Origin of the sequence: Catenuloplanes indicus (assembly GCF_030813715.1) — a bacterium.
In the GTDB taxonomy this organism is placed as follows: Bacteria; Actinomycetota; Actinomycetes; order Mycobacteriales; family Micromonosporaceae; genus Catenuloplanes; species Catenuloplanes indicus.
Genome location: NZ_JAUSUZ010000001.1, coordinates 6,164,218 through 6,620,424 on the forward strand (window position 1 = coordinate 6,164,218; position 456,207 = coordinate 6,620,424).

General features: G+C 71.7%; 412 protein-coding genes, 2 tRNA genes, 10 pseudogenes and 1 riboswitch (1 of these 425 only partly in view). Of the genes and pseudogenes, 273 read left to right on the forward strand and 151 right to left on the reverse strand.

Annotated features, from left to right (window positions below; all coding sequences use genetic code 11):
- The first annotated feature begins 35 nt into the window (after window positions 1-35).
- Genes mnmA through J2S42_RS27965 form a run of 3 tightly spaced genes read left to right on the forward strand, consistent with a single transcriptional unit; the run spans window position 36 to window position 2,952 of the window.
- Window positions 36-1,118, forward strand: coding sequence for a tRNA 2-thiouridine(34) synthase MnmA (gene mnmA / locus J2S42_RS27955; RefSeq protein ID WP_307243805.1), 1,083 nt, complete (start codon window positions 36-38; stop codon window positions 1,116-1,118).
- A gap of 23 nt (window positions 1,119-1,141) precedes the next feature.
- Window positions 1,142-2,158 (forward strand): uroporphyrinogen decarboxylase/cobalamine-independent methonine synthase family protein, encoded by a 1,017-nt coding sequence (locus J2S42_RS27960; protein WP_307243807.1) that lies wholly within the window; start codon window positions 1,142-1,144, stop codon window positions 2,156-2,158.
- Window positions 2,158-2,952 carry an aminotransferase class IV family protein gene (locus J2S42_RS27965; RefSeq protein WP_307243809.1) on the forward strand — a complete coding sequence of 265 codons (795 nt, stop codon included), beginning with the start codon at window positions 2,158-2,160 and terminating at the stop codon, window positions 2,950-2,952. The genes J2S42_RS27960 and J2S42_RS27965 overlap by 1 nt, the downstream gene beginning before the upstream one ends.
- Here the strand turns inward: J2S42_RS27965 and J2S42_RS27970 are convergent.
- Window positions 2,949-4,313 (reverse strand): TrpB-like pyridoxal phosphate-dependent enzyme, encoded by a 1,365-nt coding sequence (locus J2S42_RS27970; RefSeq protein WP_307249068.1) that lies wholly within the window; start codon window positions 4,311-4,313, stop codon window positions 2,949-2,951. The two genes, J2S42_RS27965 and J2S42_RS27970, sit on opposite strands and share 4 nt — an antisense overlap.
- 125 nt (window positions 4,314-4,438) lie before the next feature.
- Window positions 4,439-4,651, reverse strand: coding sequence for a GntR family transcriptional regulator (locus J2S42_RS27975; RefSeq protein ID WP_307243811.1), 213 nt, complete (start codon window positions 4,649-4,651; stop codon window positions 4,439-4,441).
- 466 nt (window positions 4,652-5,117) lie between these two features.
- Between J2S42_RS27975 and ligA the strand changes: the two genes are divergently transcribed.
- From ligA to gatB, 5 genes are all read left to right on the forward strand, one after another.
- A complete protein-coding gene (gene ligA, locus J2S42_RS27980) occupies window positions 5,118-7,289 on the forward strand; it encodes an NAD-dependent DNA ligase LigA (RefSeq protein ID WP_307249070.1) in 2,172 nt (723 codons plus the stop codon).
- A gap of 202 nt (window positions 7,290-7,491) precedes the next feature.
- The gene (locus J2S42_RS27985) at window positions 7,492-9,804 is read left to right on the forward strand and encodes a putative bifunctional diguanylate cyclase/phosphodiesterase (protein ID WP_370879274.1); all 2,313 of its coding nucleotides are present in this window, start codon (window positions 7,492-7,494) and stop codon (window positions 9,802-9,804) included.
- Between the two features lie 119 nt (window positions 9,805-9,923).
- Complete coding sequence (gene gatC / locus J2S42_RS27990) at window positions 9,924-10,223, forward strand: Asp-tRNA(Asn)/Glu-tRNA(Gln) amidotransferase subunit GatC (RefSeq protein WP_307243812.1); 300 nt, start codon at window positions 9,924-9,926, stop codon at window positions 10,221-10,223.
- Between the two features lie 4 nt (window positions 10,224-10,227).
- Window positions 10,228-11,703: an Asp-tRNA(Asn)/Glu-tRNA(Gln) amidotransferase subunit GatA gene (gene gatA / locus J2S42_RS27995; protein ID WP_307243815.1), complete on the forward strand. Its 1,476-nt coding sequence runs from the start codon at window positions 10,228-10,230 to the stop codon at window positions 11,701-11,703.
- Window positions 11,704-11,791: 88 nt separating this feature from the next.
- A complete protein-coding gene (gene gatB / locus J2S42_RS28000; RefSeq protein WP_307243817.1) occupies window positions 11,792-13,297 on the forward strand; it encodes an Asp-tRNA(Asn)/Glu-tRNA(Gln) amidotransferase subunit GatB in 1,506 nt (501 codons plus the stop codon).
- Window positions 13,298-13,385: 88 nt separating this feature from the next.
- On the opposite strand, the gene J2S42_RS28005 is transcribed toward gatB, so the two are convergent.
- From J2S42_RS28005 to J2S42_RS28015, 3 genes are all read right to left on the reverse strand, one after another.
- Window positions 13,386-15,992, reverse strand: coding sequence for a putative bifunctional diguanylate cyclase/phosphodiesterase (locus tag J2S42_RS28005; RefSeq protein WP_307243819.1), 2,607 nt, complete (start codon window positions 15,990-15,992; stop codon window positions 13,386-13,388).
- Window positions 15,993-16,149: 157 nt separating this feature from the next.
- Window positions 16,150-16,428, reverse strand: a complete 279-nt coding sequence (locus tag J2S42_RS28010; RefSeq protein WP_307243821.1) for a MoaD/ThiS family protein — start codon at window positions 16,426-16,428, stop codon at window positions 16,150-16,152.
- Window positions 16,428-17,507 carry a WD40/YVTN/BNR-like repeat-containing protein gene (locus tag J2S42_RS28015; protein ID WP_307243822.1) on the reverse strand — a complete coding sequence of 360 codons (1,080 nt, stop codon included), beginning with the start codon at window positions 17,505-17,507 and terminating at the stop codon, window positions 16,428-16,430. Before J2S42_RS28015 ends, J2S42_RS28010 begins: the two co-directional genes overlap by 1 nt.
- Before the next feature lie 131 nt (window positions 17,508-17,638).
- Here J2S42_RS28015 and J2S42_RS28020 point away from each other — a divergent pair, with 131 nt between their 5' ends.
- Window positions 17,639-18,025 (forward strand): PH domain-containing protein, encoded by a 387-nt coding sequence (locus J2S42_RS28020; protein WP_307243824.1) that lies wholly within the window; start codon window positions 17,639-17,641, stop codon window positions 18,023-18,025.
- Between the two features lie 37 nt (window positions 18,026-18,062).
- Window positions 18,063-18,713, forward strand: coding sequence for an esterase/lipase family protein (locus J2S42_RS28025; RefSeq protein ID WP_307243825.1), 651 nt, complete (start codon window positions 18,063-18,065; stop codon window positions 18,711-18,713).
- A 646-nt stretch (window positions 18,714-19,359) separates the two neighbouring features.
- On the opposite strand, the gene J2S42_RS28030 is transcribed toward J2S42_RS28025, so the two are convergent.
- Window positions 19,360-20,289: a 2-hydroxyacid dehydrogenase gene (locus J2S42_RS28030; protein ID WP_307243826.1), complete on the reverse strand. Its 930-nt coding sequence runs from the start codon at window positions 20,287-20,289 to the stop codon at window positions 19,360-19,362.
- Window positions 20,290-20,351: 62 nt separating this feature from the next.
- Here J2S42_RS28030 and J2S42_RS28035 point away from each other — a divergent pair, with 62 nt between their 5' ends.
- Window positions 20,352-21,557 (forward strand): PQQ-dependent sugar dehydrogenase, encoded by a 1,206-nt coding sequence (locus tag J2S42_RS28035; RefSeq protein WP_307249074.1) that lies wholly within the window; start codon window positions 20,352-20,354, stop codon window positions 21,555-21,557.
- Window positions 21,558-21,620: 63 nt separating this feature from the next.
- Entirely contained in the window at window positions 21,621-23,156 is a 1,536-nt protein-coding gene (locus J2S42_RS28040) for a metallophosphoesterase family protein (RefSeq protein WP_307243828.1), read from the forward strand.
- 170 nt (window positions 23,157-23,326) lie between these two features.
- On the opposite strand, the gene J2S42_RS28045 is transcribed toward J2S42_RS28040, so the two are convergent.
- The gene (locus J2S42_RS28045) at window positions 23,327-24,451 is read right to left on the reverse strand and encodes a hypothetical protein (protein ID WP_307243829.1); all 1,125 of its coding nucleotides are present in this window, start codon (window positions 24,449-24,451) and stop codon (window positions 23,327-23,329) included.
- A 40-nt stretch (window positions 24,452-24,491) separates the two neighbouring features.
- The gene (locus J2S42_RS28050) at window positions 24,492-25,517 is read right to left on the reverse strand and encodes a LacI family DNA-binding transcriptional regulator (protein WP_307243830.1); all 1,026 of its coding nucleotides are present in this window, start codon (window positions 25,515-25,517) and stop codon (window positions 24,492-24,494) included.
- Between the two features lie 148 nt (window positions 25,518-25,665).
- On the opposite strand from J2S42_RS28050, the gene J2S42_RS28055 reads away from it, so the two are divergent.
- From J2S42_RS28055 to J2S42_RS28080, 6 genes are all read left to right on the forward strand, one after another.
- Window positions 25,666-26,928 carry an extracellular solute-binding protein gene (locus J2S42_RS28055; protein WP_307243832.1) on the forward strand — a complete coding sequence of 421 codons (1,263 nt, stop codon included), beginning with the start codon at window positions 25,666-25,668 and terminating at the stop codon, window positions 26,926-26,928.
- Window positions 26,929-26,988: 60 nt separating this feature from the next.
- Window positions 26,989-27,936, forward strand: coding sequence for a carbohydrate ABC transporter permease (locus J2S42_RS28060; RefSeq protein WP_307243833.1), 948 nt, complete (start codon window positions 26,989-26,991; stop codon window positions 27,934-27,936).
- Window positions 27,936-28,823, forward strand: a complete 888-nt coding sequence (locus J2S42_RS28065; RefSeq protein WP_307243835.1) for a carbohydrate ABC transporter permease — start codon at window positions 27,936-27,938, stop codon at window positions 28,821-28,823. Before J2S42_RS28060 ends, J2S42_RS28065 begins: the two co-directional genes overlap by 1 nt.
- A gap of 5 nt (window positions 28,824-28,828) precedes the next feature.
- Window positions 28,829-31,237 carry a glycoside hydrolase family 2 protein gene (locus J2S42_RS28070; protein ID WP_307243837.1) on the forward strand — a complete coding sequence of 803 codons (2,409 nt, stop codon included), beginning with the start codon at window positions 28,829-28,831 and terminating at the stop codon, window positions 31,235-31,237.
- A 13-nt stretch (window positions 31,238-31,250) separates the two neighbouring features.
- On the forward strand, window positions 31,251-32,183 hold the full coding sequence (locus tag J2S42_RS28075) for an ROK family protein (protein ID WP_307243839.1): 933 nt from the start codon (window positions 31,251-31,253) through the stop codon (window positions 32,181-32,183).
- A gap of 62 nt (window positions 32,184-32,245) precedes the next feature.
- A complete protein-coding gene (locus tag J2S42_RS28080; RefSeq protein ID WP_307243841.1) occupies window positions 32,246-33,187 on the forward strand; it encodes a siderophore-interacting protein in 942 nt (313 codons plus the stop codon).
- A gap of 107 nt (window positions 33,188-33,294) precedes the next feature.
- Here J2S42_RS28080 and J2S42_RS28085 read toward each other — a convergent pair whose 3' ends face one another.
- Complete coding sequence (locus J2S42_RS28085; RefSeq protein WP_307243843.1) at window positions 33,295-33,507, reverse strand: hypothetical protein; 213 nt, start codon at window positions 33,505-33,507, stop codon at window positions 33,295-33,297.
- Between the two features lie 78 nt (window positions 33,508-33,585).
- The gene (locus J2S42_RS28090; protein ID WP_307243845.1) at window positions 33,586-34,188 is read right to left on the reverse strand and encodes a TetR/AcrR family transcriptional regulator; all 603 of its coding nucleotides are present in this window, start codon (window positions 34,186-34,188) and stop codon (window positions 33,586-33,588) included.
- Between the two features lie 108 nt (window positions 34,189-34,296).
- On the opposite strand from J2S42_RS28090, the gene J2S42_RS28095 reads away from it, so the two are divergent.
- Window positions 34,297-34,983 carry an SDR family NAD(P)-dependent oxidoreductase gene (locus tag J2S42_RS28095; RefSeq protein WP_307243846.1) on the forward strand — a complete coding sequence of 229 codons (687 nt, stop codon included), beginning with the start codon at window positions 34,297-34,299 and terminating at the stop codon, window positions 34,981-34,983.
- Between the two features lie 6 nt (window positions 34,984-34,989).
- Window positions 34,990-35,382, forward strand: coding sequence for an ester cyclase (locus J2S42_RS28100; RefSeq protein WP_307243848.1), 393 nt, complete (start codon window positions 34,990-34,992; stop codon window positions 35,380-35,382).
- Window positions 35,383-35,446: 64 nt separating this feature from the next.
- On the opposite strand, the gene ilvD is transcribed toward J2S42_RS28100, so the two are convergent.
- Window positions 35,447-37,291, reverse strand: a complete 1,845-nt coding sequence (ilvD, locus tag J2S42_RS28105) for a dihydroxy-acid dehydratase (protein ID WP_307243849.1) — start codon at window positions 37,289-37,291, stop codon at window positions 35,447-35,449.
- A gap of 163 nt (window positions 37,292-37,454) precedes the next feature.
- Between ilvD and J2S42_RS28110 the strand changes: the two genes are divergently transcribed.
- From J2S42_RS28110 to serA, 6 genes and pseudogenes are all read left to right on the forward strand, one after another.
- Entirely contained in the window at window positions 37,455-39,656 is a 2,202-nt protein-coding gene (locus J2S42_RS28110; protein WP_370879275.1) for a putative bifunctional diguanylate cyclase/phosphodiesterase, read from the forward strand.
- 288 nt (window positions 39,657-39,944) lie between these two features.
- A complete protein-coding gene (locus J2S42_RS28115; RefSeq protein ID WP_307243851.1) occupies window positions 39,945-41,792 on the forward strand; it encodes an acetolactate synthase large subunit in 1,848 nt (615 codons plus the stop codon).
- A gap of 14 nt (window positions 41,793-41,806) precedes the next feature.
- Window positions 41,807-42,322 carry an acetolactate synthase small subunit gene (gene ilvN, locus J2S42_RS28120; RefSeq protein WP_307243853.1) on the forward strand — a complete coding sequence of 172 codons (516 nt, stop codon included), beginning with the start codon at window positions 41,807-41,809 and terminating at the stop codon, window positions 42,320-42,322.
- Window positions 42,323-42,369: 47 nt separating this feature from the next.
- A complete protein-coding gene (ilvC, locus tag J2S42_RS28125; RefSeq protein ID WP_307243856.1) occupies window positions 42,370-43,383 on the forward strand; it encodes a ketol-acid reductoisomerase in 1,014 nt (337 codons plus the stop codon).
- Between the two features lie 73 nt (window positions 43,384-43,456).
- Window positions 43,457-44,704 carry a mannosyl-3-phosphoglycerate synthase gene (locus J2S42_RS28130; protein WP_307243858.1) on the forward strand — a complete coding sequence of 416 codons (1,248 nt, stop codon included), beginning with the start codon at window positions 43,457-43,459 and terminating at the stop codon, window positions 44,702-44,704.
- 76 nt (window positions 44,705-44,780) lie between these two features.
- Window positions 44,781-46,355, forward strand: a pseudogene (gene serA, locus J2S42_RS28135) (phosphoglycerate dehydrogenase); the annotation flags it as partial.
- A gap of 4 nt (window positions 46,356-46,359) precedes the next feature.
- On the opposite strand, the gene J2S42_RS28140 reads toward serA, so the two are convergent.
- Window positions 46,360-46,725, reverse strand: a complete 366-nt coding sequence (locus J2S42_RS28140; protein ID WP_307243861.1) for a hypothetical protein — start codon at window positions 46,723-46,725, stop codon at window positions 46,360-46,362.
- Window positions 46,726-47,103: 378 nt separating this feature from the next.
- The gene (locus J2S42_RS28145) at window positions 47,104-47,868 is read right to left on the reverse strand and encodes an FAD:protein FMN transferase (RefSeq protein WP_307243863.1); all 765 of its coding nucleotides are present in this window, start codon (window positions 47,866-47,868) and stop codon (window positions 47,104-47,106) included.
- A gap of 196 nt (window positions 47,869-48,064) precedes the next feature.
- Between J2S42_RS28145 and J2S42_RS28150 the strand changes: the two genes are divergently transcribed.
- Together J2S42_RS28150 and J2S42_RS28155 are read left to right on the forward strand one after the other, a co-directional pair.
- Window positions 48,065-49,093: a 3-isopropylmalate dehydrogenase gene (locus J2S42_RS28150; RefSeq protein ID WP_307243865.1), complete on the forward strand. Its 1,029-nt coding sequence runs from the start codon at window positions 48,065-48,067 to the stop codon at window positions 49,091-49,093.
- A gap of 135 nt (window positions 49,094-49,228) precedes the next feature.
- Window positions 49,229-50,326 carry a branched-chain amino acid aminotransferase gene (locus tag J2S42_RS28155; protein ID WP_307243866.1) on the forward strand — a complete coding sequence of 366 codons (1,098 nt, stop codon included), beginning with the start codon at window positions 49,229-49,231 and terminating at the stop codon, window positions 50,324-50,326.
- A 253-nt stretch (window positions 50,327-50,579) separates the two neighbouring features.
- On the opposite strand, the gene J2S42_RS28160 is transcribed toward J2S42_RS28155, so the two are convergent.
- The 5 genes from J2S42_RS28160 to J2S42_RS28180 all read right to left on the reverse strand — a co-directional run bounded on the left by J2S42_RS28160 (window position 50,580) and on the right by J2S42_RS28180 (window position 54,122).
- On the reverse strand, window positions 50,580-51,338 hold the full coding sequence (locus J2S42_RS28160) for an SDR family NAD(P)-dependent oxidoreductase (RefSeq protein ID WP_307243867.1): 759 nt from the start codon (window positions 51,336-51,338) through the stop codon (window positions 50,580-50,582).
- Between the two features lie 35 nt (window positions 51,339-51,373).
- Window positions 51,374-52,210, reverse strand: a complete 837-nt coding sequence (locus tag J2S42_RS28165; protein WP_307243869.1) for a helix-turn-helix transcriptional regulator — start codon at window positions 52,208-52,210, stop codon at window positions 51,374-51,376.
- Window positions 52,211-52,314: 104 nt separating this feature from the next.
- On the reverse strand, window positions 52,315-53,046 hold the full coding sequence (locus J2S42_RS28170; RefSeq protein WP_307249077.1) for a tyrosine-protein phosphatase: 732 nt from the start codon (window positions 53,044-53,046) through the stop codon (window positions 52,315-52,317).
- A 71-nt stretch (window positions 53,047-53,117) separates the two neighbouring features.
- Window positions 53,118-53,579, reverse strand: coding sequence for a PRC-barrel domain-containing protein (locus tag J2S42_RS28175; protein WP_307243870.1), 462 nt, complete (start codon window positions 53,577-53,579; stop codon window positions 53,118-53,120).
- A 69-nt stretch (window positions 53,580-53,648) separates the two neighbouring features.
- Window positions 53,649-54,122, reverse strand: coding sequence for a carboxymuconolactone decarboxylase family protein (locus J2S42_RS28180; RefSeq protein WP_307243872.1), 474 nt, complete (start codon window positions 54,120-54,122; stop codon window positions 53,649-53,651).
- Window positions 54,123-54,367: 245 nt separating this feature from the next.
- Between J2S42_RS28180 and cimA the strand changes: the two genes are divergently transcribed.
- Window positions 54,368-55,948, forward strand: a complete 1,581-nt coding sequence (gene cimA / locus J2S42_RS28185; RefSeq protein WP_307243873.1) for a citramalate synthase — start codon at window positions 54,368-54,370, stop codon at window positions 55,946-55,948.
- A gap of 145 nt (window positions 55,949-56,093) precedes the next feature.
- Here the strand turns inward: cimA and J2S42_RS28190 are convergent, their stop codons facing one another.
- The 9 genes from J2S42_RS28190 to J2S42_RS28230 form a co-directional block, all read right to left on the reverse strand.
- Window positions 56,094-57,074 carry an endonuclease/exonuclease/phosphatase family protein gene (locus J2S42_RS28190; RefSeq protein ID WP_370879276.1) on the reverse strand — a complete coding sequence of 327 codons (981 nt, stop codon included), beginning with the start codon at window positions 57,072-57,074 and terminating at the stop codon, window positions 56,094-56,096.
- 98 nt (window positions 57,075-57,172) lie between these two features.
- Window positions 57,173-58,141, reverse strand: coding sequence for an endonuclease/exonuclease/phosphatase family protein (locus tag J2S42_RS28195; protein WP_307243875.1), 969 nt, complete (start codon window positions 58,139-58,141; stop codon window positions 57,173-57,175).
- Between the two features lie 24 nt (window positions 58,142-58,165).
- Window positions 58,166-58,522 (reverse strand): response regulator transcription factor, encoded by a 357-nt coding sequence (locus J2S42_RS28200; protein WP_307243877.1) that lies wholly within the window; start codon window positions 58,520-58,522, stop codon window positions 58,166-58,168.
- Window positions 58,523-58,635: 113 nt separating this feature from the next.
- Entirely contained in the window at window positions 58,636-59,976 is a 1,341-nt protein-coding gene (locus tag J2S42_RS28205) for a M16 family metallopeptidase (protein WP_307243880.1), read from the reverse strand.
- Window positions 59,973-61,325 carry a M16 family metallopeptidase gene (locus J2S42_RS28210; RefSeq protein WP_307243882.1) on the reverse strand — a complete coding sequence of 451 codons (1,353 nt, stop codon included), beginning with the start codon at window positions 61,323-61,325 and terminating at the stop codon, window positions 59,973-59,975. The genes J2S42_RS28205 and J2S42_RS28210 overlap by 4 nt, the downstream gene beginning before the upstream one ends.
- A gap of 121 nt (window positions 61,326-61,446) precedes the next feature.
- Entirely contained in the window at window positions 61,447-62,079 is a 633-nt protein-coding gene (locus tag J2S42_RS28215; protein WP_307243884.1) for a DUF4360 domain-containing protein, read from the reverse strand.
- Between the two features lie 66 nt (window positions 62,080-62,145).
- The gene (locus J2S42_RS28220) at window positions 62,146-62,784 is read right to left on the reverse strand and encodes a DUF4360 domain-containing protein (RefSeq protein WP_307243885.1); all 639 of its coding nucleotides are present in this window, start codon (window positions 62,782-62,784) and stop codon (window positions 62,146-62,148) included.
- Window positions 62,785-62,896: 112 nt separating this feature from the next.
- Entirely contained in the window at window positions 62,897-63,307 is a 411-nt protein-coding gene (locus tag J2S42_RS28225) for a pectate lyase family protein (protein WP_307243887.1), read from the reverse strand.
- Between the two features lie 8 nt (window positions 63,308-63,315).
- Window positions 63,316-63,528, reverse strand: a complete 213-nt coding sequence (locus J2S42_RS28230) for a hypothetical protein (protein ID WP_307243889.1) — start codon at window positions 63,526-63,528, stop codon at window positions 63,316-63,318.
- Window positions 63,529-63,822: 294 nt separating this feature from the next.
- On the opposite strand from J2S42_RS28230, the gene J2S42_RS28235 reads away from it, so the two are divergent.
- Entirely contained in the window at window positions 63,823-64,140 is a 318-nt protein-coding gene (locus J2S42_RS28235) for a hypothetical protein (RefSeq protein ID WP_307243891.1), read from the forward strand.
- 108 nt (window positions 64,141-64,248) lie between these two features.
- The gene (locus J2S42_RS28240; protein ID WP_307243894.1) at window positions 64,249-65,037 is read left to right on the forward strand and encodes an SDR family oxidoreductase; all 789 of its coding nucleotides are present in this window, start codon (window positions 64,249-64,251) and stop codon (window positions 65,035-65,037) included.
- 211 nt (window positions 65,038-65,248) lie between these two features.
- Here J2S42_RS28240 and J2S42_RS28245 read toward each other — a convergent pair.
- Window positions 65,249-65,893, reverse strand: a pseudogene (locus J2S42_RS28245) (3-methyladenine DNA glycosylase); the annotation flags it as partial.
- A gap of 144 nt (window positions 65,894-66,037) precedes the next feature.
- On the opposite strand from J2S42_RS28245, the gene J2S42_RS28250 reads away from it, so the two are divergent.
- Window positions 66,038-67,540 carry a recombinase family protein gene (locus J2S42_RS28250; RefSeq protein ID WP_307243895.1) on the forward strand — a complete coding sequence of 501 codons (1,503 nt, stop codon included), beginning with the start codon at window positions 66,038-66,040 and terminating at the stop codon, window positions 67,538-67,540.
- Between the two features lie 115 nt (window positions 67,541-67,655).
- Here J2S42_RS28250 and J2S42_RS28255 read toward each other — a convergent pair whose 3' ends face one another.
- The 7 genes from J2S42_RS28255 to J2S42_RS28285 all read right to left on the reverse strand — a co-directional run bounded on the left by J2S42_RS28255 (window position 67,656) and on the right by J2S42_RS28285 (window position 74,369).
- Window positions 67,656-68,195, reverse strand: coding sequence for a PDDEXK family nuclease (locus tag J2S42_RS28255; protein ID WP_307243896.1), 540 nt, complete (start codon window positions 68,193-68,195; stop codon window positions 67,656-67,658).
- A 246-nt stretch (window positions 68,196-68,441) separates the two neighbouring features.
- A complete protein-coding gene (locus J2S42_RS28260) occupies window positions 68,442-68,993 on the reverse strand; it encodes a hypothetical protein (protein ID WP_307243898.1) in 552 nt (183 codons plus the stop codon).
- Window positions 68,953-70,350 carry a replication initiator gene (locus tag J2S42_RS28265; RefSeq protein ID WP_307243899.1) on the reverse strand — a complete coding sequence of 466 codons (1,398 nt, stop codon included), beginning with the start codon at window positions 70,348-70,350 and terminating at the stop codon, window positions 68,953-68,955. Before J2S42_RS28265 ends, J2S42_RS28260 begins: the two co-directional genes overlap by 41 nt.
- Window positions 70,351-70,408: 58 nt before the next feature.
- Window positions 70,409-71,839, reverse strand: a complete 1,431-nt coding sequence (locus J2S42_RS28270) for an FtsK/SpoIIIE domain-containing protein (RefSeq protein WP_307243901.1) — start codon at window positions 71,837-71,839, stop codon at window positions 70,409-70,411.
- On the reverse strand, window positions 71,839-72,225 hold the full coding sequence (locus J2S42_RS28275; protein WP_307243902.1) for a hypothetical protein: 387 nt from the start codon (window positions 72,223-72,225) through the stop codon (window positions 71,839-71,841). The genes J2S42_RS28270 and J2S42_RS28275 overlap by 1 nt, the downstream gene beginning before the upstream one ends.
- Window positions 72,226-73,272: 1,047 nt before the next feature.
- Entirely contained in the window at window positions 73,273-73,458 is a 186-nt protein-coding gene (locus tag J2S42_RS28280) for a DUF397 domain-containing protein (RefSeq protein ID WP_307243903.1), read from the reverse strand.
- A 17-nt stretch (window positions 73,459-73,475) separates the two neighbouring features.
- Window positions 73,476-74,369 (reverse strand): helix-turn-helix domain-containing protein, encoded by an 894-nt coding sequence (locus J2S42_RS28285; protein ID WP_307243905.1) that lies wholly within the window; start codon window positions 74,367-74,369, stop codon window positions 73,476-73,478.
- Between the two features lie 380 nt (window positions 74,370-74,749).
- Between J2S42_RS28285 and J2S42_RS28290 the strand changes: the two genes are divergently transcribed.
- Together J2S42_RS28290 and J2S42_RS28295 are read left to right on the forward strand one after the other, a co-directional pair.
- Entirely contained in the window at window positions 74,750-75,088 is a 339-nt protein-coding gene (locus tag J2S42_RS28290; RefSeq protein ID WP_307243907.1) for a DivIVA domain-containing protein, read from the forward strand.
- A gap of 16 nt (window positions 75,089-75,104) precedes the next feature.
- Complete coding sequence (locus J2S42_RS28295) at window positions 75,105-75,389, forward strand: hypothetical protein (protein WP_307243909.1); 285 nt, start codon at window positions 75,105-75,107, stop codon at window positions 75,387-75,389.
- Window positions 75,390-75,591: 202 nt separating this feature from the next.
- Here the strand turns inward: J2S42_RS28295 and J2S42_RS28300 are convergent, their stop codons facing one another.
- Both J2S42_RS28300 and J2S42_RS28305 read right to left on the reverse strand, forming a co-directional pair.
- The gene (locus tag J2S42_RS28300) at window positions 75,592-76,128 is read right to left on the reverse strand and encodes a class IV adenylate cyclase (RefSeq protein ID WP_307243911.1); all 537 of its coding nucleotides are present in this window, start codon (window positions 76,126-76,128) and stop codon (window positions 75,592-75,594) included.
- A gap of 10 nt (window positions 76,129-76,138) precedes the next feature.
- A complete protein-coding gene (locus tag J2S42_RS28305; RefSeq protein WP_307243913.1) occupies window positions 76,139-77,167 on the reverse strand; it encodes a radical SAM protein in 1,029 nt (342 codons plus the stop codon).
- 285 nt (window positions 77,168-77,452) lie between these two features.
- Here J2S42_RS28305 and J2S42_RS28310 point away from each other — a divergent pair, with 285 nt between their 5' ends.
- The 5 genes from J2S42_RS28310 (at window position 77,453) to J2S42_RS28330 (ending at window position 86,389) form a co-directional block, all read left to right on the forward strand.
- Complete coding sequence (locus J2S42_RS28310) at window positions 77,453-78,451, forward strand: helix-turn-helix domain-containing protein (protein WP_307243915.1); 999 nt, start codon at window positions 77,453-77,455, stop codon at window positions 78,449-78,451.
- Window positions 78,452-79,051: 600 nt separating this feature from the next.
- Window positions 79,052-82,612: a DEAD/DEAH box helicase family protein gene (locus J2S42_RS28315; RefSeq protein ID WP_307243918.1), complete on the forward strand. Its 3,561-nt coding sequence runs from the start codon at window positions 79,052-79,054 to the stop codon at window positions 82,610-82,612.
- A gap of 5 nt (window positions 82,613-82,617) precedes the next feature.
- Entirely contained in the window at window positions 82,618-84,108 is a 1,491-nt protein-coding gene (locus J2S42_RS28320) for a restriction endonuclease subunit S (protein WP_307249081.1), read from the forward strand.
- Complete coding sequence (locus tag J2S42_RS28325) at window positions 84,105-85,664, forward strand: type I restriction-modification system subunit M (protein ID WP_307243920.1); 1,560 nt, start codon at window positions 84,105-84,107, stop codon at window positions 85,662-85,664. Before J2S42_RS28320 ends, J2S42_RS28325 begins: the two co-directional genes overlap by 4 nt.
- Before the next feature lie 74 nt (window positions 85,665-85,738).
- Complete coding sequence (locus J2S42_RS28330) at window positions 85,739-86,389, forward strand: hypothetical protein (protein ID WP_307243922.1); 651 nt, start codon at window positions 85,739-85,741, stop codon at window positions 86,387-86,389.
- Between the two features lie 53 nt (window positions 86,390-86,442).
- Here the strand turns inward: J2S42_RS28330 and J2S42_RS28335 are convergent, their stop codons facing one another.
- Together J2S42_RS28335 and J2S42_RS42005 are read right to left on the reverse strand one after the other, a co-directional pair.
- On the reverse strand, window positions 86,443-87,342 hold the full coding sequence (locus J2S42_RS28335; protein WP_307243925.1) for a 3-methyladenine DNA glycosylase: 900 nt from the start codon (window positions 87,340-87,342) through the stop codon (window positions 86,443-86,445).
- A 4-nt stretch (window positions 87,343-87,346) separates the two neighbouring features.
- The gene (locus tag J2S42_RS42005) at window positions 87,347-87,580 is read right to left on the reverse strand and encodes a hypothetical protein (protein WP_370879278.1); all 234 of its coding nucleotides are present in this window, start codon (window positions 87,578-87,580) and stop codon (window positions 87,347-87,349) included.
- 26 nt (window positions 87,581-87,606) lie between these two features.
- Between J2S42_RS42005 and J2S42_RS28345 the strand changes: the two genes are divergently transcribed.
- The 4 genes from J2S42_RS28345 to J2S42_RS28360 all read left to right on the forward strand — a co-directional run bounded on the left by J2S42_RS28345 (window position 87,607) and on the right by J2S42_RS28360 (window position 89,285).
- A complete protein-coding gene (locus tag J2S42_RS28345; RefSeq protein WP_370879279.1) occupies window positions 87,607-88,050 on the forward strand; it encodes a GNAT family N-acetyltransferase in 444 nt (147 codons plus the stop codon).
- Window positions 88,051-88,059: 9 nt separating this feature from the next.
- The gene (locus J2S42_RS28350; RefSeq protein ID WP_307243928.1) at window positions 88,060-88,866 is read left to right on the forward strand and encodes a fumarylacetoacetate hydrolase family protein; all 807 of its coding nucleotides are present in this window, start codon (window positions 88,060-88,062) and stop codon (window positions 88,864-88,866) included.
- A gap of 113 nt (window positions 88,867-88,979) precedes the next feature.
- A tRNA-Gln gene (locus tag J2S42_RS28355) sits at window positions 88,980-89,051 on the forward strand.
- A 161-nt stretch (window positions 89,052-89,212) separates the two neighbouring features.
- A tRNA-Glu gene (locus J2S42_RS28360) sits at window positions 89,213-89,285 on the forward strand.
- A 1,455-nt stretch (window positions 89,286-90,740) separates the two neighbouring features.
- Here the strand turns inward: J2S42_RS28360 and J2S42_RS28365 are convergent.
- Entirely contained in the window at window positions 90,741-91,427 is a 687-nt protein-coding gene (locus J2S42_RS28365) for an IclR family transcriptional regulator (RefSeq protein WP_307243929.1), read from the reverse strand.
- A 49-nt stretch (window positions 91,428-91,476) separates the two neighbouring features.
- Here J2S42_RS28365 and leuC point away from each other — a divergent pair, with 49 nt between their 5' ends.
- The 3 genes from leuC to J2S42_RS28380 all read left to right on the forward strand — a co-directional run bounded on the left by leuC (window position 91,477) and on the right by J2S42_RS28380 (window position 94,470).
- Window positions 91,477-92,931 (forward strand): 3-isopropylmalate dehydratase large subunit, encoded by a 1,455-nt coding sequence (leuC, locus tag J2S42_RS28370; RefSeq protein WP_307243931.1) that lies wholly within the window; start codon window positions 91,477-91,479, stop codon window positions 92,929-92,931.
- Window positions 92,932-92,949: 18 nt separating this feature from the next.
- The gene (gene leuD / locus J2S42_RS28375) at window positions 92,950-93,537 is read left to right on the forward strand and encodes a 3-isopropylmalate dehydratase small subunit (protein WP_307243933.1); all 588 of its coding nucleotides are present in this window, start codon (window positions 92,950-92,952) and stop codon (window positions 93,535-93,537) included.
- A gap of 240 nt (window positions 93,538-93,777) precedes the next feature.
- Window positions 93,778-94,470, forward strand: a complete 693-nt coding sequence (locus J2S42_RS28380) for an HU family DNA-binding protein (protein ID WP_307243934.1) — start codon at window positions 93,778-93,780, stop codon at window positions 94,468-94,470.
- A 70-nt stretch (window positions 94,471-94,540) separates the two neighbouring features.
- On the opposite strand, the gene J2S42_RS28385 is transcribed toward J2S42_RS28380, so the two are convergent.
- The 8 genes from J2S42_RS28385 to cofC all read right to left on the reverse strand — a co-directional run bounded on the left by J2S42_RS28385 (window position 94,541) and on the right by cofC (window position 104,627).
- Window positions 94,541-96,511, reverse strand: a complete 1,971-nt coding sequence (locus J2S42_RS28385) for an MMPL family transporter (RefSeq protein ID WP_307243936.1) — start codon at window positions 96,509-96,511, stop codon at window positions 94,541-94,543.
- Window positions 96,512-96,571: 60 nt separating this feature from the next.
- Window positions 96,572-97,246, reverse strand: coding sequence for a response regulator (locus J2S42_RS28390; protein WP_307249083.1), 675 nt, complete (start codon window positions 97,244-97,246; stop codon window positions 96,572-96,574).
- A 159-nt stretch (window positions 97,247-97,405) separates the two neighbouring features.
- Window positions 97,406-98,731, reverse strand: coding sequence for a sensor histidine kinase (locus J2S42_RS28395; RefSeq protein ID WP_307243938.1), 1,326 nt, complete (start codon window positions 98,729-98,731; stop codon window positions 97,406-97,408).
- A 41-nt stretch (window positions 98,732-98,772) separates the two neighbouring features.
- Window positions 98,773-99,705, reverse strand: a complete 933-nt coding sequence (locus J2S42_RS28400) for an NUDIX hydrolase (RefSeq protein ID WP_307243941.1) — start codon at window positions 99,703-99,705, stop codon at window positions 98,773-98,775.
- On the reverse strand, window positions 99,693-101,225 hold the full coding sequence (locus tag J2S42_RS28405; protein ID WP_307243943.1) for a CYTH and CHAD domain-containing protein: 1,533 nt from the start codon (window positions 101,223-101,225) through the stop codon (window positions 99,693-99,695). Before J2S42_RS28405 ends, J2S42_RS28400 begins: the two co-directional genes overlap by 13 nt.
- A gap of 47 nt (window positions 101,226-101,272) precedes the next feature.
- Complete coding sequence (locus J2S42_RS28410; RefSeq protein WP_370879280.1) at window positions 101,273-103,471, reverse strand: RNA degradosome polyphosphate kinase; 2,199 nt, start codon at window positions 103,469-103,471, stop codon at window positions 101,273-101,275.
- Between the two features lie 241 nt (window positions 103,472-103,712).
- Window positions 103,713-103,910, reverse strand: coding sequence for a cold-shock protein (locus J2S42_RS28415; RefSeq protein ID WP_307243947.1), 198 nt, complete (start codon window positions 103,908-103,910; stop codon window positions 103,713-103,715).
- 72 nt (window positions 103,911-103,982) lie between these two features.
- Entirely contained in the window at window positions 103,983-104,627 is a 645-nt protein-coding gene (cofC, locus tag J2S42_RS28420; RefSeq protein ID WP_307243949.1) for a 2-phospho-L-lactate guanylyltransferase, read from the reverse strand.
- Window positions 104,628-104,824: 197 nt separating this feature from the next.
- Here cofC and J2S42_RS28425 point away from each other — a divergent pair, with 197 nt between their 5' ends.
- The 14 genes from J2S42_RS28425 to J2S42_RS28490 all read left to right on the forward strand — a co-directional run bounded on the left by J2S42_RS28425 (window position 104,825) and on the right by J2S42_RS28490 (window position 118,726).
- Window positions 104,825-105,595 (forward strand): lysophospholipid acyltransferase family protein, encoded by a 771-nt coding sequence (locus J2S42_RS28425; protein WP_370879281.1) that lies wholly within the window; start codon window positions 104,825-104,827, stop codon window positions 105,593-105,595.
- A complete protein-coding gene (locus J2S42_RS28430; protein WP_307243951.1) occupies window positions 105,595-106,593 on the forward strand; it encodes an NAD(P)H-dependent glycerol-3-phosphate dehydrogenase in 999 nt (332 codons plus the stop codon). The genes J2S42_RS28425 and J2S42_RS28430 overlap by 1 nt, the downstream gene beginning before the upstream one ends.
- A 16-nt stretch (window positions 106,594-106,609) precedes the next feature.
- Window positions 106,610-107,716, forward strand: a complete 1,107-nt coding sequence (locus J2S42_RS28435; RefSeq protein WP_307243953.1) for a cystathionine gamma-lyase — start codon at window positions 106,610-106,612, stop codon at window positions 107,714-107,716.
- Window positions 107,717-107,760: 44 nt separating this feature from the next.
- A complete protein-coding gene (locus J2S42_RS28440) occupies window positions 107,761-109,962 on the forward strand; it encodes an ATP-binding protein (protein WP_307243954.1) in 2,202 nt (733 codons plus the stop codon).
- 114 nt (window positions 109,963-110,076) lie between these two features.
- Complete coding sequence (locus J2S42_RS28445; RefSeq protein WP_307243956.1) at window positions 110,077-110,526, forward strand: ATP-binding protein; 450 nt, start codon at window positions 110,077-110,079, stop codon at window positions 110,524-110,526.
- 82 nt (window positions 110,527-110,608) lie between these two features.
- A complete protein-coding gene (locus tag J2S42_RS28450) occupies window positions 110,609-110,923 on the forward strand; it encodes an STAS domain-containing protein (protein WP_307243958.1) in 315 nt (104 codons plus the stop codon).
- Window positions 110,920-111,816: an NADP-dependent oxidoreductase gene (locus J2S42_RS28455; RefSeq protein WP_307243959.1), complete on the forward strand. Its 897-nt coding sequence runs from the start codon at window positions 110,920-110,922 to the stop codon at window positions 111,814-111,816. Before J2S42_RS28450 ends, J2S42_RS28455 begins: the two co-directional genes overlap by 4 nt.
- A 232-nt stretch (window positions 111,817-112,048) precedes the next feature.
- The gene (locus tag J2S42_RS28460; RefSeq protein ID WP_307243961.1) at window positions 112,049-112,426 is read left to right on the forward strand and encodes a GntR family transcriptional regulator; all 378 of its coding nucleotides are present in this window, start codon (window positions 112,049-112,051) and stop codon (window positions 112,424-112,426) included.
- Complete coding sequence (locus tag J2S42_RS28465) at window positions 112,423-113,307, forward strand: ATP-binding cassette domain-containing protein (RefSeq protein WP_307243963.1); 885 nt, start codon at window positions 112,423-112,425, stop codon at window positions 113,305-113,307. Before J2S42_RS28460 ends, J2S42_RS28465 begins: the two co-directional genes overlap by 4 nt.
- The gene (locus J2S42_RS28470) at window positions 113,304-114,011 is read left to right on the forward strand and encodes a hypothetical protein (protein WP_307243965.1); all 708 of its coding nucleotides are present in this window, start codon (window positions 113,304-113,306) and stop codon (window positions 114,009-114,011) included. The genes J2S42_RS28465 and J2S42_RS28470 overlap by 4 nt, the downstream gene beginning before the upstream one ends.
- 12 nt (window positions 114,012-114,023) lie before the next feature.
- Complete coding sequence (locus tag J2S42_RS28475) at window positions 114,024-114,755, forward strand: hypothetical protein (RefSeq protein WP_307243967.1); 732 nt, start codon at window positions 114,024-114,026, stop codon at window positions 114,753-114,755.
- A gap of 18 nt (window positions 114,756-114,773) precedes the next feature.
- Entirely contained in the window at window positions 114,774-115,685 is a 912-nt protein-coding gene (locus J2S42_RS28480) for an ABC transporter ATP-binding protein (protein ID WP_307243969.1), read from the forward strand.
- Window positions 115,686-115,704: 19 nt separating this feature from the next.
- Window positions 115,705-116,448 (forward strand): ABC transporter permease, encoded by a 744-nt coding sequence (locus J2S42_RS28485; protein ID WP_307243971.1) that lies wholly within the window; start codon window positions 115,705-115,707, stop codon window positions 116,446-116,448.
- Window positions 116,449-118,108: 1,660 nt separating this feature from the next.
- Complete coding sequence (locus J2S42_RS28490; protein ID WP_307243973.1) at window positions 118,109-118,726, forward strand: D-alanine--D-alanine ligase family protein; 618 nt, start codon at window positions 118,109-118,111, stop codon at window positions 118,724-118,726.
- Between the two features lie 21 nt (window positions 118,727-118,747).
- On the opposite strand, the gene J2S42_RS28495 is transcribed toward J2S42_RS28490, so the two are convergent.
- Both J2S42_RS28495 and J2S42_RS28500 read right to left on the reverse strand, forming a co-directional pair.
- A complete protein-coding gene (locus J2S42_RS28495) occupies window positions 118,748-119,317 on the reverse strand; it encodes a DUF3515 family protein (protein ID WP_307243975.1) in 570 nt (189 codons plus the stop codon).
- Window positions 119,318-119,551: an Lrp/AsnC ligand binding domain-containing protein gene (locus J2S42_RS28500; protein ID WP_306834349.1), complete on the reverse strand. Its 234-nt coding sequence runs from the start codon at window positions 119,549-119,551 to the stop codon at window positions 119,318-119,320.
- A 99-nt stretch (window positions 119,552-119,650) separates the two neighbouring features.
- On the opposite strand from J2S42_RS28500, the gene J2S42_RS28505 reads away from it, so the two are divergent.
- From J2S42_RS28505 to J2S42_RS28520, 4 genes are all read left to right on the forward strand, one after another.
- Window positions 119,651-120,592, forward strand: coding sequence for a thiamine-phosphate kinase (locus tag J2S42_RS28505; protein ID WP_307243977.1), 942 nt, complete (start codon window positions 119,651-119,653; stop codon window positions 120,590-120,592).
- A gap of 204 nt (window positions 120,593-120,796) precedes the next feature.
- Window positions 120,797-121,270, forward strand: a complete 474-nt coding sequence (locus tag J2S42_RS28510; RefSeq protein ID WP_307243978.1) for an RNA polymerase sigma factor — start codon at window positions 120,797-120,799, stop codon at window positions 121,268-121,270.
- Window positions 121,271-121,334: 64 nt separating this feature from the next.
- Window positions 121,335-121,796, forward strand: a complete 462-nt coding sequence (locus tag J2S42_RS28515) for a GNAT family N-acetyltransferase (protein WP_307243980.1) — start codon at window positions 121,335-121,337, stop codon at window positions 121,794-121,796.
- 7 nt (window positions 121,797-121,803) lie between these two features.
- Window positions 121,804-122,625: a chitosanase gene (locus J2S42_RS28520; RefSeq protein WP_307243981.1), complete on the forward strand. Its 822-nt coding sequence runs from the start codon at window positions 121,804-121,806 to the stop codon at window positions 122,623-122,625.
- Here the strand turns inward: J2S42_RS28520 and J2S42_RS28525 are convergent.
- Entirely contained in the window at window positions 122,615-124,813 is a 2,199-nt protein-coding gene (locus tag J2S42_RS28525; RefSeq protein WP_307243983.1) for a PAS domain S-box protein, read from the reverse strand. The genes J2S42_RS28520 and J2S42_RS28525 overlap by 11 nt on opposite strands.
- 139 nt (window positions 124,814-124,952) lie before the next feature.
- Window positions 124,953-125,144, reverse strand: a complete 192-nt coding sequence (gene rpmB / locus J2S42_RS28530) for a 50S ribosomal protein L28 (protein WP_033343896.1) — start codon at window positions 125,142-125,144, stop codon at window positions 124,953-124,955.
- A 213-nt stretch (window positions 125,145-125,357) separates the two neighbouring features.
- Between rpmB and J2S42_RS28535 the strand changes: the two genes are divergently transcribed.
- The 12 genes from J2S42_RS28535 to mutM all read left to right on the forward strand — a co-directional run bounded on the left by J2S42_RS28535 (window position 125,358) and on the right by mutM (window position 136,066).
- A complete protein-coding gene (locus J2S42_RS28535; protein WP_307243984.1) occupies window positions 125,358-126,968 on the forward strand; it encodes a DAK2 domain-containing protein in 1,611 nt (536 codons plus the stop codon).
- A 4-nt stretch (window positions 126,969-126,972) separates the two neighbouring features.
- A complete protein-coding gene (recG, locus tag J2S42_RS28540; protein WP_307243986.1) occupies window positions 126,973-129,159 on the forward strand; it encodes an ATP-dependent DNA helicase RecG in 2,187 nt (728 codons plus the stop codon).
- Window positions 129,160-129,162: 3 nt separating this feature from the next.
- Entirely contained in the window at window positions 129,163-129,501 is a 339-nt protein-coding gene (locus tag J2S42_RS28545) for a DUF952 domain-containing protein (RefSeq protein WP_307243989.1), read from the forward strand.
- The gene (rsmD, locus tag J2S42_RS28550) at window positions 129,498-130,061 is read left to right on the forward strand and encodes a 16S rRNA (guanine(966)-N(2))-methyltransferase RsmD (RefSeq protein WP_307243990.1); all 564 of its coding nucleotides are present in this window, start codon (window positions 129,498-129,500) and stop codon (window positions 130,059-130,061) included. The genes J2S42_RS28545 and rsmD overlap by 4 nt, the downstream gene beginning before the upstream one ends.
- A complete protein-coding gene (gene coaD, locus J2S42_RS28555) occupies window positions 130,058-130,537 on the forward strand; it encodes a pantetheine-phosphate adenylyltransferase (protein ID WP_307243992.1) in 480 nt (159 codons plus the stop codon). The genes rsmD and coaD overlap by 4 nt, the downstream gene beginning before the upstream one ends.
- A gap of 182 nt (window positions 130,538-130,719) precedes the next feature.
- Window positions 130,720-131,220: a hypothetical protein gene (locus tag J2S42_RS28560; protein WP_307249087.1), complete on the forward strand. Its 501-nt coding sequence runs from the start codon at window positions 130,720-130,722 to the stop codon at window positions 131,218-131,220.
- 133 nt (window positions 131,221-131,353) lie between these two features.
- Window positions 131,354-131,917 carry a YceD family protein gene (locus tag J2S42_RS28565; protein WP_307243994.1) on the forward strand — a complete coding sequence of 188 codons (564 nt, stop codon included), beginning with the start codon at window positions 131,354-131,356 and terminating at the stop codon, window positions 131,915-131,917.
- 5 nt (window positions 131,918-131,922) lie between these two features.
- Complete coding sequence (rpmF, locus tag J2S42_RS28570) at window positions 131,923-132,096, forward strand: 50S ribosomal protein L32 (protein WP_307243996.1); 174 nt, start codon at window positions 131,923-131,925, stop codon at window positions 132,094-132,096.
- Between the two features lie 54 nt (window positions 132,097-132,150).
- Window positions 132,151-133,110, forward strand: a complete 960-nt coding sequence (locus J2S42_RS28575; RefSeq protein ID WP_307249089.1) for a phosphate acyltransferase PlsX — start codon at window positions 132,151-132,153, stop codon at window positions 133,108-133,110.
- Window positions 133,111-133,324: 214 nt separating this feature from the next.
- Window positions 133,325-134,077 (forward strand): ribonuclease III, encoded by a 753-nt coding sequence (gene rnc, locus J2S42_RS28580; protein ID WP_307243998.1) that lies wholly within the window; start codon window positions 133,325-133,327, stop codon window positions 134,075-134,077.
- The gene (locus tag J2S42_RS28585) at window positions 134,074-135,216 is read left to right on the forward strand and encodes a hypothetical protein (protein WP_307244000.1); all 1,143 of its coding nucleotides are present in this window, start codon (window positions 134,074-134,076) and stop codon (window positions 135,214-135,216) included. Before rnc ends, J2S42_RS28585 begins: the two co-directional genes overlap by 4 nt.
- A 7-nt stretch (window positions 135,217-135,223) precedes the next feature.
- Window positions 135,224-136,066, forward strand: a complete 843-nt coding sequence (mutM, locus tag J2S42_RS28590; protein WP_307244001.1) for a bifunctional DNA-formamidopyrimidine glycosylase/DNA-(apurinic or apyrimidinic site) lyase — start codon at window positions 135,224-135,226, stop codon at window positions 136,064-136,066.
- A gap of 128 nt (window positions 136,067-136,194) precedes the next feature.
- Here the strand turns inward: mutM and J2S42_RS28595 are convergent, their stop codons facing one another.
- Window positions 136,195-137,094, reverse strand: a complete 900-nt coding sequence (locus tag J2S42_RS28595; RefSeq protein ID WP_307244003.1) for a CAP domain-containing protein — start codon at window positions 137,092-137,094, stop codon at window positions 136,195-136,197.
- A gap of 346 nt (window positions 137,095-137,440) precedes the next feature.
- Between J2S42_RS28595 and J2S42_RS28600 the strand changes: the two genes are divergently transcribed.
- From J2S42_RS28600 to J2S42_RS28615, 4 genes are all read left to right on the forward strand, one after another.
- Window positions 137,441-137,635: a hypothetical protein gene (locus J2S42_RS28600; protein ID WP_306834311.1), complete on the forward strand. Its 195-nt coding sequence runs from the start codon at window positions 137,441-137,443 to the stop codon at window positions 137,633-137,635.
- 303 nt (window positions 137,636-137,938) lie between these two features.
- Window positions 137,939-141,523: a chromosome segregation protein SMC gene (gene smc / locus J2S42_RS28605; RefSeq protein WP_307244005.1), complete on the forward strand. Its 3,585-nt coding sequence runs from the start codon at window positions 137,939-137,941 to the stop codon at window positions 141,521-141,523.
- A complete protein-coding gene (locus tag J2S42_RS28610) occupies window positions 141,516-142,136 on the forward strand; it encodes an HAD family hydrolase (RefSeq protein ID WP_307244007.1) in 621 nt (206 codons plus the stop codon). Before smc ends, J2S42_RS28610 begins: the two co-directional genes overlap by 8 nt.
- 30 nt (window positions 142,137-142,166) lie before the next feature.
- A complete protein-coding gene (locus J2S42_RS28615) occupies window positions 142,167-142,310 on the forward strand; it encodes a hypothetical protein (RefSeq protein WP_307244009.1) in 144 nt (47 codons plus the stop codon).
- 27 nt (window positions 142,311-142,337) lie between these two features.
- Here J2S42_RS28615 and J2S42_RS28620 read toward each other — a convergent pair whose 3' ends face one another.
- From J2S42_RS28620 to J2S42_RS28635, 4 genes are all read right to left on the reverse strand, one after another.
- The gene (locus J2S42_RS28620) at window positions 142,338-142,868 is read right to left on the reverse strand and encodes a DinB family protein (RefSeq protein WP_307244011.1); all 531 of its coding nucleotides are present in this window, start codon (window positions 142,866-142,868) and stop codon (window positions 142,338-142,340) included.
- A 209-nt stretch (window positions 142,869-143,077) separates the two neighbouring features.
- Window positions 143,078-143,914 carry an undecaprenyl-diphosphate phosphatase gene (locus tag J2S42_RS28625; RefSeq protein WP_307244013.1) on the reverse strand — a complete coding sequence of 279 codons (837 nt, stop codon included), beginning with the start codon at window positions 143,912-143,914 and terminating at the stop codon, window positions 143,078-143,080.
- A 74-nt stretch (window positions 143,915-143,988) separates the two neighbouring features.
- Window positions 143,989-145,263, reverse strand: coding sequence for a HAMP domain-containing sensor histidine kinase (locus J2S42_RS28630; protein ID WP_307244015.1), 1,275 nt, complete (start codon window positions 145,261-145,263; stop codon window positions 143,989-143,991).
- Complete coding sequence (locus J2S42_RS28635; protein WP_307244016.1) at window positions 145,260-145,949, reverse strand: response regulator transcription factor; 690 nt, start codon at window positions 145,947-145,949, stop codon at window positions 145,260-145,262. Before J2S42_RS28635 ends, J2S42_RS28630 begins: the two co-directional genes overlap by 4 nt.
- A 36-nt stretch (window positions 145,950-145,985) precedes the next feature.
- Between J2S42_RS28635 and J2S42_RS28640 the strand changes: the two genes are divergently transcribed.
- The gene (locus J2S42_RS28640) at window positions 145,986-146,582 is read left to right on the forward strand and encodes a hypothetical protein (RefSeq protein WP_307244018.1); all 597 of its coding nucleotides are present in this window, start codon (window positions 145,986-145,988) and stop codon (window positions 146,580-146,582) included.
- On the opposite strand, the gene J2S42_RS28645 is transcribed toward J2S42_RS28640, so the two are convergent.
- Window positions 146,569-148,248 carry an alkaline phosphatase D family protein gene (locus J2S42_RS28645; protein ID WP_307244020.1) on the reverse strand — a complete coding sequence of 560 codons (1,680 nt, stop codon included), beginning with the start codon at window positions 148,246-148,248 and terminating at the stop codon, window positions 146,569-146,571. The genes J2S42_RS28640 and J2S42_RS28645 overlap by 14 nt on opposite strands.
- A gap of 250 nt (window positions 148,249-148,498) precedes the next feature.
- Here J2S42_RS28645 and ftsY point away from each other — a divergent pair, with 250 nt between their 5' ends.
- The 19 genes and pseudogenes from ftsY to J2S42_RS28740 all read left to right on the forward strand — a co-directional run bounded on the left by ftsY (window position 148,499) and on the right by J2S42_RS28740 (window position 166,631).
- Window positions 148,499-149,674, forward strand: a complete 1,176-nt coding sequence (gene ftsY / locus J2S42_RS28650) for a signal recognition particle-docking protein FtsY (protein ID WP_307244022.1) — start codon at window positions 148,499-148,501, stop codon at window positions 149,672-149,674.
- A 5-nt stretch (window positions 149,675-149,679) separates the two neighbouring features.
- Window positions 149,680-150,660, forward strand: a complete 981-nt coding sequence (locus J2S42_RS28655; protein ID WP_307244024.1) for a phosphotransferase — start codon at window positions 149,680-149,682, stop codon at window positions 150,658-150,660.
- Between the two features lie 195 nt (window positions 150,661-150,855).
- Window positions 150,856-152,208 carry an ammonium transporter gene (locus tag J2S42_RS28660; protein WP_307244026.1) on the forward strand — a complete coding sequence of 451 codons (1,353 nt, stop codon included), beginning with the start codon at window positions 150,856-150,858 and terminating at the stop codon, window positions 152,206-152,208.
- Window positions 152,209-152,247: 39 nt separating this feature from the next.
- On the forward strand, window positions 152,248-152,586 hold the full coding sequence (locus tag J2S42_RS28665; RefSeq protein ID WP_306839497.1) for a P-II family nitrogen regulator: 339 nt from the start codon (window positions 152,248-152,250) through the stop codon (window positions 152,584-152,586).
- An 18-nt stretch (window positions 152,587-152,604) separates the two neighbouring features.
- Window positions 152,605-154,797, forward strand: a pseudogene (locus J2S42_RS28670) ([protein-PII] uridylyltransferase); the annotation flags it as partial.
- A 70-nt stretch (window positions 154,798-154,867) separates the two neighbouring features.
- Complete coding sequence (ffh, locus tag J2S42_RS28675) at window positions 154,868-156,427, forward strand: signal recognition particle protein (protein WP_307244028.1); 1,560 nt, start codon at window positions 154,868-154,870, stop codon at window positions 156,425-156,427.
- Between the two features lie 166 nt (window positions 156,428-156,593).
- Window positions 156,594-157,673, forward strand: coding sequence for an amidohydrolase family protein (locus J2S42_RS28680; protein ID WP_307244030.1), 1,080 nt, complete (start codon window positions 156,594-156,596; stop codon window positions 157,671-157,673).
- A gap of 676 nt (window positions 157,674-158,349) precedes the next feature.
- Complete coding sequence (proS, locus tag J2S42_RS28685) at window positions 158,350-159,756, forward strand: proline--tRNA ligase (RefSeq protein WP_307244032.1); 1,407 nt, start codon at window positions 158,350-158,352, stop codon at window positions 159,754-159,756.
- A 64-nt stretch (window positions 159,757-159,820) separates the two neighbouring features.
- Window positions 159,821-160,471: a ribonuclease FAU-1 family protein gene (locus J2S42_RS28690; protein ID WP_307244033.1), complete on the forward strand. Its 651-nt coding sequence runs from the start codon at window positions 159,821-159,823 to the stop codon at window positions 160,469-160,471.
- 226 nt (window positions 160,472-160,697) lie between these two features.
- Window positions 160,698-161,138 carry a 30S ribosomal protein S16 gene (rpsP, locus tag J2S42_RS28695; RefSeq protein WP_307244035.1) on the forward strand — a complete coding sequence of 147 codons (441 nt, stop codon included), beginning with the start codon at window positions 160,698-160,700 and terminating at the stop codon, window positions 161,136-161,138.
- Window positions 161,113-161,373 carry an RNA-binding protein gene (locus tag J2S42_RS28700; RefSeq protein WP_033343864.1) on the forward strand — a complete coding sequence of 87 codons (261 nt, stop codon included), beginning with the start codon at window positions 161,113-161,115 and terminating at the stop codon, window positions 161,371-161,373. The genes rpsP and J2S42_RS28700 overlap by 26 nt, the downstream gene beginning before the upstream one ends.
- Window positions 161,374-161,377: 4 nt before the next feature.
- Window positions 161,378-161,950, forward strand: a complete 573-nt coding sequence (gene rimM / locus J2S42_RS28705; protein ID WP_307244038.1) for a ribosome maturation factor RimM — start codon at window positions 161,378-161,380, stop codon at window positions 161,948-161,950.
- Entirely contained in the window at window positions 161,951-162,736 is a 786-nt protein-coding gene (trmD, locus tag J2S42_RS28710) for a tRNA (guanosine(37)-N1)-methyltransferase TrmD (RefSeq protein ID WP_307244040.1), read from the forward strand. It abuts the gene before it with no gap.
- Between the two features lie 112 nt (window positions 162,737-162,848).
- Window positions 162,849-163,205: a 50S ribosomal protein L19 gene (rplS, locus tag J2S42_RS28715; RefSeq protein WP_307244042.1), complete on the forward strand. Its 357-nt coding sequence runs from the start codon at window positions 162,849-162,851 to the stop codon at window positions 163,203-163,205.
- Between the two features lie 323 nt (window positions 163,206-163,528).
- Window positions 163,529-164,335, forward strand: a complete 807-nt coding sequence (gene lepB / locus J2S42_RS28720; RefSeq protein ID WP_307249091.1) for a signal peptidase I — start codon at window positions 163,529-163,531, stop codon at window positions 164,333-164,335.
- On the forward strand, window positions 164,332-164,976 hold the full coding sequence (gene lepB, locus J2S42_RS28725) for a signal peptidase I (protein ID WP_307244044.1): 645 nt from the start codon (window positions 164,332-164,334) through the stop codon (window positions 164,974-164,976). The genes lepB (J2S42_RS28720) and lepB (J2S42_RS28725) overlap by 4 nt, the downstream gene beginning before the upstream one ends.
- A 20-nt stretch (window positions 164,977-164,996) precedes the next feature.
- A complete protein-coding gene (locus tag J2S42_RS28730) occupies window positions 164,997-165,455 on the forward strand; it encodes an NUDIX hydrolase (protein WP_307244046.1) in 459 nt (152 codons plus the stop codon).
- Entirely contained in the window at window positions 165,448-166,311 is an 864-nt protein-coding gene (locus tag J2S42_RS28735; RefSeq protein ID WP_307244048.1) for a ribonuclease HII, read from the forward strand. Before J2S42_RS28730 ends, J2S42_RS28735 begins: the two co-directional genes overlap by 8 nt.
- Window positions 166,308-166,631, forward strand: a complete 324-nt coding sequence (locus J2S42_RS28740; RefSeq protein ID WP_033343857.1) for a DUF2469 domain-containing protein — start codon at window positions 166,308-166,310, stop codon at window positions 166,629-166,631. The genes J2S42_RS28735 and J2S42_RS28740 overlap by 4 nt, the downstream gene beginning before the upstream one ends.
- A gap of 636 nt (window positions 166,632-167,267) precedes the next feature.
- Here J2S42_RS28740 and J2S42_RS28745 read toward each other — a convergent pair.
- The 7 genes and pseudogenes from J2S42_RS28745 to J2S42_RS28775 all read right to left on the reverse strand — a co-directional run bounded on the left by J2S42_RS28745 (window position 167,268) and on the right by J2S42_RS28775 (window position 174,584).
- Window positions 167,268-168,131, reverse strand: a complete 864-nt coding sequence (locus J2S42_RS28745; RefSeq protein WP_307244050.1) for a M23 family metallopeptidase — start codon at window positions 168,129-168,131, stop codon at window positions 167,268-167,270.
- A gap of 378 nt (window positions 168,132-168,509) precedes the next feature.
- Window positions 168,510-169,697 carry an aminotransferase class V-fold PLP-dependent enzyme gene (locus J2S42_RS28750; RefSeq protein WP_307244052.1) on the reverse strand — a complete coding sequence of 396 codons (1,188 nt, stop codon included), beginning with the start codon at window positions 169,695-169,697 and terminating at the stop codon, window positions 168,510-168,512.
- Between the two features lie 40 nt (window positions 169,698-169,737).
- A pseudogene (locus J2S42_RS28755) lies at window positions 169,738-170,238 on the reverse strand (tyrosine-type recombinase/integrase); the annotation flags it as partial.
- A 906-nt stretch (window positions 170,239-171,144) separates the two neighbouring features.
- A pseudogene (locus J2S42_RS28760) lies at window positions 171,145-171,453 on the reverse strand (site-specific integrase); the annotation flags it as partial.
- 64 nt (window positions 171,454-171,517) lie between these two features.
- Complete coding sequence (gene dprA / locus J2S42_RS28765; protein WP_307244053.1) at window positions 171,518-172,699, reverse strand: DNA-processing protein DprA; 1,182 nt, start codon at window positions 172,697-172,699, stop codon at window positions 171,518-171,520.
- Window positions 172,696-174,216, reverse strand: a complete 1,521-nt coding sequence (locus J2S42_RS28770; RefSeq protein ID WP_307244055.1) for a YifB family Mg chelatase-like AAA ATPase — start codon at window positions 174,214-174,216, stop codon at window positions 172,696-172,698. Before J2S42_RS28770 ends, dprA begins: the two co-directional genes overlap by 4 nt.
- Window positions 174,217-174,224: 8 nt before the next feature.
- On the reverse strand, window positions 174,225-174,584 hold the full coding sequence (locus tag J2S42_RS28775; RefSeq protein WP_307244057.1) for a YraN family protein: 360 nt from the start codon (window positions 174,582-174,584) through the stop codon (window positions 174,225-174,227).
- 159 nt (window positions 174,585-174,743) lie between these two features.
- On the opposite strand from J2S42_RS28775, the gene J2S42_RS28780 reads away from it, so the two are divergent.
- The 9 genes and pseudogenes from J2S42_RS28780 (at window position 174,744) to J2S42_RS42135 (ending at window position 184,169) form a co-directional block, all read left to right on the forward strand.
- Entirely contained in the window at window positions 174,744-175,718 is a 975-nt protein-coding gene (locus J2S42_RS28780) for a hypothetical protein (protein ID WP_307244059.1), read from the forward strand.
- A 278-nt stretch (window positions 175,719-175,996) separates the two neighbouring features.
- The gene (rpsB, locus tag J2S42_RS28785; RefSeq protein ID WP_307244061.1) at window positions 175,997-176,863 is read left to right on the forward strand and encodes a 30S ribosomal protein S2; all 867 of its coding nucleotides are present in this window, start codon (window positions 175,997-175,999) and stop codon (window positions 176,861-176,863) included.
- 79 nt (window positions 176,864-176,942) lie between these two features.
- Window positions 176,943-177,773, forward strand: coding sequence for a translation elongation factor Ts (tsf, locus tag J2S42_RS28790; RefSeq protein WP_307244063.1), 831 nt, complete (start codon window positions 176,943-176,945; stop codon window positions 177,771-177,773).
- A gap of 194 nt (window positions 177,774-177,967) precedes the next feature.
- Complete coding sequence (gene pyrH / locus J2S42_RS28795; RefSeq protein ID WP_307244065.1) at window positions 177,968-178,735, forward strand: UMP kinase; 768 nt, start codon at window positions 177,968-177,970, stop codon at window positions 178,733-178,735.
- A 147-nt stretch (window positions 178,736-178,882) separates the two neighbouring features.
- Window positions 178,883-179,440, forward strand: a complete 558-nt coding sequence (gene frr / locus J2S42_RS28800; RefSeq protein ID WP_307244066.1) for a ribosome recycling factor — start codon at window positions 178,883-178,885, stop codon at window positions 179,438-179,440.
- A complete protein-coding gene (locus J2S42_RS28805) occupies window positions 179,440-180,951 on the forward strand; it encodes a phosphatidate cytidylyltransferase (RefSeq protein ID WP_370879282.1) in 1,512 nt (503 codons plus the stop codon). The genes frr and J2S42_RS28805 overlap by 1 nt, the downstream gene beginning before the upstream one ends.
- A gap of 193 nt (window positions 180,952-181,144) precedes the next feature.
- Window positions 181,145-182,323, forward strand: a complete 1,179-nt coding sequence (rlmN, locus tag J2S42_RS28810; RefSeq protein ID WP_459903895.1) for a dual-specificity RNA methyltransferase RlmN — start codon at window positions 181,145-181,147, stop codon at window positions 182,321-182,323.
- A 157-nt stretch (window positions 182,324-182,480) separates the two neighbouring features.
- Window positions 182,481-182,693: pseudogene (locus J2S42_RS42130) on the forward strand (DivIVA domain-containing protein); the annotation flags it as partial.
- A gap of 309 nt (window positions 182,694-183,002) precedes the next feature.
- Window positions 183,003-184,169: a DivIVA domain-containing protein gene (locus J2S42_RS42135; protein WP_442320109.1), complete on the forward strand. Its 1,167-nt coding sequence runs from the start codon at window positions 183,003-183,005 to the stop codon at window positions 184,167-184,169.
- Window positions 184,170-184,252: 83 nt separating this feature from the next.
- Here J2S42_RS42135 and J2S42_RS28820 read toward each other — a convergent pair whose 3' ends face one another.
- Window positions 184,253-184,474 carry a DUF2631 domain-containing protein gene (locus tag J2S42_RS28820; RefSeq protein WP_307244072.1) on the reverse strand — a complete coding sequence of 74 codons (222 nt, stop codon included), beginning with the start codon at window positions 184,472-184,474 and terminating at the stop codon, window positions 184,253-184,255.
- Between the two features lie 184 nt (window positions 184,475-184,658).
- Between J2S42_RS28820 and J2S42_RS28825 the strand changes: the two genes are divergently transcribed.
- Window positions 184,659-186,215 carry a Rieske 2Fe-2S domain-containing protein gene (locus tag J2S42_RS28825; RefSeq protein ID WP_307244073.1) on the forward strand — a complete coding sequence of 519 codons (1,557 nt, stop codon included), beginning with the start codon at window positions 184,659-184,661 and terminating at the stop codon, window positions 186,213-186,215.
- Between the two features lie 66 nt (window positions 186,216-186,281).
- Window positions 186,282-187,160: a phosphotransferase gene (locus J2S42_RS28830; RefSeq protein WP_370879440.1), complete on the forward strand. Its 879-nt coding sequence runs from the start codon at window positions 186,282-186,284 to the stop codon at window positions 187,158-187,160.
- A gap of 191 nt (window positions 187,161-187,351) precedes the next feature.
- On the opposite strand, the gene J2S42_RS28835 is transcribed toward J2S42_RS28830, so the two are convergent.
- The 3 genes from J2S42_RS28835 to J2S42_RS28845 form a co-directional block, all read right to left on the reverse strand.
- The gene (locus J2S42_RS28835; protein WP_307244076.1) at window positions 187,352-188,923 is read right to left on the reverse strand and encodes a phytoene desaturase family protein; all 1,572 of its coding nucleotides are present in this window, start codon (window positions 188,921-188,923) and stop codon (window positions 187,352-187,354) included.
- Entirely contained in the window at window positions 188,920-189,474 is a 555-nt protein-coding gene (locus J2S42_RS28840; RefSeq protein WP_307244077.1) for a TetR/AcrR family transcriptional regulator, read from the reverse strand. The genes J2S42_RS28835 and J2S42_RS28840 overlap by 4 nt, the downstream gene beginning before the upstream one ends.
- A 222-nt stretch (window positions 189,475-189,696) precedes the next feature.
- Window positions 189,697-190,617 (reverse strand): YhjD/YihY/BrkB family envelope integrity protein, encoded by a 921-nt coding sequence (locus J2S42_RS28845; protein ID WP_307244078.1) that lies wholly within the window; start codon window positions 190,615-190,617, stop codon window positions 189,697-189,699.
- 162 nt (window positions 190,618-190,779) lie between these two features.
- Here J2S42_RS28845 and J2S42_RS28850 point away from each other — a divergent pair, with 162 nt between their 5' ends.
- From J2S42_RS28850 to ispG, 4 genes are read left to right on the forward strand one after another with little or no spacing between them, the layout of a single operon-like run.
- Window positions 190,780-191,397 carry a Uma2 family endonuclease gene (locus J2S42_RS28850; protein WP_307244080.1) on the forward strand — a complete coding sequence of 206 codons (618 nt, stop codon included), beginning with the start codon at window positions 190,780-190,782 and terminating at the stop codon, window positions 191,395-191,397.
- 49 nt (window positions 191,398-191,446) lie between these two features.
- On the forward strand, window positions 191,447-192,673 hold the full coding sequence (gene dxr / locus J2S42_RS28855; protein ID WP_307244082.1) for a 1-deoxy-D-xylulose-5-phosphate reductoisomerase: 1,227 nt from the start codon (window positions 191,447-191,449) through the stop codon (window positions 192,671-192,673).
- Window positions 192,670-193,935: a M50 family metallopeptidase gene (locus J2S42_RS28860; protein ID WP_307244084.1), complete on the forward strand. Its 1,266-nt coding sequence runs from the start codon at window positions 192,670-192,672 to the stop codon at window positions 193,933-193,935. Before dxr ends, J2S42_RS28860 begins: the two co-directional genes overlap by 4 nt.
- 16 nt (window positions 193,936-193,951) lie before the next feature.
- A complete protein-coding gene (ispG, locus tag J2S42_RS28865) occupies window positions 193,952-195,130 on the forward strand; it encodes a flavodoxin-dependent (E)-4-hydroxy-3-methylbut-2-enyl-diphosphate synthase (protein ID WP_307244086.1) in 1,179 nt (392 codons plus the stop codon).
- Window positions 195,131-195,194: 64 nt separating this feature from the next.
- Here the strand turns inward: ispG and J2S42_RS28870 are convergent, their stop codons facing one another.
- From J2S42_RS28870 to J2S42_RS28880, 3 genes are all read right to left on the reverse strand, one after another.
- Window positions 195,195-195,785 carry a PadR family transcriptional regulator gene (locus tag J2S42_RS28870; protein WP_307244087.1) on the reverse strand — a complete coding sequence of 197 codons (591 nt, stop codon included), beginning with the start codon at window positions 195,783-195,785 and terminating at the stop codon, window positions 195,195-195,197.
- Between the two features lie 252 nt (window positions 195,786-196,037).
- The gene (locus J2S42_RS28875; RefSeq protein WP_307244089.1) at window positions 196,038-197,219 is read right to left on the reverse strand and encodes a sensor histidine kinase; all 1,182 of its coding nucleotides are present in this window, start codon (window positions 197,217-197,219) and stop codon (window positions 196,038-196,040) included.
- Window positions 197,216-197,872 carry a response regulator transcription factor gene (locus J2S42_RS28880; RefSeq protein ID WP_307244090.1) on the reverse strand — a complete coding sequence of 219 codons (657 nt, stop codon included), beginning with the start codon at window positions 197,870-197,872 and terminating at the stop codon, window positions 197,216-197,218. Before J2S42_RS28880 ends, J2S42_RS28875 begins: the two co-directional genes overlap by 4 nt.
- Before the next feature lie 87 nt (window positions 197,873-197,959).
- On the opposite strand from J2S42_RS28880, the gene J2S42_RS28885 reads away from it, so the two are divergent.
- Genes J2S42_RS28885 through J2S42_RS28900 form a run of 4 tightly spaced genes read left to right on the forward strand, consistent with a single transcriptional unit; the run spans window position 197,960 to window position 201,397 of the window.
- Window positions 197,960-198,475 (forward strand): hypothetical protein, encoded by a 516-nt coding sequence (locus J2S42_RS28885; RefSeq protein ID WP_307244093.1) that lies wholly within the window; start codon window positions 197,960-197,962, stop codon window positions 198,473-198,475.
- Window positions 198,472-199,521 (forward strand): peptidoglycan-binding protein, encoded by a 1,050-nt coding sequence (locus J2S42_RS28890; RefSeq protein ID WP_307244094.1) that lies wholly within the window; start codon window positions 198,472-198,474, stop codon window positions 199,519-199,521. Before J2S42_RS28885 ends, J2S42_RS28890 begins: the two co-directional genes overlap by 4 nt.
- Window positions 199,522-199,529: 8 nt before the next feature.
- Window positions 199,530-200,201, forward strand: coding sequence for an ABC transporter ATP-binding protein (locus J2S42_RS28895; RefSeq protein ID WP_307249094.1), 672 nt, complete (start codon window positions 199,530-199,532; stop codon window positions 200,199-200,201).
- Window positions 200,198-201,397: an ABC transporter permease gene (locus J2S42_RS28900; protein WP_307244096.1), complete on the forward strand. Its 1,200-nt coding sequence runs from the start codon at window positions 200,198-200,200 to the stop codon at window positions 201,395-201,397. Before J2S42_RS28895 ends, J2S42_RS28900 begins: the two co-directional genes overlap by 4 nt.
- Window positions 201,398-201,434: 37 nt before the next feature.
- Here the strand turns inward: J2S42_RS28900 and J2S42_RS28905 are convergent, their stop codons facing one another.
- Together J2S42_RS28905 and J2S42_RS28910 are read right to left on the reverse strand one after the other, a co-directional pair.
- Window positions 201,435-202,961 carry a glycoside hydrolase family 53 protein gene (locus J2S42_RS28905; RefSeq protein WP_307244098.1) on the reverse strand — a complete coding sequence of 509 codons (1,527 nt, stop codon included), beginning with the start codon at window positions 202,959-202,961 and terminating at the stop codon, window positions 201,435-201,437.
- A 110-nt stretch (window positions 202,962-203,071) separates the two neighbouring features.
- Window positions 203,072-205,072, reverse strand: coding sequence for a beta-galactosidase (locus J2S42_RS28910; protein ID WP_307244100.1), 2,001 nt, complete (start codon window positions 205,070-205,072; stop codon window positions 203,072-203,074).
- A 281-nt stretch (window positions 205,073-205,353) separates the two neighbouring features.
- On the opposite strand from J2S42_RS28910, the gene J2S42_RS28915 reads away from it, so the two are divergent.
- The 5 genes from J2S42_RS28915 to J2S42_RS28935 all read left to right on the forward strand — a co-directional run bounded on the left by J2S42_RS28915 (window position 205,354) and on the right by J2S42_RS28935 (window position 210,702).
- The gene (locus J2S42_RS28915; protein WP_307244101.1) at window positions 205,354-206,661 is read left to right on the forward strand and encodes an ABC transporter substrate-binding protein; all 1,308 of its coding nucleotides are present in this window, start codon (window positions 205,354-205,356) and stop codon (window positions 206,659-206,661) included.
- A gap of 1 nt (window position 206,662) precedes the next feature.
- Window positions 206,663-207,601, forward strand: coding sequence for a carbohydrate ABC transporter permease (locus J2S42_RS28920; protein WP_307244104.1), 939 nt, complete (start codon window positions 206,663-206,665; stop codon window positions 207,599-207,601).
- Complete coding sequence (locus J2S42_RS28925) at window positions 207,598-208,479, forward strand: carbohydrate ABC transporter permease (protein ID WP_307244106.1); 882 nt, start codon at window positions 207,598-207,600, stop codon at window positions 208,477-208,479. Before J2S42_RS28920 ends, J2S42_RS28925 begins: the two co-directional genes overlap by 4 nt.
- Before the next feature lie 26 nt (window positions 208,480-208,505).
- Window positions 208,506-209,537: a LacI family DNA-binding transcriptional regulator gene (locus tag J2S42_RS28930; protein WP_307244108.1), complete on the forward strand. Its 1,032-nt coding sequence runs from the start codon at window positions 208,506-208,508 to the stop codon at window positions 209,535-209,537.
- 73 nt (window positions 209,538-209,610) lie between these two features.
- Window positions 209,611-210,702, forward strand: a complete 1,092-nt coding sequence (locus tag J2S42_RS28935; RefSeq protein WP_307244110.1) for a PQQ-dependent sugar dehydrogenase — start codon at window positions 209,611-209,613, stop codon at window positions 210,700-210,702.
- Here the strand turns inward: J2S42_RS28935 and J2S42_RS28940 are convergent.
- Window positions 210,665-210,910 carry a DUF397 domain-containing protein gene (locus tag J2S42_RS28940; protein ID WP_307244112.1) on the reverse strand — a complete coding sequence of 82 codons (246 nt, stop codon included), beginning with the start codon at window positions 210,908-210,910 and terminating at the stop codon, window positions 210,665-210,667. The two genes, J2S42_RS28935 and J2S42_RS28940, sit on opposite strands and share 38 nt — an antisense overlap.
- A gap of 44 nt (window positions 210,911-210,954) precedes the next feature.
- A complete protein-coding gene (locus tag J2S42_RS28945) occupies window positions 210,955-211,809 on the reverse strand; it encodes a helix-turn-helix domain-containing protein (protein ID WP_307249096.1) in 855 nt (284 codons plus the stop codon).
- 677 nt (window positions 211,810-212,486) lie between these two features.
- Here J2S42_RS28945 and J2S42_RS28950 point away from each other — a divergent pair.
- Window positions 212,487-212,771 carry a hypothetical protein gene (locus tag J2S42_RS28950; RefSeq protein WP_307244113.1) on the forward strand — a complete coding sequence of 95 codons (285 nt, stop codon included), beginning with the start codon at window positions 212,487-212,489 and terminating at the stop codon, window positions 212,769-212,771.
- A gap of 94 nt (window positions 212,772-212,865) precedes the next feature.
- Here the strand turns inward: J2S42_RS28950 and J2S42_RS28955 are convergent, their stop codons facing one another.
- On the reverse strand, window positions 212,866-214,056 hold the full coding sequence (locus J2S42_RS28955) for a macrolide family glycosyltransferase (RefSeq protein ID WP_370879442.1): 1,191 nt from the start codon (window positions 214,054-214,056) through the stop codon (window positions 212,866-212,868).
- A 130-nt stretch (window positions 214,057-214,186) separates the two neighbouring features.
- Here J2S42_RS28955 and J2S42_RS28960 point away from each other — a divergent pair, with 130 nt between their 5' ends.
- The 4 genes from J2S42_RS28960 (at window position 214,187) to J2S42_RS28975 (ending at window position 217,939) form a co-directional block, all read left to right on the forward strand.
- On the forward strand, window positions 214,187-214,762 hold the full coding sequence (locus J2S42_RS28960; RefSeq protein ID WP_307244117.1) for a TetR-like C-terminal domain-containing protein: 576 nt from the start codon (window positions 214,187-214,189) through the stop codon (window positions 214,760-214,762).
- A 122-nt stretch (window positions 214,763-214,884) separates the two neighbouring features.
- Window positions 214,885-215,724: a GNAT family N-acetyltransferase gene (locus J2S42_RS28965; RefSeq protein WP_307244118.1), complete on the forward strand. Its 840-nt coding sequence runs from the start codon at window positions 214,885-214,887 to the stop codon at window positions 215,722-215,724.
- A 571-nt stretch (window positions 215,725-216,295) separates the two neighbouring features.
- A complete protein-coding gene (locus J2S42_RS28970) occupies window positions 216,296-216,823 on the forward strand; it encodes a hypothetical protein (RefSeq protein WP_307244120.1) in 528 nt (175 codons plus the stop codon).
- A 72-nt stretch (window positions 216,824-216,895) separates the two neighbouring features.
- Window positions 216,896-217,939: a sugar ABC transporter substrate-binding protein gene (locus J2S42_RS28975; protein WP_307244122.1), complete on the forward strand. Its 1,044-nt coding sequence runs from the start codon at window positions 216,896-216,898 to the stop codon at window positions 217,937-217,939.
- Between the two features lie 12 nt (window positions 217,940-217,951).
- On the opposite strand, the gene J2S42_RS28980 is transcribed toward J2S42_RS28975, so the two are convergent.
- Window positions 217,952-218,833: a GNAT family N-acetyltransferase gene (locus tag J2S42_RS28980; protein ID WP_307244124.1), complete on the reverse strand. Its 882-nt coding sequence runs from the start codon at window positions 218,831-218,833 to the stop codon at window positions 217,952-217,954.
- A 74-nt stretch (window positions 218,834-218,907) separates the two neighbouring features.
- On the opposite strand from J2S42_RS28980, the gene J2S42_RS28985 reads away from it, so the two are divergent.
- Window positions 218,908-219,111 carry a P1 family peptidase gene (locus J2S42_RS28985; RefSeq protein WP_307244126.1) on the forward strand — a complete coding sequence of 68 codons (204 nt, stop codon included), beginning with the start codon at window positions 218,908-218,910 and terminating at the stop codon, window positions 219,109-219,111.
- A 23-nt stretch (window positions 219,112-219,134) separates the two neighbouring features.
- On the opposite strand, the gene J2S42_RS28990 is transcribed toward J2S42_RS28985, so the two are convergent.
- Window positions 219,135-220,607, reverse strand: coding sequence for a serine hydrolase domain-containing protein (locus J2S42_RS28990; protein WP_307244127.1), 1,473 nt, complete (start codon window positions 220,605-220,607; stop codon window positions 219,135-219,137).
- Window positions 220,604-221,095, reverse strand: coding sequence for a helix-turn-helix domain-containing protein (locus J2S42_RS28995; RefSeq protein ID WP_307244129.1), 492 nt, complete (start codon window positions 221,093-221,095; stop codon window positions 220,604-220,606). The genes J2S42_RS28990 and J2S42_RS28995 overlap by 4 nt, the downstream gene beginning before the upstream one ends.
- A gap of 56 nt (window positions 221,096-221,151) precedes the next feature.
- On the opposite strand from J2S42_RS28995, the gene J2S42_RS29000 reads away from it, so the two are divergent.
- The 11 genes from J2S42_RS29000 (at window position 221,152) to J2S42_RS29050 (ending at window position 235,553) form a co-directional block, all read left to right on the forward strand.
- On the forward strand, window positions 221,152-221,562 hold the full coding sequence (locus J2S42_RS29000) for a hypothetical protein (protein ID WP_307244131.1): 411 nt from the start codon (window positions 221,152-221,154) through the stop codon (window positions 221,560-221,562).
- A gap of 58 nt (window positions 221,563-221,620) precedes the next feature.
- Entirely contained in the window at window positions 221,621-222,568 is a 948-nt protein-coding gene (locus J2S42_RS29005; protein ID WP_307244134.1) for a sulfotransferase family protein, read from the forward strand.
- A 452-nt stretch (window positions 222,569-223,020) separates the two neighbouring features.
- Window positions 223,021-224,541 carry an amino acid permease gene (locus tag J2S42_RS29010; RefSeq protein ID WP_307244137.1) on the forward strand — a complete coding sequence of 507 codons (1,521 nt, stop codon included), beginning with the start codon at window positions 223,021-223,023 and terminating at the stop codon, window positions 224,539-224,541.
- A gap of 127 nt (window positions 224,542-224,668) precedes the next feature.
- Complete coding sequence (locus J2S42_RS29015) at window positions 224,669-225,793, forward strand: peptidoglycan recognition protein family protein (RefSeq protein ID WP_307244138.1); 1,125 nt, start codon at window positions 224,669-224,671, stop codon at window positions 225,791-225,793.
- Between the two features lie 54 nt (window positions 225,794-225,847).
- Window positions 225,848-227,230: a glutamine synthetase family protein gene (locus J2S42_RS29020; RefSeq protein WP_307244140.1), complete on the forward strand. Its 1,383-nt coding sequence runs from the start codon at window positions 225,848-225,850 to the stop codon at window positions 227,228-227,230.
- A gap of 43 nt (window positions 227,231-227,273) precedes the next feature.
- On the forward strand, window positions 227,274-228,641 hold the full coding sequence (locus tag J2S42_RS29025) for an aldehyde dehydrogenase family protein (protein WP_307244141.1): 1,368 nt from the start codon (window positions 227,274-227,276) through the stop codon (window positions 228,639-228,641).
- 8 nt (window positions 228,642-228,649) lie between these two features.
- Complete coding sequence (locus J2S42_RS29030; RefSeq protein ID WP_307244143.1) at window positions 228,650-229,414, forward strand: 3-oxoacyl-ACP reductase; 765 nt, start codon at window positions 228,650-228,652, stop codon at window positions 229,412-229,414.
- A gap of 300 nt (window positions 229,415-229,714) precedes the next feature.
- On the forward strand, window positions 229,715-230,185 hold the full coding sequence (locus tag J2S42_RS29035; RefSeq protein ID WP_307244144.1) for a hypothetical protein: 471 nt from the start codon (window positions 229,715-229,717) through the stop codon (window positions 230,183-230,185).
- 157 nt (window positions 230,186-230,342) lie between these two features.
- The gene (locus J2S42_RS29040; protein WP_307244146.1) at window positions 230,343-231,029 is read left to right on the forward strand and encodes a gamma-glutamyl-gamma-aminobutyrate hydrolase family protein; all 687 of its coding nucleotides are present in this window, start codon (window positions 230,343-230,345) and stop codon (window positions 231,027-231,029) included.
- Between the two features lie 80 nt (window positions 231,030-231,109).
- Entirely contained in the window at window positions 231,110-231,832 is a 723-nt protein-coding gene (locus J2S42_RS29045; RefSeq protein ID WP_307244148.1) for a gamma-glutamyl-gamma-aminobutyrate hydrolase family protein, read from the forward strand.
- 94 nt (window positions 231,833-231,926) lie between these two features.
- Entirely contained in the window at window positions 231,927-235,553 is a 3,627-nt protein-coding gene (locus tag J2S42_RS29050) for a SpoIIE family protein phosphatase (protein ID WP_307244150.1), read from the forward strand.
- Here J2S42_RS29050 and J2S42_RS29055 read toward each other — a convergent pair.
- Window positions 235,550-235,861 (reverse strand): STAS domain-containing protein, encoded by a 312-nt coding sequence (locus tag J2S42_RS29055; RefSeq protein WP_307244152.1) that lies wholly within the window; start codon window positions 235,859-235,861, stop codon window positions 235,550-235,552. The two genes, J2S42_RS29050 and J2S42_RS29055, sit on opposite strands and share 4 nt — an antisense overlap.
- A gap of 106 nt (window positions 235,862-235,967) precedes the next feature.
- On the opposite strand from J2S42_RS29055, the gene map reads away from it, so the two are divergent.
- Window positions 235,968-236,825: a type I methionyl aminopeptidase gene (map, locus tag J2S42_RS29060; RefSeq protein WP_307244154.1), complete on the forward strand. Its 858-nt coding sequence runs from the start codon at window positions 235,968-235,970 to the stop codon at window positions 236,823-236,825.
- 57 nt (window positions 236,826-236,882) lie between these two features.
- Here map and J2S42_RS29065 read toward each other — a convergent pair whose 3' ends face one another.
- From J2S42_RS29065 to J2S42_RS29075, 3 genes are all read right to left on the reverse strand, one after another.
- Window positions 236,883-237,596: a nucleotidyltransferase domain-containing protein gene (locus tag J2S42_RS29065; RefSeq protein WP_307244156.1), complete on the reverse strand. Its 714-nt coding sequence runs from the start codon at window positions 237,594-237,596 to the stop codon at window positions 236,883-236,885.
- A gap of 485 nt (window positions 237,597-238,081) precedes the next feature.
- Window positions 238,082-238,513 (reverse strand): ferritin-like domain-containing protein, encoded by a 432-nt coding sequence (locus tag J2S42_RS29070; protein ID WP_307244158.1) that lies wholly within the window; start codon window positions 238,511-238,513, stop codon window positions 238,082-238,084.
- On the reverse strand, window positions 238,510-239,007 hold the full coding sequence (locus J2S42_RS29075; protein WP_307244159.1) for a hypothetical protein: 498 nt from the start codon (window positions 239,005-239,007) through the stop codon (window positions 238,510-238,512). Before J2S42_RS29075 ends, J2S42_RS29070 begins: the two co-directional genes overlap by 4 nt.
- Before the next feature lie 317 nt (window positions 239,008-239,324).
- On the opposite strand from J2S42_RS29075, the gene rimP reads away from it, so the two are divergent.
- From rimP to truB, 13 genes are all read left to right on the forward strand, one after another.
- Window positions 239,325-239,990, forward strand: coding sequence for a ribosome maturation factor RimP (gene rimP / locus J2S42_RS29080; RefSeq protein ID WP_307244161.1), 666 nt, complete (start codon window positions 239,325-239,327; stop codon window positions 239,988-239,990).
- Entirely contained in the window at window positions 239,987-241,030 is a 1,044-nt protein-coding gene (gene nusA, locus J2S42_RS29085; RefSeq protein WP_307244162.1) for a transcription termination factor NusA, read from the forward strand. Before rimP ends, nusA begins: the two co-directional genes overlap by 4 nt.
- Window positions 241,031-241,079: 49 nt before the next feature.
- Entirely contained in the window at window positions 241,080-241,397 is a 318-nt protein-coding gene (locus J2S42_RS29090) for a YlxR family protein (RefSeq protein ID WP_370879443.1), read from the forward strand.
- Between the two features lie 93 nt (window positions 241,398-241,490).
- Entirely contained in the window at window positions 241,491-244,625 is a 3,135-nt protein-coding gene (gene infB / locus J2S42_RS29095; RefSeq protein ID WP_307244164.1) for a translation initiation factor IF-2, read from the forward strand.
- 122 nt (window positions 244,626-244,747) lie between these two features.
- Window positions 244,748-245,041, forward strand: coding sequence for a DUF503 domain-containing protein (locus J2S42_RS29100; protein ID WP_307244165.1), 294 nt, complete (start codon window positions 244,748-244,750; stop codon window positions 245,039-245,041).
- A 42-nt stretch (window positions 245,042-245,083) separates the two neighbouring features.
- Window positions 245,084-245,560: a 30S ribosome-binding factor RbfA gene (gene rbfA / locus J2S42_RS29105; protein ID WP_307244167.1), complete on the forward strand. Its 477-nt coding sequence runs from the start codon at window positions 245,084-245,086 to the stop codon at window positions 245,558-245,560.
- Window positions 245,561-245,583: 23 nt separating this feature from the next.
- Window positions 245,584-246,627 (forward strand): DHH family phosphoesterase, encoded by a 1,044-nt coding sequence (locus J2S42_RS29110; RefSeq protein WP_307249099.1) that lies wholly within the window; start codon window positions 245,584-245,586, stop codon window positions 246,625-246,627.
- A 42-nt stretch (window positions 246,628-246,669) separates the two neighbouring features.
- Complete coding sequence (locus J2S42_RS29115; protein ID WP_307244168.1) at window positions 246,670-247,077, forward strand: hypothetical protein; 408 nt, start codon at window positions 246,670-246,672, stop codon at window positions 247,075-247,077.
- Window positions 247,074-247,289 (forward strand): DUF6186 family protein, encoded by a 216-nt coding sequence (locus J2S42_RS29120; RefSeq protein WP_307244170.1) that lies wholly within the window; start codon window positions 247,074-247,076, stop codon window positions 247,287-247,289. Before J2S42_RS29115 ends, J2S42_RS29120 begins: the two co-directional genes overlap by 4 nt.
- Before the next feature lie 298 nt (window positions 247,290-247,587).
- On the forward strand, window positions 247,588-247,749 hold the full coding sequence (locus J2S42_RS29125) for a hypothetical protein (protein WP_307244172.1): 162 nt from the start codon (window positions 247,588-247,590) through the stop codon (window positions 247,747-247,749).
- 86 nt (window positions 247,750-247,835) lie between these two features.
- Window positions 247,836-249,155 (forward strand): MATE family efflux transporter, encoded by a 1,320-nt coding sequence (locus J2S42_RS29130; RefSeq protein ID WP_307244174.1) that lies wholly within the window; start codon window positions 247,836-247,838, stop codon window positions 249,153-249,155.
- Window positions 249,156-249,423: 268 nt separating this feature from the next.
- Window positions 249,424-249,567, forward strand: coding sequence for a hypothetical protein (locus tag J2S42_RS29135; protein WP_307244176.1), 144 nt, complete (start codon window positions 249,424-249,426; stop codon window positions 249,565-249,567).
- A gap of 107 nt (window positions 249,568-249,674) precedes the next feature.
- Complete coding sequence (truB, locus tag J2S42_RS29140; protein ID WP_307244178.1) at window positions 249,675-250,550, forward strand: tRNA pseudouridine(55) synthase TruB; 876 nt, start codon at window positions 249,675-249,677, stop codon at window positions 250,548-250,550.
- Window positions 250,551-250,763: 213 nt separating this feature from the next.
- On the opposite strand, the gene J2S42_RS29145 is transcribed toward truB, so the two are convergent.
- Entirely contained in the window at window positions 250,764-251,156 is a 393-nt protein-coding gene (locus tag J2S42_RS29145) for a response regulator (RefSeq protein ID WP_307244180.1), read from the reverse strand.
- A complete protein-coding gene (locus J2S42_RS29150) occupies window positions 251,153-253,891 on the reverse strand; it encodes a response regulator (protein ID WP_307244182.1) in 2,739 nt (912 codons plus the stop codon). The genes J2S42_RS29145 and J2S42_RS29150 overlap by 4 nt, the downstream gene beginning before the upstream one ends.
- A 374-nt stretch (window positions 253,892-254,265) precedes the next feature.
- Between J2S42_RS29150 and J2S42_RS29155 the strand changes: the two genes are divergently transcribed.
- The 6 genes from J2S42_RS29155 to dapB all read left to right on the forward strand — a co-directional run bounded on the left by J2S42_RS29155 (window position 254,266) and on the right by dapB (window position 260,532).
- Window positions 254,266-254,472, forward strand: a complete 207-nt coding sequence (locus J2S42_RS29155) for a hypothetical protein (RefSeq protein ID WP_307244184.1) — start codon at window positions 254,266-254,268, stop codon at window positions 254,470-254,472.
- 31 nt (window positions 254,473-254,503) lie between these two features.
- Entirely contained in the window at window positions 254,504-255,436 is a 933-nt protein-coding gene (locus J2S42_RS29160; RefSeq protein WP_307244186.1) for a bifunctional riboflavin kinase/FAD synthetase, read from the forward strand.
- 142 nt (window positions 255,437-255,578) lie between these two features.
- Entirely contained in the window at window positions 255,579-255,848 is a 270-nt protein-coding gene (gene rpsO, locus J2S42_RS29165; protein WP_307244188.1) for a 30S ribosomal protein S15, read from the forward strand.
- Window positions 255,849-256,089: 241 nt separating this feature from the next.
- Entirely contained in the window at window positions 256,090-258,474 is a 2,385-nt protein-coding gene (locus tag J2S42_RS29170; protein WP_307244189.1) for a polyribonucleotide nucleotidyltransferase, read from the forward strand.
- Window positions 258,474-259,784, forward strand: coding sequence for a M16 family metallopeptidase (locus J2S42_RS29175; protein WP_307244191.1), 1,311 nt, complete (start codon window positions 258,474-258,476; stop codon window positions 259,782-259,784). The genes J2S42_RS29170 and J2S42_RS29175 overlap by 1 nt, the downstream gene beginning before the upstream one ends.
- Window positions 259,785-259,791: 7 nt before the next feature.
- Window positions 259,792-260,532, forward strand: coding sequence for a 4-hydroxy-tetrahydrodipicolinate reductase (dapB, locus tag J2S42_RS29180; protein WP_307244192.1), 741 nt, complete (start codon window positions 259,792-259,794; stop codon window positions 260,530-260,532).
- A gap of 2 nt (window positions 260,533-260,534) precedes the next feature.
- Here the strand turns inward: dapB and J2S42_RS29185 are convergent, their stop codons facing one another.
- Window positions 260,535-261,107: a GNAT family N-acetyltransferase gene (locus J2S42_RS29185; protein WP_307244194.1), complete on the reverse strand. Its 573-nt coding sequence runs from the start codon at window positions 261,105-261,107 to the stop codon at window positions 260,535-260,537.
- A 48-nt stretch (window positions 261,108-261,155) separates the two neighbouring features.
- Between J2S42_RS29185 and J2S42_RS29190 the strand changes: the two genes are divergently transcribed.
- From J2S42_RS29190 to J2S42_RS29250, 13 genes are all read left to right on the forward strand, one after another.
- Entirely contained in the window at window positions 261,156-262,358 is a 1,203-nt protein-coding gene (locus J2S42_RS29190; RefSeq protein WP_307244196.1) for a glycosyltransferase 87 family protein, read from the forward strand.
- Between the two features lie 33 nt (window positions 262,359-262,391).
- Window positions 262,392-263,636, forward strand: a complete 1,245-nt coding sequence (locus J2S42_RS29195) for a winged helix-turn-helix domain-containing protein (protein WP_307244198.1) — start codon at window positions 262,392-262,394, stop codon at window positions 263,634-263,636.
- A 434-nt stretch (window positions 263,637-264,070) separates the two neighbouring features.
- Window positions 264,071-264,766, forward strand: a complete 696-nt coding sequence (locus J2S42_RS29200) for a DUF2752 domain-containing protein (protein WP_307244200.1) — start codon at window positions 264,071-264,073, stop codon at window positions 264,764-264,766.
- 52 nt (window positions 264,767-264,818) lie between these two features.
- Complete coding sequence (thyX, locus tag J2S42_RS29205) at window positions 264,819-265,562, forward strand: FAD-dependent thymidylate synthase (protein WP_370879444.1); 744 nt, start codon at window positions 264,819-264,821, stop codon at window positions 265,560-265,562.
- A gap of 178 nt (window positions 265,563-265,740) precedes the next feature.
- Complete coding sequence (gene dapA / locus J2S42_RS29210) at window positions 265,741-266,652, forward strand: 4-hydroxy-tetrahydrodipicolinate synthase (protein WP_307244205.1); 912 nt, start codon at window positions 265,741-265,743, stop codon at window positions 266,650-266,652.
- 74 nt (window positions 266,653-266,726) lie between these two features.
- Window positions 266,727-268,412 (forward strand): ribonuclease J, encoded by a 1,686-nt coding sequence (locus J2S42_RS29215; protein ID WP_307244207.1) that lies wholly within the window; start codon window positions 266,727-266,729, stop codon window positions 268,410-268,412.
- 192 nt (window positions 268,413-268,604) lie between these two features.
- Window positions 268,605-268,802: a hypothetical protein gene (locus J2S42_RS29220; RefSeq protein WP_307244209.1), complete on the forward strand. Its 198-nt coding sequence runs from the start codon at window positions 268,605-268,607 to the stop codon at window positions 268,800-268,802.
- Window positions 268,803-268,886: 84 nt separating this feature from the next.
- Window positions 268,887-269,783 (forward strand): helix-turn-helix domain-containing protein, encoded by an 897-nt coding sequence (locus J2S42_RS29225; protein ID WP_307244210.1) that lies wholly within the window; start codon window positions 268,887-268,889, stop codon window positions 269,781-269,783.
- A 32-nt stretch (window positions 269,784-269,815) separates the two neighbouring features.
- A complete protein-coding gene (locus tag J2S42_RS29230; RefSeq protein ID WP_307244212.1) occupies window positions 269,816-270,004 on the forward strand; it encodes a DUF397 domain-containing protein in 189 nt (62 codons plus the stop codon).
- Between the two features lie 127 nt (window positions 270,005-270,131).
- Window positions 270,132-270,359, forward strand: a complete 228-nt coding sequence (locus J2S42_RS29235; protein ID WP_307249101.1) for a DUF397 domain-containing protein — start codon at window positions 270,132-270,134, stop codon at window positions 270,357-270,359.
- 105 nt (window positions 270,360-270,464) lie between these two features.
- Entirely contained in the window at window positions 270,465-272,015 is a 1,551-nt protein-coding gene (locus J2S42_RS29240) for a S1 family peptidase (protein WP_307244213.1), read from the forward strand.
- Between the two features lie 140 nt (window positions 272,016-272,155).
- Window positions 272,156-272,557, forward strand: coding sequence for a DUF2784 domain-containing protein (locus J2S42_RS29245; protein WP_307244214.1), 402 nt, complete (start codon window positions 272,156-272,158; stop codon window positions 272,555-272,557).
- Window positions 272,558-272,631: 74 nt separating this feature from the next.
- Entirely contained in the window at window positions 272,632-275,205 is a 2,574-nt protein-coding gene (locus tag J2S42_RS29250; RefSeq protein ID WP_307244216.1) for an FtsK/SpoIIIE family DNA translocase, read from the forward strand.
- Here J2S42_RS29250 and J2S42_RS29255 read toward each other — a convergent pair.
- The 3 genes from J2S42_RS29255 to J2S42_RS29265 are packed head-to-tail and all read right to left on the reverse strand — an operon-like array spanning window position 275,159 to window position 276,695.
- Window positions 275,159-275,659: a DUF3291 domain-containing protein gene (locus tag J2S42_RS29255; protein WP_307244218.1), complete on the reverse strand. Its 501-nt coding sequence runs from the start codon at window positions 275,657-275,659 to the stop codon at window positions 275,159-275,161. The two genes, J2S42_RS29250 and J2S42_RS29255, sit on opposite strands and share 47 nt — an antisense overlap.
- Before the next feature lie 33 nt (window positions 275,660-275,692).
- Entirely contained in the window at window positions 275,693-276,349 is a 657-nt protein-coding gene (locus J2S42_RS29260) for a helix-turn-helix transcriptional regulator (protein ID WP_307244220.1), read from the reverse strand.
- Between the two features lie 31 nt (window positions 276,350-276,380).
- Entirely contained in the window at window positions 276,381-276,695 is a 315-nt protein-coding gene (locus tag J2S42_RS29265; protein ID WP_307244222.1) for a DMT family transporter, read from the reverse strand.
- A gap of 15 nt (window positions 276,696-276,710) precedes the next feature.
- Window positions 276,711-276,780: riboswitch (guanidine-III (ykkC-III) riboswitch) on the reverse strand.
- Window positions 276,781-276,880: 100 nt separating this feature from the next.
- On the opposite strand from J2S42_RS29265, the gene rimO reads away from it, so the two are divergent.
- The 6 genes from rimO to pspM all read left to right on the forward strand — a co-directional run bounded on the left by rimO (window position 276,881) and on the right by pspM (window position 282,200).
- Window positions 276,881-278,344, forward strand: coding sequence for a 30S ribosomal protein S12 methylthiotransferase RimO (rimO, locus tag J2S42_RS29270; RefSeq protein WP_307244224.1), 1,464 nt, complete (start codon window positions 276,881-276,883; stop codon window positions 278,342-278,344).
- Window positions 278,341-278,985, forward strand: a complete 645-nt coding sequence (pgsA, locus tag J2S42_RS29275; protein ID WP_307244226.1) for a CDP-diacylglycerol--glycerol-3-phosphate 3-phosphatidyltransferase — start codon at window positions 278,341-278,343, stop codon at window positions 278,983-278,985. The genes rimO and pgsA overlap by 4 nt, the downstream gene beginning before the upstream one ends.
- Window positions 278,978-279,481 (forward strand): CinA family protein, encoded by a 504-nt coding sequence (locus J2S42_RS29280; protein ID WP_307244228.1) that lies wholly within the window; start codon window positions 278,978-278,980, stop codon window positions 279,479-279,481. The genes pgsA and J2S42_RS29280 overlap by 8 nt, the downstream gene beginning before the upstream one ends.
- Before the next feature lie 390 nt (window positions 279,482-279,871).
- Window positions 279,872-280,300, forward strand: coding sequence for a helix-turn-helix domain-containing protein (locus tag J2S42_RS29285; RefSeq protein ID WP_307244230.1), 429 nt, complete (start codon window positions 279,872-279,874; stop codon window positions 280,298-280,300).
- 218 nt (window positions 280,301-280,518) lie between these two features.
- Window positions 280,519-281,388, forward strand: coding sequence for a PspA/IM30 family protein (locus J2S42_RS29290; protein ID WP_307244232.1), 870 nt, complete (start codon window positions 280,519-280,521; stop codon window positions 281,386-281,388).
- Between the two features lie 5 nt (window positions 281,389-281,393).
- On the forward strand, window positions 281,394-282,200 hold the full coding sequence (gene pspM, locus J2S42_RS29295) for a phage shock envelope stress response protein PspM (RefSeq protein ID WP_307244233.1): 807 nt from the start codon (window positions 281,394-281,396) through the stop codon (window positions 282,198-282,200).
- On the opposite strand, the gene J2S42_RS29300 is transcribed toward pspM, so the two are convergent.
- Window positions 282,130-282,969 carry a DNA-formamidopyrimidine glycosylase family protein gene (locus J2S42_RS29300; protein WP_307244235.1) on the reverse strand — a complete coding sequence of 280 codons (840 nt, stop codon included), beginning with the start codon at window positions 282,967-282,969 and terminating at the stop codon, window positions 282,130-282,132. The genes pspM and J2S42_RS29300 overlap by 71 nt on opposite strands.
- A 60-nt stretch (window positions 282,970-283,029) precedes the next feature.
- Window positions 283,030-283,806, reverse strand: a complete 777-nt coding sequence (locus J2S42_RS29305; protein WP_307244237.1) for an SAM hydrolase/SAM-dependent halogenase family protein — start codon at window positions 283,804-283,806, stop codon at window positions 283,030-283,032.
- 82 nt (window positions 283,807-283,888) lie between these two features.
- Between J2S42_RS29305 and J2S42_RS29310 the strand changes: the two genes are divergently transcribed.
- The gene (locus J2S42_RS29310; protein WP_307244240.1) at window positions 283,889-284,812 is read left to right on the forward strand and encodes an LLM class F420-dependent oxidoreductase; all 924 of its coding nucleotides are present in this window, start codon (window positions 283,889-283,891) and stop codon (window positions 284,810-284,812) included.
- On the opposite strand, the gene J2S42_RS29315 is transcribed toward J2S42_RS29310, so the two are convergent.
- The 4 genes from J2S42_RS29315 to J2S42_RS29330 form a co-directional block, all read right to left on the reverse strand.
- Window positions 284,789-286,084, reverse strand: coding sequence for a hypothetical protein (locus J2S42_RS29315; protein WP_307244241.1), 1,296 nt, complete (start codon window positions 286,082-286,084; stop codon window positions 284,789-284,791). The two genes, J2S42_RS29310 and J2S42_RS29315, sit on opposite strands and share 24 nt — an antisense overlap.
- Before the next feature lie 36 nt (window positions 286,085-286,120).
- Entirely contained in the window at window positions 286,121-286,321 is a 201-nt protein-coding gene (locus J2S42_RS29320) for a DUF397 domain-containing protein (RefSeq protein WP_307244243.1), read from the reverse strand.
- Window positions 286,322-286,347: 26 nt separating this feature from the next.
- A complete protein-coding gene (locus tag J2S42_RS29325; protein ID WP_307244245.1) occupies window positions 286,348-287,199 on the reverse strand; it encodes a DUF5753 domain-containing protein in 852 nt (283 codons plus the stop codon).
- Between the two features lie 279 nt (window positions 287,200-287,478).
- On the reverse strand, window positions 287,479-287,850 hold the full coding sequence (locus tag J2S42_RS29330) for a hypothetical protein (protein WP_307244247.1): 372 nt from the start codon (window positions 287,848-287,850) through the stop codon (window positions 287,479-287,481).
- A gap of 123 nt (window positions 287,851-287,973) precedes the next feature.
- Here J2S42_RS29330 and J2S42_RS29335 point away from each other — a divergent pair.
- From J2S42_RS29335 to J2S42_RS29350, 5 genes and pseudogenes are all read left to right on the forward strand, one after another.
- Window positions 287,974-291,747: pseudogene (locus tag J2S42_RS29335) on the forward strand (DEAD/DEAH box helicase); the annotation flags it as partial.
- Between the two features lie 603 nt (window positions 291,748-292,350).
- Window positions 292,351-293,394: pseudogene (locus tag J2S42_RS42140) on the forward strand (Lhr family helicase); the annotation flags it as partial.
- A gap of 541 nt (window positions 293,395-293,935) precedes the next feature.
- Window positions 293,936-295,252, forward strand: a complete 1,317-nt coding sequence (locus J2S42_RS29340) for a hemolysin family protein (RefSeq protein ID WP_307244251.1) — start codon at window positions 293,936-293,938, stop codon at window positions 295,250-295,252.
- Between the two features lie 148 nt (window positions 295,253-295,400).
- Window positions 295,401-296,462 (forward strand): hemolysin family protein, encoded by a 1,062-nt coding sequence (locus J2S42_RS29345; protein WP_307244253.1) that lies wholly within the window; start codon window positions 295,401-295,403, stop codon window positions 296,460-296,462.
- 69 nt (window positions 296,463-296,531) lie between these two features.
- Window positions 296,532-297,584 (forward strand): sporulation protein, encoded by a 1,053-nt coding sequence (locus tag J2S42_RS29350; protein ID WP_307244254.1) that lies wholly within the window; start codon window positions 296,532-296,534, stop codon window positions 297,582-297,584.
- A 364-nt stretch (window positions 297,585-297,948) separates the two neighbouring features.
- Here the strand turns inward: J2S42_RS29350 and leuE are convergent, their stop codons facing one another.
- Entirely contained in the window at window positions 297,949-298,596 is a 648-nt protein-coding gene (leuE, locus tag J2S42_RS29355; protein ID WP_307244257.1) for a leucine efflux protein LeuE, read from the reverse strand.
- Entirely contained in the window at window positions 298,593-299,840 is a 1,248-nt protein-coding gene (locus J2S42_RS29360; RefSeq protein ID WP_307244259.1) for a bifunctional pyridoxamine 5'-phosphate oxidase family protein/GNAT family N-acetyltransferase, read from the reverse strand. The genes leuE and J2S42_RS29360 overlap by 4 nt, the downstream gene beginning before the upstream one ends.
- A 39-nt stretch (window positions 299,841-299,879) precedes the next feature.
- Between J2S42_RS29360 and J2S42_RS29365 the strand changes: the two genes are divergently transcribed.
- The 7 genes from J2S42_RS29365 (at window position 299,880) to rny (ending at window position 308,484) form a co-directional block, all read left to right on the forward strand.
- A complete protein-coding gene (locus J2S42_RS29365) occupies window positions 299,880-301,244 on the forward strand; it encodes an aminotransferase class I/II-fold pyridoxal phosphate-dependent enzyme (RefSeq protein WP_307244260.1) in 1,365 nt (454 codons plus the stop codon).
- Window positions 301,245-301,280: 36 nt separating this feature from the next.
- On the forward strand, window positions 301,281-301,928 hold the full coding sequence (locus J2S42_RS29370; protein ID WP_307244262.1) for a UdgX family uracil-DNA binding protein: 648 nt from the start codon (window positions 301,281-301,283) through the stop codon (window positions 301,926-301,928).
- 49 nt (window positions 301,929-301,977) lie between these two features.
- Window positions 301,978-303,234, forward strand: a complete 1,257-nt coding sequence (locus J2S42_RS29375; protein WP_307244265.1) for an MFS transporter — start codon at window positions 301,978-301,980, stop codon at window positions 303,232-303,234.
- The gene (locus J2S42_RS29380) at window positions 303,235-303,435 is read left to right on the forward strand and encodes a DUF3046 domain-containing protein (protein ID WP_307244267.1); all 201 of its coding nucleotides are present in this window, start codon (window positions 303,235-303,237) and stop codon (window positions 303,433-303,435) included.
- Between the two features lie 190 nt (window positions 303,436-303,625).
- Window positions 303,626-304,672, forward strand: coding sequence for a recombinase RecA (recA, locus tag J2S42_RS29385; RefSeq protein WP_307244270.1), 1,047 nt, complete (start codon window positions 303,626-303,628; stop codon window positions 304,670-304,672).
- Between the two features lie 476 nt (window positions 304,673-305,148).
- Entirely contained in the window at window positions 305,149-305,754 is a 606-nt protein-coding gene (locus J2S42_RS29390) for a regulatory protein RecX (protein WP_307249103.1), read from the forward strand.
- A gap of 951 nt (window positions 305,755-306,705) precedes the next feature.
- The gene (gene rny / locus J2S42_RS29395; RefSeq protein WP_307244272.1) at window positions 306,706-308,484 is read left to right on the forward strand and encodes a ribonuclease Y; all 1,779 of its coding nucleotides are present in this window, start codon (window positions 306,706-306,708) and stop codon (window positions 308,482-308,484) included.
- A 534-nt stretch (window positions 308,485-309,018) separates the two neighbouring features.
- Here the strand turns inward: rny and J2S42_RS29400 are convergent.
- The 4 genes from J2S42_RS29400 to J2S42_RS29415 all read right to left on the reverse strand — a co-directional run bounded on the left by J2S42_RS29400 (window position 309,019) and on the right by J2S42_RS29415 (window position 312,348).
- On the reverse strand, window positions 309,019-309,927 hold the full coding sequence (locus J2S42_RS29400) for an amino acid ABC transporter permease (RefSeq protein WP_307244274.1): 909 nt from the start codon (window positions 309,925-309,927) through the stop codon (window positions 309,019-309,021).
- Window position 309,928: 1 nt separating this feature from the next.
- On the reverse strand, window positions 309,929-310,603 hold the full coding sequence (locus J2S42_RS29405; protein ID WP_307244276.1) for an amino acid ABC transporter permease: 675 nt from the start codon (window positions 310,601-310,603) through the stop codon (window positions 309,929-309,931).
- 75 nt (window positions 310,604-310,678) lie between these two features.
- Window positions 310,679-311,542 (reverse strand): glutamate ABC transporter substrate-binding protein, encoded by an 864-nt coding sequence (locus J2S42_RS29410; protein ID WP_307244278.1) that lies wholly within the window; start codon window positions 311,540-311,542, stop codon window positions 310,679-310,681.
- A gap of 59 nt (window positions 311,543-311,601) precedes the next feature.
- A complete protein-coding gene (locus tag J2S42_RS29415; protein WP_307244279.1) occupies window positions 311,602-312,348 on the reverse strand; it encodes an amino acid ABC transporter ATP-binding protein in 747 nt (248 codons plus the stop codon).
- Between the two features lie 216 nt (window positions 312,349-312,564).
- On the opposite strand from J2S42_RS29415, the gene miaB reads away from it, so the two are divergent.
- Entirely contained in the window at window positions 312,565-314,070 is a 1,506-nt protein-coding gene (gene miaB, locus J2S42_RS29420) for a tRNA (N6-isopentenyl adenosine(37)-C2)-methylthiotransferase MiaB (protein ID WP_307244281.1), read from the forward strand.
- 183 nt (window positions 314,071-314,253) lie between these two features.
- On the opposite strand, the gene J2S42_RS29425 is transcribed toward miaB, so the two are convergent.
- Complete coding sequence (locus tag J2S42_RS29425; RefSeq protein ID WP_307244283.1) at window positions 314,254-315,861, reverse strand: cellulase family glycosylhydrolase; 1,608 nt, start codon at window positions 315,859-315,861, stop codon at window positions 314,254-314,256.
- A gap of 147 nt (window positions 315,862-316,008) precedes the next feature.
- Complete coding sequence (locus J2S42_RS29430) at window positions 316,009-317,217, reverse strand: DUF349 domain-containing protein (protein ID WP_307244284.1); 1,209 nt, start codon at window positions 317,215-317,217, stop codon at window positions 316,009-316,011.
- Window positions 317,218-317,427: 210 nt separating this feature from the next.
- Here J2S42_RS29430 and miaA point away from each other — a divergent pair, with 210 nt between their 5' ends.
- The 3 genes from miaA (at window position 317,428) to J2S42_RS29445 (ending at window position 320,113) form a co-directional block, all read left to right on the forward strand.
- Window positions 317,428-318,381, forward strand: a complete 954-nt coding sequence (gene miaA, locus J2S42_RS29435) for a tRNA (adenosine(37)-N6)-dimethylallyltransferase MiaA (protein ID WP_307244286.1) — start codon at window positions 317,428-317,430, stop codon at window positions 318,379-318,381.
- 7 nt (window positions 318,382-318,388) lie between these two features.
- Window positions 318,389-319,234: a diaminopimelate epimerase gene (gene dapF / locus J2S42_RS29440; protein ID WP_307244288.1), complete on the forward strand. Its 846-nt coding sequence runs from the start codon at window positions 318,389-318,391 to the stop codon at window positions 319,232-319,234.
- 141 nt (window positions 319,235-319,375) lie between these two features.
- A complete protein-coding gene (locus J2S42_RS29445; RefSeq protein ID WP_307244290.1) occupies window positions 319,376-320,113 on the forward strand; it encodes a glycerophosphodiester phosphodiesterase in 738 nt (245 codons plus the stop codon).
- A 65-nt stretch (window positions 320,114-320,178) separates the two neighbouring features.
- On the opposite strand, the gene J2S42_RS29450 is transcribed toward J2S42_RS29445, so the two are convergent.
- The gene (locus J2S42_RS29450) at window positions 320,179-321,093 is read right to left on the reverse strand and encodes an AraC family transcriptional regulator (RefSeq protein WP_307244291.1); all 915 of its coding nucleotides are present in this window, start codon (window positions 321,091-321,093) and stop codon (window positions 320,179-320,181) included.
- A 71-nt stretch (window positions 321,094-321,164) separates the two neighbouring features.
- On the opposite strand from J2S42_RS29450, the gene J2S42_RS29455 reads away from it, so the two are divergent.
- Together J2S42_RS29455 and J2S42_RS29460 are read left to right on the forward strand one after the other, a co-directional pair.
- The gene (locus J2S42_RS29455; RefSeq protein ID WP_307244293.1) at window positions 321,165-322,169 is read left to right on the forward strand and encodes an NADP-dependent oxidoreductase; all 1,005 of its coding nucleotides are present in this window, start codon (window positions 321,165-321,167) and stop codon (window positions 322,167-322,169) included.
- Window positions 322,166-322,987 carry an enoyl-CoA hydratase/isomerase family protein gene (locus tag J2S42_RS29460; protein WP_307244295.1) on the forward strand — a complete coding sequence of 274 codons (822 nt, stop codon included), beginning with the start codon at window positions 322,166-322,168 and terminating at the stop codon, window positions 322,985-322,987. The genes J2S42_RS29455 and J2S42_RS29460 overlap by 4 nt, the downstream gene beginning before the upstream one ends.
- Window positions 322,988-323,222: 235 nt before the next feature.
- Here J2S42_RS29460 and J2S42_RS29465 read toward each other — a convergent pair whose 3' ends face one another.
- Window positions 323,223-324,683, reverse strand: coding sequence for an NAD-dependent malic enzyme (locus tag J2S42_RS29465; RefSeq protein ID WP_370879284.1), 1,461 nt, complete (start codon window positions 324,681-324,683; stop codon window positions 323,223-323,225).
- A gap of 209 nt (window positions 324,684-324,892) precedes the next feature.
- Between J2S42_RS29465 and hflX the strand changes: the two genes are divergently transcribed.
- Together hflX and J2S42_RS29475 are read left to right on the forward strand one after the other, a co-directional pair.
- Entirely contained in the window at window positions 324,893-326,308 is a 1,416-nt protein-coding gene (gene hflX, locus J2S42_RS29470) for a GTPase HflX (RefSeq protein WP_307249105.1), read from the forward strand.
- 187 nt (window positions 326,309-326,495) lie between these two features.
- Complete coding sequence (locus J2S42_RS29475; RefSeq protein WP_307244297.1) at window positions 326,496-328,922, forward strand: hypothetical protein; 2,427 nt, start codon at window positions 326,496-326,498, stop codon at window positions 328,920-328,922.
- Between the two features lie 258 nt (window positions 328,923-329,180).
- Here the strand turns inward: J2S42_RS29475 and lexA are convergent, their stop codons facing one another.
- A complete protein-coding gene (gene lexA, locus J2S42_RS29480; RefSeq protein WP_307244299.1) occupies window positions 329,181-329,960 on the reverse strand; it encodes a transcriptional repressor LexA in 780 nt (259 codons plus the stop codon).
- A gap of 514 nt (window positions 329,961-330,474) precedes the next feature.
- Between lexA and J2S42_RS29485 the strand changes: the two genes are divergently transcribed.
- From J2S42_RS29485 to J2S42_RS29495, 3 genes are all read left to right on the forward strand, one after another.
- On the forward strand, window positions 330,475-330,726 hold the full coding sequence (locus tag J2S42_RS29485) for a LysM peptidoglycan-binding domain-containing protein (protein ID WP_307244300.1): 252 nt from the start codon (window positions 330,475-330,477) through the stop codon (window positions 330,724-330,726).
- Window positions 330,727-331,057: 331 nt separating this feature from the next.
- The gene (gene nrdR / locus J2S42_RS29490; protein ID WP_307244302.1) at window positions 331,058-331,582 is read left to right on the forward strand and encodes a transcriptional regulator NrdR; all 525 of its coding nucleotides are present in this window, start codon (window positions 331,058-331,060) and stop codon (window positions 331,580-331,582) included.
- A 110-nt stretch (window positions 331,583-331,692) separates the two neighbouring features.
- Window positions 331,693-334,572, forward strand: a complete 2,880-nt coding sequence (locus J2S42_RS29495; RefSeq protein ID WP_307249107.1) for a vitamin B12-dependent ribonucleotide reductase — start codon at window positions 331,693-331,695, stop codon at window positions 334,570-334,572.
- A gap of 60 nt (window positions 334,573-334,632) precedes the next feature.
- Here the strand turns inward: J2S42_RS29495 and J2S42_RS29500 are convergent, their stop codons facing one another.
- The gene (locus tag J2S42_RS29500; protein ID WP_307244303.1) at window positions 334,633-335,049 is read right to left on the reverse strand and encodes a winged helix-turn-helix transcriptional regulator; all 417 of its coding nucleotides are present in this window, start codon (window positions 335,047-335,049) and stop codon (window positions 334,633-334,635) included.
- A 101-nt stretch (window positions 335,050-335,150) separates the two neighbouring features.
- Between J2S42_RS29500 and J2S42_RS29505 the strand changes: the two genes are divergently transcribed.
- The 4 genes from J2S42_RS29505 (at window position 335,151) to J2S42_RS29520 (ending at window position 339,124) form a co-directional block, all read left to right on the forward strand.
- Window positions 335,151-336,014, forward strand: coding sequence for an aldo/keto reductase family oxidoreductase (locus J2S42_RS29505; RefSeq protein ID WP_307244305.1), 864 nt, complete (start codon window positions 335,151-335,153; stop codon window positions 336,012-336,014).
- Window positions 336,015-336,188: 174 nt separating this feature from the next.
- Complete coding sequence (locus tag J2S42_RS29510; RefSeq protein ID WP_307244306.1) at window positions 336,189-336,992, forward strand: hypothetical protein; 804 nt, start codon at window positions 336,189-336,191, stop codon at window positions 336,990-336,992.
- A 243-nt stretch (window positions 336,993-337,235) separates the two neighbouring features.
- A complete protein-coding gene (locus J2S42_RS29515; protein ID WP_307244308.1) occupies window positions 337,236-337,793 on the forward strand; it encodes an NADPH-dependent FMN reductase in 558 nt (185 codons plus the stop codon).
- Between the two features lie 218 nt (window positions 337,794-338,011).
- Window positions 338,012-339,124: a DMT family transporter gene (locus J2S42_RS29520; protein WP_307244310.1), complete on the forward strand. Its 1,113-nt coding sequence runs from the start codon at window positions 338,012-338,014 to the stop codon at window positions 339,122-339,124.
- 212 nt (window positions 339,125-339,336) lie between these two features.
- Here J2S42_RS29520 and J2S42_RS29525 read toward each other — a convergent pair whose 3' ends face one another.
- Window positions 339,337-340,212 (reverse strand): sulfurtransferase, encoded by an 876-nt coding sequence (locus J2S42_RS29525; RefSeq protein ID WP_307244312.1) that lies wholly within the window; start codon window positions 340,210-340,212, stop codon window positions 339,337-339,339.
- Window positions 340,213-340,318: 106 nt separating this feature from the next.
- Here J2S42_RS29525 and J2S42_RS29530 point away from each other — a divergent pair, with 106 nt between their 5' ends.
- On the forward strand, window positions 340,319-340,996 hold the full coding sequence (locus tag J2S42_RS29530; RefSeq protein WP_307244314.1) for an iron-dependent transcriptional repressor DtxR: 678 nt from the start codon (window positions 340,319-340,321) through the stop codon (window positions 340,994-340,996).
- A 58-nt stretch (window positions 340,997-341,054) separates the two neighbouring features.
- On the opposite strand, the gene J2S42_RS29535 is transcribed toward J2S42_RS29530, so the two are convergent.
- From J2S42_RS29535 to J2S42_RS29545, 3 genes are all read right to left on the reverse strand, one after another.
- On the reverse strand, window positions 341,055-341,615 hold the full coding sequence (locus J2S42_RS29535; RefSeq protein WP_307244316.1) for a hypothetical protein: 561 nt from the start codon (window positions 341,613-341,615) through the stop codon (window positions 341,055-341,057).
- Window positions 341,616-341,692: 77 nt separating this feature from the next.
- Window positions 341,693-342,877 carry an L-2-hydroxyglutarate dehydrogenase gene (gene lhgD, locus J2S42_RS29540; protein ID WP_307244317.1) on the reverse strand — a complete coding sequence of 395 codons (1,185 nt, stop codon included), beginning with the start codon at window positions 342,875-342,877 and terminating at the stop codon, window positions 341,693-341,695.
- Between the two features lie 75 nt (window positions 342,878-342,952).
- Window positions 342,953-344,185 (reverse strand): alpha-amylase family protein, encoded by a 1,233-nt coding sequence (locus J2S42_RS29545; RefSeq protein WP_307244319.1) that lies wholly within the window; start codon window positions 344,183-344,185, stop codon window positions 342,953-342,955.
- A gap of 69 nt (window positions 344,186-344,254) precedes the next feature.
- Between J2S42_RS29545 and J2S42_RS29550 the strand changes: the two genes are divergently transcribed.
- From J2S42_RS29550 to J2S42_RS29565, 4 genes are all read left to right on the forward strand, one after another.
- Entirely contained in the window at window positions 344,255-344,872 is a 618-nt protein-coding gene (locus J2S42_RS29550) for a TetR/AcrR family transcriptional regulator (protein WP_307244321.1), read from the forward strand.
- Between the two features lie 56 nt (window positions 344,873-344,928).
- On the forward strand, window positions 344,929-346,143 hold the full coding sequence (locus tag J2S42_RS29555) for an acetoin utilization protein AcuC (RefSeq protein ID WP_307244323.1): 1,215 nt from the start codon (window positions 344,929-344,931) through the stop codon (window positions 346,141-346,143).
- Complete coding sequence (locus J2S42_RS29560; RefSeq protein ID WP_307244324.1) at window positions 346,143-348,770, forward strand: bifunctional acetate--CoA ligase family protein/GNAT family N-acetyltransferase; 2,628 nt, start codon at window positions 346,143-346,145, stop codon at window positions 348,768-348,770. The genes J2S42_RS29555 and J2S42_RS29560 overlap by 1 nt, the downstream gene beginning before the upstream one ends.
- Window positions 348,771-349,006: 236 nt before the next feature.
- Entirely contained in the window at window positions 349,007-349,306 is a 300-nt protein-coding gene (locus J2S42_RS29565; RefSeq protein ID WP_307244326.1) for a hypothetical protein, read from the forward strand.
- Window positions 349,307-349,683: 377 nt separating this feature from the next.
- Here J2S42_RS29565 and sigB read toward each other — a convergent pair whose 3' ends face one another.
- Window positions 349,684-350,700: an RNA polymerase sigma factor SigB gene (sigB, locus tag J2S42_RS29570; RefSeq protein ID WP_307244327.1), complete on the reverse strand. Its 1,017-nt coding sequence runs from the start codon at window positions 350,698-350,700 to the stop codon at window positions 349,684-349,686.
- Window positions 350,701-350,887: 187 nt separating this feature from the next.
- Between sigB and dtd the strand changes: the two genes are divergently transcribed.
- Complete coding sequence (dtd, locus tag J2S42_RS29575) at window positions 350,888-351,310, forward strand: D-aminoacyl-tRNA deacylase (protein ID WP_307244329.1); 423 nt, start codon at window positions 350,888-350,890, stop codon at window positions 351,308-351,310.
- A 5-nt stretch (window positions 351,311-351,315) separates the two neighbouring features.
- On the opposite strand, the gene J2S42_RS29580 is transcribed toward dtd, so the two are convergent.
- From J2S42_RS29580 to J2S42_RS29590, 3 genes are all read right to left on the reverse strand, one after another.
- Window positions 351,316-352,104, reverse strand: a complete 789-nt coding sequence (locus J2S42_RS29580; RefSeq protein ID WP_307244331.1) for a sporulation protein — start codon at window positions 352,102-352,104, stop codon at window positions 351,316-351,318.
- A 72-nt stretch (window positions 352,105-352,176) separates the two neighbouring features.
- A complete protein-coding gene (locus J2S42_RS29585) occupies window positions 352,177-353,628 on the reverse strand; it encodes a DUF7782 domain-containing protein (protein ID WP_307249109.1) in 1,452 nt (483 codons plus the stop codon).
- 39 nt (window positions 353,629-353,667) lie between these two features.
- Window positions 353,668-354,099 carry a cupin domain-containing protein gene (locus J2S42_RS29590; protein ID WP_307244334.1) on the reverse strand — a complete coding sequence of 144 codons (432 nt, stop codon included), beginning with the start codon at window positions 354,097-354,099 and terminating at the stop codon, window positions 353,668-353,670.
- Window positions 354,100-354,283: 184 nt separating this feature from the next.
- Between J2S42_RS29590 and J2S42_RS29595 the strand changes: the two genes are divergently transcribed.
- Window positions 354,284-354,859, forward strand: a complete 576-nt coding sequence (locus J2S42_RS29595) for an HhH-GPD-type base excision DNA repair protein (RefSeq protein ID WP_307244336.1) — start codon at window positions 354,284-354,286, stop codon at window positions 354,857-354,859.
- Window positions 354,860-354,952: 93 nt separating this feature from the next.
- Here J2S42_RS29595 and J2S42_RS29600 read toward each other — a convergent pair whose 3' ends face one another.
- Window positions 354,953-355,276: a hypothetical protein gene (locus J2S42_RS29600; protein WP_307244337.1), complete on the reverse strand. Its 324-nt coding sequence runs from the start codon at window positions 355,274-355,276 to the stop codon at window positions 354,953-354,955.
- A 302-nt stretch (window positions 355,277-355,578) separates the two neighbouring features.
- On the opposite strand from J2S42_RS29600, the gene J2S42_RS29605 reads away from it, so the two are divergent.
- The gene (locus J2S42_RS29605) at window positions 355,579-355,923 is read left to right on the forward strand and encodes a DUF3099 domain-containing protein (protein ID WP_307244339.1); all 345 of its coding nucleotides are present in this window, start codon (window positions 355,579-355,581) and stop codon (window positions 355,921-355,923) included.
- A gap of 1,092 nt (window positions 355,924-357,015) precedes the next feature.
- Here the strand turns inward: J2S42_RS29605 and J2S42_RS29610 are convergent.
- A complete protein-coding gene (locus J2S42_RS29610; RefSeq protein WP_307249111.1) occupies window positions 357,016-357,909 on the reverse strand; it encodes a carbohydrate kinase family protein in 894 nt (297 codons plus the stop codon).
- The gene (locus J2S42_RS29615; protein WP_307244340.1) at window positions 357,906-358,826 is read right to left on the reverse strand and encodes a pseudouridine-5'-phosphate glycosidase; all 921 of its coding nucleotides are present in this window, start codon (window positions 358,824-358,826) and stop codon (window positions 357,906-357,908) included. Before J2S42_RS29615 ends, J2S42_RS29610 begins: the two co-directional genes overlap by 4 nt.
- 91 nt (window positions 358,827-358,917) lie before the next feature.
- Here J2S42_RS29615 and J2S42_RS29620 point away from each other — a divergent pair, with 91 nt between their 5' ends.
- From J2S42_RS29620 to J2S42_RS42020, 5 genes and pseudogenes are all read left to right on the forward strand, one after another.
- Window positions 358,918-359,136, forward strand: coding sequence for a DUF3039 domain-containing protein (locus J2S42_RS29620; protein ID WP_307244342.1), 219 nt, complete (start codon window positions 358,918-358,920; stop codon window positions 359,134-359,136).
- Window positions 359,137-359,237: 101 nt separating this feature from the next.
- Window positions 359,238-359,858: a trimeric intracellular cation channel family protein gene (locus J2S42_RS29625; protein WP_307244343.1), complete on the forward strand. Its 621-nt coding sequence runs from the start codon at window positions 359,238-359,240 to the stop codon at window positions 359,856-359,858.
- Between the two features lie 138 nt (window positions 359,859-359,996).
- Window positions 359,997-361,724 (forward strand): DEAD/DEAH box helicase, encoded by a 1,728-nt coding sequence (locus J2S42_RS29630; protein ID WP_307244345.1) that lies wholly within the window; start codon window positions 359,997-359,999, stop codon window positions 361,722-361,724.
- A 40-nt stretch (window positions 361,725-361,764) separates the two neighbouring features.
- Window positions 361,765-361,830: pseudogene (locus tag J2S42_RS42015) on the forward strand (helix-turn-helix domain-containing protein); the annotation flags it as partial.
- A gap of 142 nt (window positions 361,831-361,972) precedes the next feature.
- Window positions 361,973-362,964, forward strand: a pseudogene (locus J2S42_RS42020) (IclR family transcriptional regulator C-terminal domain-containing protein).
- 215 nt (window positions 362,965-363,179) lie between these two features.
- Here J2S42_RS42020 and J2S42_RS29635 read toward each other — a convergent pair.
- Complete coding sequence (locus tag J2S42_RS29635) at window positions 363,180-363,413, reverse strand: DUF7455 domain-containing protein (RefSeq protein ID WP_307244346.1); 234 nt, start codon at window positions 363,411-363,413, stop codon at window positions 363,180-363,182.
- 467 nt (window positions 363,414-363,880) lie between these two features.
- Window positions 363,881-365,461 (reverse strand): RNA polymerase sigma factor, encoded by a 1,581-nt coding sequence (locus J2S42_RS29640; protein ID WP_307244348.1) that lies wholly within the window; start codon window positions 365,459-365,461, stop codon window positions 363,881-363,883.
- 279 nt (window positions 365,462-365,740) lie between these two features.
- Between J2S42_RS29640 and J2S42_RS29645 the strand changes: the two genes are divergently transcribed.
- Window positions 365,741-366,562, forward strand: coding sequence for an inositol monophosphatase family protein (locus J2S42_RS29645; protein WP_370879285.1), 822 nt, complete (start codon window positions 365,741-365,743; stop codon window positions 366,560-366,562).
- Window positions 366,563-366,632: 70 nt separating this feature from the next.
- Here the strand turns inward: J2S42_RS29645 and J2S42_RS29650 are convergent, their stop codons facing one another.
- Window positions 366,633-367,136, reverse strand: a complete 504-nt coding sequence (locus J2S42_RS29650; protein ID WP_307249113.1) for a LytR C-terminal domain-containing protein — start codon at window positions 367,134-367,136, stop codon at window positions 366,633-366,635.
- 401 nt (window positions 367,137-367,537) lie between these two features.
- On the opposite strand from J2S42_RS29650, the gene J2S42_RS29655 reads away from it, so the two are divergent.
- Both J2S42_RS29655 and J2S42_RS29660 read left to right on the forward strand, forming a co-directional pair.
- Window positions 367,538-367,834: a DUF4193 domain-containing protein gene (locus J2S42_RS29655; protein ID WP_033344790.1), complete on the forward strand. Its 297-nt coding sequence runs from the start codon at window positions 367,538-367,540 to the stop codon at window positions 367,832-367,834.
- Window positions 367,835-368,019: 185 nt separating this feature from the next.
- Window positions 368,020-368,865, forward strand: coding sequence for a hypothetical protein (locus tag J2S42_RS29660; protein WP_307244352.1), 846 nt, complete (start codon window positions 368,020-368,022; stop codon window positions 368,863-368,865).
- Here J2S42_RS29660 and J2S42_RS29665 read toward each other — a convergent pair.
- Complete coding sequence (locus J2S42_RS29665) at window positions 368,862-369,365, reverse strand: DUF3093 domain-containing protein (RefSeq protein ID WP_307244354.1); 504 nt, start codon at window positions 369,363-369,365, stop codon at window positions 368,862-368,864. The genes J2S42_RS29660 and J2S42_RS29665 overlap by 4 nt on opposite strands.
- Before the next feature lie 89 nt (window positions 369,366-369,454).
- Here J2S42_RS29665 and dut point away from each other — a divergent pair, with 89 nt between their 5' ends.
- From dut to J2S42_RS29685, 4 genes are read left to right on the forward strand one after another with little or no spacing between them, the layout of a single operon-like run.
- Window positions 369,455-369,910: a dUTP diphosphatase gene (gene dut, locus J2S42_RS29670; protein WP_307244356.1), complete on the forward strand. Its 456-nt coding sequence runs from the start codon at window positions 369,455-369,457 to the stop codon at window positions 369,908-369,910.
- A gap of 42 nt (window positions 369,911-369,952) precedes the next feature.
- Window positions 369,953-370,633 (forward strand): DUF3710 domain-containing protein, encoded by a 681-nt coding sequence (locus J2S42_RS29675; protein WP_307244358.1) that lies wholly within the window; start codon window positions 369,953-369,955, stop codon window positions 370,631-370,633.
- A gap of 55 nt (window positions 370,634-370,688) precedes the next feature.
- The gene (locus tag J2S42_RS29680) at window positions 370,689-371,069 is read left to right on the forward strand and encodes an OB-fold nucleic acid binding domain-containing protein (RefSeq protein WP_307244360.1); all 381 of its coding nucleotides are present in this window, start codon (window positions 370,689-370,691) and stop codon (window positions 371,067-371,069) included.
- 2 nt (window positions 371,070-371,071) lie between these two features.
- On the forward strand, window positions 371,072-371,818 hold the full coding sequence (locus J2S42_RS29685; protein ID WP_307244361.1) for a DUF3159 domain-containing protein: 747 nt from the start codon (window positions 371,072-371,074) through the stop codon (window positions 371,816-371,818).
- An 85-nt stretch (window positions 371,819-371,903) separates the two neighbouring features.
- Here the strand turns inward: J2S42_RS29685 and J2S42_RS29690 are convergent, their stop codons facing one another.
- Together J2S42_RS29690 and J2S42_RS29695 are read right to left on the reverse strand one after the other, a co-directional pair.
- Entirely contained in the window at window positions 371,904-372,581 is a 678-nt protein-coding gene (locus J2S42_RS29690; RefSeq protein ID WP_307244363.1) for a potassium channel family protein, read from the reverse strand.
- 1 nt (window position 372,582) lies between these two features.
- On the reverse strand, window positions 372,583-373,248 hold the full coding sequence (locus J2S42_RS29695; protein WP_307244365.1) for a potassium channel family protein: 666 nt from the start codon (window positions 373,246-373,248) through the stop codon (window positions 372,583-372,585).
- An 88-nt stretch (window positions 373,249-373,336) separates the two neighbouring features.
- On the opposite strand from J2S42_RS29695, the gene J2S42_RS29700 reads away from it, so the two are divergent.
- Both J2S42_RS29700 and J2S42_RS29705 read left to right on the forward strand, forming a co-directional pair.
- The gene (locus tag J2S42_RS29700; RefSeq protein ID WP_307244366.1) at window positions 373,337-375,352 is read left to right on the forward strand and encodes an APC family permease; all 2,016 of its coding nucleotides are present in this window, start codon (window positions 373,337-373,339) and stop codon (window positions 375,350-375,352) included.
- The gene (locus J2S42_RS29705; RefSeq protein ID WP_307244368.1) at window positions 375,349-376,605 is read left to right on the forward strand and encodes a class I SAM-dependent RNA methyltransferase; all 1,257 of its coding nucleotides are present in this window, start codon (window positions 375,349-375,351) and stop codon (window positions 376,603-376,605) included. Before J2S42_RS29700 ends, J2S42_RS29705 begins: the two co-directional genes overlap by 4 nt.
- Before the next feature lie 12 nt (window positions 376,606-376,617).
- Here J2S42_RS29705 and J2S42_RS29710 read toward each other — a convergent pair whose 3' ends face one another.
- Window positions 376,618-376,791: a hypothetical protein gene (locus tag J2S42_RS29710; RefSeq protein ID WP_307244369.1), complete on the reverse strand. Its 174-nt coding sequence runs from the start codon at window positions 376,789-376,791 to the stop codon at window positions 376,618-376,620.
- 254 nt (window positions 376,792-377,045) lie between these two features.
- Here J2S42_RS29710 and dxs point away from each other — a divergent pair, with 254 nt between their 5' ends.
- Window positions 377,046-378,989: a 1-deoxy-D-xylulose-5-phosphate synthase gene (gene dxs / locus J2S42_RS29715; RefSeq protein WP_307244371.1), complete on the forward strand. Its 1,944-nt coding sequence runs from the start codon at window positions 377,046-377,048 to the stop codon at window positions 378,987-378,989.
- Between the two features lie 44 nt (window positions 378,990-379,033).
- On the opposite strand, the gene J2S42_RS29720 is transcribed toward dxs, so the two are convergent.
- On the reverse strand, window positions 379,034-380,518 hold the full coding sequence (locus tag J2S42_RS29720; RefSeq protein ID WP_307244373.1) for a pectate lyase: 1,485 nt from the start codon (window positions 380,516-380,518) through the stop codon (window positions 379,034-379,036).
- A 205-nt stretch (window positions 380,519-380,723) separates the two neighbouring features.
- On the opposite strand from J2S42_RS29720, the gene J2S42_RS29725 reads away from it, so the two are divergent.
- The 7 genes from J2S42_RS29725 (at window position 380,724) to J2S42_RS29755 (ending at window position 388,870) form a co-directional block, all read left to right on the forward strand.
- Window positions 380,724-381,995: a hypothetical protein gene (locus tag J2S42_RS29725; protein WP_307244374.1), complete on the forward strand. Its 1,272-nt coding sequence runs from the start codon at window positions 380,724-380,726 to the stop codon at window positions 381,993-381,995.
- An 18-nt stretch (window positions 381,996-382,013) separates the two neighbouring features.
- Complete coding sequence (locus J2S42_RS29730; protein ID WP_307244376.1) at window positions 382,014-383,330, forward strand: outer membrane protein assembly factor BamB family protein; 1,317 nt, start codon at window positions 382,014-382,016, stop codon at window positions 383,328-383,330.
- Window positions 383,327-384,598: a sensor domain-containing phosphodiesterase gene (locus J2S42_RS29735; protein ID WP_307244378.1), complete on the forward strand. Its 1,272-nt coding sequence runs from the start codon at window positions 383,327-383,329 to the stop codon at window positions 384,596-384,598. Before J2S42_RS29730 ends, J2S42_RS29735 begins: the two co-directional genes overlap by 4 nt.
- A gap of 17 nt (window positions 384,599-384,615) precedes the next feature.
- Window positions 384,616-385,929: an outer membrane protein assembly factor BamB family protein gene (locus tag J2S42_RS29740; protein ID WP_307244380.1), complete on the forward strand. Its 1,314-nt coding sequence runs from the start codon at window positions 384,616-384,618 to the stop codon at window positions 385,927-385,929.
- Window positions 385,930-386,004: 75 nt separating this feature from the next.
- The gene (locus J2S42_RS29745) at window positions 386,005-386,682 is read left to right on the forward strand and encodes a response regulator transcription factor (protein WP_307244382.1); all 678 of its coding nucleotides are present in this window, start codon (window positions 386,005-386,007) and stop codon (window positions 386,680-386,682) included.
- Entirely contained in the window at window positions 386,679-387,821 is a 1,143-nt protein-coding gene (locus tag J2S42_RS29750) for a sensor histidine kinase (protein WP_307244384.1), read from the forward strand. Before J2S42_RS29745 ends, J2S42_RS29750 begins: the two co-directional genes overlap by 4 nt.
- Before the next feature lie 98 nt (window positions 387,822-387,919).
- The gene (locus J2S42_RS29755) at window positions 387,920-388,870 is read left to right on the forward strand and encodes a hypothetical protein (protein ID WP_307244386.1); all 951 of its coding nucleotides are present in this window, start codon (window positions 387,920-387,922) and stop codon (window positions 388,868-388,870) included.
- A gap of 178 nt (window positions 388,871-389,048) precedes the next feature.
- Here J2S42_RS29755 and J2S42_RS29760 read toward each other — a convergent pair whose 3' ends face one another.
- From J2S42_RS29760 to J2S42_RS29780, 5 genes are all read right to left on the reverse strand, one after another.
- The gene (locus tag J2S42_RS29760; RefSeq protein ID WP_307244388.1) at window positions 389,049-390,728 is read right to left on the reverse strand and encodes a DUF2637 domain-containing protein; all 1,680 of its coding nucleotides are present in this window, start codon (window positions 390,726-390,728) and stop codon (window positions 389,049-389,051) included.
- Window positions 390,729-390,954: 226 nt separating this feature from the next.
- Complete coding sequence (locus tag J2S42_RS29765) at window positions 390,955-393,021, reverse strand: 3-hydroxyacyl-CoA dehydrogenase NAD-binding domain-containing protein (RefSeq protein ID WP_307244389.1); 2,067 nt, start codon at window positions 393,019-393,021, stop codon at window positions 390,955-390,957.
- Window positions 393,022-394,215 (reverse strand): thiolase family protein, encoded by a 1,194-nt coding sequence (locus tag J2S42_RS29770; protein ID WP_307244391.1) that lies wholly within the window; start codon window positions 394,213-394,215, stop codon window positions 393,022-393,024.
- 132 nt (window positions 394,216-394,347) lie between these two features.
- Window positions 394,348-395,670: an HRDC domain-containing protein gene (locus tag J2S42_RS29775; protein ID WP_307244392.1), complete on the reverse strand. Its 1,323-nt coding sequence runs from the start codon at window positions 395,668-395,670 to the stop codon at window positions 394,348-394,350.
- Between the two features lie 68 nt (window positions 395,671-395,738).
- Window positions 395,739-396,308 (reverse strand): DUF3000 domain-containing protein, encoded by a 570-nt coding sequence (locus J2S42_RS29780; protein ID WP_307244394.1) that lies wholly within the window; start codon window positions 396,306-396,308, stop codon window positions 395,739-395,741.
- 164 nt (window positions 396,309-396,472) lie between these two features.
- On the opposite strand from J2S42_RS29780, the gene hemE reads away from it, so the two are divergent.
- The 4 genes from hemE (at window position 396,473) to hemQ (ending at window position 400,718) form a co-directional block, all read left to right on the forward strand.
- Entirely contained in the window at window positions 396,473-397,549 is a 1,077-nt protein-coding gene (gene hemE, locus J2S42_RS29785; RefSeq protein WP_307244396.1) for a uroporphyrinogen decarboxylase, read from the forward strand.
- An 8-nt stretch (window positions 397,550-397,557) separates the two neighbouring features.
- Window positions 397,558-398,052: a flavin reductase family protein gene (locus J2S42_RS29790; protein ID WP_307244398.1), complete on the forward strand. Its 495-nt coding sequence runs from the start codon at window positions 397,558-397,560 to the stop codon at window positions 398,050-398,052.
- 489 nt (window positions 398,053-398,541) lie between these two features.
- Complete coding sequence (gene hemG / locus J2S42_RS29795; RefSeq protein WP_307249115.1) at window positions 398,542-400,020, forward strand: protoporphyrinogen oxidase; 1,479 nt, start codon at window positions 398,542-398,544, stop codon at window positions 400,018-400,020.
- On the forward strand, window positions 400,017-400,718 hold the full coding sequence (gene hemQ, locus J2S42_RS29800) for a hydrogen peroxide-dependent heme synthase (protein ID WP_307244399.1): 702 nt from the start codon (window positions 400,017-400,019) through the stop codon (window positions 400,716-400,718). The genes hemG and hemQ overlap by 4 nt, the downstream gene beginning before the upstream one ends.
- Before the next feature lie 50 nt (window positions 400,719-400,768).
- Here hemQ and J2S42_RS29805 read toward each other — a convergent pair whose 3' ends face one another.
- The gene (locus tag J2S42_RS29805; protein ID WP_307244402.1) at window positions 400,769-401,782 is read right to left on the reverse strand and encodes a pectate lyase family protein; all 1,014 of its coding nucleotides are present in this window, start codon (window positions 401,780-401,782) and stop codon (window positions 400,769-400,771) included.
- A 429-nt stretch (window positions 401,783-402,211) separates the two neighbouring features.
- Here J2S42_RS29805 and J2S42_RS29810 point away from each other — a divergent pair, with 429 nt between their 5' ends.
- On the forward strand, window positions 402,212-402,778 hold the full coding sequence (locus tag J2S42_RS29810) for a hypothetical protein (protein WP_307244403.1): 567 nt from the start codon (window positions 402,212-402,214) through the stop codon (window positions 402,776-402,778).
- A gap of 338 nt (window positions 402,779-403,116) precedes the next feature.
- On the opposite strand, the gene J2S42_RS29815 is transcribed toward J2S42_RS29810, so the two are convergent.
- On the reverse strand, window positions 403,117-404,145 hold the full coding sequence (locus tag J2S42_RS29815; RefSeq protein WP_307244405.1) for a FecCD family ABC transporter permease: 1,029 nt from the start codon (window positions 404,143-404,145) through the stop codon (window positions 403,117-403,119).
- The gene (locus J2S42_RS29820; RefSeq protein WP_307244407.1) at window positions 404,142-405,131 is read right to left on the reverse strand and encodes a FecCD family ABC transporter permease; all 990 of its coding nucleotides are present in this window, start codon (window positions 405,129-405,131) and stop codon (window positions 404,142-404,144) included. Before J2S42_RS29820 ends, J2S42_RS29815 begins: the two co-directional genes overlap by 4 nt.
- A 65-nt stretch (window positions 405,132-405,196) precedes the next feature.
- On the opposite strand from J2S42_RS29820, the gene J2S42_RS29825 reads away from it, so the two are divergent.
- From J2S42_RS29825 to J2S42_RS29840, 4 genes are all read left to right on the forward strand, one after another.
- A complete protein-coding gene (locus J2S42_RS29825; RefSeq protein ID WP_307244409.1) occupies window positions 405,197-406,240 on the forward strand; it encodes an ABC transporter substrate-binding protein in 1,044 nt (347 codons plus the stop codon).
- 63 nt (window positions 406,241-406,303) lie between these two features.
- Window positions 406,304-406,582, forward strand: coding sequence for an isoamylase early set domain-containing protein (locus J2S42_RS29830; protein WP_307244410.1), 279 nt, complete (start codon window positions 406,304-406,306; stop codon window positions 406,580-406,582).
- A gap of 76 nt (window positions 406,583-406,658) precedes the next feature.
- Window positions 406,659-407,660: a glucose-6-phosphate dehydrogenase (coenzyme-F420) gene (gene fgd, locus J2S42_RS29835; RefSeq protein ID WP_307244412.1), complete on the forward strand. Its 1,002-nt coding sequence runs from the start codon at window positions 406,659-406,661 to the stop codon at window positions 407,658-407,660.
- A 243-nt stretch (window positions 407,661-407,903) separates the two neighbouring features.
- Window positions 407,904-409,382: a putative bifunctional diguanylate cyclase/phosphodiesterase gene (locus J2S42_RS29840; protein WP_307244413.1), complete on the forward strand. Its 1,479-nt coding sequence runs from the start codon at window positions 407,904-407,906 to the stop codon at window positions 409,380-409,382.
- Here J2S42_RS29840 and msrB read toward each other — a convergent pair.
- A complete protein-coding gene (gene msrB, locus J2S42_RS29845; RefSeq protein WP_307244415.1) occupies window positions 409,379-409,786 on the reverse strand; it encodes a peptide-methionine (R)-S-oxide reductase MsrB in 408 nt (135 codons plus the stop codon). The genes J2S42_RS29840 and msrB overlap by 4 nt on opposite strands.
- A 194-nt stretch (window positions 409,787-409,980) precedes the next feature.
- Here msrB and J2S42_RS29850 point away from each other — a divergent pair, with 194 nt between their 5' ends.
- The 3 genes from J2S42_RS29850 to J2S42_RS29860 all read left to right on the forward strand — a co-directional run bounded on the left by J2S42_RS29850 (window position 409,981) and on the right by J2S42_RS29860 (window position 412,270).
- Window positions 409,981-410,598 carry a chaplin family protein gene (locus J2S42_RS29850; protein WP_307249117.1) on the forward strand — a complete coding sequence of 206 codons (618 nt, stop codon included), beginning with the start codon at window positions 409,981-409,983 and terminating at the stop codon, window positions 410,596-410,598.
- Window positions 410,599-410,655: 57 nt separating this feature from the next.
- Window positions 410,656-411,666, forward strand: coding sequence for a non-homologous end-joining DNA ligase (gene ligD / locus J2S42_RS29855; protein WP_307244417.1), 1,011 nt, complete (start codon window positions 410,656-410,658; stop codon window positions 411,664-411,666).
- A gap of 262 nt (window positions 411,667-411,928) precedes the next feature.
- Window positions 411,929-412,270 (forward strand): hypothetical protein, encoded by a 342-nt coding sequence (locus J2S42_RS29860; protein ID WP_307244419.1) that lies wholly within the window; start codon window positions 411,929-411,931, stop codon window positions 412,268-412,270.
- A gap of 372 nt (window positions 412,271-412,642) precedes the next feature.
- On the opposite strand, the gene J2S42_RS29865 is transcribed toward J2S42_RS29860, so the two are convergent.
- A complete protein-coding gene (locus tag J2S42_RS29865; RefSeq protein ID WP_307244421.1) occupies window positions 412,643-412,885 on the reverse strand; it encodes a hypothetical protein in 243 nt (80 codons plus the stop codon).
- A gap of 127 nt (window positions 412,886-413,012) precedes the next feature.
- On the opposite strand from J2S42_RS29865, the gene J2S42_RS29870 reads away from it, so the two are divergent.
- Complete coding sequence (locus tag J2S42_RS29870) at window positions 413,013-413,600, forward strand: CGNR zinc finger domain-containing protein (protein WP_307244423.1); 588 nt, start codon at window positions 413,013-413,015, stop codon at window positions 413,598-413,600.
- A gap of 35 nt (window positions 413,601-413,635) precedes the next feature.
- Window positions 413,636-414,079, forward strand: coding sequence for a potassium channel family protein (locus J2S42_RS29875; protein ID WP_307244425.1), 444 nt, complete (start codon window positions 413,636-413,638; stop codon window positions 414,077-414,079).
- Here the strand turns inward: J2S42_RS29875 and J2S42_RS29880 are convergent.
- On the reverse strand, window positions 414,030-415,601 hold the full coding sequence (locus J2S42_RS29880) for an alpha/beta hydrolase (RefSeq protein ID WP_370879286.1): 1,572 nt from the start codon (window positions 415,599-415,601) through the stop codon (window positions 414,030-414,032). The two genes, J2S42_RS29875 and J2S42_RS29880, sit on opposite strands and share 50 nt — an antisense overlap.
- Window positions 415,602-415,694: 93 nt before the next feature.
- On the opposite strand from J2S42_RS29880, the gene J2S42_RS29885 reads away from it, so the two are divergent.
- Together J2S42_RS29885 and J2S42_RS29890 are read left to right on the forward strand one after the other, a co-directional pair.
- Window positions 415,695-416,618, forward strand: a complete 924-nt coding sequence (locus tag J2S42_RS29885; RefSeq protein ID WP_307244427.1) for an AEC family transporter — start codon at window positions 415,695-415,697, stop codon at window positions 416,616-416,618.
- A 38-nt stretch (window positions 416,619-416,656) separates the two neighbouring features.
- Entirely contained in the window at window positions 416,657-417,415 is a 759-nt protein-coding gene (locus J2S42_RS29890; RefSeq protein ID WP_307244429.1) for a hypothetical protein, read from the forward strand.
- A 4-nt stretch (window positions 417,416-417,419) separates the two neighbouring features.
- On the opposite strand, the gene J2S42_RS29895 is transcribed toward J2S42_RS29890, so the two are convergent.
- From J2S42_RS29895 to J2S42_RS29910, 4 genes are all read right to left on the reverse strand, one after another.
- Window positions 417,420-418,487 carry an ATP-dependent DNA ligase gene (locus J2S42_RS29895; RefSeq protein ID WP_307244432.1) on the reverse strand — a complete coding sequence of 356 codons (1,068 nt, stop codon included), beginning with the start codon at window positions 418,485-418,487 and terminating at the stop codon, window positions 417,420-417,422.
- A 356-nt stretch (window positions 418,488-418,843) separates the two neighbouring features.
- Complete coding sequence (locus J2S42_RS29900) at window positions 418,844-420,106, reverse strand: IS4 family transposase (protein WP_307241803.1); 1,263 nt, start codon at window positions 420,104-420,106, stop codon at window positions 418,844-418,846.
- A 282-nt stretch (window positions 420,107-420,388) separates the two neighbouring features.
- A complete protein-coding gene (locus tag J2S42_RS29905; RefSeq protein ID WP_307244433.1) occupies window positions 420,389-420,868 on the reverse strand; it encodes a DUF3592 domain-containing protein in 480 nt (159 codons plus the stop codon).
- A gap of 224 nt (window positions 420,869-421,092) precedes the next feature.
- A complete protein-coding gene (locus tag J2S42_RS29910; protein WP_307244435.1) occupies window positions 421,093-422,385 on the reverse strand; it encodes a benzoate/H(+) symporter BenE family transporter in 1,293 nt (430 codons plus the stop codon).
- Window positions 422,386-422,449: 64 nt separating this feature from the next.
- On the opposite strand from J2S42_RS29910, the gene J2S42_RS29915 reads away from it, so the two are divergent.
- From J2S42_RS29915 to J2S42_RS29945, 7 genes are all read left to right on the forward strand, one after another.
- A complete protein-coding gene (locus tag J2S42_RS29915) occupies window positions 422,450-422,974 on the forward strand; it encodes an XRE family transcriptional regulator (protein ID WP_307244436.1) in 525 nt (174 codons plus the stop codon).
- A 766-nt stretch (window positions 422,975-423,740) separates the two neighbouring features.
- A complete protein-coding gene (locus J2S42_RS29920; protein ID WP_307244438.1) occupies window positions 423,741-424,385 on the forward strand; it encodes a sigma-70 family RNA polymerase sigma factor in 645 nt (214 codons plus the stop codon).
- On the forward strand, window positions 424,382-425,179 hold the full coding sequence (locus J2S42_RS29925) for a hypothetical protein (RefSeq protein ID WP_307244440.1): 798 nt from the start codon (window positions 424,382-424,384) through the stop codon (window positions 425,177-425,179). The genes J2S42_RS29920 and J2S42_RS29925 overlap by 4 nt, the downstream gene beginning before the upstream one ends.
- A 195-nt stretch (window positions 425,180-425,374) precedes the next feature.
- Window positions 425,375-426,055, forward strand: coding sequence for a hypothetical protein (locus tag J2S42_RS29930; RefSeq protein WP_307244442.1), 681 nt, complete (start codon window positions 425,375-425,377; stop codon window positions 426,053-426,055).
- A gap of 201 nt (window positions 426,056-426,256) precedes the next feature.
- Window positions 426,257-427,024 carry a DUF4142 domain-containing protein gene (locus J2S42_RS29935; RefSeq protein WP_307244444.1) on the forward strand — a complete coding sequence of 256 codons (768 nt, stop codon included), beginning with the start codon at window positions 426,257-426,259 and terminating at the stop codon, window positions 427,022-427,024.
- Window positions 427,025-427,084: 60 nt separating this feature from the next.
- Window positions 427,085-428,155, forward strand: coding sequence for a Pecanex-like protein 1 (locus J2S42_RS29940; RefSeq protein WP_307244445.1), 1,071 nt, complete (start codon window positions 427,085-427,087; stop codon window positions 428,153-428,155).
- A 151-nt stretch (window positions 428,156-428,306) separates the two neighbouring features.
- Window positions 428,307-429,203, forward strand: a complete 897-nt coding sequence (locus J2S42_RS29945) for a DNA-3-methyladenine glycosylase family protein (RefSeq protein WP_370879287.1) — start codon at window positions 428,307-428,309, stop codon at window positions 429,201-429,203.
- A gap of 55 nt (window positions 429,204-429,258) precedes the next feature.
- On the opposite strand, the gene J2S42_RS29950 is transcribed toward J2S42_RS29945, so the two are convergent.
- Window positions 429,259-429,993 (reverse strand): helix-turn-helix domain-containing protein, encoded by a 735-nt coding sequence (locus tag J2S42_RS29950; RefSeq protein WP_307244447.1) that lies wholly within the window; start codon window positions 429,991-429,993, stop codon window positions 429,259-429,261.
- 228 nt (window positions 429,994-430,221) lie between these two features.
- Here J2S42_RS29950 and J2S42_RS29955 point away from each other — a divergent pair, with 228 nt between their 5' ends.
- Together J2S42_RS29955 and J2S42_RS29960 are read left to right on the forward strand one after the other, a co-directional pair.
- Window positions 430,222-430,887 (forward strand): DUF4097 family beta strand repeat-containing protein, encoded by a 666-nt coding sequence (locus J2S42_RS29955; RefSeq protein ID WP_307244450.1) that lies wholly within the window; start codon window positions 430,222-430,224, stop codon window positions 430,885-430,887.
- Window positions 430,888-430,948: 61 nt separating this feature from the next.
- Window positions 430,949-431,788: an alpha/beta fold hydrolase gene (locus J2S42_RS29960; RefSeq protein WP_307244451.1), complete on the forward strand. Its 840-nt coding sequence runs from the start codon at window positions 430,949-430,951 to the stop codon at window positions 431,786-431,788.
- On the opposite strand, the gene J2S42_RS29965 is transcribed toward J2S42_RS29960, so the two are convergent.
- The 5 genes from J2S42_RS29965 to J2S42_RS29985 all read right to left on the reverse strand — a co-directional run bounded on the left by J2S42_RS29965 (window position 431,744) and on the right by J2S42_RS29985 (window position 439,282).
- Window positions 431,744-432,736 (reverse strand): hypothetical protein, encoded by a 993-nt coding sequence (locus J2S42_RS29965; protein WP_307244453.1) that lies wholly within the window; start codon window positions 432,734-432,736, stop codon window positions 431,744-431,746. The genes J2S42_RS29960 and J2S42_RS29965 overlap by 45 nt on opposite strands.
- Window positions 432,733-435,504: an AAA family ATPase gene (locus tag J2S42_RS29970; protein ID WP_307244454.1), complete on the reverse strand. Its 2,772-nt coding sequence runs from the start codon at window positions 435,502-435,504 to the stop codon at window positions 432,733-432,735. The genes J2S42_RS29965 and J2S42_RS29970 overlap by 4 nt, the downstream gene beginning before the upstream one ends.
- Window positions 435,501-436,667, reverse strand: a complete 1,167-nt coding sequence (locus J2S42_RS29975) for an exonuclease SbcCD subunit D (RefSeq protein ID WP_307244456.1) — start codon at window positions 436,665-436,667, stop codon at window positions 435,501-435,503. Before J2S42_RS29975 ends, J2S42_RS29970 begins: the two co-directional genes overlap by 4 nt.
- Before the next feature lie 14 nt (window positions 436,668-436,681).
- A complete protein-coding gene (locus J2S42_RS29980) occupies window positions 436,682-438,445 on the reverse strand; it encodes an ATP-binding protein (RefSeq protein ID WP_307244458.1) in 1,764 nt (587 codons plus the stop codon).
- 102 nt (window positions 438,446-438,547) lie between these two features.
- Complete coding sequence (locus tag J2S42_RS29985) at window positions 438,548-439,282, reverse strand: pyrimidine reductase family protein (protein WP_370879288.1); 735 nt, start codon at window positions 439,280-439,282, stop codon at window positions 438,548-438,550.
- 262 nt (window positions 439,283-439,544) lie between these two features.
- Here J2S42_RS29985 and J2S42_RS29990 point away from each other — a divergent pair, with 262 nt between their 5' ends.
- The 6 genes from J2S42_RS29990 to J2S42_RS30015 all read left to right on the forward strand — a co-directional run bounded on the left by J2S42_RS29990 (window position 439,545) and on the right by J2S42_RS30015 (window position 446,188).
- Complete coding sequence (locus tag J2S42_RS29990; RefSeq protein WP_307244460.1) at window positions 439,545-440,852, forward strand: ABC transporter substrate-binding protein; 1,308 nt, start codon at window positions 439,545-439,547, stop codon at window positions 440,850-440,852.
- 104 nt (window positions 440,853-440,956) lie between these two features.
- The gene (locus tag J2S42_RS29995; protein WP_307244462.1) at window positions 440,957-441,952 is read left to right on the forward strand and encodes a carbohydrate ABC transporter permease; all 996 of its coding nucleotides are present in this window, start codon (window positions 440,957-440,959) and stop codon (window positions 441,950-441,952) included.
- A gap of 83 nt (window positions 441,953-442,035) precedes the next feature.
- Window positions 442,036-442,860: a carbohydrate ABC transporter permease gene (locus tag J2S42_RS30000; RefSeq protein WP_307249125.1), complete on the forward strand. Its 825-nt coding sequence runs from the start codon at window positions 442,036-442,038 to the stop codon at window positions 442,858-442,860.
- Entirely contained in the window at window positions 442,857-444,233 is a 1,377-nt protein-coding gene (locus J2S42_RS30005; RefSeq protein WP_307244464.1) for a GH1 family beta-glucosidase, read from the forward strand. Before J2S42_RS30000 ends, J2S42_RS30005 begins: the two co-directional genes overlap by 4 nt.
- Window positions 444,234-444,295: 62 nt before the next feature.
- The gene (locus J2S42_RS30010) at window positions 444,296-445,342 is read left to right on the forward strand and encodes a LacI family DNA-binding transcriptional regulator (protein ID WP_307244466.1); all 1,047 of its coding nucleotides are present in this window, start codon (window positions 444,296-444,298) and stop codon (window positions 445,340-445,342) included.
- 123 nt (window positions 445,343-445,465) lie between these two features.
- A complete protein-coding gene (locus J2S42_RS30015) occupies window positions 445,466-446,188 on the forward strand; it encodes an ACT domain-containing protein (RefSeq protein WP_307244468.1) in 723 nt (240 codons plus the stop codon).
- Between the two features lie 154 nt (window positions 446,189-446,342).
- Here the strand turns inward: J2S42_RS30015 and J2S42_RS30020 are convergent, their stop codons facing one another.
- Window positions 446,343-446,666 (reverse strand): YrhB domain-containing protein, encoded by a 324-nt coding sequence (locus J2S42_RS30020; RefSeq protein WP_307244470.1) that lies wholly within the window; start codon window positions 446,664-446,666, stop codon window positions 446,343-446,345.
- Between the two features lie 11 nt (window positions 446,667-446,677).
- A complete protein-coding gene (locus tag J2S42_RS30025) occupies window positions 446,678-449,398 on the reverse strand; it encodes a toxin glutamine deamidase domain-containing protein (RefSeq protein WP_307244471.1) in 2,721 nt (906 codons plus the stop codon).
- A gap of 145 nt (window positions 449,399-449,543) precedes the next feature.
- Between J2S42_RS30025 and J2S42_RS30030 the strand changes: the two genes are divergently transcribed.
- Genes J2S42_RS30030 through J2S42_RS30040 form a run of 3 tightly spaced genes read left to right on the forward strand, consistent with a single transcriptional unit; the run spans window position 449,544 to window position 450,743 of the window.
- Window positions 449,544-449,843, forward strand: a complete 300-nt coding sequence (locus J2S42_RS30030) for a hypothetical protein (protein ID WP_307244473.1) — start codon at window positions 449,544-449,546, stop codon at window positions 449,841-449,843.
- Complete coding sequence (locus J2S42_RS30035; protein WP_307244474.1) at window positions 449,843-450,445, forward strand: hypothetical protein; 603 nt, start codon at window positions 449,843-449,845, stop codon at window positions 450,443-450,445. The genes J2S42_RS30030 and J2S42_RS30035 overlap by 1 nt, the downstream gene beginning before the upstream one ends.
- Window position 450,446: 1 nt before the next feature.
- Entirely contained in the window at window positions 450,447-450,743 is a 297-nt protein-coding gene (locus J2S42_RS30040) for a WXG100 family type VII secretion target (RefSeq protein WP_307244476.1), read from the forward strand.
- A gap of 480 nt (window positions 450,744-451,223) precedes the next feature.
- On the opposite strand, the gene J2S42_RS30045 is transcribed toward J2S42_RS30040, so the two are convergent.
- Window positions 451,224-455,459 carry a type VII secretion EssC family protein gene (locus J2S42_RS30045; RefSeq protein ID WP_307244478.1) on the reverse strand — a complete coding sequence of 1,412 codons (4,236 nt, stop codon included), beginning with the start codon at window positions 455,457-455,459 and terminating at the stop codon, window positions 451,224-451,226.
- 264 nt (window positions 455,460-455,723) lie between these two features.
- Here J2S42_RS30045 and J2S42_RS30050 point away from each other — a divergent pair, with 264 nt between their 5' ends.
- Window positions 455,724-456,207 carry the 5' portion of a hypothetical protein gene (locus J2S42_RS30050; protein ID WP_307244480.1) on the forward strand. The gene runs 1,169 nt beyond the window's last position, so only the first 484 of its 1,653 coding nucleotides appear in the window; its start codon is at window positions 455,724-455,726; its stop codon lies off the right edge, out of view.

A 456,207-nucleotide genomic window follows, 5' to 3' on the forward strand; every position in this document is an offset into this window, starting at 1 on the left:
TGAGCTGAGAGCCTTACCCGGGGAGGGTGTTTCACGTGCGTGTTCTGGCGGCGATGTCCGGCGGTGTCGACTCGGCGGTGGCGGCGGCCCGCGCCGTCGACGCCGGTCACGACGTGACCGGCGTCCACCTGGCGCTCTCGCGCAACCCGCAGACGTTCCGGACCGGCGCGCGCGGCTGCTGCACGATCGAGGACTCGCGGGACGCGCGCCGCGCCGCGGACGTGCTCGGCATCCCGTTCTACGTGTGGGACATGGCCGAGCGTTTCCACGCGGACGTGGTCGACGACTTCGTCGCGGAGTACGCGGCCGGCCGCACGCCGAACCCGTGCCTGCGCTGCAACGAGAAGATCAAGTTCGCCGCGGTGCTGGACCGGGCGATCGCGCTCGGCTTCGACGCGGTGGTCACCGGCCACCACGCCCGGCTCGGCGCGGACGGCCTGCTCCGCCGCAGCGTCGACCTGCCCAAGGACCAGTCGTACGTGCTGGCCGTGCTCAACCGCGCGCAGCTGGACCGGTCGATGTTCCCGCTCGGCTCGTCCACCAAGGCGGACGTGCGCGCCGAGGCCGCCGCGCGCGGGCTGGGCGTCGCGGAGAAGCCGGACTCGCACGACATCTGCTTCATCGCGGACGGCGACACCCGCGGCTTCCTGGAGTCGAAGCTCGGCTCCGCGCCCGGCGACATCGTCGACTCGACGACCGGCGAGGTGGTGGGCGCGCACGGCGGCGCTTACGCGTACACCGTGGGGCAGCGCAAGGGCCTGGGACTGACCGTGCCGGCCGCGGACGGCCGGCCGCGCTACGTGCTGTCGATCACCCCGAAGACGAACACGGTGACCGTCGGCCCGGCCGCGGCGCTGGAGGTGTCCACGGTGTTCGCGGGCAAGCCGGTCTGGACCGGGCTGCCCGGCACGCCGGCCGGGCCGCTGGACTGCGTGGTGCAGCTGCGCGCGCACGGCGAGACGTACCCCGCGCGGGTGTCGGTGACCGGCGACGGCGGCCTGGTGGCGGCGCTGTCCACCCCGGCGCGCGGCGTGGCGGCCGGTCAGGCGCTGGTCGTCTACCGGCCGGACACGGACGGCGACATCGTGCTGGGCTCCGGGACGATCACGCACACCTGAGCGCGCTCAGTAGAGTCGGCGGTATGAGCGACGCAGCGGTGTGGCCGTGGCCGGAAGGGGCGGCGACCGGGATCGGATCGCTGCCGGGAAGCGATGTCGCCGAGGCCCAGCGGGTGGTCCTCGGTGAGTTCCCCGACTTCCCGCACCTGCCGGAGCTGCCCGGGCGTGGCCCGGGCGCGGACCTGATCGGCCGCGGCGCCGGCTTCCTGGTCGAACTGCCGGTCGAGCTCTACGCCGGCCGCTGGCGCGTCGCGTCCCGGCCCGGCAAGGACCTCCGTCGTACGCGTGACCTGCTGGACCGCGACGTCGACCAGCTGACCGAGCAGGCCGGCGAGTTCACCGGACCGGTCAAGGTGCAGGCGGCCGGCCCGTGGACGCTCGCCGCGAGCATCGAGCTGCCGATCGGCGGCCGGCTGCTGCGCGATCACGGCGCGGTCCGCGACCTGACCGCGTCGCTGGCCGAGGGCGTGGCCGCGCACGTGCGGGACGTCGCGGCCCGGCTGCCCGGCGCCACCGTCGTGCTCCAGCTGGACGAGCCGTCGATGCCGGCCGCGCTGGCCGGGCGGGTGCCGACCGAGAGCGGGCTGGGCACGTACCGCGCGGTCGAGGCGACGCTCGCGGCGGAGCTGCTCCGCCAGGTGGTGGACGCGGCCGGCGTACCGGTCGTGGTGCACTGCTGCGCGCCGGACGTGCCGCTGGACGTGATCCGGTCGTCCGGCGCCACCGGCATCGCTCTGGACCTGTCGCTGGTCAAGCGGCTGGACCCGCTCGGCGAGGCGCTGGACGCGGGCCTGGGCCTGCTGGCCGGCGCCGCACCCACCCGGCCGTCGTCCGGCACCGCCGCGGTCTCGTCCGCCGCGGTCGCGGACCGGGTCCGGAAGGTGTGGCGCGAGCTGGGCTTCCCGGCCGCGCAGCTGGCCCGGCAGGTGGTGGTGACGCCGGCGTGCGGCCTGGCCGGTGCGACCCCGGCGTACGCGCGCGCCGTGCTGGCCGCCTGCCGCGACGCCGGCCGCCGGCTGCACGAGGACGCGCTGAGCTGATGACGGTCGCGCGGATCGACGGCGCCGAGGCCACGGCGGAGCAGCTGCGCGCGCTGGCGTTGACCAACTACGGGCACTTCACGTCCCTGCAGGTGCGCGCCGGTGCCGTGCACGGCCTGACATACCACCTGGAGCGGCTGGACCGGCAGTCGCACGCGCTGTTCGGCCGCGGCCTGGACGGCACGCGGGTGCGGGGATTGCTGCGCGACGCGCTGACCGGGACGCCGGACGCGTCGGTCCGGGTCACGGTCTTCTCCGGCGAGGGCCGCCGGCCCAGCGCGGTCGCGCCCGCGGAACCGCACGTGCTGGTCACCGTGGACCCGCCGATCCCGCCGCTGACGTCGCCGCCGCGGGTCCGCACGGTGCCGTACGAGCGCGACCTGCCCGAGGTGAAGCACGTCGCCACGTTCGGCCTGACCTGGCACTGGCGCCGCGCGCAGGCCGAGGGCTTCGACGACGCGCTGTTCGTCGACCGCAACGGCCTGATCAGCGAGGGTACGGTGTGGAACGCCGGCTTCTCCGACGGCGACCGGGTGATCTGGCCCGCGGCCGGCATGCTGCGCGGCGTGTCGATGCGGCTGCTCATGGACGGCCTGGACCGGCTGGGCGTGCCGTGGGAGGTGCGCCCGGTGCCGCTCGCGGACGTGTCCCGGTACCGGTTCGCGTTCGCCAGCAACTCGATCACCCCGGTCCGCCCGCTGGCCGCGATCGACGAGCGTGGCTTCGCGCCGGACGACGCGCTGACCGAGTTGCTGGAGTCCGCCTACCGCGCGATCCCGGCCGAGCCGCTCTAGAGCGCCTGTGGGAGCCCGGCCAGCGCGGCGTCCAGCTGGTCCGCAGGCAGCGCGTGGTCGGTCATCTCACCGGCCAGGTAGGCGCCGTACGCGGCCAGGTCGAGGTGGCCGTGCCCGCACAGCGCGGTCAGGATCACCTTCGGCTCGCCGGTCTCCCGGCAGCGCAGCGCCTCCTCGATGCAGGCGGCCAGCGCGTGCGTCGGCTCGGGCGCCGGGACGATGCCCTCGGTGCGGGCGAAGCGCACCCCGGCCGCGAAGCACTCGGACTGCGGGACCGCGACCGCCTCGATCAGGCCCAGCTCGTAGACGTGCGAGATCAGCGGCGACATGCCGTGGTAGCGCAGGCCGCCGGCGTGGATCGGGTCCGGGATGAAGTCGTGCCCGAGCGTGTGCATCTTCATCAGCGGCGTCAGGCCGGCCGTGTCGCCGAAGTCGTACGCGTAGCGGCCCCGGGTCAGTGACGGACAGCTGACCGGCTCGGCGGCGCGGATCGTCACGTCCAGCCGCCCGGCCAGCTTCTCGCGCAGGAACGGGAAGGTCAGCCCGCCGAAGTTGGACCCGCCGCCGGTGCAGCCGACGATCACGTCCGGGGTGACGCCGATCTTCGCGAACTGGAGCAGCGCCTCCTCGCCGATCACGGTCTGGTGCAGCAGCACGTGGTTGAGGACGCTGCCGAGCGCGTAGTTCGTGTCCGGGTGCCCCGCCGCGACCTCGACCGCCTCGGAGATCGCGATGCCGAGCGAGCCGGGGGAGCCCGGATCCTTCTCCAGCACCGCGCGCCCGGCCTCGGTCAGCGTGGACGGCGACGGATGGATCACGCCGCCGAACGTCTCGATCATGATCTTTCGGTACGGTTTCTGATCGTACGAGGACCGGACCTGCCACACCTCGCACTCCAGCCCGAACTGCGCCGCCGCGAAGCTGAGCGCGGTGCCCCACTGTCCCGCGCCGGTCTCCGTGGTCAGCCGCCGGATCCCGGCCCGCGCGTTGTAGTAGGCCTGCGGGACCGCGGTGTTCGGCTTGTGCGAGCCGGCCGGTGAGACACCCTCGTACTTGTAATAGATCTGCGCCGGTGTGCCGAGCGCCTTCTCCAGCCGGTGCGCCCGGTAGAGCGGGGACGGCCGCCACAGCCGGTACACGTCGAGCACGTCCTCCGGGATGTCGACGTACCGCTCGGCCGTGACCTCCTGCTCGATCAGCGACATCGGGAACAGCGGCGCGAGGTCGTCCGGCCCGATCGGCGCGCGCGTGCCCGGGTGCAGCACCGGCGGCGGCGCGGACGGCAGGTCGGCGACGAGGTTGTACCAGCGGCGCGGCATCTCCGACTCGTCGAGAAGCACCTTGGTGACGTTCCGGTCCATCACGTTGCCCGCCCCTGCGTCCGTGGCACCGCGCCGCGCCGGTGCACCCTGCCGCGACGCTAACCCGCCGACCGCGTCCGCACCCGCAGGCGCGGCGCCCGGCCATCCCAATGGATGATCTCGGCTCAGTCCTCCGGCGGCTCGCCGGGCTTGTGCCGGACGTACATCGCGTCGCCCTGATAGCCGACGATCAGCTTCTCCAGCTTGAGCATGTTGATGACCAGATTGAGCGTGCCGTACGAGACGCCGTACTCCTCCTGGAGCAGCCGGATCGGTGGCATCTTGTGCCCGGCCGGCAGGTCTCCGCTGACGATCTTCTCCCGGATGGCGTCGTACACGCGATCCTTCTTCGACGTGCCCATGAATTCGTCCAATCTCCTGGCTCGCAAAGCCAAGTAGATCACCGAATTCGAATTTTGGTCAATCAAGTCGACGTAGTTGATCTAGTCGATCAGGCTGGTATCCACGCTGATCACCGACCAATGTCGACATAGTCGGGCAAAATTCATAGTCGACATAGTCGATTATGTGGTCTAGGCTTACGGACGTCTCTCCTGGCTCGCAACTACGGAGAGACCTGAGCCCCGGCGTCGACTCCTCCGAGCGGCGTGGCGCCGGGGCTCCCCGTGCGGCCGGGGTGGCACATAGGGGCGGCTCGCCGTCCAGGTGGCTCAATGTGCCGCCCTGGCCTGTCCACATCGCGCCTGTCCGCCATCGCCATGTCGAAGGTCGAAAACGCCGGTCCTCCTCGTTACCGTGCTGGAGAAGGACGAGGGCGCGACGAGGTGGACGGGGGACGCGGCGATGGCGGCGGACGGGGTGCGAAGCGGCGGCGACACGCCGGAGATCGACGCGAGTGCCGAGGTCACGGCCGCGCAGATCGCGGCCGCCGGTCCGCCGCCGACGGCCGACGCGAGCCGTCGGCACGCCGAGCTGAGCGCTGAGCTGACCGACCATCAGTACCGGTACTACGTGCTGGACGCGCCCACCATCCCGGACGCGGAGTTCGACACGCTGCTGCGCGAGCTGGAGTCGATCGAGCGGCAGTTCCCCGCGCTCCGTACGCCGGACTCGCCCACCCAGCGGGTCGGCGGCACGTTCTCCACGCTGTTCACCCCGGTGCTGCACGCCGAGCGGATGATGTCGCTGGACAACGTGTTCAGCAAGGAACAGCTGGCGGCCTGGGTCGAGCGGGTCGTCCGGGACGCGGGCGGCCCGGTGCGGTTCATCTGCGAGCTGAAGGTCGACGGCCTCGCCATCAACCTGACCTACGAGCACGGCCGGCTGGTCCGGGCCGCGACCCGCGGCGACGGGTACACCGGCGAGGACGTCACGGCCAACGTCCGCACCATCCGGCAGATCCCGGAGCGGCTCGCCGGCACCGGCGTGCCGGACCTGATCGAGGTGCGCGGCGAGATCTACTTCCCGGTCGAGGCGTTCGCCGGGCTCAACGCGAGCCTCGTCGAGCAGGGCAAGGCGCCGTTCGCCAACCCGCGCAACGCGGCCGCGGGCAGCCTGCGGCAGAAGGACCCGCGGGTCACCGCGTCCCGGCCACTGCGCATGGTCGTGCACGGGATCGGCGCGCGGTCCGGTTTCCAGCCGGCCGGCCAGTCCGAGGCGTACGCGGCACTGCGGGCCTGGGGGCTGCCGACCAGCGACCGGTGGCGCCTGGTCGACTCCGCCGCCGAGATAGACGCGTTCATCGACGAGTACGCGAAGAACCGGCACTCGGTCGAGCACGAGATCGACGGCGTGGTGGTCAAGGCGGACGCGGTCGCGATCCAGGGGCGGCTCGGTTCGACCAGCCGCGCGCCACGCTGGGCGATCGCGTTCAAGTACCCACCGGAGGAGGTCACCACGGTCCTGCTCGACATCCAGGTCAACGTGGGCCGTACCGGCCGGGTCACGCCGTTCGCGGTGATGGAGCCGGTCCTGGTCGCGGGCTCGACCGTGGCGCAGGCGACGCTGCACAACGCGCGCGAGGTCGAGCACAAAGGCGTGCTGATCGGCGACACCGTGGTGCTGCGCAAGGCCGGTGACGTGATCCCCGAGGTGCTCGGCCCGGTGCTGGACAAGCGGCCGGCGGACGCGCGGGCGTTCGTGATGCCCGCGCGCTGTCCGTCCTGCGACGCGGAGCTGGCACCGGCGAAGGAGTCGGACATCGACATCCGGTGCCCGAACACCCGGTACTGCCCGGCGCAGCGGCGCGGCCGGCTGGAGTACCTGGCCAGCCGGGACGTGCTGGACATCGAGGCGCTCGGCAGCCGGTCCGCGGCCGCGCTGATCGACGACGGTGTGATCCTGGACGAGGGGGACCTGTTCGCGCTGACCGCGGACCGGCTGCTCACCTCGCCGTTCTTCGTCAACAAGGACGGCACGCTGGGCAGCAACGCGCAGAAGCTGCTGGAGAACCTGGCCGAGGCGAAGCAGCGGCAGCTGTGGCGGCTGCTGGTCGCGCTCTCCATCCGGCACGTCGGCCCGAGCGCGGCCAAGGACCTCGCCCGGTCGTTCGGGTCGGTCGACGCGATCGCCGCCGCGAGCGTGGAACAGCTGGTCGCGGTGGACGGCGTCGGCAAGACCATCGCGGAGAGCGTGGCCGAGTGGTTCCAGGTCGACTGGCACCGGGAGATCGTGGCGAAGTGGCGTGCCGCCGGCGTGGTGCTGGCCGAGGAGCGCGACCTGGACACGCCGCGTCCGCTGGATTCGCTCACCGTCGTGGTCACCGGCACACTGGCCGGCTTCTCCCGGGACGCGGCGAAGGAGGCGATCGAGTCGCGCGGCGGCAAGGTGAGCGGCTCGGTGTCGAAGAAGACGCATTTCGTCGTGGTGGGGGAGAACCCCGGCAGCAAGGCGGACAAGGCCGGCGACCTGAAGGTGCCGATGCTGGACGAGGCCGGCTTCGAGGTGCTGCTCACCGGCGGCCCGGATGCGGCCCGCGCGGTGGCGACGAACCGGGCTGCGAACGAGGAGGAGTAAGGATCATCCGTTGCCCCGATGATTGCATCCGCAACGGAGAGTCATGGCGATAGAACGCAAGGTGATCACGGTGGTCTGTGACGTATATCAAGTTAGTCACGGCCACGCCCGTTTCATGCCTCGCTGGGTCCGTCGCCCTATCGTGAATGCCGTCGACGCAGGCCTACGAGTCGACCGAGGCCTACAACACCGGGGAGGTCTCGTGGAGCCCGCATCGCTGCGCAACATGGTGCCGGCGGAGCGCGCGGTGCCGTTCCTGGGCTTCGTCTGGGCCGTGATCCTGGGCGCCGCCGCCGCGTCGGTGCCGGCCCTGATCGCGCTGCCCGGCCAGGTCGCCGGCCTCCCGCTCGCGTTCTGGGTGATGGCCGCCCTCGCCGTGCTGATAGACGCGCGGCCGTTCACCCCGGTCGGGCGCCGCCGGCTCGGCGCGGCCATTCTCGCCTCGGTCTCGCTCACGTTCGCGATCATGCTGGGCTGGGGCCTCGGCCCGGCGATCGTCGTGCAGGTGGCCGCGGTCGCGGTGTGCGGCGCGCGGATGGGCAGCACGATCTGGCGCACCGGCTTCAACACCGCCCAGCACGTGCTCGCGCTGGCCGCGGCCGCCGCGGTGCTCACGGCCGGGCCGGAGCTGGCGTTCCGAGCCGGTGGCAATCCCTCGTGGACGGACGTGCTCGCGGTCGTCGCCGCGTCCGCGGCCTGGTTCGGGGTCACCTACGGCACCGTCACGGTCGCGGTCTGGCTGCGGTTCGGCGGGCGCTGGCCGGCGATGTTCATCAGCGGTCTCGGCTTCGAGCTGCTGTCCGCCGGGTCGCTGCTGTTCCTCAGCCCGCTGCTGGTGGTCGCGGCGCACCTGAGCGCCGCGCTGATCCCGCTCATCCTGGTGCCGCTCTACGCGGTCTACCGGATGGCGCGGCTCACCACCGCGCACGAGAAGATCTCCCGGCTCGACCCGCTCACCGGCCTGGGCAACCGCAAGGCGCTGCTCACCGAGGTCGCGGACCAGATCGCCACGCACGCGGAACGCGCCGCCCGGGGCGACGCGCACCGGCACATGGCGCTGCTCGTGCTCGACCTCGACCGGTTCAAGCGGGTCAACGACGCGCTCGGCCACGCGGTCGGCGACCGCCTGCTCACCGAGGTCGCCAAGCGGCTCGCCACCGTGGTCCGGCCACCGGCCACGCTGGCCCGGCTCGGTGGCGACGAGTTCGCGGTGCTCGCGCCCCGGCTGCCGGACGCGGCGGCGGCCCGGCGGCTGGCGACCGAGATCGCCGCGGTGCTGGACGAGCCGGTGTCGCTCGACGGGCTGCCGCTCGACATCGGCGGGTCGATCGGCGTCGCGGTCTACCCGGAGCACGGCACCGACTTCGAGACGCTGATGCGGCACGCGGACGTCGCCATGTACGAGGCGAAGCAGCGCGGCGACGCGGTCGCGGTCTACGCACCGGAGGCCGACCACAACTCGCCGGAACGGCTCAGCCTGCTCGGCGACCTGCGCACCGCGCTCGAGGTGACCGGCGGCGTGCGCCGGGAGCCGGGCGGGACCGGCATGCCGCAGCTGCCCGGCGCCGGTGAGATCCGGATGTACTACCAGCCGCAGGTCGCGATCGACACCGGCGAGGTGGTCGGCGTCGAGGCGCTGCTGCGCTGGCGGCACCCGGAGCGCGGCATGGTGCACCCGGAAGAGCTGATCAAGGCGGCCGAGCACACCGCGGTGATGCGGCTGCTCACCCGCCGCGTCATCGACGACGTCATCGAGCAGCTCGCGGCGTGGCGGGACGCGGGCCTGCCGATGCGGGCCGCGCTCAACGTCAGCGTCCGGGACCTGCACACCGGCGACATCGTGGACCAGATCGAGGACCGCCTCACCCGGTACGGGCTGCCCGCGGACCGGCTGCAACTGGAGATCACCGAGAGCGCGCTGATGGCCGACCCGCGCCGGGTCCTGGTCACGCTGTCCCGGCTGTCCCGGCTCGGCATCGCGATCGCGCTGGACGACTTCGGCACCGGCTACTCGTCCATGCAGCACCTGCGCCGGCTGCCGCTGTCCGAGGTGAAGATCGACCGCTCGTTCGTGCTCGGCATGACCGCGGACGGCGACGACGCCGCGATCGTCCGCTCCATGATCGAGCTGGCCGGCGCGCTCGGCCTGCGCGTGGTCGCCGAGGGCGTGGAGGACGAGCGCACCTGGCGCATGCTGCACGCGGCCGGCTGCCACGTCGCGCAGGGCTGGTTCTACGGCCGCCCGATGCCGGCCGAGGAGTTCGGCGTCTGGCTGTCCCGCTACCGCCCGCCGGTGCTCCAGGAAGCCGTCCGCGCGCCGGAGAGTGCGGCGGAGAGCCAGCCGCGGCGGAACCGGCGGCCCACCAACCGGCGCGGGCACCCGTCCGACGGCGTGCCGGAGAGCAGGGCGGAGAGCGCACTGGAAGGCCTCGGCGACACGCCGGCCGGCAACTCCGCGATCGCGGGCCGGTCCATCCGGGGAGTCGCCCGGGCCGGTGCCGAGGGTGACAAATAGACTCGCACAGGTCACCGACCCGTGCGACGCTGCGCGCGAGCGTAAGTGCACGCCGGCCCTGCCCAGCGCTACGCCGGTCACAGGTCACCCGAAGAGCGAACTACCAAGGGGGCAATCCCATGGCCGCCATCTCCCGCGAGGAGGTCGCGCACCTGGCGCGCCTGTCGCGGCTAGCCGTGACGGAGCAGGAGCTGGACACCTTCGCCGGCCAGCTCGACGTGATCCTGCAGTCGGTCGCCCGGATCGGCGAGGTCGCCGCGACGGACATCCCGCCGACCTCGCACTCGGTGCCGCTGACCAACGTGTTCCGCGACGACGTCGTGGTCCCCGGCCTGACGCAGGAGGCTGCGCTCTCCGGCGCCCCCGACGCCGAGGACGGGCGATTCCGCGTCCCGCGCATCCTGGACGAGGAGGCCTGAGCCGATGTCCGATCTGACCAAGCTGACCGCGGCCGAGCTGGCCGCCACGATCGCGTCCGGCGACGTCTCCGCGGTCGAGGTGGCCCAGGCGCACCTGGACCGGATCGCCGCCGTGGACGAGCGCGTGCACGCGTTCCTGCACGTCGACACGGAGGGCGCGCTCGCCGCCGCGCGGGACGTGGACGCGAAGCGCGCCGCGGGCGAGGAGCTCGGCCCACTGGCCGGCGTCCCGATCGCGGTCAAGGACGTGCTCGCCACCAAGGGCGTGCCGACCACCGCGGCCTCCAAGATCCTTGAGGGGTGGCGCCCGCCGTACGACGCCACGATCGTCGAGCGGCTGCGCGCCGCCGGCACCGTGATGCTCGGCAAGACCAACATGGACGAGTTCGCGATGGGCTCGTCCACCGAATACTCGGCCTACGGCCCGACGAACAACCCGTGGGACCTCGGTCGCATCCCCGGTGGTTCCGGCGGCGGCAGCGCCGCGGCCATCGCCGCGTACGAGGCACCCCTGGCCATCGGTACGGACACCGGCGGCTCGATCCGGCAGCCCGGCGCGGTGACCGGCACGGTCGGCGCCAAGCCCACCTACGGCGGCACGTCGCGGTACGGCCTGATCGCGTTCTCGTCCTCGCTGGACACCCCCGGCCCGTGCGCGCGCACCGTGCACGACGCCGCGCTGCTGCACTCGGTCATCGCCGGCCACGACCCCCGCGACTCCACGTCGATCCCGCAGGCCGTGCCGGACGTGGTCGCGGCCGCCCGGCTGGGCGCCACCGGCGACCTGACCGGCGTGAAGATCGGCCTGGTCACCGAGTTCAACGGCGAGGGCGCGGAGCCCGGCGTGATGGCGGCGTACCGGGACTCGATCGAGGCGCTGACCAAGCTCGGTGCCGAGGTCGTCGAGATCTCCTGTCCGCACTTCCAGTACGCGCTGCCCGCCTACTACCTGATCGCGCCGAGCGAGGCCTCGTCGAACCTGGCCCGGTTCGACGGCGTCCGGTTCGGCCTGCGCACCGGCGACGACGGCCGGCACTCGCTGGAGGAGGTCATGTCGCTGACCCGCGAGGCCGGCTTCGGCCCCGAGGTCAAGCGCCGGATCATCCTGGGTACGTACGCGCTGTCGTCCGGCTACTACGACGCCTACTACGGCCAGGCGCAGAAGGTGCGCACGCTCATCACGCGCGACTTCACCTCCGCGTTCGAGCAGGTCGACGTGCTGGTCTCACCGACCACGCCGTTCGTGGCGTTCCCGTTCGGCTCGCGGACCGGCGACCCGTACCAGATGTACCTGGCCGACCTGTTCACGATCCCGACGAACCTGTACGGCGGGCCGGCGATCTCCGTGCCGTGCGGCCTCTCCGAGGGCCTGCCGGTCGGTCTGCAGATCATGGCGCCGACGATGGCCGACGACCGGATGTACCGGGTCGCGGCCGCGCTGGAGTCCACGGTCGGCGTGCTCACCCCGCCGGCGCTCTGACGCGGTAGAACACGGCGGGAGCCGACGCCGGCTTCCGCCGTACCCCCGCTGCTTTGTTTGGTTTTGAATGAAGAACCCGGGAGAGTTCATGACCACGACCGTGCTGCCGCCGTACGACGACGTCGTCGCGCGCTACGAGCCGGTGATCGGCCTGGAGACGCACGTCGAGCTCGGGACGAACACGAAGATGTTCTGCGGGTGCCCGACCGAGTTCGGCGCCGAGCCGAACACCCAGGTCTGCCCGGTCTGCCTCGGTCTGCCCGGCGCGCTGCCGGTGCCGAACCGCGCCGCGATCGAGGCGACCATCCGGATCGGCCTCGCGCTCAACTGCTCGATCGCCGACTGGTGCCGGTTCGCCCGGAAGAACTACTTCTACCCGGACATGCCGAAGAACTTCCAGACCAGCCAGTACGACGAGCCGCTGTGCGTCGACGGCTACCTCGACGTCGAGGTGGACGGCGAGATCGTCCGCGTCGAGATCGAGCGCGTGCACCTGGAGGAGGACACCGGCAAGACGCTGCACGTCGGCGGCGCGACCGGGCGCATCCACGGCGCCACCGAGTCGCTGGTGGACTACAACCGGGCCGGCATCCCGCTGGTGGAGATCGTCACCAAGCCGATCCCGGGCACCGGGGCCAAGGCGCCGCTGGTCGCCCGCGCCTACGTGACCGAGCTGCGCGACATCATCCGCTCGCTGGACGTCTCCGACGTGCGGATGGAGCAGGGCTCGATGCGCTGCGACGTGAACACCTCGCTGACCCCCGCGGGCGGGACCGAGTGGGGCACCCGCACCGAGACCAAGAACGTGAACTCGTTGCGCTCGGTCGAGCGCGCGGTCCGCGCCGAGATGATCCGCCAGGCCTCCGTGCTCGACGCCGGCGAGCGGATCTTCCAGGAGACCCGGCACTTCCAGGAGGACACCGGCGACACCCGTCCCGGCCGATCCAAGGAGGAGGCGACCGACTACCGCTACTTCCCGGAGCCGGACCTGGTGCCGATGGCGCCGGACCCGGCCTGGGTCGCCGAGCTCAAGGCCGCGCTGCCGGAGCCGCCGCGGGTGCACCGCAAGCGGCTGCAGGAGGAGTGGGGCCTGACCGACCTGGACATGCAATCCGTGGTCAACGCGGGCGCGGTCGAGCTGATCGAGGCCACCATCGCGGCCGGTGCGACCGCGGCCGGGGCCCGCAAGTGGTGGCTCGGCGAGCTGGCCCGCCGGGCGAACGAGGAGGGCCTCGACCTGTCCGCGGTCGGCGCCACCCCGGCCCAGGTCGCGGAGCTGCAGCAGCTGGTCGACGAGGGCAAGCTGAACGACAAGCTGGCCCGCGCGGTGCTGGAGGGCGTCGTCGCCGGCGAGGGCTCGCCGCGCGAGATCATGACCGCGCGCGGCCTGGAGGTCGTCTCCGACACCGGCGCGCTCACCGCCGCGGTCGACGAGGCGATCGCCGCGAACCCGGACGTCGCCGCCAAGATCCGCGACGGCAAGGTCGCGGCCGCGGGCGCGCTGGTCGGCGCCGTCATGAAGACCACCCGCGGCCAGGCCGACGCCAAGACCGTCCGCGAACTGATCCTCTCCCGCCTCGGCGCCCAGGGCTGACGTTCGTACCGTGACCCGGCCCGGCCGACACTGTTCGGCCGGGCCGGATCCGTATCCGGCCACGGCGAACAGCGGGCCGGTGCCGCGATCAGGACAGCGTCGTCGGCTCGGTCAGGAACGCCTCGACGCGCTCCGCGGGCGCCGGGCGGGACAGCCGGAACCCCTGGCCCCGTGCCAGCCCGGCCCGGACCGCCTCGCGGACCTGCTCCGTCGTCTCCAGCCGCTCCGCCACGATCTCCAGGCCGAGCCGCCGCCCGAGACCCACGATCACGTCGATCAGCGGCTGCCCGCCGGACTCCGGATCCACCGGACGGGAGATCAGCTCACCGTCCACCTTCAGCATGTCCACCGGCATCCGGCGCAGCTGCGCCAGCGACGCCTGGCCGGCGCCGAAGTCGTCGATCGCGGTGCGCACGCCCAGTGCCCGCAGCTTCGCGAACTGGGTGACCACGGACGGCATGTCGTCCGGGATCCGGTCCTCCGCGACCTCCATGCACAGCCGCTCCGGCGCGATCCCGTGCGCGTTCAGCATCGCCGCGACCCGGTGCACGAAGTCCGGCACGGCCAGCTCGCGCGGCGACACGTTCACGGTCAGCGTGAGCGCCGGATACCCCGGCGTCCAGTCCGCCAGCTGGCGCAGCGCGGTGGACAGCACCCACGTGCCGATCTCCGGCAGCACGCCGATATCCTCCGCGACCGGCAGCAGCTCGCCCGGGTGCACGGTGCCGAGTGCCGGGTTCCGCCACCGCAGCAGCGCCTCCACCCCGGCCGTGGTGCGGTCCGGCAGCGACAGGATCGGCTGATAGACCAGGTCCAGCTCGCGGCGCTCGATCACGCCGACGATCTCCCGCTCGACGTCCATCCGCCGGACGAGCTGCTCCTCCAGGTACGAGTCGTACCACTCGATCCGGTCCGGCCCCTGCTGGCGTGCCCGGCGGCGGGCCAGGTCGGCCCGGTTCAGCACCTCGTCGATGCTGCTGGAGGAGGACGAGCCCACCTCGGCCAGGCCGATGCTCACGTGCAGGTCGACGATCGTGCCGGGCAGCTGGTACGGCGCGGTCAGCACGGTCAGCAGCCGGGTACCCAGCGCGTACGCCAGCACCGGCCCTTGCACGGTCAGCACCGCGAACTCGCCGCCGCCGAGCCGGCCCGGCAGGTCGTCCGGCGTGAGCAGCGTCCGCAGCCGGCGCCCGGCCTCGACCAGCAGCGCGTCCGCGGTCTCCCGGCCGCGCTGGTCGCTGATGTCCGCGATGCCGAGCAACTCGATCACGAGCAGCGCGCCGGTGTGTCCCGGCACCGCGCGCTGCGCGGCCAGCGTCCGCATGATCTCGCGCCGGTTCGGCAGGCCGGTGATCTGGTCGGTGTACGCCACCTCGTGCAACTGCCGCTGCAACGCCACCCGGTCGCCGACGTCGCGCACGTGCACGACCAGCGCGTTCACCTCGGGCACGCCGCGCTGGTCGCTGATCGTCGACTCGGTGTCGCGCCACGCGCCGTACCCGTCCCGCAGCCGTGCCGTGACCAGCGGCGGCCGGTCCCCGGGCGGCTCCTCGAGCACCTCGTGAAGCGCGCTGACCACGTCGGACCGATCGTCCGGGTGCAGCAGCGCGGCGAACGAGTGCCCGACCACCTCCGCGTCGGAGAGCCCGAACAGCCGGGCTGCGGCCGGTGACTGCCAGCGGACGACCAGATCGGTGCCGAGCATCAGCGTGAGGTCGTTCGCGCCGGAGACCAGCGACCGGAACTGCGCCTCCTGCGCGGCGAGCCGCCGGCTGTACCGCCGGATGTCGACCACGGCCAGGATCTCCCGGAGCACCACGCAAGGGATGATCGACAGCCCGAGCAGCACGGCCCGGGTGTCGAACGTGTGGCCGGCGAGCAGGTGGTAGACCGCGCTGCCGAGCGCGATCAGCATCGGCACCGCGAGCACCGGATATCCGCTGAGCACGGACTCGGGCGTACCGGCCGGCGGGGGTGTGGGTCCCTGTGCCGAGCGCCGCGCGCCGGCCGCCGCGACCAGCGGCCCGGCCGCCACCACGAGCGTGGAGCCGAGCAGCACGTACGGATTCCCCTCGTACGCGTAGTGCACGATCCCGCCGAGCCCGAGGATGGCGGCGACCGCGCCGGTGCCGCACAGCCAGGCGGCCGGCCGGTACGTCGTGACCCGCAGCGCGGTGATCACGATGACCGAGAGCGCGGCCGCGGCCAGCAGCGTGGCGGCCAGCGCGGCCGGTGGCATCGGCTCGTCGCCGGGTATCAGGTACGCCGCGAACGCGAGGCTGGTGCCGACGCCCGCGCCGTCGATGCCGCGCCGCAGCCGGGCCGGGACCGTGGTGGCCGCGCCCGGCATCAGGATGATCCCGGACAGATAGACCAGTGCGGACGCGACCAGCCCGCCCATCGCCAGGTGCTCCCGCACGCCCGGCGGGGTGAGCAGCACGCCGAGCACGGTGCACCCGGCGGTGACCGCGCCCATGCCGAGCAGCCCGGCGCCGCGGCACGGCCCGAACGTGCGGGTCGCCGCGTGGATCTGCAGCGCCCGGCGGATCAGTGCACCGGCCGCCTGCGCGGTGACCAGCACGATCGCCCCGCCGGCCGCCGCCTGAGCGGGCAGCCCGGGCACGCCGAACAGCCCCGTGAGACCGGCGGTGAGCAGCAGCGCGCCGGCCGCGGGCAGAACAATGGACGTGGGCACCGGGATGGTCCTGTCGCCGAGGGAACGCGAAAGGTTGGATCCGCCGCACCACGGCACGGCCGCACCTATCCATCAGCAACGATTGTTGCCGCGGTGAGTTACGGCACAGTAGCCGGGCCGGCCCCCAACCTACCGGGTAGGCGCGGGCCGGCGCGCGTCACCCGCCCGCGACGGACGGAATGATCTGAATTTCCGCTCCCTCCGGCACGGGCGTATCGAGACCTTTCACCCGCCGGCACTCCTCGCCGTCGACGTAGAGATTGACGTACCGCCGCAGCTCACCCCGCTCGTCGCGCAGTCGCTTGGCCAGCCGCGGCCACCGCGCCGCGACCTCGGCGAGCACGCCGCGGACCGTGCCCGGCGCGGTCACCTCCAGCCGCGACGCGCCGGCCGCCTCCGGGCGGAGCACGCCGGGAAGCAGGATCACCGCGCCCATCAGATCACCGCCGCCCGCACGCAGAGCACGGCCGGCAGGTGCGCGGCCACCCGCGACCACGAGTCGCCCTCGTCCAGACTGGCGAACACCTCGCCGGACTTGGACCCGAAGTAGACGCCGGCCGGCTCGCCCGCGTCCACGCACATCGCGTCGCGCAACACGGACGGGTAGAACGGCTCGGTGGGCAGCCCGTCCGACAGCGGCTCCCAGGACGCGCCGGCGTCTCGCGACCGGTAGACGCGGCACCGATGATCGACCGGGTACCGGTCCATGTCGGCGATCATCGGGAAGTTGTAGATCACGCCGGGCTTCGACGGATGCGCCACGATGGGGAAGCCGAAGTCGCCGGGCAGCGGGTCCGCGATCGAGGTCCAGCTGGCCGCGCCGTCGTCGGACCGGTAGACGCCGTGGTGGACCTGCGCGTAGAACCGGTCCGGCTCGGCGCCGTCCCGCGCCACCTTGTGGACGCACTGCCCGTACTCCGGGAACGGGTCCGGCACGTGCACCGCCCTGATGCCGGTGTTGCCCGGCGTCCAGGACCCGCCGCCGTCCGCCGTCCGGTAGACGCCGCCGGTGGACATCGCGACCACCACGCGCGCGTCGTCGCGCGGGTCGGGCAGGACCGTGTGGATCGCCTGACCGCCGCCGCCCGGCTCCCAGGTCGGCCGGTGTGGATGGTCCCACAGGCCGCGGACCAGCGAGAACGAGCGGCCGGCGTCCTCCGAGCGGAACAGCGCGGACGGTTCCGTACCCGCGTAGACGACCTCCGGCCGCCCGGCCGGCCCCGGCGCCAGCTGCCACACCCGCTCCAGGGCGGCACCGGTGTCCGCCGGGAACACGATGGCCGGATCGTCCGGCTCGGCCCAGCTCTTCCCGAGATCGGAGCTGATCGCCACGCTCGGCCCCCAGTGCGCGCTCGACGCGCCGGCCAGGATCCGCGGCGTGTCACCGCGCGTGTCGATCGCGACCGCGTACACCGACTTCACCGCGAAGTGCAGCGGGCTCACGTGCCACCCACCACCGTCGTGGGTCGCGAGGAACAACCCCTTCTCCGTGCCGATCGCCACCAGTCGTGTCATGTCGATACCTCGATCTCCAAGGTCGGGTAAGCCCAGCTCATGACGGTTCCGCGGTCAGTATGCCGCGCACCTGCGACAATTCCGCGCACCCGCCTCCCACCGGCGGGTGACGCCGGTGGGAGGATGCGAGGGTGAGCAGCGGAAAGTCCACGGTGATCCGATACCGCCAGGCCGGCCCGATCGCGATCGCGGCCGCGCTCGCGACGGTCGGCTCCGTGCCGGTCGCCGCGGAGAACCCGTGGCTGCTGTTCATCGGGCTGATCCCGCTGGCCGTCCTGGTCTGGGCCGTGCGCTCCGGCACCGACGCCGGCCCGCAGGGCCTGCGCGTCCGCGCTCTGCTCGGCTCTCGCCGGATAGCGTGGCCGGAGGTCGCGGAGATCGCCCCGAACGGCCGCAACCGCGTCTTCGCCCTACTCACCGACGGCACCGTGATCCGGCTGACCGGGGTCCCGCCCCGGGCCGTCCCGCAACTGCTGAAGGCCGGCGAGCAGACGCTGACCACGGAAATTACGGAATAAGCCGTAAACCGGGCGCGGCCGCCATATCGTCCGAGGCATGCGCAGCCTGCTCCTCGCCGCCCTCACCGCCACCGCCCTCGCGGTCCCCGCACAGGCCGCGACCACCACCCCGGTGATCCTGATCCACGGCTACAACAGCTCCACCGCCACCTGGAACCCGCTGATCACCCGCCTGAAGGCGGCCGGCTACGACAGCGCCGACATCCACACCTTCGGCTACAACTTCCGCCAGTCCAACACCACCACCGCCGCCGCGCTCGCCTCCTACCTGGAGAACGTCCGGAAAGACCACGGCGGCACCCGGGTCGACCTGGTCGGACACTCCATGGGCGCGGTCATCGCCCGCTACTACGCCCGCAACCTGGGCGGCACCGGCGCCGTCGACGACCTGATCTCCCTCGCCGCCCCGCACCACGGCACCCACATGCTGTCGATCTGCCGCTTCCACACCTCCTGCCGGGAAATGCTCCCCGGCTCGACCTTCCTGCGCGCCCTCAACTCCGGCGACGAAACCCCCGGCCCCATCGACTACCGCACGTTCTACTCAAAATGCGACCTGATCGTCGTCCCCTACACCAGCGCACTCCTCGACGGCGCCCAGAACACCAACGCCGGCTGCCTCGGCCACACCGAATTCCGCCTGGTCCCATCGGTGGCCGAGCAAATCATCAAGGAACTGAAAGACTGAATTCTCCTCTTCCCACTTCCGGCGTGGTGCGGCCCGCATGCTCGGAGCGGGCAAACCGCGCGGCAGCCTCCGACTTCGCTGGCGCTCCGCTCCGGCCGCCGCGCCGGAGCCGGTCCCAGCCCACTAACCTGAAAACCACGCCATCCCACGACGGCCGCTTCCCGGCCGCGCCCTTCCTCCAGCCGCGCCGTTTCTCGGCCGCGCCCCTTTCTTCAGCCGTGTCGCCTTTCTGCCACGCGGCCTTTCTGCGGGCAGGTGATGTCGGGCGCTACGCGTCCGAAATTCGTATCATTGGTTGCGATGTAAGGATTTTTCTGCACCCACCGGCGTGGCTCCTCGGTCCGGTGGGGTGCGGCTTCATCCGCGCGTCGGTGTGGCTGCGTCGCCCGCCCACCGTTGCGTCGCCCGCCCACGGTCGCGTTGCCCGTCCGTGTTGCGTCGTTCGTCCACGGCTGCACGACCCGCTGATGCGCCACTACCCGTCCGCGGCATCCCTGGGGCCGAAATATCGCCAGCGGGCGGAATCCTTGGTCTTCGATCACGCTGGTGCCGCTACACATCGCCATGAACGACGAAATTTCGGGTGTGCGGCGCCGGGCACCTGCGCACCAGCCGAACGCTCCGAGCCACCCGGGGAAACCGGCGGTCAATACCCGTCGACCACCACGTTCTCCAGGGGGAGCCCGCCCGCGAACCGCCGAATCTGTGCCCCCACCAGCGCATAAGCCCGGGGATGCAACCCCCGCACCGACCCTGCCACATGTGGCGTGATCAGCACGTTCGGCAGCCCCCACAGCGGATGGCCGGCGGGCAACGGCTCCGGATCGGTCACGTCGAGCGCGGCCGAGAGGCGCCCCGAGGAAACCTCCGCCACCAGCGCGGCCGTGTCCACCACCAGACCCCGCGCCACGTTCACCAACAGCGCACCGTCCCGCATCGTTCCGAGGAACCCGGCGTCCACCAGGGCCCGCGTCGCCTCCGTGAGCGGCACCAGCAACACCACGACATCCGCCCGCGGAAGCAAGCCGGGAAGATCTTCGACCGCCCGCACGCCGTCATCCGGTCGCGGCCGGCGCGCGACCAGCGTGACCGTGACCTCGAACGGGCGCAGCCGGGCGGCCAGCGCGGTGCCGATCGAGCCGGCGCCGACGATCAGCACGTGCTTACCGGCCAGCTCGTCGGTCGGCGTGTTTCCCGCGTAGGCCCATTCACCCGCCGCCTGCGCACGGATGAACGCGGGAAACGATCGCAGATGTGCCAGGATCGCGGTCATCGCCCACTCCGCGGTGGACGAGTCGTGCACGCCGCGGGCGTCGCAGAGCGTCACGTGCGGGGGCAGCTGCCCGGTCCACACCTCGGCGCCCGCGCTGAGCAGCTGCACGACCTCCAGGTCGGGGAAGCGCGCGGCCAGCGTGGCGACGTCGTCGCGGGCCAGGAACGGCGGTACCCAGAAACGGACGCCGGCCGGTGCGGACGGCATCGGGGCGTCGGGGGCGGGCAGCACCTCCACGGTCGTGTCCGGTGGCAGTGCACCCAGCAATCCGGCGCCGTGCTCGTGCGGGACCCAGATCTTCATGATGATGACGTTATCCGGCGATCCGGGAACGCTCAGGGAGCGTGGTTACTCTGGACCGCGTGATCCGAGGCCACCGTCGACCGGCCACCCGCGCGCTGCTCGCCGGGGCGCTGGTTTTCCCGCTGCTCACCGCGTGTTCGTTCGGGCCGCCGAGCGAGGAGCAGGCGGGGTCGCCGCCACGCTTCCCGACACCGAGCGGCAGTGTCGCGCCGCGGGGCAGCGGCGGAGGCGAGGCGGCGGTGACGGTGCTGGCGCGCGGGCTGGACGTACCGTGGGGAATCGGGTTTCTGCCGGACGGCGGCGCGCTGGTCACGGAGCGTGACACGGGGCGGTTGCTGAAGGTGGGGCCGGAGTCGGACCGGACCGGGCCGCGGGTGCGCGCGATCGCGGATCTCAGCGATGCGATCGAGCCGGGCGGCGAGGGTGGACTGCTCGGCATCGCGGTGTCGCCGGACTTCAAGGCCGACAGCGCGGTGTTCGTCTACTACACGACGCCGGAGGACAACCGTGTCGGCCGGTTGACCCTGACGGAGAACCAGCAGGGCACCACCGAGGACCTGCCGAAGGTCACGCCGGAGCCGATCCTGACCGGCATCCCGCGCAGCGGTGTGCACAACGGCGGGCGGCTCGCGTTCGGGCCGGACGGCTTCCTCTACGCGACCACCGGCGACGGGTCGGACGGTGATCTCGCGCAGGACCCGAAGAGCCTCGGCGGCAAGATCCTGCGGATCACCCGGGACGGCAAGCCGGCCGAGGGCAACCCGGACGCGGCGTCGCCGGTCTGGTCGCTCGGCCACCGCAACGTGCAGGGGCTCGCCTGGGACGACCGCAAGCGGCTGTACGCGACCGAGTTCGGCCAGGACACGTTCGACGAGCTGAACGTGATCGAGCCGGGTAAGAACTACGGCTGGCCGGCCGTGGAGGGCACACCCCCGAGCCCGAACCCGGCGTTCACCGCGCCGCTGGTCACCTGGCCGACCGACGAGGCGTCCTGCTCCGGCCTGGCGATGGTGGAGCGCACGCTGGTCGCGGCCTGCCTGAAGGGCCAGCGGCTGTGGCTGGTCGAGACGACCGAGCAGGGCACCGTCTTCGGCAGCCCGTCCGAGGCGCTGACCGGGCAGTTCGGCCGGCTGCGCACCGCGATCACGGCGCCGGACGGTTCGGTCTGGATCAGCACGTCGAACACGGACGGCCGCGGCACCCCGGCCGCGGACGACGACCGGATCATCCGGCTGGTCTTCAGCGGCGGCGGCGCCGGGAAGATCTGATCCGGGAGAAGATCCACACCCAGGTTTCGCCCCGGCCGGAACCGGGCAGGCGAGAATCTGCACATGGACGGTCCGGAGAAGCAGCCCGACACCGCCGCCGGAGACGACCCCACGCCGGCGGCGCGGTCCCGCCTGCGCGGGCTGCTCCGCCGCACCGGCAGCGCGCTGGCGATCCTGGCGGTCGCGGTCGCCGGTGTCGCGCTCGGCCTGCTGCTGGCCGGCCGGGTGAACGCGGACATCGGCCCGTTCCGCGCGGAGCTGTCCGTCGGACCGTCGCTGACCGGCGACACGAAGGTGAACATTCCGCCGCTCGGCTCGCTGGTGCTGGACACGCACCAGGGGCCGTCCCAGCTCACGGTCAAGCTCGGCGAGCTGGACCAGGGCCGCGTCGAGGCGCTGATCGACGACCCGACCGGCATCACCCGCGCGACCCAGTCCGTGGTCGGCGACATCCAGCGCGGCCTGATGCGGCTCGGTTTCCGCGCGGCCGCGGTGTCGATGCTGGCTGCGATGATCCTGGCCGGGCTGATCTACCGGCGGGCGCGCCCGGTCGCCGCGTCCGGGCTGACCGCGCTCGCGCTGGTGCTCGGCTCGCTCGGGATCGGCGCGCTCACCATCCGCCCGCAGTCGATCGAGGAGCCGCGGTACGAGGGCCTGCTGGTCAACGCGCCCGCGCTGATCGGTGACGTGCAGAAGATCGCCAGCGACTACAACAAGTACGCGGAGCAACTGCAACGCCTGGTCGGCAACGTCAGCCGGATCTACGCCACGGTGTCCACGCTGCCGGTCTACGAGCCGCAGGAGGGCACTACCCGCATCCTGCACGTCTCCGACCTGCACCTGAACCCGGCCGCGTGGCCGGTGATCCGGACGATCGTGGAGCAGTACCGGATCGACGCGGTGATCGACACCGGCGACATCACGGACTGGGGCAGCGAGCCCGAGGCGTCCTACGTCGCCTCGATCGGCCTGCTCGACGTCCCGTACGTCTACATCCGCGGCAACCACGACTCCTCGCCGACCCAGGCCGCGGTCGCCTCGCAGCCGAACGCGGTGGTGCTGGACAACGAGATCGCGGACGTGGCCGGCCTGACCGTCGCCGGCATCGGCGACCCCCGGTTCACGCCGGACAAGGAGACCGCGGGCCGGGAGACCACCGAGGAGGAGCAGGCCCGCCTCGCCGCCACCGGCGCCCGGCTGGACGCGACCGTCGACGCGGCCGGCCGCCCGGTGCAGATCGCGCTGGTCCACGACCCGAAGATGGCCGGCCCGCTCGCCGGTGACGTGCCGGTCGTGCTCGCCGGGCACACCCACAACCGCGAGGTCCGCGAGCTCGAGCCGGGCCTACCCACGCTGCTGATGACGCAGGGTTCCAGCGGCGGCGCCGGTCTGCGCGGCCTGGAGTCGGAGGAGCCGGTGCCGCTCGCGCTCTCCGTGCTCTACTTCGACGAGACCAAGTCGCTGCAGGCCTACGACGACATCCGGGTCGGCGGCACCGGCCAGTCCCAGGTCACGCTGGAACGCCACCTGATCGGCGACACGATCGCGGCGCAGCCCACCCCGACCGGAGCGCCGAGTCCGTCCCCGGGCGGTTCCTGAGAGGCAGAACCGAAAGGCGGCTTCTCCACAGGCAAGAACCACAGGCAAGAACCACAGGCGGGTCTTCCCGCTTCCGGCGTGGTGCTGCCCGCACGCTCCCGCGGGCACCGGTCGGCCGCGGGCGGCCTCCCTTCCGGTTCCGCGGTGGTCACCACGGACCGGCCCCCTGTTCAGCCGGTGACCTGGTCCGCCGGGGGCGCGGTGACGACCACGCCGGTGCCGGCGGAGTGGACGGTCATGGTCAGCGTGGTGCCGTCCGCGTTGCCGGTGCCGGTCAGCTCGACCGCCGCGAGTGTCCCGTCGGACGCCACCGTGATCGAGAGCGTGTACTCCGGCAGGTCCACGCCGGTGGACGTGGCCAGCGCGTGGATCGCGGCGGTGAGCCGGTCACCCGGTGTGATGGCGTCGTCGAGCAGGAACCGTGTCACGTTCTCCGGCAGCGACTCGGTGGTGACCGAGGCGGACTCCACGTCGAGGTACTCCACCGGGTCGGCCACCGGCAGCGGGATCGCGGTGACCTCGCCGTCCGCCCGCCGGAACGTGCCGGCCGGCCAGCAGTACGTGCTCCGGTCCGCCCCGGTCGCGGCGGTCCAGGGCCGGCGGCCGGCGGAGTACGACGCGGAGTTCAGATAGCGCACGCCGCCGGTCTCCACCACCACCAGACTGTCCACCACGCCCAGTTCCGCGCCGTTCGCGCTCTGCGCGGTGACCTGCGTCCGGGCGTCCCAGGACGGCTCCGCGCCGCCGGTGCTGCGCAGCTCTCCGGTCCAGGTGAGCGTCGCGGCCGGGACCGGCGTGGGCTCGTCGGCCCGGATCAGCGACGTGGCCCGCCGGAACCGGAAACTCACCTGGTAGGGCCGCGCCCGCAGCAGCTCCCCGGCGGCGGCGATCTCGTCCAGGCCCTCCCGGCCGATCAGCCCGCTGCCGTCGACGCGGCCGGTCTGCCCCTCCGCCGCGACCGGCTGGCCGCCGCCCTCGTCCAGCAGCACGCCGGCCGCGCAGATGCCGAGCAGGATGATCGCGATCAGCGCGGCCAGCACGATGAACACCCGCGGCACCCCGGCCGTGTGGCTGTGCCGGTGGTCATGACCGTGCGTTCCGGCGCCGGACACCGGCGGTGGCGGCACCACGGGCGAGCCGGTCGGTGGCGGCGGGGGCCCGCCGAACTTGGGCATGATCCGGGGCGGGAACGGGCCACGCCGCCGCGGCCGGTTCTCCTGCGTGGCCTCGCCCTCCGGCCAGGAGCGGTCGGCGGAGGCCGGATCCCCGGGCCCATCCCAGTTGTGCGAACCCATCCGGTCATCGTAAGGACCGTGATCCACGCGCGGAACGCCCTCAGGGAGTACGCGGCGGCGCCGTACTTCCGCGTGGCGTCAGGTGCCCGGCCGGCGTCTGCACGCCCGCGGCCCGGGCGCCGGCCACCGCGTCCAGCAGCAGCCGGGCCGCCCGCCCGCCGTACGCCGGAATGTCCCTGCTCAGTGCCGTGAGCGGCGGCCGGACCAGCCGGCAGAGCGGCGAGTCGTCCCAGGCCACGACGGACAGGTCGCCGGGCACGGCCAGGCCCATCTCCTGGGCGACGGAGAGTCCGGCGATCGCCATCACGTCGTTGTCGTAGATCACCGCGGTCGGCCGCCGGGCCGCGCTGAGCAGTCGCCGGGTGGCGCGCGCGCCGTCCTCGCCGGTGTAGTCGGACGGCACGGTGACCGTGTCGGCCGGGTCCAGGCCGAGGCGCGCGGCGACCGCGTGGAACGCGTCCGTGCGCGCCCGGGTGTGCTGCAGTTCGGGCAGCCCGCCGACCCGGGCGACCCGCCGGTGGCCGAGCGCGGCGAGGTACTCCACGGTCTCGGCCAGCGCGGCGGCCTCGTCGGACCAGACGCCGGGCAGTGTGCCGGTCCCGTCCGGCCCGCCGATCACCACCGCGGGCAGTTGCAGCTGCTCCAGCACCGGCACCCGGCGGTCGTCGGTGCGCAGGTCACAGAGCAGCACGCCGTCCACCCGGCGCTCGCCCCACCAGCGGCGGTAGACCGCGATCTCCGCGTCCGGGTCCGCGACCACCTGGAGCGTGAGCGCGTACGACCGGGCGGACAGCTCGGCCTCGACGCCGCTGATCAGCTCCATGAAGAACGGCTCGATGCCGAGCGTGCGGGCCGGCCGGCAGAGCGCCAGCCCGACCGCGCGGGCGTTGGCGCCGGAGAGCGCGCGGGCCGCGCTGCTCGGGCTGAACCCGATCTCGTCCGCGATGGCCATGATCCGGCGGCGGGTGGCGTCGGAGACGCCGGGCTGGCCGTTCAGCGCGTACGACACCGCACCCTTGGAGACGCCGGCCCGGCGTGCGATGTCCGCGATGGTGGGTCGCTTCACGGATGCTGAGCTTGCCCGGTTAAGCGCACGTTCGTCAATGCAAACAACTGCACGTATTGACGATAATCGCTGTCTTCAATACGGTGGCTGCGCTTACTCGTTTCAGTCAACCCCATCGATATCCGCCCGATCGATCGGAGGCACGGTCATGCAGGCACGAACGCTGGCCGCGGCCCTGGCGACGATGCTCCTCGCCGCCGGCTGCACCACCACCGGCGCCGGCTCCGCGCCGCAGGAGGGCGCGGACGGCCCGGCCGAGCTGCTGTTCTGGAACACCGGCAGCGACGAGCAGGCGGCCGCGATGCAGGCCGCCGCGGACCGCTACCGGGAGCTGCACCCGGACGTCACGATCAAGGTGCAGGCGATCGCCTGGGACGACGGTCACGCGAAGGTGCTGACCGCCGCCACCTCGCGCAGCGGGCCGGACATCATCTCCGGCGGCCTCTCCTGGGGCATCGAGTTCGGCGAACTCGGCGGCATGATCGACCTGAACCGGTACGACGTGTCCCAGGCGAGACAGCAGACCCGCCCCGAGCTGTGGAACTCGATCACCTCACCCGGCGGCGCGGTCTACGGCATCCCGATGGACATGACGCTGTACGTCTTCTACTACCGCCCCGACCTGCTGCAGAAGGCCGGCGTCAGCACGCCGCCGGCGACCTGGGCCGAGTTGTTCACCGCGGTCGACAAGCTGAAGGCGTCCGGCGTGCCGACGCCGCTGGTCGAGGAGTGGGGCACGTTCGAGTGGCTGCCCTGGTTCAACTACCTGAAGCAGGCCGGTGGCTCGCTCTACTCGGACGACTGCACGCAGGTGACGATCAACTCGGAGCAGGCCGTGCTGGCCACCACCACCTGGGCCGACCAGTATCGCCGGTACGGCGTGCCGAAGGCGACCGTGGACGTCGGCGCCGGTCTCGCCAAGGGGGAGTACGCGATGGCGATCGGCGCGTCGTACCTGGCCGGTGGCTTCGACTCGGGCCAGCCGGCGCTGAAGGGCAAGTGGCAGACCGCGCCGCTGCCCACCGGACCGGCCGGGGCCGGCTCGTTCGTCGGCGGCAAGATCGTCGGCGCGATGTCGTACACGAAGTACCCGCAGGCCGCGGCCGACTTCGTGAAGTGGCTCTACACGGACGAGGCGGTGGAGATCCTGCAGCGCGAGGTGTTCACCCGCGGCGGCGAGCTCTACATCTCGCCGCGCCCGGAGCTGCTGGCCAAGGCGAACGCGAGCGACAACCTCAAGCAGACGCTGCAGACCACGCTCGACTCGGTGACCGGGCCGCCCAACTGCAAGGGCTGGGAGACCAGCGGCGCCGAGGTCAGCAAGCGGCTGCAGGCCGTGGTGAACGACGACGCCGACCCGAGGACCGTGCTCGCCGAGGCCGCCGCGGTCATGCAGGGCAACCTCGGCTGACGTCCCGGGCCGCCGGGCCGTGCGACAGCCCGGCGGCCCCGCATTCCAAGGAGGGACGTCATGACCGCCGTGCTGATCGACAAGCCGCCCACCGCCCGGCCCGCACCGGCCGGAAAGCGGGCGCGATGGCGCCGCGCCGTACCCGGATATGTCATGCTTCTGCCGTTCGCCGGGCTCTTCGTCGGCTTTCTCGTCTGGCCGCTGCTCAACGCGCTGTACTTCGCGTTCACCGACTTCAACGGCGTGCGGCCGCCGTCCTGGGTCGGCCTGGAGAACTTCGGCCGGCTCTGGTTCGAGGACCAGCGGTTCCGCACCGCGCTGGTCAACTCGGTGATCTACGTGGCCTGCACGGTCACGCTCACCACGGCCGCGGCGCTGGCCCTGGCGCTGGCGTTCCGCGGCACGTCGTGGCGCGACCGGGTGATGCGCACGATCTTCTTCCTGCCGTCCGTCACGTCCACCATCGCGGTCATGCTGATCTGGCGCTGGATCTTCTCCGGTGAGCGGTTCGGCCTGGCCAACACGGTGCTGGCCCGGTTCGGCGCGGACCCGGTCTCCTGGCTGTCCACGCCGCGCTGGACCATCCCGCTGCTGGTGCTCATGGCGGTCTGGGGCGGCTGCGGGTACGGCATGGTCATCTTCGTGTCCGGGCTGAACGCGATCCCGGAGGAGCTCTACGAGGCCGGCCGGCTGGACGGCGCGAACGCGTGGCAGCAGTTCCGCTACCTCACGCTCCCGCAGCTCAAGCCGGTCACCACGTACGTCGTGATCACCGGCCTGATCGGCGCGTTCCAGGTGTTCGAGGCCGTCTACATCGTGTTCCGCGCGGTGAGCAGCGTCGGCGGCGTGCAGGACAGCGGCCTGATGCTGGTGCCGTACCTCTACGACATGGGGTTCACGAAGTTCCAGCTCGGCTACGCGTCCGCGATCGCCTGGACGCTCTTCCTGATCATCTTCGTGATCAGCATGATTCAGCTGCGGGTCACCCGCGCGCTGCGGGAGCTGTGATGACCCGGCTTCGGGGCGAGCTGATCCGGCTGCCGCTCTACCTGGCCGGACTGACCATGCTGGTGCCGTTCTACTGGATGGCGTCGGCCGCGTTCAAGCCGGTGCCGGAGCTGACGAGGAACCCGCCCAGCTTCGTGCCGGGCGACCCCACGCTGGACGCGTTCTACGAGCCGGACTGGGACCCGGCCGTGCGCGCGGACCAGGTCGTCGCCGGGCTGTTCCAGCGCTACCCGGACGTACCCGGTGGATTCCTGCGGTTCATGGGCAACAGCCTGTTCGTCGCCGCCACGATCACGGTGCTGTCGCTGCTGATCGCGGCGCTGGCCGCGTACGCGCTGACCAAGATGGACCTGCCCGGCCGCCGGGTGATCTTCGTGGTGGTGGTCGCGTCCATGATGATCCCCTGGCAGGTCACGCTGGTGCCGAACTACCTGATCGTGCGCAACCTGGAGTGGCTGAACAGCTATCCGGGTTACATCGTGCCCGCGCTGGCCAAGGCGTTCGTGGTGTTCTTCCTGGTGCAGTACATGCGCTCGATCCCGGACGACCTGGTGCACGCGGCCCGGGTGGACGGCGCCGGTGAGTTCCGGATCTGGTGGCGGGTGATCATGCCGCTGATGCGCCCGGCGCTGGCCGCGATGGCGATCTTCGTGGTGCTGGCCGAGTGGAACAACTTCCTCTGGCCGCTGATCATCGTGCAGGACGACACGATGGCGAACGTGCCGGTCGCGCTCTCCCGGCTGAACGCGTCGAACGCGTTCAATCCCCACAACATGGCCGTGATCATGGCAGCATCGCTGTTGACGTCGCTGCCGACGGTGATTGTCTTCCTGGCGTTCCAGAAGCACTTCACCCGGGGCATCGCACTCTCCGGCATCAAGGGATGAGGCACATGGGCTCGTATCGCGCGCTGCACGACGGCTGGACCCTGACCGGGGCCGCTCACGAGATCGAGGCGGCCGTCCCCGGCTGCGTGCACACCGATCTGCTGGCCGCCGGCGTGATCGACGATCCCTTCCTGGACGACAACGAGGTGCGCCAGGAGTGGATCGGCCGCACCGACTGGGTCTACGAGACCACGTTCGACTGGCAGCCGGACGAGTTGTCGCCGCGCACCGACCTGGTCTGCGACGGGCTGGACACGATCGCCGCGCTGACGCTGAACGGCACCGAGATCGGCCGGACCGCGAACATGCACCGGAGCTACCGCTTCGATGTCGCTTCAACCCTGACGGAAGGGAGCAACACGCTGCGCGTCGCGTTCACCTCCGCGAAGAACCACGCGGAGGCGGAGCGCGAGCGGCTCGGCGACCGGCCCAACGCGTACCCGGAGCCGTTCCACTTCATCCGCAAGATGGCCTGCAGCTTCGGCTGGGACTGGGGACCCACGCTGATCACCGCCGGCATCTGGCGCCCGATCGGCCTGCACACCTGGGCCGGCGGCCGGATCGCCCGGGTCCGGCCGCTGGTCACCGTGACCGAGGACGGTGACGGCCGGATCGAGCTGCACGTCGACGTGGAACGGGCCGGCGCGGACCCGCTGGTGCTGGCCGCGTCCGTGGCCGGCGTCCGGGTCGAGCAGACGCTGCAACCCGACGAGGATACGGCCGTGCTGGTCCTGGACGTGCCGCAGCCCGCGCGGTGGTGGCCGCACAGCCTCGGCGAGCAGCCGCTGCACCCGGTCGACGTCGCGCTGACCACCACCGGCGGCACCTCGCTGGACGAGTGGCACCGCCGGGTCGGCTTCCGCACGGTCGCGCTGGACACCGCGGACGGCGCGTTCACGCTCGCGGTCAACGACGTGCCGCTCTTCGCCCGCGGCGTCAACTGGATCCCGGACGACGCGCTGGTCACCCGGATCACCCGGGGCCGCCTCCGGGAGCGACTCGGCCAGGCGGTCGAGGCCAACATCGACACGATCCGGGTCTGGGGCGGCGGCCTGTACGAGTCGGACGACTTCTACGAGATCTGCGACGAGCTGGGCCTGCTGGTGCTGCAGGACTTCCCGTTCGCGTGCGCGGCGTACCCGGAGGAGGAGCCGCTGGCGAGCGAGATCGCGGCGGAGGCCCGGGAGAACGTGGTCCGGCTCGCGTCCCATCCCAGCCTGGTGGCCTGGACCGGCAACAACGAGAACATCTGGGGCTGGCACGACTGGGACTGGCAACCCGCGCTCGGCGACCGCACCTGGGGCGCCGGCTACTACTTCGATCTGCTCCCGGAGATCGTCGGCACGCTGGACCCGACGCGCCCGTACTGGCCGGGCAGCCCGTGGTCCGGCGATCACGACACGCACCCGAACGAGCCGTCCCGCGGCACCACGCACATCTGGGACGTGTGGAATCAGGTCGACTACGCGCACTACCGCGACTACCGGCCGCGGTTCGTGGCCGAGTTCGGCTTCCAGGCGCCGCCCGCGTTCGCCACGCTGCGCCGCGCGATCAGCGACGAGCCGCTCACGCCGTCCTCGCCGGGCCTCGCCCACCACCAGAAGGCGATCGACGGGAATCTCAAGCTCGAGCGGGGCCTGACGGCGCATCTTCCGGCGCCGCGCGACTTCGACGACTGGCACTTCCTGACCCAGGTCAACCAGGCGCGCGCGATCACGCTCGGCGTCGAGCACTTCCGCTCGCTCCGGCCGTACTGCATGGGCTCGGTGGTCTGGCAGTTGAACGACTGCTGGCCGGTCACCTCGTGGTCCGCGATCGACGGCGACGGCCGGCGCAAACCGCTCTGGTACGCGCTCCGGCGCAGCTACGCGGACCGTCTGCTGACCGTGCAGCCGCGCCCGCACGGCCCCGCGGTGATCGCGGTCAACGACGGCCGGTCGCCGTGGACGTCCGAGATCGAGGTGACCCGCCGCGCGCTGGACGGCACGGTCCTGGCCAAGGCGGTCTTCCCGCTGTCCCTCGGGCCGCGGGAATCCGTCACCACGCCGCTGCCGCCGGAGATCGTCACTCCGGCCGATCCCGCCGCCGAAGTGTGCGTCGTCACCGCGGGAGCGGACCGCGCGCTCTGGTTCTTCGCCGAGGACAAAGAGATCAACTTCCCTGCTCCGGGGTACGAGACGGAGGTGGCCGCGGTCGAGGGTGGCTACCACGTCACCGTCACCGCGGGTACGGTGCTCCGGGATCTGACGCTGCAGGCCGATCGTCTCGATCCCGGCGCCGTGGTGGACACCGCGCTGGTTACGCTCCTCCCCGGAGAGACCACCACGTTCCGGGTGCGCACGGACGCCACGCTCGACGCCGCCGGGCTGACCGCGAGGCCGGTCCTGCGCTGCGTGAACGACGTCCGTCCCTGAGAGGCACCGCACCATGAGCAACCCCGTCCCGGGACCGGTACTCGCGATCGACGTCGGCGGCACCAAGCTGGCCGCCGCCGTGGTCACGCCCGACGGCACCGTCCGTGACCGCGCGGTGGTGCCCACCCCGGCGACGGACGACCCGGAGAAGGTCGGCGGCGCGCTGGTGGCCCTGGCCCACCAGGTCGCCGCCGCCGGCCCGGCGTCCGCGCTGCGCGGCATCGGCGTCGGCTCGGCCGGCCCGCTCGACCCGTACGCGGGCACCGTCAGCCCGGTCAACATCGTCGCCTGGCGCGGCTACCGGATCCTGGACGCGCTGCGCGACGTGCTGCCCGGCCGCCCTGCCTACCTGGGCGGCGACGGACAGTGCATGGCGCTCGGCGAGTACCGCTGGGGCGGCTACACCTCGGCCGCGTTCCTCGGCATCGTGGTCTCCACCGGCGTCGGCGGCGGCCTGGTCCTGGACGGCAAGGTCTACCAGGGCCCGACCGGCAACGCCGGGCACATCGGCCACATCCCGGTCTCGCTGGACGGCCCGGACTGCCCGTGCGGTGGCCGCGGCTGCGTCGAGGTGCTCGGCAGCGGCACCTCGATCGTGCGCTGGGCCCGCGCGAACGGTTGGGAGACCACGCACCCGACGGTCGACGCGATCGCACTGGCCGCGGACGCGCGTGCCGGCCACCCGATCGCGCTGGAGGCGTTCAACCGGTCCGGCCACGCGGTCGGCGCCGGCATCGTGGCCACCGCCGGCCTGTTCGACCTGGACGACGTGGTGATCGGCGGCGGCGTCGCGAACGTCGGCGGCCTGCTCTTCGACCCGATCCGCGCCGCGATCTCCGCGCTGGCCGGCCTGGACTACATCAAGCGTGTCCGGGTGCACCGCAGCACGCTCGGCGGCGACGCCGGCCTGCTGGGCGCGGCCGCGTTGGTCATGTCACACCTGTAGCAGGGCTTTTGTTCCTCCCGGTCGCTTTGTTAGGTTAGCCATACCTATCACCGGGAGGAACCGTGACCCTGACCGCCGAGCCCGCCACGACGGTCCGACCCTGGCGCTTCTTCATCACCGAGGTGCGCCGCGTCGAACGGCTCAGTCCGAGCTTCCTGCGCGTCACGCTCACCGGCGATGATCTGGACCACTTCGCGCCCACCGGCTACGACCAGCGGTTCAAGCTGGTCCCGCCGCTGCCGGAGACCGGCTTCGACACGCTGCCCACCGGCGCCGACTGGTACGGCGAGTGGCGCGCGCTCCCCGAGGCGCACCGCAACCCGATCCGGACGTACACGGTGCGCGAGGTCCGCCCCGACCTGCGCGAGGTGGACGTCGACATGGTCCTGCACGGCGACCACGGCCCCGCCTCCCGCTGGGCGCTGACCGCCCGCCCCGGCTCCCGGATCGCGCTGCTCGGCCCGAACGCCGACCACCCCGGCCCGCACGGCGGCTACGACTTCCGCCCGCCGGCGCACGCCGACTTCCTGCTGCTGGGCGGCGACGAGACCGCCGCCCCCGCGATCGCCGCGATCCTGGCCAAGCTCCCCGCCGACACCCGCGGCGAGGCGTTCATCGAGGTACCGGAGACCGACGACCACTTCCCGGTCACCGCCCCCGCCGGCGTCACCGTCACCTGGCTCCCGCGCAACGGCGCCGCCCACGGCACCTACCTGATCCCCGCCGTCGAGGACGCCACCGCCCGCATCCTCGGTGACTCCCGGGTCGCCGATGCCCCCGCCACCATCGAGGACGTCGACGTCGACCACGACCTGCTCTGGGAGGTCCCGGTCGACGCCGCCGGCGCCCCTCTCACCGACGCCAGCCGCCTCTACGCCTGGCTGGCCGGCGAGGCCGCCGTCATCAAGACCCTCCGCCGTCACCTGGTCACCGGCTGCGGCGTCGACCGCCGCGCCGTCGCCTTCATGGGCTACTGGCGCCTCGGACGCGCCGAGGGCAGCTGACCTTCTCCGCGATCGACGACGATCTCACTCCGTCTGCCGTCTGTCCGCCGACAGGCGGCTTTCGGTCGCCTGCTCGCTGAACACGCGGCCTCGGCGGAGATCACGCGTCAGGCGGTCGGCATGTCGACGGCCAGGCCGGCTGCCGACGCCGCTTCGGCCAGCCGGTTGTCGTAGGTCACGAACGACGTCAGCCGATTCTGATCGCACAGGCGCAGCCCTGTGGCCAGGTGAATGGCATCGAGGCTTCGCGCGGTGGGTGGGGCGACCGTCTGGGCGAGGATGCGGATTCCAGAGTCTGCCTCGGTGTGGACCAACTTCACTGCGGCTGCGCAAGAAGGCACGCTTCATTTCGGCGAGCCGCTCCCGGTGGACTGCTGCCTCCAGTACGGTTCCGGGCGCTATCGGGTGCTCAGTGCGGCGATGGCGTGCATGGCGATGTCGATGGAGGCGTGCAGGCTTTCGCGCGTGGCGCCGGCGGCGGCGTGGACGGCGTGGCCCTCGCTGAGGGACATGACGAAGCGGGCCGTCGCCCGTGGGTCGACGCCGGGGCTCAGGTCACCCTCGGCGGCGGCGCGGGAGAGGCGTTCGGTGATCGCGGCCTCGGTGGCGGCGCGGCCGGTGGTCAGCGCCTCGGAGATGCGGGTGTTTTCCGGTGAGCAGGCCAGGCCGCCCTGGATGGACAGGCAGCCGGCCGGGTGATCGTCCGCGGTGAGGCCGTCGGCGCTGGTGCGCAGGAACGCCTCGATCGACGCGTGGACGGTGGGCTGGTCGAGGGCGGCGCGGGCCCGGCCGATCTGCTTCTCGTGGTAGCGGGCGAACGCGCGCTTGAACAGCTCTTCCTTGCTCCCGAACGTCGCGTAGAGGCTGGGCCGGTTGATGCCCATCGCGTCGGTGAGCGTGCTCAGTGAGGTGCCGTCGTAGCCGTACCGCCAGAAGACCTCGGTGGCGCGGTCGAGGACCGCCCCCTCGTCGAAGGCGCGCGGCCGTCCCGCTGTGCTCATGCGCCCACTCTACCGCTCGGTACAAATTGTGACCCGGCGCACCTAACTGATCGGTACAAAATCTTGCTAGCGTGGGTGCAACCGAGCGGTACAAAACCGAGGAGTCCCATGGCCATCACCCTGATCACCGGCGCCAACAAGGGCATCGGGTTCGAGACCGCGAAGCGGCTCGTCGCGGACGGGCACACCGTCTACGCCGGAGCCCGGGACCGGGAGCGCGGCGAGCGGGCGGCCGCGGCGCTCGGCGCCCGCTTCGTCCAGCTGGACGTCACCGACGACGTCTCGGTCCAGACCGCGCTGGCCACCGTCGACGCGGCCGAGGGCCGCCTGGACATCCTGATCAACAATGCCGGCGTCCTGGCCGACGGGCCGATCACCGGGCGGTCCGCCAGCTACGCGTTCGACGTCAACACGGTGGGCGTCGTCCGGGTCACCGAGGCGGCACTGCCGCTGCTCCGGAAGGGTACGAACCCGGCGGTCGTCAACCTGTCCAGCAGCCTGGGCTCGTTCTGGGCGGTCACCAACCCGGAGCGGCCGGAGTCCGGCATGACGCTCGCGCTCTACTCAGCGTCCAAGGCCGCCGTCACCATGCTCACCGTGCAGTACGCCAAGGCGCACCCGGGCATCCGGTTCACCGCGCTGGAGCCCGGCACCGCGGCCACCGACCTGAACGCCGCCTACCACATCGGCCGCCCGGTCGCGGAGAGCGGCGCGGTGGTCGCCCGCGTCGCCACCCAGGCCCCGGGCACGCCGAACGGCTCCTTCCAGGACGAGCACGGCGCGCTGGCCTGGTAGTACCTCATGACCGACCACGATCTGCGCGACTGGTACCTGCGCTATGTCGCCGCGCTCAACGCGCACGAGTTCGACGGCATGGACCAGTTCATCGCCGACCGGGTGCTGCTGAACGGCGAGCCCGGCACCCGCGCCGACGTTCTGGCGGTGCAGCGGCACGACGTCGACGCCGTCCCGGACCTGCACTGGGAGATCCAGGAGATGCTGTTCGATCGCGACCGGATCGCGATCCGCGCGATCAACACCGGCACGCCGGTGACGGAGTGGCTCGGCGTCCCGCCGTCCGGCGCCTCGTTCGAGATCGTCGAGTATGCGATCTACCGCGTCGCGGACGGCCGCTTCACCCAGATGACCGCCCTGCACGACTCGGCGGAACTCCGCCGCCGGCTGACCGCATGACAGACACCGAAGGCGGGTTACCCTGAGCGGGTCACCCGCCTTCGGGAGCGGAAAGAGCAGGCCGTTACGGCACTCGCCGGTAGGCGCCGTCCGACGCGGACGTGGCCATCGACGCGTAGGCGCGCAGCGCCGCCGACACCGGGCGGTCGCGGTCGACCGGCGTGTACGGCTTGTCGCGCTTCTCCTGCGCGATCCGCCGCGCCTCCAGCACGTCCTCGGCGACGTTGAGGTTGATCGACCGGTTCGGGATGTCGATGACGATCTCGTCGCCCTCCTCGACCAGCGCGATCAGCCCGCCGGACGCCGCCTCCGGCGAGACGTGCCCGATGGACAGCCCGGACGTGCCGCCGGAGAACCGGCCGTCGGTGATCAGCGCGCAGGCGCGGCCGAGGCCGCGGCCCTTCAGGAACGACGTCGGGTAGAGCATCTCCTGCATGCCCGGCCCGCCGCGCGGCCCCTCGTAGCGGATGACCACGACGTCCCCGGCGACGACCTGCTTGCCGAGGATGCCGTTGACCGCGTCGTCCTGCGACTCGAAGACCTTCGCCGGCCCGGAGAACGTCCAGACCTCCTCCGGCACGCCCGCGGTCTTCACCACGCAGCCGTCCGGCGCGATGTTGCCGAACAGGATGGCCAGGCCACCGTCCGCGGTGTAGGCGTGCGCGAGGTCGCGGATGCAGCCCTCGGCCGCGTCCGTGTCCAGCGTGGACCAGCGGTTCTCGGTGGAGAACGGCTGGGTGGTACGGACGCCGCCCGGCGCCGCGTGGAACAGCTCGATCGCCTCGGGGCGGGCGGAACCGGACCGCACGTCCCAGTCGGCGAGCCACGAGTCCAGGTCGGCGGAGTGCACCGAGTGCACGTCCTTGTGCAGCAGGCCGGCCCGGTTCAGCTCGCCCAGGATCGCCGGGATGCCACCGGCCCGGTGCACGTCCTCCATGTGGTACTTCTGGCTGTTCGGCGCGACCTTGGACAGGCACGGCACCCGGCGCGACACAGCGTCGATGTCCGCCACCGTGAAGTCCAGCTCGGCCTCGCGCGCCGCGGCCAGCAGGTGCAGGATCGTGTTCGTCGAGCCGCCCATCGCGACGTCCAGCGCGACCGCGTTCTCGAACGCGGGCCGGCTGGCGATCGCGCGCGGCAGCAGCGACGCGTCGTCGCCGTCGTAGTAGCGCTTCGCGATGTCCACGATCAGCCGGCCGGCCTCGACGAACAGGTCCTTGCGGGCCGCGTGCGTGGCCAGCGTGGAACCGTTGCCGGGCAGCGCCAGGCCGATCGCCTCGGTCAGGCAGTTCATCGAGTTCGCGGTGAACATGCCGGAGCAGGAGCCGCAGGTCGGGCACGCGGAGCGCTCGATCGTGTCCAGCTGCTCGTCGGTGACCGCGTCGTTGACGGACGCCACCATGGCATCGATCAGGTCGAGCTTGGAGTGCACGACACCCTCGACCGCGACGGTCTTGCCGGCCTCCATCGGGCCCCCGGAGACGAACACGGTCGGGATGTTCAGCCGCAGCGCGGCCAGCAGCATGCCCGGCGTGATCTTGTCGCAGTTGGAGATGCAGACGAGCGCGTCCGCGCAGTGCGCGTTCACCATGTACTCCACCGCGTCGGCGATCAGCTCGCGGCTGGGCAGCGAGTAGAGCATGCCGGCGTGGCCCATGGCGATGCCGTCGTCGACGGCGATGGTGTTGAACTCGCGCCCCACGCCGCCGGCCTCGGCCACCGCGTCGGCGACCAGGCCGCCGAGGTCCTTCAGGTGGACATGACCCGGTACGAACTGCGTGAAGCTGTTCGCGATGGCGACGATCGGCTTGCCGAAGTCGTCGTCGGTCATTCCGGTGGCCCGCCAGAGAGCGCGGGCGCCGGCCATCGTCCGGCCGTGCGTAGAGGTCCTTGACCGCAGCTGGGGCATGAACCCCAGTGTTGCACCGGAGTAAACGCCACGGCAGCGTTAGGCGCCCCTTACGTCCACCACGCGGGACGACGTGTTAAACGACACCTGATTGCGTGACCGGAATACCACGCTTCGCACACGCTGTCCCCACGGTCCGGCATTTATCCGGCAGAGTGAATACGTGCACCTACCCCCTGGTGTCTGGATCGCCGCACTCGCCGCCGCTCTGTCGGCCGTGCCGGCCTCGGTCATGCTCGTCTCGTCCGCGCGCCGCCGGGCCGGTCGCCGCCGGCACGCGCACCACCTGCTGGCCGCCGGCAGCGCGCTCATCGCGCTGACCGCGGTGGCCGGGCTCGGCGTGGCGCTGACCGCGCACAGCCAGACCGCGGCCCGGCTGATCGCGCTCGGCATGGTGGCCGGGGCGGTGACGCTGCTGGCCGGGATGCTGATGTTGCCCGGCGCCGCGGACACCGGGGCCACGGCGCTGCAACACCTCCTGGACGGGCTGGCGATCGCCGGCTCGATCTGGTTTCTGGGCTGGGTGCTGGTCACCGCGCCGACCCGGCTGCTGGGCCCGCTCACGCCGGAGGAGTGCTGGCTGCTGCTCCTGCCGCTGGGCGTCGCCGGGCTGGCGTTCGGCCTGACCACGATGGTGTCGGTGCGCATGCCCCGGCCGCGCGGCGGCTCGGCCGGCGTCGGCGCCGGCATCACCGCGGCCGCGCTCGCCGGGGCCGGCATCTCCGGCGGCGTCTGCCAGCAGTGGTCCGGCGTGGTGCTGGCCAGCGCGCTGCTGCTACCCGCGGGGCTGACCGTGATCGCGGTCGCGGCCCGGGCCACCGACCGCGAGCCGGAGCCGGCCGAGGTGGACACCACCCGGCGCGGTGCCGCGGTGGTGTTCCTGCCGATGGTCGTGCTGACCGGCGCCACCGCCTATCAGACCCTGCGGACCGGAGCCATCGGTACGGCCGGCGCGCTGGCCGGCTGCCTGGTGCTCGTAGCGCTGGTCGGCCGGCAATATCTGGCGCTGCGCGACGTGCGGCGCGGCGCGCGGCGGCTGCGCGAGCGCGAGGCGCACTTCCGCGGCCTGGCGCACACCGATCCGCTCACCGGCTTGGCCAACCGGCGCGGCATGCTGCGCGTGCTGACCCAGGAGGCGTTCAACGGCGAGCCGTGCGTGCTGCTCGGCATCGACATGGACGGCTTCAAGAGCGTCAACGATCTCCGCGGTCACGATGTCGGCGACCGGGTGCTGATGGAGGTCGGCGGCCGGCTGCGCATGCACCTGCGGCCCGGCGACGCGGTGGCGCGGCTCGGCGGCGACGAGTTCGCGGTGCTGATGTGGGCCACCGAGGACGAGGCGGAGGCGGCCGCGCTCCGGCTGCTCGACGCGCTCGGCGCGCCGTACGAGCAGGGTGGCGGGGTGGTCTTCCTGTCCGCCAGCATCGGGATGGCCACGGCGGAGACCGCCGCCGGTGACGTGGAGACGCTGATGCGCAACGCCGACCTCGCGCTGCGCTACGCGAAGCTGCGCGGCAAGAGCCGGGTCGAGCGGTACCGGCCGGCCTATGACCGCACGCTGCGCCGCCGCACCACGCTCGAGCACGAGCTGCGCGGCGCGATCGAGCGGGACGAGCTCCGCGTGGTGTTCCAGCCGGTGGTGGCGCTGCCCTCGGCCCGCCCGGTCGGCGCCGAGACGCTGCTCCGCTGGACCCATCCGGAGCTGGGCCCGGTCGGGCCGGACGAGTTCATCCCGGCCGCGGAGGAGTCCGAGCTGATCGCGAAGCTCGGCCGGTGGGTGCTGGACCAGGCCTGCCGCCGGCTCGCCGAGTGGCTGCGCGACGGCCACGACGTGTGGATCTCGGTGAACGTGTCGCCGCGCGAACTGCACGCGCCGGACTACGTCGGCCAGGTGGCCGAGGCGTTGCGCACGCACCGGGTGCCGCCGCAGCGGCTGGTGCTGGAGGTCACCGAGCACGCGGTCGCGACGGACCGGGACGAGCTGTGCCGCCGGCTGCGCGCGCTGCGGGACACCGGCGTGCGGATCGCGCTGGACGACTTCGGTGCCGGCTACTCGTCGCTGGCCCGGCTGCGCGACCTGCCGGTGGACATCCTGAAGATCGACCGGAAGCTGGTGGTCGCGTCCGAGCCGCTGGTCGACGTGGTGGTCCGGCTCGGTCACCGGCTCGGCCTGGAGGTGCTGGCCGAGGGGATCAGCGCGCCCGCGCACCTGGCCGTGGTGACCGCGTCCGGCTGCCGCTTCGGCCAGGGCTTCCTGTTCGGCGGCGGCGTCCCGGCCGAGCACCTGGCGGCCCAGCTGCGGTCGCCTCGCGTACCGGCCGCCATATCCGCAGGTCAGTTCGACGCGGATGGCGCGGCCGGGTGAAAAGCGGAAGTCCGTGAACCAATATGTGGGATAGGTTGACTCAGCGCGTGAGATGAGTAAGGCTGTCATCATGTCCCTGTGCCTGACCGCCACGTTCGCGATCGCCCGCGACCTCCGGTCCTCTCGAGTACTTACCTGAGCGCACTCCCCTCGATTTGGGAGTGCGCTGGCCCCGTGTGATTTCCGCACGAGGGCCGTTTTTATTGGCCGGGTATGAAGCCCAGTAGCGGGCAGTTTCACAATATTCGAGATGTAGAAGCACCGAAGGTCCGAAAGGTCCGAACAGCCATGAGCAGACCCACGCCCGAGACTCTCGCCCACCGAGCCCACGCGTTCGCCGCGTCGACCTCGACGGCCACGTCCGCCACGCCGGCCGCGCCGGCCGTCGCCCCGATCCAGGTCACCGGCGCCGGCTCGCTCGTCAAGTCGCTCGAGGCGCTCGGCGTGGACGTGGCGTTCGGCATCCCCGGCGGCGCGATCCTGCCCGCCTACGACCCGCTCTACGACTCCTCGGTCCGGCACATCCTGGTCCGGCACGAGCAGGGCGCCGGGCACGCCGCCACCGGCTACGCGCAGGCCACCGGCCGGGTCGGCGTCTGCATCGCCACCTCCGGCCCGGGCGCGACGAACCTGGTGACGCCGATCGCGGACGCGTACATGGACTCGGTGCCGATCGTCGCGATCACCGGCCAGGTCGCCCGGCCGTACATCGGGACGGACGCCTTCCAGGAGGCGGACATCCAGGGCATCACGCTGCCGATCACGAAGCACAACTACCTGATCCAGCGCGCCGAGGACATCCCGCGGATCCTGGCCGAGGCGTTCCACCTGGCGATCAGTGGCCGGCCCGGCCCGGTCCTGGTGGACATCCCGAAGGACATCCTGCAGGCGCAGACCACGTTCAGCTGGCCGCCCACGTTGGAGCTGCCCGGCTACCGGCCGACGCTGCACCCGCACGGCAAGCAGATCCGCGAGGCCGCGCGCCTGATGACCGGCGCGCGCCGCCCGGTGCTCTACGTCGGCGGCGGCGTGCTCAAGGCACACGCCACCGAGAGCCTGCGCAGGCTGGCCGAGCTGACCGGCATCCCGGTGGTCACCACGCTGATGGCGCGCGGCGCGTTCCCCGACTCGCACCCGCAGCACATGGGCATGCCCGGCATGCACGGCTCGGTCACCGCGAACTACGCGATGCAGAAGTCCGACCTGCTGGTGGCGCTGGGCGCGCGGTTCGACGACCGGGTGACCGGCGACCTGGCGTCGTTCGCGGTCGGCGCGAAGATCGTGCACGCGGACATCGACCCGGCCGAGATCGGCAAGAACCGGGCCGCGGACGTGCCGATCGTCGGCGACGCACGGCACGTGATCGACGAGCTGATCGCCGCGATCGAGACCGAGCAGGCCGCGCACCGGACCGGCGACTACGCCGCCTGGCGCGACACGCTGAAGGAACTGCAGGCCAAGTACCCGCTCGGGTACGACGAGCCGGAGGACGGCACGCTCTCCCCGCACTACGTGATCGAGCGGATCGGCAAGATCGCCGGCCCGGACGCGATCTACGCCGCCGGTGTCGGCCAGCACCAGATGTGGGCGTCCCAGTTCATCTCCTACGAGAAGCCGTACACCTGGCTCAACTCCGGCGGCGCCGGGACCATGGGGTACGCGGTGCCGGCCGCGATGGGCGCGAAGACCGGCAAGCCGGACACGGTGGTGTGGGCGATCGACGGTGACGGCTGCTTCCAGATGACCAACCAGGAGCTGGCCACCTGCGCGCTGGAGGGCATCCCGATCAAGGTCGCCGTGATCAACAACGGCAACCTGGGCATGGTCCGGCAGTGGCAGACGCTCTTCTACGAGCAGCGCTACTCCAACACCGAGCTGGGCACGCACAAGCACCGCATCCCCGACTTCGTGAAGCTGGCCGACGCGCTCGGCTGCGTGGGCCTGCGCTGCGAGTCCGCGGACGACGTGGACCGGGTGATCCAGGAGGCCATGGCGATCAACGACCGGCCCGTCGTGATCGACTTCGTGGTCGGCAAGGACGCGATGGTCTGGCCGATGGTCCCGGCCGGGCTCAGCAACGACGACATCCTGTTCGCCCGGGACATGCGCCCGGACTTCCCCGACGACGCGGTCTGAGAGGCACCCCCGTCATGACCAAGCACACGCTCTCCGTGCTCGTGGAGAACAAGCCGGGCGTCCTCGCGCGCGTTTCCGGCCTCTTCTCCCGCCGCGGGTTCAACATCGACTCGCTGGCGGTCGGCGAGACCGAGCACCCCGAGGTCTCCCGGATCACCATCGTGGTCAACGCGGACGAGTCGCCGCTGGAGCAGGTCACCAAGCAGCTCAACAAGCTGGTCAACGTGCTGAAGATCGTGGAGCTGGACCCGGCCGCCGCGGTGCAGCGCGAGCTGCTCCTGGTCAAGGTGCGCGCCGACCGTACGGTCCGGTCCCAGGTCCTCGAGACGGCGAACCTGTTCCGGGCCCGCGTGGTGGACGTCGCACCGGACACCCTCACGATCGAGGCGACCGGCACGGCGGACAAGCTGGACGCGTTGCTGCGCGACCTGGAGCCGTTCGGCATCAAGGAGATGGTGCAGTCCGGGATGGTGGCGATCGGCCGCGGGTCGCGCTCCATCACCACCGGTCCCGCACTGCGCGCCGCATAAGAGCCAACACATCAAAGAACCGGCTTCGGCCGTACGAAAGGGAAGTCATGCCTGTCACGGTCTACTACGACGACGACGCCGACCTGTCGATCATCCAGGGCAAGAAGGTCGCGGTCCTCGGCTACGGCAGCCAGGGTCACGCCCACTCGCTGTCCCTGCGGGACTCGGGCGTCGAGGTCGTCATCGGTCTGCCGGAGGGCTCGAAGAGCCGCCCGAAGGTCGAGGAGCAGGGCCTGAAGGTGCTGACCCCGGCCGAGGCGTCCGCCTGGGCCGACGTGATCATGGTGCTCGCCCCCGACACCGTGCAGCGCACGCTCTACACCGAGTCGATCGCGCCGAACCTGACCGCCGGCAAGGCGCTGTTCTTCGGCCACGGACTGAACATCCGCTTCGAGCTGATCAAGCCGCCGGCCGACGTGGACGTGGCGATGGTCGCGCCGAAGGGCCCGGGCCACCTGGTCCGCCGCCAGTACGTGGACGGCAAGGGCGTCCCGGCGCTGGTCGCGGTGGAGCAGGACGCGTCCGGCGGCGCGCTGGCGCTGGCGCTCTCCTACGCGAAGGCGATCGGTGGCACCCGCGCCGGCGTCATCGAGACCACGTTCAAGGAGGAGACCGAGACCGACCTGTTCGGCGAGCAGGCGGTGCTCTGCGGTGGCGCGGCCGCGCTGGTGCAGACCGGTTTCGAGGTGCTCACCGAGGCGGGTTACGCGCCGGAGATCGCCTACTTCGAGTGCCTGCACGAGCTGAAGCTGATCGTCGACCTGATGTACGAGGGCGGCATCGCGCGCATGCGGTACAGCGTCTCGGACACGGCCGAGTTCGGTGACTACACCCGCGGCCCGCGCGTGATCAACGCGTCGGTCAAGGAGGAGATGAAGAAGATCCTCTCCGAGATCCAGTCCGGTCAGTTCACCCGTGAGCTGATCGAGGACGACGACGCGGGCCGCCCGGCGTTCACCAAGTACCGCGAGCAGGGTGCGGCGCACCCGATCGAGGTCACCGGCAAGAAGCTGCGCGACATGATGAGCTGGGTGGACCGGCCGATCACCGAGACCGCCTGACCGTCCGTGTGAAAGCGCGCCGGGCATCCCGGCGCGCTTTTCAATGCCCGGCGCTCCGGGTAAGGACCCGGCCATGCGGCTGGAGCAGCACCTTCGACATGAGCGCTTCGGCGCGGTCCGCATCCACGAACTGCAGCGCGTGGTGGAGCTGGACTCGGGCCGGCACGCGCCCGGCCCGTCCGGCGGCACCGAGGTGGTGGCGGACGAGGAGATCCGCGCGGTCATGCGCGAGCTGGTCGTCGTCGTGCCGTGCATGGACGAGCCGCGCCGGGTGATCGAGGGCGTGCTCGCCGGCATTCCGCACGACTGCCTGATCGTGCTGGTCTCGCACAGCGCGCGCCACCGGTACGCGGCCGAGGCCGGCAGCGTCGACGAGTTCTGCCGGCTCACCGGGCGTGCCGCCGTCGTGGTCCACCAGCGCGACCCCGGCCTGGCCGCCGCGATCAAGGCCGCCCGCCTGCCCGAGCTGCTCGACGACGACGGGCTGGTCCGCACCGGCAAGGGCGAGGCGCTGCTGATCGGCACCGCGATCGCCGCGATGAGCGGGCGTGCCTACGTGGGCTATGTGGACGCGGACAACCACGTGCCCGGCGCGGTCCACGAGTACGTGACCGCGTACGCGGCCGGGCTGCGCCTGGCCGGTGGCCCGTACGCGATGGTCCGGATCCCACGGCACCCGCGCCCGGTGGTCCGCGACGGCCGGCTCTTCCTCGACGTCCGTGGCGGCGGCGCCGAGGTCACCAACTACTTCCTGAACCGGGTGCTGGCCGCGCACACCGGGCTGGCCACCGAGGCGATCGCGACCGGCGACGCGGGCGAGCGTGCGCTCAGCCTGCCGCTCGCGCTGCGCCTGCGCGCGGCCGGTGGGCTGGCCGGTGAGGCGCACGAGTTCGCCGACCTGTTCGCGCAGTTCGGCCGGCCCGGTGCCGAGGCGGTTTCGGTGCTGCAGATCGAGATGCGCGACTCGCAGTCGCACGACGACGCGGGCGAGGAACGCGGGCCCGGCCGCTGGTCGGAGGCGCTCGGCGTGCTCTACCACGCCCCGGTGACGCCCCCGGCCGTACGCGCGGAGATCTTTGATTTCCTGGCCGGACGGGACGCGGAGCCCTCGCCGGGCTGGATCTACCCGCCGCTCGGGCAACTCGCGTTCGACCTGTTCAAGGACGTGCTGGTGCGCGAGGCCGGTACGTTCCGGGAGATCGACGGGCGGCCGGAGAAGGACGGCCCGATCCTGCCGAACCCGCTCGGCCTCGCGGTCGGGCGCGCGCCGGTGCCGGAGCTCGACGACGACCCTGTCCCGATTGACGCGGTCCTCGACTAACGATTTTTCGGCTCCCGCTATCGCGAAACGCGGGCGTAACCTCGCAGATCGGTATAGGTCGATCTTGTGAGGTGCCATGAGGCCCGTCGTGGTCGTCGCGGAGGAACTCGCCCCCGCGGCCCTGACCCAGCTCCGCCAGGACTTCGACGTGCGGCGGGTGGACGGCACCGACCGTGCCGCGCTGCTCGCCGCGCTCGCCGGTGCGGAGGCGGTGGTGATCCGCAGCGCCACCCGGATCGACGCGGAGGCGATCGCGGCCGGCCCGGCGCTGCGCGTGGTCGCCCGGGCCGGCGTCGGACTGGACAACGTCGACATCCCGGCCGCCACCGCGCACGGCGTCCTGGTGGTGAACGCGCCCACGTCCAACATCGTCTCCGCCGCGGAGCAGGCCGTGGCGCTGTTGCTGGCCGTGGCGCGGCACACCGCCAGCGCCAGCGCCGCGCTGAAGGCGGGGGAGTGGCGCCGGTCCCGGTACACCGGCGTCGAGGTGGCCGGCAAGACCGTCGGCGTGGTCGGGCTGGGCCGGATCGGCGTGCTGTTCGCGCAGCGGATGGCCGCGTTCGGCACCCGGCTGATCGCGTACGACCCGTACGTGCAGCCGGCCCGCGCGGCCCAGCTCGGCGTGCGGCTCGTCTCGCTCGAGGAGCTGCTCGGCGAGGCCGACTTCATCTCGGTGCACCTGCCGCGTACGCCGGAGACCGTCGGCCTGATCGGCGCGCGCGAGCTGACGCTGGTCAAACCGGGCGTACGGATCATCAACGCGGCCCGCGGCGGCCTGATCGACGAGCAGGCGCTGGCGGACGCGCTCGCCGAGGGCCGGGTCGCCGGTGCCGGCGTGGACGTCTACGCGAAGGAACCGTGCACGTCCTCGCCGCTCTTCGCGCACGAGAACGTGGTTGCCACGCCGCACCTCGGCGCGTCCACCGTGGAGGCACAGGACAAGGCCGGACTGGACGCGGCGCGCAGCGTACGGCTCGCGCTGCACGGTGAGTTCGTGCCGGACGCGGTGAACGTGCAGGCCGGTGGCGTGGTCGACGAGGAGGTGCGCCCGCTGCTGCCGTTGGCCGAGAAACTCGGCACGGTCTTCACCGCGATCGCCGGGACGCTGGCCGCGAGCGTGACCGTGGAGGTGCGCGGCCCGGTCGCCGCGCCGGAGGTGCTGCGGCTGGCCGTGATCAAGGGACTGTTCGCGACGATCACGGCGGAACGCGTCACGTACGTCAACGCGCCGATGCTGGCCGGGGCGCGCGGCCTGTTCATCGCGCTCGCCTCCGCGCGGCGCGAGCCGGCGGCGTCCGTCGAGGTGACGGTGCGCGGTGTGCTGCCGGACGGCCGGGCGCTGAGCGTGACCGGCACCGCGCGGGACGCCCTCAAAATCACCGAAGTGGACGGTTACGGCACCGAGCTGACCGCCGACGGCATTTTGCTCTTCTTCACGTACGTGGACCGCCCCGGCGTGGTCGGCACGGTCGGTTCGATCCTCGGCCGCGCCGGTGTGAACATCGCGGGCATGCAGGTGGCGCGGCGGGCGGCCGGTGGCGAGGCACTGATGACGCTGATGGTCGACTCGGCCGTCGGCGCGGACCTGCTCACCGCGGCCGCGGCGGCGATCGGCGCTGCCGCCGCGAGTGCGGCGGACCTGCGCGACGACGCCGTTACTGCGGGGGACGAGCCGTGGCCTGCGGCGGATAGACGGATCCGCCCTGAACGTCCAGAAGCATGAGATTGTGCGCGCCGGCCAGCTGCTCGATCAGCAGCAGCACCTCGTCCGGGCAGGTCTCCACCAGCTTCATCTCCACATGGTCCCGCGCCACGTGCAGCGGCTTCGCCACGAACGGGGAGGCGCCGCTGGCCACGCCCCGATCGGGATATCGGGCCGTCAGATCGGCGTAGAAGGCATTGATGCGCCGGTCGGGTGCACCCGCGGCGTGGATGCCCGCGACACACCTCTTATGACCGGCCGTCACGTCGGCAGGCTCACCGGTCCGGTCAAGCGCCCAGACCACCAGGTCGAAACTCACCGGGGAAGAATGCCATCCGTTCCCCCATCGGTCATCTCGGCCCCGACCGACACGCTGAGCCGCAATGCTTCCACCCGTTGACGGGCCTTGTCACGCGCACCGGCATCGCTATAGCGTATTTGATTGGTCACACAGGGCGATCGCCCGGCCGGGGCGGCCGTCCGTGGGGACCCGTCCTCGGGTGACGGTGTTCCCGGGTGCGGCCACCCGGGTGCGTTCTCCGCGACCTCGCCGGACCACCACCCGACACCGGCCGGCCCTCACATTCGTTGCCGAGCTTGTGAGGGCCCGCTGGAAGCCTCGCCGGCCTCCGCCCCGCTTTGCACCCCACCCGCCGTACCTCAGCTCCACCCGAATCCCCCGCCGCCCCGCGAACCCCTACGACCGCCCCGTGCGATCCAGTGCCCGATACCCGTCCGCCGTCGGGAACCACCCCAACCCCGTCGGACCCGCCGCATACAGCGCGATCGCATACCCGTTCGCCGCCGACAGTTCCGGCCCGATCACCGTGGTCAGCGCGAACCCGTCCGCCTGCTGCCCGGTATGCGGGTCGATCACATGGTCGTGACGGCCGGCCGCCCCCGTGGTGGCGACCGCGCCGGAGGTCAGCTCCAGCGTCTCGATCACGCGCCGCCCGTCGTACGGGTCACGCACCGCGATCCTCCACGGCCGCCCGGCCGGCGAGTGCCCGCGCACGGTGACGTCCGCGCCCGCGTGGATCGCGTAGTTCTCGATGCCCGCCGCCCGCAGCCGGGCCGCGGCGCGCTCCACCGACCAGCCCTTGACCAGCCCGCTCGGGTCGAACCCGCCGGGCACCGCCCACGCGTCGAACCAGCCGTCGGTGGCGGCGCGCATCAGGATGCAGCGGTCGACCAGGTCGGTGAGTGGCGCGTACAGGTCCGCGGAGATCTCGCCGCGGCGGAACCGGGAGACCAGGCTGCGCTCGCGCAGCGGGCCGAACGTGGTGTCGAGCGCGCGCAGCTCCGCGACCGCGTCGGCGAGCGCCTCGCCGGCGCCGCGTCGGTCCATCGCCGGTGGTGCGGTGAAGCAGAACGTGAACTGGTTCGCGCCGATCTGCACCTGGTGCCGGACGACGATGCCCGTGGCGGCCCGGACCCGCTCCGGCAGTACGACCGTGCTCATCGCGCTTCCCCCGTCGGTGACCAGGTGAACAACTGTGTCCACGACTCACCGTAAGCTCGCCGCCTGAACCCCGGATGGCCACCGGCTATTAGTTTCCTGTGTGTTACCGAACCGGAATGTGGGACGGCCGTACCGAGCATCGGGACAGAGGCGTAGGGTCGGCACAGTTCACGACGGTGTGGTGAGGAGTGCAGGCGTGGCACGGATCGCGGTGGTTGGCGGCGACGGCATCGGCCCGGAGGTCACCGCTCAGGCCGTCAAGGTCATCCAGGCCGTGCTCCCCGGTGTCGAGACCGTCGACTACGACCTCGGCGCGGCGCGCTACCACCGTACCGGCGAGGTTTTCCCCGAGGCGGTGAAGAGCGAGCTGGCCGGGTTCGACGCCATCCTGCTCGGCGCCGTCGGCGACCCGAGCGTGCCGCCGGGTGTGCTGGAGCGCGGCCTGCTGCTGAAGATGCGCTTCGACTTCGATCAGTACGTGAATCTTCGCCCCTCCAAGCTCTGGCCCGGCACCTCCGGCCCGCTCGGCGCGGTCAAGCCCGGCGAGATCGACTTCGTGGTCGTCCGCGAGGGCACCGAGGGCCTCTACGCCGGTGCCGGTGGCGTGCTGCACCGCGACACACCGGCCGAGGTCGCCACGGAGGAGAGCCTGAACACGCGGCACGGCGTCGAGCGGGTCATCCGCGACGCGTTCGCCCGCGCACAGCGCCGCGAGCGCCGCAAGGTCACGCTCGTGCACAAGACCAACGTGCTCACCCACGCCGGTGGGCTCTGGGCGCGCACCTTCGAGGCCGTCAAGGCCGACTTCCCGGACGTCACCACGGAATACCAGCACGTCGACGCGGCCGCCATGTTCATGGTCACCGCGCCCTCGCGCTACGACGTGGTGGTCACCGACAACCTCTTCGGTGACATCCTCACCGACATCGCGGCGGCCGTCACCGGCGGCATCGGGCTTGCGGCCAGCGGCTGCATCAACCCGGAGCGCCGCTTCCCGTCCATGTTCGAGCCGGTGCACGGCTCGGCGCCGGACATCGCGGGCAAGGGCGTCGCCGACCCGGTCGCCGCCGTGCTCTCCGCGTCCCTGCTGCTCGACCACCTCGGGCACCCGGACGAGGCCGCGCGAGTAACCGAGGCGGTCGCCGGTGAGCTGGCCGCCCGCACTCCGGGGGCCCCGCTGCGCACCGCCGACGTCGGTGACCGGCTGGCCGCCGCTGCCTCCTGAGCGCGCACAGTTCCAGTCCGGTCGCACCCGCATCGAGCAGGGTCGTCCGGATGCCATTCCACGGCCCTGCGTATCCCCGTGAACGACCGTCCGGGGTAAGTTTCAGCAAACCGTGGATATGGAGGTTCCAGCGCTATGAGCGGTGGTGACAAGCTCGACTTCGAGATTCGCCCGAATGCCAACCCGGTAGCCGCCGCCGATCGCACCGCGCTCCTGGCGAACCCGGGCTTCGGTCGCATCTTCACCGATCACATGGTCACCGTGCGGTACGCGGAGGGCAAGGGCTGGTACGACGCCCGCGTCGAGGCCCGCGCGCCGATCCCGATGGACCCGGCCTCGGCCGTGCTGCACTACGCCCAGGAGATCTTCGAGGGCCTGAAGGCGTACCACACGGCCGACGGCGGCGTCTCGATGTTCCGCCCGGACGCGAACGCCCGCCGCTTCAACCTGTCCGCCGACCGGATGTCGATGCCCGCGCTGCCCGAGGCCGTGTTCCTCGACTCGCTGCGCGAGCTGATCACGATCGACCGGGACTGGATCCCCACCGGCGAGGACGGCAGCCTCTACCTGCGCCCGTTCATGTACGCCAGCGAGGTCTTCCTCGGCGTCCGCCCGGCTCGGGAATACCTCTACGTGGTCATCGCGTCCCCGGTCGGCGCGTACTTCTCCGGCGGCATCAAGCCGGTCACGGTCTGGGTCTCGCCGGACTACACGCGCGCGGCCCCCGGCGGCACCGGCGCGGCCAAGTGCGGCGGCAACTACGCGGCGTCGCTGGCCGCGCAGGCCGAGGCGATCGAGGCCGGCTGCGACCAGGTCGTGTTCCTGGACGCGGTCGAGCAGAAGTACATCGACGAGCTCGGCGGCATGAACATCTTCTTCGTGTTCGACGACGGCACGCTGGTCACGCCGCCGCTGACCGGCACGATCCTGCCCGGCATCACCCGCGAGTCGGTCATCACGCTGGCCCGCGACGCCGGCCACGAGGTGGTCGAGCGCCCGATCAGCTTCGACGAGTGGCGCGCGGGCGCCGAGTCCGGCCGGATCCGGGAGACGTTCGCCTGCGGCACCGCCGCGGTCATCACCCCGATCGGCGAGGCCCGCTTCCCGTCCGGCGCGTTCACGGTCGGCGGCGGCGCCTCCGGCGAGGTCACCATGTCGCTGCGCCAGCAGCTGGTCGACATCCAGCGCGGCTCCGCCCCGGACACCCACGGCTGGATCCACAAGATCGCCTGAGCCGTCCCGCGAGGGCGCTTCCCGTACCGTGGGAAGCGCCCTCGGGCTTTTGGTGACTATTGATCTTCCCGCTTCCGGCGGCCCGGGTTCCGCACGTTCCCGCGGGCACCGGTCCGGGGCGGGGGTCGGGGCGGCAGCTGGGCTCCCTGCACGATCCGTGGCCGCAAGGACAGCGCGGCTTCCGCGGGCCGCCGGTCTCCGCAGTGCCGCCCGGTCCCGGCAAGATCACCGCTGGTCGCGGGACCGCCGCCGGTCAGATCAGCATGCCGCCGGAGGCCTCGATGCGCTGCGCGGTGACCCAGCCGGTGTCGCCGGTCAGCATCGCGACCACCACGCCCGCGATGTCGTCGGGGCGGCCGATGCGCCCGCGCGCGGTCTGCGCGCCGATGTGCGCGCCGACCTGCTCGTCGAGCAGCAAGCCGCCGCCGAACTCGGTGGCCGTGGCGCCGATCGCGATCACGTTCGCCGAGATGCCGCGCGGCGCGACCTCCTTGGCCAGGTAGCGGGTGAAGACCTCGACCGCGCCCTTCATCGCGCCGTACGCGGAGTAGATGCCGTCACCGGTGAAGCGGGACAGGCCGGTGGAGAAGTTGATGATCCGGCCCTCGTCCGCGATCAGCGGCAGCAGCTTCTGGGTCAGGAAGAACGGGCCGCGGAAGTGCACCGCGAAGACCTCGTCCACCAGCTCCACCGTGGTGTCCGCGATCGTCGCGCCCGGTCCCGTACCGGCGTTGTTGAGCAGGAAGTCGAAGGAGTCGCGTCCCCAGGTCTCGCGCAGCGCGTCGCGGACCTCGCCGGCGAACGCGTCGAACGACGAGACCTCGCGGGTGTCCAGCGGGATCGCGGTCGCGGTCCGGCCGAGACCGCGCACCGACGCGAGGACGTCCTCGATCGCGTCCTTCGCGTGCGTGCGGTAGGTCAGGATCAGATCGACGCCGGCCTCGGCCAGCGCGAGCGCGTAGGCGCGGCCGAGACCGCGGTTGGCGCCGGTGATCAGCGCGATTTTCGACATGGTGGTCCCTTCCTGGGGGTGGTGACAGGGAAGATTCAGAAGCGCTGGTCGCCGATCACCGACAGCAGTTCGAGCTTCTCGTGGCTCGCGCTGCCCGGCACCGCGGTGAACACCAGCAGCGTCTGGGATTGGCCGGGGTCGACCAGGGTCTGGCAGTGCACCTCGATCACGCCGAGTTCCGGATGCACGATCCGCTTGGCGTTCAGATGCGTGGCCGTGACGTCGTGCGCGGCCCAGATGTCGCGGAACTCGTCGCTCACCGCCAGCAGCTCGTCGACGATCTCCGCGGCACGCGACGACCGGCCGTCCCGGACGTACGCGTGCCGCAGCTGCGCCGCGAACACTCGCCCGTGCAGCGGGTGGTCCTCGACCGGGTAGACGCGCCGGTACTCCGGGTCGGTGAACCAGCGGTAGACCGTGACCCGCGCCCGCCCGGTCCACCGTGAGTCGTCACCGAGCAGCGCGATCGCGGGCCGGGTCTGCAGCAGCGTCTCGCCCAGCTCGTTGAGGACGATCGCCGGTGTGTCCGCCAGCCGGTCCACGATCCGCATCAGCCCGGGCGCGACGTGGTCGGAGTGCACGGTCCGGCGCGGCGTCGCGTGCCCGGCCAGCCGGAACAGGTGGTCCCGCTCGTCCAGCGAGAGCCGCATGCCCCGGGAGATCGCGGCCAGCATGTCCTCCGACGGCAACGGCCCGCGCTGCTGCTCGATCCGCGCGTAGTAGTCCGCCGACATCCCGCAGAGCGCCGCCACCTCCTCCCGCCGCAACCCACCGGTCCGCCGTCGCGGCCCGCGCTGCAACCCGACGTCCTCCGGTTGCAGCGCCTCCCGCCGGGTCCGCAGAAAGTCAGCCAGCTGCGCGCGATCCGTCATGCCTCCAGCTTGGCCCGTCCCCCACCCCGGATGAAGGACTCACGTATCCACGGACTACCTGTCTGTGGATATCCCCCTGCCGGCACTCACCCGGCGCCGCGCGGTCAGGCGCTGAGGAGGTGGGTGCGCATGGCGGTGACGGTGGCCGGGGTGACGCCGGCGTGCAGGGCGTAGGCCTCGACGGAGCCGTACTTCTCGCGCAGCTCGGACAGGAAGGTGGCGATCGTCTCCGGCTCGGAGCCGAAGAACGGCGTGGGGTACGCGCCGCTGCCGGCCCAGCTCGACTGCACGTGCGCGGAGAAGCGAGCCGTGGCCTCGGTGCTCAGCGCGTAGTCGGCGATGATGTCGTCGTCGGAGACACCGAGCAGGCCGAGCGTGAGCGCGATCGTGATGCCGGTGCGGTCCTTGCCGGCCACGCAGTGGACGACCACCGGCGCGGACGACTCGGCGCCGATCAGCGTGAGCGCGGCGGCCCAGCCGGCCGCGCCGGTCTCGGCCATGTCGCGGTAGCGGTCGGCCATCCAGCGCGCGTTCGTCAGCCCGCTGCCCTCGAACGGCGTGTCCTCCCACTCCGCGTGCTCCGGGTGGATGTGGTGGTAGTCGAGCCCGAAGTGCTCGGGCACTCGGCCGTCCCGGGCGATCTCGTGCGGGCGGCGGAGATCGATCACGGATCGCACGCCCAGCTCGCGGAACGCGGCCTCGTCCGCCGCGTCCAGCCGGTGCAGCGAGTCGGACCGGAAGAGCCGGCGCCAGCGGACCGTGCGGCCGTCCAGCCCGGGGTAGCCGCCGACGTCGCGGAAGTTGAAGGTGGCCGAGAACGGAAGGTTACGGGTCATCTCCACTCGGCGAAGAATAACGGCCGGTGGAGCTGCAGCTCCACCGGCCGTTCGTTGATCACTGACCGCCGTCACGCGTGTGGCGGCGCGATCTGACTCGGCGTGGTGTACGAGTCGCCGTAGTAACTACCGATCTTGTCGCGGTAGACCGGGTCACCGTGCCGTTCCTCGTCGAACTCCGGAGCAGACTTGATCTGGTCCTTCGTGCGGTCCACGTAGACCTTGTGGTCGTCGTGGTCCACGTTGTTGACGACGCCGGCCGGCAGCAGGACCTTCTTACCGAAGATCCACGGCCCGGTGTCGACGACCAGGTAGCCGGCGCCGACCTCGGTGGAGGCGGAGTCGACCTTGCCGATGTGACCGTCGGTGGCCTCGACCTTGTACCCGGCCAGGGCTGCACCGCTCACGCCGGAGTCCGCGCGGTAGTCCCACGCGGACCAGCCCGCGGGCCGGCTCTGCGCGAGGCCCGCCGGGTCCGGCGTCCGGAAGGTGTCCTGCGACTCGTACGGAGTCTGAGGTGTAGGGCCAGTCATGATGGCTTTCCTCCTCTGGATAGACCCTCGTGCTCTGTCATCCATCGACATACCCGAGTCCGCCCGGAACTAACCGGCCGCGTCCAGCGTGACCGCGGCCGCGTGCACCACCGCGGCGATCCGCAGCGCCTCGTGCACCGCGGCGGCGTCCAGTCCCGCCCGGCGTACCCCCTGGTCATGGTTCTGCAGACAGACGGCGCAGCCGGCGATCGCGGAGACCGCGAGGCACCACAGCTCGAAGTCGGCCCGGGTGACGCCGGCGGCCGCGAGCACCGGCGAGGTGATCGTCCGCATGCGCAGGCCGGCCGGGTGGCGCTCACCGCCGATCATGTGCTGCGCGCGGTAGAAGACGTTGTTCATCGCCATGATCGAGGCGGCCGCGCGCGCCTGCTCGACCGCGGGTGCGGGCAGCCGGACGGACGCCTCGGCCGCGAACGCCCGGATCACGTCCGGCTGCCGGGCCGCGATCGCGCACGCGAGCGCCGCACCCCACGCCTGCGCGTCGGTCAGCGGCGTCTCCAGCAGCGCCCGGCCGAGATTCACCCGAAGATCATCGGCGTACGGCGGAAGTGATTCCCGCAGCTCAGACAGATTCACCCTGAACGTCCGTCCCGGATTGTGGGTTTCTGCCACCGAGGAGTGGACAACGGTGGCAAGCTTCAACTCGTGACTTCCCTGATTATTGGCACCTAGCGCACCGGCATCCCCTCGCCGAGTGCGCAGACCTCCCGCGACCGCGGGGGGTCTTTTTGTTGGTCCAATAGAAACCAGACGAAGAAGGTATCGCCATGGATTACCAGGTGTTCGACACGACGCTCCGCGACGGCGCACAGCGCGAGGGGATCAGCTTCTCGGTCGCGGACAAGCTCGCGGTCGCCCGGCTGCTCGACGAGTTCGGCGTCGGCTTCATCGAGGGCGGCTGGCCGGGCGCGATGCCCAAGGACACCGAGTTCTTCCGCCGGGCCCGCACCGAGCTGGACCTCAAGCACGCGCAGCTGGTCGCGTTCGGCGCCACCCGCAAGGCCGGCACCGACGTCGCGGTGGACCCGCAGATCGCGGCGCTGCTCGACTCCGAGGCGCCGGTCGTCTGCCTGGTCGCGAAGTCCGACATCCGGCACGTCGAGCGCGCGCTGCGCACCACCGGCGACGAGAACCTGGCGATGGTCCGGGACAGCGTCGCGCACTTCCGCGCGCACGGCCGCCGCGTCTTCGTCGACTGCGAGCACTTCTTCGACGGCTTCCGCTTCGACCCGGACTACACCGCGTCCGTGGTCCGCGCCGCGCTGGACGCCGGTGCCGAGCGGGTGGTCATGTGCGACACGAACGGCGGCATGCTCCCGTCCCGGATCACCGCCGCCATCGAGGACCTCACGGCGCGGCTCGGCATCGAGGCCGACCGGCTCGGCATCCACTGCCAGAACGACACCTCCTGCGCGGTCGCGAACACGATCGCCGCGGTCGAGGCCGGTGTGCGGCACTTCCAGTGCACCGCCAACGGCTACGGCGAGCGCCCCGGCAACGCGGACCTGTTCGCCGTCGTCAGCAACCTGCAGCTCAAGCTCGGGCTCCCGGTCCTACCGGACGGGTGCCTGGAGAAGGCGGTGCGCGTCGCGCACGGCATCGCCGAGATCGCCAACATCGCCCCCGACACCCACCAGGCCTACGTCGGGGCCGCGGCCTTCGCCCACAAGGCGGGACTGCACGCGAGCGCGATCAAGGTCGACCCGGTGCTCTACAACCACGTGGATCCCGCGGTCGTCGGCAACGACATGCGCATTCTGGTGACCGAGATGGCCGGCCGGGCCAGCATCGAGCTCAAGGCCAAGGAGCTCGGTGTCGACCTGGCCGGTCAGCCGGAGGCGCTGTCCCGGGTCACCAAGCGGGTCAAGGAGCTGGAGGCGGACGGCTGGAGCTTCGAGGCCGCGGACGCGTCGTTCGAGCTGCTGGTCCGCTCCGAGCTGCCGGGCGCCGAGCCGGTCCGGCCGTTCGCGCTCGAGTCGTACCGGGTGATCGTCGAACACCGGGAGGACGGTGCGGTCGTCTCCGAGGCCACGGTCAAGGTCCGGGTCGGTGAGCAGCGGGTGATCGCCACCGCCGAGGGCAACGGCCCGGTCAACGCGCTGGACGAGGCGCTGCGGCAGTCGCTGTCCGCGCACTACCCGGCGCTGGCCACGTTCGAGCTGGCCGACTACAAGGTCCGCATCCTGGAGGGTTCGCACGGCACGTCCGCGGTCACCCGCGTGCTGGTCGGCACGAAGGCGGCGGTGGACGACGGCTGGACCACGGTCGGCGTGCACGAGAACGTCGTCGAGGCGTCCTGGCACGCGCTCGTCGACGCGCTCACCTACGGCGTCGACCACGCGGTCTGAAAAAACCCTTCACAAGCGGATTTTCCCGCTTCCGGCGTGGCCGGCTTCCGAGTGCTCCCGCGGGCACCGGTCAGGCGGGTGGCCGGCTTGGAACCCACGCGGCTCCCGCCGAGGTCCGGCGGGAGCCGCGTCGCACGTCCCGGCGCTATTGCGGGCGCGGGAGCCGGAGCGTGGCGAAGACCGGGCGGTGGTCGGAGCCGGGGAGGCGCAGCACCTCCAGCGACTCGACCCGGATCCGCCGGTCGGCCAGCACGTGGTCGAGCTGGACCGGCGGGATCGGGCTGCCGTCGTACGGCCCCCAGGTGCCGAGCAGGCCCCGGCCGGTCGCGTCCGCCGCGTCCCGGTAGCCGGAGGCGACCAGCGCGCGCAGCGGCGAGTGGTCCAGCGTGGAGTTGAAGTCGCCGAGCAGCAGCCGCACCGGGCCGTCCGGCGTGGCGCGGGGCAGGTTGCCGAGGTCGGTGCGCCAGTCGTCCAGCACCGGCATGCCCCACGGCGCCATCGGGTGCACCGACTCCGCCAGCACCGGCGCCGCACCCGGCACGTTCACCGTCCCGTACGCCTGGGTGAACTGCGACGAGTGCACGCGCACGCCCACGTCGGTGAGCGGATAGCGGGAGTAGAGCGCGGACCCGGCCGCCGAGTCGATCGCGTGCAGCTGCCGGTACGGCAACTCCCCGGCCAGCCCGCGCGCGTCCAGCGCGGCACCGACCGCGCCGGTGAACTCCTGGATCGCCAGCACGTCCACGTCATGCTCGCGGACCAGCGCGATCAGCGCGTCCGGCTGCGCGCCGCCGCCCAGCACGTTCGCGGTCAGCACGCGCAGCACCGGTCCCTCGGCCGCGCCCCGGTCCGCGTCCGGCACCGCGCGGGGCAGCACCATCGCGGTCAGCGCGACCGCGGCCAGCACGGCGAGCACGGCCGGTGCCCACCGGCGCAGCACCAGCGTGACCAGCGCGACGACGAGCGCGGCCCCGGTGACGTACGGCGTGAACGCGATCAGCTGAATCGCCGGCCCGTAGTCCAGCCCCGCCCCGCGCACCAGCGCCCACACCGCGAACGGCCCCGCCGCCACCCAGCACACCACGCTCAACGGCCGCCGGCTGCGCCGCGAAAGATCCACACTCACGCCGGGGACGCTATCGGCATCCCCGTTCGCCTCGCCAGAAAATGCCGTGTGCGTCATCCGACGCAACACCCGCACCGCCCACTCACGTCGGCCCCCGCTCAGCCGGCCGGCAGCGTCAGCGTCGCGGAGACCGCGTGGTGGTCGGAGCCGGGCAGCTCGTGCACCGCGAAGCCGTCCACCGCGATCCGGCGGTCGGCCAGCACATGATCCAGCGCGACCGGCGGCACCAGCATTCCGTTGTACGGTCCCCACGTCCCCACCAGCCCGAGCCCGCGGGCCGCCGCCGCGTCCCGGTACCCGGTCGCCAGCAGCTCGCGTAGCGGCGCGTGGTCGAGCGTCGCGTTGAAATCGCCGAGCAGCAGCCGCGGCGGACCGTCCGGCGTGGCCGCCGGAACCATGGCCAGGTCCCGGCGCCAGGCGCCGGCCATCCGGACGCTCCACGGCGCCATCGGATGTACCGACTCCACCATCAGCGGCATCCCGCCCGGGACGGTGACGGTCGCGTACGACGCGGAATGCCCCCGGTACGGCGGCACCGACGACGGCGACGGGTACCGGCGGGTGCCGCCGCCGGTCAGTGGTGACCGCGAGTAGAGACCGGATCCGCCGGTTCCCGCCTCCGGATTCGCCTCACGGTAGGGCAGCTCCGCGCCGATCCCGCCGGCCCGCAGCGCCGCGTCCAGCTCCGGCGTGTGCTCCTGCAACGCCAGCACGTCCACCCGCAGCTCGCGGACCAGGCCGAGGATCGCGGCCGGGTCGGCGTTGCCGCCGAGCACGTTCATGCTGAGCACCCGGATCCGTGGACCGGCGACCGCGGGCCGCGCGTCCGGGATCACCCGCGGCACGACCAGCGCGATCAGCACCGCACCGACGGCCAGCGCGGCCACGGCCGGGAGCCGGCGGCGGAGCAGCGCCGCGACCAGCGCGACCACCGGCGCGCCGGCCGCCACGTACGGCGTGAACGCCAGCAACTGCACGAACGGCCCGTGATCGAGCCCGAGCCCGCGCACCACCGCCCAGGCGGCGAGCACGGCGGCGGCGAGCCAGGCGACGACGGTGATCCACATGTGCCCGGACGGTAGCGGAAACCGTCAGCCGGCCAGCGCGCGGACGCGGGCCACCAGGTCGGCCAGCGCGAACGGCTTGACCAGGAACGCGGCCTCGCCCAGCCGCTGGTCAGCGCCGGGGCGCGCGGTCAGGAACAGCACCGCGGGCGCCGGGTCGGAGGCGCGCATCTCGTCCGCCGCGTCGAAACCGCTCTTGCCGGGCATCGCCACGTCCAGCACCACCACGTCCGGGTGCGTGGTCGCGGCCGCCCGGACGGCGCGCACGCCGTCCGGCGCGGTGACGACCTCGAAACCGGCCGCCCGGAGCGTCATCGACAGCAACTGCCGTACCTTCGCGTCGTCATCAGCCACAAGGACCCGCCCGGCCCTCTCCCCGCCCATGCCCGGACCCTGCCAAACCAGGCTGCGCTTGTGGTGAAGCCATGCTGTGAGACGTCTGTGAGCCACCCGCCAATAGGGTGGGAACCGGACACGGCCCCCACCCTTCGGGTGATTCAGGCGTCGACGACCTCACCCAGACCGGTGGCGACCAGGTCGTCGCGGATCAGCGCCGCGTCGCCCTCGACCACCATGGTCAGACCGTCCGGGTGCAGGTGCGTGGCCGCGGCCGCGGACACCTCGTCCACGGTCGCGGACAGCAGCGACTCGCGCAGCCGCGGGTAGTAGTCGTCCGGCAGCCCGTGCACGACCAGCGTGGTCAGCGCGCCCGCGATCGCGCCCGGCGTCTGCATCTCCACCGACAGCTGACCGGCCCGCCAGGCGCGCGCCACGGCCAGCTCGTCCTCGGTGACGCCGCCGGACCGCGTACGTGTCATCTCGCCGATCGTGTCGACCAGCGCCGGTGCGGTGAACTTCGTCTGCACGCCCGCGCTGATCAGCAGCCGGCCGAAGCGCCGGGCCAGCCCGAAGTCGCCGCGGATACCGTACGTGTAACCGCGCACCTCCCGGATCAGGTGGTTGAGCCGGGACGTGAACGCGCCACCGAGCACCGTGCCGGTCAGCGTCATCGGCACGTAGTCCGGGTGCGCCCGGTGCGGTGCCCGGTGGCCCAGCCGCAGCGTGGACTGCACCGACCCGGGCCGGTCCACCAGCAGGATCTTCCGCTCGCCGGGGATCGGCACGTCCAGCGGCCCGTCCGTGTCCAGAGTGGCCGGTTCGGTGCCGGCGAACGCGATCGTGGCCAGCGCGTCCAGGTCCAGCACGTCCAGGTCGCCGACCACGATCAGCACGCCGGGCCGGGTCAGCCAGCCGCGGTGGAACGCGAGCACGTCGTCCACGGAGACGGCCGCGACCGACTCCGGGTCGCCGTGCAGCGGCCGGCCGTACCGGGTGTGCGCACCGAACAGCGCGGCCCGCAGCGCCGCGTCCGCGCGCGGGCCGGGCGAGGCCCAGTCCATCTTCAGGCCGGTGACCTCGTCGTCGCGCACCCGCAGCACGTCCTCCGGGCGCAGCGCGGGCGTACGGGCCGCCTCCGCGACCAGTTCGAGCGCGCGCGGCAGCAGGTGCGCGGGCGCGGACGTGCCGACCAGGAACGTGTCCCAGTCGGCCGAGGTGGACAGCTCCGCGCCGAGCCCCTCCAGCGCCAGCGCGTAGCCGGTCGCGTCCCGCGCCGCGGTGCCCTCCTCCAGCGCCTTCGCCACCACGGACGCGAGACCCTCGCGGCCGGCCGGCTCGTGCCCGGCGCCGCCGTCCAGCAGCAGCGTCGCCACGGAGAGCGCCTGACCGGGCAGGTGCGCGGCGATCACCCGGCCACCGGCGACGTCCCGCCGGACGATCCGCGGGAACGCGTACGGCCGGGGCGCGCCGGTGCCGGGACGTTCGGAAACCAGCGTCACTTGTCGTTCTCCTCTGCAGAATCCGATGCGGTCTCCGATGCGGTCTCCGGCGACGGCAGGTAGACCAGCGTGACCCGGCTCCGCGCGGTCAGCGTCGCCGCGGCCGCGGCGAGTTCGTCCCGCGTGACGGAGAGCCAGGACGGCAGCTGGTCTCCGGTCCGCGCCGGGTCGCCGAGCTGCGTGGCGTACCGCCCGAGCAGGTCGGAGCGACCGCCCGCGGTCGAGACCTGCCGCCACCACTGCGTGGTGAGCAGCGCCTTGGCCCGCTCGATCTCCTCGTCCGTGATGTCACCGGCGGCCAGCTCGTCCAGCACGCCGGTCAGGCCGGCCTCCAGCGCGTCCGGGTCCACGCCGTCCTTGGCCGTCGCCGAGATGATCAGCGGCGCGGGCGCGTAGGCGAGGTCCACCCCGTACGCGCCGATGTTGTCCGGCTGGGCCAGCCGGGCCTCGTCCACCAGCTTCCGGTAGAGGCGGCTGCCCCGGCCGTTGCCGAGGATCCCGGCCAGCACGGTCACCACGTCGTACTCCCGGGTGCCGAACGGCGCGGTCCGGTGCGACAGGTAGAAGCGCGGCGCCGGTACGTCCGCGTGCACGACCTCGCGGGCCGGCTCGGGCAGGCCGCCGGGAAGCGCGGAGTCCGGCGGCGGGGGGACCTCGCCGGACTCGATCGCGCCGAAGTATTTCTCCGCGTACGCGAAGACCTCGGCCGCGGTGGTGTCGCCGACCACGGTCAGCACCGCGTTGTTCGGCCGGTAGTAGGTGGTGTGGAACGCCTGGAACGTGGCCAGGTCCGCCGCGTTCAGGTCCGCCATCGACCCGATCGTGGAGTGGTGGTACGGGTGCCCGGCCGGGTACAGCAGCGGCAGCAGGCGCAGCCACGCGTCACCGTACGGCACGTTCTCGTACCGCTGGCGCCGTTCGTTCTTCACCACCTCGCGCTGGTTGTCCAGCGTCTCCTGGGTGAGCGCGGGCACCAGCCCGCCCATCCGGTCGGCCTCCAGCCAGAGCGCCAGCTCCAGGTGCTCGGCCGGCACGGTCTCGAAGTAGTTGGTCCGGTCCGGGTTCGTGGTCGCGTTGAGCGAGCCGCCGGAACCCTGGATCAGCTTCATGTGCTCGGTCTTCGCCACGTGCGCGGACCCCTCGAACATCAGGTGCTCGAAGAGGTGCGCGAAGCCGGTCTGGCCGTCCGGTTCGTGGCGCGATCCGACGTCGTACCAGAGGTTCACGGCCACGACGGGCGCGGACCGGTCCTCGCTGACCACCACTCGCAGACCGTTGTCCAGCGTGGTGGTCTCGATGGGCCACGGAAACCCGGTGGTGGTCCCACCGGGCGCGTTTGCAGACGGCACGCAGCCTCCCTCTCAAGTCGGGGCAGGCTTCCCAGTATTCACCGCCGCCGCGCGAACGAGGGGCCAACCGCCGGGGGTACGCGCAGGGCGTACCCCCTCGGCGGTTCGTCGGGCGTCTGGGTCAGCAGGGCTGCCACTTGATCTGGAAGACGGTGGTGAACTTCCCGTCCGTGGTGTCGTGCGAGATGCTGCTCTCCTGCTTCTTCGCCTCCTTCGTCGTCGCCTTGACGCCGAGGTCGAGCTTGGCGTTGAGGTTGGCCGCGGAGCCGCAGGGGTGCGGGTCGAGCTTGACGGTCTTCAGCACGTCGCTGAAACTCCACGCGCCGTTGAACGGACCCCAGATGTTGCTCTCCGCGTACCCGGTCTGCGACTCGCCGGTCCAGTAGTAGGCCGCCCGCTGGTACGCGTACGCGCCCTTCACCACGTCCGCCGAGCCGCGGTGGGTGATGTCCACGATGGTGTAGGTGAAGCCGGGCGGGACGTCGACGTCGATGACCACCTGGCAGAACTTCTTCTGGTCGGGAGGCGTCGAGCCCGGGCCGGTCCAGGCGAAGAACTTGTCGTAGATGACCGAGAACCGGTTGTCGCCCGCGATGTCCACGGTCGTGGACCCGGCCGGGCAGCCCGATCCGCCGGCCTTCACGACCTGCACCTTGAACTGGTCCGGTCCGGCCGGTGCCGCGCTCGCGGCCGGTGCCGGGAGTGCGCCGAGCATGGTGAGTGAGAGCCCGGTAGCGAGAATCGCCTTGCGCATTGTGCTTTTCCAATCAGCTGTCCGCCGCGTCAAACGTGGCGGATAAGACGGTTTTCCAGACGAGTGTCAGCAGGGTTTCCAGGACACCCGGTAAGTGGACGGCGCATTTCCCGCGCCGCCGGCGGTCATGGTGCTGGTCCGGCGCCGATCGGCACCGGGCCGGGCCGACACCTCGGCCTTGATGTTGAGGTGTGCGCTCAAGCCGCAGGGCGCCCAGCCGAGCGGCTTGAGGCCGATCGTGTCGGCGGTCGTCCACGCGGTGTTACGCGGTCCGGTCAGGGTCTTGCTGTGCATCCCGGTCTTCGGCTCGCCGGTCCAGTAGTAGCTGAACCTGGCCGTGCCGACCGCGCCGCCGGCCAGCTGCGCGCGCCCGCTCTGCTCGACCCTGCTGAGCGTCCAGGTCCAGCCCCGGGCCGCGCGAACGGCCACCGTGACCTGGCAGAACTTGGTCCGGTCGAAGATCTGCGCCGGTCCGCCGGCCCGTGCGGTGATGCCCGGGTGCCGGATCGTGAACACGGTCGGATCCGCCGTTCCCTGTGCCGTGGCCATCGGGCGCCCCGGGCACCCGGAGCCGGCCACCGACACCACCTTCGCGGAGACTGCCCCTGGCGGTCGTGATGCGGCCCGCTCGGTGGCGAGGCCGGCCTCCGGCCCCCCGAGCAGCAGGGCTGACGCAGCCCCGACTGCCGCAATTGTGGAAATCATTGGAATTCCCCCTCGGCCTTCATGACGGATACATTTCTATCTGCATCATGAAGACAATTGACGCACCGCACTGAATCGCGCCGGTGCCACTGGGGAAAACCTAGAATCCGCCTTATCGGCGGACTGAGCGAATTCGCGGAAATTGGCCCTTCGGTTTTTTCTCGGTGAATCCCGCACACCCGCACCGCTGGTGTGCTAGGAGCATCCGGGGGTACGGCGCCGGCGTACCCCGGTCGTCAGATGCGGCCGTGGCCGGCGCCGGCGCGGGCAGCGAGGCGGGCGCGTCCGGTGTGTACGAGTCGTACGTGGACGGTTCGACCACGGTGTTGTAGACGTGCACCGGCTCGCCGAACCGGACCCGCGGGTGACGCTGGCGGCCGTGGTCGAACCAGTTGTGATGAATGCTGACCCGCAGGTGGCCCACGTCGGTGCCGGCCGCGCCGTCCGAGTGGCTGATCAGCATGCTCTTGTCCGAGTGGTCGAAGTGGTTCCAGGAGACCGTGACGAGGCCGGCGCCGTTCACCCGGACGATCAGCGGGCCGGCGGTGTCGATGTACGCCAGGAACTGGTCCGCGTTCGTCGCGGTGACGGTGGGCCCGCGCCGCCGGTGGTGCCGGTGCCGAGCGCGGCGAACCCGGTGGGTGCGGTGTCGGCGGCGTGTGCGGAGCCGGGGAACGCGGCGGCCGGGAGCACGGCGGCGAGCGGGGTGGCCGCGGCGGCGGTGAGAAGGGTGCGGCGTCGCATGGTCTGCCTTTCGACGGGTGACGGCGGCCCGGCGGTACGGCCGGGCCGGTCCTCGGGTGGCAGACCCCTCGGTGTCCTGGAGCGCGTCGTTACGCGCGTCAATGCATAGACGTAAACTGATTCGTCCGCATTTACCGCGCGGTGTGTGCACATTAGACGCGTGTTCACGTGAATCGCGTTTCGCCGCGGCACCGCCGTACCCGAGCATCGTGGGCGCAATCGATCCCACGTCGTATCGGGAGTGCGGACCGGCTGGTGCGATTTCATGTCCATCGAACTCGGGACGGGGGAGTCGTGTGGCGCCTGGTGGGCCCGAACAACCGCGTCGTCGCCGTCTCGCCGGGCGATTTCGCCGATGCCGATGCCGCCGTCGCGGCCGCTCGGCTCGTGCGTGACCGGGCCGCCGGCGGCCTGGTCGCCGTACAGTTGAACACCTCCCGTCAATGGTCCTGGTCGGTCACGGACGGTGAACTCGGGCTGCTCGCCGTCTCGGCGCACGGCTACGAGCGCCGGGCCACCTGCGAGACGGCGGTCCGGCGGTTCACCGACGGCGCCGCGACGGCCCGGATCGATCAGGTGATCGGCCGCCGCGGCAGATTCTGGCGCCCCTAGATCCCCCCGGCGCCCGCGCCCGCGGCCGCTGAAGCCGACGCGGCCCGGGCCGTCAGCTCCGTGTCAATCGATGCGAAAACTGTCGTACCCCGGTGTTTGACTGCGGGCATGATTGTTGTGCTGGGGCCCGGCGGCACGGTCGGGCGACGTGTGACGGCGCGGCTGCGCGCCACCGGAGCCGAGGTGCGGCCGGTCTCCCGGTCCACCCCGGTCCGCTTCGACTGGTCCGCGCCGGAGACCTGGGCGCCCGCGCTCACCGGCGGTTCCGCGCTGTTCCTGATGGCGCCGGACGGCGTGCCCGTCGACCCGGAGCTGATCGCGCTGGCCGCCCGCACCGGCCTGCGCCGGATCGTGCTGCTGTCCAGCCGTGCGATCGACGTGATGGGCGACGGCCGGCTGCTCGACGCGGAGCGCGCCGTGCGCGACGGCGGCCTCGAGTGGTCCATCGTGCGCGCCGACTGGTTCGACCAGAACTTCGACGAGGGCTTCCTGCGCCCCGCGGTCGAGGCCGGCACGGTCGCGATCCCGGTCGGCGGCGTGCGGCAGACGTTCGCCGACGCGGGCGACATCGCGGCCGTCGCGGTCGCGGCGCTCACCGGCGACGGTCACGCCGGCGCGACCCACGAGGTCACCGGCCCGGAGGCGCTGACCTTCGGCGAGGCCTGCGCGATCGTCGGCGCCGCCGCCGGCCGCCAGGTGCACTTCGACGGTACGACGGAGGCCTACCGGGCCGCGATGACGTCGTTCGGCGTCCCGGAGCCACAGATCGCGCGTGACGTCGCCGCGTTCGCCGCACTGGCCGCCGCCGGCGACTCGACCCCGCTGGACACGGTGGAGCGGCTCACCGGCCGCCCACCCAGACGATTCGCCGACTACGCCGCGGCGGCCGCATGGTGACTTGAGCCCCGGCGCGGCCGGAGCGGTGGCCGGCCCGGCGGCAGGATCCCTCCGCATGACCGACCGGCTTCGGCAGACTTCTCGGCGCGGCCGTGCGGGCTCGGTGCGGCCGGCGGCGCCGGTGTCCGGATCGGGTGGCTGCCCGGCCGAGCCGCCTCCACCCGACATCTCGTCATGTAGCAGCCGGTTCGGCCTGGTCGGCGGTTCGCGGTCAGGCCGGCGTGGTTCCGGACATGGTCATGCGGTCGGCGGCCGCCGGCCGGGGGAGTGCGTCGATCGCCGCGATCAGCCGGGCCCGCAGCGGCCGGGCGCGCTCGGCGAACGCGCGCTGCTCCGCCACGTACTCCGCGCGGCCCTCCGGCGTCTCGATCAGCACCGGCGGGTAGCCCAGGCCGGCCAGGTCGTACGGGCTGGCCCGCATGTCCAGGCCGCGGATGTCGCAGGCCAGCGCGAACGCGTCCGCCACCAGCTCCGACTCCACCAGCGGCCCCAGCTTGTACGCCCACTTGTAGAGGTCCATGTTCGCGTGCAGGCACCCCGGCTGCTCCAGCTCGGTCTGCCGTTCCCGGCTCGGCTGCAGCACGTTCAGCGGCCGGGCCGGCCCGGTGAAGAACCGGAACGCGTCGAAGTGACTGCACCGCACGCCGCGCTCCTCCACCAGCGCCGCGGTCGCGTCCGGCGAGAGGCGCAGCGGCCACGCGTTGTGCCGCACCTCCTCCTGCGTCTGCCGGTAGACCATCGCCCACTCGTGCATCCCGAAGCAGCCGAACTGCCCGGCCCGACCCGCGGTCGCGGCCAGCAGCCCGCGGATCCACGCCACCGACCCGGCGCGCTTCGCCAGCACCGCGTCGTCATCCGTGACCGGCCCGTTCTCCAGCGTCACGCCGTACCCCGGATGCCACCGCCGCAGCTGCGCGGGCCGGTGCGAGTAGTACGAGAACGGGATTTACAAGATCACCAACGTTCTCGTACGTTTGTGACCTGGGGAGATGGAGGCGTCATGGCTGAGCTTATCGGCGTGATACGTCAGTCGAGCACCGGTGAGGACTCGATCAGCGAGGTGATCCAGAAGACCGGAATCCTCGCGTGGGCAGAGCGAAACGGCCACACGATCGCGGACTGGGCGATCGACCTGAACACCTCCGGCTCGGTGAGCCCGTGGGACCGGCGCGGCTTCAAGCCGTTCCTGACGCATCGCGCGCAGGAGCACCAGGGCTTCGTGGCCTGGCGAGTCGACCGGTTCGCCCGCAAGGCGCTGAGCATCCACCGGTTGATCGAGTGGTGCGCCGAGCACCGGAAGTCGATGCACTCGACGAACGAGAACATCGACCCGTCGACGCCGGACGGCAAGCGGTTCCTCCAGATGATCGCGATGGTGGCGGAGTGGGAACTCGACGCCATCATCGAGCGCAACCAGGGCACCAAGGCCACGCTCCGGAAGTCGCCACGGTGGCCCGGCGGTCGGGTGCCCTACGGCTACGTAGCCGTTCCGAATCCGGATGAGCCGGGCCTGACGCTGGCGATCGACGAGGAGCCGGCCGCCGTCGTGCGCGACATCTTCAAGCGCGTCATAGCCGGGGAGACGGTCAGCGCGATACGGGACGACCTCAACGCCCAGGGCGTCCTCTCGCCCGCCAACTTTTACCGCAAGCGCCAGGGCAAGCCGCTCCGCGACGAGGTGTGGGGCTCGAAGACCATCTTCAACCTCATCCGCGAGCGCACGGTGCTCGGCCAGAAGGTCCACGACCCGAACTGGCGCAACGACGGCTCCAACGCCCTCACGCGGCGGGGCGGCGCGAGCAAAGCCGTCCGTGGAGGCGACGGCAACCCGATCCAGCAGGGTCCGCCGCTGGTCTCATACTCGGACTGGACCAAGGCCCGCAAGGCTGTCGACGACGCTGCCCGCCCGCCGGCCAAGCGGCACCCGCTCTACCTGCTCGCCGGTGTGCTCCGTTGTATGACCTGCAACTACTCCATGAGCGCCCAGACCAACGACACCGACAAGAAGCCGAGGCGCTACTACCGCTGCTCGGCATACTCACGCGGCCGAGTGTGCGACGCGAAGCTCGTCCGCGCCGAGGGCGTCGAAGCGGCTTTCGAGGAGTCCTTCCTCAGCCGCTACGGCGACCAGGAGGTCGAGGACTACGTCTGGCAGGAGGGCCAGGACCACTCCGACCGCATCGCCGAGATCGACGAGACCTTGGAAGAGCTGGCGGAGGACCGCCGCTGCGGCCTGTATCGAGGGGCCGAAGGCTCGGCGAAGTATCGCGCCATGTATGCCTCGCTGGAGGAGGAGAGAGCGCAGCTCGTGACGCTACCGGTGGAGATTTCCGGCTACGTGAGGCGCGGCACCGGCACGACCTACCGCGAACGCTGGACAAGCAGCAACATCGAGGAGCGCAATGCCCTGCTCGTCGAGCATCAGATCCGGGGAGAAGTGCGACGTGTAGGCGGAGGCCCCGGTTTCGAGCTTGAGATCTACGTCGGTGGTCCGGAAGCTTGACCGCGCTCGTTCCGCATCAAGGTTCGCCTGCATAACGCTGCCGGATGCAGTCTTGCTGGAACGAAAAGTGCACAACGATGATGTGTCCGCTGAATCGTCGAGGCGTCGTGAACTGTTAACCCTGTTCGCCATGCTCGAAGCGGGCGGAGCGGGCGCGCGTCAGGGCAGCTCCAACAGAGGGATGTGGTTGGAGGCGGGCTTCGTCACCCGACATCGTAGCCGTCTTGCACAGTTCCTCCATGAGGAAGGCAGGTTTGAATGAATCCATCTGGTCGGGCTGGAAGAACACTCCGCGACCGAAGGTCATCAACACCCAATCTGGGTCGAACGACTCCACGCCCGGCGTAAAGAAGGCCGAGCCGATGATCGCTAGGTTCGCAACCCTTGTGAAGGCCGTGAAGGTGGTCGCTCCGGTGCTTACGGGTATGTCCCCGAGAAGGAGGAGCCCGGGAGTCACAGTGATGTCCGGAGCCCGCGGCAACTCGACAGCGGCGCGGACCAGCACCTTGAGTTCCGTTGGACGCAGCGAGCCCTTCACTTCTACCCAGGTGTCAAGCTCCGGCAGGTAGAAGTCGGGCAGGTACTTCACCCCATTCGACAGTCGGTAGCCCTCAGGTTCGTAGCGCCACTCGATGCCGAGGTGGTCGAAGAACACCGCCCAACGTGCTTCAAGGCGAGAGCGGAACCGGCATCCAGCGTAGTTCGTCTGGATTGCTCTGATCTGAGTCAATATAGGCTCCAGCGCAGCCCTCGGCGCCAGAAAGTTGTGACCCCATCCATGTCCACCATTGTAGACGGCATTCCAGTCAGATTCCTCAACCGTTAGCCGGCCTCGACGACGCAAGTCACGCGCGTGGGTCGGTCGCGAGTTAGCCCACTCCGACCGCCTCAAGTGAGTTCGTCAGAGGACGACTAAGGTGGCTCGGGTCCCATCCGGGCATGGCTCGATGAGGACTGCGCCGAGAGGTGTTCTGCGCTTGGTGTTCCGGGAGCCACCAATCTCGATCGCCGTCAGCGTCCCTTCTCGCTCGTCGTTGAGCAGGTGTTCGGTGATCCGCGCGACCTGCGAAGTGCCCGCGCATATCACGGATCGCCGGAGGTGCCGCGCGTGCGAGATCGCGATTCCTCCCGGGAATGACTCCGGCTCGTTCTCCCGTGCGACGACCAGGGTCCAACCGTCAGCGAGACTCATGCCCTCAACCACCGCGAGGATGCGAACCCCGTCGGTGTCACTAGTGTTCGAGAACGTCGCATGGCCTGCTGACTCCCCATCGACACGGGGCTCCAGGGTCAAGATTGATTCGGCTCCTCGGTCCTTGGCGAGGCTGATGATCTTTCCCTGCTGCTCGGCGTCGAGCCGTCCGGTGAGGAAGCCCGTGGTGACAACGACACTTCCGTGCGCGGAGCCGGGGCTACCGACGAGCACGGGAATTCTCGACAGCGCCGATGTCATGAGCAGTGCGAGCTGCCTCTCGCGACACCCGGAGGTCTTCGGCGACACCATCGGCGAATATGGCTTGGCCCTCGGTGTGGCCGGTGTGGCTGTAGATCCAGTTTTTGTATCGGAGGACGTCTTTGTCGGCAGTGCGCCGGGCGTTCTCGCCTTGCTGGTGGTCGGCTCGGGCGTCGCGTAGTGCGGTGTAGGTGGTGGAGTAGGCGCGGCTCTTGGTGGCGGTGTGACCTCGGTAGCCGAGCTGGTGCGACCAGCGTCGGAGCTTGAGATCTTGGTGTTGTGGGCGTGAGGCGAGGAGCCAACAGGTCCACAGCAGCTTCCGGCTGTGTTCGGTGAGTCGGAGGGCCGGGATCATGGAGGCGTGCTCGACGGGCCGGTCGACCGTGATGCCGCTGAGGTCGGGCTTGGTGACGTACTTGGCGATGTAGGACGCCACGGCGCGTTCGGTGAGTTCGTCGCCGGTGGGGCTCGGGTGTATCGGGCGTACATCGAGCTGCTTTCCGAACTTCAGCGTGACGGCGGTGCCGGGCACGTGGAAGGCGACCCGGCGTGTTGCGGTCCGGATGGTGTCGGTGAGCAGAATGGTCGTGGCCCAGGCCGGTGGTGCGTCGGTGGGGCCGGTGGGTCCGTCGAAACGCATGATGGCGTGGAAATGGACCGCGCCGCGTCGTTGATATTCCGCGACTTTGGCGTAGGAGATACGGATGGTCTTGCGCATCTTGGTGCGGGAGATGCCGCGCACGCTGGCGAGGTGTTCATAGAGGTTGCGGTGTAGCCGTTGCCAGAGGTCGCGGGTATGGGCGTTGAACAGCACCGCGGATTCGTAGTCGTAGCAGTCCGGGCACAGTGGTGTGCCGTTCTCGGCCGCGTCGGTTGCGTGATGGAGCGTGCAGGACAGCGGCCGGCCGTGCGGGCAGATGGGCGCGTCGCGGCGCGGGCGGCAAGGCCTGTCGGTGGTGTGCCGGTGGACGGAGCCGAAACTCGGTGCGGTGAAGGTGACGAAGACGCGCGGGTGCTCGCGGACGCTGGTGGGGACGCTCTTGCCACCGGCGAGGCCGGAGACGACGAGTTGGTAGGTGTCGCCCTGGTGGAGTCGGGCGCAGGGTTCGCAGCGTGAGGCGCGGCTGTTACCGCAGGAGATGGTGAGCCGTCCGTGCGGGTGGTGGTCGGAGTCGAGCACGTCGAGGAGGCGGCCGGTGCGTGGTTCGACGGTGATGGTCCGGCCGATGAGGTGAACCGGATTGGCGCAGCCGCCGATGTGCCGCATCCGGGCCAGCCAGGCGCGGAAGTCCGGATGGGTCGCCGCGTCAACGATGTCTCGATCGATGAAGGGTTGGTCGGGGTGGTCGTGGTGCATGGCGGTCCTCTGTTCGTGGCTGGCATGGGTCCTCGGATGCGAGAGAGAGGAGTTCGCCTCAGTGGTCGAGGCGTGGCAGGCGCGGTGTGAGGGGTGCGGTCTCGGCCACAGCGGCGTCGAGGTCTGCCGGGTCCTGGTAGGTGGAGCGCGCGCGGATCCAGCCGCCGACGTCGGCGGTGGTGATGGCGACGCCCTGATCGTGGGGAGAGATGGCTTGCACGGCGTCGACAGCGTCGGGGTGGAGATCTCCGAAGGTCATGAGGGCGGTTTCGTCGTCGTTGACGCGCAGGCAGATGCGGCCGGCCAGTTGTGCTCGGAGCGCGGTGACGCCGGAGCCGAGGTCTGAGCCGACGCGCTGACCGGCGACGATGAGGTGGATGCCGAGGGCCGCGCCGAGCTGGCCGAGCCGCAGCAGGTTCGCGGTGGCACGCTGGGTGACTTCCTTCTCGCTGCGGTCGGCGATGAGGTACAGCTCCGCCAGCTCGTCGACGATCACGACTATCGGGACCGGCCGGACGGCGTCGGGGAGTTGCCAGATGTTGCGCACCCGGTGTTCGCGGCACAGCCGCATCCGGTCTTGGGCTTCGTCGAGGAGTCCGGTGAGTACGTCGGCGGCTTCGGTGCGGTCGCAGGCGAGGGCGGAGAGGCGGGAGGCGTGTGGGGCGAGTTCCATGCCGCCTTTGCAGTCGATGCCGACCAGGGCGATCGGCCGGGTTGCCCACTGGGCGACGGCCGCGTTGATCAGGGTGGACTTGCCGGATTGGGTGGCGCCCGTGATCAGCCAGTGCGGGAAGGTGCTCAAGTCGATCACCCAGGTCTGGCCGTCTTCACGTCGCCCGATTTCCGCGAGTAGGTCCGCTGCGACGGGTGCCCGCCCGGCCTCTGCCAGCGCGTCCCGATCTTCGTGGGCGCCGGTGCCGGTAAGGGGGTCATTACGGAGGACGGTGAGGTCTACAGAGCCGCGCCGGCCGGGGGTGATACGGACCGCGTGGACGCCCCAGGCGTGGGCCATGGCTTCGGCCGCCTTGATGAACGCCTCCGGGGTCTGACCGGAATGCATCCCGATGCTCGCCGTGACTCCGAACGCGCGTGGGCGGATCTGCCACAGGACCGGTATGAGTGGGACCGCTGCCCGGCTTCGTGCCGCGCGCGGGTCGTCGAACAGCCCGGCTACCGGCCGGTCGATGGCAGAGATGTCCGCGTTCAGGGCCAGCCGACGCCAGGTCAGCCGCATTCGCGCTGCCAGCAGCAGCCAGCCCAACGTGAACCAGTACACCCGGGGAGCGCTCAGCCGTAGCGTCACGGCGACCACGAGCAGGACCAGGGCTGCGCCAGCGGCCCAGGCAGCGATCAGCGGCAGGTTCTGCACCAGGTCGTAGAGCTGTTCGGGGGTGACCCCCGCCCCGCCAGGCAGGACGCCAGACGGAGCAGGGGACGAAGCCGAGACGATGGACGACAGATGGGCGGAAAGCCCGTTTCGGACCTGCATCAGGCCTCCGCCTTCCCGGAGGTCCGACCCGACACGGCCGCGCCCGAGGTCGACACCGGACGGGGCGGCTCCGCGTGAGGCTTCGCGAACACCGACGCCGCTCGGTAGGACAACCCGTGCCGACCGTCGATCTCCCACATCGAGGCGTCCAGCTCCGTCAACCCGACCGCCGCGCCCTCCACGACCCCGACCGGCTCCGCCGCTGTCTGCACATCGATCACCGACGCCCGACGCGAATCGGCCCGCCGCACCGCGATACCGGTCACCCACAACGTGTTTCCGTCACGGTCCTTCCGCACCGCACCATCCAGCGTCGTCCGCTGCTCCGGAGCCGCGATACAAATCAGGCCGGCCAGCCGCGACAGGTCCACAGGAATGGAATTCATGACATCTCCTCGTCAGAAAAAGGGCAGCAAGCATCATTCGAGCCAGTCGCCCGAATGCGTAGCTGATATTGGTTAACGCGGTTGCAAGAGCCGATTCCGGATGGGATGCAAAGCTTCCGCGATGTGATCAGTTAAGTCGCTCTTGACCTCAGCGGCAAGCTCGATATGATGTCCGCTTTTCAAGACAAACAAAGGCAACGCAATGGGCCTGAAAGTAGCCGCATTTAACCGCTGAAACGATTGTGGCTTAGATCACTAGAAGGGCCAGCCGGACGGTTCCAATCCTGTCCCGGCACTTGGCGCCCTCTTGTTGCTGCCAGCCTTCAAGGTGCTGTGCAGTGCTGGTGGGATGTCGCCGCCCCCGATGCTGTGGTGGAGTTTTGGCAGCTTGGGGTCGGGGTCGGCCTGATGGTGCGTACGAGTTTCCTTACTTGTTCAAGGCGACCCTGCGGGTCGCGGCAGCCAGAGATAGAAGGAAAGGGGGGAGGGTCGGGAGGGGGCGTGCGGCCTTCGGCCGGTCCCCCTCCCGCCCAAAAAGAGGAAACGCAAGACTGGCCGGCTATCCCGGCTGGCCATAGCCGCAAAATACGTGTCGCGGGATTGTCCACCGCTGTTGACCCACCTAGTCGCGTCAGACAGGGCCGCCATTCGCTGTTCAGTACGAACGCTGCGGCGGCCCGCCTCCCGACTCTGAGCACGTTCTGAGGTGCTGCCGCACCGGGCAAGCCCGGCTTGCCCCTGGATGACTCGGCTTGCTTCTTGGTTGTCCCCGGCGGGACTCTGCCGAGTGATATCTCGCTCTCAACCATCCCCATGCGGCAACGGTAGAAGTGAGTGCCTCGATATGCCAAGAGATTCGACTCGTATGGAACTATTTTGCCGAGTTCGGTGAGCCCCTGAGACTTTGCAAAGCAGAAGGCCCTCGCCTCCAGCGGGGAGACGAGGGCCTGGATGAGCTGGGCTTCTGCGATGCTGCCGCCGATCAAAGCACCGTGGTCGTCGACATCGCGCTCGGACTATCCATCGCGTGATTTGACTCGGTCGCGGTCAGCGACGCTTCAAGCTCGCCGTGAACGCGCCGAACGCGACCGAGCTGACGACCAGCGCCGGACCGGCCGGGTCCTTGCTGTCGCGGACCGCGACGATCCCGGAGATGTTGTCGGCGATCTCCACGCACTGCCCGTTGGCGTTGCTGCGGGTGCTCTTGCGCCATGCTGCGCGGTTCAGGTCCACGGGTCTCTCCTTGCTCCTTACGCCAGATCCTTGGCGATTGCCTCGATCAACGCCCGGCTCTTGCTGACGCTGAGCGCGGCGCTTTGCAGGTGGCTGAAGGAAAACATAACCCGCCGGACCTCCTGCTCTCGCTCCAGATACTGCTCACCGGCCGGAGTCTCGATGTAGACGATCGGCGAGTGGATCTCGGGGTCGAACTCCAGCACCACGAACGAGCCGAACGTGCCCGGATGCCAGCCCTCGGCGAACGGCACCACGAGGATGTTGACGTTCGGCAGTTTCGTCATGTCGAGCAGGTGGCGGAGCTGCGCCCGCATCACCGCCGGTCCACCGGTCGCTCGGCGGAGGACCGCCTCATCCATGATGGCCCACAGCTCCAACGGATCATCGTTCGTGGTCAGCGCCTCTTGGCGACGGACGCGCAGCGCTGTCCGGCGGTGCGCCTCGGCGGGATCGTCCGGTCGGTTCGCGCTGACGATGACCTGTGCGTAGTCCTCGGTCTGGAGCAGGCCAGGCACTACGGCCAACTCGAAGTTCTTGACGGTCTTCGCGCCGGACTCCAGCCCGACGTAAGCCGCGTGCGCATCGGGAAGTGCTCCGAACGATGCCCACCAGCCGCGTTCCTTGCTGCGGCGCTGGAGGTCGAGCATGGTCACCCAGAGGGCCGAGCCCTCGTCCACGCCGTAGTGCCGGAGCATGACCATCAAGTCGGACTTGCCGACGGCGATGTCTCCGCTCTCGATCTTGTAGACCTTCGAGACCGAGCCGCCGATCAGGTCTGCCGTGCTGGCCGGCTTCACTTCCTTGCCTTCACGGAGAGTGCGCAACTGTCCACCCAGTTGTAGCCGCGCGATCGTCGGGCCTGTTTCCCTGGGCACGTTGTCTACCTCCGAGTTCCGCTCCTGAAGCACGGCAATCCTCTCGCTCAGTCGCGCTCGTGCGCAACTCTCAGTGACAACCGTACCGGTGAGACTCTAAAAAGTTCCATGGAACTTTTTGGAGTGAAGGGATTGAATACTCAGAAGGTGGCGTGCAAGTCTGACTGGGCGACGGCTCGTTGGAATGCCTGAGCGTCGTACCAGCGGAGAGTGGTTGCAGGTGGTCTGCTCCGCCGCTCTCCGCTGGGCTGGATCGTCGGAGTGGTTACGAGCTGAGCAGCCGGCACACGGCTTGCGCCCTCCGATTCGTACCGACGGGAGACGAGTTGAAGACCCCACTGCACAGCGATCCCGCCGTATCTGGCGCGAGGCCGGAAGTCGTCCTCCCGCAGCGCGCCCGAAGGCTCACGGCGATGACCCCGGAGGAGGTCCGGCGCAAGAGGTTCGGCATCAGACGCTTCCGCCGTGGCATCGACGCCGACGAGGTGTACGAGTACCTCGACGTTGTCGCAGCCGCGATCGACGCAGCTCTCGCCGAGGCACGCGCTGCCCGAGTGGAGAAGGACCGGGTGACAGATGGCCTCCGTCGGTGGCAGTCCCAGTTCACGCCGGACCCGACGGCCCACCAGCCCGTACCGATGGCGGTCCCGCGTTACGCCGTATCTGAGGACGCGCTCAGATCGCCCGCATGGTCCGTGGCAACCGCGAGCTACCCGGCATCCGGCCGATACCGGGTGCAAAGCCACGAATAGGAGAAGGTGAAGGCTCATGCCGACCGTGCGGCAGCCACAGGCGCCAGCTCTGCCCGTCATCGAGCGAGGGGTACGACTCGCTCTGAAGCGCGATGACTACCTTTACGGCCCGTCCTACAAGCACGTGCTCAACGTCGAGGTGGTTACGGTCGGCGCGGATCTTGCTCAGTATCCGGTCATGGAGTGGCTGTGGCTGACCGTCACCGTCAACGGCTCGGCTTCCGACGCCGACCCGATCCCGCTCTGCGTCCGGGTCGCGGCTCTTCCTGACGCCGTCCGAAACGGCAAGCAGGAGCAGTAAGCGGTACGCCCGGCACGCTGGTCTCGGTAGCGCTTGTCCTCAGACGAGCGACCATCGCGGCGCCATGAAGACCCCCGCGCGCAGGGATTCCGCCGTGCATCCCCCCTGCACGACCCTGCGCAAGGGCGCAAAGAGGAAGGCCCCAGCATCTCCCCGCTGGGGCCTTCCGCGTCTCTGTTCGCTGCTCCCGCCGACCAGGACATCAGCTAAAGCCCACGACCTTGTGCTCGCTCAGCTCGATGCCGTACCGCCGGTAGACCTTCGTGGTGTTTTCGCTGGTGAGCTGTGATTCCTCGAACCCGAGCAGCGCCGCGATCCGCCGCACTTCCTCCGGAGACGACGCTTCGATCTCTAGATACGGCGGGATCATCGGCCACTCGTCGATCTCCAGCTCGGCACCGTCGAGCACGAAGCTCGTCCGGCGGTTCTCCTGGTACGACTTCGGATGGAAACCGAGGAACCCCAGGAGTTCGTTGGTCGCGTCGAGGCTGTCGACGGTCACCTCCACCTCGTACGTGCCGTCGATGCCGTCGTGCGAGATCTCCTTGACCGCGAGCGTGGTCTTCGTGCCGGTGTCGCGCAGGCGAATCCATTTGCTTTGGTCGCCCGGCGTGATGTCGTAGACGTAGCGGCGCTGAAGCGTCGGGCCGTTGACCTTGCGCCCGCCCTTGGAGATGATCAGCTCAGCCGTCGAAGCGGGATCGACATCAAGCTTCTTCGCCTCGTACTCAGCGGGCATGGTTTTCCTCTCACAGTGATCGACCTTCGGTTAGCTGGCGGTACTCGGCGTCTCGAAGCGCCAAGACCTCCCGGCACAGATCGTGCCGGACGAATTCCTCCACGGGCATGCAGAGGTCCATGCGCTGTATGCACACGCCGACCTGATAGCCGCCCGCGGCGTCCCGGTAGAGCCGGACGCCATAGAAACCCTCCTGGCAATCGGTGCCGTTGTTGAACCTGCACCCCGCGCAGGTCTCAGGCAACCGGACGCTCCGGATCTGCTTGAACCAGACCGTACGACCACCCGGAAGCTTGTACGCCGTCCGGCTTCCGGAGACGCCGGCCGTTACGTGGTGAGCCGTCGCCACCGCGCCCAGATCGTCGAGGACCTGGAGGATGGCATCCACCGACTCCGGGCCGTCGTCCAGCGAGTTCAAGAGCCGGACGGTGAGCCAGGGGGAGTAGCCCTCAAGGAGCCGCCGCACTCGCGGCGCGTGGCCTGCATCGGGCACAACGATGTTTGCGCTCGCCCGCAGCCCGGTCCGCTCTGCTGCCGCGATCGACTCCTTCAACGCGGCGATCTTCCGCTCGGCCCGCCGAACGTTTGAGAACCGCGAATTTTGGACTTGAGCGAGTTCCTGCGGCGTCGTACCGAACACGCTGAAGTTGACCCGATCCAACCCCGCCCGAGCGCAGTCCTCCAGTACGGCAGCGCCGCGCTCGCCGTTCGACGTGATGCCGACCCGGAGGCCGGCCGAAGCGGCGACGCGGACAATATCGGCGAGGTGCGGATGCAGCGTAGGCTCGCCACCAGTCAGATGCACCTCTTCAAGCTCCAGTGCGTGGCACAGACTCGCCAGCGCCGTCACGAACTCCAGATCCGGAACGACGGCCGCCGGAACGAAACGTGCGCCGTTGGTGGCGACGTAGATCGAGACTCGACCCGAGGCACCCTGCGGCACGAACCGGCCGGACGAGCGCGAGTTGTCCGCCGCGACCGGTGTTCCCTCGTTGTGGCAGAACGTGCACGTCATCCCGCAACTGTCGATGATCTTCACCCGCAGTGTTCGATCTCGATCCACTGACACAGGTACGGATGCGGCGCCCGCATCGAAGGCACGTTGAACAGGCACGACAGACATCACTGCACTCCCGTGGGCTCGGCTAGCGTCCGGGTACGGCAGCGCCACCCAACGGATGCGCCGCCGACCACGGCGGTTGACTCGCTCGGCCCATCCGGATGTGATGCATGACCGGTAGCGAATGACTGCTAGACAGAGCGTCAGCCATCGGCAAGGCTGACTGAAGATGCGAGCCGTTTCCCACCGTTGCCTCTTGGCGTGATGACTGAAGAAGCCCCGACCCTCGGCGAGATCCTGAGGACTGCCCGCGAGGCGGTCGGATGGAGCCTGTCCCGCATGGGCCAGGCCACCGGCTTCAGCAAGCCGTACCTCTCGAAGCTGGAGACCGGCGAGAAGGAAGTAAAGTCCTGGCACATCGATGCCTACGACAAGGCGTTGGGAGGTGACTCTGTGCGTCGCCGTGCGCTGCTGAAGATGGGCGCAGGACTCGTCTCGCAAGCAGTCTGGTCTGAGCTGGAAATCCCGGCCGCTACGCCGACGCGATTTGATCCACCCGACCTGGGTGCCCTGGATGCTTCAGTCGACATGCTGACCAGCCTTGGTTTGAAGCACGGCGGCAAGGCCGCTGCTGCGGCAGCCCGAGGTCAACTGCGATATGCCGCCGCTTTGCTCGACATGGATATGCCCGACAAGATCCGCGAGTCGCTGCTGACAACGGTTGGCAGACTTGCTGATAGAACCGCCTGGTCGATGGCAGACACCGGTCAGCTCGGTAGGGCCAGCCGGATCTACGACTTTGCGCTTCTCCTTACGCCTGACTCGGCTCAGCGCTGGCTGACGCTGGTGAACCTTGCGAGCTTGCGGCTCGACGAAGCCAGTCCGCAACAGGCCCTCAATCTGCTCGACCGGGCCGAGCCGGATGTGCCCGTTCTCCGTTTCCTATTGATGTCAACGCGAGCGAACGCGTACGCGCAGCTTGGCGACTTTTCGCGAACTATCCGGTGTATCGGTGAGGCCGATGAGGCTCACGACGCCGTCAACCTATCGGACCTGCCAGCCGCGGTTCGGCCTTATGCGTCCGGGCATGATGCGCATGCTCACGCGGCTGGAGGTAAGGCGCTATATGTGCTGGCTCGTGGAGGCCATCGTAAGGCTGCGCCGCTCGCCGGTCGACGGTTGGAGGCGGCGATAGACGCTTTCGGGGCGGAGCGTGCGCGCGCTATCACGAGTTGCCGCGATCGACTAAGTAGGTTGGCCTGACGATGTTACTCAATTCCGTGGTTGCGCTATGCCAGCTAAATGATGCCAAGGCACCGACCTGGCGGGGACACGGTGTGAACATCACGAATCTCTGGATCTGATCGTCGCACGCGAGGCCACTGCGACTGCCGTCCGCGAAAACTAATCGAGTAGCAGATCGAACCCGCCGCCGAGGTGGCCGTCATCGAGGTCGAGCTAGCCTTGCTGGCGCCCACCCGCCAGACGCCGACCAAGATCCTCAAAGATCGAGTGAGCGCAGCCGAGCCGGCCGGCATCAACGAGCCAGCTAACAGATCCTCACCGTGTCTCCAGCCACGGCTCTGCCCCGCGTGTGAAGGGCGTCTGCTTCGCGTAGGCATCGGCACCGAACCTAAGGACGCCGAAGGCATCCGGGCCAAGTCGTAAGGCCAGGCCAACGTCAATCCTGATTCGAGACTCAACCTGACTGCTGTCATCTCGACCTTAAAGGGCAAAAGCGCACGTATCACCCAAGCCTGGCGCATCCTGCCTCCCGATAAGACACACGGCCGAACCTCGTTGGAATTACCTTGATCGCTCCGTAGAATTTCCGGGTTCAGTCTGTGGATCTCGGGGGGACTCGTGGACAAGCGGCTCAGTGATCTCGCCAAGGGATCGCCGAACTTTGGACTTCTGTTCGCCCTCCAACCGCTGCTTGCGATGTACGGCGCCATGGCCGAGGCCACCGTCTTCACGAATCCAAACTCGTCGATGGTGCAGGCTGGACAGTTCGGTGAAGTCCTAGCCGAGGAACTGGTCACTCGAACCGGGATGCGTGTGGAGGGCGACCGGCAGATCGACCGCTTGACGGCCCTGACCCGAGCTGGCGTGCTCACACCGGCTATCCGTGACGCCTTCGACCAGGTGCGCCGCGACCGTAATAGGGCCGCACATCGGCACTTGTTCGACACCGCGGGTGCGCTCTCCGCAGTCCAGGTTTGCTACCAGCTAGGTCTCTGGTTTCACGACGCTATTGAGGGTCGCCGGACGGTCGCCCAGTTCGTCCCGCCGATCGATCCTGGTGAGAGCGCGCAGGTCACGGACCCGGCAGAACTAACCGAGCTGCGTGAGGCGCTGAACGGTCACCGGCAAGCGCTGACTCAGGCGCGAACGCGTCTGGCGGAGTCCACGAGCGCGTTGGAGGCTGAGCGCAAGGCACGCGTTGAGGCCGAGAGCCTCATCGCCAGCGCCGACGCCAACAAGCGTCAGCTACTTGAAATGATCGAGCAGCTGACGGCGCAAATTGGGGAGCTCCGTAGCGTACAGCAAGTCAAGTATGAGATCGCCCGCCACCAGCCACGCAAGGTCGACGCTCAGCGACGCGACGCCATCGTCCACCGGGCGCAGCGAGCCGCACCGCTCAATGAGGTGCAAGCCCGCGACGTTATCGACGAGATGCTCCGCGCGGCCGGCTGGGTTATCCAAGACCGTGATCAAATCAATCCCATGGCTGCGTTGGGCGTAGCGGTCAGGGAGTTCACCTTGGCTACCGGCCGAGCCGACTACGTGCTGTATGTCGACGGCAAGATCGTCGGCGTGGTCGAAGCCAAGCGTGAGGGCGACCATCTGTCCAGCGCCGTTCAGCAGAACGACCGCTACGCCGCTGGTGTGCTGAAGGAACACAGTCTCGCAGTTTGGCGACGGGACGAACCGTTCGCGTTCCGCTACGCCACGACCGGCACAGAGACGTACTTCCTTAACCGCCTCGATCCGGATGCCAGATCCCGCGAGGTGTTCTCTTTCCACCGGCCAGAAACGGTGGATGCTTGGATGCAGCGCGCCGACGGCGCAGCCGAGGTTCCGACCTTCCGGGCAGCCCTGCGGCGGCTCCCTGTGCTGGAGCCGAACGGGTTGCGCCTAGCCCAGATCGATGCGATTGCCGGCCTTGAAGAATCTCTCGGAGAGGACCGGCCGCGTGCGTTGATTGAGATGGCGACAGGAGCTGGCAAAACCTTCACAGCGGTGGCCCAGACTTATCGGCTTCTCAAGTACGCCAGAGCGCGTCGCGTCCTCTTCCTGGTGGATCGCACCAACCTGGGCAAGCAGGCACTCGACGAGTTTCGCAAATTCACGACACCCGACGACGGTCGCAAGCTGTCCGACATCTACAACATCGACCGGCTCGGTGCGGCCGGACTCCAAGACACCTCGTCGGTGGTCATCTGCACCATCCAGAGGATGTACTCGCTGCTGCGAGGCGAGACCGTCAGCGATGAGGACCAGGCCGATGAGGGCCAGGGCGAGCTGGCGTACGAGGATGCCTACGCTACAGATCTACCGATCGAGGTGTCCTACAACCCAGATGTCCCGATCGAGTCGTTCGACTTGATCATCATCGATGAGTGTCATCGATCCATCTACGGCCTTTGGCGGGGCGTTCTGGAGTACTTCGACGCCCACCTGGTCGGCTTGACTGCCACACCGACCGCCCAGACCATCGGATTCTTCAACCGCAATGTCGTTTCCGAGTACACCTACCCACAAGCGGTTGCCGACGGCGTCAACGTGGATTTCGACGTCGTCCGCATGCATACAGACCTGCGCGAGAGGGGGGCCGCCACTATCGAGCAGGGCACGACCGTGCGGGTTCGCGACCGTAAGACCCGCCGGCAGCGCTACCAGGAGTTGAACGATGACTTCACGTACACCACCCGGCAGATTGGCCGATCGGTGGTCGCGGTAGATGAGATCAGGGCGGTGCTGCTCGCGTACCGCGACAACTGGCGACGCTGGTTCCCTGGACGTGCCGAGTTGCCGAAGACGCTAATCTTCGCGGTGGGCGAGGACCACGCCGAAGACGTGCTCGCTCTGGTCAAGGAGGTGTTCGGCCGCGGCGACGACTTCGCAAAGAAGATCACCTACAAGAGTCGACAGGCCGGCGACGACCCAGAACAGCTCATCCGTGACCTGCGGACCTCACCTCGGCTGCGCGTAGCGGTCACTGTCGACATGATCGCAACCGGCACGGACGTCAAGGCGCTGGAATGCGTGATCTTCCTGCGCGAAGTGCGCAGCGCCGTGCTGTTCGAGCAGATGAAGGGACGAGGCGCTCGCACCATCGACCCAACCGAACTGCAAGAAGTCACCCCGGACGCTGACGATGCCGTGCGCAAGGAGCGCTTCGTCCTGATCGACGCGGTCGGCGTAACGGATTCCCCGCTCGTGGATGCGAAACCGCTCGTTCCTGCTGGTGAGCGACAGGTTTCCCTCGCGAAGCTGCTGGATAAGGCCGGAACCAAGTCGATCACCGCTTCAGAAGCAGAGATCCTCGCGGGGCGGCTCGCACGCCTCAACCAGCAGCTGACTAGCGAGGAACGCGACCAACTGACCAGGGCTGCCGGTGGGCGTACCCTGTCGGACATCGCTGGCGCCATCGTCAAGGCTGTCGACCCAGACCGGCAAGAGAAGGCCGAAGCCGATGGGGGTAGGAAAGCTGCCCGCCAGCTCATCGAGGACGCGATCGCGCCGCTGACTCAGTCTCCCGAGCTGCGTCGACACATCATCGAAATCCGACGGGACAAGGACTACGTGATCGATGAAGTCACCGCCGTGAATGTGACCGACGTCTACGAGGTCCCACGCGAGCAGCGCGCCCGGGAACAGGTTGGCCGCTGGCGACGCTTGCTGGAGGAAGAACGTGACCGAATCGCGGCAGTTCAGATTGCGTTAACCAGCCCTCGGGCAGTCTCCCCCGGCGAAGCGTACGGCGCGCTTAAGGAACTCGCGTCGGACATCCGGCGGCCGGACTTCTGGTGGACACCACAGACGCTGTGGGTGTACTACGAGGATCTCGGAGTCGCAACCCATCGCGGGGATCGTGAAGCTGGCATCCCCGACCTTATTTCCCTGATCCGGTACGAGCTTGGTGCCGATCAGGAACTGCGGCCGTATTGGGCGACGGTGGAGGAACGTTTCGAGGGATGGCTGCTGCGTCAGGAGCAGGCCGGGGCCGGCTTTACGGAGGAGCAGATGTGGTGGTTGCGCTCCATCCGTGACGTGGTCGCCAGCGACGTCGGAATCAGCCCTGCCGAGTTCAACGCCGAGCCCTTTAAAGGACACGGCGGCGGCCGCGGATTCGCCCACGCCTTCCCCGACCGAAACGTTCGATCATTGCTGAGTGAACTGAATCGAGAACTGGCTTGAGCGGCATGCATCAACCGGCACTTCCAATCGGATGGACCTGGGCTCCTTTAGGGGAAGTTGGTAGATGGTTTGGCGGTGCCACACCATCCAAGAGCCGTGACGAATATTGGTCTAATGGCTCTATTCCATGGCTTTCGCCTAAAGATATGGGACGTGATACGCTGCGCCATACCCGAGATCGCATCACGGACGTGGCAGTTGAAAAATCCCCAGTTACGGTTGTCCCCGCAGGATCTGTAGCTATCGTTGTGCGGTCGGGAATTCTGGAACGTACAATTCCCGTCGCTCTGGTTCCATTCAATACCACGCTCAATCAAGACATGAAAGCGATCCAAACTCATCCAGGGATCTCTCCGCGGTGGGTTGCGTGGGCGTTGCGCGCTTTTGCTCCGGAGATAATGCGGCAGTGTCGGAAGTCGGGCACGACCGTTGCGTCATTATCCACCGATGCGTTAATGGACTTCCGGATCCCGCTTGCTCCATCGCCGGAGCAGGGTCGAATTATCGAATTGATCGAAGATCATGTTTCCCGACTCGACGTTGCCGTGGATTATGTGCGCCGCTCGAAGGGGCAAGTAGCTAAGCTTAGGCAGGCCGCATTGACGCGTGCGTTGAAGGGTGAAGGAATTCCGCTATTACTGGAGGAGGGTACAGCAAGAGATTTGCTTCCTAGCTCGCCGGTTGTTCAGAGTGGCTACCCTTGGAAATTGCCCGAAGGTTGGCTTTGGGCTAAATTGGGCGACCTTTTCAAGGTCTATGTCGGGACCACGCCGAGCCGCAAGGAGCCCTCTCTGTGGTCTGGTTCCGTCCCTTGGGTATCCAGTGGTGAAGTGAATTTCAGTCGAATTTCTGAAACTCGTGAGAAAATTTCACCGAGCGCGGTGGGAAACTGGGAGACGAGGGTTCACCCGCCAGGAACGGTCATGATTGCCATGATCGGTGAAGGGAAAACGCGAGGGCAGGTCGGAATCCTTGATATTGAAGCGGCGCACAACCAAAATTGTGCATCGATCCGCGTTTCGGAAACCCGTGTCCTTCCCGAGTACGTTTTTCTGGCGCTGGAGCAGCGTTATCTTGAGTCGCGTAGAGCAAGTTCGGGAGGGAATCAACCCGCCCTGAACAAAGCAAAGGTGGAGGCCATTCAGATTCCTCTGCCACCCCTCGCTACCCAGCGCCATATCGTTGCTGCTATCGAAGAATTCAGCGTGATGGCCACCCACTTCCATTCGGTGATTGAAGGCTCTTTGAGTAAGGCATCCTCCTTGCGTCGCTCTATTTTGACTCACGCCTTCGGCGGCAAAATTGCACCCCAAGATTCCGCCGATGAGCCTGCGGTCAGTCTTTTGGGGCGTAGCGGTCAGCAGCATGGGATCCGGTTCAATAGACCCAAGCGTGCAGGTCGATCAACAGGGCCTGGGGGGCGAGAAGAGGTTCCACCTCCACCGCATTCAAGCCAAACGTCCGTTTTGGCCACTCAGCAGGAGTTGCCGCTGTGACGCTTCCCGCTTCGGCTGTCGCTCGTGCCAGAACAAATAACCTTGTTGCAAAATTGTGGAACTATTGCAACGTCCTCCGAGATAATGGTCTATCCACGATTGATTATGTGGAGCAGCTCTCATATCTGCTCTTCCTGAAGATGGTTGACGAGATTTCAACCGACCCGTTCACGGAGGATGAGGCAAAAGCGGTCGTGCCTTCGGGCTATAACTGGAGGTCACTGGCGAGCCTTAAGGGCTACGAGCTTGAAATGCATTATCGTAATATTCTAAACGAGCTGGCGAGGAATCCCGGAACCACGCTCGGCACTATTTTCGCGAAGGCCCAGAATCGGATCACCGAGCCGTCGCTACTTGAGAAACTCGTGATCGATTTAATCGGCCGGGAAGAATGGACCGTTCAGGGCGCTGACCTAAAGGGTGACGCTTATGAAGGTCTACTCGCCAAAGGTGCTGAGGATACCAAGACCGGCGCTGGCCAGTACTTCACCCCACGAGCACTGATCGACGCCATGGTCGATGTGATGCAACCGGGGCCGGACGACACAATCACCGATCCTGCATGCGGAACCGGCGGCTTTCTCATTGCTGCTCATCATTACATTCGCGAGCACCACATGCAGTACCTTTCGCGCGAGCGGCGTCTAGCGCTTGGAGCTGGGAGGATCTGGGGTAACGAGCTAGTCACCGGGACTGCACGACTGGCGGCGATGAACATGCTGCTGCACGGTATCGGCGACGCTGATGGGCCTTCATTGATCACTGTCGGAGACGCACTCGCCGAACCGCCCAAGAAGCACGCCTCCCTGGTTCTTGCCAATCCGCCGTTTGGCAAGAAGTCGGCCATCACGGTTATCGGCACGGACGGCAAGGCCGACAGGGAGGACATCTCCTACGACCGGCAGGACTTCCGCGCTACCACCACGAATAAGCAGCTCAACTTCCTTCAGCACATCATGTCGTTGTTGGAGATGAATGGGCGAGCCGCGGTCGTTCTTCCAGACAACGTGCTGTTTGAAGGCGGTGCCGGGGAGAAGGTGCGCCGACGGCTGCTCGACGAGTTCGACTTGCACACAATTTTGCGCTTGCCCACCGGGATTTTCTACGCCGGTGGCGTTAAAGCCAACGTCCTCTTCTTCGAGAAAAAGCCGCCGCGCAGCGGCGGAGTGCCCAACACAACGAAGCTCTGGGTGTACGACTTTCGAACGGCTAAGCACTTCACCCTTAAGCAGCACCCGCTCCGCCGAGCCGACCTGGAGGAGTTCGTTCAGGCATATTTACCAGGGAGGCCACGCGCCGGGCGTGAGGAGTCGGAGCGGTTCAAGTGCTTCGACTATGCCGAACTCATTGCCCGCGACAAGGTCAACCTCGACATCACCTGGATGCGCGATCCTGCGCTCGACGATGCCGACAGCCTGCTACCGCCCGATGTGATCGCTCAGGAGATCATCGAAGACCTCCAGGCCGCACTGAACGAGTTCGCCGCGATCGCGGAAGCGCTCGGTGCGGAGGTGCCGGCTGACGCCGAGATGATCGAGGAGCCAATGGCCTACTGATCCACAATGGACTTGCGCCCACCCCGCCCCAGCCGGAAGGCTGATTGCAGTCAATCGAAGGGCGGGGTGGGTCAGTGGTTCGTGAGTATCCGCAGACGCGTGAGTTCCAGGCGTTCAAGACCAACATCGAGTACGCCAGGAAGATGGTCGTAGCCGGGCAGAGCCTGGCAGCCTTCCAGTCCCCGATCCTTGACATCGGCGACTTCTACCGCGCCGCTTGGGTGCAGGCTGTCGGCGCTATCGACCATTGGTTTCACGAGGAGTTGTACCGGCGCGTGGCGGAACTTGCCGCTCAAGACGGTCCCGGAATGCCCTACCAGCTCACCGCCTTCGAGCTTCCGCTCAGGAGGGTGGAAGAGGTTCGGCGAGGAACCACAACCCTTGCCGATGCGGTGTCCGAGCAAGTGCGTTTGAAGTGGGGCAACGTCGCCCTGCAAAACCCTCGGAAGATCGGCGAGGCGCTCAAGCTAGTAACCGAGGAGAACGTCTGGGTCAAGGCAGCCGGCCAGATCAACGAGTGGACCCATGGCCGGACCGCGATGAACGAGCAGGCGCTGAAGAGGCGGTACATCGCCATCACCGAGCGTCGGAACAAGATCGCTCATGAGGCCGATCTGGTCGATGGAAGCCTTCATGAGCGGCGAGCCATCACCGACGCAGAGGTCACCGACGCGATCAATTGGATCGAGCGTATCGCTCTGGCCATCGCCACTGTTCTTGGGTAAGGGGAGGGGGGCGGCCGTGCCTACGCCGATCGTTACGGATGAATCGGAGCGCTTCACAAACCAAGCTGACCTAGAGCCTGTTCGCAACGGCCAACTAGCTGTTGCCGCAGCTCGCCTGCTCGCTCGAAGAAGTTGCGCTGGAACCGTACGTACTCCGCGCGGCCGTCGGGTGTCTCCACCATCAATGGTTCGAGATTGATTGTCGTGAGGTCATACGGGCTGGCGCGCATGTCCAGCGTGCGGATCTCCTTGGCCAGCTCGAAGCAGTCGGCGATCAGCTCGCTCGGGACAAGCGGGGAGAGCTTGTAGGCCCAGCGGTAGACGTCCATGTTCGCGTGGAGGCAGGCGGGCTGGTCGTGCTCGTGCTGTGTGTCGCGGGTCGGCTGGAGGAGGTTGAGCGGCTTCGCGGCGGGGGTGAAGAAGCGGAAGGCGTCGAAGTGACTGCACCGCACCGTGAGTTGGTCGACGACCGCGGCTGTTCCCTCCGCGCCAAGCCGGAGCGGCAGGATGTTGTGCCGGGTCTCCGCGGGCTGCTGCCGATAGACCATCGCCCACTCGTGCATCCCGAAGCAGCCGAAGTGTGGCGCCCGTGCAGCAGTTGAGGCGAGCAGGCGGTGAATCCACTCCAAGGACTCGCGCCGACGTTCCAGGACGGCGCCGACGTCGAGCCGGACCAGGCCGTCATCGTCTGCGACGTAGTACGGACCGAACTCCTCGGGAGTCGCGTCTTCGAGCAGGAAACCCGGACCGGGCTGCCAACGGCGAAGCTGCGCCGGCCGGAAGTTGTAGTACGTGAGGAGAAATTCCTCGATCGACTGGCGGCCGTGCTTCGCGCGCTTGGCGAGGTGGTCGCCGAGGAGGCTGTCGATCCGCGCGGCGTGAGCCGTCTGTCGAGCGCGCCACTCATGGTGGGGGAGCAGCGTGAGCGCGGAGCGATCGACGGCCGAGGTCATGGGTTCATTCTCCACGGGTACCGGGGAGCAGCGCGAGACCCGGTGTCCGCATAGGTTGACCTGCATGGATGTCAAACGCTAGAGTGTTGGTGATCTTGACTTTCCTGAACAGGAAGTCCAGCACCGGGTGCTTGATGCCACGGCGGCGGCGCTCCAGGTGCGGCACGATCCAGGTGTCGACGCGCGCCTGGTGGGCCGCCTCGCGGGCACGCCAGACGGACTCGTCGAGGAGGGGCATACGTCAAGCGTAGGACGATGGGCCGCATGAGAATGAGACGGGCCGTGGCCGAGGACGTTCCGGCGATTGTCGCGCTGCTGGCCGACGACGGGCTCGGCCGCCGCCGGGAGTCGGTGACGGACCTCACGCCGTACCGCCGTGCCTTCGAGGTGTTGAACGACGACCCCGCTCAGCTGCTCGCGGTGGCCGAGCTGGACGGTGTGATCGTCGGCACGCTCCAGTTGACCGTGATCCCCGGGCTGGCACAGCGCGGGCGGACGCGGGGCCTGGTCGAAGCGGTCCGGATCGCGTCCGACCGCCGTGGTCAGGGCCTCGGCGCGGAACTGATGCGCTGGGCGATCGCGGAGGCCCGGTCCCGTGGGTGCTCACTGGTGCAGCTGACCTCGAACGCCGCGCGGCACGACGCACATCGCTTCTACGAACGCCTCGGGTTCACGCCCAGCCACGTCGGCTTCAAGCTGGAGATTTAGGCTCGACCCATGCGCTTTGCTCGTTTCGTTCACGCCGGTGGGGTGTCGTTCGGAGTGGTCGAGGGCGAGGCCGGTGCCGGCGTCGCCGGACTGACCGTCGCCGAGATCGACCGGACCCCCTTCGAGCCGGTGACGTTCACCAACAAGCGGTGGGCTCTCGCCGACGTCCACCTGCTCGCCCCGATCTTCTCCAGCAAGGTGATCGGGATCGGCCGCAACTACGCCGATCACGCCGCTGAGCTGGGCAATGCGGTGCCCAAGGAGCCGCTGATGTTCCTCAAGCCGTCGTCCTCGGTGATCGGCCCGAACGACACGATCCGGCTGCCGGTCCAGTCCCAGCAGGTCGAGCACGAGGCCGAGCTGGCCATCGTGATCGGCGGCACCGGCCCGGTCAGCCGGATCGACCGCAAGGACGCCGAGAAGGTCATCTTCGGCTACACCTGCGCCAATGACGTCACCGCGCGTGACCTGCAGAAGAACGACGTCCAGTTCACCCGCGCCAAGGGCTTCGACTCGTTCTGCCCGGTCGGCCCGTGGATCGAGACCCGGCTCGACGTCTCCGACCTCGAGGTCCGCTGCGAGGTGGGCCGCCCCGGCGACGAGGTCCGCGAGGTCCGCCAGCTCGGCCGTACCAAGGACATGATCTTCGACGTCCCGTCGCTGGTGTCCTACGTCTCGCACGTCATGTCGCTGCTCCCCGGCGATCTGATCCTCACCGGCACCCCCGCCGGCGTCTCCACCATCACCGACGGTGACCTCGTCTCCGTCCGAATCGAGGGCATCGGCGAGCTCACCAACCCGGTCGCAGCCCGCTGACCTGCACCGTTGCCGCCGCCCGGGTATCTGCGGAAATGCCGGGCGGCGGCCCGATTTGGCGGGCAACATGGGGTCAGGTAAAGTTCTTTCCGGCGCCGCAAGCGGGGCGCCGATGGGGTATGGGGTAATTGGCAGCCCAACTGATTCTGGTTCAGTTAGTCTAGGTTCGAGTCCTGGTACCCCAGCAACGTAACCCGAAAGGGTCACGAAGCTGGATCTGGTAAGGTTCCAGCGGTCGCCCGCGAGGGAGACCGAGCAAGACCGCAAGGCAGGTAGGGCCCAGCAAGCCAGCTTGGCGGACCTGGTAAGCTAGAAAGCGCAAGATCAAGTAAGAAAGCAAGTCCGAGGTCCCGTCGTCTAGCGGCCTAGGACGCCGCCCTCTCAAGGCGGTAGCGAGGGTTCGAATCCCTTCGGGACTACAGCGAGGCCCGTCTCACGACAGTGAGGCGGGCCTTTCCCTTTCTCCCATACTTCCCGATCGGCCACGCCCGGGTGACCATTTCCCACAGAAATCCGTGCCGCTTCCAGGATGCGCCGCGCGCTCGGCCCTCCTGTGGCCCGCCGCACAGCCGCTGCCCGCCGCCCGCTGCCCGCCGCCGGCCACCGGCCGCCTGGTCCCGCCCGTGTCGCAGGCGACAGCGCTTCAAAGCTTCATGACTTTCCCGCTTCCGGCGTGGCAGAGTCCCGCACGCTCCCGCGGGCACCGGTCGGCCGCAGGCGGCCTCCCTGCGCGATCCGAGGCCGGCCCGGCAAACCCGACCCCGACGCCCTGACCTTAGACGGCCTCGTCGGCCCGGACCGCCCCACGGTCCTCCCAGCCGCATCCTGGCCACCCTGGAGCATGGCTTCTAGTGGGCGGTCCCACGCCGACGTGCGGTCCCGCGCTGCCGTGCGGAGTGGGATCCGCGGTGGCTCGCGGTTCCGCGGTGGCTCCCGGTTCCGCGGTGGCCCGTAGTTTTGCGCTGCCATGCGGTTTCGCGCTGCCATGCGGTTTCGCGCTCCCCTGTGGTTCCGCGGTTCCGCGCTTGCCACGCGGTTTCGCGGGCCGATGGTTTCGCGCTGCCACGCGGTTCCGCGGGTCGACGGTTCCGCGGTGCCTTGCGGTCTTGCGGGTGGCTCCGGTTCTTCGGTGGTGCGCAATTTCGCGGGGCCTGTGGTTCCGTGGTGGCCTGCGGTGTGGCGCTGGCGAATGGTTCCGCGACGCTTGCGATTCGCGGGTGGCCTGCGGTTCCGCGGTGGCACGCGGTTTCGGCCTGCCGCGCGGTTCCGCGGTGGCTCCCGATTCCGGTGGTTTGCGGTTCAGGGCTGGCGCTCGATTCTGACCAGGGCCGATCATCGTTCGGCATCTCCTGCGGATCCGAGCGGGCTGCCCGGAAGCCGGCGCATGTGCCGGTAGAGCGGTCGGCCGCAAAGTTGTCGGCCGCGGAGACTCGACGGGAACGGCCTGACCACCGGCCGGAAGAAGCATCCAGCCGGCTGGAAGCTCGTAGTCGGCAAGGAAGCCGGGACCTGCAAGCAGACGCGGATGCCAGGGGAGCCGTGGCCGGCCGGGAAAGTGGCTGGCTGGCTGGGAAGCCGTGAGCCGGCCGGGAAGCTGTAACCAGAGCCGGCCGGAGAAGCGGCCGCCTGGGAGCCGTGGCCGGCCGGGGAAAGCGGCCGGCCGGGGAAAGCGGCCGGCCGGGGAAAGCGGCCGGCTGTGAGACCGGCAAGAAAGCTGCGGCCAGAGCCGGCCGGAGAAGCGGCCGGCAAGAACCGCAGCCGGCAGGCAGCCCGCGGCCCGCCAGGTGACGCCGCCGGCAGGGAGCCGGCGGAAAGGATGGCCGCGAGTGAAACGCGTCCGCCGGCTTCCGGTCAGCCGGCGGACGCCGGCGTCCCTACAACCCGGACAACCGCTGCCCCGCCCGCACCACCGCCATCGCATGCCGGTCACCCGGCCGCCGTCCGAGGCGTTCGATCGGTCCCGAGATGCTCACCGCCGCGATCACCCGACCGGTCCGGTCCCGGATCGGGGCGGACACGCTGGCCACGCCCGCCTCGCGTTCCGCGACGCTCTGTGCCCAGCCGCGACGGCGGACCTCGGCGAGCGTACGGCCGGTGAACTTGCATCGCGGCAGCAGCGGCATCACCGCCTCGGGTGGCTCCCAGGCCAGCAGGATCTGTGCGGCCGAGCCGGCGGTCATCGGCAGCACCGAGCCGACCGGCACCGTGTCGCGCAGCCCGCTGGCCCGCTCGGCCGAGGCCACGCACAGCCGTTCGTCCGCGCGGCGCAGGTAGAGCTGTGCGCTTTCGCCGGTCGCGTCGCGGAGTGCGGCCATCAGCGGCTCGGCCGCGGTCAGCAGCACGTCCGGTGCGGCGTTGGCGAGTTCGCCCAGCCGCGGGCCCGGGCGCCACCGGCCCTGTGTGTCACGGACCAGCATCCGGTGGATCTCCAAGGCCTGCGCGAGCCGGTGTGCCGTAGCGCGCGGCAGCTTGGTGCGCTCGACGAGTTCGGCCAGGCTGGCGCCGTCGACACAGGCGGCCAGGATGACCACCGCCTTGTCGAGAACGCCGACACCGCTCATACTGTGTCCCACAAGCCGAAACATACCTCCCAGAATTTAGGATGTCCAGATGGTGGGAGCCAATCCACAACCCGCTGCTCCGCGGACCCTGGCCGAAAAGGTCTGGGACGCCCACGTGGTGCGATCCGCCGAGGGTGAGCCCGATCTGCTATTCATCGATCTCCATCTCCTGCACGAGGTGACCAGCCCGCAGGCGTTCGATGGACTGCGTCTCGCGGGGCGCGCGGTGCGGCGGCCGGACCTCACGCTGGCGACCGAGGACCACAACACCCCGACCGGGTACGCGGACCCGTCGTTCAACGCCCGCCGGGGCGACCTGATGACGATCCTCGACCCGACGTCGCGCACGCAGATCGAGACGCTGCGCAAGAACTGCGCGGAGTTCGGGGTGCGCCTGCACCCGCTAGGCCACGAGCAGCAGGGCATCGTGCACGTGATCGGGCCGCAGCTCGGCCTGACCCAGCCCGGCCTGACCATGGTCTGCGGTGACTCGCACACGGCCACGCACGGCGCGTTCGGCGCGCTGGCGTTCGGCATCGGCACCAGCGAGGTCGAGCACGTGCTGGCCACCCAGACGCTGCCGCAGGCTCGGCCGAAGACCATGGCGGTGACCGTGACCGGCGAGCTGAAGCCGGGCGTCACCGCGAAGGACCTGGTGCTGGCGCTGATCACCCAGGTCGGCACCGGTGGCGGCCGTGGCCACATCGTGGAGTACCGGGGCGAGGCCATCCGCAAGCTCTCCATGGAGGGCCGGATGACCATCTGCAACATGTCCATCGAGTGGGGCGCCAAGGCCGGCATGATCGCGCCGGACGAGACCACGTTCGAGTACCTGAAGGGCCGGCAGTACGCGCCGACCGGCACCGAGTGGGTCGAGGCCGTCGACTACTGGCGGAGCCTGGCCACCGACGAGGACGCGGTCTTCGACACCGAGGTGATCCTGGACGCGGACGCGATCAGCCCGTTCGTCACCTGGGGCACGAACCCGGGCCAGGGCGTCGCGCTGGACGGCGTGGTGCCGAGCCCGGCCGACTTCGCCGGGGAGAACGAGCGGACCGCGGCCGAGCGGGCGCTGGAGTACATGGACCTCACTCCCGGCACCCCGTTACGCGAGATCCCGGTGGACGTTGTCTTCGTGGGCTCGTGCACGAACGGGCGCCTGGAGGACCTTCGCGCCGCCGCGGACGTGCTGCGCGGCCACAAGGTGCACGACGACGTACGCATGATGATCGTCCCCGGCTCCGCCAAGGTGCGCGAGGCGGCCGAGGCGGAGGGGCTGGACAAGGTCTTCACGGAGGCGGGCGCGGAGTGGCGGTTCGCCGGCTGTTCCATGTGTCTGGGCATGAACCCGGACACGCTCAAGCCCGGTGAGCGCTCGGCGTCGACCTCGAACCGCAACTTCGAGGGCCGGCAGGGCAAGGGTGGCCGTACCCACCTGGTGTCCCCGCCGGTCGCCGCCGCCACCGCCGTCAAGGGCCGGCTCGCGGCCCCCGCAGACCTGTAACGAAGGGCCGACAACGCCATGGAGAAGTTCACCGTGCACACCGGCTCCGCGGTACCGCTGCGGCGCTCCAATGTGGATACGGATCAGATCATTCCCGCTGTGTACCTGAAGAGGGTGACGCGGACGGGCTTCGAGGACGGTCTCTTCAGCGCCTGGCGCGAGGACCCGGCATTCGTGATGAACAATCCCGCCTATTCGTCCGCGTCGATCCTGGTCGCCGGCCCGGATTTCGGCACCGGGTCGTCCCGTGAGCACGCGGTGTGGGCCTTGCACAACTGGGGATTCCGCGCCGTGATCTCGCCGCGCTTCGGCGACATCTTCCGCGGCAACGCGCTCAAGGAAGGGCTGCTGCCGGTCGAACTGGACCAGGCCGCGGTCGAGTCGTTGTGGGACCTGGCGGAGCGGGACCCGGCCGCCCGGATCGTGGTGGACCTGACCGAGCGGCAGGTGCGGGCCGGTGACAGTGTCTGGTCGTTCCCGATGGACGACTTCAGCCGCTGGCGCCTGATGGAGGGCCTGGACGACATCGGCCTGACGCTCCGGCACCAGGACGCGATCGCGGCGTACGAGGCGAAACGCCCGTCGTTCAAGCCGGCGCTCGCCTGAGCAAACCCGGCGGTACGCCGGGGAACCGGCGCCCGGAACCCCGATAACTGCGGGACTTTCACCCCCGCGTGACCCCTGTTTGCCGCGCCGAGGCGCCGATTCGGGGGTCACGCGGGGGTGATTCCGTTGCGACACAAGGACTTTTTTCCCACGGATGTTTGTATCTGCTGCTCCCAGGGCATACCGTGCGCGCAGAATCATTGTGTAACAGTCCATTCGCTTCATCGGGAGGGAAATCTCGTGAACAAGGCCGAGCTCATCGAGGCGCTCGCCGCTCGCCTGGGAGACAAGAAGACGGCGACGGCGGCGCTGGACGCGGTTCTCGCGGAGGTTCAGAACGCGGTCACCAAGGGCGACCGCGTCGCCATCACCGGCTTCGGAGTCTTCGAGAAGCGCGTGCGCGGTGCTCGAACAGCCCGCAATCCACGTACCGGCGAAGCGGTGAAGGTGAAGAAGACGTCCGTACCGGCCTTCCGGCCCGGCGCGGGCTTCAAGGAACTGGTCGCGAGCGGCAAGGTGCCGAAGGCGACCGCCGCCAAGAAGACCACCGCCACGGCGGCGAAGACCACGGCGGCGAAGGCGACCACCGCCAAGGCCGCGCCGGCCAAGGCCGCCACCGCGACGAAGGCGACCGCGACCAAGGCGACCGCCGCCAAGTCGACGGCGACCGCGGCGAAGAAGACGGCCGCCACCAAGGCCACCGCGGCCAAGGCCACCGCCACGAAGGCGACCGCCACGAAGGCGACCGCGACCAAGACGGCCGCGGCTCCGGCGAAGACGACCGCGGCCAAGAAGACCGCCGCCACCAAGGCGACCGCGGCGACCCCGGCCACCCCGGCCAAGAAGACCACCGCTACCAAGAGCGCGACCGCGACGAAGTCGGCTGCCAAGAAGGCGCCGGCCGCGAAGAAGACGGCCGCCAAGAAGCGCTGATCCCTGCCGAGAAGCACAAGGGAAACGCCGAGGGCGCCTCACCCCGCACCGGGGTGAGGCGCCCTCGGCGTCAGGCCTCGCGCAGGCCGTACCGCAGGTGCAGCGCGCGCATCGGCCGCGGCGCCCACCAGTTCCAGCGGCCCAGCAACGTCATGGTCGCCGGCACGAGCAGCAGCCGGACCACCGTCGCGTCCAGCGCGACCGCCAGCACCAGCCCCAGCCCGATCTGTTTGATCGGCGCGAACCCGCCGGTCAGGAAGCCGGCGAACACCACCACCAGGAGCAGCCCGGCCGACGTGATGATGCGTCCGGTCTGCTGCAGCCCGGCCGCCACCGCGCGATCCGGCGCGTCCCCGGCCAGGTGCCGTTCCCGGATGCGGGAGAGCAGGAACATCTCGTAGTCCACGGACAGCCCGAACGCGATCGCGGCCACCAGCACCGGCACGGTCAGATTGGTGTCGTACAGCCGCTCGCTGCCGAGCAGCCCGGCGAAGTGGCCCTCCTGGAAGACCCAGACCACCACGCCGAGCGAGGCCGCGATGCTGAGCAGGTTGGTGAGCACCGCCTTGACCGGCAGCAGGATCGAGCCGGTGAACGCGAACAGCAACGCCAGCGTGCCCAGCGCGACCAGCCCGGCCGCGATCGGCGCGCGCTCGCCCAGCATCGTGCGGTAGTCGGCCAGCCGCGCACCCTGGCCCGCCACCTGGAAACCCTGCGCGCGCAGCGTGGCCACCGCGTCCTGGGTGCTCTCCGACGACGCCCGTTCCGCCGGGAACGCCCGCACGACGCCGTCCGCCGCATCGGTGCGCGCGACGCCCGGAACGGCTGCGATCCGCGCCTCGTCCGCCGCGGACGCGGGCACCAGCAACGGCTCCGGGCCGTGCAGCGACGGGAAGTCCCGGGCCAGCGCCTCGTCCAGCGCGCGGGTCGCGGACGCGGCCGGCAGCGAGCGCGAGTCCCCGGTCCCGATGGTCAGGCCCGCGACCGGCAGCGCCAGCACCACCAGCACGGCCGCGGCACCGGCCAGCGTGAGCAACGGCCGCCGCTGCACCCGGGCCGCGAGCCGCGCGAGCACCCGTCCACCGGACGCGGCCGCCGGTGGGATCCGGTGACCCCACAGGGCGAGCATCGCGGGCAGCAGCGTCACCGCGGCCAGCATGTTGACCAGCACCACACCGGACGCGGCCAGGCCCAGTGAGCGCAGGAACGGGTCCGGGAACACCATCAGCCCGGCCAGCGCGACCGCCACGGTCAGGCCGGTGAACAGCACGGTCCGGCCCGCGGTCGCGGACGCGCGCCGCACCGCGCCGGGCACGGCCTGATCCACCGCGCGCTCCTCCCGGAACCGGCTCACCAGCAGTAGTGCGTAATCCACGGCCAGCCCCATGCTGAGCATCGTGGTCACCTGCACCGCGTAGACGGAGACGTCCGTGACCAGGCTGAACAGGTAGAGCAGACCGAAGTTGGCGGCGATCCCGACGATCGCCACGATCAGCGGCAGCCCGGCCGCGAGCAGGCTGCCGAACACCACCAGCAGCAGCACCAGCACCACCGGCAGACTGACCAGTTCCGCGCGCTGCACGTCCGCCCGTGCCTGGTCGTTGTACTCGGCGGTGGTCAACGGCCCGCCGGAGACCACGACGTCGGTGGCCGGCACGGCCCGCAGGATCGCGGCCGCGCGTTCCGCGGCGTCGCCGTCCGACACCACAGAGATCAACACCACCGAGGGGGTACGGGCCGCGGGCACCGGGCCGTCCACCGAGGCCACGCCGTCGAGCGCGCGGACCGCCGTCACCGCGTCCGCCACCGCCGGCGCGGACGCGCCGGCGATGACCGCGGTGATGGACTCCGGCACCGGGTGTACGGCGTCGAGCCGCTCCTGCACGACGGCGGACTCGCTGCCCGGCACGGTGCCGACCTCCGGGCTCAGCCGGCTGAACAGCCCGGTCGCGGCCACGACGCCGGCGACGAGCACCGCGGCCCAGAAGACGATGGTGAGCACGGGGCGGCGCACGGCGGCCCCGGACAGGAGAGCAAGCATGCACCGCAGATTTCCGGTCGGGGGCCTGGTCCCGGATCGCCGCCGGGAGTGGTCCCGCGCTCAGCCGGGAGAGTGACGTCCCGGCACGACCAGCCCGGACTCGTAGGCCAGGACCACCGCCTGCACTCGGTCGCGCAGGCCCAGCTTGGTCAGCAGGTTGCTCATGTGCGTCTTGACCGTGTGCTCGGTGACGTGCAGCCGCGCCGCGATCTCCGCGTTGGACAGGCCCTGCGCGACCAGCCGCAGCGAGTCCGTCTCGCGCGCGGTCAGCGACGCCAGCGCGGTCGCCCAGCGCCCGGCCGGGCCGGCCGGTGCGCCGCCGCGCCCGGCCATGTCCGCGATCAGCCGGCGGGTGACGCTCGGTGCCAGCAGCGAGTCACCGCCCGCGATCGTGCGCACCGCGCTGACCAGTTCGGCCCGGCGCATGTCCTTGAGCAGGAAGCCGCTGGCCCCGGCGTGCAGCGCGTCGTAGACGTACTCGTCCAGGTCGAACGTGGTCAGCATCAGCACCCGCGCGTCGGTGGCCGCGCAGATCTCCGCGGTTGCCTCGATGCCGTTCTTCCGCGGCATGCGCACGTCCATCAGCACCACGTCCGGGCGCAGCGCCAGCGCGGCCCGGACCGCCTCGTTGCCGTCACCGGCCTCGCCGACCACCGCGATGTCCGGCTGCGCGTCCAGGATCACGCAGAAGCCGTCCCGCACCAGCGCCTGATCGTCCGCGACCAGCACCCGCAGCTCCGCGCTCACCGGGACCGCCCGCCATCCGCCGCGGACGGCCGCCCGGCCCGGCCCGCGCCGCGCCCGCCGGGCACGCCCGGAGCCGGGCACGCCGAGCCGCGTGCAGCCGGGCCGCCCCGCCGGAGTGTGCACCGGGGCCAGGCTCGGCGTCGTTCGTCAGCCACGGGCGGCCTCAGCCCGGCCGCCGGCCCGCCCCACGGCCGAGTCACCGTCGGTGGAACCGGCCCGGCCGACGGCCTCCCGCTCAGCCGGCTCGGCGGTATCAGCGCTCCCCCGCCCGGTAGGGCCGATGACAGCGGCGGGCGCCGGGTCCTGCGGCGGACCGGCGGCCGGTCCGGGGACGGAAGCGGGGGAGTGCCGCCGCTCCGGAGCGGCCAGCGGCATCGTGGCGGTCACCGTGAAGCCGCCGCTCCCGGCCGTACCCGCGCTGAACGTCCCGCCGCACGCCGAGACGCGCTCGCGCATGCCGATCAACCCGTGTCCCGCCGGGTCCCCGGCACTCGCGGCACCGCGGCCGTCGTCGGTGATCTCGACCCGCAGCGACGCCGCCGACCAGGTCAGATCGATCCTGGCCGCGGCCGCCCCGGCGTGCCGGATGACGTTGGTCAGCGACTCCTGCACCACGCGGTAGACCGCGACTGCGACCTCGGCCGGCACCGCCGCACGCTCGCCGTGCTCGGTGACCCTGACCGCCAGCCCGGCCTCCCGCGCCCGCGCGGCCAGCGCGGGAACGGCGTCCAGCCCGGGTTGCGGCGCACGGTCGTCCGGGCCGCCGCGGAGCACGCCGAGCGCGCGGCGCAGCTGGGTGAGCGCGTCGCGGGCGGTGCCGGAGATCGCGTCGAACGCGCGCGCGGCCCGGTCCGGATCGCGGTGTACCAGCAGCGGCCCGGCCTCGGCCTGCACCGCGATCATGCTGATCGAGTGGGCCAGGATGTCGTGCATGTCGCGGGCGATCCGCTCGCGCTCGCGGGCGGCCACCGCGGCCCGCTCCTCCGCGTGCCGCAGCGCGCGCTCCTCCAGCAACGCGATCCGGTCCCGGCGGGCCCGGGCGCCGGTGCCGAGCGCGAACGCGGCCACGAAGACGCTGCTGGACGTGAGCACCGAGCCGACCGGCTTGTCCAGTGTCTGCTGGGTGAAGACCAGCCCGGCCACCGTGCCGGCGACCAGCACGGCGCGCGCCGCGAACGGGCTCGCTGCGGCGACCGTGTAGGTGGCGACCAGCTGCCCGTACGGCCAGTCGATGAAGCCGTGCACCGCGATCAGCCCGATCGAGCCGGCCCCGCAGACCGCGGCGACCGGGAACGGCGCCCGCTGCCGCCAGACCAGCGGCAGCGCGGAGACCGCGGCGAAGACGAGCACGATCGGCCGCGGGTCCTCGACCGCGCCGTGCCCGCCGATGGTCAGCAGGAAGCAGGCGATCGCGACCGCCGCGTCCACCGCCGCCGGATTGCGCCTCGCCCGCGCCTTGGCCCGCTCCCACACGCACGCAGTATCCGCCGTACGGCCGGGTGCGCGCCTCCCTCTCAGGAGCGAGACGACGCCTGGACCACGCGGGAGTCGGACGGCAGGAGACGGTCCCAGCCGATCAGCCGGTCGCCGGCGAAGGCGAGCAGCCAGCCGGTCCCCTTCGGGCTGTGGAAGTCGCGCGGTGTGCCCTGCCCGGCCACCCGGCACAGCGCATCCGGGATGATCTTGCCCTGGCTGCAGACCACGACCGGCTCACCGGCCGCGGCCAGCGCGCGGATCCGCTCGGCCGCGACCTCGTGCCGCTGCTCGGGCCGGTCGCCGGAGCGCGGCTCGTCGAACGACGCGTCCACCTCGACCGGCAGGTCCACGGCAGCGGCCAGCGGCGCCAGCGTCTGCTGGCAGCGCCGCGGCGACGCGGAGATCAGCCGTTGCGGGCCGAGGTGCGCGCACAGCTCGGCCAGCTCGCGGGACTCCAGCGCACCCGCCTCGTCCAGCGGCCGGGCCGAGTCCGCGCCGGGCCAGGCCTCGCGGCGACCGGCGTGCCCGTGCCGGACCACGGCCAGCACGGCGGTGATCGGCGGCAGTGCGGCGAACGCGTCGACCACCCGGCCGTCGTGCGGATAGCTGAGCAGCTTCCGGGCCTCCGGGACCGGCAGCCAGCGCAGGTCGTCGACCTCCGCGTTCGGCGTGAACGGGCCGGCCTCGACGTCCGGGCGGGGCCGCATCGACCAGTACTCGACCAGTTTCGCGGCGTCCCGGGTCTCGTACCGGATGGCGGGCAGGCGGACCTGGGGGACCGCCGGTACCGCGGTCTCCTCGCCGACCTCGCGCACGGCCGCGGTCAGCGGGTGCTCGCCCGGGTCCAGCTTGCCCTTGGGCAGCGACCAGTCGTCGTACTTCGGACGGTGGATCAGGCAGATCTCCGGTCCGCCGGCGGCCGGGCGCCACAGGACGCCGCCGGCCGCCCGCACGGTTCTCAGCGCAGCCAAGCGGTCTTCTTCGGTCGTACCGCGTTCTCCCACGCCGCGGGGAATGCCCCGCGAACGGCGTGGATAACCGCGCGTTCCCGTTCGGCCAGCCGGCCGGCCGTCACTGCCATGCCATGATCATCCGGCTTCTCGGCCGCCAGGTCCAGCCACGTCTGGGCGGCCATCGCGGCGTCCTGGTGCTCGCCGAGCAGATTCTGCACCTTGGAGAGTGCCTTGCCGAGCGCGGCGGCCGGCCCGCCGAGCACCGGGGCGACGGCCTCCACCGCGTACCGGGCGCGCTTGCCGTTGATCCGCACGCCGTGCCAGCGCTCGTCGGAGTCGCCGGTGTGCAGGTCGGCCGCGCCGGCCACGCCCTTGCCGCCGTTGACCAGCACGTCCCACGGGCGGGCCACCAGGTGCGGCAGCACCTCGGCCGCGGGCGCGTCCGCGTCCGGCGACAGCTTCGGCTCCCGTGCGGCCTCGACCAGCAGGTCCACCAGCTTCCGGTAGCGCGCCGTGCGCAGCGCCGCGTCCAGCTCGGCCAGCGCCTTGCGCTGCCGCTTCGCCAGCCGGGCGTCCAGCCGGTCCACGGCCCGCTCGTCGAGCGGTGCCAGCGGGTCCAGCGCGGCGGTCCGGCGCAGCCGGGCGCGCAGCACCTCGGCGTCGCGGGCCGCGCCGAGCACCCCGGCGATCCAGCCCAGCTCGTCCCGCAGCGTGCGCGCCCAGGACGTCTTCACCAGCACGCCGAACGTGCGCAGGTCGCTGCGCAGCCGGCGGCAGCCGACCCGCATCTGGTGCACCGCGGTGTCGCCGTCCGGCAGCGGCGTGCCGAGCCGGACCAGCGGGTCGTGCGCCAGGATGCGGCCGATGCCGTCCCGGATCGCGGCGGTCACCACGTCGCCCGCGGTCGGCGCGTCCGGCAGGTCGCCGGCCGGCACCAGGTCAGGTGCCGCGCTCGCGGCCGCGCCCATCGCCCGCGCGTGCTTCGGCGTGAACGTCCCGGCCGTGGCGCCCGCCTTGACCAGCAGCGCCTCCACCTGGTCGAGCAGCGCCGGGTCGCCGTCCGCGCGCTCCACCTCGACCTCGCGGAACGTGGACCGGACCTTCTCGCCGTCCAGCACCTCGACGGTGTCGTCGTCCAGCTCGGCCAGCACGGTGCCGTCGCCGGACTGCAGCAGGTACGCCCGGCGCGCGCTGCGGACCACCACGGCCGGGACCAGCTCCTCACCCCGCGCGTACGGCGTGACCAGCGCGGACATCTCGGCCGGCGGCGTCTTTGCCTTCTTGCCGGCCCGGGAGATCTCGTGCCGGGTGCCGGGCACGTCCGCCGGGAGCTTCACGGTCCACGGCTCGTCGTCGCCCTTGCGGAACCGCAGCGAGACGCCGGCCCGGGCCAGCCGCAGATCCTCGGTGTCGAAGTAGGTGGCGGTCAGCACCTTCGGGTCCTTGGCCACGACCCGCCCGCCGGAGGGCAGGGCGCCGGTCAGGTCCGGCAGGTCGAATTCCGGGGCCACCTCGTACTTGCGCTCTTCCTCCAGCATGGTCGTCACGATAACCGCCGAAAGTTAACCGCCTCGTCGGAACGCGTTCAGCCGTTGGACCGGATCGTGCGCCGCAGCAGCACCGACTGCAGGTGGGTGAGCGGCTTGTCGACCGTGGACACCCGGCGCAGCCAGGTGCCGTCCGGCTGCAGGTCGAAGCCCTCGCACTCGTCGCTCATCGAGATCCGCAGCACGGTCTCCAGCTCGCGGGTGGCGACCGGGTCGGTCACCTGCACCAGCGCCTCGACGCGACGGTCCAGGTTGCGGTGCATCATGTCCGCGGAGCCGATCCAGAACTCGGCCGGGTCCTCGTGCCGGCCGGCCTCCGCGTCCGCCCGGGACGGCCCCGGGCCGAACCGGAAGATGCGCGAGTGCTCCAGGAACCGTCCCACGATCGAGCGGACCCGGATGTTCTCCGACAGGCCGGGCACGCCGGGCCGCAGCGCACACATGCCGCGCACCACCACCTCGATCCGCACGCCGGCCCGGGACGCCCGGTAGAGCGCGTCGATGAACTCCTCGTCGACCAGCGAGTTCACCTTGATCTGGACCAGCGTCGGCAGGCCGCGCTGGGCCCGCTCGATCTGCCGCTCGATCCGCTCGATCAGGCCCCGGCGCACGCCGTGCGGTGCCACCAGCAGCCGGCGGTACGCGGTCTGCCGGCTGTACCCGGTGAGCACGTTGAACAGGTCGGTGACGTCCGCACCCACCTCGGGGTCCGCGGTGAGCAGCCCGAAGTCCTCGTACAGTCGCGCGGTCTTGGGGTGGTAGTTGCCGGTGCCGATGTGGCAGTACCGGCGGATCTGCGCGCCCTCCTGCCGTACCACCAGGGAGGTCTTGCAGTGGGTCTTGAGGCCGACCAGGCCGTAGACCACGTGGCAGCCGGCCCGCTCCAGCTTCCGCGCCCAGCCGATGTTGGCCTGCTCGTCGAAGCGTGCCTTCAGCTCGACCAGCACGACCACCTGCTTGCCCGCGCCGGCCGCCTCGACCAGCGCGTCCACGATGGGCGAGTCGCCGCTGGTGCGGTACAGCGTCTGCTTGATGGCCAGCACGTTCGGGTCGGCGGCGGCCTGCTCGATGAACCGCTGCACGCTGGTGGAGAACGCGTGGTACGGGTGGTGCACCAGCACGTCGCCGTCCCGCAGCGAGGCGAAGATGCTGCGCGGCACCTCGCCGTCGATCAGCCGCGGGTGGGTGGCCGGCACGTACGGCTTGTCCTTCAGGTCCGGCCGGTCCACCGCGCCGTAGATCTGCCACAGCGCGGACATGTCCAGCAGGCCGGGCACCCGCAGCACGTCGTGGCTGTCCACGTCCAGCTCGCGGACCAGCACCTCGAGCATGTGGTCGGAGATGGACGCGGCCACCTCCAGCCGCACCGGCGGGCCGAACCGGCGCTGCGCCAGCTCCCGCTCCAGCGCCTTGAGCAGGTCCTCGTCCCGGTCCTCGTCGACCTCCAGCTCCGCGTTGCGGGTCACCCGGAACAGGTGGCACTCGACCACCTGCATGCCGGAGAAGAGCTGGTCGAGGTGGACCGAGATGAGGTCCTCGACCGGCAGGAAGCGCGCGGTCTGGCCGGGGGAGTTGACCACCACGAACCGGGGCACGTTGTTCGGTACCTTGATCCGGGCGAACAGCTCCTGACCGTTCTCCGGCGCCTTCACCGAGACCGCGAGGTTGAGCGAGCGGGACGAGATGTACGGGAACGGGTGCGCGTGGTCCACGGCCAGCGGCGTCAGCACCGGGAAGATGTGCTCCCGGAAGTACGTCCGCAGCTCCTCGCGCTCGCCGTCGTCCAGGTCGGCCCAGTGCACCAGGTGGATGCCCTCGGCCGCCATCTTCGGTGCGACCTCGTCGCTGAAGCAGGCCGCGTGCCGGGCGACCAGGCCGGCCGTCTTCTCCAGGATCATCCGCAGCTGGGTGCGCAGCGGCAGCTGGTCACCGCCGCGGACCGGGATGCCGGCCTGTATGCGCCGCATCAGCCCGGCGATCCGCACCATGTAGAACTCGTCGAGGTTGCTGGCGAAGATGGCCAGGAACTTGGCGCGCTCCAGCAGCCGGGTGTCCGGGTCCTCGGCCAGCGCCAGCACCCGGGCGTTGAAGTCCAGCCAGGACAGCTCGCGGTTGAGGAACCGGTCCTCCGGCAGCGACTCGTCCGGCACCGGGTCCGCGCCGAGCAGATCCTCTATCGGCATCTCCTGCACCGGCGGGATCTCGGTCGCGGTGTCGGACATCTGGTCCTGGCTCATGTCAGCCACCTCTCCGGCGTCGGTCGTCACGGGCGATCCGGCTTCATCGGCGGAGGAGTCGCGGCCCGCGTGCAGCGGTTCGTGATCGTCGCTGCGCGGCACCTCGACCCTAGCAGCAGGAACATCGGCGCGAATGAATCTGCCGTCGGGGCCTCGGTGGCGGACGGTGCCTGGCGCGGTGTTCACCGAATCATCATCACCCGAAAAAAGTTACTGAAACGTGAATTCCGCTTCGGAACGGTCAGGTCAGGCCGGGAAAGGTGATCGAGATTACCTCGCCCTGATCATCGCGGTCGATGGTCATCCGCTGGCCGAGCCGGAGCAGCCGCAGCCCGGACGCGGCGAAGGCGTCCGCGCCGAAGGCCACCTCGCTCCCGTCGTCCAGCAGCACCGTGCCGTGATGGGTGTCCTCGTCGAAGCGCGCAACGGTCCCCTGCATGGACCAAACCCTAAACCCGGCGCGGGTACGAGGTGATGCACTTCAGGCGGCTGAGGCGCCGGGCGGCCGGGGTCAGCGGGGCGTCGATGCGGGGCCGCACGGCGCCGGGACCAGCGCGCCGGTGTGCGTGCCCACGCCGAGGCGGTGCGCCGCGTCGAGGTCCGCGCCGGTGTCCACGTCCCGGCGCAGGCTGGGCCAGTCACCGCTCAGCGCGACCGCGCCGGACGCCGCGTGCGCGGCCGCGGACGGGCCGCCGAAGCGCGGGTCCAGCGGCACGCCGGGCGGCGCGGTCAGCAGCACGGTGCCGACGCCGGGCGCGTCCGCGGCGAACCGGCGCCGGGCCGGCGGCTCCGCGGCCGCGCGCAGTGCCGCGGACAGCTCCGCCGGGCGCAGCGCGGGCAGGTCGGCGGTGATCGCGGCACGCCAGGACCGGGCGGGCAGGCCGCTCTCCCCGTACCGGATGGCGGGGTTGAGACCGGCGGCCGGCGTGTCCGGCGCGACCCGGGCGCCGAGCCCGGTCACCACCTCGGCCACCGCCGGATCGTCCGTGACCACCAGCACCTCGCCGACCTCCGGGCAGGACAGCACCGCGGCCACGGTGTCCCGGGCGAGCGCCAGCGCCAGCCGCTCGTGCGCCGCCGCCGGGACCGCACCGCGCAGCCGGCTCTTGCCCACCGACACCGGCTTGACCGGGATGACGACCGCCCACCTCTGCACCGATTCATCGTGCCAGCTCGGCGTGCCGCCATCGACCCGCGGTGCGCGGCCGGGACGGCCGGCGGTGTGGCGCATCCGCCCCGCCCTGGTCTGACGGACTCGGGGCAGGCATGATTTCGCAACAGGCCGTGCACGGTCTCCGGCCTGCGGGATACGGCGCAGGCGGCCGTGCCCCGGAAGGGACAGGGGGATCCGCCGTGGCACCGCACAGACTCGGTCTCCTGCAGAGGCTGGCCGCGTGGATCGTGATTCCCACCATGCACGTCTGGACACGGTCGACCTGGCGTGGCGCGCACCACATGCCCAAGGACCGCGGCTTCATCCTGGTGGTGAACCACTCCTCGCACTTCGACCCGTTCCCGGTCGCCGACTTCCTCTACAGCAACGGCGTCTGGCCGCGGTTCCTCGGCAAGGCCAGCCTGTTCCGGCTGCCGGTGATCGGGCCGTGGCTCGGCCGGATCAAGCAGGTCCCGGTCGAGCGCGGCAGCGCGGAGGCGGCCCAGTCGGTGGAGACGCTGGCCGTGGCGGTGCGCGAGGGCGGCGCCGTGGTGATCTACCCGGAGGGCACCACCACCCGGCACCCCGACCTGTGGCCGATGCACGGCAAGACCGGCGCGGCCCGGCTGGCGCTGCTCACCGGCGCCCCGGTGATCCCGGTCGCCCAGTGGGGCGCGCACCGGGTGTTCGACCCCCGGGACGGAAAGTTTCGCCTTACCCTGCGGACACCCGTGACCGTGGTGGCCGGTCCGCCGATGGACCTGAGCCGGTGGGCCGGCGCGGTGCCGACCCGCGAGGTGCTGGACGAGGTCACCGAGGCGATGATGACGGAGGTCCGCGACCTGCTCGCGGAGATCCGCGGTGGCACCCCGCCGCCGCTGTGGCAGCACTCGGCAGCGCCGCGCCGCGGCCGGCCCGAGGCGGCGAGCGAGCCCGCCGGACGCGTGGGCGAGCGGGAGGGAAAGGCCTGATGCGGGCAGCCGTGCTGGGTGCCGGTTCCTGGGGGACCGCGTTCGCGAAAGTGCTGGCGGACGCCGGTACGGACGTGACGGTGTGGGCACGCCGGGAGGAGGTGGCCGCCTCGATCCGGGACCGGCGGGTGAATCCGGACTACTTCCCGCAGACCCGGCTGCCGGACCGGATCACCGCCACCGCGCACGCGGGCGAGGCGATCACCGGCGCGGAGGTGGTGGTGCTCGCGGTGCCGTCGCAGACGCTGCGCGGCAACCTCGCGGAGTGGGTACGGCACCTGGAGCCGGACGCGTCGCTGGTGTCCCTGATGAAGGGCATCGAGCTGAGCACCACGAAGCGGATGAGCGAGGTCATCGTGGAGACCTCCGGCGTCGCCGCGGAGCGGGTGGTCGTGGTCACCGGCCCGAACCTGGCGCCGGAGATCATGCTGGAGCAGCCCGCCGCGACCGTGGTCGCCTGCACCGACCTGGACCGTGCCAAGGCGGTGCAGAAGGCGGTCACCGCGCCCTACCTGCGGCCGTACACGAACACCGACGTGATCGGCTGCGAGCTCGGCGGCGCGGTGAAGAACGTGATCGCGCTCGCCTACGGCGTGGCCACCGCGATGGGGCTGGGCGACAACACGAAGGCGACGCTGATCACCCGCGGCCTGGCCGAGACGCTCCGGCTCGGCGTGGCGCTCGGCGCGGACCCGCTCACGTTCGCCGGTCTGGCCGGCCTCGGTGACCTGGTCGCCACCTGCTCGTCGCCGTTCTCCCGGAACCGGACGTTCGGCGAGCACCTGGGCCGCGGCGAGACGCTGGAGGAGGCGCAGACCTCGACCCGGCAGACGGCCGAGGGCGTGAAGAGCTGCCTGGGCATCCGGGACCTGGCCCGCAAGCACGGCGTGGACATGCCGATCACCGAGCAGGTGGAGCGGATCTGCCACGAGGGCGTCGCGCCGAAGGTGGCGATGCTCGCACTGATGAACCGCGAGCTGCAGCACGAGGTCCGTTAGGCGGATCATGGGCGACATGAGTCTTGACGGTGACGGCACCCGGGTGGTGCACGCGGGCCTGCCGGATCCGGTGCCGGGCGAGCCGTTCCTGCCCGGTCCGGTCTTCGCGGCGCCCTACCACCTCGACCCGGTGGCCGGTCCGGCCGCGGCGGCCGACGGGTACGGGCGGCCGGACAACCGCACCCGGCGCGCGCTGGAGACCGCGATCGGCGAGCTGGAGGGCGGCGACACGCTGGCGTTCGCGTCCGGCCAGGCCGCGATCACGGCGGCGCTGCTGACCGTGCTGCGGCCGGGCGACGCGGTGCTGCTGCCGTCGGACGGCTACTTCGCGGTGCGCGCGTTCGCCGCGGCCACGCTCGCCGAGCTGGGCGTGGACGTGCGGACCGCGCCGACGGCCGGGCCGTACCCGTCGTTCGAGGGCATCCGCCTGGTGCTGCTGGAGACGCCGGCCAACCCGGGCCTGGACGTCTGCGACGTGCGCGCGGTCGCCGAGGCCGCGCACGCCGCCGGCGCGCTGGTCGCGGTGGACAACACCGCGGCGACGCCGCTCGGCCAGCGCCCGCTGGAGCTGGGCGCGGATCTGGTGGTGGCGTCCGGCACCAAGGCGCTGACCGGCCACTCCGATCTGCTGCTCGGGTACGTCAGCACGCGCGACGGGTCCCTGCTGTCCCGGCTGACCACCTGGCGCGCGCAGACCGGCGGCGTGCCGGGCGCGTTCGACTGCTGGCTGGCGCACCGCTCGCTGGGCACGCTCGACCTGCGGCTGGCCCGGCAGACCGGGAACGCGGCCGCGCTCGCGCCGGTGCTGGCCGCGCACCCGGCGGTCACCGGCGTGCGCTGGCCCGGCCTGCCGGACGACCCGGCATACCCGGTGGCGAGCGCGCAGATGCGCCGGATCCCCGGCCTGATCGGCTTCGATCTCGGCTCCGCGGAGCGGGTGGCCGCGTTCCTGCGCCGGTCCCGGCTGGTCTTCGCGGCCACGTCGTTCGGCGGGCTGCACACCACCGCGGACCGCCGCGCGCAGTGGGGCGACGACACCACCGCCGGCTTCGTCCGCCTGTCCTGCGGCATCGAGGACCCGGACGACCTGATCGCGGACATCACGGCCGCGCTGGACGGTTAGCTGAAACTCATCCCCATAAAGGGGGTGAATGGGACACTGGCGTCGTGGGTGGTTGGCACGGTCGCCGGGGTGCGCTTGCGGTCGCCGGCATCGTGCTGGCGGCCGGCCTGGTAGCCATGGCCACCATCGCCACGGCACTGCACCGGCAGGACATCGCGGCCGCCGACCGCATCATGGAGCAGCGCACGTCGCTCGCCCAGACCGCGGTGAGCGTGGAGACCCGCCGGTACGTCGACCTGCTGCGCACCGCCGCGACCGGGCTCGGCGAGGCGTCCGTGCTGGACGCGCGCACGTTCCAGGCCGGTACCGCGCCGCTGTCCGGCACCGAGCTGCCCGGTGCCACCTCGGTCGTCTACGTCGCGCCGGTGCCGGACGGCGAGGTCGCGGTGGCCCAGGCGCGCTGGCGGCGGCTCGGCGCCGGCACACTGACGCTGACCCCGCACGCCGGCAGCGCGGAGCACCTGTTCACGATCTACTCCCGCACGCTGGACGGCGGCACCGCGCCCCCGCTCGGCGTCGACCTGACCCGGGCCCGGGAGCCCACGGCCGCGCTCTCCGCGGCCCGGCGCACCGGGCGGGCCACGGTCTCCGACGCGTACGTGCTGCTCCGCGACGAGCACCTGCCCGCGGCGCAGCGGCAGCGGTCGTTCGTGTTCGCCACCCCGATCCACCGCGGCGGCGCGTTCGCCGGCTGGCTGGTGATGGGCATGCGCGGCCAGGACTTCCTCGGCGACGTGCTCGTCTCGGCCGGTCAGGAACTGCTCGGCGGCAGCCTGTCCGCGACCGACGGCACCGGCATGCCGGTCACGGTCGCCACCGTGCCCGCGCCCGGCCGCCCGGACCTGCACCGCGAGCGTACGGTCGGCGTCGCGGACCGCCGCTGGACGCTGGTCACCACGGCCGACTCGTCCCGGCTGCCCGGCGGGCACAGCGCGCTGCCGCTCACCACCGGCCTGGCCGGGAGCGCGATCGTGGCGCTGCTGGCCGGCCTGATCTACCTGCTCTCCACCGGCCGGGCCCGCGCCGAGGCCCGGGTGGTGGCCGCGACCGCGGAGCTGCGCCAGGCCGAACGCGAGGCACGCCGCCAGTCCGGCCTGCTGAACGCCGTGATGAACAGCATCGGTGACGGCGTCGGCGTGGTGGACGAGCACGGCGCGTTCCTGCTGCACAACCGCGCTGCCCGGGCGCTGCTCGGCGTCAAGGAGGACATCGCCGGACTGGAGGGCTGGCAGGCGCACTACGGGATCTTCCGGCCGGACGGCACGCCGTTCCCGGCCGCGCAGCTGCCGCTGGCCCGCGCGCTGGCCGGTGAGTCGTCGGATGGCGTGGAGATGGTGATCCGCAACGCCAGCCGCCCGGACGGCGTGCTGATCAGCGTGGACGGCCGCCCGCTCGATCCGGCCGCCGGGCAGCGCGGCGCGGTCGCGGTCTTCCGGGACATCACCGAGCTGCGCCGGTACGAGTCCGATCTGGCCGCGTTCGCCGGTGTGGTCGCGCACGACCTGAAGTCCCCGCTCGCGATCGTCTCCGGGCACTGCGAGGCGGCCGACGAGATCCTCGCGGACGTGCTGGCGGACCTGCCCGGCGGCAGCGACAAGGGCGCGTGGCGGCCGGCGGCGGACGAGGCGCGCGAGGCGATCGGGCAGGCGGTCCTCGGCGTACAGCGGATGGGCGTGCTGATCGACGACCTGCTGGCGTACACCACGGCCCGGGACGCGCCGCTGCGGCTGCGCGCGGTGGACCTGGCCGCGCTGGTGGCCGAGGTGGTGGCGGAGCGGACCAGCCGCGCCGCGGTCGGCGACCGGCTCCCGCCGCGTATCTTCGTCGGCGATCTGCCCGAGGTGATCGCGGACGCCGGCATGCTGCGCCGGGTGCTGGACAACCTGATCGGCAACGCGATCAAGTACGTGCGCGCCGGTACGGCCGCGCACGTGGACGTGACCGCGACCTCGGACCCGGTCGGCTGGGCGCACGTCCAGGTGGCGGACCGCGGGATCGGCATCCCGGACGCGGACAAGCCGCACGTGTTCGACTCGTTCCACCGCGCGCACGAGGGCACCGGATACGCCGGGACCGGCCTCGGCCTGGCCATCTGCCGCCGGATCGTGGAGCGGCACGGCGGCGCGGTCGCGGTCGCGGACAACCCCGGCGGCGGTACGCGGTTCTCGTTCACGCTGCCGCTCGCCACCGCGCTGACCGGCCCGGTGTCCGCTCCGCACCGGTCCGGCGAGCGGATCGCGTCATGAGCGGCCGCCTCGGGCTGGTGATCCGCGGGCCGAGGTCAACTAGGCTCGGGGCTGGACGATCGCGACGTGTTCGTGACACACCGCGCGGTGATCGCGTGGACGGGAGGAGCGTGGATGGCTGGCGACAGTGCCGGAGCGGGCCTCCTCCTCGACCTGCCCTTCACCGCGACGGAGGTCACAGCGCTGCGCCACCGCATCGCTGATCTGGCGCGGGTCGCCGGGCTGGGCGGGGACCGGCTGGACGACTTCGCACTGGCCGCCTACGAACTGCTGACCAACGCGGTACGGCACGGTGGCGGCACCGGGCGGCTGCGGCTCCTGCACGCCCCGGACCGGCTGATCTGCCAGGTCGCGGACGACGGCGCCGGCTTCACCGCACCGGGCCGCAAGCCGGGGGAGCGGCCACCGGAACCGACCTCGCCGGGCGGGCTCGGGCTGTTCCTGGCGGAGCAGCTGACGGACGGCATCGAGGTCGTCAGCGGCAGCGGGGGAACGACGGTCCGGATATTCATCACTACAGAAAGCGCACAATCGGAGTCGTCCTACCCGATGTCCATCGGCTGACGGATTACCCTTGTCCGACGGCAACCATCTGGACCAGGATCGAGATGCGGGAAGAGAATCCCGGCGGAGCGGAGGAAGTCTCTTGACGTTCACCGTCACGCCGGAGACCGGCGACAACCGGACAGCCACCGTGCGACTCGCCGGTGAGCTGGACATGAGTACCGTCCCCGAGCTGGACACCGCGATCAGCGACCTGGTCGGCACCGGCCGCAACCGTCTTGTCGTCGACCTGGGCGAGCTGGCGTTCTGCGACTCCACCGGGCTTGCCTGCCTGGTCCGCGGCGACAACCGGTGCGCCGCGCTGGGCGGCTGGCTGCGGGTCACGAACCACCGCGGCCACGTCGCGCGTGTGCTCGCGGTCAGCGGCCTCGACGAGTTCCTGCGATACCAGCCGTGAGGGCGGTCCGTTACGCGGAGACCGGCCCGTCGTCCGTGCTGCGTGTGGACGACGACGTACCGGAGCCGCACGCCGGCCCGGGCCGGGTTCGGATCGCGGTGGTGGCCGCCGGTGTGAACGCGTGGGACTGGAAGGTCCGCTCCGGCCTGGCCGGTATCGCGGTGACCGGGCCGCGCATCCCGGGCGGCGACGCGGCCGGCGTGGTGGACGAGGTCGGCGACGGCGTGACCGGCGTGTCGGTGGGCGACGCGGTGTTCGGCGTGTCGGCCGGTGGCGCGACCGCGGAGCACGCGGTGCTCACGCACTGGGCGGTCACGCCGGCGGCGCTGTCCTTCGAGGTGGCGGCCGGACTGCCGACCCCGGCCGAGACCGCGGTCCGCGCGCTGGACGCGATCGACGTGCGGGCGGGGACGCTGCTGATCAGCGGCGCGGCCGGTGGCGTCGGGCTGGTCGCCGCGCAGATCGCCCGCGAGCGCGGCGCCCGGGTGATCGGCACCGCGAGCCCGGCCCGGCACGACCTGCTGCGCCGGCTCGGCATCACGCCGGTGACGTACGGCGACGGCCTGGCCGCCCGCGTGCGCGAGCTGGTGCCGGACGGTGTGGACCGGGCACTGGACGCGGCCGGGCACGGCGTGGTGCCGGTGCTGATCGAGCTGACCGGCGACGCCACGCACGTGATCTCGATCGCGGACTTCTCCGGCCACGGCGCCCGCACCACGGACGGTGGCGAGGGCCGCTCCTGGCACGCGCTCGGGGAGGCGGCCGCGCTGATCGAGGCGGGCCGGCTGGAGGTGCCGGTCGCCGCGACGTTCCCGATGGCCGAGGCCGCGGCGGCGCACGACCTGAGCGAGAGCGGGCACGCCGGTGGCCGCGTCGTCATCCGCGTCCGCTGAACCGTTCGCGCGCTCCTCTCCGTACCCCGCCGACGGCACGACCTGCGAATATGCCACGTCGGACGTGACCTTCACATAGATCTGTCCGGTTCTGCGCGGCCCCCGCCCGATATGGGCGGGGGCCCGATTTTCATGCTTCCGCGGGCTGGTTCGTTGGTGCTAGGGTTCATTACATAAGTAATGAACCAACGATGCGGCGCGAGAGGACGAGGCGGCGCGAGGGGGCGAGGCGGTGTTCGACGACCGGAGCCCGATCTATCAACAGATCGCCGACAAGATCAAGGACGAGATCCTCAGCGGGGCGCTCAGGGAGGACGAGCAGGTCATGTCCACGAACCAGTACGCATCCTTCTACCGGATCAACCCCGCCACCGCGGCCAAGGGATTCCAGCAGCTGGTCGACGAGGGCGTGCTGTACAAGAAGCGGGGGATCGGCATGTTCGTCAGCCCGCAGGCCCGCGAGCAGCTGGTCGGCCAGCGTCGCGAGCGGTTCTTCGCCGAGGTGGTGGACGCGATGATCGCCGAGGCCCGCATGATCGGCATCCCGCTCGACGAGGTCGTCGCGCGGATCGCGGCCGCGCAGGTCCCGAGCGGGGAGGCCGGGCGATGAGCATCCCGGTCTCGGTGCGCGATCTGCGGGTGCGCTACGGCGACACGGTCGCGCTGGACGGTCTCTCGTTCGACCTGGCCGGCGGCAAGATCTACGGCCTGCTCGGCCGCAACGGCTCCGGCAAGACCACGCTGCTCTCCGTGCTGGCCGCGTTCCGCCGTGCCTCGGCCGGCACCGTGCTGGTCGACGGCGAGGACCCGTTCGAGAATGCGCGGATCACCCGGCGGGTCTGCCTGGTCCGGGACAACGTGGACGCGGAGGACACCGACCGGGTCGGCGCGGTGCTGGGCCTGGCCGCCGAGCTCCGGCCGGATTTCGACGCGGACTACGCGGCCCGGCTGGCCAAGCAGTTCGACCTGCCGCTGCGCAAGCGCGTCTCCGGGCTCTCCCGGGGTGGCCGGTCCGCGCTCGGCGTCACGATCGGCCTCGCCACCCGCGCGCCGCTGACCATCTTCGACGAGTCCTACCTGGGCCTGGACGCGCCTTCGCGATACGCGTTCTACCAGGAGCTGGTCGCGGACTACGCGGAGCACCCGCGCACCATCATCCTCTCCACGCACCTGATCGAGGAGGTGGCGAACCTGTTCGAGGAGGTCCTGATCATCGATCGCGGCCGCCTGCTGGTGCACGAGGAGACGGACGCGCTGCGCCGCCGCGGCGCCACCGTGACCGGCCCGGCCGACGCGGTCGACGCGTTCGTGGCCGGCACCGAGCTGGCGGCGCTGGGCGAGAAGCGGCTCGGCGGCACCAAGGCCACCACGATCTACGGCGCGCTCACCGAGGACCAGCGCCGGGACGCCACCGCGGCCCGGCTGGAGATCACCCCGGTCGGCCTGCAGGAGCTGTTCATCCAACTGACCGCCGCCGGGAACCGGCGATGACCACCGTCGCCGTCTCGCTGTTCCGGCGCACAGCCCCGGCGTACGCGGCGTTCGCCGCGCTGCTGATCGCCACGGTCGCGCTGGTCGGCACGCTGATCGCGGTCCACGGGTCGCTGACCGAGAGCGTGTGGCACCTCGGCGCCGCGTCCACGGTCAAGTGGTTCGTCGGCCCGGTGGCGATCCTGCTGATCCCGGTCCTCCTCCGGCACTACGTGGCGCTCGGCGTCACCCGGCGGCAGTTCCTCGGCGGCGCGCTGCTCTTCGGCGTCGGTTCCGCGGGCGCGTTCGCGCTGCTCTTCCTCGCCGGGCTCGGTGTCGAACGGTTCGTCTACGGTGCGGCCGGGCTGATGGACGGCCTGACCGACGCGTACCCGGTGGACTCCGTCGGGACCGCGTTCGCGGTGCTGATCCGCGCGTTCCTGATCTACCTCGCCCACTTCTGCTCCGGCTGGCTGATCGGCGCGGGCTTCTACCGGTTCGGCCCGTTCGCCGGACTGTTGCTGATCGCGCCGTCGATGATCCCCGCGCTCGGCTCCGAGCTGCTGTTCGGCACCGAGTGGAGCCCGATCGGCGCGGCCACGGTCGCCGGTCTGCGGCTGCCCTTCGCGGTCTCCGCGCTGCTCACCGTCGTGCTGGTGACGGCCGGATGCGCCGTGGTCCACGCGTTCGGCCGCACCGTCACGATCCGCGGCAAGATTTCCTGAGGAGGGTCGACGATGAACCGCCACCCCGGCGTCCTCAGCGTCCTCGTCCGGCGACTGTTCCGTCGCATCGGCCTGATGGTCTCCATCTACTGGGCCATCCTGATCCCGGTCTACCTGGTGGTGGCCGGCTCGGTCGGCCTCTTCGGCACGCTCGACGTGAGCATGTGGCTCAACGTCGGCGGCGCACCACCCCGCTACTGGCTGCTGTCCATGGGCATCGTCACCGTGCTCGGCGGCCGCCCCTACATCGCGCTGGGCGTCACCCGGCGCCAGCTCGCCGAGGCCCACCTCGTGCTGTACGCGGCGATGGCGCTGCTCTTCGCGGTCGTCCAGGTGGCCGGCTATCTGCCCGAGCATGCGGTGTACGCGGCGACCGGCCTGCTCGACCGGCTGGCCGAGCCGTACCCGGTGACCGGCGCCGGTGACGCCGCCCGCGCGCTGCTCACCGGCACCGTCCTCAACCTCGTCTACCTCGCGGCCGGTGCGCTGATCGGCCTCGGCTTCTACCGATACCGGCTCGGAGGCGGGCTGGCGATCATCCCGGTCGCCGCGCTGGCCCCGATCGCGGCCGAGGCCGCCTTCGACATCCAGTGGGCCGGCCGCGGCATCAACCACCTGTTCGGCCTGCCGCCCGCCGCGCTGCCGCTCGGCCTCGCGATCGCGGCCGCGGTCCTGCTCGGCACGCTCACCGCCACCTACCGGATGTACCGCACCATGCCCGTCCGCCCGGCCTCGGCCCGCTGACCCCTGGGAGCCACCGACATGTCCGTCATCGAACTGCGCAACCTGACCAAGCGGTACGGCGACACGGTCGCCGTGCGGGACGTCTCGCTCACCGTCGAGCCGGGCGAGATCTTTGGCATCATCGGCCCGAACGGCGCCGGCAAGACCACCACGGTCGAGATGGCCGCCGGGCTGCGCCGCCCGGACGGCGGCTCGGTCCGCATTCTCGGCCTCGACCCGCGGCGGGACCGCACCGAACTGCGCCGCCGGCTCGGCATGCAGCTGCAGGAGAGCGCGCTGCCGGACAAGCTCCGGGTCGGCGAGGCGATGCGCCTCTACGCCTCGTTCTACCCCGCGCCGGCCGACTGGCGCGAACTGCTCGACCTGCTCGGCCTGGGGGAGAAGCGGAACACGCCGTTCGCCAAGCTCTCCGGCGGCCAGAAGCAGCGGCTCTCGATCGCACTCGCGCTGGTCGGCAACCCGCGGGTCGCGTTCCTGGACGAGCTGACCACCGGGCTGGACCCGGCCGCCCGCCGCGAGACGTGGGACCTGATCGAGTCGGTGCGCAACCGGGGCGTCACGGTCGTGCTGGTCAGCCACTTCATGGAGGAGGTGGACCGGCTCTGCGACCGGATCGCGATCATCGAGGCCGGCCGGGTCCTCGCGGTCGACTCACCGGCCGGGCTGATCGGTACGGCCGCGGCGGACCAGCAGCGCATCCGGTTCGTACCGGACGCGCCGCTGCCCGCGGACTTCCTGGCCGACGCGCCCGGCGTGACCGTCGACCGGTCCGGCCGCACCGTGGTGATCACCGGCGGCGGCGACCTGCTCTTCACGGTGGTGTCCGCGCTCGCGGTCGCCGGGATCCGTCCCCGCGAGCTGCGCATGGACCAGGCCACGCTCGACGACGCCTTCCTGGCCCTGACCGGCCGCGCCCTCCACCAAGACTGATTTTTCGGGAGATTTCATCATGCGACCGCTTCTCGCGCTCACCGCGACCGAGGGCAGGCTCTTCGCCCGCGACGGCATGTCCGTCGGCTTCGGCCTGCTCTTCCCGTCCGTGCTGCTCTACGTCCTCGGCGGCCTGATGCCCGGCTTCCGCGAACCCGCCGAGGACATGGGCGGCATCCGCCCGATCGACATCTACCTGCCGATCGTCGTCGCCATGGCGATCGCCACCATCGCGATCAGCACACTCCCCGCCCAGCTCGCCGGCTACCGCGAACGCGGCGTCCTCCGCCGGATGGCCACCACCCCGGTCGGCCCCGGCCCGCTCCTCGGCGCGCAGCTGCTGGTGAACCTGCTCGCCATGCTGATCTCCGTCGTGGTCGCGGTCACGATCGGCATCACGCTCCTCGGCGTACCGTTCCCGGCCGCGCCCTTCCACTTCACCGGCATCGTGCTGCTGGCCACGATCACCATGTTCTCGATCGGCCTGCTGATCGCCGCGCTGTCCCCCACCACCAAGACCGCCAGCGGTATCGGCATGCTCGTCTACTTCCCGATGCTCTTCTTCGCCGGCGTCTGGACCCCGGGCCCGATCATGCCCGAATACCTGCGCCGCATCGCCGAGTTCACCCCCCTCGGCGCCGCCTCCCAGGCCCTCTCCGACGCCTGGTCCGGCACCGGCGTCGCGCCCACCGCGCTCGCCGTCCTGACCGCCTACGCGCTCCTCGTCACCCTCCTCGCCACCCGCCTCTTCCGCTGGTCCTGACCGGCCGGCCCGCGGACCGACGGGGGCCACGGGCCGCTCACGACCCTCGCCTGCGTGGCGAGGGTCGTGAGCTACCTTCCTGCTCGCTTCCGGCGGCTCGTTCTCCGCACGCTGCCGACTCTGTCGGCTCGTGCTCGCCGTACCCGGACGGGCCTGTCGCGGCAAGCGGGCGCTGGTCGCCGGAAATATGGCGATATATCTTACGTATCTGCCGCGCCGCCGGCGAACGACGCCACTCAAGCCTGTGTGATCAATCAGTGGAGCGTTTGGGATATCAACTTCGCTAAATGACCTCCTGTTTGCTCCACTGATTGATCACACAGGGGGTTCGACCCGCGGCGGATGGGATCACTAGATACGGCGCCGGAAATCTTTATCCGGAAATTTCGGGCGGTTGGCGCACCTGGCCGTGACGTAGGCCGATTCGGTGCCGGTGGTGTGCGGCCCGCCTGGCCGCGTGGCCGGCTATGCGCGGCCAGCGCCTCGGCGGGAATGGGCAACGGAGTCGCTCCCACGGGCACGGGTCGTCGCTGGCGCTCCTCCGCGTCCCGGCGCCAAGCCCTGCCGTCTGCGTTCGGGCGCTGGGTCTGCCGTTGCGTGTTTCCGGGCGTCGGGTCTGCCCTGTCTGCTTCGCGGTGCCGGGGTCTGCCGCTGTCCGCTCGCGGTGCCAGGTCTGCCGGCTGGCTGCGTCGCGGTGCCGGGCCCGTCGCCGTCTCCTTCCCGGCATAAGTCCTCCGCCCGCTTCCCGACGCCAGGCCCGCTGCCGCCTGTTCTCAGACCGGCGTCCGTCGCTGTCCATGTCCGCCTCGGCGGCGTTACGCTTCGCCGCCACGCGTGCGCCGCTCGTCTCCCGGTCCCGGACCGGTTGCCGTGTCCGGAAGCGAGGGGCCAAGACCGTTTCCGCGCTTCCGGGCGCTGGATCGTCGTCGTGCGCTTGCAGTCCTGTCGGCCTCCGCAGCTGATCTCTCCGGGATGCTCACTGATCTATCGGGCGCCCGGCGCCCGATATTTCGGCATATCGGTGGCGTCTGTGGGTGCTGTGGTGTGGCGGGTTGCGTTGTCCGGCGGTGCCTCCGGCGGGTCTCGGGACTCCGGTGCATGGCGAGGCTTCCCGCGGGTGCGGGGTCCGTGGGGTCGGCTGTTTTTCGTGGGTGGCATGGGTTGCGTCTGTGGGCCGGGATGCACCGCCTGCCGTCGCCCGGGCGAAGCCGAGCAGATCTTCGGCAGCGCCGCCGGCCTGCGCCGAGGTCGGCAGGGGCGTCGCTGCGCGCCGTCCATGCCTTCGCTGCGGCCGCGTCGTTCGTGGCGGCCCTGTCGAAGATCTGCACCCCAAGGGTGGTGCGTCCCGGCGGTGCCGGTTCTGTGCTGGCGCACGTAAGCGAAACCACGACGGCCCGCCACCGCATCAATGCCAGCAGCCTATTTGATCTTGAAGTCGGTGCGGCCCGGATACCGCCTGCCGCCCGCTGCCCGGCTCGCCGGCGGGTATCCGGCCGTTCGGCTCACGTCACGCGCCTCCTGCTTTCCCGCAAGCAGCAGGATCGACGTACAACCGTTATTTACTGGAATTTCGCCCCGGAGTGGCGATGCGTGGGGGGTCGGCGGAGGTGGGAGTAGGGTCACGGCCGTGGCCGGGGCGCGGAGGATACGGGTTGCCGTCGTGAATGACGGGCAGCCGGGGGCGGACGCTCTCGTGGCGGCACTCGATCCGGGTGAGTTCGAGGTGACGCCGGTCGAGATTCACGACGCGGGTGCGGCACCCGGGATCGCGGGTGCCGCGGCGGGGGCGATCGCGGGTGCTGACGTGGTGCTGCCCGGCCGTCGCGTCGAGGTGCTCGGGCTGCTGGAGATGGCCGGGATTCCCTATGCCGGGTCGGGCACGCTGGCGTCCGCGATCGGCGCCGACCGCGCGTTCACCCGTCAGCTCGCCACCGCGGCCGGGATTCCGGTCGCGGCCGGGCAAACGGCCGGCGGGCACCGGTTCGCCTGCGGGTTGCTGGCCGACGATCCCGAGCCGGCCTGCCCGGACGGCGTGCCCGACTCGGTACGGCGGCTGGTGCGGGCGGTCCGCGTGGCGTTCGACCTCGCCGGGCCGGCGGTCGTCACCGTGCTGGTCCCGCCGGCCGGCGACGTGTGTCTGGACGAGATCGACGCGATGCCCGATCTCGCGCCCGGCGCGGCGCTCGCGGAGGCGTGGAGCGCCGCCGGTCTTCGCTACCCGGCGCTGATCGACCGGGTGGTCCGGACCGCGTTGCGCCGCGGGCCGGGGCTGCACTGACGCGTCGGGCGGCGGTACGGATCAGGATCGGCAACCGGTCGGGACGTCCTCACGGGAGAGCAGCGTGGAAAGCACGGTCGTGGAGAACTCAGTCGTCCACTGGCCGGGCGAGTCGTAGCTCTTCGGGATCGTCACGGTCACCGGAACGCGGCGGTCCACGGTGGTCCAGATCGAGGCGTCCGGTGTCTCGGTGGCGTGCCAGCAGACCTTGTTCAGCGGGTAGACCAGGTCCGTGGCCAGGAACGACGGCTGTTCGCCGCCGCACGCGACGGTGATCGCCGGGTCGCCGTAGGCCACGTTCTGCTCCGGGCCGGCCGAGACCGGCCGCTGTGCCAGGTTGCGCACCGTCACCGGCAGTTGCGAGGTCAGCGCGCGGCAGGCGACGGTCTCGTCGTCGTCCAGCGCGGGCGCGGCCATCTCCACCGGCACGGTCGACGCCGGTTGCGGCGCACCGGACGCCGGGGTCGCGGACGGTGTGGCGGAGGGCAGCGACGAGACGGCGATGATGCCGACGGCGAGCGCCGCGGGCACCGCGACCGCGGTGGCCCACAGCGCCGCCGTACGGGTGGTGCGATCCTTCTCGGCGGGCATCTAGAGCCGCACCACCGAGCAGGTGACGGTGCGGGTGATGCCCGGGACCAGCTGGACCTTGCTCACGACGATCTTTCCTAGTTCGTCCACCGTGGTGGCCTCTGTGAGCACCACCACGTCGTAGGGGCCCACGACCGCGTCGACCCTGATGACGCCGGATATGTTGCTGATCTGCGCGGCCACGTCACGCGCGCGTCCGACCTCCGTCTGGATGAGGATGTACGCCTGGACCACGACACGACTCCTATCCGCCGCCGCCGGCGGCTCGATTGGTGAAACTACCGTACGGAAGTGCTGGTCCGTGTGCAGGAGGAGCGCAGGGTGACTGAGGGGATGTCAGTGGCACAGGATGGTGAGTTCGGGCTGATCGCCCGGGTCACCGCGCGGCTGACCGCCGGCCCGACCTGCCTGCTGGGACCGGGCGACGACGCGGCGCTGGTCGCGGCGCCGGACGGGCGGGTGGTCGCGTCCACGGACGTGCTGGTCGACGGCCGGCATTTCCGGCGGGACTGGGGCAGCGGTAACGACATCGGGCACCGCGCCGCGGCCGCGAACCTGGCCGACATCGCGGCGATGGGCGCGTACCCGACCGCGCTTCTGGTCGCGCTCTGCGCGCCGCCCGATCTGGACGCGGCCTGGGCGGAGGAGCTCGCGGACGGGCTGTCCGAGGAGGCGGAGAGCGTCGGCGCGAGCGTGGTCGGCGGCGACATGTCGGCCAGCCCGACGCTCACGATCGCGGTCACCGCGCTCGGCGACATGCACGGGCTCCAGCCGGTGCTGCGCAGCGGCGCGCGACCGGGCGACGTGCTCGCGATGGCCGGGCGGGTCGGGTTCGCCGGCGCGGGCTACACCGTGCTGTCCCGCGGCTTCCGCACGCCGAAACTCCTGGTCGACGCGTACCGCCGCCCGCAGGTCCCGTACCAGCAGGGCCCGATCGCGAACCGGCTCGGCGCCACCTCCATGATCGACATTTCCGACGGCCTGCTCGCCGACCTCGGCCACATCGCGAAGGCCAGCCGGGTCGCGATCGACGTCCACCGCGACGCGTTCGACCTGCCCGACCAGATGCGCGACGCCGCGACCGCGCTCGGCGTCGACCCGTACAGCTGGATCCTCGGCGGCGGCGACGACCACGCGCTCTGCGCGACGTTCCCGGCCGGCGTGGCGCTGCCGGCGGAGTGGCGGCAGGTGGGCACGGTCCGCGAGGGCGCCGGCGTGACGGTGGACGGCGACGCCTGGGAAGGCCGCCTCGGCTGGGACCACTTCAAGAGCTGAGATCCATTTTCCCGCTTCCGGCGGGGTTGCGTTCCGAGTGCTCCCGCGGGCACCGGTCAGGTGGGCGGTCGCCTTCCGGAAAACCGGGAACACGGCCGTACCCGTGCGGACGGGACCGCTTCGACCCGGACCGCGGCGAGCTGCTGCCCTGGCTCTACGGCATCGCCACGAACGTGCTCCGCCGGCACCGCCGGGTGGAGATCCGTGCGCTGCGCGACGCCGCCCGCGGCGAGGCCGCCCCGCACCGGAGCACGCGAGGCCGCCGCCTCCCGGGTCGACGCGGCCCGCGACGTCGCCCGCCTCTCCGGCGTCCTGGCCCGCCTGCCCCGCCGGCAGCGCGACGTGCGGATGCTGTTCGCGGTCGCCGAACTGGAGTACGGCGAGATCGCCGCCGCGCTCGGCATCCCGCTCGGCTCCGTCCGGTCCTCGCTGCACCGGGCGCGCACCAAGGTCCGCGCCGGTGGCGGTCCGGCTCAACGACAATCCCATGCGGGAACCGGAACTGCTCTTCGACCGCTCGACGGGCTGGCGGGTGGGCAGCCAGGTGTCCCGGTTCGGCCCGGCCCGCCGGACGGTGCCACTCGACCCGGCGGTGGCCGGCTGTCCGCTGGAACCTGGATCGCGGAACGGACGCTGGACACCTACGGCCTGGTCGAGGAGCCGGGACAGGTGCCGTAGCGGGAATCTCATTTGCCGGATGACCTCTGGGTTTCGGCTCGTCGTGGTCGTACCCTCTCGCTCTGTGAAGGATTTTGAGGTGCGGTCGGTGGGCTATGACGAGCCGGCGGCGCAGATCGTCATGCGGGCCGCGCTCGCCGAGCTGGCCGGCCGCTACGGCGGCACCGGCGACGACACCCCGATGGACCCGGCCGAGTTCGTCCCGCCGCAGGGCGACTTCGTGGTGGCGTTCCTCGACGGCGAGCCGGTCGGCGGTGCGGGCTGGCGTGCGCACGGCGACGAGGACGCGGAGCTGAAGCGGATGTTCACCGCCGCCACCGTGCGCGGCCGCGGCATCGGCCGTCGCGTGCTGGCCGCGGTCGAGGACTCGGCGCGGGCGCGGGGCCGCCGCCGGTTGATCCTCGAAGTCGGCGATCTTCAGCCGGAGGCCATCGCGATGTACAACGCTTGTGGGTATGACCGGATCGAGAACTTCGGCTTCTACCGCGACGCGCCGGGCTGCCTCTCGTTCGCACGCGTCCTCTAGGGCGTGGTTGGCGGCGGCCGCGGTGCTGCTGGCCGCCACCGCGTTCGTGCTGGTGGAGACCGTGCACCCGGGCCCGCCGGGGCTCCCGGCCGCGCCGCAGCGGAAGGTCGGCCGGCTGGACCTGACCGCGCCCGCGAAGAAGGAGATCGCGATGAAGCTGGTCTCCAGCGCGGAGAACTCGTCGCTGAACTGGCGGGCGCAGTACGGCTACATCGAGGACATCCGGGACGGCCGGGGCTATACCGGCGGCATCGTCGGTTTCACCTCCGGCACCGGCGACATGCTTCCGGTCGTGCGCCGGTACGTAGCGGCCCGGCCGAAGAACAACCGGCTGGCCCGCTACCTGCCCGCGCTGGGCCGGGTGAACGGCACGGCCTCGCACGCCGGCCTGGACCCGGGTTTCCCGGCCGCATGGCGGGCCGCCGCGACCGACCCGGCGTTCCGGGCCGCGCAGGACGCGGAGCGGGACCGTGTCTACTTCAACCCGGCGGTCGGCCAGGCGAAGAGGGACGGGCTGCGCGCGCTGGGCCAGTTCGCCTACTACGACGCGATGGTGATGCACGGCCCGGGCGCGGACCCGGCGAGTTTCGGGGGCATCCGGGCGGCCGCGATGCGCCGGGCCCGGACGCCGGCCCAGGGCGGTGGCGAGGTCGCCTACCTGACCGCGTTCCTGAACGCGCGCGCGGCCGCGATGCGCCGCGAGGAGGCGCACCGGGACACCAGCCGGGTGGACACCGCCCAGCGCGTCTTCCTGACGGCCGGCAACCTGGACCTGAACCCGCCGCTGCGCTGGTCGGTCTACGGCGACCGGTACGCCGTCACACGCTGACCGAGAGCACGTTCTCGACCGCGGAGATCAGCTCCTGCTTGCGGAACGGCTTCTGCAGCAGCACCATGCCCGGGTCGAGCGTGCCCTTCTCGGCCAGCACCGGCGCGGCGTACCCGGACATGAACAGCACCGGCAGGCCCTCGCGGAGTTCGCGCAGCTGCTCGGCCAGCTCCGTGCCGGACATCTCGGGCATCATGATGTCGGTGATCAGCAGGTCGATGCGCCCGGTGTGCGCGCCCGCCTTCTTCATCGCCTCGTGCCCGTCCGCCGCGGTGATCACGTCGTAGCCGGACTTGCCGAGCATCCGGCGGACCACCTCGCGCAGGTCCGGCTCGTCGTCGACGACCAGGATGGTGCGCCGGCCATTCGTCTCCGCGCCGTTGCCGGGCACGGCCTCGTCCGGGCTCCGGCGCGGCTCCAGCAGGTCGTCCGCGGGCAGCATGATCACCACGGTGGTGCCCCGGCCCGGGTCGGACGAGATGTTGATCTCGCCGCCGGCCGCGTTCACCATGCCGTGCGCCACGGCCAGCCCCATGCCGGCGAACGAGACCGGGTCCTTGGTGGTGAAGAACGGCTCGAACGCGCGCTCCAGCACCTCCGGCGGCATGCCGGAACCGGTGTCGGTGACCCTGATCTTGACGTGCCGGCTGGGCCGCGCGCCCGGCGCGCTCTTCGTGCACGGCTCGGCCGTGATGCTGAGCCGGCCGCCGTGCGGCATCGCGTCGCGCGCGTTCAGCGCCAGGTTGACCAGCGTCTGCTCCAGCTGGCCCGGGTCCACCACCACCGGCGGCAGGTCCTGGTGCGTGTGCGTGGTGAGCGTGATGTCGTCGCCGAGTGAGTGGCTGAGCAGCGCGTAGACGTCCGCGACGGTCCGCGAGATGTCGTGCCGCACCGGCCGGGCCACCTCGCGCCGCCCGAACGCCAGCAACTGCCGGGCGTACTCGCTGGCCCGGTCCACGGTCTTGCGGATCTGCGCGATGTCGGTGAGCGCCTCGCGCACGCTGGCGCCGGTGACCGGCCCGCCCAGCTCCTCGGCCACGAACCCGGCGTGCGAGTCGATGATCGCCAGCAGGTTGTTGAAGTGGTGCGCGACACCACCGGCCAGCTGGCCCACGCTTTCCAGCCGCTGCGCCGCGTTCAGCTCCTGCTGCAGGCGGGCGTGCTCGGCGTCGGCCGCGATCCGCGCGGTGGTGTCCACCACGGTGGCGGAGATCAGTGTCTCGGAGCCCACGTCGATCGGGGAGAGCGAGACCTCGGCCGGGAAGCAGCTGCCGTCCTTCCGTACCCCCTGAAGGTCTTGATCTGTCGATTCGGACCGGGGGAGCAGGTGCTCGACCGGCAGGCCCAGCACCTCCTCCGCGTCGTAGCCGAAGAGCCGTTCGGTCTCCGGGTTCACGAAGCGGATCAAGCCGTCCTCGCCGATCCCGATGATCCCGATCGGCAGCGCGTTCAGCAGGCCGCGGAACATGCTCTGCGCCCGGTTCGTCTCGCCGATGTCCCGGGAGAAGCCGGCCACGCCGATGATGTGGCCCTGCGCGTCCGCGATCGGCGAGATGGTGGCCGCGACGGTGATCAGCCGGCCGTCCTTGCACCGGCGGACCGCGGAGAACATCTCGACGTGACTGCCGGTGAGCGTCCGGCGGAACCGTTCCTCCTCCAGCTCCAGGCCGTCCGGCGGGAACAGCGTGCTGCGCGGGCGGCCCAGCATCTCCGCCGCGGTGTAGCCGTAGAGGCGTTCGGCAGCCGGATTCCAGATCGTGATCATGCCGTCCTGGTCGGCCGCGATGATCGCGTCGTGCGAGGACCGGACCAGCGCACCGACCAGGTTTATCGCGCCGGCGAGCTTGTCCTCCGTGCTCAGCCGGCGGATCGCGGCCGTGATGGTGAGCCCGTGCTCCTCCATGCTGTGCCACACCGTGACCGCGGCCGGGAACACCGTGCCGTCCGCGCAGCGGCAGCTCAGCTCGAAGCGGGCCGACCCGTTGTGCATCGTGGCGCCGAGATCGTGCCGGGGGCCGCCGAGCAGTCCGCCGGGCTCCGGGATGACGTCCTCGACCGGGCGGCCGAACAGCTCCTCCGGGCGGTAACCGAGCAACGTGCGTGTGCCGGCACCCGCGTCGGTGATCCGGCCGTCGAGCGAGAGTGAGAGCACGGCCTCGTCGCTGCCAGGCTCGGTGGTCCTGCCCATCTGCACCCCGCGCTCGTATCGTCGCAGTCAGTTACCTCAGGATAGGTACGGAAAGCGAGCCGATACGCGAAAAACGCAGATAAACGCACGTACGCCCGGCCGCCGGGGCGACAGGGCGTACGTCGAGCGAACCGGGAGATTACGCCCGGGTGACCTTGCCGGCCTTGATGCACGAGGTGCAGGCCTGAACCTTGCGGGTGTTGCCGCCACCGGCGGGGGTGCGCACCGTCTGGATGTTCGGGTTCCAGCGGCGGTTGGTCCGCCGGTGCGAGTGGGACACGTTGTGGCCGAAGCCCGGCCCCTTGCCACAGACGTCGCAGACGCTAGCCACGGAAGTCTCCTGCTGTCGATCGATTCGATGCTCTGCTCATGACGACAGAACGCCACGAACAAGTCCCGCGGCGCGGGCCGCAGACATGAGGTCACCCGCGCACTAGGCCTAGGCAACCCGACCAGGCTACCCGACGCGCCCCCCGACCAGCGAATCGGGTCTCGGGGACCTTCCTGCCGCGAAACTGTCGGTGGCCGACTATAGGCTTTTTCCGTGCTCGACACCCTGGACGCGACGGTCGTGCGCCGCTGGAGCGGCGCCGGGCTGACCGCGCTCCGGGCACACCAGCGCGAGATCGACGAGCTGAACGTCTATCCGGTGCCCGACGGTGACACCGGCACCAACCTGGTCCTCACGCTCACCTCCGCGCAGCGCGCGCTCGCGCTCGATCTGGACAACTCGGCCGAGGCCGGCCGCACCGCGCACGGTCACGCGCTGCACCTGTTGGCCCGCGGCGCGCTGCTCGGCGCGCGCGGCAACTCCGGTGTGATCATCTCCCAGGTGCTGCGCGGCCTGGCCGACTCGCTGGCCGACGAGCCCGAGGTGCGCGGCCGGCAGCTCGCCACGGCGCTGCGCGCGGCCACCGCGGCGGCCTACTCCGCCGTCGCCGAGCCGGTCGAGGGCACCGTGCTGTCCGTGCTGTCCGCGGCCGCGGACGGCGCCGCCCGCGCCGATACCGACGACGTGGCCGCGGTGGCCCGCGCCGCGTCCGAGGCCGCCGGCGTCGCGCTGGCCCGCACGCCGGAGCAGTTGCCGGTGCTGGCCCGGGCCGGTGTGGTCGACGCCGGCGGCCGCGGCCTGTGCCTGCTGCTGGACGCGCTGGCCGAGTCGTTGCGCGGCGACCCGGCCCCGGTCGAGGAGCCGCCGGTCCCGCCGTCGCCGCACCCGCGCCCGCCGGCCACCCCGCGGGAGACCGGCTCCCCCGACTTCGCCTACGAGGTGCAATACCTGCTGGACGCGGAGCACGACGCGATCGACCTGCTCCGGCGCACGCTCCGCGGGCTGGGCGACTCGCTGGTCGTGGTCGGCTCCGGCGGCCGTCCGCCGGTCTGGCACGTGCACGTGCACGTCAACGACGTGGGCGCCGCCATCGAGGCCGGTGTGGTCGCCGGCCGCCCGCACCAGATCACGGTCACCCGCTTCGCCGATCACGTCGCCGCGCTGCCCGCGCCACCGGCCCGCGCCCGCGCGGCCGTGGTGATGGCCGACGGGCCCGGCCTCGCCGCGCTCTACACCGGCGAGGGCGCGATCGTGGTCGGCGGCAACCCGTCGCCGCGCGAGCTGCTGGCCGCGATCGACGGCAGCGACGCCGAGGAGATCGTGCTGCTGCCGAACGACGGCGACACCCGCGCGGTCGCGGTCGCGGCGGCGCGCGAGGTGTCCGGCCCGCGGGTGACCGTGGTGCCGACCCGTTCGCCGGTGCAGACGCTGGCCGCGCTCGCGGTGCGCGACGACGCCCGTCGCTTCGAGGACGACGTGATCGCGATGGCCGAGGCCGCCGGTGCCTGCCGCTGGGCCGAGGTGACCAGGGCCAGCCGGGAGGCGCTGACCATGGCCGGGCGATGCCGGGCCGGTGACGCGCTCGGCCTGATCGAGGGCGAGGTCGCGCTGATCGGGGCGGATCTCACCGCGGTCGGCACCGAGCTGCTCGACCGGCTGCTCGGCGGCGGCGGTGAGTTGATCACGCTGCTCTTCGGCGCGGACGCGCCACCCGGGCTGGAGCCGGCGCTGCGCGCACACCTGGCTTCCCGCTGGCCGTACGTGGAGGCGCGCGGCTACGACGGCGGCCAGCCCGTCTACCCCCTGCTGATCGGCGTGGAGTGAACGCATGACGGAGACGGCCGTCACGGTCGACACCCCCTTGGAGAAGGTCCTCGGCGCGAAGTCGGCGAAGCCGCTGGCCGAGAAGCTCAATCTGCATACCGCGGGTGACCTGCTCTATCATTTCCCCCGCCGGCACGACCAGCGCGGCGAGCACACCGACATCCGCGGGCTGGAGGTCGGCGAGGACGTCACGATCATGGCGCAGGTCAAGCGGGTCGAGTCGCGCCAGATGCGCCAGCGCCGCGGCTCGCTGCTGGAGGTGCTGGTCGGCGACGACACCGGCAACACGATCTCGCTGACGTTCTTCAGCCAGCCGTGGCGGCAGCGCGAGCTGAAACCGGGCGTGTGGGGCATGTTCGCCGGCAAGGTCACCGACTTCCGCGGCAAGCGCCAGCTCAACAGCCCGGAATACCTGCTGCTCGACGGCGACGGCGAGACCGGCGACGTGGAGGACTTCGCGGGCGCGTTCATCTCGGTCTACCCGGCAGCGGCCGCGGTGCCGACCTGGACCGTCGCGAAGGCCGTGCAGACCGTGCTCGACGTGATCACCATGCCGGAGGACCCGCTGCCCGCCCGGGTGCGCGGCGAGCACGGCCTGATGGGCCTGGATCGCGCGCTCCGCGAGATCCACAAGCCGACCGACGAGTCCGACCTATACCGCGCCAAGCACCGCCTGAAGTGGGACGAGGCGTTCGCGGTGCAGCTCACGCTGGTCCAGCGGAAGGTGCGGGCCGCGTCCTGGCCGGCCCGCCCGCGCCCGCGCCGCGCGGGTGGCCTGCTGGAGCGGTTCGACGCCGCGATGCCGTTCGAGCTGACCGAGGGCCAGTCCAAGGTCGGCGAGGAGATCGCGTCCGACCTGGGCACGCCGCACCCGATGCACCGGCTGCTGCAGGGCGAGGTCGGCTCCGGCAAGACGTTGGTCGCGGTGCGCGCGATGCTCCAGGTGGTGGACGCGGGCGGCCAGGCCGTGCTGCTCGCGCCGACCGAGGTCCTGGCCGCGCAGCACTACCGCGGCATCGCGGAGCTGCTCGGCCCGCTCGGTCGCGCCGGCGAGCTCGACTCCGACCCGGACGCGACCCGGCTCACGCTGGTCACCGGCTCGCTCGGCGCGAAGGCGAGACGCGCCGCGCTGGCCGAGGTCTCCTCCGGCCAGGCCGGCATCGTGGTCGGCACGCACGCGCTGCTCTACGAGGGCGTCGACTTCAAGGACCTGGGCCTGGTCGTGGTGGACGAGCAGCACCGCTTCGGCGTCGAGCAGCGGGACGCGCTGCGCGCCAAGGCCGCGCAGCCGCCACACGTGCTGGTGATGACCGCCACGCCGATCCCGCGCACGGTCGCGATGACGGTCTTCGGCGACCTGGAGGTGTCCGTCCTGGCCCAGCTGCCGCGCGGCCGCTCCCCGATCGCGTCGCACGTGGTGCCGACCGCGGAGAAGCCCGCGTTCTTCGAGCGCGCCTGGCGGCGCATGCGCGAGGAGGTGCAGAAGGGCCACCAGGGGTACGTGGTGTGTCCGCGCATCGGCTCGGAGGACGGCGACGACGACGTCGAGCCGCCCGCCGACGGCTCGGACGCGAAGCGCCCGCCGATCGCAGTGCTGGAGGTGGCGCCGATTCTGGCGGAGGACTTCCTGAAGGGCGTGCGGATCGGCATCCTGCACGGCAAGCTGCCGGCCGACGAGAAGGACGCGGTGATGCGCGCCTACGCGGCCGGTGACCTCGACGTGCTGATCGCCACCACGGTGATCGAGGTCGGCGTGAACGTGCCGAACGCGACCGTCATGATCGTGCTGGACGCGGACCGGTTCGGCGTCTCCCAGCTGCACCAGCTGCGCGGCCGGGTCGGCCGGGGCAGCGCGGCCGGCCTCTGCCTGCTGGTCACGGACGCGCTGGAGGGTACGCCCGCCCGGCAGCGGCTGGACGCGGTCGCCTCCACCACGGACGGTTTCCGGCTGGCCGAGCTCGACCTGGAGCAGCGCCGCGAGGGCGACGTGCTGGGCGCCGCACAGTCCGGCCGCCGCTCCCACCTGCGGCTGCTGTCGCTGCTGCGGGACCAGAAACTGATCGCGGAGGCCCGGGCGGAGGCGCTGTCGCTGGTCCGGGACGATCCGGAGCTGGACCGGCATCCCGCGCTGGCCGCGTCCGTGGCCGCGCTGGTCGACGACGAGCGCGCCGAATACCTGGAGAAGGGCTGACCCATGATCCTGCACTTCTGCACCGCCACCGCCTGGGCGGCCGCGCAGCGCACGGGGGATTACACGGCGGACTCGCTGGCCACCGAGGGCTTCATCCACTGCTCGACGGCCGCGCAGGTGCACGTGCCCGCGACCATGCTGGCCCGCGGCCGTACCGACCTGGTGCTGCTGGAGATCGACGAGTCCCGGCTGCCGGAGCCGCCGCGCTGGGAGCCCGGCGAGGGTACGGACATGGAGTTCCCGCACGTCTACGGCCCGATCCCGGTGCATGCGGTGATCGCGGTGCATCCGTACCCGCCGGAGCCGGACGGCTCCTTCGCACCCCCGAAGGGACTCGTGTGACCAGGATCGTCGCCGGTGCGCTCGGCGGGCGGCGGCTCACCGTGCCCACCGGCTCGCACACCCGCCCCACCTCCGACCGGGTACGCGAGGCGCTGTTCAACACGCTGGAGACGCTGATCGACCTGGACGGCGCGCGGGTCGCGGACCTGTACGCCGGCTCCGGCGCGGTCGGCCTGGAGGCGCTGTCCCGGGGCGCCGCGCACGCGCTGCTGATCGAGCACGACGCGAAGGCCGGGCGGATCATCCGGAGCAACATCGCGGCGCTCGACGCGCGGGACCGGGCCGTCCTCCAGTCCGCGAAGGTCGGCACCGCGCTGGCCGCCGGGCCGGCCGGTGAACCCTACGACCTGGTGTTCGCGGACCCGCCGTACCCGATGACCGATCTTGAGGTGCTGGAGATGCTGGCCGCGCTGCTGGAGCACGGCTGGCTCGCGGAGGACGCGCTGGTGGTCGTCGAGCGGTCCAGCCGGGGTGCCGGCCTGGCCTGGGTGGAGGGCATCACTGCGGTCCGCAGCCGGAAGTACGGCGAGACTACTCTTTGGTACGGTCGCCGATCATGACGAGCGCTGTGTGCCCCGGATCCTTCGATCCCGTGACCAACGGCCATCTGGACATCATCGGCCGCGCCAGCCGGCTCTTCGACGAGGTGATCGTCGGAGTGCTGATCAACCAGTCCAAGCTCGGCCTCTTCACCATCGAGGAGCGCATCGAGCTGCTCACCGAGGTGACCTCCTCGTACGGCAACGTGCGGGTGGCGTCGTTCCAGGGTCTGCTGGTCGACTTCTGCCGGGCGCAGCAGGCGGGCGTGGTGGTGAAGGGCCTGCGCGCGGTCAGCGACTTCGACTACGAGCTGCAGATGGCTCAGATGAACATCGGGCTGGCCGGCGTGGAGACGCTGTTCATGCCGACGAACCCGCTGTATTCGTTCCTCTCGTCCAGCCTGGTCAAGGAGGTGGCGAAGTGGGGCGGCGACGTCTCCGCGCACGTACCCGACCTGGTGGACCGTCGGCTGCGGGCACGTTTGCGCCAGGTGTGACTTCTGGCAAACCGCCCCTACCGGCGAACAGCGCGAACGGTAACGAGATGGCGACGGATCCGACGCGCCGATGAGCGGGGTTTCGCCGCAACGGGCGCCGGGGCCGCATGATGGTGAGGCAGAACGGCGGAGTGGCCGCAGTCAGTGACAGGAGTGAGGCGCCGGTGGACCCGTCCGACCGTATGGACCCGCTCGACCGCATCGACGAGATCATCAACATCGTGGAGCAGGCCCGCTCCGTGCCGATGTCCCGGACGAATTGCATGGTCGAGCGCGGCGAGATGATCGGCATGCTGGAGGACCTGCGCGCCGAGCTCCCCACGGATCTGCGCAAGGCCGCCGCGCTGCTGGAGGAGCGCGACCGGATAATCGACAAGGGCCGCAGCGAGGCCGAGCGGATCATCTCGGAGGGCGAGGCCGAGCACGCCCGCCTGGTCTCGGTGAACGAGATCACGGTCTCCGCGGAGCACGAGGGCGCCCGGATCGTCGCGGAGGCGCGCGCCGAGGCGCAGCGGCTGCGCGAGGAGGTCGACGACTACGTCGACACCGCGCTGGCCAACTTCGAGCAGTTCCTGACACGCGCACTGGCGTCGATCGAGCGCGGCCGGGACAAGATGCACGCGCTGCGCGAGATCGGCTCGTTCGCCGGACCCGACGAGGGCGAGCGCCCACTCCCGTTCTAGCCTGGGGCGATTCGACGCTGGGGTTGCCGGTCGGGTAACCTTTTTCGTCGGCTGTCCGCACGGCCGGAGACCGCTGTGCCTCCAGCTGCGCTACAGAGGGTCGCCTACAGAGAATCGCCTACAGAGAATCGCCATGCCTAAGAACCCTGAGAATCACCTCGACCCCCGGTCGCCGCTCGTGCTCGACACCGTCGAGCTGCCGCGCCGTCCTGGTGCCATGCGTGAGATCAGCCGGGTGGTCGAGGCGCCGGCGGATCTCGGCGTGGAGATGATCGGTGTGCCGAAGGGCGCCGAGATCAGCCTGGACCTGCGGCTGGAGTCGGTGTCCGAGGGCGTGCTCGTGTCCGGGTCCGTGTCCGGGCCGATCACCGGCGAGTGCGGCCGATGCCTCCGCACGATCGACGACTCGCTGACCGTCACGATCCAGGAGCTGTACGCGTACGAGAACAGCGTCACGGACGAGACGACCGACGAGGATGAAGTTGGCCGGATGCAGGGCGATCTGATCGACCTGGAGCCGGCCGTGCGGGACGCGGTGGTGCTGGCCCTGCCGACCAACCCGCTGTGCCGCGACGACTGCCCAGGGTTGTGCTCCGAGTGCGGGGTGCACTGGGACGACCTGCCCGACGATCACAATCACGATCAGGTCGACCCACGCTGGGCCGCCTTGCACAACCTGACCAACACCGAGGAGTAATTACCGTGGCCGTCCCGAAGCGCAAGATGTCGCGCAGCAACACCCGGTCGCGCCGGGCGCAGTGGAAGACCTCGGCGGTCGCGACCGTTGCCTGCCCGCAGTGCCGCTCGCCGAAGCTGCCCCACACGGCGTGCAACACCTGCGGCACGTACAACGGTCGTCAGGTCCTCGAGGTCTGACACCGCGCGGTGACGCATCCGGCCATCGGTCGGACCGCGCCTGCACAACGGCGACTGCCCGGTGCCTCGGCTCCCTCCGCGGAGCCGGGCACCGCGCGGATCGCCGTCGACCTCCTCGGCGGGGATTCCGCACCCGCCGTCGTGGTTGACGGCGCTCTGCGAGCGTGCCGGGTCGATCCCGACCTGCATCTCCTGCTCGTCGGCCCCTCCGAGGTGGCCGACGAGATCATCCATGCCCTCCCGCCGAACGATCGGGACCGGGTCGCCGTTCGCGGCGCCCGGCGCGCGGTCGCGATGGCGGACGCCCCGGCCAGCGGGGGCCGCGCCGACACCACGGTGCGGGCGGCCGCTGCCGCGGTCGCGGAGGGCGAGGCGGACGCGATGACGTCCGCCGGTCCGAGCGGCGCCATCGTCACGGCCGCCGTGCTCGGCTTCGGGCGCATGCCCGGCATCCGCCGTCCCGCGCTGGCCGCCACGCTGCCGGCCGCGTACGGCCCGGTGCTGCTGCTCGACGTGGGCGCCTCGATCGAGGCCAGCCCCGCCACGCTGGTCCAGCACGGCCTGCTCGGCGTCGCGTACGCCACCGCCGTCCTCGGCGTGCCCGCGCCCCGCCTGGGCCTGCTCTCCATCGGCACCGAGCCCGGCAAGGGCGATCATCCCCGGCGTGCCGCCGACCTCGCGCTGGCCGGGCGTGCGCTGCCCGGCGACGCGCGGTACGCCGGCCTGGTCGAGGGCTACGAGATCGCCACCGGCGAGCTCGCCGACGTCGTGGTGACCGACGGTTTCACCGGCAACGTGCTGCTCAAGGGCGTCGAGGGCGTCTACGGCTCGACCGCCTCCGACGAGACCCCGCCCCGCGCCGCCGCCCTGCTCGGCGTCGGCGGGACCGTGGTCGTCTGTCACGGCGCCGCCTCCGGCGCCGACCTGGCCTCGGGCATCGCCCTGGCCGCCGACCTCCATCGACGCGCCGCCACGGCGGCCATGTGCGCACTTGTAGGAGATGCCCATGAGTGAGCTTGCGAACGAATCATCGGCTCAGCGCCGGCCACGGCGTGACCGCAGCGAAGTGGAGAGCCCGGCATGAGTGAGCTTGCGAACGAATCATCGGCTCAGCGCCGGCCACGGCGTGACCGCAGCGAAGTGGAGAGCCCGGCATGAGTGAGCTTGCGAACGAATCATCGGCTCAGCGCCGGCCACGGCGTGACCGCAGCGGATCGGGGTGCCCGGCATGACCGACCGGGAGAAACGGCGGCGGCCGTCGGTCGGGCACCTGGAGTCCGCCTTCGGTGTGTCGATCGATCCTGAGCTGCTGGAACGCGCGCTGACCCACCGGTCGTACGCGTACGAGAACGGCGGCCTGCCGACCAACGAGCGGCTGGAGTTCCTCGGTGACTCGGTGCTCGGCGTCGTGATCACCACGGCGCTCTTCACCGACCATCCGGACCTGCCCGAGGGCAAGCTCGCGAAGCTGCGCGCCAGCGTGGTCAACATGACCGCGCTCGCGGACGTGGCCCGCACGCTCGGCCCGGACGGGCTCGGCGCGTACCTCTTCCTCGGTAAGGGGGAGGAGACCACCGGCGGGCGGGACAAGGCCAGCATCCTCGCGGACACGCTGGAGGCGCTGCTCGGCGCGATCTACCTGCAGCACGGCCTGGACGTCGCGGCCAAGGTGATCCACAAGCTCTTCGACCCGCTGATGGCCGCGTCCTCGAAGCAGGGCCCGAGCCTGGACTGGAAGACCAGCCTGCAGGAGTTGACCGCGTCGCTCGGCCTGGGTGTGCCGGAGTACCGGATCGACGAGGCCGGACCGGACCACGCGAAGACGTTCACCGCCTGGGTCGTGGTGGCCGGTGAGCGGTACGGCGGCGCCGAGGGCCGGAGCAAGAAGCAGGCCGAGCAGCGCGCCGCGGAGGCCGCCTGGCGCAACCTGTCCGATCAGGGCCCACACGCGTTGAGCACGGACGCCGACGGGTCACCGTGACCCGCACCGCTCAGCCGGTCGCCCCGCCGGGGAGAACTCTCTGGCACATCACGGTCGTGCTCGGCCTGTTCGTGGCGATCCGCGGCCTGCAGTCCGCGGCCGTCTCCTGGCTCGCGCTGCCCGGTGCCTCGGTCGCGGACAGCCTGCTCTCCTGGGACGCGGGCTGGTTCGTCCGGGTCGCCGGTGAGGGTTACCCGACCGGCTACACGTACGACGAGGACGGCACGCTGGTCGGCAACGGCATCGCGTTCTTCCCGCTCTACCCGGCGCTGATCCGGCTGCTCTCGTTCACCGGGCTCAGCCTGCCGGACGCGGCGCTCGCGGTCACCTGGGCCTGCGGCGCCGCGGCCTCGGTCGCGCTGTTCCTGCTCGGCGAGCGCCTCTACGACCGCCGCACCGGGTACGTGCTCACCGTCCTGGTGATCGCCCAGCCGATGTCCGTGGTGCTGAACATGGGCTACTCCGAGGGCCTGTTCCTGGCGCTCGCGGCCGGTGCGCTGCTGGCCGCGCACCGCCGGTCCTGGGTCTGGATGGGCGTGCTCGGCCTGGCCGGTGCGCTGACCCGGCCGACCGGCTTCGCGCTGACCGTGGCGCTCGCGGTCGCGGCGCTGCTGGCCTGGCGCACCGAGGACCGCCGGGGCCGGATCACCGCGCTCGGCGCGGCCGCGGTCGCGCTGGCCGGCACCCCGGCGTACCTGCTCTGGGCCGGTCACCGGATCGGCGACTGGGACGCCTGGTTCCGGGTGCAGACCGCCGGCTGGGGCTCCACGTTCGACTTCGGCCGAAGCACGCTGGCGTTCCTGGACGACACGCTGCGCACCGGCAACGGCTGGGTGCAGGTCAGCGTGGCGTGGATCCTGATCGGCGCGGTCCTGCTCGCGATCACCGCGGTCCTGCACCGGCCGTGGTGGCCGCTGGTCGCCTACGGCCTGGTCACGCTGGTGCTGGTCGTCGGCCAGGGCGGGTACTACCATTCCAAGCCGCGTCTGCTCGTACCGGTGCTGTTGATCATGCTGCCGCTCGCGACCGCGCTGGGCCGGGCCCGCTGGCGCACGATCGTCCCCGCGCTCGCCGGCTACGCCGCGTTCGGCCTCTGGTACGGCGCCTACCTCGTCACCGTCTGGCCCTACACGATCTGAGGATCCCTTGCCCGAACTCCCCGAGGTCGAGACCGTCCGCACGGGCCTGACCCCCTGGGTCGTCGGCCGCCGCCTGCACACGGTCGAGGTCCGCCATCCACGCGCGATCCGCCGCCACGTCCCCGGCGCCACCCACTTCGCGGACGTGCTGGCCGGCCGCACCATCACCGACGTCCGCCGCCGCGGCAAGTACCTGTGGCTGCCGCTCGACTCCGGCGACGCGATCATCGGCCACCTCGGCATGTCCGGCCAGCTGCTGATCCAGCCGGTGGAGACGCCGGACGAGACGCACCTGCGGGTGCGCTTCGGCTTCGACGACGACGGCCCCGAGCTGCGCTTCATCGACCAGCGTACGTTCGGCGGCCTGTCCGTCTCCACCGGCGGCGCCGAGCTGCCGTCCGAGATCGCGCACATCGCCCGCGACCCGATGGACCCGCTCTTCTCCGACACGCAGTTCGCGGAGCGCCTGCGCCGCAAGCGCACCGAGATCAAGCGCGCGCTGCTCGACCAGTCGCTGATCTCCGGCGTCGGCAACATCTACGCCGACGAGGCGCTCTGGCGCGCGAAGCTGCACGGCGCCCGCCCCACCGACGCGCTCACCCGGCCCGCCGTCGCGCGCCTGCTCGGCCACGTCCGCGACGTACTGTCCGCCGCGATCAAGGAGGGCGGCACCAGCTTCGACGCGCTCTACGTCAACGTCAACGGCGAGTCCGGCTACTTCGACCGCGCGCTCAACGTCTACGGTCAGGAGGGCCTGCCCTGCGCGCGCTGCGGCACCGCCATCCGCCGCGAGTCCTTCATGAACCGGTCCAGCTTCAGCTGCCCCCGCTGCCAGCCGAAACCCCGATAAAAGCCGATATTCCCGCTTCCGGCGTGGTGGCGCTGGGCGTGCTCCCGCGGGCTCACGTCTCGCGGTGCTCACCCACAAGCAAAATCGGGGTGTCCCGCACGCCGTGCGGGACACCCCGATCGCCGATGTCAGCTGCCGGCGCCGAACATCTGGGTCCAGATCGGCGTGTTGCCGTCGTAGGCGAGGCCGACGCCGGTCTCCTTGGCGTCACAGTTCAGGATGTTCTTGCGGTGGCCGTCGCTGTTCATCCACGACTCCATGACCTGCTCCGCGGTCCGCTGGCCCTTCGCGATGTTCTCGCCGATCGCGTTCTGGTAGCCGGCCGCCTTCGACCGGTCCCACGGCGTACGCCCGTCCAGGCTGGTGTGGTCGAAGTAGTTCTGGCCGGCCATGTCCTGGCTGTGGCCACGGGCCGCGGTGCGCAGCTTCTCGTTGTTCGTGACCGTGCCGCAGCCGGCCTCCGCGCGCCGCGCGTTCACGATCTCGGTGACCGCGTTCTCCATCGCGGTGATCTCGTCGGTGGCACCGCCGCCGCCCGGGTTCCCGCCGCCGCTGTTGCCGCCACCCCCGGTGTTCCCGCCGCCGCTGTCACCGCCGCCGTCCTGCTCCGGCTCGGTCTCCCTCGGCGCGGCCGGTGCGGCCGGAGCGCTGGTCTTCGGTGCCGCGGACGGCGACGCACTCGGCGACGGGGACGGGTTCGCGCCGAACATCGCCTCGCCGCTGATCTCACCTTCGGGGCGGTCGGCGCCGCGCGCCGCGGCCGGGTCGGCGGCCAGGTCGTCCCGGTTCGCGCCCGCGGCGTCGACGGTGTCGTCGGTGCGCCCGCCGGAGACGCTCGGCGGCAGCATGTAGGCGGCCAGACCGAAGATCGCCAGCACGGCCGCGACCAGTGCCACCAGCCCCGCGGTGCCGCCGGGCAGCCGACGCGCCCGCTTGACCCTCTTCGCCTTGTGCCGCCCACCGGAGGTGATCTCCTCGGCCCGGGGCAGCTCTCGCTGGCTCGTCGCTCGCTCGGCTCGCCGTGACACGGGGTGAACGCCTCCACAGACGGAAGAACCGCCTGCTCACGCAGAGCGGTCGATGGATGCAGACTGCCGATCGAACGTAAACGGGTGACCAGGGCACTTCCAACAGACCTAAGGAAGACCTAGGGAAGACCTAAGAACCGTCGGACCGTCCGCAAAATGCTAATTACCGGGCGTGATCGACGTGGCGCGGGACACGCCGCGCTTGACTCTTTTGGCGGCTCGGCGGACTATGGAGGTGTCGCCAGTCGCGCCCGATCACGCCCGTGTGTGCCCATGAGCGTGGAGTCGCGATTTGCTGGGCGCGCGTTGGCCGGCCTTTCCGGCAGCGCATTATGAGGAGACAGAAATGGCGAAGGCCCTCTACGGCCACGTCGGCATGGCGCAAGACCGGCGCCTCGTCGACGAGGTCACCCGTCTGCGTGCCACGGTGCAGGCACTGGAGTTCGAGATCACGCGGTTGCGTGCCGACAACGATCGGCTCGCCGCTGCCGCCGCCGAGGCGGACGATCTGCTGAGTCTGCGCGAACCGGCGCTGACCTGATTCCCGGGCGTCGGCCCGCCGGCGCCCACAGCAGTAACGCCCCCACCGGGTACGCCCGAATGGAACAACAGAATCCCTGAGCGCGCCGACACACACTCTTCGTGGCGGCGCGCAGCCCTTTGTCTGGGGGCGTTTCAGCGGCTAGCGTGAGACGTTCCCGAGAGCCTGGCCTGCTCGTTGACCACTCGGGGCAGCGGCGGGGACGAGGGCGCCGCGTGATGCTCGTCTACCGCGGGTTACCCTGCGGAATCGCTTGCCCGCCGGCCTCCCTGCGGCGGGGCGCCGGGGTGAGGATACGGATTCGTGCATCTCAAGAGCCTGACGGTGAAGGGCTTCAAGTCGTTCGCCAGCGCGACCACCATGCGCCTGGAGCCCGGCATCACCTGTGTGGTGGGCCCGAACGGCTCCGGCAAGTCCAACGTCGTGGACGCGATCGCCTGGGTGCTCGGCGAGCAGGGCGCGAAGGCGCTGCGCGGCGGCAAGATGGAAGACGTGATCTTCGCCGGTACGGCCGGTCGCGCGCCGCTGGGCCGCGCCGAGGTCACGCTCACGATCGACAACACGGACGGCGCGCTGCCGATCGACTACACCGAGGTCTCGATCACCCGCCGGATGTTCCGCTCCGGTGAGTCCGAGTACGAGATCAACGGCAACGGCTGCCGGCTGCTCGACATCCAGGAACTGCTCTCCGACTCCGGCATCGGCCGCGAGATGCACATCATCGTCGGCCAGGGCCGGCTGGACAGCATGCTGCATGCGAAACCGGAGGACCGCCGCTCGTTCATCGAGGAGGCGGCCGGTGTGCTCAAGCACCGCAAGCGGAAAGAGAAGGCGATCCGCAAGCTGGACGCCATGCAGGTCAACCTGAACCGGCTGACCGACCTGACCGCGGAGCTGCGCCGCCAGCTCAAGCCGCTCGGCCGGCAGGCCGAGGTGGCCCGCCGCGCCGCCGGCATCCAGTCCGACCTGCGCGACGCCCGGCTCCGGCTGCTCGCCGACGACCTCACCACGCTGCGCACCACGCTGGAGAAGGAGATCGCGGACGAGGCCGCGCTCCGCACCCGCCGCGGCGAGCTGGAGAAGGAGAACGAGATCGCCCAGCGCCGGCTCGCCGCGCTGGAGGCCGCGCACGCGGAGGACGCGCCGCTGCTCGCGGCCGCGCAGGACGCCTGGTACAAGCTGTCCGCGCTGCAGGAGCGGTTCCGCTCCACCGAGCAGCTGGCCGGTGAGCGGCTGCGGCACCTGTCCGCGCCCGGCGAGGAGGAGCGGCCCGGCCGCGACCCGGAGATGCTGGAGGCGCAGGCCGAGGAGGTCCGCGCGCAGGAGGAGGAGCTCCGCGAGGCGCTGGAGGAGGACAAGGCCCGGCTGGCCGAGGCGATCGAGGCCCGGCAGGAGATGGAGCGCCAGCTCGCGGACGCGGAGCGCGCGCTGCGTACCGCCGCGAAGGCCATCGCCGACCGCCGGGAGGGTCTGGCGAAGCTGACCGGCCAGGTCAACGCGGCCCAGGCCCGGTCGTCCACCGCGCAGGAGGAGATCTCCCGCCTGGTCGCCGCGCACACCGACGCGGCCGAGCGCGCCGAGCGGGCCCAGGCCGCGGTGGACGCGGTCTCCGCCGAGTCGACCGAGGCCGACCGGGACAACGCGGACCTCGACGCCCGGCACGCCGAGGCGGTCGCCGCGCACGACGCCGCGTCCGCCGTGGTCCGCCGGCTCTCCGAGGCCGAGCGCTCGGCGGAGAAGGACGCGGCCAGCTGGAAGGCGCGCGAGGAGGCCCTCGCCATGGGCCTCAAGCGCAAGGACGGCGCCGGCGCGCTGCTCGCCAAGGCCGGGCAGGTACCGGGCCTGCTGGGCAGCCTGGCCGGCATGCTGAGCGTGCGCCCGGGTCACGAGGCCGCGCTCGCCGCCGCGCTCGGCGTGCTGGCCGACGCGGTCGCGGTGGCCGGTGTGGATGAGGCCGTCGAGGCGATGCGCACCCTCAAGATCGCCGACGCCGGCCGGGCCGCGATGCTGGTCGCGGGCGAGGCCGGCCCCGGCGACCTGGGCTCGCTCGACGCGCTGCGGCCCGCGCTGCCGGACGGCGCGCTCTGGGCCCCCGACCTGATCACCTGCGCGGAGCAGGTGCGGCCCGCGGTACACCGGGCGCTTCGCGACGTGGTTTTCGTACCCGACCTGGAGTCCGCGGCCCGCGTCGCGGCCGGCAACCCGGAGCTGCGCGCGGTCACGCCCGAGGGCGACGTGCTCGGCGCCTTCGCGGCCGCCGGTGGCTCCGGCAAGGCGGTCAGCTACATCGAGGTGCAGGCCGCGGTCGACGAGGCGAAGGCGAACCGGGAGGCGGCCGAGGAGACGATCGCGGGCCTCCGCGCGGAGCTCGGGGAAGCCCGGGAGGACGTCGCGGGGAAGAAGGAAGCGGTGCAGGTCGCGGCCGCGGCCAAGCGCGAGGCGGAGAGCCAGCGCAACGCGGCCGCCCGCCGGCTGGCCGAGCTGGGCGCCGCCGCGCGGTCCGCCAAGGCCGAGACGGAACGGCTCGCCGCGTCCCGCGCCAAGGCCGAGCAGGCCCGCGAGCAGGACCTGATGCGCCTCGAAGAACTGGAGGAACGGCTGCGCGTCGCGGAGGAGATGCCGCTCGACGAGGAACCGTCCACCGAGGAGCGCGACATACTGGCCGCGAGCGTGCCCCAGGCCCGGCAGAACGAGATGGAGGTCCGGCTCGCCGTCCGTACCGCCGAGGAAAGGGTGTCGTCCATCTCCGGCCGGGCCGACTCGCTGCTCCGGCAGGCGAACGCGGAACGCGCGGCCCGGGAACGCGCGGCCGCTCGCAAGGCGGCCCGCGCCCGTGGTGCGGCGATCGCCCGAGCCGTCGTGACCGGCGCGGGCCAGGCGCTGGCCAGGATCGTCGCGTCGCTGGAGACGGCCGCGCAGAGCCGCGACGAGATCGCCGCCACCCGGTCCGCGCGCGAGGCCGAGTTGCAGGAGGTGCGCTCGGTCGCCAAGCAGCTCTCCGGCGAACTGGAGCGGCTGACCAGCGAGGTGCACCGGGACGAGGTGGCCCGCGCGGAGCAGCGCCTGCGCCTGGAGCAGCTGGAGGCGAAGGCGGCCGAGGACTTCTCGCTCGACGTCGAGACGCTGACCACCGAGTACGGCCCGCAGAACCCGGTGCCGCCGAGCCAGGCCGACGTCGCCGCCGCGGAGAAGGACGGCAAGCCGGTGCCGGAGCCGGTGCCGTTCCACCGCCCCACGCAGGAGAAGCGCGCGGCCAAGGCGGAACGCGACCTGACGCTGCTGGGCAAGGTCAACCCGCTGGCGCTGGAGGAGTTCGCCGCGCTGGAGGAGCGGTTCAAGTTCCTCTCCGACCAGCTGGAGGACCTCAAGGCCACCCGCAAGGACCTGCTCACCGTGGTCAAGGACGTGGACGACCGGATCCTGGAGGTCTTCACGTCCGCGTTCGAGGACACCGCGCGCGAGTTCGAGCACGTGTTCCAGGTGCTCTTCCCGGGCGGCGAGGGCCGGCTGATCCTGACCGACCCGGAGGACATGCTCACCACCGGCGTCGAGGTCGAGGCACGCCCGCCCGGCAAGAAGATCAAGCGGCTGTCGTTGCTGTCCGGCGGCGAGCGATCGCTCACCGCGGTCGCCATGCTCTGTGCGATCTTCCGGGCCCGCCCCAGCCCGTTCTACATCATGGACGAGGTCGAGGCCGCACTGGACGACGTGAACCTGGGCCGCCTGATCACGCTGTTCGAGCAGCTTCGGGAGCGTTCGCAGCTGATCATCATCACCCACCAGAAGCGGACCATGGAGGTCGCGGACGCGCTCTACGGCATCACCATGCGCGCCGGCGTCACCGAGGTCATCAGTCAGAAGCTCGTCAAGGAGAGTGCGGATGCGTAGACAGCGGGCACGTGCCCTGCTCGTCGACCTGGACGGCGTGCTCCGGCACGTACCGGAGATCAAGATCCTTGAGATCGAGCAACGGTACGGGATGGAGCCCGGCCGTCTCCGGGACACCGCGACCGTGTGGGGGCGCATGCAGCCCGCGCTGGTCGGCGAGGTGTCGCACGCACAGTGGATGTCCGTCGTCGCGGACGAGCTGACGTTCGCGGCCGGCGGTCCGGAGCGGGCCCGCGCGGCCGTCGGGGAGTGGCAGGCCGAACGCGGCACCGTCGACCCGGACGTGCTGGCGTTCCTGCGCGACGTCCGCGCCGCCGGCCTGCCGGTCGGCATAGCCACGAACGGCACCGACGCGCTCCCCGCCGACCTGGACGCGCTCGGCCTGACCGGCGAGGTCGACGTGGTGGTCAACTCGTCCGTGGTCGGCACGCACAAGCCGGCCAAGGAGTTCTTCATCGCGGCCTGCCAGGCCCTCCAGCTGCCGCCGTCGCTGGTCTTCTTCATCGACGCCGACGACCGCGCGGTCCGTGGCGCCCGCGCCGCCGGCCTCTCCGCCCTCCGCTGGAGCGGCGCGGACGACCTGCGTTACGTCCGGGCGGCGCTGGACCTCTGATCCGGTCACAAGGCATTCACGCCGAGTTATGTGTGCGCGATCGCGATGGGCGGCATCGGGGTCGGCAACGCCGTCAACGCCAGTACCCCCGGCACCGTCGTGCGCAAGATGGAGGTCTTCTCCCCGACCGGCACCGGTCTCGGCTTCGTCCCGATCTACAGCGCGATCTCCTGACGCCCCGGCCGGCGGCGTGGCGGGGGCTCAGTCGCCCGTCACGCCGTCGATCCGCTCGCGCAGGAAGTCCGCGTGGCCGTTGTGCCGCGCGTACTCCTCGATCATGTGAACGTAGATCCAGCGCAGGTTTTTCTCGGTGCCGTTCGTCGGGTGCCGGTAGATGTGGTCCAGGTCCACGCCCTTGACCGCGGCCCGCGCCTCCTCGGTCTCCGCGATGAACGTGGCGAAGTCCCGCTCCGCGTCCGCGTCCGCCACGTTCTCGAAGTCACCGTCGCGCTGCTCCGGCGTGCAGTAGATGTCCTCGAGATCCGGCGCCACCCCGGTGAACACGCGAAACCACCAGCGCTCCACCTCGGCCATGTGCCGCACCAGCCCGAGCAGCGTGAGAATCGACGGCTCCACGCTCGCGGTCTTGAGCTGCTCCGCCGTCAGCCCCGCACACTTCGTCAGCAACGTCTGCCGGTGCCAGTCCAGCCACCCTTCCAGCATCTGCCGCTCCGGCGCGACAAAGGGCTCCGACGCGCGCTCGATAACCGGTGCAGTCCAATCGGTCGTCATGCGCCCGATTCTGCCCGACCGACCCCGTGACCTCCCGCCCGTCCCCGCCTCCGCTGGCGGTTCCCGGCGCCTGCCCGGCGCGGCGATCGGGTCTCGGGCGGCGATCACGCCTCCGCATGTGGCGAGCATGCGGGCCGCACCACGCCGGAAACGGGAGATGACGGTGAACGGGCCGGCCGGCAGCCGCCGGCCGGCCCGTCGAGCGGTGCTTACGTGGCCGAGATGGTGTTGGTCGCGACCAGGGCGAGCACGATCGTGCCCAGCACGATGCGGTAGACGATGAAGATCGTGTAGCTGTGCTTGGCGACGAACTTGAGCAGCCAGTTGACCGCGAAGTAGGCGACGATGAAGCTGACCACGGTGGCGACCAGCGTGTTGACCCAGCCGACGCCGTTGGAGATGTTGTCGAACTCGGTGACGACCTGCAGCAGCGTGGCCGCGGTCAGCGCCGGGATGGACAGGAAGAACGACAGGCGGGTGACCGTGACACGGTCGAGGTCACGGAGCAGGCCGGCGGACATGGTGGCGCCGGAGCGGGAGACGCCGGGGATCAGCGCGAGACACTGGGTGACGCCGATGATCAGCGTGTCCTTCCAGGTCACGTCGGCCTCGTGGCGGGTCTGGGTGGCCGCGCGGTCGGCGAACCACATGACGAAGCTCCAGACGATCAGCGCGGTGCCGACGAACCAGAGGCTGCGCAGCGTGGTCTCGATCTGGTCCTTGAAGAGCAGACCGATGATCGCGATCGGGACCGAGCCGAGGATGACCGCCCAGCTGAACCGGTAGTCGGGGGTGCCGCGGTTCTCCGCCTTGAACAGGCCCAGGAACCAGGCCTTGATGATCCGGAGGATGTCGCCGCGCAGGTAGAGCAGCGTGGCCAGCACCGCGCCGGACTGGATGATCGCGGTGAACGCGGTGATGTCCGGTGCGTCGATCTGGTAGCCGAGCAGCTTCTCCAGGATCGTGAGGTGACCCGTGCTGGAGACCGGCAGGAACTCGGTGAAGCCTTCGACGGCGCCGAGCAGCACCGCTTCGAGGATGTTCACGGACTGGCTCTTCCCTCCACCGGCGCGCGTGCCGGCCAATCAGCGGAATGACAACTGCGGGGGGTGACGAGCGATCAAGATAGCGCGTGCTTGAGGTGCAGGGTGACCCGCGCCCCGCCGAGCTCCCCGCGGTCGATCCGGACGCCGCCGCCGAGCTCGGTGGCGACCCGGTGCACGATGGACAGGCCGAGTCCGGTGGAGCCGCCGCCGCTGTGCCCGCGTTGCAGCGCGGCCCGCGGATCGCGGATGCCGGGGCCGGCATCGGACACGGTGAGCGCGTCATCCGACACCGTGACCAGGAACGGCGTGCCCTGCGGCGTGTGCTCGAAGACGTTGCCGATGAGCGCGTCGACCACGCCGATCAGGTCCTCCTCGGGCACGTTGACGAAGACCGGGCGGTCCGCGCCGACGACCTGCCAGGGGCGGCCGTGGTCGTCCGCGAGCACGGCCCAGAAGGACAGCCGGTCGGCGAGCACCTCGACCAGATCGGTCTGCGCGTCGGTACGCTCAGTGACCGGCCGTCGCGCGCCGCCGATGATCTCGTCGATCTCGTGTTGGAGATCCGACACCGCCTGGCGCACCCGGTCCGCGACCGGGCCGGGCGGGATCCGGTCCGCGTCCAGGCGCAGCGCGGTCAGCGGCGTGTGCAGCCGGTGCGACAGGTCGGACGCGAGTTCCCGCTCCTTGTCGATGAACTGGATCATGCGGTCGGCCATCGTGTTGAACGCGCTCGCGGCCTCGCGCAGCTCCGGCGGACCGGCCGGGGTGACGCGCGCGGAGAGGTCCTTGGCGCCGAACGCGCGGGCCGCGCCGGCCAGCGAGCGGGCCGCGCGGACCAGCCGGACGCCGATCCGGTCCGCGACGAAGACCGAGCCGGCGACCAGCACCAGCGACATGCCGGCCATCGCGGCCCAGGCCACGTCGACGCCCCGGCGCAGGTCCGCGTCGGGCACGAAGACCTCGATCACCGCGGTACGGTTCCCGTCGATCGCGGTGGCCTGAAGGTAGACCTGGCCGCCCGGCACGACCGCGGTGGTCGCCTGCCGGCGTGACTCCACCAGCTCCACGTCGCCCGCGTCGGCCACGCTGGTGCCCATCGGCGGCTGACCGGGCAGGTGCACGGCCAGCCGGTTGTCGGCCCCGGCCGCGGTCGCGGCCATCGCGCGGGTGAGCACGTCCGGATCGTCCGTCACGGTCAGCGCCGCGACCATGCCGACGGCCTGCTGATGCGCGTCCGCGAGCGCGCGGTCCTCGGCGATCTCCATGACGACCAGGGCCAGCGGTACGACGAACGACAGCGCGACCATCGACGTCACGGCCAGCGCCAGCCGGGCGAGCGCGGCCCTCAACTGTGATCGGCCAGCATGATGCCGACGCCGCGGACGGCGTGCAGCAGGCGGGGCTGGGCGGCGGTCTCGCCGAGCTTGCGGCGCAACCAGGAGATGTGGACGTCGAGCGTCTTCTCGAAACCGGCGTACGGCGCGCGCCAGACCTCGGTCACCAGCTCCTTGCGGGTGACCACCTGCCCGGCGCGGCCGGCGAGGTACGCGAGCAGCTCGTACTCCTTTCGGGTGAGTTTCAGGACCTCGCCGTCGAGCGTGATCGTCCGGCGGGACGGGTCGACGCACAGCCCGCCCACCCGCACCGGCTCCGAGCTGCGTTCCGGCGCGGCCGGACGGCCCCGGCGCAGCACCGCGGTGACCCGCGCGGCCAGGTGCGCGGTGGAGAACGGCTTCACCACGTAGTCGTCCGCACCCGCGTTGAGCAGGCGGATGATGTCCAGCTCGCCGCGCCGCCCGGTGGCCACGATCACCGGCACGTCGCAGATCGTACGCAGCATGCGCAACGCGTCCGCGCCGTCGATGTCGGGCAGGCCGAGGTCGAGAATCACCAGGTCAGGCTGATTGTGGGTGATCTCCTGCAGCGCCTCCATGGCGCTGCCGACCGCGCGGACGGCGTGTCCGAGGTCGGTCAGCGTATGCGCGATGGCGCCGCGCACCGTGGGGTCGTCGTCGACGAGCAGGACGAGGGGCATGGCAGCACGCTATCCCGAGTTGGCACTATGAGTCCCGTGCGGATCTGGCAGCTGGGCGGCGGGGCGATGGCATGGGTGCTGGCCACCGTGCTCGGGGCCGTGACGGTGTGGGTGGGGTTACGCCCCGTGTTGAACACGGCGCTGCCCGATCGCGCCATTCCGCTGAGTGCGTCGGATCTGCGCAGGTTGTCGCCTGCTCCGGCGCCGCCGGTGGTCACGCCGTCGCCGTCGCCGACACTCTCCGTGACGCCATCGTCCTCCCCGTCGCCGCCCGCGGTCCGTGAGAGCGCCGCGGCGCCGGTCCCCACCGCGGCCCGTAGTAGCGCTCCCACGCGTGAGGCCGGGCCCGCGGCGCCGAAGCAGTCCGTCGTGAACGGCTGGACCGCGACCGAAACCAACGGCAAAGTCACATATGTCCGAAGTTTCAAGGTTGATGGTGGGCAGGCCGTCATCCAGATCGTGGACCAGGTGGTCAGCCTGGTGTCCGCGACGCCCGCGACCGGGTTCGCCACGGACACCGCGCAACCGTCGCCGGAGCGCCTCGTGGTGCGGTTCACCGGCGGCGGCCGGGCCTACACGATCGACGCGCTCTGGTTCAACAACGGGCCGTTCCACGAGGTCACGGAGTCGTGAGCAACACGTCCGCGACCGTGTCCAGCCGGCCGTCCGGCGTGGTGCCCTCGATGATCACCCGCGCCTGGCGGCCCCGGTGGGTCAGCGTCGCGACCGCGTTGCCGAAGTAGGGGTCGTCCTCGCTCTTCCGCCAGCGCAGCGACGACGAGCGCACGCCCACGCTGAACGCCAGGCCGCGGGCGACCAGCCCGGCCCAGCGCGCCCAGCCGATCCGCATCAGCGGCCGCATGAAGCTCGGCACCTGGTTGTGTATCGGCGAGCAGGTCAGCTGGTGCACCGGGGTGATCACACCGGGGCCCAGTTCGGCCTTGGCCACGTACGAGTGGTGCACGTCGCCGGAGAGCACCGAGATCGACGCCGGGCCGGTGCTGCTGCGGCCGAGCACCCGGAACAGGTCGGCCAGCGCCTCGAACGAGCTCTGGAACGCGGCCCAGTGCTCCAGGTCGACCGCGCGCCGCACCTTCTCGCCGAACGCGGCCACCCGTGGCCGCCTGGACGCGCTGATCCGCTCGTTCCACGCCTCCAGGTAGTGGATCGCGGGCGGCATCAGCCACGGCAGCGACGAGCCGACCACCAGGTGGTCGAAGGTCGACCCGTGCGCCTGGTCGAGGAACCAGGACCACTCCGCGGCCGGCAGCATCGCGCGATGGTCCGGGTCCAGCACCCGGCTGCACCGGTTGTCCAGGACCACCAGCCGGGTACGCCCGAGATCGACCGCGAAGCTCCACTGGTACTGCCGCGACCTCCAGCTCTCCGGGTCGTGCCCGAAGTCCGCCTCCTGGTCCACCCGGGCGGCGAACTCGCGGAGGATCTCGGTCGCGTCCGCGGCGCCGGCCACCTTCGGGTAGAGCGCGTCCTCCTGCAGCCGGTCCGGCGGCAGGTTGCCCATGTGCTGGTAGACCCAGTAGGAGGCGAGCCCGTTCATGATCCGCTCGGCCCACCAGGGCTCCCGCTGCATGTCCGCGCGCCACGATGCCGACGAGTTCCAGTCGTCGATGATCTCGTGGTCGTCGAACATCATCACGGACGGCACGGTGGAGAACAGCCAGCGGATCTCCGGGTCGCGCCAGGACTCCTCGTAGAGCTTCGTGTACTCGTCGAACGTCTGCACGTCGTCGCCGGTGCCGTGGTGCGGCTTGGTACGCGCCGTGAGCTGCTTGCGTACCGTGTCCGAGGTCTTGTCCGCGTAGACCTGGTCACCGAGCAGCACCAGGAAGTCCGGCCAGGCCTCGTCGTCCGGGCCGGCCGGCATCAGGCGCCGCGCGTAGGCGTCCAGCGCGTCCGGCGGCAGCCGCCGCGTCGTCGCGTGCTGCGTCGTCTCCCGGCAGGAGCCGAACACCAGCTTCGCCTCCGTGTCCCGCTCCGCGCCGCCGCGGGTCCGGATGACACTCCTCGGGTACGGGTAGTCCGCCGGCGGCCAGACGTGCGCCCCGTCCACGTACACGTCGTAGGGGGTGACCGCACCCTCGGCCAGACCCTCCACCAGGACCAGCGCGTAGTGGTGACCGAACGCGGAGAACGTGGCCGCGCGCCCACCGGCCGCACCCGCGCGCACCTCGACCTCCGCCGCGTGCGCGGTCTCGACCCAGACCGTGGCCTTCGTGCCGGCGACGCGGCGCAGCAGCGGGCCGATGAGCAGCGCTTCGCTCGGCTGATCGGTCGTCATTTAACGGACCTCCGGGGGATGGTGGGCTTCATCCTGCCCACCCGGATCACCGTGGCGCCAGCGGGGTGCGTGTCACTCGTCACCGCATCCGGAAAGTGTTTACACCGTTTAGGGGTGGGTGACCGGGGCGGGAGCCGGGGTTCACCGGCCGTTACCCCGTGGGTGACCGGGGGAGTTGGACAACCGACGGCCCGGTAAGGGGTGGAGCGGTCGGCGGGACGCCTGCGGGCCCATCTGACAGGATTCGGTCATGGACTACGTGGTCGTCGCTCTGGTGATGCTGGGCGTGTTGGTGCTCGGCGGGCTCGGTCTGGTGGTGCCGCGGCTGCGCCGGCGGCCCCCGGTGCCGCCCGTTACGCCCTCCTCTCCTCCGGTGATCACCGAGAAGCCGGTGCCCGAGGCTTCTCCGGTTTCCGTGGCGCCGGCTCCGGTGGTGGAGGCCCCGCCCGCCGTCGTCGAGGAACCCGCCGTCGAGGAACCGGCCGTCGAGCGGCCGGAGCCGTCGGCCGGGCGGCTGGTGCGGCTGCGCGCGCGGCTGTCCCGCTCGCAGAACGTCTTCGGCAAGGGCCTGCTCGGCCTGCTCTCCCGCGACCACATCGACGACGACACGTGGGAGGAGATCGAGGACAGCCTGATCGGCGCGGACGTCGGCATCGAGGCGACCACCGCGATCGTCGAACGGCTGCGCGAGCGCACCCGCGTGCTGGGCACGAAGACCGCCGCGGACGTGCGCGCGCTGCTGGCCGAGGAACTGGTCGCGGCGCTGGAGCCGGGCATGGACCGGACGCTGCGGTCCGCGCCCACCGGCGACACCCCGGCGGTGATCATGGTGGTCGGCGTGAACGGCGCCGGCAAGACCACCACCTGCGGCAAGATCGCCCGGGTGCTGATCGCGGACGGGCGTACCGTGCTGATGGGTGCGGCCGACACGTTCCGGGCGGCCGCCGCCGAGCAGCTCGCCACCTGGGGTTCCCGGGTCGGCGCCGAGGTGGTCCGCGGTCCCGAGGGCGCGGATCCGGCGAGTGTCGCGTTCGATGCCGTGAAACGGGGTATCGAGACCCGGGTGGATACCGTGTTGGTGGACACCGCGGGCCGGCTGCAGAACAAGGTCGGCCTGATGGACGAGCTGGGTAAGGTCAAGCGGGTCGTGGAGAAGCACGGGCCGGTGGATGAGACGCTGTTGGTGCTCGACGCCACCACCGGGCAGAACGGCCTGGAGCAGGCGAGGGTCTTCACAGAGGTGGTCGACGTGACGGGTGTCGTGCTGACCAAGCTGGACGGCACGGCGAAGGGGGGGATCGTGATCGCGGTGCAGCGCAAGCTGGGCATCCCGGTCAAGCTGGTCGGCCTGGGCGAGGGCCCGGACGACCTGGCGCCCTTCGAGCCCGTGCAGTTCGTCGACGCGCTGCTCGGGACCGGCGCGTAACCGCCGTGACGCACCCACACCGCGCGCCGGGCATGTCGTGGCCGCCCCCGGGCGGGTCCGGCCAGCCGCAGCACTACACGCAACAGCCGCCGCCGGTCTACCACCAGCCGCCGCAGCAGCCCCCGCCTGTGCACCAGTACCCGCCGCAGACACCGCAGCAGCCCGGCCGGCCGTACGTGCCGCAGCTGCACCCGGAGCCCGGGTACGAGGAGGTGCCGCTGCGCGGCGGCAACGTCTCCACCGTGCACCGGGTCGGCGACACCGTACGCCGCAACGCGGGACCGTGGACGCCCTCGGTGCACGCGCTGCTGCGCCACATGGAGTACGTCGGCTTCAGCGGCTCGCCGCGCGCGCTCGGGATAGACGACAAGGGCCGCGAGGTGCTGTCCTACATCGACGGCGAGTGCGGCGAGTACCCGCTGGCCGAGCACTGGGTGACGGACGAGGCGCTGGTCACCGTGGCGACCATGCTGCGGATGTTCCACGACGCGCAGTACGGTTTCCAGCCGCCGCCCGGCGCGGTGTGGCGCTCGTTCGGGCCGCCGCCGCCGGACACGGAGGTGATCTGCCACCACGACGCGGCGCCGCACAACGTGATCTGGCGGCCGGACGGCACGCTCGCGCTGATCGACTTCGACCTGGCGTCACCGGGGGCGCGGATCTACGACGTGGCGTACGCGGCCTGGACCTGGGTGCCGCTCTTCTCCGACCGGGACTCGCAGACGCTGGGCTGGAAGCGGCCGAACCGGCCGCGCCGGCTGCGGTTGTTCGCGGACGCGTACGGGCTGATCCCGCGCGACCGGCACCGCCTGGTCCGGACCATTCGCAAGCGGATCGTCGACCACGTCGAGGGCATCCGGCGGATGGCGGCGGCCGGTGATCCCGCGTTCGTGACCATCGTGCAAAAGGGACACCTGCGTCGCCCGATGCGCGATCTTCGTCTGCTCGACTACGAGCGGAACGCACTTGAGTACACTCTGCGATAGATGATCGGCTGATACGCCACCCTCTGTTCAGGGATGGTGAGTGTTTCTTCACACGTTGGAAACAACCCGTGACTCTCAAGAAACGGACTGGAGACCCAGCGCGAAACAGCGGCCCGTGAAGCTCTCGTCCAACCGGCGACGGGGCGATGCTGCCTTGCCACCGGGAGGGAGGAATTCAAACCGAGAGGAGGCAGCGTGCCGGAGATTGCCATCGATTCCGGGCACACCGCCTGGTTGCTTGTTTCGTCCGCTCTTGTGCTTCTCATGACTCCGGGTCTGGCGTTCTTCTACGGTGGCATGACCAAGTCCAAGGGCATCCTGAACATGATGATGATGAGCTTCAGCTCCATCGCCATCGTGTCCCTGCTCTGGGTCTTCTACGGCTTCTCCATCGCGTTCGGTAAGTCGAACGGCTTCTTCGGCGACGTCACGCAGTACGCGTTCATGACGCAGGACCTCACCGGCGCCTGGTCCGAGCTGGTCCCGGTCCCGACGTTCGTCTTCGCGGTCTTCCAGATGATGTTCGCGATCATCACGGTCGCGCTGATCAGCGGCGCGCTCGCGGACCGCGCCAAGTTCGCCGGCTGGATCGTCTACGCGGTCGCCTGGGCCACCCTCGTCTACTTCCCGGTCGCGAACTGGGTGTGGGGCGGCGGCTGGATCTTCGAGATGGGCGCGTTCGACTTCGCCGGTGGCACCGCGGTGCACATCAACGCGGGTGCGGCGGCGCTCGGCCTGGCGATCATCCTGCGCAAGCGGAACGGCTGGCCGTCCGGTGCGTACAAGCCGCACAACGTGCCGACCATCGCGCTCGGCGCCGGTCTGCTCTGGTTCGGCTGGTTCGGCTTCAACGCCGGCTCCGAGGGCGCGGCCGACGCGATCGCCGGCATCGCGTTCCTGAACACCCAGGTCGCCACCGCGGCCGCGGTCATCGGCTGGCTGGTCGTGGAGTGGATCCGCGACGGCAAGCCCACGCTGCTCGGCGCGTCCTCGGGTGCGATCGCCGGCCTGGTCGCGATCACCCCGGCCTGTGCGTTCGTCGAGCCGATCGGCGCGATCGGCCTCGGCATCGTCACCGGTGCGATCTGCGCGCTGTCGGTCGGCCTGAAGTACAAGCTCGGCTTCGACGACTCGCTCGACGTGGTCGGCGTGCACATGGTCGGCGGCCTGATCGGCGCGCTGTCCATCGGCCTGATCGCCACCCAGAAGTTCTACGGCGAGGCCGGCCCGCAGGGCCTGTTCTACGGCGGCGGTGTCGAGCAGCTCGGCAAGCAGGCCGCGGGCGCGTTCGCGGTGCTGGCGTACTCGCTGATCATCTCGGTCATCCTGGGCTTCGCGATCGACAAGACGATCGGCATGACCGTCTCGTCCGAGGCGGAGACCGAGGGTGTGGACCAGGTCGAGCACGCGGAGAGCGCGTACGACTTCTCCGCCCCCACGGGTGGCGGCGGCGCGTTCGCCCTGGCCGGGATCGCCCCGTCGAGCGGCACCCCCGCGGCCGCGGCACCCGCCACGCCCGCCACGGCCGACGAAAAGGTCGCAGGCTAACAGGTCACCGGTTACGTTGCCACGATGGAGGGACTGAGCATGAAGCTGGTGACCGCGGTCATCAAGCCGTACCAGCTCGACGCGGTGAAGGAGGCCCTGCACGCCCTCGGCGTCGCCGGGCTCACCGTGAGCGAGGTGCAGGGCTACGGCCGGCAGAAGGGACACACCGAGGTCTACCGCGGTGCGGAGTACACGGTGGAGTTCCTGCCGAAGATCCGGGTCGAGGTGCTGACCGACGAGATCGACGTCGAGAAGGTCGTCGACGCGGTCGTCACGGCGGCCCGGACCGGGAAGATCGGCGACGGGAAGGTCTGGGTGACGTCCGTGGACGACGTCATCCGGGTCCGGACCGGCGAGCGCGGCCTCGACGCGCTGTAACACACGGATATGAGTGACATCGGCGCCGTCGCACGCACCACGCGTGCGGCGGCGCTCGACTCGTGGCTGACCACGCTGATGCCCGCCGGTGTGCCCGGCGTCGCGCTGGTCGCGGTGGGTGGGCTCGGCCGGCGTGAGGTCGCGCCGTTCAGCGACCTGGACCTGGTGCTGGTGCACGCCGGCGTGACCGGGATCGACGAGCTGGCCTCCTCGATCTGGTACCCCATCTGGGACGCGAAGCACAAACTCGACCACTCGGTCCGTACCGTCGATCAGGCTATCGAGGTGGCGGCGTCGGACGTCAAGGCCGCGCTCGGCATGCTCGACGCCCGGCACGTCGCCGGTGACCGTGCGCTGTCCGAGCGGCTGATCACCGAGTCCGCGGACCTCTGGCGGCGCACTGCGGTCCGCAACCTGGAGGCGCTCCGCGAGATCACTCGCGCGCGCTGGGAAACCCACGGCGAGCTGGCGTTCCTGCTGGAGGGCGACGTCAAGGAGGCGTCCGGCGGGCTGCGCGACGTGACGATCCTGCGCGGCATGGGCCGGGCCGGCATCGCGGACGCGATGCGCCCGGCGGTCCGGGCCGCGAACCTGCACATGCTCGACGTCCGGGACGCGCTGCACCTCGCGGTCGGCCGCCGGGTCGACCGGCTGGTCGCCCAGGAACGGAAGTCCGTGGCGCTGGCGCTGGGCCTGGACGACGGCGACGCGCTGCTGCGCCGCGTCTCCGGCGACGCGCGGACCATCGCGCACGCGGTCGACGACGCCTGGCGCGCTGCGGACCGGCTCCGCGGCCGTCGACGCCTGCTGACCGCGGGCACGCCGGTACGCCGCCCGGTCGCCCGGGACGTGGTCGAGCACGACGGCGAGCTCGTACTGGCACGAACCGCGATCGGGCCGCGCCCCGACCCCAGCCTCTCGCTCCGCGTCGCCGCGGCCGCGGCCGTGCACCGGCTGCCGATCGCGCGCGCCACCTGCGAATGGCTCGCCACCTACTGCCCGCCGCTGCCCGCGCCCTGGCCGGAAGCGGCCCGGTCGGCCCTGATCACGCTGCTCGGCGCCGGTCCCGGCCTGCCCGCGACCTGGGAGACCTGCGACCGGTACGGCCTGGTCGACGGCTGGCTGCCGGAATGGGCGCGCATGCGCAGCCTGCCGCAACACAACGCGGTGCACCGGTTCACGCTGGACCGGCACCTGGTCCAGGCCGCGTCCGAGGCCACCGCGTTCACCCGCGACGTCGACCGGCCCGACCTGCTGCTGCTCGCCGCGTTCCTGCACGACGTGGGCAAGGGCCTGCCCGGCGACCACAGCGCGGTCGGCGCGCCGATCGCGGCCGGCATCGCGCAGCGCATCGGGCTGCCGCCGGCCGAGGTCGCGCTGATCGAACGCCTGGTCCGGCTGCACCTGCTGCTGCCCGAGGTGGCCACCCGCCGCGACCTGAGCGACCCGGTCACCATCACCCGCGTCGCGACCGCGGTCGAGGACCCGCTCACGCTCGACCTGCTGCACAGCCTGGCCCGCGCGGACGCGATAGCGACCGGCCCGGCCGCCTGGTCCGACTGGAAGGGCCGGCTGATCCGCGAGCTGGTCGCACGCGTGCGCACCGCGCTGGACACCGGCGCGCTGCCCAAACCTGCGGAGCCCGACCCGGAACTGCTGGACGCGCCGCTGCCCGTGGTGCACCTCGACGGCGACCGGGTCGCGGTCGCGGCCGCGGACCGGCGCGGACTGCTCGCGGCCGTGGCCGGCTGCCTGTCCATGCACCGGCTCGACGTGCTCGCCGCGGACGTCACCACGGTGGGGGAGCGGGCGGTGCTGGAGGTGCGGGTACAGCCCCGGTACGGCACACCGGCCGAGCCGATCGCGCTCACCGCCGATTTGCGCCGGGTGCTCAACGGCGACGTGTCCGTGACGCAGCGGCTGCGCGGGCGAGTGCCTCCCACGCGTACCGGCGCCGCTCCGAAGGTCGTCTGGCACCGCGACGTGGCCACGGACGCGGTGGTGCTGGAGGTGCGCGCCGCGGACTCGCCCGGGCTGCTCTACCGGCTGGCGTCCGCGCTCGAGGACGTCGGCACGTCCGTGCGCGCCGCCCGGATCTCCACGCTCGGCGGCGACGTGGTCGACGCGTTCTACCTGGTCGGTGCGGGTTTCGACGACGCTGCCCGGGAGAAGGTGGAGGCCGCCGTGCTGGCCGCCGCCGCGCACGCCTGACTCGCCGGGTTACCCTTGCTGTTGGCCTCTTCGCGCCGGTGCGTTTTAGACAGAAACGGGATGTTGCGCAGTGTTTGACACCTTGAGTGACCGCCTCTCCGGGATCTTCGGCAAGCTCCGCGGCAAGGGCAAGCTCACCGACGCCGACATCGACGCCACCGCGCGCGAGATCCGTCTCGCCCTGCTGGAGGCGGACGTCGCGCTTCCCGTGGTCAAGGCGTTCATCCACACGCTCAAGGAGCGGGCGCGCGGCGCCGCGGTCTCCGAGGCGCTCAACCCGGCGCAGCAGGTCATCAAGATCGTGCACGAGGAGCTGATCGGCGTCCTCGGCGGCGAGGGCCGGCGGCTCCAGTTCGCCAAGAACCCGCCCACCGTGATCATGCTGGCCGGCCTTCAGGGTGCCGGTAAGACCACGCTCGCCGGCAAGCTCGCCCGCTGGCTCAAGGCCCAGGGCCACCAGCCGCTGCTCGTCGCCGCCGACCTCCAGCGGCCGAACGCGGTCAACCAGCTGCAGGTGCTCGGCCAGCGCGCCGGCGTCGAGGTCTACGCGCCCTCCGGCGGCAACGGCGAGGGCGACCCGATCCAGGTCGCGCGCGACTCGATCGAGCACGCGAAGCGCCAGGCCCGCGACATCGTCATCGTCGACACCGCCGGCCGTCTCGGCATCGACGAGGAGATGATGGCGCAGGCCGCCGGCATCCGCGACGCCGTCGACCCGGACGAGGTCATCTTCGTCATCGACGCCATGGTCGGTCAGGACGCGGTCCGCACCGCCGAGGCGTTCCGCGACGGCGTCGGCATCACCGGCGTGGTCCTCTCCAAGCTCGACGGTGACGCACGCGGTGGTGCCGCGCTCTCCGTCCGGCACGTGACCGGCCAGCCCATCCTCTTCGCGTCCACCGGCGAGAAGCTGGAGGACTTCGACGTCTTCCACCCCGACCGGATGGCCAGCCGCATCCTCGGCATGGGCGACGTGCTGACCCTCATCGAGCAGGCCGAGGCCGCGTTCGACGAGGACCAGAAGGAGAAGATGACGGCGAAGCTGCTCGGTGGCGAGCAGTTCACGCTGGAGGACTTCCTCGACCAGCTGGTCGCCGTCCGGCGGATGGGCCCGATCGCGAACGTGCTGAGCATGATGCCCGGCATGGGCCAGATGAAGGACCAGCTCGCCGAGCTCGACGACAAGCACTTCGACCGGGTCACCGCGATCATTCGCTCGATGACCCCCGCCGAGCGCACCAACCCCAAGATCCTCAACGGCTCCCGCCGCGCCCGCATCGCCAACGGCGCCGGTGTCCAGGTGATGGACGTCAACCAGCTGCTCAACCGCTTCGCCGACGCGCAGAAGATGATGAAGCAGATGGGCGGCATGATGGGCCTCCCCGGCGGCGGCAACCGCCGCAAGGCCACCAAGAGCCCGAAGAACAAGCGCAAGGGTACGAAGGGCGGCGGCAACAACCGTCCGCGCACCGGCGGCATGCCGGGCGGCTTCCCGGGCATGGGCGGCATGCCCCAGCTCCCCCCGGGCATGGACCCGAACACGCTGGGCGGCGGCGGCATGCCCGGCTTCAAGCTCCCCAACATCGACTTCAACAAGCTGAACAAGCCCAAGAAGCGCGACGAGGACTGATTTGTCCTCACCCGTTCGGGTCAGGCGACGCCTATCAGATCGAGACCCGAACCGAGGACTTTCATCGCGAGACGACCCTGCCCGGTGACCGTCGATCTTCCTGCCTGTACGGCGCGGCGTGACCGGCCATTCGGTCCGTCCGGGAGCGGTCGGTAAGACTGGGCGCATGGTGCTGCATGTGCGTGGGGTGTTGCTGCCCGAGGACGAGGTCCGGGATCTGTGGCTGGTCGGGGATCGGGTCACGTTCGAGCCGCAGCCCGGGGCGGAGACCGTTGTGGACGGTGGGTTCGTGCTGCCCGGGCTGGTCGACGCGCACTGCCACCCCGGGATCGCGCCCGGTGGTGGACCGGTCGGCTCGCTGGCGCAGGCGCGTGAGCTGGCGTTCCAGGACCGTGACGCGGGCGTGCTGGCGATCCGGGACGCGGGATCGCCGTTCCCCTACGCGGAACTGGACGACGATCCGGAGATGCCGCGCCTGATCCGGGCCGGGCAGCATGTCGCGGCGCCGAGGCGCTATCTGCGGGACACCGCGGTCGAGGTCGAGCCGGTGGACGTGCCCGCGACCGTCGCGGCGCAGGCCAAGGCCGGTAGCGGCTGGGTCAAGCTGGTCGGCGACTGGATCGACCGGGGCGCCGGCGATCTCGCACCGAGCTGGGACGCGGCCACGCTGACCGCCGCCGTCGAGGCGGCACACGCAGCCGGCGCGCGGGCGGCCGTGCACACGTTCTCCGAGGAGGCCGTGGAGATCATGGTTCGGGCCGGCGTCGACTCGGTCGAACACGGCACCGGCCTGAGCCCCGACCTCCTCGACGAGATGGCCCGCCGCGGCACCGCGCTGGTCCCCACGATGATCAACATCCTGACGTTCGACGGCATCGCCGCGCGGGCAGAGACCAAATTCCCCGGGTACGCGGCTCACATGCGCACACTCCGCGACCGCAATCCGGAGCTGGTCCGCGCCGCATACGAGGCCGGCGTCCCGATCTACGTCGGCACCGACGCCGGCGGCGGCATCGCCCACGGCCAGGCCGCCGAGGAGATGCTGCTGCTGCACACCCGGGCCGGCCTGCCCGCCGAGGCCGTGCTCGCCGCCGGGTCGTGGGGCGCCCGCGCCTGGCTCGGCCTCCCCGGCCTGACCGAGGGCGGCCTCGCCGACCTGGTCGCCTACGACACCGACCCGCGCCACGACCTCACGGCGGTCCGCACCCCGCGCCGCATCATCCTCCGGGGCCGCATCCTCCGCTGACCGTACGTCCGCTCCACACACGCTCGTGCCGGCCGACCGGACCTCGCCGGGAGGATCATTGACCGGTACGAAAGGTAGATCAAACATCGAAGTTGACCTACCTTGTGCATCGGTCGATGATCCTTGTGGAGTCAGGGCCGCGGAGTTCGCCGGCGCGGTGGCCGACGCATCCGACATGTCGGATGCGGTCAGCTGCGCGCGACGTCCTCTCGCCGAGTCGGCACCTGCGGTGTCGTCCGTTCGGCCGGTGTCCGCCGCGTTTTCCCGTCCACCCGCTTCCGGCGTCGGCGCCCGGCTCTTCGTCGGCGTGCGACGCAACCCGCGCCGACGAGACCAGCCGATGGTGTCGATCGCGGGGTCGGGACGGGGCCGCGGCAGCGCGGTGAACCGGACCGGCGTGGTTTTCGGTGACCACCCGGGGACCGGCTCCGACCGGCGGACCGGAGCGGAGCGCCAGCGGAGTCGGAGGGAAGCCGGAGGTTTGCCCGCGGGAGCACGCCCGAAGCGCCCACGCCGGAAGCGGGAACATCGAATTCGGGATTGTCCCGGGCCGGCTGAGCACCCGCACGCGGACGACGCGACCCATCGGTATTGGACAGGGGATTCGATCTTCGGGTCCCGCGGTGCTGCCCGTCGCGCGACGGCGGGGGAACCCCGAGGCCTAGGATGTGCGGTTATGGCTCGTGTGCTGACTCCCCGGGCGGAGGATTTTCCCCGCTGGTACCAGGATCTGATCGCCAAGGCGCAGCTGGCCGACAACGGGCCGGTGCGCGGGACGATGGTGATCCGGCCGACGGCGTATGCGATCTGGGAGCGGATCCAGTCCGAGATGGATGCGCGGATCAAGGACGCGGGCGCGGAGAACGCGTATTTCCCGCTGTTCATCCCGGAGAACTACCTGACCCGGGAGGCGGAGCACGTCGAGGGTTTCTCGCCGGAGCTGGCGGTGGTCACGCACGGTGGCGGCAAGCAGCTCGCGGAGCCGGTCGTGGTGCGGCCGACCAGTGAGACCGTGATCGGCGAGTTCATGGCGAAGTGGATCGACTCGTACCGGGATCTGCCGCTGCTGCTGAACCAGTGGGCGAACGTGGTCCGGTGGGAAATGCGGCCCCGTGTCTTCCTGCGGACGAGTGAGTTCCTCTGGCAGGAAGGCCACACCGCGCACGCGACCGAGCAGGACGCGCGGGCCTACGCGAAGAAGATCCTGCACGAGGCGTACGAGGACCTGATGGTCAAGGTGCTCGCCATGCCGGTGCTCGTCGGGCGCAAGACGGACCGCGAGCGGTTCGCCGGTGCGACCAACACCTACTGCCTCGAGGGCATGATGGGTGACGGCAAGGCGCTGCAGATGGGCACCTCGCACGAGCTGGGGCAGAACTTCGCGAAGGCGTTCGACATCGCGTTCTCGGCGCAGAGCGGCGCGCGCGAGCACGCCTGGACCACGTCCTGGGGCACCTCGACGCGGATGGTCGGCGGCCTGATCATGTGCCACGGCGACGACAGCGGGCTGCGGGTGCCGCCGGTGCTGGCGCCGATCCAGGCGCACGTGATGATCGTCAAGGACGGGGAAGGCGTCGCCGTCGCGGCCGCGAAGATCAAGGACGATCTCAAGGCCGCGGGGGTACGGGTCGGCTTCGACGATCGGGTCGACACCCCGTTCGGGCGGCGTGCGGTGGACGCGGAGCTGAAGGGCTACCCGATCCGGATCGAGATCGGGCCGCGGGATCTCGCCAACGGGAATGTCACGGTGGCCCGGCGGTTCGACGGCAGCAAGTCGAGCGTGCCGCTGGCCGGCGTGGTCGACGCGGTGACCGCGGCGCTGACCGGCGACCAGCAGGCGCTCTTCGACCAGGCGCTGGCGCACCGTGAGGCGAACACGCACGAGGTCAAGACGCTGGGTGAGGCGATCGAGGCGTCGGCCACCGGCTGGGCGCGCGTGCCGTGGTCCGCGGTCGGCGTCGAGGGCGAGGCCGAGGCGAACAAGTCCGCGGTGACCGTGCGCTGCCTGATCCGCGCGGACGGCTCGGTGCCGGAGTCGGAGACCGAGCCGGACCTGATCGCGGTGCTCGGGCGTTCGTACTGAATTCCGCGCGGTGGTGGCCGCGTCGTAACGACATGGTCACCACCGGCGGTTAACCTGGCTCCTCGTGGGATTCGCACCTGGCCGACTGATAATGCACCGGAACGTCCGTCACCACCGGATCGGCTGGGTACGCCCGGTGCGGGTAGTGAGCGACGACGAGCGCGGCCTGCTGGTCTGGCTGGACCGCGGCACCCGGGTGCTGAACGAGGTCGCGACGGATGGGCGCGGGCTGCGCGCGATGCCGTTCAGCGAGTGGGTCGGCCTGGACTACCGGCTGGACGAGACGGTCTGGCAGGGGCCGGGCGTGCTCAAGTTCATGCCGCCCGGCGAGGCGCACTCGGTCTGGTGGTTCCGGGACGACGCCGGGACGTTCAGCGGGTGGTACGTGAACCTGGAGGCCCCCGTGCTCCGCTGGGACGACGGCGCGGTGGCCGGTGTCGACATGGTCGACCAGGACCTGGACATCGTGGTCGCGCCGGACCGGACGTGGCGTTGGAAGGACGAGGACGAGTTCGCCGAGCGGCTGGCGTTCCCGGACCACTACTGGGTGCCGGACGCGGACGCGGTGTGGGCCGAGGGCAAGCGCGTGGTGGAGCGGATCGAAGCGGGCGAGTTCCCGTTCGACGGCACCTGGACCGACTTCGCGCCGGACCCGGCGTGGACTCCCGGCGTGCCGCTCCCCGGCTGGGACCGGCCGGTGCTTGAGCGCCTTTAAAGACCTTTTGCCCGATATGTGTACGGGATGCGGGGTCGTTTCATACGCGGGCCCCGGATCTGGCACAATGGTGAGCTGGTATCCGGCACGCGTTTGTTGCCCTCTAACTACGAGCGCGGCGCCAATCCTCGAAGCATCGGATCCCATGCCCCACGTGGGAGCCCGCCTGCTCACCCGCGCACCGGTCGTCCAGACCGGTGTAGATCGCAACAGGAGCGAACAGACAGTGGCCGTAAAGATCCGGCTCCTGCGGATGGGCAAGATCCGCAACCCCCAGTACCGCATCGTCGTGGCCGACTCGCGGACCAAGCGCGACGGCCGGGCCATCGAGTACGTGGGCATCTACCAGCCGAAGGAGCACCCTTCGGTGATCGAGGTCAAGTCCGACCGGGTGCAGCACTGGCTGTCGGTCGGCGCGCAGCCGTCCGAGGCCGTGCAGCGCATCCTGGAGAAGACCGGCGACTGGCAGAAGTTCAAGGGTCTGCCGGCCCCGCCGCCGCTCCTGGTCGCGGAGCCGAAGGCGGACCGCAAGGCCGTCTACGACGCCGAGTCGCAGGCTGCCGCGGGCGTCACCCCGGCGAAGTCGGCCTCGAAGAAGGCCGAGCCGAAGGCCACCGAGGCCAAGGCCGAGGAGTCCTCCGATGCGGGCGCCGGCGACGCGAGCTGACGGGGCGCTCCGGCCCGCGCTGGAGCACCTCGTCAAGGGCATCGTCGACCACCCGGACGACGTGCGCGTCCGGCTCGTCGACTCGCGCCGCGGTAAGCGGCTGGAGGTGCGCGTCCACCCCGAGGACCTGGGAACGGTCATCGGGCGTGGCGGCCGCACCGCCAAGGCGCTGCGTACCGTGATCGGGTCGATCGGCGGGCGTGGCGTGCGAGTCGACATAGTCGACGCGTACTGAATCGATGCTCCTCATCATCGGGCACATCGCTCGCGCGCACGGCGTGCGTGGCGAGGTCGCCGTGCACGTCCGCACGGACGAGCCCGAGGCGCGTTTCGTCCCCGGGGCGGTGCTGACCACCGAGATCTCCTCGAAGGTCCGCACCGCTCCGGCGGACGGCGCCCCGGTTCCGGCCGGCGCCGTGCGCTTCGAGGTGCCGAAAAAACTGACCATCGAGACGGTACGGCCGCATCAGGACAAACTGCTCGTGACGTTCGAGGGCATCCTCGACCGGGACGAGGCGGAGGCCATGAAGGGTGTCCTGCTCTGCGTGGACAGCTCCGAGGTCGCGCCGCTGGACGACCCGGACGAGTTCCGCGACCATGAGCTGGTCGGGCTGACCGTGGTCGACACCGCCGGCGAGAAGCTCGGCGAGGTGCTGCGGATCGACCACGCGGCCGCGTCCGACCTGATCGTCCTGAAGCGGGCGCAGGGCGGTACGGCGCTGATCCCGTTCGTCCGGCAGATCGTCCCGACGGTGGACGTGGCCGGCGGCCGGGTCGTGGTCGACCCGCCGGAAGGCCTGCTGGACCTGTAGATGCGCGTCGACGTACTGACGATCTTCCCGGACTACTTCGCCCCGCTCTCGCTCTCCCTGATCGGGAAGGCGCGGACCACGGGGTTGCTCGACGTGGGCGTGCACGACCTGCGGGAATGGACGCACGACGTGCACCGGACCGTTGACGACACGCCCTACGGCGGCGGGCCCGGCATGGTCATGCGGCCGGAGCCGTGGGGTGCCGCGTTCGACACGCTCCTGCCCGTACCGCCGGAAGATCTTGATGTTGCTCCGGTGTTGATCGTGCCGACGCCGGCCGGTGAGCGCTTCTCCCAGGCTCTCGCGGCCGATCTCGCGGCTGAGCAGCGGTTGATCTTCGCCTGCGGACGGTACGAGGGGATCGACCAGCGGGTGCTGGAGGACGCCGCGACCCGGATGCGGGTGCGTGAGGTCTCTCTCGGCGACTACGTGCTGTTCGGCGGCGAGGTCGCGGTGCTGGTGATGCTGGAGGCGGTCGTGCGGCTGCTCCCTGGCGTGATCGGGAATGCGGATTCACTGACCGAGGAGTCACACGCGAACGGCCTGCTGGAAGCGCCGCTCTACACGAAGCCGGCGGTCTGGCGCGGGCGCGAGGTGCCCGAGGTGCTGCGCTCCGGCGACCATGGCAAGATCGCCAAATGGCGGCGGGCGCAGTCCCTTCTGCGCACGGCCGCGCAGCGTCCGGATATGCTGGCCAGTGCCGCACCGGAGACGCTGGACAAGCACGATGTCGCCACGTTGACCGGGGCCGGATTTCCGGTGCCCGAGGCCGGTGTGGCAAAGTAGAGAGGTTGCCGCGATCGGGGCACGTCCCCGCATGCGCAACGGATAGTTTTCTTTCGCGCCGCCACTGGCCATGGCGCGGGGATTCGCCACGAGCCTTGAGGATGCAGCAGCGATGAACACGCTCGACGCACTGGACGCCCAGTCGCAGCGGACCGACATCCCGGACTTCCGCGCCGGTGACACCCTGAAGGTGCACGCGCGCGTCGTCGAGGGCAACCGCTCCCGTGTCCAGGTCTTCCAGGGTGTCGTCATCCGGCGCCACGGTGCCGGCCTGCGCGAGACCTTCACCATCCGGAAGGTGAGCTTCGGCGTCGGCGTCGAGCGCACCTACCCGCTGAACAGCCCCGCGATCGACCGCCTCGAGGTCATCACCCGCGGTGACGTTCGCCGGGCGAAGCTGTACTACCTCCGTGAGCTCCGCGGCAAGGCCGCGAAGATCAAGGAGAAGCGCGAGGCGGTCACCCGCTGACGTCCCCCGTCCGGGTAAACCTTCTCTCGCTCCGACAGCAGCCGTAGCGCCGAACGCGACCTAAGCTTGCTTCTGTGACGTACGGGCGCTACGACGGCGACAGTCGAGAAACATCGCCCTACCGCTCGACGCCTCCCCCCGCGGATTCCGACGGGGACGGGGCTCGGGCGGTAGTGCTGTATCCGGGGTCCGGCGGGTCGTTCTTCGACGGGCCGGAGCCGGACGATGCCGAGCGCCCCCGCCGCCGTCGCGGCTCCGCGGGTTCGGCCGGCCCGGTCGCTGCGGGTGCCGCCGACGAGAAGCCCCGGCGTCAGGTGAAGCAGATGGCGCTCTGGCTGGAGCTGCCGATCCTGCTGGTGGTCGCGTTCTGCCTGGCCGTGCTGATCCGCACGTTCCTGGTGCAGGCGTTCTACATCCCGTCCGGGTCGATGGAGAACACACTGCTCGTCGGCGACCGGGTGCTGGTCAACAAGGTCGTCTACGACGTGCGTACGCCGGAGCGCGGCGAGGTCGTGGTCTTCCGCGGCACCGACCGGTGGGCGCCGGAGCACACCGACGACACGTCCGGCCTGACGTTCATGACCAGGCTCAGCCGTACGATCGGCGACCTGGTCGGCGTCGGCCGGCCCGGCGAGAAGGACTTCATCAAACGGGTGATCGGCGTCGGCGGCGACACCGTCTCGTGCTGCGACGAGCAGGGCCGCATCCTGGTCAACGGCACACCGATCGACGAGCCGTACATCTTCGAGGACTCGCCGCTGGACGACACGGTCGGCGACGGCAACGACTGCCGCTCCCGCCGCTTCCAGGAGATCGTCATCCCGGAGGGCCAGATCTTCGTGATGGGCGATCACCGCTCGGTCTCCCAGGACGCCCGCTGCCAGGGCCCGGTCCCGGTGGAGAACGTGGTCGGCCAGGCGTTCGTGATCGTCTGGCCCCGGGACAGCTGGGCTGGGATTCCCGTGCCGGAGGTGTGGGACGACGTGCCGGCCTCCTCCGCCGCGCCTCAGGACACGACGCCTGACACTCAAGGAGGATTCGTGCTCACTGTCCCCTTGTTGGCATCTCTGGCGCTAAAGGCGCGTTCCCGGTCTCGGTTCTCAGCCGGTCGTCGTAGGCTGCCTTCGTGATCGACGAGCAGACCGACAAGCCACGCAGTTCGTTCTGGAAAGAACTCCCCATCCTCCTCGGTGTGGCGCTGCTTGTCGCCATCCTGGTGCGGACGTTCGTGCTCCAGACGTTCTACATCCCGTCCCCCTCCATGGAGCACACGCTCAACGTCTACGACCGGGTCCTGGTCAACAAGCTCGTGTACAACTTCCGCGACCCCGCGCGCGGCGAGATCATCGTGTTCGAGGCGCCGGAGGGCTGGCGCAGCACGCCCAAGGGCGAGGACTTCATCAAGCGCATCATCGGCGTCGGCGGCGACCGGGTCATGTGCTGCGACGCACAGGGGCGCCTCCAGGTCAACGGCGTCTCCCTCGACGAGCCGTACATCTACTCGGAGAACGGCGTCCAGGACCCGCCCGCCTCCACCGAGTTCGACATCGTGGTGCCGGACGGCCGGCTCTGGGTGATGGGCGACCACCGGTCGCAGTCCGGCGACTCACTGGAGCACTGGACCACGTCGGACGGCGACATGGCCAAGTCGACGATCTCCGAGGAAGCCGTCGTCGGGCGCGCGTTCGTGCTGTTCTGGCCGTTCTCCCGGGTCGACTGGCTGTCCGCGCCGGAGACGTTCGAGCAGGTACCGTCCGGCAGCGGCGGCTGAGGGTCTCCTAGGCTGATGTGATGGTGGACTTCGTGCCGCGCCGGGCGGCTCGTGTGCTGCTGGTCGACGAGGCCGGGCGGGTGCTGCTGTTCCGGGGCGTCGACCCGGGGCGGCCGGGCGAGCCGTACTGGTTCACGATCGGCGGAGGCCTCGACGCAGGCGAGACACCGGCCCAGGCCGCCGCGCGCGAGCTGCGCGAGGAGGCCGGGCTGGACCTGCCGGTGGCCGCGCTGGGCGAGCCGGTGCACGCCGAGGTGACCGAGTTCCCGTTCGACGGCGTGTGGTACCGGCAGGAGCAGGAGTTCTTCCTGGTGCGCTCGTCCGGCGCCGAGATCGACACGAGCGGGTTCGACGAGGTCGAGCGGGGCAGCATCACGTCGTACCGGTGGTGGTCCCCGCCCGAGCTGGAGTCCGCGACCGAGCCGGTCCATCCCGCGGACCTCGTGGACGTGCTGCGGCGGGTGACCGCCGGTGCTTAGCCCGCCGAAGACGATCGTGCGGCGTGAGGGCGGCATCTATGCGCTGGAGCGTGCGCTGCAACGCCGCGGGTTCACGCTGGTCGCCGGCGCGGACGAGGCCGGGCGCGGTGCCTGCGCAGGCCCGCTGGTCGCGGCCGCGGTGGTGCTGCCGACCGGCAAGCGCGGCGAGATCGACGGCCTGACCGACTCGAAGCTGCTGACCGCGGCCGCGCGCGAGCGGATCTACGCGGAAGTGGTCAAGCGGGCACTCGCGTACTCGGTCGTGGTCATACCGCCCACCGAGGTGGATGCGCGCGGCCTGCATGTGTGTAACCTCGCGGCCATGCGCCGCGCGCTCGCCTCGCTCGCCGTCCGCCCCGAGTACGTCCTGACCGACGGCTTCGCGGTGGACGGTCTCGGCGTGCCCGGGCTCGCCGTGTGGAAGGGCGACCAGGTCGCCGCGTGCGTGGCGGCGGCGAGCGTGCTCGCCAAGGTCACCCGAGACCGGATCATGGTGGAGCTGGACGCCGAGTTCCCGGCCTACGGCTTCGCCGACCACAAGGGGTACGTGACCGCCGAGCACAACGCGGCACTGGCGCAACATGGCCCGTGCGTGGAGCATCGGTACTCGTACGCGAACGTGGCTGCCGCCTCCGGCCGCGACGGCAGCCCGCCCCGGGCCCGCCGCCCGGTCTCCGCGGAGTCCGATCGCCCGTCGGTCGTGTCGTCCGGCGGCACCGGTGCCGTGCTCGCGGGTGCCGAGGCGATGGCGCAAGTCGCCGCGGGCTGGAGTACCGTCGGCGTGGCATCGGAGCAGCAGCCACGACCGCCGACGTGGGTGGGGGAAGATGGCCAGATGAAGGGCGGACAACGATGAGCGCAGAAGATCTCGAGAAGTACGAGACCGAGATGGAGCTGCAGCTCTATCGGGAGTACCGCGACATCGTCCGCCAGTTCTCCTATGTGGTCGAGACTGAACGGCGCTTCTACCTCGCCAACCACGTCGACCTGCACGTCCGCAACTCGGACGGCGAGGTCTACTTCGAGGTCGAGATGCAGGACGCCTGGGTCTGGGACATGTACCGGCCGGCCCGCTTCGTCAAGAACGTGCGCGTGATGACCTTCAAGGACGTCAACGTGGAGGAGCTGGAGAAGCCGGAGATCTCGCTGCCGACGGACACCGGCTTCCCCAGCTGACCTCCTTCCCTCCCTCCCGGCCCGGAGCCGCGGCGATCGCGCCGCTCTCCGGGCCTTTTCATGTTGTGGGACCGGCAGGCCCGTTCGGTGCGCCACGGGTGCGCCGGTAGGTCTGGTTTCGCAGGTGGTGCGCGTGCGGCGTTTGTCGCTTGTGGCTATGGGCGCGAGAGGCGTGCCGGGAGTGCGCGACTTCGCGTGGCGGAGCAGCCGGTTCTCGTAGAGAACCGCGCTGTGCCGCGCTGGCGTGCTGTGCTGTGCCGATCCGCGTGCTGGCCTGCTGTTGCGTACCGCGCCGTTGCGCGCGGCACCGTTCCGGCTTTCGTGCTGGGCGGCGTTCGTGCCGCACCACCATGGGTTCGTGCCGCCCGGCATTCTCGACTCGGTCGCTCTCGCGCCGTGCGGTCGAGCGATCCGCACCGCGCCGGCCTTTCGTGCCGCGCCGGCTCCCACATCGCATGGTGTTTTTGTGGTGCGGCGGTTTGCGCGTTGCGGGATTCGCGCGGTGCGCTGGTCACCTGCGTGGCGGTGTGCCCTGGGACGGCTGTGGCGTCGTCGCGGTAGGCGGTGCGGGTCTCGGCGGGGACAGCGCGGCCAGCGTTGCGGTGTGGCCTGCGGAGAGCGGCACGGCGGTGGCGGTCAAGGGCTTGGCCGTCGTGGGAGGAGGCGGACTCGGCCGAGCGCGAGGAGCGTCAGAGGGTCGAGGTAGTCGGCTCCTCGGCGTAGACCCCAGTGCAGGCAGGCTGCGACGGGACAGCCGGGATGACCGGTGGTCAGCGCGCCTAGCGGAGTCCCGGCGGTCACGAGCCGGCCGGGCGCGATTGCGATGTGGAGCGGCTGATAGGTAGTGCGCAAGCCACCGGGATGCTCGACACTCACCACGCCCTTGCCCGCGACCTGACCGGCGAAGATCACCCTTCCGGCTCCGGCGGAACGAACGACCGTGCCGGGAAGAGCGCCGAGATCAACACCACGATGGCCGGAGAGCCAACGCTGCGGCGGCGGATCGAAGCGGCGGACGATCGGCGGAAACGTTCCGCTCAACGGCCAGACATACCTGCCCTCGGCCGGCGCGGAGGCACCAGGAGACGGTCCGCGGGCCGACGCTTCCCGGCCGCCGGCGGACGGTGGTGCGGTTGCCGACGGTGTCTGCGGCGAGCTCGATCCGGTGTTCGGGAACGGTGCCGCCTGAACCGGCACGGCCCGCGCGACCGGAGAATCCGGTGCTGCCACCGGTGTGATCTGCGCGTCCAACCGCCGAGTTGCTGGCATCGGTGCCGGCTGCGCACTCCAGGGTGGAGGCGCGGGCATCGGTGTGCTCTCCGCGTCCGGCGGCCGAGTTGCTTGCGCCGGTGTCGTCCGGGCGCCGGAGGAGCGCGCCGTTGACACCGATGCGGTGTGCACGCCCGAGCGAGCGGGGGAGCGGGAAGGAACAGCTGCGCTGCCGGGCGGCAGGAGCGCCGCCACGGTGAGAATGATGAGGGAGGGCGCGGTGGAATTCATGCGCCGAGGATCGCGCGAACACCATGCCTGTCGAATGCCGAGTCTCGGATCTGTGGACGAACTTTCTGCCTGTGGATAACCCGTCGCAGACTGGCGTGCTGCCACAGACTGGACCCGTGACGGAGCCACGGAACATCCCCGGTGATCTGTCCGGTGCGGAGGTGTGTGTTGCGGTCCAAGAGACGCGCAGACCTCGTGCGGCCGGGTCTCGGGCTCCCGGCTGCCCGATCGAGGAACCGGAGCACGTCGTCCGTGTGCGAGAGGGAAACCGGTCTTGCGGCCACGGATCGTGCAGGGAGGAGCGCCGGCGACGACCGGTGCCCGCGGGAGCGTGCGGAAAACGACCCGCCGGCAGCGGGAATGCGATTGTGGTCCTGGTCAGGTCCCTGTCGTGAGCAGTGCGGGGAGGCGCGCGGCGAGGCGGTCGTACTCGTCGGGTTGGTTGTAGACCTGGGCGGAGATGCGCAGCCAGCCACGGGAGTTCCACGCGTTGACGCCGACCGCGGCGCCGAGTTTGTCCGCGATGCGGTGGCGGAGGGCGACCGCGTCCGCGTCGGTGCTGGCGATGCCGCGCGGCAGCGGGACGACGCGCATCGCGATGCCGGCGCCGCCGGGGTCGGGCAGATCGGTGGCGCGCAGGCCGAGCGCGGCGCCGATCACCCGCTGGCCGTAAGCGGCGAGTGCCGCGTTGTGGGAGCGGACCCGGTCGTGACCGAGTGTGCGCAGTACGAAGAGGCCGGTGGGCGCGGACAGCCACGGACTGTAGTCGAGCGTGCCCTGGGATTCGACGTTCGCGGGGAAGCCGTCGTCGTGGTCCCAGGAGACGGCGAGCGGTTCGATGCGATCCCGCCAGCGCGGTGCCACCGTCAGCATCGCCACCGAGCGTGGCGCGAACGCCCACTTGTGCAGGTTGCCGACCCAGAAGTCGGCGCCGATCTCGTCGACTGCCAGTGGCAGCATGCCCGGGGCGTGCGCGCCGTCGGCCAAGACCGCCACGTTCGCGCGGTGTGCGGCTTCCACGATGGGTACGAGCGGGAACAGCTTCACCGTGGAGGATGCGATCTGATCCACGATCAGCAGGCGGGTGCGGTCGGTGAACGCGGCCCGGAGCAGCGACACCACCTCGCCGTCACCGGCGTTCAGCGGCACGGCCACCGTGCGGGCCACGGCACCGGTCCGGCGGCATTCCCGCGCGACCGCGATCGCGACCGAGCCGTAGCCGTGGTCGGTCAGCAGGATCTCGTCGCCGGCTCGCAGGCCCATCGACTGCAGCACGATCGCGATGCCGGCGGTGGTGTTCGGGATCAGCGCGGTGCCGTCCGGGTCCGCGCCGAACTGCGTCGCCAGGTGCCGGCGGGTGTGTCCGACCCGATCGCGCAGGCCCCGGGTGTAGAACCGCATCGGATCCAGCTCCACCTCGTCGCGCAGGCGCTGCTGGGCGCGCTGCACCGCGATCGGGGTCACGCCGACCGTGCCGTGATTCAGGTAGGAGACGGCCGGATCCAGCGAGAAGAGCAGTCGTGCACCGGCGATCGAGTCCGGCGGCCGTACGTCACCAGTGCCCACCCGTCGATCGTAAGGCGCAGATCGGCGTGGACGCTGCTTTTCAGGCGCGGGGATGAGCCTGACGGTACGCGGCGCGCAGCCGCTCGACCGACACGTGCGTGTAGATCTGCGTGGTCGCCAGCGACGCGTGTCCCAGCAGTTCCTGTACCGAGCGAAGGTCGGCGCCGCCCTCCAGCAGGTGGGTGGCGGCCGAGTGGCGCAGCCCGTGCGGTGTCGTGTGCGGCAGGTTTTCCGCCCGCGCGTAGGCCGCCACGATCCGGCGCGCGATCGTCGGCTGCAACCGGCCCCCGCGCGTGCCGAGCAGCAGGGCCCGTCCGCTGCCCGCGGTGGCCAGGACCGGGCGCGCGAGCCGAAGGTAGACGTCGAGTGCCTGTTCGGCCGGGACGCCGAACGGTACCGAGCGCTCCCGGTTGCCCTTGCCGAGCACCCGGACGAGGCGGCGGGCCCGGTCCAGATCGGAGAGGTCCAGGCCGCACAACTCACTGACCCGGATGCCGGTCGCGTAGAGCATCTCCAGCACGAGACGGTCGCGCAGCTCCACGGCAGTGACGGGTCTCCCACCGGCATCGGCACCGGCACCCGGATCGACGCCCGAGCCGGCGCCCGTCCCGGCTTCGGGGCCGGCCGGCGCCGAGCCGGCGCCGGGCCCCGCCGATCCCGCTGCGCTGCCGGGGCCGGCCGGTTCGGCAGCGGTACCGGCCTCTGCCGGCCCGGCAGCGGTACCGGCCTCTGCCGGCCCGGCAGCGGTACCGGCCTCTGCCGGTCCGGCTGTGGCGCCGGTTCCGGGGAAGCCGGATGCGGTTGGTCCTACAGCTCCGGTCACGGCGGCGTGCCCTGCGGTTCCGGGGCCGGCCGCTCCGGCTGCGGTACCGGCCTCTGCGGGTCCGGGAGTGGCGATTTCCGCCGTGCTCGCTGTGGCGGTTTCCGCCGTGCCACCGGTGATGCCGGTTCCGGAGGATCCGGACGCGGCGGGTCGTGCCGGTCCGGTTGCGGCGTCGGATCCCGCCGGTGCGGCGGCGCCGAGGCCACCGAGCCTGGCCGTGAAGCCGGGCCCAGCCGGTGCGGCCGCGGTGCCCGCGCCTGTGGTGCCCGCGCCTGTGGTGCCCGCGTCTGTGGTGCCGGCGTCTGTGGTGCCGGCGTCTGTGGTGCCCGCGTCTGTGGTGCCGGCGTCTGTGGTGCCGGCGTCTGTGGTGCCGGCGTCTGTGGTGCCGGCGTCTGTGGTGCCGAAGCCTGTGGTTTCGGCTGTGGCGCTGGGTCCTGCCGGTGCGGTGGCGGTGCCGTGCCAGGGGGTTCCGGGTGCGGCGGGGCCTCTGGTTCTCGATGCGGAGGTGGGGGAAGTGACCAGGATGGCTGCCTGGTCGGCGCGGAGTGCTCCGGGCAGCGTGCGGTGTGCCCGTGGGCTGGCCAGCTGCGCGCCCACGTCGTGCTCAAGGTGGCCGGCGCGGTGTGCCCAGGAGGTGAGTGCCCGGGCCGAGGCTGCGCGGCGGGCCATCGAGGTGCGGGCGGCGCCCCGGGTGCGCTGGCCGGCGAGCCAGCTGCGCAGCTCGGCGATGTCCAGGTCGGCGAGGGTGGTGCAGCCGGTGCCGGCTGCGTGGCCGAGCAGTGAGACCGCGTCGCCGACGTAGGCACGGACCGTGTGGGCGGAGCGGTCCTCGACGGTGGCCAGGTGGTGGGCGAACTCGTCGACGACGGTGCGCATGGCGGCCGGCAGGCTCTCGTACACGGCCTGTGTCGCGCGCGTGCGCGTGCTTTCCATCCGTCGACGGTCCGCCGCGGAGGGCACGGCGTCAAATCGGCACGCGTGTGCGGAGCGGCGGTGGTCATGGCGAATCGCGGGACGGCCGGGCCAGGGCGTAGAGGCCGTCGCGGGCGGTGATGAAGCCGAGTTCGGTGAGCAGGGCGAGGCGGCGCAGGGTGGCGCGGGGGTCGGAGCCGGTGCGGGCGGAGAGCTGGTCGGGCGTGACCTCGCGGCCGGCCGGGAAGGCCTCCAGGAGGCGGGCGGACTCCTCGTCGAGGCGGTCGCGGTCGCGGGTGCCGCCGCGCGGTCGCGGGGCCAGGTCGGTGCCGATCGTGCCGACCTCCTCCAGGATGTCGGCGGCGCCCGTGACCAGACGGGTGCCGGGCTGGTGGCGGAGCGCGTCGTGGCAGCCGACGGACATGGCGGAGCCGACCGGGCCGGGCACCACCATGGCGACGCGGCCGGTCAGGCCGCACGCGCGGCCGAGCGTCTGGATGGCACCGCTGCGAGCGGCGGCCTCGACCACGACCGTGCCACGCGTGGCGGCTGCGATCAGGCGGTTGCGGACCAGGAAGCGGTGCCGCAGCGGGTCCTCGCCGGGTGCCCACTCGCTGACCAGCAGGCCGGCGTCCGCGATCTGCTCGAAGAGCCCGGTGTTGCCGGCTGGGTAGGGCCGGTCGACGCCGCACGCGAGGACCGCGACGGTGACGCCGCCGGCCCGCAGCGCGGCGCGGTGCGCGGCGCCGTCGATGCCGTACGCGCCGCCGGAGACGACGGTCCAGCCGCGGCCCGCGAGGTCGAAGCCGATCTCCGCGGCCATCCGGTTCCCGTACTCCGTGGCGGCCCGGGCGCCGACGACCGCGACGGAGCGGGTCAGCGTCGCGGCGAGCGGCAGAGGCCCGCGGACCCACAGGCACAGCGGCGGCCGGGTGTCCCGGTCGACCCGGCTCGGCCCGCCGTGCAGGTCGATGGCGCGCAGGTCGGCCACCTGGTCCGGCCACTCGGCGTCGCCGGGGATCACGAGCCGGGCACCGACCTCCCGCGCACGTTCCAGCTTCTCCTCCGCGGTTCGCAGTGGGTCACCGGCCCGCAGGCGCGCGGCGGCCGTGTTCCGCGTGCGGGTGTGGCAGGACGGGTCGTGCAGGATGCGCCAGAGGGCCTCGGGCGCACCGAACGCCCGGACCATCTCCCAGCCGATCAGGTGCCCGGGCTCGAGCAGCCAGTTCAGCGCGACCCGGGCCAGCCGGTCCTCCCGCGTGCTCATCCGTGCTCCCCGGCGCGCAGCTGGCTGGCCTCGGCGACCTCGCCGGCGCCCGGCCGGTCCAGGCCGTCCAGGTCGGCGATGGTCCAGGCCAGGCGGAGCGTGCGGTCGAAGCCACGGGCGGTGAGCGAGCCGCTGTCCAGCGCGCGCTGGAGGTGATCGACGTCCGGCCGGGGCAGTTGCCAGGGTGGCCGGCGCAGCGCGGCGCCGGGCACCTCCGCGTTGGTGCGCCAGCCCTGCGCGGACCAGCGCGCCCCGGCCGCGGCGCGGGCCCGGGCCACCCGGGCGGCGACGGTGGCGGAGGTCTCGCGTGGCGCGTCCGTACCGACCAGGTCGGCCGCGCGCATCGGGTGCAGCCGGACGCGCACGTCGAGCCGGTCCAGCAGCGGGCCGGAGAGCCGGCCGAGGTAGCGGCGGCGGGCCACCGGCGTGCACTGGCAGGCTGAGTCCCCGGCGGGCTTCGCGCACGGGCACGGGTTCGCCGCGATGACCAGCTGGACACGGGTGGGGTACTCGGTGGTGCCGCCGGTGCGGTTGAGCGTGACCCGGCCGGACTCCAGCGGCTGGCGCAGCGAGTCGAGCACGCGTGCGGCGAACTCCGGCGCCTCGTCGAGGAAGAGCACGCCGCGGTGGGCCAGAGAGAGCGCGCCGGGCCGGGCCAGTCCGGAACCGCCGCCGACCAGCGAGGCCAGGCTGGCGGTGTGGTGCGGGGCCTGGAACGGCGGGCGGCGGATGAGGCGGCCGCCGGGCGGCAGCGTGCCGGCGATCGAGTGCACCGCGGTGACCTCCAGCGCGGCCTCGTCGTCCAGCTCCGGGAGCACGGACGGCAGGCGCTCGGCGAGCATGGTCTTGCCGGCCCCGGGCGGCCCGATGAGCGCGAGGTGGTGCCCGCCCGCGGCGGCGACCTCGATGGCCCGGCGGCCGACGGCCTGCCCGGCCACGTCGGCCAGGTCGGGGCCGGGCGGTGCCGGGGGCGCGGGCGAGCCGGGTGGCGGGAGCAGCGTGCCGCAGCCGCGGACGAAGCCGATCAGCCGCTGCAGCGTGTCGACCGCGCGGACGTCCATGCCGGGGACGACGGTCGCCTCGTCCGCGTTGTGCAGCGGGACGACGGCGCGGGTGAGCCCGGCCCGCGCGGCGGCGGCGACCATCGGCAGGATGCCGCGGATCGGGCGCACGGTGCCGTCCAGCCCGAGCTCGCCGAGGATCGCCACGCCGTCCAGGCCGACCGACGGCAGCTCACCCGCACACGCCAGGATGCCGGCCGCGATGGCCAGGTCGAAGGCGGACCCGCGCTTGGGCAGTGTGGCGGGCAGGAGGTTGACGGTGAGCCGCCGGTTCGGCCACTCCTCGCCGGAGTTGACGATCGCGGCGCGGACCCGGTCGCGGGCCTCGTTGAGCGCGGTGTCGGGCAGGCCGGTGAGCGTGACCCCGGGCAGGCCGGGCGCGATGTCGACCTCGACCTCGACCAGGTGGCCGGCCACCCCGACCAGCCCGACGCAGCACACCTTGGCGTAGCTCATCGCGGCCGTCAGAACGCGCTGCGGACGTGCTCGACCGAGGCCGCGCCGCGCCGTTGGGCGGTCACCGCGACCACGTCGAAGCGGACGTGGTCACCGTGGCCGGGTGCACCGGCGAGCCAGCGCGAGGCGATGCGTCGCAGCCGCTGCTGCTTGCGCCGGCCGACGGCCTCGGCGGGCACGCCGAACGTCGTGGACCGGCGCGTCTTGACCTCGCAGAAGACGACCTCGTCGCCGTCGGAGAGGATGATGTCGACCTCACCGTCGGGGCAGTGCCAGTTGCGGGCGACCGGGGTCATTCCCGCCTCGACCAGGTGCCGCAGTGCCACTCGTTCTCCGTAGGCGCCGACCGCGCGGGTTGTGGTTGTCATGGATCCACCGTGGTGAAAGGGTGCGGTGGGGGCAACGGTGCAAGCTCGGGGTGTGGGGTGGGAAACCGCCTGTGGAAACGCGGATGATCTCGCGGTGGTCGTGGTACGCGAGCGCGTGTGGAGTAGCGCCGGAAGTTTCGGTGACATACGGTGCCGACCGTGGATGGACGTCGGTTTGCAGATGAACCAGAACCGCAGTGGTACGGCGACTGGCGCACCCCCGCCGCCGACGAGCCCGCGGACGACCCCCGCGCGGCCACTCGCCCCCGCCGCGCCTCGGACCCGCTGACCGACCCGACCGGGTACAGCGACCACTGGAACGTGCCCCGCACCCGGACCCCGGAGACGCCGGACCCGGCCGAGCCCCGGTCGCGGTACGGCCAGGAGCGCGGCTACGAGCACGACGCCGTCACCGGCCGCGGACTGGAGGCACTCCCGGTGGTCACGCCGGCCTCCGCGGCCCCGGCGGCCCCCGAGTTCACCGCGCCCGCGGACCCGCTCGGCACCCCGGATGCGAACCGCACCGCGGCCTACCCGCTGACCGGCGACATCCCCCGCTTCCGCACCGAGGCCCTGGACCGCGCCGCCCTGCGCCGCCCGCCCACGAGCCCGGCACCGGCGAGCCCGGACCCGGCGAGCCCGGACCCGACCAGCCCGGCCGCCGCGACCCCCGGCACGCCGCTCATCCCCGCCGCCACCACACCACCCGCCGCACCGGCGTTCATCCCGCCCGCCGGTGAGCCGGCCTACACCGACCCGCCCTACCGCACGGCCCCGGCCGAGCACCCGTACAGCCCCGCCGCCGGCGACGCGCCCTACCCCGCCCCGGTCGGCGAGCGCGTCTACACCACCCGGCGGCCGATCCTCGCCGTACCCATCGGCCTGGTCGCGCTGCTCCTGGAGATCCCCGCGTTGCGCCTGCTCCTGGACGGGTTCACCGGCGGCACCGCCGCGGTCGGCAACCTGGTCAGCGGCCTCGCGCTCGCGCTCAGCCTGCCGCTCACCGGCGTCGGCCTCTACGCGCTGCTGACCACCGGCCGGGCCGCCGATCACCGCACGTGGTGGCGCCCACCGCTGGCGTACCTGCCGCTCGGGATCGTCCTGCTGCTCGCGGCCGCGATCGCGGCCAGGTAGAACGCGAAACGAGAGCCCTCCCGGGGCGGCACCCCGGGAGCGGCGTATGCTGGTCCACGGCGACCGCCACCGGCGGTCGACCTCGCGCGCCTTCTTCACGGCGGCCGGTAATCACCGAATGTGATCACCGACTCCCCGTCGTGGGGCGCCGGCCTCCCTGGTCCCGTTCTCGGCGCAAGCAGAAGCGACGGGCCCACCCTGGCCGGCGACCGGGCGCCAGGCGCCGAGCCGACTGGCTTCGGCGGCACAACCAGGGACGACGCAGGGAGCATTTCACCATGGCTGTAGTCAGCATGCGCCAGCTGCTGGAGAGCGGCGTGCACTTCGGGCACCAGACCCGTCGCTGGAACCCGAAGATGAAGCGCTTCATCTTCACCGAGCGCAACGGCATCTACATCATCGACCTCCGCCAGACGCTCGACTACATCGAGAAGGCGTACGACTACATCAAGAACACCGTCGCCGAGGGCGGCAGCATCCTCTTCGTCGGCACGAAGAAGCAGGCGCAGGAGGCCATCGCCGAGCAGGCGACCCGGGTCGGCCAGCCGTACGTGAACCACCGCTGGCTGGGCGGCATGCTGACCAACTTCCAGACGGTCTACAAGCGGCTGCAGCGGATGAAGGAGCTCGAGGCTCTGGGTGACCTGACCGGCACCGCCGCGGGTTACACCAAGAAGGAGACCCTGCAGCTCTACCGGGAGAAGACCAAGCTCACCAAGACGCTGGGCGGCCTCCGGGACATGCAGAAGGTGCCGTCGGCGATCTGGGTCGTCGACACCAAGAAGGAGCACATCGCGGTCGACGAGGCCCGCAAGCTGGGCATCCCGGTCATCGCGGTGCTGGACACCAACTGCGACCCGGACGAGGTCGACTTCCCGATCCCGGGCAACGACGACGCGATCCGCTCCGCCGAGCTGCTGACCCGCGTGGTCGCCGCCGCGGTCGCCGACGGTCTGATCGCCCGTTCCGGCCGCGCGGGCCGTGGCGGCGACAAGCCGCAGGGCACCGCCGTGGGCGCGGACGAGCCGCTGGCCGAGTGGGAGCGCGAGCTGCTCGAGTCCGGTGAGAAGAAGGCCGCCGACGCCGAGACCCCGGCCGCCGCCGAGGCCCCCGCCGCCGAGCCGGCTCCGGCCGCCGCCGAGTAAAGCCGAGGAAGACGGTGCGGGCCGGAGACGGCCCGCACCGCACCTGCCGCCAGCCGACACAGACATCGAAGAGAGAGTCATGTCCAACTTCACCGCCGCGGACGTCAAGAAGCTGCGCGACCTCACGGGCGCCGGCATGATGGACAGCAAGAAGGCCCTGACCGAGGCCGAGGGCGACTTCGACAAGGCCGTCGAGCTGCTCCGCATCAAGGGCGCGAAGGACGTCGGCAAGCGCGCCGGCCGTACCGCCGCCAACGGTCTCGTCGCCCACTCCGGCAAGGCCCTGCTCGAGATCAACTGTGAGACCGACTTCGTCGCGAAGAACGCCGACTTCGTCGCGTTCGCGCAGGAGCTGGTCGAGCACGGCGCGACCGCCGGCGTCACCGACGCGGAGGGCCTGAAGGCCTCCACGCTGGCCGACGGCCGCACCGTCGACGCCGCCGTCCAGGAGCTCTCCGCCAAGATCGGCGAGAAGCTGGTCGTGAACCGGTTCGCCGTTCTCGACGGCACCACCGCGGTCTACCTGCACCGCAAGGCGCAGGACCTGCCGCCGGCCGTCGGCGTGCTGGTGGAGTACACCGGCAAGTCCGACGAGGCCGCCGACGCGGACGCGCGCGCCGTCGCGATGCAGATCGCCGCCATGCGCCCGAAGTACGTCACCCGCGACGAGGTCCCGGCGGACGTCGTCGAGTCGGAGCGCCGGATCGCCGAGCAGACCGCCCGCGAGGAGGGCAAGCCGGAGGCGGCGCTGCCGAAGATCGTCGAGGGCCGGGTCAACGGCTTCTTCAAGGACACCGTGCTGATCGAGCAGGCCTCGGTCGCGGACAGCAAGAAGACCGTGAAGCAGGTTCTCGGCGAGGCGGGTATCGAGATCACCCGGTTCGTCCGGCTCGAGGTCGGCCAGGCCTGATACCGGGCTCACGCACGACACGGCGCCGGCTCCCAGGCCGGCGCCGCAGGCCATGACACGAGGAGGCCGTTGGTGTACTGCGACAGGCACCGCGGTCTCCTCGTCGCATATGGTGCACACCGCAACGGTCGTGTGTCGGTGTGGCAGCGCCGGCGGGTAAGTCAGAGACAACAGGTTGAGGGAAGGCGGGTCGCATGACGGTGGTGACCGAGCAGGTCGTTCCGGTGGAGGACGCGGCGGGCTCACCGGCGGGCGGCAAGCCCCGGCGGGTCGTGCTGAAGCTCTCCGGTGAGGTCTTCGGCGGCGGCAGCATCGGCGTCGACCCGGACGTGGTGTCCGCCATCGCGCGCCAGATCGCCACGGTGGTCCGGCGCGGCGTCCAGGTCTCCGTGGTGGTCGGCGGCGGCAACTTCTTCCGCGGCGCCGACCTGCAGAAGCGCGGCATGGACCGCAACCGGGCCGACTACATGGGCATGCTCGGCACCGTGATGAACTCGCTCGCGCTCCAGGACTTCCTGGAGAAGGAGGGCGTCGAGACGCGCGTGCAGAGCGCGATCACGATGGCCCAGGTCGCCGAGCCGTACATTCCGCTCCGCGCGATCCGGCACCTCCAGAAGGGCCGCGTCGTGATCTTCGGCGCCGGCGCCGGCATGCCGTACTTCTCGACGGACACCGTGGCCGCCCAGCGCGCGCTGGAGATCAAAGCCGATGTGGTGCTGATGAGCAAGAACGGCGTCGACGGCGTCTACACCGCGGACCCGCGGACCGACCCGACCGCCACCAAGCTCGACTTCGTCACGTTCGCCGAGGCGCTCCAGCAGGGCCTGCGGGTGGCCGACGCGACCGCGTTCAGCCTCTGCATGGACAACGGGATGCCGATGCTGGTCTTCGGCGCCGAGGGGCCGGACACGATCATCAAGGCCGTGGGCGGCGAGAAGATCGGCACCCTGATCACCGCCTAGGGCGGGAAAAGCAAGATCAAATCTAAGAGCATGATGGGGTACGGGAGGCGCCGCGCCGCATGCAGCGCGGAGTTCTGCCGGACCAGTGGATGACCCCGGGTATTGGACGCAGCACCCGCCGAGCAGGAGTGAGGAGGCGACGGAGCGGTGATCGACGATACGCTCCTCGAGGCCGAGGAAAAGATGGAGCGTGCCGTGGAGCACGCCAAGGACGAGCTGGCTTCCATCCGCACCGGTCGCGCCACACCGGCGATGTTCTCCCGGATCGTCATCGACTACTACGGCACGCCCACGCCGCTCCCGCAGATGGCCTCCGTCGCCATCCCGGAGCCGCGGATGGCGATCATCAAGCCGTACGACGCCTCGCAGCTGAGCGCCATGGAGAAGGCCATCCGCGACTCGGACCTCGGGGTCAACCCGTCGAACGAGGGCTCGATGCTGCGCATCCTGCTGCCGCAGATGACCGAGGAGCGCCGCCGCGAGATGGTCAAGGTCGCCCGTGGCAAGGCCGAGGACGGCAAGGTGGCGGTGCGTAACGTGCGCCGCCGCGCCAAGGAGGAGCTGGACCGGATCGTCAAGGACGGCGAGGCCGGCGAGGACGACGGTCGCCGCGCCGAGAAGGAGCTGGACGACCTCACCCACCGGTACGTGGCCCAGGTTGACGAACTGGTCAAGCACAAGGAAGCCGAGCTCCTCGAGGTCTGATGCCGCACCTCGACCCCTACGACGACGCGCGCGACGCACGGCAGCGGGCGCGGCACGGTGGTGCCGCGCCCGACCCGTACCGCCCGGACCGCGACCCCCGCGGTGACCGGCCAGGCGGCCGGGAGCCGATCGCGCCCGGCTACGCGCCGCCCGGCACGGAGGCGGGCGCCACCGCGGAGTTCGTGCTGGACCGCCCGTCCGGCCCACCACCCGCCGTGGTCCCCGGCCGCCCGGGCGCCCCTGTGCACCCGGGCCCCGACGTGCGCCCGGGTGCCGACACGCGTCTCGGTCCGGACACGTCGGCGCGTTCCGGTCTCGGCGTTCCGGTGCGCCCGGGGGGCGATGGCCCGGTGCGCCCGGGGGGCGACGGTCCGGTGCGCCCGGGGGGCGACAGTCGCCTGCGCGCAGGGGCCGAGAGCCACCCGCCTTCCGGAGCCGGTGGCCCGGTGCGCCCGGGTGCGGGCGGCCCGGTGCCCTCCGGTCCCGGAGCCGGTGTGTCCGGTGGCCGTCCGCACGGCATGCCGCCCGCGGGGCCCGCAGAGAGCGACGCGCCGGACCTCGGCGATCTGCCCGAGCCGCCGCGCCGCCGGGTCAAGGGGCGCCGCCGCGCGACCTGGACCGGTGCGCCCGCGGCCGGCAACGCGGTCCGGCAGGCCGCCTACGAGTCCGGTGACGACGAGATCGCGAAGGGGCGCAGCCTGCCGTCGGCCGGCCGTAACCTGCCGGCCGCGATCGGCGTCAGCCTGGGCCTCGGTGCCGTCGTCGCCGGTTCCCTGTTCTTCTGGCGCGAGGGCTTCCTGCTGCTCATAGCGGCCCTGATCGCGGTCGGCATCTGGGAGATGACCCGCGCGCTCGCGGTAGGTGGTGCCCGCGCCCCGCAGATCCCGCTGACCATCGGCGGCGTGCTGATGGCCGGCCTGGCGTGGTACGCCGGCCCGGACGCGCTCGCGCTCGGACTGCTGGTCACGGTGCTGGCCAGCATGCTGTGGCGGCTCGGCGACGGCCGGGCCGGGTTCCTCCGGGACGCGGCCGCGGCCACGCTGATCGCGGTCTACGTGCCGTTCCTCGGCGGCTTCGCGGCGCTGCTCGCCTATCCGGACGACGGCGTGGCCCGTGTGGTGGTAACGGTGGTCGCGGTGGTGCTCACCGACACCGGCGGGTACGCGGCCGGCGTCTTCCTCGGCAAGCACTACATGGCGCCGTCGATCAGCCCGAAGAAGTCCTGGGAGGGCTTCGCCGGCTCCGCGCTCGCGTCCGCGCTGGGCAGCGCACTGCTGGTCTATCTGCTGCTCGGCGTGGCACCCTGGTGGGGCGCGCTGTTCGGAATCGGCGTAACGATCTCCGCGGTGCTCGGTGATCTGGCAGAGTCGATGATCAAGAGGGATCTCGGCATCAAGGACATGAGCAATCTGCTCCCGGGCCACGGCGGCCTGATGGACCGCCTCGACTCGATCCTGTTCGCGCTGCCGACGGCATTCCTGCTGCTCTCCGTGCTCGCGCCCGGCTCCTGAGCGCGCCGCGGGGGCCGGCCGGCTCTCGCGGCGAGGGGGTAGGGGTGAGCGATCACGCAGCTTTGGCACCCTGTGCGGCATTAAGACCGGCCGTACCGTGGGAGACTGGACAGGTCGCGGCCGTGTTCCCACCCTGGTGAGATTCCCGCCGCGAGAAATGACCCGACGTAGTGAGGCAGCTGCAGACACCGTGATGGGCCCGACTCTCCCTCTCATCCCCGTCGTTCCCAGCACCCCGGAGACGCCCGACGACGCCGTGCCCGCGCAGGCCGGCCCCCGTCGCCGTCGTCCGGCGATGCCGCCGCGCCACCTGGCCGACCTCGACCCCGAGGCCCGTCGCGCCGCGGTGAAGGAACTGGGCCTGCCCGAGTTCCGGGCCAAGCAGCTCTCCACCCATTACTTCGGGCGTCTGGTGCGCGACGTCGCGGAGATGACCGACCTGCCGGCCGCCGCCCGGGAGAAGATCGGCGCCGACCTGCTTCCGCACCTGCTCACGCCGGTGCGCGAGCTGTCCTGCGACGACGGCGCCACCCGTAAGGCGCTCTGGCGGCTGCACGACAACGCGCTCGTGGAGAGCGTGCTGATGGGCTATCCGGACCGGGTCACCGCGTGCGTGTCGAGCCAGGCCGGCTGTGGCATGGCGTGCCCGTTCTGCGCCACCGGCCAGGCCGGCCTCACCCGTAACCTCTCCACCGCCGAGATCGTGGACCAGGTCGTCTACCTGGCCGGTGTCGCGGCGAGCGGCGCGGTCGCCGGTTCCCCGCCGCGGCTGTCCCGCGTGGTGTTCATGGGCATGGGTGAGCCACTGGCGAACTACCCGCGGGTGATCGCCGCGGTCCGGCGCCTGACCAGTCCCGCGCCGGATGGTTTGGGGCTTTCCCAGCGGCATATCACGGTTTCGACCGTCGGTCTGGTTCCGGCCATGCGCAAACTGGCCGATGAGGACCTGTCGGTGACCCTTGCGCTGTCCCTGCACGCGCCCGATGATGATCTGCGCGATGAACTCGTTCCGGTCAACCAGCGCTGGAAGGTGGCCGAGGTGTTGGATGCCGCGTGGGAGTACGCGGCGCGCACGGGGCGGCGCGTGTCGATCGAATACGCGATGATTCGGGACGTGAACGATCAGCCGTGGCGTGCCGACCTGCTCGGCCGTTTGCTGGCCGGGAAGCTGGCGCACGTCAACCTGATCCCGCTCAACCCCACGCCGGGCAGCCGGTGGGACGCGAGTCCCAAGCCGGTGGAGCGCGAGTTCGTCCGCCGTCTGCGCGCGGCCGGTGTCTCCACCACGGTCCGCGACACGCGCGGCCAGGAGATCGACGGCGCCTGTGGCCAGCTGGCGGCGAGCACGGTCGACGGCGCGGAGGCACGATGAACCCTCCGTCTCGCGGGTATGTACGTCTTGGCGTCGCATGGATGGACGCTCTTCACGGCCGCCGGGCCCGGGGCCGCGATGAACGAGGTTCACTGACGGCCGCGTGTGCGGAGGCGCCCGCCGGCGCCGAGCGAGCGAACCAGGACCAGGAGACACAGTGACGAGTCAGGGTCAGCGCTTCCGGAGGCGTGCGCTTCGCCGCGGGTACAAGGTGGAGGAGGTCGACTCCTTCCTCGACCGCGTGGAGGCCACGCTGGCGGGCGAGCAGAGCGGCCCGCCGGTCACCGCTCAGGAGGTGCACGACGTGGTCTTCCGCGTGCGCTTCGGCGGGTACGACGAATGGCAGGTCGACCTGCACCTGGACCGGGTCGAGCGGCAGCTCGCCGAGCTCGACGAGCGCGGCGGCGCCCGTGGGCCCGAGCGCGTCCCGGCCGGCGCGGATCGGATGGGCCCGCCCGACCGGATGAGCGGCGGCCCCGGCGCGCACAGCGGCCCCGGCGGCGGTTTCGGGCCAGGCGGCTTCGACGACCCCGGCGGCTTCGACGGCCCCGGTGGTTTCGACGGCCCCGGTAGTTTCGACGGCCCTGGTGGTTTCGACGACGGCTTCGATGAGCCCCGCACCGGCGGTTTCGACGCCCCCGGCCGCCCGGACGGTCCCGGCTTCGGCCCGCCGGACCGGATGGGTCCTCCGGATCGCATGGGCCCCCCGGACCGGATGGGCCCGCCCGACCGGATGGGCCCCCCGGACCGCATGGGCCCGCCCGACCGGATGGGCCCGCCGGACCGGATGGGCCCGCCCGGGCGCGTCCCGGCCGGTGCCGGCCGCTTCGACGACGGCCCCTCGTTCGGCGGCTTCGACGAGCCGCGCACCGGCGGTTTCGGCGGCCCGCCACAGCGCGATCCCCGCGATCCCCGCGATCCCCGCGACCGCGGTGGCTTCGACGAGCCGCGCACCGGTGGTTTCGGCGGCCCGCCCCCGCGGGACCCCCGCGACCGCGGCGGCTTCGGTGAGGACCCGCGCACCGGCGGCTTCGACGTGCCGCCGCGCGACGACCCGCGCACCGGCGGCTTCGACCTTCCGCCCCGCGGCGGACCGCAGGGTCCCGGCCCCGGCGCCCCGCAGGGCCCCGGTGGCATGGGCCCAGGCGGCATGGGCCCAGGCGGCCCCGGTGGCATGGGCCCGGGCGGCCCCGGCCCGCGCGGACCTCAGGCCCCCGGCGGCATGGGCCCCGGCGGTTACGACCAGCACCCGTACGACGACCCGCGCGACCGCGGCGGCTTCGACGCACCCAGCGGCGGCTTCCCCGGCTTCGAGCCCGGCAGGCACGGCAAGATGGACATGACCGCGGAGATCCGCCTGCCCGAGCTGGAGCGGCGTCCCCGCACCCAGCCGCAGTCCGGCCCGCCCGGGATGGGCGGGGGCCCGGGTGGCCCACCCCCCGGCCCCGGTGGCCCGCCCCCCGGCCGTGGCGGTCCACCGCCCGGCGCGTTCGGCGGCCCGCCCATCCCGCCACCCGGCGGCGGTTACGACGACGGTTACGGCGACGGCCCGGGCGGCTTCGGCGGCCCGCCGCCGATGGGCCCCGGTGGCCCCGGCAACGACCTGCAGCGCGTGGATCACCTGCGCCGCACGTTCCAGCCGCGGCGGTTCGGCAGCGGTTACGACCCGGACCAGGTGGACCGGCTGTTCGAGGGCATCCTCACGGCGATGTCCGGCCGCGGCCCGATGCCGGTGAACGAGAACGACCTGGACACGCTGCAGTTCGGCCTGGTGCCCGGCGGCTACTTCGAGGCCGAGGTGGACGCCGCGCTCAAGGAGGTCAAGGACATCCTGCTGGGCCACTGAGCGTCCGGCGCCATACATGGATCAGCCCGCTTCCCCGGCGTACCGTGGGAGCGGGCTTGATCTTCGGGTCCTGAGGCGGGTGCCTATTCGCGCAGACCCGCGCGGCGCAGTACGACGTCGCCGATCAGCGTCACCGCGATGCCGGCCGCGATCACGACCAGGAAGATGTTCTCGATGTTGCCCTCGTGGTTCCCCAGCGTGCAGGCCAGCAGGGACAGAATGGTCAGCACCCCGAGGATGCGTCCCGCCCTGCGGTTGCCGGGCTTGAGCTGATCGGGTGCGACCACCGGCTCGCTATCCGCCACTGTGGGTCCTTCCTCGCGCTGTGCGTTCACATCCGCGGTTAGTCTGACATGCGGCGGATGCCGGGACGCAGCAAGCCTCCTGTGACGCATCCAGCCTCTCCGCCGACGCACCGGCGATGCCCCGCGCGGGTCCGGTAACGTCTGGCCGGAACCACCGACCGTCGTAGCTTAAGGGAGCAGTGCCGTGCGAGTGACGGGAACCGGTCATGCGAGCATGCGGATCGACACCGCGGCCGGAAGCATCCTCACCGATCCGTGGGTGAACCCGGCCTTCTTCGCGTCGTGGTTCCCGTTCCCGGACAACTCGCAGCTGGATTGGGAGTCGCTCGGCAAGGTCGACTATCTCTACGTCTCGCACCTGCACCGGGACCACTTCGACGCGGAGAACCTGAAGCGGTACGTGTCGAAGAAGGCCGCCGTGCTGCTCCCGGAGTATCCGACCAGCGAGCTTGAGGACGAGTTGCGCGAGCTGGGCTTCCGCAGCTTCATCAAGACGAAGAACGAGGAGGTCGTCGAGCTCGACGGCGGCCTCAAGATCATGATCCAGGCGCTGATCTCGCCGACCGACGGCCCGATCGGTGACTCCTCGCTCTGGGTCGAGTACGACGGCGTCCGCCTGCTCAACCAGAACGACGCCCGCCCGTCCGACCTGTCCCGCTTCGCCGAGCTGGGTCACGTGCACGCGCACATGCTGCAGTTCTCCGGCGCGATCTGGTACCCGATGGTCTACGAGCTGCCCGAGGCCGCGAAGCGGGCGTTCGGCAAGCAGAAGCGCGAGCGGCAGTTCGACCGCACCTGGCGCTACATCGACGACCTGAAGGCCGACCACGTCTTCCCGATCGCCGGCCCGCCGTGCTTCCTGGACGACTCGCTCTACCAGTTCAACGACATCTTCGGCGACGAGGGCGCGATCTTCCCGGACCAGAGCGTGTTCCTCACCGAGTACGCCAAGGTCGGCGGCACCAACGGTGTGGTCCTGCTGCCCGGCTCGGTCTCCGAGCTGAACGCCGAGGGCGGCATCACCACGGAGCACCCGGTCCCGGTCGACGAGTTCTTCGCGAACAAGGCCGCCCACCTGGAGGAGATGCGCGAGCGCAAGCGCCCGATCATCGAGGCCGAGAAGGCGTCCTGGCGGCACCCGGAGATCGACGTCCTGGCCGAGATGAAGCGCCGGATCGAGCCGCTGCTCGAAGAGTCGATCTACATGGCCAAGGGCGTCGGCGGCCCGGTCCGGTTCGACCTGGTCGGCTACGACGGCGAGTCGGTCGAGTCGATCGTGGTCGACTTCCCCGGTAAGCAGGTCCGTCCGTACGCGGACGAGAAGGTCCGCTACCGCTTCAAGACCGAGCGCGCGCTGATCGAGCACCTGCTCTTCACCGGCGAGGTCGACTGGGTCAACTCGCTCTTCCTGTCCTGCCGTTTCTCCGCCGCCCGGATCGGCCAGTACAACGAGTTCGTCTACGCGTTCTTCAAGTGCCTCTCCACCGAGCGCCTGCAGTACGCCGAGGGCTGGTACGACGAGCATGAGCGTGCGGTCGAGGCGGAGAGCATCGAGCTGGGCGACTGGGAGGTGCAACGCCGCTGCCCGCACCTCAAGGCCGACCTGAGCCGCTTCGGCATCGTCGACGGCGACCAGCTCACCTGCCAGCTGCACGGCTGGCGCTTCGACCTGCCGTCCGGCCGCTGCCTCACCTCGGTCGGCCACAAGATCCGCGCGGACCGCAAGGCCTCGGCCTCCTGATCATCCCGGCTCCGTGCGCGGCGAATTCGCTTGCCGCGCACGGAGCACGCCGCGAAGATCACGACCGTGGCGCTGCACGAGGACGAGATCCCGGTCGATGAGCCGGTCATCCGGTCGCTGCTGGCGCGGGACCGGCCGGAGTGGGCCGGGCTGCCACTGAGACGCGCCGGCGCCGGCACGGACAACACCATGTTCCGCCTCGGCGACGAGCTGCTGGTCCGGGCGCCGCGCAACGCGTACAACGCCGGCATGCTGGCCAAGGAGCGCACCTGGCTGCCCCGGCTGGCCCCGCTGCTGCCGCTGGCCATCCCGGAACCGGTGCACCACGGCTCGCCGTCGGACGCGTACCCGCTGCCCTGGGCGGTCTACCGCTGGATCGACGGTGCTGAGCCGGGCCCGGACACCGTCGACGACTGGGCCGCGTTCGGCCGTGATCTGGCGGGCTTCGTCCGCACGCTGCACGGTCTGGACATCTCGGACGCCACGCTGACCGGTTACCGCGGCGGCCTGCTGCGCGACGCCGGCGCCTGGGTGGACCGCAGCTTCGCGGCGTGCGCCGGCCTGATCCCCGGCCTCGGCACGCTGGAACGGATGTGGCGGGACGCGCTCGCGCTGCCCGACCCCACCGGCCCCCGCGTGCCGCTGCACGCGGACCTCAAGCCCACGAATCTGCTGGCCCGCGACGGCGCGCTGCATGCCGTGATCGACTTCGCCGGTCTGATCGTCGGTCACCCGGACGCCGAGCACGCCACCACCTGGGACCTGCCGGCCGAGGCCCGCGAGGCATACCGGGCCGCGCTCGACATCGACGACGAGACCTGGCAGCGGGCCCGGGCCTGGGCGATCGTGGTGGGCGTCAGCGGCGTCGCCTACTACCGGAACACGTTCCCCGAGTTCGTGGCCGAGTGCCGCGCGCGCCTGGCGGCCGTTCTCGCCGCTTCGTAGGCCGGCCCGTGTTCCGTGAGGCGACGGCGGCCGGCTTCCGGCTGCACCCGGACGACCCGATCCTGGACGGCAGGACGTCGTGCGTGCTCCGGCCCGTGGGGACTTCACGAGCATGAGACCTTGTGCCCGCTTCCGGCGTGGCCGCTTCCGAGTGCTCCCGCCGATCACCGTCGCCCGGCGATACCGCGCTCCTACCGGGAGCTGCGCACCGCCAGGTCGGCCAGGATCGCCTGAGCTGCGTTGTGCCCCGCGGCGCCGATCACGCTGCCGGCCGGGAACGTCCCCGCGCTCCCCGCGTACAACCCGTCGAGCCCGGTCGCATACGGCATCCGGTCGGTGAACGACACCGTGTTGTCGACGTGGTGGATGTGCCCGCCGGTGATCCCGAAATGCGCCTCGATGCCCGGCGGCGTCAGCGGCACCACGTCCGCGACCAGATCGCGGGTGCCGGGCGCGTACGCCTCACAGATGTCCAGCAACCGCTCCACGTACGACGGCAGCGCCGCGTCCCAGCCGCCGGCCGGCGCGTACGGCACCGACTGCACGAACAGCGCCGACGAGTGGTGCCCACCGGCGTCCTGCAGCGACGGGTCGACGGTGGTGTGCAGGTACCACTCGATGGTCGGCTCGGCCGGCAGCTCACCCGCGACCACGGAATCCCACATCTCCCGCAGCGCCCGCATCGGCGTGCCACCGGCCGCCGACCCCGGCAGCAGGTGGATCGTGGCGCCGAACGGGCTCGGCGAGCCGGTCGGCAGGCAGGAGAACTCTGGCAAACCGGACAGCGCGAGGTTGACCTTCAGCGTCGTACCCGGCCGCCGTACCGCCTCCATCCCGGTGACCAGCGACGACGGCAGCGCGCCGGGGGGCACGAGCGACATCAGCCGGTACGGATCACACGCACCGAGCACGACCGGCGCGGCCACCGACCGCCCGTCGGCCAGCGTCACGCCGGACACCGCGCCGCCGTCCACGGAGATCGCGCTCACGGCCGTACCCGGGAAGATCTTTGCTCCGGCGGCCCGCGCAGCGGCCGCGAACGTGGCGGAGACCGTGCCCATCCCGCCCTCGGCGATCATCCAGGTGCCGTCCGCGCCGGGCAGCCGGCACATGTTGTGCACCAGGAAGTTGTGGCCGGTGCCGGGATCGTCCGGGCCCGCGTTCAGCCCGGACAGGCCGTCGGTCACCGCGTACATCGAGACCAGCAGCTCGGAGGCGAAGCCGAACCGGGCCAGGTAGTCCGCCACCGAACCGCGGACCAGGTCGGTGAACGCGGTTCGCAGCGCCGGGCGGATGTAGCGGTCCGCGGTCTCCTCGACCGGCAGCGGCGGGGCCAGCCAGGCCGGGGCCAGGTCGTCGCGGAGCGCGGCCAGCTCGGCCTGCATCGCGTCGTCCGCCGCCACGTCCGCGGCGGAGAAGAACGCGGTCATCTGCGCGCGGGTCGACGCACGGTCGCGGCCGAACAGCAGGTACGGTCCGTCCGGCGTGGGCAGGAAGTAGTGCGGGTCGCGGCACAGCACCGGGATGTCCACGTCCAGCGTGCGCAGCAGCTCCGGCGGCATCAGGCCGAGCAGGTACGAACCGGTCGAATGCCGCAGGCCGGGCACGCGCGGGAACGGTGTCTCGGTGCGCGCGGCGCCGCCGATCACGTCCGACGCCTCCAGCACCACCACGTCCAGGCCCGCGCGCGCCAGCAGGATCGCGGAGACCAGCCCGTTGTGCCCGGCACCCACGATGATCACATCGGCCCGCGAGGTCGTCATGGCCGCGAGCCTAACGCCTCCGCGAGCAGCGCGAGCTCCCGCGCGAACAGCGGCTCCATGTCGCACCGGACATGACCGAACACCTCCAGCGCGACCAGCCCGAACACCCGGCTCCACGCGAGCACCAGCAGGTCCGCCGGCCCGGACAGCTCGGCCAGGAACAGCGTCGCGAACCCGGAGCTGCCGCACTCCTCGCGCACGCCGCCGAACATCAGCGCGAACTCCCGCGGATGCGCCAGACTCCACCGCCGGAACTCGTGCGCCATCCCGGTCAGCCGCACCGTCGGCGGCTCGCCCGCGCGCGCGTCCCGCACCGCCCGCACGGCCGCGGCCAGCTCCGCGAACAGATCCGCCGACAGCGCGTCGACCAGCGCGTCCAGCCCGGGGAAATACCGGTACAGCGCGGGCGCGGTCAGCCCCACCTCACGCCCGATCGCGCGCAGCGAGATCGCCGCGGGCCCGCCGGACACCAGCAGCCGCCGCGCCACCGCCTTGATCTCCGCGACGGTGGCGGTCCGCACCCGCTCCCGCCGGGTCGGCGCGGCGCTCATCCCCACATCCTAAAACCAGATCAAAATCATTCAAGGGTACGGAAAGCGGGCACTCGCCCCGCTCCGAGACCGACCGCCGTGGCGGTCCGGGACCGCCCGTGACCGGCGCCGTTCGTGGCCCGCCGTTCGGTCGTCACCGCCGGCGCCGAACCCGGCATCGGCCGGCTTCCGCCGGCGCTGTGCGTCCGCCGGCTCGGCTTCCCCGGGCTCTGCTCCCGCCGGTTACGCCGCTGCTGCTCGCGATGCCGTCTCGGCCCGCGGCACCGGCGTGGTCGACGACTGCTCTCCCGCCGGTTGTGCCGCATCGGCCGGCGTCGTCGTGGCCGCCGGTTCCGGCGTGCTGCCCGGTTCCGGCGTGTTGGCCGGCGGCGCGTGCCGGGAGCCGCTGCGGGTGGCCGCGAACCCGGCCAGCACGATCACGTGGAACAGGTACAGCCACAGCCCCACCGCCACCACGCCACCCACCATGTCCAGCCCGCCGAACGGCAGCCCCAGGTCCAGCGGCAGCGCGCAGAACAGGATGAACCCGTGCAGGAACCCGGACAGGTTCGCCGCCGTGAACGACCCGACCAGCACGGTCCGCACCCACCCCGGCGACCGGCCCGGCGCCAGCCCGCGGTACACCCAGATCAGCACCGGCGTCAGCGCCACCCACACCGCCGCGAACGACACCACGATCCCGCCGAACCGCGCCCACCCGCCCTGGTCGAACAGCCGCGCCGCGAACGGTACGCACGCCAGCGTCGCCGCCAGCAGCCCCGGCGACGCCACCACGATCGGCAGCAGCAGCACCCGTCCCCGCCACCCGGCCAGCGACTCCCGCGGCCCGGCCACGGACACGAACGCCCGCCGCAGCCCTTCGCCGTAGAACGTGGCCGGCAGCAGCGCGGCCAGCGCCAGCCCCGGCGTCAGCCCCAGCCCCGCCGCCAGCAACCCGGCCGCCGCCCGGTCCGCCCCGATCCGGTCCGGCAGCGCCTCGATCGCCGGCATCGCCAGCGCCCGCATCCCGTCCGCCCCCGCGATCAGGCTCGCCGCCCAGATCGCCAGCAACGCCACCGGCACCACCGCGATCCCGCCATAAAACGTGATCGCCGCCGCGTGCAGCGCCAGATCCCGCCCTTTCAGCGGCCGAAAGATCCCCATGGCATCACTGTTTCCCCGCTTCGGTCCCGCGCACGCACCGCGCCGGGTAGCGGCCCGGTCACGAAGCGGCGCATGCATCCGCACGGACGAGTGGCGTCGCTTCCACGGGGCAGCGCCGATAGGCTGACTTCGGCATCATGTTCCGCGGAGAGGGGAGGGCGGGTGGGAGCCATCCCGATCGAAGAGTTCGAGCCCATCGCCGAGACGCCGGCCGGACCCTCGTTCCAGTGGCTCGGCATCCGTGACGAGCCCTGGACCCCGCAGCTCGCGTTCGAGCTGCTGCCCGAGACCAACGGGCCACGGGTTGAGGTCTTCCGCGGGAGTGTCGTCGTGAGTCCGCATGCCGGAGTTGATCATCAAAGCATCGAGTTCAATCTGGCATCCCTGCTCAAGCCGCCCGCTCGGCGGGCAGGGTGCTTCCTTTATCACGAGATCAACGTGGTCTCCGGCGACGACCTCTTCATTCCCGACCTCGTCATCCTCCGCGAGTCCGGTGCGGGCCGAACTAGTGTCGCCATCGAAACCGTGATGCTGCTCGGCGAGATAGTCTCGGCCGGAAATCGCCGCAAGGACGTCATCGACCGCCCCAAGGAGTATGCGGCGGCCGGTGTGCCCTTCTTCCTCCGGGTCGACTTCCGCAACCGGGTTCCGGCGATCACGCTGTTCGCGTTGGAGGACGGTGAGTACCAGCCGCTCGTCGCGGCTGCCGCCGGAACCATGTTCGTGATGAAGGAACCCTTCGCCGTGGAGTTCGACCCGGCTGAGCTGCTGGACGAGTAGGCGGCGGGCGGTCGGCGGGCTTCCGGGAAGCGTGGGGGATGATGGGGGCGTGAGTTCGCCTCGGCACATTGTTCTGCTCGGCTCGACCGGGTCCATCGGTACGCAGGCCATCGACATCGTGGAGCGCCACCCCGAGCGTTTCCGCGTCGTGGCCGTCGGCGCGGGCGGGGGCAACGTCGAGTTGCTGGCCCGGCAGGCGCTGCAGCTCGGCGTCGAGGTGGTCGGTGTGGCGAAGGCCACGGCCGCGCAGGACCTGACGCTCGCCTTCTACGCGGAGGCCTCCCGTCGCGGCTGGACCAGCGGCGACTTCAAGATCCCGAAGATCGTGGCCGGGCCGGACGCGATGGCCGAGCTGGCCGCGTTGCCCTGCGACATCGTGCTCAACGGCGTGGTCGGCTCGCTCGGTCTGGCGCCCACGCTGACCGCGCTCAAGCACGGCCGCACGCTCGCGCTGGCGAACAAGGAGTCGCTGGTCGCCGGTGGCTCGCTGGTCCGGGCCGCGGTCCAGCGCCCGGACCAGATCGTGGCGGTCGACTCGGAGCACTCCGCGCTCGCCCAGTGCCTGCGCGGCGGCGCCGCGGGCGAGGTGCACAAGCTGATCCTGACCGCGAGCGGCGGCCCGTTCCGCGGCAAGAAGCGCGACGACCTCCGGAACGTCACGCCGGAGCAGGCGCTGGCGCATCCGACCTGGGACATGGGACCGGTCATCACCATGAACTCCGCCACACTCGTCAACAAGGGCCTCGAGGTGATCGAGGCGCACGAGCTGTACGGCATCCCGTACGACCGGATCGGGGTCGTCGTCCACCCGCAGTCGATGATCCACTCGATGGTCGAGTTCGTGGACGGCTCGACGCTCACCCAGGCCAGCCCGCCGGACATGCGGCTGCCGATCGCGCTGGCGCTGGGCTGGCCGGAGCGGGTGCCGGGCGCGGCGAAGCCGGTCGACTGGAGCGTCGCGAGCGCCTGGACGTTCGAGCCGCTGGACGACGAGGCCTTCCCGGCCGTGGAGCTGGCGAAGCAGGCCGGGCGCGAGGGCCGGTGCCGTCCGGCGATCTACAACGCGGCGAACGAGGAGTGCGTGGCCGCGTTCGCCGCGGGCGATCTGCCGTTTTTGGGCATCGTGGACACCGTTCGTGACGTTCTCGCGGCGGCCCCCGATTTCGGGGAACCGGGTACCGTCGACGACGTACTTTCCGCTGAGTCGTGGGCGCGCACGCGTGCCCGAGAGATCATCGCCGGTAGCCCGGCGTCCCGTACCGGGGGAGCTGCATGAGCTGGATGTTCTGGGTCGGCGTGCTGGTCTTCGCGATCGGCCTGATCATTTCGCTGGCCCTGCACGAGGCCGGGCACATGTGGTCGGCGCAGGCCTTCAAGATGAAGGTCACCCGGTTCTTCATCGGCTTCGGCCCGACGCTGTTCTCGTTCCGCCGCGGTGAGATCGAGTACGGCGTGAAGGCCATCCCGGCCGGTGCGTTCGTGAAGATCGTCGGCATGGTGCCGCAGGACGACGACGTGGCGCCGGAGGACGAGCCGCGCGCGATGTGGCGCCAGGCCCTCTGGAAGCGGACGATCGTCATGTCCGCCGGCTCCGCGATGCACTTCGCGCTCGGCACCGTGCTGCTCTGGGGCACGTTCGCGTTCATCCCGTTCAGCAACCCGGAGCGGGCCGACGAGGTGCGCCCCGAGGTCGCCGCGATCAGCGAGTGCGCCACCCCGAAGATCGTGGTGGTGGACGGCCGGCGCGTCGACTGCGACCCGGCGACCGGCACGCCCAGCGCGGCGAAGCAGGCCGGTCTCCAGCCCGGTGACGTGATCACCGCGGTGAACGGCACGGCGGTGACCGGCTGGGGCCAGATGAGCGGCCTGATCCGCGCGGCCGGCGGCAAGTCGACCACGATCACCTGGGAGCGGGCCGGCGCGGCGCAGTCCGCTACGGTCGTCATCCCGCTGGCCGAGCGGGTCAAGCCGGACTCCGGCGTGGAGACGGTCGAGGACATCACGCCGGACGACATCGAGACGGTCGGCGTGCTCGGCATCAGCCCGGTGATCCCGAAGACGGTGGCCGGCCCCTCGGCCGCGTTCGGGCTCACCTACCACGGCGTGATCACCATGGTGCAGAACACGTTCGAGTCGCTGAAGCGCATCCCGGAGAAGATCCCGCTGCTCTGGGCCGCGATCATGGGCGAGGAGCGCGACCCGGAGACGCCGATCAGCGTGCTCGGCGCGACCCGGCTCGGCGGCGAGCTGGTCGAGCGCGAGGAGTACGCGATCGCGCTCAACCTGCTGGTCGTGCTCAACTTCTTCATCGGCATCTTCAACCTGCTGCCGCTGCTCCCGCTGGACGGCGGGCACATCGCGATCGCCTGGTTCGAGCGCATCCGGTCCTGGCTCTACGCGCGCCTCGGCAAGCCCGACCCGGGCCGGGTGGACTACTTCAAGCTGATGCCGGTGACGTACGTCGTCATTCTCATCTTCGGGGCGTTCACGCTGCTCACGCTGACCGCCGATATCGTCAACCCGATCACTCTGAACTGAGTCGAAGGACAGCATTGTGACCGCCATCAGTCTCGGAATGCCCGCCGTTCCCCCACCGCCGCTGGCCCCCCGCCGGGCCAGCCGTCAGATCATGGTCGGACCCGTCGCGGTCGGCGGTGGCGCGCCGGTGAGCGTGCAGTCGATGACCACCACGCTGACCGCCGACATCAACTCCACGCTTCAGCAGATCGCCGAACTCACCGCGGCCGGCTGCCAGATCGTCCGGGTCGCCGTACCGTCCCAGGACGACGTGCTCGCGCTCCCCGCGATCGCGAAGAAGTCGCAGCTGCCGGTGATCGCCGACATCCACTTCCAGCCGAAGTACGTGTTCGCCGCGATCGACGCCGGCTGCGCCGCGGTCCGGGTCAACCCGGGCAACATCCGGCAGTTCGACGACAAGGTCAAGGAGATCGCGAAGGCGGCCGGTGACGCCAAGGTCCCGATCCGGATCGGCGTGAACGCGGGCTCGCTGGACAAGCGCCTGCTGGAGAAGCACGGCAAGGCCACGGCGGAGGCGCTGGTCGAGTCCGCGCTGTGGGAGTGCTCGCTGTTCGAGGAGCACGGTTTCCGGGACATCAAGATCTCGGTCAAGCACAACGACCCGGTCGTCATGATCCGGGCCTACCGGCAGCTCGCCGAGCAGTGCGACTACCCGCTGCACCTGGGCGTGACCGAGGCCGGACCGGCGTTCCAGGGCACGATCAAGTCCGCGGTCGCGTTCGGCGCGCTGCTGGCCGAGGGCATCGGCGACACGATCCGCGTGTCGCTGTCCGCGCCGCCGGTCGAGGAGATCAAGGTCGGCAACCAGATCCTGGAGTCGCTGGGTCTGCGCGAGCGCGGCCTGGAGATCGTCTCCTGCCCGTCCTGCGGCCGCGCCCAGGTCGACGTCTACACGCTCGCCGAGCAGGTCACGGCCGCGCTCGACGGCTTCCCGGCGCCGCTGCGCGTCGCGGTCATGGGCTGCGTGGTGAACGGCCCCGGCGAGGCCCGCGAGGCCGACCTGGGCGTCGCGTCCGGCAACGGCAAGGGGCAGATCTTCGTCAAGGGCCAGGTCATCAAGACCGTGCCGGAGTCGCAGATCGTCGAGACGCTGGTCGAGGAGGCGCTGCGCCTCGCCGACGAGATGGGCACGGAACTCCCCGAGGAACTCCGCGACCTGCTGCCCGCCACGAAGCCGATCGTGACGGTCCACTAGTAATCTTCAGGGCGACGCCCCGGGCCTGCTTCCACCAGGCCCGGGGCGTCGTCGTCGTTCGTCCTCACTCGGATTCGGCGAGGATCGCGTACAGCTTGCGCTTGGTCTCGTTGAGGATCTCCAGCGCGGCCTGCCGCTGCTCCGGCGTGCCGCTCACACCGACCTCCTTGAGCGCGCTCATGATCCCGAACGCGGCCTGCCGGAAGTCCTGCGCCTGGGACACGTGCTCGTCACCGAACTCGGCCCACGGCGGCGTCTCCGCCGCGCTCGCCGCCGCCGCCCGGCCGGTCTCGGTCAGCGTGAACCGCTTCCGCCCGCCGTCCGTCTCCGCGACGATCAGCCCCTCGTCCTCCAGCAGCTGCAGCGTCGGATAGACCGACCCCGGGCTCGGCCGCCAGATGCCACCGGTCCGCTGCTCCAGCTCCTGAATGATCTCGTAACCGTGCATCGGCCGCTCGATCAGCAGCGCCAGCACGGCCGCGCGCACGTTTCGCCCGCGCCCGCCGCGCCCACGCCCGCGATGCCCGCCGGGCCCGTGATGCGGCCCGCCGTGCCCCCACGGCCCGAACCCCGGCCCGCCGGGCCCGAACGGCGGGAACCCGAACCCGCGGCGGCGCCCCTCGTCCTCGAAGAATTCCCTGGCGAAGCCCTTCATGGTTGCTCCTCGTCCCGCCGATCAGACCGTCGGCGTGTTGTCGTTGATAGTTCGACGATATATCGAAAGACTATCGACGCCAACCCCGAGAAAAACCCCGAAGATCAACTGCTTGCTTTCCCGCTTCCGGCGGCGCGAGTTCCGCACGCTCCCGCGGGCCAACCGCGCCGACGGGCTCAACTCCGCTGGCGCTCCGTTCGCCCGCCGCGGCGGAGCCGGTCCCGCGTCACCCGAGCCGGCCCCCGGGACTGTTCAGCCGCCGCCCGGCAGCCGTACCGTCACGGTCAGCCCGCCGCCCGCGCGGGGTACGGCGGCCCACTGCCCGCCGTGTGCGTCGACGATCGCGTCCACGATGGCCAGTCCCAGCCCGGAGCCGTCCGGACCGCCGGTGCGTCGTCCCCCGCGCTGGAACGCGCGGCGCAGCAGCGGGACGGTGTCCGCGGGCACCTCCGGGCCGGTGTTGGCCACTTCCAGCACGACCTCGTCGCCGTCCGCACGGGTGCGCACCCATACCGTGCCGCCGTCCACGTTGTACCGGACCGCGTTCTCCACCAGGTTCCGGACCAGCAGCTCGGCCAGCACCGGGTCCGCGGCCAGCGGCGCCGGTGCCAGGTCGGCCCGGATGGCCGGCCCGGTGGCCGCCCGGACGCCCTCGGCCACGACCACGGCCAGGTCGGCCCGGTGCGGTACGGCCGGCTGCTGCCGGACCCGGGCCAGCGTGAGCAGCCCGGACAGCAGCCGTTCGCTGCGGTGCGCGGCGGTGACCACCGTGGTCAGCGCCTTGCGGTAGTCGGCCTCGTCCCGGTGCGGGCGGGACAGCGCCCGTTCCGCGGCCGCCTGGATCACGGTCAGCGGCGTCCGCAGCTCGTGCGACGCGTTCGCCACGAACAGCTTCTGCGCCTGGAACGACCGGTGCAGCCGGTCCAGCATGGTGTTGAACGTCTGTGCCAGCGTGAACAGCTCGTCGCGCGGCCCGGACGCGACGATGCGGTCCTCCAGCGTCTCGTGCGACAGGCGTTCCGCGGCCGCGGTGATGGTCCGCAGCGGGCGCAGCGCGCGGCTGGCCACGAACCAGCACAGCACCAGCGCGGTCGCGGTGGCCACGGCGAAGACGACGCCGGACTGCACCAGCATCGCGTTCAGCGCCTCCGCGCGCGCCTGGTCGATCGCCGCGTACACGTCCGGCGCCCAGGTCTCACCCGGGCCGGTCACCGGTCCGGTGGGTTCCGCCCCCTGCACCGGCATCGCCGCGGCCCCCGGGACCGCGGCGAGCGCGCTGACCCGCGCGTACAGGCCGGCGTCGGCGGAGGAGAGCGAGCGGTACGCGACCAGGTGGCTCACCGGCAGCAGGAGGCCACCGGTCGCCGCGAACAGCGCCGCGTAGGAGAGCGTCAGCCGGGTCCGGATCGAGAAGCGTGGCCACCGCACGGTCACGGGATCCGGTAGCCGCGGCCGATGACGGTCACGATCGGGTCCGGGTCGCCGAGCTTCTGCCGCAGCGTCTTCACCGTGGTCCGGACCGCGCCGGTGAACGGGTCCGCGTGCTCGTCCCACACCGTGTCCAGCAGCCGTTCCGCGCTGACCACCTCGCCCTCGGCCCGCAGCAGCGCGGTCAGCACCCCGAACTCCTTCCGGGTCAGCTGCACCGGCCGGTCGCCGCGGCGCACCTCGTGCCGGCCGACGTCCAGCGTGATGCCGCCCCGGCGCAGCACAGTCGGCCGGCGTGGGGGAGTGCGGCGGCCGAGCGCGGTCACGCGCGCGACCAGCTCGATGAACGCGAACGGCTTCGGCAGGTAGTCGTCGGCACCGAGCATCAGGCCCTCCACCCGGCTCTCCACCGCACCGGCCGCGGTCAGCATCAGCACCCGGGCCGGGGAGCCGGACCGCACCAGGGCGCGGCACACCTCGTCGCCGTGCAGGAACGGCAGGTCCCGGTCGAGCACGATGACGTCCGGCCCGATCTGCCGCGCCCGCTCCAGCGCCTCGGCGCCGTCGTGGGCCACGTCCACCACCAGGTCGTGCTCCCGCAGCCCGTCCGCGATGACGTCGGCCAGCGCCTCGTCGTCCTCGACCACCAGTACCCGCATGACCGCCTAGTCTGCCCGGCCGGTGTGGCGTCTTCGTGAGGTGCCGGCACACCGGGACGCCACCGCCCGGCTGTGATCGTCCGAGGCATGGGACACCTCAGAACCGTCGTACCGGTGCTGCTTCTCGCCGGTCTCCTCGCCGCGTGCGGCGAGGATCCGTCACCGAGCGGGACCGGCGACGACCACGGGAAGCGGCTGGCGTACGCGAAGTGCATGCGGGACAACGGCGTCGACATGCCCGACCCGGAGCCGCCGAACGCGCTCGGCGTCGCACCGGCCGAGCGGGCCGTGCCGGGCGAGGACGCGCAGGCCGCCCGAGTGGCCAACGAGAAGTGCCGGCACCTGCTGCCGAACGGCGGCGTGCCGGAACCGATGTCGGCCGAGCAGCGCGCGGCGGCGCTGGAGTTCGCGCGCTGCATGCGTGAGCACGGCGTCGAGGACTTCCCGGACCCGGGGGCGGACGGTCAGCCCGGCCGGTTCGACCCGCCGGTGCCGGACGACCCGGACTATCCGGCGGCGAACCGGGAGCTGACCGAGGCGTCCGAGGCGTGCAGCGGCGCCGGCGACTCGGTGCCCGCCGCTCCCATGGCGCCGACCCGGTGATCGTCCGGGGACCGCTGCGTTCCCGCCGCTGGGTGCTGGCCGGCGGCCTGGGCGCGGCCGGCCTGCTCGCCGCCGCCGGGACCGCCGCCGCGGAGTACCGCGACCGGAACCGGCCTGGCCGCCTGGAGCCCGCACCGGTCGCGGCGACCGCACGGGTGGAGCGCACCACGCTGACCGAGGGACAGGTCTTCCCCGGCGTCATCCGGTACACCGAGGCGCCGCCGCTGCCCGGCCGGCTGGCCGGCACGCTGACCTGGCTGCCGCCCGAGGGAACCGTGCTGCGACCGGGCGACGTGGCCTACCGGGTGGACGACGTGCCGGTGGTCCTGCTGACCGGGGCCACGCCGGCGTTCCGGGCGCTGGTGCCCGGACTCAGCGGCCCGGACGTGCGGCAACTGGAGGAGAACCTGGCCCGGTTCGGCTACACCGGGTTCACCGCGGACCGCGCGTACACCGCGAACACCGCGGCCGCGGTCAGCCGGTGGCAGCAGCGGATCGGCGCACCGCGGACCGGCACCGTGCCGCTCGGCCACGTGATCTTCACGGCCGGCGACGTCCGGGTCGGCCGGCACACCGTCCGCCTCGGTGAGCAGATCGGCGCCGGCTCACCGTACGAGGTCACCGCCGGCACCCGGTCGGTCTCCTTCGGCATGGAACCGCGGTATCAGCGGCTCGCCCCGGTCGGCGGTCCCGCCACCGTGCTGCTGAGCGGCGGCCGGCAGCTCGGCGGCACCGTCGCCGCCGTGGTGCGGCCGACCGAGGCGGACGGCCGCACCACGGTCACCGTCACGGTCCCGGACCAGGCGGCACTGGACGGCGACGAGGCCGACGTGCGCCTGGTGGCCCAGGAGCGCCGGGACGTGCTGGCCGTGCCGGTCGTGGCGCTGGTCGTCCTGGACGGCGGCCGGTACGGCGTGGAGGTCGTCGGCGACGGCGGCGCGGTCACGGTCGTGCCGGTCGAGACCGGCCTGTTCGCCGACGGCAAGGTCGAGATCCGGGGCGCCGGCCTGGCCGCGGGCACCGTCGTCAGCGTGCCCGCCGGATGAGCGCCGCCATGCTCCGGCTGACCGGCGTGTCCCGGTCGTACCCCGGCGGCGTCACCGCGCTCGACGACGTGTCGCTGACCGTCCGCGAGGGCGAGCTGATCGCGATCGTCGGTCCGTCCGGCTCCGGGAAGTCGACCATGCTGCATCTGGCCGGCACGCTGGACCGGCCGACCGCCGGCCGGGTCGAGGTGGCCGGGCACGACGTGTCCGCGCTGACCGACCGGCAGCTCTCCGCGCTGCGCGCCCGGCGGATCGGGTTCGTGTTCCAGCAGTTCCACCTGGCCGCCGGCGTGAGCACGCTGGACAACGTGGCCGACGGCCTGCTCTACGCCGGCGTGCCCCGCCGGGAGCGGCGGGCCCGCGCGGCCCGCGCGCTGACGGGCGTGGGCCTGGCGCACCGGCTCCGGCACCGGCCGCACGAGCTGTCCGGCGGCGAGCGGCAGCGCGTCGCGATCGCCCGCGCGGTCGTCGGTGAGCCGGACCTGCTGCTGGCCGACGAACCGACCGGCAACCTGGACTCGGTCTCCGGCGCCGAGGTGCTGGGCCTGCTGCGTCGCCTGCACACGGCCGGGACCACCGTCGTGATCATCACGCACGACCGGGAGCTGGCGGCCGGCCTGTCCCGCGTGGTGACGATGCGCGACGGCCGGGTGCACGCGGACACCGGGGTGACCGCATGAGCCGGCCGCCGCGCCCGGCGCGGATGCCGGCCGTGGACGTGGCCCGGGCCGGTGCGGCCGGTCTGGTCAGCCGGCCGCTGCGCGCGTTCCTGGCCGCGGCCGGCATCGCGATCGGCGTCGCGGCGATGGTGGCGGTCGTCGGGATCTCCGCGTCCGGCCGGGCCGGGGTGGAGCGGGAGCTGTCCGCCATCGGCACGAACCTGCTCACCGTCACGCCGGGCCGGACGCTCGGCAACGAGCAGGCCCGGCTGCCGGACGAGGCGGTGGAGACGGTCGCCCGGCTCGGCGGCGTCGTCTACGCGTCGGCCACCGGCCGGGTCGACGCGCACGTCTACCGCTCCGACCGGATCCCGCGCGGCGAGACGAACGGCCTCGGCGTGCTGGCGGTCCGGTCCGGCCTGCTCGAACCGGTCGGCGGCACGCTCGCGCACGGCAGCTGGCTGAACGAGGTGACGCTGCGCGGCCCGGCGCTGGTGCTCGGCGCGGAGGCGGCCCGGCTGCTCGGCGTGCACCGCCTCGACCCGGACGTCCGGGTCTGGCTCGGCAACCGCTGGTTCGTGGTGACCGGCGTGCTCGCGCCGAACCGGCTCGCACCGGAGCTGGACACGGCCGCGCTGGTCGGCTGGGACACCGCGGAGACGCTGCTCGGTTTCGACGGCGACATCGGCACGCTCTACGCCCGGACCGACCCGGACCGGGTGACCGAGGTGCAGGCGCTGCTGGCCCGGGCCGCGCATCCGGCACACCCGAACGAGGTGCTGGTCGAGCGGCCCTCCGACGCGATCCGCGCGCAGCAGGTCACCGGCCGCGCGCTCTCCGGGCTGCTGCTGGGCCTCGGCGCGGTCGCGCTGCTGGTCGGCGGCGTCGGCGTGGCCAACACGATGATCGTCTCGGTGCTGGAGCGCCGTGCCGAGGTCGGGCTGCGCCGCGCGCTCGGCGCCACCCGCTCGCAGATCCGCACCCAGTTCCTCGCCGAGTCGCTGCTGCTGTCCGCGCTCGGCGGCGCGGCCGGGCTGGCCGCCGGCGCGGCGGTCACCGCCGGATACGCCTGGGCCCGGGACTGGCCCACGGCCGTGCCGGTCTGGGCACAGCTCGGCGGTCTCGCGGTGACCGTGCTGATCGGCGGCCTGGCCGGCCTCTATCCGGCGGTCCGCGCCGCCCGTCTCCCGCCGGCTGAGGCGCTGTCCACCCCCTGATCGGTGGCGGGGCGCGGTGCGCGCCCCGCCACCGGACTCAGAAGTGGGTGAAGACCTTCAGCGCGGGCAGCGCGCGCCCGTCGTCGTCGAACAGCGCCTGGTTCTCCCAGCCGTCGCCGGAGGCCGGATCCGCCGGGTCCCAGCCGGCGCCGGGCACCGCGGTCCAGGTCGGCTCCCAGTAGACGACGCCGAGCGCGCCCGGCACGCCCGCGACCACGGTCAGGATGTCGCGCAGCGCGTCCGCCTGCCCGCGCGGCGTGGCCGGGTAGCCGCCGGCCGCGGCCAGCGCGGCGGTGAAGATGTTCGTCTCGTGGTCGTTCTCGTCGAGCGTGAATCCGTAGGCCGTCTCGACGACCATGACCGGCTTGCCGTACCGCGCCGTGAGGTCCATCAGGTTGGCCTGCAACGCGCCGAGCGGGCCGTGCCAGTAGACGTAGTGCGACACCGCGATCACGTCGAACGGCACGCCACGGGCCACGGCCTGGTCGAACCACCAGCGGTGCCCGCCGTTGTCGCCGCCCTCGGCCAGGTGCAGCACGACCTGGGTGGAGGGTGACGCGGCCTTGACCGCCGCACTGCCCGCGGTGAGCAGCGCGGCGAGCCCGCCCCAGTTGTCCCAGCGCCCGTCCGGCCACAGCATGCCGCCGTTGATCTCGTTGCCGACCTGCGCGTACGCGGCCGGTGTGCGCTGTGCCCGGAGCGCGGCGAGCACCGTGAACGTGTGGTCGTAGAGCGCCTGCGACAGCTCGGCGAAGGACAGCGAGGCCCACGCGGCCGGCTTGTTCTGCTTGCCCGGATCGGCCCACGCGTCCGAGTAGTGGAAGTCGATCAGCAATCGCTGCCCGGCTGCGTGCGCCCGGCGTGCCTTCGCCAGCGTGTCCGCGAGATCGTTGTACCCGTCGGCCGGATCGACCCAGACCTTGAGCCGGATGAGGTTCACGTCGTGCGCCGCGAGCAGCCGGAACGGGTCGCGCCGTGGGCCGGGGAAGTCCCGGTAGACCGCGCCGTGATCCTCGTTCTTCGTGATGTGCGAGACGTCCGCGCCGCGCACCGCGATCCCCGGCGCCGCGCCCGGCCCGAACGAGACCGCGTCGAAGTGTGTCCACTGACCGGCGGTGGCCGTGGAGTGCAGCACGATCGTGCAGCGGCCGCCGGTGACGGTGACGGAGACGGCCAGCCGCACCCACCGGTCGCCGGTGCGCGGGATCGCGGCCCGGCGTTCCGCGGAGCCGCAGTGGCGCAGCGACACGTACGCGTCCGGCTGGTTGCCGTCCGAGCGGACCCGCACGCTGAGCGTGTGCGGTCCGCGGGCGAGCCCGGTGACGGCCTGCGTGGTCTCCACCCGGTAGGCGACCGGCGCGTAATGGGTGAGCCGGGTGTCGCCGTCGAAGCCACCGGCCTCGATGAACGACGCGTCCCGGCTGCCACCGGCCGACCAGCCGGACAGGCCGGTCTCGAAGCCGCCGTTGGTGACGCCGGCGGTGGGGGAGGCGAGCGCGGGGGCCGCGGCGCCGAGGACCAGGCCGAGCGAGAGGAACGGAATGAGAACGGATCTGCGAGACATGCAGGGCTCCTACGATTCTGTGAGCGCTCACAGAGGTACTGACAGGCAACAATCGAAAGCCGTCGACGATACACTGTGAGCGCTCACGCAACCATTCACGCCGGTCGCTGTCAAGGGTGCACGCGCAGCACCCGCACCGCACCGGCCGGCACCGGCACGCCGTCCACGTGCGACGCCCCGGTCAGCAGGTCCACGCCCGCGCCCGGCACGGTCGCGTCCGCGTCGGTGTGGTTGAGCGCGATCACGAAGCCGCCGCGCCGCACCACTTCCACGCCGGCCGGCAGGTCGCGCGCGGGCAGCCCGAGCGAAGCCGCGAACGCGTCCAGCGACGCCCCGGTCAGCCGGGTGGAGACGTAGACCGCGCGCCCGGCACCGTACGCGTGCGACGTGATCGCCGGCTGCCCGGCCGCCGGGCCGTCCAGGTAGGACGCGACCACCGTGGCGCCGTCCAGCAGCAGCCGCTCCGCCCACACGTCGCCGGTCGCGCCGGTGGACAGCGACACGGTCTCGCCGTCGTGCAGCGGCAGGAACTCCTCGACCCGCAGGCCCAGCACGTCGCGCAGCGCGCCCGGGTGCGGCCCCGGGTGCACCGCGTCGTTCTCGTCCACGATCCCGGAGAAGTACGACACGACCAGTGTGCCGCCGCCCGCCACGTACCGGCCCAGGTTCTCCGCCGCGGCCGCGGTCAGCAGGTAACCGGCCGGCAGGAACACCATCGGGTACGCCGACAGTGGCGCGTCCGGCCGGGCGAAGTCCACGGTCACGTGCCGCCGCCACAGCGCCTCGTAGAACGCCTCCTGCCGCTCCCGGAACGACAGCTCGGTCGACGGCCGCCACGGCAGCTCCAGCGCCCACCAGGACTCCCAGTCCCAGATGATCGCGGCGTCCGCGGTGACCGGCGTGCCGCGCACCGGGTCCAGCGCCGGCAGCCGGCCGCCGAGCGACACCACGTCCCGCCAGATCCGGGTGTCCGTCCCGCCGTGCGGCAGCATCGCGGAGTGGAATTTCTCCGCGCCGTACCGGGAGGCCCGCCACTGGAAGAACATGATCCCGTCCGCGCCCCGGGCCAGGTGCGCGAGGCTGTTGCGGACCAGCTCGCCCGGCTTCTTGGCGATGTTGCGCGGCTGCCAGTTGACCGAGCCTGTGGAGTGCTCCATCAGCAGCCACGGCGTGCCGCCGGCCACCGACCGGGTCAGGTCCGCGCACATGGCCAGCTCGATGTGGTTGTCCGGACGCTCGGCCTGCAGGTAGTGGTCGTTGGAGATCAGGTCGACCTCGCCCGCCCAGGTCCAGTAGTCGATGTTCTTGCAGTTCGCCAGCATGAAGTTGGTGGTCACCGGGATGCCGGGCGACAGCGTGTGCAGAATGTCCCGCTCACGCCGGAAGTTCGCCAGGTGCGCGTCCGAGGAGAAGCGGAAGTAGTCCAGTTCCTGCGCCGGGTTGACCGCGGTCGGCGCCTCGGTCGGCGGCTCGATCTCGTCCCAGTCCGCGTACCGCTGGCTCCAGAACGTGGTGCCCCAGGCGGTGTTGAGCGCGTCCAGCGTCCGGTACTTCGCGACGAGCCAGGACCGGAACGCGGCGCCGGACGCGGGGCAGTAGCAGATCCCGTTCGCGCCGCCGTACTCGTTGTGTGCGTGCCACAGCACCACGGCCGGGTGTGAGCCGTAGCGGCGGCCCAGCTCCGTGGTGATCGCGGCGGACGCAGCCGCGTACGCCGGCGCGCTGGGGCAGAACGTCTGACGCGCGCCCCCGCCCAGCGGCGTGCCGGAGCGGGTTAGCGGCCGGGCCGACGGGTGGGCGCGCAGGAACCACGGCGGCGGCGCGGCGGTCGGCGTGGCCAGGTCCGCCGCGATCCCGTTCGCGTGCAGCAGGTCCAGCAGCCGGTCCAGCCAGTCGAACGTGAACACGCCCGGCCGCGGCTCCAGCATCGCCCAGCTGAAGATGCCGACGCTGACCAGGTTGACGCCGGCCTCGCGCATCAGCGCCACGTCCTCGGCCCACACCTCCTCCGGCCACTGCTCCGGGTTGTAGTCCCCGCCGTAGGCGATTCGGTCCAACCCGGGGATGAGCGGCGCGACCTGGGGTACCGCCAGCTGAGACACCTGGACCATGCACGGCTCCGAACTGTGAACGCTCCCAACGTATGAGCCGCATGATTGCACAGTCTTAACCTGCAGATACAGGTATTGACAGGTTACAGGTCGCGCGCCAGGCTGTGAGCGCTCACAGTTGTCTCCACCCAGTCACGCGCCGGTAACACCAGCGCCGCCGCGCCGCCACGCCACGGGCACCCGTGAAGTCGGCCGGCCCGTCGTGCAGGGATGCCGCCCGGGCGAAGGGCGAAACCGCACGCGCTCACGACTTTGTACGAAACGTCGAAGAGAGGCTCCCGATGAGGCCTTCGATAGGCAAGATCGCCGCCGCCGCGGCGCTCGCCACCACGCTGCTGGCGACGGCCGCGTGCTCCGGCTCCGGTGACGACGCGACCGAGGAGCCGGCCGGCCCGGTCGAGCTCAGCTTCTGGTCCTGGGCTCCGGGCATCGAGAAGACCGTCGACCTGTGGAACCAGCAGAACCCGGACATGAAGGTGGTGTTGAGCAAGCAGGCCGGTGGCGGCGACATCGTCACCAAGCTGCTCACCGCGGCGAAGGCCGGCAACCCGCCGGACCTGGCGCAGGTCGAGTACCAGTCGCTGCCCACACTGGTCAGCAACGACGTGCTGGCCGACATCGCGGAGCAGACCACGGACGTCGAGGGCAAGTTCCCCGAGGGCGCCTGGCAGCAGGTCACGCTCGGCACCGACGCGGTCTACGCGATCCCGCAGGACTCCGGGCCGATGATGCTCTACTACCGCGCGGACATCTTCCAGGAGATGGGCATCGCGGTGCCGAAGACCTGGGACGAGTTCGCGGCCGCGGCCCGCACCGTCCGGCAGAAGGACGGCACGAAGTACCTGACCACGTTCTCCGCCGCGGACCCGGGCTGGTTCGCCGGGCTGGCCCAGCAGGCCGGCGCGTCCTGGTGGGGCATCGACGGCGAGACGTGGAAGGTGTCCGTCAACGACGCTGCCACCCGGAAGGTCGCGGACTACTGGGGCAACCTGGTCAACGAGGGCGTGATCTCCGGCAACCCGATGTACACGCCGGAGTGGAACAAGGCGCTCAACGACGGCACGATCATCGCCTGGCCGAGTGCGGTCTGGGGCCCGGGCGTGCTGGAGGGCAACGCGCCGGACACCAAGGGCAAGTGGGCGATGGCGCCGCTGCCGCAGTGGGCCGCCGGTGAGAACAGGACCGGCAACTGGGGTGGCTCGTCCACCGGCGTGACCGCGGCGTCGAAGCACAAGGCCGCCGCGATCAAGTTCGCCACCTGGATGAACACCGACCCGGCCGCGACCGACTCGCTGATCACCTCGGGCGCGATCTACCCGGCCGCCACCGAGGCGCAGTCCAGCCAGTACCTGCAGAAGCCGCCCGCGTTCTTCCCGGAGCAGACCGGCTTCTACACGGCCGCGAAGGCGATCGCGGGCGGCGCGGCCGGCTTCACCTGGGGGCCGAACACGAACGTCACGTACGACACGTACAAGGACGCCTTCGCGAAGGCGATCACCGGCAGGACGCCGTTCTCCGCCGCGCTGGACGTGATGCAGTCGGCCACCGTCGCCGACATGCAGAAAAACGGCTTCACGGTCGCCGGCTGAGATGAACGCACCGGCCACCACGGGCCGGACGCGGAAGGGTACGGCGCCCCGCGGGGTGCCGTACGTCTTCCTCGCCCCGGCGATCATCCTGTTCACGCTCTTCCTGCTGCTGCCGATCGGCTACGCGATCTACCTGAGCTTCCGCCGGGTGAAGGTCAGCGGGCTCGGCCTCGGCAAGGGCGCCCGCACCGAGATCTGGGCGGGCCTGGACAATTACGCGACCGCGCTCGGCGACCCCGAACTGCTCGGCAGCGCGCTCCGGGTGCTGCTCTACGGCCTCGTGCTGATCCCGCTGATGCTCGGGCTGGCCCTGCTGTTCGCGCTGCTGCTGGACGCGCCGCGGGTACGGTTCGGCCGGTTCGCGAAACTGGCGATCTTCCTGCCGTACGCGGTGCCCGGCGTGATCGCCAGCATGCTCTGGGGCTTCCTCTACCTGCCCGCGGTCAGCCCGTTCAACTACGTGCTCGACGCGGCGGGCCTGCCGGAGCCGAACATGCTGAGCGGCGGCTCGGTCTTCCTCGCGATCGTCAACATCGCGGTCTGGGGCGGCGTCGGCTTCAACATGATCGTGCTGTTCACGTCGCTGCGCGCGGTGCCCGGCGAGATCTACGAGTCCGCGCAGCTGGACGGCGCGTCCGACCTGCAGATCGCGCTACGCATCAAGATCCCGCTGCTGATGCCCTCACTGATCATGACGACGGTCTTCTCGCTGATCGCCACGCTGCAGGTGTTCACCGAGCCGCTGACCATCCGCTCGCTGACCAACTCGATCTCGTCCACCTGGACGCCGCTGATGAAGGTCTACCGCGACGCGTTCTCGCAGAACGACATCTACTCCGCCGCGGCCAGCTCGGTCGTCATCGCGCTGGTGACGCTGGTGCTCTCCTTCGGCTTCCTGCGCCTGGTGTCCCGTCAGGCCTTCGGAGGTGAGAACCGGTGACGCTGCTTCAGGAGCGGAAGACCACCATCCCGGTACGACCGGGAGCACGCCACCGGCCGTCCTGGCTCGGCACCGCGATCCTGCTGGTCGGCGCGATCTACTGCCTGCTGCCGATCGCCTGGGTGGTCGCGGCGGCCACGAAGAACGGCTCGGACCTGTTCACCACGTTCACGTTCGCGCCCGGCACCGGGTTCGCCGAGAACCTCGGTGACCTGTCCGCGAACGGCGGCGGCATCTACTGGCAGTGGCTGGCCAACACCGCGATCTACGCGGGCGTCGGCGGTGCGCTGTCCGCGCTGGTCTCCGGCATCTCCGGTTACACGCTGGCGAAGTACCGGTTCGCCGGGCGGAGCGCGATCTTCAACGTGCTGCTGGCCGGGGTGCTGGTGCCCGGCATCACGCTGGCCGTGCCGCAGTACCTGCTGCTGGCCAAGGTCGGGCTGACCGACACGTACTGGTCCGTGCTGCTGCCGCAGATCATCAGCCCGTACGGCATCTATCTCGCCCGCATCTACGCGGCCGCGGCCGTGCCGGACACCGTGGTCGAGGCCGCGCGTACGGACGGCGCCGGCGAGTTCCGGATCTTCGCCCGGGTCGCGCTGCCGATGATGGTCCCCGGGCTGGTGACCGTGTTCCTGTTCCAGTTCGTGGCGATCTGGAACAACTTCCTGCTGCCGTTCATCATGCTCTCCAGCGACGACAAGTTCCCGGTCACGGTCGGCTTGTTCACGCTGCTCAACCAGGGTTCCACGGTGCCGGCGCTGTACAGCCTGGTGATCATCGGGTCGCTGCTGTCGATCATCCCGCTGATCGTGCTGTTCCTGACGCTGCAGCGTCACTGGCGTACCGACCTGATCTCGGGAGCGGTGAAAGGTTGATGCGCCCGTACCGGAGAATGTGATCCGTGGCCGAGCCGAACCGTCCCCGCAGCACCCGCCCGCACCGTCGCCGCCCGACGATGGACGACGTCGCCGCGGTCGCGGGTGTCTCGCGGGGCACGGTCTCCCGCGTGCTCAACGGTGGCCACAACGTCAGCGGCCCGGCGCTGGAGGCGGTCGAGCGCGCGATCCGCAAGACCGGGTACGTGGTCAACCAGCACGCGCGCAGCCTGGTCACGCAGCGGGCCGACTCGGTCGCGTTCATCCTCGCCGAGCCGCAGGACCGGCTCTTCGAGGACCCGAACTTCAACAACCTGCTGCGCGGCTGCACCCAGATCCTGGCCGAGCACGACATCACGCTGCTGCTCACCGTGGCCGGGACCAGCGCGGACCGCAAGCGCATCGGCCGCTGGGTGACGGCCGGGCACGTGGACGGCGCGCTGGTCGTCTCCAACCACCTGGGCAGCCCGCTGCTCGACGAGCTCAAGGGCCGCGGACTGCCGTTCGTGGTCTGCGGCCGCCCGCTCGGCCACGAGCGCGAGGTCAGCTACGTCGCGGCGGACGACCGGGACGGCGCCCGGCAGATGGTCACCCATCTGCGCTCCCGTGGGTACCAGCGGATCGGCATCATCACCGGGCCGCTGGACACGTCCGGCGGTGTGGACCGGCTGGCCGGCTATCGCGACGTGGCCGGTGACGTGGAACCGGCGCTGATCGAGGCCGGCGACTACAGCCAGGCATCCGGCGAAGCCGCGATGGAACGGCTGCTGCGCGCGAGCCCGGACCTGGACGCGGTGTTCGTCTGCTCCGACCTGATGGCCGCCGGTGCGATCACCTACCTGCAGCGGATCGGCAAGCGGGTGCCGGGCGACATCGCAATCGCCGGCTTCGACGACTCCAAGGTCGCCACCACGATCACGCCCCGCCTCACCACGATCCGCCAGCCGTTCGGCCGGGTCAGCCAGGAGATGGTCCGCCTGCTGCTGGCGCACATCGCCGGTGAGCAGCACGCCGCCGTCATCCTGCCCACCGAACTGGTGATCCGCGAGTCCGCTTAGGGTTGATGGTCCCGATTGCGGGTAGCCTGCGGTTGTAGCGATAAATGTCGATGCATTCGAGGAGGTTCGTGCCATGCGCAGAACCGCTGCCCTGACCTCGGTGATCGCGATCGGGCTGGCACTCGCCGGTGGGGTGCGCGCGCACGCGGATGCCGTACCGTCCGCCGAGGGTTTTGATTTCGGTGCTCCTCAGATGGTGGCGCAGGGGCTTCCGGCGCCATGGGGGCTGACCTGGCTGCCGAACGGCGACGCGCTGGTCGCGGAGCGGGGAACCGCGCGCCTGCTGCGCATCCCGGCCGGTGGCGGCACGCCGCAGACCGTCGGCACCGTGCCCGGCGTCTCCCCGGTCGGCGAGGCCGGCCTGCTCGGCCTCGCCGTCTCCCCGGACGAATGGGTCTACGCCTACCTGACCAGCGCGACCGACAACCGGATCGTGCGCTTCCGGCTGGACGCGATCGGCGTGCCGCAGCCGATCCTGACCGGCATCCCGCGCGGCAGCATCCACGCCGGCGGCCGGATCGCGTTCGGCCCGGACGGCAAGCTCTACGCCGGCGCCGGCGCCGGCGACGCCGGCACCACGGCCAACGCCCAGAACCCGGCCAGCCTCGGCGGCAAGATCCTCAGGCTCGACCCCGACGGTACGGTGCCGTCCGACAACCCGACGCCGGGCTCATTCGTCTACTCGCTCGGCCACCGCAACGTGCAGGGCCTGGCCTGGGACGCGGCCGGCCGCCTCTACGCCTCCGAGTTCGGCCAGAACACCTGGGACGAGGTCAACCTGATCCGCCCGGGCGCCAACTACGGCTGGCCGGTCGTCGAGGGCGACGGCAACGACTCCCGCTACGTCGACCCGCTGGTCGTCTGGTCCACCGCCGAGGCCTCCCCGAGCGGCGCCGCCATCTTCGGCTCCACGCTCTACGTCGCGGCGCTGCGCGGCACTCGCCTCTGGACCGTCCCCCTCACCGCGGACGGCACCACCGGGACCCCGGCCGCCGTCCTCCAGAACCAGTTCGGCCGCCTCCGTACCGTCGAGGTCGCCCCGGACGGCTCCCTCTGGGTCGCCACCAGCAACCGCGACGGCCGCGGCTCCCCCGGCCCGGCCGACGACCGCATCCTCCGCTTCGCACCTACCGTGGACCCAGGAGACCGGTCGGCCGGGGAGTGAGCCGGGCGAGGCCGTCGACGAAGGCGGCCCAGGCCTGCGGCGCGAACTCGAGCACCGGGCCGGCCCGGTCCTTCGAGTCGCGGACGAGGACCGGGCCGTCCGCCTTCGTCACCTCGACGCAGTTGGCGGTCGACCCGCTCCGGGACGACCGGAACCAGGAGAGAGGTACGCCGGTCGCGGACCGGCGTACCGGCATTGCCGTGGCCATGGGTGCCTCCCTGCGTGTCGGTGTCGGTGCGCGCCCGGCCGCCGTCACCGTTCCGGCGGTTGTTCGCGCTCATACTGCGCGCGGATCTCCTCCAGCAGTTCCCGGGACTCCCCGGGCGGCAGTGCGGCGTCCGCGGCGCGCTGGAAGACCTGTCGTGCGTTGTCCACGTCCTCCTGCCGTTCGAGCTTCATGTCCCCGAACACGTCCTCGACGTGGACGACCGGCTTCAGCGGCGTGCCCGGCGGGAAGTCGAGCACCGTGAACGTCGTGTCCATGGCCGCGTGCGCGCCGTGCCGGAGCGACAGCACCTGGATCGTCGCCGACGACAACTCGTCAGTGATCGCGAGCAGCCTGCCCAGTTGCTCCTCCATGACGACCGGGCCGCCGACGACCCGGCGCAGCGCCGCCTCGTCCAGCACGAAATGCATGTCCGGCAATGGATCCCGCCGGAGGACCGCCTGCTGCCGCTCCATCCGCACCGCGACCAGCTGATCGATGAGCGCCGGGTTCGCGGGCAGGAAGTACGAGCTGATGACCTCGCGCGCGTACTCCTCGGTCTGGAGCAGGCCGTTGACCGTGCTCGACTTGAAGTCCCGCATGGACGACGCCGCCGCCTCCATGCCGATCAGGTTGCTGTATCCCCGGGGGAGCTCGTACTCGTCCCACCAGCTTCGTCTGCGTCCGTCCTGGGCAAGGGCCATCATCTGCTCCCGTTTTTCGGTATCCACCGAATAGTGGTCGCAAAGGTCCCGGACGTCGCGCTGACTCGCCGGGCGCTTGCCCGTCTCCATGCGCGATATCTTCGCCGGTGAGCAGAGCAGGTGCGCTGCCACCTGATCGATGGTCATCCCGGCGGCATGCCGTGCCTCGCGCAGCATCGAGGCCAATTGCTGCCGCATGACCACGGGATTGGGGTGTTCGGACAATGTTCCCTCGCAAGGGTCCGGTATTCAAGATCGCCTTAGACGTTGCATCCGCGCCCCGGGCACTTGCCGGTGTCACGTGACCTCATGATTGCACTTGCCAGTGGAATCGGCCAGGGGCAATAGCTGTGAGGTAAAGGCCGCGGGTCCGTGCCGTCGGGCAAGTGTCAATGTTGAGTGCCCGACGGCCAGTGCATGGAGCACCGGCCGGCCGCAATTGCTAAGGGAAAGAATGCGTGTCACATGCGGCCGGAGGAGTATTTCCGAAGCGAGTGAGGGTGATTCACCGGAAGTCGCTCTTGATTCGACTTGGTGTCATTCACCGAGTAGTCTGATGTGCGATCGGAGATGTCCGTCATTGTTCCGCGATGCTCACCATTCACGGGAACGGAACTGGGCCGGTGCGCCAACACCGACCCAGCAATGGCGATCACATCATCCGTCGAACGGCCTGTCGCGAGCGGAAGGCAATTGCCATGAGCAACGCTAGCACATCAAGTGCCAAACGTGCCCGACCATCTGTTCCGGCGCAGTCCCCGGATGCCTCCGGCAATTCTCTGCGCCATTTCCGTCGAGTGTGCAACCCACGCGCAAGTCGCATCGTGCGCCGGATCGCGGCCCTCCTGAGAGACCGCGGCGTACGGCGATTCTGCATGCTGCTCCTGCTCGGCCTCGCCTGCGTCGCCGCCGGAGATCTCGGCCTGGTGGACCTGGGTGGCCTGGCCGAGACGCTCGCGCCACTGATCGTGCTGGCGGAGGTGGTCCGGCTGCTCTGTGCCGGCGAGGGCGCCGGCTGCCTCCGCGACTCTGGTCGCGACGTCGACGGGAGCCGGTCGGTGGCGGCGGACGCCCGGCGGGCGGTCACGCGGTCGGGCGCCGGAGCCGCGCGACCGCGCCGCCCCCGGCCGGCCGTCCGGTCCTGCGTGCGTCACCGGTAGCGGTCGGTCTGCGCCGGTCACCCATAGGTGGCCGGCCGGCGCAGGTCATCGTCAGGCGGCCCGCGGTTCTGGTGATCGCCGACTGGATCGATCATCAGAACCGGGCCGGCCGGGCCGGTCGGCCGTGGGCTGTCGGCAGTACCGCCTCGACCAGGTCGACCGCCCGCTCCACGCCGCTCTCCGCGCGGACCTGCCGGCTGAGTTCCGCGCAGCGGGCCGCCACCGCCGGGTCCGTGGTCAACGCCAGCAGCGCCGACCGCAGCTCGCCCGTCGTGACCGTCTCCGAGGAGATCACCCGGGCCACGCCGAGCGCGGCCAGCCGGTCCGCGTTCGCGAACTGGTCGGCGGCCTGGGGCGCGGCGATCATCGGGACGCCGTGGAACAGGCCCTCGCTGCTGCCGCCCATGCCGGCGTGGGTGACGAACGCGTCGGCCTCGGCCAGGATCGCCGGCTGCGGCACCCAGCTGTGTATCTCCACCGACGCCGGCACGTCACCCAGCGCTGCCGGGTCGACCGAGCGGCCGATCTGCAACACGGTGTGCCAGCCGGGCAGGCCGCCGAACGCGGCGATGCAGCGCCGGTAGAAGCCGGGGCGGTCGGTGAACGCGGAGCCGAGCGAGACCAGCAGCACCTTCTCCGCGCCGGCCGGGCGCGACCACGAGCCGGACGTGGACCGGCCGCCGAGCAGCGGCCCGACGAACGAGAACACATCGCGGTCCACCAGGTCCGCGTGCGGCTGCAACGCGCGCGGGATCAGCGCCAGCCCGCGGTCCGGCCGGCCCAGGAACGTGGGGCCGTCCGTGATCGGGGAGCCCTGCGCGGTGAGCCATTCGGTGAACCGGCGGTAGTAGTCCGCGCCGCGCGGGCCGGCCCGCATCGCCTCAATGGCCGGTGCCATCTCCACCTCGTAGCCGTTCCACGGGACGAACGTCGGGGTGAGCTGTACGGACGGGATGCCCCACGCGGAACCGAGCAGCCGCGCGGGCGAGCCGGCGATGTCGTAGAGGAACAGGTCCGGGCGGTCGTCGGCGTAGGCGGCGCGCAGCTGCGGCAGCATCGCGATCGCGTCGTCCAGGAAGAGCGTCAGCTGATCGATACCGTCCAGGTCCGCGCCGCCGTCCCCGGGCAGCGTCGACGCGTACGGTCTCAGCTCCGCGCCGGTGGCCCGCACGGTTCCGGCCCAGGACGGATCGTTGGCGTAGGTCACCCGGTGGCCGCGGGCGACGAGCGCGCGCACCAGGTCGAGGCTCGGGTTGACGTGCCCGTGGAACGGAATGCTGACCATGGCGACGTGCGGCACGGTATACCTCCGGAAGCTAAGCGAGACGAGACGACTCGTCTCGCTGAACACAATGACGACCCGCGGCGGCACTGTCAAGACGAGACGTCTCGTCTCGCCGCGCTAGGATGACGCGGTGCCCGACCCGAACCGCCGCAACGAGAGTTCCCGCCGCGCGATCCTGGAAGCGACCCGCGCGCTGCTCGCCGAGACCGGATACGCCGATCTGACCATCGGCGCGATCGCGGCCCGGGCCGGTGCCGGCAAGCAGACGATCTACCGCTGGTGGGGCGGCAAGAGCGCGGTCGTGCTGGAGGCGCTGGCCGACTCCGTCGCCGAGGCCGGCACCGCGCTGCCGGACACCGGGGACCTGCGCGCGGACCTGCGTGCGGTGCTGCGCGCCACGGTCGCCGAGTTCGCGGACCCGCGGCTGTCCGCCACCACCCGCGCACTCATGATCGAGACGATGGGCGACGACGCGCTGGCCGGGCAGGTGCGCGACCGGCTGCTGCGCCCGCAGCTCGACGGCGTCAAGGACCGGTTGCGCGCCGGCGGCGTACCCCCGGCGATTGATCTCGATCTGGTGGTGGAGTTGCTCTTCGGGCCGCTCTACCACCGGTGGCTGCTGCGCACCGGTCCGCTCGACGACGGCTACGCGGACGATCTCGTCGATCTCGTGATGGCCGCGATAGGCGAGCGCGCTTCGGGGTAACGCACAGACGGGTCGTTGATTCAGGTACGCCGGGCGGGCTGCCCCGCATGCCCGTCCGGGTGGAACGAAAGGGCGGGGAGTTGATGCACGCGAAGACCCGTGGATCTGGCAGGCTTGAGGGCGTGCTGACGGTGCCGGTTCGCCAGCTCGGCGAGACCGAGCGTTCGGCGGTGATGAGAGTCCTCGACTCGGATCCGTACGCGACCGCCCAGGTCGCCGAGCGCATCGCCGCCCACGGCCTCTCCTGGTGGCGCAGCGACGGCCGGATCTACGGCTACGGCGCCCGCCGCCACCTGGAGTCGCTGCTCTGGTCCGGCGCGCACCTCACGCCGATCCTCGCCACACCGCCCGCGGTGGAGGCGTTCGCCGAGCTCATCGCGGGCGAGCACCGGATCTGTTCCTCGATCGTCGGCCGCGCCGACGCTGTGCTCGGCCTGTGGGACCGGCTCGCCGGCGCCTGGGGCCGGCCGCGCGACGTCCGGCCGAACCAGCCGATCCTGGCCACCGGCGACCTTCCCGCGATCCGCACCGACCCCGCCGTCCGCCTCGCGGAGAACTCGGAGATAGACATCGTCTTCCCGGCCGCGGTCGCGATGTACACCGAGGAGGTCGGCGTCTCGCCGCTCGCCGACGGCGGCGGCAGCGGCTACAAGCGCCGGGTCGCCGAGCTGGTGCGCTCCCGCCGCACCTACGTTCGCGTCGAGAACCGCCAGGTCGTCTTCAAGGCCGAACTGGCCGTCGTCACCCCGCACACCGCCCAGGTGCAGGGCGTCTGGGTCAACCCCGCCTGGCGCGGCCGCGGCATCGCCGCCCCCGCGATGGCCGCCGTGGTCACCGACGCACTCGGCCGCGTCGCCCCGACCGTCAGCCTCTACGTCAACGACTACAACCACGCGGCCCGCCGCGTCTACGCCCGCTGCGGCTTCCGCTCGGCCGGCACGTTCGCCACCATCCTCTTCTGACGATCAAGAACACAGAAGCGGATCTTCCCGCTTCCGGCGTGGCCGGGGTCCGCACGCTCCCGCGGGCCACGGTCGTCGCTGGCGCTCCTCCCTTCCGGTCCCGCCGCCGGTCACCACGACCCCGCGATCTTTCGCACCGGCGCCGGTCCCGGCCGCGCTTCCGGCCGCGTCGCGGTGATGCCGCGGTTGTCGTCGCGCCGCTGGTCCGGCCGGACTTCGGGTTTCGCCGCCGATGGCCGGGAGCGGGGTTGTCGTGGCGGCGCTGTTCTGGGCCGGGTTTCGGGTTCGTCGCCGGTGACGAGGGGCCGGCATTTGTCGTGGCCGTGCTGTTCGGGGCCGGCCGTGGAACGCTTCCGCCGCCGCGGCGGGCGCCGGCCCCGGTGATCACGTCGCCGCCGTGCCCGGCATCGGCGCGGAAGCGCCAGGTTTTCGGTGACCGGCGGCGAGACCGGGGCCCGCGGGAGCATGCGGATCGGGACCACGCCGGGAGCGGGAGAGCAAGGTCTTGGGCTGTTCCTGGGATTCGGTTCGTCCAGCGCCGCCGATGATTACGATCGGTGACGTTTGAGTCATGACTCAGCGGGGGTGGGACATGGGGCAGATCGTGAAGCAGGTGTCGGAGACCACGACGAAGTACTACTGGTATCCGGGGGAGCGGAAGGAGTGGCTGCGGGCGCTGCTCGCGCTGGCCACCGGTGCCGGCGTGTGCGGGGTGCTGTGGCTGGCGACGCGGGATCTGCTGGTGGCGATGGTGGCCGGTACGTCGGTGGCGGCCGCGGTGGCCGGGGTGAACTTCGGGCGGCGGGACGCGCGTGCGCTGGACGGGTTTCCCAAGCTCGGCGACAAGGCGGCGCGGCGCGCGGCGGTCGGGCACACCGGCCGGGCGGCGTGGCGCGGGCTGGCGCACGGCTTCGGTGGTGCGGCCGCGGCCGTGCTGATCCTGAATCTGCCGGACCACGGGCTGCTGGCGGACTGGGTGCTGCCGGTGGTCCCAGCCGTGGTGGGCGCGCTCGGGCACCAGGCGGGCATGCTGCACGAGCGGCTGGGCGTCTCGGTCTCCACGGTCGGGCCGGCCAAGCGACTACTCGAAACATCCTAAAAGCCGAAATTTCCTACTTAAGCTGTCGGGGTGGCGAGCGTAGGCAGGCGAATGGTGGCGGCGGGGGTCGCCGTGGCGGCGCTGACGGCGGGCGGGTGCGGCGGGGACGACGACCCGGGCGAGTCACCGGGCACCGACGGCGGCTACCGCGTCGGACTGCTGCTGCCGGAGTCGAAGACCACCCGGTACGACACGTTCGACCGGCCCTACATCGAGGCGCGGATCGGCGAGGTGTGCGCGAACTGCGAGGTGCTCTACCGCAACGCCGACTCGGACGCGGCCCAGCAGGCGACCCAGGCCGCTGAGCTGCTGGCGCAGGACGTCCGGGTGCTGATCCTGGACGCGGTGGACGCGGCCGCGGCCGCGTCCGTGGTGACGGACGCGGACGCGCGCGGCGTGCCGGTGGTCGCCTACGACCGGCTGGCCCGGGGCCCGGTCGACTACTACGTCTCGTTCGACAACGAGAAGGTCGGCCAGGTCCAGGCGCAGTCGCTGCTGGACGCGCTGGGCGGCGAGCGTGCCCGGCCGATCGTCATGATCAACGGGGCGCCGGCCGACCCGAACGCGGCCGGGTTCCGGAAGGGTGCGCACGCCGTGCTGGACGGCAAGGTGACCATCGGGCGCGAGTTCGACGCGGCCGACTGGTCGGCGGAGTCGGCCCGGACCGGGATGGCCGCGGCGATCACGGCGCTCGGCGCGGACCGGATCGCCGGCGTGTACGCGGCCAACGACGGCACGGCCGGTGGCGCGATCGAGGCGCTGAAGGCCGCGGGCGTGACCGACCTGCCGCCGGTCACCGGGCAGGACGCGGAGATCGCCGCGGTCCAGCGGATCCTGGCCGGCGAGCAGTACTCGACGATCTACAAGGCGATCAAGCCGCAGGCCACGGTCGCGGCGGACATGGCGGTGGCGGCCGCGACCGGCACCGCCTACGCCGGGCACGCCACCACGGTCATCGACAACGGCGCGGCCAAGGTGACCTCGGTGCTGCTGCCACCGGTCGTGGTGACCAGCGCGAACGTGAAGGACACGGTGATCGCGGACGGTTTCTACACCGCGCAGCAGCTGTGTACCGGCTCCTACGCCGCGGCCTGCCACGCGGCCGGCATCTTCTAGCGAAGGACGTTTCTAGCGGTAGACGCGGGTCCGGGCGAATGCGGTGAAACCGGCCGTCGGGTAGACCGTGCGCGGCACCGGGTAGCCGTCGTCACCGCGCGCGTAGACGATCGCGGTGTCGCCACCGGCCGCCCGGAACGCGTGCAGCGTGGCCAGGATCGCGGCCCGGGCCAGCCCGCGGCGGCGGTGCCGGGCCAGCGTGCCGATCGGCTCCAGCAGCCCGGCCCGGTTCACCTCGTCGTACCAGCCCAGACAGTAGGCGACCAGCTCGCCGTCCGGGTCCTCGACGACCGTGTCGAACTCCGGCCGGTACGGCGGGCGCGCGGCCATCGTGCGGTAACGCGCGTCGGTGACCGAGGACGGTGCCCAGACCGCCCGGTGCAGCCCGGCCCGCCGCGGGATCTCGTCCGCCCCGCGCAGCGGACGCACGGTGTAACCGGGCGAGTTCACCGCGGGCAGCGTCCCGTCCAGCGTGACGCGGTGCGCGAGGAAGAACGGGCCGTCGTCGCGCGGGTCGGTCCGCAGCCCGGCCCGGGCCAGCGCGGCGGCCAGGTGGTGCTCCGTCTCCAGGATCCACACGCTCATCTCCGGGTACACCGTCTTCGCCCAGCTCAGCGCCGTATCGGCGGCGTCGGGCCGGGCCTGGTCCGCGTGGAACGTGAGCGTGGCGCCGTCCTGGCGTTCCGCCCCGAACGCGGTGATCGCGGCCAGCGTGCGCCCGTCCTCCCGCCACATCGACGTGCGCGTCCCCGGCGCCGGGCCGTCGAACTGGCCGAACGTCCACGCGATGTCGCCGACGTGCCAGCGGGAGACCGCGGTCCAGGTCCGCCGGGTGAACTCCAGCAGCGCGTCCACCCCGTCCGGGCCGTCGAGGTCGTGCCGCTCCACCACCATCCGCGGATCTTCGCAGGCCCGCACGCGGGGGTCCACTGTGTTTAGCTGTCCGGCCCGCGTCCCGAGGAGGAGCCGTGCAGCAGCCCCGCCGTCGCGCCCGGGACCTCGGCGTGGCCGTCGGACCGCTGCCCACCGGCCCGCACAACGCGATCACCGACGTCGGCGGCGTGCTGGTCGGGCACACCACGGTCGACGGCGACGCGTCGCTGCGCACCGGCGTGACCGCGATCGTGCCGGTCGGGCTCGGCCCCGGCCGGTGGCCGCGGCCGGCCGCCTAGCCCCGGGCGGGTGACCTGGCCGGTCAGGGCAGCAGGAACAGGGCGGTCAGCGCGGCGGCGAGCACGGCGGAGAGCCCCGTGCCGGTCCACCGGGCCGCCGCGTTGCCGCCCTCCTTCAGCGTTCGCAGCCCCCGCCAGCGCAGCGCGGCCAGCACCGCACCGGCGGCGGACAGCCCGGCCGCCAGCGCCCACAGCCACGCCGGGACGAGCTGCCAGTCGCCGGTCAGGCGCACCACGGTCAGGCAGCCGGCCGAGATCAGCGCGGCGTCCGTGATCTGCAGCCGGTCCGGTGCGTCCGTGCCCCACACGCGCCGGCCGCGGAACCGGATCGGTGACGCGGCGGTGGTGAACAGCGACGTGCCCGCGGACAGCAGCAGCACGGTGACCACGGTGACGCTCCACTCCGGCAGTGACCGGCTCTCGTCCGCCGCGTTCACGCCGAGCAGCCGCAGGCCGAGCGGGTCGACGCTGCGCGTGGTGTCGCCGAGCACGGCCACGCCCCGGCCGGTCGCCGGCTCGAATCCGACGAACGCCCGGAAACCGCCGGTGCCCCCGTTGTGCCAGACGATCCGCCGGCCGTCCGCGGTGCGGGTGAACCAGCCGTACCCGACACGCTCGTCCGGGCCGGCGTCGAACCGGTCCGTGATCGCGGCCTGGCCGGGCGCGGTGCCGGCCAGCAACGCGGTGAGCAGCCGGCCCAGGTCGGCCGCGGTGGACCAGGCGCCGGTGCCGGCCGGTGCGGTGCCGGACGCGGTCCACGGCGCGGTGGACCGCCCGGACGGTGTGCCGCCCCCGGCCGCACCCGCCGGCGGCGCGGCCCCGTCCAGCGTGAACACGGTGCCGGACATGCCCAGCGGCGTCAGGATCCGGTCGGTGACCAGCCTCGGGTACGGCACACCGGCGCGGGTGGCCAGCGCCAGCCCGAGCACGGACACGCCGTAGTTGGAGTAGGCGACCTTACCGCGCCCGTCCAGCGACTCCGTCCCGGCGACGTCCCGGCCGATCCGCTCCGGCGTGATCCCGGCGTACGGGTCGGCCGCGCGCGCCTGCCGCAGGAACAGCGTGGCCGGGTTCTGCGGTGGCAGCCGGGGCAGCCCGGACCGGTGGCTGGTCAGCTCCTCCGCGGTGATCGACGCGGCCGGGCCGCCGGTGCCGGGCAGTAGCGTGCCGAGCGTGTCCTGCGCGCGCAGCACGCCGTCCTGCTCCAGGTCGGCGAGGAGCATGCCGGTCAGCGCCTTGGTCACCGAGCCCATCTCGAACGCGGTGTCCGGCGTGATCCGGTCGTCGCCGACACCGGCGAACCGCACCGCGCCGTTCTCCACGAGGGCGACGGACAGTCCGCGATATCCGCCGGGGTCGCCCGCGGCGTCCCGGACCCGCGCGGCGAGCGCGGCGTCCCCGGTCTGCTCCGGCCCGAGCGACGGCGGCCGTGGCCCGGCGAGGAGAGCGGCCGCCGCGGCCAGGATCGCCACCAGCGCGGCGACCGGCGCCCTCATCGGACGCTCGCGGTCAGGATGACCAGCAGCGGTACCACGCGGTCGCCGGGCACCTCGTAGACGCCGCGCGCGGGCGAGCGCAACCACCCGGCGCTGACCAGCTGTTTCAGGTGATGGTAGAGCTGACCGGTGGTGCCGAGGCCGTCCAGTGCGCCCAGCTCGGTGGCGCCCCGGGTGCCGAGCAGTACCTCGCGGAGCAGGCGCAGCCGCACCGGGTTCGCCAGCGCGCTGAGCACGCCGACGGACGCGGACCAGTCCGCGTCCAGCGTCACCGGCAGCGGCACCGGGCCCCATTGCCAGTCGTAGACCTCGCCGGTCGGCAGCTCCACGTGCCCGGCGTAGACGGTGCCGGCGCCGATCGAGTCCTTCACGCCGTTCAGCGCGAAGAAGCGGTCGCCGGGCGCGGGCGCGGGCGCGGCCGGGCCTTCGAGCGCGGCAAGCCGACCTTCGATCAGCGTCAGGCGCTCGGCGATCTCAGAATTCTCCATAACTCCATTGTTACGTAAATCTGATGTGGCGCAACCCGCTTTTACGCGCAAGTGCCATGGAGGTATGTTTTTGGACCGACTGGTCAGTCCAAATACGTGGGAGTCGCGATGCCGGTCGTCAAGGCGCGCGGGCTGATCGGGAACGTGGTGGACGGGCGGACGCGGCGGCCCGGGCGTTCGCCCAGCTGCTGCTCTCCGAGGTGTGGCGGACGAACCGGGAGTGGCAGCAGACGCTCACGCTGCTGCACGAGGAGGCGATCTCGGTGATCGCGGAGACCGTCTCGCGCGGTGTGGACAGCGGCGACCTGCCGGCCGACCTGGACGTGCGGGTGGCGTCGTCCGCGCTGTTCGGCGTGGGCCTGGTGGTGGCGGTGGACTGGCTGGTGTTCACGCCGGAACGCCCGGTCGAGCATGTCGAGGCGTCGCTGCTGGCGATCGTCCGAAGGGTCCCGCTCTCCGAATTTTGAGTATCTCGGGCGACAAAGCATCGTTTTACCCGGCGTGAACAGCCGGCCGATCTTCGTCATGGGATGTCCGCGGTCCGGTACCACGATGCTGCAGCTGATGCTGCACGCGCATCCGCGGATCGCGATCCCGCCCGAGACCCGTTTCGTGCTGTCCGGGTACGGCCTGCGGCACCGCTTCGGCGACCTGCGCAAGCCGGAGCGCCGCCGCGCGCTCGCCGACTGGATCTTCACGGCGGAGACCAAGGTCGCCGACCTCGGGCTGGACCGGGACGAGGTGACCGCGCGCATCGTGGCCGGCCCGCCCACGCTCGGCTCCGCGATGGGCGCGGTCTTCCAGGCGTACGGCCGGCGGTTCGGCAAGCCGCGCTGGGGCGACAAGCGGCCGTCCTACATCCACAACGTGGACGTGGTGCTCCGGCTCTTCCCGGACGCGCAGATCGTCACGATCACCCGGGACGGCCGTGACTGCGTGGCGTCGCTGCTGGAGATGCCGTGGCACCGGGACGGCATCCACAAGGCGATCTCCGCCTGGGCCCGGTCCGTGGACAGTGCCCGCCGTGCCGAGCGCACGCTCGCGCCGGACTCGTACTTCGCGCTGCGGTACGAGAGCCTGGTGCAGAGCCCGGACACCGAGCTGCGCCGGCTCTGCGCGTTCCTCGGCGAGGACTTCGACGACGCGATGACCCGGCCGGACCAGGTCGCGTCCGTGGCCGTACCCGAGCGCAAGAAGTGGCACGTCCGCACGCACGCGGAGGTGGGCGACGACCGCGTCGGCACCTGGCGGGAGCGCCTGGAGCCGTGGCAGATCGCGCTCTGCGAGGACGCGCTCGGCGACCGCCTGGCCGCACAGGGCTACGCGCTCTCCGGCATCGGCACCGCACCCCCGGCCCAGCGCGTGCGCTACGCCACGGTCGCGGTCCGGCACCGCCTCGGCGCGGTCCGCCGGCACGCCTCCAACGCCTACCACCGCGTCCGCCCGGACGCCCAGCTCCCGGCGCGGCTGTAGATTTCCGCCGTTCCGCCACGGACGGAGCGGCCCGCGGCGTACCGTTGAGGCAGCAGGGGAAGACCGGGGCGATGGTTCCGAGAGGAACGACGGCGCCGGAACCCACTGTGGTTCACGGCCGGGGCGCGGTGCGAACCGCGAGACCGCCGTGCATATAAGAGGCCCCCAGGCATCGGCCTGGGGGTTTCTTGTCGTGCGCGGGAGCGGGAGCGGGCCCGGGCGAGAGAGAGATGGCCGGGCCCGCCTCGCGCCGCCGGGGCCGGCCGAATGGCCCCTGGTCACCCGTCCAGGATGCGGCGGGTGCCGGTACGCCGCAACGCAATTCCGCCGGACCGAATCTTTAACGTTCCCTGTATTGACCGGCGTGATCCTCCGGGTCGAGACTGGCGCGCAGTCGCCGGATCGACGATCTCCTCTGCGTGCCGGCGAAGGTCCGTGTCTGGAGGTGTTGCGTGAGCACCGAAACCGACGACGACGCCCGCCGATTGGCCGAGCTCGGCTACAAACAGGAACTCAAACGTACGTGGAGCGGGTTCTCCAACTTCGCCATCTCGTTCTCCATCATCTCGATCCTGGCCGGGTGCTTCACCACGTTCGGCCAGGCGTGGAACAACGGCGGGCCGGTCGCGGTCGCCTGGGGCTGGCCGCTGATCTCGGCGTTCATCCTGATCATCGGCTTCTGCATGTCGGAGCTGGTCTCGGCGTACCCGACCGCGGGCGGCATCTACTGGTGGGCCGCGACGCTGGGCCGGCCGGTGCACGGCTGGTTCACCGGGTGGCTGAACCTGATCGGGCTGATCGCGGTCACCGCGTCCGTGGACTACGGCGCCGCGACGTTCCTGAACCTGACGCTGTCCGCGCTGGTGCCGGGCTGGGCCGGCACGCTCGGCCAGGCATTCGTCCTCTTCGTGATAATCCTGGTGCTGCACGCGGCGATCAACGTGTTCGGGCACCGGTTCATCGACGTGCTGCAGAACGTGTCGGTCTGGTGGCACGTGTTCGGCGCCGCGGCCGTGGTGCTGATCCTGCTGCTGGTGCCGGAGCGGCATCAGAGCTTCGAGTTCGTCTTCACCGAACGGTTCAACAACTCCGGGTTCGGTGACGGGGCGTACTGGTTCTACGTGCTGCCGCTGGGCTTCCTGCTCACCCAGTACACGATCACCGGGTTCGACGCGTGCGCGCACGTGTCCGAGGAGACCAGGGGCGCGTCGACGGCCGCGGCGCGCGGGCTCTGGCAGTCGATCTTCTACTCCGCGATCGGCGGCTGGATCCTGCTGCTGTCGTTCCTGTTCGCCGCGACCGACGTGGCCGCCATCAACGACGCGTACGGATTCTCCGGTGCCATTTTCCAGACCGCGCTCACACCGTTCTTCTACAAAGCTGTGATCATCATCTCCACGGTCGGCCAGTTCTTCTGCGGCATGTCCTGCGTGACCTCGGCCTCGCGGATGGCGTACGCATTCAGCCGGGACCGCGCGGTGCCGGGCTGGCGGCTCTGGTCGCGGGTGGACCGCAACGGTACGCCGACGATGGCCGTCCTCGCGGTCTGCGCGGCCGGTCTGCTGCTCACACTGCCCGCGCTCTACCAGCGCGAAGGCGTGCCGATCGCGTTCTACGCCGTGGTCTCGGTCGCGGTGATCGGCCTGTACCTGGCGTTCCTCATCCCGATCGCGCTGCGGCTGCGGATGGGCGCTGCGTTCCGGCCCGGCCCGTGGACGCTCGGCCGGCTCTACAAGCCGCTGTGCTGGATCGCGGTGCTCGAGATCGCGGTCATCTCGGTCTACTTCGTGCTGCCGATCGTGCCCGCCGGTGTGCCGTTCACCGACGATTTCACCTGGTCCGCCGTGAATTACGCGCCGATCGCGGTCGGCGGCGTACTGCTGCTGGTCGCGCTCTGGTGGTGGGTCTCCGCCCGCCACTGGTTCACCGGCCCGCGCCGTAACGTCGACTCCACAGTGGCCGTCGATGGGTAGTCTTTGAGCGCCCTGGATCGATGTGCTGAACAGCGATTCGGGGTAAGAGTGGGTCGATGTCGGCTGACCTGGTTTCGCGCGCCGGATTCCCGGCGGGCGGGGCCCGAACGTACCAGGAGGTCCACACGTGGTTTCTCGACGGACACTGCTCACCGGCGCGACGGTGGTGGGCGCGGGCGCCATCGCGGCGGCGGCCGGTGGTGTCGCCTACGCGGCGAACGAGCCGCGCCGCATCCCGCGCACGCTCGCTCACCAGCGCGGGCGGGTGGCGAGCCGCGAGCAGAACGACGTCGCGGAGTTCACGCTGACGCACCTCTCGGTGACGGCGTCGGCCGCCGCCGCGGTGCGGCTGCGGGACGCGAACGGTTGGGGCGCGTGGCTCGAACTGGCCGGCTGCCACGGCGGCCGGGACGGCATATCAGCCGCGGCCGGCAACCGGTCCATGGTGCTGGCCCACGGTGTCACCGGTTACGAGGTGCAGACCGCGGACGGCAGCCCGGCCGTGGTGCGTGAGCTCAACACGATCGACGGTCCGGCCGGCCAGATCGCGGCGGTCGCGAAGAACGCGCTGCCGTTGCGCGGCACCCAGGCGCTGGCGCTCAACCGCTACCTGCCCCGGCAGGCGTGGGGCGCGGACGAGTCGCTGCGGCTGAACCCGGACGGCACACAGAAGTGGCCGGCCGAGTTCTACCCGGTGCAGACGCTGACCGTGCACCACACCGGCGTGGACGCGCACAACGACGACCCGAACCCGGCCGCGACGGTCCGGGCCATCTACTACGACGACACGATCGCGGACGACTACGGCGACATCGGCTACCAGCTGCTGATCGACGAGGCGGGCGCGGTCTACGAGGGCCGCTGGTCCGGCACCGACGGCGTGCCGGTCTACGGTGGCACGGCCGGTCCGGACGGGCGGCCGAAGGCGGTCAACGGCGCGCACGTGGGCGGCTTCAACGCCGGCAACGTGGGCGTCTCGCTGCTCGGCCGGTTCACCAACCGGCAGCCGACCGCGGCCGCACGGGAGTCGCTGGTCAAGGTGCTGGCCGGCATCGCGGGCCTGGTCAACATCGACCCGACCGCGCGGGTCACCTACCGCAACCCGATCTCCGGCGCGGGCGGCCTGGTCAACACGATCCTCGGCCACCGTGACTGGCAGGCGGTCGGCGCGGGCGCGACCGAGTGCCCGGGCAACGCGTTCCACCCGACGCTCGCCGCGCTCCGCCAGGAGGTCGCGGCCGAGCTGAGCTGACGCCGGAAACACGATGCCCGGGCCGGGAAAAGGCCCGGGCATTGTTGTGCCCGAATGGGTTTGGTAGTAGACCAGATCACCATGGGACTCACCCTGGACGGGCTGCGCGCGGCGATCGACACCGGTGAGGTGGACACGGTCGTCCTGGCGATCACGGACATGCAGGGCCGGCTACAGGGGAAGCGGTTCCACGCCGCCCACTTCCTCGACGAGATAGTGGCGCACGGCAGCGAGGGCTGCGACTACCTGCTCGCGGTGGACGTGGAGATGAACACCGTCGGCGGGTACGCGATGTCCTCCTGGCAGCGTGGCTACGGCGACCTCGCGATGGTGCCGGACTTCGGCACGCTGCGCCGGGTGCCGTGGCAGCCCGGGACCGCGATGCTGCTGGCCGATCTGGCCTGGCTGGACGGCTCCGGCGACGTACCGGCCTCGCCGCGGCAGATCCTGCAACGGCAGCTGGACCGGCTCGGCGAGTACGGCTACACCGCGTGGGCCGGCACCGAACTGGAGTTCGTGCTCTACCGGGACAGCTACGAGGCCGCGCAAGGCCGGGGCTACCGCGACCTCACGCCGGCCAATCTGTACAACGTGGACTACTCGCTGCTCGGCACCGCGCGGGTGGAGCCGCTGCTGCGCCGGATCCGCAACGAGATGTACGGCGCCGGCCTGGTCCCGGAGAGCGCGAAGGGCGAGTGCAACCTCGGCCAGCACGAGATCGGCTTCCGGTACGCGGAGGCGCTCACCGCCGCCGACCACCACGTCATCTACAAGAACGGTGCGAAGGAGATCGCGGCCCAGGAGGGCATGTCGATCACGTTCATGGCCAAGCCGAACGCGCGCGAGGGCAACTCCTGCCACATCCACTTCTCGCTGCGCGACCACACCGGCGCACCGGCCATGCCGGGCGACGGGCCGGGCGGGCTGTCCCGGGTCGGCGGGTACGCGGTGGCCGGGCTGCTGGCCACGATGCGCGAGGCCAGCCTGTTCTACGCGCCGCAGATCAACTCGTACAAGCGCTACCAGCCCGGCTCGTTCGCGCCGACCGCGGTGCGCTGGGGCGTGGACAACCGGACGTGCGCGCTGCGGATCGCCGGGCACGGGCCGTCCACCCGGGTGGAGAACCGGGTGCCGGGCGCGGACGTGAACCCGTACCTGGCTATCGCCGCACTGGTCGCGGGCGCGCTGCACGGCATCGAGCGGGAGCTGCCGCTGGAGGACGCGTACCCGGGCAACGCGTACGCGGACGAGGACGCGCCACGGGTGCCGCCGACGCTGCGGGACGCGCTGGAGCTGTGGGAGTCGTCCGCGTTCGTGCGCGCGGCGTTCGGCGACGACGTGGCCGCCCACTACGCCAACAACGCCAGGGTGGAGCTGGCCGCGTTCGACGCCGCGGTCACGGATTGGGAGCTGCGGCGTGGCTTCGAACGGCTGTGAGAAGTGGCGCCTCAGTGAAAGGCTGTGAGAAGTGGCCAGCTCAGTGAGAGGCTTTGGCGTCATCGACCCGGCCGACGGGTCGCTGATCACCGAGATCACGCTCGCGGACATCGAGGAGACGGACGCCGCGATCGCGCGCGCCGCGACGGCGTTCGAGAGCTGGCGGCGGGTGGCACCCAGCGACCGGGCCCGGCTGCTGCGCCGGTTCGCGGCCGTGGTCGACGCGCACGTCGAGGAGCTGGCCGGGCTGGAGGTGCGCAACGCCGGGCACACCATCGGCAACGCGCGCTGGGAGGCCGGGAACGTCCGGGACGTGCTCGACTACTACGCCGGTGCGCCGGAACGCCTAGCCGGCCGGCAGATCCCGGTCGCCGGCGGCCTGGACGTCACGTTCCACGAGCCGCTCGGCGTGGTCGGCCTGATCGTGCCGTGGAACTTCCCGATGCCGATCGCGGCCTGGGGCCTCGCGCCCGCGCTCGCGGCCGGCAACACCGTGCTGCTCAAGCCCGCGGAGCTGACGCCGCTGACCGCGCTGCGCCTGGCCGAGCTGGCGCTGGACGCGGGCCTGCCGCCGGACGTACTGACCGTGCTGCCCGGTCGCGGTGACGTGGTCGGGGAGCGGTTCGTCACCCATCCGGCGGTCCGGAAGGTCTGTTTCACCGGCTCCACCGCGGTCGGCAAGCGGGTGATGGCGGGCTGCGCCGAGCAGGTCAAGCGCGTGACGCTGGAGCTGGGCGGGAAGAGCGCGTCCATCGTCTTCGCGGACGCGGACCTGGAACGCGCGGCCGCGGCCGCACCGGGCGCGGTCTTCGACAACGCGGGCCAGGACTGCTGCGCGCGGTCCCGGCTGCTGGTCGAGCGCGCGGTGTACGACGAGTTCATGGCGCTGCTGGAGCCGGCCGTGCGCGCGTTCCGGGTCGAGGACCCGTGGCTGCCGACCGCGCAGATGGGCCCGCTGATCTCCGCCCGGCAGCACGCCACCGTGTCGTCCTACGTGGACGGCGCCGAGACGCTGTTCACCGGCGGCGTACCGGCGGAGTCGTCCGGGGGTTTCTGGTTCCCGCCGACCGTGCTGCGCGCGGACTCCCCGCGGGACCGGCACTGGCGGGAGGAGATCTTCGGGCCGGTCGTGTCGGTGCTGCCGTTCGACGGCGAGGACGAGGCGGTCCGGCTGGCGAACGACACCGCGTACGGTCTCTCCGGCTCGATCTGGACCCGGGACCTGGGCCGCGCGATCCGGGTCGCGCGCGGCGTCGAGGCCGGCAACCTGAGCGTCAACTCCAGCTCCTCGGTCCGCCACTGGACGCCGTTCGGCGGCATGAAGCAGTCCGGTCTCGGCCGCGAGCTGGGCCCGGACGCGCTGCTCTCGTTCACCGACGTCAAGAACGTCTTCATCAACACCGAGCAATAGGGGTACGCATGGAGCGGCTAGCCGGGCGGGTCACGGTCATCACCGGCGCGGGCAGCGGCATCGGGCTCGCCACCGCGCGCCGGTTCCGCGACGAGGGCGCGTTCGTGGTCTGCGTGGACGTGGACTCCGACGCCGGCAAGGCTGCCGCCGAGGCGGTGGCCGGCGAGTTCGTGCACTGTGACGTGGGCGACGAGGAGCAGGTGCGGGCGCTGTTCGACGGCGTCGCGGCGCGGCACGGCCGGGTCGACGTGGCGTTCAACAACGCCGGGATCTCTCCGCCGGACGACGACTCGATCCTGGAGACCGGACTGGACGCGTGGGAGCGGGTGATCCGGGTCAACACCACCAGCGTCTACCTGTGCTGCAAGTACGCGATACCGCACATGCGCCGGCAGGGCAAGGGGTCGATCGTCAACACCGCGTCGTTCGTGGCGCTGATGGGCGCGGCCACGTCGCAGATCGCGTACACGGCCAGCAAGGGCGGCGTGCTCGCGATGACCCGGGAGCTGGGCGTGCAGTTCGCCCGCGAGGGCATCCGGGTGAACGCGCTCTGCCCGGGCCCGATCGCCACGCCGCTGCTGCTGGAGCTGTTCGCGAAGGACCCGGAGCGGGCCGCGCGCCGGCTGGTGCACGTGCCGATGGGCCGGTTCGGCGAGCCGTCCGAGATCGCGGCCGCGGTCGCGTTCCTGGCCAGCGACGACGCGTCGTTCATGACGGCCAGCCAGTTCGTGGTGGACGGCGGCATCACCGGGGCCTACGTCACCCCACTGTAGGGAGGCGGGGAATTCCGGGTTTGGGGATATCCCACCCCGGGCAGTGTCCTACGTAACAACTCGTCGCCGGCGTTTCTCCCGGCCGGGGCGGGACACAGAGAAGGGCCACAGGCCCCGCTGACGTACCGCCGCGAAGCTGCGTCGACGGGTGCGGGCCGCAGGACAGCCGGGCACCACGGCAGCGACACCGCCGTGGTGCCGGCGCCTGTCCGGAGCCTGTATCGACGTGGGGCCAGGCGGCGCCTGGGTCTCGCCGTAGCCCGCCATCCCACGTCGATACAGGATCTAGGCTGTGATCCCATGCGACTTCCTGACCTGGGCGTGGGTACGCCCGCGCCGACCGGTGGGCCACGGCTGCTGGGCGAGGTGCTGAGCAGCGGGCTGGCCGACCCGGCCGTGTGCGAGGCGGCCGGCCGGGTGCTGATCGTCAGCAGCCGGTTCAACGCCTGGGCCGTCGGCGACGGGCTGGCCGAGGCCGGCGGCGGCGAACTGGCCCGGATGAGCGCGGACGTGGACGCGGGCTGGTCCGCCGTGCACGCGGCCTGGCGGGACCTGGTCCGCCGCCAGGACGAGTCCGCGGCCGCGCGCCGGGCGATCACCACCGCGGTCGGCATGTCGGTGCCGGAGCGGATCGCCGCCTACCGCACCGCGGACGCCGAGGCCGGGCTGGACGAGGCCCGCAACGCGCTTACCACCGAGCTGTCCGCGCTCGCGGCCCGCTACGAGGCCCTTCCGCACCGCGACTCCTGGGACCCCGCGCACGCGGGGTAGCCGTCCCGTGGTGACCACCGCGGAACCGGTGCCCGCGGGAGCACTGGGAAGGTGACCACGCCGGAAGCGGGAAATCGGCTCTGGGAATGTCCGCTCGTGGGCCGAGCCGGTCCGGACGGACCTCGATGGGCGGACGATCGCGGCCTAGGGTGGCACGATGCGACCGATCATCGGCATCACGGGCTATCGGGAGCCGGCGTCCTGGGGCCTCTGGCGGGACACGGCCGCGGACCTGATCCCGCACACCTACGTGCGCGCGGTGACCGAGGCCGGCGGACGCGCGGTGCTGCTGCCGCCGGACGACGGCGACGCCGGCGTGCTGCGCGCGCTGGACGGCCTGCTGCTGGCCGGCGGCGCGGACATCGGGCCGGGCCTCTACGGCGAGGAGCCGGCCGCGGTCACCGACTCCCGGCCGGACCGGGACGCGGGTGAGGTCGCGCTGCTGACCGCGGCGCTCCGCACCGGCCTGCCGATCCTCGGCGTCTGCCGCGGCATGCAGTTGCTCGCGGCCGTGCACGGCGGGCGGCTGCACCAGCACCTGCCGGACGTGCTCGGGCACGAGAAGCACCGGCCGGCGCCCGGCGTGTTCGGCACGCACGGGCTGCGCTGCGCCGCCGGGAGCCGGATCGCCGCGCTGCTCGGGCCGGAGGCCGAGGTGAACACGTACCACCACCAGGGCGTGGCGGACCCGGGGCGGCTGACCGCGACCGGCTGGGCGGACGACGGGCTGATCGAAGCGGTCGAGGACCCGGCGCATCCGTTCCTGCTCGGCGTGCAGTGGCACCCGGAAGAGGCCGGTGACCTACGACTGTTCGCCGCGTTGGTCAACGCGGCGAAGGCCTAACCGAACCGCAACCCGGTGACGTGCGGGCCGAAGCCGGCGCCGCCGATGAGAACGACACGCGAGGAACAGGGGAGGACCGCATGACGCGACCGCTGATCGGACTCACCACGTACGCACAGGACACCCGCTTCGGCACGGTGGACGTCCCGTCCGCGGTGCTGCCGCTGACCTATGTGCGCGCGGTGCACGCGACCGGCGGGCGAGCCGTGCTGATCACCACGGACGATCCGGGTGACGACGTGCTGCACGGTCTGGACGGCATCGTGTTCACCGGCGGCTCCGACGTGAGCCCCGGTTACTACGGCGCCGAGCCGCACCCGCTGACGGTCAGCGTGCCGGAGCGCGACGAGGCCGAGATGCTCCTGATGCGCGCCGCGCTGGCCGCGCCGGACCTGCCGGTGCTCGGCGTCTGCCGCGGCATGCAGCTGCTCACCGTCGCGTCCGGTGGCCGCCTGCACCAGCACGTGCCGGACGTGGTCGGGCACACGGGGCACATGCCCGGCGACGACCAGGACGGCTTCCACGGCGTACGGCTCGCGCCCGGCTCCCGCGCCGCCGCGATCATGGGCCTGGAGGCGCCGGTCAACTCGTTCCACCACCAGGCCGTCGCGGACCCGGGCCGGCTGGTCGCCACCGGCTGGGCCGAGGACGGGCTGATCGAGGCCGTGGAGGACCCGGACGCCGGGTTCGTGCTCGGCGTGCAGTGGCACCCGGAGCGCACCGACGACCTCCGGCCGTTCGCCGCACTGGTCGAGGCCGCCCGGCACCGCGCCGGCGTCACCCGGGCGCGGATCGCCGCGTGAACCGTCCCGGTGGCGTCCCGGCCGCCGTGTTACGCGCCGGTGCCGGGCGGGTATAGGGCGGTCCGAATCGGGGGACGCGTCGGGAGGATGCTGCATGGGATCCGCCTCGGGTGAGGGAACGGCGGTCGGTGACCTCCCTCCGGAACTGGCGCTGGCGTTCGCAACCGGCGGGGAGATGGGTGCCCGCATGCGCGACCTGGACTGGTCCGCGACCGCGCTCGGTGCGCCCGCGTCCTGGCCGCCGGTGCTGCGCAGCGCGGTCGCGCTGATGCTGGCCTCGCGCGCGCAGATCATCATCTTCTGGGGCCCGGAGTACGTGGCGCTGTACAACGACGCGTACATCCCGGCCATGGGCAGCAAGCACCCGGACCACCTCGGGCGGCCCGGCCGGGAGATGTGGAGCGAGGTCTGGGAGCTGATCGGCACTCTCTTCGACGGCGTGGTGGCGAGCGGCGAGGCGTACTGGGCGCCGAACCACCGCTTCATGCTGGAGCGGCACGGCTACCTGGAGGAGACGTACTTCGACATCTCCTACGACCCGATCCGCCGGCCGGACGGCACGGTCGGCGGCGTCTACTGCATCGTCACGGACACCACCTCGCGCGTGGTCGGCGAGCGCCGGGTCACGGCGCTGAGCGCGCTCGGTTCCCGGCTCGGTGAGATCGCGAGCCAGCCCGAGCTGGCCGCGGAGGTGGTGCGGGTGCTCGGCGAGTTCCCGGCGGACGTGCCGTTCGCGGTGGTGCGCCTGGAGTCCGACGAGGCGCCGATCGTGGCGGTCGGCGGCGCCGCTGCGGCCGACGTGCTGCCGGTGACCGTCGACGCGGAGACGTCGCTGCGTACCGTGGACGTGCTGGTGGAGCCCCCGGACTCGGCGGCCGCGGAGGCGTTCGCGATCCCGGTCACGGCCGGGCACCAGACCGTGGGCGTGCTGGTGCTGGGCCTGAGCCGGCACCTCGCCCGGGACGACGCCTACCTGGGCTTCTGCCGGCTGGTCGCGGCGCAGGTCAGCAACGCGGTGGCGAACCTGCGCGCCTACGAGCACGAGCGTGCGCAGGCGGCCGCGCTGGCCGCGCTGGACGAGGCCAAGACCAGCTTCTTCTCCAACGTCAGCCACGAGCTGCGGACGCCGCTGACGCTGATCCTCGGCCCGCTGGAGGACGCGCTCGCCACACCCGGCCTGGCCGAGGACGCGCGGGAGCGGCTCGAGGTCATGCAGCGCAACGGGTTCCGGCTGCTGAAGCTGGTCAACACGGTGCTGGACTTCTCCCGCATCTCGGCCGGCCGGCTGCGCGCCGCCTACCAGCCCACCGACCTCGCGGACTACACCGCGCGGCTGGCCAGCACGTTCCGCTCCGCGATCGACCGGGCCGGGCTGCGCCTGGTGGTGGACTGCCCACCGCTGCCCGCGCCGGTCCACGTCGACCGGGAGATGTGGGAAAAGATCATCCTGAACCTGCTGTCGAACGCGCTGAAGTTCACCTTCACCGGCGGCGTCACGGTCCGGATGCGGGCCGCCGGGCCGGTCGCGGTGATCGAGGTCGCGGACACCGGCGTGGGCGTCCCGGCTGACGAGATCCCGCAGCTGTTCGAGCGTTTCTACCGGGTGCCCGGGGTCCGGTCGCGCAGCCACGAGGGGACCGGCATCGGTCTGGCGCTGGTCCGCGAGCTGATCGAGCAGCACGGCGGCACCGTCGCGGTGACCAGCACACCCGGCGAGGGCAGCGTGTTCCGGCTGACCGTGCCGTTCGGCACCGCGCACCTGCCCGCGGACCGGCTGATCGCGCCCGCGCCGCCGGTCGAGCAGGTCGACGGCCGGCAGTACCTGGAGGAGACGCGGCAGTGGCTGGCCGAGGAGCCGCCACCGGCCGCCGGCCCGGCGCCGCGGGTGCCGGGGCGCGGCCGGATCCTGCTCGCGGACGACAACGCCGACCTCCGCGACCACGTGGCCCGGCTGCTGCGCCCGCACTGGGACGTGGTCGCGGTCGCGGACGGGCGGGCCGCGCTGGACGCCGCGCTCGGCACGTCGTTCGACCTGGTGCTGGCGGACGTGATGATGCCCCGGATGGACGGGTTCGCACTGGTCGAGTCGCTGCGCCGGGACTCGCGGACCAGTGGCGTACCGGTGATCATCCTGTCCGCGCGGGCCGGCGACGAGGCGTCCGTCGAAGGGCTGGCCGCCGGTGCCGACGATTACCTGGTCAAGCCGTTCACCGCGCGTGACCTGGTCGCCCGGGTCCGGGCGAACCTGGAACTGGGCCGGATCCGCGGCCGGATCACGGCCCGGCTGCGCGCGCTGGTCGACGCGGCCGCGGACCTGAACGCGGCCCGCTCCACCACCGCGGTGATCGAGACCGCGGCCGGGCATGCGCTCCGCATGGTCAACGCGGGCAAGGTGGTCGCCACCGTGCGCGGCACCAGCTTCGAGACCCGGCGAGTCGAGGACACCCCGGAGCTGCCGTCCGCGGTCGTGCCGCTGGCCGGTGCGACCGGCGACCCGCTCGGCGAGCTTGCCGTCTGGCGCGACGGGCACGACCCGACGCCGTTCGACGAGGCCGTGCTCGCCCAGCTCGGCCGCCTGGTCGGGATCCGGCTGGAGAACGCGCGGCTGTACGAGGCCGAGCACCGGATCGCCACCACGCTGCAGCACAGCCTGCTGCCCCGGTCGCTGCCGAAGATCCCGGGCGCGGTGACCGCCAGCCGTTACCTGTCCGGCAGCGCGGAGGCCGAGGTCGGCGGCGACTGGTACGACGTGATCGCCGGCCCGGACGGCCGCCTCGACCTGGTCATCGGCGACGTGGTCGGCAAGGGCGTGCACGCGGCCGCGGCCATGGGGCAGCTACGCAACGCGCTCCGGGCGTACCTGCTGGAGGGCTTCGACCCGGGCGAGGCGCTGACCCGGCTCAACCGGCTGGTGGACAACCTCGGGCGCCGGCAGTTCGCGACCGTGGTCTGCGTGCGCTACGACCCGGTGCGGCGCGACCTGTGGTTCGCCAGCGCCGGGCACCCGTCGCCCGTGGTGATCACTACTGAGCTGGACGCCGCATTCCTCCACGGGTCCGCACTCGGGCCGCCGATCGGTGCGTTGCCGCAGGCCACGTACCGGACCGAGAGGGGGCGGCTGTCGGTCGGTTCCCGCCTGCTGCTCTACACGGACGGGCTGATCGAGGACCGGCGGCAGGGCATCGACACCGGCCTGCAAACGCTGCTGGTCGACGCCGCGCGCCCCGCCGACCACGTGGAGGACCTGATCGACGCGATGCTGCGCCGCGTGGCGGACCAGCCCCGGCACGACGACATCGCGCTGCTGGCGCTGGAGGCGGCCCGGGCGGACCGGATGGATCTGCGCCTGCCGGCCGACCCGAACCGGCTGTCCGTGCTGCGCCGGCGGCTGGACGACTTCCTGGGCGCGCACGGCGTACCGGAGAACGAGATCTTCGACCTGACCGTCGCGGTGTCCGAGGCCGCGGCGAACGCGATCGAGCACCCGGTCGCGCCGCGCGAACCGGTCATCGACGTGACCGTGCGGATCGAGCCGGGCCCGCACGGCACCCCGGCCGCGGTGGAGGCGACGATCCGGGATTCCGGCAGCTGGCGGCCGGAGGGCGAGGCCGGTTTCCGCGGGCGGGGCCTGGCGCTGATCCGGGCACTGGCCACGCTGACCGTGGAACGTTCCGAGTCCGGCACCGCGCTGACGCTGCGCCGCACGCTGCCGCCGGGCTAGGTCGTCAGCCAGGGCTGGTCGCCGAGGCCGGAAATCTCCAGCACGCGGCGGACCTGGCGGGACGGCAGCACGGAGAGGCGCCCGGCGTAGTGCTCCGCGATCCGGACCAGCGCGTGGATCGCGGCCGAGTCGAAGAACGAGACCGGCCGCAGGTCGAGCGTCAGGAACGCGGCGCGGGACCCGGTCGCGGTCGCGTAGAGCCGGTCGGCCGTGGACATGTCGACCTCGCCGGACACGCGGACGCTGAGCTGTTCTCCGTCGACCTCGGTGACGGCGGAGAACGTCGGCTCGGCGCCCTGTTGATCCACGCCAGTTACGATTTCACAGGGCCGGGAGCGGGGCAACAACCTCCCACCCCATCCAGTGAACCCACAGGTTTCCGCGTTCGGAGGACACCGGCGATAGGCTTCCGGCATGACCGATCGCGCGCCTCTCACCCCGGGCACCGTCACGCCGCGGCGTCAGGTGCCCTCCCAGATCCCCCGCCCGGAGTACGTCGGTAAGGACCGGCCGCGGCAGTGGACCGGGTCGCACGTGCAGACGCCGGAGACCATCGAGAAGATGCGCGTGGCCGGCCGGCTCGCGGCCCAGGCCACCCAGCTCGCCGGTGAGCACTGCAAGCCCGGTGTCACCACCGACGAGATCGACCGCGTGGTGCACGAGTTCCTGCTCGACCACGGGGCGTACCCGTCCACGCTCGGCTACAAGGGCTTCCCGAAGTCGTGCTGCACCTCGCTCAACGAGGTCATCTGCCACGGCATCCCGGACAGCACGGTGCTGGAGGACGGCGACATCATCAACGTCGACGTCACCGCGTTCATCGGTGGGGTGCACGGCGACACGGACGCGACCTTCTGCGTCGGCGACGTCTCCGAGGAGGCGCGGCTGCTGGTCGAGCGCACCCACGAGGCGATGATGCGCGGCATCAAGGCGGTCGCGCCGGGCCGGCAGATCAACGCGATCGGCCGGGTCATCGAGTCGTACGCGAAGCGGTTCGGCTACGGCGTGGTCCGCGACTTCACCGGCCACGGCATCGGCGAGACGTTCCACAGCGGCCTCTACATCCCGCACTACGACAACCCGTCGCTGGACGTGGTGATGGAACCGGGGATGACGTTCACCATCGAGCCGATGATCACGCTCGGCACCCACGAGTACGAGATGTGGGACGACCGGTGGACCGTGATCACCAAGGACCGGAAGTGGACCGCCCAGTTCGAGCACACGCTGGTCGTCACGGACTCCGGCTACGAGATCCTCACACTTCCCTAGGGGCGTGTTCGGCGGATCCCGGCGGGCTGCGGCGCGGACCAGGTGTCGACGCAGGCTCTAACTGTCGAACATGGTCTCCGGGGTCGCGTCCACCGGGCGCCCCCGGCCGGCCAGCTCGGTGGCCAGTTCGCGCAGCACGCGGCCGAGGTCGGCCATGTCCAGGCCGGCGAACCCGGTCCGGCGCACCGCGTCCGCGCCGTCCCGGAAGTAGGTGCGGCTGAGCAGGCCGGTGACCAGCGCGGCGTGCAGCCGGACCTCGCCGAGCTGCTGTAGTGCGGCGTCGGTCTCGTACCACTCGGCCAGCCGGACCGCGCGGGCGTGCGCGGCGGCCGCGGACGCCCACGCCTGCCGGGCCAGCGCGGTGAACTCCGGCGGGCGGGCCTGCGCGAGCCGGCTCAGGTGGGTGTCGCGCACCCGGCGCAGCCAGCCGTCCGGGTCGTGCAGCGCGCGTGTGGTCACGTACCGGTCCGCGGTCAGTGGCCACCGCGGCGTCAGCGTGCGCGCCGCACGCAGGTGGTCGTCCGCGCCGGTCGCGCTCAACCGGACCAGCACGCCGTCCACCCGGCGGCTCACGCCGGGTGGCCCGCCACCCGGCCGGTAGGTCGCCACGATCATCTCGACGCCGTCCCCGTCGCCGTCGTCGCCGTGCGCGAGGCTGCCGTGCACGGCGACGCTCAGCACGTGCGCCGGGTACCGCCGCCGGACCGCGTCACCGACCCGCTCCGCGACCACCCAGCGCGGATTCACCAGATACGGATTCGCTCCGGTCACCCGGCCGATCCTCGTCCTTCGGGCCGATCTTTCCCGCCCTCCGCGCACCGCGCGCACAATCACCCAAAAACCCCATCCACGGTACGGGGTGAGAGGCCCTGTTCCGGGTATGTCCGGGGATCCTCCCGGCGGTGCCCGCCAAAGCGGCGGGAATCGACGCCGCGCCCATTCGGTGCGGTTGTGGGAATGGCGCCGGACCGAACGGGAAAGCGTCGCGGAATGGCATCGCCGCGCTTTCCCGTACCGCCGCGAAAGCCTGTCCACGGCCGCGCCGGCAGCGTGCCCGGTCAACGGGGAAACGCGGCCGTGGCCGCGACCCGCCACGTTCGTCGCGACTCGTCCGTCAGCACCCGCGGACCGGCTCCGCCGCGGCGGCCGGAGCGGAGCGGCAGCGGAGCCGGAGGCCTCCGCGTGGTCGGCCCGCTCCGCGCATCCCCGGCGTGACAACGCCGGAAGCGGGATGATCGCGCTCTTGATCGTCGAGGTCAGCCCTGGCGGCCCGGGAACGGCACCGTGACCGGCGTGACCCCGGCCGAGACCCGCCACCGGGTGGCCCGGATCGCGCAGTCGGTCAGCGCGTTCAGCGCCAGGACCCGGTCCGAGCCGGTGACCGGCGGCAGTGCGGCACGCCAGATCGCGGCCGCGCGCTGCTCCACCTCGATCGCCAGCTTCAGCGCGGTGGCCTGGTCGGTGAGCGGGTAGGGCAGCGCATAACCGGCCGGTGGCGGCGCCGCGGACGCGCCCAGTTCGGCCGCCCGGGCGAGCAGCGCGTCGCGCAGGTCGCGGTGCGCGGCCTCGGCCTCGCGGGCCGCCGTGACCAGCTTGTCCCCGGTGAGCCGGACGCCGATCGGGGCGTACGCGAACACCGCGGCCTCCTCGGCCGCGAGCGCGGCGGCGAGTTCCGGCGGGAAGCTCATGCCAGCACCTCCGCGTGGGTGGCGCGGGCGGCCGCGATCGAGCCGAGCAGCATGGCGCGCCCGCCCGGTGCCTCGGCGCACGCGGTGGCCGCGGTCTTCCGGCCGTTCTCCTCCGCGGCCCGGAGCGCGGCGAGCGTCTCCCGCGCGGGTGTGGTCGCGGTCACCGTGGGCGTGCTGTTCGGCGCCGCGGACGCGGTCGCGCGCGCGGACGGCGGCGGGGACATGATCTCGGTGAGCGCGGTGACGTGCGCGGTGTGCGCCTCCAGCAGGGGCGTCAGCCGGCCGGCGAGCTCCGGGTGCGCGACCAGCGCGGCCCGGTACCGCTCGGCCAGCGCGCGGGTCTCGGCCAGCAGCGGCTCCAGCGCGTCCGGCGGCGGTGGCGTCGGTGGCGGCTCGTCCCCGCCGGTGCACCCGGCGAGCGCGACCGCGGTGCCGGCCAGCGCCGCCGACCCGGTGATCAGCCGGCGGCGGGTGAGTTCGCGCGTGGACCCCATCGTGTAAGTCCCTCCCGTAAGGCGCGTCACAGCGAGGGCCAAGTCAACACCACCGAGTGCCGATCGTCGCGGCGGCATCCCCGACGGGTGCGGAACGGATCGTACGATCCCTCGTTGTATCGGAGGGTATGCGTAGCGTAATGGGTGTCGCGCGCCGGAAGGACAGTTCGGAGCGGCGGCCCGCCACCGAACCGGCCGTCGCGTTACGCTCAGCGCAACCGCTGGGCGTTTCTGGCCCAGCGGACCACTGGCGTGGCCGCTTTCAATAGGTTTGCGGCTGATCGCCGCCGGTGGCCGAGCGCGAGGGGGTATGCCGGATGACGCAGCGTGGCCGAGGTGCCGGCCGCTCGGGCCCCGGGGGCCGGGGCGCAGCCGCACCCGACCGGCGCAGGCCGTCCCCGGGTCCCCAGCGGCCGCGGGTGGACACCGTGGCGCTCCGTGCCCGGTTGGAATCGATCGTCACGCCGGTCGTCGCGGACGCGGGTTGTGACCTGGAGGACCTGACCGTCTCCCGGGCCGGTCGCCGCCAGATCATCCGCATCCTGGTGGACGCGGACGGCGGTGTGGGCCTGGACGCGATCGCGGAGGTCTCCCGCGCGATCTCCGCCGCCCTGGACGCGGCGGAGGAGACCGGCGGCGAACTGGTCCCGGGGGAGTACCAGCTGGAGGTCAGCTCGCCGGGCGTGGACCGCCCGCTGACCCAGCCCCGGCACTGGCGGCGCAACGTGGGCCGGCTGGTGCAGGTGACGGCCGGGGACCGGCAGGTGACCGGGCGGATCACCGCGGCGGACGAGGACGGCGTCGTCATCGACACCGCCAAGGGCATCGTCGAGGCGGAGTACGCCCAGCTCGGTCCGGGCAAGGTGCAGATCGAGTTCAACCGGGTCGACGAGGCCGAGTTCGGTCCCGACGACGAAGAAGACGATGAAGACGACCTCGATGACGAGGAAGACGACGAGGAAGTGGAGGGCGAGGAGAGGTGAACATCGACCTCGCGGCGCTGCGTGCGCTGGAGCGCGAGCGGGAGATCCCGTTCGAGACGATCCTCGCCGCGATCGAGACCGCGCTGCTCACGGCATACCGGCACACGGACGGTGCCGAGTCGCACGCCCGCGTGCAGATCGACCGGAAGTCGGGCGCGGCGTCGGTCTATGCCCAGGAGATGGACGCGGACGGCGTCGTCACCCGGGAATGGGACGACACCCCGCACGACTTCGGGCGGATCGCCGCGATGACCGCCAAGCAGGTGATCCTGCAGCGGTTGCGCGAGGCGACCGACGAGGTGCACTTCGGCGAGTACGTGGGGCGCGACGGTGACCTGGTCACCGGCGTCATCCAGGCGCACGAGGCGCGGGCCGAGAAGGGCATCGTCACGATCGACCTGGGCAAGCTGGAGGCGGTGCTCCCGCAGGTGGAGCAGGTCCCCGGCGAGCAGTACGAGCACGGCCAGCGAATCCGCTGCGTCGTGGTGCACGTCGCCAAGGGCTTCCGCGGTCCGCAGATCACGCTGTCCCGCTCCCACCCGAACCTGGTGAAGAAGCTCTTCGCGCTGGAGGTCCCGGAGATCGCGGACGGCACCGTGGAGATCGCGGCGATCGCACGTGAGGCAGGTCACCGGACGAAGATCGCGGTCCGGTCCACGGCCACCGGCGTCAATGCGAAGGGCGCCTGCATCGGCCCGATGGGCCAGCGGGTGCGCGCGGTGATGAGTGAGCTGCACGGCGAGAAGATCGATATCATCGACTGGTCGGACGACCCGGCGCAGTTCGTCGGAAACGCCCTTTCGCCGGCAAAGGCCCTGCGTGTCGAGGTGGTCGACGCCGGAAGCCGCACCGCCCGGGTCACCGTGCCCGATTTCCAGCTCTCGCTGGCGATCGGCCGCGAGGGGCAGAACGCGCGTCTCGCCGCGCGGCTGACCGGCTGGCGGATCGACATCCGGCCGGACAACGAGGCGTCGCCGGGCGGCGGCCGGGATCGTGCGGATCACCCCGCCGAACCAGGCGGCGCCGTCGCGGGCGCTTAGGAGTAGACTTCTCTCCGTGGGGCGAAGGGTGGATGAGATTTCACCCTTGGTGCCTCCAGTTCGCACGTGTGTCGGTTGCCGGCACCGCGCATCCGCATCTGAAGTCCTGCGGTTCGTCAGGGTCGGTTCCGAGCTTCGGCCCGACCCGCGCCGCAGGCTGCCGGGCCGGGGGGCGCACCTGCACCTCGATCCGGCTTGCTTCGCGCTGGCGGAGCGGCGCCGGGCCTACGGCCGGGCGTTGCGGTTCACCGGTGTCCTGGACACCGCGCCGCTGGCCGAGCACATCCGTGCGGTCATCGCATCGCATGGGACTACTGGTGGCGGGGCCTCGCCCCGCCCGGACCAGCAAGGTGGACGACCAACATGAGCACACGATGAAGTCCCTGAGATGACCAGGCTTCAAGTGCACGAGTGAGGTCGCTGCGGGCCGTGCCCGCACGACCTCGGAGTGAGGAGTGCAGTGGCAGGCAAGGCCCGCGTACACGAGCTTGCGAAAGAGCTCGGGGTCGAGAGCAAGACCGTTCTCGCCAAGCTCAAGGAGATGGGCGAGTTCGTCAAGTCCGCATCCAGCACCGTCGAGGCGCCCGTCGCCCGTCGGCTCCGGGGTGCGATGGCCGCAGGTGGCTCGGCGCCCAGTGCGCCCGCCGCTCCGGCCCCGTCCGGTTCCGGTGACGCGCCGCGTCCCGGCCCGTCCGCGCGTCCGGGTCCGCCCAGGCGCCCCGGTCCGCCGGCGCCCGCTCCGGGCAACGCCGGCACGCCGGCTCCCGGTGCTCCGGCGCCCGGCGCCTCCGCGCCGCGCCCGTCGGGTCCGGCTCCGAGCCCGGCTTCGTTCCGTCCCAAGGCGCCCGTTCCCGGCCCGCCGGCTCCGGTGGCCAAGCCGGCCAGCGCCCACGACATCGAGGTGGCCGCTGCCGAGCAGCGCGCCGCCGCGCTGAAGGCCGAGCAGGAGGCCGCCGTCAAGGCGGCCCAGCAGGCGGCCCGTCAGCGTGAGGACAACCGCCGCGAGGGTGGGGCTCCGGGTGCGCCCGGTGGCCCGTCGCTGCGGCCGAAGTTCGGCCCCGGCGCGATGCCGCCCCGGCCCGGTTCGCCCGCGGCCCGCCCGCAGGGTGGCCAGGGCGGTCAGGGCGGCGGTCCGCGTCCGGAGCGCCGCGACGGCGACCGTCCGGGTCGTCCGGGCCCCGGTGGCCAGGGTGGCAACCGTCCGCCGCGCAGCGGTGGCAACAATCCGTTCGGCATCACGCCGGGCGGCAACCGTCCGCAGGCTCCGGCGGCGGGCCCCGGTGGCGCGCGGCCGACTCCGGCCGGCATGCCGCCGCGGCCCAGCCCGGCGTCCATGCCCCCGCGGCCCAGCCCGGCCTCGATGCCGAGCCAGCGCCCCGGCCGCCCCGGTGGCGGTCCCGGTGGCGGTGCCGGCCGCCCGGGTGGCGGCGCCGGCCGTCCCGGTGGCGGTGGCGGTGGCGGTGGCTTCCGCGGCGGTCCCGGTGGGGGCGGCGGCGGCGGCTTCCGCGGCGGCCCGGGTGGCGGCGGCGGTGGCGGTGGCTACCGTGGCGGTCCCGGTGGCGGCGGTGGCGGTGGCTACCGTGGCGGCCCCGGTGGCGGCGGCGGAGCTCCGGCCGGTGCCGGTGCGCCGGGTCGTCCCGGTGGCGGCGGCCGTGGCCGTGGCGGCGGCGCCGCGGGTGCCTTCGGGCGTCCGGGCGGCAAGCCGGCCCGCGGCCGGAAGTCGAAGAAGCAGAGGCGTCAGGAGTTCGACAACCTGTCGGCCCCGACGATGAGCTCGGGCGCTCCCCGGGGCAACGGCCAGGAGATCCGGCTGTCCCGTGGCGCGTCGCTCTCCGACTTCGCCGACAAGATCAACGCCAACCCGGGCACGCTCGTCCAGGAGATGTTCAACCTGGGCGAGATGGTCACGGCGACGCAGTCGTGCTCCGACGACACGCTGCTGCTGCTCGGCGAGCACCTCGGCTTCGACGTCAAGATCGTCAGCCCGGAGGACGAGGACCGCGCGCTGCTGGCGCAGTTCAACATCGACCTCGACGCCGAGATCGCGGAGGACCGCCTGGTCACCCGTCCGCCGGTGGTGACCGTCATGGGTCACGTCGACCACGGTAAGACCAAGCTGCTCGACGCGATCCGCAAGGCGAACGTCGTGGCCGGCGAGGCCGGTGGCATCACCCAGCACATCGGTGCCTACCAGGTGCACGTCGACCACAACGGCGACGAGCGCGCGATCACCTTCATCGACACCCCGGGTCACGAGGCGTTCACCGCCATGCGTGCGCGTGGTGCCAAGGTGACGGACATCGTGATCCTGGTGGTCGCGGCGGACGACGGCGTGATGCCTCAGACGATCGAGGCGCTCAACCACGCCAAGGCCGCCGAGGTGCCGATCGTGGTCGCCGTCAACAAGATCGACAAGCCCGAGGCGAACCCGGACAAGGTGCGCCAGCAGCTGACGGAATACGGCCTGGTCGCCGAGGAGTACGGCGGCGACACGATGTTCGTCAACGTCGCGGCCAAGCCCGGCATCGGCATCGACGACCTGCTCGAGGCCGTGCTGCTGACCGCCGACGCGTCGCTGGAGCTGACCGCTCCGATCGACGGGCCGGCTCAGGGTGTCGCGATCGAGGCGCACCTGGACAAGGGCCGCGGCGCCGTCGCGACCGTCCTGGTGCAGAAGGGCACGCTGCGGGCCGGCGACTCGATCGTCGCGGGTGGTGCGCACGGTCGCGTGCGGGCCATGCTCGACGAGAACGGCAAGCCGATCCCGGAGGCGGGCCCGGCCCGTCCGGTCCTGGTGCTCGGTCTGACCGCGGTGCCGTCCGCCGGCGACACGTTCCTCGCCGCCGAGGACGACCGCACGGTCCGGCAGATCGCCGAGCAGCGGCAGGCCCGCCGCCGTGCGGCGAGCTTCGCCAACTCGCGTGGCCGCGCCACCCTCGAGACGCTCATGGAGCAGATCAAGGAGGGCGAGAAGACCTCGCTCAACCTCATCCTCAAGGGTGACGGTTCGGGTTCGGTCGAGGCCCTCGAGGACGCGCTCTTCAAGCTCGACATCCCGGAAGAGGTTCAGCTCAAGATCCTCGACCGTGGCGTCGGTGCCATCACGGAGAGCAACGTCATGCTGGCGAGCGCGTCCGACCCGGCCGCGACGATCATCGGCTACAACGTCCGTGCCTCGAACAAGGTGCGGGAGATCGCCGACCGCGAGGGCGTGGAGATCCGGTACTACTCGGTCATCTACCAGGCCATCGAGGAGATCGAGGCGGCGCTCAAGGGCCTGCTCAAGCCGGAGTACGAGGAGGTCGAGCTCGGTACCGCCGAGATCCGCGACGTCTTCCGCTCCTCCAAGGTCGGTCTCATCTCCGGCTGTATCGTCCGGTCGGGCCTCATTCGCCGCAACGCGAAGGCCCGGGTCATCCGCGACGGCGCGGTCGTGGCGGACAACGTCACGATCAGCTCGCTCAAGCGGTTCAAGGACGACGCGACCGAGGTGCGCGAGGGCTTCGAGTGCGGTCTGACGCTGGGCGGTTACAACAACGTCCAGGTCGGCGACATCATCGAGACCTTCGAGATGCGCGAGAAGCCGCGCGCGTAAGCGCGTAGCGATGTGACCAGCGCCTTTCCCCGGGTGTCACGCTCGGGGAAAGGCGCTGGCTCTCGTCTTCCGCCCGGAAATGGGATGGGTGGCGGGGCGGTGGCTGGGGCATACTTCCGGCGATGTTCACCGGAACCATGATTTTCGACCTGCTCCTGCCGGGTGACTCGCGATCGCTGAAGGCGAAGCGCGCGTACGTCCGGCCCATCGTCGCCGCGTTGCGGCGTTTCGAGGTCTCCGCCGCCGAGGTGGGGGCACAGGACCTGCACGGCCGCGCCGAGATCGGCGTGGCCGTCGTCGCGGCCGAGCCGAGTCACGTCGGCGAGGTGCTGGACACCTGCGAGCGGCTGGTCGCCGGTCGCCCGGAGGTGGAATTGCTGTCGGTCCGCCGCCGCCTGTACGGCGACGACGACTGACGGGTTTGACGCACGGGTAATGTCAGCGTGGAGGTGGACGAGATGACTGATTCGGCCAAGGTGCGCCGGCACGCCGAGCGGGTTCACAAGCTGGTGGCCTCCGTGGTGCGCTCGCAGATCAAGGACCCGCGGCTCGGGATGATCACGATCACCGACGCCCGGATCACGGCGGATCTGCGCGAGGCGACGGTCTTCTACACGGTGCTCGGCGACGCCGAGGCACAGGCGTCGACCGCTGCCGCGCTGGAGAGCGCGAAGGGCCTGCTCCGCAGCACGGTCGGCAAGGCGCTCGGCATCCGCCACTCGCCGTCGCTGGCCTTCGTGCTGGACGACGTCCAGGACCAGGCCAAGCACATCGACGACCTGCTGGCCCAGGCGCGTCAGGCGGACGCGGAGACGCAGAAGCTCGCGGCCGGTGCCACGTACGCGGGCGACGCCCAGCCGTACAAGGAAGACGACGAGGACGAGGACGACGAGTTCGAGGACGACGACGAGCTCGTCGAGCAGGAGAAGCGGTGACGGCCGCGCCGGCCCGCAGCATCGTGCCGCCGCCCCGGACCGCCGCGGAGGGCCCGGTCGGCCCACCGCGGGAGACGGACTGGGCGGCGGCCGTGGCCGCGGTCCGGCGCTGGCTGCCGGACGGGCGGATCCTGCTGGTCTGTCACGTCAACCCGGACGGTGACGCGCTCGGCAGCATGCTCGGCTTCGCGCACGGCCTGCGCCGGCTCGGCGCACGCCACGTCCAGGCGACGTTTCCCGGCCCGTTCGACGTGCCGGAGCCACTGCGCGAGGTCCCCGGCGTGGACCGGATGATCCCGGAGACCGAGGCGTGGACGGATCCGGACCTGCTGGTCACGTTCGACGCGGCCAGCACCGACCGGCTCGGCGCGCTCGCGAGCCGGCTGAGCACCGCGCGCGACTCCGTGGTGCTCGACCATCACGCCTCCAACCCCGGCTTCGGCGCGGTGCGGCTGGTGGACCCGGCCGCCGCAGCCACCTCCGTGGTGGTCGAGCAGCTGCTCGACCGGCTGGACGTGCCGCTGGACGCGGAGATCGCCGAGTGCCTCTACACGGCGCTGACGACGGACACCGGCTCGTTCCGGTTCGCCGCCACCACCCCGGCCGTGCACCAGATGGCCGCGCGGCTGGTCGCGACCGGCATCCACCCCGGCGAGATCGCCCAGCGGGTGTTCGACAGCCGCCCGCTCGGCGCGGTCAAGCTCTTCGGTGAGGTACTCGGCCGCTGCGAGCTGGACCAGGACGCGGCAGCCGGCCACGGCCTGTGCTGGACCACCGCGACGCTCGCCGACCTGGAGAAGCACGGCCAGCGCCCGCACGTGCTGGAGGCACTGATCGACTCGGTGCGCTGCGTGGCCGAGGCGGACGTGTGCGTGGTGCTCAAGCAGATCGCCGAGGACACCTGGTCGGTCTCGATGCGCAGCAAGGGCGCGGTCGACGTGTCCCGGGTGGCCGGTCTGCTCGGCGGCGGCGGTCACCGGGCCGCGGCCGGCTTCACCGGCACCGGCAGCCCGGCGGACGTCCTCGCCTCGATCCGGTCCGAACTGGACGGGTCCGTCATCCGCTAGCCGTCTGGTCAGCGCGCCTTCGTGGCGGTGACAATCGATGGCATGGAGGCTCCCCGGGAAGTCGCGGTCGACGCTCCGAGAGCGTGGGACCGGCCGCTGGTGGTCATGCCCGTCTTCGCCGTCGTCTCGCTGGTCGGTGGCCAGCTGCCGTCGTTCTCCACGGCGGCCAACATCTACTCGCTGAGCGTCGGCGGCACGCTGATGTGGTTCGGCCTGTCGCAGCGGGTGCCGCGCCGGCCGGTGCCGGGCCGGCCCGGTCGCGGCTCGGTGTGGTGGCTCGCGCCCGCCGTGGTGTTCGTGGCGTTCGAGGGCTCGACGTTCCTGACCGGGTCGGCGTACTCGTACCCGACACTGTCCAAACTGGCCGATCCGCTGCTGGCCGACCCGGCCGTGCGCGCCGCCGGGTTCTTCGGCTGGCTGTGCGCGTTCTGGGGACTGGCCCGCCGATGACCCTCCGGGCGCTCGCGATCGGTGGCTTCGTGCTGGCCGGGCTGTTGCTGATGGCGGTGGAGGCGGCCGCGCGACGGGAGGGGTCGCGCGTACCCACGTTCGGCGACCTCTGTGCGTACGTGATGCGCTACCAGGTCGGCCGGGTGCCGGTGGGGCGGATCGGTCTGCTCGGCTTCTGGTGGTGGCTGGGCTGGCACTTCTTCGCCCGCTGAGGCCTTTGCATAGATTCGCGCGGATCGGTTACCGGTCCGTATGACGGGAAGTGTCGGCTTGACGGCGTCGACTTAACGTTAATTTGGGTAGCGTGCAGGTGGTCGCGGGTCACTGCTGTCCCGTACCGCTTCGCATTGCTTTTGCACAGTTGCTCCAGGGTCTGACCGACTCGGGGCTCGCGCGCCGCCGCGGCAGCGCTCCGGTGATCCCGGAGGGCCCGCTGGCGTGTCGCAGAGGCACCGCCAGTCACGGGTGCGCCGTCGTGCGCCCCGAGCCCGACCATGGAGGACCGTCACCATGACCATCACCGCCACGCGTCCCGCTCCGGCACCGGTCGTCACCACTGCCGTCCCGCCGTCCGCCGCCGCGGTCGCCGAGCCGTCGCCGGCCCGGCCGGTCGACGACGCCCGCGAGCAGGCCCGCCGCGCGCTGCAGGTCTCGCTGGACGTGCGTCAATAATCCTCGGGGGTTCGGGGGCTCAGGGGTACGTGTAAGTAGCGCACCTTCTTGAAGTCCTTACCCGGCATGTGTCACCATGCGCGGCGATGAACAACCCCGTCGCCGCCGATCGAGTGCCGCTGCGCCGGATCGCCGCCCTCGCCCTCCCCGCGCTGGTGGTGCTGGCCGCCGAGCCGATCTACGTGCTGGTCGACACCGCCGTGGTCGGCCACCTCGGCCGGGTGCCACTTGCCGCGCTCGGCATCGGCGGGACCGTCATGTCGTTCGCGGCCTGGCTCGGCACGGTGATGGCGTACGGCACCACCGGCCGGTCGGCCCGCCGCTACGGCGCGGGTGACCGCCGGGCTGCGGTCGAGGAGGGCGTCCAGGCGTCCTGGCTGGCGCTGCTCGGCGGCCTGGTCATCATCGCGGCGGTGCAGGTGCTGGCCGGTCCGCTGGCCCGCGTGCTGGCCGGTGGACCCACGCCGGTCGCGCAGGCGGCGGAGGAGTGGCTGCGCATCGCGGTGCTCGGCGCGCCCGGCCTGATGCTGGTCGCGGCCGGCAACGGCTGGATGCGCGGCGTCCAGGAGACCCGCCGGCCGCTCGCCATCGTGGTGGTGGCGAACGTGGTGTCCGCCGTGCTCTGCCCGCTGCTGGTCTACCCCGCGGGGCTCGGCCTGCACGGCTCCGCGATCGCGAACGTGATCGCGCAGCTCGGCTCCGGCGTACTGTTCGTGGCCGCGCTGCTGCGTGAGCGGGTGTCGCTGCGGCCGCACCCCGCGGACATCATGGCCCAGCTCGTGGTCGGCCGCGACCTGCTGATCCGCGGTGCCGCGTTTCAGGCGTGCTGGCTGTCCGCCACGTCCGTCGCGGCCCGGTACGGCGACGCCGCGCTGGCCGCCCATCAGATCGCGATTCAGCTGTGGTTCTTCGCCGCGCTCGTGCTGGACGCGGTGGCGATCGCGGCGCAGTCGCTGGTCGGCGCCGCGCTCGGCGCCGGTGACGAGCCCCAGGCACGCCGGCTGAGCCGCCAGATCGGGCTGATCGGGCTGGTCTCCGGCGTGCTCTTCGCGGTGTTCTTCGGCGCCGGTGCGCGGTTGATCCCGGCGCTGTTCACGCCGGACGCCGCGGTGCACGCGCAGGCACTGGTGGTGTGGCCGTGGTTCGTCGCGCTGCTGCCGCTGGTCGGCGTGGTCTACGCGCTGGACGGCGTCATGATCGGCGCGGGCGACGTGGCGTTCATGCGCAACATGACCATCGTGGCCGCGCTGTGCGGCTTCCTGCCGGGCATCTGGGTGGCCTATGCGCTGGATCTCGGGCTCGGCGGCGTGTGGACCGGGCTCGCGCTGTTCACGCTCATGCGATTGGTCGCGCTGTTACTGCGTGTGCGCTCATCGGCATGGTCGGTGGTCGGCGCCACGCGCTGACCCCTTGGCGCGACCTTTCTACATGTCCGTTCTTGCTGGCCGGGACATCTCCCAGGACTCCACCGGGTAGCTGCATGGCATCTGTTGTGCCTGCTGAAGGCGCCTATGATGGGCCCGTTGCGGCCTGTCGGACCGGTCCCGACAACTGCGCCATCACTGAGACGCACCCTAGGAAAGCGACGCCGCGCCTGGCCGGCCCGAGTGGGTCCCGCAATGGATCCGGGATCTCCCGCACGTCTCGGCCGACGACCAGGCGCGGCGGCAGGGGGTGGAGCCGCTGAACTCCGCAGCCGACCTCGCCGTACCCGGCTTCTTCGATTCCGACGAGGAGATGGCGGAGTTCATCGCCGATCTCTACGCGTCCCGGCGCCGGGAGCCGCGGTGCCTGCGGCACCACCGTGACGTCTCATGATCAAGGTGGTCCTGGACACCGACGTCACGTGAGGGCAGCCGTGGGGCCGTGGCCGTGCGTCCGGGATAATCGTGCGTCCGGGTTCGTGGTGAGACATGGGGTGGCGCGTGGAAGGTCTGGTCGTGGTGGACAAGCCGGGTGGTATGACGTCGCACGACGTCGTGGCGCGGATGCGGCGGCTGGCGAGGACGCGCCGGGTCGGGCACGGCGGCACGCTGGACCCGATGGCCACCGGTGTGCTGGTGATCGGTGTGGGGCGCGGGACGAAGCTGCTGACCTACGTGACCGGCGCGACCAAGAGCTACGACGGCACGATCCGGCTGGGACAGACCACGGTGACGGACGACGCCGAGGGCGACGTGACCGCGACCGTGCCGGCCGGACACCTGAGCGACGACGAGATCCGGACCGCGCTGGCGTCGTTCGCCGGCGAGATCGATCAGGTGCCGAGCTCGGTCAGCGCGATCAAGGTGAACGGTGAGCGCGCCTACAAGAAGGTCCGCGACGGCGAGGCGGTGACGCTCGCCGCCCGGCGGATCACGATCTCCCGGCTGGACGTGCACGGAATCCGCCGCGACGGCGACCTGGTCGACGTGGACGTGAGCGTCAGCTGCTCGTCCGGCACCTACATCCGAGCCATCGCCCGTGACCTCGGCGCGCGGCTGGCCGTCGGCGGCCACCTGACCGCGCTCCGCCGCACCGAGGTGGGCGGCTTCCCATTGGCCGAGGCACTGACGCTGGAGCAACTCGAGGCCCGCTCACCGGACGTGGTGACGCTCCCGATGCCGGACGCGGCCCGCCGCTGCTTCCCGGTGCGCGAGGCCACGCCCGAGGAGGCCCGCACGCTCTCCCACGGCGGCCCACTCGACCGCGCCGGTATCGACGGCCCGTACGCGGTGCTGAGCACCGAGGGCACGTTGCTGGCCATCGTCAGCGAACGCGAGGGCAAGGCACGCCCGGAGATCGTCCTGGCTCCGGCCTGACACCCCACCACGACCGGCCACTCCCGGAGCCGGTCGCGCCGGCTGCCGTAGAGGACCGGATCGCCGGGCCGCGGAGGTCGCGGGCTTTTCTCAGCCGCCCACCTGACGTGCAGGGAGGAGCGCCAGCGACGACCGGTGCCCGCGGGAGCACTCGGAACGCGACCACGCCGGAAGCGGGAAGAAAGGTTCCCGGCCGGTGGGCCGCGGTTCCGGTCACCGGTCGGGCAGGTGGTCGGCGATCACGGTGACCAGGTCGGCGGCGGCGTAGGGCTTGTCCAGGAAGCCGTCGCAGCCGGCCTCGATCGCGGCGGCCCGGTCGCTGGGCAGCACGCTCGCGGTGAGCGCGATGACCTTCGGTTTGCCGGTGGTGGCGATGGCGGCCAGCTCGGTGGCCAGATCGAGGCCGCTGCCGTCCGGCAGGTTCATGTCGAGCAGCACCACGTCGACCTGGTCCGGGTGTCGCAGCACGTCGCGGGCCGCAGCCAGGGTGCCGGCCTCGACCAGGCGGGCGTCGCGGACGCCGGGGTCGTCGGCGCGGGCCAGCACGGCCCGCACCAGCACGCGGTTGAGTTCCTCGTCCTCCACCAGCAGGATGCGCGCGGTCATCGGTCACCTCGTTCGACAGTCTCGATCTCGTTCCGCCGGGCTGCGGCGGTGCCGCTGGCCAGCGCGACCAGGTTGTCCCACTCCTCGGTGCCGTGGATGGCACGGGCCAGCAGCTTGCCGCTCATCACCGGACCGTCAGCGCCGGCCGTGGCGGTGGACGCCAGCGCGACCACCGGCACGTCCGCGTTCGCCGGGTCCTCGTTGAACGCGGCCAGCAGCGAGAACCCGTCCAGGTCGGGCATGCGCAGGTCGCAGACGATCAGGTCGAAGTGCTGGTTGCGGCTCATCTCCAGGCCCTCGGCGCCGTCGGCGCAGGACACCACCTCGGCACCGGCGGTGCGCAGGCTGGCCTCGACCGAATGCCGGCTGTCCGCGTCGTCGTCGACCACCAGCACGGTCGGCTGCTCGGCCGGGCCGGTGTAGATGTGCCGGGCCAGCGAGCCGACCAGCTGATGGTCCGCGACCGGCTTTACCAGGAAGTCGGCCGCGCCCATCGCGATGCCGGCATGCCGCTCGTCGACGACGGAGATGAACAGCACCGGGATCGAGGCGAGCAGCCCGTCCTGCTTCAGCTCGCGGATCACGGCCCAGCCGTCGATGCCGGGCAGCACCACGTCCAGCAGGATCGCGTCCGGCGGGTTGACCCGGGCCGCGTTCAGACCGGACTCGCCGCTGGTCGCCATCTCCACCCGGTACCCGGCCTTGACCAGGTAGGTCCGGAGCAGCTCCGCGGACCGCACGTCGTCCTCGATCAGCAGGATCCGGCCGCGTTCCCGGGTCTTCGGCTCGACCACCACGGTGTCGGCCGGGTGCGGGACCTCGGTCGCGTCCGGCAGCGTGATCGTGAAGCGGCTGCCGGTGCCGAGCGCGGACGTGACCGTGATGTCGCCGCCGTGCGCCTGCACCAGCCGGCGGGCCAGCGCCAGCCCCAGCCCGGTGCCGGCCTGGTGGTGGGTGCGATCGCCGACCTGCTGGAACTCCTCGAACACGCGCGGCAGGTCCTCCTCGGCGATGCCGATGCCGGTGTCGCCGACCGCGAGCGCGACCATCGGCCGGCCGTCGTCGGTGAACGCCTCCGCGTCGAGCGTGATCGTGCCGCCCTCCGGGGTGAACTTGATGGCGTTGGAGAGCAGGTTCTCCAGGATCTGCCGGAAGCGCAGCGCGTCCGCGCGAACGGTCAGCTCCGGCAACCGCGACTCGACCGTGAGCGACTTCCGGTCGATGAGCGGGCGCAGGCCGGTGAGCAGCTCCTTCGCGGCGTTGTCCACGCGTAGCGGCGCCGGGTGCAGGTCGATGCGGCCGGCCTCGACCTTGGCCAGGTCCAGGATGTCGTTGATCAGGCCGAGCAGGTGACGGCCGCTGTTGTGGATGTGGTCCACCCAGTCGGCGGGTACGCTGCGCCGGTCGTCGATCGGCTGCTCGCCGCGCATCAGGTCGCTGAACCCGATGATCGCGTTCAACGGGGTACGCAGCTCGTGGCTCATGTTCGCCAGGAAGTCGCTCTTCGCCTGGCTGGCCAGCGTCAGCTTCTCCACCGACGCGGCCAGCTCCTCGGTCAGCCGGCGCTGCTCGGTCAGCACGACGCCGCGTTCGGCCAGCACACCGGCGTGCCCGCCGAAGTCGGCCAGCAGCCGCAGGTCGTCCTCGCTGAACAGCCCACGGAAGCGGTGGAAGATCAGGACCGCGCCGGCCTCGGCCGGCGGCACCCGCATGTACAGCGTGGTGAGGTAGCCGCGTTCGCCCTGTCCGGCGTAGTGAGTGGCGAGCGTGGGCTGCTGCGGGGTGCGGTGGAACCGGGTGACGGTGGCCAGCGGCACCGGCTGCGGTGCCTTCAGCAGGTCGATCAGGTCGTCCTCGTCGAAGCCGGTCAGCGGCGCGTCCACCTCACCCGCGTAGGCGGTCTGCTCCAGGTGCCCGTCGGGCTTGCGGACCAGCACCGCGACCGCGTCCGCGGCGGACTCCTCACGCATCATCTCGGCGTACCGCTGCCAGATCTGCGGGCCGGTCTCGGTCGCGGGCGCGTCGAGCAGCCGAACCGTGACGGCCTGCAGCGCGGTCGCCGACCACATCCGGCGCAGCCAGCCCGGTGGCAGGAACGCGGCGGCGTACCCGATGCCGCAGGCGACCGCGAGTACCCGGGCCGCGGCGCTGAACGGCGACGCGCCCGTCCCCGGGCCGACCGGGAACAGCGCGGCGAACCCCATCAGCACCACCACACCGGCGAACGCGAACGTGGAACCGGCCGCGATCGACAGCCGGATCCGCGGAGAGCCGGTCCGCCGGCGCGCGGCCGAGGCCAGATGGAACGCGGGGACGTTCTCCGCGATCGCGAAGAACGTCATCGCGATGATCAGCACGACCGGGCGCATCGGCGTGCCGGCCCGCACGGTCAGCAGCCCGGCGCCGATGATCAGGGCGCCGGCGAGCAGCGCCGTGGTCAGCTCGCGCCGGACCGGCCGCAGGAGCGAGATCAACCGCATCGTGAGGTACGGCTGGAGGAGCAGCACCGGCAGGAACAGCGCGTTGATACGGATGCCGCCGACCGCGAACGGGTTGCCGAGCACGCGGTTCAGTGAGTCCACCAGGAAGATCACGGTGGGCGCCGCGAAGATCAGCGTGACCGCGCGCTGCAGTGGGTCCGGGCGGCGGACCAGGTGATAGAGCACGCGCAGGAAGAGCGCCGCGAAGACCAGTTCCGCCGCGATGACCACCATCTGATTGCTCTCAATCTTCATTGCATTACGCACTGTAGTTGCGCTCGGTGGCGGCGCCGGGCGTTTGGCGGCGAAGGTTCCGGGGGTCGCGCGCACGGCCGTACCCGTGATGTCTTCATTGTGCAGTTATATGATGGAATGACCGCATGGCAGACTCCCAGCCAACACCCGGGCGCCTGGAGCGCGATGCCAAGAGCGGGCATCCCGCACAAGACTCCCGGCCAACACCCGGGCGCCTGGAGCGCGATGCCAAGAGCGGGCATCCCGCACAAGACTCCCGGCCAACACCCGGGCGCCTGGAGCGCGATGCCAAGAGCGGGCATCCCGCACAAGACTCCCGGCCAACACCCGGGCGCCTGGAGCGCGATGCCAAGAGCGGGCATCCCGCTCCAGGCTTGGCGGACGAGGTCCGTCAAGGCACGCACGATCTGGCGAACCTGCTCGGGATCGCCGCCAACTACCTTCAGTTCCTGGAGGAGGACCTGGACGGGGTGGCCGGCGTCGACGAGGCGCGCGGCCACATCGAGCGGATCTCCGCCGCCGTCGACCGCGCGACCGAGGTCACCCGGAAACTGGCCTCCGCCGCGGTCACCCCCTCCTGACCGCGGCCGCGCGCTTGCATAGGCTTGCGGCATGCAGCGGTGGCGGGGATACGACGCGGTTCCGGGTGGCTGGGGCCGATCGGTCGTGACGATCGGTGTCTTCGACGGCGTGCACCGCGGTCACCAGGCCACCATCGGCGACACCGTGAAGCGCGCCCGTGACCTGGGCGTCCGCTCGGTGGTCGTGACGTTCGACCCACACCCGTCCGAGGTGGTCCGGCCCGGTTCGCACCCGGCGGTGCTGACCGAGGCGGGCCGCAAGGCCGACCTGATCGAGGCGCTCGGCACGGACGCGCTCTGCGTGCTGCCGTTCACCCAGGACTTCTCCCGGCGCTCCCCGGAGGAGTTCGTGCACGAGGTGCTGGTCGAGCACCTGCACGCGGCCCAGGTCGTGGTGGGGGAGAACTTCCGCTTCGGGCACCGCGCGGCCGGCGACGTGGCGCTGCTGCGGCGGCTCGGCCGCACGTTCGGTTTCGCGGTGGAGGACGCGCCGCTGATCTCGGCGGAGGAGGGCACGGTCTTCTCCTCCACGTACATCCGCGCCTGCGTGGACGCGGGTGACGTCGCCGCCGCGGCCCGCGCGCTCGGCCGCCCGCACCGGCTGGAGGGCGTGGTGGTCCGCGGTGATCAGCGCGGCCGTGAGCTGGGTTTCCCGACCGCGAACCTGCTCGCCGGGCGGTACGCGGCGATCCCGGCGGACGGCGTCTACGCGGGCTGGCTGGTCCGCCGTGACGAGCGGCTGATGGCGGCGATCTCGATCGGCACCAATCCGACGTTCTCCGGCAGCGAGCGACGTGTCGAGGCTTACGCGCTCGACTTCACCGGCGACCTCTACGGCGAACGGCTCGGCCTGGACTTCGTGGCCCGGCTCCGGGAGACCCGCGCCTACCAGGGTGTCGAGCCACTGGTGGCGCAGATCACCGAGGACGTCGAGCAGACCAGAGGGCTTCTGCGCGCCGGGTGAGGCGGACCGGTTGCGGGCGGTGTTCGGCCGTGTTGCTGTAGTGTGGTTGAGACTTCGGGTCTCCGAGGTTTCGCTCCGCCTGCCTGCTCGACGCCGCGGGCCGCGGATCAGCGACAGGTTGCAACCGACAGGATTTGATGGAATGGCGCTCGACCAAGAGCAGAAGAGCAAGATCCGCGCGGACTTCGCGACCGCCGAGGGTGACACCGGTTCTCCCGAGGTTCAGGTGGCCGTGCTGACCAAGCGGATCGCGGACCTGACCGAGCACCTCAAGGTGCACAAGCACGACCACCACAGCCGTCGTGGTCTGCTGCTGCTGGTCGGCCGTCGCCGCCGGCTGCTCAACTACGTCCAGAAGAAGGACATCGCCCGCTACCGGACGCTCATCGAGCGCCTCGGCCTGCGCCGATAGCTTCTTCGACGGGCGGCGGAAACGCCGCCCGTCTCGGTAACACCACAACACAGACAGCTGGGCCGCACTGACCACCGCCGGTCAGCGCACCGGTCCTCGGTAGTGGCCTCCGGGCCGGCGCACGCCGCCGCCCCGGGCGCTTCGATCGAAGACCGGCCGACTGAGCAGCCGCCCCCATTCGTCGGGTGGCGCTCCGGCACAGGTGGTCGTGGCCCACGACCGAAGGAGTGCAACACCGCTTATGACCGAGCAGAACAACGCTCTCGGCACCCAGCACAGCACCGCAGTGATCGACAACGGCGCGTTCGGCACCCGTGAGATCACCTTCTCCACCGGCCGCCTGGCCAAGCAGGCCGCCGGCTCCGTCATCGCCCAGCTCGGCGAGACGGTCGTCCTCTCCGCGACCACGGCCAGCAAGTCGCCGAAGGAGCACTTCGACTTCTTCCCGCTGACCGTCGACGTCGAGGAGCGGATGTACGCCGCGGGCCGCATCCCCGGCTCGTTCTTCCGCCGCGAGGGCCGGCCCAGCGAGGACGCGATCCTCACCTGCCGCCTGATCGACCGGCCGCTGCGCCCGTCCTTCACCAAGGGCCTGCGCAACGAGGTCCAGGTCGTCGAGACCGTGCTGGCGCTCGACCCGGCCCACCCGTACGACGTGGTCGCCATGAACGCGGCGTCCATGTCCACCAAGCTCTCCGGTCTGCCGTTCTCCGGTCCGATCGGCGCGACCCGGGTCGCGCACATCGACGGCCAGTGGGTGGCGTTCCCGACGCTCGAGGAGCTGGAGCGCGCCACGTTCGACATGGTCGTCGCGGGCCGCACGCTGCCCGACGGTGACGTCGCGATCATGATGGTCGAGGCCGAGGCCACGCCGAACGCGGTCAAGCTGATCGCCGCCGGTGCCACCGCGCCGACCGAGGAGATCGTGGCCAGCGGCCTGGAGGCCGCGAAGCCGGCCATCCGCGAGCTCTGCCGCGCGCAGAGCGAGCTGGCCGACGTGGCCGCGAAGCCGGTCGTCGAGTTCCCGGTCTTCCTGGACTACCAGGACGACGTGTACGAGGCCGTCTCCACCGCCGCGCGTGGCGAGGTCGCCGAGGCGCTCAAGATCGCTGGCAAGGCCGACCGCGAGGAGGCGCTCGACCTGGTCAAGGCCAAGGTCGCGGAGCAGCTCGCCGGCCAGTTCGAGGGCCGCGAGAAGGAGATCTCCGCCGCGTTCCGCTCGGTCACCAAGTCCGAGGTGCGCAACCGGGTGCTCCGCGAGCAGGTCCGCATCGACGGCCGCGGCCCGCGCGACATCCGTCCGCTGCACGCCGAGGTCGGCGTGCTGCCGCGGGTGCACGGCTCCGCGCTGTTCGAGCGTGGCGAGACCCAGATCATGGGCGTCACCACGCTGAACATGCTGCGCATGGAGCAGGCGCTGGACACGCTGGCGCCGGAGAAGTCCAAGCGCTACATGCACAACTACAACTTCCCGCCGTACTCGACCGGTGAGACCGGCCGGGTCGGCTCGCCGAAGCGGCGCGAGATCGGCCACGGCGCGCTCGCCGAGCGGGCGCTGGTGCCGGTGCTGCCCAGCCGCGAGGAGTTCCCGTACGCGATCCGCCAGGTCTCCGAGGCGCTGGGCTCGAACGGCTCGACCTCGATGGGCTCGGTCTGCGCGTCCACGCTGGCGCTGCTCTCCGCGGGTGTCCCGCTGAAGGCGCCGGTCGCCGGCATCGCCATGGGCCTCATCTCCGACGAGGTCGACGGCAAGACGGAGTACGTGACGCTGACCGACATCCTCGGCGCCGAGGACGCGTTCGGTGACATGGACTTCAAGGTCGCCGGTACGCCGGAGTTCGTGACCGCGCTGCAGCTCGACACGAAGCTCGACGGCATCCCGTCGGACGTGCTCGCGGCCGCGCTGCAGCAGGCCCACGAGGCCCGCGGCACGATCCTCGGCGTGATGCAGGCCGCGATCGAGGGTCCGGGCGAGATGTCCGACCACGCGCCGCGCGTGACGACGGTGAAGATCCCGGTCGATAAGATCGGCATGGTCATCGGCCCGAAGGGCCAGACGATCAACGCGATCCAGGACGAGACCGGCGCCGAGATCTCCATCGAGGACGACGGCACGATCTACGTCGGCGCCACCAACGGGCCGTCGGCCCAGGCGGCGGTCGACCGGATCAACGGCATCGCGAACCCGACGCTGCCGAAGGTCGGCGAGAAGTTCCTCGGCACGGTCGTCAAGACGGCCGCGTTCGGCGCGTTCATCTCGCTGGTCCCGGGCCGCGACGGCCTGCTGCACATCTCCAAGGTGGGCAACGGCAAGCGCGTCGAGAAGGTCGAGGACTTCCTCAACGTCGGCGACAAGATCGAGGTCCAGATCGCGGACATCGACCAGCGCGGCAAGATCTACCTCGACAAGGTGCGCGCCGAGGGCGAGGAGGCCCCGGCGGCCGAGGCCGCTTCCGGCGACCGCCCGCCGCGCGGTGACCGTGGCGGCGACCGTGGTGACCGCGGCCCGCGTGGTGACCGTGGCGGCGACCGTGGCGACCGCGCTCCCCGCGAGCCGCGCGCCGAGGGCGAGGGTGGCGGCGAGGGCGGCGACGGCCCGCGTCGTCGCCGGACGCGCCGCGACTGATGACGAACCCCGTTCAGCGGGGCGCTGACCCACTGGGCGGCACGGTCAACAAGACCGTGCTGCCCAGTGGGCTGCGCATCGTCACCGAGTCCATCCCGACCGTCCGCAGCGTCTCGATCGGGATCTGGGCCGCGATCGGCTCCCGCGACGAGTCGCCGGAGTTCTCCGGCGCGTCGCACTTCCTGGAGCACCTGCTCTTCAAGGGCACCGAGCGGCGCACCGCGATGGACATCTCCGCGGAGATCGAGGCGGTCGGCGGCGAGACGAACGCGTTCACCGCCAAGGAATACACGTGCTACTACGCGCGCGTGCTGGACGAGAACCTGCCGCTCGCGGTCGACGTGCTCTGTGACCTCGCGGCCAACTCCGTGCTCGCGGACGCGGACGTGGAGACCGAGCGTGGCGTGATCCTCGAAGAGATCGCCATGCACGACGACGAGCCCGGCGACCAGGTGCACGACATCTTCACCGAGCTGATCTACGGCGACCATCCGCTGGGCCAGCTCATCTCCGGCACCGAACAGACCATCGGCGCGATGACCCGCGCGCAGATCGAGACGTTCTACCGCGAGCGGTACACCGCGCCGCACCTGGTGATCGCCGCGGCAGGCAACCTCGACCACGACGCGATCGTGGCCCAGGTGCGCGCGGCGCTGGCCGGCACGCCGCTGGACGGCCCGCCCGCCGAACCCGCCGGTCGCCGCGCGTCCACGCCGGTGCCCGCGTACGCGCCGCCCGCGCAGGTGGTGGAGCCGAAGGACACCGAGCAGGCGCACGTCGTGCTCGGCGCGCCCGGCCTGGCCCGGCTGGACGACCGCCGGTTCACCGCCGGCGTGCTCAACAACGTGCTCGGCGGCGGCATGTCCAGCCGGCTGTTCCAGGAGATCCGGGAGAAGCGCGGCCTGGCCTACTCGGTCTACTCCTACACCACGCAGTACGCGGACTCCGGCCTCTTCGCGGTCTACGCGGGCTGCGCGCCCGGCAAGGTCGAGGAGGTGCTGGAGCTGTCCCGTGCCGAACTGGCCCGGGTCGCCCGTGCCGGCCTGACCGCGGAGGAGCTGGCGCGCGGCAAGGGCATGACGAAGGGCGCGTTCGTGCTCGGCCTGGAGGACACCGGCTCCCGGATGACCCGCCTGGCCAAGGCCGAGCTGCTCTACGACGACCTGCTGCCGGTCTCCGGCTTCCTGGAGCGGGTTGACGCGGTCACCGCGGACGAGATCGCGGCGCTCGCCGAGGACCTGCTCACCCGGCCGCGGTCACTCGCGGTCGTGGGCCCCTTCGACGAGGACACGGTCTGGCCTCTGGGATAGTGGCGCGGTGAGCGAGACTATCCCAGTCGCAGTCCTCGGCGCCGCCGGCCGGATGGGCACCGAGGTGTGCAAGGCGGTCGGCGCCGCCCCCGACATGGAGCTGACGGCCACGGTCGACGCCGGCGAGCCGCTGGACAAGGCGGCCGCCGCGCGGGTGATCGTGGACTTCACCACGCCCGGCGCCGTGATGGAGAACCTGCGCTGGGCGATCGGCCGGGGCATCCATGCGGTCGTCGGCACCAGCGGCTTCACCGAGGAGAAGTTCGGGCAGGTGCGCGCGTGGCTGGCGGAGAAGCCGGGCGTCGGCGTGGTCGTCGCGCCGAACTTCGGCATCGGCGCGGTGCTGATGATGGAGTTCGCGGCGAAGGCGGCCCGTTACTTCGAGTCCGTCGAGATCATCGAGCAGCACCACCCACGCAAGCTGGACGCGCCGAGCGGCACCGCCACGCACACCGCGCGGCTGATCGCGGCCGCGCGCGCCGAGGCCGGCCTGGCCACCATGCCGGACGCGACCGCGGACGAGATCCCGGGCGCGCGCGGCGCGGACGTGGAGGGCGTGCGTGTGCACGCGGTCCGGGCCACCGGGCTGATCGCGCACCAGGAGGTGCTGTTCGGCGCGCTCGGCGAGACGCTGACCATCCGGCACGACTCGCTGGACCGGGCGTCCTTCATGCCGGGCGTGCTGCTGGCCACCCGCGAGGTGCTGACCCGCCCCGGCCTGACCGTCGGGCTCGCCCCGCTGCTCTAGGCCTAGAGCGGTGCGTCCGCCAATGAGACGTGCAGGCGGAGCTGGGGGATGAGCAGGTCGTCGACGTCGAGCGCGCGGGAGGCACCGTCCGGCTCCCAGCCGGCCGAGCCGAGGAACTTCCGGGTCGCCGCGTCCGCGTCGTACGCCCAGGCGATCGCGGTGCCGAACATGTCCTCCCGCCACAGGTCCACGGCGGCCGACAGCAACCGGCTGCCGTGGCCACGCCGGCCCCAGCGCGGCTCGACCAGCAGATCGGTGACGGCCGCGACGTCCGGCCCGAGCGCGCCCGGCTCCTCGCCGGGCGCGAGTGCCTGCTCATCGGCCGGACCTGCCGCGGCGAAGCCCACCAGATACGATTGTTCGGCCTGCTCAACGGCGACCAGAACCCGGTGCCGGGGTGTCGGTGGGGCCTCGATGGACTCCCGCCAGCGCTCCGTCAGCCAGGTGACGTCGACCGAGTCGAGCACCTGCTTGGGCAGCAACCGGCGATACGCGACCCGCCAGGTCGTGAGCTGGATTCGCGCGATGTCACCGGCGTCCTGCGAGCCGGCCGGGCGAACGTACCCGAGTGCCATGGTTGGCAAGAGTACGTGTACACACTCGATCTCTGGGGGACACTTCCGATGCGGACGCTCTGGCGGGTCGCCGGCGTGGTGCTGTTCGCCGTCGCCGTCGCCGTCTTCGACCTGGTCACGTCCGCGCGGCACGGGTTCTTCGACCTGAAGGTCTATTGGGGAGCGCTGAACTACTGGGCCAACGACGGCGGCATGCTCTACGACTATCTGAACCCCAACACGCTGTACGGGTTCACGTACCCGCCGTTCGCCGCGTTCGTGATGCTGCCGATGGCCTGGGTGCCCTGGGGCGCCGCGATGACGATCAGCGTGATCGCGACCGTGGTGGTCACCGCGGTGCTGGTCTGGTGGCTGATCCGGCCGATCGCGCAGCGCCAGGGCTGGACGCCGTGGCTGGCGTTCGCGATCGCGGCCTGCCTGGTCGCCGCGTACGAGCCGATGCGCGAGACGGTCAACTTCGGCCAGGTCAACATGCTGCTGCTGTTCGTGGTGGCGGCGGACGTGCTGTTCGCAGTCGCGCGGAAGAGCCCGTTCGGCGGCGTCGGCATCGGCCTGGCCACCGCGATCAAGCTGACGCCCGGCGTGTTCATCATCTATCTGCTGGTCACCGGCCGCTGGCGGGCCGCGATCACCGCGTCCGGCACGGCCGCGTTCGTGACGCTGGTCGCCGCCGTGATCGCACCGGACGCGTCCCGCGAGTTCTGGACGTCCGCGCTGTGGAACACCGACCGGGTCGGCGACCTCGGCTTCATCTCCAACCAGTCGCTGCAGGGCGTGGTCGCGCGGCTCTTCGGCGACGACGTCAAGCCGCTCTGGGCGCTGCTGGTGGTGGCCACGCTGATCTTCTGGGGCTGGCGCTGCCGGCTAGCGATCCAGGCCGGTGACGAGCGCGCCGGCCTGGCGTTGACCGCGGTGCTGGGCTGCCTGATCAGCCCGGTGACCTGGGTGCACCACCTGGTCTGGCTGCTGCCCGCGCTGTTCCTGATCGCGGGTGACGGGTTCCGGTCGGCCGGCCGGCGCAAGAAGATCATGCTGTCCATCGCGTTCCTGAGCTGGGCGATCCTGTGCAGCCGGCTGGTCTGGGTGTGGACGTACCGCACCGGGGGCCTCGGCGGCTTCCTCGGCGGCAGCGCCTACCTGTGGGTCAGCATCGTGCTGCTGCTGGCGATCCCGATCGCCCGCGCGGACCACCCCGAGGATCAAGATCTGTCCGAGGGTACGGAGGAAGCCCGCCCGTCCCTGGTGGCCTGAGAACTGTCGGAGGGTCCGGGTAGCGTGCGGCCGATGGACGATCTCTCGCTCGCCCAGGCCCGGCGCGTCACGCTGGCCGCACAGGGCTTCACCGACCCCGCGCCGGCCGGGGCGGTCACGGCACGGCACCTGCGGCGCGTGCTGGGCCGGGTCGGCCTGCTGCAGATCGACTCCGTCAACGTGCTGCAGCGCGCGCACTACCTGCCGATGTACAGCCGGCTCGGGCCGTACCCGACGGACCTGCTGGACCGCGCGTCCGCCCGGCGCCCGCGCACCCTGTTCGAGTACTGGGGGCACGAGGCGTCGCTGATCCCGGTCGAGCTGCAGCCCGCGCTGCGCTGGCGGATGGCGGAGGCGCACACGTCCGCCTGGGGCGGCATGCGGCGCATCGCGCAGGAACAGCCCGGCCTCGTCTCCTGGGTGCTCGACGAGGTGCGTGCCCGCGGCCCGCTGACCGCGGCCGAGATCGAGCACGACGCGCCGCGCGAGACCGGCAACTGGGGGTGGAACTGGTCGGTCGTCAAGCGCGCGCTGGAGTGGCTGTTCTGGTCCGGCGAGGTCACCTCGGCCGGCCGCAACTCCGCCTTCGCCCGCCTCTACGACCTGCCCGAGCGCGTGCTGCCCGCCGCGGTGATCGACGCGCCGACACCCCCGGTCGAGGACGCGCACCGCCGGCTGGTCGAGATCTCCGCCCGTGCGCTCGGCGTCGCCGCGGAACCCGAACTGCGCGACTACTTCCGCCTCCCGGTCGCCGGCGCCCGCCGCGCGATCGCGGAGCTGGCCGAGGCCGGCACGCTCCGCCCGGTCCGGGTCGAGGGCTGGAGCAAGCCGGCCTACCTGCACGCGGACGCGCGACTGCCGCGCCGGGTGCGGGCCAGCACGCTGGTCAGCCCGTTCGACCCGATGGTCTGGGAGCGGGCCCGAGCCGAACGGCTGTTCGGCTTCACCTACCGGATCGAGATCTACGTGCCCGCGGCGCAGCGCCTCTACGGCTACTACGTGCTGCCGTTCCTGCACGGCGACCGGTTCGCCGCCCGCGTCGACCTGAAGGCCGACCGCCGGGCCGGCGTGCTCCGCGTGCCCGCGGCCTGGCGCGAGCCACACGCGGCCGAGCCGGAGACCGCACACGCGCTCGCGGCCGAACTGCGCCGCCTCGCCGCCTGGCTGGGCCTGACGTCGGTCGCACCACCGGAGCGCGGCGACCTGGCACCCGCGCTCGCCTCCGCCCTGGCCACCACACCCGACGCCGAGCCGGTAGCGTCCGCCGCCGGTCCTTGACGGCCGGCGCAGGCCACCGCACCCCGCCCCGGCCGTGCCGGCTGCCGATGAGGTCCGGCGGCCTGCCGCGGTCGGTGGTGCCAGTTGTCTCCGGCTGCCGGTCAGGTGCGGCCGCCGGTCAGGTGCGGCTGCTTCCTGCGGCCGGCCGGGTCGGCGGTCTGCCGCGGTCGGTGGTGCCGGCTGTCTCCGGCTGCCGGTCAGGTGCGGCTGCCTTCGGCGGCCGGCCGGTGTCGCTGCCTCCGGCGATCGGCGGGGTGGCCGTCTCCGGCGACGGCCTGCGTCCGGCAGCCCGACGGTATCGGCCGTGCCGGCCGCTTACCGTCGAGCCGGCTGGCTCGGGCGGCCGGCCGGGTCCGGCGGCGCCCGGTGGCGTCGTCGGGGTCGCGGGGCGGGGGTAGGTTGGGAGGCGGATTCGGCGAGACGGGAGACAGGGCATGAGCGGCGAGCCGTCGCAGGCGGATTCGAGGTCCGTGGACACCGCGTCGCCGCACCCGGCCGACGGCACCGGCGTGGCCGCGCAGACCGCGCCGGGCGGAACACACCCGCCCCAGCAGCCGGCCACGGACGCGGCCTATCCGGCGTACCAGCCGAACGTCGAGGGAACTTATCCGATATATCGCCCCGGTCCTGACGGAACATATCCGTCGTATCCGGTCTATCCACCGGGATACGTGCCACCTCAGCCGGACCGGCTCACCCGGCTCGTCACCCGGGTCCACGCGCGCACCCCGCGCTGGCTGGCACCGCTCGCCGTGTTCGGCTGTGTCTCCGCCGCCGCCGGTTACGTGCTCTGGGCCGACCCGGCCGCCGCCGACGCGAACGCGACGCCGACCTGCATCGTGAAGTACCTGACCGGCTTCGACTGCCCCGGCTGCGGCGGTACCCGCGCGGTCTGGTTCATGATGCACGGCGACATCGCGAACGCCGCCCGCCACCACGCGGTGCTGCTGTTCGCCACCCCGTTCGTCGCCTACCTCTACCTCGCCTGGGCCGGCAAGGCCCTGTTCGGCTGGCGCCTTCCCAGCTGGGAGCCGTCCTCCCGGTCGCTGATCTGGTTCCTGGCTGCCTGGGGCATCTTCTCGGTGGTCCGAAACCTCCCGTGGGAACCCTTCACCTGGTTCTTCGTTTGACCTTCGGGTAGACTGCGCGGGTTTTTGCAATCGAGGGGGTCGCATGGCGGAGATCGTGCCGCAGCAGGTGCAGTTGATCGCGTGGACGCAGTTCCAGGCGCCGGAGGGCGTGGCGTGGTCGACGGACGCCGAGGGCGGGCAGGCGCTCGCCGAGTTCGCGGGCCGCGCCTGCTACCAGTCGTGGAAGAAGCCGAACCCGAAGACCGCCACGAACGCGGGCTACCTGGAGCACATCCTGGAGACCGGGCACTTCAGCGTGCTGGAGCACGGCTCGGTCAGCTTCTACTTCTCCGGCATCTCCCGGTCGCTGACGCACGAGCTGATCCGGCACCGGCACTTCTCCTACTCGCAGCTCTCCCAGCGGTACGTGCCGGAGCGCGACGCGGCGTTCGTCGAGCCGGACGTGATCGCGGGCGACCCGGAGCTGCACGCCATGTTCGCCAAGGCGGCGGACGCGAGCCTCGCGGCGTACACCGAGCTGCTGGAGGGCCTGGAGGCCAAGTTCGCCGACGTGGAGAGCCCGACGCTGCGCCGCAAGCAGGCCCGCCAGGCCGCCCGCGCGATCCTGCCGAACGCGACCGAGACCCGCATCGTGGTGACCGGCAACTACCGCGCGTGGCGGCACTTCATCGCGCTGCGCGCCACCGAGGCGGCCGACGTGGAGATCCGCGAGCTGGCCGTCGAGTGCCTGCGCCAGCTGACCGAGAAGGCGCCGAACGTGTTCGGTGACTTCACGATCAGCACGCTGCCGGACGGCACCGAGATCGCGCACAGCCCGCACGCCGAGCGGTCCTGAGCAGAAAGTTTTTTCGCACCGTCCGGGCCGCTCCGGCGACAAAGCATCACGCCGGGGCGGCGGCCGGACGAAAGAAGCCCCTCGCCGTACCCTTGAGGGTTGAAAAAAGACGGCCGGCCCCGAGCGGGAGGCGAAGAGGCCTTCGGGCCGCTCAGCGGCCGTCCGCTAGGTTGTGTGCATGACGCACGACCACGGCGCCGCCCGGCGGCCCTTCGGACGAGTTATCACGGCCATGGTGACGCCGTTCCGCCCGGACGGCTCGCTCGACGCGGACGGCGCGCAGACGCTCGCGGCGCACCTGGTCGATGTGCAGCGCAACGACGCCCTGGTGCTCAGCGGCACCGGCGGCGAGTCGCCGACCACCACCGAGGCGGAGAAGGAGACGCTGATCCGCGTCGTCCGCGAGGCGGTCGGCGACCGGGCGCAGATCATCGCCGGGGTCGGCACGAACGACACCGCGCACACCGTGGAGCTGGCCCGCGCCGCCGAGAAGGCCGGGGCGAACGGTCTGCTGGTCGTCACGCCGTACTACAACCGCCCGCCGCAGTCCGGCGTCGCCCGGCACTTCAGCACCGTTGCGGACGCGACCGGCCTGCCGGTGATGCTCTACGACATCCCGCACCGGGCGGGCATACCGATCGCGACCGAGACGCTGCTCCGGGTCGCCGAGCACCCGAACATCGTGGCCGTGAAGGACGCGAAGGGTGACCTGGCCGCGACGTCCGAGGTGCTGGCCCGGACGGACCTGGCGTACTACAGCGGTGAGGACGCCGCGACGCTGCCCTGGCTGTCGATCGGCGCGGCCGGCGTGGTCGGCACGTCCACCCACTTCGTCGGCGCGCAGACGCTGGAGCTCATCACGGCGTTCGAGCGCGGCGACGTGGCCGGGGCGCTCCGCCTGCACCGGCAGCTGCTGCCGATCTACACGGGCATCTTCCGCACCGCGGGCACCATCCTGGTCAAGGCCGGGCTCAACGCCCAGGGCCTGCCGGCCGGGCCGGTGCGATCGCCGTTGGTGGATGCCACCGAGGACGAGACGGCGCAGCTGCGCGCCGATTGCCTGGCCGCCGGCGTGGAGTTGGCGGCATGATTATTGACGCACCGAGGTGATTGCATGACGCTACGTACGACCGCACCGGGCGCCCGGCACCGGGTGGTGGGGGTGTGACCACGGAACAGACCGCCGTGCACGTTCCGCCGCTGGCCAAGGGCGCCCTCCGGGTGATTCCGCTGGGTGGGCTGGGCGCCATCGGCCGGAACATGACCGTCTTCGAGTACGACGGAAAACTGCTCATAGTCGACTGCGGGGTGCTCTTCCCCGACGTGGACCAGCCCGGCGTCGACCTGATCCTGCCGGACTTCTCCCCGATCCTGGACCGGCTCGCCGACGTGCAGGCGATCGTGCTCACCCACGGGCACGAGGACCACATCGGCGCCGTGCCGTACCTGCTCGCCCACAAGAAGGACATCCCGCTCGTCGGGTCCCAGTTCACGCTGGCCCTGGTCGAGGCGAAGCTGGCCGAGCGGCGGATCGACCCGTACACGCTGACCGTCAAGGAGGGCCGGAGCGAGAAGCTCGGGCCGTTCGAGTGCGAGTTCTTCGCGGTCAACCACTCGATCCCGGACGCGCTCGCGGTCGCGATCAAGACGCCGGCCGGCACCGTGCTGCACACCGGCGACTTCAAGATGGACCAGCTGCCGCTGGACGGGCGGATCACCGACCTGGCCGGGTTCGCGCGGCTCGGCGCCGAGGGCGTCGACCTGCTGCTCTCCGACTCGACGAACGCGGAGATCCCGGGCTTCGTCTCCCCGGAGCGGGAGATCGGCCCGGTCATCGACTCGATCTTCGCCAAGGCGACCGGCCGGATCATCGTGGCCAGCTTCGCCTCGCACGTGCACCGCGTGCAGCAGGTGCTGGACTCCGCGCACGAGCACGGCCGTAAGGTCGCGTTCATCGGCCGCTCGATGGTGCGCAACATGGGGATCGCCCGCGACCTCGGCCTGCTGCACATCCCGGACCGGCTGGTCGTCGGCATGGACGAGGCGATGAACCTGCCGCCGGACGAGATCGTGCTGATGTCGACCGGTTCGCAGGGCGAGCCGATGAGCGCGCTCGGCCGGATGGCCACCGGCGACCACCGGCACGTCACGATCACGCCCGGGGACACCGTGGTGCTGGCCAGCTCGCTGGTCCCGGGCAACGAGACCTCGGTCTACCGGGTGATCAACCGGCTGTCCCGGGCCGGCGCGACCGTGATCCACAAGGAGGTCGCGCGCGTCCACGTCTCCGGCCACTCGCCGGCCGGTGAGCTGCTCTACCTGCTCAACGTGGTCAAGCCGCGGAACCTGATGCCGGTGCACGGCGAGTGGCGGCACCTGCGCGCGCACGGCCGGCTCGGCATCGAGTCCGGCATCAAGCCGGAGCACGTGGTGCTGGCCGAGGACGGCGACATCGTGGATCTCGTCGGCGGCCGGGCCCGCGTGGTCGGCCACGCCGGTAACCGCTACGTCTACGTCGACGGCCTCGCGGTCGGCGACGTCGGCGAGTCGCTGCTGACCGAGCGCAAAATCCTCGGGGACGGCGGCTTCATCGCCGCCACCGTGGTGGTCGACTCCGTCACCGGCAAGGTGGTCGGCGGCCCGGCGATCTCGGCGAAGGGCTTCTCCGAGGACCCGCAGGCGTTCAACCCGGTGCTGCCGCTGATCACGGACGGCCTGAATCGGGCCGCGAACGACGGCATCACCGACCCGCACCAGTTGCAACAGATCGTGCGCCGCATCGTCGGCCGCTGGGTGAACGAGGCGTACCGCCGCCGCCCCATGATCGTCCCCAACGTGGTCGAGGTCTGATCGACGGCCGGTGCGGGGGTTTCCGCACCGGCCGACTGCTTTCCCGCTATCCGCTATACCGCAGATAGACCTATGGCGATCACGGGCCGTTACTGCTTGACTCGACCTCAGTGGGGGGAACCACACTGGGGGGAACGATCGGCACCCGGCGCCCGCACGGGCCCGGGTGCCGATTCGGGGGGAGCTGTCGCCATGCCCGTGCTGCTGCGTCTCGCGACCGGTGCGCCCACGGCCGTCGCCGTCGCCGTCGTCTCCGCCGCCGCTCTCGGCGGCGCCTGCCTGCGCATCCGTCCGCGTTGCCGGCTGCCGCGCGCGGTCGGCCGAGGCTCTCCGGCCCGCTCGCCGCGCCGGTGCGCGCCGGCCCGCGCGCGCCTGACCGGCGAGAGCTGAGCCGGTGCAGACTGCGGTGTCCCTACCGGCCATACGGCAGACACGTCCGGTGTCGGCCGGTGGGGGCGCCGCTCGGCGGTCCCGATGACCGCCCAGGACCCACCCGCCGTCGCCCGCCGCCGGGTCCGGCTGGCGCTGCGCCACGCGCGCCAGCGCCGCAAGCTGACACAGCAGCAGGTGGCGGACGCGTTGGAGTGGTCGCTCTCCAAGGTCCAGCGGATCGAGAGCGGCGACGTCAGCATCTCCCCCACGGACCTGCGCGCCGCGCTCGCGTTGCTCGGCGTCGTCGATCCGCGGCGGGTCGCCCAGCTGATCGAGGACGCGAAGGCGTCCCGCCGGCAGCGCTGGTGGACCACGGCCGAGTACCGCGAGCACCTGAGCCCGGCGATGCTGCAACTGCTGCAGTTCGAGTCCGAGGCGACCGCGATCCGGGTGTTCCAGGCGACGCTCATTCCGGGCGTCCTGCAGACGCGTGCCTATGCGAGCTGGATCCAGCATTTCTGGGCCGGTGACATTCCGCATGCGGACATGAAGGTACGCGTCGAACTTCGCACCCGCCGCGGCGAGAGCCTGTTCGAGGTGCCGGACCCGCCGAAATACCTGCTGATCCTGGACGAGTCCGTGCTGCATCGTGAGGTCGGTGGCGCCGAGGTCTTCGCGGAGCAGCTCGAATACCTTCTGGAGAGGATTCGGCAAGAACGCGTCACGGTACGTTTCGTGCCCTTCTCCGACGCGGTCAAGCTGGTGATGCTGGGCTCGTTCACCATCCTCGAGCTGCCGGACGAGGAGGACGTCTTCCTCTATCAGGAGGAGGGCTGGGGCGACTCGATGCATCACTCGCTGGCCACGATCCACCGGTACCGGGAGATCTTCGAACAGGCGTGGGAGGCGAGCTTCCCGCCCGACGTGTCGGCTCGTTTGATTGAAAGTTGTGTGCTGAGGCTCCGGACCCTGCTAGACAGGCAGCGGCACTCTGCCTAGTGGCCGAGTGGAAATTCCACGGAGGGGTCCATATGGAATCAGCTGCACAATGGCACAAAAGCACCTATTGCGACACCGCATCGTGTGTCGAGGTCGCTGATCTATCGCAAGGTGTGGTCGGTCTGCGCGACGGGAAGAATCCGTCCGGGCCGGTCCTGCGTTTTTCCGCCGCCGAATGGCATGCGTTTCTCGATATGCTCAAGCTAAAGAATATGGTCTGACGGGGAATCCCGGCGAAAGGGTGCGGTCGCATGATGCGGCCGCACCCTTTCGCGTTCAGTAAGCAATTCACTACATTGAGTTCTCTGATTGGAGGAGGCCGACATGGCGAGCGTTGACATGGCCCACATGACCTGGCGGCGGAGCACTCGATGCGACACCAGTTCCTGCGTGGAGGTCGCGCGTGGGAATTCCGGAGCGAGAGTCCGGAGCAGTGTGGATCCGGCCGGTCCGGTGCTGATCTTCTCGGCGGAGGCGTGGCGCGCGCTCCTCGAAAAGATCCACCGTTCTGCTGACCGGGATCAAGCGTCCGTGGTACGCGTTTCGGGCCCGCACGGTTCAACGAAAGGCCGGTGACTTTCCCCACGATCGATCCGTTAATCCATTTCTGACGCCACCCCCGTACCCCCGCCTGACGTCGTCGCGGCGTCCCGGCGGGGGAGTCAGGTAAGGAGAAGACGGATGAACCGACGACGAGCACTCACCACGGCTGCCGTCATCGTTACCGCGGGCGCCGCAGTCGCGCTGACCTTCCCCGCGTTCGCCGGCACCGGCGGCCGGGAACGGCCGGACGGCGCCGCCGCCGAGCGCCCGCTCGCCGGGCCCGAGGTGCTCGCCGCGCTCTCCCGCGACTTCGGCCTGACCACCGAGCAGGCCACCGACCGGCTCGCCGCCGAGCGCGAGGCCGCCGCGGCGGTGCGCACCGTCAAGGCCGAAGCCGGTGCCGCCTGGGCCGGTGCCTGGCTGAACGACGCCGCGGACACGCTCACCATCGCGGTGACCGACCAGGCGCTGGCCGACGACATCCGGGCGGCCGGCGCCGAGCCGAAGATCGTGCCGCACAGCTCGGCCGCGTTGGAGCAGGTCAAGGCCACGCTGGACACGAACGCGGACGAGGCCGCCGAGTCCATCCCCGGCTGGTACGTCGACGCGGCCGCCAACACCGTGGTCGTGCTGGCCCGCACGGACGTCCCGGACGCGGAGGCGGCCGCGGCGGAGTTCGCCGAGGCCAGCGGTGTGGATCCGGCGACGGTACGGGTGGAGGCCAGCCAGGAGGCGCCGAAGCCGCTCTTCGACATCGTCGGCGGCGACGCGTACACGCTCGGCAACGCGCGCTGCTCGATCGGCTTCGCGGTGACCGGCGGCTTCGTCACGGCCGGTCACTGCGGTCAGGCCGGTGCGGACACCCGCGGCGTCAACAACGCGCCGCAGGGCGAGTTCGCGGTCTCCTCGTTCCCGCAGGACGACTTCGCGGTGGTGCGGACGAACGCGGACTGGACGCCGACCGCGTCGGTCAACGACTACAACGGCGGCGTGCTGCCGGTCGCGGGCGCCGAGGTCGCGCCGGTCGGCGCGTCCGTCTGCCGCTCCGGCTCCACCACCGGCCTGCACTGCGGCGAGGTCCAGGCGCTGAACGCCACGGTCAACTACGCCGAGGGCACGGTCACCGGCCTCACCCGGACCAGCGTCTGCGCCGAACCCGGCGACTCCGGCGGCGCGTTCATCGCCGGCGACCAGGCGCAGGGCGTCACGTCCGGCGGTTCCGGTGACTGCACCCGCGGCGGCGTCACGTTCTTCCAGCCGGTCGCCGAGATCCTGGAGCGGAACAACCTGACGCTGGTCACCACGGGCGACGCCGGCACGCCGCCGGCCACCGAGCCTCCCGCCACCGAGCCTCCCGCCACCGAGCCTCCGGCGGAGGCCGACTGCGCGGCCGAGGGCGGCGTGCGGCGCGAGGGCACCATCACCCGGCCCGGTCAGCGCCGCGACGCGGTGCGCTTCCGGGCCCCGGCCGGCACGCATGCGGCCTGCCTGACCGCGCCCGCGGGTGCGGACTTCGACCTCTACCTGCAGCAGCAGGTGAACGGCGGCCGCTGGGTGACCGTCGCCCGCGCGGCCACCGGCTCCGGCACCGAGACGCTCACGTTCGAGGGCGCAGCCGGCAACTACCGCTACCGGGTCGCCTCCGCCTCCGGCACCGGCGACTTCGGTCTCCAGTTCGCGGTGAACTAGCGGTCACCGCACAGGCGTCGGCGCGAGGCGGTCAACGGGTCAGCCGCCTCGCGCCGATTTCTCCTTTTCCGCGGAACCCGCCGGTGATGCCTCGGTCACGGTGCGCGTGCCGAGGTGGGGTGAGGCGCTACCGTGGCGGCGTGGGCTATGAGGCGCTGGTCGTGGTCGCTCTGGTGCTGCACGCGGGCTTCCTGGCGTACCTTGCGGTGGGGGGTTATCTCGCGTGGTGGTGGCCGCGGACGATCTGGCTGCACCTGATCACGGCGGCGTGGGGAGTGACCGTGGTCGCGGCGTCGCTGACCTGCCCGCTGACCACTCTGGAGCGCTGGGCGCGGGCGGGCGCCGGTCAGTCCGTCCCGGATGCCGGGTTCATCGACCGCTACCTGACCGGGGTGATCTACCCGGAGGATCACCTGTGGACGGCCCGGATCGTGCTGGGGGTCGTCGTCGTTGTCTCCTGGACCGGGTTCGTGATGCGGTGGCGGCGCCGGCGGGCGCAGCAGCGAGCGAGCATTTCGGGGCAAGCCGCGACATATCGGTGAGAGTGAGATCTCGTCGCGAGTGACACGCGGCGAATAGGCCAGCCGGACCGGCGCGGCGCCGTTACCGTGACCTCATGGCAGGTCGTACCTCTCCGGCGAAGCGGCGGACCACGCCGGCGGCGCGGACGGGCACATCCTCCTCGCGGACCCCGGCGTCGTCCCGCGCCCGCACGCCCGCGGCCCGGAAGCCGGCCGCCCGGCGGCCCGCGCCGCGTGCCCGGGCCAAGCGCGGCGGCGTCAACCCGCTGCTGATCGCGGCCGGTGGGCTCGGCGCACTGTGGATGCTGGTCGCCAGCGGCCTCGGCTGGAGCGTGCGGCAGGTCGGGCGCGGCGCGGCCAGCGCCCGCGATCTGGACCCGGCACACCGCCGGGACGGCACCGGCCTGCTCATGTTCGGCCTGGCGATCCTGATCGCGGTCGCGGTCTGGTTCGAGTCGGCCGGTCCGGTCGGCGCGTGGCTGGCGGACTCGATCCGGCTGTTCTTCGGCGCGGTCTCGATAGCGATCCCGTTGCTGCTCTTCTACGGCGCGGTCCGGCTGATGCGCGAGCCGTCCGATCCGGAGCACCGGGGCAGTGGCCTGGTCGGCTGGACCGCGGTGCTGGTGGCCGCGGACGCGCTGCTGCACGTGGCCCAGCGCCCGGTCAGCGACCAGCAGCTGGACTACGCCGGTGGCCTGATCGGCTACGGCGTGGGTGGCCTGCTGGTCGCGGCCGTGACGCCGTGGGTCGCCGTACCGCTGCTGGTGTTGCTTCTGCTCTTCGGCGTCCTGGTGGTGACGGCCACGCCGATCAACAAGATCCCGGAGCGGCTCGGCGACCTGTTCGAGGCGTTCGCCGGTGGCCGGCCGGCCGGTGGCCGCGGGCGCCACGACCTCGACGACGACGAGGTCCTGGACGACGACGAGGCCGAGGAGGAGGAGGAGCCGCCGCGACCGGCCCGCCGCCGCGCCGCCCGCCGCAAGGCCGCCTCGCACGTGGACGCCGCGGCCGACGAGCCGATGGACGCGCCGCCGCCACCGCCGGTCCCGGACGACGGCTTCGACGAGCTGCTCGACGACATGCACGACACGGTCGCGCTGCCGAAGATCACCAAGCTGAAGAAGGCGTCCGGCAGGATGGTCCCGCCGGAGCACTCGCCCGCGCCGCCGACGCGCGCGGAGCAGCTGGCCATCACCGCGATCGAGGGCGACTACAAGCTGCCACCGCCGGAGCTGCTCAAGGCCGGCGCGGCCGCGAAGAAGGCCAGCAAGGCCAACGAGGAGATCACCGCGGCGCTGGAGGGCGTGTTCGACCAGTTCGGCGTGGACGCGCAGGTCACCGGCTTCACCCGGGGCCCGACCGTCACGCGGTACGCGGTGGAGCTGGGCCGCGGCGTCAAGGTCGAGCGGATCACCCAGCTGTCCCGCAACATCGCGTACGCCGTGAAGTCCGCGGACGTGCGCATCCTCAGCCCGATCCCGGGGAAGTCCGCGGTCGGCGTGGAGATCCCGAACACCGACCCGGAGAACGTGGCGCTCGGCGACGTGCTGCGCTCCTACAACGCCACGTCGAACGATCACCCGATGCTGGCCGCGCTGGGCAAGGACATCGAGGGCGGGTTCGTGGTGGCGAACCTCGCGAAGATGCCGCACATCCTGATCGCGGGCGCGACCGGCGCGGGCAAGTCGTCCTGCCTGAACTCGCTGCTGGTGTCGATTCTGACCAGGGCCACGCCGGACGAGGTGCGTCTGCTGCTGATCGACCCGAAGCGCGTGGAGATGACTTCTTACGAGGGCATCCCGCACCTGGTCACGCCGATCGTCACCGACCCGAAGAAGGCGGCGACCGCGCTGGAGTGGGTCGTCGGCGAGATGGACATGCGCTACGACGACCTCGCGGCGAACGGCGTGCGGCACATCGACGACTTCAACCGCAAGGTGCGCAACGGCGAGATCACAGCGCCGCCCGGCGTGGAGCGGGAGCTCAAGCCGTACCCCTATCTGCTGGTGATCGTGGACGAGCTGGCCGACCTGATGATGGTGGCGCCGCGCGACGTCGAGGACTCGATCGTGCGCATCACCCAGCTGGCCCGCGCGGCCGGCATCCACCTGGTGCTGGCCACCCAGCGCCCGTCGGTGGACGTGGTGACCGGCCTGATCAAGGCGAACGTGCCGTCCCGGCTCGCGTTCGCCACCTCGTCGCTGGCCGACTCCCGGGTCATCCTGGACCAGCCCGGCGCGGAGAAGCTGCTCGGCCGCGGCGACGGCCTGTTCCTGCCGATGGGCGCGTCGAAGCCGACCCGCATCCAGGGCGCGTGGATCACCGAGGCGGAGATCGCCGCGGTGGTGAAGTTCTGCAAGGACCAGCGCGAGCCGGAGTTCCAGCAGAACGTCACCGAGGCGGTGCCGGACCCGCGGAAGCAGATCGACGAGGAGGTCGGCGACGACCTCGACCTGCTGCTCCAGGCGATCGAGCTGGTGGTGACCAGTCAGTTCGGCTCCACCTCGATGCTGCAGCGGAAGCTGCGCGTCGGCTTCGCCAAGGCCGGCCGCCTGATGGACCTGATGGAGTCGCGCGGCATCGTCGGCCCGTCCGAGGGCTCCAAGGCCCGGGACGTGCTGATCAAGCCGGACGAGCTGGAAGAGGCGCTGGCCGCGCTGCGTCCCTAGCCGCCTCGGGGGCCGGGAACGGCGAACGGAACGTGAACGCGTCCGGCCCCGGGCCGTTCGCGCCGAGCAGGCGGAGCCGGGCGACGCCCTCCTCCGGCGACGGGATCGTGCCGGCCGGGACCCACCACAGCACCATCGACGCGCGGTAGCCGAGCGGGACGAACCAGTCGCGCCGTTGCCGCAGGTAGTCGAGGTGCTCGCTGTGGTACGTGAACGCCCGCAGCGCCTCCAGCGACTCCCACACGGACAGCGTGACGATCACGTCCGGCTCGGTCGGCCGGACCGTGGTGGCGTCGCCGGCCGGTCCCTCGGCCAGCCGCCAGACGAAGCCGGGGGAGCGGTCGGCCAGCGCGTTGATCGGGTCGAGGCCCGCCACGAACCCGGCGGTGGCCGGGTCGTCCAGTGGCGCGCGGAGGCGGGCGGCGTTGAAGTGGGCGAGGTGATAACCGGTCATGGGGTGTAGCCCATCACCCGGCGGCATCTAAAGTCAATCAGTTTTGTTTTTAGAGCTCGTGAGCGTGACGCAGCAGCGGCCCGGCGCCGCGTCCATCCGCGCGTCCCAGGTCGCGTCCAGCCCGTGGCCGTCCAGCAGCCCCTGCACCATCGCCAGGTTCATGCCACAGATCAGCGGCGGGAACTGCGCGGCCAGCCGGTGGAACGGGCAGTTGCGCAGCTCGATCCGCCCGCCCTCCTCGTGCGGCAGGTAGCCGTGCGCCGTCAGCACCTCGGCCGCGGACGTGGACGACGCCGGTGCGGCGCGGCCGTGTGCGCGGGCCGCGTCGAACAGCGCCAGGTCCGCGCCGGTCCGCTCGACCGCCTCGGCCAGCAGTTCGGCCGCCGTGCGGTAGGCGCGCGGCGGCACGCTCACCTCGTGCTCGGCCGAGGCCGCACGGTAGAGCTTCGCCGGTCGGCCCGCGCCCGGACCGGAGCGGCCGGAACGGCGTGCGTAGGTGACCTCCAGTAGCCCTGCGTCCACGAGTTTGTCCAGGTGGTGGGCCGCGAGCGTGCGGCCGACGCCGAGCGCCGCCGCCACCTCGTCGCGGCCGACCGGCGCACCGCCCGCCGCGATCACCTCGCGGTAGGCGGCGTGCCGCACGCCGTCGGCCAGCGCGGACACGGCGGTCAGATCAGCGTCATCGTGCATCGCGCCATCGTATGACCAACGTGCGTTGGTGTTAGTGGAAGAACTTGAGCCCCGCGACGCCGCAGATGACCAGCATCAGACAGAGGACGCGGGGCAGCGAGGCGGACTCACCCAGCACCGTCATGCCGACGATCGCGGTGCCGACCGCGCCGATCCCGACCCAGACCGCGTACCCGGTGCCGACCGGGATCGTGCGTAGCGCGTAGCCGAGACCGGCCATGCTGAGCACCAGCGCGACGCCGAAGATCGTGGTGGGGAGCCAGCGGGAGAAACCGTCGCTCTTCTCCAGCGCGATCGCCCAGACCGTCTCGAGCAGACCGGAGACGACGAGAACCAGCCAAGCCATGACGAGTCACCACTCCAGCGGCCGTCTTTGCAAGACCGGGTACGACCGCACTCGTCCGGGACGGCCGCGGTGCTGCGGGCGTCACGTCAGCGACGGTAGCAACGCCGATCGCCCGCCGGCCACCCGTCGGTGGCCCACCTCACCGGGCGACTTCGAGGTATCGGCCGACATGCCGGTACCCTCGGGTGGTGTCTGTAACACCTTCTTCTCCCAGCCGGCGCGTCGCCATGCTCACCCTGGGCTGCGCCCGTAACGAGGTCGACTCCGAGGAGCTGGCCGCCCGTCTCGACGCGGAGGGCTGGCAGGTCGGCACGGACGCGGAGAACGCGGACGTCGTCCTGGTCAACACCTGCGGCTTCGTGGAGAAGGCGAAACAGGACTCGATCGACACCCTGCTCGCCGCGCACGAGACCGGCGCCAAGGTCGTCGCCGCCGGCTGCATGTCCGAGCGGTACGGCAAGGAGCTGGCACAGAGCCTGCCCGAGGCGTCCGCGGTGCTCGGCTTCGACGACTACCCGGACATCTCCGCCCGGCTGAACGCGGTGCTCAACGGCGAGAAGCTGGACGCGCACACGCCGCGGGACCGCCGCGAGCTGCTGCCGATCACGCCGGTGGCCCGGCGCGACACCACCGTCGTCGTCCCCGGTCACGCGGTGGTCGACGCGGCCACGCCCGCGCACCTGCGCCCGGTGCTGCGCCGCCGGCTGGAGAACGGGCCGGTCGCCTCGCTGAAGCTGGCCAGTGGCTGCGACCGCAAGTGCGCGTTCTGCGCGATCCCGGCGTTTCGCGGCGCGTTCGTCTCCCGTAAACCGGACGAGCTGCTGGCCGAGGCGGAGTGGCTGGCCGGCACCGGCGTCCGCGAGCTGGTCCTGGTCAGCGAGAACTCGACGTCGTACGGCAAGGACCTGGGCGACCCGCGCCTGCTGGAGAAGCTGCTGCCGCAGCTGGCCGCGATCACCGGCATCGTCCGGGTCCGGGCCAGCTACCTGCAGCCCGCGGAGACCCGGCCCGGCCTGGTCGAGGCGATCGCGAACACGCCGGGCGTCGCGCCCTACTTCGACCTGTCGTTCCAGCACTCCAGCGAGCCGCTGCTGCGCCGCATGCGCCGGTTCGGCTCCACCGACCGCTTCCTCGACCTGCTCGCGTCCGCGCGGCAGCTCTCGCCGGAGGCCGGCGCGCGCAGCAACTTCATCGTCGGCTTCCCCGGCGAGACCCGGGCGGACGTGGACGAGCTGATCCGCTTCCTGTCCGAAGCCCGGCTGGACGCGGTCGGCGTGTTCGACTACAGCGACGAGGACGGCACCGAGGCCGCCGGCCTGCCCGGCAAGGTCCGGAAGAGCACCATCAAGAAGCGGTACGACGAGGTCGTCGCGCTCGTCGACGAGCTGGTCAACCAGCGCGCCGAGGAGCGGATCGGCAGCACGGTCGAGGTGCTGGTCGACTCGGTCGAGGACGGCGAGGTGGAGGGCCGCGCCCACCACCAGGCGCCGGAGGTCGACGGCTCGACCATGCTGGTGGCCGGCGACGCGGGGGTGGACCTCGCGGCGCTGCGGCCCGGCGACTTCGTGCGCGCGACCGTGACCGGCACCGAGGGCGTGGACCTGGTGGCCGTACCGACCGAGATGATCTCAGCGGCGGCCGCCCGGTGACGCCGTCGGGTGACCCGACGCAAGCCGCCACGGACACCCCCGAGGCGCCGATCCACAACCCGGCCAACATCCTGACCCTGGTCCGGCTCATCCTGGTGCCGGTCTTCGTGGTGCTGGTGGTCTGGTCCGGGTTCGACGAGTCGTTCCTGCAGGTGCTCGCGGCCGTGGTGTTCCTGGTCGCGTCGCTGACCGACTTCGTCGACGGCTGGGTGGCGCGGCGGTTCGGTTACGTCACCCGGCTCGGCAAGGTCGCGGACCCGATCGCGGACAAGGCACTCACCGGCGCCGCCCTGGTGCTGTTCTCGCTCTACGGCCTGCTGCCCTGGTGGGCCACCGCGGTGATACTGGTCCGCGAGTGGGGCATCACGCTGCTGCGGCTGTGGGTGATCCGGTACGGCGTGATCGCGGCCAGCCGGGGCGGCAAGGTGAAGACCGCGCTGCAGACGCTGGCGATCGCGCTGTATCTCTGCCCGCTCCCGGCCTGGCTCGATACGATCGCGGCGTGGGTCATGTGGACGGCCGTCGCGGTCACCGTGATCACCGGTGTCGACTACGTGCGCCAGGCGGTCCGGCTACGCCTCGCCGCCCGCCGGCCGGTCCGGCCGCGCGGCGTCGTCCGGGAGGGAGATCTGGGTGCCTGAGGGTTCGTCCGTCGCCGCGACCGTGGTCGCGGCGCTGACCAAGGCCGGCCAGACCGTCGCGTCGGCCGAGTCGCTCACCGGCGGGCTGGTCGCGTCGACGCTGGTGGACGTGCCCGGCGCCAGCTCCGCGTTCCGCGGCGGCGTGGTGGTCTACGCGACCGAGCTGAAGGCGACGCTGGCCGGTGTGTCCGCGCCGCTGCTGGCCGAGCGCGGCCCGGTCGACCCGGACGTGGCGGCCGCGCTGGCCGAGGGCGTGCGGGAGCGGTGCGGCGCGGACTGGGGGCTGGCCACCACCGGCGTGGCCGGGCCGGAGCCGCAGGACGGCAAGCCGGTCGGGCTGGTCTACGTGGCGGTTGCCGGGCCGGGCGGCACCGAGGTGCGGCGGCTCGACCTGAGCGGCGGCCGGGTGGTGATCCGGGTGACCACCGTCACCGAAGTGCTGCGGCTGCTGGCCGACCGGCTGCGGGTGAGCGTGCTCCCGGCCGCCACCGCATAGCGAGCGCCCGGCGTCAAGGGATCACGCTTGTAGCGAACGCACGCGCACCTTCCGTGACGATCCCACGCGTGAGCTGGGCGGTTCGCGACGCGTGCGCCCGGATGCGGCCGGGGCCGGCCGGGCGGGCGGGCGGCTCGGGTCTCCAGCGTCACACGCTGCTCGTACCCGGGAATGATCTTTGTGTGCCGGGGGTTCCGGTTTTTCGCGGGTGGTTGTCCGCGCGGGCCGAAAAGCCCTCGCGGCGCTCCGTAGACTGGGGTCTTCGCCGTGCACCCTCCGGGGTGGGCCCGCCGATTCGGCGGCGGGGTGAGATGTCAGTACCCACGACCAACGGGTACGGTTGCGGGAAGCCTCCGGCGCTTGCCGGCGGCCCTCGCAGGAGGAGGTGCGATGGTCCTGCTACGCCGGGTGATCGGTGATGCACTTCGTGCGCGCCGACAGGGACAGCACCGGACCCTGCGCGAGGTGTCGACCGCGGCCAACATGAGCCTGGGATACCTCTCCGAGATCGAGCGAGGGCAGAAAGAAGCGTCCAGCGAGCTGCTGGCCGCGATCTGCGACGCGCTCGGCGCTCAGCTCTCCGAGGTGCTGCGCGAGGTCGCCGACACGATGGCGCTCGCCGAGCAGATGCAGGGCGTGCTCGTGCCCGTGCAGGACGACGCGAAGGCGCCGGCCGACGAGCACCCGATCCGCCAGGTGCACGCGGAGGGCGACGTCTCCGTCTCGGTCCGGCAGGACACGCCGCTCAAGGCGACACTCCGTGCCACCCGCAAGCCCCGCCCGGGCGACCGCGGCCGCGACGTGATCTACGCGGCCTGACCGCCTCCGACCGCTGCACGCCTGGTCCCCGCTTGGAGACCAGGCGTAATCTCGTGGGATCGGGGGCACCCTGATATCCCCCCGAGGTCGCATGACGGGCTGGTTTTCACCTGCCACGATGGAGACCGTGCCGCACTGCGCGGCCGCCGTCGTGTCGGACCGGGAACCACCCGGCCCGTGCGGGCGAGACGTGAAGACACCGAGGGGATAGCGCGATTATGGCGAACCCGTTCGTCAAGGGCTGGCGATACTTTCTGGCGCTGTTCGGCGCCAAGATCGATGAATATGCCGATCCCAAGGTGCAGATCCAGCAGGCGATCGAGGAGGCCCAGCGCCAGCACCAGCGGCTGGTCCAGCAGGCCGCCGCGGTGATCGGCAACCAGCGCCAGCTGGAGATGAAGCTCTCCCGGCAGATGTCCGAGGTCGAGCGCCTCCAGGGCATGGCCCGGCAGGCGCTCGTGCTGGCCGACCGCAAGCGCGCCGAGGGCGACGAGGCGGAGGCGCAGAAGTACGAGCAGACCGCGCAGACGCTCGCCACCGAGCTGGTCTCCGCCGAGCAGACCATGGAGAGCACCAAGACACTCCACGACCAGTCGCTGGCCGCGGCCGGTCAGGCTCGCCAGGCGGTGGAGAACAACGCCATGATCCTGCGGCAGAAGCTCGCCGAGCAGACCAAGCTGCTCAGCCAGCTGGAGCAGGCGAAGATGCAGGAGTCCGTGGCGAAGTCGCTGGAGTCCATGTCGTCGCTGCAGGCGCCCGGCAACACGCCCTCGCTGGACGAGGTCCGCGAGAAGATCGAGAAGCGGTACGCGACCGCCATGGGCCGCGCAGAGCTCGCGTCCAACTCGGTCGAGGGCCGCATGCTCGAGGTGCAGAAGTCGACGCTGGACCTGGCCGGCGAGTCCCGGCTCGACCAGATCCGCGCCAGCATGGCCGGCAACCAGCTCGGCGGCGCGTCCGGGCAGACCGCGACGCCGGCCCCGCAGGCCGCGCCGACCGAGAACCAGGCGCACGTGGCCCGGCTGGACGAGATCCGCGCCAGCATGGCCCGGGAGAAGAAGACCGGCGACACGAGCGCCGCGGGCTGATCGAGATGGCGGCGGACGAGCGGTCTCGGTACCTGCGGCAGTCGCGCAAGCTGCGCGGCGCCGCCCGCCGGTGGAGCGTGCTCGGCGGCACGCTCACCGGCGCGGCGGCGATCCTCACGCCGTACGCGGGTCTCGGCCTGCCGGACGCCGCCTGGGCCGCGGCGGCCGGTGGTTCGGCCGTGCTGGCCGCCTGGCGGTGGGCGGACCTGCGCCGGCACGACGCCGAGCCGCTCCCGCCCGCGCCCACCCCGGCCGCGATCGCCTCGGCGCGGCAGGCCCGGCTCGTCGCGATGGTCGAGCAGATCCCGGCCGGCCGCACCGCACTGCAGGAGCTGCGCCGCCAGCGGGCCCGCGCGGAGCTGAAGGGCTCGGCCGCGGTCGACCCGTGGCTGCGCCTGGACCGGGCGGCCGGCACGCTGGCCGGTCTCGCACCGCGGCTGACCGGCCACGGCGCCGCGGTGCTGCCGGAGGCCGAGTCCGCCGAGGCCTCGCTGCGTGACCTCGCGCACCGGCTGGCCGGCGTGGAGCGCGCGCTGCGCTTCGCGCCGCCGGACGGGCGGGCCGGGCTGGAGGAGGCCCACCACACGCTGCTGGGCCAGCTGACCGACGGCGTCACCGCCTACGAGACACTGGTCGCGGCCGCGGCCGGTTACGTGGCGGAGGACGCGCGGGCCGGTGCCCACCTCGGCGACGCCGGCACCGCGAGCCGGCTGACCGAGGCCGCCGATCTGCTGCGCGGTGTCACCGACGCGTTGACCGAGCTGCGTCCGCCGGGCCCGGCCCCGGCTGGCAGCGGGGGCACCAGTAGGTGATGCGTTCCGCCGCGGTCTCGCCGTCCGGCGCGTGCTTCGCGATCGCGGTGCCGCACCGGCGGCACGGCTGGGCACGCCGGCCGTAGACGTAGTTCGCCTCGTTCTTGCGCATTGAGCCGGTGGTGGTCTGCAGCCACCGGCCCCGGTTCGAGGCGAGCAGGCGGTGTGCGAGGTCGGCCATGCCGGGCAGGTCCGGCACGTCCCGCACCGGCGTCCACGGGTTCACGCCGCGCAGGAACAGCAGTTCGCACTTGTAGAGGTTGCCGATCCCGGCCAGGTTGCGCTGGTCCAGCAGCGCCTCGCCGATCTCCCGGTCCGGTGCCGCCTCGATCCGGCGGACCGCCTCGGCCGGGTCCCAGCCGGGCCCGAGCAGGTCCGGGCCGAGGTGGCCGACCAGGTCGTCCTCCCGATCGGTCGGGATCAGCGTCAGCTCGTGCAGGTGGTAGCCGACCGCGACGCTCTCCGCGGTGCGCAGCACCACCCGGATCAGGTGCGCGGGACGGCCGGCCCAGCGCTCGCCGGTCGCGTAGACCCGCCAGGCGCCGTCCATCCGCAGGTGGGAGTGGAGGGTCAGCGTGCGGCCGTCCGCGGCCTCGCGCAGGCGCAGCAGCAGGTGCTTGCCGCGGGCGGCGGACTCGGTCACGGTCCAGCCGGCCAGCGACTCGGTGGCGAGCGCGGGCACCCGGAAGTCCGAGGCGGTGAGCAGGCGGCCGGTGAGCGCGCGGTTCAGCACGCGGGCGGTGTTCCACACGGTGTCGCCTTCGGGCATTGCCGCATTCTTTCGCACCGGCGGCCGGGCCACCCATCCGGCGTCCGGATCACCGGCGGGTCAGGCGCGGGCCACCCGGATGAGATCGCCGGGGACCACCGAGAGCACCACCGCGGCCCGCCCGCCGTGCACCGCGACCGCGACCCGGCCCGCGGAGTCGACGTAGACCACCAGGCCGCCGCGCGGTGCGTCCGAGATGGTGGTGCCGCGGACCGCCTGGACGCCGCCGACCACCAGCCGGTCGGCCAGCGTGCCGATGGCGTCCGCGCCCGCGGCCAGCTGCACGTTGCCGAACCGGTCGATCGTGGTCACCTCCGCCTCCAGCCAGCCGTCGCCGCTCGCCACCACCGGGTCCGGCAGCCGGGCCAGGTCCGCGAGCGGGATCCTTGGACCGGCGTCGGTGAGCGGGGCACCGGCCGCGATCCGCGCGGCGACCGGCGCGTAGACGTCCCGGCCGGGCAGCGTGCCGGAGATCGAGGGCAGGAACCAGTCCGTGTTCGTCAGCATCACCGCGGTCTCGGCGCCGCCCAGCGCGTCCGCGGCCCAGGGCAGCAGGCCGTTGTCCGGGCCGACCAGCACGCCGCCGGGCGTGCGCAGGCCGATCGGGCGCAGCGTGCCCGGCCCGGCCACCGCCACGTGCACGGCCGGTGGCAGGTGCGGCACGGTCTGGGCCAGCACGGACGCGGCCCGCCGGACGTCGCCGGGCGCCACCGCGTGTGTGACGTCGATGACCCGGGCCGCCGGTGCGGTCCGGGCGATCACGCCGTGGCAGGAGGCGACGAAACCGTCGGAGAGCCCGTAATCGGTGGTGAGGCTGATCCAGTCATAGCCGGCCATGCATGGACCGTAATCCCGGGTCAGGGCTCTTGCACAGGGGATGAGCGGCCGGTCGGACGATCCTGGTGGCAGAGTAAGGCGCATGAGGCTCTGTATCTTCACCGAACCGCAGCAGGGCGCCAGCTTCGCGGATCAGCTGCGGGTGGCCCAGCGCACCGAGGAGAACGGCTTCGACGCGTTCTTCCGCTCCGACCACTACCTTTCGATGGGCGGCACCGGCCTGCCCGGTCCGACCGACTCCTGGGTGACGCTGGGCGGGATCGCGCTGCAGACGTCCCGGATCCGGCTCGGCACGCTGGTCACGTCCGCCACGTTCCGGCTGCCCGGACCGCTGGCGGTCAGCGTGGCGCAGGTGGACGAGATGAGCGGCGGCCGGGTCGAGTTCGGCCTGGGCAGCGGCTGGTTCGAGGCCGAGCACACCGCGTACGGTATCCCGTTCCCGGCGGTCGGCGAGCGCTTCGACCGGTACGAGGAGCAGCTGGAGATCATCACCGGGCTGTGGGGCACGCCGGCCGGTGAGACGTACTCGTTCTCCGGCAAGCACTACCGGCTGACCGACTCGCCCGCGCTGCCGAAGCCGGTCCAGTCGCCGGTCCCGGTGATCATCGGCGGCAACGGGAAGAAGCGCACGCCCGCCCTTGCCGCGAAATACGCGGCCGAGTTCAACGTGGCGTTCAACAAGGTCCCGGACGCGGGCAAGGCCTTCGACCGGGTACGCGCCGCGTGCGCCGAGGTGGGCCGGGCCGAGCTGCCCACGCTCTCCGCCGCCGTGGTGCTCTGCGTCGGCAAGAACGACGCCGAGGTGCGCCGCCGGGCCGCCGCGATCGGCCGGGACGTCGAGGAGATGCGGGGCAACGGCGGCGCGGCCGGCACGCCGGACCAGGTCATCGAGCGCATCCAGGAGTACAAGGCGCTCGGCGCGACCCGGATGTTCCTGCAGATGCTCGACCTGTCCGACCTGGACCACCTGGACCTGGTCGCGTCAGAGATCGCTCCGCACGTCTGAGACCGTCTCCGGGCTCGCCGGCTGCCTCGGCGGGCCCGGGGCCGGCTCCTGGGCCGCCGCCGGCAGGACGATGTCGCGGACCGCGAGGTAGACCGCGCGGACCGCGAGCGTGCGCTCCACCTCGTCCAGGATCGGCGCGAAGAACTGGCGGCGATGCTCTGTGTCGCTCATCGACGTGACCGCGAAGTACATGCTGCCGAACGCGGCCAGCAGCAGCGCGTTGCGCAGCAGCGCGACCGGCACGCCGAACGACGCCGCGGACGTGCGCGGTGGCGCGCCGATCCACTGCTCCGCGGTCTCCGGCAGGACCACCAGCAGGCCGAGCGTGAGGAAGAACGTGAACAGGCCGACGCCCACCACGGTCGCCTGGATCAGCTGCCGGGTGGCCAGCATCAGCAGTAGGTTGCCGATCTGCTGCCCGGTGAGCGGCGCCGGCCGTAGCGCACCGTCCGGCGCGATCTCCTCCATCGGCAGCTCGGCCAGCGGCGTGCGGCGGCACTCCTTGCTCAGCCGCGCCGGGTGCAGCTCCTGCTCCACCCGGCCGACCTCGTCGCGCAGCCGTGCGGCCGTGGCCAGCACGGTCACGGCCGCGAACAGCAGCACCACGGCCCAGACCCGGACCCAGGGCAGCCGGTCCATCGCCTGCCACAGCTCGCCGGTGAAGAAGAAGAACAGCGTGACGAAGAGCAGCGTGGGCAGCGCCCGGCCCTGGATCCGCACGCTGTTGCGCATGTCGTGCACCGCGTGCCGCAGCCCGCGCCGGATCAGCGGCACCACGCCGTACGACGTGGCCAGCCAGGCGGCCGCGAACACCACCGCGAAGATGCCCAGGAACGCGGCCACCGCACCGGCGAACGTGGTGCTGTGCGCGCCGATCCGCTCGCCCACGCCGACGTCCGGTGACGAGTTCGACCGCGAGATCAAGAACTCCAGCGACGGTACGACCAGCGGCATCACGGCGTAGCACACCAGGATGGCGCCGGCGGTCCGGCGGGAGAACCGGGGCAGCCGCCGGCCGAACGCGGTCAGCCCGGTCCACACCGCCACGCCCACGGCCAGCGTGCCGGCCAGCACCCACCACCAGTACGCCTGGTCGGCCCACTGCCGCACCAGCCAGAGCAGGCTGGTGACCGAGACGAACGCCAGGAACGGCAGCATGCGGGGGAGCACATGCCGCCGGAAACCGTAATCCTCGATCATGAGCGGGACGCCCCGGCGGACGAACCAGCGCTCGGTCTGCCGGACCAGTGCCCGCGATGCCGTCAAAGCCACGCCGCGCATCCTCCCAGACCGCCGGCGTGCGGGTGGTCAGCCGAACGTGTCCTCGCACACGCCGGCCACGAACGCCCGCCACCCCGCCGGCGAGCAGAGCAGTATCGCCCCGGACGGCCGGCGGCTGTGCCGGATCGCGGCCCGCCCGTCCGCCGCCCGGCCCACCTCGACGCAGTTACCGCCCGCGCCCTGGCTCCGGCTGCTGGTGTGCCATCCGGTGATCTCGTTCCCACGCATGCGCGCGCGCCTCTTTCCGATGATCGTCAGCTTTTGAACTCGTCCGCTATGTCCGCGATGAGGCGGGTGGAGTCGGCCGGTTCCAGCGCGGCCTCGCGCAGCGTGCGGTAGGCGGACGCGAACCGGCCGGTCCGCGGACCCTCCTGGAACGTGCGGCCGGCGATCGTCTCCGTGTACGCCACGTCCGGGAACGGGTCCGGCATCTCGAACAGCAGGAACGCGCCGTCCAGGCCCGGGTGTGCGCCCGCCCCCGCCGGGAGCACACTGATCTCTATGTGCCGGCGCCGGGCCAGCCGGCCCAGATGCATCAGCTGCTCGCGCATCACGTCCGGCCCGCCGACCGGGTTGCGCAGCACGGACTCCGCCACTATCGCCGCGACCCGGGTGGGCTTGGGCCCCTCGATCGCGCGCTGGCGGCGCAGCCGCAACTGCACCCACCGCGCTATCCGGTCGTCGTCCGCGTCCGGCCCCTCGACCGTACGGATCATCGCCTCCGCGTACGCCGGGGTCTGCAGCAGGCCGAGCACGTACAACGCGTCGTAACTGCCGACCCGCTTCGCCCGCTGCTCCAGCCAGATCAGATCGCAGAATGTTGGGTCGTAAATCACATCGGAGAATTCGTCGATCCAGTCGTCCCGGCGCCACACCTCCTCGCTCAGCCGGGTCAGCCGGGTCCGTTCCCGTCGCTCCGAGACGCCGTACAGATCGAGGAGCATCTGGACGTCGTGCCGCGGGATCGGCCATTCCGCGTTCTCGAACCTGCTCAGTGCGGAGAAGTTCCGTTTCAGGTGCTCGGCGACCTGACGAAGCGTCAGGTTGCGCCGTTCGCGCAGGTCGCGCAGCTCCCGGCCGAGCCATTGCGCGCGTAACGTGGGCACTTTACGGCCCTTCGAGTCGAGCATCGCCCCCCCAGGTCGGACGAAAAAGTGTGATGCCCCTTCATTTCCCTCCATCGATCGGTGGGAGAAGTCGGCCGCGATGTAGACAAACATCACGGACCACGGCATCGATCGGCGCCAACGCGACACCGTACCGGATGATCGGTAAGCGATCCAGCACGCATTGCCACCAAACCCTTGTCAGGCAGGCCTTACGGCATGGGCCAGTCTGGTGTGGATGGTGCCGATTTTGCGCTTTAGCGGCCGATTCCCCGCGGGTCAGAACACCCTGCGTGCACTCTGGACCGGTCCGGTGTGCTGGGTGGGCACGTCCGCGGTGACGATCAGGTCGGCGCGGCCGAGGTGCTGCGCGGTCTCGTTGATCACCCGCTGGTCCGCCGCGAGCGAGCGGACCGGCAGGCGGTCGTGGCGGGCGTCGCGGCGCAGCACGAAGTAGTGCACGGCCGCGCGCACCCGGGCGCGGTCGGCCGCGCACGCGTGCGTGGTGGCGCGCAGCAGGTGGCGGAGGCTGGCGGCCAGTCGCTCGGCGAGCGCGAGGTCGTGCCGCCCGCGTGCGGTGCGCAGCGTGGCGAGGTGGCCGTCCACCTGGCGGATCAGGACCTCCGTGTCGTGCTCCAGGCCACGCTGCACCTCGACCCCTTCCGCGACTTTGCCTGAAAAGTTACTTTATTAACGCTTTTCGCCGCAAAATGGCGACGCCTCGGGTTTCGGTCACCGGCCTCGGGGCAATGCTGCGGCGGCCGGCCGCAGAAAATGTCGTACCCGGCGGGCAGGATGGTGGGCATGGCTACGGCGCTGGCGGAGTTCGGCGCGGCGACCCGGGAGTGGTTCGCCGCCGCGTTCGCCGCGCCCACCCCCGCGCAGGACGGTGCCTGGCGTGCCATCGCGGCCGGCCGGCACGCGCTGGTCGTGGCGCCGACCGGTTCGGGCAAGACACTGGCCGCGTTCCTCGCCTCGCTCGACCGGCTGTCCCGCTCCGCGCCGCCGGAGGATGCGCGGCAGCGGTGCCGCGTGCTTTACGTCAGCCCGCTCAAGGCGCTCGCGGTCGACGTCGAGCGCAACCTGCGCGCGCCGCTGACCGGCATCCGGCACGCCGCGTCCCGGCTCGGGCTGCCCCCGCCGGACATCACGGTCGGCATGCGCACCGGCGACACCCCGGCGGACGAGCGTCGTGGCTTCGCCCGTACCCCGCCGGACATCCTGATCACCACGCCCGAGTCGCTGTTCCTGCTGCTCACGTCCGCCGCGCGGGAGTCGTTGCGCGGCGTCGAGACGGTGATCATCGACGAGGTGCACGCGGTCGCGGCCACCAAGCGCGGCGCGCACCTCGCGCTGTCGCTGGAGCGGCTCGACGCGCTGCTGCCGAAGCCGGCGCAGCGCATCGGGCTCTCCGCCACGGTCCGGCCGATCGAGGAGGTCGCGCGCTTCCTCGGCGGTGCCGCGCCGGTCGACGTGGTGCAGCCGCCGTCCACGAAGACCATCGAGGTCAGCGTGCAGGTCCCGGTGGAGGACATGACCGCGCTCGGCGACGACTTCGGGTCCGGGCCGGAGCCGGACGGCGGCCCGCCCGACCCGGGCCGGTCCCGGCCGTCGATCTGGCCCGCGGTCGAGGAACGGGTCTATCAGCTGATCACCGAGCACCGGTCGACCATCGTGTTCACCAATTCGCGGCGCGGTGCGGAGCGGCTCTGTGCCCGGCTCAACGAGCTGGCAGAGGAACACGCGGTGCCGGGGGAGGGCGCTCCCGGCCGTACCGATGCCGGTGCTGGAACTTCCGCCGGCAAGGTGGCGGGGATGCCGGCGGAGATCATGGCGCAGTCGGGTCAGTCGCACGGCACGCCGACGATCATCGCGCGGGCGCACCACGGCAGCGTCTCGCGCACCGAGCGCAAACAGATCGAGGAGGCGCTGAAGTCCGGCGACCTGCCCGCCGTGGTCGCCACCTCCTCGCTGGAGCTGGGCATCGACATGGGCGCGGTCGACCTGGTCGTGCAGATCGAGGCGCCGCCCACGGTCGCGGCCGGGCTGCAGCGCGTCGGCCGGGCCGGGCACCAGGTCGGCGCGGTCTCCCGCGGCGTCGTCTTCCCCAAGCACCGCGGTGACCTGCTCTCCTGCGCCGTGGTCGCGGAGCGGATGACGGCCGGCGCGATCGAGGAGATGCGCTACCCCCGGAACCCGCTGGACGTGCTGGCCCAGCAGATCGTGGCCATGGTCTCGATGGACGCGTGGACCGTGGCGGACCTCTCCGGCCTGCTGCACCGGGCCGCGCCGTTCGCCGAGCTGCCGCCGTCCGCGCTGCACGCCACGCTCGACATGCTCTCCGGGCGGTACCCGTCGACCGCGTTCGCCGAGCTGCGCCCGCGCCTGGTCTGGGACCGCACCGGCGACGTGCTCACCGGCCGCCCCGGCGCGCAGCGGCTCGCGGTCACCAGCGGCGGCACCATCCCGGACCGCGGGCTGTTCGGCGTGTTCCTGGCCGGTGGCGAGCGCGGCGCCCGGGTCGGCGAGCTGGACGAGGAGATGGTCTACGAGTCCCGGGTCGGCGACGTGTTCCTGCTCGGCTCGTCCTCCTGGCGGATCGAGGACATCACGCCCGACCGGGTACTGGTCTCGCCCGCGCCCGGCCAGGCCGCCCGCATGCCGTTCTGGAAGGGTGACTCGCCCGGCCGCCCGATCGAGCTGGGCCGGGCCATCGGTGCCCGGCTGCGCTCGCTGGTCAAGGCCGGTGACGAGGCCGCGGTCGAGACGTTGCGCAGCGAGGGCCTGGACGAGTGGGCCGCCGGCAACCTGGTGACCTACCTGCGAGAGCAGCGCGACGCGGTCCGCGCGCTGCCGGACGACCGCACGGTCGTGGTCGAGCGCTTCCGCGACGAGCTGGGCGACTGGCGGATGGCCGTGCACTGCGTGCTCGGCTCCAAGGTGAACGCGCCGTGGGCGCTGGCGATCGGACGCCGGCTGACCGAGCGGTACGGGGTGGACGCGCAGGTCGTGCCGTCCGACGACGGCATCGTGGTCCGGCTGCCGGACACCATGGACACGCCGCCCGGCGCCGACCTGATCGTCTTCGAGCCGGAGGAACTGACCCAGCTGGTCGAGGAGTCGGTCGGCACGTCCGCGCTGTTCGCGTCCCGGTTCCGCGAGTGCGCCGCCCGCGCGCTGCTGCTCCCGCGCCGCGACCCACGCCGCCGCCAGCCGCTCTGGCAGCAGCGCCAGCGCGCCGCCCAGCTGCTCGACGTCGCCCGGGAGTACGCGGACTTCCCGGTCACGCTGGAGGCCGCGCGCGAGTGCCTGCAGGACGTGTTCGACCTGCCCGGCCTGCTCGGCCTCGCCCGCGACCTGGCCGGGCGCAAGGTGCGCGTGGTCGAGGTGGAGACGCCGCGGCCGTCGCCGTTCGCGCGGTCGCTGCTCTTCGGGTACGTGGGGGCGTTCCTCTACGAGGGCGACGCGCCGCTGGCCGAGCGCCGGGCTGCCGCGCTCGCGCTGGACGCCACCCTCCTCGGCGAGCTGCTCGGCCGCGTCGACCTGCGCGAACTGCTCGACCCGGCGGTGGTCGCGGAGACCGAGGCGCGCCTGCAGTGGCTCACCGAAGAACGCCGTCCGCGCGACGCGGAGGACGTGGCCGAGCTGCTGCGCCTGCTCGGGGACCTGTCCCCGGCCGAGCTGGCGCTGCGCGGCGCCTTGCCGGAGTGGGCTTCAACTTTGCGCGACGCGCGGCGGGCCGTGCCGGTGCGGATCGCCGGCGAGGAGCGGTGGATCGGCATCGAGGACGCGGGCCGGGTGCGGGACGCGCTCGGCGTCGCGCTGCCGGTCGGCCTGCCGGAGGCGTTCCTCGCGCCGGTGCCGGACCCGCTCGGCGACCTGGTCGCGCGCTACGCCCGGACGCACGGACCGTTCTCCGCGGCCACCTGCGCGGCCCGGTTCGGCCTCGGGGTGTTCGTGGTCGAGCAGGCGCTGCGCCGGCTGGCCGCCGCCGGGCGCGTGGTGACCGGCGAGTTCTCCCCGGTCGCCGGCGGCGCGGCCGGCACCAGCGAGTGGTGCGACGCCGAGGTGTTGCGACTGCTCCGCCGCCGTTCGCTGGCCGCGCTGCGCCGCGAGATCGAGCCGGTCCCGGCCCGCGCGCTGGCCACGTTCCTGCCCCGCTGGCAACAGGTCGGCGGGGCTGCCCGCGGCGTCGAGGCGGTCGCCGCCGCGATCGACCAGCTGCAGGGCGTCGCGGTCCCGGCGTCCGCACTGGAACGGCTGATCCTGCCCGCCCGCGTCGCCGACTACACCGCCGGGCACCTCGACGAACTGTGCGCCACCGGCGAGGTGATCTGGTCCGGTGCCGGCACGCTCCCCGGCAACGACGGCTGGATCACGCTGGCGTACGCGGACGCGGCCCCGCTCGTCCTCCCCCCGATCGACGACGCGCTGCCACTGACCCCGCTGCACCGCGCGATCCTGGAGACGCTGGCGGACGGCCAGGCCCTGTTCTTCCGCTCCCTGTCCGACCGCGCGATCCAGACGCTGGCCGCGAACACGGCTGCGTCGTCCGCTGCGCCGGATGAGGCCGCCGTCTCTCCGGACCGGTCGCCGGCCGGCGCCGACGGCCGGAGGGTGCCGGGCGGGCAGGGGCGCGGCCGGGCCGGGAGATCACGCGGCGCCATCGCCGCATCCGCGACCGACGTCGTGACCGGCTCGCCGGCTACTGACGCGGCCGGTTCGCCGGTCGCCGGCGAAGGGCTGGCGGAGGCGTCACTCGCCGCATTCACGACAGCTGCCGCATCGCCGGTCGAGGGTGACGAGGGCACGCCAGCCAGCCGGTCACGCCGCCGGGGCCCCGGGTCCGGCGGCGCGGTATCCGCGGCGGACGGCGCGGCATCCGTGGCTGGGGGCGCGGTATCCGCGGCGGACGGCGCGGCATCCGTGGCTGGGGGCGCGGTATCCGCGGCGGACCGCGCCGCATTCACGGACGGCGGCGTGGCTTCGGCCAGTGGTGCGGGACTGGCGGCGGAGGGCGCCGATGCCGCCACGACGTGGCGGTCCGGGCGGCCGGTGGTCTCCGGGCGGCCGGTGATTCCCGGACGGCGGCCGACCGGCCGGGAACTGCTCGGCGGCCGGGAGGCGGCCCGGCCCGGGAGCGCGGTGGTCGACGACGCGGAGATGGCGGCCGCGGTCTGGGATCTGGTGTGGGCCGGCTACCTGACGAACGACACGCTGGCGCCGCTTCGCGCGCTGCTCGGCTCCGGCGGCGCGCACCGGGCGAAGCCGGTCGCGTCGCGCGGCCGGTACCGGCGGCCGGGCCGGGTGGCGATGCCCGCCCGCACCGGTCCGCCGACCATGGCCGGTCGCTGGTCGCTGCTGCCGGATCGCGACCCGGACCCGACCCAGCGCGCCGCCGTGACCGCGGACCTGCTGCTGGAACGGCACGGCGTGGTCACCCGCGGCGCGGTCGCGGCCGAGGGCCCGCCCGGCGGTTTCGCCGGCGTCTACCCGGTGCTCGCCGCGATGGAGGAGCGCGGGGCAGCCCGGCGCGGCTACTTCGTGGAGGGTCTGGGCGCGGCGCAGTTCGCGGTGCCGGGCGCGGTCGACCGGCTGCGGGCATTGGCGGACAAGGCCGAGGACCCCAGTCGGCGCACCTCGGCCGGCCCGGCGCTGATCCTGGCCGCGACCGACCCGGCGAACCCGTTCGGCGCGGCCCTCCCGTGGCCGGACCGCGCGGTCGACTCGGGCGACGGATCATCCGGCACCGGTCCGCCGCAGCCCACCCGATCCGCCGGCACCGGGGACGCGCCCGCCGACACCCGGGCTGGCGTACGGGACGGTGCGGCCGAAGCGGTCCGGCGCGATGCGGAGACCGCGGGCGGCGCCGAGCCGCCCGCCGGCCCGGCGGCCCGGGCCGGCGGCAGCGGTCACCGGGCCGGGCGCAAGGCGGGCGCGCTGGTTGCGCTGGCCGGCGGCGAGCTGGTGCTCTACGTCGAGCGCGGCGGCCGGACGTTGCTGTCGTTCACCGAGGACCCGGACGCGCTCGCGGCCGGTGCCAAGGCGCTCGCGGACGCGGTGCACTCCGGCGCGCTGGGCGCGCTGTCGGTCGAACGCGCCGACGGCGAGACGCTTCGCGCGTCCCCACTGCGCGACGCGCTCACCGCGGCCGGTTTCCGCGCCACCCCGCGCGGCCTGCGCCTCCGCTCCTGAGCCGGAACGACCTGACGCCGCCCCCGGCGTGCCGCGAGCCCCGCGGTCGCGCGTCACGTCGCCGGCGGCGACGCGCGATAAGCCGCCGGCACCGGGCCTCGGCTGCGGGTTCCGTAGGCCGTCGCGTCCCCGGCTGGCGGCGGTGGGACCTGGTGGAGTCGGTGTTCGCCGCGTCGGTTGACGGCTGCCTGGGGTGTCACGGCCGAAGCGGCTCCGGGTCGCGACTCCTGAGTGAAGCGGTCGCCTGCCGAAGCGCCGGCGGAACCGAAAGGGTTGCCGGTGTGACGCGATCTGGTGACAGGCGCAGATCGGGGCGATTTCGGGCAACTGGCACGCCGGGGAAAAGTGCTGGTCGTGGCCGAGGTGCGGGCTCATTCCGTACCGGCGAGGGATTTGATCTTGAATTTGTCTCACAGCGCGTGCCCAGCATGCGCTGATAGGGTGCCTGCATGATCGACCCCAGCCCAGAGGGCTGTAGTCCCCAGCCGGGAGAGCCCCGGCCTTTGTATCGAAGCCCAGCGCGCACCGAGGGTGACTCGTCGTGCTGATCGCGTCAGGGCTTGTGCTGATTCTCGTGGTGACCGCCGCTACCGGGTACTTCGTGGCCCAGGAGTTCGGTTATGTCGCCGTCGACCGTGGCAAGTTGCGCCAGGAGGCGGAGGCGGGCGACGCCGCCGCCGCGCGGGCGCTCAAGGTCACGGAGCGACTCTCGTTCATGCTCTCCGGTGCGCAGCTGGGTATCACCGTGACCGCGCTGCTGGTCGGCTACGTGGCGGAACCGTTCCTCGGCGGTGGCCTGGCCGAGCTGCTCGGCGTGGCGGGGGTGCCCGCGGCGGTCAGCTATCCGATCTCGATGGGTCTGGCGCTGGCGTTCGCGACCGTGGTGCAGATGATCTTCGGTGAGCTGGCTCCCAAGAACCTCGCGATCGCGCGGCCGGAAGCGCTGGCCAAGGCGCTGAGCCGGTCCACGCTGATCTATCTGACCGTGTTCGGCCCGGTGATCAAGCTGTTCGACCTCGCGGCCAGCCGTCTGCTGCGCAGCATCGGCATCGAGCCGGTCGAGGAGCTGCCGGAGGGCGCGACCGCGGAGGACCTGACCCAGATCATCGCGGAGGCGCAGAAGGAGGGCCACCTCGACGCCGAGACGTCCGCGCTGCTCGACCGCGGCCTGGACTTCCGCCGGCTGACCGCCGGCGAGGTGATGGTGCCGCGGGTGGACGTGGCCAGCGTGAGCGCGGCCGAACCGGTCAGCCGGGTGGTCGAGCTGATGGCGTCCGGGCACTCCCGCTTCCCGGTGTGCGGCGCGGACGGCGTCGACGACGTGATCGGCGTGGTCGGCATAAACGACGTGCTCGCGATCCCACCGGCGCGCCGCGCCGAGGTGCCGGTCCGCGAGATCACCTCGCCGCCGCTGATGGTGCCGGAGTCGCTGCCGGTCCCGGCCGTGCTGGACCGGCTGCGCGCCGGTCACCGGCAGCTCGCCATCGTGGTCGACGAGTACGGCGGTTTCGCCGGCGTGATCACGCTGGAGGACATCGCGGAGGAACTGGTCGGCCCGATCCGTGACGAGGACGACCTGCCCGAGGCGTCGCCGGTCAAGCAGGACGACGGGTCCTGGCTGGTCCCGGCGCGCTGGCGGATCGACGAGGTCGCGGACGCGACCGGCATCGCGCTGCCCGAGGCCGACGAGTACGACACGGTCTCCGGCCTGATCATGCGCCAGCTCGGCCGCATCCCCGAGGTCGGCGACGCGCTGGAGTTGCCCCTCCCGGGCGTCGACGTCGAGGAGCGGGCACTGGTCAGCGTGGTCTCGGTCGACCGGCACGTGCCGGGCACGGTGCGGGTGATGGTCCAATGAACGAGCTTGCGAGTGAATCAGCGGCTCAGTGCCGCCCACCGCGTGACCGCGGCGTACGGGTGGAATCCGGCGCTCGTGAGCTTGTGAGTGAATCGTCGGCTCAGTGCCGCCCGCCGCGTGAGCGCGGCGTCGAGGGGACGGTGGCGTCATGAGCACCGGATGGGCGATAGCTTTTGCGCTTCTGCTGCTGGCCGGTAACGCGTTCTTCGTGGCGGCCGAGTTCGCACTGATCGCCAGCAAGCGGTACCGCCTGGAGCAGGCCGCGGCCGGCGGTGACGCCGCGGACCGGGCCGCGCTGGCCGGCAGCCGGGAGCTGACCGTCATGCTCGCCGGTGCGCAGCTCGGCATCACGCTCTGCTCGCTCGGCCTCGGCGCGCTCGCCGAACCGGCGATCGAGAAGCTGGTCAGCCCGCTGCTGCACGATCTCGGCCTGCCGGACGCGCCGAGCCACGTGATCGCGTTCCTGTTCGCGCTGATTCTCGTCACGTTCCTGCACCTGGTGGTGGGCGAGATGATGCCGAAGTCCTGGGCGATCAGCCACCCGGAGGACTCGGCCCGGCTGCTGGCGCTGCCGTTCCGCGGGTTCGCCCGCGTGGTGCGGCCGCTGCTGACCGCGCTGAACAGCGCCGCGAACGCGATCCTGCGGCTTTTCAAGATCGAGCCACAGAACGAGCTCGCGCAGGTGCATGATCCGGAGGAGCTGCGCATGCTGCTGGAGCAGTCGCGCGCGCACGGCACGCTCCCGGTGGATCAGCACGCGCTGCTGACCAGCATGCTCGCGTTGCAGCGGACCACGGTGGCGGAGATCGCCACACCGGCCGCCCAGATGGTGAGCGTGGCGCCGGGCGATACGGCGTTCCGGATCGAGGAGGTCTCGCACGCGACCGGCCGGTCCCGCCTCGCGGTGATCGACCCGGCCGAGCCGGGCGTGCTCGGCATGGTGCACGTGCGGGACGCGGTGCGCGCCACCGCCGGCACGAAGGACGGCGCGACCGCGGCCGACCTGATGTCGGCGCCGTTCACGCTGCGCGCGGACGAGACGCTGATGCAGGCCGTGGGCCGGATGCGGGCCGAGCGGGCGCAGTTGGCGCTGGTCTCGGACGCGGGTGCGACGGTCGGCTTCGTCGCGCTGGAGGACCTCCTGGAGGAGGTCATCGGCGAGTTCGACGACGAGACCGACGCCGTGCCGCGCGGCCGCCGCCTGCGCTGAGCCGACGCACAGGTAACACCCAGTTTCGTACGGATATAACGGACTTTTCGGATAAGGAGGTCGAGGCTCATGGTCTTCAAGAAGATGCTCAGCGCCCTCGGCGTCGGCGGCCCGTCCGTCGACACCGTGCTCGCGAACCCGAACACCCGTCCCGGACTGACGCTCGACGGTCAGGTCAACATCGTCGGCGGCACCACCGCGGTCGACATCGAGCACGTCGCGCTCGGCCTGGTCACCCGCGTCGAGGTCGAGGGGCACGACACCGAGTGGGACTCCGTCATGGAGTTCCACCGGGTGGTCGTCGCAGGCGCGTTCCGCCTGGAGGCGAACGAGCATCGCCAGCTGCCGGTCCGTTTCCCGATCCCGTGGGAGACGCCGGTCACCGACGTCTACGGCCAGCGGCTGCGCGGCATGACCATGGGCCTGCGCACCGAGCTGTCGGTGGCGCGCGCGGTGGACAAGGGCGACCTCGACCCGATCTACGTGCACCCGCTGCCGATCCAGGAGAGGATCCTGGACGCGTTCATGCGGCTCGGCTTCCACTTCAAGAACGCGGACCTGGAGCGCGGCCGGATCACCGGAGTCAACCAGCAGCTGCCGTTCTACCAGGAGATTGAGTTCTACCCGCCGGCGCAGTACCAGGGCACGATCAACGAGGTCGAGCTGACCTTCGTGACGAACCCGCAGGGCATGGACATCGTGCTCGAGTTCGACAAGCGCGGCGGCTTCTTCACCGAGGGCCGCGACACGTACGGCCGCTACCAGGTCTCGCACGCGCAGGCCGACAGCACCGACTGGGCGCAGGTGGTCGACGGCTGGATGCAGCAGGCCGCCGGCAGCTACTCGTCCCTGCGCTCCAGCCACGGCGGCTACGGTGCTCCGGGCTACGGTGCTCCGGGCGGTTACCCGCCGCCCGGCTACCCGGCACCCGGCGGCTACGGCCACGGCGCTCCCGGTTACGGCGCTCCCGGTCACGGCGGCTACCACGGCCACTACCGGCGCGGTCACGGCGGCGGCATGGGCGGCGTCGTCGCGGGTGCGGCCGGCGGCCTCCTCGGCGGCATGATCCTCGGCGAGGCCATGGAGGACATGTTCGAGGGCGACGAAGGCGACGAGGGCTAGATTTTCGCATCGACTCGGGGCGCGGGGTTTCTCCTCGCGCCCCGAGTCGTCTTCGGGGCACCGGACGGCAGCGCACGCAACCGCAGAAGTGGAGTCCCGCTTCCGGCATGGGCATTCTCGAGTGCTCCCGGCTCTGCTGCTCTTTACCGCCGAGGCGCCGGCCGCGGATGGCCGGCCGCGACGCGGGCGGCCTCGCTGTCTGTTCGTGGCTGGTCACCACAGACCTGGCTGGGTTCGGGTGCGAGGCCCCGCGCCAGGGGTTTCCGGTGATGGGTGCGGAACGGACAGGGAGGAGCGCCGGCGACGACCGGTGCCCGCGGGAGCATGCGGGACCCGGCCACGCCGGAAGCGGGAATATCCGCTTCTAGATCGTCGCCGTGGCGAGCTTGGCGCCGAAGGTGACGAAGAGCGCGCCGATCGCGGTGGTGCCGGCGCGGGCCAGCAGACGGCGACGGCGGAACTGTGCGGCGAGGTAGCTGCCGGAGAGGATCAGTACGGTCAGGTAGAGCGCGCTGCAGATCTGCACGATCGTGCCGAGCAGCAGGAACGACAGTTCTGGGTAGGGGTAGCCGGGGTCGACGAACTGGATGAAGAACGAGACGAAGAACAGGATCGCCTTCGGGTTCATCAGGCTGATCAGCAGCGCCTTCCGGAACGGCTGGGTGACCGGCGGCGGGTCCTCGGCGACGGTGGCGGGGGAGCGCCGGCGACGCCAGGCACCGCGCAGCATGGACAGGCCGACCCAGCAGAGGTACGCCGCGCCCGCATACTTGATCACCAGGAACAGCGGGGGATAGGCGCGCAGCAGCGAGGCGACGCCGGCGGCGGACAGCACCATCAGCACGGCGTCGCCGGCGAAGACGCCGCACGCGGCCCGGTATCCGGTGCCGACGCCGCGGCGGGCCGCCACGGAGAGCACGTACAGCGAGTTCGGGCCGGGCAGCAGCACGATCGCCACCGTGCCCAGCACGTAGGTCCAGAGGTCGGTCACTCCCAGCACGCCCTGCATCATGCGCGCTCCGGGTGGTGCGCCCGCAGCCGATCCCGCAGTGCGGCGCGTGCGTTCGGCCACTCCTCGGCGGTCATCGAGTAGAGCACGGTGTCGCGCCAGGTGCCGTCCGCGCGCCGCTTGTGCCGGCGCAGCACGCCCTCCTTGACCGCACCGAGGCGCTCGATCGCGCGTTGTGACCGTACGTTCCGGTTGTCCGTCTCCCAGGCCACCCGGACCGCGCCCAGCTCCTCGAACGCGCGGGTGAGCAGCAGCAGCTTGGACTCCGTGTTCGCCCCGGTCCGCCAGTGGCTCTTCGCGAAGTACGTGTGCCCGATCGCGACCGTACGGTGCCGTTCCTCGATGTCGTAGTACGACGTGGTGCCGATGACCGCGCCGGTGCGCGCGTCGCGCTGCAGCCACGGCACGGTCGGCGTCGCGGCCAGCCGGTTGCGCAGGTAGGCGCGCATCTCGTCGAGCGTGCGCGGCGCGCTGACCGGCAGGTGCTCCCAGATCTCCGGATCGCCGCAGGCCGCCAGCAGGTCGGCCGCGTGCACGAGGTCCAGCGGCTCGAGGAGCACGTGCTCACCGCGCAGCGTCACCGGCGTCTCCCACGCGCCGCGCGCCGGGCGCAGATAATCCGGCACCGGTACGGTCAGCGCGTCGTCCGGCTCCGGCAGGCCGCGGACCCGGCGCAGCGGCAGCACGCCGGCCCAGTGGGGCAGCGTCTCGTCGCCCGGCTCCTCCTCGCCCACGCCGTGCGCGCGGATCTTCGCCGACACCTCGGTCAGCGGCAGCGCCAGCACGGTGGTCTGACTCAGTTCCTTCTTCGTACCGGGCCGGCTGTCCGCGGACCGGCCCGCCGCGACCTTCTCCACCAGCGCGGTGAGCGCACGCTCCTTCTCCGCGGCGACGATGACCGGGAGTGCGGTGCCGTGCGCGATCACCGACCGGTAGTTCGCGCTGTGGTTGAACTGGGAGCGAGCCAGTACCAGCCCGTCCAGGACGGTGGCCTCGACGCAGACGGCCAGGCCGGCGTCGCGCGCGGCCAGCATCGGCCGGCCGCCGGTGGAGCCGTGCAGGTACAGCGTGTCGCCGACGCGCGCGATCAGCTGGGGGAGCACGCGCGGCTCGCCGTCGACGACGAACGCCATGTGCGCCTCGAACGTCTCGTCGAGGATCTGGTACGCCAGCTCCCGGTCATAGCGAATCCGCCCCTTGCCGCGGAGCGCCGTGGTGCGATGAGTGGGTGTGAAGTCGTCCCCCATGTTGGCAGATCTCCTTTGTGCTAGTACAGTAGGAAAACTGTGGCAGAACATTATCAGATCAGCGGATCCACGGCGGCCGAGATCTCGGAGAGCGTGGAGGCCGGCGTGCGCGCCGGTGACCTCGGGCCGGGCGCGGCGCTGCCGCCGGTCCGCACCCTGGCCAAGGCGCTGAGCTGCAGCCCGGCGACCGTGGCCAAGGCCTATCAGACGCTGCGGCAGCGCGGCCTGATCGAGACCGCGGGGCGCAACGGCACCCGGGTCCGCGAGCGGCCGCCGATCGCGACGTCCGGCCGGTCCGCGCTGCGGCTGCCCACGCCGCCCGGCGCGCTCGACCTCTCCACCGGCGAGCCCGACCTCGCGCTGATGCCCGCGCTCGGCCCGCGCCTGGCCCGGCTCGCGGCCGCGGAGTTCTCGCCGACCAACTACACGGACGCGGGCGCGCTGCCCGAGCTGGTCGAGCTGGCCCGGGTGCGGTTCGCCGGGGACGGCATCCCGGTCGACGACGCGGAGATCACGGTCACCAGCGGCGCGCTCGACGCGATGGAACGGCTGCTCGCCGCGCACCTGCGGCCCGGCGACAAGGTCGCGGTCGAGGACCCGGGCTGGGCGAACGCGCTCGACCTGATCGCGGCGCTCGGCCTGACCGCGGTGCCGATGCCGGTCGACGACGAGGGCCCGACGCCGGAGGGCCTGCGCACCGCGCTCACCTCCGGCGCCGGTGCGGCCATCGTCACCACCCGCGCGCAGAACCCGACCGGTGCCGCGGTCAGCGCGGGCCGCGCGGCCGAGCTGCGGTCGGTGCTGGCCGAGTTCCCGTCCGTGCTGCTGATCGAGGACGACCACGCGGCCGAGCTGGCCCCGGTCACGCTGCACGCGCTGGCCGGTGCGACCGGTTCGTGGGCGTTCGTCCGGTCGGTCTCCAAGCCGTACGGTCCGGACCTTCGCCTCGCCGTGGTGGCCGGGGACGAGGCCACGATCGCGCGCGTGGCCGGCCGCATGCGGGTCGGCGCCGGCTGGGTGTCCACGCTGCTCCAGCACGTGGTGCTCTACCTGTGGCGGGACGACGAGGTGATCAATGGGGTGATCCGCGCGCGGGACAGCTACGTCACCCGGCGGCTCGCGCTGCGCGCCGCGCTCAAGGCACACGGGCTGGACGCGCGTGGGCGCACCGGGCTCAACGTGTGGGTCAGCGTGCCGGACGAGACACGCGCGGTCGCGGCGCTGCGCGATGCCGGGTACGTGGTGGCGCCCGGCTCGCTCTTCCGGCTCGCGTCGCCGCCCGCCATCCGGATCACGATCAGCCCGCTGGCCGAGGACGACATCCAGCCGCTGGCCGACGCGGTGGCCGCGGCGGCTGCGCTCGACCCGGTGCCGGCCCGCTCGTCGATGGCGCTGACCGCGTGACGAATTCTGTCGTACCGGTGGGGTAAACACTCCGGTATGCAGACGGCTGCCCCTTTCGTTCCCGCCTCCGCCTCGAGCATCGCGGAGCTGCGCGATGCCGCCCCGGCCTGCCGGGGCTGCGAGCTGTGGGAACCGGCCACCCAGGTGGTCTTCGGCCGCGGCGACGAGCACGCCAAGGTGATCTTCGTGGGCGAGCAGCCCGGCGACGTGGAGGACCAGAAGGGCCTGCCGTTCGTCGGCCCGGCCGGGCACCTGCTCCGGCGCGCGGTCGACGACGCCGGCCTGCCGGTCTCCGACCTCTACATCACGAACTCGGTGAAGCACTTCCGGTTCGAGCGGCGCGGCGCGCGGCGCATCCACAAGACGCCGGACCAGCAGCACATCACGGCCTGCCACCCGTGGCTGGTGAGCGAGTTCGCGCAACTCCGGCCGTCGCTGGTGGTGCTGCTCGGCGCGACCGCGGCCAAGGCGGTGCTCGGCCCGTCGTTCCGGGTCACCCGGCAGCGCGGTCAGCTGATGCCGTGGCCGGCGTCCGCGCAGCACCCGGCGGACTTCCCGAGCGGCCACGAGGCGAAGGCGCTGGCCACCATCCACCCGTCCGCGGTGCTGCGCGCGGACGACCGGGAGGCGGCGTACAACGGACTCGTCGCGGACCTGCGCGTGGCGGCCACCGCATTGACATGATCAATTGTCCGGCTACCGTGAGTGTCTCGCACCGTGGTCGGGGGTTGTCATGAACGTTACGGCGTCGGCCGGCCGGGTGCAGCGGCGCACGCTCGCGTTGCTCGTCGCCACGCAGATCATCGGCGGGATCGGGGTGGCGATCGGCATCACGGTCGGCGCGCTGCTGTCCGCGCGGATGGCCGGCGTCGGGCTGTCCGGCCTGCCCGGCAGCGGCGCGGTGATCGGCGGCGCGCTGCTCGCGGTGCCGGTCACCCGGATCGTGCAGGCGCGCGGGCGGCGGCCGGGCATGGCGCTGGCGTACCTGGTGGGCGCGCTCGGCGCGGTGCTGGTCGTGCTCGCGGTCGTGGCCGGTTCCGTACCGCTGCTGTTCCTGGGCATGTTCCTGTTCGGCGGCGGCACGGCGGCGAACCTGCAGGCACGGTACGTCGCGGTGGACCTCGCCGCGCCCGCGCGCCGCGGGCGGGACCTGTCGCTGGTGGTGTGGTCGGCCACGATCGGCTCGGTGGCCGCGCCGAACCTGGCCGACCTCGCGGACCGGGCCGTGACCGGGCTGCACCTGCCCGCGCTGAGCGGCGCGTTCGTGGTCAGCGCCGTGGCGTTCACCCTGGCCTCGCTGGTGCTGTTCGGTCTGCTCCGGCCGGATCCGCTGCTGCTCGCCCGTACCCTCGACGGCTCGTCCGCTCCTGACTTCCGGCGGCCCGCCGGCGTACGGGCCGGTGCGCGCGTGGTGGCCCGGCTGCCCGAGGCGCGGCTGGCGATCGCGGCCGTCGCCACCGGCCACCTGGTGATGGTCGCGGTGATGTCGATGACACCGGTCCACCTGGGGGAGGGGCACGCGGACGCGGACCTGCTGCGCGTCGTCGGCATCGTGCTCAGCGTGCACATCGCCGGCATGTACGGTTTGTCGCCGGTCACCGGATGGCTCGCCGACCGGTACGGCCGCCGGCCCGTGATCATCGGCGGGCTGGTGTTGCTGATCACGGCATGCGCGGTCGCCGGTACGGCCGGGCACGACACCCCGCGGCTGACGCTCGGCCTGGCGCTGCTCGGGCTGGGCTGGTCGGGCACGATGGTGGGCGGCTCGACGCTGCTCTCCGAGTCCGTCCCGGCCGCCGGCCGGCCCGCGGTCCAAGGCCTGTCCGACCTGGTCATGGGCGTTGCCGGGGCGGGTGCGGGCGCGCTCAGCGGCGCGGTCGTGGCGCTGGCCGGATATGGCACGCTGACCGTGCTGGCCGCGATGGCCGCGCTGCCGGTTCTGGCGCTAGCGTTGCGGTCCAAGGGTGCTGTTTCGGTCAAGGAGACGTGAGTGCGGCTGACAGATTTCTGGCAGCGGATGGACGAGGTTTTCGGTGCCGGCTACGCGCCGAGCCTCGCCAGCGACCAGGTGCTGACTACGCTGGGTGGTCGGACCGTGCGGGAGGCGCTCGACTCGGGAGTGGCCACCGTCGTGGTCTGGCGGGCCGTTTGCGCTGCTTATCCCGATCGCGTGCCGGCGAAGCTGCGCTGAATAGAACACCCGTTCGGGCGTGTCGTGTGGATCTCGTACATGTGTTCGGCTATCGTGCGTTCCCGGGTAAGGGTTCGGCATCGGCGGCCCCCGGAGGCTGTTTTTGTCATACCCAGCGCCTAGCGTGTTGCGCGTGACGAAAGGTTCTTCGAAGACGCCCGCGAAGTCGGCGAATGTAGGGGTGGGGTCAATGGCGGCAGGTCCTGACCGCGAAAAGGCGCTCGAGCTTGCTCTGGCGCAGATCGACAAGCAGTTCGGCAAGGGTTCCGTGATGCGGCTGGGCGAGCGCCCGGTCGCCCAGATGGCGGTCATCCCGACCGGCTCCATCGCGCTCGACGTGGCGCTCGGCGTCGGTGGTCTGCCCCGCGGCCGAGTCGTCGAGGTCTACGGTCCGGAGTCCTCCGGTAAGACCACGGTTGCACTGCACGCCGTCGCGAACGTGCAGAAGGCCGGCGGCATCGCCGCGTTCATCGACGCCGAGCACGCGCTCGACCCGGAGTACGCACGGGCCCTCGGCGTCGACACCGACGCGCTGCTCGTCTCCCAGCCGGACACCGGTGAGCAGGCCTTGGAGATCACGGACATGCTGGTCCGCTCCGGTGCGCTCGACATCATCGTCATCGACTCCGTGGCGGCCCTGGTGCCCCGCGCCGAGATCGAGGGCGAGATGGGCGACAGCCACGTGGGTCTGCAGGCCCGCCTGATGAGCCAGGCGCTCCGCAAGATCACCGGTATCCTCAACAACTCGAACACCACGGCTATCTTCATCAACCAGCTCCGCGAGAAGATCGGCGTCATGTTCGGCTCGCCGGAGACCACGACCGGTGGCCGGGCGCTCAAGTTCTACGCCTCGGTCCGGCTCGACGTGCGCCGCATCGAGAGCCTGAAGGACGGCACCGACGTGGTCGGTAACCGCACCCGCGTCAAGGTCGTGAAGAACAAGGTCGCGGCGCCGTTCAAGCAGGCCGAGTTCGACATCATGTATGGCAAGGGCATCTCCCGCGAGGGCTCGCTGATCGACGTCGGCGTGGAGCAGAGCATCATCCGCAAGTCCGGCGCGTGGTACACGTACGACGGCGACCAGCTCGGCCAGGGCAAGGAGAAGGCGCGCGAGTTCCTCAAGGAGAACCCGGACGTCGCCGCCGAGATCGAGAAGAAGATCCTGGAGAAGCTCGGCGTGGGTCAGACCAGCGGCGACGCCGCCGGCGGCCCGGAATTGCCGCCGGTCGACTTCTGATCGCGGGCTGACGAATGGCAGGCCGACGCGGAGCGCGTTCGGGGCGGGGCTGGGATGCCGCACCGCCCCGGGCGCGCCGATCGTCCACACGTCCCGCCGAACCTGAGTACCAGGTGTTCGGCTCGGACAGTTCCGCCCACGACGACTCGGCGTCCCCGGATGTTCCCGGCGATGCCGAGTCGGGGTCCGATCCCGGCGAGGCCGGTTCCGGCGGCTTCGGTTCCGGGCGCTTCGGTGGCTCCGGTTCCGGGCGCTCCAGGGGCTCCGGGTCCGGCGCCGGTCGCGCTGGTGGCTCTGACGGCGGTAGTTCCGGTTTCGGGGGTTCCGGTTTCGGGCGTGCTGGTGGTTCCGGGGTCGACGGGTCCGATTCCGATGGCTCGGGTGCAGGCAACCGTGGATCCGGTGGGTCCGGTCGTGCCGGGCGACGGCAGCGCCGGGGCGTGGCAGCGGCCGGGTTCGGGTCCGCGGAGAACTTCCTGGCCGGTGACGGCCCGGCGGAGAAGCCGGCACCGAAGCCACGCGACGAGGCCGAGGTGGCCCGGGAGATCTGCCTCCGGCAGCTCGCCACCCGCCCGCGCACCCGCGCCGAACTGGCCGCCGCCCTGACCAAACGGGAGATCTCCGCCGAGGTGATCGAGTCGGTCCTCGCGCGCTACGACGAGGTCGGCATGATCGACGACGCCGCCTTCGCCCGGGAGTGGGTCACCACCCGGCACCGCGGCCGTGGCCTGGCCAAACGTGCCCTCGCCGACGAACTGCGCCGCCGCGGCGTCGACTCCGAGACGGCCGGTGCCGCCCTCGACGAACTCGACCCGGAGACGGAGGAGGCAACGGCGTTCGCCCTGGCCGAGCGGAAGGTGCGCACCGCTCGCGGCGAACCGGACGCGGTCTTCCGCCGGGTCGTGGGCATGCTCGGCCGCAAGGGTTACCCGGCGGGCCTGGCGATCCGCGCGGTCAAGGCCGCGATGGAGGCACAGGCCGCCGAGGCCGAGGACCTCGACGACGGCTACGCCGAACTGGTTGACCAGATCGACCCGGACGCCCTCGCGGATGCAGCGAGGGGCGACTCGGACCCGATCTGAGTCGGTTGCGCTTCATCGCCAGCGCCGCGCAGCCCTCGTCACCCGCGGCGCTGCCTTGCGCCGCCTTGTCCGCCCAGCGCCGCGCAGCCCTCGTTACCCGCGCGCTGCTTGCGCCGCCTTGTCCGTGGAGCGCCGGGCGGCCGTCGTCACCCGCGGCGCTTCCTACGCCGTCTTGTCCGTGCAGCGCCGCTGAGTCGCGCCTGTCGGACGCCCTACGAGGCTGCTGTGCGCGCGACACGCGCCGCCCCACCGGTCACACCGCGGTGTCCGTTGACGTCGGCCGCTCGATCTCGCTGCCGGCCCGGCGGAAGCAGTCGCGGTAAGCGGCGACCGAGCCCGTCCCGGCCGTCACCGCCGCCCCGGCCTCCCCGAAGACCCGCCCGTCATCGGCCGCCGCGACGCGGTCAACCTGTCGCCGGCACCCCGCCGTCCCGCCGTCGATCCAGCCCGGCCGATTTGTCCATGATCGGCGGAAACCCCCCATGCGTGCGGTCGTTAACCACTGGGTAGTATGAGCTGGGCGTAAGCACACGTGTGCCGTGTGTCCCACCTGCTTCCGGATGAGGTCTTCTTGACCGAACGGCCCTCCGCGACCTAGCCTCGCGTACAAAGAGGATTGCCCGACCATTGCAGGCTAAGCGCACAACATAGATCGCGTAACAACACGGCATCATTTCAAGGTTGCAGCCCTGTCATGACGTCTTCCACCGTCGGCCCGGCCGCGCCGACGGTGGCCTGACATACCTCGGCCTGCCGGAGCGTGCCCGAAGGGATGCGCCCGGTGGGTCGTACCCACGGCCAGCCGCCTCGGTCGGGCAAGTCCGTGAGCCGCAAGACGGCGCATGTGCCGCTGCAGAGCGTCCATGCGGGCGAACGGTGAGGGGAGGCGGCGGTGACGATCGAAACGCACGCCGGAGAGGGCGCCGACGAGGCCGGGAAGCGGGCCCGGCGATGACGGCGTGGACCGTGGCGCTGTTCGGCGTCGTGCTCGTGCTGATCGTCCTCGTGGCGGGCGGAATAGCGTACGTCGTCCGAGTCCTGCGCCGCCTGCAACCGGTTACCCCCGCGCGTCCCGCCGAGGACGACCCCGCCTTCCTCGCGCAGAAGGACAAGCAGGAACGCTCGCTCGCCAAGCTGCAGACCGCCGCCGCCGAGGCCACCTCCGCGGTCGAGGAGGCGAAGAACGAGACCGCCGCCGCGCGTACCGACGCCGCCGCCGCCCGCGCCGAGGCCAGCTCGGCCCGGGCCGAGGCACGCCGTGTGCTGGACGCCGCGCACGCGGAGGCGGACACGATCCTGGACCGCGCGCACCGCCAGGCCGAGGCCGATGCCGAGCAGGTCCGCGCCGCGGCCCGGCGCAGCGGCGAGCGCGAAGTCGCGCTGCTCAACGCGACCGTGAAGGAGCAGGCAGCCGAGGTCGAGCGCCGCGCCGCCCGGATCGACGAGCGGGAGCGGCAGCACACCGAGGAACTGGACCGGCTGATCGAACGCGAACGCCGGCTCGCCGACCGGGAGAGCGATCTCACCGCGCGGGAGAACTCGCTGGCCGAGCGGGAGGCCGCGGTCGCGGCCGCCGAGGAGGTGCGCCAGCGCGAGCTGGAGCGCGTCGCCGGCCTCACCGCGGACGCCGCCAAGACCGAGGTGGTCGAGTCGATCGAGGCCCAGGCCAAGCGCGAGGCCGCGATCCTGGTCCGGGACATCGAGAACGACGCCCGCAGCACCGCCGAGGACCGCGCCCGGCACCTGGTCGTCGACGCGATCCAGCGGGTGGCCAGCGAACAGACCGCGGAGAGCGTGGTCAGCGTGCTGCACCTGCCGAGCGACGAGATGAAGGGCCGGATCATCGGCCGCGAGGGCCGCAACATCCGCGCGTTCGAGTCGGTCACCGGCGTCAACCTGATCATCGACGACACGCCCGAGGCCGTGCTGCTCTCCTGCTTCGACCCGGTCCGCCGGGAGATCGGCCGCCTCACGCTGGACAAGCTGGTGCTGGACGGCCGCATCCACCCGCACCGGATCGAGGAGGTCTTCGAGACCGCGAAGGACGAGGTCGAGCGCCTCTGCCTGCGCGCCGCCGAGGATGCGCTGGTCGAGGTCGGCATCACCGACATCCACCCGGAGCTGGTCACCTATCTGGGCCGGCTGCGCTACCGCACCAGCTACGGGCAGAACGTGCTCAAGCACCTGGTCGAGACCGCGCACATCGCCGGTGTGATGGCCGCCGAGCTGCGCCTGGACGTACCCACGATCAAGCGGTGTGCCTTCCTGCACGACATCGGCAAGGCGCTCACCCACGAGGTCGAGGGCAGCCACGCGCTGATCGGCGCGGACCTGGCCCGCAAGTACGGCGAGTCCGAGGACGTGGTGCACGCGATCGAGGCGCACCACAACGAGGTCGCACCGCAGACCATCGAGGCCGTGCTGACCCAGGCCTCCGACGCCTGCTCCGGCGGCCGTCCCGGCGCCCGCCGGGAGAGCCTGGAGGCCTACGTCAAGCGCCTCGAGCGGATCGAGGAGATCGCCGGCGGGAAGGGCGGCGTCGACAAGGTCTTCGCCATGCAGGCCGGCCGCGAGATCCGGGTCATGGTCCGCCCCGAGGACATCGACGACATCGCGGCCGCGGTCCTGGCCCGCGACGTGGCCAAGCAGATCGAGGAGGAGCTGACCTACCCCGGCCAGATCCGCGTCACGGTCGTCCGCGAGTCCCGGGTCACCGAGATCGCCCGCTGAGAAACCGATTTTCCCGCTCCCGGCGGCTCCGGTCCCGCATGCTCCCGCGGGCACCGGTCGGCCGCGGGCGGCCTCCCTGCAAGCCGGGTGGGTGGTCACCCTCGCGACCGCTCGGCCACTCACCCGGTCATCGCGGCTCCCGCCACGCGGCGGCACCGAACCGGCGCCGGAATCCGGGAGCCGTGCGGACCTGCGGGCCCGGCCTGACATCAACCCCAGGGCCCGGCAGACACCCGGCAGCCAAGCGGGCACCGGCCCACGGGCGGCAGTCGGCATCGCGGACAGTGCGAGCGGCGCCAGGTTCGCGGGCAGCAGTCAGCATCGCGGCCGGTGACCGCCACGAATGCGGCACCCAGCCAGCAGGAGGTAGGCGCGAAGCGGAGAGGACGCCCCGAGGGGCGCCCTCCGCGCTGCTCGCGATGGGTGGCGGCCGCCGCCGAGGTTGCCGAAGGGCGTGGTACCTCGGGTGATTGTGGTCGGGTGGCAAAGCAGAGAGGGCGCCCCGAGGGGCGCCCTCCGCCGGTGAATCGGGTGCTATGCGCCGACGGCTCCGCCGCCCATGCCGGCCGGCATGGCGACGTTCTGTGCGGCGGTGCGGACCGGGTTGGCGCCGTTGCGCGGGACGCGGATGCCGCGGCGGCGGGTGCGGCGCTCGATGAAGCTGGCGAGGGAGGTGAGGAGGAAGTTGATGACGATGTAGATGGCGGCGGCGACCAGCGCGGCGGCGACGATGTTGGCGCGGTTGGCGCCGAGGTCGTTGACGCCGCGCTGCATCAGCTCGGGGAACGCCACGATGTAGCCGAGTGCGGTGTCCTTCACCAGGACGACGAGCTGGCTGACGATGACCGGGAGCATGGCGCGGGCGGCCTGCGGGATCAGGATGAACCGCATGACCTGGTTCTTGCGCATGCCGATGCCGTACGCCGCCTCGGACTGGCCGGTCGGGACGGCGCGGACGCCGGCCCGGAACGCCTCGGCGAGCACGGAGCCGTTGTAGAGCGTGAGGCCGACGACCACGGCCCAGAACGCCGGGATCGGGACGCCGCCGTTGACGTACGGGAGGCCGTAGAAGATGAAGAAGATCATCAGCAGCAGCGGTACGGCCCGGAAGAACTCGACCACCGCGCCGGCCGGCACGCGGACCCACCAGTGGTCGGAGAGCCGGCCGACCGCGAAGACGATGCCGAACGTCAGCGACAGCACCATCGCGACGAGCGCGGCGGCCAGCGTCTGCTGCAGGCCCGGGATGATGAAGTTGACCCAGGTGTTCGCCTCGAGGAACGGCGTCCAGAGCTCGGCCGCCCACTGGTTCTTCTGGTCGAACTTGACGTAGATCCAGTAGAGCAGCGCCAGCAGCCCGAGGCCGAAGACGACCGTGAGGACCAGGTTGCGGATCTTGGCGCGGGGGCCCGGGTGGTCGTAGAGGACCGCGTCGGTACTCATGTCAGCGCTTCACCGCCAGTCGGTTCGCCAGCCAGCCGAAGAGGTAGCCGGTAGGGATCAGGACCGCCGCGAACGTACCGGCGAAGATCAGGAAGATCAGGATGGTCTGGCTGCCGTAGTCGTTGATCAGCGTCTTCATCGCGTTCGACGACTCGGCGAGGCCGATCGTGCCGACGATCGTGGAGTTCTTCGCCAGTGCGATGAAGATGCTGCCCAGCGGCGCGATCACGGCGCGGCCGGCCTGCGGCAGCACGATCATGCGCAGCACCTGGAAGAACGACAGCCCGATCGCGCGTGCCGCCTCTGCCTGGCCCGCCGGCACCGTGTTGATGCCGGAGCGGATCGCCTCGCAGACGAACGCGGCCGTGTAGACGGAGAGGCCGATCACGCCCAGCCAGAAGTTGTTGACGTCGATCTCCTCGGCGAGCGACAGGCCGAGCGTGGAGAACAGACCGAAGTAGCAGAAGAAGATGATCAGCGTCAACGGGGTGTTGCGGAAGATGTTCACCCAGGCGGCACCGAAGCCGCGCAGCACCGGGATGGGGGAGACCCTGAAACCGGCCAGGATCACGCCGAGCACGAGTGCGCCGAGCGCACCGGCGCCGGTGAGACGCAGGATCCAGCTGAAACCGGTGAGATAGAGGTCCAGGTTGTCGGGATCGCTCAGAAGATCCATGACTCGCTTCCTAGCCGGGGTACGACGCGGGGCCGGCCAGGAAGAGGGCCGGCCCCGCGGATGGTGTGCGGATTGTCAGGCAGGGCAGTTGGACAGCTTGGACGCGTCGAAGGTCGGCGCGGGCGTGCCACCCTTGCCGAGCGTCGCGTCCCACGCGGCCTTGTAGGTGCCGTCGTCCACCGCGGCCTTGAGGATCTCGTTGATCTTGGTGCAGCCCGCGGTGTCGGTCTTCTTCAAGCCGATGCCGTACGGCTCCGAGCTGAACGGCTTGCCGACGACCTTGAACTTACCGGCGTACTCCGCCTGCGCCGCGTAGCCGGCGAGGATGATGTCGTCCGTGGTGACCGCGTCCACCTGGCCACCGCCGAGCGCCGTCACGCACTTGGAGTAGGAGTCGAACTCCTGCAGCGCGACCTTCGGGTACTCCTCCTTGATCCGCTTGGCCGGCGTGGAACCCGCCACCGAGCAGACCTTCTTGCCGTCCAGGCCCTCCGGCCCGGTGATCGTGGAGTCGGTCTTGACCAGCAGGTCCTGACCGGCCACGTAGTACGGCCCGGCGAACGCGACCTTCTTCTTCCGGTCGTCGTTGATCGTGTAGGTGGCGATCACGAGGTCGACCTGGCCCTGCTCGATGAACGGCTCACGGTTGGCGGAGACCGTGGTCTTCCACTCCACCTTCGCCGGGTCCAGGCCGAGGCCCTTCGCCACGATCTTGCCGACCTCGATGTCGAAGCCCTCGTACGTCGTACCGGTCTGCAGGCCCAGGCCCGGCTGGTCGGACTTGACGCCGATGATCAGCTTGCCGGACGCGGCCTTGCCGATCACGCCGTCGCCGGAGCCCCCGCCGCCGCTGCCGGCGTCTTCCCCGCCACCACAGGCGGCGACGGAAAGGGCCATGACCGCGGCCGTGGCGACCGCCGCCATCCGCGAAACACGCATCTGAATCTCCTTCTTCGTCACGGGGTGCCGTGCGACGGCCCCTCCGCAGTGGACGTATCTCAGTGGGTCAGGATCTTCGACAGGAAGTCCTTGGCACGGTCGCTCGTGGGGTTCGCGAAGAACTCGGTCGGCGCGGCCTGCTCGATGAGCTGACCGTCCGCCATGAACACGACCCGGTTCGCCGCGTGCCGGGCGAAGCCCATCTCGTGCGTGACCACGACCATGGTCATGCCCTCCTTGGCGAGCGACGTCATCACGTCCAGCACCTCGCCGACCATCTCCGGGTCGAGTGCGCTGGTCGGCTCGTCGAAGAGCATCGCCTTCGGGCGCATGGCCAGCGCCCGCGCGATCGCGGCCCGCTGCTGCTGCCCACCGGAGAGCATCGCCGGGTACTTCTCCGCCTGGTTCGCGATGCCGACGCGGTCGAGCAGCGCCATCGCGCGCTCCTTCGCCTCCGCCGGCTTCTCCTTGCGGACCTTGATCGGCCCGAGGGTCACGTTCTCCAGGATCGTCTTGTGCGCGAAGAGGTTGAACGACTGGAACACCATGCCCACGTCGCTGCGGAGCCGGGCCAGCGCCCTGCCCTCCGCCGGGAGCGGCTGCCCGTCGAACGTGATGGTGCCGCCGCTGATCGGCTCCAGCCGGTTGATCGAGCGGCACAGCGTCGACTTGCCGGAGCCCGACGGGCCGATCACCACGACCACCTCGCCCCGGTCGATCGAGAGGCTGACGTCTCGCAACACGTGCAAGGGCCCGAAGTGCTTGTTCACCCGGTCCAGCACGATGAGCGGCTCGCCCTCTGCCACGCTTGTCACCGTCCCCCTCGTACCTCTGATCGCTTCTGACCTGTGGGCAAAACCTTAAGGGTGCCCTTGTGTCAGGAAGCAGCCTTGTTGGTCACGGAGAGGCAACACTTGACCGCATCCCCGCGCAAGCGGCACCGATGGTAGCCACCCTCCGCACCCGGCCGGGCCGGGCCGGATTCACCGGTCGCCGGGTGCGCCGGATACGCTGGTCATGCCATGACTACCGCAGCCCTTCCCGCGCCGTCCGAGGCCCGCACCTACGAGGTGCGCACCTACGGCTGCCAGATGAACGTGCACGATTCGGAGCGCATATCCGGCCTGCTCGAGGCGGCCGGTTACGTGCGCGCACCGCAGGACGCCGACCCTGATGTGGTCGTCTTCAACACCTGCGCCGTCCGGGAGAACGCGGACAACCGCCTCTACGGAAACCTCGGCCACCTGCGCCCGGTCAAGGACTCACACCCGGGCATGCAGATCGCGGTCGGCGGCTGCCTGGCGCAGAAGGACCGCGGCGACATCGTGGCCAAGGCGCCCTGGGTCGACGTCGTCTTCGGCACGCACAACATCGGCTCGCTGCCCGCGCTGCTGGAGCGCGCCCGGCACAACGCCGACGCCGAGGTGGAGATCCTGGAGTCGCTGGAGGTCTTCCCCTCCACGCTGCCGACCCGCCGCGAGTCGACGTACGCCGGCTGGGTCTCGATCTCGGTGGGCTGCAACAACACCTGCACGTTCTGCATCGTGCCGTCGCTGCGCGGCAAGGAGAAGGACCGCCGTCCCGGCGACGTGCTCTCCGAGGTGCGCGCGCTGGTCGCGGAGGGCGTGCTGGAGGTGACGCTGCTCGGGCAGAACGTCAACTCCTACGGCGTCGAGTTCGGCGACCGCTACGCGTTCGGCAAGCTGCTGCGCGCGACCGGCGAGATCGAGGGCCTGGAGCGGGTCCGGTTCACCAGCCCGCACCCGAAGGACTTCACCGACGACGTGATCGCCGCGATGGCCGAGACGCCGAACGTGTGCCACTCGCTGCACATGCCGCTGCAGTCCGGGTCCGACGCGATGCTCAAGTCGATGCGCCGTTCGTACCGGCAGGAGCGCTACCTCGGCATCATCGAGAAGGTGCGCGCCGCCATGCCGGACGCCGCGATCACCACGGACATCATCGTCGGCTTCCCCGGCGAGACCGAGGCCGACTTCCAGGCCACGCTCGACGTGGTCCGGGAGGCCCGCTTCTCGTCCGCGTTCACGTTCCAGTACTCGAAGCGCCCCGGCACGCCCGCCGCCACCATGGACTCCCAGGTGCCGAAGGAGGTCGTCAAGGAGCGCTACGGCCGCCTGATGGAGGTCGTCGAGGAGATCACCTGGGCGGAGAACCGGGCACAGGTCGGCCGCGAGGTCGAGCTGCTGGTCGCGGTCGGCGAGGGCCGCAAGGACGAGCGCACCGGCCGGATGTCCGGCCGCGCCCGCGACGGCCGCCTGGTCCACTTCGACACCGGTGACCTCGGCGCCGCGATCCGCCCCGGCGACATCGTGCACACCGAGATCACCTACGCGGCACCGCACCACCTCAACGCGGACGGCGCACCGATCAGCCACCGCACCACGCGCGCGGGCGACGCCTGGGCGGCCGGCCGCTCGCCGCGCACCCCGGGCGTCAACCTCGGCCTCCCGACGATCGGCGTCCCGGCGCCGCTCCCGGTCGCGGTCAGCGCCTGCCAAACCCATTAGGAGCTGATATACCCGCTTCCGGCGAGGGCTCGGCGTTCACTCCTGATTAGGGGCGGGGGCCGGGGCGGCAGCAGGGGTACGCTCCCGCGGGCAACGGTCGTCGCTGGCGCTCCGCCCTGCGGGATCCGTGGCCGCAAGACCGAGAGGGCATCCCCGCTGACGCGGGGATGCCCTTCGGCATGATCAGGCGCAGCCGGCGCCGTTGAGCTGAAGCGAGATCGGTGGCGTGGCGGTGCCGTTCGCGGTGAAGCCGATCGAGACCGACGCACCCGGTGCCAGCGACGGTGACCAGGCCGGGCCCGCGGCCGTGACCGTGGTGCCGGACTGGCTGACGGTGGCGTTCCAGCCGCTGGCCAGCGTGACACCGGCCGGCCAGGTCCAGCGCGCCTGCCACGGGTTGACCGCCGCGGTGCCGGTGTTCGTCACCGTGATCGCGCCCTGGAAGCCGCCCTGCCACGCGTTGTCCTGCCGGTAGGTGACCGTGCACGCGCCGGTCCCGGTGCCCGGCGTCGGCGACGCGGTGCCGGTCGGCGACGCGGTGCCGGTCGGCGTCGGCGTGCCGGTCCCGCCGCCCGGCGACGGCGCGATCAGGTAGGGCTGCAGGATCGCCTGTTTCGCCTGGTTGACCGTGGTCCAGTCGTCGTTCGCGATGCCACCGGTGTCACCCGAGTTCGGGTTCCACGACCAGTACGTGAACGACATCCCGGTCACGCCGGTGCCGGTGTAGCGCATCAGTTCGGTCAGCCAGACGCGGTCGATGTCGTTCGCCAGCGTGGTACCGAACTCGCCCATCATGATCGGCGCGATGTTCTGCTTGTACAGGTAGCCCCAGTACCGGTCCCAGATCGCCGGCATGTTCGCCGGGTACGCCGGGTCGTCGAACCAGTCCTGGTGGTAGACCGAGGTCGCGTACTCGTGCGGCGAGTAGACCAGCCGGTTCGCCACGTCCAGCCGCACCGGGTGGGTGCCCGCGCGGGACAGGTTCCCGCCCCACCAGCCGCAGTCCTCGTCGTTGCCGGGATCGCCGTCCCACACGTCGGACAAGCCGCCGCTCGGACAGGACACGCCCTCCACGAAGATCAGCCAGTTCGGCTGTACCGCCAGGATCGCGTTCCCGGCCCGCTCGGCCGCGAGCCGCCAGTCCCGCAGCGGATCGCCGCAGCCCCAGCACGCGCCGGTCGCGGCCGGATTCGTACCCTCGGCATGGGGTTCGTTGTGCAGGTCCGCACCGATCACCGTGGTGTTGCCCGCGTAGCGGCGGGCCAGCATCAGCCAGTCGTCGATCCAGGTCTGTTCCGAGACCGTGGGCGTGTACCAGAGCGGCGACTGCCCGGCCGCGGTCGGCCGGTGCCGGTCCAGGATGACCCGCATGCCCTTCGACCCGGCGTACTCGATCACCTTGTCCAGGATCTGCAACGGGCTCAGGCCGGCCAGGTCCGGGTTGACGAAGTCGTTGACGCCGGACGCGGTCGCGCCCGCCTTCAGCGCGTCGTTCGAGTACGGGATGCGCAGCGTGTTGTAGCCGAGCCGCGCCATCGTGTCCACCTGGCCGCGCCACGGGTTGTTCGACCAGAGACCGTGGAACGTCTTGTTGTCCGTCTCCATCCCGAACCAGTTGATGCCGGTGATCCGGACCGTGGCGCCGGTCGAGTCGACGATGCGGTTGCCGTCGGTGTGCAGGTACCCGGTGCCGGTGGACGCGTTCGCGGAGGGCACGCCGATCAGCGCGACGAGCAGCCCGGCGGCGGTGACGACGGCCGCGCCGAGCGCGGTGAACCGTCTGCGTGACATGTAACGGAGCTCCATTCATGAGGATGCCCGGAATCACTGGGGCTGCCCTCGGCTCCGCGATCGATTCTCATCGACGGACACGGCAAAGACAAGAGCGCCGCGGGTACGGACGGCCCGTACCCCCGGCGCTCCTGGATCGTGCTCTTCTCAGCCGGCTTGCTCGGCGAGCTTCAGGAACTGCTGCTTGCTCTCCAGCGCCTTCTCCGCCTCGCGGATGCGCTTGGCGTCGCCGGCCGCCTTGGCCCGCTCCAGCCGCTGCTCGGCCTCGGAGACCTGGTCGCGCATCTGGGCGAGCAGCGGGTTGGCGGACGGCTCGGTGCGGCGCCACGCCGAGTCCATCGCCTGGCGGAGCTTGTCCTCGATCGCGCGCATGCGGCGGTCGAGACTCGCCATGTTCTCCCGGGGGACGCGGCCGATGTCGTGCCACTGGCCCTGGATCTCGCGGAGCTTGTTCTGCGCGCCCTTCGGGTCGGCGTCGACGTCGACCGCCTCGGCCTCGGCCAGCAGCGCCTGCTTGCGCTCCAGGTTGCCCTTGAGCTCGGCGTCCCGCGCGGAGAAGACCTCGCTCCGGCGCGAGAAGAACGCGTCCTGCGCGGCCCGGAACCGGTCCCACAGCCGCTGCTCCGCCTCCTTCGAGGCGCGGGGTGCGGCCTTCCACTGGGCCATCAGGTCCTTCAGCCGGGCGGCGGTGTCGGCCCAGTCCTCCGACGAGGCGAGCGCCTCCGCCTCCTTGACCAGGTCTTCCTTCGCGCCCTGGGCCTGCTTGCGCTGGCCGTCGAGCGTCGCGAAGTGCGCGCCGCGGCGCCGGGTGAACCCGTCCCGCGCGGCCGCGAACCGCTTCCACAGCTCACCGTCGGTCTTCTTGTCGATCCCCCGAATGGTCTTCCACTCGTCGAGGATCTCCTTGAGGCGGTCGCCCGCGGCCTTCCACCCGGTCGACTCGGCGGCGATCTTCTCCGCCTCCTCGACCAGCGCGACCTTGCGGGCCTGCGCCTCGGTCCGGGCGGTCTCCTTCGCGGCCTTCGCCGCGGCCGCGCTCTCCTCGGCCTGCGTGGTCAGCCGGTCGAGGCGGGCGGCGAGCCCGTCCACGTCGCCGACCACGTGCGCCTCGGCCAGCTCGGCCCGCAGCCGCTTCACGCTGGCCAGCGAGTGCGCCGCGTCGGCTGCTCCGGACTTCAGCCGCGCCTCGATGAGGTCGACCTCGGTAACCTTGTCCGCAAAGCGGCGCGCGAAGTGGGCGAGGCCCTCCTCGGGCGTTCCCGCCTGCCAGGACCCGACCACGCGCTCGCCATCGGCGGTCTTGCAGTAGACCGTGCCGTCGGCGTCCACCCGACCGTAGGCGGTCCAGTCGCTCATCTGCCCATCCTCGTTCTTCCCGGCGCCGGAGGGAAAGCCAGTTTCCCCTCGGTCACCGCCACCGCGCAGTAGGTTGCCTATGAACTTCTCCCGGCATTGTCACAGGTCCTCCCCCGTGTCCGTCGAGTGCCTGTTGACGACCGTGACCATACGGTGTTCTAGGTCGGCCGTGCGGCGGTCGCACACGCCCGTGCAGTTACCGTAGGTCGCGTGTCGTCACCCGCCGCATCCAGGGTCTTCCCCCGCAAGGGTCGTGTCGTGGCCGTGCTCGGCCCGACCGCGGCCGGAAAGTCGGATCTCAGCGTCGCGCTGGCCGAGGCGCTCGGGGGAGAGGTGGTCAACGCCGACTCCATGCAGCTCTACCGGGGCATGGACATCGGCACGGCCAAGCTCACCCCGGCCGAGCGCCGCGGCGTGCCGCACCACGTGCTGGACATCTGGGACGTCGCCGAGCCCGCCGCGGTGGCGGAATACCAGGCGCTGGCCCGCGCCGCGATCGACGACATCCTGGCCCGCGATCGGGTTCCGCTGCTGGTCGGCGGCTCCGGCCTCTACGTCCAGGCGGTCCTGGAGGAGTTCTCCTTCCCGGGTACGTCGCCGGAGCTGCGCGCCGCGCTGGAGTCGGAACTGGCCACTGTCGGATCCGCGGCCCTGCACGAACGGCTGCGTGGTCTCGACCCGGTGGCGGCCGGCGCGATCCTGCCCAGCAACGGCCGCCGGATAGTCCGGGCACTGGAGGTGATCGCGCTGACCGGCAAGCCGTTCACCGCGTCGCTGCCGACCACACCCAAGCCCTTCTACGACAGCGTACGGATCGGCGTGGACCGGGAGACCGCCGCGCTGGACGCGCGCATCGCCCGCCGGGTGGACCTGATGTGGGAGCGGGGCCTGGTCGACGAGGTCGCCGGGCTGCTGCCGCACGGCCTGCGCGAGGGCCGGACCGCGGGCCGTGCGCTCGGCTACCAGCAGGCCATCGACCAGCTCGACGGCGCGTGCACGGCGACCGAGGCGCGCACCCGGACCACGGCAGCGACCCGCCGGTTCGTCCGCCGGCAGCGCTCCTGGTTCCGCCGGGACGCGTCCGTGCACTGGCTGGACGCCGCGGCGCCCGATCTCGTGGATTCCGCGCTGCGGTTGGTGGATCTTCCGGTGGGTGCGGAATGATGGTCCGGTGCAGTTCACCAAGGGCCACGGCGCCGGCAACGACTTCGTCATCCTCGAGGACCCGGACGGGCAGCTCCCGCTGACGCCGTCACTGGTCGCGGCGCTCTGCGACCGGCACCGGGGCATCGGCGGCGACGGCGTGCTCCGGGTGGTCCGCACCGCGAAGCACCCGGAGGCGGTGGACCACGCGGCCGACGCGGAGTGGTTCATGGACTACTGGAACGCGGACGGCTCGATCGCCGAGATGTGCGGCAACGGCGTGCGCGTGTTCGCCCGCTACCTGGCCGCGTCCCGGCTGGTCGAGGGCGCGTCGTTCCCGATCCTGACCCGGGCCGGGCTGGTGCGTGCCGTGCTCGTCGGCGACACCATCGCGGTGGACATGCCGACGCCCCGCCTCGGCGCGGCCGGTGCGGCCACGATCGTGCCGCTCACGTTCCCCGGCACCGCGGTCGACGTCGGCAACCCGCACCTGGTCAGCGTGCTGCCGGACGGCGTCGACCTGGACTCGCTGGACCTCACCCGGCCACCCGGCTTCGATCCGGCGCTCTTCCCGGCCGGTGTCAACGTCGAGTTCGTGACGCCGCAGCCGCCGCTCGACGGCTTCGACCTGCACGTGCGCATGCGGGTCTACGAGCGCGGCTCCGGCGAGACGCTGGCCTGCGGCTCCGGTGCGCTGGCGGTCGCCGCGGTGGCGCTGCGCGACGCCGGCCACGAGACCGGCACGGTCGCGGTCGACCTGCTCGGCGGCCGGCTCACCGCCACCCGCACCGGCGCGGGCTGGACCCTGGCCGGTCCGGCCGTGCTGATCGCCACCGGCGAGGTCGACCCGAGCGCGCTGACCCCGGCCGGCTGAGCACGGCGACCGGCACCGGTCCGGTCGTCCGGCCGCCACCTGATCACCAGGACCGGCGGTTCGTGACTGCGGGGCGATGCGCGAGTGAACGTCCCGTTCTGTCACTTCTTCCGTGCTGAGCTGCGTGTTAGCGTCCGCGGGGTGCAGAACCGGCCCCTGATCATCGCCCACCGTGGCTACTCCGCCGTCGCACCGGAGAACACCATCGCCGCGCTCGTCGCCGGTGTCCGCGCCGGGGCCGACCTGCTGGAGATCGACGTGCACGTCGCCGCGGACGGCGTGCCGGTGGTCATCCACGACTACACGCTGGAGCGCACCACCGACGGCGGCGGCCGGGTCGCCGAGCACACCTCGGCGCAACTGGCCGCACTGGACGCCGGATCGTGGCGTGCCCCGGAGTTCCGCGGCGAGCCGGTGCCGGTGCTCAGCCAGGTGCTCGACCTGGTGGCGAAGGAGCGGACCGGCCTGCTGCTGGAGGTCAAACCGTTCCAGACGCGCGCGCAGACCGCCGCCGTGATCGCCGAGATCACCGCCCGCGACCTCGCACCGCGGGTGCTGCTGCAGAGCTTCGACGAGAACGTGCTCCGCGACGCCCGCGACCTGGCCCCGGCCACGCTGCGCCTCGGCCTGCTCCGCGAGTCCCTGGACGCGGACCCGGTCGCGGCCGCCCGCGCGCTCGGCTGCGTCGCCTACAACCCGGGCGTCGACGCGCTGCTCACCGCGCCGGCGGTCGCCACGACGCTGCTGGCCGCGGGCCTGCGGGTGATGGTCTGGACCACGGACGACGAGACGCAGTGGCGCGCGCTGACCGAGCTCGGTGTCACCGGCATCATCACGAACGTGCCGGCGGAACTGCACGCCTGGCAGTCCGCCGGCTGACCTGTCCCGCCGCCGCCCGGCTCGGCCCGGTCGCGTTCGGCCGGCTCGGCTGTGAGCGGCGAGGTTCAGCGGCGGCCGGCGGTGCGGTAGCGGCCGGGGGCGGTGCCGTGGGCGCGGGTGAAGGCGCGGCTGAACGCGGGCACCGAGTGGTAGCCGACACCGGCCGCGATCGTCTCCACCGGCTCGTCCGTGGTGTGCAGCCGGGCCGCCGCCAGGTCCATCCGCCACTGCGTCAGGTAACTGCCGGGGCTCTGCCCGATCGCGGCCGGGAAGCGCCGGCTGAGCGTGGCCCGGGAGACCGCGATCGAGGCCGCGAGCGTACCGGTCGTCCAGTCCTTGGCCGGGTCGGCGTGGATGTGCTCCAGCGCCCGCCGCACGACCGGGTCGCCGAGCATGCCGAACCAGGTGCCGCGGTGCTCCGCCGCCTGCGTGGGCAGCCAGGCGCGCAGCAGCTGCACCAGCATGATGTCGACCAGGCTGTTCAGCACCGCGGTGGTGGCGATCTGCGGATGGGCCAGCTCGCGGCCGAGCATGCGCACCGTGTCGTCACACTCGGCCCCCGACCCGGCGGGGACGTGCACGACGTCGGGCAGCGCGAAGAGCAGCTGGGTCCGTACCGTGTGATCGCAGTCGTAGAGGATCGTGACGACCCGGACGTCGCCCGGCTCGCTGCCGACCCGGATCGCCTCGCCGGTCCGCTGGGCGCGCGCGGTCGCGGCCCGGTCGCAGCCGGCGTCCTCGTTGTCCGGCGAGTCGGCCAGCACGTGCGGGGTGCGCGACCCGACCAGCACGACGTCGCCCGCGGCCAGCCGCACCGGCTGCTGGCCGGGCCGGATCAGCCAGGCGCTGCCGGCGGTGACCGCGTGCAGCGCCGCGCCGGGCTCGTCGATCTCCACGGCCCAGCGCCCGCCCGCCTCCATCCGCGCGCCGAGCGAGCCGCGGACACCGGACACGTGCATCACGTCGCTCACCACGTCCATGAGACAGAAGGATAACTTCCTGCGTCAGGTGGGCATCGACTGACGCACTCGATCTTCCTAGCGTGGATGTCATGACCGACCACACGATGCGGGCGCTCGTCGCCACCGAGTACGGCGAGCCGGAGCGGCTCACCGTCGCCGATCTGCCGGTGCCGCGCCCGGGACCGGGCCAGATCCAGGTGCGGATCGCCGCCGCCACCGTCAACCCGCCCGACCTGCACGTGATCTCCGGCGCGTTCGGCGACGTGCTGTCGCTGCCGTTCCCGTACGTACCGGGCACCGAGTTCGCCGGCACCGTCACCGAGGCGGGGGCGGGCGTGACCGCGTACCGGGTGGGTGACGAGGTGTTCGGCTCCGCGCTGCCGCGGCCGTTCGCGCCGATCCTGGCCCACCTCCCGCGCCCGTCGCTGGGCACCGGCGCGCTGGCCGAGTACACGGTGTGCGAGGCGGACACGCCGCTGATCGCGCACCGCCCGGCCGGTGTGCCCGCGGAGCAGGCGGCGGCGCTGGCGATCGCCGGCTCGACCGCGCAGGCGCTGCTCGACGTGTCCGAACTGAAGCCCGGCGAGACCGTGCTGGTCATCGGCGCGACCGGCTCGGTCGGCCTGACCGTGCTGCCGCTGCTGGCCGCGGCCGGCGTACGGATCATCGCGACCGCGGCCCGGGAGGCCGGTGCCACGCTGCTCCGCCGGCTCGGCGCCCACGAGATCATCGGGCACGACCCGGCGGAGTACCCGGCCGGTGCCGACGTGGTGTTCAACCTGGTGCTCGGCGCGGAACGGCTGCCGGACGCGGCCCGCGCGGTGCGGCCCGGCGGCCGGCTGGTCTCGATCGTCTATCCGGAGCCGACCGCGGAGCAAGTGGGCCGCGACGACGTACGGGTGCACTTCGTGTGGGACGTGGCCGGTGAGCACGGCGGCATGCGGCGGGTCGCGGACGCGGCCGCGGCCGGCGAACTCACCGCGGTGATCGCGAGCCGTTACCCGCTCACCGACGCGGTACGAGCGGTCGTCGACTACGCCCGCACGCACCCGCTCGGCAAGATCGTCGTGACCGGAGCGGAGCTGCCCGCATGACCACGCTTCGAGTCGCCCGGGACCGCGGCGTCGTCACGGTCGTCATCGACAACCCGCCGGTCAACGTGCTCAGCCTGGCGATGATGTCGGAGCTGACCACACTGTTCGCCGCGCTGCGCGACGACGACAGCGCCCGGGTCGTGGTGTTCGAGAGCGCCGACCCGGAGTTCTTCATCGCCCACGTGGACATGACGCTCGCCGACGACCCGGACCTGGCCGCCGCCGCGACCGCCGGTGCGCCCGCGGGACTCAACATGTTCCAGGCGGTCGGCGAGGCGCTGCGTACGCTGCCGCAGGTCTCGATCGTCAAGCTCGCCGGGCTGGCGCGCGGCGGCGGCGCCGAGTTCATCGCGGCGGCCGACCTGACGTTCGCGGCGATCGGCCGTGCCGGGCTCGGCCAGATCGAGGTACTGGGCGGCATCGTCCCCGGTGGCGGCGGCACCCAATACCTGCTGCACCGCGCCGGCCGCAACCGCGCGCTGGAGATCATCCTCGGCGCCGACCTGTTCGACGCCCAGACCGCCGAACGGTACGGCTGGATCAACCGCGCGCTCCCGGCCGATGAGCTGGACACGTTCGTGGACCGGCTCGCCCGCAACATCGCCGACCTGCCGGAGGGCTCGATCGCCGCGATCAAGCACGCGCTCCCGGCGGACGACCTGGCGGCCGGCCTGCTGCGTGAGCACGAGGCGTGGGCCGGCCAGTTCGCCCGCCCCGCCGCCGAACACCTGCTGCGCGCCGTCCGCGCTGCCGGCGCCCAGACCCGTGCGGGGGAGCGGCACATCGAGGAGCTGATGCGCGCACTCCTGGCGGCGTGACGGACTTCTGAGCCGATGACCGCGTCCTGGGCCGCCGATGCCGAGGTGGGCGCGGCGGGTCCGCGATTGACCGTCTGACAGTGTCCGGCAGCCCCGTTCCCGCCGAGGCGGCGGCCACGTACGGCCGGCCGCGCGACGTGGGCGGCCCGCGCACCAGCGGCATCGGACCGGGGAAGATCTGCCTCCGGGAAGCCGGGCGCGGCCGCGAACGTCATCGCGGCCGCGCCCGGATCGGTCACTGCTCCGGTGCGCCGAAGCTGGTGTCCTCGTCGGCGTCGACGCCGCCGAAGTTCGCGCTGGTGCCGTTGCTGGCGGCGGCGCGGCGGACCGCGGCCGCGACCGCCGGGGCGACGCGCGTGTCGAACACGCTGGGGACGATCACCGTCGGGTTGATCTTGTCTTCGCCGACCACGTCCGCGATGGCCTGGGCGGCGGCGAGCGCCATCTCCTCGGTGAAGTTCTCCGCGTGGGCGTCGAGCATGCCGCGGAAGACGCCGGGGAACGCCAGCACGTTGTTGATCTGGTTGGGCTGGTCGCTGCGGCCGGTCGCGACGATCGCGGCGTGCTCACGGGCCGCCCGCGGGTCGACCTCGGGGTCCGGGTTGGCCAGCGCGAACACGATCGAGCGGTCGGCCATGGTGGCGATGTCGTCGCCGGTGAGCAGGTTCGGCGCGGAGACGCCGATGAACACGTCGGCGCCGCGGACCGCGCCCTTCAGATCTCCGGCATATCCGGACTTGTTGGTGTTCTCCGCCAGCCACTGCCAGGTCGGGTTCAGGTCGGCCAGACCGCGGTGCAGCGCGCCCGGCCGGTCGTACGCGATGATGTCGCCGACCCCCTGCCGGAGCAGCAGCTTCATGATGGCGGTGCCCGCGGCGCCGGCGCCGGAGACCACCACGCGCACGTCCGCCAGGTTCTTGCCGACCACGCGCAGCGCGTTGGTCAGCGCGGCCAGCACGCAGATCGCGGTGCCGTGCTGGTCGTCGTGGAAGACCGGGATGTCCAGCAGCTCGCGCAGCCGGGCCTCGATCTCGAAGCAGCGCGGCGCCGCGATGTCCTCGAGGTTGATGCCACCGTAGCCGGGCGCGATCGCCTTGACGATGTTCACGATCTCGTCGGTGTCCTGCGTGTCCAGCACGACCGGCCAGGCGTCCACGCCGCCGAACCGCTTGAACAGCGCGGCCTTGCCCTCCATCACCGGCAGCGCGGCGGCCGGGCCGATGTTGCCGAGACCGAGGACGGCGGACCCGTCCGTGACGACCGCGACCGTGTTCCGCTTGATCGTGAGGCGGCGCGCGTCCTCCGGGTTCTCCGCGATCGCGAGGCAGACCCGGGCGACGCCGGGCGTGTACGCGCGGGACAGCTCGTCGCGGTTGCGCAGCGCGACCTTGGACGTGACCTCGATCTTGCCGCCGAGGTGCAGCAGGAACGTGCGGTCGGAGACCTTCCGGACCTCCACGCCGTCCAGCTCCTCCAGGGCCTTGACGACCTGGTCCGCGTGGGTGGAGTCGGCGGTGTCGCAGGTGAGGTCGACGGTGACGCGCGAGGGGTCGGAGTCCACCACGTCCAGCGCGGTGACGATCGCGCCGGCCTCGCCCACGCACGTGGTCAGCCGACCGATCGCGGAGGCGTCGGCGACGACGCTAACCCGGATGGTGATCGAGAACCCTGCACTCGGCAGGCGGGTCGGGGACAACGGTCCTCCCAGGTTGTACGGCGATGTACCGGTCCTGATTCTTGTCCTCTACCCGAACGGGATCGTTTCGGGGTCGTACCGGCGGGTAGACGCGCGGGGGCGATTTATGAGTGCACTGAGCCGGGGAGCGTGCAACCATCGAGGTCTGAGGAGGGAATTACTTGCCTAGCAACCGCACAGCGTCAGCCTCTGAGTCCGACTTCGACGAGATCGACCTGTGGGACGACGAGGATCAGAACACCGACGACGACGTGACGACCGGTGAGCTGGAGCTGGAGGACAGGCACGCCCTGCGCCGCGTGGCGGGCCTCAGCACCGAGCTCACCGACATCACCGAGGTCGAGTACCGCCAGCTCCGCCTGGAGCGGGTCGTGCTGGTCGGCGTCTGGACCGGCAGCTCCGTCACCGAGGCGGAGAACTCGCTGACCGAGTTGGCCGCGCTGGCCGAGACCGCCGGGTCGCAGATCCTGGAGGGCCTGATCCAGCGGCGCAACCGGCCGGACCCGGCCACGTTCATCGGCCGTGGCAAGGTCGAGGAGCTGGGCGCGGTCGTCCGGGAGACCGGCGCCGACACCGTCATCTGCGACGGCGAGCTGTCCCCGTCCCAGCTGCGCAACCTGGAGCAGCAGGTCAAGGTCAAGGTCGTCGACCGTACGGCGCTGATCCTGGACATCTTCGCCCAGCACGCCAAGAGCAAGGAGGGTAAGGCGCAGGTCGAGCTGGCGCAGCTCGAATACCTGGTGCCGCGCCTCCGGGGCTGGGGTGAGTCGCTGTCCCGCCAGGCCGGTGGTGCCGGCGGTGGCGCGAGCGGCGGCGGCGTCGGCCTGCGCGGTCCCGGTGAGACGAAGCTGGAGATCGACCGGCGGCGCATCCGGACCCGCATCGCCCGCCTGCGGCGGGAGATCAAGGCGATGAAGACGGTACGGGAGACCAAGCGCGCCCGTCGCACGCGGCGCTCGGTGCCGGCCGTCGCGATCGCCGGTTACACCAACGCCGGCAAGTCCAGCCTGCTGAACAAGCTGACCAACGCGGGCGTGCTGGTGGAGAACGCGCTGTTCGCCACGCTCGACCCGACCACCCGCCGGGCGTACGCGTCGGACGGCCGGGTCTACACGCTCTCCGACACGGTCGGCTTCGTCCGGCACCTGCCGCACCAGATCGTGGAGGCGTTCCGCTCCACGCTCGAGGAGGTCGCGGAGGCGGACGTGGTGGTGCACGTGGTGGACGGCTCGCACCCCGACCCGGAGGAGCAGCTGCGCGCGGTGCGCGAGGTGCTGGCCGAGGTCGGCGCGGACCGGCTGCCCGAGCTGCTGGTGGTCAACAAGACCGACGCGGCCGACGAGGAGACGCTGCTCCGCCTCAAGCGCGAGTGGCCGGACGCGATCTTCGTGTCCGCGCACACCGGCCGCGGCATCGACGAGCTGCGGTCCGCGATCGAGTCGCGGCTGCCGCGGCCGGCCGTGGAGATCCGTGTCACGGTGCCGTACGACCGTGGCGATCTGGTGGCGCAGGTGCATCGCCGCGGCGAGGTGCTCAGCACCGCGCACACCGGCGACGGTACGGAACTGCACGTCCGCGTCGATGAAGCCCTTGCCGCCGAGCTGTCACCGTGGGTAACCGGCTGACGTTTCCTATTGTCCTGATTTGTAGTTGTCTGTGGGTGCGATGCGGCGCGTAAGGGCGGCATCGCACCCGGTGTGTGTCAGTCGGCTTTGATCGGCGTGTAACCAAGGTTCGAGGATGGCGTGCGAGACTAGCCGGATGCGGCGTGCGGTTTCATCGATTGTTGTGGCGTTCGGGCTGGTCGCTGCCATGCCGTCGAACGCACTCGCGGCGGCGGCCGCGGAGCCCGCGAAGGGCCAGGAGGTGTGCAAGCTCTCCGACGAGGTGCTGTCCGAGCTCTCCGGCATCGCCGCCTACGAGGACGGCTACTTCGTCATCAACGACGGCTCGGACAACCCCGCCGAGGCCACCAAGGTCTTCTACCTGGACGGCAAGTGCAAGCTCCAGGGCAACCGGACCATCGAGTACCCCGGCGAGCCCGCGGACACCGAGGACATGGTGCTCTCGCCGGACGGAAAGACGCTGTGGGTCGGCGACGTCGGTGACAACGAGGGCAAGCGCGCCACGATCGGGCTGTTCAAGATCGACCTGACGGCGGAGAGCCCGGAGCCGGTCTATTACCCCGTGCGTTACCCCGGCGACAACGCGCCGAACGCCGAGGCCCTGCTGGTCAACGGCGACGGTACGCCGATCGTGGTCACCAAGGAGGCCGCGGTCGCGCACTTCTGGATCCCCGCGGCGCCGCTGGAGAAGACCGCGGACGGCATCGAGCTCAAGCAGGCCGGCGAGTGGAAGATCCCGCTGACCGAGACCAGCACCTGGCTCGGCGTGCCCGGCCGGCTCGCGGTCACCGGCGGCGCGGTCGCGCCCGGCGGCGCGAAGGTGGCACTCCGTACGTACGCGGACGCGTTCGAGTGGGACGTGCAGAACGGCGACGTCATCGCGGCCGTGACCGGCGGCGAACCACGCATCACCGGGCTGCCCGACGAGTCGTTCGGCGAGGCGATCACGTACGCGGCGGACGGCGCCTCCTACATCACCGTCTCCGAGGTGTCACCGGGCCAGACGTTCGCCAAGGACACGCCGAAGCTGCTGAAGTACGCGCCGACGCACAACGCGGTCCAGGCGCAGGACGCGGGCGGCGACGGCCAGGGCGACGACCGCGCGCTGTGGGAGAAGCTGTCCCTCGGCCAGATCACCGCCGCGGTCGTGTCGGTCGGCGTCGTCGGCCTGCTCATGCTGATCGGCGGCATCCTCGGCATCGTGATGTTCCGGCGCCGCAACCCGGTCCCGGACGAGGAGGAGCCCAAGGTCAAGGCCGCATCCGCCGCCGGGCTCGGTGACGGCGACTCGCCCGAGCAGAGCGGCGGCTGGAACGGCGCGGAGTCCTCGGGCGCGAACCGCCGTGAGCCGGCCGCCGCGGGCGCCGTGTACGGCGCGGGCGGCGCGGCCCGGTCCGGCGGCGTGTACGGCGGCGGCCCGGCCGGTATGAACGGCGGCGGCTCCGGCGCGGTCTACGGCGCCGGCGGAAACGGCGCCGGCGGTGGGGCGGCGCGCGGCGGTGGCGGCGTGTACGGCGGTGGCCCGGCCGGTATGAACGGCGGCGGCTCTGGTGCGGTGTACGGCGCCGGCGCTGGTCCGGGCGACGGCGGCAAGGCCGGTGCCGCTAAGTCCGGCGGCGTGTACGGCGGTGGCCCGGCCGGTATGAACGGCGGCGGCTCCGGCGCGGTGTACGGCGCCGGTGGCGGCCGCGCGGCCGGCCGGCCGGACGGGTCCGGTCAGGGCCCGCGCGGCGGCGGTCGCGGTCCGCAGGATCCGCAGCAGAGCGGCGGCGTGTACGGCGGTGGCCCGGCCGGTATGAACGGCGGCGGCTCCGGCGCGGTCTACGGCGCCGGTGGCGCCGGTGGCCAGGGCGGCGGCGGTCAGGGCGGCGGCGGTCGCGGGCCGGGCGGCGGCGGTCGTGGTCCCGGCGGCCAGGGCGGTGGCCCGCGCGGCGGCGGTCAAGGCGGCCAGGACGGCCCTCGCGGCGCTGGTCAGGGCGGTCCCGGCGGGGGTCCGCGCGGTGGCCAGGCCGGCCCCGGCGGCGGTCCGCGCGGTGCCGGTCAGGGCGGTGCCGACGGCCCGCGCGGCGGGGCGCAGGGTGCACGCGGCGGGGCGCCGGCTGGGCCCGGTGGCCCGCGCGGCGGGCAGGGCGGTCCCGGCGGCGGTCCGCGCGGTGACGGTGGTCCGGGCGGCGGCGGCCGGCGTGGCCCGCAGCAGAGCGGCGGAAACCCGCAGCAGGGCGGCGGAAACCCGCTGCAGAGCGGCGGCATCCCGCAGGCCGGGCGTGGTCCGCAGCAGGGCGGTCGCGGCCCGCAGCAAGGCGGGCGTGGGCCGCAGCAGGGTGCGCGCGGTCCGCAACAGGGCGGCGGCGTCCCGCAGGGCGGGCGCGGTCCCCAGCAGGGCGGGCGCGGTCCGCAGGACGGTGGGCGGGCTCCGCAGCAGGGCGGTGGCGGTCGCCCGCCGCGCCAGGGCGGGAGCGGCGTCTACGGCGGCGGCCCGGCCGGTATGAACGGCGGCGGTTCCGGTGCCGTCTACGGCGGCGGGGACGGCGAGCGGAGCGGCGGTCACGATCGCCGCGACGACCAGCGCGGCGGTTACCCGCAGAACCCGCCCTACGACGACCGCCGGCGCTGATTCGCGGGCGACGATCAGAGGTTTCCGGGGTGCGGCCTCCACGGCCGACGGAGCCCACACCCCGGACGTCTTTCGCGGCGATCCGATTTCGGTGTGACGGCCCGTGCCGTGACCGACGAGCCCGCATTCCTCGGGCGTCGCCGGAGGAATGCGGATATCCGGCTCGGCTCGCCGGGCTGGGCGAGCCGAGCCGCTTGCAGCGCGGCGCCGCCGGATCGCGTGTGGCGCTGTTGCGGGATCCGGTGCTGCGCCGCGACCTCAGATCCGCCGGAGCACCGCCACGACGCGGCCGATGATGGATGCGTCGTCGCCCGGGATCGGGTCGAACGCCGGGTTCGCCGGCATCAGCCAGACGTGTCCGTCGCGGCGCCGGTACGTCTTCACCGTGGCCTCGCCGTCCAGCATCGCGGCGACGATCTCACCGGAGTCCGCGTTCGGCTGCTGCCGCACCACGACCCAGTCGCCGTCGCAGATCGCGGCGTCGATCATCGAGTCGCCCTTGACCTTCAGCATGAAGACCTCGCCCTCGCCGACCAGCTCGCGCGGCAGCGGGAAGACCTCCTCCACCGCCTGCTCGGCCAGGATCGGGCCACCGGCCGCGATCCGGCCCAGCATCGGCACGAACGCGGGCGTGGGGCGCTGCGCGCGGGCCGCCTCGTCGTCGATCATGTCGGCCGGCGGCCGGACGTCGACGGCACGCGGCCGGTTCGGGTCGCGGCGCAGGAAGCCCTTCCGCTCCAGCTCCTTCAGCTGGTACGCGACGGAGGACGGGGAGACGAGGCCGACCGCCTCGCCGATCTCCCGGACACTCGGCGGGTAACCGTACTTCTCCACCCACTCGCGGATGAACTCGAGAATCTTGCGCTGGCGTGCCGTGAGGTCCGCGGAGACCAGATCGGGGAAACTGCTGACCGGCTGCACCGGCCGCAGGTGCGGGGCCGCGGCCCGTTGCCGCCCGGCGCCGCGCTTGCCCGCGGAGGGCGCGCTCTTGCCCTGCTGCTCCTGCTCCGGATGCTTGCTCCGGTCGTCGGTTGACACGTCCGTCCTCCCTGGTCGGTGAGTGCCGGGTGCGGCACCTGGTCGCCGGTGCGCGGTGGGGAAGTGCGCAACGGCGGCCGTTAGGTACGGGAGTGCGCCATGCGGACCGCGGCCGGACGTCACGTCGCCCGGTGGTGCGGCCCCGCCGAGCCGGTTTGGGGAAGTCCGGTTCGGCGTGGTGACCCCTCTGTGCGCAAACGGTAATGGTGAAATCCCACTTCTTCAAACATCTGTACGAGATTTAGGCGGCGTGTCGCGCTTTCGAGCCTCGACATCCGTACGCATGTTCTGGTAGACCTTCGTACGTCCGTTCTATCGAACCCTTGTTCGAGTAAGATCATTATTACTGGGGGGTCCCGTGGCCGGGACGGCAACGACGACGGCGTTCTCCGCATCCGCGGTGAGCGCCCCCACCAGGGCGGCGATCGGTTGGGGGACCGATCGCACGGCCCGTCCGGCGCAGCGGCCGCCGAGGAGGCCGCTGCGCCTCACCCGGCGTGGCCGGATCGTCCGCATGATCGCGCTGATCGCGCTGGCCTGGGTCGCGGTCGGCCTGGTCGCCGCCACCGCCTCGCACGCGGAGAAGGACGCCGGCCCGCTGCCCACCGCCGTGGTGCAGAAGCACGACACGCTGTGGGACATCGCGGCGCGCTACCGTCCCAGCGACGACCCGTTCGCCATGGTGGAGGAGATCCGGGCGCTGAACGATCTGCCCGGCTACACGATCCGTCCCGGCCAGGAGTTGCGGCTGCCGCGCGAGCGCTGAGATCGTCCCCCGGGAGCCGAAACCCGGTCAAAAGCAACGACTTCCGCGCCGCCGGTAACCACCGTCCCACGACGCGTGTTGAGACCGCAGGCACAGTTGTGACCGATGCGGCGGGTGAGCTTGCACCCGTGGCGTGGGGGGCCTAGGGTCACAACATCTAGTAGTGACACGGGTGTAAGTCATCAACTGGTAGGGGTCCTCACCCCCACCTTCCCAGCCTGTTCACCACAGCGGCCGCCCGGTGCAACCGGGCGTTTTCGCTGCGGTTCGGCGTGCGCGGGGTAAGGCTGGAGGGGAGCCGGCCCAGCCGCGGGGGAAGGGGACGCTCGACATGCGCTGTCCGTATTGCCGGCACGCCGACTCCCGGGTGGTGGATTCCCGCGAGGCGGACGACGGGCAGCTGATCCGCCGGCGGCGGTCCTGCCCCGAGTGCGGCAAGCGGTTCACCACGGTCGAGGAGGCGGTCCTCGCGGTGGTGAAGCGCAGCGGCGTCACCGAGCCGTTCAGCCGGACGAAGATCGCCAACGGCGTGCGCAAGGCCTGCCAGGGCCGCCCGGTCACGGAGGACGCACTGGCTCTGCTCGCGCAGCGGGTGGAGGACGCGGTCCGGTCGCGGGGCGCGGCGGAGATTCCCAGTAACGAGGTCGGTCTCGCGATCCTCGGCCCGCTGCGGGAGCTTGACGTCGTCGCCTACCTGCGGTTCGCCAGCGTCTACCGGTCGTTCGACACGCTGGGGGACTTCGAACGGGAGATCGAGGCGTTGCGCCAGGAGGCGCTGGCGCGTGAGGCCGCGATCGAGCAGGGCGCGGACGCGAACGGCGCGGCAGCCGTACCGTCCGATCGCTCTGGGGTCTGAGCAACGACAGTAGTGAGAGTCGCGGCTACGAAAGCCGCGCTGATCGAGGGGGAAGCACATTGGCCGGGGACAACGCGTCCACGAGCAACGCGACGACGGGTAAGGGGCGGATCCGGGCGACGCAGGGCAACGGCTCGGCTCCGAAGGAGTCGAAGGAGCTCAAGGGCCTCACCGTGGAGCGGGTCTGGACGACCGAGGGCGTCCACCCGTACGACGAGATCGAGTGGGAGCGCCGGGACGTCGTCATGACGAACTGGCGGGACGGCTCGATCAACTTCGAGCAGCGCGGTGTGGAGTACCCCACGTCGTGGAGCGTCAACGCGGCGAACATCGTGACCACGAAGTACTTCCGGGGCGCGGTGGGGACCCCGCAGCGTGAGTGGTCGCTCAAGCAGCTGATCGACCGGGTCGCGAAGACGTATCGCGCCGCGGGCGAAAAGTACGGCTATTTCGCGACGTCGACCGATGCCGAGATCTTCGAGCACGAGCTGACCTGGATGCTGCTGCACCAGGTGTTCAGCTTCAACTCGCCGGTCTGGTTCAACGTCGGCACCGCGTCGCCGCAGCAGGTCAGCGCGTGCTTCATCCTCTCCGTCGACGACTCGATGGACTCCATCCTGGACTGGTACAAGGAGGAGGGACTGATCTTCAAGGGCGGTTCCGGCTCCGGCGTGAACCTGTCCCGGATCCGTTCCTCCAAGGAGCTGCTCTCCAGCGGCGGCACCGCCTCCGGCCCGGTCAGCTTCATGCGCGGCGCGGACGCGTCCGCCGGCACCATCAAGTCGGGCGGCGCCACCCGCCGGGCGGCGAAGATGGTCATCCTCGACATCGACCACCCGGACATCGAGGAGTTCGTCGAGACCAAGGCGCGCGAGGAGGACAAGATCCGCGCGCTGCGGGACGCCGGCTTCGACATGGACCTGGGCGGTGCGGACATCGTCTCCGTGCAGTACCAGAACGCGAACAACTCGGTCCGCGTGTCCGACGAGTTCATGACCGCGGTCGAGAACGGCACCGAGTTCGGCCTGCGCAGCCGCCTGGACGGCAGCGTCATCGAGACGATCGACGCGAAGGGCCTGTTCCGCAAGGTCGCGCTGGCCGCGTGGGAGTGCGCCGACCCGGGCATCCAGTACGACGACATCATCAACGACTGGCACACGAACCCGGAGACCGGGCGGATCACCGCCTCGAACCCGTGCTCGGAGTACATGTCGCTGGACGACTCGTCCTGCAACCTGGCCTCGCTGAACCTGATGAAGTTCCTCAAGGACGACGGCGGCTTCGAGATCGAGAAGTTCGTCAAGTCGGTCGAGTTCATCATCACCGCGATGGACATCTCGATCTGCTTCGCCGACTTCCCGACCGAGCGGATCGGCGCCACCACCCGGGCGTACCGTCAGCTGGGTATCGGCTACGCGAACATCGGCGCGCTGCTGATGGCCTCCGGCCTGCCCTACGACTCGGACGGCGGCCGCACCGTCGCCGCGTCGATCACCTCGCTGATGACCGGTACCGCGTACCGTCGCTCGGCCGAGCTGGCCGGGATCGTCGGCGCGTACGACGGCTACGCCCGCAACGCCAAGGCGCACCAGCGCGTCATGCGCAAGCACGCCGCGGCGAACGACGACATAAGGGCGTTCAGCACGGTCTCCGACGCGATCCGCGAGGCGGCCGGCGAGCAGTGGACGCTCGGTAACAAGATCGGCGAGAAGAACGGCTGGCGCAACGCGCAGGCGTCCGTGCTCGCGCCGACCGGCACCATCGGCCTGATGATGGACTGCGACACCACCGGCATCGAGCCGGACCTGGCGCTCGTCAAGTTCAAGAAGCTGGTCGGCGGCGGCTCGATGCAGATCGTCAACCAGACGGTCCCGCGCGCGCTGCGCAGCATCGGCTACCAGGAGGAGCAGATCGAGGCGATCGTCGAGCACATCGGCGAGCACGGCCACGTGATCGACGCCCCGGGCCTGAAGACCGAGCACTACTCGATCTTCGACTGCGCGATGGGCGCCCGGTCCATCTCCCCGATGGGCCACGTCCGGATGATGGCGGCCGTCCAGCCGTTCATCTCCGGCGCCATCTCCAAGACCGTCAACATGCCGGAGGACGCGACGGTCGAGGAGGTCGAGGAGGTCTACTTCCAGGGCTGGAAGCTCGGCCTCAAGGCGCTCGCGATCTACCGCGACAACTGCAAGGTCGGCCAGCCGCTCTCCGCCATGAAGAAGGAGGCTCCCGCCGAGGAGCCCAAGGCCGAGGTCGAGAAGGTCGTCGAGAAGGTCATCGAGTACCGCCCGGTCCGCAAGCGCCTCCCGAAGAAGCGCTCCTCGCAGACCGTGTCGTACTCGGTTGCCGGCGCCGAGGGCTACCTCACCGCCTCCGGCTACCCGGACGGCGGCCTCGGCGAGGTCTTCCTGAAGATGTCCAAGCAGGGCTCCACGCTCGCCGGCGTGATGGACGCCTTCTCGGTGGCCATCTCGATAGGGCTTCAGCACGGCGTCCCGCTGGAGACGTTCGTCAACAAGTTCACGAACATGCGCTTCGAGCCGGCCGGCATGACCGACGACCCGGACATCCGGATGGCGTCCTCGGTGATGGACTACATCTTCCGTCGCCTGGCGCTGGACTACCTGGACTTCGAGACCCGCTCCGAGCTGGGCATCCTGACCGCGCGTGAGCGCGCGGCCCAGGTCGCCGCGGAGCAGGAGGCCGCGGTCGACCTGGCCGGCATGGCCGCGTCCGCCCCGGTGCCCACCAAGGCCCCGGAGCCGGTCGTCACCGCCGCCGCGGTCACCGAGCCGGCCAAGCCGGCCGACGCCAAGGTCCCGGCCCAGCCCGCACCGGTCCAGGCCCGCACCTCGACCGAGCTCCTCGAGCTGGTCCAGGGCCGCTCCGCCGACGCCCCGCTCTGCTTCACCTGCGGCACCAAGATGCGCCCGGCCGGCAGCTGCTACGTCTGCGAGGGCTGCGGCAGCACCTCCGGCTGCAGCTGAGGATCAACAGCAGGATCAAGGGCCTCCCGCGCGGGTACGTGCGGGAGGCCCTTGCCTGTGTCACGCGTCGTAGGCGGCGCGGTGGGTCAGGACCTCGTCCATGTGGTCCTGGGCCCACATCTTCAGCCCGCGCATCATCGCGTGCAGCGAGAGCCCGAGCCCGGTCAGCTCGTACGTCACCGTGACCGGAACGGTTGCCTCCACGCTGCGGGTGATCAGCCCGTCGCGTTCCAGCGCGCGCAGTGTCTGGGTGAGCATCTTCTGGCTCACGCCGGCCAGCAGCCGGGACAGTTCCGAGTAGCGCATCGGACGCGGCTCCCCGGTGCAGTCCGGCCCGCTGCCGAGCGCGGACAGGATCAGCGCCACCCACTTGTCGGAGATCCGATCGAGGAGCTGGCGGCTCGGGCACGCTGCCAGGAACGCGTCGTACTCCACCTTCGCCAGGGCCCGCCTCTCGGCCGCCGTCATCGTCGCCATCGCCTGCTCCTTCGGTGCCTTACGTACCTTGAGGTGCGTACTTCCCAACAGGAAGTTACCCCACCAGCATGGAGTGCGTACATCGACAGAGAGGCACGCACATGTCCACGACCCTTCCCGGCGGCACCTGGACGCTCGGCGACCTGACCGTCACCCGGTTCGGCTACGGCGCCATGCAGCTCGCCGGCCCATGGGTGATGGGCCCGCCCGCCGACCGTGACGGCGCGCTCGCGGTCCTCCGGGAGGCCGCCGCGCTCGGCATCACGCACATCGACACGGCCGAGGCGTACGGCCCGCACGTCACGAACCAGCTGATCCGCGAGGCGCTGCACCCGTACCCCGAGGGTCTGCACATCGCGACCAAGGTCGGCGCCGACCGCGACGCGCAGGGCGGCTGGCCACCGGCCCGCGAGCCGGCCGCGCTCCGCCGCGCCGTCCAGGAGAACCTGCGGTCGCTCGGCCTGGACGCGCTGGACCTCGTCAACCTGCGCCTCGGCAACGCGGAGGGCCCGCAGCCCGGCTCGCTCGCCGAGGCCTTCGAGACGCTGGCCGAGCTGCAACGCGACGGCCTGATCCGGCATCTCGGCGTCAGCAACGCGACCGCCGGCCAGGTCGCCGAGGCCCGCTCGATCGCGCCCATCGTCTGCGTCCAGAACATGTACAACCTCGCGGTCCGCCACGACGACGACCTGATCGACACGCTCGCCGCCGACGACATCGCCTACGTCCCGTTCTTCCCGCTCGGCGGCTTCACCCCACTCCAGTCCTCCGCGCTCACCGCCGTCGCCACCCGCCTGCACTCCACCCCGATGGCCGTCGCGCTCGCCTGGCTCCTCCAGCGCTCCCCGAACATCCTGCTGATCCCCGGCACGTCCGCCGTCACCCACCTGCGCGAGAACATCACCGGCGCCGCCCTCCACCTCTCCACCGACGACCTCACCGAACTCGACAAGATCGCCCATTGACCCCCGCAACCTGGCTTCCCGCTCGCGGCGTGGAGCCGCCCGTACGCTCGGAGCGAGGGCCGAACACACCGGTTCTGCTGTCACCGAAGGTGACGGGCGCCACCGGGGTTGCGGGACTGTTCTAGCCTGCGTGGAGTTGATCTGGATGCAATGCAGCTACGGGGAGTTATGTACGTGAAGGCTCTGAAGACCATCGTCGTCGCTGTCTCGGCGGTTACCGTGCTGGGTGTCGCGGCCGGGTGCGGGGGTGCCGGGGACTCCGGTGCGACGAGTGCGCCCGCGCCCGGTGGGGCGGCCACGGCGGCGCCGGAGGTGACGCCGGCGGATCCGAAGGAGGCGTTCCTGCAGGCGTTCACGGCGGTGAAGGCGGGGCACTACGCCTACACGGTCAGCGTGGACGGTACGGAGGCGTCCGGCGTCGTCTACGCACCGGGGAAGTCGTCGAGCAACTCGACGTCCGGTGAGCTGGAGGGCACGAAGTTCAGCACCGACATGGTCTACGTGGACGGCAAGGCGTACGCGAAGATGGACTTCGGGTCCGGCAACAGCGGCCTCGGCATCGACCCGGACGCCTGGTACGAGATGGATCTGTCCGTCGCGAAGCAGCTGGACTACTCGTTCGAGCAGCAGGCGCCGTTGCAGCCGGCCTTCGAGACGTCGATCGCCTCGGTGGAGCGGGACGGCGATGCCGCGTTCACCGGCGTGTTCGACTTCGCGGCCGCGTCCGAGGGTAGCCCGAATGCGCAGACCGCGACGCTGTTGAAGGCGATCGGCGACGCCGCGAAGACGGCCACGTTCGCGGCGGAGCTGGACGGTGCGGGCAACGTCTCCGAGCTGGTGCTCACGATCGCGAAGACGGACAAGACGCCGGAGATCAAGCAGTCGCTGACGTTCTCCGAGTTCGGTACCGCGAAGGCCCCGGAGGTGCCGGCGAACGTGCAGCCGGCGCCGGCCTCGCTGAACAACATCTACAAGTGACGCCGCGGTGGCGGAGGCCGGATTCCGGTCTCCGCCACCTTGGCCGTTCGCGCGCGATCCCGTCGCGGAGCGGTCCCGGTCGCGGTCCGGCGCCGCGGCGGGCGGGCGTAGGGATCCCGCTGCCGGTCGCCGGGCTCGGCCTGCTCGCGATCACCACCTCGCAGCAGCACCGCCGGCGATTCCCGCGCTCGGCTGCTAGCCGATGGGCGGAGCAGCCGCCGCACGCCGCATATCATGAGCGGCGTGCCACAGCTCACGATCATCATCGCCAGTACCCGCCCAGGCCGCGCCGGTGCGCCGGTCGCCCGATGGCTCGGCGGCCGCGCGACCGCGCACGGCGGCTTCGACCTGCACATCGCCGATCTGGCCGAGATCGGCCTGCCGATGATGGACGAGCCGAACCACCCGCGGCTCCGCAAGTACGAGCACGCGCACACGAAGGCGTGGAGCGCGATCGTGGACGCGTCGGACGCGTTCGTCATCGTGACGCCGGAGTACAACCACGGGTATCCCGCGCCGCTCAAGAACGCGATCGACTACCTGTTCCAGGAGTGGGCGCACAAGCCGGTCGGTCTGGTCAGCTACGGCGCGGTCGCCGGTGGGGTGCGGGCGGCGCAGGCGATCAAGCCGGTGTTGCAGTACCTGAAGATGATCCCGGTCAGCGAGTCGGTGATCATCCCGTTCGTCGCGAAGCACATCGTGGACGGCGAGTTCCAGGCCACGTCCGCCATCGACGCGTCCGCGACCGTGATGCTCGACGAGCTCCAGCGCCTGGAGGCGACGCTCCGGCCGCTGCGCTGACCCACCTGGTGAAATCCGGCTGTCCGGTGACCTGCTGTTCCTCTAGCGTGCCGGTCATGCGTCTCGTCGTGTGCTCCCCGCCGGTCGCCCGCTGAGCGGGCGACCGTAAGGGCCGTCTTTCCGGCCCGGTGATGCCGCAAGCGCCTCGATGCGCGCGGCGGGTGGTCGCTGCCCTCACTCCGCAGCCCTGATCCGACCATCCGCAGTGGAGCATCCGCATGTCCATCGATACTTCCGCACCCGCATCCGTCGCCTCCCCGGCCGCGCGCGGCACGAATCCCCTCTGGCGCGGCATGGCGTTGATCGCCCTGGCCGCCGTGGCCTGGGGCACCGGCGGCGCGGTGGCCGCCGTGCTGTACCGCACCGGCGGCCTCGGCCCGATCGCCGTCTCCTACTGGCGTTTCGTGATCGGAGCGCTCGCCCTCGCCGGGTATCTGGCCACACGCACCGCCCGCCACCGGGCGTCGGCACGCCGGGCCTCGGCCCGCGATGAGCACGGCGAGGCCGGCCTCGCCGTCACCGACGGCTACGCGGCCTTCCACGGCGGCGCCGGCCCGGCCGTCGCCGCACATGGCGATGCCCGTAGAGCCGCCGCGCACGGCGATGCCCGTAGAGCCGGCGCCGCGAGCGCACGCCGTCGCCGGTTCCGCCGCCTGCTGATGGCCGTCGCGACCGGCGTCGGGCTCGCCGTCTACCAGTCCGCGTTCTACGTCAGCATCGCCGAGACCGGCCTCGCCGTCGCCACCGTCGTCACGCTCGGCGCCGGTCCGATCCTGATCGCCGTCGGCGCCCGCGTCCTGCTCGCCGAACGCCTCGGCCACGCCGGTGCCGCCGCCATCACGCTCGCGCTCGCCGGCCTGGTCGCGCTGTCCCTGGACAGCGGCGCCACCGGCCCGAACCCGGCCCTCGGCATCACCTGCGCGCTCTTCTCCGCGTTCGGCTACGCCGTGGTCACGCTGATCGGCCGCACCGCCGACGGCGCCGGCGACCCGTTCCGGACCTCGCTGACCGGTTTCCTGGTGGGCGGCGTCGTCCTCACCCCGTTCGCGCTGGCCGAGGGCGTACTGCCGAGCGCTGCCGGTCTGCCGGTGACCATCGGCTGGCTGCTCTACCTGGGGGTGGTCGCGAGCGCGCTCGCCTACGGCCTGTTCTTCGCCGGCCTGGCGCAGGTGAGCGCCACCACCGCGGCCGTCGTCACGCTGCTCGAACCGGTCGCGGCCGCATTGCTCGCGGTCGTGTTCCTCGGTGAGCGCCTCACCCCGGCGGTCCTCACCGGCATGCTCCTGTTGCTCGGCGCGGTCGCCGCCCTCGCCTACCCGGCCCGCCGCTGACCCGCGCCCGCCTCCCGCCCGGCCCGGGGCGGGAGGCGGCCGCGCCAGCCCCCCGTCTGATCACGGCCGGGCTTCGGCGGCGTCAGCTGGCCGCCGGATCCCGGCCGAGAGGCGGCCACGTCGGCCGCCGCCCGGCGAGGTGGGAGTCAGCCTCGTCGACCGGGCGCCGATGGAGCCGGCCGGCGGTCTCGTTCACCCATCACGAGTCGCGCCTACTCCTGCCCGGGCGCCTTCGCCGCTCCGGCGTCGCCCAGCGCCCGTGGCCGCGACGCGTCCGTGATCCACTCGCTCCACGAGCCGACGTACAGCGCCGCGTCCTTCCGTCCGGCCAGATGCAGGGCCAGCACCGTGTGTGCGCCGGTCACCCCGCTCCCGCAGTACGCGCCGACCAGCTCGGCCTCCGGCGTCACGCCGGCCGCGGCGAAGCGATCGCGCAACTGGCCCGCCGCCAGGAAGCGGCCGTCCGGCCCGGTGTTCCCCGCGGTCGGCACGTTGACCGCGCCCGGGATGTGCCCCGGAGCCGCGTCCACCGGCTCGACCTCACCGCGGTAGCGTTCCGGTGCCCGCGCGTCGATCAGCACGCCACCGGCCGCGACGGTCGCGGCACCGGCCGCGTCCAGCACCGGCAGGCCGCCGGTCCGGACCGTGAAGTCGCCCACGTCGGTTCCCGGCACCTCGGACGTGATCTCGAATCCGCCGGACCGCCAGGCCCGGAACCCGCCGTCCAGCACCCGTACGTGCGGGTGCCCGGCCCAGCGCAGCGTCCACCAGGTGCGCGCCGCGGCCCACTGGTCGCCGTCGTCGTAGACGACGACCGGACGGGACGCGGACACCCCGGCTGCGCGCAGCGCGTCCTGCAGCACGGTGGGGTCGGGCAGCGGATGCCGGCCGTGCTCGCCGGGCGGGCCGCTGAGCGAGGCGTCCAGGTCGACGAAGACGGCGCCGGGCAGGTGGCCGGCCAGGTAGTCGTCGCGGCCGGGCGGGCCGGTGAGCCGCCAGCGCACGTCGAGCAGCGTCGGGGCCGCTCCGGAGCGCAGGAGCGCGGCGAGCGCTGAGGCATCGATGAGAAGTTCGTCCGGTAGGGTCACAAGTCCCTAGTCAACACCACCCTTCGGCACTTGCCCTTACCATTCTGCGGCCAAGTCTGGTGCCGGGTTCGCAAGGTAGAATCGCCATCCAGGGAGGGCTGCCGTCGTGAACGACCTAGTCGACACCACCGAAATGTATTTGAAGACCATCCTCGAGCTCGAGGAGGAGGGCGTGCCCGCGCTTCGCGCGCGAATCGCGGAGCGTCTGCGCCAGAGCGGCCCCACCGTGAGTCAGACCGTCGCCCGCATGGAGCGGGACGGACTGCTGCGGGTCGAGAACGATCGTCATCTGCACCTGACCGAGGCGGGGCGTCAGCACGCGGTCTCCGTCATGCGCAAGCACCGCCTTGCCGAGCTGCTGCTGGTCAACGTCATCGGCATGCCCTACGAGGAGGCCCATGAGGAGGCCTGCCGCTGGGAGCACGTGATGAGTGACGCGGTGGAGAAGCGGGTCTTCGAGCTGCTGAACCGGCCTAGCCGCTCGCCGTACGGCAATCCGATCCCGGGCCTGGAGGCGCTGGGTGACGACCCGTCGACGGAGGAGCGGCCGGGGGAGCGCAACCTCGCGTTCCCCGGCCTGTCCGGCAGCGTCGTGGTGTCCCGCATCTGCGAGAGCGTCCAGACGAATGCGGATGTGCTGCGTCAACTGCACGCCGCGGGCGTCGATCCGGGCGCGACCGTGACGGTGGCGCAGGATCGGGACGCGGTGACGATCGACCGCTCCGGCGACAAGATCAAGCTTCCTCGTGAGGTCGCGTCGCGGGTTTTCGTGGCCGCGGCATAAGCGACAGACACAAAACCCCCGGCCGTACGGCCGGGGGTTTTTCGTGGGAAAGCGACAATCAGGCCGAGACCAGCGTCGCGTCCAGGTCTTTCGCCATGTCGACCAGGATCGGCGCGATATCCGTCGCCGCGGCTTTCTGCTGATCCTTGGCGAACGTGTATCGCAACATCAGAATGCGACCGTTCGACGACAGCCAGCCGATCTCCGCGGACGGCCCGTGCTCCTTTGTCGAGTCGGAGACGATCTGATAGGCGGCTTTTCCGAGTCCCTTGACCGCTTCCGCGCCGTCCGGTTTCACGTCCGACGCGAAGATAGCCGGATCGGCCGACGTCTCACTGACCGCCAGGCTCAGATCCGGCCACGGCGCGTCGCCCTGCTGCAGCACGCAGGTGATCGTCTCCTTCTGCTCCCCGGCCGCGGAGACGTTGAACTCCACGTCCAGGAAGTCGTGCACCACGCCGAAGTTCAGCAGCTCACAGGCGCCGCCGGCGATCTCGGCCTGGGCGTCGTCGACCCGCGCCTTGACGGGCGGGCCGGAGCTCTCCGGTGTCTCACCGTTGTTGCAGCCGGTGACGGCCAGCATCAGGCCCAGCGTCACCGCCATCAGCCGGTTACGCACGTCCACTCCTCGAATTCACGGTCCGACGCCGGAAACCGTACGGGGTGAGCGCCCCGGGCGAAAGCCCCGCCACTCCGCTAATTCGGCGAAATCGCTCCGAGCTGCGCGACGATGTGTTTTGCGATCTCCAGGGAGCTGGTCGCGGCCGGTGACGGAGCGTTCAGCACGTGCACCTGTCCGTCGCGAGACTCGATCAGGAAGTCGTCGACCAGCTCGCCGGACGGCAGGATCGCCTGCGCCCGCACGCCGGCCTCGGCCGGCACCAGGTCCGCCTCGGTGATCTCCGGAACCAGCCGGGCCAGGCTGCGTGCGAACAGCGGCCGGGACAGCGATCGCCGCACCTCGGTCAGCCCGTACCCGAGATGCCGCCGGGCCAGCCGCCACATCCCCGGGAACGCGGCCACCTCGGCCAGGTCGCGCGCGCTGAACCGGCGCCACGAGTAGCCCTCGCGCGCGGTGGCGAGCACCGCGTTCGGCCCCGCGTGCACGCTTCCGTCGATCATGCGGGTGAGGTGCACGCCGAGGAACGGGAACCGCGGGTCCGGCACCGGGTAGATCAGGCCGTTGACCAGGTGCCGCCGGTCCTCGCGCAGCTCGTAGTACTCGCCCCGGAACGGCACGATACGCGCGCCCGGCCGGATCCCGGCGAGCCGGGCGATCCGGTCCGACTGCAGCCCCGCGCAGTTGATGACGAAGTCCGCCGGGATGTCCCCGGTGCTGGTCTCGACGACGCCGTGCCGGAACCCGGTGACCGCGGCACCGAGCCGGATCCGCCCGCCGCCGTCCGCGATCAGCCGCGCGAGCACCTCGCACACCGCGGTGTAGTCCACGATCCCGGTCGACGCCACGTGCATCGCGGCCAGCGCGGACACGTGCGGCTCGTACTCCGACGCCTCCGCGGGCGACAGCATCCGCACCGGCAGCCCGTTCGCGGTGGCGCGCTCGAACAGCGCGGTCAGCCGGGGTAGCTCGTCCGCGGCGGTGGCGACGATCAGCTTGCCGCACGTCTCCACCGGGATGCCGTGCTCCCGCGCGAACGCCACCATCGACGCGCTGCCGGCCCGGCTCAGCGTGGCCTTCAGGCTGCCCGGCTTGTAGTACACGCCCGCGTGGATCACGCCGGAGTTGTGCCCGGTCTGGTGTGCCGCGACGCACGGCTCCTTGTCCACCACGGTCACCCGCGCGCCGGGGCGGTCGAGCGTCAGCCGATGCGCGGTCGCGAGCCCCACGATGCCCGCCCCGATCACCACGTACCGCGCCATACCGAGATCCCCCCGACGTCCCCGACCGGCGAGGCTACCCGCGACGAACCGTTCTGAACAGGCAAAAGATCAAAATCAAGATCTTTCAACGGTACGGGTGACCACGCGCCACGCCTGTGCTCCGAGACCGTACGGGCCGCGGTCGCGGTCCGGCGTGGGGGAGGACTCGGCCACCACGACCCCCGGTTCCACGGCCGGGAACTGGTACGGCGCGTCGTCGAGGTTGAGCAACGTCACCACGACCTGGCCCTCGTGCTCGGCCCGCAGCGCCAGCTGCCGGTTGGTCACGTGCGCCACCGTCGTCTCCGCCCGCGCCAGCCACGGGAAGCGCCGCCGCAGCCCGATCAGCCGCTGGTGCGTCCGCAACACCTCCGCCCCGAACGGCGCCAGCTCCGCCGGGGAACCCGGGAACGCGGGCCGCACCGCGTCGTCCCCGCCGGCCCGGTCCTCCTTGACCCCGCGGAACGCCTGCTCGTCCCCGTAGTACACGCTCGGCACCCCGGCCACCGTGAACAGCACGGCCAGCGCGTGCCCGAGGTGCGCCGGGTTCGTCAGGCGGGACGCGATCCGGGTCACGTCGTGGTTGCCGACGAACGTGAGCGTGTCCGGCGAGTGCCGGTCCAGCGCCCAGGACAGCTCGAACAGGTTCCGGTCGTTGAGCGAGCTCCAGATCGCCTTCCACAGCTCGTACTGGGTGACCGCGTCCAGCCCGGCACGCTCCCGGTAGTCCAGCCCGTGGATCACCTCGCCGACGATCCACGCCTCCGGGTGCCGCTCACGCACGGCGGGCAGCACCGCGCGCCAGAAGTCCGGCGGCACCGCGTACGCCGCGTCCAGCCGCCACCCGTCCGCGCCGCGGTCCAGCCAGTGGTTCATCACGGTGATGACGTGCTCGCGTACCGCCTCGGACCGGTGGTCCAGCACGACCAGCGCGTCATGGCCCTCGAACGTCGCCGAGCCGAACCAGGCGGCCGGCCGGAACGCGCGCCCCACGTGGTTGAAGACACCGTCCAGCAGCAGCCGGATCCCGCGCTCCCGGCAGGCCGCGATCAGATGGTCGAAATCGGAATCGTCGCCCAGGCGAGGATCGATCGCGAAATGATCGACGGTGTCGTACCCGTGCGTGGAGGAGGCGAAGACCGGCCCCAGCTGCAGCCCGTTGCAGCCCAGCTCGATGAGGTAGTCGAGCCAGCCCTCGAGGTGCTTCAGCCGGTGCACCACCGGCTCGCCCGGCTCGGCCGCGGGCGGTGCGCCGGTGAAGCCCAGTGGGTAGACGTGCCAGAAAATCGCGTGCTCGGCCCAGCTCATGCGGTGGCCCCCTCGGCAATGTGAGCGACTTTACTGAGCCTAGCTCACTAAAGCGGTAGAGTGGGCCGCATGACCCGCACCGATCGACGCCCCCGGCAGCGGCTCGGCGAGGCGGCCCGCCGCGAGGCGATCCTCACCGCGGCCGGCCAGGCCTTCGCCGGCCACCCGTACGACGAGGTCGCCGTGGCTCGCGTCGCCGAGGCAGCCGGTGCCTCCGAGGCGCTCGTGCACCGCTACTTCGGCAGCAAGAGCGGTCTGTACCTGGCGGTCGTACGGCAGTCGGTCCGCCTGCTGCTGGACCGGCAGCGCGTCGCGGATGCCGCGCTCCCCGCGGACGCCACGCCGCGCGACCGGCTCGCCGAGAGCGTCCGCGTCTACCTGGACACGGTGGCGGTCTGGGCGGTCGGCTGGCTGGCGCCGCTGCAGTCCCCCGGCGGCGAACCCCCGGCCGCGGCGGAGCTGCGCACCGAGAGCCGGGCCTACTACGTGCGCCTGATGCGCGCCATGCTGGAGACCGAGGACCCCGCGCTCGACTACGCGCTGCACGGCTACCTGGGCTTCCTGGACGCGGCCTGCCTGGCCTGGGCCGGTCAGGACTATCCGGAGACGGCCCGGCCCGCGATCACCGCGCAGGCGCTGGGCGCGCTCGACGGCGCGCTCCGCGCGGCCGGTCACCGCGGCCTATAGACAGAAGTCTCACAGCTGGTCCGCTGAGTCGCCGATCCGCGTGGGACGATGGCCGCATGGAGAGCCCGACATCAGGTTCAGCCGGCACGGTCGTCGTCTGGGACGAGTCCCTCCTGCAGTACGACCTCGGCGACCACCCGCTCAACCCGGTCCGCGTGGAACTCACCATGGCCCTCGCCCGCGAGCTCGGCCTGCTGCGCCGCCCCGGCGTGCGCGTGATCGCGCCGTCGATCGCGGAGGACGCGCTGATCGAGCGCGTCCACACGCGAGACTACGTGCAGGCGGTCCGCACCGCCCCCGACGACCCCTTCTTCTCCGGGTACGGGCTGAACAGCCCGGACAATCCGGTCTTCGCGAACATGCACGAGGCCAGCGCGCGCATCGCCGGTGCCACCGTCGCCGCGGCCGAGGCGATCTGGAAGGGCGAGGCCGTCCGGGCGCTCAACGTGGCCGGTGGCCTGCACCACGCGATGCCGGGCCGGGCCGCCGGCTTCTGCGTCTACAACGACCCGGCCATCGCGATCGCCCGCCTGCTCGACCTGGGCGCGGAGCGGGTGGCCTACGTGGACGTGGACGTGCACCACGGCGACGGCGTGCAGGCCGCGTTCTACGACGACCCGCGGGTGCTCACGATCAGCCTGCACGAGACGCCGCTCGCGCTGTTCCCGAACACCGGCTTCCCGGACGAGACCGGCGTGCCCGGCGCGGAGGGCTACGCGGTCAACGTCGCGCTGCCGCCCGGTACCACCGACCCCGGCTGGCAGCGCGCGTTCCACGCGGTGGTGCCCGGCCTGCTGCGCGCGTTCCGGCCGCAGATCCTGGTCACCCAGTGCGGCGCGGACGCGCACCGGCTCGACCCGCTGGCCGACCTGCGCCTCTCGGTGGACGGGCAGCGCGCCACCTACCTGGCGTTCCGCGCGCTCGCCGACGAGCTGTGCGAAGGCCGCTGGCTGGCCACCGGCGGCGGTGGGTACGCGCTGGTCGAGGTGGTCCCGCGCGCCTGGACGCACCTGCTGGCGATCGCCACCGGCGAACCGCTCGACCCGGCCACGCCCACGCCGCCGGACTGGCGCGCGTTCGCGGCGCAGCGCATCGCGCAGGGGCACCTGGGTCAGGCCGAGATCCCGGAGCGGATGACGGACGACGTCGACCCGAGCCACACACCGTGGGAGCCGGAGGGTGAGCCGGACGCGGTGGACCGGGCCGTGATGGCCACCCGCCGCGCCGTCTTCCCGCTGCACGGCCTGGACCCGCACGACCCGAGGGACTGATGACCGAGACGGTTTCCCGGACCGACCGGGACGCGGACGTGCTCCTCAGCGACGGCACCACGGCGCACCTGCGGCAGATCCGGCCGGAGGACGCGCCCGCGATCGTCGCCATGCACTCGCGGTTCTCCGAGCGCACCCGCTACCTGCGCTACTTCAGTCCGTACCCGCGGATCCCGGAGCGCGACCTGCGCCGTTTCGTCACCGTCGACCACCGCGACCGTGAGGCGCTGGTGCTGACCAGCGGCGGCGAGATCTTCGCGGTCGGCCGGTACGAGCGGCTCGGCACGGACTCGCCGGAGGCCGAGGTCGCGTTCGTGGTGGAGGACGCGCACCAGGGCCGCGGCATCGGGTCCGTGCTGTTGGAGCACCTGGCCGCGGCCGCCCGGCAGGAGGGCATCACCCGGTTCGTGGCCGAGGTGCTGCCGTCGAACGGCACGATGCTGCGCGTCTTCGCGGACGCCGGTTACTCGATCGCGCGCAAGTACGAGGACGGCGTCGTTCACCTGACGTTCCCGATCGCACCCACCGAACTGTCCCGCGAGGTGCAGGAACGCCGCGAGCACCGCACCGAGGCCCGCTCGATCGGGCCGCTGCTCGCGCCGCGCGCGGTCGCGGTCTACGGCGCCAGCGCGAGTGGCCAGGGCATCGGCGCGGCGCTGCTGGCCCACCTCCGCGACGGGGGCTACGCCGGTCCGGTGCTGCCGATCCACCCGTCCGCGGCGCGGGTGGCCGGCCTGCCCGCGCTGCGCAGCGCGGTGGACGCCGGCCTCGAGATCGACCTGGCGCTGGTCGCGGTGCCGCCCGGCGCGGTCCGCGCGGTGGTGGCGGACGCGGCCCGGGCCGGCGTGCGCGGCCTGGTCGTGGTCTCGGCCGGCTTCGCGGAGACCGGGCCGGAGGGCGCGGCCGCCGAGCGCGAGCTGCTGCGCGCGGCGCGGGACGCCGGCCTGCGCCTGATCGGACCGAACTGCCTCGGCATCGCGAACACGTCGTCCGACGTCCGGCTGAACGCCACGCTCGCACCGCGGCTGCCGGTCGCCGGCCGGGTCGGCTTCTTCAGCCAGTCCGGCGCGCTCGGCGTGGCGCTGTTGGATGCGGCGGACCGGCGCGGGCTGGGCCTGTCCAGCTTCGTCTCGGCCGGCAACCGCGCCGACGTCTCCGGCAACGACCTGTTGCAGTACTGGCAGGACGACCCGGCCACCGACGTCATCCTGCTCTACCTGGAGACGTTCGGTAACCCGCGCAAGTTCGCCCGGCTGGCCCGCCGGATCGGCCGCACCAAGCCGGTGGTCGCGGTCGCGTCCGCGGCCCGCCCGGCCGCGCCGGACGTGCCCGGCCTGGACCCGGCCGCGGTCACCGCGCTGTTCGCCCGGTCCGGCGTGATCCGGGTGGACACGGTCGCGGAGATGTTCGACGTGGGCATGCTGCTCGCGCACCAGCCGCTCCCGGCCGGCCGGCGGATCGGTGTGGTCGGCAACTCGTCCGCGCTGACCACGCTCGCGGCCACGGCCGTGCACGTGTCCGGCCTGACGCTGGCCGAGAGCTACCCGCACGACGTGCCACCGGCCGCGAGCGCACACGACTTCGCGGACGCGCTCGCCGACGCGGCCACCGACGAGCGGGTGGACGCGCTGGTCGCGGTGTTCGCGCCGCCGCTACCCGGCCAGCACGCGGACGAGGACGCGGACTTCGCGTCCGCGGTGGCGAGTGTGGCGCTGGCCGGGGAGAAGCCCACGGTCGCGATGTTCCTGGCCGGCACGCTCCCGGACCGCATCCCGTCCTACCCGTCCGTGGAGGAGGCGGTGCGCGCGCTGGCTCGCGTCGTCATCTACGCCGACTGGCTCCGCCGTCCACCCGGCACCGTCCCCGACCTCCCCGGTATCGACCCGCTCAAAGCCAAGAACCTGATCCGGGGGTACGGCCGGAAGCCGCGCGATCCGGCGCTGCCGGGTGCGGAGCCGGGCGATCCGGGACCGGGCGTGCCGGAGCTGCTGGCGGCCTACGGCATCCCGGTGGTGCCGTCGGACACCGTGCAGTCCGCCGCGGACGCGGTGGTGGCCGCCGGCCGGCACGGCTATCCGGTCGCGCTGAAGGCGGCCGGTGGGGGACTGCGGCACCGGATCGACCTGGGCGCGGTCCGGCTCGACCTGGGCTCCGCGGCCGACGTGGAGCGCGCCTACCGGGAGCTGTCCCCGTTCGGCACCGGCGTGATCGTCCAGCCGATGGTGGCGCCCGGCGTCGCGTGCGTGGTCGAGATGGTGGAGGACCCGCAGTTCGGCCCGATCGTCGGCTTCGGGCTCGGCGGCGTCGCGATGGAGCTGGTCGGTGACCGGGCCTGGCGTGCCGCGCCGCTCACCGATCTGGACGCGGCCGCGCTGGTCGACGAGCCGCGCGGCGCACCGCTGCTGCGCGGCTTCCGGGGGGCCGCGCCGGTCGACCGGGCGGCGCTGGCCGAGCTGCTGGTCCGGGTGGGCCGGCTGGTCGACGAGCACCCGGAGATCCGCTCGCTGTCGCTCAACCCGGTGCTCGCCCGGCCGGACGGCTTCGCCGTGCTGCACGGATCGGTACAGGTCGGCGACCCGGGTGAGCGCGGCGACCCGGGCCCGCGACGGCTGCGCGGCGGCGCGTGACCCGGACGCGTGAGTGCAACCTGCAACTTCCATGCCGTCTGTGCACTTGGCGCTCAAAGTCGCATTGATCGACTCTTGGTGACCACTTGTTTACGCGGAAGAGTCAGTCAATAGTGGACGGAGAGATCTCCGCCGTACCGTGACGAACGGCCGATGCCGGCAATCCCGGCCGTGACCGCTCCCTCCCCTCACGGACGACATCGTTATGTGCATCGGCCTGCCCGAAGGACGACGCAATGATCGACCATGATGTCCGGATCGAGTTCGACCTGCGCCTCCCGGCCCCCGACCACCCGCTCGGCACGGGCGACATCCTCCGGATCAAGCCTGCGGACTACTGCTACGGCAACGGTCCGCTCACGCTGCGCATCACCCGGCTGGGTGCCGACCCCGCGGAGTTCCCGGCGCTCGAATGGCTCGGCCTCACCGGCATCGAGGTCGACCCGTCCGGCGCCGAGGGCGAGCTCCGCCACGTCCTGGTCCGCGCCGAGTTGATCCGCGGCGTCCGCGTCCCCGGCCCGGCCCCCGCCGGTTGACCTCGCACTCCCCGCATCCGCGGCCCTGGGCGTTCGCATCCCCCCGCGATCCCGCCCGGAACGCCGCACCCGGTGCCGGCCGCCGGTCCGATCACTCCCCCCGATCGGTCCGGCGGCCGGCGCACTTCCCCCCAGCTCTGCCGCGCCCCCGGCCGGTCCGGCACCCCCATGCCGGACCCGCACTCGCAGAGACGTCTGGATCATGTAGTTGGGTTCGCGCGGTTCTCGGTGACCCCACGAGGGCGGCAGGGAGCCCGGCTGCCTCCCCGGCCCCCCTGACCGGAGTGAACGCTCTGCCTCTGCGGCCGGCCGGTGCTCGCGGGAGCACGCCCGACGCGCCCCGGAAGCGGGCGAACGACCCTGTTCTTGATCTTGGGTCAGCGTGACAACGCGTAGGCCTCGAGGCGATTCGCTCGGCTCGGGTCGCGCAGCTTCAGCAGCGTGACCTTCTCGATCTGGCGAATGCGCTCGCGGGAGAGGCCGAACTCGCGGCCGACCTCGTCCAGCGTGCGCTGCCGGCCGTCGTCCAGGCCGAAGCGCAGGCGGATCACGGCCTGCTCGCGCTGGGAGAGCGAGGAGAGCACGATCTCGACCTCGTTGCGCAGCTCGCCGGGCGTGGTGCTCTCGCCGGGCTGGACGCTGTCCGCGGCCACGAAGTCGCCGAGCGCGCTCTCGCCGTCCTCGCCGACCGCCTGGTCCAGGCTGACCGGCTCGCGATCGTACGAGATCAGCTCGATGACCTGGAACTCCTCCACGCCCATCGCGGTGGCGATCTCCGCTACCGAGGGCTCGCGCCCCAGCGACACGGACAGCTCACGGCGGGCTCGGACCATGCGGTTGACCTGCTCGACCATGTGCACCGGGATGCGGATGGTGCGGGCCTGGTCGGCCATGGCGCGGGTGATGGCCTGGCGGATCCACCAGGTGGCGTACGTGGAGAACTTGTAGCCCTTGGTGTAGTCGAATTTCTCGACCGCGCGGATGAGGCCGAGGTTGCCCTCCTGGATCAGGTCCAGGAACGCCATGCCGCGACCGGTGTAGCGCTTCGCGATGCTGACGACCAAGCGGAGGTTCGCCTCCAGCAGGTGGTCCTTGGCCTTGCGGCCCTCCGCCACGATGATGGTCAGCTCGTCGCTGTGCGTGGTGGTGAGCAGCTCCTCCGCGTACAGGCCGGCCTCGATGCGCTTGGCGAGCTCGACCTCCTGCACGGCCGTGAGCAGCTTCGTGCGGCCGATTCCGTTCAGGTACGCCCGCACCAGGTCGGCCGAGACACCTCGCTCGTCCGTGGCGTCCAGGTCGGCAACCGTCTCCAGGGCGTCGTCCACCGCCGGAGTGTTCCCACCGGCCGCGACGGCCGGGCTGGTCACGTTCTCCATCACCATCTGCAGGACCACCTTGAGTCCCCTCCCCGCTTCCAACAAGTGGCGCGTTACCAACACGTCGTGCCGGTGAGAGACAGCTTTCTCCAAACCCCGTTAAGCGGAGGTAAGGCGAACCCCTTGTGGCACTAATCCGGGAGATGTTCTCTGCGTTCGCCGTAGATGAGGAGTCCTCAGTCGGCTTTATGGCAGGGTGGCGGCCATGCGAGCGGTGATTCAAACGGTGAGTAGGGCAAGTGTGACCGTGGGTGGGGAGGTGGTCGGGTCCATCGGGGAGGGCCTGCTGGTGCTGCTGGGCGTGACGCACACGGACACGCCGGCCCTCGCGGAGACGATGGCCCGGAAGATCCACGAGCTGCGGCTGCTGCCGGGGGAGCGGTCCGCGGCCGACCTCGGCGCCGGAATCCTGGTGGTCAGTCAGTTCACGCTCTACGGCGACGCCCGCAAGGGACGGCGGCCGACCTGGTCGGCAGCGGCTCCGGCCGAGGTCGCGGAGCCGCTGTTCACCGCCGTCGTCGATGCGCTGCGTGACCGTGGGGCCAAGGTGGAGACCGGCCGGTTCCGCACCCACATGCTGGTGGAGAGCGTCAACGCCGGTCCGAACACCCTGATCCTGGACCTCTGAACGATCTAGAAGAACAGGCCGCGGCGCTGGGCGGACTGGCGTAGCCAGTTGTCCAGCTGCGCGACCCAGTTGGTCTGGTCCGCGGTGGCCCAGTCGACCGTGAACCGGCCGAACGCGTCGTGACCCTCGGTGAAGAGCCCGCCCCGCTTGTCGATCTCCAGAACGACCTGCAGGTGGCGGGCGGTCGCCACGAACGTCAGCTCCAGCTGGTTGATGCCGGACGCGTACTGCGGCGGCGGGTAGAACTCGATCTCCTGGTAGAACGGCAGCGTCTGCTCGACGCCGTAGATCCGGCCGCGCTCCACGTCGGCCCGGGTGAACCGGAAGCCGAGCTGCTGCAGCGCGTCCAGGATGCGCTCCTGGGCCGGCAGCGGGAAGATCGCCACCTGGTCCAGGTCGCCCTTGTCGACCGCCCGCGCCACCTCCAGTTCGGTGCGCAGGCCCATGGTCATGCCGTGCAGGTACTGGTTGTAGACGTGGGTGATCGGCGTCTCCCACGGCACGTCGAAGCGGAACGGGATGTCGTGGCGCTGCCCGGGCTCCAGGCGGAACGCGCCGGTCAGCCGCGACCGGTGGAACTCCTGCGTGGTGTCGTACTCACTGTCGCCGCTCTCCACCTCCACGCGGGTGACCAGGCCGAGGGAGACGTACTCGATGTCGGTGGCGTGATCGCCGCCGGTGATGTGGACCTGGCCCTCCAGGTAACCACCGGGGCGGGCGTTCGGGTTGGCGAGGACCGTCTCCACCGACGGGCCGCCTACGCCAAGGGCCTGCATGAACCGCTTGAAGACCACGACGTCCTCCGTAGGATCTCTGTCTGGGGCTCAGTCAGGGACAGTATCCGCCGGTCGCAACGTCTTCGCTCGTTACTGCTCCGGCGTGACCAGGCCGCGCTCGACCAGGTGACCGATCAGCGGCAGCGCGGCATCGACGAGGTCCTCTTCCGGGGTGTCGTGCGCCATCGCCAGCACGGACAGTTGCTCGCGCAGCGGCACCCGGCCGTCCGCGCCGCTCACCAGTGCCAGCACCAGCGGATCGACCTCCTCGGACCAGCGCAGCCCGTGTGCCATCCGCAGCACCTGGCGGTCCACCAGCCAGCCCTCGTCGCCCATGGTCGCCTCCTGCAGCAGCGCGACGCCGTCCGCGAGCCGGTACCGGGTGGCGAGCAGCCCGGCGCGGTCCCGCGCACGCAGCCAGTCGTGCCGGGCGAACCAGTCCCGGACCTGTTCGCCGAGCGTGCCCTCGACCTGCTGGCGAAGGTCCTCGACGCGGACCACCGGGTCGGCCGCGCCGGTGTGCCGCAGGCTGATCAGGCCGAAGCCGATCGCCTCGATCCGGTGCGCGTCGAACCAGTCCAGCCACGCGGCCTTCCGGTGCGGGTCGCCGCCGTCGGACGCGTCCGCCAGCCACAGGTCGACGTATGACATCGGGTCCGCGACCTCGCGCTGGATCACCCACGCGTCCAGCCCGGTCCCGGCCACCCAGCCGGCGACCCGGTCCTCCCACTCCTCGCCGGCCACGTGCACCCAGTTCGCCAGGAACTGCATGGTGCCGCCCTCGTTCAGCAGGCTCGGCGCCGTCCTGGTGAGTTCCTCGCAGATCCCGTCGCCGGGCCGGCCGGAGTCGCGATACGTGTGCGTCGCCACGCCCGGCCCGACCACGAACGGCGGGTTGCTGACCACGAGGTCGAATTGCCGGCCGCGTACCGGCTCGGCCATGTCGCCGCGGAGCAGCTCCCAGTCCTGACCGTTCAGCGCGGCCGTGGTCGCGGCGAAGCGCAGCGCCCGCTCGCTCAGGTCGGTCGCGGTGACGTGCTGCGCGTGCTCGTGCAGGTGCAGCGCCTGCACGCCGCAGCCGGTGCCGAGGTCCAGCGCGGTGCCGACCCGGCGTCGCATGGTCGCGGCGGCCAGCGTGGTCGACGCGCCACCGACGCCCAGCACGTGATCCGCCGGGAGCGGACGGCCCGGGCGGGCCGGGACGTCCGACACGACCCAGTAGTCGTCGCCGTACGGTTCCAGGTCCACGCCCTGGCGGAGCCCGTCGCCGTGCTTCTCGACGATGCCGGCCTCGAGCGCCTCCGCCAGCGGCAGCGCCGCGGCGACGTGCTTCTCCGGCTCGGTCTGGCCGCAGACGAACAGCCGGATCAGCGTGGCGAGCGGGTCACGCTCCCCGGTCACCCGCAGCGCGGCCCGGAAGTCGTTGCGCCCGACCGCCGCGGTCGCGTCCGGCCCGAGCCGGTCCGCGATGCCCTTGGCCGTGTAGCCGGTGCGCGTGAGCGCCTCGCGCAGCCGCTGGACGCCGTCGTCGGAGAGGAGCATGTCGGTCACGCGCCCATTGTTCCCTATGGGAGTTCTGCGCTACGCGAGGCGCCAGTCCTCGTACTCGAAGCCGGGCGCCACGATGCAGGTCACCAGCGCCGGCTCGTGCCCCGCCGGTGCCGCGGCCTGCCAGGTTCCCGCCGGGACCAGCCCCTGGGGCCGCTGCCCAGCGCCGAGATCGGCGCCCAGCACCAGCGACCGCACGAACTCGCTCGGCCGCTCGCCGTCGCCACCCATCCGCAGCGTCATCGGCCCGCCCGAGTGCCACAGCCACAGTTCGTCCGACCGCACCCGGTGCCAGCGCGCCTCCTCGCCGGGATGCAGAAGGAAGTAGATCGCAGTCGCGGCCGCCCGCACCCCCGGATATCCCTCCGGCGTGAACGCGTGCCCGCTCCGCCACGTCTGCCGGAACCAGCCACCCTCCGGATGCGGCGACAGATCCAGCTCCGCCACGATCGACGACCTGCTCATGCCGCCATTCTCCACCGCCGCCCGGCCCCCGGCACGCCAGATCCCCCGGATCCTCGGCGCGGTGGTACGGAGCGTCGCTTCCATCGGCCCGCGGTGATCCGGCCGCGTACGAACGGGCCGGCCGATTCGGTGGTGACCGCGGCCCTCGCGTACGGCAGCGGCCGCGGGATAGCAAGATGACGGTATGACGTTCTCGCTGCCCATCGACGCCGAGGCCAACGCGCTGCTGGACCGTGACCCGCTGGCCGTGGTGATCGGCCTGACGCTCGACCAGCAGATCACCATGGAGAAGGCGTTCACCTCGCCGTGGGTGCTGGCGCAGCGGCTCGGGCACGAGCCGACCGCGGCCGAACTGGCCGGCTTCGACCCGGACGCGCTGATCGCGATCTTCGCGGAGCCGCCGGCGCTGCACCGGTTCCCGAAGGCGATGGCCGCGCGCGTACAGGAGGTGTGCCAGGCGCTGGTCGACGACTACGACGGGGAGGCGGCCAACCTCTGGACGGGCGTGGCGACCGGCGCGGAGCTGTTCGCGCGCATCGTGGCGCTGCCCGGTTTCGGCAAGCAGAAGGCGCAGATCCTGGTCGCGCTGCTCGGCAAGCAGCTCGGCGTGCAGCCGCCCGGCTGGCGCGAGGCGGCCGGCGGCTACGGCGAGGCGAATTCGTTCAGATCCGTCGCCGACATCGTCGACGACGAGTCCCTGGTCAAGGTCCGCGAGTACAAGAAGCAGGCGAAGGCCGCGGCCAAGGCCGCCAAGGCCTGATCACCCGCCGGCGCGTACCCGGGCCGAGGGCCCGGCACTGGACGTGCCGGGCCCTCGGTGGGGGATGCATCGATCACTCAGGGGATCGAGTGGTCAGTGCTTCTTGACCTTGAAGTTCTTGAACAGCAGCTTGTTGAGGATGGTGCTGCTGGACGACGGCGAGCACTCCGAGATCTGGTTGTTCTCGATGATCTGCGTGAGCACGTTGACGTTGATCCCGCACAGGCCGGCCGCGACCGGGATCTGCACGTTCTGCAGCAGCGTGACCTCATTGCCGTTCAGGATGTTGACGCCGGTGATGTCGACCAGCGCCGGGCTGGTCGAACCGCCGGCCATGGCGGGGGAGGCCATGGAGAAGCCACCGAACGTGGCCACACCGGCCAGCGCGACGCCGGCGACGATCTTCTTGATCTGCATCTGAATGCTCCTATATATGTGTTAACGACCATTCTTCCGGCCGTGACCAATTTGTACCGACAGCCCGGCAAGATCAGAACTGCAAAACGCGCATAAATCGGGTAAGTCGGTTTTTGGACAGGGAAGCGGAGATTCACTCGCGAAAATGTCATGAAAGCGCGGAGTGTCGAAGAAACTTTCAGCCGCCCGTGCCGCGGCCCCGATGTAGCGCAGATCGCGCGCGACCCGGCCGGTGCCGCGGTGCGGAAAGTGCGAGGATGGACCATCGGGGGCACGAACGCCCCCGGGAATGAGGATTTTCGGTGAGACGCCAGGAGCGCGGGCCCAGCCTGATCACCGACGCGCCGCGCAGCCCACAGGAGGAGTTCCGCAGCCGCCAGATCCGATACGTCGTGATGATGCTGATCCGCACCCTCTGCCTGATCGCCGGCGCCGTCCTGATCAGCCTCGACGTACCCCTGCTCTGGCTCTGGCTCTCGCTCTGCGCCGCCGGCATGGTCATCCTGCCCTGGCTCGCCGTCATCCTCGCCAACGACGGCCCGCCCAAGGACCGTCACCGCATGCGCCGTCCCACCCACCGCATCGACCCCGGCCCGTCCGCGCTCCCGGCCCAGCCGGCCGCCCCCACGATCGACCACGAGCCCTAAAGCCTTCCCAGGCGGATATTCCCGCTTCCGGCGTGGCCCGCCCCGCATGCTCCCGCGGGCCAACCGCGCGGTGGCCTCCGACTCCGCTGGCAGCTCCGCTCCGCCCACCGCGGCGGAGCCGGTCCCGCCGCCGGTCACCGCGCCCCGCATGCCCCGCCGTCGGCGATCTCCCGGCCGCGCCGGCAGTCCCCGCGCAACCGCCGCGACGTCACGGGTGACGCGGAGCAAGCCTCGGCCCCACCGCAGGGTGGCCGGTCCCGCCGCTGGCCATCCAGATCCTGCGACGCGCACCGCCGGTCGCTTTCCGGCCACGTCGGCGGCCACCCGCTCTGAATGATCGGCCCACCATCGCGGCCTCACCCGCGGCAAGCAGAGCAAGGCCGCGATTGACCTGCGTAAACAGAGCAAGGCTGTGGCCGGGCTGCGCGGTCAGCAGAGCAACACTGCGGCCGGGCTAGGGGGGTGAGCAGAGCCGGGCTGCGGAGGTAAGCAGAGCAGGGTCCCGGCTGAGCTGCCGGGTGAGCAGAGCGAAGCTTCGGCCGCGTTGCCGCGCGAGCTGCGCGAACGTGAGCCGGCGGCCGGGGTGAAACAGAGCGGAGCCTTTGCCGCGCTGCCGGGTGCCCGATCCCGGCGCTGGTGACCGAAACCGCGTACCCGCGCCCGCCGGTCACCTCCGCCGGATGGGGACGCTGCCCGGCCGGACGCGGTGGCACGCCCACCCGCCGATCATCCCCGGCCACGTCGGCGGCCGCTCCGCGATCACCGGTTCGAGTGCGCGGTACTCAGCCGGTGCGGCGTCTCCTCCTGGGCGGGCGGCACTCGGCCGGTTTGGGGTCACGTTCGAGCGAACGGCATTCAGCCGGTGCGGCGTCCCGGGTGGTAGCGCAGAGATCCGGCTAAAGCGGCCGGGAGGAATCGGGCGAGGCTCCGGCCGCATTGCCGCGTGACCGGCGCACGAGGTGGGTCCCGCCGCCGAGGTAAGCAGAGCAAAGCTGCTGCCACAGCGCCGGGAGAAGCGAAGAAAAGGCGCAAATACGACTAAACAGGGCGCAGGCGCGGCCGCCGGGCGGGATGACGTGCGGCGGTTCGGGGTCAGGAAGCCGGGGGACGGGCGCCGATCGTGGTGACGGCGCGGGCGCCGAGGGTGTGGGCGGCGGTGAGCGCGTCCAGCGGGGTGGCGCCGTGGACCAGGGCAGCGAGCAGGCCGGCGGCGAACGCGTCGCCGGCGCCGGTGGCGTCGACCGGTGTGACCGAGGTGGCCAGCGACGGTGGCAGCTCGGTCATCGCTCCGTCCGCGGTGGCCCACACCGCGCCGGCCGCGCCGCGCTTGACCACGGCGGCGCCACCGGTGGCGGCCGCGAGTGTGCGGGCCTGTTCCCCGGGGCTGCCGGGGCCGGCCAGCACGTGTGCCTCGTCCGCGTTGGCGAGCAGCAGGTCGCAGCCGCGTACCCAGGAGAGGAAGGTTTTCGCACCCACCTGCCGCAGCGGCTCCGCGGAGGCCGCGTCGATGCTGGTCGCGACGTCCTGGCGGAGGGCGTGCCGGGCGGCCGGGCGGGTGGCCTCGTCGAGGAGTGCGTAACCGGACAGGTGCAGACGTGTCACGTCGGGCGTGCGGGCCGCGTCCACGTCCGACGGGCGCAGCAGCAGGTTCGCGCCCCGGTCGGTGATCATCGAGCGTTCGCCGCCGGTGCTGAGCACGATGATCGTGCCGGTGACCGCGTCGGTGGCGCGGCGGACCGCGGTGGTCACGCCGGCGGCGGACAGCTCGGCCAGCCGTGCGTCGCCGGCCGGATCGTAACCGGCCACGCCGGCCAGCGTGACGGGCACGCCGGCGGCGGCGAGCCAGGCAGCGGTGTTCGCGGCCTGGCCGCCTCCGGCGACGCGGATCGCCGCCGGAGTGTCCGAGCCGGGGGCGAGCGCGCCGCCGAGTACGGCCACGACGTCGGTGATCACGTCGCCGACGACCAGGACGCGAGCCACGGTCAGGACCGCGCGGCGGACGCGACCGCGATCTGCCCGGCCAGCGTGGCGTTGCGCAGGATGATCCGGACGTTGGTGGCCAGGCTGGCGCCCTCGGTCGCGGAGTGGAAGTAGGAGAGCAGGAACGGCGTCACGGCCTTGCCGGTGACCTTGTCCCGTTCCAGGAGTGCGAGGCCGTCCGCCAGCGTGCGGTCGTGCAGCGCGGTGTCCAGCTGCTCGTCGGCCGGCAGCGGGTTCGCGACCACGGTGGCGCCCTGGGTCGCGCCGAGCGCGGACTGCGCCGCGACCATCTCGGCGATCTGCTCCGGCGAGTCGACGGCCCAGTCCAGCTCGTACCCGCTGTCGGTGATGAAGAACCCGGGGAACCGGCGGGTGCGGTAGCCGACGACGGTGACGCCGAGCGTCTCCATCCGCTCCAGCGTGGCCGGGACGTCGAGGATGGACTTCACGCCCGCGCAGACCACCACGATCGGCGTCCGGGCCAGCGTGGTCAGGTCCGCGGACTCGTCGAACGTGATGTTCGCCTCGCGGTGCACGCCGCCGAGCCCGCCGGTGGCGAACACGCCGATGCCGGCCGCGGCCGCGACCGCGCTGGTCGCCGCGACCGTGGTGGCGCCGTCCGCGCGCCGGGCCGCCGCAACCGCGAGGTCGCGGACCGAGAGCTTGGCCACACCCTCGGCGCCGGCCAGGTGGCTGACCTGGGCGTCGTCCAGGCCGACGACGAGTTCGCCGCCGATCATGCCGATCGTCGCGGGCACCGCGCCGGTGGCCCGGACCGCGTCCTCGATCTCGCGGGCTACCCGGATGTTGTCCGGATGCGGCAGCCCGTGCGAGATGATCGTGCTCTCCAGGGCCACCACCGGGCGGCCGTCGCGGAGCGCGTCCGCCACCTCGGCGCCGTAGCGGAGTGATGAGTTTTTCACGATCACCACGGTACGGACCTGCGGTTGCGCGGAGTCCGGTGGACCGGTATCGAGTGAGCTGTCAAACTGGGACCTTTGGAGGTGTGAGGTTATGACGACCCAAATCCTTGAACGCCCAGAGGTCAAGGAGTCCGATACCGGACCGGAGATGTTCCACTACGTCCGGAAAGAGAAGATTGCGGAGAGTGCCGTGATGGGTACCTTCGTGATCGCGCTGTGCGGGGAGAAGTTCCCGGTCACCAAGGCGCCCAAGCCGGGCTCGCCGGTGTGTCCCGCGTGCAAAGAGATCTACGACTCGCTGCAGGACTGATCAACGTCCACCTGACCGCGCCGGCTCGTCGGGGGACGGGACGTGTCTGTGACCGGCGCGGTTATTCGGTGCGCCCCGCGGAGTTGATCTAACCTGCGGCGGTGAGCACCCCCAGCGCCCTTCTGATCGCCGACCTGACCGGCGTGGCCGTGTTCGCCGCGTCGGGTGCCTCGGCCGCGATCGTCAAGCGCCTCGACCTCTTCGGCGTCATCTTCGTCGGCTTCGTGGCCGCGCTCGGCGGCGGCATCGTGCGCGACGTGGTGATCGGCGCCGTCCCGCCGCTCGCGTTCGCGGACTGGCGATACGCGATCACCGCGGCCGTCGCCTCCGGCGCGACGTTCTGGCTGCACCCGCAGTTCTCCCGGCTGCGCTGGACCGTGCTGCTGCTGGACGCGGCCGGCCTCGCACTGATCACGGTCACCGGCACGCTCAAGGCGCTGGACGCCGGGCTCCCCGCGGTCGGCGCCTGTCTGGCCGGCATGATCACCGGCATCGGCGGCGGCGTCGGGCGCGATCTGCTGCTCGGCGAGATCCCGGTGGTGCTGCGCCGCGAGATCTACGCCGTGGCCTCACTGGGCGGTGCGGTGCTGGTCGCCGTGCTCGTCCGGTTCGGCATCCACGACGGTCTCGCGCTGGTCGCGCCCGCGGTGCTCATCTTCGGCATCCGCATCGTCGCGCTGCTGCGGTCCTGGTCGGCCCCGGTCCCGCCGGAGACCGCGTGACGGCATGCGGTGATGTGTCTCCTTCCGGCCATCCCGGCGGTCGGCACGCCGCTATGCTGGATCGGGCCTCCGCGCCGGTACGTATTGACGCGGAGGACTTTTTGTGTAGTCGAATCGTCACGGAGGGGGAGCGAGCGGTTGAGTCCGACTGCGCCGGTGCTGGAGACGTTCCCCCCGCTGCGAGCCTGGCAGCGCAAGGCGCTCGTCAAGTACCTCCGGCAGGGCTCCGAGGACTTCCTCGCGGTCGCGACGCCGGGCGCCGGCAAGACCACGTTCGCGCTGCGCATCGCGGCTGAGCTGCTGGTCGACGGCACGGTCGACGCGGTTACCGTGGTCGCCCCGACCGAGCACCTGAAGACGCAGTGGGCGCAGGCCGCCGGCCGGGTCGGCATCCACCTGGACGCCGCGTTCCGCAACGCCGACCTGCACTCGGCCGCCGACTTCCACGGTGCCGTGGTGACCTACGCGCAGGTCGGCATGGCCCCGCACGTGCACCGCCGGCGCACCATGACCCGGCGCACGCTGGTCATCCTGGACGAGATCCACCACGCCGGCGACTCGCGTACCTGGGGTGACGGCGTGAAGGCCGCGTTCGAGCCTGCGGTCCGCCGCCTGGCGCTCACCGGTACGCCGTTCCGCTCGGACGAGAACCCGATCCCGTTCGTGGTCTACGAGCGCAACGACGCCGGGCTGCAGCAGTCCCGGTCCGACGCCGCCTACGGCTACTCGGACGCGCTGCGCGACGGCGTGGTCCGGCCGGTCATCTTCCTCGCCTACTCCGGCGAGACCCGGTGGCGGACGAACGCGGGCGACGAGCTGGCCGCGCGCCTCGGCGAGCCGATGACGCAGGACCTGGTCGCGCAGGCCTGGCGCACCGCGCTGGACCCGGCCGGTGACTGGATGCCGGCCGTGCTGCGCGCCGCGGACAACCGGCTCTCGGTGATCCGCAAGCACGGCATCACGGACGCGGGCGGCCTGGTCATCGCGAGCGACCAGCAGACCGCCCGGTCGTACGCGAAGGTGCTGGAGAAGATCACCGGCGAGCGTGCCGTGGTGGTCCTCTCCGACGACCCGGACTCCTCGAAGCGGATCGCCACGTTCTCCGCCGGTGACCAGCGCTGGATGGTCGCGGTGCGGATGGTGTCCGAGGGCGTCGACATCCCGCGCCTCTCCGTCGGTGTCTACGCGACCAGCGCGTCCACGCCGCTCTACTTCGCGCAGGCGATCGGCCGTTTCGTGCGCGCCCGGAAGCAGGGCGAGACCGCGAGCGTGTTCCTGCCGAGTGTCCCGCACCTGCTCGGGCTGGCCAGTGAGATGGAGGTCCAGCGCGACCACGTGCTCGGCGCGCCCAAGGACAAGGACGGGCTCGACGACGAGCTGCTGGAGCGGGCGAACAAGAAGGAGGACGCGTCCGGCGAGCTGGAGAAGCGGTTCCAGGCGCTGTCCGCCTCGGCCGAGCTGGACCAGGTCATCTACGACGGCGCCTCGTTCGGCACCGGTGCCCAGGCCGGTACGCCCGAGGAGGAGGAGTACCTCGGCCTGCCCGGTCTGCTCAGCCCGGAGCAGGTCACCACGCTGCTGAACAAGCGTCAGGCCGAGCAGCTCGCCGCGCAGAAGCGCCGCAAGGCCGCGCAGAAGGACGACGAGCCCAAGGTGCCGGCCCAGGCCGCGCCGCTGACCGCGGGCGAACGCCGGGTGACGCTGCGCCGGAAGCTCAACACGCTGGTCGCGGCGCACCACCACCGCACCGGCCTGCCCCACGGCAAGATCCACGCTGAGCTCCGCCGGCTCTGCGGCGGCCCGCCCAGCGCCCAGGCGACGATCGAGCAGCTCGAAGAGCGCATCGCCACCATCCAGTCGTTCTGACCACGGCCATGGCCGGCGCGTCGTTCCTGATGACATCGCCGTGGCGACCGGCGTCTCCAAGTCGACCGTGCACCGCATCCTGCAGGCGCTGGTGCTGTGGGGCTTTGCCCGGCCGGACGGACTCGGCAGCCACGAGCCCGGCCCGCGCATCCTGACGCTGGCCGGCCGGGTGATGAACCGCTTCGACCCGGCCCGCCAGGCGTCCGGCGCGCTCCGGGCGCTCCGCGAGGCCACCGGCTACACCACGCATGTCGCGATCCGCAGCGCGGACGAGGTGGTGTACGTCGACAAGCAGGAGGGCCGCCGCCCGTACCAGATGCCCTCCCGGATCGGCACGGGCGTCGCACCGCACCACCGCGATCGGCAAGGCGATCCTGGCCCAGTTCAGCGACGAGGAGGTGCTGGCGATCCGTCGCCGCACCGGCCTTCCGCAGCGCACCCGCGCCACGCTGACCAGCGAGGAGGACCTGCTCACCCGCCTGGCCCGGGTCGCGCACTCGGCTACGCCGTCGACGACGAGGAGAACGAGCCGGGCATCCGCTGCGTCGGCGCCCCCGTCTTCGGCCACACCGGCCAGGTCCTCGGCGGCATCTCCATCTCCACCCTGGCCATGGACAGCACCATGGCCGACCTCAAGGGGACCCTACGCCCCCCGACGTCATCGCCTCCGCCCACGACGTCTCCACCGCCCACGACGTCTCCACCGCCCTCGGTACCGCCATCCCCGCGGTCTGACTCGGCGGAAACAGGCCGAAGCGAACTTCTGGCTTCGACTTCCGGCATGGTCGCCTCCGCGGGCGCTGTGCTTTCCCGGGGCCGGGCCCGGGACCCACGTTGCGGTCGGCTGCGGAGTGCGAAGCTGCTGTCCCCGCTTCCGGCGTGGTGCTGCCCGCATGCTCCCGCGGGCCAACCTCGCCGTCCGGCAAGACTCCGTTGGCGCTCCGCTTGCCGGCCGGCGTCGGAGCCGGTTCCGGCGCCGGTCACCGAGGAGCACGCGAGACGAGCGGTGGTCGCGGCTCGGCCGCGGTCGCACGGACGCGGGGGAAAGTCGACACTCCGCGACGCCCGACGCGGGCCGCGGGCTTCCGGCGGACGGTCATCGGCCGGCCTCGGACGTCGTCAGAGGTGCGGTGTGGCGGGAAGCAGGCGGCGGGCGAGCGTGGAGCCGCCGGGGCGGTGGAACGCCGGCGGGGCCGGATCATGCGCCGGTGAGGCTCGCGGGTCTGCCGGAGCACCATGAAACGTGCAGGGAGGCCGCCTGCGGCCGACCGGTGCCCGCGGGAGCATGCGGAACCCGGCCGGGCCGGAAGCGGGAAGATCTCGCTCTGGATGCTTTTCGCCCCGAGGTGTGGAAACGGGGACGCCCCACACCTGGGCGTCCCCGTCATCGGGTCGACTCGTTCGGTTGTGCCGGGTTCCGCCGGGGCCGGCGGGACCAGTGTGACGTCGGCAGGATCAGCTGCGCATCATGTCCGCGCCGCGCCAGGTGAATTCCGGCTCGGTCGCGTACTGCACTGCGATCTTGACGAGATCGTCGGCGTACTTGTTCGCGTGGTGTCCGCAGAACACCAGCTCACTGCCGCCGGCAATGGTCACCCGCAACTTGCCCGCCGCGCTGCAACGATCGCAGCGTTCATCGGCGGCTGGGGGCGCCGCCGTTTCTGGCGGCGGCGTGAGGGTCGGGGTCATCGCCTTCCTCCTCGGGTCGTCACCGATGAACAGGTTCTTCGGTAGTGCTTCACCCATTGTCCAACACCCGTGACGGGTGCGGCCTTCCCATGGTGCCCCCGGGGGACCGAGGTCACACCTGGTATGGACAGTGTGCCGTGCTCCAAGGGTGCCACGTCAACGATCACATCCCCACAACTCTTTGATCACCACCGGGGGATGTACGGGTGGTGATCAAACGGGCACGGAAAGTTGACTCTGAAGTCAGCATCCGGATAATTGATCGTTGGGTGACCAGCCGGGCCGGGTGATTCTCGTGGCCTTCCGGTCTCTTCTGCGGCCGATTGCACCCTTCGTCGCATTCGCGGGCTTGGTCTGTTCGGCCATAAGGAATCGCCCGTTCGGGTGTCCCCCACAAACAGGACGCAAACGGACGTCGGCCGCACCCTCAGCGGGGATGCGGCCGACGTTCTGCGTTCTGCGGGTGATCAGTCCAGGTAGTCGCGGAGCACCTGGGAGCGCGACGGGTGCCGCAGCTTCGACATCGTCTTCGACTCGATCTGGCGGATCCGCTCCCGGGTCACGCCGTAGACCTGGCCGATCTCGTCGAGCGTGCGCGGCTGGCCGTCGGTGAGGCCGAACCGGAGCCGGACCACGCCCGCCTCGCGCTCGGAGAGTGTCTGCAGCACCTGCTGCAGCTGGTCCTGGAGGAGCGAGAACGAGACCGCGTCGACCGCCACGACGGCCTCCGAGTCCTCGATGAAGTCACCGAGCTGGCTGTCGCCCTCGTCGCCGATCGTCTGGTCCAGCGAGATGGGCTCCCGGGCGTACTGCTGGATCTCCAGCACCTTCTCCGGCGTGATGTCCATCTCCTTGGCCAGCTCCTCCGGCGTGGGCTCGCGGCCCAGGTCCTGGAGCAGCTCGCGCTGGATGCGGCCGAGCTTGTTGATGACCTCGACCATGTGCACCGGGATGCGGATGGTGCGGGCCTGGTCGGCCATGGCGCGGGTGATGGCCTGGCGGATCCACCAGGTGGCGTACGTGGAGAACTTGTAGCCCTTGGTGTAGTCGAATTTCTCGACCGCGCGGATGAGGCCGAGGTTGCCCTCCTGGATCAGGTCCAGGAACGCCATGCCGCGACCGGTGTAGCGCTTGGCCAGCGAGACCACGAGACGGAGGTTGGCTTCCAGCAGGTGGTTCTTCGCCCGCTCGCCGTCCCGCGAGATCCACTTGAGGTCGCGGGTGAGCTGGAACGCCAGCTTTTCCTCGCCCTCGTCGGCCGCGCGCAGGCGCTCGGCGGCGTAGAGCCCGGCCTCGATCCGCTTGGCGAGCTCGACCTCCTGCTCCGCGTTCAGCAGCGGGACCTTGCCGATCTGCTTCAGGTACGCGCGGACCGAGTCGGCGGACGCGGTCAGCTCCGCGTCGCGGCGCGCCTGCTTCAGCGCCTCGGACTCCTCGTCGTCCCACTCGAAGTCGTTGCTGTCCGCCTGGGCGTCGGCGGTGGCGGCCGCGACGGCCTCGACCGGCTCGTCGACCACGACGTCCTCGATCTCGGCCGCGAGCTCCTCGGGATCGATGTCGTCCTCGAGCGGCTCGCCGTCCGGCCCCTTGGCGCCGGCCTTGGCGGCCTTCGCGGGCGCGGTCTTCGCGGCCGGGCCGGTCTTCGGCGCGGCCTTGGTGGCGGCCTTCGCGGCGCGCTTGGCCGGTGCCGCACCGTTCGCGTCGGCCGGGGCCGCCGGCGCGGCCTGCTTCGGCGTGGCGGCGGGCGCGGCCTTCTTGGCGACGGCCTTGGTCGCCTTGGCGGTGGTGGCCTTCGAGGCGGGCGTGGCCGATCGGGCGGCGGCGACCCGCGGGCGGCGGGTGCTGGCCGAACCGTCCACCACGACCGTGACGCCGGCGTCCGCCAGCGCCCGCAAGATCTTCTTAGCTTGGGCCGGGGTCACCTCGGCAGCCTCGACGCTGCGCGCGAGCTCGGCCGACGTCAACTGTCCACCCGCGCGCTCGGCACTGGCGATCAGGGTGTCGGTGAGCGAGCGTACGTCGGCGCCGGTGTGGCGGGCTTCTGACACGAATGACCTTCCGGAGGCGAAGAACGAGCACGGCCGATCCGGCGGGCAGCGCGAGCAGACGTTGCGGGCCGGTGATGTAGTGGCCCCCGAGCCGCGGGCCGATCGGCGTGGCGACCGTCCGTGTCACGTGGGCAGCGTGAATTGTAACGCTGTCTGAGGCAAACAGCTTGCGCCCCGCGCCGCGGAGAGCGGTGCGAGAGGCGCGAAGTAGGTGATGACGGGGGTTTGCCAGCGATGCTACCCCGCCGGACGGGCATCCGGTGCGGGCGGGACGGCAGTATGGATCTCGTGCAACGAACCTCTTCAGAGCCCCTGGACCTGCTCGAGACGGCCGTCGAGATCGCCCGCCGGGCCGCGGACACCGCCGCCCGGATGCGCGCCGAGGCGGTCAGCTCGACCATCGACACCAAGAGCACCGACACCGACGTGGTGACCGCGGCGGACCGCGCGGTCGAGCGGCAGATCGCCGAGGAACTGCGCACGCTGCGGCCCGGCGACGCGCTGCTCGGCGAGGAGTACGGCTCGGCCGGTGAGGGCGCGGCCGTGCGATGGATCGTCGACCCGATCGACGGCACCGTGAACTACCTGTACGGCCTGCCGCAGTACGCCGTGTCGATCGCGGCCGAGGTGGACGGCGTGGTGCTGGCCGGTGTGGTGCGCAACGCGGCCACCGGCGACGAGTGGACGGCGTCGCGCGGCGGCGGCGCGTTCCACGACGGGCGGCCGATCCGCGGCTCCCGGCAGACCGTGCTCGCGCAGGCGCTGGTCGGGACCGGCTTCGGCTACGACGCGGCGCGGCGCACGCACCAGGCCGCCGTGCTGTCCGGGCTGCTGCCGCACGTGCGGGACATCCGCCGGTTCGGCGCGGCGTCGCTGGACCTCTGCTTCGCGGCCGAGGGCCTGATCGACGCGTACTACGAGAAGGGTCTGAACCCGTGGGACCACGCGGCCGGCGGCCTGGTGGCGCGGGAGGCGGGCCTGACGGTGGCCGGTCTGGACGGCGCGGAGCCGGGCCTGCCGATGGTGATCGCGGCCCCGCCCGCGCTCTTCGGCCCGCTGCACGACCGCCTCTCCGCGCTGGACGCCGCCGGCGGGGCCTGACCGGTCAGGCCGGGGTCACGCCGCGAGGGTGCCCGGGAGCGCCCGAGCCGCAGGAGCGAGCGACGATCGGCTATGCCGCGCACGCTCCCGGTGGGACCTCGGCCTGACCCAGCTCGACCAGGGACTGGTTGACCTCGGTCGTGGTGGCCAGCTGCTCGAAACCGGTGCCGATCACCACGTCGACGATGTCGCTGTCGCGGCCCTCGTCGTACTCGGTCAGCGCGTTGTCCAGGAAGTACGCCCGGAGCAGGTGGGCGGCGCCGACCGTCTTCGGGCCGTACCGCAGGATCGCCACGTCGTCGCTGGTGCGGTCGCTGTTCTCCGGCTTCTCCACCTGGAACTTGCGGTTGCTGAAGTCCGTCGAGACGCGGGCGCCGAGACCGTTCTGGCCGGCCGCGTTGAACACCTTCAGCTTCACGTCCTTCGGCTCGGGCAGCGCGACGTTGGCGAGCACGTAACCCTCGGGGCACTCCTCGACGGTGGTGGCCTCGGTCTGCGTGTCCTGCACGAGCGCCACCGCGACGAACACGATGGCGGCGACGGTCAGCACGCTCAGGACGATGAGCGCCCGCATGCGCGCATAGCTCATGTTGGTGACGGCTCCCCGCAGGTGGGTGGGTTTGGCGGTGTCCCGCTGAGGTTAACGCGTGGGGGCCTGCGCCGGGAAAGTGACGAGGGTTCCCGGCGTGCCGACGATGATCGGCGCAACGGACCCCCTACCTTGGTGTCGCCTGAATCACATTGGGAACATCTTGGCGGGCCGGGGCGTACAAGCAACGCACGAGAGCGGTAAGGTACCGCGCTCGCTGGGGGGAGTTTCTTGGTGAGCCGCCGTCGTGGTGCCACCATCAGCATCGTCGCTGAGGGTGACGTCACAGGTGCAAAGTGTGCCAACGTTGGCCGCCAGGGAACCGAACATCGCCGTCCGGCGTTACAGACGCCGGACGACACATCGATACGGGAGAGTGACAACCGATGGCCACCGACTACGACGCCCCGCGTCGCGACGAGGTCGACCTCGGCGAGGACAGCCTTGAGGAACTCAAGGCACGTCGCGTCGACTCGCAGTCCGGCGCCGTCGACGTGGATGAGGCCGAGGTAGCCGAGAATTTCGAGCTGCCCGGTGCTGACCTGGCCGACGAGGAACTGACTGTCAAGGTGCTGCCGATGCAGCAGGACGAGTTCCGCTGCTCGCGGTGCTTCCTGGTGCACCACCGCAGCCAGCTTGCCCACGAGCGCAACGGTGAGCTGATCTGCCACGAGTGCGCCTGATCCCCACCGACGGGTGCACGAATACAACCGAATAGGGCACACAACCACCGCGTTGCGGGCCGAGGGTGGTCGGTCCGCGACGCGGCGATGCCCGGGATCTGCGTTACTCGATCGACCCGCCATGGCCGGCGTACCGCACCCTCCGGATGGGTAGTACCGGTCAGCGGATCGAGGCAGGAGGCGAGATGACGGACGCCAGCAACGAGCAGCGCACCACCGCGGAGGACGTCGTGCCGGCGACCGAGCCGGGCGTGCCGGCCGCCGGGACCGGCGACCCGGAGCGGCTGAGTCAGGCCATCGCCGGTCTCGCCGAGGAGGAGCTGCCCACGCCGGTGCGCCGGCGGCTGCTGGGCCGGCTCGTCCAGTCGGTGCGCACCAGCGGCGCCGGGCGCATGATCCGGCCCAAGGTGGCGATCCAGTGGATGGTCGACACGGTCCACCAGATCGCGCCGTACGTACCGATCCGCGACCTGGAGACGCTGCGCCGGCACCACCCCGGGCTGACCGACGAGGAACTGGCCGAGCGCCTGGTGCGCAACGCGTCCCGGGCCACCGCGGGCATCGGTGCGGCCGGTGGCGGCGTCGCCGCGATCGAGTGGGCCGTGCCACCGACGTTGCTGTCCACGCCGGTGCTGCTGGCCACCGAGACCGTGGCCGTGGTGTCGGTCGAGCTGAAGCTGATCGGCGAGCTGCACGAGATCTACGGGCAGCCGGTGACCGGGAGCGCCACCGAGCGCGCGGTCGCGATGCTGCAGTCCTGGTCCAGCCAGCGCGGCGTGAACCCGCTGCTGCCCGGCGCGGGCGTCGGCGCGGTGCTCGGCACGGCCGCCCGCCGTGAGCTGCGCGACATGCTGTTGAAGCGCTTCGGGCGCAACCTGACCACGCTGGGGCCGCTGCTCACCGGCGCGGCGGTGGCCAGCTACCTGAATCGGCGTGCCACCCGCGGGCTCGGCGACCGGCTGCGCGAGGACCTGCGGACCAGCCGCGCCAAGCTCGGCGGGCACGCACCGCGGAGCATCGGGAAGTCCTAGACCTCGCGTTGTCCCCGGGCGTCCAGCACCGCCTGCGCGAGCGCGATCGGGTGGCGCGTGCTGACCACCCAGTACGGCGTGGGGTCGGCCGGGTCGTCCAGCAGCACCTGGACCGCGCCGGAGATCCACGGCCGCTGCACCACGAAGGCCAGCGGATCCGCGGCCACGCCGAGGATCTCGCGGCGGCCCTCCGCGTCCAGCGGGATCACGTCGGAGACGAACCGCACCGGCAGGTGGGCGTCGTCGACCAGCAACGCGTCCTCGCCGTCCGGGCCGGGGCCGACCTCGACCCGGATCCGGCCGAGTGCCCAGAGGCCGAGCGCGGTCAGCGGCAGCAGCACCGCGAACGGCAGCCACGCGCGCACGCCGTCCGCACCCAGCCAGACCTCGAGGGCCAGTGCGGCCGCGGCCGCGAAGCCGAGCAGCCAGAGCCACCAGGTGACGGTCAGGCGCTCTCGATAGGGGGAGGTCTGCGATGTTCCGGTACCGGGGGGTGCCACGCCAGTCAGGGTACGAGTGCTTCCCGGGGCGCGGCACGGCAGGATATGCAGGGTCCGCGAAACGCCGTCGACGATGAGGACCCGAACCCGTGACCGAGACCGTGCCCGTGCCGCTGCTGCGACTCGACCCGGACCTGCCGATGCCCGCCTACTCGCACCCGGGTGACGCGGGCGCCGATCTGTACGCCGCGGAGGACGTGGACCTGGCGCCGGGCCACCGCGCGCTGGTCCGGACCGGGGTGGCGCTGGCGCTGCCGGAGGGTTTCGTGGGGCTGGTGCACCCGCGGTCCGGCCTGGCCGCCCGCCTGGGCGTGACGCTGCTGAACGCGCCCGGTACGGTCGACGCCGGCTACCGGGGGGAGATCCTGGTGAATCTGATCAACCACGACCCGTCCGCGACCGCGAAGATCGCGCGCGGCGACCGGATCGCGCAGCTGGTCGTGCAGCGCGTGTCCCGGGCGGTCTTCGAGGTGGTCGACGCGCTGCCGGAGTCGGTGCGCGGCATCGGCGGGCACGGGTCGACCGGCGGGCACGCGGCTCTTTAATCTCGGTATCTACGACATTTCGGTTAATCCGGAAAGGTAATCATGGCGATCTTCAATCGGGGCGGGCGTCACGCACGTGCCGAGGACACCCCGATTCCGACCGAGGCGGCCTCGGGCGCGACCACCGGGCCGTACGACGTGACGGACGCGCCGGACGGCGTGCAGCGTCTTGACCTGGGCAGCATGCAGATCCCGGCGGTGCCCGGCGTCGAGGTGCGGGTCCAGGCCGGTCCCGAGGGCGTGGTGCAGCAGGTCGTGCTCGGCGAGGGGCCCAGCACGCTGCAGCTGATCGTGGTCGCGGCACCGCGCAGCGAGGGCATCTGGGACGAGGTGCGCGAGGAGGTCGGCGAGTCGCTCCGCAGCCAGGGTGCCCAGCTACAGGAGGGCGAGGGGCCGTACGGCGTCGAGCTGCTGGCCCGGGTGCCCACCCCGAACGGCCCGGTCGACCTGCGGATCGCGGGTGTCGACGGGCCGCGGTGGATGGTGCAGGCCGTGTTCCAGGGGCCGGTCGCGACCACGCCGGCCAGCGCGCCGCTGCTCGGCGAGTGCCTGCGCGGGCTGGTCGTGGACCGCGGCAACGAGGCCAAGCCGGTCAAGGAGCCGCTGCCGCTGCGACTGCCCAAGGAGGTGGCCGCTCAGGGGCAGGCCGACACCGCCGCCGCGGCCCCGGAGCCGCCGTCGGACGAGCCCCGCCGCCGCCCGTCGCCGCGGCCCCGTTCGTAGCGGCGGCCGGGGCGTACTCTGGTCGCCACAGCGCGTGCTGCCAGGAGGGGAATCCATGACGGTCGACGAGCGCCGGTCGCCGCTACGCCGGTTCATTCAGCGGCTGACGGCCTCCGAGGCCGAGCTGGACGCGGAGGAGCTGCAGCGGGAGAGCGCCGAGTGCGGTGCCACCCCGGCCGGCACCTGCCGGCGCGGCCAGGTCGCCTCGGTCTCCGGCCGGCTGCGCACGGTCGTCTACACGCCCCGCACCAACCTGCCGACGCTGGAGGCCGACCTCTACGACGGCAGCGACGTCGTCACGCTGGTCTGGCTCGGTCGCCGGCACATCGCCGGCATCGAGCCGGGCCGGCAGCTGACCGCCCGTGGGCGGATCGCTGTCCGGGATGACCGTAAAGTGATGTACAACCCGCATTACGAGCTGGAAGCGCCCAGGTGAGCATGACCGGTCCCGACAGAGCAACCGATCCGTACTCGCCCGACGCCGTTCGGGAGGCCGTGGCGTACTCCGCCGAGGCCCGGAGCGAGGAGGAGGAGCCGGCGGAGGAACGCATCCCGACCATCTCGGAGCAGATGGCGGAGCAGCTCGGCGGCGTCCGCGGCCTCATCGAGTCCAGCATCCCGGTCTGCGCGTTCGTCGTCCTGAACCTGCTGTGGGACCTCTACCCGGCGATCTTCGGCGCGGTCGGCACCGCGGTCGCCATCGCGATCTACCGCCTGATCCGCAAGCAGCCGGTCCGGCACGCGGTCAACGGCCTGGTCGGCATCGCGCTCGGCGCGTACCTGGCCGCCCGTTCCGGCGAGGCCCGCGACTTCTACCTGCCCGGCATCCTGCTGACGTTCGCGCAGGCCGCGGTGCTGATCATCTCGGTCGGCATCCGCAAACCGCTGATCGGGTTCGCCTGGGCGATCATCGCGGCCGGTGGCAAACACGACTGGCGCCGCCACCCGGCCCTGTTCCGCACGTTCCAGTGGCTCACCCTGGCCTGGGCCGCCTCCCTCATCATGCGTGCCGGCGTGCAGGCCGCCCTGTGGGTCGCCGAACAGCCCGACCTGCTCGGCATCGCCCGCATCGTGATCAGCTGGCCCACCTACATCGGCATGCTCGCCCTCACCGTCTGGGCGGTCCGCCGCACCCTCAAGCACTCCCCGATGCCGGCCCCACTCCCGGACCCGGACCGCGCCTGATCCGCCGGCCGCGAACACCGAACACCAGGAACCGGAAACCCGATCTTCCCGCTCCCGGCCACGCCGAGACCGGGAAGATCGGGTTTCAGAGGTTGTGGGCCGCTGTCGGGCCGAGGATGACGGCGCGGACCGAGTCCTCCGCCTCGGCGATGCAGACGAAGATGAGTTCGTCGCCGGCCTCGAGTGGGTCGTCGGGGGTGGGGACGAGGACGCGTTTGCCGCGGAGGATGGCGGTGAGAGCGGCGTCGCGGGGGAGCGGGACGGCACGGACGGGCTGGCCGACGTAGGGGGCGTCGGGCGGGAGGGTGATCTCGACGAGGTTGGCCTCGCCCTGGCGGAACGTCATCAGGCGGACCAGGTCGCCGACCGTGACGGCCTCCTCGACCAGGGCGGCCATCAGGCGAGGTGTGCTGACCGCGACGTCGACGCCCCACTGGTCGGTGAAGAGCCACTCGTTCTCGGCGCGGTTTATCCGGGCGACCACGCGGCCGACCGCGAACTCGGTCTTGGCGAGCAGCGAGACGACCAGGTTGACCTTGTCGTCGCCGGTGGCGGCCACGACCACGTCGCACTGGGCGATCTCGGCCTCCTCCAGGCTGGCGACCTCGCAGGCGTCGGCCAGGATCCACTCGGCCTGTGGTACGCGCTCGGGGCGGAGCATCTTCGGCTCGCGCTCCAGCAGCATCACCTCGTGGCCGTTGCCGACCAGTTCCTGGGCGATGGACCGGCCGACGTTGCCGGCTCCGGCGATGGCGACGCGCATGTCAGTGCGCTCCTTCCGGTGCGGCGCCGGTGCGCTGACGCACGGAGGCGGCGATCTCGTCGGTGACCAGCATGAAGACCTGATCGCCGTCCTGGATCATGGTGGACGCGGTGGGGAGGAGGCCGAGGCCGAAGCGCATCAGGTACGCGGTGCGTGCACCGGCTGCGGTCTCCAGCGCGGACAGCTTGCGGCCGATCCAGCCCTTGTGCACCGGCACCTCGATGATCGAGACGGTACTGGTCGGGTCGCGGAAGACCTCGAGGTCGCCGGTGGCGAGCACCTGACGGAGCACCCGGTCGGCGGTCCACCGGACGGTGGCGACCGTGGGGATGCCGAGCCGTTCGTAGACCTCGGCACGCCGCTGGTCGTAGATGCGGGCGACCACGCGCGGCACGCCGAACGTCTCGCGCGCCAGCCGGGCCGAGATGATGTTCGAGTTGTCGCCGCTGGAGACGGCCGCGAAGCCGTCCGCACGCTCGATGCCGGCCTCGGCGAGCACGTCACGGTCGAACCCGGCGCCGGTGACGACAGCGCCGCCGAACTCGGGCCCGAGCCGCCGGAACGCGTCCGCGTTCTGGTCGATGACGGCCACCGAGTGGCCGCGGTTCTCGAGGCTGTGCGCGAGGGTCGAACCGACCCGCCCGCAGCCCATGATCACGATGTGCACCCGTTGGCCCCCTGTCGCGAAAGACGCGTGCAGTGAGAGCGTGCCATGCCCGATCACCCGATCCGCGCTGGCCGTACTCTTACCCGTTGTGGCCCGTCCCACCTCACTCGTCAAGCGCCTGCTGCTCGGGCGCCCGTTCCGGTCCGACCGGCTGCAGCACACGCTGCTGCCGAAGCGGATCGCTCTGCCGGTGTTCGCGTCCGACGCGCTGTCCAGCGTGGCGTACGCGCCGGACGAGATCCTGCTGACGCTGTCCATCGCGGGCGCGACCGCGTACATGTACTCGCCGTGGGTGGCGCTGGCCGTCGTGGTCGTGATGCTGACCGTGGTGGCCAGCTACCGGCAGAACGTGCACGCGTACCCGTCCGGCGGCGGCGACTACGAGGTGGCGACCGTCAACCTCGGGCCGAGGTACGGCGTGGCGGTGGCGAGCGCGCTGCTGGTCGACTACGTGCTGACGGTGGCGGTGTCGGTGTCGTCCGGCGTGGCGAACCTGGGCTCGGTCGTGCCGTTCGTGGACACCCACAAGGTCATGATCGCGTTACTGGCGGTGGCGCTGCTGACCGCGATGAATCTGCGTGGCATCCGGGAGTCCGGCACCGCGTTCGCGATCCCGACGTACGGCTTCATGATCATCATCGTCGGCATGATCCTTACCGGGCTGGTCCGGATCGTGGTGCTCGGCGAGCCGCTGCTGGCGCCGTCCGCGACGCTGGAGATCCACGCGGAGGAGGACCACCTCAGCCAGTGGGCGTTCGCGTTCCTGCTGCTGCGCACGTTCTCCTCCGGCTGCGCCGCGCTGACCGGCGTCGAGGCGATCTCCAACGGTGTGCCCGCGTTCAAGGAGCCGAAGAGCAAGAACGCGGCCACCACGCTGTTGCTGCTCGGGACGATGGCGATCGTGATGCTGGTCGGGATCATCTGGCTGGCCCGGGCCACGAAGCTGCAGTACGTGGAGAACCCGACGCTGCAGATCGCCGGCGGCCCGCCGAACTACGTGCAGAAGACGGTCACCACCCAGCTCGGCGAGGCGATCTTCGGGTCCGGTTCGATCATGCTGTACGTGGTGGCCGGTGCGACCGCGCTGATCCTGTTCCTGGCCGCGAACACCGCGTACAACGGCTTCCCGGTGCTCGGCTCGATCCTGGCCCAGGACCGGTACCTGCCCCGGCAGCTGCACACCCGCGGCGACCGGCTGGCGTTCTCGAACGGCATCGTGTTCCTGGCGATCGCGGCCGTGGTGCTGATCGTGGCGTTCCAGGCCGAGGTGACCCGGCTGATCCAGCTCTACATCGTGGGCGTGTTCGTGTCGTTCACGCTCTCCCAGGCCGGCATGATCCGGCACTGGACGCGGCACCTGCGGACCGAGCGGGACCCGGCGCAACGGCGGCGTATGCACCGGTCCAAGGCGATCAACACGGTCGGCATGTTGCTCACCGGCGCGGTGCTGATCATCGTGCTGATCACGAAGTTCCTGCTCGGCGCGTGGATCGCGATCGCGGCGATGGCGTTCATCTTCGTGCTCATGCTGGGCATCCGGAAGCACTACGACCGGGTCGCGGCGGAGTTGGCGCCGACCGTGGAGCGGTACGTGCTACCCGCCCGGAACCACGCGATCGTGCTGGTCAGCACCGTGCACATGCCGACGCTGCGGGCGCTGGCCTACGCGCAGGCGACCCGGCCGGACACGCTGACCGCGGTGACCGTGGGCGTGGACCCGGCGGACACCCGGCGGGTGCAGGACGAGTGGGAGGCGCGGGAGATCCCGGTGCCGCTGACCGTGGTCGACTCGCCGTACCGGGAGATCACCCGGCCGATCATCGACTACGTGAAGGGCGTGCGCCGCAGCTCGCCGCGGGACGTGGTGACCGTGTTCATCCCGGAGTACGTGGTCGGCAAGTGGTGGGAGAACCTGCTGCACAACCAGAGCGCGCTGCGGCTGAAGACCCGGCTGCTGTTCGAGCCGGGCGTGATGGTCACCAGCGTGCCGTGGCAGCTGCGGTCCAGCGCCGACCGGGATCTCGCCCGGCTGGACCAGGCGCTGGTCCGCGGCCCGGCGCGCGGGCCCCGCGCGTCCTCTTCTATCTCGGAGCACAACGAGTGACACAGGTGGAGATGCCCGGCGAGGGCGAGCGGGTCGAGGTGCTGGTCGGCGCGGTGGCGCACGGCGGGCACTGCGTGGCCCGGGTCGGCGGCGACGGCGGGCCGGTGCTGTTCGTGCGGCACGCGCTGCCCGGCGAGCGGGTCGTCGCGCTGGTCACCGAGGTGCACCGCGGGTTCGCGCGGGCGGACGCGGTGGAGATCCTGACGCCGTCCGCGGACCGGGTGACCGCGCCCTGCGTCTACGCGCGCCCGGACGGCTGCGGCGGTTGCGACCTGCAGCACGTGGCGCCGGCCGCGCAGTCGGCCTGGAAGGCGTCCGTGGTGACCGAGCAGCTGCTCCGCCTCGGCCGGCTGACCGAAGATCAAGTTCAGGCGCTGGGGGTACGCGTCGCGCCGCTCGACGGCGACCGGCTGGGCTGGCGCACGCGCGTGCGGTACGCGGTCGACGGGCGGGATCAGGCCGGGCTGCTCAAGCACCGGTCGCACGAGGTGGTGCCGATCGACCGCTGCCTGATCGCGCACCCGCTGGTGCGGGAGGCGCCGGTCACGTCGCGGTCCTGGCCGGACGCGGACGAGGTGCACGTGGTGGCGTCCGCTGCCGGTGACGTGCTGGTGACGCCGCGGCGCGCGCCGGTGCGCGCGGACGAGCAGGACATCCTGGACGGTGCGGCCGCGGCCGGGGAGATCCGGGAGAAGGCCGTGGGACGCGAGTGGGTGCTGCCCGGCGACGCGTTCTGGCAGGTGCACCCGGCGGCCGCGGACACGCTCGCGGCGGCCGTGCTGGAGCTGCTGGCGCCGCGGCCGGGCGAGGCGGCCTGGGACCTCTACGGCGGCGCCGGTCTGTTCGCGGCCGCGCTGGCCGGTGCGGTCGGGCCGACCGGGCCGGTGACCGTGGTCGAGTCCGCGCCGCAGGGCGTGGCCGCGGCCCGGCGCAACCTGACCGACCTGCCGGGTGTGGCCGTGATCGAGGCGAAGGTGGAGGCCGCGCTGCGCCAGGGGCGGCTGCCGAAGCCGGTGGACCTGATCGTGCTGGACCCGCCGCGGTCCGGCGCGGGCGCGGCGGTGGTCAAGGCGATCACCCGGACCGGCGCGCGGGCGGTCGCGTACGTGGCCTGCGACCCGGCCGCGTTCGCCCGGGACGTGGCCACGTTCCGCGCGCACGGGTGGCGGCTGGCGGCGCTGCGGGCGTTCGACCTGTTCCCGATGACGCACCACGTGGAGTGCGTCGGCCTGCTGTTGCCGGCCGCGCGCTGACCGGGGCCTCGCTCAGCCGCGGCGGTCGCGGAGGCGGATCCAGATGATCACCGGGATCGCGATCGGGGCGAGCAGCACCGCCAGCAGCCCGATCGCGATCATGCCGAGCACGTGCGCGGCGCCCGGCGCGCCGCGCAGGTCGCGCGGGACCGGGTGCGGGTCCCAGCCGGGCTGCTGGTCACTCATGGAACGCGTCTCCTGCGACGTGCGCGGCGTGATCGGCCGCCGGCTGGGCAGGGGGAGGTTCGGTGAAGGTTGCGAGGACGACTGGGCGTTCATGAAACCGACCTTCTGCATAAAAGCTCCGGCTCATCGTACCTCTTTGGGTGTTTTGTAGGTTTTTGGTCATCCGGTCGGGTGATGCGGGTCGCGGCTGCTGTTGATCACGCCATGGTCTCGGATCGCGGGACAGGTGCCCCCTGCCATTAGACTGGCGCGTCATGAGCGTTGAAGAGGATCAGGTCACCGACGGCCGCTTGCTCAGCTCCGTCACCGGGCCGCAGGATCTGAAGCGTCTGACGGCCGACGAGATGTCGGTGCTGGCGGCGGAGATCCGCGACTTCCTGGTGGCGAAGGTGTCCCGCACCGGCGGGCACCTCGGACCGAACCTCGGCGTCGTGGAGCTCACGCTCGGCATGCACCGCGTGTTCGACTCGCCGCGCGACCGGTTCCTCTTCGACACCGGCCACCAGGCCTACGTGCACAAGATCCTGACCGGGCGTCAGGACGGCTTCGACCTGCTGCGCCAGCGCGGTGGACTTTCCGGCTACCCCTCGCAGGAGGAGAGCGAGCACGACCTGATCGAGAACTCGCACGCCTCGACCGCGCTCTCCTACGCGGACGGCATGGCGAAGGCGTACGCGTTGCGCGGCGAGGACCGGCACGTGGTCGCCATGGTCGGCGACGGCGCGCTCACCGGCGGCATGTGCTGGGAGGCGCTGAACAACATCGCCGCCACCGACAACAAGCTGGTCATCATCGTCAACGACAACGGCCGGTCGTACGCGCCGACCATCGGCGGCCTCTCCGACCACCTGGCGACGCTGCGGCTCAACCCCGGCTACGAGAAGGTCCTGGACCTGGTCAAGGACTCGCTCGGCGCGACCCCGGTGGTCGGCAAGCCGGTCTACGAGGTGCTGCACGCGGTCAAGCGCGGCATCAAGGACGCGGTCGCGCCGCAGTCGATGTTCGAGGACCTGGGCCTGAAGTACGTCGGCCCGATCGACGGCCACGACCAGGCCGCGGTGGAGACCGCGCTGCGCCGCGCCAAGGGCTTCAACGGGCCGGTCATCGTGCACGCGGTCACCAAGAAGGGCTTCGGCTACCGCCCGGCCGAGGAGGACGAGGCGGACTGCTTGCACGGCCCCGGTAGCGCCTTCGACCCGGAGACCGGGAAGCTGCTGGCCCCCGCCTCGGTCAAGTGGACCCACGTCTTCGCGGACGAGCTGGTCGCGATCGCGGACGAGCGGCCGGACGTGGTCGGCATCACCGCGGCCATGGCGGAGCCGACCGGCATCGCGAAGCTGGCCCGCAAGCACCCCGAGCGGGTGTACGACGTGGGCATCGCGGAGCAGCACGCGGCGACGTCCGCGGCCGGCCTGGCGCTGGCCGGGCTGCACCCGGTGGTCGCGGTCTACGCCACGTTCCTGAACCGGGCGTTCGACCAGGTGCTGCTGGACGTGGCGATGCACCGGCTGCCGGTCACGTTCGTGCTGGACCGGGCCGGCATCACCGGACCGGACGGGCCCAGCCACTACGGCGTCTGGGACATGTCGGTCTTCGGCGTGGTCCCGGGCCTGCGGATCGCGGCCCCGCGGGACGCGGCGACGCTGCGCGAGGAACTGCGCGAGGCGATCGCGGTCGACGACGGGCCGACCATCCTGCGCTTCCCGACCGGCTCGGTCGCGGCCGACCTTCCGGCGCTGCGCCGGGTCGGCGGCGCGGACGGCGTCTCCGGCGGGGTGGACGTCCTGGCCGAGCACGAGTCCGCCAAGGACGTCCTGATCGTCGCCGTGGGCGCGTTCGCGCACCTGGGCGTGGAGGTGGCCGAGCGGGTGGCCGCGGAGCAGGGCTACGGCGTGACCGTGGTCGACCCGCGCTGGGTCCGCCCGGTGCCGATCGAGCTGGTGGCACTGGCCCGCGAGCACCGTCTCGTGGTCACGCTGGAGGACGGCGTGCGCAACGGCGGCGTCGGCGACGCGGTGGCCAAGGCGCTGCGCGACGCGGAGGTGGACGTGCCGCTGCGCGACGTGGGCGTGCCGAACGACTGGCACGCGCACGGCACGCGGGCGCAGATCCTGGCGGATCTGGGGATCACGGCGCAGGACGTGGCGCGTGACGTGGCGGCGTGGGCGTCCCGGGTGGTTCCGGCCCGTACCCACTGACGGTTTCTGATCGGAAAGGGCCTCCTCGTGGGGGCCCTTTCGCGTTACTTGAAGGTCACGTCCGAGGTGGTGTATTTGCAGGTGGTGCCGTCGGGGCCGGAGCCGGTCTTGGTGGGTTCCTTGCCGGTGGAGTTGCCGGTGAAGCGGGTGCAGACGTCCATGGTCTTGTCGCCGACGATGGTGACGTTGCGGAAGGTGGCGGTGTCGCCGTAGTTGGCGTTGACGCCGGCGAGCAGGTCACCGGGGGCGGTGGCCTTCACGTTCTCGACGACGAGAGTGCGCTTGTACTGGGTGGAGCAGTTGCCGCAGGAGCGGTAGAGCTTGCCGAAGTCGGCGACCTGGAAGTTCTTGATGGTCAGGGTGCCGCCGCCGTTGTGCTGGAAGACCTTGTCGTCGGCTTTGCGGGCGCCGCCGCCGTCGACGGTGAAGACGGCGTTCGCGCCGCCGCGGAAGGTGGCGGCGTCCTCACCGACGTCCTCCCACCAGACGTTGATCAGGGTGCAGGTCCCGGCGCAGTGCACGCCGTCCGCGGCCGGGGAGCCGAGGATGACGTTCTTCAGCGTGGCGCCGTCGGCGAGATCGAAGATCGGGTCCTGGCCCTCGTCCTGCCCGGACCCGCCGAGCGCGCCGGTGCCGTAGTAGCGGGCCATGCCGCCGTCGAGCGTGCCGGTGACCTTGACCGAGGCGGCGACCGGCTTGCTGCCGGTCGCGGTCGGCCACGGCGCGTCCGGGCTGGTCGAGCCGCCACCGGTGGCCGGCGGGACCGTGGTCGGGCTCGGTGCCGCGCTCGCGGTCTTGCTCGGCGTCGGGCCCGCCGTCGTCGGAGCGGCGGCCGGTGCCGAGGCCGTGGTGGCCGGCGCCGCGGTGGTCCTGGCCGGGGTGGGTTCGGTGGCGGAGCCGGCCGTGGTGGCGAGCACGTCGTCGAACGACGCGGACGCCCGCGACGTGACCAGGCCGAGCCGGCCCTTGGCCGTGACCGTGCCGGTGCCGGAGCCGACCGGCGTGCCGTCCACCCAGCCCTTCACCGTCGTGCCGCCGGCCTGGATCTGCAGCGTGTGGAACGTGCCGGTGGGCGACGTGACCGGCACCGAGCCGAGCACCGTGACCGCGCTGCCCTTGACGGTCTGCAGCTCCGCCGTGCCGGCCGAGGTGAGCACCAGCCGGTAGAGCGTGGTCGGCCCGGAGGCACGGGCCGCCACGCCGGCGAAGCCACCGGCGCCCACCTCGACCACCTTGACCCGGGCCTGCACCGCGTAGTCGGTCCAGGACGCGTCACCGGCGAAGACGCGGGCCGCCTCGCTGGCCGCCTTCGACTGCCGGTAGGCCTTGGAGCCGTCGTCGACGACCGACCAGTCACCGCCCGACCTGGACCAGCCGCTCGGCGTACCGGCCTCGAAGTCCTCGGTGAACAGCGTGGACGCGTTCGCGGACGGCACGGTCAGCGCGACCGCGGCGGCCGCGATCCCGGCGACGCCGGCCGCGGCGAGACCGGCGTACAGGCGCCGTCTCCGGGGTTTCCCTGTGGGCATTTCTCCTGCTTCCTGCGATCCGTGGGCACGGCGCGTCAGCCGCTGAAGGGGGCGGCCGTGGGCGTGCGCTCGTGACAAGATCAAGAAACCACGCGCGCGCGGCGGACTCCATTGGCCCGCGGTTAGTTGTCCCTTAAGTTCTCCTTCGCACCATCGGATCCGTTACTTTCGATGCGATGTCATCCGCGGGCGGTACATTCGGCTCGTGCCCGCTGAGGTGACCATTGACCTGGGTGTTCCGGCCGATGGCGAGCCGGACGGGCCCGGGGCCACGGACGAGCCGGGACCACGGTCGCGCGCGGCGGCCGCGGTGGTGCTGGCGCTGCTGCTCGCGTTCACGGCCGCCGGTTCCGCGCCGATGAACGACTCCGGGTGGCGGGCCGGGCAGCTGCCGCTCGCGGCCGGTGACGACTTCGCGCTGGCCGCGGATCTGCTGGTGGTGGCCGGTCGGTCGACGGTCACGGCGTACCGGGTGCCGATGTTGACCGTGATCTGGACGCTGCCGGTGCCGGCCGCGGAAGGCTACTCGCTGACCGCGGCCGGCGACCTGCTGGTGATCGGCGCACGCAACGGCGTCGGCCGCCAGCAGGAAAGCCTGGCGGTGACCGCCGCGACCGGACGGCTGCGGTGGCGGCACCCCGGCCGGCTCGTCCCGGTGCCCGGCTCGGACGTGCTGCTGGCCGTCTCCGACGTGCGCAGCAGCTCCGGCTCGGGCCGCCGGGTGACCGGCACGATCGAGGGGATCGACACGTTCGGCATGCGCCGCTGGGCGCTGCGGCTGCCGTCCAGCGCGGTCGCGGCACCGCTGCCGGGCGGGGAGTTCCTGCTGGTCCACGACGACGGCACGACGCAGATCCGGCGCGCGTCCGACGCGGTGCCGCGGGCCACCGGTGAGCTGCCGCCCGCGGCGTACGCGCCGGACAACCCGCGGCTGGTCGGCGGCACGATCGTGCTCCGGCACCCGGGCGACAACACCAGCCGGATCAGCGGGTACGACGGGCGGACGCTCGCGTATCGCTGGTCGCGCACGGTCGGCGGACTGCAGAGCGTGGACGAGTGCGGCGTCCTGCTCTGCCTCGGCACCACGATCGGCGTGCGCGCGCTCGACCCGGCGGACGGCTCCAACGCGTGGGTCAGCCAGTCCTGGCGGCGCGCGCTCAGCTGGGGTGATCTGACCGTGGCGTACGGGCGCCCTACCGGGGTGGACGCGGAACTCGCGCTCGTCGAGCCGATGACCGGCGGGTCACTGCTCGACCTCAGCGCGTGGCAGCAGGTGACTAGTGTGACGGATGACGTCGTGTTGGCTCACCCGGACGCGGCTCGCGGCGTTACGCTCGTCGCCACGGTGGCCTCCGACCGGCGGTCGGTGCGGGTCCGGGGCGCGATACCCGCGGCCTCGGGCGGCTGCCGGGCCGGTGGCGGCGTGCTCGCCTGCCGGCAGGGCGGCGGGATCTTGGGAGTGTGGGCGCTTGACTGAGCGCGGGGGTGCGCCGGCGTGATCGAGCTGGACCTGCGGGCGGATCCGGTGTACGAGACACCGGCGCCGCGGGACTGGATACATGGATCACGCTGGGTGGCTGTCGTGATCACGCTATGTCTACTGGCGACGGTGGCCGCGTCCGTGCCGCTGCACCGCGCGCTGAGCCTCACCGGCGCGGTGACGGTGCCGGCCGGCACCGACTACACGCTCACCGACCGGCGGCTGTACACGATGCAGAACGGGCGGGACCCGGTCGTGTCCGCGTTCACGCTGACCGGTCAGCGGCTCTGGCAGGCGCGCTCCCGGTTCACCGGCGACGTGTCGTTCCAGGAGGCCGGCGACGTGCTGCTGGTCACCGGCGTCAACCGGTCCGGGCGGCCGGAGACGCTCGGCGTCGACGCGCTCACCGGCGCGCAGCGATGGACCCTGCCCGCGCAGGTGGTCCCGCTGGCCGACGGGCGCACCGGGCTGATCACCACGCCGCTGTTCCACGGTGACGTACCGTCCGGCGGGGGTGTGGTCATCGCCCCGGCCGACGGCAGGGTGATCAGCGTCGCGCCGACGTCCACCGCGCTGCGGGCGGTCGACCTGACGGACGGCCGTGACCTCTGGAGCGGGACGTTCGGCGGCAGCGCGCGCCGCAGCACGCTGCCCGGCACCGCCGAGGTGGTGGTCGCGGAACCGGCCGGCGTGCGGGTGCTGGACGCCCGGACCGGCGCGGTGCTGAGGTCGGTGCCGCTGGACGGCGGATTCGCCATCGACGAACTGCTGGTCTCGCAGCAGCTGATCATCGTGCAGCAGGCGCGGCGCGGCGGCGGGCACACGTACGCGTTCCGGCCGGACACGCTGGACCAGGCGTGGCGCATCCAGCTCCCCGGCAACATGGCGCTCGGCTACGGCTGCGACGACGTGCCCTGTGTGACCGACATGTCCACGGTCGGCGTGCTCGACCCGGCGACCGGCGCGGTGGCGTACCGGATCCCCGCGGCCACCCTGCTGCGCCTCGGCGGCCACACGCTGATCAGCCCGCAGTCCACCGGCCTGGACCTGAGCGTCGTCACCGCGCCGGACGGCACGGCCACGCCGCTGCCCGGTTGGAAGTTGCTGCTGCCCAACCTCGGCCCGGCCGAGCGGGCCACCGCGCCCGCGCTGCTCACCCGGGTGGGTGACGGGCGGGCCTGGCTGGCCACGCTGGACCGGGCCGGCACCCCGAAGGAGCTGGGCAGCCTCGCACCCGAGATACTCGATTGCCAGTCCGCGTCGGCCACGGTCGCGTGCCGCACCGGACGGCAGGAGATCAAGACCTGGCAGCTGCGGGGGGTACGGCCGTGACCGTCACCGGCTCGCCGCGCGCCGCGCGGACCGTCGGCGAGATCATCGACGCGCGCGCGGTCACCACACTCTTCCAGCCGCTGGTCGACCTGGAACGCCGCGAGCCGGTCGGCTACGAGGCGCTCAGCCGCGGCCCGGCCGGCACGCCGTGGCAGGCGCCGATCGCGCTCTTCGAGGCCGCCCGGGAGATCGGCCGGGCCGCCGAGTTGGACTGGATCTGCCGGGTCCGGGCGTACCAGGCGGCGCTCGCGGCCGGGCTTGACGACTCGATGACGCTGTTCGTGAACATCGAGCCGATGGCGCTGCGCACGCCCTGCCCGGACGACCTGTTCCCGGCCACGGTCGCGGCGCAGGGGAAACTGCGGGTGGTCACCGAGATCACCGAGCGGGCCATCGCCGGTGACCCGTCCGCGTTGCTCAGCACGGCCGCGGCCTGCCGGGCCGTCGGGTGGGGCGTGGCGTTCGACGACGTCGGCAGCGACCCGGCGTCGCTGGCGCTGATGCCGCTGGTGCGGCCGGACGTGGTCAAGCTGGACATGGGGCTGCTGCACGACCCGCACCGCGCCGAGGTCGCGCACGTGGTGAACGCGGCCATAGCCTACGCGGAGCGGACCGGCGCGGTGATCCTCGCCGAGGGCATCGAGACCGAGGAACACCTGGAACTCGCCCGGACCATGGGCGCCACGCTCGGGCAGGGCCTGCTCTTCGGTCCGCCGGCGCCGCTCCCGGCACCGTCCGTGACCTGCGGGACCAGCGTGCCGCTGCTGCCGGCGGACGGGGTGCCGCCGGTGGCCGTACCGCCGCGGTCGCCCTTCGAGATCGTCGCCGCCGCGAAACCGGTGCTCCGGGCCACGAAGGCGCGGCTCGCGCCGATCAGCCAGTTCCTGGAGTCGAAGGCGCGCGACGAGGGCGAGCCGCCGGTGCTGCTCGCCTGCTTCCAGGAGGCCCGCTTCTTCACACCCTCGATGGCGCAGCGGTTCGCGGACACGGCCACCACGGCCGCGTTCGTCGCGGTGCTCGGCGTCGGGCTGGACGAGCGGCCCGCGCCCGGCGTACGCGGCGCCCGGCTCAGCGAGGACGACCCGCTGCGCGGCGAGTGGAACGTGATAGTGGTCGGGCCGTACTTCGCGGCCGCGCTGACCGCCCGGGACCTGGGCCTGAGCGGGATGACCGAGGAGGAACGCCGCTTCGAGTACGCGCTCACCCACGACCGGGAGCTGGTGCTGGAGGCGGCGCGGGCACTCATGTACTGGATATCACCGGCCTGACGGTCTAAGACTGTCTGATGGTCTCCATCGATCTCGGCGTGGTCTCCGACCTGCGGCCCGAGCCGGCCCCGTCCGTGCCGCGCCCGCCCCGGACCCGCCGGGCGATCGGTGCCGTGCTCTGCCTGGTGCTGACCGGTGCGTTGCTCGGCGGGTCGGCACGGCCGGCCGCGAACGTGCTGCCCGAGGTGCGGGTGCCGATGAAGCCGGCCGACGCGTTCTTCCTGGCCGGGGACCGGCTCTACGTGGTCAGCCCGCAGACCGGGGCGTCCGGGCCGACGAACCGGACCATCTCCGCCTACACCGCGCCCGGCGGTGAACCGGTGTGGCAACGGTCGCTGATGCTCGACGGTGTGATCAACGGGATCACCGCCGCCGGTGACGGGCTGCTGCTGCACCTGAGCAGCGCGGACTACACCGAGAGGATGCTGCTGCTGGACGCGGGGACGGCCGTGCCGCGGTGGAGCGTCGAGGCGGCGTGGCCGCTGCTGTTCGACGGGGACACCATGGTGATCAGCTCGGCGGGCGATGCGCTGACCTGGCGGGCGGTGCGCATCGCGACCGGCGAGCAGCTGTGGCGGCGGGAGTTCCCGGCCGGGGCGTTCCTCCTCTGGGCGAGCTCGGGCGACGGGCAGACCGTCGTGGCGCTCCCGGACGACCGGATCGAGTTGTGGGACCTGCGCGCCAACCGGCTGCTGGCCGGCACCCGGGTACCGGACACGGAGTCGGTCACCGTCACGGACGGCGTCGTGCTGGCCATGACGTACGGCGTCGGCGGCGTCGACGTGGTCGCCTATTCCCGGGCGGACCTGCGGCGGCTGTGGCAGCGCGAGTTCCCCCGCGGGTTGCTGCACACCGCCGGATGCGGCGTCCAGATCATCTGCACCTCGGACGAGGAACGGGAGCGCATGGTGGGGATCGACCCGGCGACCGGGGACCGGATCTGGGAGCAACCGGCGTTCGGCTGGTACACCGAGATCGGGCCGATGCTGCTGGCCGAGGGGGACATCCGGCACGAGGGCGGCGGCACGGTCGTCGACAGCGGGCCGATCGTGGCAATGGACAGCCGGACCGGCACGACGATCCGGGACTTCGGGCGCTGGCGGCGGATCCGGCACGAGGAGGTGCCGGCCGCGCGGCGCACGATCGTCGCGCACTTCGACCCGCTGGCGAACACCGCGCTGGTCGCCGAGATCGACCTGGACCGGATGGCGCTGCGGGTGCTCGGGCGGGTCCGCGGCGTCGGACCGGACTGCACCGTCCAGCGGACCGTGATGACGTGCATGATGCTGGACAACTCGGTCGGCATGTGGAACCTGCCGGTCGCCTCCTGACCGCTCCTCACGGCGGTTTAACATCCGGGCTGGTTGGCTTCGGGGCAGTGCGGGTCGAACGGGATTGGCGGGATCATGCGGGTTCTGGTCGTCGAGGATGAGCGGAACCTGGCCGACGCCATCGCGCGTGGCCTGCGCCGCAAGGGCATGGCGGTGGACGTGGCCTACGACGGCACCGCCGGGCACGAGATGGCGTTCGTCACCCGCTACGACGTGGTCGTGCTGGACCGCGACCTGCCCGGCGTGCACGGCGACCAGATCTGCGCCGACCTGGCCGCGTCCGGCGCGCTCACCCGCGTGCTGATGCTCACCGCCAGCGTGACGATCGCGGACCGGGTCGAGGGACTGCAGCTCGGGGCGGACGACTACCTGCCCAAGCCGTTCGCGTTCGACGAGCTGGTCGCGCGCGTGCAGGCGCTCGGCCGCCGCGCCACCCCGCCCGCGCCGCCGGTGCTCAGCGCCGCCGACCTGGTGCTCGACCAGGCCCGCCGGGTGGTCACCCGGGCCGGTGGGCTGCTGCAGCTGACCAACAAGGAGTTCGGTGTGCTGGAGGAGCTGCTGAAGGCGCGCGGCGCCGTGGTCTCCACCGAGGAGCTGCTGGAACGCGTCTGGGACGAGAACACCGACCCGTTCACCACCACCGTACGGGTCACCATGAACACGTTGCGCCGCAAGCTCGGCGACCCGCCGCTGATCGAGACCGTGGTGGGGGCCGGCTACCGCATCGCGTCGTTCTCGGACGCCGCGTCATGAGCCCGCTGATGCGGCCCACGCTGCGGCTCCGGCTGACCGTGCTGAACGGGATCCTGCTGGTCGGCGCCGGCGCGATCATGCTGGTGCTGGCCTGGATGCTGATCGACAACGTGCTGCACCCGGCCGACTCGCTGCTGCCCGGCACCGAGGTGGCGCTCGCCGACGGCAGCCGCCTCCCGGTGGAGGTCTGGCAGGACCGGATGGTCGCGAGCGCGCGCGCCGAACTGCTGGCCAAGGGCCTGCTCGCGCTGATCGCGATCGGCATCGCCGGGGTTGCCGGTGCGTACGTGGTCGCCGGCCGGGCACTGCGCCCGCTGCACCGGGTCACCGCGACCGCGCAGCGACTCGGCGGCGAGACGCTGGACCAGCGGATCCGCTACTCCGGCGCGAACGACGAGGTCGCGGAGCTGGCCGCCACGTTCGACGCGATGCTGGACCGGCTCACCGAGTCGTTCGAGTCGCAGAAGCGCTTCGTGGCGAACGCGTCGCACGAGCTGCGCACGCCGCTCGCGGTGATGCGGACCGAGATCGACGTCACGCTGAGCGACGACGAGGCGGACATCCAGGAGTACCGCCGGATGGCGATGGTGGTGCGGGACGCCTCCGAGCGCGCGAACGGTCTGGTCGACGCGCTCCTCATCCTGGCCCGCAGCGAGGCACAGTCGGGACGGCGGCTGGCTCGGAGGGTGCCGTTCGACCTCACCGACGGTGTGCACGCCGCGCTGTCCGCGCAGAAGAACGAGATGGCCCGGCTGAAGCTGGACGTGGCCACGGACCTGCGGCCGGCCGTGGTGGCCGGTGATCCGGGGCTGCTGGAGCGGCTGGCCGGCAACCTGATCGAGAACGCGGTGCGATACAACCACCTGCACGGGCGGCTGTGGGTGCGCACCGACGTACCGGCGCCCGGCGTGGTTCGGCTGGTGGTGGGCAACACCGGCTTCGAGGTCGACCAGGCGGACGTACCCGGCCTCTTCGAGCCGTTCCGCCGAGGCGGCCGGGAGCGGACCGGTGCGCGCGGCAGCGGCCTCGGGCTGTCGATCGTGAACGCGGTCTGCGAGGCGCACGGAGCCACGGTCGGCGCGGTGGCGCAGCCCGGCGGCGGCCTTGAGGTGACGGTGACGCTGCCGGGCGCGGTGTAGCTTCCGGCGGTCAGCGTCCGGCGGCCGATCGGTCACGCTGTCCGGCGGTTATCCACAGGCCTGGTGGCACGCCCGCCGCGGACGGCAGCGTAGATGACGTGTTCGATGGATGGGTCAAGCGGCAGCGCGGCGTGGTCGCGCGCTGGCAGGCCCTGGCCGGAGGCTACACCCGGTCGGGGATCGAGCGGCAGCTGATCGACGGGCAGTGGCGGCGGCTCGCCAACGGGGTCTACGCGACCCGGCCCGGCAGCCTCTGCCGACGGGGTGAGTTCTGGGCCGCGGTGCTGGCGGCCGGCAACGGCGCGCTGCTCAGCCACTACTCGGCCGCCGAGGTCCTCGGCTGGACCGCGGGCGGCCTCGGCCCGATCCACATCACGGTGCCGGCCGGCCGGCACCCGCAGGAGATGCCCGGGGTGGTGATCCACCGGTCTCGGCGCGCGGCCTTCGTCCGCCATCCCAGCCGTTCTCCGCCGGTGACCCGCGCCGAGGAGGCGGTCCTCGACCTGTGGGAGGTCGCGGCGGACCTGGACGAGGCGCTCGGCTGGGTCGCGGTCGCCTGTGGCATGGCCTCGACCTCGCCGGAGCGGCTGCTGGTCGCGTTGCAGTCGCGGCTGCGGGTGCGGTGGCGGGTCGCCTTGATGGCCGCGCTGCGGGACGTCGGGTTCGGCTGCCGGTCCCTGCTGGAGCTGCGGTACCTGCGCGACGTGGAGCGCGCGCACGGGCTGCCGGAGGGGGAGCGGTGGCCGTGCGGGGACCGTTCGCCGCGCGAGGTGCCGCCGGAGGAGGTGACCAACGGGGTGGTGCTCTACCCGGCGTTCGGCACGAGCGTCCATCTCGGGAATCGGAAACGGGACGGTGCGGCCGAGGGTTCGCCCCCGCGGACGTCGTCGGACGGGACACTACAAGGAAGGGTGTTGCGCTATGCCGAGGCGGATGTGCTGGAGCGACCGTGTCATGTCGCTGACGAGGTGGCGGAGGCGCTGCGCCGGCGCGGCTGGCGGCGCTATCCCCGCAGCTGTTCTCCGTCGTGCGGCGCACTCACCGCGTGACACCGGCGCCGATCGCGCGGGCGAGACCGGCGGGCGCCGCCGGCCTCGCCGGTCCGGCAGACGTGACGGATCAGCTCGGAGCGACAAATCAGGTATGCGCCACGGGCCGGGCGAGGGCGGCGCACCGGGCCGGCGTGACCGCTCGGGTCGGCGTGACCGGTCGGGCGTGGGTGGCGGATCAGGCCGTCCGCGTGTCGGTGACCCGGCGAACCTCGCGGAGGCGGCGCGGGGTGATGCCGAGCTGGCCGGCCACGGCGGCCTCCGAGATGCCGGGGTGGCGAGCCTCTATGTCGGCGGCCAGCGCGGCCGTCTCGGCCGTGGACCGGCGAGGGCGGGCGGCACCGGTGCCGTTCGGCGCGGTGCCGTTGTGCCCGGTGCCGTTGTGCCCGGTGCCGTTGTGCTCGGTGCCGTTGTGCGGGATGCCGGCCGCGTCCGCGGTCGGCGTGCTGTCGTTGCCGTCAGCGCGGGTGCCGGTGACGCGGCCGGGGCCGGTGCGGGCGGTGACCCGCCCCGTGGCGGTCTGCCGGGTGGCCGAGGTGGCGGCGGACGTGCGGGCCGGTGTGCGGGTCGCGGCGGTCTCGGCGCGCGGCGCGGGCGGCCGGGATGGCTGTCCGTTCTGGCGCGGCTCGTCCGGATGGCTGTTCCCCGGCGCGACGGAGGGCCCGGGGACCAGCGCGCCCGAGCCCGCGTCATCCGGCCCGGTCCCGCGGCCGGTCAGCGAACCGCTGGCCGCGGAGATGCCCGCGCGGCTGCGCGGGCTGGCGCCGCCGCGCACGCCCCGGGCCACCGGGCGGCCGTTCAGCGCGGCCTCGACGGCGGCGGCCACGTCGGAGGCCAGCATCGGCTGGGAGCCGGTCGTGGTGAGCGGATCACGATCGCGGCGCGCACCTGCGGCCACCGCCATCGCGCCCCCGGCGGCGAGGCGGTCGGCGGTGCGCCGCCGGTCGGCCGCATCGGTCAGGTGGTGATCGTCGGCGGCGTAGCCGTGCTCCGGCACCGCGCCGGTGAACTGCGAATACGTGTCGGCGGACGCCGCGGCACCGGTGAGCGGGCGCGGCACCAGCGCCGCGATGCCGGGGACGTCGTCGTCGGTGAGCCGGTCACGCTCGCCGAACCACTCCTCGCCCGCACCCGAGTGCGGGGCCCGTACCACGGGAGCCGATGTGTCCGTCCGCCCGCGCGCGCCGATCGGGGCGGCGGTGTCCGCGCCGGGCCGGGCGGTCGGAAGCCCGTCCGGTCCGAGCACCGGCTCGCCGTCGGCCGCTCCTGCGGCGGTTGCGGCGGCGGTGCCCGCGATGGCCGCCGTGTCACCGACGGTTGCGGTACCTGCGATGGCGGCGGTGGCTGCGGTCCCGGCCGCGGAGGTACGCACGGCGCCGGCGGCGGTCGGGGTGCCCGCGGTGGCAGCGGTGCCGGCCGCGGCTTCCGCGGCGGTGGCCTCGGTGGCCGCGCGCTTCGCCGCCTGCGCCTCGGCGATGCGGCCGCCCAGCTCGATCAGGCAGATGGAGGCGACCACGATCAGGCCGTCCACCGAGATCGGCAGCAGATAGGCGCTGGCACCGGTCTCGCCGTACTTGGCGGCCACCCCGGCCATGTGCCAGTAGGAGATCCAGGCCGCGATGCCGGCGATCGCCGTCGTCGCGACCATCCGGATGAACGCCAGCGACCTCCGGTGCACGGGGACGCGCGAGATGAGTTCGACCGTGAGCAACAGAGCGAAGGGAGGCCAGGCGGCGATGGCTTGGCTGATCGGATTGTCGACGGCATGCAGAACGTTGGCGACCACCGAGGCGGCGACACCCAGCAGCAGGGTTGCGCGAACGGCCCAGCGGATGCGGAGAAGCTGGGGGAGGGTCACCGGTATCGCTCCATTCGTCGGCGACAAGATCCGTGATTATGTCGCAGACATCCTGAACCGAGAATGTTTCCTGACCGAGTATCTCCGGAACGTTCGGCGTGTCGCTCTTGACGAACTCGGATATCGTCACCTTCCGTTCCATCGTGGAGTCTTGCGTGGGTCGCCGGACGACGACCGCCCGCCTCCGCGCCGGTGGCGTGGAGACGGGCGGCCGGAAGACCGTGCGTCAGGCGAGCGAGGCCGTGCCCTTCGGCAGGAACCGCCGCCCGGTGACCGCCTCGGACGTGCCGGTGCGGTCCAGGTACGGCGTGATGCCGCCGAGGTGGAACGGCCAGCCCGCGCCGAGGATCATGCACAGGTCGACGTCCTGTGCCTCCGCGACCACGCCGTCGTCGAGCAGGGTGCGGATCTCCTCGGCCAGGCCGTCGAGCACCTTCTGACGTACCTCGTCGGCGGAGAGCGGCGCGTCACCCACGGTCAGCAGCGCGGTGACCGCCGGGTTGACCTCGTCGTCCACCAGCAGCGGCAGGCGGGCGTCGGCGAGCGCCTTCAGGTTCGCGCTGAGCGGGAACCGGTCCGGGAACGCCGCGTGCAGCGTCTCCGTCACGTGATAGGCGATGGCCGGCCCGACCAGCTGCAGCAGCGCCAGCGGCCGCATCGGCAGGCCGAGCGGGTCGATCGCCGAGTCCGCGACCTCCAGCGGCGTGCCGGCGTCGATCGCCGACTGGATCTCCGACAGGAAGCGGACCAGCACCCGGTTGGCGACGAACGCAGGCGCGTCCTTGACCAGCACGCAACTCTTCCGCAGCTGCTTGCCGACCGCGAACGCGGTGGCCAGCGCCGCGTCCGAGGTCTGCTCACCACGGATGATCTCCAGCAGCGGCAGCACCGCGACCGGGTTGAAGAAGTGGAAGCCGACCACCCGCTCCGGGTGCTCCAGGTCCGCGGCCATCTCGGTGACGGACAGCGAGGACGTGTTCGTGGCCAGCACCGCCTCCGGGGAGACGATCTTCTCCAGCTCCGCCCACACCTGCTTCTTGACGGACAGCTCCTCGAAGACCGCCTCGATGACGAAGTCGGCGTCCGCGAAGACCGACCGGTCGACCGAGCCGGTGACCAGCGCGCGCACCTTCGCCGCGGTGCCGGTGTCCATCCGGCCCTTGCCGACCGCCTTGTCGATCTCGGCGTGCACGTACGCGACGCCCTTGTCGACGCGCTCCTGATCGAGGTCGGTCAGCACGACCGGCACCTGCAACCGGCGCGCGAAGAGCAGCGCCAGTTGGGAGGCCATCAGACCGGCGCCGACCACGCCGACCTTGGTGACGTCCTTCGCGTGGACCGACGACGGCGCACCGACCGGCTTCTTCGCGCGGCGCTGCACCAGGTCGAACGCGTACAGGCCACTGCGCAGCTCGTCGCTGAAGATCAGGTCGGCGAGCGCCTGGTCCTCCAGCGCGGTGCCCTCCGCGAACGAGGCGCCCTTCGCGACGCCGATCAGCTCCAGCGCCCGGTTCGCGGCCGGGACCGCGCCGTGCAGGCGCTTGTCCAGCATCGCCTTCGCGAAGTAGAGCACGCCGTCCCACGAGTCGCGGTCGACCTGGGGACGCTCCACCGTGACCGTGCCGCCGACCACGCCCGCGGCCCAGGCCAGCGACCGCTCCAGGAAGTCGGCCGGCTCCAGCAGCAGGTCCGCGATGCCCATCTCGGTGGCCTGCTTCGGCTTGAGCATGCGGTTCTGCGTGAGCGGGTTCTGGATGATCACCGTGGCCGCGTTCGCCGGGCCGATCAGGTTCGGCAGCAGCTGCGTGCCGCCCCAGCCCGGTACCAGGCCGAGCGAGACCTCGGGCAGCGCCAGCGCGGCGGCGCCGGACGAGAGCGTGCGGTAGTGGCAGTGCAACGCCAGCTCCAGGCCGCCGCCCATCGCCGCGCCGTTGATGAACGCGAACGTCGGGACCGTGCTGTCCTTCAGCCGCGCGAACACGCGGTGCCCGAGTCGGCCCAGCTCCAGCGCCTGCGCGTGCGTCTCGAGCAGCGGCACGCCGGTGAGGTCCGCGCCGACAGAGAACACGTACGGCTTGCCGGTGATCGCGATGAACGCCGGTTCGGCCGCGAGCGCCTGGTCGATCGCCTCGGACAGCGACGCCAGGCCGCCCGGGCCGAACGTGTTGGGCTTCTTGTGGTCGAACCCGTTGTCCAGCGTGATCAGCGCGACCTGGCGGTCGACGCCCGGCACCCGGATCAGCCGGAGCAGCGACTTCGTCACGACCTCGGAGGGAAAGGCGATGTCCGTCATTTACTTGTCACCCTCCCAGGCGGGGTTCTCCCAGATGACCGAGCCGCCCATGCCGATGCCGATGCACATGGCGGTGATGCCGTACCGGACCTGCGGGTTCTCGGCGAACTGGCGGGCCAGCTGGGTCATCAGCCGGACACCGGAAGAGGCCAGCGGGTGGCCGACCGAGATCGCGCCGCCCCACGGGTTGACGCGCGGGTCGTCGTCGGCGATGCCGAAGTGGTCGAGGAACGCCAGCACCTGCACCGCGAACGCCTCGTTCAGCTCGAACAGGCCGATGTCCTCGATGCCCAGGCCGGCCTTGCGCAGCGCCTTCTCCGTCGCCGGGATCGGGCCGACGCCCATCACCTCGGGCTCGACGCCGACGTACGCGTAGGAGACCAGCCGCATCGCGACCGGCAGGCCCAGCTCACGGGCGACGTCCTCGGCCGCGATCAGTCCGGCGGTGGCGCCGTCGTTCAGGCCCGCCGCGTTACCGGCGGTGACCTTGCCGTGCGGGCGGAACGGGGTCTTCAGCGTGGCCAGCTTCTCCAGGCTGGTCTCGCGCGGGGCCTCGTCGGTGCTGGCCAGCCCCCAGCCGGTGGCCGGGTCGCGGACGGCCATGGTGACCAGGTCCGGCTGGAGCTTGCCGTTCGCGTACGCCTTGGCGGTCTTCTCCTGGGAGGCCAGCGCGAACGCGTCCGCGCGCTCCTTGGTGATCTGCGGCGCGCGGTCGTGCAGGTTCTCCGCGGTCGAGCCCATGACGAGTGCGGACGGGTCGACCAGCTTCTCCGCCAGGATCCGCGGGTTCGGGTCGACGCCCTCGCCCATCGGGTGCCGGCCCATGTGCTCCACGCCGCCGGCGATCGCCACGTCGTAGGCGCCCATGGCGATGCCACCGGCCACCGACGTCACCGCGGTCATCGCGCCGGCGCACATCCGGTCGATGGAGAAGCCGGGCGTGCTCTTCGGCAGGCCGGCCAACAGCGCGGCCGTGCGCCCGATGGTGAGGCCCTGGTCGCCGATCTGCGTGGTGGCCGCGATCGCGACCTCCTCCACGCGGTCCGGCGGAAGCTGCGGATTACGGGCCATCAGCTCCCGGATGCAGCGGATCACGAGGTCGTCGGCGCGGGTGTCGGCGTACATCCCACCCGCCTTGCCGAACGGAGTGCGGACACCGTCGACGAAGACGACGTCCCGGACTTGACGGGGCACAGCAGGCCTCCTCGCGAAATCATGTCGTGTGCGGCAATGCTACTCGTCGGTAACCAAAGGTCGCAGTCCGACGCCCCTATGGTCCAGGCCACACCTGGACCACCGCATGATTTCGCGAGGAAGCCCGTCAGCTCAGTCCTGTGCCGGCAGCGCCTCCGCCAGGCCGGTGGCCAGCAGGTTCACCTGCCAGTTGCGGGCGTTGTAGCCGCGCAACGTGTCGCCGACCGTCGCGACCGTGACCTCCTCCGGTGGCGTCCACGCCAGCCGGCGGATCGAGTCCGGCGAGATCAGGTTCTCCGGCGGCAGGTTGTGCTGGGCCGCGATCTGCAGCACCACCTCGCGGCAGCGGGCCAGCCGGGCCGCGGCGGCCGGATCCCGATCGGCCCACCGGTGCGGTGGCGGCGGGCCCTCTATCGGCGGCGAGACCGGCAGCTCCGCGTCGGGCAGCGCCCGGGCCTCGCGCAACGCCTCCAGCCAGGTCTTGGCCAGCCGGCGCACCGAGCGCCCGCCGAATCCGGGCACGGTGAGCAGCGTGCGCTCGTCCTGCGGGTCCAGCTCGGCCGCCGCGACGATCGCGGCGTCCGGCAGCACGCGGCCCGGTGCGGAGTCCCGGCGGGAGGCGACGGCGTCCCGGGCGTACCAGAGCGCCCGGACCCGCGCCTGGGCACGCTGGCCGCGGATCCGGTGGATGCCGGAGGTGCGCCGCCACGGGTCGGTCCGCACCTTCGGCGGCTGCCCGCCGGAGGCGACCAGTGCGGCGAACTCCTCCGCCGCCCACTCGGCCTTACCCTGACGCTGCAACTCCTCGGCGAGCACGTCGCGAAGGTCGGTCAGCATCTCCACGTCGAGCGCGGCGTAGGTGAGCCACGACTCCGGCAGCGGACGGCTGGACCAGTCCGCGGCCGAGTGGTGCTTCTCCAGCGAGTAGCCGAGCAGCGATTCGGTGAGCGCGGCCAGGCCGACCCGCTCGTACCCGCCCAGCCGGGCCGCGAGCTCGGTGTCGAACAGCCGGCGGGGACGCAGGCCGAGCTCGGCCAGGCAGGGGAGATCCTGGTTGGCGGCGTGCAGCACCCACTCCGCGTCGGCGATCGCCGCGTCCAGCGCACGCAGGTCACCGAGGGGCAGCGGGTCGATCAGCACGGTTCCCGCGCCGGCCCGGCGCAGCTGCACCAGGTAGGCACGCTGGCTGTAGCGGTAGCCGGAGGCGCGCTCCGCGTCGACCGCGACGGGCCCGGTGCCGGCGGCGAACCGGGCGACGGCGTCGTCCAGTTCCTTGCCGCTCTCCACGGGCTTCGGCGTGCCGTCTCGGGGCACGAGCAAAGGGACCGCCCCGCCGGGGGAGGGGTCGGGCCTCACGTCTGACTCCGCCGCCGGGCGGTCGTCGGCTGGGTTGTGCGGTCCGTCCCCTGCCTGGCGTTGCGCGTCCCGACGGTGCAGGGGTGATTCGTCGGTCACCTTGTAACCCTACGGGTTGCCGGACGTTAACCCGTCGCTGCGCCTGCGTCGGCGCGTCGGAACGCGCATCAGCGGCCGAACGGGGAGATGGCGGTCACGCCCGGCGGCGGCAGGCCGGCCGTGGAGGAGAGCAGCGCACACCAGCCGAGGAGATGGACGGTGAGGGCGTGTTCCGAGTCGTCGAGCGGGGTCCAGGACGCCCGCAGCTCGATGTCGGCCGTGGCCGGCGGCCCGGCCAGGTCGCCGAACCGGGTGGAGGTCGTCTGCGTGACCGTGCCGGCCAGCGCGGCGTGCGTGGCCCCCTGGGTCTCCAGCGCGTCGGTCAGCCAGGTCCAGGCCACGGCCGGGAGCAGCGGGTCCGCGGCCAGCTCCGGTTCGAGCTCCGCGGTGACGTAGCTGACGAGCCGCAACCGGCCCTGCCATGCCTCGTGACCGGCCGGGTCGTACAGCAGGACGAGGCGTCCGGTCGCCACCTCGTCGCCGTCGCGCAGCACCGTGGCGCTCAACGCGAACGCGTAAGGAGCCAGCCGCTGAGGGGCGGTGACCTCCTCCAGCAGGATCTCCGGGCGGGGGGTGGCGGCGCGCAGGCCGGCTACGGCACGCGCGAACGTCTCCGGGAGAACGGTCGAGGGTGCCATGCCCGCAGCCTAAGCGCGGGCCTTACGCGTTCGGCGCCCGGCACGCCGGGGCCATCGGCGTCGATCGTGTCGCGGCCGTGGGTCGTGCGTGGTCCCGGTGACGCCCCGGCGAGCCGTCAGGTGTGCCGGAACCGGTTGCCGCCAGGCGTGCGAGCATGGAGGGGATGACGACCACAGCATCGGGCGCCACCCGCGCCTCCTCCCAGGTCCCGGCCACCGCAGACTCCGCGTTCGTGCGCGCGGCCCGGGGCGGGCCGGTGCCGCACACACCCGTGTGGTTCATGCGTCAGGCGGGCCGGTCGCTCCCCGAGTACCGCAAGGTCCGCGAGGGCATCCCGATGCTGGAGTCCTGCCGCCGGCCCGAGCTGGTGGCGGAGATCACGCTGCAGCCGGTCCGCCGGCACGGCGTGGACGCGGCGATCTTCTTCAGCGACATCGTGGTCCCGATCGCGGCCGCCGGCATCGATCTGGAGATCGTGGCGGGCACCGGCCCGGTGATCGCCGAGCCGGTCCGCACCGCCGCCGACGTGGAGCGGCTGCGGCCGATCACGATCGACGACGTCTCGTTCGTGGACCAGGCGGTCCGGCTGCTCACCGCCGAGCTGGGCGCGACGCCGCTGATCGGGTTCGCGGGCGCGCCGTTCACGCTGGCCAGCTACCTTATCGAGGGCGGGCCGTCACGCACGTACACCCGCACCAAGGCCATGATGTACGGCGCCCCCGACCTGTGGAACGCGCTGCTGGACCGGCTCGCGGACATCACGCTCGAATTCCTCCGGGTGCAGGTCGCGGCCGGGGTCTCCGCGGTCCAGCTCTTCGACTCGTGGGCCGGTGCGCTGTCCGAGGCGGACTACCGCCGGCACGTGCTCCCGCACTCCCGGAAGGTGCTGTCCGGGCTGGCCGGCGCGGGCGTGCCGCGCATCCACTTCGGCGTCGGCACCGCGCTGCTGCTCGGCGCGATGGGCGAGGCCGGGGCGGACGTGGTGGGCGTGGACTGGCGCACGCCGCTGGACGTCGCCGTGACGCAGATCGGCGCCGGCAAGGCCGTGCAGGGCAACCTCGACCCGGCTGTCCTCTTCGCACCGTGGCCGGTCGTCGAGCAGCACGTGCGCCGCATCCTGGACGAGGGCCGCGCCGCACCCGGTCACGTCTTCAACCTGGGCCACGGCGTGCTGCCGGACACCGACCCGGACGTGCTGACCCGCGTCGTCGAGCTGGTCCACACGGTCTCCGCACGGTAACCGCGGCCATGGTGGAGCTGCCGCGGGTCCCCGACGACGAGCCGGCGCTGCGTGCCGCGTTCTCCCGGTTCCCCAGCGGCGTCGTCGCGGTCGCGGCACTGGTCGACGGGGCACCGGCCGGCATGTCGGCCAGCTCGTTCACGTCCGTCTCGCTCGACCCGCCGTTGGTCTCGGTGAACGCGCACGTCAAGTCCGTGACCTGGGCCCGCCTCGCGGACCGGCCGCGCCTCGGGCTGAGCGTGCTCGGCGAGGACCAGGCGGACATCTGCCGCCGCCTCGCCACCCGCGGCCTCGGCGACCGCTTCGCCGGCGTCCCCTGGGCGGCCACCGGCAGCGGCGCGGTCTTCGTCGAGGGCGCGACCGCCTGGCTGGAGTGCGAGATCACGCAGCGCGTGCCGGCCGGCGACCACGAGATCATCGTGCTCGGCCTGCACGCGGTCGCCACCGTGCCGGACCGCCCGCCGCTGATCTTCCACGCGAGCGCCTTCCACCGCCTCGCCTGATCTCCCCCGCTTCCTCGCGTGCTCCGGCCGCGCGCACGGCGCCGCCCGGGGAATCGACCACGAACCCGATGTCCCGCTTCCGGCGTGGTGCGGCCCGCATGCTCGCGCGGGCGAACCGGGCGGTCCGCTCATCTCCGCTGGCCCCGTTCGCTCCCCGCCGCGGAGCCGGTTCCGCGGGGCAAGATCGGCGCGGGTTCCGCCCGATGGCCGCTTCCGTGCCGCGGGTCCGATCAGAACCCGAGGTCAGTGCCGTGATCACCGCAACCGGGCGCGGTCCGATCGGTCACGGTGATTCCGGGTTGTCCACAGGCCTGGTGAGGCATGGGTGGCGCCGGGCAAGGTGGATTCGTGGTCGCGGAGCGCCGGTGACGCATGCACCGTTGTGACGCGGTCGTGTCCGGCCACCGGTGGCCGGGAGGGCGAAGGTCAGGTGGGAGATGGGCCACCCGGCCCGGTGAGTCGGCGAGGCGAGGTGGCAGGCTGGTGAGCATGGGCAACGAGCGGGTCGCGGTGGTGGGCGGCGGCATCGCGGGGCTCGCGGCGGCGCTGCGGCTGCGGGAGCGGCTGGGGCCGGGCGCGACCATCACGATCTTCGAGCAGGGCGCGGTGCTCGGCGGGAAGCTGCGCACCGGGGAGCTGGCCGGCGGGCCGCAGGAGCTGGGGGCGGAGACGTTCCTGGCCGGCGATCCGGGCGGTGGCGAGTCCGCGGCCGTGTCGCTGGCCCGGCGGGCCGGTCTGGGCGACCGCCTGGTGCATCCCGGCACCACGCAGGCCGCGCTGGTGATCGGCGGCACGCTGGCCGACATCCCGGGCGGGACGCTGATGGGCGTTCCGGAGGACGCGGCACAGGTCGCGTCCGTGGCCCGGGTCGTCGAGGAGCGCGACGCCGATCAGGGCCGGCCGCTGCTGGCCGACGGCGAGGACACGGCGATCGGCGCGCTGATCCGCCGCCGGTTCGGCGACGAGGTCGTGGACCGGCTGGTCGATCCGCTGCTGGGCGGCGTCTACGCGGGCCGCGCCGACGAGCTCTCCCTGGAGATGACGGTGCCCGCGCTGGCCCGCGCGGCGCACACCGAGCGCACCCTCACCGCCGCGGTCAAGGCCGCCAAGGCCGCTTCGGCACGCGCCCGGGCCGCGCGCACCGGGAGCGGCAACGGCGCTGCCGGGCGGCCGGGTGGACCGCCGATCTTCGCCACGGTGGACGGTGGGCTGACCCGGCTTGTGGAGGCGGTGGCGGACGCGGCGAAGGCGGAGGTGCGGCTGGGGCTGCCGGTGCGGGCGCTGGAGCCCACCGGTGACGGCGGCTGGGTGCTGACGGTCGGTGCGGCCAACGCCGGTGACGCCGCGGAGCGGCACCGGGCGGACGCGATCGTGCTCGCGGTGCCGGCGAAGGCGGCGGCGCGGCTGCTGACGGGTGTGGACGCGAGCGTCTCGGGCGTGCTCGGCCGGCTGGACTACGCCAGCATCGCGCTGATCAACATGGCGTTGCCGGCGGCGGCGCTGCCGAACCTGTCGGGCCTGCTGATCCCGCCGGTCGAAGGGCTGCTGATCAAGGCGGCGACGTTCTTCGGCGTGAAGTGGCCGCACCTGCGACGGGCGGACGGCGTGGTGCAGGTGCGTGCGTCGGTGGGCCGCCACGGCGAGGAGCATCTGCTGCAGCGGGACGACGCCGAGCTGGTGACGGCCGCGCACGCGGAGCTGTCGCGGCTGCTGGGCGGCGCGCTTCCGGCACCGGTGGACACGCTCGTGCAGCGGTGGGGCGGGGCGTTGCCGCAGTACGCGCCGGGGCATCGAGCACGGATCACATCGGCCCGGGAAACTCTCCGGGCCGCGCATCCGACCATCGCGCTGGCGGGTGCGGCCTACGACGGCGTGGGCATCCCACTCTGCGTGCGGTCCGGTGAGAACGCGGCCGACGACGTGGCGGACGTTGTGAAAGCAAGCGACATGAGCAGGGAGAACGCATGAGCGATCAGACGAACGCGGCGCGGATCAAGGAACTGAACGCGAGCATCCGCTACACGATGTGGTCCGTGTTCAAGGCCGAGACGCCGCTGCCGGCGCTGCGCGACGACGTGAGCGCGGAGGTGGACGCGCTCTTCGAGCAACTGGAGGCGAAGGGCGTGGCGATCCGGGGCACGTACGACGTGTCCGGCCTGCGCGCGGACGCCGACCTGATGATCTGGTGGCACGCGGAGTCGAGCGACTCGCTGCAGGAGGCGTACTCCCTGTTCCGTCGCACCGCGCTGGGCCGGCACCTGAGCCCGGTCTGGTCGCAGATGGCGCTGCACCGGCCGGCCGAGTTCAACCGCAGCCACATCCCGGCGTTCCTGGCCGGCGAGGAGGCCCGGCCGTACCTGTGCGTCTACCCGTTCGTGCGGTCCTACGAGTGGTACCTCCTGCCGGACGAGGAGCGGCGCGACCTGCTGCGCGAGCACGGGCAGATGGCGCGCGGCTACCCGGACGTGCGGGCCAACACGGTCGCGTCGTTCGCGCTCGGCGACTACGAGTGGATGCTGGCGTTCGAGGCGGACGAGCTGTACCGGATCGTGGACCTGATGCGTGACCTGCGCGCGTCCGGGGCCCGACGGCACGTCCGCGAAGAGGTGCCGTTCTACACCGGCCGCCGGCGCTCGATCGCGGAGATCGCCGCGTCCCTGCCGTAACACGGCGACGGGGGTACGGGCGGGACCCCGTACCCCCGAAGGCTCTTGATCTAGATCTTGCCGGTGCCGGCTTGCGCGGTGACGATGGACTTCACCGAGCTGGGCGTGTCACAGGTGTAGGCGTAGGGGATCGAGGCGACGCTACCGCCGGTCTGACCGGCGCCGGAGTTGACCTTGTGGTTGTTGCGCGCCACCAGCGAGCCCGCGTCGGACGAGCCCTCACCCAGGTGGTACGGGTCCTCGACGTTCTCGAAGTAGTTGCACTCGACGAGCACGCCCGCGTTCTCGGTGGACGCGACGCCGTAGTCACCGATGTTGCTGTAGTAGTTGTTGAACACGTGCACCGGGTTGCCGAACCGGACCCGCGGGTTGCGCTGGCCGGTGCCGTCGAACCAGTTGTGGTGGTACGTCACCTTCAGCTTGCCCGTGTCCTCGGCCGCGTTGTCGTCGCTGTGCCCGAGCAGCATGTTCTTGTCGTGGTCGTGGCTGTGCACGTACGACACGGTGATGAAGTTGCTGGTCCGCTTGATGTCCAGCAGCCCGTCGTACCCGTTGGCCATGTCCAGGTGGTCGAGCCAGACGTTCGTCGAGTACTGCACGTTGATCGAGTCGTCGGACGCGTTCCGGAAGTTCAGGTTCTGGATGATCACGTTCTTGGCGTTGGCGATGTTCAGGCCGCCGCCGGTGATCGTCGCGTTCGATCCGACACCGCGGATCGTCTTGTTCGACGCGACCTTCTGCATGCCGCTGATCGAGATCGTGCCGGACACGTTGATGACCGCGGCGCTGCTCGACTGCATGGCGCTGATCAGGGCGGACGAGGATGTGACGGTGATCGGCGGAGTGCTGCCGCCGCCGGTGGTGCCACCGTTCTGCGTCGCCCAGCCGACCAGGGCGGGAGCCGCGAGGGTGCCCGTGCCGGCGTCGGCCTGAGGCGTCTCCGCCGCGTTGGCGATCGCGCCCATGCCGACCACGAGCGCGGCGGCCGTGAAACCGGCGCCGATCGCGAGGGGCAGGGTGCGGCGCCGCGACGAGCGGTGCCGGGCCGGAGAGTTGTCCTGCATGTGCCGTTCCTCCTTCGGTGGGGAGTCCGGGGTGGGCTCCCCTCGACGGGAGGCGGTGACCCTGGGCGGCCGTGGGCGCGGCCGGATCCGGGCGGTTCGGGTGCGGTAGGGCCACCGCCTGGCGCGACCGGGGCTTCTGCCTGCCCGGCGCCGCGCCATGGGCGATATTTCCGATCCCGGAGTCATGGGCCGTTGGCCGGTTGTGTTAACGACTCCGAAACCTTCTGGCCCCACCGTAGGCAGCGGCAACGATGAGGGTCAATGCGCCGGATTTGCAGGTTTATTGCGGCAAATCCGGACAGGCGACACTGGCCGGTGCGCGAATGGTTCGTGATGCGCCCGGTTCGGTCCGGTTTCAGCCTAGCGCCCGGCCGCGGGCTTTTGCAGTTGATGCGCGTGGATATGTGCAGGGGTGGCATGATGCGACGCATGCTCGACCGGCTCGACGACGTCCCCTGGCAGCGGCTCGGTCACGCCTACGGTGCTGCGACCGATGTGCCGGGACAGCTGCGTGACCTGCTCTCCGACGACGTGGAGACGCGGCGGGTCGCGATCTGGCAACTCGGTGGCAACATCGTGCATCAGGGCAGCCGCTGGCAGGCCAGCGCCTATGCGGTGCCGTTCCTGCTGGAGATCCTGGCCGGGCCGTCGCCGCTGACCGCGAGCGAGCGGGTCCGGCTGATCGAGTTGCTCGGCGAGCTGGCGATCGGCGATCCGTCGTTCTACGCGTCGGACGAGTTCCCGCTGGACGAACTCCGCGCGGACGCCGCCGCCGGCGCGCATCTGATGGCCGCGTTCGAGACCGGCCCGTACGGCGGCGACGACTTCATGGATTTCCTGTCCGACCTGGACGAGCCGGACCAGGAGCGGCTCGGCGCCGTGTTGCTGCTGCGCGTCCACGAGGCGGTGCGCGCCGGAAAGCCGCTGCTGGAGCGCTTGCGCGACAGCGATCCCGCGCTGCGCGAAGCCGCCACCGGCACGCTGCGCTGGCTGTAGACCGGCGCCGCCGCAGGCGCGCTGCGCCGGACGTTGGCCGGTTCGTCGCGTGCGCTGTTGGCCGGTTCGGGACCGGGCGGGCTGCGCCGGACGTTGGCCGGTTCGTCGCGTGCGCTGTTGGCCGGTTCGGGACCGGGCGGGCTGCGCCGGACGTTGGCCGGTTCGTCGCGTGCGCTGTTGGCCGGTTCGGGACCGGGCGGGCTGCGCCGGGTGTCGGCCGGTTCGCTGCCTGCAACGGGAGGCCGGACTGCCACCGACAGCGCTGCACCTGGCCGTAGGCCGGTCGACCGGGGCGGGCGCGCAAGCCCGCACCCGGTCGACCGGCCTACGGCGACGGCTCAGGCCCGGCGGCTCCGGCGTTGGACGATCAGCAGCGCCACCAGGTAGACGCCGCCGATCACGCTGGTCACGATGCCGACCGGGAGCTGGACCGGCAGTGCGTGCTGGGCCGCGAAATCGGAGGCGACCGTGAGCAGTGCGCCCATCACGGCCGCGGGGAGCACGTTCGGGCCGGGGTGCCGGGTGAGCCGGCGGGCCAGGTGGGGGCCGGCCAGCGCGACGAACGGGATCGGCCCGGCCATCGAGATGGCGGCGGCGACCAGGCCGATCGAGGCGAGCAGCGGGACCAGGCGGGTGGCGAACACGCCGACGCCGAGCGCGGTGGCGGTGTCGTCGCCGAGTTCCAGCATGGACATCCGGCGGTTGAAGGCCAGGATCACCGGTACCAGGACGGCGACGGCGATCACCATCAGCGTCACGTGTTCCCAGTTGCGTCCGGAAAGGTTGCCGACCTGCCAGGCGACCGCGCGCTGGGCGTCGTTGAGGACGGCGCGGGTGAGCATGTAGCCGTTGACGGCCATCAGCACGGTGGAGATGCCGACACCGACCAGCACCAGGCGATATCCGTTCAGCCCATGCCGTCCGACCAGCAGCAGGATGACCAGCGCGGTGGCGAAGCCGCCCGCGGCCGCGCCGATCGACGTGCCGACCGTGCCGCTCGCGGTGAGCAGGATGGCCGTGACGCCGCCGGTGGCCGCGCCCATCGAGAAGCCGATCATGTCAGGGCTGCCCAGCGGGTTGCGGCTGAGGCTCTGCATGACCGCACCGGCCGTGCCGAGCCCGGCCCCGGCCAGGATCGCGACCAGCAGCCGCGGCAGCCGCAGCGTGTTGACCACGAACTCGGCGGCCGGTGGCGCCTGGCCGACGATCGCGGTGACCACGTCGCCGATCGGCACCGCGAAGTCGCCGGTGGTGAGCGTGAACCCGGCCGCGACCAGCAGCATCACGGCCATGCCGAGAGTGACCCAGAAGGACCGCAGCGGTACGACCCGGAAGGCGCTGCGGACCGGAGCCGGTGAGGTCGTCACAGGTGCACCACCCGGCGCGCGCGGACGATGGCGATGAACACGATTCCCCCGATGACGTCCATGACGATTCCGACCTGCAGCTCGGCCGGCCGGGCGAGCACCCGGCCCAGCACGTCCGCGCCCAGCAGTACCACCGGCGCCAGCAGCATGCTGAACGGCAGCACCCACCGCTGATCCGGCCCGGTGAACGACCGCACCACGTGCGGCACCATCAGCCCGACGAACGCGAGCGGCCCGCATGCGGCCGTGGCGGCACCGCACAGCACGGTGACCGCGATCAGCACCAGGATCCGGGTGGTGGCGACGCCGGCGCCGAGCGCGCGGGCGGTGTCGTCGCCGAGCGCAAGCGCGTTCAGGCTGCGCGCCAGGACCAGGCTGAGCAGGATGCCGCCGATGAAGAACGGCGCCAGGCTCCACAGTGTCGCGGTCTCCCGGTTGGCCAGCGAGCCGACCACCCAGAACCGCATCTGGTCGAGCGCGCCGCGGTCCGCCAGCTGCAACGCCTGCACCACACCGGCCAGCGCGAACTGCACCGCGATGCCGGCCAGCGCGAGCCGGGCCGGGTTGGTGCCGGCCCGGCCCGCGCTGGCGCCGTAGACGACCAGCATGGCGAGGACCGAGCCGAGGAACGCGAACCACACGTACCCGGACGGTGCGGTCACGCCGAAGATCGTGATGGCCAGGACCACACCGGCCGCGGCGCCGAGGTTGATGCCGAAGATGCCGGGGTCGGCGAGCGGGTTGCGGGTGAGTGACTGCATGAGCGCGCCGGACAGGCCGAGCGCCGCGCCCGCGACGATCCCGAGCACGGTACGCGGGATGCGCATCTCCCGGACAGTCAGCACGTCGTCCGGGTTGCCGCTGCCGCCGAGCGCGTCGAGCACGTCGCCGAGCGGGATGAAGCGGCTGCCGACCGCGATGCTCAGCGCCACCGTGACCAGCAGCAACACGACGACGAGCAGGAGGCCGGCAAGGCGTTTTCGCACCGATGACTCCCTGATGAAAGACCCTGCGTTTCACGTTTACTGAGGGAAGGCTAGCCTTACCTCTCATGCGACACGTTCTTGGTGCCCGTACTTCCCGCCGCAGCCTCCTGACCGGAGCGCTCGGCCTCGGCGCGACCGCCGCGCTCGCCGCCTGTGGCGGTACGAACGACGACACTCCGTCCGCGTCCGGCAGTGCCGCCGCAGCGGGCCCGTTCACCTACACCGACGGCCGGGGCAAGCAGATCTCGCTGCCCAAGGTTCCCACGAAGATCGTCGCCCAGGTCGGCGCGGCCGCCGCGCTGTGGGACTTCGGCATCCGCCCGATCGGCATCTTCGGCCCGTCCACGAAGGCGGACGGCACCAAGGACCCGCAGGCCGGCAGCGTCGACCTCGCGGCCGTGACCTCCGTGGGCAACGTCTACGGCGAGTTCAACGTGGAGAAGTACCTCTCGCTCGCGCCGGAGCTGCTGGTCACCTGCATGTATGACCCGAAGCTGCTCTGGTACGTGCCGGAGGAGAGCCAGCCGCAGATCGAGCAGATCGCGCCGACGCTCGGCATCCAGCTGTCCGAGGTCGCGCTGCCCAAGGCGATCGGCTACTACGAGGAGCTGGCCGGCAAGCTGGGCGCGGACATCAAGACGCCGGAGATCACCGCCGCGAAGGCCGCGTTCGACACCGCGGACGCGGCCCTGAAGACCGCCGCTGCCGCCGCGACCGCCGCCGGCCTGCGGGTCGCCGCGTTCTCCGGGAGCAAGGACACGCTGTACATGTCCATCCCGAAGTACAGCCCGGACCTGTCGCACTACCTGGCGCAGGGCGTGCCGCTGACCGTGCCGACCAAGCCGGACAGCGAGGGCGCCTGGTGGGAGTCGCTGAGCTGGGAGAACGCGGCCAAGTACCCGGTCGATGTGATCCTCTACGACGCTCGCACCCAGGCGCTGCCGAGCGCCGAGCTGATCAAGACGCAGCCGGCCTGGGCGCAGCTTCCGGCCGTCAAGGCGGGCCAGATCGTCGACTGGTACTCCGAGGCGCAGTACAGCTACCAGGGCTACACGCCCGCGCTGACCGAGCTGGCCGCCAAGCTTCCGACGTTCAAGAAGGTCGCCTGATTTCGTACCCCCGTCTGGCTCGTTGATCTTATGAAGGAACCGAGCCAGGCGGGGGGGCCACGCGTGATCAAGCGCAGCAGGTTGTTCGGCGGTAAGACCAGGGTCACGTTCTGCCTGCCCGCGGACCACCCGGGCGGGACGGTCAGCGTGGTCGGCTGTTTCAACGGCTGGGAACCCGGCCGGCACGAGCTGCTGCCGCGGCGCGGTGGCATCCGGTCCGTGAGCCTGCCGCTCGGGCCCGGCCGTTACCACTTCCGCTACCTCGCCACCGGCGGCGTCTGGCTCGACGACGAGCACGCGGACGCGGTCATCGACGGACTCGGCTGCCGTCTGGATCTGTGACGTTCGCTCCGGCCGTTCCCGGGGAAACCCGATCGTGCGGCAAGATCGAGGCTGACGGCCCGACAAGGAGAGCGCGATGGTGCGGTTCGGATACAAGGCTTCCGCGGAGCAGTTCAGCCCGACGGAACTGCTCGACTTCACGGTCCAGGCGGAGGAGTCCGGTTTCGACTCCGTCTTCATCAGCGACCACCTGCAGCCGTGGCGGCACACGCACGGCCACGCACCGGCCGCGCTGCCCTGGCTGGGCGCCGCACTTGCCCGGACCAGCCGCGTCGCCATCGGCACCAGCGTGCTGACCCCGACGTTCCGCTACCACCCCGCGATGATCGCGCAGGCGTTCGCCACGCTCGGCCTGATCGCGCCGGGCAGGGTGATCCTCGGTGTCGGCAGCGGCGAGTCACTGAACGAGGTACCGCTCGGCACCGCCTGGCCGGAACCGAAGGAGCGCTTCGCGCGCCTCAAGGAGGCGGTCACGCTGATCAAGCAGCTGTGGGCCGAGGACCGGGTCGATTTCGAGGGCACGTACTACCGCACCGAGAAGGCCACCGTCTACGACAAGCCGGACACGCCGGTTCCGCTCTACATCGGCGCGTCCGGGCCGGCCGCCACCCGGATGGCCGGCCGCGTCGCCGACGGCTTCATCACCACCAGCGGCAAGGGCCACGATCTCTACACCGGTACGCTGCTGCCCGCGCTCACCGAGGGCGCCGGCAAGGCCGGCCGCACGCTCGACGACCTGGATCTGATGATCGAGGTCAAGGTCTCGTTCGACCACGACGCCGACCGCGCGCTCAACGACACCCACCACTGGGCCGCGCTCGCGCTCTCCCCCGAGGAGAAGACCGGCGTCGAGGACCCGATCGAAATGGAACGCCTGGCCGACGCGCTTCCCGTGGAGCGCTCCGCGAAGCGCTTCATCGTCTCCACCGACCCGGACGAGCACGTGGCGAAGATCCAGGAATACATCGACATGGGCTTCAAGCACCTGGTCTTCCACGGTCCCGGCCCGGACCAGTCCCGATTCATCGACGTCTACGGCAAGGAGATCCTTCCGCGCCTGCGCACGAAGAACGCGTAGAAAGGCCTTCCCGCTTCCGGTGCGGGAACACGCGGGTTGCGTCGCTGCCCGGGTACCCCGATCGAATGGTGGCCGCCCCGCAAGTCCCTCATAAGACTTGCGGGGACCCACCGTCACCCTGTGCCCCGCTAGGGTTACGACCGCACCTACGGCGCGTGCTTCGCGACGGCCAAGGGGCACGGTCGGGCGAGCGGCCGGGCCGCCGCACGCGAGGGCCGCCTGACGCCGAGGAGGCCTGTGCAGGTGTCGGGAGCTCGCACCCTGGGCACGTTGTTGCCCTTCATCGTTCCGCTGGTCGCCGACCGGGTCGCGGGTGGCTTCGGCATCGTCGCCGACGCCGTCCGGAAACGACTGGCCCGCCGGGGCTCGCTGCGCGCCGCCGTGCTGGAGCGGGAGGAGCTGATCGCCCGGCTGCGGGCCCGGGAGCGGGAGCTGGAACGCGCCGCGTTCTACGACCACCTGACCGGGCTGCCGAACCGCACGCTCTTCCTGACGCGGCTGCGCGACGCCATGGCGCGCGCCACCGTACCCGGCGTGCTGTTTTTTGATCTTGATGGGTTCAAGCGGGTCAACGACGTGTACGGCCATGACGTCGGGGATCAGCTGCTGGTGCAGGTCGCCGGGCGGCTGCGGGACGAGCTGCGCGAGCGGGACGTGGCGGCGCGGTTCGGCGGAGACGAGTTCCTGGTGCTGCTGGACGGGGTGGATCACCCGAGCCGGATGGTGCAGATCGCCCGGCGGATGCGAGTGGCGGTGTCCCGGCCCTACCGGCTGGACGGCGTGGCGGAGGACGTGGTGATCGGCGCGACCGTCGGCGTCTGTGCCGGTGCGGAGCACTACCCCGATCCGGCCGAGTTGTTGAAGGCCGCGGACGCCGCGATGCTCAGCGGGAAGGCGCGCGGCAAGGGCACGGTGGTCACGTTCACGCTCTCCGGCCGGATGACCATGAAGGAGCGCCGGCGGATGGAGCAGGACCTGTGGGACGGCTTTCACGCCCACCGGTTCGACCTGTACTACCAGCCGATCGTGGATCTGCGGAGCCGGCGCACGGTCGCGTTCGAGGCGCTGCTGCGCTGGCGGCATCCGGAGCGTGGGCTGCTGGAGGCGGCGGAGTGGGTGCGGGTCGCGGAGGAGGGCGGCACGCTCGACGGGATCGCGCTCCGCACGATCAGCCAGGTCACCACGCAGGCGGAGAACTGGCGGCGGGCCGGGGAGGCGCCGGCGACGGCCGGGCTGCGGTACAACGTGGGCGCCGGTCAGTTCTGGGACCGGAACCTGCACGAGGACGTGGCGGCCTGCCTGGCGTATCACGGGGTCGACCCGGCGCGGTTCGCGATCGAGGTGACCGGGGACGTGCTGATGCAGGACCCGGAGGCCGCGGTCGCGGTGCTGGAGCGGATCCGGGCGATCGGCGCCGAGGTGCATCTGGACGATGTCCGCGCCGGGTGCGCGTCGCTGGAACTGCTGCCCCGGCTGCCGGTCGACGCGCTGAAGATCGATCGGTCGGTCATCGCCCGGATGGGCCTCGACGCGGCGGCGGACGACGCGGCGCGCACGCTCGTGCGGCTCGGCCGGGACCTCGGGCTCGGGCTGATCGCGGTGGGCGTGGAGACGGAGGAGCAGCGTGCGGCCCTGCTGGGGCTCGGCTGCCACCTCGGTCAGGGATACCTGTTCGCACCCGCGGTGCCGGCCGGCCGGGCCGGCACCGTGATGTCGTTCTAGCCCTTCGGCTCCAGCCGCACCGAGATCGAGTTGACGCAGTGGCGCGTGTTCTTCGGCGTGAAACCCTCGCCGCGGAACACGTGGCCCAGATGTGAGCCGCAGTTCGCGCACTGGATCTCGGTGCGCAGCATGCCGAGCGACCGGTCCTCGATCTCCACGACCGTGCCCGGGATCGCGTCGTCGAAGGACGGCCAGCCGCAGTGGCTGTCGAACTTGGTGTCGCTGCTGAACAGCTCCGCCCCGCACGCGCGGCAGTGGTAGACACCCTCGGTCTTGGTGTTGACGTACTCACCGGTCCACGGCGCCTCGGTGCCGGCCTGCCGCAGGACCCGGAACTCCTGCGGGTTGAGGCGGACCCGCCATTCCTCCTCGGTGGTGGGCAGGGCGCTCTTGTCGATCGTCATGTGTCCACGGTACTTCCGGGCCGGTCGAGCGCCAGTGTCCTCGGACTCACCTGCACCGTTAGGCGGGGAGTGCGCGTGTTGGTCCGTTTTGCCCCTGGAGGAGCGTAGGATCCAGTAGCAAAACGGTCTTTAACTGTAAAAATCCATATAAGCCTCACCAGCCACCCTTTTGAGGAGAACACAGCGTGACGAGCATGAAGCGGCGCATCATCGCGGCGGCGACGCTGCCGGCCGCCGGATTCACCATGTTCGCGGCGGCGCTCGCGCTGACCGCGCAGCCGGCGAGCGCAGCACCGGACGACACCAACGGCATCGCGAACGGCGCCAAGGTGCACCTGCCGATCAACGCGCCGGTCAACGTGTGCGGCATCGCGGCCGGTGTCCTCGGCGACGCCACCGCGCAGTGCGCCGCGCCGCGCGTCGCGCCCACCTCGGGCTACGGCGACGAGGGCCCGGACCGCGGCAAGCCCGGCTACGGCACGCCGGGCAGCCCGGGCGCGGAGACGCCGCCGGCCACCCCGGAGGCGCCGGAGACGCCCGAGGCCCCGGAGACGCCGGAGGTCCCGACGCCGACGCCGACCGGCTCGGTGCCGTCCGCCGGCCAGCAGGAGGTGCCGCCGGGTGGTGGCGTCTCCAACGGCTCGCCGGAGGCGCCGGTCCCGACCGGCGGTGTCCAGGGCGAGGGGGGCGAGGGCGAGCTGCCGGTCACCGGTCTGCCGCTCGCCGGGCTGGTCGGCGCGGGCGCGCTGGTCACCGCCGGCGGCGCCGCGCTGCTCTACACCGGCCGGCACCGCCGCCGCTTCGAGAGCTGATCGAGATTGCCGTCCGGGGGCACCTCTGCGACCCCCGGACGGCGTAGGGTCGCGACCATGGCGTCGAAAGCCGAGGAGATCGAGGTCGCCGGCCGGGCCGTGCGGCTGACCAGTCCCGACAAGGTCTACTTCCCCGACCGCGGGTTCACCAAGCGGGACGTCTTCGAGTACTACCTGGCGGTCGGCGACGGCATACTGCGCGCGTTGCGCGGCCGGCCGACCACGCTGCAGCGCTTCCCCGACGGTCTCGCGGGGGAGACGTTCTTCCAGAAGCGGGTGCCGACCCGCGGCGTACCCCCGTGGATCGAGACCGCCAAGGTCACGTTCCCGAGCGGCCGGCCCGCGGACGAGCTGTGCCCCGCGGACCTCGCGCACGTGGCCTGGGCCGCGCAGATGGGCACGATCGTCTTCCACCCGTGGCCGGTCCGCGCCGCGCACGTGGACTCGCCCGACGAGCTGCGCATCGACCTCGATCCGCAGCCCGGCACCGACTTCGCCGACGCGGTCGAGGTGGCCGGCACGGTCCGCGAGGTGCTCGCCGAGCTCGGCGCGACCGGCTACCCCAAGACCTCCGGCGGCCGCGGCGTCCACGTCTACGTACGCATCCAGCCTCGCTGGTCGTTCGTCGAGGTTCGGCGTGCCGCGATCGCGTTCGCCCGCGAGGTCGAGGCCCGCCGCCCCGACCTGGCCACCACGAACTGGTGGAAGGAGGAGCGCGGCGAGCGCGTCTTCCTCGACTACAACCAGATGGCCCGGGACCGCACGATCGCCTGCGCCTACAGCCTCCGCGCCAACGCCCGTGCCACCGTCTCGACGCCGGTCACCTGGGCCGAGCTGCCCGAGGTCGAGCCGGACGACTTCGACCTCCGCACGGTCCCGCCCCGCGTCGCCGCGATCGGCGACCCGCACGCGACGATCGACGACGACGCGTTCGACATCACGCCGCTGCTGGAGAAGGCGGCCCGCGGCGACCGCGGCGACCTGCCGTACCCGCCGGAATACCCCAAGATGCCCGGCGAGCCGATGCGCGTCCAGCCCTCCCGCGCCAAGCAGCCGAAGAACCCCTGAGGTCAAGAGCCAGATCTTCCCGCTTCCGGCATGGCCCGGCCCGCACGCTCCCGCGGGCAAACCGCGCGGAGGCCTCCGACTCCGCCGGCGCTCCGCTCCGGCCGCCGCGGCGGAGCCGGTCCCGCCGCTGGTCACCACGAGCCGCCCGGGCCGCCGCCGTTCACCTCCCGGCCGCGTCCCGCTCAGCTGTCAGGATACACACTGGCTTATTTGGGATACAATTATTCGCGTTGAGGATGCGAATGACGCGAGGAGAGAGCGGATGATGGCCCTTGCCCGGATGGCCGCGCTCCTCGGCTTGGCCGGTGCCGCCGTGCACCTCGCTCTGACCGGCGCGCACGTGACCCACGCGCCCCTGATCACGCTCGCGCTGATCATGCTCGCGTTCGTCTGCGTGCCGTGCAGCATCCGGCTCTGGCGCACCCCGTACGACCGCGGTGCATGGCGCGGCGCCCTGGTGGTAGCCGGCGTCATGGCGATGCTCCACCTCGCGATGCGCCCCGGCGGTGCCATGCTCGCCGCGGTCCTGTCCGTGGCCGCCCTCCAGGCCACGATCGGCGCGACCGCCCTCTGCCGCCCGGCCCCGCTCCACTCCGACGCCTGACATCGTTTCTCCGCACGGCGCACGGCTCGCCCGTTCCGATTCCCATGCCGGCTCGAGCGGCGGTGCCGACTTGCGAGCGGTGCCGGTTTGCGAGCGGTGCCGGTTTGCGAGCGGTGCCGGTTTGCGTCGCGGTGCTGGGGCACGCGCCGGCTACCGGGTTACGTCGCATGCTGGTTCGCGCGCCGGTTGCCGGTTTGTGCGGCGCCGACCGGTTCGCGAGCCGGTGGGCGGTTCGTGCGCCGGCTGTTGGATGCCTGCCGAACGCGCTTCGCGATCGGCCTCCGGCGGGTCCGCGTCCCGGCGTCCGGAACCGGTCTCCGCACCGGGTCTCGTTCCTGCCGCCGGATTTGGTCCTCGCATCGGACGCCGACCTCAGGAGTGAGCCGCCGCCCGGGGTGTTGCCTCGCCGGCGATGAGCGTGCCGAGGCGCACCAGAGCGTGGCCGGCCGTGCGGCGGAAGCTGGGTGTGCGGTGGAAGCCGGTGGCGCGGAGCGAGCCGGCAGGGCGGCGCGCGGTCGGTCGGCGGCTTGCGGTGGCCAGGCGGGTACGACGGGCCTCGGCGAGCATTTCGGCCTGGCGGGCTTTGATCCAGAGTGCGGCGAGCGTGGGGTGCATGGCAGCTCCTTCGACGACCGAGTGACCGGCTAAACGGTTTTGGTGGTTGCATGTCGACGGTAGTACCGTGCATGTGACCGGTCAAATGGAATTGCCGGTGTTTCACGAATGGTGCGAGGTGGTCCCGGTGCGTGAGGAGATCCCGGACGGGTTGGCTCTCGTCACCGCGTTCGCCAACACGGTCGACGTGGAGGCGGGCACGGACGAGCTGGCCGACGTGGACGGCCTGCGCCGCTGGCTGGCCGCGCACGGGCACGCCGGGCCGGCCGGTGAGGCGGAGCTGGCCCGCGTGCGTGACTTCCGGTCCGCGCTGCGCGACGAGATCGCCGCCCACCACGACCAGCTCGCCGTCCACCATGACCGGACCGCCGTCCCCCGGGATCAGGCCGCCGATGACGGCGCGGCCGGTGCGCGTGTCCGGCTGAATGCGTACGCGCACGACGTACCCGTGCGGATTGCTCTTGATCGTGCTGGTCTGCGGCTGGAGGCCGCCGGTGCGGACGGTGTGGCGTCGCTGTTCGGTGCGCTGCTGGTGGAGATGCTGCTGGCCGAGCGGGACGGAGTGTGGCGACGCCTGAAGATCTGTGACGCGGAGACGTGCCGGGAGGCGTTCTACGACTGGTCGAAGAACTCGTCGCGGCGCTGGTGCTCGATGGGGGTGTGCGGCAACCGCAGCAAGACCCGGGCGTACCGGGAGCGGCGCCGGGAAAGCTGACCCGCGACGCGCCCCGCCCGGGCCAGGATGATCGGATGCTGACGTTGTTGCTGGCGCCGTTCCGGCTGGTCTACCGCGGGCTCGTCCACCTCGCCAACTCGCCCCGGACGCTGATGGGCTCCTACCTCGGGCTGATCGTCATCTGCGGCACGCTCTACAGCCACTTCGAGCGGGCGAGCGTCGGCGACTCGATCTGGTGGGCGGTGGTCACCGCGTCCACGGTCGGGTACGGCGACATCTCGCCCGAGTCGTGGCAGGCCCGGGCCATGGCCGCGCTGCTCATCTCGATCATGGTGCTGCTCGTCATCCCGCTGATCACCGCCCACTTCGCCAGCAAGCTGATCGTGGACGCGGACGCGTTCCGGCACGAGGAGCAGGAGGAGATCAAGAACAACCTGCGCGCGGTACGGGCGCTGCTCGAGGCTCAGATCAGCCGGCCGGGCAGCGCAGATCCTTCGCCGGGACCTCCAGGTCGATGAGGTAGCCGTCCACCGCCTGCGTGATGCAGCGGGTGTTCGGGTACGCCGTGTGACCCTCGCCCTCCCAGGTCAGTACCTGCCCGGTGCCGAGCATGCCGGCCAGCACCGCGGTCTGCTCGTACGGCGTGGCCGGGTCACCGACCGTGCCGACCACCACGATCGGCGGTGCGCCCTGCGCGGCCCCGGTCGGGTACGGATCCCGCGCGCCCGGCCAGAACGCGCAGCCCAGCATGCCCATCGCCAGCGCCGGCCCGAACAGCGGGTACTTCTTCTCCCACTCCAGCTGCAGCGTGCGCACCTGCTCCGCGGTGACCTTCTCCTCGCTGTCCGCGCAGTTCACCGCCAGCAGCGCGTCGGCCTGGTTGTCGTACTCGCCCTGGTCGGTGCGGCTGGTGTACGTGTCGGCCAGCTCGAACATCGGGTCCGGGTCGCCGTCGCGCAGCGCGCCGAGTGCCTTGCCCAGCTCCGGCCAGTACAGCTCGGTGTAGAGCGCGGCCACGGCCGAGTAGAAGATCCAGCCGGCCGTCGCCTCCCGGCCGTCCGCGCCGCGCAACGGGTTCGCCCGGGCCTTGTCCAGCAGCTCGTTCAGCGTGGCCCGGGCGTCCGGCGCGATCGGGCACTGCGCCGGGGTGGCCCGGCACCAGGCGGAGAAGTTGTCGAACGCGCGCTCGAAGCCCTTCGCCTGCGACTCCGAGCCGGCCACCATGCCCTGCTGCGGGTCGACCGCGCCGTCCAGCACCATCGCGCGGATGTTCTGCGGGAACAGCTGCGCGTAGGTGGCGCCGAGCAGCGTGCCGTACGAGTAGCCCAGGTAGGTCAGCTTCTCGTCGCCGACCGCGGCCCGGATCGCGTCGATGTCCCGCGCGGCCTGCTCGGTGGAGAAGAGCGGCAGGTCCGCGCCGTACTTCGTGCCGCACTCCGCGCCGATCCGCTGGTTCAGCGCCACGATCTCGTCGAACTCCGCCTGCGTCTCCGGGTCCGGCTCGGAGCCGTAGCTGGCGTCCAGGTCCGCGTCCGAGATGCACTTGACCGGTGACGACCGGGAGACGCCGCGCGGGTCGAAGCCGATCACGTCGAACCGCTCCAGGATCTCCGTCGGCAGGCCCTGCACCTGCGGGCCGAACGACAGGTACGCCGCGGTGTCGATGCCGGAGCCGCCCGGCCCGCCCGGGTTGATCAGCAGCGAGCCGATCCGGTCCTTCTGCTGGGTGGAGCGCACCCGCATCAGCGCGAGCTCGAACGTCTGCCCGTTCGACGGGTTGTTCCAGTCCTTCGGCACCGGGATCGTGGCGCACTCGTAGCGCATGCGCGGCGCCTTCTGCCCGTACAGCTGCTGCGGGATCTCGGCGCAGTTGCGCCAGGCCAGGCTGTCCGGCCCGGTACCGCCCCCGGGTTGCTGCCGCTCCCGTGCGCTGTTGTCCCCGCCCGGTGAGAAGACCGGCAGCGAGCAGCCGGACACCGCCAGCATCGTGGCGGCCAGCGCGGCCAGCGCGCGGTGAGGTGTGCGACGCACGGGGGTCATCCCTCTCGTCGGGGCGGCTCGGTCGCATCGAGGTTAGCCGGTCGGGCGCTCCCCGGACCGCCGTGACGGCCGTCACCAGGGATGATCTTAGGAATGGGCGGGGTACTCAGCGGATTCGCCGCGATCTGGGTAATCGCCACGGTGGGTTACCTGCTCGCCCGCGGGCGGGTGCTCGGCGAGGCCGCACCCGAGGTGCTGGGCCGGCTGGTCTTCTTCGTCGCCACGCCGGCGCTGCTGTTCGTCACGCTGAGCCGGACCAGCCTGGACCGCATCGTCACCGGTGCGCTGCTCGTCTTCGTGGTCGCGACGATCCTGGCCGCGCTGATCCACACGCTGGTCGCGCGGCTGGTGTGGCGGCGGGGCGCGGGCCGGACCACGATCGGCGCACTCGGCGCGTCCTATGTGAACGCGGCCAACCTGGGCCTGCCGATCGCGGCGTACGTGCTCGGCGACGTCTCTCTGGTCGTACCGGTGCTGCTGTTCCAGGTCCTGCTCGCGGCGCCGTTCGCGCTGACCGTGCTGGACCTGGCGAGCGGTAGGGGCCGGCCGTCGCCGCGATCCGTGGCGCTGCTTCCGGCCCGCAACCCGATCATGATCGCGTCGGCGGCCGGGATCGCGGTCGCGGCGTCCGGGTGGACTCCACCGGCGCTGCTGCTGGAGCCGTTCGAGCTGGTCGGGGCCGCGGCGGTGCCGGGCGCGCTGCTGGCGTTCGGCATGTCGGTGCCGGGCGCGCGGCCGCTGCACCCGGGGCCGGAGGCGCCGGACCGCTACCTCGCGGTGGCGCTGAAGGTGATCGTCCAGCCCGCGCTGGCGTACCTGATCGGGCGGTTCCTGTTCGGCCTGGACGACGCCGCGCTGTTCGCGGCCGTGGTGACGTCCGCGCTGCCCGCTGCGCAGAACGTGTTCGTCTTCGCGCTGCGCTACCGGGAGTCCGAGACGCTCGCCCGGGACGTGGTCATGCTGTCCACGCTCGCCTCCGCGCTCACCATGATCGTCGCCGCGGTGTTCCTCACATGACCGGCGGCCTTGACTCGGATCCGTACCGTCGGGTGGTCATGGACAGTGATGATCTCTTCGCCGCCCGCGAGGCCGCCTGGCAGCGGGAAGCCGTGCGCCGCAAGCCGGTCGACGACGACGTGCCCGGCTGGGTCCGTTATCCGGCACGCGCGATCGCGCTGGTCTTCGTGGTGCCGATCCGCTTCCTCTGGGAGATCGTCAAGCGCACGGTCCTGCTGATCGGTGCGGCGCTGAGCTGGGCCGGCGTCTACCTGTTCTGGCTGCCGCTGCGCTGGGTCTGGCTGAACATCATCTGGCTGCCGCTGCGCTGGGTGTGGCTGAACGTGATCTGGCCACCGGTGCGCTGGACCGGCGTGAACCTGATCGGCAAGCCGCTGCGCTGGCTGTTCGTCCACCTGGTGGCGCTGCCGGTCGGCTGGGTCACGGTCACGCTGATCTACCGGCCGCTGCGCTGGCTCGCGCGTGCGCTGCGCCCGGCGGCGTCCGCGGTGCTGCGCGGCCTCGCGTGGACGGTCGAGGCGTCCTGGTCGCTGATCGAACGCTGGGTGTTCCGCCCGATCGGCTGGGCGCTGCGCGTGCTGGCGGACGCGCTGGCCTGGGCCTGGCGGCACTCCGCGGTGCCGTTCGGCCGCGGCATCGCGTGGCTGTGGCGGCACACCGTGGTCCCGGTCGCGCGCGGCGTCGCGTGGATCTGGTCGCACACGGTCACGCCGGTCTGGCGTTTCGTCCGCGACGACGTGTGGCGCCCGATCGCCGATGCCACCCGCGACGTGCTCCGCGCGCTGAGCGGCCGCTGACCGGTCAGCGGGTGCCGAGCACGTCCGCCAGCTGGAACCGGACCGGCCGTTCCAGCTGCTCGTACGTGCACGTCTGCGGCTCCCGGTCCGGCCGCCACCGCTCGAACTGCGCGGTGTGCCGGAAGCGGACGCCCTCCATGTAGTCGTATCGCACCTCGACCACCCGCTCCGGCCGCAGCGGCGTGAACGACAGGTCCTTGCCCGCGTTCCACCGGCTCTGCTCGTTGCGCCGCGGCGTACGCTCGCCCTGCTCGTGCGCGGCCCAGTTCCACGGGTGTTCCTCGAACGTGGTGACCAGCGGCTGCAACTCGTGGAACAGTTCCTGCCGCCGGGCCATCGGGAACGAGCCGATCACGCCGACCGACACCAGCGTGCCGCGCTCGTCGTAGAGACCGAGCAGCAACGACCCGATCCGGTCCGCGCCCGACTTGTGCACCCGGTACCCGGCCACCACGCAGTCCGCGGTCCGCTTGTGCTTGATCTTCGTCATCACCCGCTTGTCCGGCTGATAGGTCAGCTCCGGCCCCTTGGCGATCAGCCCGTCCAGCCCCGCGCCCTCGAACTCCGCGAACCAGCGCCGCGCGGTCTCCAGATCATCCGTTATCGGCGTGACGTGAACCGGCGCCGACGCGTCCGCCAGCGCCTCCACCAGCCGCCGCCGGCGCTCCGCGAACGGCCGCTCCGTCAGATCCTCGTCCCCGAGCGCCAGCAGATCGAACGCGACGAAGCTGGCCGGCGTCTCGGTCGACAGCAGCTTCACCCGGCTGGCCGCGGGATGGATGCGCTGCTGCAGCGCCTCGAAGTCAAGCGTGTTCCGCTCGGTGTCCGCGACGATTATCTCGCCGTCGATCACCGCCCGCTCCGGGAAGTTCCCCAGTACCGCCTCGACGACCTCCGGGAAGTAACGGGTCATCGGCTTCTCGTTCCGGCTCCCGATCTCCACCTCGGCCCCGTCCCGAAAGATGATCGACCGAAACCCGTCCCACTTCGGCTCGTAGAACTGCCCGGCCGGGATCTCACCGGTCGGCTTGGCGAGCATCGGCTTGACCGGCGGCAGCAGCGGAAGATCCATGAGCCTATGCATACACCCTGATCACATACAGTCAAAGGGACACGTCGGCATTGACCGCGCAGGCCCAACCCGAAGATCAAATTCTTGATCTTCCCGCTTGCGGCGTGGTGCCGTCCCGAGTGCTCCCGCGGGCACCGGTCCAATGCCACTTAGCTTATTTTGATCTTGATGGTGGGTGGAGGCGGATGGTGGCGGGGCCGGTGTGTCGGGTGCTGGCGGGTTCGTCGCGTCGTTTGGGCCGGTACATGTTGCGGCGGCAGCGTTTGACGGCGCGGGGGCAGGTGCGGTGGCGTCGGGTGGGGTTGAGTTCCCGGGTGATGTGGGTCCAGATGGTGGGTAGCTGGGTGGTCCAGTCCTCAGGGGGAAATGGCCGCTGAGCCGGTGGCTGAGCGGCGGACGAGGCGCAGGGTGTCGGTGAAGCTGATCCGGTCGGGGTCGATCGCGGCGGCGTCGGCGGCGGCGGTGATCAGGACGGTGAGTGCGTGCTGGACGAGCAGCCAGGCCCAGATTTCCTGGTGGACGAGGTCGGGCAGTTTCGAGCGCAGGATCCGGCCGGGCCCGCGGAGGTGGGTTTTGAGCTGGTCGTTGGCGGTTTCGTGTTCCCATCGCAGGTGGTATGCCTCGGCGAGTTCGTCCGGGCCGGCCTGGGCGGGGTCGGTGATGGTGGTGGCCAGGGTGATCAGCTCACCGGTGCCGTTACCGGCCCGGTCCGGGACGTCGTACTCGACGATCCGGACCAGGTGGGCGGCGGGCAGGCCACGGTCGTTGATCGCGTCGTCGCAGGTGTCCAGGGTCCCGCCGGCCGCGGCGGCCAGGATCCGGTCCCGGCGGCCACCGCGGATCGTCTTGTCCATCAACACGGTCAGATAGGTGCCGTCGCCGAGGATCTCGATCACCGGGAGCCTGATCCCGGCCTGGATCCGCCACAGCAGGTCCGCGCCGGTCGCCTGCGCCCGGTCCCACGCCGTAAACGAGTAGAAGGCACGGTCGGCGGTCAGCAGTTCCCCGCGTCGCAGCCGCGAATACAACGGCATGGCCAGGGTCTGTTCGGCGACCGCATACGCGCCGACCTCCGCCGCCAGGAACGCGTGTGTCCCGCACTCGGTCAACGCCACGACCCGGGCTTTCGGGAACGCCGACGGGCCACCACCGGTCCGGGAGTACCCGAACTCGGCCGCGTTCTCCATCGTGTCCGGCACGTCCACGTCGAACCCGTCGATGGCAAGGACCCGCCGGTCCCGCAACCACGCACCTGACGTGACCGGTGACGCGACCGGCCGGGCGACCCGCTCGAACACCTCCGCCAGCACATCCCGGCCCAGCCGCTTCCTGGCCTGAGAAATCCCACCCGGCGTCGGCGCCAACCAGCCCGCATCCCAGCACCCGAACCGGTCCAGTCCACCGGTCACCTTCTTCGCGACCTCGGCATAGTCATCATCCGCGAACAGCCACAACCCCATCGTCAGATACGCCGTCACATGCGGCGGCAACTTCCCATCCGACCGTTTCGCACCCACACCGCACTGCGCCACCGCCCCATCAACCGCATCCCGCGGCACCGCCGTCACCAGCACACCGACCGACACCTGATCCGGCCGCACCCCCACACCCGACACCACACCATCGAAGCAGACAAAGCCACCAGACCACCCACCAGGCAACCAAGATCAAAATAAGCTAAGTGGCATTGGGCACCGGTCGTCGCTGGCGCTCCTCCCTGCGGCTTCCGCGGCTGGTCACGCGAACCCTCACACCGATCGCGGACGTCTCCCGACGCTCCCGCACCGCCTCGGCGGCCCGGCACCTGCTCACCCGGCCCCGTTCGCGGGCCTCGGTGTTGCCCGGCCGCCGCTGACTGCCGCCGCCGGCCGGGCCGCCGCGCGAGGCCGGGAATCCGGGAGTCAGCTACGCCATCGGATGCGGCCGGTGAAGGAGAGCGGCGCGAGGAGGGTGAAGAATCCGGCAAGGCCGAGGAGGAGCCAGGTGACCACCGGGTCCGGCGCGGACCGGGCCTCCGCGATGCTGAACGCGGGGTTCAGCGGGTCGTAGACGACTTTCGCGGTGCCGCCGGCCACCGGGGCGGGGTTCCAGCCGAGCGTGCCCACCTCCGCGGTGATCTGCTGTCCTCCGGTGGTGGTGAACCGGAGCAGTGCGTTGCGGTCGTCGCCCGCGCGCAGCACCTCCGCCCGGGCCTGGATGCCGCGTTCGCGCAGCGTGGCCGCGTGCCGGTGGGCGGCGGACGCGGCGGTCAGGCAGAGCAGCGCGGCCAGTACGCACAGCGCACCGGTCACCGGCGGGCTGTTCGCCCACGCGAGGAAGCCGTCGCGCGGCGTGAACGGATTTCGGTGCAGGCCACGTGGACGCCGGCGGTTCGCTGACACCACACCCCTCCCGCCCGGTACAACGAATGCCCGTATTTCTTGATTACATCCGCGTCTCGCCGGAAGAGGCGGCACTTTCGCCGAATGCCCGTGGCCGGTTACGCCCTGGGGGCTTCCACCCGTGGCCCGTCACGCCGTGGTGGGCCGGTGCCGGTTCGTCCGGGGCCGGTTCCCGCACGGCGGCACGGTCGCCGACGGCCGGCGGCCGTGTCGCCCGCCGCCGGTCACGTCGTGGTGGGCCGCGCCGGCGCCGGTTCGTTCGCGGCCGGGCGGCCCGGGTAGGCCGGCGGCGGGATCTCCTCGTTCGCGGCCGGTGAGGCCGGAGCCGGTGGGGTGGCGGGCGAGCCAGGTGGTGCGGAGCGGCGGAAAGGGCGGAGGAGCAGCAGCAGGAGGGTGCCGGCGATCAGGCCCCAGAACGCGGAGCCGACGCCCAGGAACGAGACGCCGGACGCGGTGACCACGAACGTCACCACCGCGGGCTCGCGGCCGGCCGGCTCGGCCACCGCGGAGGAGAGCGCGGCGGCCAGCGCGGACAGCAGTGCCAGGCCGGCGACCGCCTCGATCAGGACCGGCGGCGAGAGCAGGACCAGCGCGGTGGCCAGGCCGGCGCCGAGGCCGAGCAGGATCATGAAGCCACCCGCGCTGACCGATGCGATCCAGCGCCGGCTGGGGTCCGGCGACGCGTCCGGGCCGGCGGCCAGGGCGGCGCTGATCGCGGCCAGGTTCACCGCGTGTGCGCCGGCCGGTGCGCCGATCGCGGTGGCGACGCCGGTGGTCAGCAGCACCGGCCGCAGCGGTGCCCGGTAGCCGAAGCCGGCCAGCACGGCCATGCCGGGTACGTTCTGCGAGGCCATGGTGACCAGGAACAACGGCAGCGCCAGCGAGATCAGCGCGGCGGGCGTGAACATGGGCGCGGTCAGCGTGACCGTGGGCCACAGCGGCACCGCGCCGAGGCCGCCGGCGGGTGCGGTCAGTGCGATGCCGGCCGCGGCGACCACGAGCGCGACCGGCACGGCCCAGAGCCGGGCGAAGCGGAAGAGCAGGGCCCAGACCACGATCACGGGTACGGCCAGCGCCGGTACCTCCGCGATCGCGCGTACCGGTGCCAGGCACAGGTCGAGCAGCACCCCGGCGAGCATCGCTCCCGCGATCGGCTGCGGGATCGCCGCGATCCACCGGCCGAGCGGTGCGAACAGCCCGGCCAGCACGATCAGCAGGCCGGTCACCAGAAACGCGCCGACCGCGGCCGGCCAGCCGCCCTCGGGGACGCCGGTCGCGACCAGCAGCGCGGCGCCGGGCGTGGACCAGGCGATCGCGATCGGCAGGCGGTGCCGTACCCCCAGGAGGATCGCGACCAGGCCGACGGCCAGGCACCCGGCGAGCAGGCCGGACGAGGCCTGGGCGGGGGACGCACCGACCGCGCGCAGTCCCGCCAGCACGATCGCGAACGAGCTGGCGAACCCGACGACGGCGGTGACGGCACCGGCCACGACCGGCTGCACGAGCTTGGACACCACGACCCCCGATGATGATGGCAGCGTTCCGTATACGGAACGATGAGCCATCGTGCACCATGTCACGGTGACGACGCCAGGGGGAATCGGCCGGCGCCTGCGCGAGCTGCGCGAGGCGAGCGGGCTGTCGCTGTCCGAGGTGGCGCGGCGTGCCGGAATCGGCAAGGCGACGCTGTCCGGCCTGGAGACCGGCAGCCGCAATCCCACGCTGGAGACGCTCTACGCGGTGACCGCGCAGCTCGGCGTGCCGCTGGGTGCGGTCCTCGCGGCCGACCCGGCGCAGCGGGTGAGCGGCGCGGCCGTGACCGCGACGCTGCTGGAGACGTTCGAGGAGCCGGGCGCGGTGTTCGAGCTGTACCGGCTGCGGGTGGCCGCGGGCGCACACCAGTCGTCGCCGGCGCACCAGGCGGGCGTGACCGAGCACCTGACCGTGTTCGCGGGCGCGCTGCGCACCGGTCCGGCGGACGCGCCGTTGCTGGCCGGGGCCGGTGAGCACGTGTCCTGGCGGGCCGACGTCCCGCACGTCTACCAGACCGTGGGCGAGGCGGACGCGCACGCGTCGCTGCTGATCCGGACGCCGCGCGCCGGATAACGGAACGGTCACGGTCGTCTCGGCCGCCTTGAACGCCCAGCGCGCCTTATGAATAGTGGTCTCGCCCCGATCGAACGATTCTTTTCGATTGATTAAGGAGTTCTTAGACGACCTGTAATCCTCTGCGAGAACACGCCAAGAATCAATTGGCAGTGCAGGCTCCCGGATCGGGCGCCGGCTGCGACCATGCCGTTCACCAGCCCAGTGAGCTGCTCAGACAGTGGTCGTCCCGGATGTCGCCGGCGCACGACGAATCGGCCGGTACGTGCTGTGTCACATCGCGTACCGGCCGATTTGCATGAATCGCGGCCAGCGGTGCGCCGTCGCGCGGCGGATCCCCGCGCCCGTGATGGATTGTTGGGTCTTAAGTCGTCCCAAAGTCTGAAATGTGACCCGATGCACAGCGTCAGGGATCATTTGTGCAAATCGGACCGGTCGCACTGCCGGGTGACCGAGGCCACACAGATTCACGGATTTCTCCTCGTCGGATTGATCCAACGAGCCCTGCCTCCGCGTACCTACTGGCGATCGAGTCGAGCAGCGACCGTAACCGGATGAGGAGGTGGCGATGCACCAGGTAGCCAGCGGTGGTCGTGGAACGGACACTCTGTGTGCCCCTGGGCAGCCGCGATCAATAAACCGGTGGCTGACGCTCGACGGCAGCTCGATCAACCGCAATGATGGGCCGGTGACGCCACGACCGGCTCCCCGGCACGAGGCCAGGCCTGCCGCGCACGAGGCAACTCCTGACTTCTCGCGCCCTGCCATGAACCCAGCACCCTCCCCTCGCATCCCCGGCAGCACCACCGGACCGGTCGACCCTCGCGGAAGAGGGCGACGCGGTGGCGGCGGCGACGGCGGCGAGGGCACCGGAGGCTTCGGCCCGACCGGCTCCGCCAAGAGCGAGGACGCGCTCGTCCGCACGCTCTACGAGGAGCACGCCGGACCGCTGCTGATGTTCGTGCTGCGACTGACCGGTGGTGACCGGCAGCGCGCCGAGGACATCGTGCAGGAGACGCTGCTGCGGGCCTGGCGGAACGCGCACCGGCTGGGTGCGCAGGGACAGACTTCGCTTCGGCCGTGGCTGGTCACGGTCGCCCGGCGGATCGCCATCGACGATCACCGGAGCGAGAAGGCCCGCCCGACCGAGACCTACGACCGCGAGCTGGAGACGTTCCCGACGACATCCGACGAGACCGATCGGCTGTTGCAGGAAATGACCGTCTCCGACGCGTTGCGCACGCTCACCACGGCGCATCGGGAGATTCTGGTGGAGACTTACTTCAAGGGGCGCACGGTGCAGGAGGCCGCATCTGCGCTCGGGCTGCCGCTCGGCACCGCGAAGTCGCGCGTCTACTACGCGCTGCGGGCCCTGCGGTCGGCGCTTCAGGAGCGGGGGGTGACGGGGTGAACGACCGATTCTCGACGTCGGCCCCGGAGGGGGCGTCGCCCCACACGGACGTGGGGTCGTACGCGATCGGCGCGCTCGACGAGTACGAGACGGCGCGTTTCGAGGAACACCTGATCGACTGCGACGAGTGCGCGGCCGAGCTGGAATCCCTGATGCCGGTCGTCGACGTGCTCAGCCGGGTGGATCCGCCGAGCTACGTGGCCGCGGAGCAGACCCACCGCGAGGGCCGGGTGCTGCAGCGGATGATGGGCACGGTCGGCAAGGAGCGCCGCCGGGCGCGCCGCCGACAGCTGGTCACCAGCGCGGCCGCGGTGGTGATCCTGGCGGTGGTGACCACGCTGTCGCTGTTCGCCGGCGGTCAGATGTTCGGCGGCGACGGGGGCAGCACACCCGAGGCGCTGCCGTCGCAGCAGGGTGAGCTGCCGCCGGACCCCAACGGTCCCGGCATCGGCGGCCCGAGCGGCGGTGACCAGTTCCAGGCGACCGACCCGCGCAGCGGCGTGCAGCTGCTGGTGGACTTCCGGGAGAAGGACTGGGGCACGCAGGTCAACTTCATCGTCCGCAACATCAAGGACGTGGAGGAGTGCCGGCTGGTGCTGATCACCACGAACGGCAACGAGGAGGTCGTCACCAGCTGGAAGGTGCCGGCGGCCGGTTACGGTACCGCGGAGAACCCGAATCCGCTGGAGCTGTCCGCGCAGACCGCGCTCGACCGGTCGGACATCGCGTTCGCCTCGGTCCGCGCTATCTCGGACGACGACAAGAGCACCACGATGGTGACCGCGCCCAACTGATCACGCTTATCCGAAGAGCCGGGGCCCGTACTTCACGGGTCCCGGCTCTTTTTGGTTCAACGGCTTGGTGTGAAATTGTCCACCGCCGATCCCCGATCCACTTCGAGGCGACGTGCGTATTCACCGGCAGAACGGAAAAGCGGACGAACCCTCAGGGAGATCAACGTGGTTACCCAGAAGCGAACCCTTCTCGCCATGACCGGCACCATGGGTGCGCTCGCCGCGGCGCTGATGCTGGCGTCGGGTTGCGCCCCGGTCAGCTACGACACCGCTGGAGAGGGGAACCAGGTCCCCGCGGCGAACTCCGTGAGCGAGTCCGCGGACCCTGAGGCCAGCGCCGACCCGGAGGCGTCCGAGGCGCCCGAGGAGGAGGAAGAGGAGGTCGAGCTCGCTCCCGAGCAGCTGACCGAGAAGCTCATCAAGCAGTCTCCGGACCAGATGGGTGACGTGGTCGCGAACGAGGAGGGCTACCTGCTCTACCGCTTCGACAAGGACAGCAACAAGCCGGCCATCTCCAACTGCAACGGCGACTGCGCGCTGGTCTGGCCGCCGGCGCTGACTGACGGCGAGCCGGAGCTGGAGGGCATCGACGAGGAGCTGGTCGGCACCGTGCTCCGGTCGGACGGCACCCGTCAGCTGACGCTGGACGGCTGGCCGCTGTACACCTACATCGGTGACGAGAAGCCGGGCCAGTGGAAGGGCCAGAAGGTCGGCGGCACCTGGTTCAACGTCCAGCCGGACGGCAAGAAGAACCTGAACTGCCTCCCCGAGGGCACCCCGAAGGCGGTGCCGGTGCCCAAGAAGGAGGACGGCAAGGGTGGTGCCGCACCGGCGCCGAGCGCCTCGGGTTCCGCCTCGAGTGACTACGACTACTGATCGCAATTAGGCGATAACGGAAAGGGCCGGCCGCGTTGAATGCGGCCGGCCCTTCGCATTCGGCGGGTCTTTTCGGAGCATCACCCGAACGGGTGAAGATCCAGGTTCAGAAGAAATTCGATTAATCAATTTTCGATGGCTTGAACCCTCCGGACCCCGAAATCCGTGAAGCGTGATGTGTCGACTAGTGGAGGTGAAGTGATGGCGGCTGTGCGGCTCCGGCGCCGGGGTGCTCGCGCGGTTTCCACCCTCGCGATCCTGGGGGCTGTCCTGTTCTCGGCGCCCGCCGTGGCGTTCGCCCAAGCGCCGACCCCCGAAGTGGTGGATCCGGCCGCGCAGGACCCGTCCGGCCCGATCACGTCCGCGGACGAGCAGTTCGTGATCGCGGTGCGGCTCGCGGGTCTGTGGGAGATCCCCGCCGGTGACATGGCCTCCGAGAAGGGCGAGTCGCAGCGGGTGAAGGAGGTCGGCGAGGCTCTCCGTGAGCAGCATAAAGAGCTCGACGGACTGGCCGTGGACGCCGCCGCGAAACTGAACATCCAGCTGCCGAACGAGCCGAACCAGGACCAGTCGAACTGGCTGGCTGAGATGGAAGCGGCCGAAGGGGCGGAGTTCGACGAGATCTTCGTGGCCCGGTTGCGCGCCGCACACGGCAAGATCATCCCGGTGGTCAGCACGATCCGCGCCGCGACCCGTAATGACGTCGTCCGCGCGCTGGCCCAGCAGACCAATGCCTTCGTCATGACTCACTTGACGCTGCTGGAGAGCACCGACCTCGTGAACTACGCCGGACTGCCTGCCGCGCCCAACGCGCAGGCCGACCCGGTCACCGGTGCCAACGCGCTGCTGGCGGCGGCGCAGGCACGCGGTGCCACCGGCGGCTTCGACACGACCGCCATCTGGCTGGTCCTGGTCGTGGCCGTGGTGGCCGGCGCGTTCGGCGCCGTTCGCATCATCCGAAGTCGATAAAAGCGCTGCCTCAACCCCAACCCGGCAACGCTCGATCTGCAGTAAGGAAGGTTGCCCGTCATGCCCAGGTGGACGGATAAGCTCAGGTACTCCCTGGCAACGCGGAACAGGAAGATCGTCGCCGCTGTCGCGACCGTCGCGGTGTTCGGTGGCATCATCGCCGTCACCCAGGTGTCGAACGCGGCGACCAACCGGCGCAACAACCCGAACCGGGGACAGGCCTGCCAGGCGGCGCCACAGCCGCAGGTGAGCGCCACGACGTACCCGCGCAACGGTCGTGGCTCGTTCATCGACGAGAACGGGCGCCGGCAGAACGTCGGTGACGGCCAGGCCTCCGAGCAGGAGATCAACGAGGCCCGTCAGCGCAACCGCCGGAACCGGGGCTGCCGGCCGGCCTCGCCGCCGCCGGCCGCGACCCCGTCCAGCACCACCGGCAACAACAACGGCGGTGGCAACAACAACGGCGGTGGCAACAACAACGGCGGTGGCAACAACAACGGCGGTGGCAACAACAACGGCGGCGGGAACAACAACGGCGGTCAGAACCCGGGTGCCGGTGAGGGTACGGTCCGCGAGGACACCAACGGGCTCGCGATCCTCGGCGACGACTGCGGCGAGAGCCAGCTGCAGCCGCACACCGGTTTCCAGGAGGGCAATCGCTGCGTCGACACCGAGTTCGGTGAGGTCGGCAGCGCCGCCAACAACCCCTCGCTGCTGATCACCGACATCCCGGACAACGTGGGTGTGAACCAGCCGTTCACCATCTCGGTCTCCACCCGCAACCTGGTCCGTGACCGCTTCCTGGGTGCCGCCGCCGGTGGTTACTACCTGGAGAGCTCCTTCCTGAACGACGACGGCCTGGTCCGCGGTCACTTCCACACCGCCTGCCGGATTCTGCAGAACAACAACGAGGCCCCGGACGCGGCTCCGGCCCCGGCGTTCTTCGTCGCGACCGAGGACGGCGGCGGCGGCCGCGCCCCCGACACCGTGCAGATCAACGTGCCGGGCCTCCCGGCGGCCGGTGAGTTCCAGTGCACCGTCTGGGCCGGTGACGGCTCGCACCGCACGCCGATGATGGAGCGCGCGAACCAGACCCCGGCGATCGACTCCGCCCGGGTGCAGGTCGGCTGACACGTCCCGAGGTACCGGCCGCCGTCACTGGACCTACCCCCCTCGTGACGGGCGGCCGGCGCCAAGGGCTCTGAAGAGGCGGTGCCGGGGCATGTGAAGGGATGCCCCGGCACCGCTTCTTCGCGTCCCGGTCCGGTGGCACACTGGCGACGTGCTTCGTCTACCGCTGCCCGAGGGCTACCACCTCCCCGGCTCGACGCGGTACCTCGGACTGGGGCGTTCCGACCCGTCCGCCCGGTTCGTCGACGGTGTGTTCTGGTTCGCGGCGCACACGCCGGACGGCCCGGGCTCGCTCAGCCTCACCCGGGACGGCGCGGCGCTGACCGCCCGCGCGTACGGGGCCGGGGCCGGGTGGCTCCTGACGCATGCCGGTGCCATCGCCGGGCTGGACGACGACGTCACCGGATTTCCCGCGGTTGCCGCCGGGCATCCGGTCGTCGCGGAACTCGCCCGGGTGCATCGGGGCGTCCGGCTTCCCGCCACCGGGCTGGTCTTCCCGCGGCTGGTGCGCGCGATCCTGGAGCAGAAGGTCACCGGCAAGGAGGCGTTCCGCGGCTGGTCCGGCCTGGTCCGCCGGTACGGGACACCGGCGCCCGGACCGTGCCCCGACCTGTGGGTGCCGCCGGCCGCCGACGTGGTCGCCGGCCTCGCCTACTGGGCGCTGCACCCGCTCGGCGTGGAACAGCGCCGCGCCCAGACCGTCCTCCGCGCCGCCACGCTCGCCGCGACGCTGTCCCGCTGCACCGACTCGGCGACACTGACCCGGCGCCTGCTCGACATCCCCGGCGTCGGACCGTGGACCGCCGCCGAAACGGTCCGCACCGTGTGCGGCGACGCGGACGCGGTCAGCGTCGGCGACTTCCACATCCCGAACACGGTCGCATGGGGCCTGGCGGGGGAGGCCCGCGGTGACGACGCGCGCATGCTGGCGCTGCTGGCCCCGTTCGCCGGCCATCGCGGGCGGGTGTGCGTCCTGCTGGAGGCCGCCGGCATCGCGGCGCCGCGCTTCGGGCCCCGGATGCCGATCCGGTCGTTCGCCCGGTTCTAGGTCCTGTATCGAAGTGGATGGCCGGGCTGCGGCGAGGCCCACTTCGATACAGGAGCTAGGGAAGATCCTGATCGGCGGCTGACCGCTCCGGCGCGGAGCGAAGGACGGCCCGCGCCTGGTCGGCGGCCCGGGTGATGCTCTCACTGATGAAATCCAGGAAGCGGGCGACGTTCTCCAGGCGGGCCGCCGCGGACGTGTCCGGACCGAGCACGGCGGCACCCTGGCGGGCGACGGCGACGAGCTGGTCGTTGGCCCGCGCGCTGGCGACGGTCGCCTGGTAGAAGAGTTCGTCGTCGACGATGTAACGGTCGCGGCGGCGCTCGTCCCGCTCGCGGCGGACCAGGCTCTGACTCTCCAGGAAGGCAATCGCCTTGGAGACGGACGCCGGGCTGACCCGCATCCGCCGGGCCAGCTCGGCCGCGGTCAGGCTGCCGCTTTCGGTGATGAAGAGGCAGGTCAGGACGTGGGCGCCCATGCGGGACAGGCCCGAGGCCATGAGCACGGTCGTGAGCGTCTCCGCGTACTCGGTGACGGCGGCGGTGTCCCGCCCGTCCGGGCCGGCCGATCCGGGACCGCGGGCGGCCGCACGACCGCGGTGCGCGCGGCGTTCGGTGGCCCGGTGCGCCAGGTCGGCGCGGTACCCGTGCGGGCCGCCGTTGCGCATCACCTCGCGGGTGACCGTGGAGGTCGGCCGGTCGAGGCGCCGGGCGATCTCGGCGTAGGGCAGATCGTCGGCCAGGCCCAGCGCGATCTGCTGACGCTCCTGCTGGGTGAGTCTGCCTCCGGGCATCACGGACTCCTCGATAGGTCGGTCGCGACCGGGCCACGATAGCGTTCACCGTCCGTCATTGCAAAGGCCGCTCGATCGCGCATTGCGTTACCGCTCATTTCGTTGCAACGATCTAAGCGTCTTGAGCTGGTCTTATGCCAAACGATTGCAATCAGATAGTTGCCGCTTCGTGGAAAGCAACGTAGCGTTTCCCATGTCAGAAACGAGGCACGAGCACTGGAGAACACCATGCAGACCTTCGTCACCCCCGCCCCGATCGCCGCCGTCCTCGACGTTCCGGCCGGGCGCGTCCAGTTCATCGCCGCCGCCCGCGCCGACACCGTCGTCGAGGTGCGCCCGGCCGACCCCGGCCGGAGCCGCGACGTCCGGGCCGCCGAGCAGACCACCGTCACGTACGCCGACGGTGCGCTGCGGATCCAGTCCGCCCAGTCGTCGCACAGGCTGCTCGGCCCGGGCGGATCCGTCGAGGTCACGGTCCAGCTGCCGGCCGGCTCGCGGATCGAGGGCAGGACCGCCGGCACGGAGGTGCGGGGCGTCGGCCGGCTCGGCGACGTCAGCTTCGAGGGCGCCCACCGGCGCATCAAGATCGACGAGGCGGCGAGCGTACGGCTGACCGCGACCGACGGTGACGTCGAAGTCGGCCGCCTCACCGGACCCGCCGAGATCAGCACCGGCCGCGGTGACATCCGGATCGCCGAGGCCGTCCGGGGCACTCTCCTCCTCACCACCCAGCAGGGCGACATCACGGTCGCCGCCGCCACCGGCGTCTCGGCCACGCTGGACGCCGGCACCGGTCACGGCCGGGTCAGCAACGCCCTCCGCAACGACGGCACCGCCGCTCTCGACATCCGCGCCACCACCGCGCTGGGCGACGTCACCGCCCGCAGCCTCTGACCCCTCCGGCCGCGCGGGTGCGCGGTCGCACACCCCTCGAACACTCGCTAAGGAGCACGACATGACCAGCACCGGCACTCCGTGGACCGGCATGATCCCGATCGACGACACCGCTCTCGCCTGCACCGACACCGGCGGCACCGGCATTCCGGTCGTCTACCTGAACGGGCAGTTCGCGACGCAGGGCTACTGGCGGAGGGTCATCGCCGGCCTCGGCCCCGCCTGGCGGCACATCACCTACGACGAGCGCGCCCGCGGCCGGAAGTCGAAGACGTCGGCCGACTACTCGTTCGCGGCCGGCATCCGCGACGTCGACGCCGTCCTCGCGGCCCGCGGGGTGGACCGGGCGCTGGTGGTCGGGTGGTCCTACGGCGCTTTCCTCGGGGCGCACTGGGCCGCCCGCAACCCGGACCGCGCGATCGGTGCGGTCCTGGTCGACGGCGCGATGCCGCACGACTGGCTGGACGACGCCATGGAGGAACGGATCCGGACGATGTTCCGGCGGATGGCCTGGTTCATGCCGCTGCTGCGCCCGACCGGCCTGGTACCGCGACTGAACGCCGAACAGCAGGCGGCGAGCAACATCGAGCTCGGGAGGCTCTCCCGGGAACGCGAACTCGGCCCGGTCATGGACCGCATCACCGTCCCTACCCGCTACGTCCTGGCGTCCGGCACGTCGCTCGGCAGCAGGGGTGACGAGCAGGAGGTGATCCGTGCGGGTCTGGACGAGGTGGTGGCGCGCAACCCGCACATCCGGATCAGCGCCAAGGTCGCCAGCAACCACAGCATGATCCTGCGCAAGGATCACGCGGCCGTGGCCGCGGCGGTCCGGGAGGTCGCGGGTGCGGCGCAGGGCTCAGCGGTTGCGGGTGGCGGTCTCGTACGCGGCGCGGGCGGCTGACTGGGTGAGCGCGCGGTGGAGCAGCCGCGAGTCGCCGAGCATGGCGCGGAGGCGGCGCTCCAGGCCGGCGATCGGGATCAGGTTCTGCGGCGCGCGCGGGTCCTTGTACGCGGTCGACGCGAACCGGGGCAGCGTGACCAGCGCCAGGTCGGCCAGGGCGAACGCGGCCGCGGGCGGCAGGTCGGCGGAGCACTCCGCGCGGACGATGCCGGCCCAGGGGGCGCCCGGACGGCCGGGGAGACGCAGGTACCAGGAGTAGGCGCCCCAGGTGGTGCCGGTCAGGAAGACGGGGGAGCGCTGGCCCGGCTTGAGCGAGGTGACCACGGCGGCGAGGCGCGGCGGCAGGTACTGGCGGTGCTGGGTCTTGATGTAGCCGATGGTGCGCGCCAGCTGGCGGCGGTTGCGGAGCGGGCCGTCCACGACCAGCAGGTCGTCGTCGCCCGCGCCGGCGCGGGCCTCGGTGGACACGTCGACCTCGAGCGCGGTGAGCGGGGCCTGGATGGCGGCCGGTAGCTTGCTCTGCTCCCCGTTGCCGGTGACGCGCTGGATCGCGTACCGGATCGACCCGGCGACCGCGTCGGTGGCGCTGGGGCTGGCGGTGAACAGGCCGCGCTGGACGCGGGCGCCGGCCAGCTCGGCGGCGCCGCGATCGAGGTCGCAGCGGACCACACCGGCGGCGTACGAGGCGGCGAGGCCGGGGTAGGACCCGCCGTCCTCCTCCTCGGTCCACAGGCCGGCGTCGATCCGGCGGACGCCGTCGACCAGCAGGATCACCCGCGGTGGGCGCAGGCCGGGCGCCGGCAGGAGCGGCTGCCAGGCGTCCGATGGCACCTCGACGTCCGCGTCGACCTGAGCGGTGCTCTGCTCGGACGGACCGGCGAACCCGCCGTCGGGCTCGATGTTCGAGCCGTAGGCGGGGTCCCACGCGTCGATGAAGTAACGGGTCACAGGCCGCTCCGGGTCACTCGCGCGCTACGGGCATCCTTGCGCACCTCGAAGCGGACCGGGATCCGCTCGGCGAGCGCGCCGACATGGGTGACCACGCCGACCATCCGGTCGCCGCGGGCGGCCAGGTTCTCCAGCGTGGCGGCGACCGAGTCGAGCGTGACCGCGTCCAGCGTGCCGAAGCCCTCGTCCAGCACGATCGACTCGAGGCTGGCCGCGGTGGTGGACATGCCGGCCAGCTGCTCGGAGAGCGCGAGCGCGAGGGCCAGCGACGCCTGGAACGTCTCGCCGCCGGAGAGCGTGCGCACGCCGCGGCGCAGGCCGGCGTCGTGGTGGTCGACGACCCAGAACTCGCCCTTGTCGTGCACCAGCTCGTACTGCCCGCCGGACAGTTCGCGCAGGATCCGGGAACCGCCGTCGACCAGCAGATCCAGCGCCTCCTCCAGCAGCCATCGCTCGAAGTTGTTGGCACGCAGGTGGCCGGCCAGCGTCTTCGCGACCCGGCCGTCGCGCTCGTGCACGGCCCGCTGCTCGCGCAGCTCGGCGGCCTGCTCGCGGCGCTCCTCGATGCGCCGCAGCGCGCCCTCGGCCCGTTCGGTCGCCACGGCCGCGGCCCGCAGATAGTCGGCCTCGCCGCGCTTCGCCGGCGCGGTCAGGCCGACGGCCTGGAAGAGACCCTCGATCCGCACGTGTACGTCGTCCGCCTCGCCGCGCGCGGCCAGCAGCTCGGCCTCGGCCGCGGTCCGTGCGTCCGCGCGCCGCGCCACCTGCTCCGCCGCCCAGCCGGCCAGCCCGGTCCAGGCCGCGGCCACGTCCTCCCGGTCCGGTGCCGGTGGCCCGAACGGCGCGACCGTGTCGCGCGCGGTGTCGAAGCCCTGCCAGGCGGCCCGGAGTCGCTGCTCCGCGCGGTCCGCCTCGGTCTGCGCGCGGCGCTGCGCCTCCCGGGCCCGGCGGACGGCCGTGCCCGCGGCGTCCAGCCGCTTCCGCAGCGCCGCGATCTCGTCCAGCTCGCGCCGGAGCGCGTCCGGTCCGGGCGACCCGGCGATCTTGGCGGTGGCCGCGGTGAGGCGGTGCTGGAGGTCGTCGTGGCGGGCCCGCGCGCGGTCCAGCGTGCGCTCCAGCTCCCGGGCGGCCTGCTCGCGCTCGGTGACCAGCTTCGCGGCCCGGTCCGCGGCGGCTCGCGCGCTCTTGCCCTCGGCCTCGGCCGCCGCGACCGCGGACCGGCCGGCGGCCCGCTGCGCGGCGGCATCCACCGGCCCGGAACCGGACCGGCCGGCCTGGACGGGCGTGGACCGGCTCGGGACGGCCTCACCGCGCGGCCGGGGCGTGCCCGCCCGGTTGCCGGTCTGCCCGGTGCCGTGGGCGTCGGTGCCCCGCGCGTCCGTTCCATGGCCGGCGGCATCCTGGCCGCCGCGACCACCGGGGCCCGGCTCGTCGCGGGCGCCGGGGCCGTGCCGGTGGTCGATCGGGCGGCCGGCGGCGTCGACCGGCACCGTGTACCCGGTGGGGGTCTCGATCGGCAGCGCCGTGACGGTCCGGGCGCAGACCGGGCACGGGTCACCGACCGTGAGGTGCAGGCGGAGCGCGGTGGCGCGGTCGGCGTTCTGCGCGTCCTGGTATGCCTGGCGGGCCGCCTCCAGCGCGGCGGTGGCGTGCTCGTGATCGGTGCGGGCGGCGGCGACCGCGGCCGCCGCCGTGCCGTGCTCGCGTTCGGCCGAGGCCAGCAGCGCGGTCAGTTCGGCCGCCTGCTCGGTGAGCGTGTGCGTCTCCGCATGCGCCTCCAGCAGCAGCCGGAGCGCGGCCGGGTCACCGCTGCCGGCGACTTCGCCGCGGACCTTCTCCTCCTGCTCCTCCGCGGCGTGCACGGTCTGCACGGCGTCGGCCGCGGCGGCGCGGGCGGCGGCGGCCGCACCGGCGATCGCGGCCACGTCCGCGGGCGCGCGCACGCCGCGCAGCTTGGCGATCTCGGCGTCCAGCGTGGCGACCGCGGTGCCGGCCGCGGCGGTGCGCTCGGCGGCCGCGCGCAGGCCGGGCAGCGCGGCCTCGACGCCCTCGGCCAGCTCGATCACCCGGTCCAGGTGGTCGGCCGCGGCCGCGAGGTGCGCGTCGTCCGTGTCGTCCAGGCCGGACAGCAACTGGTCGACCGCGGACAGCTTGGCGTCGGCCGCGCCGGCCCGCGCCGTGGCGCGGCGCTGGACCTCCTCGTAGACGCCGAGGTCGAGCAGGTTGACCAGGATCTGCTGCCGGGTCGCGGGCTTTGCGTGCAGGAAGTCGGCGAACTGCCCCTGCGGCAGCACCACGCACGTGGTGAACTGCTCGTACGGCAGGCCGACCGCCTCCTGCACGGCCTTGTCCATCTCCGCGGGCGTGCCGGCCAGCACCTCGCCGAGGTCCTCCGGGGACAGCCCGGTGTCCAGCTTGGTCACGTCGAAGCCGCGCGGCATCAGCTGCAGCCCGGCGCCGCTGGTGTTGACCCGGCCCTTGCCGTCCCGGCGGACCACGCGGGTCGCCACGTACCGCTCGTTGGCGGACTCGAAGACCAGCCGGACCCGGGCCTCGACCGCGGACGGGGAGAGCGCGTTGACGATGCCGCGCGCGGTGCCCCAGCGCGGGACCTGGCCGTAGAGCGCGAACGTGATCGCGTCCAGCACCGTGGACTTGCCGGAGCCGGTCGGGCCGACCAGCGCGAAGAAGTCCGCGTCGGTGAAGTCGACCGTGGTCTGCTCGCGGAACACGGTGAACCCGGACATGTCCAGCCGCAGCGGCCTCACGACGCGCCTCCCGGAATCTCCTCGTAGATCTCGTCGAACAGGTCCTGCACGCCCTCGTCGTCGTGCCCGCGCACCTTCAGGTAGTCGGCGAACAGCGTGCTCGGCGAGCGGCCGGCCCGCTGCGCCGCGGTCGGGCTGGTGCGGGTGGGCAGCATGTCCGGGTCGATCCGCACGTCCAGCGCGTTCGGCAGCAGGTCCTGTACCTCCTCGCGGAGGCCGGCGCGGGGCATCTCGCGCACGTAGACGCGCAGCCAGCCGGCCGCGTCCGTGTTGCGCTCGGCGAACCGCTCCAGGTCGGGCAGCGTGCCGCGGACGGTGCGCAGCGGCGTCGCGGAGGAGATCGGCACCGTACGGGGACGGGCCGGCCGGGTCGCGGTGACCTCGACGATCGTGACGGACGGCGTGTTCTCCTCCTCGCCGAAGTCGACCGCGAGCGGGCTGCCGGAGTAACGGATCGGGCACGGGCCGAGGATCTGCTGAGTGCGGTGCAGGTGACCGAGCGCCACGTAGTGCGCGGTGGACGGGAACACGCTGGCCGGGACCGCGTAGCCGAGCACGGTGTGCGCGTCCCGCTCGCCGCCGCCCATCTTCGCGCCGACCACGGTGAGGTGCCCGGTCAGGATGTTGACCGCGCTGCGGTCCGCGAAGTCCTCGGTGAGCTTCGCGATCAGCCGGCCGATGTGGTCCGCGTACGTCTGCTGCGCCTCGGACGCGGTCAGCTCGTACATCTCCACCGCGCGCACCGCGTACCGCTGGGAGAGGAACGGCAGCGCGACCAGCCGCCACGTCTCGCCGCCGGCCGTGGTGCCGGTCAGCACGTGCTCGGCCGCGGTCTCCCGGACCGTGCCGCGCAGCTTGATGCCGGCCGCGTCCGCCCACGGGCGCAGCGCGTCCAGCGCCGGGCCGTTGTCGTGGTTGCCGCCGATCGCCACCACCTCGGCGCCGGTGGCGCGCAGCGCGGTCAGCGCGCGGGTGACGATGCGCGTCGAGTCGGGCGTGGGCGCGGCCGTGTCGTACAGGTCACCGGCCACGATGACCAGGTCGGGCCGCTCCTTCTGGGCGATCTCGACCAGGTCGCGGAGCACGTTGATGTGCTCCTCCACCCGGGTGTGTCCCTTCAGGACCTTCCCGACGTGCCAGTCCGAGGTGTGCAGGATCTTCATGGGGCGGTCCGGTCCTAGAAGGGGATGTCGTCGTCGGAGATGCGGGAGCCCGCGCCGGCCCGGCCGCCGACCACCGCGAACGGGTCGGCGGACTGGACGATGGAGCGCAGCGTGCCGGTGGGTGCGGCGCCGGCCTCGGAGACGCGGGTGGCCCAGGCCGGGAACGGGAATTCCACGCAGAGCGGTACCGGGATGTCCGGCTGGTTGACGAACATGGTGCCGGGCTTGGCCAGCAGCACCCGCTGCCGTTGCGCGGGCGGGAGGAAACCGTACTCCGGGCGGCCGGCCTCGGCCGGGTCGAGCCGCCCGACCACGCGGATCGCCGAGTTCGTCACGATGCGGCGCTCGACCTCGCTGGCGGTCTGCTGCGCGCCGATCAGGATCACGCCGAGCGACCGGCCGCGCTCCGCGATGTCGAGCAGCACCTCCTTGATCGGCGAGGTGCCGTCCCGCGGCGCGTACTTGTTCAGCTCGTCGAGCACCACGAACAGCAGCGGCTTGGCGGTGCCGGCCTTCTCCTTGCGCTCGAACTCGCTCTTCAGCGTCACACCGACCACGAACCGCTGTGCGCGGTCCGGCAGGTTGTGCAGGTCGACCACGGTGACCTGGGCGCTCTCCGACGTGTTGATCGAGTGCGGCCGGCGCTGCGCCAGGTCGCCGCGGATCAGCCGGGACAGGTCCTTCTTGCTGGAGATCAGGCGGCGGGCGAACGCGTTCGTGGTGCCGATGCCGACCGCGGAGCCGGCCCAGTCGCGCCGGGTGTCCTCGTCGCTGAGCTGCTCGACCAGGAAGTCGACCAGGTCACCGTAGGAGCCGATGCGCCGGCCCTGGATGCTGACGCCGCCCTCGGCCGGGACCGCGACGCGCTGCAGGTGCGCGGTGACCGCGTGGACGACCATCGTGTACTGCTGGCGCTCGTCGTCCGCGTCGGCGAACACGTACGGCAGGAGACCGGTCTCGCAGAACTCGGCGAGCGTCCAGTAGAACGCGTCCACACCGGTCAGCCGGCTGCTCACGTCCGGCGTGCCGGAGGCGTCGCCGATCCGTGGTGGCGCGTAGACCCGGACATCCGCGAACGCGTCCGCGGGGAGACCGAGCTTGCCGTACGCCTCGGTGGTCCTCTCGTCCAGCCGGGTGTTCGGGTGGTCGAGGAACAGCAGGTCCTCGCCCTTCACGTTGAAGATCAGCGCCTTGGAGTTGACGCTCTCCGCGCCGAGCACGCCGGACCGGAACACGGAGTAGAGCAGGAACGTGGCGAAGCTGGTCTTGGTGGCCACGCCGGAGATGCCGGAGATCGAGACGTGTGCGCCGCGTGTGCCGTCCAGAAAGTCCGCGTTCAGGTAGACCGGGACGCCGTCGCGGCCGGAACCCATCGGGATCGGCCGCTCCATCCGGTCGAAGTGCAGCGCCTGCGCGCGGGCGACGCCCTCGGCCCGGAACACCGGCGCGCCCGGTGCGGGCGGCACGTAGAGCTCCGGGTCGACGCGGGTGGTGGTGATCTCCGCCGCCTCCTGGATCAGCGCGGGCAGCGTGCCCTCCGCGATCGCGAAGACGTCGGAGTCGAACTGTGCGCCCTCGTGCCGCGCGCGCACCTGGGTGACCACGCCCGCGATCGTCACCGGCTCGCGGTCCGGCAGCTCGCGCCGGGTCACCACCACGTCGTCGAGCTGCAGGTAGGCCCCCGGGGTGACGGCGGTCCAGAACTGCAGCGGCGTGGCGTCGGCGGTGCCCAGCACGCGGCCGACGGCGGGGCCCGGGTCCGGGGGGTCTACTGGCACCCGATCATCGTGCCCCACGGGTACGACAACAACGGAAGCCACGCCGCGGTCGGCACCCGCTGTCCCCATGTTATCCACAAGATCTTGTGGTTACCCACAGGGTTATCCACAACCCGTGGGCGCTCGGTCCACGGACGGGTGACGTCGGACATAGCGAACCATCAGGTGGTCCCCGCCGCGCAGCACGTGCGCCGGCCGCATGTCCCGCGGCGGGGAAACCGGCCCGGCCGTGATCCGGGAGGCGCCCGCCCCGGCCAGCACCGGTGCCACGGTCAGGCACAGCTCGTCGACCGCGTCCGCGGCGAGCAGCGTGCCGAACAGCCGCGGGCCGCCCTCGCAGAGGATCTGGTCCAGCGCTCTCGCCCGTACCGGTGACAGAAGATCTTGATCTTCGAAACGGACCACGTCGGCCACCCGGAGCAGGTCGGGACGGTGCGCGCCGGACGAGGTCAGAATGATCGGGCGGACCGGTGCGTCGGCGAGCGCGGGCATCGCCGGGTCGAGGTCGAGCGAGTGCGAGACCGCGACCAGCGTGGGTACGTCCGGCAGGCCGTGCGCGCGCCGCCACGCGACCCGCGGCGGGCTGAGCCGGATCGGGCGGTAGTTCTCCCGGCGCAGCGTGCCGGCGCCGACCAGCACCGCGTCCGCGAGCATGCGCAGCACGCCGAAGACGCGCTTGTCGTCCGCGCCGGAGAGCGCGGTGGAGAGCCCGTCGATCTCCATCGCGCCGTCCGCGCTGGACACGAAACTGACCCGCAGTGTCGGCCGGGCGGGCCGGGCGTAATGCGCGATCAGTGTCTCGTCGTCCAGGTCAGGGCCGGTAACAAGCTCTTTCACGAGCGAAAGCCTAGTGCTGGCACGGTTTTTCGTGAGCCACGCATCGCGGGCGGTAACGAAATGGGAACGCTCCCATCGGCCCCTTGACACTCATGTAACGTGTCGGCAATCTCATGGGAGCGCTCCCGAGCAAGCAGTGGGCGGCACCACACCACGCGGGCCGGAGGGCGTGCTCGTCGATCCTGGGCATCGATCGACTTTGACGTTCAGGGCACATAGAACGACCCACCACTTCCACCATCACGACCTGAGAGGGGTCAGGATGAGCGTTCCGAGGCGCCGCCTGCGCGGCATCGCGGCGGCGGCTCTCGCCGCCGGCATGGTTTTCTCGGCCGCGGCGTGCAGCGCGAGCGACGGCGACAGCGGCGGCGAGGGCGGCGGCACCGTCGTCCTGCAGTACTTCGGCAGCCCCGGCTTCGATGCGGCGGTCGCGGCGTTCCAGACCGCGAACCCGGACATCAAGGTCGACGCGCAGAACATGGGCGAGCTCAAGGACTTCACGCCGAAGCTGAACCAGTGGCTGGCCACCGGCCAGGGCGCGGGCGACGTGGTCATGCTCGAGGAGGGCACGCTCCTGGGCTACCTGGAGACGCCGGACAAGTGGACCAACCTGCTCGACCTCGGCGCGGCGTCGCTGGAGCAGGACTTCCTGCCCTACAAGTGGGCGAACGGCTTCACCGCGGACAAGTCGAAGCTGGTCGGTCTCGGCACCGACATCGGCGGCCTGGCCATGTGTTACCGGACCGACCTGTTCGCCAAGGCCGGCCTGCCGACCAACCGGGACGAGGTCTCCAAGCTCTGGCCGACGTGGGAGCAGTACGCCGCGACCGGCAAGAAGTTCAAGGAGTCGCCCGCGGTCAAGGATGTCGCGTTCATCGACACCGCCACCGCGGTGATGCAGCCGTACATCATGCAGAACTCGCAGACCTGGTTCTACGACACGAACAACAACTACATCGTCGAGTCGAACCCGGTCGTCCGGGAGGCCTGGGACTTCGGCCTGCAGATGGCGGCGGACGGCCTGACCGGCAAGCTGCAGCGCTGGCAGCCGGACTGGAACGCCGCGTTCGCCAACGCCGCGTTCGCGACCGTGCCGTGCCCGGCGTGGATGACCGGCTCGATCGCGGAGCGCGCCGGCGACGCCGGCAAGGGCAAGTGGGACATCGCCACCATCCCCGGCGGCAGTGGCAACTGGGGCGGCTCGTACCTGGCCATCCCGGAGCAGAGCAAGAACAAGGAGGCGGCCTACAAGCTGCTGACCTACCTGACCGGCAAGGACGGCGAGCTCTCCTCGTACAAGGAGAAGGGCAACATGCCGTCGAACGTGAAGGCGCTCGACGACCCGGCGTTCGCCTCGTCGACGAACGAGTACTTCAGCAACGCGCCGACCGGCCAGATCTTCGGCGCCAGCGCCAAGAGCCTGAAGCCGATCTACCTCGGCCCGAAGCACCAGGGCATCTGGGAGAACCACTTCGAGACCGAGATGCGCAACGCGGAGCAGGGCAAGAAGACGTCCGACGAGGCCTGGAAAACGGCCGTGGCGGACGGCAAGAAACTGGCCGAGGGCTGATCGACCGGTAACGCGTCACGGTGGCGTCCACGCTCGATGAGCGGCGTGGGCGCCACCGTCTCACGGTCTGACCGGCCGCCGGCCGGGGAAGGAAACCCCACCACATGAGCATCGACACCCACGCCGCGGGTGCGCCGCGGCACTCGGCGGGCCCGCCGCCGCTGGATCCCGGAGAGCGCCGCAAGCAGGCGCGCCAGGTGCGGCTCGGACGGCTCGACCTGAAGGCGTCGCCGTACCTCTACGTCGCGCCGTTCTTCGTCCTCTTCGCCGTCTTCGGCTTCTTCCCGCTGCTCTACACCGGTTGGGTGTCGCTGCGTGACTGGGGTCTGATCAAGGGCGACCAGGGCTTCGTCGGCCTGCAGAACTTCCAGGAGGTGCTGACCGACGACAAGTTCTGGAACGCGATGTACAACACGGCCGGCATCTTCGTGGTGGCGACCGTGCCGCAGCTGCTGCTCGCGCTGGCGCTGGCCAACTGGCTGAACCGGAAGCTGCGCTTCCGCACCGCGCTGCGGATGGGCATCCTGCTGCCGAACATCACCTCGGTCGCCGCGGTCGGCATCGTCTTCGGCTTCATCTTCGCCGACCGGTACGGCCTGGCGAACTGGATCCTGCAGTCGCTGAGCCTGGACCCGATCTCCTGGCGGGGCAGCCGGTTCGCGTCCTGGACCGCGATCGCGTTCATGGTCGACTGGCGGTGGACCGGCTACAACGCGCTGATCTACCTGGCGGCGATGCAGGCCATCCCGCGCGACCTCTACGAGTCGGCCTCGCTGGACGGTGCGTCCCCGACCCGCCAGTTCTGGCAGCTCACGGTGCCGCTGATCCAGCCGACGATCCTGTTCACGGTGATCATCTCGACCATCGGCGGCATGCAGCTGTTCACCGAGCCGCTGATGTTCAACTACGGCGCGGCCGGCTCCGGCAGCGGCCTGGAGAACTTCCAGACCATCGCGATGTACATCTACTACACAACGTTCGAGGGCAACTTCAAGTACGGCCTCGGCTCCGCGATGTCCTGGCTGCTCTTCCTGCTGATCATCGGGTTCGCACTGATCAACTTCCTGATGGTCCGCCGTTCGCTGAAGGGGTCGAAGTGACCGCGCTGACTACCCGGCCCGCGCCCGACAACGCGCCGGCCACGCACAAACCCGCCCGCCGCGGCCGCCGTCCCGGCGCGAAGCTGTGGGAGGCGAGCCCGCTCACCTACGTCGCGCTGATCATCGCGGTGCTGCTGGCGATCTTCCCGATCGCCTGGTCGTTCATCGTGGCGTCGCGCGACAACTCGGCGGTCTACAAGATCCCGCCGCCGCTGACGCCGGGCGGCGAGTTCCTGGCCAACACGACCCGGCTGCTCAACAACGACCAGGCACACTTCCTGATCGGCCTGGCCAACTCGATCTTCGTGTCCAGCGTCGTGACGATCTCCGTGGTGCTCTTCTCCACGCTGGCCGGGTTCGCGTTCGCCAAGCTGCGGTTCAAGGGCGCGAACCTGCTGCTGCTGATCATCATCGTGACGATGATGATCCCGACGCAGCTGGGCTACATCCCGCTCTACATCATGATGATCGAGCTGGGCTGGCTCGGCTCGCTCCAGGCCGTGATCGTGCCGTTCCTGGTCAAGGGCTTCGGCGTGTTCATGATGCGGCAGTACGCGATGTCCGCGGTCCCGGACGAGCTGATCGAGGCGGCCCGGATGGACGGCTGCTCGACCTGGCGGATCTACTGGAACGTCGTGCTCCCCACGCTGCGCCCGGCCGCGGCCGTGCTCGGCCTGCTGACGTTCATGGAGACCTGGAACGAGTTCCTCTGGCCCTACCTGGTTCTGGACGGAGACACTCCGACCATCCAGTACTCGCTTAAGATCCTTGCGACGGGCAACTACACGACCGACTACGTGCAGGTCTTCACCGGGACCGCGCTGGCCATCGTGCCGCTGCTCCTCGTGTTCCTCGCGTTCGGCCGCCAGATCATCGGCGGCATCATGGAAGGTTCCGTCAAGGCGTGACGACTCCACAATTCCCGCCGGACTTCCTCTGGGGCGCCGCCACGGCGGCGTACCAGATCGAGGGCGCGGCGACCGAGGACGGCCGTGGCCCGTCGATCTGGGACACGTTCAGCCATACCCCGGGGCGCACGGTCAACGGCGACCACGGCGACGTGGCCTGCGACCACTACCACCGGCTGACCGACGACGTACGGCTGATGGCCGAGCTGGGCCTGAAGTCGTACCGGTTCTCGCTGGCCTGGCCGCGGATCCAGCCGACCGGCTCCGGCAAGGTCAACCAGGCCGGCCTGGACTTCTACCGCCGGCTCGCGGACGAGCTGCTCGAGGCGGGCATCCTGCCCTGGGCCACGCTCTACCACTGGGACCTGCCGCAGGCGCTGGAGGACGCGGGCGGCTGGCCGGCCCGGGACACCGCGGCCCGGTTCGCCGACTACGCGCGGCTCACCGTGGACGCGCTCGGCGACCGGATCACCAACTGGACCACGTTCAACGAGCCGTGGTGCAGTTCCTTCCTGGGGTACGGGTCGGGCGTGCATGCGCCCGGCGTCCAGGACGGCGGCGCGTCGGTCCGGGCCGCGCACCACCTGATGCTCGGCCACGGGCTCGCGCTGCAGGCGGTCCGGGCCAGCACGCCGGAGGTCAATCTCGGCATCACGCTCAACCTGTACGCGACCTCGCCCGCGACCGAGTCGGACGCGGACCGGGACGCGGCCCGCCGGATCGACGGCCTCGCGAACCGGTTCTTCCTCGACCCGGTGCTGCGCGGCGAGTACCCGGCGGACGTGGTGGAGGACCTGGCGGAGGTCTCCGACTTCGGGCACCTCCAGGACGGCGACCTGGCGACGATCAGCCAGCCGCTGGATTTCCTCGGCATCAACTACTACAGCCGGCACGTGGTCGCGGCGCCGGCGCCGGACGCGGTCAAGGAACCGTCCAACTGGCCGGGAAGCGAGACGGTCCGGTTCGTGCACCGCACCGGCGTACCGGTGACGGACATGAACTGGGAGATCGACGCGCCCGGGCTCGTCGAAACGCTTCGCGGTGTTGCGGAGAACTACCCGCCGGTGCCGCTCTACGTCACCGAGAACGGTTCGGCGTTCGTGGACAAGGTGGTGGACGGCGTGGTCGACGACCCGGAGCGGGTCGACTACTTCGACCAGCATCTGCGCGCCTGCCATGCCGCGATCGAGGCCGGCGTGCCGCTCAAGGGATACTTCGCCTGGTCGCTCATGGATAATTTTGAGTGGTCCTGGGGTTACACGAAGCGTTTCGGCATGGTCTACGTCGACTACGAGACGCAGGCGCGAATCCCCAAGACCAGTGCCAGGTGGTACGCCGACGTGATCCGACGTAACGGTCTGGCCGCACAGTAACGCGTGGTCGTACCGTAGCGGGGCGTGCCCATGCCGGCACGCCCCCGGCCCTTGGAGCAGACATGACTACCCAGCGCACGCGGTCGCTCGGCCGGCCCACCCTCGACGCCGTGGCCGCGCGGGCGGGGGTCGGCCGCGGCACCGTGTCCCGCGTGGTCAACGGGTCTCCGCAGGTCAGCCCGGAGGCGCGCGCTGCCGTGCAGGCCGCGATCGACGAGCTGGGCTACGTGCCGAACCGGGCGGCCCGCGCGCTGGTCACCCAGCGAACCGACTCGGTGGCGCTGGTCGTGTCCGAGTCCGGTGACCGAGTGTTCGGCGAGCCGTTCTTCGCCGGCATCGTCCGCGGCATCAGCTCCGGTCTGCTCGAGACGCAGATGCAGCTCTGGCTGGCCATGGCGCAGTCGCCGGCCGAGCGCGAGCGGGTCGAGCACCACCTCACCAACCAGCATGTGGACGGCGTCCTGCTGCTCTCGCTGCACGACTCCGACCCGCTGCCGACGCTGCTCGAACAGCGCAACCTGCCGGCCGTGCTGGGCGGGCGCCCGGCGCGCATGCTCCAGCCGGGCGCGCAGGCGGCGTACTTCGTGGACGTGGACAACGCCGGCGGCGCGCGGCTGGCCACGGAATACCTGATCGCGGGCGGCCGGCAGCGGGTCGCCACCATCGCCGGCCCGCAGGACATGGGCGTGGGCGTGGCCCGGCTCGCCGGCTACCGCGAGGCGGTGCGGCTCAGCGGGCGGGCGCCGGCCGAGGACCTGATCGCGTACGGTGACTTCTCCGAGGGCAGCGGCACCGCGGCCATGCGCCGGTTGCTCGAGCTGGCGCCGGACCTGGACGCGGTCTTCGTCGCGTCCGACCTGATGGCCTGCGGTGCGCTGCGCGCGCTGCGCGAGGCCGGCCGCCGGGTGCCGGCCGACGTGGCCGTGGTCGGCTTTGAGGACTCGCCGATCGCGCGCCAGGCCGACCCGCCGCTGACCACCGTCTACCAGCCGGTCGAGGAGATGGGCCGGCAGATGGCCCGGCTACTGGTCGCGCGCATCCGCCGGGAGCCGATGGAGCGGCCGTACGTGCTGCTCGACACGCACATGGTGCCGCGGGCCTCGGCGTAACCGGTCCCACCTGCATTTTTATGCACGGACACGGGTAGGCAACGATCGCGAAACGGACACCCCTCACACTGGTCCGGTAAGCCAGTGTTTCTCTGCTGTTCGCCGGGGCCGAGGGGAGCGTCAATGTTGCTGCGGGTACGGGTCACGCTTCCGGACCGCCCCGGCGCGCTGGGCCAGGTGGCACGCACGCTCGGCGTGGCCGGTGCCGATATCGTCCAGGTCGTGGTGCTGGAGCGACTCGGTGGCCGCGCCGTCGACGACTTCACCGTCGTCTGGCCCGGCGCCGCGCGCGTCGAGCGCCTGATGGCCGGCCTGGCCGCGATCCCGGGCGTGCAGGTCGACGGCGTCTGGCGTGCGATCGGCGCCCCGGTCGCCGGCGGGCACGACGCGGAGCTGCTCGCCCAGGTAGCGGCGAACCCGGCGGACGGTCTCGCCACGCTGGTCGACGCGGTCCCCGGCCTGCTCGCCGCGGACTGGGCCGCGGCCGCCATGGTGCCGGCCGACTGGGCGTCCCGCGCCGCCGCACCACGCACCGCGGGCGCCGAGGACGAGGCCGGCCGAGAGCCGGACGTCGCCTACGCCAGCTGGCGCGCGCCGGAACCGCCGCGCCTGCCCGAGGTCACGCCGCTGCGCGCCCGGTCCCTGACCGGTCCGGACGGCACCCGTTACGCGGTGGCGCCGTTCGGCCGTGCCGGCCTGGTGCTGGTGGTGGCGCGCACGGACGGCGACAACCTGTCCGCCGCGTCCTTCCACGTCACCGAGGTCGACCGGATCTCGCAGCTGGTCCGCGCGGCCGCGGTCATCCTCGGCGACCGCCTCGACCTAATCACCCCGCAGACGGTCTAGCCGTGGATCCGCCCGGCGTGCGGGGGCGGATCCACGGCACTTCCCGCATCGAGGCCGGCAACGCGTACCGGTGCGGCTCCGATCCTCCCGGATGAAGTCTCCGGGAGAATCGCCTCCTGGCTCCTGAGCCGTCGATGGTGCGAACGGCGACGGCTCAGGAGAACGGGGACGAGCGCGGGACCGGCAGCGGGGCGAGGCCGTGTTGTGCCGCGTAGATGTTGAGCCACTGTTCCAGGGGCGGTGCGGAGTTGGCGATCCAGACGTCGCTGCCGTCCTTGAGCACGATGATCGGGCCGGCCGGCACCAGGTCGGAGAAGGCGTTCGTCCGCAGGTAGCGCACGGAGTTGTAGGAGAACGCCCACGCCCACGGGAACTCGCGCGGCGATTCCGGGTCGGTGAGTACCAGGGGCGTGGCCGGGTCCTCGATCTCGCGGACCCGGGCCTCGGCGAGCGTCCGCGCCTGACTGACGTCGATCATCCTGCTCCTCGTCACGGGATACGGGTGAACCAGAGCTCGCTGCCCTGGCTGGTGAGCGGCGGCAGGTATCCCAGTCTGCCGGTCTGCCCGTCGACGAACATGATCCGCCCGTCCCGGTTCCAGACGTTCATGACGTGGCCGTCGGTGGTGCCGCCGATCTTGTAGCCGATGATGCCGACCGTGCCGGGTGGCGAGGCCGCCATGTCCGCCACCACCCGGCCGTAGTCCGCGCCCGGTACCTGGTGGAACGTCATGCCGGGGTAGTTCGCCTCGATCGTGGACAGCGGCCGGGTGGCCGGGATCTTGTGTGCCACGGTGACGGTGTCGTGCTTGATGTAGTCGTCGACGCGCTGCACGCAGATCGTGCAGTTGACGTCCGTCGGCACCTTGTTGACGTTGATCTGGTCGAGCTTCGGCAGGTTCTTCTCGATCACCGTGCCGAGGTCGCCGGGCAAGCCGTACGGGGAGCCCTCGTGCAGCACCTTGACGTTGCCGACGTTCTCGCCGAGCGCGTCCAGCATCTGGTGGTTGAGATGCGTGTTCGCGGCGTCGAACTGGAGGTCTAGGTCCTTCGTGAACGCGTTGATCTCGGCCAGTTCGGCGGCCTGATGGGTCTGGAGGCTGTTCGCCAGGTCCAGGTTCTTGGTGATGTCGGCCTGGGCCTCCGCGGCCTTGACGTCGGCGAGACGGGTGTTCTCGATCCCGGTGGTCACGTTCTGGAGGTCCAGGTCGCGCTGCGCCTCCAGGTTCTTGGTGAGCGCCGCGACGTCCGCCGTGACGCCGTCCGCGGACGCCTTCTCCGCGAGCCTGATCTCGTCGAGCCGCTGGACGTCCAGCTCCCGGATCGCAGCGGCCTGGTCATCGGCGAGCTTCGTGGCGGTGTCCGTCCGCAGCGTGCCGAGGTCGGTGGCCAGGTCGGCCTGCAGATTCGCCTTCTCCGTGGTGAGCCGGCTGTACTCCAGGTCCAGGTGCTTCATCGCATCGCCGTAGACGGCCTGGAAGCGTGCCGGGTCGGCCTGCGCGGCCGGCGACTGCGCGACCGTCTTGATCTCGTCGGCCTGGTCGGTGATCCGCTTGAGGTCCGCGTCGATCGGGTCGATCCGCCCGGCGTACGAGTTCTGGACGGCCAGCTCGTCAGCGTGGAGTTTGCTGTCCGAGGCGTTCCTGAGCTCGTCCGGTCTCGTGGTGCGCAGCCCGTCGAACCGCATGTCGATGTCGTTCTTCGCGATGCTCAGATCCGCAGCGGCGTCGATCTTGACGCGGTCGGACTGCGCCGCCAGGCCGGTCGTGAAGTCGTTCTCGATCCGCAGCTTCTCCGCGTTCAGCTTCGCTGCCGCGTCCGTGTTGATCTTGTTGATGGCGAGCTGGAGGTCGGCCTTGCTCGCCTGTTCGATCCGCAGCGTGTCCGCGTTGACCCGGTTGGCGAAATCGTTCCTGATCGCCTGGAGGTGCGCGGTCTCGGTCTGGGTCCGGACCGCGGCCAGGTCGTCGAAGTGCTGCTTGAACGTCTTGCCCGGGGTGACCGTGACCGGCGGCAGCTTCGGGACCGGCAGCGCGCCGAAGCCGCCGCTCGTGAGCCCGGCCGGGATGTAGTCGCCGACCTTGCCGGTGTCGATCGCGCCGGTCACGACCCGGTTGACGTTCTTCAGACCGGCCAGCGCCGCGGCCGAGCCGTCGCCGAGCGCCTTGACGATGGTGAGCGCGCCGGCGCCGGCCGCCTTGACGACGGTGACCATGTCCTTGGCCATGGTCTTCATGCCCTGCAGCGCGGCCTTGCCGATCTCCTTCATGCCGCCGGCCTTGTAGAGCGCGGACAGCTTGGAGAGCGAGGTGAGACCTTTGACGCCGGGGATCACGCCGAGGATGCCGAGGACGAGGTCCATCACGGAGCCCTTGCCCTGGCTGAAGTCGACGATGGCTTTGATGAGCAGGATCGCGCCGGCGGCCAGCGCGATCCAGGCGAGGGGTCCGCCGATGATCATGCCGATGATGCCGGCGACGAGGGCGACCCATTGGGCGACCTCGCAGATGATGTTCCAGATCTCCTTGAACGCGTCGCCGAGTTTCTGCCAGAAGTTCCGGGGCTGGATGCCGGCGTCGGAGGCGTCCTCGATCTGCCGCACGCACGTGTTCGAGGCGCTGTCGCGCATCTGCTTGGCCTGCATGGCGAGCTGTTTCGCGAGGTCGAGCTCGCTCTGCGCGCCGTCGACCCGGTCCTGTGCCGCGTTTCGCTTGGCCTGGGCGGCGCCGGCGTCGCGTACCGCGGCTGCGACCTGGTCCGGATCCGGTCTGACGGTTTCGGCCCGGGCGGCCTCGGCGGCCTTCGCGGCGCCGGTGAAGTCGGCCTCGGCGATGGACAGCGCGCCCTTGAGCGAGGTCAGCTTCTCCGCCGCGATCCGGCCGTCGGCGAGGGCGCGGTCGGCCTGGGCCTGGGTGCGTTCCAGTTCCGGGGCGAAGGCCTCGAGCGCGTCACCGGCCATCAGATGTGAGCGGTAGAGCTTGTTGACCTGGTTCGGGAAGTCGCCGAACTGCTCCCGGAACGCGTCACCGGACTTGCCCACCCATGCCAGCAGCGCGCCGTCGCCCTGTAGTGACTCGACCGCGAGCCGGGCCCGGTTCGCGGTGTCGGCGAAGTCGTGGAACCGGGCGGCGAGCTGCCGCACTCGCGCCGGGTCGCCGGGTGTGGGGTCACCGTCCATGTCCAGGACGTGCCAGTCCGTCGGCCGTGTCATCCGCTCCCCAGGTCCGGTGGTGACTGTACGTATAGTGGGGCGCCAACGGTACCTTCGGGTACCGTCGGGGTCAACGTTGAGCATGATCTTGCGCGTGCCGCGTAGGCTCGCCATCGCCCGGCGACACGGATAGAGATAGGTACCTATGGCATCCGACCGTTTGACAGTCAATCTGGACGGATTGACGGACTTCGCCAATCAGCTGGAGACGATCCGCGGCGGCATGGACTCCGCACGTTCGTGGATGAATGAGTTCTCCGGCGAGCTCGGCGGGCCCGATGTTGACGGCGCCATAAGTAACTTTGAGTCACATTGGCGCGACGGGCGCGGCCGGGTCGACAAGAACTGCGAACAACTGATCAAGATGGCGAACCAGGCGGTCGAGGCGATCCGCAAGGCCGACGACGACCTGCGCGACCAACTGCGCACCGACGGCGAGGCCTGATGTCCGCCGCCGGCTTCTCGATCACGATCCCGGACTCCTGGTTCGAGATCGAACTGCACCCGGACGCGCGTAACGCCGCCATCGGCTCGCTCGTCGAGGAGCGCCTGCGCGAGGTTCCTGAGCTGCGCGAACACCGGGCCGCGCTGGCCAGGGTGCTGCGCGAGACGGCCCGTCGCGCGTATGACAGCGGCGCCCGGTTCTGCGGCACGCTGGTCGCCGGCCTCGGCGGCGCGGTGATGACCGCTACCGTCACCGTGACGATCGTGGACGCGCCGAACGAGGACGCCGCGGTCGCGCAGTACCTGACGGCCGTACCGAAGCGCGGCCCCGACTCGATCTGGCGGCAGGTCGAGTCCACCGAACTGCCCGGCGCCGGCCGGGTGCCGCGCACGCGCGGCGTCGACGACGTGACGCTGCCCGACGGCGCCGGCTGGATCCGGTCGCTGGTCATGCAGACGTTCGTGCCGTTCCCGGGCCCGAACCCGGTCCGGGTCGCACTCATCACCGGCAGTTCCCCGTTGCTGGCACTGGAGTCGGAGCTGTTCGACGTCTTCGACGCCATCACCGGCACGTTCCGATTCATCACCGACCAGGAGGCTTGAGATGGCGAACGTCAATGTGACGTACCAGGAGATGCGTGACGCGGCCAACCGGCTCACGCGTGGCAAGGAGGAGATCTACAGCAAGCTCACCGAGCTGCAGAACATGGTGAACAACCTGGTCAACGGCGGTTACGTGACGGACGCCTCCTCCAAGCAGTTCGACGAGTCCTACCGCGAGTTCAACGACGGTGCCCAGAAGATGGCCGAGGGCCTGGAAGGCATGGGCAAGTACCTGACGGCGGCGGCCGACACGTTCCAGCAGGCGGACGACGAGCTGGCGAAGGCACTGCGCAAGTAGCTTTTTCGCAACGGGGGAGGGGCGGCCGTGGGTGGTCGCCCCTTTTTGCGTGGGCTGTCGAGTGCAGGGATCGCTACGAGCGGCATGCCTTATGTGCCCGCTTCCGGCGGGGCGAGGTCCGCATGCTCCCGCGGGCACCGGTCGTCGCTGGCGCTCCTCCCTGCACGATCCGTGGCCGCAAGGTCAAAGGCCGTGTTCAGGGCCCGGGTCGGGCGCTGTCGCGCCCGAGATCGCGGCGTATGAGTGCCCGGAGCCGGGCAGCCCGCAGCGGCTCCGGGAACGGCGGGCTTCGCCGATGCGGAACAGAGCAGCTGCGGAGACCGCCGGACGACTGGATGCCCGATGCGGCACGACGCCGGTCGGTGACAGAACGCCGGTGGAGCCCACCGGACGGCTGGATGCCGCGGCTGACCGCATGACGCCGGACGCCGGCGGCGCCGGAACGCCGGGTGCTGACCCGCGGATCGCGCCGGCCGGGTGTTACTCGGGGACCTGGACCGTGATCGGCTCGCCGTCGCCGAGGTGGAGGAGGGCTCGGCCGGGACGGATCGGCTGGCCGACCGAGGTGCGCTGGAGGCGGAGGCCGATCAAGTCGCCGTCGGTGCGGCTCTGTGGGGAGAGCAGTGCGCCGCGGCGGCTGCGGCGGGCGTCGACCAGCCAGCCGCTGAAGCCGACGCTCAGGTCCTCCGGGTCGCCCGCGTAGATCAGCGCGAGCCGGCGGGCCTCGCCGTTGCGGATCACGTCGCGCAGCTCGGCCGAGGCGGCGGCGTCGCGGAGCGCGGCGGCGTCGTCGACGACCAGCAGCGCGCGGCCGGTGACCTGTGCCAGCGCCGTGGTCAGCTCCTCGGACGTGACGTCGCCGCCGGTGAAGACCGCTATCACGCCGGGGTGTCCAGCCAGGTCGCGGACCGGGGACGTGCGCGGTGCCAGCACGATCACCTGCTGGCCGGCGTCCAGTGCGGACCGGGCCATTGCCACCAGCATGGTGCTGCGGCCGGACTTCGCCGGGCCGCCGACCGCGAACGACGGCACGCCGGACGCCAGATCCGGGCCGAACGCGGTCAGCTCCTCACCGCCGACCCCGGCCAGCACCCATCCGGCCCCCGGATCAGCGCCGCTCCCGGTGCCCGTGCCGGCCCGCGGCAGGCGTGCGGCCTGGTCGTACGGGATCTGGCTGGGTACCTCGCCGAGCCGGAACGCGCGCCGGGACTGCGGGACGTCCGCGTCGCGGCCGGCGGCCCGACGGCCGATCTCGGTCAACGCGGCCGCCTGGGCCGCGCCGCTCGGGTCCGGGGCCAGCAGCGCTACCTGCACCTCGATGCCCGTCTCGGCGCGGAACGCGCGACCCGGCGCGGTGTTCTCCGGCAGGTTGCGCGGGTGCAGGCCGATCATGGCGAGGTCGCCGCGGTCGGCCAGCCGGAACGCCAGCTTGTCCTCGGTGAGCGTGGCGATCCGGCCGCTGAGCACGGACCGGTCGCCGGTGATCACCACGTGCACGCCGACGCTGGCGCCCTCGCGCAGGAACGTGAAGATCTGATCGGTCAGCGTGCCCGCGTCCAGTTCGCCGAGCGAGCTGAGGAAGCCCTCCCAGCGGTCCAGCAGCAGCACGATGTGCGAGAGCGGCTCAGCCGAGGCGCGGCGCTGCTCCGTCACGTCCGCGAAGCCGCCCACGGCCAGTACGGCCTGGCGGCGGCGGATCTCCTCGCCGAGGCGGCCGATCAGCCGGACCGCGCGTTCCACCTCGGTGCGTTGCACCACCGCGCCGGTGTGCGGCAGGTGCGCCATCGGCAGCAGCGCGCCGTTGCCGCAGTCCAGGCCGTAGAGGTGCACGTCGGCGGCGGAGTGCGTGCGGGCCAGCGCGCCGGCAAGCGTGCGCAGCAGCTGTGACCGGCCGGTGCGCGGCGCGCCGGCCACGATCAGGTGGCCGAACGTGTCCAGGCGCAGCGCCGCGGTCCGCTGTTGCTGCTGCTTGGGCAGGTCCTCGACGCCGTACGGGACCGTGCCCGGCTCCGCGGTCAGCGCTTCCAGCAGCACCGACTCCGGCAGCGGCGCCAGCCACGGGCTGTGCTGCTCCGGTACACCGGCCAGCCGCGCCGCGCCGCGCAGCGCCTCGACCAGCACCTGCAGGTCGGTGACCTCGTCCTGCACCGCGGTGTTCCGGGCGGCCGGTGCGGTCTCGATCGGCCGGGCCAGGTCGGCCCAGTCCAGCACGCGCATCTCCGGCGGCGGGACCGTGTTCGCGGCGGTGCCGTCCGTGCCGGGGCGGCGCCCGCCGACCCGTCCGGCCTGGAACGGCACCAGCGAGGCGTGGCCGAGCCGGACGTACGCCCGGCCGGGTGTGCTCTTCGCGATCCGGGCCGCGTCCGGCGCGTTCAGCACGTCCTGGCTCTCGGCCGCGTCGGTGACCCGCAGCGCGATCCGCAGGTTCGTGTTCGCCCGGATCTCCGGTGACACCACGCCGCTCGGCCGCTGCGTGGCCAGCAGCAGGTGGATGCCGAGCGACCGGCCCCGCTGGGCCACGTTGACCAGGCCGGTGACGAAGTCGGGCAACTCGCGGGCCATCGACGCGAACTCGTCGATCACGATCAACAGCCGCGGGAGTACGCCGCCGGCGCGCGTGTAGTCCTCGATGTCCTTGGCGCCGGCCGCGGCCAGGATGTGCTCGCGGCGGCGCAGCTCCGCGGAGAGCGACTCCAGCGCACGGCGGACCAGGTGCTCGTCCAGGTCGGTGACCATGCCGACGGTGTGCGGCAGCCGCACGCAGTCCCCGAACGCGCTGCCGCCCTTGTAGTCGACCAGCACGAACGTCATCGCGTCCGGCCGGTTCGCCATGGCCAGCGACGCCACGATGGTCTGCAGCAGCTCGGACTTGCCGGAGCCGGTGGTGCCGGCGATCAGGCCGTGCGGGCCGTCCCGGCGCAGGTCGATCTCGAACGCGCCGTCGAACGACTCGCCGACCACGGCCGCGGTGCTCGCGCCGCGCAGCGCCCAGCGGGCCACGATGTCGTCCGGCCGCGGCGGGTCCAGCGAGAGTACGTCCAGCAGCCGGCTCGCGCCGGGCAGCGCCGCGTCCTCCTCGTCGTCGCTGACGTCCCGGATCGGGGCCAGTGGCCGGGCGACCGCGGCGCACCAGGCCGGGGAGACGAAGTCCGGCCGCACGCCGAACAGCTCCTCCGCGCCGGTCCGCAAGATCCGCAGCGTGCCGCCCTCGACCACGGCCACGGCCTGGCACTCGGCCGGGAGCAGCCGCTCGTCCGCGTCCAGGCAGATCGCGTACACGCCGACCGCCGGGCCCTCGCGGAGCAGCTGGATCACGCCGGGCAGCGAGCGCAGCCGCCGCGAACCGTCCAGCACGACCAGCATGTCCGGCTCGCGGAAGCCGGCCTCGCCGGTCTCCTTGCGCACCACCAGCCGCGCCTCGATCAACTCCAGCAGGCTCGCCACCCGGCGGCCGACCGACTCCGCGTCCAGGCCGATCAGCACGGCCGGTGCGGACGGGCCGCCCGGCCGGGTGTGCGGCAGCCAGCGGATCCAGTCCCAGCTGTCCCGGCCGGCCGCGTCGGTGAGCACGGTGATCTGCACGTCGGCCGGGCTGTGCAGGACCGAGGTCTGCACCACGGCCCAGCGGCCGAGCGCGCGGGCGGTGTCACCCGGGCCGGCGAAGCCGATCACGCCGTGCTCGCGCAACGGCATGGTGACCGGTACGTCCGGGATGGACCAGTGCACCGTACGCCGGTGGTCGTCCTGTTCCGGGTCGTCGAGCGCCACCTCCGCGGGCTGGTCCCCGGTGCCGGCGCGGATCAGCAGGTGGTCGGTGTCCCGGCGGCGCCGCTCCCAGAGCCGCCGCCGCGGCCCGGTGGCGATCACCGCGATCAGGCCCGGGTCGGGCGCGGCCGTACGCCGGTCCGTCTTCTCGATCTCCAGCGCCGCGCGGGCGTCACGTTCGATCCGGTCCCTGGTCTCGACGTACTCGCGGCGCAGGTCGCCGAACGTCCGCTTGCCCTGCCGGCGGGTCCAGAGGTGGTTCGCGACCAGCGAGACCGGGCTGAGGAACGCCAGCAGCAGCATGGTCCGGTTGCCGGTGAGCAGCATCAGCGCGAGCGCGCCGATCAGCGGGACCAGCGCGATCAGCCACGGCAGCGGGTTGCGCGGCGGCTCCTTCGGCGGCGCGGGCAGCCGGAACCTGGTCTGCCGGCGCGGCGCGCGGATCCGCGGCGGGCGGTTGTAGTCCAGTCCGGCCTTGTCCGCGGACGGGGCCAGCGCGGCGTCCGGCCGGGTGTATTCGGCCAGCTCCAGCACGCTGTCGCCGACGTGCAGCAGCCGGCCCGGCTCCCACGCGACCGGCTCGGTCACCTCGTCGCCGTCCAGCCGGACCGGGGTGCCGCCGGCCGGCGCGACCCGACAGCGGGCCTGGACGTCCACGCTGACCGTGACCGCGGCGGGCGGCAGCGAGGGATCCGCGACCGGCACCCAGCAGCCCGGGTCGCGGCCGATGTCGCCGCTGCCGGCGCCGAGCCGGACGAACATGCCGGCCGCCGGTCCACCGGCGACCCGTACCTCAAGCAGGCCGGTCTGCTCCGGTGGCGGGCCGGCGGGCGCGCCGAGGCCGAGCACGGTGCCGTCCCGGAGACCGGACTCCGCGACCGTGGCGGCCGGGTGCAGCGGGCGGCCGTCGGCGAAGAGCGGAAGGTCGCCGCGCATGCGTGCGTCGCGCATCAGACGTTGCGCAGCGTAACCAACGGAGGCGACGGTTGCCTGTCCGTCGACGGTCAGAGACACGTGTGCTGCGTCGTTGTTCACAGCATCGACGACGGTGAGTATAAGCTGCACTGTGCCTCCGAGCGGGGATTTTTCGCACGGGTTTCGGCCCCGCGACGGTGCCATTCAATGTTGAGCGGGACGCGTGGATGGTGGGCACACGTTATCGCACCGCGTAAGGTGTCCGTGTTTTCAGTGATCTTCGCGCGAGGAAGTGGACCGATGTCCCGTCACCCTGTCCGGCGAGTCAGCACCGTGCTGCTGCCGCTGCTGCTCGCCGTCACGGTGGCCGGTCCGGCGCTCGCGGCTCCCGCGCCGGCGGTCCCGGTCGTCGCGGCCACCGCGTCTCCGTCCGTCGAGGACCGTGACCTGCTGAAGTGGTACCAGGTGCAGCCGAGCTTCAACGGTGAGCCGGAGTTCCTGCACGCGATCGCGGAGCGGCTGCTCGGCGACGGCAACCGGTACACCGAGATCTTCGAGCTGAACAAGGGCCGGGTGCAGGCGGACGGCACGGCGCTGGAGAAGCCGGAGGTGCTCGCGCCGGGCTGGGTGCTGTTCCTGCCGGCCGACGCGAACGGCGACGGCGTCGAGACCGGCCAGCTCTGGTACCGGGTGCAGGACAGCTTCAACGGCGAACCGGAGTTCCTGCACGCGATCGCGGAGCGGCTGCTCGGCGACGGCAACCGGTACACCGAGATCTTCGAGC

Excerpts from the sequence above, each read along its gene's own strand:
- J2S42_RS27960 (WP_307243807.1), top strand. The coding sequence starts at position 1,142 with ATGAGCGACGCAGCGGTGTGGCCGTGGCCGGAAGGGGCGGCGACCGGG.
- J2S42_RS27965 (WP_307243809.1), top strand. The coding sequence starts at position 2,158 with ATGACGGTCGCGCGGATCGACGGCGCCGAGGCCACGGCGGAGCAGCTG.
- J2S42_RS27970 (WP_307249068.1), bottom strand. The coding sequence starts at position 4,313 with ATGGACCGGAACGTCACCAAGGTGCTTCTCGACGAGTCGGAGATGCCG.
- ligA (WP_307249070.1), top strand. The coding sequence starts at position 5,118 with ATGGCGGCGGACGGGGTGCGAAGCGGCGGCGACACGCCGGAGATCGAC.
- gatC (WP_307243812.1), top strand. The coding sequence starts at position 9,924 with ATGGCCGCCATCTCCCGCGAGGAGGTCGCGCACCTGGCGCGCCTGTCG.
- gatA (WP_307243815.1), top strand. The coding sequence starts at position 10,228 with ATGTCCGATCTGACCAAGCTGACCGCGGCCGAGCTGGCCGCCACGATC.
- gatB (WP_307243817.1), top strand. The coding sequence starts at position 11,792 with ATGACCACGACCGTGCTGCCGCCGTACGACGACGTCGTCGCGCGCTAC.
- J2S42_RS28010 (WP_307243821.1), bottom strand. The coding sequence starts at position 16,428 with ATGGGCGCGGTGATCCTGCTTCCCGGCGTGCTCCGCCCGGAGGCGGCC.
- J2S42_RS28015 (WP_307243822.1), bottom strand. The coding sequence starts at position 17,507 with ATGACACGACTGGTGGCGATCGGCACGGAGAAGGGGTTGTTCCTCGCG.
- J2S42_RS28025 (WP_307243825.1), top strand. The coding sequence starts at position 18,063 with ATGCGCAGCCTGCTCCTCGCCGCCCTCACCGCCACCGCCCTCGCGGTC.
- J2S42_RS28030 (WP_307243826.1), bottom strand. The coding sequence starts at position 20,289 with ATGAAGATCTGGGTCCCGCACGAGCACGGCGCCGGATTGCTGGGTGCA.
- J2S42_RS28040 (WP_307243828.1), top strand. The coding sequence starts at position 21,621 with ATGGACGGTCCGGAGAAGCAGCCCGACACCGCCGCCGGAGACGACCCC.
- J2S42_RS28045 (WP_307243829.1), bottom strand. The coding sequence starts at position 24,451 with ATGGGTTCGCACAACTGGGATGGGCCCGGGGATCCGGCCTCCGCCGAC.
- J2S42_RS28055 (WP_307243832.1), top strand. The coding sequence starts at position 25,666 with ATGCAGGCACGAACGCTGGCCGCGGCCCTGGCGACGATGCTCCTCGCC.
- J2S42_RS28060 (WP_307243833.1), top strand. The coding sequence starts at position 26,989 with ATGACCGCCGTGCTGATCGACAAGCCGCCCACCGCCCGGCCCGCACCG.
- J2S42_RS28065 (WP_307243835.1), top strand. The coding sequence starts at position 27,936 with ATGACCCGGCTTCGGGGCGAGCTGATCCGGCTGCCGCTCTACCTGGCC.
- J2S42_RS28070 (WP_307243837.1), top strand. The coding sequence starts at position 28,829 with ATGGGCTCGTATCGCGCGCTGCACGACGGCTGGACCCTGACCGGGGCC.
- J2S42_RS28075 (WP_307243839.1), top strand. The coding sequence starts at position 31,251 with ATGAGCAACCCCGTCCCGGGACCGGTACTCGCGATCGACGTCGGCGGC.
- J2S42_RS28090 (WP_307243845.1), bottom strand. The coding sequence starts at position 34,188 with ATGAGCACAGCGGGACGGCCGCGCGCCTTCGACGAGGGGGCGGTCCTC.
- J2S42_RS28095 (WP_307243846.1), top strand. The coding sequence starts at position 34,297 with ATGGCCATCACCCTGATCACCGGCGCCAACAAGGGCATCGGGTTCGAG.
- J2S42_RS28100 (WP_307243848.1), top strand. The coding sequence starts at position 34,990 with ATGACCGACCACGATCTGCGCGACTGGTACCTGCGCTATGTCGCCGCG.
- ilvD (WP_307243849.1), bottom strand. The coding sequence starts at position 37,291 with ATGCCCCAGCTGCGGTCAAGGACCTCTACGCACGGCCGGACGATGGCC.
- J2S42_RS28115 (WP_307243851.1), top strand. The coding sequence starts at position 39,945 with ATGAGCAGACCCACGCCCGAGACTCTCGCCCACCGAGCCCACGCGTTC.
- ilvN (WP_307243853.1), top strand. The coding sequence starts at position 41,807 with ATGACCAAGCACACGCTCTCCGTGCTCGTGGAGAACAAGCCGGGCGTC.
- ilvC (WP_307243856.1), top strand. The coding sequence starts at position 42,370 with ATGCCTGTCACGGTCTACTACGACGACGACGCCGACCTGTCGATCATC.
- J2S42_RS28130 (WP_307243858.1), top strand. The coding sequence starts at position 43,457 with ATGCGGCTGGAGCAGCACCTTCGACATGAGCGCTTCGGCGCGGTCCGC.
- J2S42_RS28145 (WP_307243863.1), bottom strand. The coding sequence starts at position 47,868 with ATGAGCACGGTCGTACTGCCGGAGCGGGTCCGGGCCGCCACGGGCATC.
- J2S42_RS28155 (WP_307243866.1), top strand. The coding sequence starts at position 49,229 with ATGAGCGGTGGTGACAAGCTCGACTTCGAGATTCGCCCGAATGCCAAC.
- J2S42_RS28160 (WP_307243867.1), bottom strand. The coding sequence starts at position 51,338 with ATGTCGAAAATCGCGCTGATCACCGGCGCCAACCGCGGTCTCGGCCGC.
- J2S42_RS28165 (WP_307243869.1), bottom strand. The coding sequence starts at position 52,210 with ATGACGGATCGCGCGCAGCTGGCTGACTTTCTGCGGACCCGGCGGGAG.
- J2S42_RS28170 (WP_307249077.1), bottom strand. The coding sequence starts at position 53,046 with ATGACCCGTAACCTTCCGTTCTCGGCCACCTTCAACTTCCGCGACGTC.
- J2S42_RS28175 (WP_307243870.1), bottom strand. The coding sequence starts at position 53,579 with ATGACTGGCCCTACACCTCAGACTCCGTACGAGTCGCAGGACACCTTC.
- cimA (WP_307243873.1), top strand. The coding sequence starts at position 54,368 with ATGGATTACCAGGTGTTCGACACGACGCTCCGCGACGGCGCACAGCGC.
- J2S42_RS28195 (WP_307243875.1), bottom strand. The coding sequence starts at position 58,141 with ATGTGGATCACCGTCGTCGCCTGGCTCGCCGCCGCCGTGCTCGCCGCC.
- J2S42_RS28200 (WP_307243877.1), bottom strand. The coding sequence starts at position 58,522 with ATGGGCGGGGAGAGGGCCGGGCGGGTCCTTGTGGCTGATGACGACGCG.
- J2S42_RS28215 (WP_307243884.1), bottom strand. The coding sequence starts at position 62,079 with ATGCGCAAGGCGATTCTCGCTACCGGGCTCTCACTCACCATGCTCGGC.
- J2S42_RS28220 (WP_307243885.1), bottom strand. The coding sequence starts at position 62,784 with ATGATTTCCACAATTGCGGCAGTCGGGGCTGCGTCAGCCCTGCTGCTC.
- J2S42_RS28230 (WP_307243889.1), bottom strand. The coding sequence starts at position 63,528 with ATGCGACGCCGCACCCTTCTCACCGCCGCCGCGGCCACCCCGCTCGCC.
- J2S42_RS28240 (WP_307243894.1), top strand. The coding sequence starts at position 64,249 with ATGATTGTTGTGCTGGGGCCCGGCGGCACGGTCGGGCGACGTGTGACG.
- J2S42_RS28250 (WP_307243895.1), top strand. The coding sequence starts at position 66,038 with ATGGCTGAGCTTATCGGCGTGATACGTCAGTCGAGCACCGGTGAGGAC.
- J2S42_RS28260 (WP_307243898.1), bottom strand. The coding sequence starts at position 68,993 with ATGACATCGGCGCTGTCGAGAATTCCCGTGCTCGTCGGTAGCCCCGGC.
- J2S42_RS28265 (WP_307243899.1), bottom strand. The coding sequence starts at position 70,350 with ATGCACCACGACCACCCCGACCAACCCTTCATCGATCGAGACATCGTT.
- J2S42_RS28270 (WP_307243901.1), bottom strand. The coding sequence starts at position 71,839 with ATGCAGGTCCGAAACGGGCTTTCCGCCCATCTGTCGTCCATCGTCTCG.
- J2S42_RS28275 (WP_307243902.1), bottom strand. The coding sequence starts at position 72,225 with ATGAATTCCATTCCTGTGGACCTGTCGCGGCTGGCCGGCCTGATTTGT.
- J2S42_RS28290 (WP_307243907.1), top strand. The coding sequence starts at position 74,750 with ATGACCCCGGAGGAGGTCCGGCGCAAGAGGTTCGGCATCAGACGCTTC.
- J2S42_RS28295 (WP_307243909.1), top strand. The coding sequence starts at position 75,105 with ATGCCGACCGTGCGGCAGCCACAGGCGCCAGCTCTGCCCGTCATCGAG.
- J2S42_RS28300 (WP_307243911.1), bottom strand. The coding sequence starts at position 76,128 with ATGCCCGCTGAGTACGAGGCGAAGAAGCTTGATGTCGATCCCGCTTCG.
- J2S42_RS28310 (WP_307243915.1), top strand. The coding sequence starts at position 77,453 with ATGACTGAAGAAGCCCCGACCCTCGGCGAGATCCTGAGGACTGCCCGC.
- J2S42_RS28320 (WP_307249081.1), top strand. The coding sequence starts at position 82,618 with ATGCATCAACCGGCACTTCCAATCGGATGGACCTGGGCTCCTTTAGGG.
- J2S42_RS28335 (WP_307243925.1), bottom strand. The coding sequence starts at position 87,342 with ATGACCTCGGCCGTCGATCGCTCCGCGCTCACGCTGCTCCCCCACCAT.
- J2S42_RS42005 (WP_370879278.1), bottom strand. The coding sequence starts at position 87,580 with ATGCCCCTCCTCGACGAGTCCGTCTGGCGTGCCCGCGAGGCGGCCCAC.
- J2S42_RS28345 (WP_370879279.1), top strand. The coding sequence starts at position 87,607 with ATGAGAATGAGACGGGCCGTGGCCGAGGACGTTCCGGCGATTGTCGCG.
- J2S42_RS28350 (WP_307243928.1), top strand. The coding sequence starts at position 88,060 with ATGCGCTTTGCTCGTTTCGTTCACGCCGGTGGGGTGTCGTTCGGAGTG.
- J2S42_RS28365 (WP_307243929.1), bottom strand. The coding sequence starts at position 91,427 with ATGAGCGGTGTCGGCGTTCTCGACAAGGCGGTGGTCATCCTGGCCGCC.
- leuC (WP_307243931.1), top strand. The coding sequence starts at position 91,477 with ATGGTGGGAGCCAATCCACAACCCGCTGCTCCGCGGACCCTGGCCGAA.
- leuD (WP_307243933.1), top strand. The coding sequence starts at position 92,950 with ATGGAGAAGTTCACCGTGCACACCGGCTCCGCGGTACCGCTGCGGCGC.
- J2S42_RS28385 (WP_307243936.1), bottom strand. The coding sequence starts at position 96,511 with ATGCTTGCTCTCCTGTCCGGGGCCGCCGTGCGCCGCCCCGTGCTCACC.
- J2S42_RS28405 (WP_307243943.1), bottom strand. The coding sequence starts at position 101,225 with ATGCTGGAGGAAGAGCGCAAGTACGAGGTGGCCCCGGAATTCGACCTG.
- J2S42_RS28410 (WP_370879280.1), bottom strand. The coding sequence starts at position 103,471 with ATGAGCCAGGACCAGATGTCCGACACCGCGACCGAGATCCCGCCGGTG.
- J2S42_RS28415 (WP_307243947.1), bottom strand. The coding sequence starts at position 103,910 with ATGCAGGGGACCGTTGCGCGCTTCGACGAGGACACCCATCACGGCACG.
- J2S42_RS28430 (WP_307243951.1), top strand. The coding sequence starts at position 105,595 with ATGCGGGCAGCCGTGCTGGGTGCCGGTTCCTGGGGGACCGCGTTCGCG.
- J2S42_RS28435 (WP_307243953.1), top strand. The coding sequence starts at position 106,610 with ATGAGTCTTGACGGTGACGGCACCCGGGTGGTGCACGCGGGCCTGCCG.
- J2S42_RS28445 (WP_307243956.1), top strand. The coding sequence starts at position 110,077 with ATGGCTGGCGACAGTGCCGGAGCGGGCCTCCTCCTCGACCTGCCCTTC.
- J2S42_RS28465 (WP_307243963.1), top strand. The coding sequence starts at position 112,423 with ATGAGCATCCCGGTCTCGGTGCGCGATCTGCGGGTGCGCTACGGCGAC.
- J2S42_RS28470 (WP_307243965.1), top strand. The coding sequence starts at position 113,304 with ATGACCACCGTCGCCGTCTCGCTGTTCCGGCGCACAGCCCCGGCGTAC.
- J2S42_RS28475 (WP_307243967.1), top strand. The coding sequence starts at position 114,024 with ATGAACCGCCACCCCGGCGTCCTCAGCGTCCTCGTCCGGCGACTGTTC.
- J2S42_RS28480 (WP_307243969.1), top strand. The coding sequence starts at position 114,774 with ATGTCCGTCATCGAACTGCGCAACCTGACCAAGCGGTACGGCGACACG.
- J2S42_RS28485 (WP_307243971.1), top strand. The coding sequence starts at position 115,705 with ATGCGACCGCTTCTCGCGCTCACCGCGACCGAGGGCAGGCTCTTCGCC.
- J2S42_RS28495 (WP_307243975.1), bottom strand. The coding sequence starts at position 119,317 with ATGCCCGCCGAGAAGGATCGCACCACCCGTACGGCGGCGCTGTGGGCC.
- J2S42_RS28505 (WP_307243977.1), top strand. The coding sequence starts at position 119,651 with ATGTCAGTGGCACAGGATGGTGAGTTCGGGCTGATCGCCCGGGTCACC.
- J2S42_RS28525 (WP_307243983.1), bottom strand. The coding sequence starts at position 124,813 with ATGGGCAGGACCACCGAGCCTGGCAGCGACGAGGCCGTGCTCTCACTC.
- recG (WP_307243986.1), top strand. The coding sequence starts at position 126,973 with ATGACGGAGACGGCCGTCACGGTCGACACCCCCTTGGAGAAGGTCCTC.
- J2S42_RS28545 (WP_307243989.1), top strand. The coding sequence starts at position 129,163 with ATGATCCTGCACTTCTGCACCGCCACCGCCTGGGCGGCCGCGCAGCGC.
- coaD (WP_307243992.1), top strand. The coding sequence starts at position 130,058 with ATGACGAGCGCTGTGTGCCCCGGATCCTTCGATCCCGTGACCAACGGC.
- J2S42_RS28560 (WP_307249087.1), top strand. The coding sequence starts at position 130,720 with ATGGACCCGCTCGACCGCATCGACGAGATCATCAACATCGTGGAGCAG.
- J2S42_RS28565 (WP_307243994.1), top strand. The coding sequence starts at position 131,354 with ATGCCTAAGAACCCTGAGAATCACCTCGACCCCCGGTCGCCGCTCGTG.
- rnc (WP_307243998.1), top strand. The coding sequence starts at position 133,325 with ATGACCGACCGGGAGAAACGGCGGCGGCCGTCGGTCGGGCACCTGGAG.
- J2S42_RS28600 (WP_306834311.1), top strand. The coding sequence starts at position 137,441 with ATGGCGAAGGCCCTCTACGGCCACGTCGGCATGGCGCAAGACCGGCGC.
- J2S42_RS28610 (WP_307244007.1), top strand. The coding sequence starts at position 141,516 with ATGCGTAGACAGCGGGCACGTGCCCTGCTCGTCGACCTGGACGGCGTG.
- J2S42_RS28620 (WP_307244011.1), bottom strand. The coding sequence starts at position 142,868 with ATGACGACCGATTGGACTGCACCGGTTATCGAGCGCGCGTCGGAGCCC.
- J2S42_RS28635 (WP_307244016.1), bottom strand. The coding sequence starts at position 145,949 with ATGCCCCTCGTCCTGCTCGTCGACGACGACCCCACGGTGCGCGGCGCC.
- J2S42_RS28645 (WP_307244020.1), bottom strand. The coding sequence starts at position 148,248 with ATGACGACCGATCAGCCGAGCGAAGCGCTGCTCATCGGCCCGCTGCTG.
- ftsY (WP_307244022.1), top strand. The coding sequence starts at position 148,499 with ATGGACTACGTGGTCGTCGCTCTGGTGATGCTGGGCGTGTTGGTGCTC.
- J2S42_RS28665 (WP_306839497.1), top strand. The coding sequence starts at position 152,248 with ATGAAGCTGGTGACCGCGGTCATCAAGCCGTACCAGCTCGACGCGGTG.
- J2S42_RS28680 (WP_307244030.1), top strand. The coding sequence starts at position 156,594 with ATGGTGCTGCATGTGCGTGGGGTGTTGCTGCCCGAGGACGAGGTCCGG.
- proS (WP_307244032.1), top strand. The coding sequence starts at position 158,350 with ATGGCTCGTGTGCTGACTCCCCGGGCGGAGGATTTTCCCCGCTGGTAC.
- J2S42_RS28700 (WP_033343864.1), top strand. The coding sequence starts at position 161,113 with ATGCGGGCGCCGGCGACGCGAGCTGACGGGGCGCTCCGGCCCGCGCTG.
- rimM (WP_307244038.1), top strand. The coding sequence starts at position 161,378 with ATGCTCCTCATCATCGGGCACATCGCTCGCGCGCACGGCGTGCGTGGC.
- trmD (WP_307244040.1), top strand. The coding sequence starts at position 161,951 with ATGCGCGTCGACGTACTGACGATCTTCCCGGACTACTTCGCCCCGCTC.
- rplS (WP_307244042.1), top strand. The coding sequence starts at position 162,849 with ATGAACACGCTCGACGCACTGGACGCCCAGTCGCAGCGGACCGACATC.
- lepB (WP_307249091.1), top strand. The coding sequence starts at position 163,529 with ATGGCGCTCTGGCTGGAGCTGCCGATCCTGCTGGTGGTCGCGTTCTGC.
- J2S42_RS28730 (WP_307244046.1), top strand. The coding sequence starts at position 164,997 with ATGGTGGACTTCGTGCCGCGCCGGGCGGCTCGTGTGCTGCTGGTCGAC.
- J2S42_RS28740 (WP_033343857.1), top strand. The coding sequence starts at position 166,308 with ATGAGCGCAGAAGATCTCGAGAAGTACGAGACCGAGATGGAGCTGCAG.
- J2S42_RS28745 (WP_307244050.1), bottom strand. The coding sequence starts at position 168,131 with ATGAATTCCACCGCGCCCTCCCTCATCATTCTCACCGTGGCGGCGCTC.
- dprA (WP_307244053.1), bottom strand. The coding sequence starts at position 172,699 with ATGAGCACGCGGGAGGACCGGCTGGCCCGGGTCGCGCTGAACTGGCTG.
- J2S42_RS28770 (WP_307244055.1), bottom strand. The coding sequence starts at position 174,216 with ATGAGCTACGCCAAGGTGTGCTGCGTCGGGCTGGTCGGGGTGGCCGGC.
- J2S42_RS28775 (WP_307244057.1), bottom strand. The coding sequence starts at position 174,584 with ATGACAACCACAACCCGCGCGGTCGGCGCCTACGGAGAACGAGTGGCA.
- rpsB (WP_307244061.1), top strand. The coding sequence starts at position 175,997 with ATGGCTGTAGTCAGCATGCGCCAGCTGCTGGAGAGCGGCGTGCACTTC.
- tsf (WP_307244063.1), top strand. The coding sequence starts at position 176,943 with ATGTCCAACTTCACCGCCGCGGACGTCAAGAAGCTGCGCGACCTCACG.
- pyrH (WP_307244065.1), top strand. The coding sequence starts at position 177,968 with ATGACGGTGGTGACCGAGCAGGTCGTTCCGGTGGAGGACGCGGCGGGC.
- J2S42_RS28805 (WP_370879282.1), top strand. The coding sequence starts at position 179,440 with ATGCCGCACCTCGACCCCTACGACGACGCGCGCGACGCACGGCAGCGG.
- rlmN (WP_459903895.1), top strand. The coding sequence starts at position 181,145 with ATGGGCCCGACTCTCCCTCTCATCCCCGTCGTTCCCAGCACCCCGGAG.
- J2S42_RS42135 (WP_442320109.1), top strand. The coding sequence starts at position 183,003 with ATGGGTCCTCCGGATCGCATGGGCCCCCCGGACCGGATGGGCCCGCCC.
- J2S42_RS28835 (WP_307244076.1), bottom strand. The coding sequence starts at position 188,923 with ATGACGACCTCGCGGGCCGATGTGATCATCGTGGGTGCCGGGCACAAC.
- J2S42_RS28840 (WP_307244077.1), bottom strand. The coding sequence starts at position 189,474 with ATGAGCGCCGCGCCGACCCGGCGGGAGCGGGTGCGGACCGCCACCGTC.
- J2S42_RS28845 (WP_307244078.1), bottom strand. The coding sequence starts at position 190,617 with ATGGGGATCTTTCGGCCGCTGAAAGGGCGGGATCTGGCGCTGCACGCG.
- J2S42_RS28860 (WP_307244084.1), top strand. The coding sequence starts at position 192,670 with ATGAGCTGGATGTTCTGGGTCGGCGTGCTGGTCTTCGCGATCGGCCTG.
- J2S42_RS28870 (WP_307244087.1), bottom strand. The coding sequence starts at position 195,785 with ATGAAGGGCTTCGCCAGGGAATTCTTCGAGGACGAGGGGCGCCGCCGC.
- J2S42_RS28880 (WP_307244090.1), bottom strand. The coding sequence starts at position 197,872 with ATGCGGGTACTGGTGGTCGAGGACGACGAGGCGCTGGCCGACGTCATC.
- J2S42_RS28885 (WP_307244093.1), top strand. The coding sequence starts at position 197,960 with ATGGGACACCTCAGAACCGTCGTACCGGTGCTGCTTCTCGCCGGTCTC.
- J2S42_RS28895 (WP_307249094.1), top strand. The coding sequence starts at position 199,530 with ATGCTCCGGCTGACCGGCGTGTCCCGGTCGTACCCCGGCGGCGTCACC.
- J2S42_RS28900 (WP_307244096.1), top strand. The coding sequence starts at position 200,198 with ATGAGCCGGCCGCCGCGCCCGGCGCGGATGCCGGCCGTGGACGTGGCC.
- J2S42_RS28905 (WP_307244098.1), bottom strand. The coding sequence starts at position 202,961 with ATGTCTCGCAGATCCGTTCTCATTCCGTTCCTCTCGCTCGGCCTGGTC.
- J2S42_RS28910 (WP_307244100.1), bottom strand. The coding sequence starts at position 205,072 with ATGGTCCAGGTGTCTCAGCTGGCGGTACCCCAGGTCGCGCCGCTCATC.
- J2S42_RS28915 (WP_307244101.1), top strand. The coding sequence starts at position 205,354 with ATGAGGCCTTCGATAGGCAAGATCGCCGCCGCCGCGGCGCTCGCCACC.
- J2S42_RS28920 (WP_307244104.1), top strand. The coding sequence starts at position 206,663 with ATGAACGCACCGGCCACCACGGGCCGGACGCGGAAGGGTACGGCGCCC.
- J2S42_RS28935 (WP_307244110.1), top strand. The coding sequence starts at position 209,611 with ATGCGCAGAACCGCTGCCCTGACCTCGGTGATCGCGATCGGGCTGGCA.
- J2S42_RS28940 (WP_307244112.1), bottom strand. The coding sequence starts at position 210,910 with ATGGCCACGGCAATGCCGGTACGCCGGTCCGCGACCGGCGTACCTCTC.
- J2S42_RS28945 (WP_307249096.1), bottom strand. The coding sequence starts at position 211,809 with ATGCGGCAGCAATTGGCCTCGATGCTGCGCGAGGCACGGCATGCCGCC.
- J2S42_RS28950 (WP_307244113.1), top strand. The coding sequence starts at position 212,487 with ATGCTGCTCCTGCTCGGCCTCGCCTGCGTCGCCGCCGGAGATCTCGGC.
- J2S42_RS28955 (WP_370879442.1), bottom strand. The coding sequence starts at position 214,056 with ATGGTCAGCATTCCGTTCCACGGGCACGTCAACCCGAGCCTCGACCTG.
- J2S42_RS28970 (WP_307244120.1), top strand. The coding sequence starts at position 216,296 with ATGACTCAGCGGGGGTGGGACATGGGGCAGATCGTGAAGCAGGTGTCG.
- J2S42_RS28980 (WP_307244124.1), bottom strand. The coding sequence starts at position 218,833 with ATGGTGGTGGAGCGGCACGACCTCGACGGCCCGGACGGGGTGGACGCG.
- J2S42_RS28990 (WP_307244127.1), bottom strand. The coding sequence starts at position 220,607 with ATGAGGGCGCCGGTCGCCGCGCTGGTGGCGATCCTGGCCGCGGCGGCC.
- J2S42_RS28995 (WP_307244129.1), bottom strand. The coding sequence starts at position 221,095 with ATGGAGAATTCTGAGATCGCCGAGCGCCTGACGCTGATCGAAGGTCGG.
- J2S42_RS29000 (WP_307244131.1), top strand. The coding sequence starts at position 221,152 with ATGGAGGTATGTTTTTGGACCGACTGGTCAGTCCAAATACGTGGGAGT.
- J2S42_RS29005 (WP_307244134.1), top strand. The coding sequence starts at position 221,621 with ATGGGATGTCCGCGGTCCGGTACCACGATGCTGCAGCTGATGCTGCAC.
- J2S42_RS29020 (WP_307244140.1), top strand. The coding sequence starts at position 225,848 with ATGGGTTTGGTAGTAGACCAGATCACCATGGGACTCACCCTGGACGGG.
- J2S42_RS29030 (WP_307244143.1), top strand. The coding sequence starts at position 228,650 with ATGGAGCGGCTAGCCGGGCGGGTCACGGTCATCACCGGCGCGGGCAGC.
- J2S42_RS29035 (WP_307244144.1), top strand. The coding sequence starts at position 229,715 with ATGCGACTTCCTGACCTGGGCGTGGGTACGCCCGCGCCGACCGGTGGG.
- J2S42_RS29040 (WP_307244146.1), top strand. The coding sequence starts at position 230,343 with ATGCGACCGATCATCGGCATCACGGGCTATCGGGAGCCGGCGTCCTGG.
- J2S42_RS29045 (WP_307244148.1), top strand. The coding sequence starts at position 231,110 with ATGACGCGACCGCTGATCGGACTCACCACGTACGCACAGGACACCCGC.
- J2S42_RS29050 (WP_307244150.1), top strand. The coding sequence starts at position 231,927 with ATGGGATCCGCCTCGGGTGAGGGAACGGCGGTCGGTGACCTCCCTCCG.
- map (WP_307244154.1), top strand. The coding sequence starts at position 235,968 with ATGACCGATCGCGCGCCTCTCACCCCGGGCACCGTCACGCCGCGGCGT.
- J2S42_RS29070 (WP_307244158.1), bottom strand. The coding sequence starts at position 238,513 with ATGAGCTTCCCGCCGGAACTCGCCGCCGCGCTCGCGGCCGAGGAGGCC.
- J2S42_RS29075 (WP_307244159.1), bottom strand. The coding sequence starts at position 239,007 with ATGGGGTCCACGCGCGAACTCACCCGCCGCCGGCTGATCACCGGGTCG.
- rimP (WP_307244161.1), top strand. The coding sequence starts at position 239,325 with ATGACGCAGCGTGGCCGAGGTGCCGGCCGCTCGGGCCCCGGGGGCCGG.
- J2S42_RS29100 (WP_307244165.1), top strand. The coding sequence starts at position 244,748 with ATGTTCACCGGAACCATGATTTTCGACCTGCTCCTGCCGGGTGACTCG.
- rbfA (WP_307244167.1), top strand. The coding sequence starts at position 245,084 with ATGACTGATTCGGCCAAGGTGCGCCGGCACGCCGAGCGGGTTCACAAG.
- J2S42_RS29115 (WP_307244168.1), top strand. The coding sequence starts at position 246,670 with ATGGAGGCTCCCCGGGAAGTCGCGGTCGACGCTCCGAGAGCGTGGGAC.
- J2S42_RS29120 (WP_307244170.1), top strand. The coding sequence starts at position 247,074 with ATGACCCTCCGGGCGCTCGCGATCGGTGGCTTCGTGCTGGCCGGGCTG.
- J2S42_RS29125 (WP_307244172.1), top strand. The coding sequence starts at position 247,588 with ATGACCATCACCGCCACGCGTCCCGCTCCGGCACCGGTCGTCACCACT.
- J2S42_RS29130 (WP_307244174.1), top strand. The coding sequence starts at position 247,836 with ATGAACAACCCCGTCGCCGCCGATCGAGTGCCGCTGCGCCGGATCGCC.
- J2S42_RS29145 (WP_307244180.1), bottom strand. The coding sequence starts at position 251,156 with ATGACCGCGCGCATCCTGCTGGTGGAGGACGAGGAACTCAACCGCGTG.
- J2S42_RS29150 (WP_307244182.1), bottom strand. The coding sequence starts at position 253,891 with ATGAAGATTGAGAGCAATCAGATGGTGGTCATCGCGGCGGAACTGGTC.
- J2S42_RS29160 (WP_307244186.1), top strand. The coding sequence starts at position 254,504 with ATGCAGCGGTGGCGGGGATACGACGCGGTTCCGGGTGGCTGGGGCCGA.
- rpsO (WP_307244188.1), top strand. The coding sequence starts at position 255,579 with ATGGCGCTCGACCAAGAGCAGAAGAGCAAGATCCGCGCGGACTTCGCG.
- J2S42_RS29170 (WP_307244189.1), top strand. The coding sequence starts at position 256,090 with ATGACCGAGCAGAACAACGCTCTCGGCACCCAGCACAGCACCGCAGTG.
- J2S42_RS29175 (WP_307244191.1), top strand. The coding sequence starts at position 258,474 with ATGACGAACCCCGTTCAGCGGGGCGCTGACCCACTGGGCGGCACGGTC.
- J2S42_RS29185 (WP_307244194.1), bottom strand. The coding sequence starts at position 261,107 with ATGGCACTCGGGTACGTTCGCCCGGCCGGCTCGCAGGACGCCGGTGAC.
- J2S42_RS29190 (WP_307244196.1), top strand. The coding sequence starts at position 261,156 with ATGCGGACGCTCTGGCGGGTCGCCGGCGTGGTGCTGTTCGCCGTCGCC.
- J2S42_RS29195 (WP_307244198.1), top strand. The coding sequence starts at position 262,392 with ATGGACGATCTCTCGCTCGCCCAGGCCCGGCGCGTCACGCTGGCCGCA.
- J2S42_RS29200 (WP_307244200.1), top strand. The coding sequence starts at position 264,071 with ATGAGCGGCGAGCCGTCGCAGGCGGATTCGAGGTCCGTGGACACCGCG.
- dapA (WP_307244205.1), top strand. The coding sequence starts at position 265,741 with ATGACGCACGACCACGGCGCCGCCCGGCGGCCCTTCGGACGAGTTATC.
- J2S42_RS29220 (WP_307244209.1), top strand. The coding sequence starts at position 268,605 with ATGCCCGTGCTGCTGCGTCTCGCGACCGGTGCGCCCACGGCCGTCGCC.
- J2S42_RS29225 (WP_307244210.1), top strand. The coding sequence starts at position 268,887 with ATGACCGCCCAGGACCCACCCGCCGTCGCCCGCCGCCGGGTCCGGCTG.
- J2S42_RS29230 (WP_307244212.1), top strand. The coding sequence starts at position 269,816 with ATGGAATCAGCTGCACAATGGCACAAAAGCACCTATTGCGACACCGCA.
- J2S42_RS29235 (WP_307249101.1), top strand. The coding sequence starts at position 270,132 with ATGACCTGGCGGCGGAGCACTCGATGCGACACCAGTTCCTGCGTGGAG.
- J2S42_RS29240 (WP_307244213.1), top strand. The coding sequence starts at position 270,465 with ATGAACCGACGACGAGCACTCACCACGGCTGCCGTCATCGTTACCGCG.
- J2S42_RS29250 (WP_307244216.1), top strand. The coding sequence starts at position 272,632 with ATGGCAGGTCGTACCTCTCCGGCGAAGCGGCGGACCACGCCGGCGGCG.
- J2S42_RS29255 (WP_307244218.1), bottom strand. The coding sequence starts at position 275,659 with ATGACCGGTTATCACCTCGCCCACTTCAACGCCGCCCGCCTCCGCGCG.
- J2S42_RS29260 (WP_307244220.1), bottom strand. The coding sequence starts at position 276,349 with ATGCACGATGACGCTGATCTGACCGCCGTGTCCGCGCTGGCCGACGGC.
- J2S42_RS29265 (WP_307244222.1), bottom strand. The coding sequence starts at position 276,695 with ATGGCTTGGCTGGTTCTCGTCGTCTCCGGTCTGCTCGAGACGGTCTGG.
- J2S42_RS29285 (WP_307244230.1), top strand. The coding sequence starts at position 279,872 with ATGGTCCTGCTACGCCGGGTGATCGGTGATGCACTTCGTGCGCGCCGA.
- J2S42_RS29290 (WP_307244232.1), top strand. The coding sequence starts at position 280,519 with ATGGCGAACCCGTTCGTCAAGGGCTGGCGATACTTTCTGGCGCTGTTC.
- pspM (WP_307244233.1), top strand. The coding sequence starts at position 281,394 with ATGGCGGCGGACGAGCGGTCTCGGTACCTGCGGCAGTCGCGCAAGCTG.
- J2S42_RS29300 (WP_307244235.1), bottom strand. The coding sequence starts at position 282,969 with ATGCCCGAAGGCGACACCGTGTGGAACACCGCCCGCGTGCTGAACCGC.
- J2S42_RS29305 (WP_307244237.1), bottom strand. The coding sequence starts at position 283,806 with ATGGCCGGCTATGACTGGATCAGCCTCACCACCGATTACGGGCTCTCC.
- J2S42_RS29310 (WP_307244240.1), top strand. The coding sequence starts at position 283,889 with ATGAGGCTCTGTATCTTCACCGAACCGCAGCAGGGCGCCAGCTTCGCG.
- J2S42_RS29320 (WP_307244243.1), bottom strand. The coding sequence starts at position 286,321 with ATGCGTGGGAACGAGATCACCGGATGGCACACCAGCAGCCGGAGCCAG.
- J2S42_RS29345 (WP_307244253.1), top strand. The coding sequence starts at position 295,401 with ATGAGCACCGGATGGGCGATAGCTTTTGCGCTTCTGCTGCTGGCCGGT.
- J2S42_RS29350 (WP_307244254.1), top strand. The coding sequence starts at position 296,532 with ATGGTCTTCAAGAAGATGCTCAGCGCCCTCGGCGTCGGCGGCCCGTCC.
- leuE (WP_307244257.1), bottom strand. The coding sequence starts at position 298,596 with ATGATGCAGGGCGTGCTGGGAGTGACCGACCTCTGGACCTACGTGCTG.
- J2S42_RS29360 (WP_307244259.1), bottom strand. The coding sequence starts at position 299,840 with ATGGGGGACGACTTCACACCCACTCATCGCACCACGGCGCTCCGCGGC.
- J2S42_RS29370 (WP_307244262.1), top strand. The coding sequence starts at position 301,281 with ATGCAGACGGCTGCCCCTTTCGTTCCCGCCTCCGCCTCGAGCATCGCG.
- J2S42_RS29375 (WP_307244265.1), top strand. The coding sequence starts at position 301,978 with ATGAACGTTACGGCGTCGGCCGGCCGGGTGCAGCGGCGCACGCTCGCG.
- recA (WP_307244270.1), top strand. The coding sequence starts at position 303,626 with ATGGCGGCAGGTCCTGACCGCGAAAAGGCGCTCGAGCTTGCTCTGGCG.
- rny (WP_307244272.1), top strand. The coding sequence starts at position 306,706 with ATGACGGCGTGGACCGTGGCGCTGTTCGGCGTCGTGCTCGTGCTGATC.
- J2S42_RS29400 (WP_307244274.1), bottom strand. The coding sequence starts at position 309,927 with ATGAGTACCGACGCGGTCCTCTACGACCACCCGGGCCCCCGCGCCAAG.
- J2S42_RS29405 (WP_307244276.1), bottom strand. The coding sequence starts at position 310,603 with ATGGATCTTCTGAGCGATCCCGACAACCTGGACCTCTATCTCACCGGT.
- J2S42_RS29410 (WP_307244278.1), bottom strand. The coding sequence starts at position 311,542 with ATGCGTGTTTCGCGGATGGCGGCGGTCGCCACGGCCGCGGTCATGGCC.
- miaB (WP_307244281.1), top strand. The coding sequence starts at position 312,565 with ATGACTACCGCAGCCCTTCCCGCGCCGTCCGAGGCCCGCACCTACGAG.
- J2S42_RS29425 (WP_307244283.1), bottom strand. The coding sequence starts at position 315,861 with ATGTCACGCAGACGGTTCACCGCGCTCGGCGCGGCCGTCGTCACCGCC.
- J2S42_RS29430 (WP_307244284.1), bottom strand. The coding sequence starts at position 317,217 with ATGAGCGACTGGACCGCCTACGGTCGGGTGGACGCCGACGGCACGGTC.
- J2S42_RS29450 (WP_307244291.1), bottom strand. The coding sequence starts at position 321,093 with ATGGACGTGGTGAGCGACGTGATGCACGTGTCCGGTGTCCGCGGCTCG.
- J2S42_RS29455 (WP_307244293.1), top strand. The coding sequence starts at position 321,165 with ATGACCGACCACACGATGCGGGCGCTCGTCGCCACCGAGTACGGCGAG.
- J2S42_RS29460 (WP_307244295.1), top strand. The coding sequence starts at position 322,166 with ATGACCACGCTTCGAGTCGCCCGGGACCGCGGCGTCGTCACGGTCGTC.
- J2S42_RS29475 (WP_307244297.1), top strand. The coding sequence starts at position 326,496 with ATGCCGTCGAACGCACTCGCGGCGGCGGCCGCGGAGCCCGCGAAGGGC.
- J2S42_RS29485 (WP_307244300.1), top strand. The coding sequence starts at position 330,475 with ATGATCGCGCTGATCGCGCTGGCCTGGGTCGCGGTCGGCCTGGTCGCC.
- nrdR (WP_307244302.1), top strand. The coding sequence starts at position 331,058 with ATGCGCTGTCCGTATTGCCGGCACGCCGACTCCCGGGTGGTGGATTCC.
- J2S42_RS29500 (WP_307244303.1), bottom strand. The coding sequence starts at position 335,049 with ATGGCGACGATGACGGCGGCCGAGAGGCGGGCCCTGGCGAAGGTGGAG.
- J2S42_RS29505 (WP_307244305.1), top strand. The coding sequence starts at position 335,151 with ATGTCCACGACCCTTCCCGGCGGCACCTGGACGCTCGGCGACCTGACC.
- J2S42_RS29520 (WP_307244310.1), top strand. The coding sequence starts at position 338,012 with ATGTCCATCGATACTTCCGCACCCGCATCCGTCGCCTCCCCGGCCGCG.
- lhgD (WP_307244317.1), bottom strand. The coding sequence starts at position 342,877 with ATGGCGCGGTACGTGGTGATCGGGGCGGGCATCGTGGGGCTCGCGACC.
- J2S42_RS29545 (WP_307244319.1), bottom strand. The coding sequence starts at position 344,185 with ATGAGCTGGGCCGAGCACGCGATTTTCTGGCACGTCTACCCACTGGGC.
- J2S42_RS29550 (WP_307244321.1), top strand. The coding sequence starts at position 344,255 with ATGACCCGCACCGATCGACGCCCCCGGCAGCGGCTCGGCGAGGCGGCC.
- J2S42_RS29555 (WP_307244323.1), top strand. The coding sequence starts at position 344,929 with ATGGAGAGCCCGACATCAGGTTCAGCCGGCACGGTCGTCGTCTGGGAC.
- J2S42_RS29560 (WP_307244324.1), top strand. The coding sequence starts at position 346,143 with ATGACCGAGACGGTTTCCCGGACCGACCGGGACGCGGACGTGCTCCTC.
- J2S42_RS29565 (WP_307244326.1), top strand. The coding sequence starts at position 349,007 with ATGATCGACCATGATGTCCGGATCGAGTTCGACCTGCGCCTCCCGGCC.
- dtd (WP_307244329.1), top strand. The coding sequence starts at position 350,888 with ATGCGAGCGGTGATTCAAACGGTGAGTAGGGCAAGTGTGACCGTGGGT.
- J2S42_RS29585 (WP_307249109.1), bottom strand. The coding sequence starts at position 353,628 with ATGCTCCTCTCCGACGACGGCGTCCAGCGGCTGCGCGAGGCGCTCACG.
- J2S42_RS29590 (WP_307244334.1), bottom strand. The coding sequence starts at position 354,099 with ATGAGCAGGTCGTCGATCGTGGCGGAGCTGGATCTGTCGCCGCATCCG.
- J2S42_RS29595 (WP_307244336.1), top strand. The coding sequence starts at position 354,284 with ATGACGTTCTCGCTGCCCATCGACGCCGAGGCCAACGCGCTGCTGGAC.
- J2S42_RS29600 (WP_307244337.1), bottom strand. The coding sequence starts at position 355,276 with ATGCAGATCAAGAAGATCGTCGCCGGCGTCGCGCTGGCCGGTGTGGCC.
- J2S42_RS29620 (WP_307244342.1), top strand. The coding sequence starts at position 358,918 with ATGACGACCCAAATCCTTGAACGCCCAGAGGTCAAGGAGTCCGATACC.
- J2S42_RS29635 (WP_307244346.1), bottom strand. The coding sequence starts at position 363,413 with ATGACCCCGACCCTCACGCCGCCGCCAGAAACGGCGGCGCCCCCAGCC.
- J2S42_RS29645 (WP_370879285.1), top strand. The coding sequence starts at position 365,741 with ATGGATCTCGTGCAACGAACCTCTTCAGAGCCCCTGGACCTGCTCGAG.
- J2S42_RS29650 (WP_307249113.1), bottom strand. The coding sequence starts at position 367,136 with ATGCGGGCGCTCATCGTCCTGAGCGTGCTGACCGTCGCCGCCATCGTG.
- J2S42_RS29655 (WP_033344790.1), top strand. The coding sequence starts at position 367,538 with ATGGCCACCGACTACGACGCCCCGCGTCGCGACGAGGTCGACCTCGGC.
- J2S42_RS29660 (WP_307244352.1), top strand. The coding sequence starts at position 368,020 with ATGACGGACGCCAGCAACGAGCAGCGCACCACCGCGGAGGACGTCGTG.
- J2S42_RS29675 (WP_307244358.1), top strand. The coding sequence starts at position 369,953 with ATGGCGATCTTCAATCGGGGCGGGCGTCACGCACGTGCCGAGGACACC.
- J2S42_RS29680 (WP_307244360.1), top strand. The coding sequence starts at position 370,689 with ATGACGGTCGACGAGCGCCGGTCGCCGCTACGCCGGTTCATTCAGCGG.
- J2S42_RS29685 (WP_307244361.1), top strand. The coding sequence starts at position 371,072 with ATGACCGGTCCCGACAGAGCAACCGATCCGTACTCGCCCGACGCCGTT.
- J2S42_RS29690 (WP_307244363.1), bottom strand. The coding sequence starts at position 372,581 with ATGCGCGTCGCCATCGCCGGAGCCGGCAACGTCGGCCGGTCCATCGCC.
- J2S42_RS29710 (WP_307244369.1), bottom strand. The coding sequence starts at position 376,791 with ATGAGTGACCAGCAGCCCGGCTGGGACCCGCACCCGGTCCCGCGCGAC.
- dxs (WP_307244371.1), top strand. The coding sequence starts at position 377,046 with ATGAGCGTTGAAGAGGATCAGGTCACCGACGGCCGCTTGCTCAGCTCC.
- J2S42_RS29720 (WP_307244373.1), bottom strand. The coding sequence starts at position 380,518 with ATGCCCACAGGGAAACCCCGGAGACGGCGCCTGTACGCCGGTCTCGCC.
- J2S42_RS29740 (WP_307244380.1), top strand. The coding sequence starts at position 384,616 with ATGGTCTCCATCGATCTCGGCGTGGTCTCCGACCTGCGGCCCGAGCCG.
- J2S42_RS29745 (WP_307244382.1), top strand. The coding sequence starts at position 386,005 with ATGCGGGTTCTGGTCGTCGAGGATGAGCGGAACCTGGCCGACGCCATC.
- J2S42_RS29750 (WP_307244384.1), top strand. The coding sequence starts at position 386,679 with ATGAGCCCGCTGATGCGGCCCACGCTGCGGCTCCGGCTGACCGTGCTG.
- J2S42_RS29765 (WP_307244389.1), bottom strand. The coding sequence starts at position 393,021 with ATGACGGACATCGCCTTTCCCTCCGAGGTCGTGACGAAGTCGCTGCTC.
- J2S42_RS29780 (WP_307244394.1), bottom strand. The coding sequence starts at position 396,308 with ATGGCACCCTCGACCGTTCTCCCGGAGACGTTCGCGCGTGCCGTAGCC.
- hemE (WP_307244396.1), top strand. The coding sequence starts at position 396,473 with ATGACGACCACAGCATCGGGCGCCACCCGCGCCTCCTCCCAGGTCCCG.
- J2S42_RS29790 (WP_307244398.1), top strand. The coding sequence starts at position 397,558 with ATGGTGGAGCTGCCGCGGGTCCCCGACGACGAGCCGGCGCTGCGTGCC.
- hemG (WP_307249115.1), top strand. The coding sequence starts at position 398,542 with ATGGGCAACGAGCGGGTCGCGGTGGTGGGCGGCGGCATCGCGGGGCTC.
- hemQ (WP_307244399.1), top strand. The coding sequence starts at position 400,017 with ATGAGCGATCAGACGAACGCGGCGCGGATCAAGGAACTGAACGCGAGC.
- J2S42_RS29805 (WP_307244402.1), bottom strand. The coding sequence starts at position 401,782 with ATGCAGGACAACTCTCCGGCCCGGCACCGCTCGTCGCGGCGCCGCACC.
- J2S42_RS29810 (WP_307244403.1), top strand. The coding sequence starts at position 402,212 with ATGCTCGACCGGCTCGACGACGTCCCCTGGCAGCGGCTCGGTCACGCC.
- J2S42_RS29825 (WP_307244409.1), top strand. The coding sequence starts at position 405,197 with ATGCGACACGTTCTTGGTGCCCGTACTTCCCGCCGCAGCCTCCTGACC.
- fgd (WP_307244412.1), top strand. The coding sequence starts at position 406,659 with ATGGTGCGGTTCGGATACAAGGCTTCCGCGGAGCAGTTCAGCCCGACG.
- msrB (WP_307244415.1), bottom strand. The coding sequence starts at position 409,786 with ATGACGATCGACAAGAGCGCCCTGCCCACCACCGAGGAGGAATGGCGG.
- J2S42_RS29850 (WP_307249117.1), top strand. The coding sequence starts at position 409,981 with ATGAAGCGGCGCATCATCGCGGCGGCGACGCTGCCGGCCGCCGGATTC.
- ligD (WP_307244417.1), top strand. The coding sequence starts at position 410,656 with ATGGCGTCGAAAGCCGAGGAGATCGAGGTCGCCGGCCGGGCCGTGCGG.
- J2S42_RS29860 (WP_307244419.1), top strand. The coding sequence starts at position 411,929 with ATGATGGCCCTTGCCCGGATGGCCGCGCTCCTCGGCTTGGCCGGTGCC.
- J2S42_RS29865 (WP_307244421.1), bottom strand. The coding sequence starts at position 412,885 with ATGCACCCCACGCTCGCCGCACTCTGGATCAAAGCCCGCCAGGCCGAA.
- J2S42_RS29875 (WP_307244425.1), top strand. The coding sequence starts at position 413,636 with ATGCTGACGTTGTTGCTGGCGCCGTTCCGGCTGGTCTACCGCGGGCTC.
- J2S42_RS29880 (WP_370879286.1), bottom strand. The coding sequence starts at position 415,601 with ATGACCCCCGTGCGTCGCACACCTCACCGCGCGCTGGCCGCGCTGGCC.
- J2S42_RS29885 (WP_307244427.1), top strand. The coding sequence starts at position 415,695 with ATGGGCGGGGTACTCAGCGGATTCGCCGCGATCTGGGTAATCGCCACG.
- J2S42_RS29890 (WP_307244429.1), top strand. The coding sequence starts at position 416,657 with ATGGACAGTGATGATCTCTTCGCCGCCCGCGAGGCCGCCTGGCAGCGG.
- J2S42_RS29895 (WP_307244432.1), bottom strand. The coding sequence starts at position 418,487 with ATGGATCTTCCGCTGCTGCCGCCGGTCAAGCCGATGCTCGCCAAGCCG.
- J2S42_RS29920 (WP_307244438.1), top strand. The coding sequence starts at position 423,741 with ATGAACCCAGCACCCTCCCCTCGCATCCCCGGCAGCACCACCGGACCG.
- J2S42_RS29930 (WP_307244442.1), top strand. The coding sequence starts at position 425,375 with ATGACCGGCACCATGGGTGCGCTCGCCGCGGCGCTGATGCTGGCGTCG.
- J2S42_RS29935 (WP_307244444.1), top strand. The coding sequence starts at position 426,257 with ATGGCGGCTGTGCGGCTCCGGCGCCGGGGTGCTCGCGCGGTTTCCACC.
- J2S42_RS29940 (WP_307244445.1), top strand. The coding sequence starts at position 427,085 with ATGCCCAGGTGGACGGATAAGCTCAGGTACTCCCTGGCAACGCGGAAC.
- J2S42_RS29950 (WP_307244447.1), bottom strand. The coding sequence starts at position 429,993 with ATGCCCGGAGGCAGACTCACCCAGCAGGAGCGTCAGCAGATCGCGCTG.
- J2S42_RS29955 (WP_307244450.1), top strand. The coding sequence starts at position 430,222 with ATGCAGACCTTCGTCACCCCCGCCCCGATCGCCGCCGTCCTCGACGTT.
- J2S42_RS29960 (WP_307244451.1), top strand. The coding sequence starts at position 430,949 with ATGACCAGCACCGGCACTCCGTGGACCGGCATGATCCCGATCGACGAC.
- J2S42_RS29975 (WP_307244456.1), bottom strand. The coding sequence starts at position 436,667 with ATGAAGATCCTGCACACCTCGGACTGGCACGTCGGGAAGGTCCTGAAG.
- J2S42_RS29990 (WP_307244460.1), top strand. The coding sequence starts at position 439,545 with ATGAGCGTTCCGAGGCGCCGCCTGCGCGGCATCGCGGCGGCGGCTCTC.
- J2S42_RS29995 (WP_307244462.1), top strand. The coding sequence starts at position 440,957 with ATGAGCATCGACACCCACGCCGCGGGTGCGCCGCGGCACTCGGCGGGC.
- J2S42_RS30010 (WP_307244466.1), top strand. The coding sequence starts at position 444,296 with ATGACTACCCAGCGCACGCGGTCGCTCGGCCGGCCCACCCTCGACGCC.
- J2S42_RS30015 (WP_307244468.1), top strand. The coding sequence starts at position 445,466 with ATGTTGCTGCGGGTACGGGTCACGCTTCCGGACCGCCCCGGCGCGCTG.
- J2S42_RS30020 (WP_307244470.1), bottom strand. The coding sequence starts at position 446,666 with ATGATCGACGTCAGTCAGGCGCGGACGCTCGCCGAGGCCCGGGTCCGC.
- J2S42_RS30025 (WP_307244471.1), bottom strand. The coding sequence starts at position 449,398 with ATGACACGGCCGACGGACTGGCACGTCCTGGACATGGACGGTGACCCC.
- J2S42_RS30030 (WP_307244473.1), top strand. The coding sequence starts at position 449,544 with ATGGCATCCGACCGTTTGACAGTCAATCTGGACGGATTGACGGACTTC.
- J2S42_RS30035 (WP_307244474.1), top strand. The coding sequence starts at position 449,843 with ATGTCCGCCGCCGGCTTCTCGATCACGATCCCGGACTCCTGGTTCGAG.
- J2S42_RS30040 (WP_307244476.1), top strand. The coding sequence starts at position 450,447 with ATGGCGAACGTCAATGTGACGTACCAGGAGATGCGTGACGCGGCCAAC.
- J2S42_RS30045 (WP_307244478.1), bottom strand. The coding sequence starts at position 455,459 with ATGCGCGACGCACGCATGCGCGGCGACCTTCCGCTCTTCGCCGACGGC.